At 41.5% G+C, this 377,168-nt stretch carries 342 protein-coding genes, 4 tRNA genes, 1 other RNA gene and 4 pseudogenes; 182 read left to right on the forward strand and 169 right to left on the reverse strand.

The window, feature by feature from the left end:
- Window positions 1–421 precede the first annotated feature (421 nt).
- The 7 genes from H562_RS0103335 to H562_RS0103380 all read left to right on the forward strand — a co-directional run bounded on the left by H562_RS0103335 (window position 422) and on the right by H562_RS0103380 (window position 8,430).
- Window positions 422–2,983 carry a DEAD/DEAH box helicase family protein gene (locus tag H562_RS0103335; protein ID WP_034690594.1) on the forward strand — a complete coding sequence of 854 codons (2,562 nt, stop codon included), beginning with the start codon at window positions 422–424 and terminating at the stop codon, window positions 2,981–2,983.
- Window positions 2,984–3,384: 401 nt separating this feature from the next.
- Window positions 3,385–3,678 carry a hypothetical protein gene (locus tag H562_RS0103345; protein WP_156831955.1) on the forward strand — a complete coding sequence of 98 codons (294 nt, stop codon included), beginning with the start codon at window positions 3,385–3,387 and terminating at the stop codon, window positions 3,676–3,678.
- A gap of 136 nt (window positions 3,679–3,814) precedes the next feature.
- The gene (locus H562_RS0103350; RefSeq protein WP_027376209.1) at window positions 3,815–5,494 is read left to right on the forward strand and encodes a hypothetical protein; all 1,680 of its coding nucleotides are present in this window, start codon (window positions 3,815–3,817) and stop codon (window positions 5,492–5,494) included.
- A gap of 460 nt (window positions 5,495–5,954) precedes the next feature.
- A complete protein-coding gene (locus tag H562_RS0103360) occupies window positions 5,955–6,272 on the forward strand; it encodes a type II toxin-antitoxin system RelE/ParE family toxin (RefSeq protein WP_034690596.1) in 318 nt (105 codons plus the stop codon).
- A 195-nt stretch (window positions 6,273–6,467) separates the two neighbouring features.
- Complete coding sequence (locus tag H562_RS0103365) at window positions 6,468–6,851, forward strand: helix-turn-helix domain-containing protein (protein WP_027376212.1); 384 nt, start codon at window positions 6,468–6,470, stop codon at window positions 6,849–6,851.
- Entirely contained in the window at window positions 6,806–7,717 is a 912-nt protein-coding gene (locus tag H562_RS14585; RefSeq protein ID WP_156831956.1) for an IS3 family transposase, read from the forward strand. The genes H562_RS0103365 and H562_RS14585 overlap by 46 nt, the downstream gene beginning before the upstream one ends.
- 164 nt (window positions 7,718–7,881) lie before the next feature.
- On the forward strand, window positions 7,882–8,430 hold the full coding sequence (locus H562_RS0103380; protein WP_027376213.1) for a hypothetical protein: 549 nt from the start codon (window positions 7,882–7,884) through the stop codon (window positions 8,428–8,430).
- A gap of 107 nt (window positions 8,431–8,537) precedes the next feature.
- Here the strand turns inward: H562_RS0103380 and H562_RS0103385 are convergent, their stop codons facing one another.
- Window positions 8,538–9,095: a thermonuclease family protein gene (locus H562_RS0103385; RefSeq protein WP_027376214.1), complete on the reverse strand. Its 558-nt coding sequence runs from the start codon at window positions 9,093–9,095 to the stop codon at window positions 8,538–8,540.
- 108 nt (window positions 9,096–9,203) lie between these two features.
- On the opposite strand from H562_RS0103385, the gene H562_RS0103390 reads away from it, so the two are divergent.
- From H562_RS0103390 to H562_RS0103405, 4 genes are all read left to right on the forward strand, one after another.
- Window positions 9,204–10,007, forward strand: coding sequence for a hypothetical protein (locus tag H562_RS0103390; RefSeq protein WP_027376215.1), 804 nt, complete (start codon window positions 9,204–9,206; stop codon window positions 10,005–10,007).
- 79 nt (window positions 10,008–10,086) lie between these two features.
- On the forward strand, window positions 10,087–10,539 hold the full coding sequence (locus H562_RS0103395; RefSeq protein WP_027376216.1) for a DUF5675 family protein: 453 nt from the start codon (window positions 10,087–10,089) through the stop codon (window positions 10,537–10,539).
- A 12-nt stretch (window positions 10,540–10,551) separates the two neighbouring features.
- Window positions 10,552–10,815: a hypothetical protein gene (locus H562_RS0103400; protein ID WP_027376217.1), complete on the forward strand. Its 264-nt coding sequence runs from the start codon at window positions 10,552–10,554 to the stop codon at window positions 10,813–10,815.
- The gene (locus H562_RS0103405) at window positions 10,805–11,083 is read left to right on the forward strand and encodes a hypothetical protein (RefSeq protein WP_027376218.1); all 279 of its coding nucleotides are present in this window, start codon (window positions 10,805–10,807) and stop codon (window positions 11,081–11,083) included. The genes H562_RS0103400 and H562_RS0103405 overlap by 11 nt, the downstream gene beginning before the upstream one ends.
- A gap of 158 nt (window positions 11,084–11,241) precedes the next feature.
- On the opposite strand, the gene H562_RS0103410 is transcribed toward H562_RS0103405, so the two are convergent.
- The 7 genes from H562_RS0103410 to H562_RS15765 form a co-directional block, all read right to left on the reverse strand.
- On the reverse strand, window positions 11,242–12,096 hold the full coding sequence (locus tag H562_RS0103410; protein WP_027376219.1) for a hypothetical protein: 855 nt from the start codon (window positions 12,094–12,096) through the stop codon (window positions 11,242–11,244).
- A 1,971-nt stretch (window positions 12,097–14,067) separates the two neighbouring features.
- Window positions 14,068–14,661, reverse strand: a complete 594-nt coding sequence (locus tag H562_RS14590; protein ID WP_169463254.1) for a retropepsin-like aspartic protease family protein — start codon at window positions 14,659–14,661, stop codon at window positions 14,068–14,070.
- Entirely contained in the window at window positions 14,615–16,327 is a 1,713-nt protein-coding gene (locus tag H562_RS0103435; RefSeq protein WP_027376220.1) for a hypothetical protein, read from the reverse strand. Before H562_RS0103435 ends, H562_RS14590 begins: the two co-directional genes overlap by 47 nt.
- Window positions 16,317–17,354: a hypothetical protein gene (locus tag H562_RS0103440; RefSeq protein WP_027376221.1), complete on the reverse strand. Its 1,038-nt coding sequence runs from the start codon at window positions 17,352–17,354 to the stop codon at window positions 16,317–16,319. Before H562_RS0103440 ends, H562_RS0103435 begins: the two co-directional genes overlap by 11 nt.
- Window positions 17,355–17,359: 5 nt before the next feature.
- Window positions 17,360–18,391 (reverse strand): hypothetical protein, encoded by a 1,032-nt coding sequence (locus H562_RS0103445; RefSeq protein ID WP_027376222.1) that lies wholly within the window; start codon window positions 18,389–18,391, stop codon window positions 17,360–17,362.
- A 480-nt stretch (window positions 18,392–18,871) separates the two neighbouring features.
- Entirely contained in the window at window positions 18,872–20,908 is a 2,037-nt protein-coding gene (locus tag H562_RS14595) for a BT4734/BF3469 family protein (protein ID WP_051190379.1), read from the reverse strand.
- A gap of 138 nt (window positions 20,909–21,046) precedes the next feature.
- The gene (locus tag H562_RS15765) at window positions 21,047–21,325 is read right to left on the reverse strand and encodes a helix-turn-helix domain-containing protein (protein ID WP_084466320.1); all 279 of its coding nucleotides are present in this window, start codon (window positions 21,323–21,325) and stop codon (window positions 21,047–21,049) included.
- A gap of 276 nt (window positions 21,326–21,601) precedes the next feature.
- Between H562_RS15765 and H562_RS0103460 the strand changes: the two genes are divergently transcribed.
- From H562_RS0103460 to H562_RS0103480, 4 genes are all read left to right on the forward strand, one after another.
- Entirely contained in the window at window positions 21,602–21,970 is a 369-nt protein-coding gene (locus tag H562_RS0103460; RefSeq protein ID WP_027376224.1) for a VOC family protein, read from the forward strand.
- A 420-nt stretch (window positions 21,971–22,390) separates the two neighbouring features.
- The gene (locus H562_RS0103465; protein ID WP_027376225.1) at window positions 22,391–23,236 is read left to right on the forward strand and encodes an urea transporter; all 846 of its coding nucleotides are present in this window, start codon (window positions 22,391–22,393) and stop codon (window positions 23,234–23,236) included.
- 257 nt (window positions 23,237–23,493) lie between these two features.
- Window positions 23,494–24,225 (forward strand): class I SAM-dependent methyltransferase, encoded by a 732-nt coding sequence (locus H562_RS0103470; RefSeq protein ID WP_233701970.1) that lies wholly within the window; start codon window positions 23,494–23,496, stop codon window positions 24,223–24,225.
- Between the two features lie 499 nt (window positions 24,226–24,724).
- Window positions 24,725–25,792 carry a Gfo/Idh/MocA family oxidoreductase gene (locus H562_RS0103480; RefSeq protein WP_027376227.1) on the forward strand — a complete coding sequence of 356 codons (1,068 nt, stop codon included), beginning with the start codon at window positions 24,725–24,727 and terminating at the stop codon, window positions 25,790–25,792.
- A gap of 13 nt (window positions 25,793–25,805) precedes the next feature.
- Here the strand turns inward: H562_RS0103480 and H562_RS0103485 are convergent, their stop codons facing one another.
- Window positions 25,806–26,252, reverse strand: a complete 447-nt coding sequence (locus H562_RS0103485) for a KTSC domain-containing protein (protein ID WP_027376228.1) — start codon at window positions 26,250–26,252, stop codon at window positions 25,806–25,808.
- Between the two features lie 438 nt (window positions 26,253–26,690).
- Between H562_RS0103485 and H562_RS0103490 the strand changes: the two genes are divergently transcribed.
- Window positions 26,691–27,575: a Rieske 2Fe-2S domain-containing protein gene (locus tag H562_RS0103490; protein WP_051190380.1), complete on the forward strand. Its 885-nt coding sequence runs from the start codon at window positions 26,691–26,693 to the stop codon at window positions 27,573–27,575.
- Window positions 27,576–27,662: 87 nt separating this feature from the next.
- Here the strand turns inward: H562_RS0103490 and H562_RS0103495 are convergent, their stop codons facing one another.
- From H562_RS0103495 to pdhA, 8 genes are all read right to left on the reverse strand, one after another.
- Window positions 27,663–30,401: a sodium-translocating pyrophosphatase gene (locus tag H562_RS0103495; RefSeq protein WP_027376230.1), complete on the reverse strand. Its 2,739-nt coding sequence runs from the start codon at window positions 30,399–30,401 to the stop codon at window positions 27,663–27,665.
- A gap of 142 nt (window positions 30,402–30,543) precedes the next feature.
- On the reverse strand, window positions 30,544–31,155 hold the full coding sequence (locus H562_RS0103500) for an inorganic pyrophosphatase (protein WP_027376231.1): 612 nt from the start codon (window positions 31,153–31,155) through the stop codon (window positions 30,544–30,546).
- 8 nt (window positions 31,156–31,163) lie between these two features.
- Window positions 31,164–31,673, reverse strand: a complete 510-nt coding sequence (locus tag H562_RS0103505; RefSeq protein WP_027376232.1) for a DUF7935 family protein — start codon at window positions 31,671–31,673, stop codon at window positions 31,164–31,166.
- A gap of 36 nt (window positions 31,674–31,709) precedes the next feature.
- Window positions 31,710–32,585, reverse strand: coding sequence for a hypothetical protein (locus H562_RS0103510; protein WP_027376233.1), 876 nt, complete (start codon window positions 32,583–32,585; stop codon window positions 31,710–31,712).
- Window positions 32,582–33,259, reverse strand: a complete 678-nt coding sequence (gene radC / locus H562_RS0103515) for a RadC family protein (protein WP_027376234.1) — start codon at window positions 33,257–33,259, stop codon at window positions 32,582–32,584. The genes H562_RS0103510 and radC overlap by 4 nt, the downstream gene beginning before the upstream one ends.
- Before the next feature lie 101 nt (window positions 33,260–33,360).
- Entirely contained in the window at window positions 33,361–34,026 is a 666-nt protein-coding gene (locus H562_RS0103520; RefSeq protein WP_027376235.1) for an ABC transporter ATP-binding protein, read from the reverse strand.
- A 238-nt stretch (window positions 34,027–34,264) separates the two neighbouring features.
- A complete protein-coding gene (locus H562_RS0103530; RefSeq protein WP_027376236.1) occupies window positions 34,265–35,947 on the reverse strand; it encodes a pyruvate dehydrogenase complex dihydrolipoamide acetyltransferase in 1,683 nt (560 codons plus the stop codon).
- 63 nt (window positions 35,948–36,010) lie between these two features.
- The gene (gene pdhA / locus H562_RS0103535; RefSeq protein ID WP_027376237.1) at window positions 36,011–37,018 is read right to left on the reverse strand and encodes a pyruvate dehydrogenase (acetyl-transferring) E1 component subunit alpha; all 1,008 of its coding nucleotides are present in this window, start codon (window positions 37,016–37,018) and stop codon (window positions 36,011–36,013) included.
- A gap of 159 nt (window positions 37,019–37,177) precedes the next feature.
- Between pdhA and H562_RS0103540 the strand changes: the two genes are divergently transcribed.
- The 3 genes from H562_RS0103540 to H562_RS14600 are packed head-to-tail and all read left to right on the forward strand — an operon-like array spanning window position 37,178 to window position 40,094.
- A complete protein-coding gene (locus H562_RS0103540) occupies window positions 37,178–37,783 on the forward strand; it encodes a phosphatase PAP2 family protein (protein WP_027376238.1) in 606 nt (201 codons plus the stop codon).
- A gap of 3 nt (window positions 37,784–37,786) precedes the next feature.
- The gene (locus H562_RS0103545; protein WP_027376239.1) at window positions 37,787–38,275 is read left to right on the forward strand and encodes a BlaI/MecI/CopY family transcriptional regulator; all 489 of its coding nucleotides are present in this window, start codon (window positions 37,787–37,789) and stop codon (window positions 38,273–38,275) included.
- Between the two features lie 40 nt (window positions 38,276–38,315).
- Window positions 38,316–40,094, forward strand: a complete 1,779-nt coding sequence (locus H562_RS14600) for a DUF4153 domain-containing protein (RefSeq protein ID WP_051190381.1) — start codon at window positions 38,316–38,318, stop codon at window positions 40,092–40,094.
- A 51-nt stretch (window positions 40,095–40,145) separates the two neighbouring features.
- On the opposite strand, the gene H562_RS0103555 is transcribed toward H562_RS14600, so the two are convergent.
- Together H562_RS0103555 and H562_RS0103560 are read right to left on the reverse strand one after the other, a co-directional pair.
- On the reverse strand, window positions 40,146–40,502 hold the full coding sequence (locus H562_RS0103555; protein WP_394330165.1) for an RNA recognition motif domain-containing protein: 357 nt from the start codon (window positions 40,500–40,502) through the stop codon (window positions 40,146–40,148).
- A 136-nt stretch (window positions 40,503–40,638) separates the two neighbouring features.
- Window positions 40,639–41,502 carry an aldo/keto reductase gene (locus H562_RS0103560; protein ID WP_027376241.1) on the reverse strand — a complete coding sequence of 288 codons (864 nt, stop codon included), beginning with the start codon at window positions 41,500–41,502 and terminating at the stop codon, window positions 40,639–40,641.
- Window positions 41,503–41,608: 106 nt separating this feature from the next.
- Here H562_RS0103560 and H562_RS0103565 point away from each other — a divergent pair, with 106 nt between their 5' ends.
- The 3 genes from H562_RS0103565 to H562_RS0103575 all read left to right on the forward strand — a co-directional run bounded on the left by H562_RS0103565 (window position 41,609) and on the right by H562_RS0103575 (window position 44,601).
- On the forward strand, window positions 41,609–43,069 hold the full coding sequence (locus tag H562_RS0103565; protein WP_027376242.1) for a T9SS type A sorting domain-containing protein: 1,461 nt from the start codon (window positions 41,609–41,611) through the stop codon (window positions 43,067–43,069).
- Between the two features lie 81 nt (window positions 43,070–43,150).
- Entirely contained in the window at window positions 43,151–43,567 is a 417-nt protein-coding gene (locus H562_RS0103570) for a DUF6157 family protein (RefSeq protein WP_027376243.1), read from the forward strand.
- Window positions 43,568–43,734: 167 nt separating this feature from the next.
- Complete coding sequence (locus H562_RS0103575; RefSeq protein WP_027376244.1) at window positions 43,735–44,601, forward strand: sigma-70 family RNA polymerase sigma factor; 867 nt, start codon at window positions 43,735–43,737, stop codon at window positions 44,599–44,601.
- 79 nt (window positions 44,602–44,680) lie between these two features.
- Here H562_RS0103575 and H562_RS0103580 read toward each other — a convergent pair whose 3' ends face one another.
- From H562_RS0103580 to H562_RS0103590, 3 genes are all read right to left on the reverse strand, one after another.
- Window positions 44,681–45,271, reverse strand: a complete 591-nt coding sequence (locus H562_RS0103580; protein ID WP_027376245.1) for a Crp/Fnr family transcriptional regulator — start codon at window positions 45,269–45,271, stop codon at window positions 44,681–44,683.
- A gap of 11 nt (window positions 45,272–45,282) precedes the next feature.
- The gene (ytxJ, locus tag H562_RS0103585) at window positions 45,283–45,657 is read right to left on the reverse strand and encodes a bacillithiol system redox-active protein YtxJ (RefSeq protein WP_027376246.1); all 375 of its coding nucleotides are present in this window, start codon (window positions 45,655–45,657) and stop codon (window positions 45,283–45,285) included.
- A gap of 90 nt (window positions 45,658–45,747) precedes the next feature.
- Window positions 45,748–46,284 (reverse strand): YfiT family bacillithiol transferase, encoded by a 537-nt coding sequence (locus H562_RS0103590; protein WP_027376247.1) that lies wholly within the window; start codon window positions 46,282–46,284, stop codon window positions 45,748–45,750.
- 121 nt (window positions 46,285–46,405) lie between these two features.
- Between H562_RS0103590 and pncA the strand changes: the two genes are divergently transcribed.
- Together pncA and H562_RS0103600 are read left to right on the forward strand one after the other, a co-directional pair.
- Window positions 46,406–47,011, forward strand: a complete 606-nt coding sequence (pncA, locus tag H562_RS0103595) for a bifunctional nicotinamidase/pyrazinamidase (protein WP_027376248.1) — start codon at window positions 46,406–46,408, stop codon at window positions 47,009–47,011.
- A 100-nt stretch (window positions 47,012–47,111) separates the two neighbouring features.
- A complete protein-coding gene (locus H562_RS0103600) occupies window positions 47,112–48,671 on the forward strand; it encodes a S41 family peptidase (protein ID WP_027376249.1) in 1,560 nt (519 codons plus the stop codon).
- Here the strand turns inward: H562_RS0103600 and H562_RS0103605 are convergent.
- Window positions 48,649–49,074, reverse strand: coding sequence for an SRPBCC family protein (locus H562_RS0103605; RefSeq protein ID WP_027376250.1), 426 nt, complete (start codon window positions 49,072–49,074; stop codon window positions 48,649–48,651). The two genes, H562_RS0103600 and H562_RS0103605, sit on opposite strands and share 23 nt — an antisense overlap.
- Window positions 49,075–49,256: 182 nt before the next feature.
- Window positions 49,257–49,634 carry a GreA/GreB family elongation factor gene (locus H562_RS0103610; protein ID WP_027376251.1) on the reverse strand — a complete coding sequence of 126 codons (378 nt, stop codon included), beginning with the start codon at window positions 49,632–49,634 and terminating at the stop codon, window positions 49,257–49,259.
- A 587-nt stretch (window positions 49,635–50,221) separates the two neighbouring features.
- Between H562_RS0103610 and tpx the strand changes: the two genes are divergently transcribed.
- On the forward strand, window positions 50,222–50,707 hold the full coding sequence (gene tpx / locus H562_RS0103615; RefSeq protein WP_034690696.1) for a thiol peroxidase: 486 nt from the start codon (window positions 50,222–50,224) through the stop codon (window positions 50,705–50,707).
- A 95-nt stretch (window positions 50,708–50,802) separates the two neighbouring features.
- Here tpx and H562_RS0103620 read toward each other — a convergent pair whose 3' ends face one another.
- Window positions 50,803–51,498, reverse strand: coding sequence for a peptidoglycan DD-metalloendopeptidase family protein (locus H562_RS0103620; RefSeq protein ID WP_034690606.1), 696 nt, complete (start codon window positions 51,496–51,498; stop codon window positions 50,803–50,805).
- 147 nt (window positions 51,499–51,645) lie between these two features.
- Window positions 51,646–53,631 carry a urocanate hydratase gene (locus tag H562_RS0103625; protein ID WP_027376254.1) on the reverse strand — a complete coding sequence of 662 codons (1,986 nt, stop codon included), beginning with the start codon at window positions 53,629–53,631 and terminating at the stop codon, window positions 51,646–51,648.
- A 343-nt stretch (window positions 53,632–53,974) separates the two neighbouring features.
- Between H562_RS0103625 and H562_RS0103630 the strand changes: the two genes are divergently transcribed.
- Window positions 53,975–54,445: a DUF3347 domain-containing protein gene (locus tag H562_RS0103630; RefSeq protein WP_027376255.1), complete on the forward strand. Its 471-nt coding sequence runs from the start codon at window positions 53,975–53,977 to the stop codon at window positions 54,443–54,445.
- A gap of 3 nt (window positions 54,446–54,448) precedes the next feature.
- Here the strand turns inward: H562_RS0103630 and H562_RS0103635 are convergent, their stop codons facing one another.
- The 3 genes from H562_RS0103635 to H562_RS0103645 form a co-directional block, all read right to left on the reverse strand.
- Window positions 54,449–55,420, reverse strand: a complete 972-nt coding sequence (locus H562_RS0103635; RefSeq protein ID WP_084466321.1) for a phosphatidylserine decarboxylase — start codon at window positions 55,418–55,420, stop codon at window positions 54,449–54,451.
- Between the two features lie 138 nt (window positions 55,421–55,558).
- Window positions 55,559–55,849, reverse strand: a complete 291-nt coding sequence (locus H562_RS0103640) for a hypothetical protein (protein ID WP_027376257.1) — start codon at window positions 55,847–55,849, stop codon at window positions 55,559–55,561.
- A gap of 44 nt (window positions 55,850–55,893) precedes the next feature.
- A complete protein-coding gene (locus H562_RS0103645; RefSeq protein WP_027376258.1) occupies window positions 55,894–56,130 on the reverse strand; it encodes a hypothetical protein in 237 nt (78 codons plus the stop codon).
- A gap of 235 nt (window positions 56,131–56,365) precedes the next feature.
- Between H562_RS0103645 and H562_RS0103650 the strand changes: the two genes are divergently transcribed.
- From H562_RS0103650 to H562_RS0103660, 3 genes are all read left to right on the forward strand, one after another.
- The gene (locus H562_RS0103650) at window positions 56,366–58,819 is read left to right on the forward strand and encodes an FtsK/SpoIIIE family DNA translocase (RefSeq protein WP_034690609.1); all 2,454 of its coding nucleotides are present in this window, start codon (window positions 56,366–56,368) and stop codon (window positions 58,817–58,819) included.
- Window positions 58,820–58,882: 63 nt separating this feature from the next.
- Window positions 58,883–59,530 (forward strand): LolA family protein, encoded by a 648-nt coding sequence (locus tag H562_RS0103655; protein ID WP_027376260.1) that lies wholly within the window; start codon window positions 58,883–58,885, stop codon window positions 59,528–59,530.
- A gap of 66 nt (window positions 59,531–59,596) precedes the next feature.
- Window positions 59,597–61,051, forward strand: a complete 1,455-nt coding sequence (locus H562_RS0103660; RefSeq protein WP_027376261.1) for an LptF/LptG family permease — start codon at window positions 59,597–59,599, stop codon at window positions 61,049–61,051.
- Here the strand turns inward: H562_RS0103660 and H562_RS0103665 are convergent, their stop codons facing one another.
- From H562_RS0103665 to H562_RS0103700, 8 genes are all read right to left on the reverse strand, one after another.
- Entirely contained in the window at window positions 61,052–61,621 is a 570-nt protein-coding gene (locus H562_RS0103665) for a glutathione peroxidase (RefSeq protein WP_027376262.1), read from the reverse strand.
- Window positions 61,622–61,778: 157 nt separating this feature from the next.
- On the reverse strand, window positions 61,779–62,438 hold the full coding sequence (locus H562_RS0103670) for a hypothetical protein (protein ID WP_027376263.1): 660 nt from the start codon (window positions 62,436–62,438) through the stop codon (window positions 61,779–61,781).
- A gap of 138 nt (window positions 62,439–62,576) precedes the next feature.
- Complete coding sequence (gene kdsB / locus H562_RS0103675) at window positions 62,577–63,305, reverse strand: 3-deoxy-manno-octulosonate cytidylyltransferase (RefSeq protein ID WP_027376264.1); 729 nt, start codon at window positions 63,303–63,305, stop codon at window positions 62,577–62,579.
- Between the two features lie 41 nt (window positions 63,306–63,346).
- Window positions 63,347–64,600, reverse strand: a complete 1,254-nt coding sequence (locus H562_RS0103680) for a pyridoxal phosphate-dependent aminotransferase (RefSeq protein WP_027376265.1) — start codon at window positions 64,598–64,600, stop codon at window positions 63,347–63,349.
- A gap of 36 nt (window positions 64,601–64,636) precedes the next feature.
- Entirely contained in the window at window positions 64,637–66,349 is a 1,713-nt protein-coding gene (locus H562_RS0103685) for a phospho-sugar mutase (RefSeq protein ID WP_027376266.1), read from the reverse strand.
- Between the two features lie 81 nt (window positions 66,350–66,430).
- Entirely contained in the window at window positions 66,431–67,132 is a 702-nt protein-coding gene (locus H562_RS0103690) for a GIN domain-containing protein (RefSeq protein ID WP_027376267.1), read from the reverse strand.
- A gap of 51 nt (window positions 67,133–67,183) precedes the next feature.
- On the reverse strand, window positions 67,184–68,134 hold the full coding sequence (locus tag H562_RS0103695) for a glycosyltransferase family 2 protein (protein WP_027376268.1): 951 nt from the start codon (window positions 68,132–68,134) through the stop codon (window positions 67,184–67,186).
- An 83-nt stretch (window positions 68,135–68,217) separates the two neighbouring features.
- Entirely contained in the window at window positions 68,218–68,796 is a 579-nt protein-coding gene (locus H562_RS0103700; protein WP_027376269.1) for a DUF4199 family protein, read from the reverse strand.
- 145 nt (window positions 68,797–68,941) lie between these two features.
- On the opposite strand from H562_RS0103700, the gene ffs reads away from it, so the two are divergent.
- Window positions 68,942–69,039: signal recognition particle sRNA small type (gene ffs, locus H562_RS15510), an RNA gene on the forward strand.
- Window positions 69,040–69,309: 270 nt separating this feature from the next.
- Here ffs and H562_RS15860 read toward each other — a convergent pair.
- From H562_RS15860 to H562_RS0103730, 6 genes and pseudogenes are all read right to left on the reverse strand, one after another.
- Window positions 69,310–69,822, reverse strand: a pseudogene (locus H562_RS15860) (NUMOD4 domain-containing protein); the annotation flags it as partial.
- A gap of 5 nt (window positions 69,823–69,827) precedes the next feature.
- On the reverse strand, window positions 69,828–70,508 hold the full coding sequence (locus H562_RS0103710; RefSeq protein ID WP_027376270.1) for a metal-dependent hydrolase: 681 nt from the start codon (window positions 70,506–70,508) through the stop codon (window positions 69,828–69,830).
- 15 nt (window positions 70,509–70,523) lie between these two features.
- The gene (menA, locus tag H562_RS0103715) at window positions 70,524–71,453 is read right to left on the reverse strand and encodes a 1,4-dihydroxy-2-naphthoate octaprenyltransferase (protein ID WP_027376271.1); all 930 of its coding nucleotides are present in this window, start codon (window positions 71,451–71,453) and stop codon (window positions 70,524–70,526) included.
- A gap of 190 nt (window positions 71,454–71,643) precedes the next feature.
- The gene (locus H562_RS0103720; protein ID WP_027376272.1) at window positions 71,644–72,480 is read right to left on the reverse strand and encodes a 1,4-dihydroxy-2-naphthoyl-CoA synthase; all 837 of its coding nucleotides are present in this window, start codon (window positions 72,478–72,480) and stop codon (window positions 71,644–71,646) included.
- Window positions 72,481–72,603: 123 nt separating this feature from the next.
- Entirely contained in the window at window positions 72,604–72,834 is a 231-nt protein-coding gene (locus tag H562_RS0103725; RefSeq protein ID WP_027376273.1) for a putative signal transducing protein, read from the reverse strand.
- A gap of 195 nt (window positions 72,835–73,029) precedes the next feature.
- Complete coding sequence (locus tag H562_RS0103730) at window positions 73,030–74,451, reverse strand: APC family permease (RefSeq protein WP_027376274.1); 1,422 nt, start codon at window positions 74,449–74,451, stop codon at window positions 73,030–73,032.
- A 181-nt stretch (window positions 74,452–74,632) separates the two neighbouring features.
- Here H562_RS0103730 and H562_RS0103735 point away from each other — a divergent pair, with 181 nt between their 5' ends.
- Window positions 74,633–75,136: a DUF4920 domain-containing protein gene (locus H562_RS0103735; protein ID WP_027376275.1), complete on the forward strand. Its 504-nt coding sequence runs from the start codon at window positions 74,633–74,635 to the stop codon at window positions 75,134–75,136.
- Between the two features lie 48 nt (window positions 75,137–75,184).
- On the opposite strand, the gene H562_RS0103740 is transcribed toward H562_RS0103735, so the two are convergent.
- Window positions 75,185–76,291, reverse strand: coding sequence for a M14 family zinc carboxypeptidase (locus H562_RS0103740; protein WP_027376276.1), 1,107 nt, complete (start codon window positions 76,289–76,291; stop codon window positions 75,185–75,187).
- 349 nt (window positions 76,292–76,640) lie between these two features.
- Here H562_RS0103740 and H562_RS0103745 point away from each other — a divergent pair, with 349 nt between their 5' ends.
- The 3 genes from H562_RS0103745 to H562_RS0103755 all read left to right on the forward strand — a co-directional run bounded on the left by H562_RS0103745 (window position 76,641) and on the right by H562_RS0103755 (window position 79,849).
- Complete coding sequence (locus tag H562_RS0103745) at window positions 76,641–77,732, forward strand: TerC/Alx family metal homeostasis membrane protein (protein ID WP_027376277.1); 1,092 nt, start codon at window positions 76,641–76,643, stop codon at window positions 77,730–77,732.
- Window positions 77,733–77,865: 133 nt separating this feature from the next.
- Window positions 77,866–78,378: a helix-turn-helix domain-containing protein gene (locus tag H562_RS0103750; protein ID WP_027376278.1), complete on the forward strand. Its 513-nt coding sequence runs from the start codon at window positions 77,866–77,868 to the stop codon at window positions 78,376–78,378.
- A 115-nt stretch (window positions 78,379–78,493) separates the two neighbouring features.
- Window positions 78,494–79,849, forward strand: a complete 1,356-nt coding sequence (locus tag H562_RS0103755; RefSeq protein ID WP_027376279.1) for an AAA family ATPase — start codon at window positions 78,494–78,496, stop codon at window positions 79,847–79,849.
- A 36-nt stretch (window positions 79,850–79,885) separates the two neighbouring features.
- Here H562_RS0103755 and H562_RS0103760 read toward each other — a convergent pair whose 3' ends face one another.
- Entirely contained in the window at window positions 79,886–80,068 is a 183-nt protein-coding gene (locus H562_RS0103760; protein ID WP_027376280.1) for a DUF6496 domain-containing protein, read from the reverse strand.
- Between the two features lie 155 nt (window positions 80,069–80,223).
- On the opposite strand from H562_RS0103760, the gene H562_RS0103765 reads away from it, so the two are divergent.
- From H562_RS0103765 to recG, 6 genes and pseudogenes are all read left to right on the forward strand, one after another.
- Entirely contained in the window at window positions 80,224–82,350 is a 2,127-nt protein-coding gene (locus H562_RS0103765) for a S9 family peptidase (protein ID WP_027376281.1), read from the forward strand.
- Between the two features lie 95 nt (window positions 82,351–82,445).
- Window positions 82,446–84,126: pseudogene (locus H562_RS14610) on the forward strand (peptide MFS transporter).
- A 130-nt stretch (window positions 84,127–84,256) separates the two neighbouring features.
- Window positions 84,257–86,008 (forward strand): peptide MFS transporter, encoded by a 1,752-nt coding sequence (locus H562_RS0103775; protein ID WP_034690612.1) that lies wholly within the window; start codon window positions 84,257–84,259, stop codon window positions 86,006–86,008.
- A gap of 134 nt (window positions 86,009–86,142) precedes the next feature.
- Window positions 86,143–87,654 (forward strand): peptide MFS transporter, encoded by a 1,512-nt coding sequence (locus tag H562_RS0103780; RefSeq protein ID WP_034690614.1) that lies wholly within the window; start codon window positions 86,143–86,145, stop codon window positions 87,652–87,654.
- Between the two features lie 36 nt (window positions 87,655–87,690).
- Window positions 87,691–88,224 carry a thioredoxin family protein gene (locus H562_RS0103785; protein WP_027376284.1) on the forward strand — a complete coding sequence of 178 codons (534 nt, stop codon included), beginning with the start codon at window positions 87,691–87,693 and terminating at the stop codon, window positions 88,222–88,224.
- A gap of 109 nt (window positions 88,225–88,333) precedes the next feature.
- Window positions 88,334–90,424, forward strand: a complete 2,091-nt coding sequence (gene recG / locus H562_RS0103790; protein WP_027376285.1) for an ATP-dependent DNA helicase RecG — start codon at window positions 88,334–88,336, stop codon at window positions 90,422–90,424.
- A 4-nt stretch (window positions 90,425–90,428) separates the two neighbouring features.
- Here the strand turns inward: recG and H562_RS0103795 are convergent, their stop codons facing one another.
- Window positions 90,429–91,112, reverse strand: a complete 684-nt coding sequence (locus tag H562_RS0103795; protein ID WP_027376286.1) for a hypothetical protein — start codon at window positions 91,110–91,112, stop codon at window positions 90,429–90,431.
- A gap of 127 nt (window positions 91,113–91,239) precedes the next feature.
- Between H562_RS0103795 and H562_RS0103800 the strand changes: the two genes are divergently transcribed.
- Entirely contained in the window at window positions 91,240–93,681 is a 2,442-nt protein-coding gene (locus tag H562_RS0103800) for a DUF5686 family protein (RefSeq protein ID WP_027376287.1), read from the forward strand.
- Window positions 93,682–93,683: 2 nt separating this feature from the next.
- Window positions 93,684–93,920 carry a hypothetical protein gene (locus H562_RS0103805; protein WP_027376288.1) on the forward strand — a complete coding sequence of 79 codons (237 nt, stop codon included), beginning with the start codon at window positions 93,684–93,686 and terminating at the stop codon, window positions 93,918–93,920.
- Here the strand turns inward: H562_RS0103805 and folP are convergent.
- Window positions 93,913–94,773 carry a dihydropteroate synthase gene (folP, locus tag H562_RS0103810; protein WP_051190383.1) on the reverse strand — a complete coding sequence of 287 codons (861 nt, stop codon included), beginning with the start codon at window positions 94,771–94,773 and terminating at the stop codon, window positions 93,913–93,915. The genes H562_RS0103805 and folP overlap by 8 nt on opposite strands.
- A gap of 81 nt (window positions 94,774–94,854) precedes the next feature.
- On the opposite strand from folP, the gene H562_RS14615 reads away from it, so the two are divergent.
- Genes H562_RS14615 through tpiA form a run of 4 tightly spaced genes read left to right on the forward strand, consistent with a single transcriptional unit; the run spans window position 94,855 to window position 97,720 of the window.
- Window positions 94,855–95,421 carry a DUF1599 domain-containing protein gene (locus H562_RS14615; protein WP_034690617.1) on the forward strand — a complete coding sequence of 189 codons (567 nt, stop codon included), beginning with the start codon at window positions 94,855–94,857 and terminating at the stop codon, window positions 95,419–95,421.
- 16 nt (window positions 95,422–95,437) lie between these two features.
- Complete coding sequence (locus H562_RS0103820) at window positions 95,438–96,523, forward strand: BT_3928 family protein (RefSeq protein ID WP_034690620.1); 1,086 nt, start codon at window positions 95,438–95,440, stop codon at window positions 96,521–96,523.
- A 52-nt stretch (window positions 96,524–96,575) separates the two neighbouring features.
- A complete protein-coding gene (locus tag H562_RS0103825) occupies window positions 96,576–96,926 on the forward strand; it encodes a tellurite resistance TerB family protein (RefSeq protein ID WP_027376291.1) in 351 nt (116 codons plus the stop codon).
- A 35-nt stretch (window positions 96,927–96,961) separates the two neighbouring features.
- Window positions 96,962–97,720, forward strand: a complete 759-nt coding sequence (gene tpiA / locus H562_RS0103830) for a triose-phosphate isomerase (protein WP_027376292.1) — start codon at window positions 96,962–96,964, stop codon at window positions 97,718–97,720.
- 757 nt (window positions 97,721–98,477) lie between these two features.
- Here the strand turns inward: tpiA and clpP are convergent.
- Both clpP and dnaG read right to left on the reverse strand, forming a co-directional pair.
- Window positions 98,478–99,161, reverse strand: a complete 684-nt coding sequence (clpP, locus tag H562_RS0103835) for an ATP-dependent Clp endopeptidase proteolytic subunit ClpP (protein WP_027376293.1) — start codon at window positions 99,159–99,161, stop codon at window positions 98,478–98,480.
- 108 nt (window positions 99,162–99,269) lie between these two features.
- On the reverse strand, window positions 99,270–101,195 hold the full coding sequence (gene dnaG / locus H562_RS0103840; RefSeq protein WP_027376294.1) for a DNA primase: 1,926 nt from the start codon (window positions 101,193–101,195) through the stop codon (window positions 99,270–99,272).
- 261 nt (window positions 101,196–101,456) lie between these two features.
- Here dnaG and H562_RS0103845 point away from each other — a divergent pair, with 261 nt between their 5' ends.
- From H562_RS0103845 to H562_RS0103865, 5 genes are all read left to right on the forward strand, one after another.
- On the forward strand, window positions 101,457–102,461 hold the full coding sequence (locus tag H562_RS0103845; protein WP_027376295.1) for an isoaspartyl peptidase/L-asparaginase family protein: 1,005 nt from the start codon (window positions 101,457–101,459) through the stop codon (window positions 102,459–102,461).
- Entirely contained in the window at window positions 102,462–102,869 is a 408-nt protein-coding gene (gene tsaE, locus H562_RS0103850; protein WP_027376296.1) for a tRNA (adenosine(37)-N6)-threonylcarbamoyltransferase complex ATPase subunit type 1 TsaE, read from the forward strand. It begins immediately after the preceding gene.
- A gap of 96 nt (window positions 102,870–102,965) precedes the next feature.
- Window positions 102,966–104,159 (forward strand): alanine dehydrogenase, encoded by a 1,194-nt coding sequence (locus tag H562_RS0103855; RefSeq protein ID WP_027376297.1) that lies wholly within the window; start codon window positions 102,966–102,968, stop codon window positions 104,157–104,159.
- Window positions 104,160–104,531, forward strand: coding sequence for a hypothetical protein (locus tag H562_RS0103860; protein ID WP_027376298.1), 372 nt, complete (start codon window positions 104,160–104,162; stop codon window positions 104,529–104,531).
- A 34-nt stretch (window positions 104,532–104,565) separates the two neighbouring features.
- Window positions 104,566–105,414: a prephenate dehydrogenase gene (locus H562_RS0103865; RefSeq protein WP_027376299.1), complete on the forward strand. Its 849-nt coding sequence runs from the start codon at window positions 104,566–104,568 to the stop codon at window positions 105,412–105,414.
- 180 nt (window positions 105,415–105,594) lie between these two features.
- Here H562_RS0103865 and H562_RS0103870 read toward each other — a convergent pair whose 3' ends face one another.
- From H562_RS0103870 to H562_RS0103895, 6 genes are all read right to left on the reverse strand, one after another.
- Entirely contained in the window at window positions 105,595–106,683 is a 1,089-nt protein-coding gene (locus H562_RS0103870) for a hypothetical protein (protein WP_027376300.1), read from the reverse strand.
- A 341-nt stretch (window positions 106,684–107,024) separates the two neighbouring features.
- Window positions 107,025–108,443 carry an L-serine ammonia-lyase gene (locus H562_RS0103875; RefSeq protein WP_027376301.1) on the reverse strand — a complete coding sequence of 473 codons (1,419 nt, stop codon included), beginning with the start codon at window positions 108,441–108,443 and terminating at the stop codon, window positions 107,025–107,027.
- A 96-nt stretch (window positions 108,444–108,539) separates the two neighbouring features.
- On the reverse strand, window positions 108,540–109,211 hold the full coding sequence (locus H562_RS0103880; RefSeq protein ID WP_027376302.1) for an alpha/beta hydrolase: 672 nt from the start codon (window positions 109,209–109,211) through the stop codon (window positions 108,540–108,542).
- 60 nt (window positions 109,212–109,271) lie between these two features.
- Window positions 109,272–110,321, reverse strand: coding sequence for a glucokinase (locus H562_RS0103885; protein ID WP_027376303.1), 1,050 nt, complete (start codon window positions 110,319–110,321; stop codon window positions 109,272–109,274).
- A gap of 109 nt (window positions 110,322–110,430) precedes the next feature.
- Window positions 110,431–110,997, reverse strand: coding sequence for a membrane protein (locus tag H562_RS0103890; protein WP_027376304.1), 567 nt, complete (start codon window positions 110,995–110,997; stop codon window positions 110,431–110,433).
- Window positions 110,998–111,238: 241 nt separating this feature from the next.
- Window positions 111,239–111,526 (reverse strand): rhodanese-like domain-containing protein, encoded by a 288-nt coding sequence (locus tag H562_RS0103895; RefSeq protein ID WP_027376305.1) that lies wholly within the window; start codon window positions 111,524–111,526, stop codon window positions 111,239–111,241.
- A gap of 111 nt (window positions 111,527–111,637) precedes the next feature.
- Between H562_RS0103895 and queG the strand changes: the two genes are divergently transcribed.
- Together queG and H562_RS0103905 are read left to right on the forward strand one after the other, a co-directional pair.
- Window positions 111,638–112,603: a tRNA epoxyqueuosine(34) reductase QueG gene (queG, locus tag H562_RS0103900; RefSeq protein ID WP_027376306.1), complete on the forward strand. Its 966-nt coding sequence runs from the start codon at window positions 111,638–111,640 to the stop codon at window positions 112,601–112,603.
- Window positions 112,604–112,799: 196 nt separating this feature from the next.
- Window positions 112,800–113,477, forward strand: coding sequence for a TIGR02117 family protein (locus tag H562_RS0103905; protein ID WP_027376307.1), 678 nt, complete (start codon window positions 112,800–112,802; stop codon window positions 113,475–113,477).
- Window positions 113,478–113,562: 85 nt separating this feature from the next.
- Here the strand turns inward: H562_RS0103905 and H562_RS0103910 are convergent, their stop codons facing one another.
- The 5 genes from H562_RS0103910 to H562_RS0103930 all read right to left on the reverse strand — a co-directional run bounded on the left by H562_RS0103910 (window position 113,563) and on the right by H562_RS0103930 (window position 117,470).
- A complete protein-coding gene (locus H562_RS0103910) occupies window positions 113,563–114,069 on the reverse strand; it encodes a hypothetical protein (RefSeq protein WP_027376308.1) in 507 nt (168 codons plus the stop codon).
- A gap of 56 nt (window positions 114,070–114,125) precedes the next feature.
- Entirely contained in the window at window positions 114,126–115,445 is a 1,320-nt protein-coding gene (locus H562_RS0103915; RefSeq protein ID WP_027376309.1) for a hypothetical protein, read from the reverse strand.
- 33 nt (window positions 115,446–115,478) lie between these two features.
- Window positions 115,479–116,012 (reverse strand): YceI family protein, encoded by a 534-nt coding sequence (locus tag H562_RS0103920; protein ID WP_084466322.1) that lies wholly within the window; start codon window positions 116,010–116,012, stop codon window positions 115,479–115,481.
- Between the two features lie 506 nt (window positions 116,013–116,518).
- Window positions 116,519–116,600 (reverse strand) — tRNA-Leu (locus H562_RS0103925).
- Between the two features lie 105 nt (window positions 116,601–116,705).
- Entirely contained in the window at window positions 116,706–117,470 is a 765-nt protein-coding gene (locus tag H562_RS0103930) for an MBL fold metallo-hydrolase (RefSeq protein WP_027376311.1), read from the reverse strand.
- A gap of 271 nt (window positions 117,471–117,741) precedes the next feature.
- On the opposite strand from H562_RS0103930, the gene H562_RS0103935 reads away from it, so the two are divergent.
- Both H562_RS0103935 and H562_RS0103940 read left to right on the forward strand, forming a co-directional pair.
- Window positions 117,742–119,178 (forward strand): hypothetical protein, encoded by a 1,437-nt coding sequence (locus H562_RS0103935; protein WP_027376312.1) that lies wholly within the window; start codon window positions 117,742–117,744, stop codon window positions 119,176–119,178.
- A gap of 11 nt (window positions 119,179–119,189) precedes the next feature.
- The gene (locus tag H562_RS0103940; RefSeq protein WP_027376313.1) at window positions 119,190–119,639 is read left to right on the forward strand and encodes a GAF domain-containing protein; all 450 of its coding nucleotides are present in this window, start codon (window positions 119,190–119,192) and stop codon (window positions 119,637–119,639) included.
- A 9-nt stretch (window positions 119,640–119,648) separates the two neighbouring features.
- Here H562_RS0103940 and H562_RS0103945 read toward each other — a convergent pair whose 3' ends face one another.
- Window positions 119,649–120,119: a GNAT family N-acetyltransferase gene (locus H562_RS0103945; protein WP_027376314.1), complete on the reverse strand. Its 471-nt coding sequence runs from the start codon at window positions 120,117–120,119 to the stop codon at window positions 119,649–119,651.
- A 206-nt stretch (window positions 120,120–120,325) separates the two neighbouring features.
- A complete protein-coding gene (locus H562_RS0103950) occupies window positions 120,326–121,654 on the reverse strand; it encodes a dihydrolipoamide acetyltransferase family protein (RefSeq protein ID WP_027376315.1) in 1,329 nt (442 codons plus the stop codon).
- Window positions 121,655–121,831: 177 nt separating this feature from the next.
- Here H562_RS0103950 and H562_RS0103955 point away from each other — a divergent pair, with 177 nt between their 5' ends.
- A complete protein-coding gene (locus H562_RS0103955; protein WP_027376316.1) occupies window positions 121,832–122,125 on the forward strand; it encodes a putative quinol monooxygenase in 294 nt (97 codons plus the stop codon).
- A gap of 16 nt (window positions 122,126–122,141) precedes the next feature.
- Here the strand turns inward: H562_RS0103955 and lipB are convergent, their stop codons facing one another.
- The 8 genes from lipB to H562_RS0104000 form a co-directional block, all read right to left on the reverse strand.
- Entirely contained in the window at window positions 122,142–122,864 is a 723-nt protein-coding gene (gene lipB / locus H562_RS0103960; protein WP_027376317.1) for a lipoyl(octanoyl) transferase LipB, read from the reverse strand.
- A gap of 155 nt (window positions 122,865–123,019) precedes the next feature.
- Window positions 123,020–123,796, reverse strand: coding sequence for a tryptophan synthase subunit alpha (gene trpA, locus H562_RS0103970; protein WP_051190384.1), 777 nt, complete (start codon window positions 123,794–123,796; stop codon window positions 123,020–123,022).
- 128 nt (window positions 123,797–123,924) lie between these two features.
- Window positions 123,925–125,121 carry a tryptophan synthase subunit beta gene (gene trpB / locus H562_RS0103975; protein WP_027376319.1) on the reverse strand — a complete coding sequence of 399 codons (1,197 nt, stop codon included), beginning with the start codon at window positions 125,119–125,121 and terminating at the stop codon, window positions 123,925–123,927.
- A 127-nt stretch (window positions 125,122–125,248) separates the two neighbouring features.
- Window positions 125,249–125,944 (reverse strand): phosphoribosylanthranilate isomerase, encoded by a 696-nt coding sequence (locus H562_RS0103980; RefSeq protein ID WP_034690626.1) that lies wholly within the window; start codon window positions 125,942–125,944, stop codon window positions 125,249–125,251.
- A 92-nt stretch (window positions 125,945–126,036) separates the two neighbouring features.
- Window positions 126,037–126,834 carry an indole-3-glycerol phosphate synthase TrpC gene (gene trpC, locus H562_RS0103985; RefSeq protein ID WP_027376321.1) on the reverse strand — a complete coding sequence of 266 codons (798 nt, stop codon included), beginning with the start codon at window positions 126,832–126,834 and terminating at the stop codon, window positions 126,037–126,039.
- Between the two features lies 1 nt (window position 126,835).
- Window positions 126,836–127,819 carry an anthranilate phosphoribosyltransferase gene (gene trpD, locus H562_RS0103990; RefSeq protein ID WP_027376322.1) on the reverse strand — a complete coding sequence of 328 codons (984 nt, stop codon included), beginning with the start codon at window positions 127,817–127,819 and terminating at the stop codon, window positions 126,836–126,838.
- Window positions 127,820–127,957: 138 nt separating this feature from the next.
- Window positions 127,958–128,527: an anthranilate synthase component II gene (locus H562_RS0103995; RefSeq protein ID WP_027376323.1), complete on the reverse strand. Its 570-nt coding sequence runs from the start codon at window positions 128,525–128,527 to the stop codon at window positions 127,958–127,960.
- Between the two features lie 10 nt (window positions 128,528–128,537).
- Window positions 128,538–129,956 (reverse strand): anthranilate synthase component I family protein, encoded by a 1,419-nt coding sequence (locus tag H562_RS0104000; protein WP_027376324.1) that lies wholly within the window; start codon window positions 129,954–129,956, stop codon window positions 128,538–128,540.
- Window positions 129,957–130,283: 327 nt separating this feature from the next.
- Here H562_RS0104000 and H562_RS14620 point away from each other — a divergent pair, with 327 nt between their 5' ends.
- Entirely contained in the window at window positions 130,284–130,472 is a 189-nt protein-coding gene (locus tag H562_RS14620; RefSeq protein ID WP_034690630.1) for a hypothetical protein, read from the forward strand.
- 86 nt (window positions 130,473–130,558) lie between these two features.
- Here H562_RS14620 and H562_RS0104010 read toward each other — a convergent pair whose 3' ends face one another.
- From H562_RS0104010 to H562_RS14625, 5 genes are all read right to left on the reverse strand, one after another.
- Window positions 130,559–131,677, reverse strand: a complete 1,119-nt coding sequence (locus tag H562_RS0104010) for an efflux RND transporter periplasmic adaptor subunit (protein ID WP_027376325.1) — start codon at window positions 131,675–131,677, stop codon at window positions 130,559–130,561.
- Between the two features lie 10 nt (window positions 131,678–131,687).
- Window positions 131,688–132,260: a cytochrome b/b6 domain-containing protein gene (locus tag H562_RS0104015; protein WP_034690633.1), complete on the reverse strand. Its 573-nt coding sequence runs from the start codon at window positions 132,258–132,260 to the stop codon at window positions 131,688–131,690.
- A 1-nt stretch (window position 132,261) separates the two neighbouring features.
- Window positions 132,262–133,497, reverse strand: a complete 1,236-nt coding sequence (locus H562_RS15520; protein WP_034690636.1) for a TolC family protein — start codon at window positions 133,495–133,497, stop codon at window positions 132,262–132,264.
- 50 nt (window positions 133,498–133,547) lie between these two features.
- The gene (locus tag H562_RS0104025) at window positions 133,548–136,718 is read right to left on the reverse strand and encodes an efflux RND transporter permease subunit (RefSeq protein ID WP_027376328.1); all 3,171 of its coding nucleotides are present in this window, start codon (window positions 136,716–136,718) and stop codon (window positions 133,548–133,550) included.
- A 263-nt stretch (window positions 136,719–136,981) separates the two neighbouring features.
- Entirely contained in the window at window positions 136,982–137,362 is a 381-nt protein-coding gene (locus tag H562_RS14625) for a hypothetical protein (protein ID WP_051190385.1), read from the reverse strand.
- A gap of 208 nt (window positions 137,363–137,570) precedes the next feature.
- Between H562_RS14625 and lysS the strand changes: the two genes are divergently transcribed.
- The 4 genes from lysS (at window position 137,571) to H562_RS0104050 (ending at window position 143,271) form a co-directional block, all read left to right on the forward strand.
- Complete coding sequence (gene lysS / locus H562_RS0104035; protein ID WP_027376329.1) at window positions 137,571–139,271, forward strand: lysine--tRNA ligase; 1,701 nt, start codon at window positions 137,571–137,573, stop codon at window positions 139,269–139,271.
- 217 nt (window positions 139,272–139,488) lie between these two features.
- Window positions 139,489–141,423, forward strand: coding sequence for a DNA topoisomerase (ATP-hydrolyzing) subunit B (gyrB, locus tag H562_RS0104040; RefSeq protein WP_027376330.1), 1,935 nt, complete (start codon window positions 139,489–139,491; stop codon window positions 141,421–141,423).
- A 138-nt stretch (window positions 141,424–141,561) separates the two neighbouring features.
- Entirely contained in the window at window positions 141,562–142,374 is an 813-nt protein-coding gene (locus H562_RS0104045) for a DUF3298 and DUF4163 domain-containing protein (protein ID WP_027376331.1), read from the forward strand.
- A gap of 45 nt (window positions 142,375–142,419) precedes the next feature.
- Entirely contained in the window at window positions 142,420–143,271 is an 852-nt protein-coding gene (locus H562_RS0104050; RefSeq protein ID WP_027376332.1) for a diacylglycerol/lipid kinase family protein, read from the forward strand.
- Window positions 143,272–143,289: 18 nt separating this feature from the next.
- Here H562_RS0104050 and H562_RS0104055 read toward each other — a convergent pair whose 3' ends face one another.
- The 6 genes from H562_RS0104055 to H562_RS0104080 are packed head-to-tail and all read right to left on the reverse strand — an operon-like array spanning window position 143,290 to window position 148,223.
- Window positions 143,290–144,591 (reverse strand): cryptochrome/photolyase family protein, encoded by a 1,302-nt coding sequence (locus H562_RS0104055; protein ID WP_027376333.1) that lies wholly within the window; start codon window positions 144,589–144,591, stop codon window positions 143,290–143,292.
- Entirely contained in the window at window positions 144,581–145,237 is a 657-nt protein-coding gene (locus tag H562_RS0104060; protein ID WP_051190387.1) for a MarR family winged helix-turn-helix transcriptional regulator, read from the reverse strand. Before H562_RS0104060 ends, H562_RS0104055 begins: the two co-directional genes overlap by 11 nt.
- Window positions 145,238–145,239: 2 nt before the next feature.
- Complete coding sequence (locus H562_RS0104065) at window positions 145,240–145,935, reverse strand: SDR family NAD(P)-dependent oxidoreductase (RefSeq protein ID WP_027376335.1); 696 nt, start codon at window positions 145,933–145,935, stop codon at window positions 145,240–145,242.
- A 29-nt stretch (window positions 145,936–145,964) separates the two neighbouring features.
- Window positions 145,965–146,240: a TIGR03643 family protein gene (locus H562_RS0104070; protein ID WP_027376336.1), complete on the reverse strand. Its 276-nt coding sequence runs from the start codon at window positions 146,238–146,240 to the stop codon at window positions 145,965–145,967.
- On the reverse strand, window positions 146,224–147,555 hold the full coding sequence (locus H562_RS0104075; protein WP_027376337.1) for an ABC1 kinase family protein: 1,332 nt from the start codon (window positions 147,553–147,555) through the stop codon (window positions 146,224–146,226). The genes H562_RS0104070 and H562_RS0104075 overlap by 17 nt, the downstream gene beginning before the upstream one ends.
- A complete protein-coding gene (locus tag H562_RS0104080; RefSeq protein ID WP_027376338.1) occupies window positions 147,555–148,223 on the reverse strand; it encodes a TetR family transcriptional regulator C-terminal domain-containing protein in 669 nt (222 codons plus the stop codon). The genes H562_RS0104075 and H562_RS0104080 overlap by 1 nt, the downstream gene beginning before the upstream one ends.
- A gap of 87 nt (window positions 148,224–148,310) precedes the next feature.
- Here H562_RS0104080 and H562_RS0104085 point away from each other — a divergent pair, with 87 nt between their 5' ends.
- The 7 genes from H562_RS0104085 to H562_RS0104115 are packed head-to-tail and all read left to right on the forward strand — an operon-like array spanning window position 148,311 to window position 154,185.
- A complete protein-coding gene (locus tag H562_RS0104085; protein WP_027376339.1) occupies window positions 148,311–149,792 on the forward strand; it encodes a phytoene desaturase family protein in 1,482 nt (493 codons plus the stop codon).
- The gene (locus H562_RS0104090) at window positions 149,785–150,630 is read left to right on the forward strand and encodes a phytoene/squalene synthase family protein (protein WP_034690639.1); all 846 of its coding nucleotides are present in this window, start codon (window positions 149,785–149,787) and stop codon (window positions 150,628–150,630) included. The genes H562_RS0104085 and H562_RS0104090 overlap by 8 nt, the downstream gene beginning before the upstream one ends.
- The gene (locus H562_RS15330) at window positions 150,630–151,088 is read left to right on the forward strand and encodes a hypothetical protein (RefSeq protein ID WP_051190389.1); all 459 of its coding nucleotides are present in this window, start codon (window positions 150,630–150,632) and stop codon (window positions 151,086–151,088) included. The genes H562_RS0104090 and H562_RS15330 overlap by 1 nt, the downstream gene beginning before the upstream one ends.
- A 1-nt stretch (window position 151,089) precedes the next feature.
- Window positions 151,090–151,563 carry a sterol desaturase family protein gene (locus H562_RS0104100; RefSeq protein ID WP_027376341.1) on the forward strand — a complete coding sequence of 158 codons (474 nt, stop codon included), beginning with the start codon at window positions 151,090–151,092 and terminating at the stop codon, window positions 151,561–151,563.
- Between the two features lie 3 nt (window positions 151,564–151,566).
- On the forward strand, window positions 151,567–152,271 hold the full coding sequence (locus H562_RS0104105; RefSeq protein WP_027376342.1) for a lycopene cyclase domain-containing protein: 705 nt from the start codon (window positions 151,567–151,569) through the stop codon (window positions 152,269–152,271).
- A gap of 1 nt (window position 152,272) precedes the next feature.
- Window positions 152,273–152,761: an SRPBCC family protein gene (locus H562_RS0104110; RefSeq protein WP_027376343.1), complete on the forward strand. Its 489-nt coding sequence runs from the start codon at window positions 152,273–152,275 to the stop codon at window positions 152,759–152,761.
- Window positions 152,758–154,185 carry an SDR family oxidoreductase gene (locus H562_RS0104115; protein ID WP_027376344.1) on the forward strand — a complete coding sequence of 476 codons (1,428 nt, stop codon included), beginning with the start codon at window positions 152,758–152,760 and terminating at the stop codon, window positions 154,183–154,185. Before H562_RS0104110 ends, H562_RS0104115 begins: the two co-directional genes overlap by 4 nt.
- Before the next feature lie 168 nt (window positions 154,186–154,353).
- Here H562_RS0104115 and H562_RS0104120 read toward each other — a convergent pair whose 3' ends face one another.
- Both H562_RS0104120 and ggt read right to left on the reverse strand, forming a co-directional pair.
- Window positions 154,354–154,959, reverse strand: a complete 606-nt coding sequence (locus tag H562_RS0104120) for a Crp/Fnr family transcriptional regulator (RefSeq protein WP_027376345.1) — start codon at window positions 154,957–154,959, stop codon at window positions 154,354–154,356.
- 18 nt (window positions 154,960–154,977) lie between these two features.
- Entirely contained in the window at window positions 154,978–156,663 is a 1,686-nt protein-coding gene (gene ggt, locus H562_RS0104125; protein WP_027376346.1) for a gamma-glutamyltransferase, read from the reverse strand.
- A gap of 214 nt (window positions 156,664–156,877) precedes the next feature.
- Between ggt and H562_RS0104130 the strand changes: the two genes are divergently transcribed.
- The 6 genes from H562_RS0104130 to H562_RS0104155 all read left to right on the forward strand — a co-directional run bounded on the left by H562_RS0104130 (window position 156,878) and on the right by H562_RS0104155 (window position 162,944).
- Window positions 156,878–157,852: an NAD-dependent epimerase/dehydratase family protein gene (locus tag H562_RS0104130; protein ID WP_027376347.1), complete on the forward strand. Its 975-nt coding sequence runs from the start codon at window positions 156,878–156,880 to the stop codon at window positions 157,850–157,852.
- Window positions 157,853–158,391: 539 nt separating this feature from the next.
- Entirely contained in the window at window positions 158,392–159,993 is a 1,602-nt protein-coding gene (locus tag H562_RS0104135; protein ID WP_084466323.1) for a GEVED domain-containing protein, read from the forward strand.
- 128 nt (window positions 159,994–160,121) lie between these two features.
- Window positions 160,122–160,463 (forward strand): 30S ribosomal protein S6, encoded by a 342-nt coding sequence (gene rpsF, locus H562_RS0104140; RefSeq protein ID WP_027376349.1) that lies wholly within the window; start codon window positions 160,122–160,124, stop codon window positions 160,461–160,463.
- Window positions 160,464–160,489: 26 nt separating this feature from the next.
- A complete protein-coding gene (gene rpsR, locus H562_RS0104145) occupies window positions 160,490–160,792 on the forward strand; it encodes a 30S ribosomal protein S18 (RefSeq protein ID WP_027376350.1) in 303 nt (100 codons plus the stop codon).
- A 127-nt stretch (window positions 160,793–160,919) separates the two neighbouring features.
- Window positions 160,920–161,438: a 50S ribosomal protein L9 gene (rplI, locus tag H562_RS0104150; protein WP_027376351.1), complete on the forward strand. Its 519-nt coding sequence runs from the start codon at window positions 160,920–160,922 to the stop codon at window positions 161,436–161,438.
- 117 nt (window positions 161,439–161,555) lie between these two features.
- Window positions 161,556–162,944 carry a chloride channel protein gene (locus tag H562_RS0104155; RefSeq protein ID WP_027376352.1) on the forward strand — a complete coding sequence of 463 codons (1,389 nt, stop codon included), beginning with the start codon at window positions 161,556–161,558 and terminating at the stop codon, window positions 162,942–162,944.
- A 20-nt stretch (window positions 162,945–162,964) separates the two neighbouring features.
- On the opposite strand, the gene H562_RS0104160 is transcribed toward H562_RS0104155, so the two are convergent.
- Window positions 162,965–164,485 carry an FMN-binding glutamate synthase family protein gene (locus H562_RS0104160; RefSeq protein ID WP_027376353.1) on the reverse strand — a complete coding sequence of 507 codons (1,521 nt, stop codon included), beginning with the start codon at window positions 164,483–164,485 and terminating at the stop codon, window positions 162,965–162,967.
- A gap of 221 nt (window positions 164,486–164,706) precedes the next feature.
- Between H562_RS0104160 and H562_RS0104170 the strand changes: the two genes are divergently transcribed.
- The 3 genes from H562_RS0104170 to H562_RS0104180 all read left to right on the forward strand — a co-directional run bounded on the left by H562_RS0104170 (window position 164,707) and on the right by H562_RS0104180 (window position 166,667).
- Entirely contained in the window at window positions 164,707–165,390 is a 684-nt protein-coding gene (locus H562_RS0104170) for a DUF4197 family protein (protein ID WP_027376354.1), read from the forward strand.
- 68 nt (window positions 165,391–165,458) lie between these two features.
- Complete coding sequence (locus H562_RS0104175; RefSeq protein ID WP_027376355.1) at window positions 165,459–165,767, forward strand: DUF493 domain-containing protein; 309 nt, start codon at window positions 165,459–165,461, stop codon at window positions 165,765–165,767.
- 6 nt (window positions 165,768–165,773) lie between these two features.
- On the forward strand, window positions 165,774–166,667 hold the full coding sequence (locus tag H562_RS0104180) for a TIGR01777 family oxidoreductase (RefSeq protein WP_027376356.1): 894 nt from the start codon (window positions 165,774–165,776) through the stop codon (window positions 166,665–166,667).
- Between the two features lie 7 nt (window positions 166,668–166,674).
- Here the strand turns inward: H562_RS0104180 and H562_RS0104185 are convergent, their stop codons facing one another.
- The 4 genes from H562_RS0104185 to H562_RS0104200 form a co-directional block, all read right to left on the reverse strand.
- Entirely contained in the window at window positions 166,675–167,019 is a 345-nt protein-coding gene (locus tag H562_RS0104185) for an arsenate reductase family protein (protein WP_233701971.1), read from the reverse strand.
- Window positions 167,020–167,085: 66 nt separating this feature from the next.
- Window positions 167,086–167,700, reverse strand: coding sequence for a deoxynucleoside kinase (locus H562_RS0104190; protein WP_027376358.1), 615 nt, complete (start codon window positions 167,698–167,700; stop codon window positions 167,086–167,088).
- Window positions 167,701–167,779: 79 nt separating this feature from the next.
- The gene (locus tag H562_RS0104195; RefSeq protein ID WP_233701972.1) at window positions 167,780–168,343 is read right to left on the reverse strand and encodes a hypothetical protein; all 564 of its coding nucleotides are present in this window, start codon (window positions 168,341–168,343) and stop codon (window positions 167,780–167,782) included.
- 216 nt (window positions 168,344–168,559) lie between these two features.
- Window positions 168,560–169,585: a glutaminyl-peptide cyclotransferase gene (locus tag H562_RS0104200; RefSeq protein WP_027376360.1), complete on the reverse strand. Its 1,026-nt coding sequence runs from the start codon at window positions 169,583–169,585 to the stop codon at window positions 168,560–168,562.
- A 117-nt stretch (window positions 169,586–169,702) separates the two neighbouring features.
- On the opposite strand from H562_RS0104200, the gene H562_RS0104205 reads away from it, so the two are divergent.
- Window positions 169,703–171,316, forward strand: a complete 1,614-nt coding sequence (locus H562_RS0104205; RefSeq protein ID WP_034690643.1) for a M1 family metallopeptidase — start codon at window positions 169,703–169,705, stop codon at window positions 171,314–171,316.
- 67 nt (window positions 171,317–171,383) lie between these two features.
- On the opposite strand, the gene H562_RS0104210 is transcribed toward H562_RS0104205, so the two are convergent.
- From H562_RS0104210 to dacB, 3 genes are all read right to left on the reverse strand, one after another.
- Entirely contained in the window at window positions 171,384–172,319 is a 936-nt protein-coding gene (locus H562_RS0104210) for a hypothetical protein (RefSeq protein ID WP_027376362.1), read from the reverse strand.
- A gap of 109 nt (window positions 172,320–172,428) precedes the next feature.
- On the reverse strand, window positions 172,429–173,598 hold the full coding sequence (locus H562_RS0104215; protein ID WP_027376363.1) for a sensor histidine kinase: 1,170 nt from the start codon (window positions 173,596–173,598) through the stop codon (window positions 172,429–172,431).
- A 17-nt stretch (window positions 173,599–173,615) separates the two neighbouring features.
- Window positions 173,616–174,989: a D-alanyl-D-alanine carboxypeptidase/D-alanyl-D-alanine endopeptidase gene (gene dacB, locus H562_RS0104220; protein WP_027376364.1), complete on the reverse strand. Its 1,374-nt coding sequence runs from the start codon at window positions 174,987–174,989 to the stop codon at window positions 173,616–173,618.
- Between the two features lie 157 nt (window positions 174,990–175,146).
- Between dacB and H562_RS0104225 the strand changes: the two genes are divergently transcribed.
- The 3 genes from H562_RS0104225 to nhaA all read left to right on the forward strand — a co-directional run bounded on the left by H562_RS0104225 (window position 175,147) and on the right by nhaA (window position 179,123).
- Complete coding sequence (locus H562_RS0104225) at window positions 175,147–175,584, forward strand: hypothetical protein (RefSeq protein WP_027376365.1); 438 nt, start codon at window positions 175,147–175,149, stop codon at window positions 175,582–175,584.
- Window positions 175,585–175,721: 137 nt separating this feature from the next.
- Complete coding sequence (locus tag H562_RS0104230) at window positions 175,722–177,926, forward strand: RelA/SpoT family protein (protein WP_027376366.1); 2,205 nt, start codon at window positions 175,722–175,724, stop codon at window positions 177,924–177,926.
- Window positions 177,927–177,935: 9 nt separating this feature from the next.
- The gene (nhaA, locus tag H562_RS0104235; RefSeq protein ID WP_027376367.1) at window positions 177,936–179,123 is read left to right on the forward strand and encodes a Na+/H+ antiporter NhaA; all 1,188 of its coding nucleotides are present in this window, start codon (window positions 177,936–177,938) and stop codon (window positions 179,121–179,123) included.
- A 13-nt stretch (window positions 179,124–179,136) separates the two neighbouring features.
- Here the strand turns inward: nhaA and H562_RS14635 are convergent, their stop codons facing one another.
- Complete coding sequence (locus tag H562_RS14635; protein WP_051190390.1) at window positions 179,137–180,132, reverse strand: YihY/virulence factor BrkB family protein; 996 nt, start codon at window positions 180,130–180,132, stop codon at window positions 179,137–179,139.
- Window positions 180,133–180,162: 30 nt separating this feature from the next.
- On the opposite strand from H562_RS14635, the gene H562_RS0104245 reads away from it, so the two are divergent.
- From H562_RS0104245 to H562_RS0104260, 4 genes are all read left to right on the forward strand, one after another.
- Window positions 180,163–180,636 (forward strand): 23S rRNA (pseudouridine(1915)-N(3))-methyltransferase RlmH, encoded by a 474-nt coding sequence (locus H562_RS0104245; RefSeq protein WP_027376368.1) that lies wholly within the window; start codon window positions 180,163–180,165, stop codon window positions 180,634–180,636.
- A gap of 111 nt (window positions 180,637–180,747) precedes the next feature.
- Window positions 180,748–182,415 (forward strand): ABC1 kinase family protein, encoded by a 1,668-nt coding sequence (locus H562_RS0104250; RefSeq protein ID WP_027376369.1) that lies wholly within the window; start codon window positions 180,748–180,750, stop codon window positions 182,413–182,415.
- Window positions 182,416–182,513: 98 nt separating this feature from the next.
- Entirely contained in the window at window positions 182,514–183,293 is a 780-nt protein-coding gene (locus tag H562_RS0104255; protein ID WP_027376370.1) for a HipA family kinase, read from the forward strand.
- Entirely contained in the window at window positions 183,280–183,663 is a 384-nt protein-coding gene (locus H562_RS0104260) for a DUF3037 domain-containing protein (protein WP_027376371.1), read from the forward strand. The genes H562_RS0104255 and H562_RS0104260 overlap by 14 nt, the downstream gene beginning before the upstream one ends.
- A gap of 131 nt (window positions 183,664–183,794) precedes the next feature.
- Here H562_RS0104260 and H562_RS0104265 read toward each other — a convergent pair whose 3' ends face one another.
- Complete coding sequence (locus H562_RS0104265; protein ID WP_027376372.1) at window positions 183,795–186,122, reverse strand: ATP-dependent helicase; 2,328 nt, start codon at window positions 186,120–186,122, stop codon at window positions 183,795–183,797.
- Window positions 186,123–186,346: 224 nt separating this feature from the next.
- On the opposite strand from H562_RS0104265, the gene secG reads away from it, so the two are divergent.
- The gene (secG, locus tag H562_RS0104270; protein WP_027376373.1) at window positions 186,347–186,691 is read left to right on the forward strand and encodes a preprotein translocase subunit SecG; all 345 of its coding nucleotides are present in this window, start codon (window positions 186,347–186,349) and stop codon (window positions 186,689–186,691) included.
- A gap of 37 nt (window positions 186,692–186,728) precedes the next feature.
- On the opposite strand, the gene H562_RS0104275 is transcribed toward secG, so the two are convergent.
- The 3 genes from H562_RS0104275 to recR are packed head-to-tail and all read right to left on the reverse strand — an operon-like array spanning window position 186,729 to window position 189,048.
- Window positions 186,729–187,574 (reverse strand): glycosyltransferase family 2 protein, encoded by an 846-nt coding sequence (locus tag H562_RS0104275; RefSeq protein ID WP_027376374.1) that lies wholly within the window; start codon window positions 187,572–187,574, stop codon window positions 186,729–186,731.
- Window positions 187,571–188,377 carry a glycosyltransferase family 2 protein gene (locus tag H562_RS14640; protein ID WP_034690646.1) on the reverse strand — a complete coding sequence of 269 codons (807 nt, stop codon included), beginning with the start codon at window positions 188,375–188,377 and terminating at the stop codon, window positions 187,571–187,573. The genes H562_RS0104275 and H562_RS14640 overlap by 4 nt, the downstream gene beginning before the upstream one ends.
- 59 nt (window positions 188,378–188,436) lie before the next feature.
- Complete coding sequence (recR, locus tag H562_RS0104285; protein ID WP_027376375.1) at window positions 188,437–189,048, reverse strand: recombination mediator RecR; 612 nt, start codon at window positions 189,046–189,048, stop codon at window positions 188,437–188,439.
- 85 nt (window positions 189,049–189,133) lie between these two features.
- On the opposite strand from recR, the gene H562_RS0104290 reads away from it, so the two are divergent.
- The 4 genes from H562_RS0104290 (at window position 189,134) to H562_RS0104305 (ending at window position 192,450) form a co-directional block, all read left to right on the forward strand.
- On the forward strand, window positions 189,134–189,739 hold the full coding sequence (locus H562_RS0104290) for an LURP-one-related/scramblase family protein (protein ID WP_027376376.1): 606 nt from the start codon (window positions 189,134–189,136) through the stop codon (window positions 189,737–189,739).
- 19 nt (window positions 189,740–189,758) lie between these two features.
- Window positions 189,759–190,253 carry a hypothetical protein gene (locus H562_RS0104295; protein ID WP_027376377.1) on the forward strand — a complete coding sequence of 165 codons (495 nt, stop codon included), beginning with the start codon at window positions 189,759–189,761 and terminating at the stop codon, window positions 190,251–190,253.
- Between the two features lie 85 nt (window positions 190,254–190,338).
- Window positions 190,339–191,781 (forward strand): aminoacyl-histidine dipeptidase, encoded by a 1,443-nt coding sequence (locus tag H562_RS0104300; protein WP_027376378.1) that lies wholly within the window; start codon window positions 190,339–190,341, stop codon window positions 191,779–191,781.
- A 111-nt stretch (window positions 191,782–191,892) separates the two neighbouring features.
- Window positions 191,893–192,450 carry an alpha/beta hydrolase gene (locus tag H562_RS0104305; RefSeq protein WP_156831957.1) on the forward strand — a complete coding sequence of 186 codons (558 nt, stop codon included), beginning with the start codon at window positions 191,893–191,895 and terminating at the stop codon, window positions 192,448–192,450.
- A gap of 18 nt (window positions 192,451–192,468) precedes the next feature.
- On the opposite strand, the gene H562_RS0104310 is transcribed toward H562_RS0104305, so the two are convergent.
- Window positions 192,469–193,503, reverse strand: coding sequence for an SDR family oxidoreductase (locus H562_RS0104310; protein WP_051190391.1), 1,035 nt, complete (start codon window positions 193,501–193,503; stop codon window positions 192,469–192,471).
- A gap of 131 nt (window positions 193,504–193,634) precedes the next feature.
- On the opposite strand from H562_RS0104310, the gene H562_RS0104315 reads away from it, so the two are divergent.
- A complete protein-coding gene (locus tag H562_RS0104315; RefSeq protein WP_027376381.1) occupies window positions 193,635–194,183 on the forward strand; it encodes a DUF4256 domain-containing protein in 549 nt (182 codons plus the stop codon).
- Here H562_RS0104315 and H562_RS0104320 read toward each other — a convergent pair.
- From H562_RS0104320 to H562_RS0104335, 4 genes are all read right to left on the reverse strand, one after another.
- Window positions 194,180–194,380: a hypothetical protein gene (locus H562_RS0104320; RefSeq protein ID WP_156831958.1), complete on the reverse strand. Its 201-nt coding sequence runs from the start codon at window positions 194,378–194,380 to the stop codon at window positions 194,180–194,182. The two genes, H562_RS0104315 and H562_RS0104320, sit on opposite strands and share 4 nt — an antisense overlap.
- A gap of 189 nt (window positions 194,381–194,569) precedes the next feature.
- Complete coding sequence (locus tag H562_RS0104325) at window positions 194,570–195,385, reverse strand: helix-turn-helix domain-containing protein (RefSeq protein WP_027376383.1); 816 nt, start codon at window positions 195,383–195,385, stop codon at window positions 194,570–194,572.
- 205 nt (window positions 195,386–195,590) lie between these two features.
- The gene (locus H562_RS0104330) at window positions 195,591–195,923 is read right to left on the reverse strand and encodes a 2Fe-2S iron-sulfur cluster-binding family protein (RefSeq protein ID WP_027376384.1); all 333 of its coding nucleotides are present in this window, start codon (window positions 195,921–195,923) and stop codon (window positions 195,591–195,593) included.
- 33 nt (window positions 195,924–195,956) lie between these two features.
- On the reverse strand, window positions 195,957–197,009 hold the full coding sequence (locus H562_RS0104335; RefSeq protein WP_027376385.1) for an NAD(P)/FAD-dependent oxidoreductase: 1,053 nt from the start codon (window positions 197,007–197,009) through the stop codon (window positions 195,957–195,959).
- A gap of 144 nt (window positions 197,010–197,153) precedes the next feature.
- Here H562_RS0104335 and H562_RS0104340 point away from each other — a divergent pair, with 144 nt between their 5' ends.
- Together H562_RS0104340 and H562_RS0104345 are read left to right on the forward strand one after the other, a co-directional pair.
- Window positions 197,154–197,915 carry a DUF3108 domain-containing protein gene (locus H562_RS0104340; RefSeq protein WP_027376386.1) on the forward strand — a complete coding sequence of 254 codons (762 nt, stop codon included), beginning with the start codon at window positions 197,154–197,156 and terminating at the stop codon, window positions 197,913–197,915.
- A gap of 91 nt (window positions 197,916–198,006) precedes the next feature.
- Window positions 198,007–200,433 carry a DUF5916 domain-containing protein gene (locus H562_RS0104345; protein ID WP_027376387.1) on the forward strand — a complete coding sequence of 809 codons (2,427 nt, stop codon included), beginning with the start codon at window positions 198,007–198,009 and terminating at the stop codon, window positions 200,431–200,433.
- A gap of 72 nt (window positions 200,434–200,505) precedes the next feature.
- Here the strand turns inward: H562_RS0104345 and pheS are convergent, their stop codons facing one another.
- The 3 genes from pheS to H562_RS0104360 all read right to left on the reverse strand — a co-directional run bounded on the left by pheS (window position 200,506) and on the right by H562_RS0104360 (window position 203,151).
- Window positions 200,506–201,516 carry a phenylalanine--tRNA ligase subunit alpha gene (gene pheS / locus H562_RS0104350; RefSeq protein WP_027376388.1) on the reverse strand — a complete coding sequence of 337 codons (1,011 nt, stop codon included), beginning with the start codon at window positions 201,514–201,516 and terminating at the stop codon, window positions 200,506–200,508.
- Window positions 201,517–201,588: 72 nt separating this feature from the next.
- Window positions 201,589–202,158: an RdgB/HAM1 family non-canonical purine NTP pyrophosphatase gene (gene rdgB, locus H562_RS0104355; protein WP_027376389.1), complete on the reverse strand. Its 570-nt coding sequence runs from the start codon at window positions 202,156–202,158 to the stop codon at window positions 201,589–201,591.
- A gap of 156 nt (window positions 202,159–202,314) precedes the next feature.
- Window positions 202,315–203,151, reverse strand: a complete 837-nt coding sequence (locus H562_RS0104360; protein WP_027376390.1) for a CPBP family intramembrane glutamic endopeptidase — start codon at window positions 203,149–203,151, stop codon at window positions 202,315–202,317.
- A gap of 137 nt (window positions 203,152–203,288) precedes the next feature.
- Here H562_RS0104360 and H562_RS0104365 point away from each other — a divergent pair, with 137 nt between their 5' ends.
- On the forward strand, window positions 203,289–204,884 hold the full coding sequence (locus tag H562_RS0104365) for a peptide chain release factor 3 (RefSeq protein ID WP_027376391.1): 1,596 nt from the start codon (window positions 203,289–203,291) through the stop codon (window positions 204,882–204,884).
- Between the two features lie 217 nt (window positions 204,885–205,101).
- Window positions 205,102–206,244 (forward strand): DUF4349 domain-containing protein, encoded by a 1,143-nt coding sequence (locus tag H562_RS0104370; RefSeq protein ID WP_027376392.1) that lies wholly within the window; start codon window positions 205,102–205,104, stop codon window positions 206,242–206,244.
- A gap of 82 nt (window positions 206,245–206,326) precedes the next feature.
- Here the strand turns inward: H562_RS0104370 and H562_RS0104375 are convergent, their stop codons facing one another.
- From H562_RS0104375 to H562_RS0104385, 3 genes are read right to left on the reverse strand one after another with little or no spacing between them, the layout of a single operon-like run.
- On the reverse strand, window positions 206,327–206,572 hold the full coding sequence (locus tag H562_RS0104375) for a hypothetical protein (RefSeq protein WP_027376393.1): 246 nt from the start codon (window positions 206,570–206,572) through the stop codon (window positions 206,327–206,329).
- A 44-nt stretch (window positions 206,573–206,616) separates the two neighbouring features.
- Window positions 206,617–206,988, reverse strand: a complete 372-nt coding sequence (locus tag H562_RS0104380) for a hypothetical protein (RefSeq protein WP_027376394.1) — start codon at window positions 206,986–206,988, stop codon at window positions 206,617–206,619.
- Window positions 206,989–207,006: 18 nt separating this feature from the next.
- Window positions 207,007–208,149 (reverse strand): acyl-CoA dehydrogenase, encoded by a 1,143-nt coding sequence (locus H562_RS0104385; RefSeq protein WP_027376395.1) that lies wholly within the window; start codon window positions 208,147–208,149, stop codon window positions 207,007–207,009.
- A gap of 252 nt (window positions 208,150–208,401) precedes the next feature.
- Between H562_RS0104385 and H562_RS0104395 the strand changes: the two genes are divergently transcribed.
- The 7 genes from H562_RS0104395 to H562_RS0104425 all read left to right on the forward strand — a co-directional run bounded on the left by H562_RS0104395 (window position 208,402) and on the right by H562_RS0104425 (window position 219,626).
- A complete protein-coding gene (locus H562_RS0104395) occupies window positions 208,402–210,180 on the forward strand; it encodes an AMP-dependent synthetase/ligase (RefSeq protein WP_027376396.1) in 1,779 nt (592 codons plus the stop codon).
- A gap of 1,232 nt (window positions 210,181–211,412) precedes the next feature.
- Window positions 211,413–213,275 carry a S8 family peptidase gene (locus H562_RS15710; protein WP_084466324.1) on the forward strand — a complete coding sequence of 621 codons (1,863 nt, stop codon included), beginning with the start codon at window positions 211,413–211,415 and terminating at the stop codon, window positions 213,273–213,275.
- A gap of 235 nt (window positions 213,276–213,510) precedes the next feature.
- Entirely contained in the window at window positions 213,511–214,578 is a 1,068-nt protein-coding gene (locus H562_RS0104405; RefSeq protein ID WP_169463257.1) for a T9SS type A sorting domain-containing protein, read from the forward strand.
- A gap of 281 nt (window positions 214,579–214,859) precedes the next feature.
- Complete coding sequence (locus tag H562_RS15610; RefSeq protein ID WP_156831959.1) at window positions 214,860–215,036, forward strand: hypothetical protein; 177 nt, start codon at window positions 214,860–214,862, stop codon at window positions 215,034–215,036.
- Window positions 215,037–215,102: 66 nt separating this feature from the next.
- Window positions 215,103–215,450: a hypothetical protein gene (locus tag H562_RS0104415; RefSeq protein ID WP_027376399.1), complete on the forward strand. Its 348-nt coding sequence runs from the start codon at window positions 215,103–215,105 to the stop codon at window positions 215,448–215,450.
- Window positions 215,451–215,474: 24 nt separating this feature from the next.
- Window positions 215,475–219,455: a T9SS type B sorting domain-containing protein gene (locus H562_RS0104420; RefSeq protein WP_027376400.1), complete on the forward strand. Its 3,981-nt coding sequence runs from the start codon at window positions 215,475–215,477 to the stop codon at window positions 219,453–219,455.
- 97 nt (window positions 219,456–219,552) lie between these two features.
- Window positions 219,553–219,626, forward strand: a tRNA-Pro gene (locus tag H562_RS0104425).
- Window positions 219,627–219,670: 44 nt separating this feature from the next.
- Here H562_RS0104425 and H562_RS0104430 read toward each other — a convergent pair.
- Window positions 219,671–220,516, reverse strand: a complete 846-nt coding sequence (locus H562_RS0104430) for a CvfB family protein (protein ID WP_027376401.1) — start codon at window positions 220,514–220,516, stop codon at window positions 219,671–219,673.
- Between the two features lie 90 nt (window positions 220,517–220,606).
- Here H562_RS0104430 and H562_RS0104435 point away from each other — a divergent pair, with 90 nt between their 5' ends.
- Window positions 220,607–220,807, forward strand: coding sequence for a KTSC domain-containing protein (locus H562_RS0104435; RefSeq protein ID WP_027376402.1), 201 nt, complete (start codon window positions 220,607–220,609; stop codon window positions 220,805–220,807).
- Between the two features lie 160 nt (window positions 220,808–220,967).
- On the opposite strand, the gene H562_RS0104440 is transcribed toward H562_RS0104435, so the two are convergent.
- The 8 genes and pseudogenes from H562_RS0104440 to recQ all read right to left on the reverse strand — a co-directional run bounded on the left by H562_RS0104440 (window position 220,968) and on the right by recQ (window position 233,743).
- Window positions 220,968–222,191 carry a PepSY-associated TM helix domain-containing protein gene (locus H562_RS0104440; protein WP_027376403.1) on the reverse strand — a complete coding sequence of 408 codons (1,224 nt, stop codon included), beginning with the start codon at window positions 222,189–222,191 and terminating at the stop codon, window positions 220,968–220,970.
- A 72-nt stretch (window positions 222,192–222,263) separates the two neighbouring features.
- Window positions 222,264–224,435: a TonB-dependent siderophore receptor gene (locus tag H562_RS0104445; protein WP_051190392.1), complete on the reverse strand. Its 2,172-nt coding sequence runs from the start codon at window positions 224,433–224,435 to the stop codon at window positions 222,264–222,266.
- Between the two features lie 272 nt (window positions 224,436–224,707).
- Window positions 224,708–226,111 carry a dihydrolipoyl dehydrogenase gene (lpdA, locus tag H562_RS0104450; protein WP_027376405.1) on the reverse strand — a complete coding sequence of 468 codons (1,404 nt, stop codon included), beginning with the start codon at window positions 226,109–226,111 and terminating at the stop codon, window positions 224,708–224,710.
- Between the two features lie 894 nt (window positions 226,112–227,005).
- Window positions 227,006–229,549, reverse strand: a complete 2,544-nt coding sequence (locus H562_RS0104455) for an adenosylcobalamin-dependent ribonucleoside-diphosphate reductase (RefSeq protein ID WP_394330166.1) — start codon at window positions 229,547–229,549, stop codon at window positions 227,006–227,008.
- 156 nt (window positions 229,550–229,705) lie between these two features.
- Window positions 229,706–230,785: a glycosyltransferase gene (locus H562_RS0104460; RefSeq protein ID WP_027376407.1), complete on the reverse strand. Its 1,080-nt coding sequence runs from the start codon at window positions 230,783–230,785 to the stop codon at window positions 229,706–229,708.
- Between the two features lie 54 nt (window positions 230,786–230,839).
- On the reverse strand, window positions 230,840–231,163 hold the full coding sequence (locus tag H562_RS0104465) for a hypothetical protein (protein WP_027376408.1): 324 nt from the start codon (window positions 231,161–231,163) through the stop codon (window positions 230,840–230,842).
- Entirely contained in the window at window positions 231,148–231,528 is a 381-nt protein-coding gene (locus H562_RS0104470) for a hypothetical protein (protein WP_027376409.1), read from the reverse strand. Before H562_RS0104470 ends, H562_RS0104465 begins: the two co-directional genes overlap by 16 nt.
- 11 nt (window positions 231,529–231,539) lie before the next feature.
- Window positions 231,540–233,743, reverse strand: a pseudogene (recQ, locus tag H562_RS14645) (DNA helicase RecQ).
- A gap of 217 nt (window positions 233,744–233,960) precedes the next feature.
- On the opposite strand from recQ, the gene H562_RS0104480 reads away from it, so the two are divergent.
- From H562_RS0104480 to H562_RS0104495, 4 genes are all read left to right on the forward strand, one after another.
- A complete protein-coding gene (locus H562_RS0104480; RefSeq protein ID WP_027376410.1) occupies window positions 233,961–234,920 on the forward strand; it encodes a KpsF/GutQ family sugar-phosphate isomerase in 960 nt (319 codons plus the stop codon).
- 130 nt (window positions 234,921–235,050) lie between these two features.
- A complete protein-coding gene (tatC, locus tag H562_RS0104485) occupies window positions 235,051–235,875 on the forward strand; it encodes a twin-arginine translocase subunit TatC (protein WP_027376411.1) in 825 nt (274 codons plus the stop codon).
- Between the two features lie 353 nt (window positions 235,876–236,228).
- A complete protein-coding gene (locus H562_RS0104490) occupies window positions 236,229–237,347 on the forward strand; it encodes an MBL fold metallo-hydrolase (RefSeq protein ID WP_027376412.1) in 1,119 nt (372 codons plus the stop codon).
- Window positions 237,348–237,495: 148 nt separating this feature from the next.
- Complete coding sequence (locus H562_RS0104495) at window positions 237,496–238,710, forward strand: acetyl-CoA C-acyltransferase (RefSeq protein ID WP_027376413.1); 1,215 nt, start codon at window positions 237,496–237,498, stop codon at window positions 238,708–238,710.
- An 88-nt stretch (window positions 238,711–238,798) separates the two neighbouring features.
- On the opposite strand, the gene H562_RS0104500 is transcribed toward H562_RS0104495, so the two are convergent.
- The 7 genes from H562_RS0104500 to H562_RS0104530 form a co-directional block, all read right to left on the reverse strand.
- Window positions 238,799–239,245, reverse strand: coding sequence for a VOC family protein (locus H562_RS0104500; RefSeq protein WP_027376414.1), 447 nt, complete (start codon window positions 239,243–239,245; stop codon window positions 238,799–238,801).
- A gap of 45 nt (window positions 239,246–239,290) precedes the next feature.
- The gene (locus tag H562_RS0104505; RefSeq protein WP_027376415.1) at window positions 239,291–239,746 is read right to left on the reverse strand and encodes a DUF1569 domain-containing protein; all 456 of its coding nucleotides are present in this window, start codon (window positions 239,744–239,746) and stop codon (window positions 239,291–239,293) included.
- A 51-nt stretch (window positions 239,747–239,797) separates the two neighbouring features.
- The gene (locus H562_RS14650) at window positions 239,798–240,358 is read right to left on the reverse strand and encodes a Crp/Fnr family transcriptional regulator (protein WP_051190393.1); all 561 of its coding nucleotides are present in this window, start codon (window positions 240,356–240,358) and stop codon (window positions 239,798–239,800) included.
- A 341-nt stretch (window positions 240,359–240,699) separates the two neighbouring features.
- The gene (locus H562_RS14655; RefSeq protein WP_051190394.1) at window positions 240,700–241,941 is read right to left on the reverse strand and encodes an ABC transporter permease; all 1,242 of its coding nucleotides are present in this window, start codon (window positions 241,939–241,941) and stop codon (window positions 240,700–240,702) included.
- 22 nt (window positions 241,942–241,963) lie between these two features.
- The gene (locus tag H562_RS0104520) at window positions 241,964–242,923 is read right to left on the reverse strand and encodes an HlyD family secretion protein (RefSeq protein WP_027376416.1); all 960 of its coding nucleotides are present in this window, start codon (window positions 242,921–242,923) and stop codon (window positions 241,964–241,966) included.
- Between the two features lie 101 nt (window positions 242,924–243,024).
- Entirely contained in the window at window positions 243,025–244,503 is a 1,479-nt protein-coding gene (locus H562_RS0104525; protein WP_233701973.1) for a TolC family protein, read from the reverse strand.
- Window positions 244,504–244,858: 355 nt separating this feature from the next.
- Complete coding sequence (locus H562_RS0104530) at window positions 244,859–250,774, reverse strand: alpha-2-macroglobulin family protein (RefSeq protein ID WP_027376418.1); 5,916 nt, start codon at window positions 250,772–250,774, stop codon at window positions 244,859–244,861.
- 57 nt (window positions 250,775–250,831) lie between these two features.
- On the opposite strand from H562_RS0104530, the gene H562_RS0104535 reads away from it, so the two are divergent.
- From H562_RS0104535 to H562_RS0104550, 4 genes are all read left to right on the forward strand, one after another.
- The gene (locus H562_RS0104535) at window positions 250,832–251,593 is read left to right on the forward strand and encodes a UbiA prenyltransferase family protein (RefSeq protein ID WP_034690659.1); all 762 of its coding nucleotides are present in this window, start codon (window positions 250,832–250,834) and stop codon (window positions 251,591–251,593) included.
- Window positions 251,594–251,620: 27 nt separating this feature from the next.
- Complete coding sequence (locus H562_RS0104540; protein WP_027376420.1) at window positions 251,621–253,423, forward strand: POTRA domain-containing protein; 1,803 nt, start codon at window positions 251,621–251,623, stop codon at window positions 253,421–253,423.
- 134 nt (window positions 253,424–253,557) lie between these two features.
- Window positions 253,558–254,661, forward strand: a complete 1,104-nt coding sequence (gene recF, locus H562_RS0104545) for a DNA replication/repair protein RecF (protein WP_027376421.1) — start codon at window positions 253,558–253,560, stop codon at window positions 254,659–254,661.
- Complete coding sequence (locus tag H562_RS0104550; protein WP_027376422.1) at window positions 254,658–254,951, forward strand: DUF721 domain-containing protein; 294 nt, start codon at window positions 254,658–254,660, stop codon at window positions 254,949–254,951. Before recF ends, H562_RS0104550 begins: the two co-directional genes overlap by 4 nt.
- Here the strand turns inward: H562_RS0104550 and H562_RS0104555 are convergent.
- Genes H562_RS0104555 through H562_RS0104565 form a run of 3 tightly spaced genes read right to left on the reverse strand, consistent with a single transcriptional unit; the run spans window position 254,929 to window position 258,729 of the window.
- On the reverse strand, window positions 254,929–256,965 hold the full coding sequence (locus H562_RS0104555) for a recombinase (protein ID WP_027376423.1): 2,037 nt from the start codon (window positions 256,963–256,965) through the stop codon (window positions 254,929–254,931). The two genes, H562_RS0104550 and H562_RS0104555, sit on opposite strands and share 23 nt — an antisense overlap.
- Window positions 256,966–256,983: 18 nt before the next feature.
- Window positions 256,984–257,628: a monofunctional biosynthetic peptidoglycan transglycosylase gene (gene mtgA, locus H562_RS0104560; protein ID WP_027376424.1), complete on the reverse strand. Its 645-nt coding sequence runs from the start codon at window positions 257,626–257,628 to the stop codon at window positions 256,984–256,986.
- A gap of 54 nt (window positions 257,629–257,682) precedes the next feature.
- Entirely contained in the window at window positions 257,683–258,729 is a 1,047-nt protein-coding gene (locus H562_RS0104565; protein ID WP_027376425.1) for an ABC transporter substrate-binding protein, read from the reverse strand.
- A gap of 44 nt (window positions 258,730–258,773) precedes the next feature.
- Between H562_RS0104565 and H562_RS0104570 the strand changes: the two genes are divergently transcribed.
- A tRNA-Arg gene (locus H562_RS0104570) sits at window positions 258,774–258,847 on the forward strand.
- A gap of 26 nt (window positions 258,848–258,873) precedes the next feature.
- On the opposite strand, the gene prmA is transcribed toward H562_RS0104570, so the two are convergent.
- From prmA to H562_RS0104585, 3 genes are all read right to left on the reverse strand, one after another.
- Window positions 258,874–259,701, reverse strand: a complete 828-nt coding sequence (prmA, locus tag H562_RS0104575) for a 50S ribosomal protein L11 methyltransferase (protein ID WP_027376426.1) — start codon at window positions 259,699–259,701, stop codon at window positions 258,874–258,876.
- A 121-nt stretch (window positions 259,702–259,822) separates the two neighbouring features.
- Window positions 259,823–260,836 carry a glycosyltransferase gene (locus H562_RS0104580; protein ID WP_027376427.1) on the reverse strand — a complete coding sequence of 338 codons (1,014 nt, stop codon included), beginning with the start codon at window positions 260,834–260,836 and terminating at the stop codon, window positions 259,823–259,825.
- Window positions 260,837–260,884: 48 nt separating this feature from the next.
- Complete coding sequence (locus H562_RS0104585; RefSeq protein WP_027376428.1) at window positions 260,885–262,054, reverse strand: THUMP domain-containing class I SAM-dependent RNA methyltransferase; 1,170 nt, start codon at window positions 262,052–262,054, stop codon at window positions 260,885–260,887.
- An 89-nt stretch (window positions 262,055–262,143) separates the two neighbouring features.
- Between H562_RS0104585 and H562_RS0104590 the strand changes: the two genes are divergently transcribed.
- Both H562_RS0104590 and H562_RS0104595 read left to right on the forward strand, forming a co-directional pair.
- Complete coding sequence (locus H562_RS0104590; RefSeq protein ID WP_027376429.1) at window positions 262,144–262,884, forward strand: class I SAM-dependent methyltransferase; 741 nt, start codon at window positions 262,144–262,146, stop codon at window positions 262,882–262,884.
- A gap of 15 nt (window positions 262,885–262,899) precedes the next feature.
- Entirely contained in the window at window positions 262,900–263,592 is a 693-nt protein-coding gene (locus H562_RS0104595) for a ZIP family metal transporter (RefSeq protein WP_027376430.1), read from the forward strand.
- Window positions 263,593–263,648: 56 nt separating this feature from the next.
- Here H562_RS0104595 and H562_RS0104600 read toward each other — a convergent pair whose 3' ends face one another.
- Both H562_RS0104600 and H562_RS0104605 read right to left on the reverse strand, forming a co-directional pair.
- The gene (locus tag H562_RS0104600; RefSeq protein ID WP_027376431.1) at window positions 263,649–265,037 is read right to left on the reverse strand and encodes an OmpP1/FadL family transporter; all 1,389 of its coding nucleotides are present in this window, start codon (window positions 265,035–265,037) and stop codon (window positions 263,649–263,651) included.
- 28 nt (window positions 265,038–265,065) lie between these two features.
- Window positions 265,066–266,025, reverse strand: a complete 960-nt coding sequence (locus H562_RS0104605; protein WP_027376432.1) for a hypothetical protein — start codon at window positions 266,023–266,025, stop codon at window positions 265,066–265,068.
- A 143-nt stretch (window positions 266,026–266,168) separates the two neighbouring features.
- Between H562_RS0104605 and proS the strand changes: the two genes are divergently transcribed.
- The 7 genes from proS to H562_RS0104640 all read left to right on the forward strand — a co-directional run bounded on the left by proS (window position 266,169) and on the right by H562_RS0104640 (window position 273,190).
- Window positions 266,169–267,644 (forward strand): proline--tRNA ligase, encoded by a 1,476-nt coding sequence (gene proS, locus H562_RS0104610; RefSeq protein WP_027376433.1) that lies wholly within the window; start codon window positions 266,169–266,171, stop codon window positions 267,642–267,644.
- A gap of 120 nt (window positions 267,645–267,764) precedes the next feature.
- Window positions 267,765–269,054 (forward strand): OmpA family protein, encoded by a 1,290-nt coding sequence (locus tag H562_RS0104615; protein ID WP_027376434.1) that lies wholly within the window; start codon window positions 267,765–267,767, stop codon window positions 269,052–269,054.
- A 111-nt stretch (window positions 269,055–269,165) separates the two neighbouring features.
- On the forward strand, window positions 269,166–270,497 hold the full coding sequence (locus H562_RS0104620) for an Nramp family divalent metal transporter (protein WP_027376435.1): 1,332 nt from the start codon (window positions 269,166–269,168) through the stop codon (window positions 270,495–270,497).
- A 115-nt stretch (window positions 270,498–270,612) separates the two neighbouring features.
- On the forward strand, window positions 270,613–271,152 hold the full coding sequence (locus H562_RS0104625) for a nucleotide exchange factor GrpE (RefSeq protein WP_027376436.1): 540 nt from the start codon (window positions 270,613–270,615) through the stop codon (window positions 271,150–271,152).
- An 85-nt stretch (window positions 271,153–271,237) separates the two neighbouring features.
- Entirely contained in the window at window positions 271,238–272,362 is a 1,125-nt protein-coding gene (gene dnaJ, locus H562_RS0104630) for a molecular chaperone DnaJ (protein ID WP_027376437.1), read from the forward strand.
- Window positions 272,363–272,462: 100 nt separating this feature from the next.
- Entirely contained in the window at window positions 272,463–272,690 is a 228-nt protein-coding gene (locus tag H562_RS0104635; protein WP_156831960.1) for a hypothetical protein, read from the forward strand.
- Window positions 272,657–273,190 carry an alpha/beta hydrolase family protein gene (locus H562_RS0104640; protein ID WP_156831961.1) on the forward strand — a complete coding sequence of 178 codons (534 nt, stop codon included), beginning with the start codon at window positions 272,657–272,659 and terminating at the stop codon, window positions 273,188–273,190. The genes H562_RS0104635 and H562_RS0104640 overlap by 34 nt, the downstream gene beginning before the upstream one ends.
- Here the strand turns inward: H562_RS0104640 and H562_RS0104645 are convergent.
- From H562_RS0104645 to H562_RS0104665, 5 genes are all read right to left on the reverse strand, one after another.
- Window positions 273,187–273,864, reverse strand: a complete 678-nt coding sequence (locus H562_RS0104645) for a DedA family protein (RefSeq protein WP_027376440.1) — start codon at window positions 273,862–273,864, stop codon at window positions 273,187–273,189. The genes H562_RS0104640 and H562_RS0104645 overlap by 4 nt on opposite strands.
- A 64-nt stretch (window positions 273,865–273,928) precedes the next feature.
- Window positions 273,929–275,041, reverse strand: a complete 1,113-nt coding sequence (gene prfB / locus H562_RS0104650) for a peptide chain release factor 2 (RefSeq protein WP_027376441.1) — start codon at window positions 275,039–275,041, stop codon at window positions 273,929–273,931.
- Between the two features lie 127 nt (window positions 275,042–275,168).
- Window positions 275,169–276,824, reverse strand: a complete 1,656-nt coding sequence (gene glgP, locus H562_RS0104655) for an alpha-glucan family phosphorylase (RefSeq protein ID WP_027376442.1) — start codon at window positions 276,822–276,824, stop codon at window positions 275,169–275,171.
- A 97-nt stretch (window positions 276,825–276,921) separates the two neighbouring features.
- Window positions 276,922–277,752 carry a DUF3667 domain-containing protein gene (locus tag H562_RS0104660; protein WP_027376443.1) on the reverse strand — a complete coding sequence of 277 codons (831 nt, stop codon included), beginning with the start codon at window positions 277,750–277,752 and terminating at the stop codon, window positions 276,922–276,924.
- A 120-nt stretch (window positions 277,753–277,872) separates the two neighbouring features.
- Window positions 277,873–278,229 carry a nuclear transport factor 2 family protein gene (locus tag H562_RS0104665; RefSeq protein WP_027376444.1) on the reverse strand — a complete coding sequence of 119 codons (357 nt, stop codon included), beginning with the start codon at window positions 278,227–278,229 and terminating at the stop codon, window positions 277,873–277,875.
- 50 nt (window positions 278,230–278,279) lie between these two features.
- Here H562_RS0104665 and H562_RS14660 point away from each other — a divergent pair, with 50 nt between their 5' ends.
- Together H562_RS14660 and mtaB are read left to right on the forward strand one after the other, a co-directional pair.
- Window positions 278,280–278,879 carry a DUF1572 family protein gene (locus tag H562_RS14660; protein WP_034690662.1) on the forward strand — a complete coding sequence of 200 codons (600 nt, stop codon included), beginning with the start codon at window positions 278,280–278,282 and terminating at the stop codon, window positions 278,877–278,879.
- A gap of 45 nt (window positions 278,880–278,924) precedes the next feature.
- On the forward strand, window positions 278,925–280,274 hold the full coding sequence (mtaB, locus tag H562_RS0104675) for a tRNA (N(6)-L-threonylcarbamoyladenosine(37)-C(2))-methylthiotransferase MtaB (RefSeq protein WP_027376445.1): 1,350 nt from the start codon (window positions 278,925–278,927) through the stop codon (window positions 280,272–280,274).
- Between the two features lie 212 nt (window positions 280,275–280,486).
- Here mtaB and H562_RS0104685 read toward each other — a convergent pair whose 3' ends face one another.
- From H562_RS0104685 to H562_RS0104705, 5 genes are all read right to left on the reverse strand, one after another.
- Window positions 280,487–281,104 (reverse strand): DUF1684 domain-containing protein, encoded by a 618-nt coding sequence (locus H562_RS0104685; RefSeq protein WP_027376446.1) that lies wholly within the window; start codon window positions 281,102–281,104, stop codon window positions 280,487–280,489.
- A complete protein-coding gene (locus H562_RS0104690) occupies window positions 281,101–281,574 on the reverse strand; it encodes a hypothetical protein (protein ID WP_027376447.1) in 474 nt (157 codons plus the stop codon). The genes H562_RS0104685 and H562_RS0104690 overlap by 4 nt, the downstream gene beginning before the upstream one ends.
- Complete coding sequence (locus tag H562_RS0104695) at window positions 281,575–282,021, reverse strand: hypothetical protein (RefSeq protein WP_233701974.1); 447 nt, start codon at window positions 282,019–282,021, stop codon at window positions 281,575–281,577.
- Window positions 282,011–283,516, reverse strand: a complete 1,506-nt coding sequence (gene mqo, locus H562_RS0104700) for a malate dehydrogenase (quinone) (protein WP_051190395.1) — start codon at window positions 283,514–283,516, stop codon at window positions 282,011–282,013. The genes H562_RS0104695 and mqo overlap by 11 nt, the downstream gene beginning before the upstream one ends.
- Before the next feature lie 107 nt (window positions 283,517–283,623).
- A complete protein-coding gene (locus H562_RS0104705) occupies window positions 283,624–284,631 on the reverse strand; it encodes an NAD(P)H-dependent glycerol-3-phosphate dehydrogenase (protein WP_027376450.1) in 1,008 nt (335 codons plus the stop codon).
- Between the two features lie 219 nt (window positions 284,632–284,850).
- Between H562_RS0104705 and H562_RS0104710 the strand changes: the two genes are divergently transcribed.
- From H562_RS0104710 to H562_RS0104730, 5 genes are all read left to right on the forward strand, one after another.
- Complete coding sequence (locus H562_RS0104710) at window positions 284,851–285,747, forward strand: M23 family metallopeptidase (protein WP_027376451.1); 897 nt, start codon at window positions 284,851–284,853, stop codon at window positions 285,745–285,747.
- A 148-nt stretch (window positions 285,748–285,895) separates the two neighbouring features.
- Entirely contained in the window at window positions 285,896–288,007 is a 2,112-nt protein-coding gene (locus H562_RS0104715) for a type IA DNA topoisomerase (protein ID WP_027376452.1), read from the forward strand.
- A 244-nt stretch (window positions 288,008–288,251) separates the two neighbouring features.
- Window positions 288,252–288,752, forward strand: coding sequence for an FKBP-type peptidyl-prolyl cis-trans isomerase (locus tag H562_RS0104720; RefSeq protein ID WP_027376453.1), 501 nt, complete (start codon window positions 288,252–288,254; stop codon window positions 288,750–288,752).
- 177 nt (window positions 288,753–288,929) lie between these two features.
- Complete coding sequence (locus tag H562_RS0104725; protein ID WP_034690665.1) at window positions 288,930–289,754, forward strand: alpha/beta hydrolase; 825 nt, start codon at window positions 288,930–288,932, stop codon at window positions 289,752–289,754.
- A 72-nt stretch (window positions 289,755–289,826) separates the two neighbouring features.
- On the forward strand, window positions 289,827–291,956 hold the full coding sequence (locus H562_RS0104730; RefSeq protein WP_027376455.1) for a Tex family protein: 2,130 nt from the start codon (window positions 289,827–289,829) through the stop codon (window positions 291,954–291,956).
- A gap of 105 nt (window positions 291,957–292,061) precedes the next feature.
- Here H562_RS0104730 and H562_RS0104735 read toward each other — a convergent pair whose 3' ends face one another.
- Complete coding sequence (locus H562_RS0104735; RefSeq protein WP_027376456.1) at window positions 292,062–293,345, reverse strand: alginate export family protein; 1,284 nt, start codon at window positions 293,343–293,345, stop codon at window positions 292,062–292,064.
- 212 nt (window positions 293,346–293,557) lie between these two features.
- Complete coding sequence (locus H562_RS0104745) at window positions 293,558–294,877, reverse strand: alpha-amylase family glycosyl hydrolase (protein WP_027376457.1); 1,320 nt, start codon at window positions 294,875–294,877, stop codon at window positions 293,558–293,560.
- A gap of 199 nt (window positions 294,878–295,076) precedes the next feature.
- Here H562_RS0104745 and H562_RS0104750 point away from each other — a divergent pair, with 199 nt between their 5' ends.
- Window positions 295,077–295,847, forward strand: a complete 771-nt coding sequence (locus H562_RS0104750) for a glycosyltransferase family 32 protein (RefSeq protein ID WP_027376458.1) — start codon at window positions 295,077–295,079, stop codon at window positions 295,845–295,847.
- A gap of 148 nt (window positions 295,848–295,995) precedes the next feature.
- Here H562_RS0104750 and H562_RS0104755 read toward each other — a convergent pair whose 3' ends face one another.
- The 7 genes from H562_RS0104755 to H562_RS0104795 form a co-directional block, all read right to left on the reverse strand.
- On the reverse strand, window positions 295,996–296,673 hold the full coding sequence (locus H562_RS0104755) for a type 1 glutamine amidotransferase domain-containing protein (protein WP_027376459.1): 678 nt from the start codon (window positions 296,671–296,673) through the stop codon (window positions 295,996–295,998).
- Between the two features lie 184 nt (window positions 296,674–296,857).
- Entirely contained in the window at window positions 296,858–298,018 is a 1,161-nt protein-coding gene (locus tag H562_RS0104760) for an iron-containing alcohol dehydrogenase (RefSeq protein WP_027376460.1), read from the reverse strand.
- A gap of 17 nt (window positions 298,019–298,035) precedes the next feature.
- Complete coding sequence (locus tag H562_RS0104765) at window positions 298,036–299,031, reverse strand: NADP-dependent oxidoreductase (RefSeq protein ID WP_027376461.1); 996 nt, start codon at window positions 299,029–299,031, stop codon at window positions 298,036–298,038.
- 113 nt (window positions 299,032–299,144) lie between these two features.
- Complete coding sequence (locus H562_RS0104775) at window positions 299,145–299,723, reverse strand: TetR/AcrR family transcriptional regulator (RefSeq protein ID WP_027376462.1); 579 nt, start codon at window positions 299,721–299,723, stop codon at window positions 299,145–299,147.
- A 332-nt stretch (window positions 299,724–300,055) separates the two neighbouring features.
- On the reverse strand, window positions 300,056–300,331 hold the full coding sequence (locus tag H562_RS15615) for a hypothetical protein (RefSeq protein ID WP_156831963.1): 276 nt from the start codon (window positions 300,329–300,331) through the stop codon (window positions 300,056–300,058).
- A gap of 136 nt (window positions 300,332–300,467) precedes the next feature.
- Window positions 300,468–301,316, reverse strand: coding sequence for a hypothetical protein (locus H562_RS0104790; protein WP_027376465.1), 849 nt, complete (start codon window positions 301,314–301,316; stop codon window positions 300,468–300,470).
- 227 nt (window positions 301,317–301,543) lie between these two features.
- Complete coding sequence (locus tag H562_RS0104795; protein WP_027376466.1) at window positions 301,544–302,710, reverse strand: zinc-dependent alcohol dehydrogenase; 1,167 nt, start codon at window positions 302,708–302,710, stop codon at window positions 301,544–301,546.
- Window positions 302,711–303,301: 591 nt separating this feature from the next.
- Between H562_RS0104795 and H562_RS15335 the strand changes: the two genes are divergently transcribed.
- Together H562_RS15335 and H562_RS15340 are read left to right on the forward strand one after the other, a co-directional pair.
- Window positions 303,302–304,555, forward strand: coding sequence for a KGG domain-containing protein (locus tag H562_RS15335; RefSeq protein WP_051190396.1), 1,254 nt, complete (start codon window positions 303,302–303,304; stop codon window positions 304,553–304,555).
- A gap of 70 nt (window positions 304,556–304,625) precedes the next feature.
- Window positions 304,626–305,510, forward strand: coding sequence for a YciE/YciF ferroxidase family protein (locus tag H562_RS15340; RefSeq protein WP_051190397.1), 885 nt, complete (start codon window positions 304,626–304,628; stop codon window positions 305,508–305,510).
- A gap of 232 nt (window positions 305,511–305,742) precedes the next feature.
- Here H562_RS15340 and H562_RS0104810 read toward each other — a convergent pair.
- Together H562_RS0104810 and mce are read right to left on the reverse strand one after the other, a co-directional pair.
- A tRNA-Ile gene (locus H562_RS0104810) sits at window positions 305,743–305,816 on the reverse strand.
- Between the two features lie 360 nt (window positions 305,817–306,176).
- Window positions 306,177–306,572 (reverse strand): methylmalonyl-CoA epimerase, encoded by a 396-nt coding sequence (mce, locus tag H562_RS0104815; protein WP_027376467.1) that lies wholly within the window; start codon window positions 306,570–306,572, stop codon window positions 306,177–306,179.
- Window positions 306,573–306,841: 269 nt separating this feature from the next.
- Here mce and rbfA point away from each other — a divergent pair, with 269 nt between their 5' ends.
- The 9 genes from rbfA (at window position 306,842) to H562_RS0104870 (ending at window position 317,372) form a co-directional block, all read left to right on the forward strand.
- The gene (gene rbfA, locus H562_RS0104825) at window positions 306,842–307,204 is read left to right on the forward strand and encodes a 30S ribosome-binding factor RbfA (RefSeq protein ID WP_027376468.1); all 363 of its coding nucleotides are present in this window, start codon (window positions 306,842–306,844) and stop codon (window positions 307,202–307,204) included.
- 20 nt (window positions 307,205–307,224) lie between these two features.
- The gene (locus H562_RS0104830) at window positions 307,225–308,436 is read left to right on the forward strand and encodes an ABC transporter permease (protein ID WP_027376469.1); all 1,212 of its coding nucleotides are present in this window, start codon (window positions 307,225–307,227) and stop codon (window positions 308,434–308,436) included.
- Between the two features lie 194 nt (window positions 308,437–308,630).
- Entirely contained in the window at window positions 308,631–309,755 is a 1,125-nt protein-coding gene (locus H562_RS0104840) for an endonuclease (protein ID WP_027376470.1), read from the forward strand.
- A gap of 192 nt (window positions 309,756–309,947) precedes the next feature.
- Window positions 309,948–311,987 (forward strand): endonuclease, encoded by a 2,040-nt coding sequence (locus tag H562_RS14675; protein ID WP_051190398.1) that lies wholly within the window; start codon window positions 309,948–309,950, stop codon window positions 311,985–311,987.
- A 68-nt stretch (window positions 311,988–312,055) separates the two neighbouring features.
- On the forward strand, window positions 312,056–312,787 hold the full coding sequence (locus tag H562_RS0104850) for a shikimate dehydrogenase family protein (RefSeq protein ID WP_027376471.1): 732 nt from the start codon (window positions 312,056–312,058) through the stop codon (window positions 312,785–312,787).
- Between the two features lie 80 nt (window positions 312,788–312,867).
- A complete protein-coding gene (locus H562_RS0104855; protein WP_084466326.1) occupies window positions 312,868–315,027 on the forward strand; it encodes a DUF349 domain-containing protein in 2,160 nt (719 codons plus the stop codon).
- Between the two features lies 1 nt (window position 315,028).
- The gene (locus H562_RS0104860; RefSeq protein ID WP_034690670.1) at window positions 315,029–315,625 is read left to right on the forward strand and encodes a hypothetical protein; all 597 of its coding nucleotides are present in this window, start codon (window positions 315,029–315,031) and stop codon (window positions 315,623–315,625) included.
- Window positions 315,626–315,719: 94 nt separating this feature from the next.
- Window positions 315,720–316,742 carry a bifunctional diaminohydroxyphosphoribosylaminopyrimidine deaminase/5-amino-6-(5-phosphoribosylamino)uracil reductase RibD gene (gene ribD / locus H562_RS0104865; protein ID WP_027376474.1) on the forward strand — a complete coding sequence of 341 codons (1,023 nt, stop codon included), beginning with the start codon at window positions 315,720–315,722 and terminating at the stop codon, window positions 316,740–316,742.
- A 15-nt stretch (window positions 316,743–316,757) separates the two neighbouring features.
- Window positions 316,758–317,372 carry an IMPACT family protein gene (locus H562_RS0104870; protein ID WP_394330167.1) on the forward strand — a complete coding sequence of 205 codons (615 nt, stop codon included), beginning with the start codon at window positions 316,758–316,760 and terminating at the stop codon, window positions 317,370–317,372.
- Here H562_RS0104870 and H562_RS0104875 read toward each other — a convergent pair.
- Window positions 317,369–318,076, reverse strand: coding sequence for a zinc metallopeptidase (locus H562_RS0104875; RefSeq protein ID WP_027376476.1), 708 nt, complete (start codon window positions 318,074–318,076; stop codon window positions 317,369–317,371). The genes H562_RS0104870 and H562_RS0104875 overlap by 4 nt on opposite strands.
- Window positions 318,077–318,187: 111 nt before the next feature.
- On the opposite strand from H562_RS0104875, the gene H562_RS0104880 reads away from it, so the two are divergent.
- The 26 genes from H562_RS0104880 to H562_RS0105010 all read left to right on the forward strand — a co-directional run bounded on the left by H562_RS0104880 (window position 318,188) and on the right by H562_RS0105010 (window position 342,685).
- Window positions 318,188–319,315: a hypothetical protein gene (locus tag H562_RS0104880; RefSeq protein WP_027376477.1), complete on the forward strand. Its 1,128-nt coding sequence runs from the start codon at window positions 318,188–318,190 to the stop codon at window positions 319,313–319,315.
- Window positions 319,316–319,343: 28 nt separating this feature from the next.
- A complete protein-coding gene (locus H562_RS0104885) occupies window positions 319,344–319,541 on the forward strand; it encodes a hypothetical protein (protein ID WP_027376478.1) in 198 nt (65 codons plus the stop codon).
- 113 nt (window positions 319,542–319,654) lie between these two features.
- Window positions 319,655–320,026, forward strand: coding sequence for an NADH-quinone oxidoreductase subunit A (locus H562_RS0104890; protein WP_027376479.1), 372 nt, complete (start codon window positions 319,655–319,657; stop codon window positions 320,024–320,026).
- A 46-nt stretch (window positions 320,027–320,072) separates the two neighbouring features.
- Entirely contained in the window at window positions 320,073–320,630 is a 558-nt protein-coding gene (locus H562_RS0104895; protein WP_027376480.1) for an NADH-quinone oxidoreductase subunit B, read from the forward strand.
- Between the two features lie 4 nt (window positions 320,631–320,634).
- Entirely contained in the window at window positions 320,635–321,135 is a 501-nt protein-coding gene (locus H562_RS0104900) for an NADH-quinone oxidoreductase subunit C (protein WP_027376481.1), read from the forward strand.
- A gap of 27 nt (window positions 321,136–321,162) precedes the next feature.
- Window positions 321,163–322,386 (forward strand): NADH-quinone oxidoreductase subunit D, encoded by a 1,224-nt coding sequence (locus H562_RS0104905; RefSeq protein ID WP_027376482.1) that lies wholly within the window; start codon window positions 321,163–321,165, stop codon window positions 322,384–322,386.
- A gap of 89 nt (window positions 322,387–322,475) precedes the next feature.
- Window positions 322,476–322,985 (forward strand): NADH-quinone oxidoreductase subunit NuoE family protein, encoded by a 510-nt coding sequence (locus H562_RS0104910; protein ID WP_027376483.1) that lies wholly within the window; start codon window positions 322,476–322,478, stop codon window positions 322,983–322,985.
- 15 nt (window positions 322,986–323,000) lie between these two features.
- A complete protein-coding gene (gene nuoF / locus H562_RS0104915) occupies window positions 323,001–324,350 on the forward strand; it encodes an NADH-quinone oxidoreductase subunit NuoF (RefSeq protein WP_027376484.1) in 1,350 nt (449 codons plus the stop codon).
- A gap of 60 nt (window positions 324,351–324,410) precedes the next feature.
- Window positions 324,411–325,277 carry a hypothetical protein gene (locus H562_RS0104920; RefSeq protein ID WP_027376485.1) on the forward strand — a complete coding sequence of 289 codons (867 nt, stop codon included), beginning with the start codon at window positions 324,411–324,413 and terminating at the stop codon, window positions 325,275–325,277.
- Window positions 325,278–325,381: 104 nt separating this feature from the next.
- On the forward strand, window positions 325,382–326,419 hold the full coding sequence (locus H562_RS14680) for a 2Fe-2S iron-sulfur cluster-binding protein (RefSeq protein WP_034690674.1): 1,038 nt from the start codon (window positions 325,382–325,384) through the stop codon (window positions 326,417–326,419).
- A 31-nt stretch (window positions 326,420–326,450) separates the two neighbouring features.
- Window positions 326,451–327,524: an NADH-quinone oxidoreductase subunit NuoH gene (gene nuoH, locus H562_RS0104930; RefSeq protein ID WP_027376486.1), complete on the forward strand. Its 1,074-nt coding sequence runs from the start codon at window positions 326,451–326,453 to the stop codon at window positions 327,522–327,524.
- Between the two features lie 257 nt (window positions 327,525–327,781).
- Window positions 327,782–328,339: a NuoI/complex I 23 kDa subunit family protein gene (locus tag H562_RS0104935; RefSeq protein ID WP_027376487.1), complete on the forward strand. Its 558-nt coding sequence runs from the start codon at window positions 327,782–327,784 to the stop codon at window positions 328,337–328,339.
- Window positions 328,340–328,834, forward strand: a complete 495-nt coding sequence (locus H562_RS0104940; protein ID WP_027376488.1) for an NADH-quinone oxidoreductase subunit J family protein — start codon at window positions 328,340–328,342, stop codon at window positions 328,832–328,834.
- A 4-nt stretch (window positions 328,835–328,838) separates the two neighbouring features.
- Window positions 328,839–329,168: an NADH-quinone oxidoreductase subunit NuoK gene (gene nuoK, locus H562_RS0104945; protein ID WP_027376489.1), complete on the forward strand. Its 330-nt coding sequence runs from the start codon at window positions 328,839–328,841 to the stop codon at window positions 329,166–329,168.
- A 7-nt stretch (window positions 329,169–329,175) separates the two neighbouring features.
- Window positions 329,176–331,071 (forward strand): NADH-quinone oxidoreductase subunit L, encoded by a 1,896-nt coding sequence (gene nuoL, locus H562_RS0104950; protein ID WP_027376490.1) that lies wholly within the window; start codon window positions 329,176–329,178, stop codon window positions 331,069–331,071.
- A gap of 3 nt (window positions 331,072–331,074) precedes the next feature.
- A complete protein-coding gene (locus tag H562_RS0104955) occupies window positions 331,075–332,568 on the forward strand; it encodes a complex I subunit 4 family protein (RefSeq protein ID WP_034690677.1) in 1,494 nt (497 codons plus the stop codon).
- Between the two features lie 82 nt (window positions 332,569–332,650).
- A complete protein-coding gene (locus H562_RS0104960; protein WP_027376492.1) occupies window positions 332,651–334,030 on the forward strand; it encodes an NADH-quinone oxidoreductase subunit N in 1,380 nt (459 codons plus the stop codon).
- 134 nt (window positions 334,031–334,164) lie between these two features.
- Window positions 334,165–334,761, forward strand: a complete 597-nt coding sequence (locus tag H562_RS0104965; protein ID WP_027376493.1) for a TetR/AcrR family transcriptional regulator — start codon at window positions 334,165–334,167, stop codon at window positions 334,759–334,761.
- Window positions 334,762–334,940: 179 nt separating this feature from the next.
- Complete coding sequence (locus tag H562_RS0104970) at window positions 334,941–336,188, forward strand: TolC family protein (RefSeq protein ID WP_027376494.1); 1,248 nt, start codon at window positions 334,941–334,943, stop codon at window positions 336,186–336,188.
- A 78-nt stretch (window positions 336,189–336,266) separates the two neighbouring features.
- Window positions 336,267–337,238 carry an HlyD family secretion protein gene (locus H562_RS0104975; protein ID WP_027376495.1) on the forward strand — a complete coding sequence of 324 codons (972 nt, stop codon included), beginning with the start codon at window positions 336,267–336,269 and terminating at the stop codon, window positions 337,236–337,238.
- Window positions 337,239–337,271: 33 nt separating this feature from the next.
- Window positions 337,272–338,201 carry an ABC transporter ATP-binding protein gene (locus tag H562_RS0104980; protein ID WP_027376496.1) on the forward strand — a complete coding sequence of 310 codons (930 nt, stop codon included), beginning with the start codon at window positions 337,272–337,274 and terminating at the stop codon, window positions 338,199–338,201.
- Window positions 338,198–338,950, forward strand: a complete 753-nt coding sequence (locus tag H562_RS0104985; RefSeq protein WP_027376497.1) for an ABC transporter ATP-binding protein — start codon at window positions 338,198–338,200, stop codon at window positions 338,948–338,950. Before H562_RS0104980 ends, H562_RS0104985 begins: the two co-directional genes overlap by 4 nt.
- Window positions 338,951–339,198: 248 nt before the next feature.
- Complete coding sequence (locus H562_RS0104990) at window positions 339,199–340,299, forward strand: ABC transporter permease (protein ID WP_027376498.1); 1,101 nt, start codon at window positions 339,199–339,201, stop codon at window positions 340,297–340,299.
- A gap of 309 nt (window positions 340,300–340,608) precedes the next feature.
- Window positions 340,609–341,733: an ABC transporter permease gene (locus H562_RS0105000; protein WP_034690681.1), complete on the forward strand. Its 1,125-nt coding sequence runs from the start codon at window positions 340,609–340,611 to the stop codon at window positions 341,731–341,733.
- Window positions 341,734–341,822: 89 nt separating this feature from the next.
- A complete protein-coding gene (locus H562_RS0105005) occupies window positions 341,823–342,194 on the forward strand; it encodes a hypothetical protein (protein ID WP_027376500.1) in 372 nt (123 codons plus the stop codon).
- The gene (locus H562_RS0105010; RefSeq protein WP_027376501.1) at window positions 342,191–342,685 is read left to right on the forward strand and encodes a hypothetical protein; all 495 of its coding nucleotides are present in this window, start codon (window positions 342,191–342,193) and stop codon (window positions 342,683–342,685) included. Before H562_RS0105005 ends, H562_RS0105010 begins: the two co-directional genes overlap by 4 nt.
- A gap of 36 nt (window positions 342,686–342,721) precedes the next feature.
- On the opposite strand, the gene mazG is transcribed toward H562_RS0105010, so the two are convergent.
- The 4 genes from mazG to ruvX all read right to left on the reverse strand — a co-directional run bounded on the left by mazG (window position 342,722) and on the right by ruvX (window position 345,180).
- Window positions 342,722–343,489 carry a nucleoside triphosphate pyrophosphohydrolase gene (mazG, locus tag H562_RS0105015; protein WP_027376502.1) on the reverse strand — a complete coding sequence of 256 codons (768 nt, stop codon included), beginning with the start codon at window positions 343,487–343,489 and terminating at the stop codon, window positions 342,722–342,724.
- A 98-nt stretch (window positions 343,490–343,587) separates the two neighbouring features.
- The gene (locus H562_RS0105020) at window positions 343,588–344,142 is read right to left on the reverse strand and encodes a DUF5606 family protein (protein ID WP_027376503.1); all 555 of its coding nucleotides are present in this window, start codon (window positions 344,140–344,142) and stop codon (window positions 343,588–343,590) included.
- Between the two features lie 52 nt (window positions 344,143–344,194).
- Window positions 344,195–344,767 (reverse strand): peptide deformylase, encoded by a 573-nt coding sequence (def, locus tag H562_RS0105025; RefSeq protein ID WP_027376504.1) that lies wholly within the window; start codon window positions 344,765–344,767, stop codon window positions 344,195–344,197.
- Window positions 344,764–345,180, reverse strand: a complete 417-nt coding sequence (gene ruvX / locus H562_RS0105030; protein WP_027376505.1) for a Holliday junction resolvase RuvX — start codon at window positions 345,178–345,180, stop codon at window positions 344,764–344,766. The genes def and ruvX overlap by 4 nt, the downstream gene beginning before the upstream one ends.
- Window positions 345,181–345,291: 111 nt before the next feature.
- On the opposite strand from ruvX, the gene H562_RS0105035 reads away from it, so the two are divergent.
- Entirely contained in the window at window positions 345,292–345,768 is a 477-nt protein-coding gene (locus H562_RS0105035; RefSeq protein WP_027376506.1) for a SixA phosphatase family protein, read from the forward strand.
- Window positions 345,769–346,058: 290 nt separating this feature from the next.
- Here H562_RS0105035 and H562_RS0105040 read toward each other — a convergent pair whose 3' ends face one another.
- Window positions 346,059–347,612, reverse strand: a complete 1,554-nt coding sequence (locus H562_RS0105040) for a serine hydrolase (RefSeq protein ID WP_027376507.1) — start codon at window positions 347,610–347,612, stop codon at window positions 346,059–346,061.
- A gap of 224 nt (window positions 347,613–347,836) precedes the next feature.
- Between H562_RS0105040 and H562_RS0105045 the strand changes: the two genes are divergently transcribed.
- The 8 genes from H562_RS0105045 (at window position 347,837) to H562_RS15345 (ending at window position 355,976) form a co-directional block, all read left to right on the forward strand.
- On the forward strand, window positions 347,837–348,274 hold the full coding sequence (locus H562_RS0105045; protein ID WP_027376508.1) for a carboxymuconolactone decarboxylase family protein: 438 nt from the start codon (window positions 347,837–347,839) through the stop codon (window positions 348,272–348,274).
- A 4-nt stretch (window positions 348,275–348,278) separates the two neighbouring features.
- Window positions 348,279–349,715, forward strand: a complete 1,437-nt coding sequence (locus tag H562_RS0105050; protein ID WP_027376509.1) for a pyridoxal phosphate-dependent decarboxylase family protein — start codon at window positions 348,279–348,281, stop codon at window positions 349,713–349,715.
- A gap of 53 nt (window positions 349,716–349,768) precedes the next feature.
- Window positions 349,769–350,221 (forward strand): nucleoside deaminase, encoded by a 453-nt coding sequence (locus H562_RS0105055; RefSeq protein WP_027376510.1) that lies wholly within the window; start codon window positions 349,769–349,771, stop codon window positions 350,219–350,221.
- Window positions 350,222–350,499: 278 nt separating this feature from the next.
- Window positions 350,500–353,286: an aconitate hydratase AcnA gene (gene acnA, locus H562_RS0105060; protein ID WP_027376511.1), complete on the forward strand. Its 2,787-nt coding sequence runs from the start codon at window positions 350,500–350,502 to the stop codon at window positions 353,284–353,286.
- A 19-nt stretch (window positions 353,287–353,305) separates the two neighbouring features.
- Window positions 353,306–353,647, forward strand: coding sequence for a carboxymuconolactone decarboxylase family protein (locus H562_RS0105065; protein WP_027376512.1), 342 nt, complete (start codon window positions 353,306–353,308; stop codon window positions 353,645–353,647).
- Window positions 353,648–353,716: 69 nt separating this feature from the next.
- Window positions 353,717–354,694: a 23S rRNA (adenine(1618)-N(6))-methyltransferase RlmF gene (rlmF, locus tag H562_RS0105070; protein ID WP_027376513.1), complete on the forward strand. Its 978-nt coding sequence runs from the start codon at window positions 353,717–353,719 to the stop codon at window positions 354,692–354,694.
- Between the two features lie 209 nt (window positions 354,695–354,903).
- On the forward strand, window positions 354,904–355,107 hold the full coding sequence (locus tag H562_RS0105075; protein WP_027376514.1) for a hypothetical protein: 204 nt from the start codon (window positions 354,904–354,906) through the stop codon (window positions 355,105–355,107).
- 215 nt (window positions 355,108–355,322) lie between these two features.
- A complete protein-coding gene (locus tag H562_RS15345; RefSeq protein ID WP_051190399.1) occupies window positions 355,323–355,976 on the forward strand; it encodes a response regulator transcription factor in 654 nt (217 codons plus the stop codon).
- Window positions 355,977–356,070: 94 nt separating this feature from the next.
- Here H562_RS15345 and H562_RS0105085 read toward each other — a convergent pair whose 3' ends face one another.
- From H562_RS0105085 to H562_RS15350, 6 genes are all read right to left on the reverse strand, one after another.
- Complete coding sequence (locus H562_RS0105085) at window positions 356,071–357,564, reverse strand: carboxypeptidase-like regulatory domain-containing protein (protein ID WP_027376515.1); 1,494 nt, start codon at window positions 357,562–357,564, stop codon at window positions 356,071–356,073.
- A 4-nt stretch (window positions 357,565–357,568) separates the two neighbouring features.
- Complete coding sequence (locus H562_RS0105090) at window positions 357,569–358,888, reverse strand: CsgG/HfaB family protein (RefSeq protein WP_233701975.1); 1,320 nt, start codon at window positions 358,886–358,888, stop codon at window positions 357,569–357,571.
- A gap of 63 nt (window positions 358,889–358,951) precedes the next feature.
- Entirely contained in the window at window positions 358,952–359,365 is a 414-nt protein-coding gene (locus tag H562_RS0105095; protein WP_027376517.1) for a curli production assembly/transport component CsgF, read from the reverse strand.
- 11 nt (window positions 359,366–359,376) lie between these two features.
- Window positions 359,377–360,093 carry a curli-like amyloid fiber formation chaperone CsgH gene (csgH, locus tag H562_RS14690; protein WP_051190400.1) on the reverse strand — a complete coding sequence of 239 codons (717 nt, stop codon included), beginning with the start codon at window positions 360,091–360,093 and terminating at the stop codon, window positions 359,377–359,379.
- Between the two features lie 14 nt (window positions 360,094–360,107).
- Complete coding sequence (locus tag H562_RS0105105) at window positions 360,108–360,506, reverse strand: hypothetical protein (protein ID WP_027376518.1); 399 nt, start codon at window positions 360,504–360,506, stop codon at window positions 360,108–360,110.
- Between the two features lie 65 nt (window positions 360,507–360,571).
- Window positions 360,572–361,852 (reverse strand): hypothetical protein, encoded by a 1,281-nt coding sequence (locus H562_RS15350; RefSeq protein ID WP_051190401.1) that lies wholly within the window; start codon window positions 361,850–361,852, stop codon window positions 360,572–360,574.
- A 245-nt stretch (window positions 361,853–362,097) separates the two neighbouring features.
- On the opposite strand from H562_RS15350, the gene H562_RS0105115 reads away from it, so the two are divergent.
- The 4 genes and pseudogenes from H562_RS0105115 to H562_RS0105130 all read left to right on the forward strand — a co-directional run bounded on the left by H562_RS0105115 (window position 362,098) and on the right by H562_RS0105130 (window position 365,560).
- Window positions 362,098–362,529 (forward strand): META domain-containing protein, encoded by a 432-nt coding sequence (locus H562_RS0105115; protein ID WP_027376519.1) that lies wholly within the window; start codon window positions 362,098–362,100, stop codon window positions 362,527–362,529.
- Between the two features lie 194 nt (window positions 362,530–362,723).
- Window positions 362,724–364,082 (forward strand): orotidine-5'-phosphate decarboxylase, encoded by a 1,359-nt coding sequence (gene pyrF / locus H562_RS0105120; protein ID WP_027376520.1) that lies wholly within the window; start codon window positions 362,724–362,726, stop codon window positions 364,080–364,082.
- Window positions 364,083–364,236: 154 nt separating this feature from the next.
- Window positions 364,237–364,791: pseudogene (locus H562_RS0105125) on the forward strand (DsbA family oxidoreductase); the annotation flags it as partial.
- A 268-nt stretch (window positions 364,792–365,059) separates the two neighbouring features.
- On the forward strand, window positions 365,060–365,560 hold the full coding sequence (locus H562_RS0105130; protein WP_027376522.1) for a GreA/GreB family elongation factor: 501 nt from the start codon (window positions 365,060–365,062) through the stop codon (window positions 365,558–365,560).
- A 29-nt stretch (window positions 365,561–365,589) separates the two neighbouring features.
- Here the strand turns inward: H562_RS0105130 and H562_RS0105135 are convergent, their stop codons facing one another.
- Window positions 365,590–366,753, reverse strand: a complete 1,164-nt coding sequence (locus H562_RS0105135) for an MFS transporter (RefSeq protein WP_027376523.1) — start codon at window positions 366,751–366,753, stop codon at window positions 365,590–365,592.
- A gap of 140 nt (window positions 366,754–366,893) precedes the next feature.
- Between H562_RS0105135 and H562_RS0105140 the strand changes: the two genes are divergently transcribed.
- Entirely contained in the window at window positions 366,894–367,472 is a 579-nt protein-coding gene (locus H562_RS0105140; RefSeq protein ID WP_027376524.1) for a YceI family protein, read from the forward strand.
- Between the two features lie 38 nt (window positions 367,473–367,510).
- On the opposite strand, the gene H562_RS14700 is transcribed toward H562_RS0105140, so the two are convergent.
- Window positions 367,511–368,389: a DUF4846 domain-containing protein gene (locus H562_RS14700; protein ID WP_051190402.1), complete on the reverse strand. Its 879-nt coding sequence runs from the start codon at window positions 368,387–368,389 to the stop codon at window positions 367,511–367,513.
- 93 nt (window positions 368,390–368,482) lie between these two features.
- Here H562_RS14700 and H562_RS0105150 point away from each other — a divergent pair, with 93 nt between their 5' ends.
- On the forward strand, window positions 368,483–371,302 hold the full coding sequence (locus H562_RS0105150; protein ID WP_027376525.1) for a gluzincin family metallopeptidase: 2,820 nt from the start codon (window positions 368,483–368,485) through the stop codon (window positions 371,300–371,302).
- Window positions 371,303–371,369: 67 nt separating this feature from the next.
- Here the strand turns inward: H562_RS0105150 and H562_RS0105155 are convergent, their stop codons facing one another.
- Both H562_RS0105155 and H562_RS0105160 read right to left on the reverse strand, forming a co-directional pair.
- Window positions 371,370–372,152, reverse strand: coding sequence for a T9SS type A sorting domain-containing protein (locus tag H562_RS0105155; RefSeq protein WP_027376526.1), 783 nt, complete (start codon window positions 372,150–372,152; stop codon window positions 371,370–371,372).
- 144 nt (window positions 372,153–372,296) lie between these two features.
- Window positions 372,297–373,049 carry a T9SS type A sorting domain-containing protein gene (locus H562_RS0105160; protein ID WP_027376527.1) on the reverse strand — a complete coding sequence of 251 codons (753 nt, stop codon included), beginning with the start codon at window positions 373,047–373,049 and terminating at the stop codon, window positions 372,297–372,299.
- A 193-nt stretch (window positions 373,050–373,242) separates the two neighbouring features.
- On the opposite strand from H562_RS0105160, the gene H562_RS0105165 reads away from it, so the two are divergent.
- On the forward strand, window positions 373,243–376,428 hold the full coding sequence (locus tag H562_RS0105165; RefSeq protein WP_027376528.1) for a hypothetical protein: 3,186 nt from the start codon (window positions 373,243–373,245) through the stop codon (window positions 376,426–376,428).
- A gap of 143 nt (window positions 376,429–376,571) precedes the next feature.
- Here H562_RS0105165 and H562_RS0105175 read toward each other — a convergent pair.
- Window positions 376,572–377,168, reverse strand: a 597-nt coding sequence (locus H562_RS0105175; protein ID WP_027376529.1) for a T9SS type A sorting domain-containing protein, incomplete at its 5' end; no start/stop codon positions are given.

A 377,168-nucleotide genomic window follows, 5' to 3' on the forward strand; every position in this document is an offset into this window, starting at 1 on the left:
AAACTTACAAAGAGAACTTTGTCTGAAAGTTTCACTTTCAAAGCGAATACTCGCCGTTAAGTTTGGCTAAGTTACCCGAAAATTATGACAAAGTCAAGGCTCCGGTTAATTTTGGGTGATTTCACCTTCCCCTTTTTTGAGGGTATTTTTTTCCGTTTTCTTTTTTAAACTTCGCAAAGCGGGGTTTTGCAAAATATAAAACAGAAATAAAACCTACCTTTTCGGAATTAAAACTGAAAAATTTTTGTAGTTTAGGGAAGTGAATAATAAACAAAAAATTCAGATAACAGGGCATTGCCAAAAGATCGGCTCCAGGGCTTAGGCCTGCAGCTATTTGCCGATCCTTCGGCAATGCCCGACCGTTATATGCCATTTTAGAACAACCGCCACCAACAAAGACAAAACTGACTGAAATTAAATTATGGAACTAAAAGAAATCCGAGAAATTGTTAAGGAAATCATTTTTGACATTGAGAAAAACAAACTCAATCTGACTTATAGAAATTATGAAACTTTCTTGGAAAGAATTGGAATGGGCAAAAAACGGAATTTTAAAATTCTGACAAAATTTGACTATCAATTCAAAAAACAAAATCTTACGCTTTGGTGCGGAAAGGAAGAAGTCAAAAAAATATCTTGGTTTAAGAAAGGCGAAACGGTAACTTTTAGAATGGCTGAAAATTCAGAAGCGAAAAACACAATGGATAAAAAAGAAAAAAACGTAAAATATGATTTTGCAGGAAAAATAAATATTGCAAATGCTGAAAGTGGAATTGTTCCGTACGAACATCAGGAGAAAGCTTTTTACAGCCTAAATCAAAAAATAATTAAGACCAACAAAAATCCATTTGCTGGTTTATTGGTTTTGCCAACAGGTGGCGGAAAAACGTTGACAGCAGGACATTGGATTGCGAAAAATTATTTGGACAAAGGTAAAAAAGTGCTTTGGCTCGCTCACAGACACGAACTTTTAGAACAAGCAAAAAGTACATTTGCAGACAAATTGGCTTTTAACGATATTTTTGAAAATAAAACTTCTTTCAATTATCGAATTATTTCGGGCATTCACGATAAACCAATTAACATCAGACCTTCGGACGATTTAATTATTTCTAGCAAAGACAGTCTGAATGCAGGTTTCAATCATTTGTACAACAATTGGATTAAAGGAAATACCGAAGAAATATTTTTGGTAATTGACGAAGCTCATCACGCAACTGCAAAAACGTACAGAAAATTAATCCAAAATATTCAAGAAAATGTTTCTCATTTTCAAATGCTTGGTTTAACCGCAACGCCTTTCAGAACTGCGGAAAATGAACAAGGTTTGTTGAAAAAAGTTTTTCCAGACGACATCGTTTATAAAATAGATTTACGAACATTAATCCGTTTAGGAATTTTATCTGAACCACATTTTGAAGAAGTTCCGACAGGATTAAATTTCATTAAAGACTTATCTGAAGAACAAATTGAACAACTTAATTATTTCGACATCGACAGCATTGGAAAAGGAATTGCCAAAACAATTGCCGAAAATGACGAAAGAAATCATACGATTGTAAACAAGTACCTTCTCAACAAGGAAAAGTACAAACAAACCATTGTTTTTGCTTTAAATGTTGACAATGCAATTGCTTTAAATGCTTTGTTCAAAGAAGCAGGCGTAAAATCTGATTACGTTATTTCAACTGTAAAAGACCAAGCGACAGGTGTAACTATTTCGAGTAAAGACAACAAAAATAAGATTGCAAAATTCAGAAATGAAGAAATTAAAGTTTTAATCAACGTAAATATTTTGACCGAAGGAACTGACGTTCCAAACGTTCAATCTATCTTTTTAGCAAGACCTACAATTTCGTCTATTTTGATGACGCAAATGATTGGTCGAGGTTTGCGTGGTTTAAAAGCAGGCGGCACAAAAGAAGCTTACATTGTTAGTTTTGTTGACGATTGGCAAAATCGTATTTCGTGGATTAATCCTGAAAAATTATTTATTGAAGACAACATTGATTTCAACGAAGTTGACAGAGAAACGAAAAAACAAATTTTGCGTTTGGTTGCCATCAATAAAGTTGAGGAATTTGCAATTTTAACCAATAAAATCATCGACCCAGAAAAACGTGAAGAACTTGAAAAATTAAACTTCATTGAACGTTTTCCATTAGGAATTTACCAATTCAGATTTTTGGAACAACACAATGACGAAGAACCAATAGAAAGGAATTGTGAGGTTTTGGTTTATGACAATATTTTACAATCCTACACCGATTTTGTTAATGCTTTACCAAGTTTCTTCGAGCAAAATAATTTGACTGAAAGAGATGTTTTGGACGAGGACGAATTGGAAGATTTTGCAGAACAAATTGAAGAAGAATTTTTCAAAGGAACTTTAAAATATCCTGCTTACCATTTGCAAGACATCAAAGATATTTTGCAGTATTACACCATTCAAGACGAAGTTCCTGTTTTCATCGAATTGAAAGACAGAGAAAAATATGATATTGACAAAATTGCTTCGGAAATTATAGAGAAAGACCTTGGCGAAAAATCGCAAACTGAACTTATCAATAAAATTTGGGACAATAACGAAATTGAATGGCAAACGTTTTTCAATTTTGATAAACGTGGATTTTTAAGAGAAATTAATTTAGCAAAATCAAGAATAAATCATCCTGAACTTTTTCAACGAAAAGGTATAAAACCAACCGAAGAAAAGGAATTGAGAAGCTACGAAAAACTGAAACTTCACGAATTGAGAGAACAAGACCCAACTTATGAAAAATGGTTGCGTGACGAAGTTTTCAAGAAATTCACAGACAAAGACGGATTTTATTTTAGTGCCGAAAGCGGATATAAAAGTAAAAACAAATTGGACTTTCAACTTGACCACATCAAATCTATGCACAATGGCGGTTTGACAATTTTTGAAAATCTACAACTATTAACAAGAAGCGAAAATGCTAAAAAAGGAAATAAAGACTAACAAAAAAAACGGCATATAACAGCAGTTTTGCGTAATGGCGGGTTTAGTGCTAAATTCAAGTTCAGTTTTTCAATTGAACTTTAGTACAAAGTTGAAGTTTTGTGCTTCGATTTCCGCCACTACGCAAAGCTGCAAACCGTTGTCAGCAACGGCGCGGACGATGATTTTCTCGACAGCACTTTAATTATTTCAGGTCTACCCTTTCTTCGAGAATTTGTTTTGGAGAAATTGCCGCTGCTTACAACACGGTATTTATACAAACGGGGCGGAAGTTTTCATCGAAGATTTTTGCGTAAAATTTAATTTCCGGCGAGTATAAAATTTTGGTATATTTATCCCCGTTTGCAGAAATACCCAATCGTTAGCGGCAAGTGAAATGCGGCATTAAAAGAAGACAAGTAATGATAATTGAAAATTTATTAAAAGAAAATGAATTTTACTATTGGTTTTTATTTCCGACAATTATTGCTGTTTTCTTGGTTACAAAAACAATCACCATTTTAGCAAAGAAAAAAAGTTTTCTAAACTGGACGTTTTCAATAATTATAATAGGCTTGATTATCATTTCTGAATATATTCTCGGAATAATCTTTTTTACAGATTCTTGGCCAACATTCCTTCCTCATATTGGAATTGGTTTGGCTTTAATAATTTATTTAATTCAAAAATATATCACTAAAATCACCAGCCGCTAACACGGTATTTCTATTAGCGGGGCGGAAGTTTCTATCATCAAGATTTTCGCTAATTGTTCAATTTGTTATATTTACAAAGACTTCTTATAAAAATTACCCGCCAACAGAAATACCCAACCGTTAGCCGTAATTTCAAATGAGTGTACACATAATAAAAGACAAATATTTAATTTTCAAAGGTGAAAAATCTGCTGAAATAAAATTTCGCAAAGAATTATCTGCTTTAATAATAGAAAAATATGGAGATAAAGAATTCTCACAAGTAGAAACTACAGATATAATAAATTTTAGTCTCTCTTATTTTATTGAAAAATTTAAAGAAATTTGTTTTAATGAAAAATCGGTAAGGTTTTATCAAAACATTTTTAAATTCCACGAACAAAGTATTGAATTAGTATATAAATTTTCCGATGAAAGAAACGATTCTAGGAGTGAAATCGACTTTAAATATATTGCAAGCTACAGAAGGATTTTAAAGTTTATTTTAGAAACAGCGTGCGAAGTTGATATGCACAATGACGAAAAAATGAATGATGCTTTCAAAGAAAGATTTGAAAAAAAATTACATGATTTATTGTTCTTAGGAGATATGATTCTGACTTGTGTTAGTTTATATGCGGAACAAACGATGATTGAAGATGCGAATGAAATAAGATTTGAAGATGGACTCTATGTTTTCTCAAGAAAGCACCACTATGACTTTATTTTTCAGCATATTTCAAAAGAATCTGGAGGGCAACTAACAAAAGCCGTTGTAGATAATTCTGAACTTGCAGGATTTACAGACCTCAAAAATGCTTTAAAAAACTGTTTTGGAATTGATTATGACAATGTAGGACATTTGATTGCATCAATACATGAAATGAATAAAGATAAAGGTGGCGATGTAGTTGCTGTAGGTTGGGAAACCTTCCCCCAAAACCTAGTAAATTTATTTGGAGCAGACGATTTAAGTGCAAACCTTTTTTTTAAAGGATTGACATTAGATAAGACGAATAAAATGTCACTTTTAGACTTAGCTTGTAAACCTTATAAGGTGAACAGATATTTATATAAACCTATTCTTGTGTGGAACATTGATGGAGAGAATTATGCATTAGTTGGCAAAAATTCGTGGAGTGAAACTTTTATTCAATTAGCCTCTAATTCTATTCCTTGGGGAAAAGCGCCCGACGAATGGTTAAGGAATAAATGCTTTAAAGAATATGTTCACAGAAAAGAAGACGAACACGATAAATGGCTCGACGATGCTGTGGAAGAAAAATTGATAGCAACAAAAGTTATGTATGACAGAAATGTAAAATCAATTTTAAATATTAACATTAATAATGAGGAAGTCGGTGAGATAGATTTTATAATAATTTCTGAAAAAACAAAAAAAATATTTATTGTTGATTGCAAACATTTACTTGGAAGATATGACACGCCAAATCAAAGAAATGATTATAACGTTTTTGTTTCTGGCAAAAGACCTTATAATAAAACATTAAAGAGAAAAATTAAATGGTTTAAGGAGAATAAAGAATTATTAGAAAATCATTTTGAAAAAAAATATCCTGAAATAAAAAGTAATTTTGAAGCTTTTGAAATTGAAGGGATTTTTATAATTAACACACAAACATTGTATATGTATAATTCGGAATACAGAATATATGATGTTACTCAGGTTGAAAATGTTATCATGGGAACTTATGAAGATCCAACATTTATGATTTTAATTGACGACGATGAAAAATCAGGGATATTAAAGGTTAATTATCCATATTTTAAGAAACCTGAATATAAATTATTTGATCCTTTTGAAAATGACAATTAAGGAAAAGAAACTACGGCTAACAAAGTATTTCTATTAGCGGGTCGGAAGTTCCTATCATAAAGATTTTCGCTAGTTGTTCAATTTGTTATATTTACAAAGATTTGTTATAAGACGTCCCCGCCAACAGAAATACCAAACCGTTAGCAGAAATGCTAGAAGTCCGAGTACAACTTCGAGAGTATAAAATTAATTAGTAACTTTGATTCAAATATTTTAAAATGGATTTGGAGACTCGAAAATTAAATTTGATCACATATCTTGCTCAATTGCAGGACGAAAGTTTTTTTGAAAAAATTGAAAATTATATTCTGAAAAGATTCGAAAAAGAAGATCATTCCGATTTCCGACCCTTTACTTCTGACGAATTTATTAGCAGGATAAAAACATCGGAACAAGATTTTAAATCTGGAAATTTTAAGTCGCAAGAAGATCTCGAAAAATCATCTGCAAATTGGTAGAGATGAAAATGATATGGACAGATTTTGCAATTGAAAATTTGAAAAATATTTTTGATTTCTATTCTAAGAAAGCTAATAAGAAAATAGCACATAAAATTCGTAAGGACGTGCTTGCTACAGCCAAACAACTGCTTAAAAATCCAAATTCAGGACAAATTGAATTTAATTTACTCGAACTAAATCAAAACCACCGATATTTGGTTTGTGGAAACTTTAAGATTATATATAGAATCGAAGGTGAACTACTTATCATAAGTGATATTTTTGATGGAAGACAAAACCCAATCAAGATAAATGATGATAAGAGGCAATTAAAGTAAAAGCACTTCTGCTAACAGCGGTTTTGCAATAGTGCGGCGTTTTCGCCATTTTTACTATTTTAGATATTCCGAAGTAAGTTTTTAATAAAAAGATTTGTAATTTTAAGCCGCAAAGCCGCAAAACGTTATCTGCAACCATAAAACATCTATCGTACCAAAATAGGTTGACTAAAAATTAAACACTTTTAGCAACTTATGGACATACCAGAAAATCAAGCCTGCCGAAAAAGAAACGGCAAAGAAACCTCCTTCGAGTTCAAAATTTCCGTCATCGCCGAAATTGCAAACGGACAGATTTCCGCTAACTTTGCCTCCAAGAAGTACAACATTAGCCGAAGCACCATCAGCTACTGGCAAAAGAAATTAAGCAACTACACCGTGGAGAAAAAGTACAAATCCAAAGAAGACGAGATCAAAGCGCTGAAAGCCAAAATCTACGATCTGGAGGGCATTAAGGATTTCCAGCAGGACATCATCATCGAGTTTGAACGCGTCACAGGAAAGGAACTCTCAAAAAAGTTCTTGCCCGAGAAATTGGCAAACGAGATCCAGCGCAAAAAGAAAAAACTAAAGGACTAAAACCTTTTAAGAAATCCTGGATTTACCAATCTCTCGGGCTGAGCAAACAGGCTTATTATCAAAGAATTAAGAGACAGCAAGCGTTAGAATTGCAACAACAATCCGTTCTGCAGCTCGTTATGGAAGTTAGAAAAGAAAAGCCAAAAACAGGAACAGCAAAACTCTACGACGAGATCAAGCCTATTCTTCTGGCAAAAGGAATAAAAATGGGCAGAAATGCACTCAACGATTTCCTTCGCTGGGAAGGGCTTCTGGTAAAGAAAACCAAGCGTTTCCACATTACCACAGACTCTAAACACGGCTTTTTCAAGTCGCCTAACCGACTGAAAGACATTACGGTATCGCACGCGGAGCAGGCGTTCGCGGCCGATATCACCTACATCAGAACCGATGGTGGGCATACCTATCTTGCCCTGGTGACGGACGTGTATTCAAAGATGATCATGGGTTACGCCTATGCGAATCACATGAAGGCCGAGCTGGTGATCGACGCCCTGAAAATGGCAAAAAAGAACTGCATTCACAGCACTAATACCATCATTCACCACAGCGACCGGGGAATACAGTATTGCTGCCCGGATTTTTCTCAGTACGCGGAGAAAAACGGCTTTCTCCTAAGTACCACCCAGCAGTACGATCCTTATGAAAATGCCGTCGCAGAGCGTGTCAACGGAATTTTGAAGTATGAGTTTGGTTTAAAGGATTCCATCGTAAATGAAGAAGTAGCCAGAAAAATGATCGCTCAGGCTGTCAGGATTTACAACGAAAAACGACTTCACTGGTCGCTGCAGTTCAAGACACCCGAGGCCGTTCATCTCGAATATAATCCGGTTGAATATATTTCTTATAAAAGGAAAACCGCATGATGTTGTCGGAAAAACCCGCGGTAATAAAATGTGGGAAAATCGGTGGGCCAGAAGCGCGGGACATTTTTCCGCATTTTATTCCGGCGTCTAAAAAATTATGATAAATTTGAATCAATACTAAACCAAAAAAAGGTCAACCTATTTTGGTACAAGACAAAATCACAATGGAAATAAAAAATCTACTTCGGATAATATTTAGAGTTTTTGGACTATATTCAGTCTTCACTTTAATCTTTAACTTTTTCCCTCAACAGTTAACTTACTTAATAAATTCTGATATATTTTTTCCATTCGATAGTAAAAATGGAATTTTGCAAACTTGGATTTATTTAATAATTGTTGTGATATCGATTGTTGTAGTATTTTATATTCTTATAATAAATCCCGACATAATTATTAAAAGAGTAAAACCTAAGAAATTTTTAGACGAGAAAATAAATTTCGAAAAATTAAATTCTGAAAATTTATTACAAGTTGCAATTTTAGCAATTGGAATTCTATTATTGTTTGAATCAATTCCAGAACTTATTAACAAATTATTTACGTTGATTAAAATTAGAAATATGAACCAAAATATTTCAGATGATATAAATACTATAGGAATTAATTCTGAAATATTTTCAGCGTCATTAAAAGTACTGATTGGACTAATTTTTATTATTTTTCAGAATGGAATAGGAAAAATGTTATATAATCAAAACGTCACAAAATAAAAAAACTGCTGGTAACAAGGTATTATCACAACCCTTTTCCCTAAGCCCCATTAACAGGGCACTTTCTTACTCTCCTACCCCTTTAAGTACAACATAAGTATAACAAATCAGAAAACCTCGATGAACAGGTAGATTCCGAGCTTTTGCTGCTTTGCCTGAAAGTTTAAGGTTTGATATTCCGGAAGCATGGAACAGTAATAGGAATGGCTGGCTTTTGCCCAGCCATTTGTTATTAAAAGCTCATTCAGACATTCGCCGGAAGGCAAAATTACATAGGCCAGCTGGCGCAGCCAGAAGTCGAGCTGATTCTTCTTTTCAGTTACCAAGGTGATCTTGGTTCCGGGTGGAGCGACCTGTAAAACATAATTCAAACTCATAAGGCCGTACTGCAATAAAAGACTTGCAGGAATATGACTTTTCGCTTCATCCTCGCGCATCTTCCGGCTCAAATATACTTCCGGTGCATCGAGGCCATAAAGGCGGATTTCTTTGGCTTCCTGGCCAAACTCTTCTTTCACAATTAAGCTGTCGCCATCCAAAACTCTGTCAATGATCCAAAATGTTTCGGTATTAATCCCCGGAATTTGAAAATATTTGGATGAAGAATTTTCAGAAAAACTGCTTTCATCTGCCCTCCGGATTGGTGTTTGTGCGTTATATTTCATTGGTTTACAGTGTTTTATATATTGTTTTTGTAAAGATAATTCAAGAAATTTATAACTGTCTAGACAGCAGTGTTTTTTTTCTAATTCTAATTTCAAAATTCAATTATCATGGCAAGACAAAAAGGTCTTATGAAATACGTCGGAACCATCGGTGACGTAAGACACTTCAAAATTAAAGGGCAAAAAGGATTTTTTGCCGGTATGGTTGGCGGACCAACCGCACAACAGGTAAAAACTGCTCCCGAGTTTGAGCGTACGCGCGAAAATATGAATGAGTTCGGTGGCTGTGCCATTGCAGGAAAAACAGTTAGAACCGCACTTTCTGCCCTCATGGGAAAATTTACAGATCCCCAGGTGACCGGCCGCTTAACTTCTGTAATGAAAAAGATCAACCTGGAAGACGGAACGGAAGCCAGAGGTTACCGGAAAGTGGAAATTTCTACGCAAAGAAATTATCTGGTAGGATTTGAGTTCAATAAGAACCTTTCCATCAACGGTATTTTCAATGCGCCTTATGATGTGAATCACGACGTATCCAGGAATACTGCAGATTTCATTGTGTCGGAATTTAATCCTACAGAACTGATCACGGCTCCCTCCGGTGCAACACATTTCAGGCTGATTCATGCATTGGCAGTCATCGCAGATTTTTCCTACAATCCGGTAACAGGAACTTACGAGCCGGATGATGCGGTGAATAATGAACTGAGCGTGGTGACTTATACTCCTTATTTACCGCTTGATTCCACTTACGCCGGCAATACCATCACCGCCGCGCTTCCCGGCGCACCGGTGCTGGAGGATAATGTTTCGGTACTGCAGTGTATCGGCATCGAATTCTTCCAGGAGGTCAACGGAAACTATTACCCTTTCGCCAGTGGAAACTGTCTCAAAATCGAAGAAGTTTTCTAAGCAGATCCCGTGTAAGGCCTTCTTCGAAAGAGAAGGCTTTTTTTTATTTCCTTTTCTAACTTAAACATTCAAAACAATCATGAGAACAAAGATCATACGGGTAGCTCAGGGAAAAGAAAGTACCCTCTCCCACCTTTATATTGATGACATTTTCCAGTGTTTCCTGCTGGAGGATAAGATCCGTCAGGTAAAGATCAAAAGCAGAACTGCCATTCCCAACGGTCAGTTTAAATTAAGGCTGAACACATGGGGCGGCATGAATAAAGAGTATTTCCAGAAATACGGACCGATGCACCGCGGAATGATAGAAATCGCCGATTTACCCACTTTTGATGCCGTGTACTTCCATATCGGAAATACAATAGATAATACTTCCGGCTGTCCATTAGTAGGATTGAGTTACATTAAAAAAGACGGAGACTTTCACGTACTGCAGAGTCGCGATGCATACAGGCAGGTATACCCTAAATTACTTGAGGTGGCGAGTGGAAAAGATCCCGCGATCAGCATTGAAAATAATTTCCAATTTTAAAAATACGGTATCATGGGAAATGAAGTCACCTTAAGCGTTTTGTTCGGATTTATCAGCAGCGTTCTGCTGGCCATCGTTGCTTACTTTGTGAAACAGCTCCATGCCGATTTTAAGGTCATGGAAAAAGATATTTCAGAAGTCAAGACCATGGCCTTAATTATCAAAACTGAATTTAAATCCTCGTACGAAATCCTCAATAAAAAGGTCAAGAACCTGGAACAGCGGATCGGTAAGATAGAACTTTATCAATTCAAAAATCACGATCATGAAAAATAAAAATTTCAATTTACTCAGCAGACTTGCGGCACCTACGCCCAAGTGGTTCCGGCTGATCAGAAACCTGGGACTTGCATTTTCTGCGATCGGTGGAACTTTAGCAGCTTCCCCTGTGGTTTTACCTGCAGCGCTAGTAACGTTTGGAGGATATTTGCTTTTAGGTGGAACCTTGATTGGCGCGGTAAGTCAGACCGCGATAAAATCTGAAGAATACGGCGAAATTCCGCAGAAATCCGACGAAAAATTGCCGGAAGATCCCTTTAAATAAGGAGTAAAGTTGCAATTAAGTATATTTTTAACAAAAAGAAATCCGTCCGGAAGGGCGGATTTTATTTTGCCTGCACCCGTTTTCGACTGTTTGTTTAATAAGGTGAAATACATAGCCTTTAAGATGCAATTATATATGAATTAATTACAATTTATCACCTAAAAATCATAAGCATTAATTTTAGTCAAACCATAGAATGATCTCCGAGTACCATCATCATAATCATATCCTAAATTTGGCACATCCGGACTAAACCAGATTTCTTTAACTCCCCGAGAACTCACCTGAATTACATATGTGGTTGCGGCTATACCTTCCTCTTTGTAAAAATTTTTCATAGTATACTTTAAGGTTTGATACTTTCCATTAACAGGACGATAACATGTTACGACCTTATTTTTAAAATCAAAAACATGGGTTGTCATTTCATTATTCGTTTTTTTGATAACACCAGACATATTTTCGAGATCATTGCTGTTACTTGTAAATTTGTGAAGAAGTTCGACAGGACTATTTCTAGTTTGCGAACTTGAATAATCCGTGGAATTGGAATCCACATATTTACTTTGATAAACATTTTCGGACCCTGCATTATTCATTGAAAACAAATATATAAATAACAAAATCGCTCCTGTAGCAATTAAGGCAATTTTACCATTGTTATTTTGCTCTGAAGAATTAGTATTAGTAGTAAATCTTTTAGTTTTCAAATCATATTTAATAGGATTATCAAATGGAATTGTATTTGTTTTTGTAGGTTTTGGAAGGGAAAACGAAGCAGATGATTCAGAAACTGCAGAAATGAAAATTCGCCATTGCCTCGGACTTTCCGCAGTTTGAGAAGAGTTTTTAATTAATCCGCTTTCAAGTATTTTTTTTAAATCCAGATTTTGTATTTCCGGGTCGTTGGAATTTTTAATTAACTCCTTTCCAGTTCTTAATGTTAGAAAACTTTTCTTTCTCTCTAAAAGATATGCATCAAATAAGTTATTTAATTTGTCAAGATTCGTCATAAGCTGCTTTTAAGAATTAGAACAAAAAAATTACGCAAATGCAAAATAGTGAAAATAAACGTAGATTCTTGTAATTCTTTTTCGACTTTACATTTGCAAATAGGGATTTCTACTTTAGGAAAAAATTGACTCTGCACTTTATAAAAGCGAGGTTTATGAATGGGAGAAGACATTTCGTTGAAAATTTTTCAAAAGAAAAAAGGAAAAAAAAGAAAGTGCTATACCCTTCTGGAGGGAAAATGCGATGCAATATTTTTTTGCAAAAAATATGGACGTACATTTTCAAACGGCGATATTTTTTGCAAAAAACCCGGCAGGGCTTGATATTGTCAGGGCATTTTCCCGACGGTATACCTTTACTTTCTTTTTTTTATTTTTTTTCTGCATCGAAATCTTTGGAACAGGATTAAAAACATTTGCTTAAAAAGAGGGCACTTTATTTCGGGCGGGAATCCGCGGGCGGTGGCGAGCGAGGGGAAAGGCAGCGGTATGACGGCACCCTTCGACAGGCTCAGGGACCGATATGAAGTAAAGGGAAATGGATAAATAAGACTGTACCGGCATACGGCTGCGTGCGGTGAGGGAAGCGCATAGACGGCAGCACTTCGACTTCGCTCAGTGACCGGATTGGGGATGCCGGCTATGTGCTGGAGGAACATGGGAAAGCGGAGGCAAAACGGGGGAAACAAGCCGCACAAAAATGGTGCTTAAAAGAATGTCGTATTTGCGATGTATGTAAACAAAAGCGGGAATGGTAACAGGCGGTGGGAAAGACAGCGGTATGGAGGGACGGGGAAAATTGCTTAGTCCGGGCATTTTCAGCACGCGCCGAAAACACACTGAAAATCCCAGCCGATGAAAACGAAGTGTTTTTGGTGTGTGCTGAAAATAATGGTGGGGGGAAAGTAATTTTTTCCGGACCGGAATACGGCTGTGCGCGGTGACGGAAGCGCACCGCTACTGCATGCAGACCTATGACAACAAAGATAAACATGCTGCAGTAGCGGTGTGCTGGACGAACTGGCTAATGCGGAAATCTTCTGCACCATTTTTTGTGCATCCATTGAAAGGGTGGCGGGGATTTGAAGGTCTTCGAGTGGGGAAATAATCTTCTAAATTATAATTGCCCGGGCGGCTGGAAAGCGGTGGCGCAAAAGGGCTTTGCCCGTTGCAAGGAAAGCATTTAACATAATTTTCAATTATAGGCACTATGGTGCTGGGATTGCACGTAACGCAGCACTCGGACAGGCTTAGCGCTGGTGTGCGGAATGGAGGGCAACGTTGTAGCGCGGGCAGGTGCGTATAATTGCAATTATGTTATTTGCTGCGGCAGAGCGGGGTTACTAAAATCTCATTAGTAAAAACTACCTTTAAAAATATATATCAAAGTATTTTAAAAATGTGCAGAAGTACTAAGAGGACTGTACTTGTGATTCTATGGAGCAACTGGATTTTGTTCCTTCCGAAAACCTCTTTTTTTATTCCTACCATCATTTCATAATTCATCATAGCTCATATCTCAGGAAATATTTAATATAAAGCCCTATAAAACCTTCCGAAACCCTCTATATGTTTACATTAGCGTCATGTTAAAGAAAAATTTCAGCAATATTTCTTTAACGATGATAAGTGCTTTTTTTTCCCTTTCTAACAAATGTAACAGTTTTCTAATAACATAAATCTGTCACTTTTTGTTATGTAACTTTTCCAAATTCCTGTTTTCTTTTGGGAGCATCAATATGTGCAAAAGAAATATTTAGATGAAACTCATCATAAAGATCATGGGTGGAATCGCCATCTCCTATACGTACTGTATTTAATTTTACTGTTACATTTACCACGTAAACAGTTTTTTCATTGTATCCAACTTATCTTGGATAAGGTAAAGTATATATTTTATTTCAATAGCGAAATTTGCTAAAGTAATTTATTTAAAATGATTCGTTAAAGAAAAAAAATCTTATAAAAGTATTACCGCAATATTAACCTGTCATTCTTATTATCAATCTCAATACTTCCAAACTGTTCCAATGCAGATTGACCTAAGAGCAAGGGAGACTGAATGTTATCGGAAACACTTGCTTTAATATTTCGCAAAATTTTGTTACCCATTTTCACTTCTTTTAAATTAATGACAGTACCTTCAGAGATGCCACCGGTTGCATCCTGGTATTTTTCTACTCCAATAATATCGCTTTCCTCTAAAGTTCCCTGCTTAACCAAAATCACCGCTTCTGCAGGAGATATAAATATTGAACTTGCCCCCGTATCAAAAATAAACTTAAGCGGAATTCCATTTACCTCAATCCAAACATAGGTAACTCCGTCTTTCCTGTCCATTGGTAATGCGTTTTCTTCTTCATTTGCTTCCAGTACAGTTGGAATTTTTGGAGGTTTGTAAAGAACAGAATCGCTGGCAGCAAGTTGAATGTCTTCGGGAGAAATAACAGAAAGACTTTTCTCTATCACCGGATTACTGTTTTTATTTGACAACGAATCAGCATCAGGATGTTTGCAGCTACTTAAGATTATTAAGAGTACTAGGTTTATCAGTTGTCTTTTCATTAATTGATGGATGTTGAATTCTATCTGAAGTATGTCCTTCATCTATTTCAGTAGTATTTGGTAAAGAAGATGAAGAGGATGTCAGCTTCTTTTTCTCATTATACGTTGGTATCTGAAGATTATCAGTTCTGATCATTTTTTTATCCACGTCAAAATGATTTGGATTTTGTTGTATAAGAAGATCAGCATATTCCTTTTCCTTTCCGAAATATGGCTTACCTATATCAGAAGGGTTGGCTTTGAAAATTCTATAAACTACCGAATCAATAGGAATTGGAAGTTTTTCATTTGGAAACTGTTTTTCAACAGTTTTCTTCGTGTCATCAAAACTTAAAACTCCTGAAGGCTCTGGAATCAGTGTAATAATTGCTGTTGAGTCATTCCAAGAAGACATTTCATTTGGTGCAGACGTATAATCTAAGGAATTTGCTGACTGATACGCACTTTTATTACTAAATAAAAAATACCAAGTCGCAAAACCTGCTAAACCTAAGATGGCAACAACGCTAAATATTACTAATACTTCTTTGGACGTAAAACCTTTTAAATTTTCTTTTCGTTTATATTTAGCATCATTGTCATCCTTCCAAGTATCCGAAAATGTATGCCTAGAAGTTTCTGCTATGATCCTTCTTGGTTCAGGAAATGAATCCAATCTGGTGGGCTCTGAGAAAGTTCTTCTTTCTCTTTCAAAGGCTGCATAGGTTTCTCCAATTTCCTTTTCAATTCGTAATCTTTCGGACTGCTTTAATTGTTTTCCATCCAGTTTTTCAGAAAGCTGCTTCAAGTGCATAACCTGATTATCAAAAGAAGATGAATATACTTTTACTTTATTTTCATCGTCGATAATTTTCTGAGCATTTTTCTCATGTATTTCTTTATTCTTCTCAAGAATTTCCTGGAAATTTTTGACAAATACACCTTTATCTAAATTAACGCTTTCAATGTCCTTATAGAGTTTTTCTAAAACAGCCCTCTGCTTCTTAATTTTTAGATCTTCATTAGAATTTATTTTTTCAGATAGCTCTTTTATTTTTTCACTTTCTGTTACAAGCTCATAAAGTCCCTTTTTTTGTACATAGTTAGCGACATTTACATCATCAGTGAAATAAATGGTATCATATGCACTCAGTAAATCTAAAGAATTAGCAATAATTGTCTGAATTTTTTTTAATAAAGTATAAACAACAAGATTTTTTCCTTTCTGCAAAAAATCAATGTCTGATATAGAATCTACATTTGTAAAAAGTTTTGTAGTATCAACATTCTTAATCTTAAATTCGTTGGCATGCTTGACTATTATTACACCATCTTGTAAATTCGCTTTATTCGAAATAAGATTTTTATGAAGATTATCTAAAACAGATAGAGAGGAATTAAAGTCCGCAATGCCATTTGCAAAAATAATTGAAGCTCCCACAAATGTTCCTCCCCGCGACGAACCCTGCTCAGAGGCATAAGAATATTTAATAAGTGAAATTACTGGAGCTGAACCCATCAGTTCTTTCCTAATAGCATAGAGCTCTTTTGTCGATTCAAAAAGTTGGATTGCAGTTGGATTAAGGTCATATTTTTTCACCCCAGTGATGCTGCCCGCAATTGATTGTGTAAAACCATTTGGATTCCCAAAAGTTCCAAATATACTTACCGATATATTATCTGCCATTAATATTCTGTTTTAATCCTAAAGACCACCGTAACTGTTCCAACATACTGCCTTCATAATCTAACCGTACTCCGGATATACTTTTATATAACCACTTAGAGAGTATTTCTGCAGAATCAAGATTCAGTGAGCTAATTTTATCTTTACCGCTATTATCATCTAATTGACCTATCGTATAGTAAGTTTTTGCAAGGCCGTTAGTTTCTAAAAACTGGTAAGTCATTGGGAGTCTTTCCTTTATAAAGTAATCTAGTTCTTCAGACGAAGGTTGTTGACTACCAGATTTATCCCATTTGGAAACTACCAAAACCAAATTAATATTTTGTAAATTTTTTCCTTCATGCTCCAATAAATATAAAAATTCGTTTAGCAAAGTGTCTTCTCTATGTGCAGCATCATATCCAGTTACCAGAATAAACGTGACAGGAATATCTGCTTTTAGGTATTGTGCTATACTACCATGATAGTTGCCGCCTCTTCTAATTTCATTATGATTTTCGCCTGATGCTTCCAGGAAAGTTAAATTTATTGGATTCACTTTTTTTGACTTATTGTTTGGTTCAAAAACCAAATCCATGCGAGTCACCTGGTCCCTGACCGTACGTTCGGGCAGAATACCCTTACGAATATTTTCAAAAAAATCTGATAATAGTACCATTGCTTCGCGACTGTTTGGTGTTCCAGTCTGCGGACGAATTACACCAAATTTAGTACGTAACGCATAAAGCATTGAGGAAAGAATAACTGACTTTCCTGATTGCCCAGTGCCAAAAAAAAATACATAGTTACTATTCTTATTCTTTATATCTACTACCTTTGTGCCACCTTGAATTGGAACAAAATCATCGCCCGACGTGGATTCGACTTTACTTGAACTAAAGCTGGACAGTGGTTGTAGTTCTTCGCTTTCATCATTCTTAAAAGACAATGGTTTTAACTCATCTGTAGAATGGTCATCGAAAGACAGAGGTTTAAGATGATCGTTGTAATTGTCGTTAAAAGACAATGGTTTTAAATCTTCACTCATATTACTTAGTCTAATAAGGTTTTACTTCTTCGTTGCGGGCCGAAAATGCCTTCACTACTCCTGCTGGTCTTCGAACCACCACCTTGTTCAGTTACCAAAAGAACAATAATCATGATGCCAAAATCCAATAAAATACATCCCATCAACACTACAAACTGGTACATTCCGAAATTATCTATTGCATGTCGAAAAGCATATCCAATTTTACCTACATCCTGAGCGGTAGATTTTGTGGGTTCAAAATCATATTTGGTCGAACCTAAAGTAGTTTCTGCCCTGTTACCCAACTTATTGTAGTCCAATACAATTTCATCAATCATTCCAACTGCTGTAGTATTAATAATATCTGGCGACTGAGCGATCAGCTGTTGCGTTTTTTTATTCCATTTCAGTACTGCAGCATCCAAATCAGTTTTTAGTTTTTTCTCATCAGGATTTAATACCTCCAACATATCTACAATTTGTTGCCCCATTCTTTCTGCAAGATCTCTATACCCTGAAGGAGTCTGACTGACAGGTGTTAGCGGAGTAATAGATTTACCAAGTCTTTTTTCTATTCTACTGATGATAGTCCGTGCTTCGGGGCCAATACCTAAGTTTGCAGGATCCTGTATCTGAATCATTAACTGATTGGTATCTCCCAATATTTCCTGTCTGGTCTTTGCGTCAACACTATAAGTTAACCTGCTATCAACATCTGCCTGCAGAGAGTTCATTTGATCATTAACTTTCTTAAGTTCCGTTGAATAGATTTCTGTTTTCATAAACCTAGTATACAAGGCATTGAAATTTGCGATAAAACAAAAGGATGCAATAAAGAGGTACATCAGAATGAGTCCTGTAGTATTTCTGCCTTCGATTTTAGCCTGTCTCAGCATCCAAATCAAAAAAAGGAGAAGCAAGGATAATACTAGGGCGATTATAAATGAAGCTCCTCCAAATATTTGGCTGAGACCGAGCCAAGTCTGCCAAAAACTGACACCAATTAACATTAGGGCAAGAATTGCCAAGAATAAATCTGTAGCTTTAATTTTCATATAAGATGTTTTTGATAATTATTTTATGTTATTTTTTTATTTACATACGCTACATTTTCCCCCCTTGTTGCAATGTTTGCAATAATTACATGTTTTACATGCTTTGCAATTGCTATGACCATAACAAGTTGCTGCTTCCTCCACAATTAATGACCGGTTTTTAGCCCCGACTTCGTTATAATTAGTAAGACTAGTCAATAGTATTAATCCTAAACTAAATTTTATGATTCTTTTCATAATTGTTAAATTATCTGCTTAATTACGTTCAGTTTTGTATGCTAGTGGGACAATAATTGTTTCAAGTTACCCACAGTTAATTTAATAATTCTTAATGAAACGTTAAAATTAATAAAATTTTCTAAGCAAACTCTAAAATGTATTTAATTTCATATTAAAAATGTAACGCTTGAGACAGTAAATCGCCGCCGGCAAAAATTACAAAGGCAATTCGTTAGATATCTTGCATTTAATAATACCATATTAAACCTTCAAACCGAACCTACCCAACTTCTGCAATGAGTCGTAAGCTTTTAAGAGGGACTGTTGGTTTACTTTTTTCGAGGGACTGATTAGTGCTGCATAAACAGTTTTAACGTTATTAAATTCTTTATAATCAAATATATTTTTTGTGTTCTGGAAAGCTTCAATCCGTTTCCAGTTTTCAATAAGGAATGGTTTTACCCTGTCATGAAGACCTTTAAAATCCACTGCTTCCTGATTTTCGAGTTTTGAATTATTTAAAGCTTCTTCAACAACTGAAGGTTTGTCTGCAATCAGTCTGAAAACGCGCCTTGCTGATCTGAAGTGTCCACTATTCAGGGGCTTATTGTGTTTCATTTGTGCTACAATGGAAATTAATCCGGTTGCATCAACCCTAAACTTTGAGAAAAGTTCTTCATGGGATGAATGGATATTTCGCAGTCCGTCAAAGAATTTAACGCCCAGTTTGCTGATTTCGCTCATTATGATCAGATCATCGGTGCCATCATTCTCATCTGCTTCCTTTTCATTTTCCCGATCAAGAGACTCCTGCATTGAAATCAGATAATCATCCAGGGCCGTATCATTCAAGCTGTATTTTTCGGTTTTCAGTTTTTCCCAAGAGGTTATTTTTTTTGCATATTCGGAAATCAGGGAACCACCTGCAGCAGCAACTAAATGGTCGTGAACGAAGACGAGCAGCTTTAAAGCAAGTTCTTCGATGTGGTCTTTTTCGCCCGTATATTCAGCCAAATTTTCGAAATAATCTTTAAAAGGATCGTAGGTTTCACAGAAATCTGAATGCAGCAGGTTCCGGAGGGAATTGATGCTGCAGCGGACTTTTGCTTTCTGTATTTCCCGCAGAATTGAGTTTTCTTTAAAGTCGGTGATGTACTTCCAGACCTTTCCGTTTAGTCTGCGGTATTCGAGTTTTCCCAGGACTTCATTGTAGCGGAACTTGTATCTGTTGTTTAAAAAGTTTTCGAGTTTATCAATTTGGGCGGGTTCTTCCTCGTCCGCTTCAACAACGCTCAGCGCAAGGGTGTCTGTCGCGGATGACTTACCTGAATTTTTCTTTATGCTCACAGATTTCACGGATGTCACAGATTTATTTTGTGGATTGAAATTGTCCGTTGCGAACTCGGAGATATTATTATATGCACTTTTTACTGCTGTCATGACTTCCTGTGTGTTGTAGTCGTAATCGACTAAAATATAGCCCAATGCAAGGGATTCGGGAACTCCTTTTCTGTTGAGATTGTTAGACAGTTGGAATACGAAATTGTTTCGGTTACCGTCCACAAATGATTCTTTTTTTTCTGTGAAGCTCACGCAGTGAGCGTACAAAACATCGTAATCCGCTTGCAGATTACTTTGATGTTTTGAGATTCCTTGGCCGGTTTTACCTGCTTCGCAGGAGGTTCCGTCGCGGCGCTCGGAATGACATACAGAATCCGCATTTTGACCTGAACTTTCATTTAAGGATTGCTTCGCTGCGCTCGCAAAGACAGTAGCGTTTTCGTTCAGAAACATTTCAGGATCATAGGAAAAGAAGCAAAGTCTCGTTATGTCTTTTCCAGATTTGTCGATTTCAACGGATAAGAGTTTTTCAAAATACTCCTGCAATTTGAGGAAGCTTTCTTTGTGGTTCTCCTTTTTGCATTCAACTTTAACGAATATTTTCAATCCGTTTCCAGATGGGCTTGTGAAATATGCGAAAGCATATTGATTATTTTGTAGAACAGATCTGCACTCCGATAATTTTCCAGGTGTTATTTTATCAATATCTAATACTATTAATGCGTTGTAGTTGGTCAGGAATTCCATTTTTCTACCGCCCTTGAATGTTGCTGATGGAGTGAATGCCGGAAGGGCTTTTTTGGCCCTTTCTGCAGCTTCTTTTTTGTCATCTGCCTGTGATTTTCGGAGGTAAGTGATGGCGTTGCGGTAGGTTCCGGTTTTGATATCTTCCAGGATTTTTAAGATGTCTTTGTTTTCGACTACTTCATTGAAGTTTTTGAATATGGTGGATTTCATTTGGGGAGATTTTAGATTATGAATTTTAGATTTTAGATTGAGATTCTTCGTTTCGCTCAGAATGACAATTGAGAGGTTAGAAAAAAGCCCAAAGCGGATGCATGGGCTTTCTTCAATTGATAAGATTGCTGCTGAGATTTATTTCTTTGCAAATGCAGCGTTGCGGTAGTTTTGGATGAAGTTTTCTACATCAGACAATTTGTAGTAGATTTTGTTGCCAACCTGAGAAAAGGTGATTTTTCCTTCATCGCGCCAGGTTTGGGCTGTCCGCAGGGAAACGTCGAGCATTTCCATGAACTGCTTGTTGTTGAGATAAGTTTCGGTACGAGGTGCGCGTGCCGCATTAATTTTGGCGGAAATTTCTTCAATTTTAGAAACTAACTCGTTGAACTGGTCTTTGGATAATTGAAAGCGGATTTCCGGTCTTTATAGTATATTTATTGTTGTATTTCAACCTTCTATAGCAGCAGGAAAAAATTTACAGCTCAACTTACTTATAAATATACACGGAGATTTTCGTACTTTTACTTTCGGCAAAACAGCGCAGAATAGCCACGGATCGGTTTATCGATAATTTACAACACTACAACGATAAAAGTAATGATGAAAAAAATACCTGCAGCCCTGGCGCTTACAGCCACTTTCTGCCTTGGTTTTGCATTTAAATCATACTCGACAAAAAGAGATAATACAATGAAAAAAGTTATAGGCATAGGCGGGATTTTCTTTAAATCCAAAGACCCAAAGGCCGCTACAGAATGGTATCACAAGCATCTTGGGCTTAAAACAAATCCTTACGGCGCCACATTTGAATGGTTCGAAAGTCCCGACAGCAATGCAATAGCAGAAACTCAATGGACACCCTTCTCCGCTGATTCCAAATATTTCGACAAAGAATTCATGATCAATTACCGCGTTGAAAAGTTGGACGAACTTGTGGACGAGCTGCAGAAAGAAGGTGTCACCATTGTAGATGAAATTGAAGTAACCGAATACGGAAAATTTGTGCATATCTTAGACGGTGATGGTAATAAAGTGCAGCTCTGGGAACCAACTGAATGAGCCGCCAACTGAAGGAAAATTTCCGATAAAAATCCTATGCGTATTTTTTTTGCGTATTAAAAAACCCGATAATCTAAAATCAGTAAAAACATTGTGAGCGGCGAAAGTGATTTCTGTTTGCATTAAAGACAGAACCTGAAGTATATTAAACCTTGGGAATCATTTAGTTGAAAACCATAGTTTTTGTTATGTTGATAATTTATTAATGACTTTCACCATCGCAAAGCGAGTTTTTGCAATCGTCACATCAGAAAACAATTAGTTCTTAATGCCATATTTCCGAGATTTTTGTAGAAATTAGATCGGTTACAAATAAAAATGGGCTTTGAAATTAAAAGTCTAAAATCATCGCGCTCAGCCTTTTTATTTAAAAGACTGCTTATCTTTGGCCGTAATTCAAACTTATGTTGATTTTTATTAATGAAAATTATTGAATCTCTACTTCGCGGTGTTGGGCAGGTCATGTTTCAAAATAATATATGGTCCGGACTTTTATTTCTGGTCGGAATCTGTTACAACTCCTGGCAATTTGGGCTTGCCGCTTTTTTGGGAACCTTGGTCAGCACTATTGCGGCGATAGTTTTCCGTTATTCCAAAGAGGATATTTCGCAGGGAATTTATGGTTTCAATGGAACCTTGGCGGGACTCGCTGTGGTCTGTTTTTTCGGAGTTTCCTTTATTTCGGTTTTGTCCCTGCTGGTGGCCGCAGTTTTATCAACTGTTTCAATGCATTATTTGAAAAGGATTCTGCCGCCGCTCACCGCTCCATTTGTTCTGGTCACCTGGTTTTGCATTCTGTTACTGGTTTTTATTGTAGAATATCCCTTGCTGAGTTCAGGATCGCCTGTTGTTCCGCAGTTTCATTTACAATCAGCTTTTGGCAAGAGTTTCGGACAGGTAATGTTTCAGGAAAATACCGTCACGGGAATTATTTTCATGCTTGCCATTTTCATCAATAGTAAACTAAACGCCGCTTATGCAGTTTACGCAGCCGTACTCGGAACTTTGACGGGCTGGCTGCTTCAGGAACCGCTGACTTCACTTAATGCGGGACTTCTGGGGTACAATGCTATACTATGTGCCATCGCGCTCTCCGGGAAAAAATGGGCAGACTTTTGGTGGATTACTGCCGCGATTATACTTTCTACACTGTTAAATTCTGTCCTGGCTAAGACGGGGATTATCACTCTAACCGCACCTTTTGTCATTGCCACGTGGTTGATTCTTTTTTTGAAAAAAAGAAAATACTTTTTGCTAAAAGCCTGAATCAACGATACCACGATCACTCTTTAAAATAAAATTTTCCTTAAAAAAGCCGAATGAATTCTAAAATAGTTTTAATTCGAGGGAGTAAATAATACTGTATTAAGCGCTACCACGGCAAAATATAATTTTTTTTGCGCGACAATTAAACTTATCTTTGATCATCAATCGAATCGATCACTAATATGAAAAAAGGGGAAATTTCAAACCTACTGCGCGGATTTGGCTTAATATATTTTACGGACTGGGTAAGATATTATATGGAAAAATTTAAAAACCGTAAAGTCAACAGCGACTTTAAAAGAAACCATCCTAACGTTAAATTACCTCCTGATTATCTTATATACGAATCTTTCCAGTTAAATTATCAAAAATATTACACCGGCGGAACCGATACCGCCAGATGGCTGACAGATCATATCAAAAAACACCTCGACCTGAAGGATAAGCGGATTCTGGATTGGGGTTGTGGACCCGGCCGCATCATCCGACATTTACCCGACATCGCGGGGAACGGTTGCGAATATTTTGGCACCGACTATAATAAGGATACCATCGACTGGTGTTCTAAAAATTTAAAAGGTATTCAGTTCAATAACAATTCTTTGAAGGCTGCGTTGCCCTATGAAGACAATTTTATGGATGTCATCTATGGAATTTCCATTTTCACCCATCTTTCCGAACAGCTGCATTATGACTGGTATGGCGAATTATACCGCGTGCTGAAACCCGGCGGAATTATGTTTCTTACCACACAGGGCGATAATTTTATGCTAAAACTGACCGACACTGAATTAAAATCTTATCGAAATAACGAATTGGTTGTTCGCGGAAAAGTAAAGGAGGGACACCGCACCTACTCTGCATTCCATCCAAAAACTTTTATGCAGAAATTATTTAATAATGCGGAAATTCTAGAGCATATTGAAACAAAACCGGAAAACGGAAAAGGGTTCCCTCAGGACATTTGGATCATAAAAAAACGTTTTTGAACAGATAGAAGAATACCTGACTGTCCGCACCTTTTTTTCGGTGCGCGCATCTTTTTAAAATATACGTAATTCTACGTATTTCGCAATTCAGAAAGTTCGCGCAATTTTACGGCATCAAAACACAAGAGATGAAACACTTTTACGTTCTGCTTCTTGTAGTTGGTTGCGGTGCACAAAAGAAAGATCACCAGAGGTCCTTCGATACGGAAGGACTTCTGAGCTGGTCAAACAGCTGTTCCCGGCAATCCCTCACCCACTTCACAAAAATCTTTGTATAACCTTGATCCGCTCCGTTTCCTGTGGAATCCAGGAATTGCGTCAAAATTTTGATGATGTTTGGCAAACAATATTTGCAGATACAGGTGCAAAAGCTCATTTGGATTATAGAGATGTCATTTCTGATTTGCTTGAAACTTACTACTACTTCTTCCCCGCGTTTTGCTGCAACCTAATTAATTGTTGAAAATATTTTATCAATATATTTGTTGAAACTAATGTTATGCAATTGATAAAAGTAGGTATGTGTGCCTTTGGGATGAGTGGTAAAGTTTTTCATGCGCCTTTCTTGAAAGAGCATCCGGGATTTTTTCTCGCAGCAGTCGTAGAAAGATCAAAGAACGATTCACAGCAAAAATATCCTGACGCTACCATTTACCGGTCTGTAGAAGAAATGCTGCAACACGCAGATATTGATCTCGTCATCGTAAATACGCCTGTTCAGACTCATTTTGATTATGTAAAGAAAGCGCTGGAATCAGGCAAAAATGTAATCGTAGAAAAACCTTTTACTGTAACTTCAGCCGAAGCGCAAAAACTCGTGCAACTGGCCAAAGAAAAAAATCTGTCCCTGAGCGTATACCAAAACCGCCGTTTCGACCGTGATTTCCTTCAGGTTCAGCAGGTTTTGGCAAGTGGAAAGTTGGGAACTTTAAAGGAAGTAGAAATCCGGTTTGATAGGTTTCGTCCCGAACCCGGAACCAAAGAGCATAAAGAAAATCCGAATCTTCCGGGTGCAGGTGCGCTGCATGACCTGGGCTCGCATCTGATTGATCAGGCAACCCAACTTTTCGGATTTCCCGAAAAAGTTTTTGCAGATGTGTTTTCCATGAAAGGTAACGCGTTTGCCAATGACTATTTTGAGCTTATACTTTTTTACAGAAACGATCTTCGCGTGCGCCTGAAATCATCGGTTTTTACTAAAGAAGCACATTACGCTTACATACTGCATGGTGAAAAAGGCAGTTTTTTGCAGGAACGGACGGACTCCCAGGAAGACGAACTTGTTGCAGGTGCCATTCCAACATTTCATAAAAACTGGACTAAACCCTTAACTGAACCTGACGCTGTTTTAAACTTTCTGAATGAAAACAGCGACACTGAAAGGATTTTAAAACAAAGCGAGCCAGGAAATTACATGGATTATTACGTTCAAATCTACGAACATCTTATTTTCGGCGGTTCACTACCCTCGCCTGCTTCCGAAATTGTAGGAAATATGAGAATTATAGAAACCGCAATGAAAAGTTCTCAGGAAGAAAAAACGGTGACATTGCTGCGGGAACAGTAGCACCTGAAACTAACTACTCCACGACTGCTTCACCCGACTTTCTGTAAGTGAAATTGCCGTAAATATGGCGGCGCGCGAAACGGCTCGGCGAATCCGCATTGACCATTTTTATATAAGTATTCCTCGGAACACCGATATATTCGTACATTTTTCCGTTGAAGTGCTGCACTTTCAGGATCGATTTTTCCAGATAAAAATCCTGGATTATCGAATTGGATATCGTCTCAGCATATTCTTCCTTATATTTTTCCTGCGTCTCCGGATTGATGCTGACAAGAAAATGATAGGCTTCGATCACCGATTTGCTTTTTTCCTCGGCACCGAGTCTGCCGGCTTCGTCATTGATAAATTTATCCGGATGCGCCTCTTTCATTGTGTTCCTGTAAATTGTTTTTAACTCTTTTAAAGTTACAGATTTATCAACACCCAGAAGTTTTCTGTGTTCACCAAGTTTTTTCATCTATTATATTTTCTTTTTTTAAAGAACCCCGATACTTAAAAGCCAGTACCAACCATGTCTTTATTTCGGGCTGCAAAAATACTTAAATAAATCGTAATCACCCACTTAAAATTCATTCTATTTTTTGAAACTAAAAAAGATGGAAAATTATCCTGTGAAATAATTTTTTTCTGTGAGAAAATTCTGCCGGATGCCAGCTGCAGAAAACTTATTAAAATTCAGGGTGGTGCTTTTGCATTTTCTTTTGAGGAAATATCATCTTTAATACTAAATAGGTATGTTTTATGCTACCATTTAAAAAATGATAACAGATTTGTAGCAGACACAATTCCAGTTTTTCATTTTTCTATGATCTGCCCGAAAATCACATGCTCATTCGAACTGCTTTTTACTAAAGTTTCGTTAAAGCATTAAATCATTAATCATAAAAATAAAGTTATGAGTCAAAACAGAGCTATTGAATTAGTTGAGAACCAGGAATGGTTAGGAAAAGCCGGTGCCGCACTGCAGCCCGTAATCATCGGGGCTTTTGAAGAAGGTGGAGAAATGGGGCAAAAACTCAAGAATATACTGCACGGCACGTGGCTCGGTCACCCGCTTCATCCCGTGATTACCGATATTCCGGTTGGAGCGTGGAGCGTAGCGGCGGCTTTAGATAGTATTGAACTGGCCGGGAACAGTAAATATAAAAAAGGTGCTGATGCCGCGGTAGTAATTGGGATTGCCGGCGCAGTAGGTGCAGCGGTCACAGGCTTAACGGACTGGACAGGAACCAACGGAAAAAAAAGAAAAATCGGACTACTACACGGTGTTTTAAACCTTACCGGAACCGCTCTGTACGCGACGTCACTGGTTCTGCGTAATAAGAAGAAAACCAGAAATACCGGTCTGGCGTTGTCTATGGCGGGATATGGAATTGTTTCCCTCGCGGCTTATCTTGGCGGACATCTGGTTTTTGGAGAGCAGATCGGTGTGGATCATACAGCAACATCGGAGGAATATCCAAAAAAATTCGTTCCTGTGTTGGCCGAAAGTGAATTACCGGAAAATTCAATGAAAGCGGTAAAAGCCGCAGACATCCAGGTTTTGCTAGCCAGAAAAAACGGGGCGCTTTTCGCGATTGCCAACACGTGTTCACATCTCGGTGGGCCTTTAGACGAAGGTGAACTGCGCGACGATCTAACAGTGAAATGTCCGTGGCACGGTTCGGTGTTCTCTTTAAAAGACGGAACAGTGGTCAACGGCCCGGCAACCGAGCAGCAACCGCAGTTCGAAGTGCGCACTCAAAACGGACAAATTGAAGTCAGTCTGAAATCGCGCTAAAAAGCCATTCAAGATAATTAATTACACTTTTGCTTAAGCAAAAAAAATCCCGACTTTTCAGCCGGGATTGGTTTTTATAATTGCATTTTAGAAATTTAAAACCCGTACATCGATTCTTCGGTTCTGCGCTTTGCATTCGTCAGTATCGTTTGCTTCGCAAACCGGGAACTCCGAACCATAACCTTCGGCTTCGATCCTGTCACCATTAATTCCTAATTCAAGTAATTTAAGTCTCGCGGTCTGTGCGCGCAGGCTCGATAATTTCAAGTTACTGTCGGGGTTTCCGGTGTTATCGGTGTAACCGCCAAGCTTAATTTTCATACTCGGGTAAGCATTCATAATTTCCGCAAGGTTTGTAAGTGGTTCTTCCGAACCCGGCTTCAGCTCGCTGCTGCCACTCTGGAAATATAAATTTTCAAGCGTATACCATCTGTCTTTATTCAAAACGTTCTGATCCTGAATTTTCACACCATTGTAAAGGCTGTAAAGCTGACTGTTCTCGCCCAGTGCAATACTTTTGTCTGTAAGGCGGACCTCCTGAATATCGCCGGTGTCATATACATAATCCCCGTCTGCATTAAGCGTGCCGTGGATTTCCTGTGCAACTGCCGGCGTGCCCGCATTCATTCCTGAAATTACTGCCGCACCCGTAGTTATTCCGGTCATTCTGTTTAAAGATTCGAGTTTTGCGCGGCGGTTTTCTTCAATTTTATCTTTATGTAAAACGGCCAGTGTAGGCGCGATTACCAGTGATACGATCGACATTAATTTTATAAGAATGTTCATTGATGGTCCTGAAGTATCTTTAAAAGGATCCCCTACTGTATCACCTGTTACTGAAGCTTTGTGTGGCTCAGAACCTTTGAAGTATTTTTCTCCGTTAATGTCGGCGCCCTGTTCAAATGATTTTTTCGCATTATCCCAGGCTCCACCGGCATTGTTCTGAAACATACCCATAAGCACGCCCGAAACTGTAGCACCTGCCAGGAAACCGCCCAACACTTCAGGCCCAAAGATAAAGCCCATCAATAAAGGTGAAACCAACGCAATTGCTCCCGGAAACATCATCTTTTTAATAGATGCATCTGTAGATATCGCGACGCACTTTTCGTATTCCGGTGTGGCTTTACCTTCCAGAATCCCGGGGATTTCACGAAACTGACGGCGGACTTCTTCCACCATCGCCATTGCGGCCTGACCGACAGCTTTGATCGCCAAAGAGGAGAATATGAATGGAATCATAGCGCCAACGAACAACCCGGCCAGTACATCGGCGCGGTAAATGTCGATGCCGTCAATACCCGCTATACCAACAAATGCGGCAAATAATGCCAGCGCTGTTAACGCAGCAGATGCGATTGCAAATCCTTTCCCGGTGGCAGCGGTGGTATTTCCAACTGCATCTAATATATCAGTTCTTTCACGCACTTCTTTCGGAAGTTCGCTCATTTCTGCAATTCCACCGGCGTTATCCGCGATAGGTCCAAACGCATCGATTGCAAGCTGCATAGCGGTTGTAGCCATCATTCCGGCCGCGGCAATCGCCACACCGTAAAGTCCGGCACATAAATAGGAACCGTAAATTCCACCTGCCAAAACAAGGATCGGTAAAAATGTAGATTCCATCCCCACAGACAGTCCGCCAATGATATTGGTCGCATGACCGGTTGATGATTGCTTAATAATGCTTTTCACGGGACGCTTGCCCATCGCCGTGTAATATTCGGTGATGATACTCATTAAAGTCCCTACAACCAGCCCAACGATAATGGCACCAAAGACACCCATTTTTGTAAACTCATGCCCTCTTAAAGTCATTGTATCAGGCATTAGATAATTAACCAAGAAATAGGAAGAAATGGCTGTAAGTACGATACTGCCCCAGTTGCCCAGGTTTAGTGCATTCTGCACGGGCGCTGTATCCAGTTCGGTTTGCTCAGCTATCTTTACAAATAAAGTTCCGATGATGGAATAAATGATTCCTGTTCCGGCAATAAGCATAGGTAAAAGTATCGGTGCAAAGCCGCCAAACATATCGTGGGAAAGTGTTTCTCTACCCAAAACCATGGTCGCCAGAACTGTTGCTACATATGATCCGAAAAGGTCGGCACCCATTCCGGCAACGTCGCCCACATTATCACCCACGTTATCTGCAATCGTTGCAGGGTTTCGTGGATCGTCTTCTGGAATTCCCGCTTCTACTTTTCCGACAAGGTCAGCGCCAACATCGGCCGCTTTGGTATATATGCCACCGCCAACTCTGGCAAACAGGGCAATGGATTCCGCCCCCAGAGAAAAGCCGGTCAAGATTTCAATAGTCCTTTCCATTTCATGCGAGTCTACTGCGGCACCCGGTGCGAAAATCTGTTTGATAATTAAATAAAGAGCGCCTAAGCCCAAAACCGCCAAACCGGCCACACCCATTCCCATAACGGATCCACCGGTAAATGAAACTTTCAAGGCTTTCGATAAAGATGTTTTGGCAGCTTCTGCAGTCCGCACATTGGCTTTGGTCGCGATCTTCATGCCGATAAATCCTGCAAGCGCAGAAAGAATAGCACCTAATATGAACGACAGCCCCAGAGTCCAGTGGGAGTTTGCATTTGATGCACCCATTAAGGCAAGCAAAATTGCGACAACGACCACGAAATACATCATAATTCTGTATTCCGCTTTCAGGAAGGCCATGGCACCATCGGCAATGTGGCCGCTGATTTCACGCATTCGCTCACTGCCTGCATTTTGTTTGCTCACCCACGCACTTTGCACGAAGGTGTAGATCAACGCGATAATACCAAAGAGCGGTATTAAATAAAATAAAGTCATAGTTTACTGTTTTATGTTAAATAATGTTAAATAAAGCTAGCCGAAAATACAATTTTATTTTAAAACGCAGGTCACTTTTCCCTAAAAATGCAAAAAGCAGATGTAAAAACATCTGCTTGAACTTTTGGAATCCGGATTAATTTTAACCTCCAAATTTATTGGCATAATCTTCCTGTGACGCCACGATAACTTTTTTGGCATGTTCCGCGCCGTACACTTCCTGAATCCTGCATTTTGCAGGTTCATCGGGTAAGTTTTTGTATGTAAGGAAATAGTGCATTAAACGCTGTACTTCAGCCTGAGGAAGTTCTGAAATATCGCGGAAATGGCCGAACGCATGGTCGCCTTTCATTACGGCTACAATTTTATCATCAGCTTCACCTTTGTCTATCATTTTGAAACCGCCAATCGGCAAAGCTTCCATAAGCATACCACCGTTGTGAATGTTATGTGAGCTTAAAACACAGATATCCAGCGGATCCAGATCGCCCATACTTACATCGGTCGCACCGCTCTCTATCGCGAGTTTCAAAACTTCATCATGGCAATAAGTTCTTGGGATAAAACCGTAAAGCGCGGGAATTATATTCGAGAACTGCTGCGGACGGTCCACCTTCAGGTAACCGCTGGCTTTATCAACTTCATACTTAATGGTGTCTGACGGTACGATTTCCACAAAAACATTTACAACTTCAGGAACCTCTTCACCTGCGGTAATTCCGTGCCAGGGATGGGCTTTAAAATTTGGTATCATTATCATTTTTAATTTACAATTAAATTCTCTTTCCTTAAAACTTCGATAGTTTGGGAAATATAATCTGCATCATTCATATAGTGCATCAGGAAGACTGTTTTAAAATCTGCCAGGGTAGAATTTTCACTTAGATTTTCATAGGTTTTATGGATCAGGTGCAAAACCGATGTTTTGCAGTTCACCACCCTTTTCCACGAATCTTTGGTAAGATACAGCTGCTGCGAGGCGTTATAATCGAACTCTTCATTAATGGTTTTTTCCAGCAGAAAAATATATTCGTGAGCTTCGAGCGTCGGATCAAATTTCTGCACAAGATTCGAGGGTTTCAAGCGTTCCAAAAAGAGTGTCAGCCTTTCATAAGCATGAACACGCTGGGTGGAATTCCCTTTTACTGTCAGCAGTTTTATTTCCTGATTTTTAAGTTTTATGTAGGTATATACAAACTGCCGGGCGAAAATAAGAAACGGGATTGCCAATAAAAGTGCAAACGCGTACGGAAAATAAGGTGAATCGATCATAAGGCAGAATGAGGTTGCAAAATTACTAATAATTTGCTACTTTTTGAAGAAGTTTTTCACCAAATCCCGCTTCGAAGTTTCCAGGATCGGATACGGCTGCAGCTGCGAGCCAAAACTCTTGAAGAAAAGCTCGATACCGCGTATGTTACCACCCATAAAATCGAAAGTTTTAGCCGCGATGTTTTCCTTCAAAATACGGTCGATGAGAAAGGACGCGCCGTTATCTGTTTTAAACCGGCCATCATTGATGAGGCCAAGCAACGAATATTTATCTTTGGAACTGATGATTACCGCCAGATTGGTCAGGTCATTTTCCCTGAAGGAACCAAAAATTTTAAGCCGCGAATTTTGTTCCAGGAAATCGATGTAACTGAAAAACCTGGCCACATCGCCGGGTTTTTCCAGCCCCTTAAAATGATTCTTAATAAAATCCAGAACATCAGTTCGTTTCACTTCTTTGAAATGAAGATACTGCGCTGTTTTAACCGTTGATTTGCGTCCTTTGAAATACGATTTCCGGAGTACAGCATAATCAACAGGTAAAATTACATAGTTTTTCTTCATCTTGATTTCGGAGACAAAGGAATTGTGAAAATTAAAAGCATAGGAAAAAACGGTATACTTTTTCCTGAGGAAATCCAGGAATTCCTGTTCCTTCGCATTGTTTTTTTCAGCACCGAAAACACCGAGCTGTTGGCAGAAAAGCGGCATTAAAACCAACTTAAACCCAAGTTTGCGTTTCAGCGGGACAGGCATCACAAAATCGTAATCGCCATCGACCAAAATCTCCCAGGCCTCACATAAAAGATCAAGATTATCTTTTTCTGCATAAAAATTCTTTTGTACTGAATTTTCTATACAGTAAGTATATTTTTTGAAATCGATATTTTTATAGCTGATTCTTCTAATCATAATAAATTTTCGTCGGCAAAGCTCAGAAAGGAATTTTGTGCAATGATTAAATGATCCAAAAGCTGAATGTTCAGCAATGTTCCGGCATCGCTGATCTGTTTGGTAATTTTAAGATCTTCCTGACTCGGTTTTAAATTGCCCGACGGATGGTTGTGTGCGATGATAATACCGGTGGAAAAATGTTCCAGCGCTGTTTTGAAAAGGATCCGCACATCAACTACGGACTGGTTGATGCCGCCGGAAGACAGTTTGGCTTTTCCCAATATGCGGTTATTCTGATTCAGAAAGACAGCCCAAAACTCTTCGGTCCGCAAATCGCCGAGAAACGGCTGCAACACTTTGTAAATGTCGGAACTTTGGGTGATCTGAATCTTTTCGGGAACTTCCTGCGCCGCACGACGGCGGCCGATCTCCAGCGCCGTAGCAATAGAAATTGCTTTTGCTCTGCCCACACCTTTAAATTTTGTGAGTTCAGAAATCTGGAGCAGAGACAGGTTATGCCAGTTATTGTCCACAGACGCCAGAATCTTACGGCCCAACTCCACTGCTGAGTCTTCGCGGTTTCCGCTGCCCATAATTATTGCCAACAGTTCCGCATCGGAAAGTGCGTTTTTGCCTTTGAGCAAAAACTTCTCCCTTGGACGGTCATCTTCAGCAAGAAATTTTAAGGACATTTAAAGTTGAGTTTAATGAACAGCTAATTTATGAAAGATTGACTGAAAGTATGTAAAACAAAACTTCCAAACAGATCTTAGGTCTGGTATTTATTTGGCTTTTAAATGATGAGCCCGTCTTTCATTACCAGTTTACGGTCGGTCGTATCCGCAAGGTGCGTATTATGCGTCACGATCACAAAAGTCTGATTGTATTTTGACCGCAAATCGAAAAAAAGCTGGTGCAGGTCATCGGCATTTTTGGAATCAAGGTTTCCGGTGGGTTCATCGGCAAAAATGATTTTAGGCGAATTGATAAGCGCCCTTGCTACAGCCGTTCTTTGCGCCTCGCCGCCCGACATTTCATTTGGCTTGTGGTGCAGGCGGTGTGCAATATGCAGATCTTCGAAAAGTGCATAAGCTTTTTCCAAAGATTCCTTCTCGTTTTTCCCGGAAATCCTGGTGGGCAGCAACACGTTTTCCAGAGCGGTGAATTCCGGTAAAAGCTGGTGGAACTGAAATACAAAACCAATATTCTCATTCCGAAATTTCGACAGCTGCCGGTCACTCATGCTGATAAATGATTTGCCCGCAAGGTCGATGGACGTATTGAAGTTCTTGGGATTTGTGGGCGTATCGAGTGTGCCAAGAATCTGAAGAAGTGTAGATTTTCCGGCGCCGGATTCACCTACAATTGAGACTACCTCGCCTTCTTTAATATGAATATCCACGCCTTTTAAAACCTCCAGATTTCCGTAGGATTTGTGAATGTTGCTTGCCTTTATCATGGTTTCAAAAATAGTGAAAATGATTGTAACCTGCGACTTATTTGCAAACGGTTTTTGCGCAAGGGCGTAGTGCATTGTTGGAGTTCCTTTTTATTTTTTTTTAATGAAAAAAATAAAAAGAACGACTGCACGCAGACCGACCCGCGCGGTAGGAAAAGCATTGGCGAGGGTTGCGCCCAAATAAAAAGATCCTTTCAAAAAAAAATCTGAAAGGATCTGGAGTAATAAATTTGGGAATCTAGAGCAGCAAAGTCAGCGGCTGTTCCAGATAGGTCCGTAAAGTCTGCAAAAACTGTGCTCCCGTAGCGCCATCGACCACGCGGTGATCGCACGCCAGAGAAAGTTTCATGGTATTCCCCACGACGATCTGACCGTTTTTCACAATTGGTTTTTCAACTATCGCGCCCACGGATAAAATCGCGGAGTTCGGTTGATTAATGATCGACGTAAAGGTTTCGATACCGAACATACCCAGGTTTGATACAGAGAATGTAGAGCCTTCCATTTCATTGGCTTTCAGACCTTTGGACTTAGCGCGGCCCGCCATATCTTTTACACTTGCGGAAATTTGGTTATAGTTCATCTGATCCGCATTTTTGAGCACGGGAACAACCAAGCCATCGGGAATTGCTACAGCTACACCGACATTGATGTTTCCGTGGTGCACAATTTTATCTGCTTGCCAGCTGGAATTGACCTGCGGATGTTTCCGAAGTGCCATTGCAGTAGCCTTGATGACCATATCGTTAAACGAAATTTTGGTGTCTGGCAGGGAGTTGATTTCTTTACGCGCCTCAATTGCTTTATCCATATTGATCTCAACGATGAGATAGTAATGCGGAGCGGTAAATTTGCTCTCAGACAGGCGTTTGGCGATAATGTTTCTGACCTGCGAGTTTGGTGTTTCGGAATCCTCGCCCTGCACGAAATTCATCGGTGCGGGAGCAGAAACCGGAGATGCCGCGGCAGCAGGTTTGTTTTCCGGCGCTGACGGTGCCTGTTGCGAAGGCGTAAAGCTTTCGATATCTTTTTTTACGATGCGGCCGTTTTCGCCGCTACCTTTCAATTCATGAATGTTGATCCCTTTATCTTCGGCCATTTTTTTGGCTAAAGGTGAAATCGCTACCCGCTCAGAACTACTTGCAGAAGCTGCTTTGGGCGCAGATTCTTCGGCGGTCTGCGGTGCGTCATTTGTTTCTCCTGTGGAAGCTGCTTTCGGTACCGACGCGGTTTTGCCGCCGCCTGCTACAATTCCCGAAACATCTGTTCCATTGGGACCAATGATTGCGAGTACTGAATCTACCGGACTTCCCTCACCTTCGTCGGTGCCGACATACAAAAGGGTTCCGTTAAACTCGGATTCGAAATCCTGTACAGCTTTATCGGTTTCGATCTCGGCGAGAATGTCGCCTTCCTTCACAGTATCGCCGACTTTCTTGTGCCATTTCGCAACTTTTCCTTCTGTCATTGTATCAGAAAGCCGTGGCATGGTGATCACTTCTACACCTTCCGGTATTTCAGCAGAAGATGCTCCTTCTTCTTTTTCAACAGGTTTTGACGTTTCTACGCCGGTCGATGCATTCTCGGTTTTATTTTCTTCCGGAACTGAAGCTTCAGGTTTTGAGTTCGCATCGGATTGGTCTGCGCCGGAACCGCCGTTTTTCAGTCCTGAAATATCCTCACCTTCGGAACCGATAATTGCAAGAACAGAATCTACAGGCGAAGAACCTCCTTCTTCTGTACCGATATATAAAAGCGTCCCATTAAATTCAGACTCGAAATCCTGTACGGCTTTATCGGTTTCGATCTCTGCGAGAATATCGCCTTCCTTCACTGCATCGCCTACTTTTTTGTGCCATTTCGCCACTTTCCCATCCGTCATTGTATCGGAAAGCCGGGGCATAGTAATTACTTCCGCCATAATATTTTTTATTTGAAACTGATCCTTCGGTCTGCAAATTCTGAAAACCGAAATTCAAATTATTTATTGATTGTTTTCTACTTTATCTACAAAAGGATAATCTTCCTGCGCATACACGTAATCGTACACTTTGTCTGCGGACGGGTACGGAGACTGCTCCATAAATTCCACGCACTCATCTACAAATTCCCTTGATTTTTCGTCAATGGCGGTGAGCTCATCTTCTGTTGCCCATTTATTTTCAAGAATCCGGTGTTTCACGATTTCAATAGGATCACTTTTCTTATGCTCGGCTACTTCATCTTTTGATCTGTAAGGTTCAGCATCGGACATTGAGTGACCTCTGTACCGGTAAGTTCTGGCTTCGATGAAAGTTGGGCCATCACCTCTTCTTGCCCGTTCAATGGCTTCGTAAGCGGCTTCAGCAACTTTTTCAGGATCCATGGCGTCAACAGGAAGACACGGCATTTCATAACCCAGTCCGAGTTTATAAATATCTTCGTGGTTTGCTGTTCTTGCTACAGAAGTTCCCATAGCGTACCCATTATTTTCAACCACAAAAACCACCGGAAGCTTCCAGTTCATTGCCATGTTGAAAGTTTCGTGCAGCGAACCCTGGCGTGCAGCACCATCGCCGAAGAAGCAGATATTTACACCGCCGGTCTCAAAATATTTGTCTGCAAAAGCGATACCTGCACCTAGAGGAATCTGGCCGCCCACAATTCCGTGACCGCCGTAAAATCTTTTTTCTTTGCTGAAGATGTGCATAGAACCACCCATTCCACCGGATGTTCCCGTGGCTTTACCACAAAGTTCAGCCATGATTCTCTTTGGATCCACGCCCATTGCCATGGGATGTACGTGGCAACGGTACGCGGTGATCATACTGTCGCGCGTAAGATCCATTGCGTGGGTGAAACCCGCCGGAATAGCTTCCTGACCGTTGTATAAATGTAAAAATCCTCTGATTTTCTGTTTTAGATAAAGTGAGCGGCATTTGTCTTCAAACCTTCTCCACATTGTCATCTCTTCATACCACTTCAGGTATACGTCTTGCGAAAATTCTTTCATGTGCTAGCTTTTGCTTAATATAACCACACGCAACCGGACGGTTGACGTTTTATTTTAATATGATGCAAAAATAACAAAAATCTTTGTGTTTATTGCCAGCCGCCGGGGAGATTTTCGTCATTTCTGATTTAAAAACATATTTTTGATTTTTAAAATTTTATGGGCGTCAAAACATCTTCCGTATTGGTATTAAAAATATCAAAAGTAATTTCGGGCTTCTTTAATCCGCTTACCTCACTGCTTATATATTTCCTCTATGCCAGTTCGCTGGAGTTCAGCTTTAAACAGACTTTATTCATTTTTCTTCCAATTCTGCTTTTTACTGTAGTTCCGATTACAGTGTGGATCATCTGGAATGTAAAAAAAGGCCGCTATACCAACCTGGATGTTTCTGACCGCCGACAACGGAAAGGACTGTACTTTTTTATAGCCGGCGCGCTTTCGCTTTATCTTCTTTACGATTTTTTCGTGCAGGATCACCTTGACTTCACGATGATTTTCATTCTTTTACTTTTAGTTATTTTACAGGTTAGCAATTATTTTATTAAAAGTTCCATGCACACCGCATTTAATGTCTTTGTAGCGGCACTGTTTTTTGCGCTGACGCCACCTTTGGGAACTGTCTGGTTATGTATGGCAATTGTTGTGGGAATTACGCGTGTAGTTTTAAAGAAGCATTCGGTAAAAGAAGTATTCACGGGCGGTTTCATCGCAGTTTTGGTTTCTTTTATTTATCTTTATACCCATATCCAATTGAGTCATTAAACCATGAAAATTAATCAACTTACTCCTTCCGAAGAACAGCTTATGCAAATTTTGTGGAAGCTCGATTCAGCGTATATGAAAGAAGTGATGGCGAATTATCCCGAGCCGAAACCCCACCAGAATACGGTCTCCACTTTTATAAAAATTCTGGTTCAGAAAGAATTTCTTACCACCGAAAAAGAAGGAAGGATATTTAAATACAAAGTTGCCGTTCCCTACGAAGATTACCGCCGTTTTTTACTTCAGAATTTTCTGACAGATTATTTTAATGATTCCGGTACAGAAATGCTGAGGATGCTGATCGAAGACAAGATCATCAACACATCGGATCTGCGGCAGTTTTTTGAAATCAAAACCATTCTGAATCCAATCGCAGAACAGGAAAAAACCGAAAATCCCCTTGGGGAGTTTTTAGCTGAACTAACTTCTGACAAAAAAGGAAAGAAAAAAGACAAAAAGAAGAAGGCTAAAAAAAAGAAACTGAAGGAATAATTTATCCGGCATATTTTTCAACAACTAAAACTGCAAAACCATGCGTCAGAAATTAAAAAATATCTTCGGCAAATCAGATGAAATTCTGCTCGAATATCCCATGGTTCTGCTTATGGCACTTTTGGGCGCCCTGGGTTTCATCACCGCTTACGACGACACCGACGGCATCAGTGACCAAAATTTTTCCCTCATAAAATTTGGTATCGTCGCGAGCCTGGGAATATCACTCATGTTTGGCCTGAAGATGCTTTCTGAGCGTATTGGCAAACGGATGCTGCTGGAATTATGCGGCGTCCTCTCTTTGGTCGCTTTCTATTTCATTTTACCCGCAGGCGAAAAGGATTTTACCGAACCGTACGCTTACCTGCTTTGCGCCACCTTTATCCTTTCTCACCTGCTGGCATCATTTATTGCATTTTTTGGTGAAAATAAAGAACTCAATTTTTGGCAGTACAACAAAAATCTTTTCATCTACAGTTTTCTCACCGCCGTATTTACAGGCGTTTTGGTTGGTGGTGTAGAGCTTGCTATCCTTGCGGTTGACAGACTGTTCGACTTTAATTTTGATGGCCGGTACTATCTGCGGACATTCTATTTTCTGGCGATATTTGGGAGCTGTTTTATATTTCTGCTTTTTAATGAAAAAGGCTTGAAAGACCTTGAAAAGGACGGGAAATATCCAGAAATACTGAAATTTTTCACCCAGTATATTTTAATTCCGCTACTGATCATTTACGCAGTAATCCTTTATTTTTATTCCGCAAAAATTCTTGTAAACTGGGAGCTCCCGCGCGGCTGGGTTTCTTATCTTGTACTCGCCTATGCCGTTGTAGGAGTTCTGGCGCTGCTGCTCGTGCATCCTTTAAAGGGAGCCTCCTCCAAATCGTGGGTCCGCATTTTCTCAAAAATTTTTTATTTTACTTTACTTCCGCTTCTCGTTTTACTTTTTACGGCGATATTCACCAGAATACTGGAATACGGATATACGGAGCCGCGATACTTTGTTTTGATTCTTGCTTTGTGGCTAACGGCGGTAGTACTCTATTTTATATTTCTAAGGAGAACGACCATTAAATTTATTCCCGTAAGTCTGTTTGTATTTGGCGTATTTGCATTGGTATTTCCCTATTTTAATGTTTTCTCGGTGGCAAAGAGAAGTCAGAAAAACGAACTGCAAAAAATCCTTTCAGCAAATAACCTGCTGGAAAATGGAAAGATCGTTTTCTCAAAAAAAATCTCAGCCACAGTTGCCGATGAGATTGCGAGCAAGTACAAATTTCTGTATGAGCGCAGACAAACCGAATTTTTAAAACAGTTTTTAACCGTCAAGGAACAGAAACTCGTTACGAGGAACAATTTGCAGCGGGGATCATATCAGGTTGGTGAAGATATCCGGAACAGTTTTACATCAGTGATGCTCAGCGATAAAAATAGCCGCGCATACCGCCTGGAACTTCTTTCAGTTTCAACTGCACATTCTGTTGAAGGTTATGAGTATATGATTGTTTTAAATGACCTTCAGGAGAAAAAAGCATTGTCTTTAGGAAATGAAACAGTGCAGATCTCAACCCAAAGAACCGGGAGAAATGAACTGAAAATAGTTGTCGACGGTGAAATATGGGATATCACGCCTTTCTTTCGGGAAATGTTGCAAAAGCAAAAAGGCAAATCGGGAAGCGTGGAAATACCTGAAATCAGTACGGAAAAAAGTTTTGGCAAATTCCATCTGAAACTCGTTTTCGACAATCTGGTCAGCGAAGATTTACAGCATCATGGATTTTATTACAATCCGCCTGTACTTCTCATCCATAAAAAATAATAAAAAAAAGCGGCTTAAAAAAAGCCGCTTCATATTTTGTACCGGAGAATCTTACCAGTTAGAACCGCCACGGCTACCGCCGCCGTATCCGCCACCACCACGATTTCCGCCGCCGTAACCACCACCGCCTGAACGGTTGTTGTCGAAGCTTCTTCTTGGTTTGTCTTCTCTTGGTTTAGCCTCAGAAATGTTAAGTTCTTTTCCGTCTAATTCCTTTCCGTTCAGAGCTTCGATAGCGTTTTTGCCATCTTCGTCGCTCATTTCTACGAATCCGAAACCTCTTGATCTACCGGTTTCTCTGTCGGTGATAATTTTTGCCGAAGATACTTCGCCAAATTCTGAAAATAAATCCTGCAACGACTGTTCTTGTGTTGCGTAATTGATGTTTGAAACAAAAATGTTCATCATAAAAAAAATTAAAAATTAATACTGTTGTGAATTATAAATGAAACTCAATTATTGATGAACAAAGATTGACTTCGGATATAAAAACGGGTGCAAGATACAATTATAAATCAATATTGCAAGTATTTTTTCCAAAGATTTAAGGTACTGGTTTTCCTGCACTTGCCTCCAGCAACCTGAACCAGTCGCTGTTTTCAATTGTGATATCAGTGGCGCCCTTTAATGTTTTAATAATTTCTGCACGCGAAGTCCCGATGACAGGCAGAATGTTTGCAGGGTGCCTCAGCAGAAATGCCAGCATGAGCTGGTTTTCTTCAGCGCCATATTTTCTGCACATTTCCTGCATCACAGTCTTTATTCGGCGGTTTTGTTCAGTGTCTTCGGAAAAATAATTTCCCATCACCGACCAGGCCATCGGCTGTAGATTCTTCATCATCATTTGATCTAAAGTTCCGTTCCAAAAGGCTTCTGTGTGGTTCAGTGAAATTTCAACCTGATTCGTTATCAAGGGAAAACAGCTGTTGAGCAACTCAAACTGCGAGGGCGAAAAATTGGAAACTCCAAAATGCCGCACTTTTTTCTGTTCACGCAAAAAATCGAAAGTGTCCGCTATTTCATGTGGGTTCATCAGTGGTGAAGGTCGGTGCAGCAACAGCAGGTCCAGGTAATCTGTCCGAAGGTTAGCGAGGCTTTGCTCAACTGAATTGATGATATGTTCCCGCGAATAATTATACGATTTCGCAGTAAAATTTCTGTTTTTACATGGCATTTCGATACCGCATTTCGAAATAAACTGCACTTTTTCGCGGCGGATCTGCATTTCGGAAAAAGAAACGCCGAAGAGCTTTTCAGTAGTGTAATCACCGTAAATATCGGCGTGATCGAATGTAGTGAGATTTTCACTCAACGCAGATTCAATCAACTGCTGAAGAATTTTTTTGGAATGGTTGGCGCCCCAGCTTCCCCAGCGCATCGTTCCGATAATTATTGGCGAGAATATCATAACTGCAGATCATTATTAAAAGTAAACCCTAAAAATAGACTTTTTAACACATCAGATTAAAAGTGTCAGCATAATAATTTTTAACTTTGAGCAAAATTAATTTATTATGAAGAAGATTTCTCTTTTGTTAACGATGTTGTTTTCGGCATTTGCCTTCTCGCAATTTGTGAGTCCCGGCACCGGAATCACATACAGTTTAACCTCCCTTTCCGCGGCTGCACCGAGTGTTTTGGTAAAAAGCGGTACAAATTATCAGATGACATCAAATGTGACAATTTCGGCCGGCGACACCCTGCTTATGGATGAGGATGCTGTTCTGAAAATCGACGGCGGTGTGCAACTCACAGTTTTAGGTGTCTACGATACTACAGCAAATGATCTCGTAATTACTGCTACAGATTCGGCCACAGTATTCAAAGGAATCCGTTTTGAAGAAGGTTCATCGGCCACATTCAGAAATACGACCTTAACATATGGCGGAGGAATTCAGGTTTTAACAACAGATTTCTTGATGGACAACTGTACAGTTCAATATTTTAAATCCGGCCTGGTAAGTGGTGCATCAATAAATTTCTCCCGTGGAAATCCCGTGGTGAAGAATTCAAAATTTATTAAAAACGATCTGCCCGCTGTGGCATCCGCAGCAAATGCGTCGGTAGCTCTGGAATTTACCAATAATTATCTTTTTGCAAATACCAAAGGAAATTCTAACCGGCCACAGATCAATATGGGTCCGAGTGGCAGCGGAACGACAAAAATTCTGAACAACACCATCATCGGCGACCGGTCTTTAACAAAAGTCGGCGGCGTATCGGTCTCTACTCTTTTGGGTACAGAAAACCATCCGGTAATAGAAGGCAACACCATTACCGATAACCGCTACGGAATTACTGTGGCGGGTAATAATTCCACAGGTTCTATCTCAAACAACATTTTAACCAACAATAATACAGAACCGATCCCGGCAAACGGTGGAAGTGGAATCTCTCTGAATGGCGCAGGTTCTACAGTGATGTCCTTAAAAATCGAGAAAAACCAGATCCGCGGTCATTTGTGGGGAATTACCATTATCGGCACGGCGCAGGCTGACCTTGGCGGCGGTGCGATGGGCAGCGTGGGACAGAATATCTTCAGCAATAACGGTAACGACGGCGAAATATATGCGCTTTACAACAATACGGCAAACTCCATCAGTGCTAAAAATAACTGCTGGCGCGAGGGTGAACTTTCAGATGATGCAATGGTAGAAGAAGTGATTTTCCACAGTGCGGATAACAGCACCCTTGGAACGGTTGATTTCAAACCTTATCTGTGTGCAATTCTTGCAACGGGCGCTTCAACGGTAACCCAGAACAACCTGTACCCTAACCCAAGCAACGGTACATTTACTTATGTTGCAGAAAATAGCGGGGCGATCGCCGTTTCGGATATGTCGGGAAAACTTATTTATAAGGGCGACGTAAAAAAAGGAAATAACACGGTTTCTCTTGGTGCAAAATCAGGTACGTATATTGTACTTTATCAGTCAAAAGGAAAAAAACAGACTACTAAATTAATTATTAAATAATTGAAGCCTTATAATTAATTTGAACTCATTCTGTGTTGCTGCAGAATGAGTTTTTTTAATGTTGAACTATTTACAAAAATTATGAAAACCCACACGACGAATTACAGGAATACTTTCATAGAAATTGCCGAGGACTGCCCGGTTTCTACAGCCGAAATCCCACCCGTGAAAAGGAACAAAACCCTGGCAAACATACAGCTGGAAATGGTTTTGAACAATCCGTACAAATATACTTCAGATGATGTGCTTCTGGAATGTTACCTTCAGAAAAACAACATTCCCGAAAATGAAAGGCAGGAAGCGGCAAAAACTTTTTTTTCCAAAGGGCAGCCATGCTTCAGGTCTTCGGCACTGGGAAAAAGATATGGCTTTGGTGTGCACCACAATGCCGACGGAAAGATTGCGCTATTCCCGGTAGAAAGCAAAAACTACAAAGACTTTGTCGACGACGAGAATGTGACAAAAGTGAAGGCAATGCGCTCAAAACGTGCAAAATAGCACTTCATTCTGAAAATTTTCGTATTCAATATTTTTTTTTAAACAGGATAGAAACACCGCAAGTTCAATTATTTATAAATTTTTGTAACCTTTTGCCGCCTCCTGTCGTATAATCTAATGCAGTCTAAGAGGGACCGATTTAATAAATAAGACAAGAGTTATATTAAATGAGACAATTAAAAATTACAAAGCAGGTTACCAATAGAGAAACCGCTTCGCTGGACAAGTATCTGCAGGAAATTGGAAAAGTAGATCTGATTACCGCCGACGAAGAAGTGGAACTGGCGCAGAAAATACGCGCAGGTGACCGCGTAGCTTTGGAAAAACTGATCAAAGCGAACTTAAGGTTCGTAGTTTCGGTGTCAAAACAATATCAAAACCAGGGACTTTCTCTCCCCGATTTGATCAACGAAGGGAATCTAGGCTTAATGAAAGCCGCCAAAAGATATGATGAAACGCGTGGATTTAAATTTATTTCCTATGCGGTTTGGTGGATCCGTCAGTCAATTCTGCAGGCTTTAGCTGAACAGTCACGAATTGTGCGGTTGCCGCTTAATAAAATTGGATCGATCAACAAGATCAATAAAGCATACGCGCATCTTGAGCAGGAAAACGAAAGACCTCCTTCGCCGGAAGAACTTGCTGAAGTTTTAGACATGAGCGAAGAAGACATTAAAGAATCGATGAAAAACTCCGGAAGACACCTGTCGATGGATGCACCATTGGTTGAAGGTGAAGATTCAAACCTTTATGATGTACTGCGTTCCGGTGAATCACCAAGTCCGGATAAAGATTTGATGCTCGAATCGCTCCAGATCGAAATCGAAAGAGCATTGCAGACACTCACTCCCCGAGAGGCAGATCTGGTGCGTCTGTATTTTGGTTTGAATGGCAAACATCCGATGACACTGGAAGAGATTGGCGAAACCTTTGACCTTACCCGAGAAAGAGTACGCCAGATCAAAGAAAAAGCGATCAAAAGACTGAAACACAATACGCGAAGTAAAATCCTGAAATCTTATTTAGGAAAATAATTTTACAGAAAATAGTTATAAGACAAAAGCAGGTTTTTAAAGCCTGCTTTTTTGATTTCTAAATTTGCCATGTAATCATTTACGACGGTTGAAAATTCTTGCGCGCAAGTTCTTTTCTTACCCTGCTCAGACTTTCCGGCGTAATTCCCAGATAAGAAGCCACCATCCATTGTGGCACTCTGAGGAGAATATCAGGATACATCTTAATGAAATTCATATAGCGTTCCTCAGCGGTTTCTGCCAGCAGCGAATTCAGTCGGTTCTGCAAATTGCGGATGTGTTTCTGAAGCAGAAGGTCATTGTTTTCCACGGTTTGCGGATACTGTTCCACCAGTCTTACAAAAAAATCATTTTCGAGCAGAAGGACTTCAGAATCTTCCACCGCCTCTATAAAATAGTTCGATTTCTCATTGAAATAAAGTGAGCTGCGGTCCGACATCAACCATTTCTCCGGCGCAAACTGAATGATATGTTCTTTACCGTTTTTATCAATTGAAAACATACGGAGCAAACCTTTCTCCACAAAAAAAGTTTCGCGGCAAACCTCGCCTTCACGCAGAAGATATTCGTTTTTTGAAACTTTCCTGGTATGATAAAAACTGCTGCAGGACGAAACTGCTTCTTTCGGAATCTCCAGGATCTCTGAGAGATAACTTTCAATATTTTCCATATAAAAATAAGTTAAAGCAGTGAGACGGAAATACTCTGGTGAGACGCATCTTTCACGGCTTTCCCCTGCTCCAGCACAATAAGCTGTGGGCTTTGGTGCGTAACATCCAGTTCAGCGGCAATCCTGTTCGAAATGTCCCTGTGTGCGATCAGGTCCAGGAAATAGTAAGAAACTTCTTTTTCTGACTCACGAACTTCTTGTTCAAAATTTTTCAGAACTGTTTTACTGATGAAGCATCTTGTAGAATGCTTGAAGATGGCGACTTTCTTTTCAAATGATTCAGCCACCGCTTTATTTAGATCGGTTTCGTCTTTAATTTCTTTCCAAAACGTGCCCGATTGATTCTCAATTTCTCCGCCACCGAAAATTTTATTTAAAAGTCCCATTTTATCTTATTTATTGTTGATAATTAATGAGTTGGCTAAATGATTCCGTGTACAACCCATTTTTAATTTGATGTAAAAGTACAGTTTTATTTACCAGCCTTTTTCTTTCTTAAGGTTTTCGATATGCGCAAAATGATGGTCACAATGCCAGGCATAGAACACCAGACTTTCTCGAAGTGAAATATTTCTGTTCTGTTCTGGGTGATAGAAAGTGCTGTCGAATTCCCGGTTCGTAAGTGCTTTCAGTTCATAAACCCACCGTTCGTGCAGTCCTTTTAATATAGTCAGTGCAGGATCTATCCCTATACTGAAACTGTCCTGAAGTTCAGCCCAATGCGCTTCGTCATAGGTTTTCACTGCAGGATTATTTTCGGTAAGAGCCAGTTTGAAACGGATATAGCTCATCATATGACTGTCGGAAAGGTGATTTACCAGTTGCCGCACCTTCCAGCCGCCCTCGCGGTATTGAGTATCGAGTTGCTCGTCGGTCCAGTTACCGATGAGATTTTCCAGTTTTGCAGGAAAGTTTTGCAACGTTTTTATGCATTCATCAATATCAGGATCCGAAATTTCCTCAGGAATCTGAAACTCCCCGAGCGGATATTTTTTAAGTTCTAAATTGTCCATTATATATTTCTGTTTTTGGCCTTTTTGGCTTAATGCGCATTTTGGCTGAGGATTTGTGTTTACTGTATGTAAATTTACCAAAAATACCATCAATCCGGTGAAGGCCGGCAAAATTTAATATATGAAAAAAGCCCTGATCATTGTAGATGTGCAAAATGATTTTTGCGAAGGCGGTGCGCTGGCAGTTCCCGGTGCCAACGAGATCATTCCTTACATCAACCTTTTAATGGAAGAAAATGAATACGACCAGATTGTGCTCACACAGGACTGGCATCCCGCAAACCACAAAAGTTTTGCCTCTACAAACGGTAAAAAAGTTGGTGATACAATTATACTTAATGGAATTCCGCAGTTCATGTGGCCGGACCATTGCGTGCAGGGCACATTTGGCGCGGAGTTTCACAAAGATCTGAACCGTGATAAAATCACGCACATCATTCAGAAAGGTACAAACACAGAGTTCGACAGTTACAGCGGCTTTCAGGATAACAACCATTTTGTAAAAACCGGTCTGGATGATTTCCTAAAATACCACGATATCGAACTTTTGGAAATCGCCGGTCTTGCGATGGATTACTGCGTAAAATATACCTGTCTGGATGCGGCGAAGTTGGGTTATGTGACCTGTCTGCATTTCAACGGAACTCGAGCTGTAAATGCCAAACCCGATAACGGCAAAGATGCGGTTTATGAAATGCTGCAGAATACAGTGACAATTTTGGGCTGAAAATTCTTGGAAAACTTATTTTAAACTTTACAGTATGTGTGGCGTTTTTTTAAAATTTCCGGTTTATCAGTTAGAATATTTATTTTTAAGAAAATTATAATTGAGACATTTTGCCCTTCTTTTTGTTGTTTTTGCCTGCACCTCATGTGTTTCAGTTAAGCGGTACAATGAAAAGCTTGAAATACCTGTTGCTGCAGAAAAACTTCGGAACGATGTAGACTTTTCCTATGCAAAACTGCAAAAGCTTCATCCTAACCTGTACTGGTATATTTCCCGTGAAGATCTTGAATATAAATTCGACAGTTTAAAAAGTACCATTCAGAAACCCTTAAGACCAAATGAATTTTACCAAAAGCTGGCTCCGGTTATCGCACAGATTCGGGAAGGTCATCTTCGCTTGGTATCAAATGAAAAACGGCTTACCAAAAAAGAAATCAAAGACCTTAAAAATCAAAAAGGTCTGCTGAGCCGCTACAATTTCCTGGTGGACGAAGACCGCATTTTTGTGCTCGATAATGCCGACAAAATTCCCAATATGGAAGTCGGCGGCGAACTGCTGAAAATTCATGATATTCCAGTGAAGGACTTGCTCGGGAAATACAGACCTTTCGTAAACAGCGACGGTTACAACACTACATTTCAAAAGTATATGCTTGCTAAAAGATGGCCGCAATATTTTACTTCGGAATTTGGTATTCTCGACAGTGTAAAAGTAGAAACAAAGTACCAAAACAATGTAAGGTCCTTTTACCTGCACCGCGAAAAAATGAGCGCCGCCGAAAAGAAGAAAGACAAACTGGAAAATAAGAAACTCAGCAACAGCGAAACAGGCAAGACCAGGGATTACAACATCTATACGAGAACCTATAACCGCGACCTGCAGTTTCCCACAGCCGACAGCGCTGTGGCTTACATGAAAATAAAAACGTTCTCAGGTGTTTATTCACGGAGATTTTACAGGCAAAGTTTTGCGCAGCTGCAAAAATCACCGGCAAAGACTTTAATCATCGACATCCGCAATAATTTAGGCGGCTCGCTTTATGAGGTTAATAACCTGTACTCGTATCTTGTTTCAACAGATTTTCAGTTTATAAATGATATTGAAGTTACTTCACGCGCATCGGTCTTTCACGCCGACTATTTTCGGGGTTCGCCGCTTTATCTGATACCGCTCCAGGCACTGTCTTATCCGATATATCTGGCAGGAACTGCATTTTCTACAAAAAAAGTAGCTCACCGTTTCTACCTTAGAAATAATGGATTTTTCAGTTTAAAGAAACCAAAGAGAAATAACTTCAAAGGTAAGATCTATGTATTGATCAACGGCAGCAGTTTTTCTGCGGCATCAATTTTAGCTGCTAAATTAAAAGGCGACGGCAGAGCGTTTTTGGTCGGCGAAAAAACCGGCGGCGCCAATGACGGAACCGTGGCAGGCCGCTACTCTACAGAGAAATTGCCGGGATCTGAACTTTATCTGCCAATCGGCTTAATGCTCATTCAACCTCACATCAATTTTACTCATACTGAAAAAGGAGTAACTCCAGACTTCAGAATTTTACCAACAATTAAACAGCTTTTAGAAAAAAAGGATGTGCAGCTGGACTGGATAATGAATGATCTCAAAAAAAATAAAGATGTTACTCCTCCGCAAGTTCCTTGACGATATTTAATGCGCGAGGGAAGCTGTTGGTAAAATATGTCAGGAATTCTTCGGCTGTGTTGATGGTCACGGTAAGTTCAGTGCCGTTTTCTTTTTCTTCGAGGTCGTAATATTCGATTGCCTCATCACCAAATGTCTTTTCCTGCGGAATTCCGTCGATGACTTCGCCATAATGCAGAAAATGCATCTTTTGGAAAGGAACTACCTTTTCCACCAGCGCAAATAAACCATGTTCTCCCGGCGATAAGAAACGGATCTCATTGCCTTCGGCAAGCTCGCCTTCATAGTAAGAACCTTTAATAAAGGAAGCGGTCCACTTTCTGTAGGTATCGTCGTCCCAAAGGGTGTTCCAGACTTTTTCAACCGACGCGTTGATAAAGACTGTGAACTGGATTTTTTTCATGGTTTAAAGTTTGATTGCGCAGTGAAACGTTATCGTTTCTCCGTCATTTGCAACAAAACAAATACCAAAAAACGATCTGCTTTTCCCAAAATCATAATTAACGATAGTTCGGGCAAACCGTGGAGATTAGAAAAAAAGCTCCCGAACCGGAAGCTTTGCGTAATCAGTTTTACTTAATTAATTTATGAAACCGGCTGTACACTCAGGATTTCAATCTTCTTTTCACCGTTTCTAAACGGCCAGCTGATGATGTCGCCTACCCGATTACCAACCGTCGCCAGGGCAATATCCGAAAGGATTGAATATTTACCTTTTTTTATTTTCTCCTTATTGCTCGGAACAAAATGGTACTGCTCTTCGGCATTGGTCGTATGGTCTTTAATTTTCACCACAGAATCGATGGTTACTACATCTTCCGGAAGTTCCCGGCGCAAAACCTGTTTTGCATTTCTCAGTTGTGTGGTAAGGATCTCTTCTTCCTGTATGGTGGTTTTTTTTCTTCTCAAGTGATCTTTGATCAAGTCATAAATTCCTGTGGTAAGTACGATATTGTTTGTCATAATGTTCTTTTTAATTCCCGATACGCATATTAAACTCAGGCAAGATCCGGCCAGATTTGATGACGGATTTTGCTAACGTATTTTGGGAAAGTTATTTAATTAATTTTTTTTAAAGCTGAATAATGCCCTGTCCTAAGTTATGACAGGGATTATGCAATAAACTCTTTGGAGTTTTTTAAAAAAATATCATCATGAAGATAAGACAACGACAACAAATCCCGGTGGGAGATTCTTTTCTTAGATGTGAAAAACATTGTTGTCATATTATACGGTTGAATTACAAACATAGCCCTTATTTCTAACAAAAGCAAAACTGAAAATTGCCGCATTTTTTTAATATTCAGTAAATTACGTACTGTGGCAGCTTTTACACCTTATAGATTTTAATGATGACCGTGATTGTAAGTGGATTTGTAAAACTAAAATGATATTTTTGTTAAAAATTACAGATTATGTTCACTAAAACGCTAGTAATCAGTTTGGGATTCTTGACTTTGTTTTCCTGCGCCGAAAAATCCGGTAATGAGCCAACGGCAAATAAGGCACAGGATTCTTCAAAAGTTTTACAGTCACAAAGTATAGTATTAATGGGTGGTAAACCGGTGTCGACTTACGGTAAACTTCCGGAACTCAATGCAAAGGCGCCGGATTTTGTACTGACCGACGTGGATATGAAAGACCAAAGTCTGGATTCGTACAAAGGAAAATTTGTTATACTTAACATTTTCCCAAGTGTTGATACTGGTGTCTGTTCCGCCTCTGTCCGGCGTTTTAACGAAGACGCTTCAAAATTACCGGGAGCTGTAGTTCTCTGTATTTCAAAAGATCTACCATTCGCACAGAAAAGGTTTTGCGGTGCCGAAGGAATTAAAAATGTGGTGATGCTTTCGGATTTCCGGTCAGATTTCGGGAAAATTTATGGCGTTGAACTCACGGATTCTGCGATGAAAGGCTTGTTGAGCCGTGCTGTTGTAGTGATCGATCCTGCGGGTAAAATTGTTTATGAAGAACAGGTTTCAGATATTTCGCACGAACCGAATTACGAGGCGGCGATCAAAGCGGTAAAAATGTAACAACTTCTGAGTCGGCAGCAGCTTTTCGTTCCTGTTTTTTTTAACGAATTTTCTACTTCTAAAAGGCCAGTTCTTTTTACCACCGAAATTCTGCCTTACGAAATGTCCATCGCTTTCGGCGGAATCTTCAGCAGGAGATTTGGGTCCGGGCAGTTCTCTTTATAGAACTGCAGATCTTTTGCGCTGCAGACTCCGGGATAATCACCCTTGTTATTAGCTATATTTTTAATGATTTGAAAATGCAAATGCGGCGCGTAATCGCCATTTACAGGTGATTTTCCTAAAGTTGCAATCTGGTCTCCTTTTTCCACGGCCTGTCCTACCCTTTTATTGTCCAGACTTTCCAGACTAAGATGTCCATACAACGTGTAAAAAGTAAAACCCTCGATTTCGTGCTCTATAATGATTGTCGGACCATAATCTCCAATCGCCGAATTGTTTTGAAAACTGTATATTTTCCCGTCTAGAGCACTCAAAACAGAAGTTCCCGCTTTGATCCACAAATCTAAGCCGATGTGAATATTCCGTTCGTCCGTGTTTTCCTGATTAAAATTTTCACTTCTTTTGTAGAGATTTCGGGTTTCCAGATAACCACCAAAAGCCACTTTCGCCTTATTCTCCAATAAATAATTTTCTACAAACCCTTCAAATTTTTCTGCATCGGTAAGATCCAAATCCAGGGTGTCGGTATGTGAAGCAGAAAGATCGATTGCCACATATTTTTTGTAATCAATGGTTTCGTCAATTACCTTGATGTTGGTTTGGTTTTGAAGGATTTGTTCTAAAGTCATAACACTGAAATTTTAAACTTTTGATTTCTGTTAACTGATATTTTGTTCGCAGCCCCGCTTGAACGGAGCTCTCCGCCGCGGCGGAAGCGGGAGTGGAAGACGGAATAAGCTGCCCAAATGAGATTGCTTGGTACTTCGCAATAACATTTAAAACAAACCCTCATCCACAAAATTCGGTAAGGTCACCTTCAAATTCGGCTCCACTTTCATTGCTCTTTTAATGGCGAAAACGGCACCTTCATTTCTTGCCCAGCTTCTGCGGGAAATTCCGTTGTTCACGTCCCAGAAAAGCATAGATTTTAATCTTCTGTCGGCATCGTCGCTGCCATCGAGCAACATTCCGAAACCACCGTTGATCACTTCGCCCCAACCAACGCCGCCGCCATTGTGAATACTAACCCAGGTCGCCCCACGGAAACTGTCGCCAATCACATTCTGAATCGCCATATCTGCCGTGAATCTCGAACCGTCATAGATGTTGGAAGTCTCTCTGTACGGCGAATCTGTCCCCGAAACATCGTGATGATCACGCCCTAAAACAACCGCTCCAATGTCTCCGTTTTTAATGGCTTTGTTGAAGGCTTCGGCGATTTTCATTCGTCCTTCGGCATCAGCATACAAGATCCTGGCCTGTGAACCTACCACCAGATTATTTTTCTGAGCACCTTTGATCCACTGAATATTATCCGCCATTTGCTGTTGAATTTCTTCGGGAGAATTCTGAATCATTTCTTCTAAAACGGCACACGCAATATCATCAGTTTTCTTTAAATCTTCAGGTTTTCCGCTCGCACAAACCCAACGGAACGGCCCGAAACCATAATCAAAACACATCGGTCCCATAATATCCTGAACGTAAGACGGCCATTTGAATTCTCTTCCCAAAGTAGGATTTCCCGACATTACATCGGCGCCGGCTCTGGAAGCTTCGAGCAAAAAGGCATTTCCGTAATCGAAGAAATACGTTCCTTTTTCTGTATGTTTATTGATGGCTGCAGCGTGTCTTCTCAATGTTTCCTGAACTTTTTCTTTAAATAATTCAGGATTTTCCGCCATCATTTTATTTGATTCTTCGAAAGAAATCCCGACAGGATAATAACCTCCCGCCCAGGGATTGTGAAGTGAAGTCTGGTCTGAACCAATATCAATTCTTAAATTTTCTTCATCAAATTTTTCCCACACATCCACGATGTTTCCAAGGTAAGCCAACGAAACCGTTTCTTTATTTTGCTGCGCACTTTTGACCCTCGCTACCAATTGATCTAAGTTTTCATGGATTTCGTTCACCCATTTTTGGTCGTGCCGGATTTTTGTGATCTTTGGGTTTACTTCGGCAATAACGGTAACACAGCCTGCGATGTTCCCGGCTTTTGGCTGCGCACCCGACATGCCGCCAAGACCTGAAGTGACAAATAACCCACCTTTCGGATCTTTTTTAATTTTCCTGAAAGCATTGAGCACGGTTATAGTGGTACCGTGAACGATTCCCTGCGGACCGATATACATGTAACTTCCCGCTGTCATTTGTCCGTATTGCGAAACTCCCAATGCGTTCATTTTTTCCCAGTCGTCGGCTTTGGAATAATTAGGGATTACCATTCCATTGGTCACAACCACGCGCGGTGCATCTTTGTGACTGGGGAAAAGCCCCATCGGATGGCCGGAATACATTGTTAAAGTTTGCGCGTCGGTCATTTCCGACAGGTATTTCATAGTCAACAGATATTGCGCCCAGTTTTGGAAAACCGCGCCATTACCGCCGTAAGTGATCAATTCGTGCGGATGTTGTGCCACAGCATAATCTAAATTATTCTGGATCATCAGCATGATCGCTTTCGCCTGCTCCGACTTCCCGGGATATTCGCTGATCGGCCGCGCTCTCATTTCATAATCCGGGCGAAAACGGTACATGTAAATCCTGCCGTATTGCTCCAGTTCTTCCTTAAATTCCGGCAGAAGCTCAGCATGAAATTGGGGCTCGAAATACCGCAGCGCATTTTTTAGTGCGAGTATTTTTTCCTCGTCTGTAAGTATGTCTTTTCGTTTGGGAGCGTGATTTATTGTAGAATCAAAAGGTTTTGGAGCAGGAAGTTGCGCGGGAATGCCCGCCAGGATCTGTTGTTGGAAAGTCATGATTTAATATGGGTAAAAAATTTTTACAGGTTTAAAGATATTGAAATTATAAAATAAAAACCACAGAAATTTCTGAATTCTTAGCGAAAGCGCCGCCTGGCAGAGTAAATCTCGGCTATTCTAAAGATTGAAAATACCTGAAATAATTCACACTTTGATTTTTTAAACATATCTTATAATACCAACAACATAAGCTTTTCGTACATTTGTAACGCCTGATTTACGGAGCATTTTATATTGTAAATGGAAGTTTTTTTACCTATACTTTTTGTTTAATAAAGACTTTGGGCAGGATTATATTACACATCAAGAAGGTCATTAAATCCTTAAAGAAAGTTAAAAAATGAAAAAACTATTATTGGCAGCGTTACTTTCTGTAGTAGCGGCAATCCACATTTCTGCGCAAAAAAGCGATGCTTCAGTTTCGAAACTGTTCCAAAATTACCTTGATATCAAAAACAGCCTAGTGGCGGACCGCTCCGATGGTGCGTCCAGAGCAGCGGCCGATCTTTTAAAGTCCGCGGCGCAAATTAATGCAAAGACGCTCGCACAGAACGAACTTCAAACCATCAAACAGAATGCTTCGAAAATCAGTACTGCAACGAGCATCAAGATCCAACGCGAATCCTTTAACAACCTGTCAGAAAACATGATGTTGCTGGCCCGAAAATTTAAACTGGCCGATCAGACTGTATTTATTCAGTATTGTCCTATGGCAAAGGCAAGCTGGTTAAGTGCAGAAAAAAAGATTCAGAATCCCTACTACGGGAGTTCCATGCTGACTTGTGGCACTGTGAAAAACGAACATAAATAAAGACTAAAAACTTACGCCGATCCGCTCGCCCATTTTCACTGTGGTTTCGAAACCTTTCGCCGTATTTTTTAAGAAATCGGGGTCGATCCTGATCTTGTCTTTCTCGAAAATCAGAACCACGGTTGACCCGCCAAACTTAAAGAAACCTTTTTCCTCGCCCTTTTTTACGGTATTTCCTTTGAAGGTGGTGATCATGCTGCCGACCATTGTGGCGCCGACTTCCACCATTACCACATCACCAAAAACAGGATTTGTGATCACACTGTATTCCCGTTTATTCAGCCAGAAGATTTCGAGCTTTTTGCGCAGTGCCAAAGGATTCACAGAGAAATAATCACCGGTAATTGTATGATTGCGGCCCACTCTTCCACCGACCGGAAAATGGTAGCGGTGATAGTCCGGCGGCGCAAGCCTGAAAATAAGCAATGAACCATCGCGGTATTTTTCGGCAAGTTTCGGATCATCTAAGAACGTAGCAACATCAAACCGGGCGCCTTTCACAAAAAAATCAGCATTGTGAATATCAGCGTAAGCCAGAACTTTTCCGTCGGCGGGCGAAACGGCAATACTGCTGTCGCCGGCAATTGGTCGGGCCTCGGGTTTCAGTTTTCTGTAAAAGAATTCATTAAAGGTTTTGAATTTTTTCTTTTGCGAAATCGACATATCTACGCCAAAATCTTTAATAAAAGGATCGATCAGTTTTACCGAAGAAGCCCTGTCCATGCGGTTTCCGTAAACTGTAGAAACAATTTTCCGCCGTGCAAAAGTTGAGAGCGTAGCCTCGCCCACGGGATTGTGATATAGCCAGACCAACCACGATTCACCCGGTACCTTTTCGGTTTTCATCGCTCCGCTAACCCTGTCGTAATAATGGATTGCGTTTTGCGAAGGAAGAGGATAAAGTGCGATTCCCAAAAAAACAGCGATGAAAAGGAAAGTGACGGCCCATCTTCTTCGTGATCTTTTAAATTTCATATTTTTTCACAATCTTATACGCAAATATAAGCATTGTGTTAATGATTTTACCGTGGCTTAATTACGAGTTTAACGCGTTAAAAATAAAAAAGCCGTTTTCGCGCGGTGCGGAAACGGCTGTTGAACTGCAGTATTTTTTTACAGTAGATCTTCGTTGGTTTCTTCGTGATTGTCCTCATTGTCGCTAAGGCTGTAGAAATTGTTTTCCTCATCCTCGGAACCAATCTCCTCCATGGCATCATCGGCTGCCGAACCCGGAACGTCCAGATCATCGCCAAGCCTTTCAGGACTGTTATCCTCCGTTAATATGGGATTGCCGTTACCATCCAGGGGAACTGCTTCCTCCTTATTGAAAATATCATTTTCAGGGCGGTAATTCATTTCGCGCAGTTTCTCGTTCTGCTCTTCTCGGTTATTTTCAGGTGTCATTATAAATATTTTTAAAGGTTATTTAAATTTAGATTTTTAAGGTTTTAATCTTCATTGAGCTGATTTTTGTTATTTTCCCAGGCATCGTCATATGCTTTCTGTTGGTTTTCCCACGCTTTAGGCGGTACTGCATTTTCGGCTTCTTTTTTTACTTCCTCGCCGCGGGCTTCTCTTTCTACATTTTTAATGACGTGTTTCAGCTCATTTAAATTTTCTACAGGATGCTCGTTTTCTGTTGAGTGTCCTTCCTGTTCTGTATTCTCTATTCCAAAATTTTCCATAATATTCCGTTTTATTGAAAGTGAGAGTTCAATTTTTATTCCTAACTTCTTCAATTCAGCATATTCTTTTTTTAATTCTATCAGAACTTACCAAATACGCAACAGCAGGTTTCTCGCTTTATTATTTTCACCAAGGAAAATCTGCGATAGACGACCCGCACATTAAATTGAAATTATCTGCCGGGCACGCAAAAAATTCTTAAATTTTATTATTAAATTTGCTCTCATTCATATTATGGAAAAAAACATTAAGAAAAAACCCGCCAACACCGCTGAACAAAGCAAAATCCTCTCAAAACCACGCATCTTTTTCGGCGTTTTATTTGTTCTGATTTCCATCGTTCTCACCTTCTCCTTTATCTCGTATCTGCTTAACTGGAAGGCAGATCAAAGTCAGGCCGGAACGATGCTTGATAAAACGGTGAAATCTTCGAATATTTTCGGCAAGGCTGGCGACTGGCTGGGTAATCTTTTTATATTTGAAAGTATTGGAATTGCCGCTTTCGGTGTGGCATTCCTGTTTTTTGTTTTCGGAATGCTCATTCTGAAAAAAAACTATTTTAAGCCCTGGAAAACCATTGGTCACACACTTTTCTTCATCTGCTGGCTACCGATTTTCATGGGCGCGGTAACCGCGGGACAAGGCGTTCTAAGCGGTGTCTACGGCTTTCAAATCATGGATTTTCTAAATTCGGTAATCGGTGCGATGGGTTTATGGCTGGTGATAATTGTAAGTCTTGGCCTGTACGTCATCCTGGAATTTAATTTGAATCCGAACAATGTAAAAAGCAAACTCACAGACCTGAACGACCAGACATTGGGCCGGGTGAAAGCCCTGATTCCCAATTCCTCGCACAGTTTCGATGCTGATGCTGAGCTGGAAGAAGGCTCTGATGAGGACGAAGAGTTGCAAAACATCACCGTCACATCCGACGTGCAGGACAGCACGCTGGATTCGCAAACCGCGTTTGAAACAATAAAAACTCCAAATAAAACCTCTTTTGAAGAAATCCGGGAGAAAAATTCGCCTGAACTGAATTCCGGAACTCCTATTGACCTGACTCCTACTGCACCGGAAATTCCTGCAGGTGATATTTCATTTAAAGTAGAGGTTGCACAAACGGTAGATGTGCTGGACGAATCTGATAAAAAATCTCAGGAGCTTGTCGACAAGCACGGACTCTACGACCACAAACTGGAACTTGCAAAGTTTCAGATGCCGACACTCGATCTTCTAAGGGATTATGGTAACGAAGAAATCGCCATTAACAGAGAAGAGCTCGAAGAAAATAAAAACAAGATCGTAGGCTTACTCAAAAATTTCAATGTTGGCATTGCCGAAATTAAGGCAACCGTAGGACCAACCGTTACGCTATATGAAATCGTGCCCGAAGCGGGGATCCGCGTAGCTTCGATTAAAAAGCTGCAGGACGATATTGCGCTGAATCTCTCAGCTTTAGGAATCCGGATCATCGCACCGATGCCCGGCAAAGGAACGATCGGTATTGAAGTTCCGCGTAAAAATCCCTCAATGGTTTCTATGCGCAGCGTGATCGCCTCGCACAAATTCCAGAATTCAGATATGGATCTGCCGGTAGTTTTCGGGAAAACGATCTCCAACGAGATATTCATGGCTGACCTTGCGAAGATGCCTCACCTTCTCATGGCAGGAGCGACCGGACAGGGTAAATCGGTAGGTATCAACGCGATCCTAACTTCGCTGCTTTACAAAAAGCATCCGAGTGAACTGAAATTTGTAATGGTGGACCCGAAAAAAGTAGAACTTTCACTTTATTCAAAAATCGAACGCCATTATCTCGCAAAACTTCCGGATGGTGATGATGCGATAATCACCGATACGCATAAAGTCATCAATACTTTGAATTCCCTATGTGTGGAAATGGATCAGCGCTATGACCTGCTTAAAAACGCGTTCTGTAAAAATTTAAAGGAATACAATAAAAAATTCGCAGAAAGAAAACTTAATCCCGAAAATGGTCACCGGTATTTACCATATATCGTACTGGTCGTAGATGAATTTGCAGACCTTATTATGACCGCCGGAAAGGAGGTGGAACTTCCGATCGCACGTTTGGCACAGTTGGCAAGAGCCGTGGGCATGCACCTTATCGTGGCCACACAGCGCCCCTCGGTCAATGTAATCACGGGAATGATCAAGGCAAACTTCCCGGCCAGAGCGGCTTTCCGCGTAATATCGAGTGTAGATTCGCGTACAATCCTGGATTCTCCCGGCGCAGACCAGCTCATTGGGAAAGGTGATATGCTTTACTTCAACGGAAACGAAATCCTGCGCCTGCAGTGCGCTTTTGTAGATACACCGGAGGTGGAAAAAATTGCCGAATTCATCGGTGAGCAAAAAGGATATGCAAGCGCGTTCCTGTTGCCTGAATACTCGTCGGAAGAAACCACTTCTACAGTCGGTGCCTTTGATCCTAATGAAAAAGATGCCCTTTTTGAAGATGCTGCAAGAATCATAGTTTCTACACAGCAGGGTTCAACATCCATGCTCCAGCGGCAGCTGAAACTCGGCTATAACCGGGCCGGCAGAATTATGGATCAGCTCGAAGCCAGCGGTATTGTGGGCGGTTTCAACGGGGCTAAGGCCAGAGAAGTCCAGATCTCGGATCTGAATTCTTTGGAACAGTTTTTGGAAGAATTGCGCAAGTAAGCCAAAATATTAAACAAAAGTTTAACTTTTAGCTTTTTAATCCATCCAAAAATAAAAGAAAGAATGAAAAATATTTTACAGAAAATAATTATTGGAACAGCAACATTCGCTTTTGCGGTAAACGTTAATGCACAAAAAATCGATGCCAAAGCCAAATCGCTTTTAGATGCCGTTGCCCAGCAATATAAATCGAAAAATAACATATATTTTAAATTCATCTACGGAACAGGAAGCGGCAATAAAGTAACCAAGACCGATCCAGGCATCTTCTACTCTGCCAAAGACAAGTACAAACTTAAGATCATGGGTACTGAACAGATCTTTGACGGAAATAAGATTTACAATATCTCCGCAGAAGATCAGGAAGTTACGGTGGCGAAACCTACCGGAAACGAGCAAATGTTCTCGCCCCTGACCTACATTGAGGAATATAAAAAAGGATATAATGTTAAGTATATGGGAAAACTTGCCGTCAACGGCGTGAATTCTGATTATATCCTCTTGACACCCACCAAGAAAAACGGCATCAGGGAAGTGAAACTTTTCATTAATGATGCTAAAAAGCAACTGGTGAAACTCGAGCAGTTCTCCACGGACAATTCAGTGTCGGTCATTGCGATCAGCGACTACAAGGAAAATCAGAACCTGAGCGCGGACACTTTTACCTTTGATAAAAATCAGTACAAAAATTATATCGTTACAGAACTCTAAAAGTAACTTCACTCTAAAAAAAGTCACAAAGGATAATCTTTTGTGACTTTTTGGTAAATTTGCCTCATGATCAAGAAAATCGACGGCTACGTCATCAAAACTTTTTTCGGCCCGTTTATTTTTATTTTCAGTGTTCTGTTCTTCATTTTTGTTGTCAACATTATTTGGATCCGCCTTGCGCAGCTCACAGGAAAAGGTCTTGATTACTGGGAAATACTGCGGCTGCTGTCGTACCTCTCAGCGATTGTGGTACAGCTGGTGCTGCCATTAACCATACTTCTTGCTTCTATCATGACCTTTGGCGATTTTGGGGAACGGTATGAACTCGCCGCCATGAAAGCCGCGGGGATCTCGCTCACAAGAATCATGTTACCGCTTTTTATTGTTTCCTTTATATTTTCGCTCTTCCTTTTTTTCTTCAGCAATAATGTAATTCCTGATTTTCAGCGGAAAGCTAAAAATATGCTTTACAATATTGCCGCTACAAAACCTGCCCTTAATTTCACGCCCGGCCAGTTTATACAGCAAATCCCGGGTTACAGTGTTAAATTTGATCAGATCACGGGTGAGAATAAAGAAGATCTGAAAGGTGTTTTCATACATAAAATGGCAAATGCCTACGAAAACCAACAATCTATTGTGGCCGAAAAAGGGAAATTTGTGCCCGCGGCAAACAAGAATTATTTGAAACTTGTTCTTTTTAATGGTTATATTTTCGAAGAAAACATTGGGAACGTAGAATATAATCAGCGGTTGAAACAGCCGGATCAGGCGATAAAGTTCGATACGCTTGTCTCGCATTTCAACATTTCGGAACTTATTGATAAAGCGCTGGAATCTGAAAGCATCACCGATGATTATTCTTTTCAGGATTACTGGCAACTGAATACCACTATTGCCAAAGCAAAGCAGGAGAATAATAATGTACTGAAAAACATTAATTCAGAACTTGTGACGCAGACCAACGGCTATATTGGTTTTCTGGATAAGACCAAACCTTCGGCAAAGTCCACTGTACTGCCAAAAACCGACACGCTGCAGCAAAGGAAAAAGCAGGAAATGTATTACTCCGCTTTTAATAAAATTGAAAGTGTAAGGCAGATGAAAAATGATAAGGCGGGCCAAATCCAGGAACTCCACAAATATTTTTCGCGTGTGATCATTTATCAGCAAAGGATTTTTGCTTATTCTGTGACTTGTTTAATCTTCTTTCTGATCGGCGCCAGTTTAGGGTCGATCATCAGAAAAGGTGGTTTGGGATTACCGGTCGTGATCGCGATTGTGGTGTTCATCATTTTTTACGTGATCAATCTTTCGGTAGAAAATCTCGCCTGGTCCGGTAAAATGGATCCTTATCTTGCGGCGTGGCTGCCCAATCTCGTACTGTTTCCGTTTGGCGCATGGCTGACTTATAAAGCGCTGACCGATTCACAGGTTTTCGATATCGAAAAATACAGAGCACTTTTCAAACCCCTGATCGCAAGGTTTTCTAAAAATAAAGAACACGCACGGTACCGTTGATTATTTTAAATATTTCGTGATCGAATCGCTCGTAGGTTTGGTTGTGCTGATGAAACTGTCGATGAGTTTACCGTTTTCATCCACCAGAAATTTTGTAAAGTTCCACATGATTGTCGTATTTTTTACACCATTCAGGTCTTTATCGGTAAGATATTTGAAAATAGGAGCTGTATCATCGCCTTTAACCGAAACTTTAGCAGCCAAAGGAAACGTGACGCCGTAATTTTTTTCACAGAACGCACCGATTTCGGCGTTGGTGCCCGGTTCCTGTCCACCAAAATTGTTTGCAGGAAATCCCACGACAACAAGTTTATCGCTGTACTCTTTCGAAACTTTTTCTAAATCAGCGTACTGTGGCGTAAAACCACATTCCGAGGCAGTATTTACAATAAGGATTTTTTTGCCTTTGAAATCCGAAAAATTAATTTCTTTACCGTCAATGCCTTCTACTTTAAAGTCGTAAACTGTTTTCATAGTCTGTGTTTTATCTTGTGCTATTTCTTTTTTCTGGTTGGTGCAGCTCTGCAGAAAAGCTCCCGCAGATAGCATTAAGATAAATAATTTTTTCATTTAATTTTTTTTTAAAGGTATTGAAGAAAGGCCTCAAATTAAAGCCTCTTTTCTAAGAAGAAAAACAATGATATGTCGCTGCAGTTAACTAAAGCCAAACGCTGTGCGCAGTATTTCCGCAGCAAATCTTAAACCAGTAATTGGAGATGGGAATTCTTTAAAACTTAAAAGTGTTTGCAGGAAGAACTTTATTGGTTTCTATTTTATTGATGATCATTACATAATCGCTGTCTTTTTTCTGCGATGATGATTCCATACGGAAAGGCATCAGCAAGCTTCCTACTTTCCTGTAATCCTTATAAACCAGCGTTTCATCGGCTTTTACTTCTTTTACGAGCATATAGGTTCTTGTATCAAAGTAGTAAACTGTTTTGTTTACATTTTTGGTGAGTTCCACTTTATGACAGTAAGTTTCACCGATTTTTTCTTTACCGAGATATCTTGCTTCAAACCCTTTGCTTTCCCAATCGATAAAATCATTGTCGAAACTTTCGGGATTATAATTCGGATATTCCTGTATCTTATTGGTCGCGTAATTCATGGCGTAACCTTTCGTACCATCAAAACCCTCAATCGGCGTTTCCTTTTTATTAATGGTGATCACCGTTTTTGTAAGATTAGGTCTTTCCTGATATATTTTTATAGGATATTCATCATTTACACCCAACGTTACTCTGCCCTGAAGAATAACGGAATTTAACAGTTTCCAGTTGGTTAATCCGCCCGATAATTCAATATTTTTATCAATAATTTCTTTGGCTGTCTGCGCAAAAATACACTGGGAAAACAAAACGAACATCAAAAGTATTTTTCTCATATTTAATAGCAACACGTTCTGTACAAACGGTTTTCTTAGCATTAATTTTAAACCTGATTCCACCGTAGCAAAAGGTTTTTCAAATATATTGTTTTTGGGGCCAACTGTTTCTGACGAAACTCATAGTTTGGGAGTTTTTTAACTTTTCAGAAGTGCGCGGGCTCTTTCCAGATCTTCCGGCACATCAATACCGACGCCTATAAAATTGGTTTCTATCATTTTAATTTTCATACCGTATTCCAGATAGCGTATGCATTCAATTTTTTCCGCAACTTCCAGCGGGCGCATCGGCAGCGACGCAAATTTGAGCAAAGCGTTTTTCCTAAATGTATAAACGCCGATATGTTTAAAATAGTCTGTATGCACCGACTTTTCGCGGGCGTAAGGTATTGGCGAACGGCTGAAATAAAGTGCAAAATCCTGGTTATCTGTGATCACTTTCACATTATTTGGATCTTCGATCTCCTGAGCGTCGTTCAGTTTTATTTTAAGGGAAGCCAGTGAAATTTCTTCATTCGGATCTTCTTTAAAAACTGAAATTAACTGACGGAGTGGTGCTGTTTTCAGAAACGGTTCGTCGCCCTGCACATTTACAATAATGTCGCACTCAATATTGGCAACTGCCGCCGCAATTCTGTCACTTCCCGTGTCGTGTTGGCCGGTCATCACGGCATTTCCACCGGCAGAAGTGATCTCATTAAAAATAATTTCAGAATCCGTCGCCACAAAAACCTCATCAAAAAGTTCAGTCTCCACCACATTCTGATAGGTAGTAGCGATGACCGTTTTATCACCAAGCAGCTGCATCAGCTTTCCCGGAAAACGCGTGGCCTGATATCGGGCAGGAATCACTGCAATTATCTTCATTGAATTATTATCAAATTAAGTAGAAGTTATAACACACTTTCCTATTTTAATTTCTGTAGCGCTCCCTCAAGTCGGGGTAACATTGCATTGATCTCGTCCAAAGATACACCGCCGGCAGAAGCTCTGAACCACGGCATTTGCGCTGAGTTTCCGAAGGCTGAAAAGGGGACAAACGCCGCTCCGGCCTCTTTGATCAGATAGAAAACGAGGTCCGAAGAATTGTGGATCACATTTCCGGCGACATCCGACTTGCCTAAAAAGTCCATTTTTATGGTCAGATAAAGCGCACCCATCGGTTTTATGCTGTCGACAGCCAGACCGCGGTCTTTCATTTCCTGAATGCCGTGGTGAAGTGTCTCCAGGCTTCCGGAAATTTTATTTTTAAAGTCATTTACGAAAGCATCTACATTTTCAGTTTCCTTTAAAAATACCGAAACAGCCTGTTGTTCTGGCTTGGGAGCCCAGGCACCGACGTGTGTTAAAAGTGCCTGCATTTTTGAAATTATTTCTGCCGGACCAAAACTCCAACCCACACGCACACCGGTGGCAGCAAAACATTTCGAGGTTCCGTCAATAAAAACCGTGTACTTCTTAAGTTCCGGAAATAAAGAAACGGGATTAAAATGTTCTTCGCCAAAAGTCAGCATCGCATAGATTTGGTCATACATCAAATACAGGGGTTTCTCGTTTTCACCGCGAGAACGGTTTTCTTCCAAAACCATTTCGCAGATCTCGGTGAGCTGTTCCTTCGTAAACATGGTTCCCGTGGGATTCAGCGGCGAACATAATGCCAAAAGAACGGCATCTTTTAAGTGCGGTTTCAGCTCGGCTGCTGTAGGCAAAAAATTGTTTTCCTGCGAAGTTTCAACCTCAATTTTATCAGCGCCTGTCAAGAATGAATAGTGATTATTGTTCCAGGAAGGAACAGGATAAATGACTTTATCGCCTTCGTCAACAATCGTTCGGTAAGTCGCGTAGATCAAAGGTCTGGAACCACCGGCAACGAGAATTTCTGCGGGCTCATAATCAAGGTTCCAACGGTTCTTTAAATCATCGGATATGGATTGCCGAAGAGACAGCAGCCCGCTTGCAGGCGGATAATTAGTGAGGTTATTGTTGTAAGCGCTGAAAATCTCCTCCCGCAACCGGCCCGGAATCGGATAAATATTCGAATTTAAATCGCCGATCGTCAGGTTTGCGATCTTCTCGCCGCGCGCTTTTAAATCGTTGACCTCATTGCCTATTTTTACAATTTCGGAACCGATAAGATTCTGTGCAAGTTTTGATAAAATCATAATAATGCTTTTTTCTCCGGATTTTTTCCGTTTTAATTAAAGTTTTAAATCTGTCTTCACCTCTTCAATTTTCTGAGTCAGTATCACTAATTTTTTCTTAAAATCCTCTTCCGACGAAATCTCATCTTTCACTGAAAAATAAAATTTAATCTTTGGCTCAGTTCCTGAAGGTCGAATGCATACTTTGGTTCCGTCCTCCGTATAATATATAAGAACGTTAGATTTCGGAATATCATCCATCACGGTTTTCTGACCGCTGGCCAGATTCAGGCAGGTTTGCTCCTGAAAATCTTTTACTTCAGACACTTTGGAACCTGCGAGTTCTTTTACCGGATTGTTTCTGAAATCCGCCATCATCCGGTTGATCTCTTCTGCACCGGTTCGTCCTTTGCGCACAACATTGACCAAACCTTCATAATACATTCCAAGATCTTTGTAAATCTCAATCATGTACTGATACATGGTTTTTCCCTGGGCTTTGCACACCGCAGCAATCTCGCAGGCAAGCAGGATTGAGCCGCAGGAATCTTTGTCACGTACAAAATCACCGGTCATAAAGCCAAAACTTTCTTCGCCGCCGCAGATAAATTTTTCTTTACCTTCAGCTTCGCGAATCATTTTACCGATCCATTTAAAACCGGTTAAGCCCGCTTTGCAGTCGACGCCAAACCTCTTGGCAATATCAAAAAAGATGTCGGAAGTTACAATGGTAGAACCAATGAATTCTTTGCCGGTAATTCTGCCCGCCTTTTTCCACTGATCCAAAATATAATAAGTGAGAATGGTGTTGCACTGATTTCCGTTGAGAAGCTGCATTTCGCCCTCCAGGTTTCGCACAGCAATACCAAGTCTGTCGCCGTCGGGATCGGTTCCGATCACGATATCTGCATTGGTAATTCTTGCAAGGTCCAGCGCCATTTCGAGTGCGGCAGGTTCTTCGGGATTTGGTGATTCTACCGTAGGGAAATTTCCACTCGGTATCATCTGCTCTTTTACAAAATCCACTTTTTTGAAACCTGCTTTTTTTAAAGCCTGAGGAACCGTGGTGTAGGTCGTGCCGTGAATGGAGGTGAAAACGATGTTTAAATTATCACGGCCGATGTCCTGGTAAAGGGAATTTCCCATACAGGCATCGATATACACTTCATCCTGCTCCTCGCCGATCCACTCGATAAGATCATCATTACCATTAAATTTAATTTCCTCAAATTTTACAGAGTAAACCTCTTTAATGATTTCGCCATCCTGCGGGGGAACGATCTGCGCACCATCGTTCCAGTACACCTTGTAGCCGTTATATTCCGGTGGATTGTGCGAAGCTGTCAGCACGATTCCGGCGTTGCATTTTTTATCGCGAACCGTAAAGGAAAGTTCCGGCGTAGGTCGGTGTTCCTTGAAAAGTAAAACATGAATTCCGTTGGCAGTAAGAACGTCGGCGCACATTTTACCGAATTCTTTTGAATTGTGACGCACATCGTACGCGATTGCCACTTTAATCTTCTCGCCGGGAAACTGTGCGTGCAGGTAATTTGCCAAACCCTGCGTCGCCTGCCCGAGTGTATATTTGTTGAGCCTGTTTGTTCCCACGCCCATGATGCCGCGCATACCGCCGGTACCGAATTCCAGTGCTTTGTAAAAAGAATCTTCAAGCTCATCGGAGCCGGTGTTGATCCAGTTTTGAATGGTGTTTTTTGTATCGGTGTCGAAGGAATCTGTAAGCCAGAGTTTTGCTTTTTCTAAAGTTGTCATTTTTTATTTTTTTAAAAGAGATAATGATGCGCAGTTTTTAAATACAGTTTTATTCAGAATTTAAAATGCAATCATCATATATTACTCAAGTTCTCTATTTTCTACGGTGGCGGTTTTCTCAATTTTAAAGGCGCGGATCGGATCGCTGTAATACACAAATTCTGCAGTGCTCTTCACGGCTCCCTTCAGCGAATCTTTTACATTCACCTCGGCATAAGTTCCGTTTGATGCATTGATTTGTAAATCGCCGATGAGCCAGTATGGTGCAATGAGGCTGGCGGTATCCGAAACTTTCACAAACGCTTTTTTTGTATCACCACGAAAGTTTGCGCGGCTTTTGCCGGACATTTCTACATCTGCTCTGCGGGAATTAACCGATCCTATAAATTTAGCATTTTTTTTCAGATCGAGCGTAAAGTGATCGGTCTTGATTTCACTGGAAATATTCATTTCCGCCGCGTCTGTCAGCGAAATTTTTTCTAAAGGAAACTTTGAATACAGGGTAATATTATAGAAATCCACATCTTTGGTCGGCCGCTTTTCGGTGATGCTCAGGGTTTTGTCGGTCACTTTAATTTTTAAATTATCCGCGATATTACCGTAAGTTTCAATGTTGATGAAACTGCTGTCGCCTTTAATATAAAAAATGCGGAAATTCCCTTTGAGATCGAGATTCACGAAATCCGCGACCTTTACATCTCTTGATTCGATCGTTCCTTTAGGCGAAATTTTGCCGCAGGAAAACAAGGTCAGTAAAATAAATATTGAAAGTAGATGCTTCATTATTTGAGTATTCGACGCAATTTTTTTGATTTAGATTTTCTTTTATGAATTTTAGATCACCTCGTCGATGTTATAATTCTTATGTTCACGGTTTGTCCGGATGATCATTTCGCCCAGGAATCCTGCGATAAACAGCAGCGAACCCAGGATCATCATTGTAAGTGCAATGAAAAACCAGGCATTATGGGTAAGAAGATGGCCATAAATTCCGCGTGAAACATCGATAAGTTTTGAAATTCCCAGCCAGAAGGCAGATAAAAATCCCACAATAAACATTAAAGTACCCACAGCGCCGAAAAAATGCATCGGTCTGCCACCGAAGCGGCTTACGAACCATAAAGTGATCAAATCCAAAAAGCCGCGCACAAAACGCTCGGTTCCAAATTTCGATGTACCGTATGGTCTTGCCTGGTGCTGCACCTCTTTTTCAGTAATTCTCCGGAAACCTGCATTGGCAGCAAGAACCGGAATATAACGGTGCATGTCACCGTACACATCGATGGATTTAACCACCTGTTTTTTGTATGCTTTTAAACCGCAGTTAAAATCATGCAGTTCAACACCCGACACTTTTCGTGCTGCCGAATTAAAAAGTTTGGACGGAATATTTTTGGTCATCACGTTATCGTATCGCTTTTTTTTCCAGCCGGAAACTATGTCGTAATTCTCCAGTTTTACCATGGCATAAAGTTCGGGAATCTCCTCCGGGAAATCCTGCAGATCCGCATCCATCGTGATAATAACGTCGCCCGAAACCCGTTCGAACGCGGCATGCAATGCCTGAGACTTGCCATAATTTCTGGAGAAGCGTATCGCGTGAATCTGCGGATACTGCACTTTTAAATTCTCAATAATGCTCCAGGACAGATCGGTACTGCCATCATCTACAAACCAAACATCGTAAGTGAGGTTGGCATTTTTACAAACGGCATCGATCCTTAAAAAAAGTTCTTCGAGCGACTCCTCTTCATTCAGAAGCGGTATTATGATGGATAGATTCATTAATAAGTTTAGAATTAAAAGTTACTTCTTCAAAATTAAAGCTAATTTTAGAATTTTCAAGAATTGAAAATGATTTCTTTGTCCTATTCCGGAATGTTGCTGCGGAAAAAACTTGCAAAAAACACCGATAAAATCACATAAAAAACCATGATCGCCCCGAAATAATAGGTGAACTGGCGAAAGGAGAACATGTCCTTGCCCTTGATCATTTCGGGTGAGAAACTTCTCAAGCGGTTTTCGTAGTTCCGGTCGAGTTCTTTTTTTTCTTCGTCCTTCTTCATTCCAGCCTTTGCTTTAGTATATTCGTTGGTGAGTTCTGTTTTTTGTCTTTCGATATACTGATAGTTCAGCAGGTCTTTTGCAGCTGTATCTGCAAAATTTAAGAAAAGGAACATCGTCATTACCGAAAGGATTCCGCCCACAAACATCGGTTTAAAAGCCCGCCCGAACACATCGGTAAAAGCCATGGGTACACCGGTTTTTTTTACCGTATACACAGAATAGTACGCGCCTGCAAGATAAACGGCAGGCAGTAAAAAAGCATTGATCAGTAAAGAATTATTAAAATAATCGGTATTCATACCGAGAAAGTACATGGCGAAAAATATCAGCATTGTCGCAAAGTAGAGGATCAGCCCAGTGCCGTACACGTTTTTTGTCATAGGTAAAGTAGAGTTATTGTTTTTTTAGAATTCTAAATTTTTGAGTTTGAGGGCGAAGCGCTTTATTTTAAAAGACAATTGTACACTTTTTATAAAAATTAGACTGTGGGATTTTGAATTTTAAATTAAAGCCTTATCTTTGCAACGGCAAGTCCTAAACAACCAGCTCCTGTGAATCCTCCAGGGTGGGAACGCAGCAAAGGTAAACGGTTGTAGCGGTGTGATTTAGGTAGCTTGCCATTTTTTGTGCTTTTTATTCTCCTTTTTTATTTCACTTAAAGTTTTCACACTGCTCCAGTTTTCTCCCGTTTTTATGCGGTGGATCTGCATATCGGATACTTTGAAATGATGCGCAAGTTCCCGCAGTGATTTTCCCATATTTAATTTTTCTTTAATGTAAAGTACATTTTCCACGGTGAGTTTTGCATTGCCCGACGTTCTTCTTTTTACGCCTTTTGTACTTTCTTTATAAATCGGATGATCAGCGAAACGCGAATAAGCTTCCTCCCTACTCACCCACTGTAAATTGGCTGCATTGTTATTTTCTTTGTTAAAATCTTTGTGAATAACGGTATCCTGCCCATCAGCCCGCTCCAGAAAAAGTTCTGCGACCGCGCGGTGTATTAAAAAATGGACAAAAATTTTACGCTTCTGGTCGGTTTTCTGAATATACTTTTTCCGCTTGGCTACTACTGCCAGTTTTTGCTTTTTTAAATCCTCAATCTCAGTTTTATATTCGTCTGCTGCTGTTCTCTCTTTGATGAGTTCCCGGCGCCGGGCTTCCAGAAATGCAATCAGTTCATTGAGCGCAGCAATCTTTTCGCGCACGTCCGACGGCCGCTCTTTAAACAAAGTGATGCGAACAATAGGATAACCACCCTGCAAAGTTCCTTTCACAATACCGCCCTCAGGACGGGCAGAGTTATAGGTTTTCACACGGCCAAAATTAGAAACTTCAACGCGGTAAAAATTGGTGTTTTCATAATGAAGCGGAAACTCCTTCCAAATCTCAACTGGATTGTACATTTTTTTTAAATTTCAAATACTTCACCCAAACGGGGCAAAGTAAAGTCAATGTTTTTTTCGTTAAAAAGCTGATATGCTTCGTCATGGTTGATCTCGATCGGCGGAAAAGTATCGAAATGACAGCCGATGACTCTTTTGGTTTTCAGTAATTCCGCTGCTGCGAAACTGGCCTTGCGTGCGCACATTGTGTAATGCGATCCCACGGGCAAAATTGCCAAGTTGATGTCGCCAAACAGTTTGGGGAACAGTTCCATATCGGCCATCACACCGGTATCACCGGCAAAATATACATTCTTACCTTCAAACCTGAAAATATAACCGCAGGGTTCGCCGCCATAAGTCCCGTCGGGGAAAGAACTTGTGTGGGAAGCAGGAACCATAGAAATCTTCAGATCAAGAATCTTTGCGGAGCCGCCAAAATTAATATCGATTGAGTTTGCGTGATTAAAATATCCACAGATTTCCGGTTGACCAATAAGCTGCGCTTGCGGATGGCTTGCTAAAACTTCTTTTACATCGGCAACATGATCGCCGTGGGCATGCGTAATTAAAACGTAATCGATTTTTTGAGCACTGATATCAAAGCCGGATTTTTCCAGTCCAAGAGTATAGAAAGGATCAGTCAGAATGTTTTGTCCTTTATAAGTGAACAAAAAGCAGTTTTGTCCGAGAAACTGTATTTTCATTTTAAAATGTTTTTATTAAAAATAATTTAAACCAGCTGCCACCAAAACAGCCATTGCCAGAGTTAAAATTCCTACCTGCTTCAGGAAAGGATCCAGTTCCTTTGGTTCTTTTACCTGCATGATCTTTCTACGCAATGCTGCCATAGGAAACATAAGAATAAAGAAGATAAACGCGTAGTATTTCCCTTCGGTATGCAGGCCGTTCATCATCATAAATACGAGCACCAACAGCAAAGGAAACTGCAGTAAAATGATTTCATAAACCATGGCTTTTTTGAAACCCAGTCGCAGCGCTAATGTTTTTTTTCCGCTTAAAGCATCGCTTTCAATATCACGCATATTATTCAGGTTTAAAACTGCAGCACTTAACATACCAACTGCAACGGCCGGCAAAAGAATATCCCAGTCAAAAGTTTTCGTGAACAGAAAATAACTGCCGCAAACCGATACAAGACCGAAAAATATAAAAACAAAAATATCGCCCAAACCCATATAACCATACGGTTTTTTCCCCACAGTATACCCAACAGCTGCCAGAATACAGGCAATGCCGAGGCCAACAAAAATATAAAATTCCTGCATGAGATTTTCACGGAAGAAGGCAAAATATAACAGGGCAAGCGTTGCCAACAGTGACAGTACAGAAAAAAGTATGACGCCATTGCGCATCTGTAAAGCAGTGATTCTTCCCGATGCAACAGCCCGCTGTTCGGCAACATTGTGGCGAAATTCATCCGTTCCTTTGATCCCATCGCCATAGTCGTTGGCAAAATTCGACAGTATCTGATAAAGTAAGGTGACCAGAATAGCAAGCGCAAAGATCTTCCAGTCCCAGGTTGCACCGTGTTCGCTCAGCCGCCACTTTGCAATAAAGGAGCCGAGAATAATGCCACTCATCGAAAGTGGTAAGGTGCGCAAACGTGCGGCTTTGATCCAATCGGTCATTTTTAGATGTTAGATGTTAGACTTGAGACTTGAGATTTGAGACTTGAGACTTGAGACTTGAGACTATAGATTTCAGACGATAAAGTTTGAGATTCAAAATTCTGGAGTTCGGTTGTAGATTAAGAAATCAGCTTGGGAAATAGTACTAATCCCGCACTAAACGCTGCGTACGTAACTACTGGTTATTTTATTAAGAAATCCATTTGTTGTCTCCGAAATCGGGCTTTCTCTTTTCGAGGAAGGCATTTCTGCCCTCTTTTGCTTCTTCTGTCATGTACGCGAGGCGTGTAGCTTCCCCCGCAAAAACCTGCTGGCCCACCATTCCGTCATCGGTAAGATTCATGGCGAACTTCAGCATCCGGATTGAAAGCGGCGATTTGGCTAAAATTTCCTGCGCCCATTCGTAAGCGGTATCTTCTAATTGTGCGTGCGGAATTACAGCGTTGACCATTCCCATTTCTTCGGCTTCTCTCGCGGAATAATTTCTGCCGAGGAAGAAAATTTCACGGGCTTTTTTCTGGCCGACCATTTTTGCAAGATACGCGGAACCGTAACCACCATCGAAACTGGTAACATCGGCATCGGTCTGTTTGAAGATCGCGTGTTCCTCGCTCGCCAAAGTCAGGTCGCAGACCACGTGAAGCGAATGGCCGCCGCCGACAGCCCAACCATTGACCACCGCGATCACCACTTTGGGCATAAAACGGATTAAACGTTGAACCTCCAGGATATTCAGCCGGTGTCGTCCATCTTCGCCGACGTAGCCCTGCTCGCCCCGCGCTTTCTGATCACCACCGCTGCAAAAAGCGTGGCCGCCATCTTTGGGGCTCGGTCCCTCGCCGGTGAGTAAAACGACACCTACAGATGGATCTTCGGAGACATGGTAAAATGCATCATATAATTCGGAAGTTGTTTTCGGGCGGAAGGCGTTGCGGACTTCCGGACGGTTGAAGGCGATCCTTGCCACCGCACCGCACTTTTTATAAGTTATATCGTCGTATTCTTTTACGGTTTTCCAGTCGATCATTTTATCTAAAATTTGTGCCGCAAAGATAGGGAAATTTTGGGGAGCAGCGCGGCACCGGCGCGGGGTTTCAATAAGGTCCGGGTGTGGAAAAATTGCTGATAAATGCGATAGTTAAAAATATTTTTATTGGTCTGCTCGCGGATCTTCGTAATTTTCCTGAAGTATTTTCGCGGCAAGTTCGAGATCGCGCTCGCTTACCAGCAGATAATAGTTCTGCGAAATCGGAAAAACTGCGATATTGTTTACATATTCATTTTTAATATAGCTGGGGATCTCACGCGAAGCAAGTTTTGTTTTGGCCAACTCGATTTCGTAGAGATACGAGGATTGAAATACAGGAATTAATTCTGACATACTGCAATTGTTTTGTGACAAGTTAGGTAATTTCCGGAAAGGCAAGGATGTGCCTCGAAAAAAATACGAAAATGGTCTTTTAGCCCCGATTGCAGCAGAAATCTTTTCTTATAAGCGTTGGCCAAAGCCGGGCATAAGAAAAATTGGCGCGGAAAGCGGGCGGAGTCTTCGGAAGCGAAAATAATGGTGGTGCTCCTAAAGCCCGCCCTCGTGTTTTTTATTTTTATTAATGAACCAATAAACGGGCAGCCCCAATAATATAAGTATGAAACCCGGCCAGGTATATTGCGGTTTGAACCAGATCAGCAAGGTACAGAACGCCGCACCGATGAGCAGGTAGAGTATAGGCGTAACGGGATAAAGCCATGTGCGGTACGGCCGCTCGAGTTCCGGTTTCCTGATCCGTAAGTAGATGACACCGAAAACCGTGATCATGTAAAAAAGAACAATAACAAACGAGATCATATCTAAAAGGTCGCCGTACTGGCCGCTCAGTGCTAAAACGCAGGCCCATATTCCCTGCATCCAGAGTGATCTGCCGGGAACACCGTGGGAATTGTTCGTAATGGCGGACTTGAAAAAGAGGCCGTCTTTGGCCATGGTCTGAAAAACCCGCGAACCCGCCAAAACCAAGCCGTTGATACACCCAAAAGTTGAAATCATTACGAGCACGGCCATGATCACGGTGCCGGTTTTGCCAAAGATGACCTGCGAGGCGGCCACGGCAGGGCGGTTTTTGTCAGCGAAAGCTATACCATCGCGATCCAGCGCATGCAGATATACAATATTCACCAACAAATATAAGATCATGACGATAACCGTGCCCAAAACCATTGCTTTGACGACGTTTTTTTTGGGATTCTCGATTTCGCCGGAAACGAAAGTCACATTTTCCCAGGCGACCGAACTGAAAACCGCGCCGACCATGGCCGCAGCAATACCACCAAGCAGCGTGACGCCACCAATGGGTTGCCAGCCTGTGGGAAGCAGGTCATTGCCCATCACTTTGCCTAAATCCTGAAAACTATGCCAACCAAAGCTCATATTGGCGGCCCACTGCGAACTTTGAACCAAAATAAAACCGAAAACGATCAGGCCAAGCAATGCGATAATTTTTGAAGAAGTAAAAACATCCTGCAAGATCTTTCCGTTTTTTAAACCTTTGGTATTGATGAATGTAAGCAGCAATATGACCACTATGGCAAGGATCTGAACCCAATTGATCTGGAAAGTGCCACTTTGAAAAAGAGGTTGCGAATTGTTGAGTGCCGGGAAAAGATAGGCTGTAAACTTGCCGAAAGCCATGGCCACGGCAGCGATGGTTCCTGTTTGGATCACTGTAAATAAGCCCCAACCGTACAGAAATCCCGTCACCTTGCCGAAAATCTCGGTGATGTAGGTGTACTGGCCGCCGGCCTTCGGGAACATGGAGGAAAGTTCACCATATGAGATGGCCGCCGCCACGGTCATAATTCCGGTAATGACCCAAACTGTGATCAGCCAGTAACCGGAACCCAGATTCCGCATCATATCGGAACTGACTATAAAAATGCCGCTTCCGATCATAGAACCCATGACGAGCATGGTGGCGTCCCAAAGTTTAAGTTTTTTGTTCATAAGGTTAATTTGAAATTCTTGGCGTAGGCTTTTGTCGTTTTATATTTTAACGGCGTAAATATATAAATTTTCGGTAATGGTTTAGACGTTTCGGTAAGACTTAGGACAGATCTTCTGCTGATGTTTCAACTTATTAATAATGAAGTGAAGGAAAATAGTTACTTTTGTGAAAATATATGATATGAAAAAATCAGGACTGATCATAGCGCTCGCATTTTCGACTTTTATTTTTGCCCAGGAAAGTGGGAAGAAAGCAGGTCCACCAGACGGAAATGCCCAAATTGGCGAAGTGTACGGAAAGACAGTTTCAGCAGAAATAGAAAAAAGTGCGGTTTCGCCGGCCAGTCTCAGTCAGCAGCTCGCTAAAAACAAAAAGCTTGAAAATGTAGCGGTGAAAGGAAAAGTAACCGACGTTTGTGATAAGAAAGGATGCTGGCTTACTGTAGAAACCGCCAACAATGAAAAATTCTTTGTAAAGATGAAGGATTATGCCTTTTTCGTACCCACGGCTTTAAAAGGAAAAAATGTGATACTCGAAGGTACGGCCGAAATGAAAGTAACATCTGTGGAAGAACAAAAACATTACGCGGAAGATGCTAAAAAATCTCAGTCGGAAATTAACGCCATTACGAAACCTAAGGAAGAAATTCGGTTTGTAGCCAACGGCATCAGAGTCGTGAAGTAAGCGGACAGTTTTATAATTAAGGAGTCTTTTTCAGGACTCCTTTTTTCTTTATTCAATTCTAAAATTGACTTCGGCATCCAGTTTCGGAAATTTCTTCTCCGAAATGAATTTCTTACCCGTGCAGTCAATTTCTTTCCAACCTTTCTTTTTCCCTACATCACCCACTTCTACAACGATTGGCGTAAAGATGATCTCATCCGCACCGTCGGGAATTTCCTCTCTGTATTGCACGGCAATATCCAGCACACAGTCAAAAGATGTATTGAGTCTTACATTGCGGTAAATTATGTCGTAATGGCTTTCTCTGTTTTGCGGAATCTCACTGTACTTCTCCCAACTGTCCGTGGCTCCGCCGAGTGCAGCCATTGCCTTTAAACCCTCATAAAGCGCAATTGTATAATACTCGCGTGTTTTACAGCGATTATAATCATTCGGATAATGACCACCTTCAAATAAAACACAGGGCAAACCAAACTTCGTGAAATTATCGCCGGCGGAGGTGGGATAAAACTCATCACTGTAGCGCGCGATCTGATTCGGAAGTTGAGTCTGCAGCGCCTCGTAAATCCGTACTATCACTGCCATGGTTTTTTTTCGGGTTTCGGTTAAGGTCCTTTCGGGATCCTCGGAAGGTGCCAGAAAAGAAAGTGTGGCTGGATTTTCACCATCGGTTGTAAAAATAGTGCGTTGCTCATGCAGGTTTAGGGCATAACCATAATTCCCGGTTTCGACAAGATTTTTCAGAAGTGGGAATTCTTTACTTGAAAGCTTCAGAAAGTCACGGTTAATATCTATATCCAAAGCGTTTCTGCGCGTCCATTTTTCGGCACCGTCGGGATTCAGCATCACGACAAAATCAAGCGAGATTTTTAAGAAAAGTTCTTTCCGCAACTCAGGTTGATAGCGAAAAATTTCAAGCAGGTCCAGCAGACCATGTGTAGCGTTGGATTCGTTGCCGTGCATTTGTGACCATGCAACAATTCTTACCGGTCCGTTCCCCAAGGTCATTTTATAAATCGGCTTTTCCAGAAATGAAGTTCCAAGCACCGAAATGCAATCGCTGTAATTCGCCTGTAGGTACCGAAATAATTTTTCGGGGGAAATATAGCGGTTTGGGAAATTGGGGTTTTGGCGGTAACTCAATTTTTCTGTCATGTCTCAAACTTTTTACAAATCTCAAATATAATTTTTTTTCCATTAATTATTTAATTAACTTTTGTAAATTAATTAAACAGGATCAGTTGCCAGATTGTCTGTGGATTATTTTGTGGATTGCCTTATTTTTAATGTAAATTCCTAAATATTTAAAAACCAATATTTTAAATATTTCACTTAACGTTATAGTATAACTATACTTTAACACCAAATTTAATACGAAATCGCCATTTGTGCGGTATTCACATAAACAGTTTTCGTATATACTTAATCGGAAGAAGTAAGGTTATTAACATTTGTAAACAGATTTAAAAATCTTTTATTTCGTTATATTTGTGATATTTTTTATATGACAAACGAAATGCTTTTCATGGCAGGTTTCCTGCTTTTTATCTTTTTGATCCTGGCACTGGATCTGGGACTGCTGAATAAGAAATCAGATGTCGTCTCAATGAAACAGGCAGGGCTTATGAGTTTCTTTGTGATCGCCCTGTCGATGTGTTTCTATTTTGTTCTACTGACATACGGTCACCTACTCCATGGCATCGACAGTATGGAAAAACTGCAGACTGTGATCAGATCTCATCACCATCCTGTGAAAATAATTCCCGGAGATCTGGAAAACAGTATACAGCTGTACAATCAAAATTTAGGACTGGAATATCTGACGGGCTACGTGGTAGAATATGCCCTTTCCGTAGATAATATTTTTGTGATGGTGCTGATATTTACAGCTTTTGGCGTAGCTCAGAAAAACTATCACCGTGTGCTGTTCTGGGGAATTCTGGGCGCGATCGTGATGCGTTTTATATTCATATTTGTCGGTGCGGCCCTTATTGCGAAGTTCGACTGGATCATGTACGTATTCGGTGCTTTTCTTTTGTTTACTGGCATTAAGATGTTCTTCGACAAAGACAATGACGAAAAGATTGATACCAAAAATCACCCGATCGTTAAATTTGCAAAACGGTTTTTTAAAGTCCATGACCATTTTGTCGGTAACCGGTTTTTTGTAACCATTAACGGAATCAATAAGATGACGCCGTTATTCCTCGTTCTTCTCATCATTGAAGCTACCGACCTGATATTTGCCGTAGACAGTATTCCGGCAATCTTTTCTGTGACTAAAGATCCGTACATCGTATTCTTCTCCAATATATTTGCAATCATCGGTCTGCGCTCCATGTTCTTTCTTCTGGCCGGTATAATTGATAAGTTCCGCTTTCTGAAAATTGGTCTGGCGGTGCTGCTTGCATTTATCGGCCTGAAAATGCTGTTTCATCATTTCCTGGATGATTGGGGCTTTTCCACCACACATTCGCTAATCATTATCGTAGCAATATTGGGATCAAGCATTCTGTTTTCGCTGCTGTTCCCCGTACAGAAAAAAGACCGCAAATTAAAATATGATCCTGACCAGGACGATCATCTGCGTCATTAATTTATCATTGTAAAATCATAAGTCACTCTAATTAAAGACATTAAATTATATTTATACATTTGTAACACGATGATTTTTGTACATGTTTACTTTTGTGTATTTAATTACAAATTATTGTTTTACATTTGTAACAATGAGTTTGAACGACAGAATTTCAAAAGTGATCGCTTATTCCGGTCTTACCTCTTCGGAATTTGCTGATGAGATCGATGTACAGCGGTCGAACATTTCGCACATTACTTCGGGCAGAAATAAACCGTCCCTGGATTTTATTATCAAAATAAAAGAGCGTTTTCCCGATCTGGACTGGGATTGGCTGATTACGGGCAAAGGAGAAATGCTGCAGAAAAAAGCAGACGAGCCCGTTGTTGAAAAAACGCCCAGACCTTCACTACCCGATTTGTTCTCATTAATAGATGACCAGAATTTCGGAATCACCGAAAGTGAAGATACAATCAAAAGCGAAACACCACGAGAATCCAATATTCCGGGCGCAAGTGCAAAGCGCGAAAAAATAAGCGATTCTCAGCGATTAGAAACTGAAAAAGATTCCCAACCTGCACAAGCTGTTGCTAATCAAGAAGTTAAAGTTAAAAGGATTGTCCTGTTCTTCGACAACGGGAAATTCGAAACATTTGAGCCGTAAGCGAAAAAATTTTGGGCTGATTTTTATTTGTTAAAAAAGATGTCCACTATGCGCTAAATTCAAATTTACAGTTATTCTGAATTTTGTATTTTTGAGTTAAACCAAAGCTCATCATATGAAACTCGCCGAACTCGCAAAAGAACTTCAAATATCTACCGAAAGTTTTATAAAGTTTATTCAGGATTTCGATCTGGAACTTTCAGAATGCATCAGCACAAATTTCGAAGTGAAAACTGATTTTGTAAAATTTGCGCGGGAAAATGCAGATTTTCTGAGAAAATACGAGCAGGATCTGAAGAAAAATAAATCCGTCGAAGATATCGCGGGTGAAATTAAAAAGCCCTCGGAAGAAGTTGCAAAAATCATTAAAAAAGAAGAACCTGCCCTTTTTGATAATGGCCGCTACCGCTCATCGGTTTCCACATACAGCATCGACAATAAACTTGGCGGTAATTATCAGTTTGTTTACGACTATTTCGGTAAAAAATCCAGTCTTGCACACCGCGATTTCATTGGGTACCGAGACCTTTTCTTTTTCATTTCAAAAACGCTGGAACCCTTCATTAATGCTACACCGCTCACGGACTGGGGAATTCACAGGCCGGCAGGAATTATATTATATGGTCCGCCGGGAAGCGGTAAAATTTTCTGGGCCAATAAGATTGCGGAGATCATTAATTATCAGTTTAAGGCAGTAAAAAAATCTTACCTGGGAATTTCTTTTGTAGACGGGGTTAAAACCAGTTTTAATGATTTTCTGGTTGAGATGATGCAGGAAGAAAAAGTGCTGCTTTTTATGGATGACTTCGACGATATCATGAAACAGCGTGGTGAGAATTCCTCTGTTGCGGCATGCGACGAGGAAACAAAGGAAATTGTACTGCACTACATCGGCCGTTTCGAAGATGAAAATATGCTCATGGTTGGCTCTGCAAATTCGGTAAGGGAAATAGATAAAGAAATTCTGGCGCCCGGCAGGTTTGATGTGGTAATTCCGGTTTTCCCGCCAAACGCCCGCGAACGTGCAGAAATGATCCTGCATTTTATGAAGGACGGTCTTTCAAACGATGCACTGCTGATGAAAATTTTAAGTCGCAGCCACGCGGATCACGTTCCTTTCTGGCAGCCTGTTGCCGCAAAGATGAAGGTATTTTCGAACACCATGATCGTAGATTTTACGCAAAGTCTGAAAAAACGCCTGCGCGACAAGTATGTAAAGGACAATTCCGAAGAAATCACCATTACAGAAAAGCTTCAGGAGGCAGCTTACCGCGATGCTTCTGCAAAACTCACGGGCGAATACCTAAACCAGATGGCGCAATTCATACAGGATCTCGAAATTAATAATGGCGATGATTTTCCTACCCGGATAAAAGCATTAAAGGTAGAACTGGATCATTATAAAGTGGTTGAAGTTCCCAAAGCACCGATAGGATTTCCGCATCAGGATCAGGAAAATCAAAAAAAATAACCCGATAACTTACGGATTATTTTATATTTTTAAAAATTACTTTGATTTTTTCGGAACTTTCAAACCTTTTTCTTTAGCTTCGGAAATGCCGATTGCCACCGCCTGTTTGCGGTCAGTTACCTTTTTTCCCGATGATGATTTTAGGTCACCATCTTTGAATTCGTGCATCACTTTGCCGATTTTGTCTTCGGCTTTTTTTGAATACTTTTTTTCTGCCATGATATTTCCTGTTAAATTTAATGAAACTACAAGTGTTTTAAAATGTGTGAATTGATGAAAGGAAATAATCAACTTTTTTGCCAAAAGGGCGCGAAGTCTTAATTTAAGCAGACTTTAATAAAATTACTATCTTTGAAATCTTATCAATTTTAACAATGAAGAAAACACTTTTAGCAGTTTCAATTCTGGTATCTTTTGCCAGTTTTGCGCAGGAAATTACACTAGATAAAATATATTCCGGTTACTATCGCGGCCGGGGAATCGCCGGGATTGCCTCACTGAAAAACGGTGACAACTATGCCGTGATCGAACCGACGGGAATAGCGAAATATGCCTATAAAACCTCCGTTAAAGAAGGTAATATTGTAGACGGTAAATTTCAGTCCTACACCTTCAATGGGGATGAATCAAAGATTTTATTGCTGACGGAAAGTATACCAATTTACAGGCATTCGTTTCTGGGAAAATTTGATGTGAAAGATTTGAAATCCGGCAAGACAATCAGTTTAAACAACGGAAACTATGTTCAGGAGCCCACATTTTCGCCAGACGGAACAAAAGTGGCATTTATTGCAGACAATAATATGTTCTTCCAGGATCTGGGTTCAGGCAAAATCGTGCAGATCACCACGGATGGCAAAAAAAATTCTATCCTGAACGGACTTGCGGATTGGGTATATGAAGAGGAATTCGGCCACGCAAAGCAATATGAATGGACAAAAAATTCTGATGCGATCGTGTTTGTAAAATCCGATGAGTCAGAAGTTCCAGAAATGTATATTCCTATTTATGGCAAACAGCTCTACCCTTCGGAAATGCGTTTCAAATATCCAAAAGCGGGCGAGAAAAACTCCGTGGTTTCGGCACATCTGTACCGCCTCGCGGATAACAAAACCACCGCGCTGAATTTAGCGTCATTTAAAAACTACTACATTCCAAATGTTTATAATACCGCAAAGGCTGATGAGATCGTGCTTATAACTTCGGAACGGCTCCAGAATGCTTCCGATGTTTTAAAAGTAAACACCAAAACAGGAGAGATTCGGAAACTGTTTACAGAAACCGACGCCAAATGGGTGGATACAGATAACGTAACGCTCGAGTTTTTAGATGACGACTCTTTTATCTGGGGTTCCGAAAGAGATGGTAACCGCCACCTTTTCTGGTACGACCAAAACGGCAAATTGAAGAAACAGATTACAAAAGGAAATTGGGAAGTCACTGATTATTACGGTTATAATCCAAAAACCAAAGAAGTATTTTTGCAGACCACTGAAAAAGGAAGTACCAACAGAGTCGTTTCAAAAGTGAACATCAAAACAGGAAAATCGACTTTACTGTCCAACAGTTCCGGCACCAACAGTGCGAATTTCAGTGGAAATTATTCTTATTTTATCGAAACTTCGTCCTCTGCCACGAAACCTTATACTTATGTTTTGAAAGATGTGAACGGCAAAACTGTGAAGGAGCTGCAGAACAACACCGACCAACTCAAAAAACTGGAGGCTGATAACTGGGTTGCAAAAGAGTACTTCACCATTCCCAACGACGCAGGAGATCAGATGAATGCGTGGATCATGAAACCGAAGAATTTTGACCCGAACAAGAAATATCCCCTCTTTATGTACCAATATTCCGGGCCGGGTTCGCAGCAGGTAACCAATTCCTGGGATGCGGGCAACGGATTATGGTTCAATCACCTGGTACAGCAGGGTTATATTGTAGCCTGTGTTGATGGGCGCGGAACCGGATATAAAGGAACGGACTTTAAGAAAGTTACCTATTTAAATTTAGGCAAATACGAAATTGAAGATCAGATCGCCGCTGCAAAATGGTTTGGTAATCAAACATATATCGATAAATCGCGAATCGGAATTTTCGGCTGGAGTTTCGGCGGATATATGGCTAGTCTGGCACTTACAAAGGGCGCAGATGTCTTCAAAACCGGAATAGCTGTAGCTCCTGTAACCAACTGGCGGTACTACGATTCCATTTACACCGAACGTTTCCTGCGCACTCCCCAGGAAAACCCCAAAGGTTACGATGAAAATTCGCCCACGAGTTATGCCCAGTTATTGAAAGGAAAGTTTTTGCTGATCCACGGTACAGCCGACGATAACGTGCATTTTCAAAACTCCATGGAATTTTCGGAAGCGCTGATTCAGAATAAGAAACAGTTCGAATTTATGGCATATCCCGACAAAAACCACGGGATCTCCGGCGGCAATACACGGGCACAGCTATATAGAAAGATGACGGATTTCCTTTTACAAAATCTTTAGAATAAAAACATTTTAGCGAAAGCCCTTGAACATGATTTAAGGGCTTATTTTTTTAGAATAATTTGCTCTATATTTACCCCAATTAACTTATACTTATGAAAGAGAAAACGGCCGGCAAGCACCCGAAAGGTTTACCCTATCTGTTTTTCACAGAGATGTGGGAACGCTTCGGTTACTATTTGATTCTGGGGATTTTTGTCTTGTACATGATCGACAGCGAGAAAGGTGGCCTTGCCTTCAATGACAAAAATGCCGATGATATTTTCGGAACTTTTATCGCACTTACCTATCTGACGCCATTTCTGGGCGGTTTTTTAGCCGACAAGATCCTGGGCTATGTAAAAGCGATTTATATCGGTGGAGCACTGATGGGACTTGGCTATTTAGGCATTGGTCTCTTCCGCGAACTACCGATGTTTTACGCTTCTCTAGGCTTGATCATTGTGGGCAACGGATTCTTTAAGCCCAGTATCTCCACGCTTTTGGGCAACCTGTACAACGAAGAACCTTACAAAGCCAACAAAGATGCAGGCTACAATATTTTCTACATGGGCATCAATATCGGGGCTTTCATCTGTAATATTATCGCGGCGTTTATGCGGAATAAGTATGGTTGGGGTCCGGCTTTCATGACTGCCGGCGCAGGAATGTTCATTGGTCTTTTTGTTTTCACCTTAGGGCGGAAACATATTTTAGAAGCGAACATTTTAAAACCTTCACAGGAAGGTGACACCAGAATTTCTGATATTTTACTTAAAGTTTTCTTACCTGCCATCATCGCCGGTGTAATCGGCTGGATGATTCCGGGTAACATTTTCGGGACCGACAGTACAGATGCCTTTATTTTCGCCTGTCTGCCTGTAATCTATTTTTATGTAATGCTTTATGTAAAGGCCAACGCACAGGACAAAAGACCGATCGGCGCACTTCTGGCCATTTTCGCTGTAAGCATCATGTTCTGGGCCGTATTTAAGCAGAACGGAACAGCCTTAACGCGCTGGGCAAAAAATTATACAGACAGGTCTATACCTGCGCCGCTTATCGAACCTATGCGCGCCATTAATCTGATCGATGGCAAAGATGGTGTGCAGGGAAAAACTTATGATATGAAAGAAGTATCTGTTTACGACGATCAGTACCGAGCCGAAAAAGATGCAGACGGTGAACCACTGAAGGAACAGGGATACGACATCTATTTCCGGAATATTTCTGACAAGGAACGTGCTCACTTCGAGAAAAATCCACAACATGAGGTGGCTCTTTACAATACAGAACTTTTTCAGTCGATCAATCCAGGCTGGGTAATTCTGCTTACGCCTGTGGTGGTGGGCTTTTTTATGTTTCTGCGGCGACGCGGAAAAGAGCCGTCAACTCCATCAAAAATTGTTCTGGGACTTTTTATTTCCGCCTTGTCCTGTCTGGTGATGGTGGGCGCGGTATATGCGGGCAACAACGGCTTGATCAAGGTTTCGGGAATGTGGCTCATCGCTTCATACGGAGTTATCACCTTAGGTGAACTTTGTCTTTCGCCGATGGGTCTCTCGCTGGTATCGAAACTTTCACCCCCACGCATCACCGCGCTGATGATGGGCGGATTTTTCCTCCACCTCCATTGGCAATAAACTTTCGGGCGTACTTGCAAGTTTCTGGTATGAATATGATAACAAAGCCAATTTCTTCATTGTGAATTTCGGTCTTCTTCTTTTAGCTACTTTACTGGGGCTTTCCATCCTGAAAAGACTGAATGCTGTAATGAAAGAAAAGGGTGTAAACTAGGATTTTCGCTCATTAAAACTAAAACCGCGGCATATTTCTGCGGTTTTTTTTGTTAATATGGTCAAATGTCTTCGCAAAAATTCAAAAAAAACTATATTTGCTAATCTTAACAAATAATTAATACTAAAAGATGGACGACACTGAAGCATTAAATGCGCCGGACCTTGTAGTGGAAGGTAAGACAAAAGGAAAACACCCGAAAGGCCTGTGGGTACTGTTTGGTACAGAAATGTGGGAACGCTTTAACTTTTACGGAATGCGCGCCCTGCTAACCCTTTTCATGGTAAACTCGCTCCTTATGAAGGAAGGCGAAGTAACCATCATTTATGGTGGCTTTCTGGCCTTATGCTACCTGACACCTATGCTGGGCGGTTTTATCGCTGACCGGTTTCTGGGAAACAGATACTGCATTATTGTTGGTGGCTCGTTAATGGCAATCGGGCAGTTCCTGATGTTTATGAGCGCCTCTACCTTCGACAGCAATTTAGGCTCTGCACAGATGCTTATGTGGGTGGCACTGGGCGTAATTATCTTTGGTAATGGTTTCTTTAAACCAAATATATCATCCATGGTGGGCAGCCTTTACCCAAAACAGGAGAAATCCAAACTGGACTCAGCTTTTACCATTTTCTATATGGGGATCAACCTCGGAGCATTTTTAGGTCAGTTCATCTGTCCTTTCTTAGGCGATGTAAAAGATGCAGGTGGATTCCGGGATGTACATGCATTTAAGTGGGGCTTTTTAGCAGCTTCCATCGCAATGGTTATCGGTACGCTCACTTTCGTACTGCTTAAAAACCGATATGTGGTAACGCCGGAAGGCAGACCAATCGGAGGTTTACCAAGCCAGAATACCGCTGCCGACTTTGAGGAAGGAGAATCGCAGACCGCAAACTTTACAGGAAAATCAATCGGTATCGCTGTGGCAATTTTTGTGCTGACATTCTTTGGGTTTCAGTATCTTTTTGTAGACAGAGTTGGGTTCGGATCGGTAGGTATGGGCGATTTTGTAAAAGGTGTTATTTACCCGTTCATTTATTCCATGGGACTTGCACTGGCCTTTTTGATCATGTCGGCCACCGAAAGCAAAGTAGAAAGGGACCGGATCTGGGTTATTTATATTGTATCGTTCTTCATCATTTTCTTCTGGGCGGCTTTCGAACAGGCAGGCTCATCACTTACTTTTATCGCAGACAACCAGACGGACAGACATATCTTTGGCTGGAACATGCCGCCATCGATGGTGCAGATCTTCAACGGTTTATTTATCGTGGTGCTGGCAGTTCCCTTCAGTATGCTCTGGGATAAGTTACGCGCCAACAACAGTGAACCTGTTTCACCTCTAAAGCAGGCAATGGGTCTTGGTTTGATCGCGTTAAGTTATCTGATCATTGCATATAATGTTAAAGATTTAGGAAATTCCGGTCTGTTGGCAGTTAAATGGCTGATCCTTTTGTATTTAATTCAAACAATGGGGGAACTTTGCCTGTCACCAATCGGCTTATCGTTGGTTGGTAAACTTGCACCAAAAAGATTTGCCTCCCTGTTATTTGGTGTATTCTTTATTGCTAATGCTGCCGGTTATGCACTTTCCGGGACTTTAGGATCTATATTACCGGCAACCGGAGATAAATTTCAGAAAGCCACTGAACTGGGCATCAATCTACAGGATGTGTTGGATAAGAAAGTAACGCCGAATGCCGAGCAATTAGCGGCGCTTAATAAGGAGCAGATTCCAGTTGCGTATAACAGTTTTGTAGGTTTTGAAATTCACAATCTTTTCGAATTTTTCATGGTATTTGTAATACTTTGTGGGATCGCAGGAGCAATTCTCGCAATGATATCACCTATTCTGAAAAAGATGATGCATGGCGTAAACTAGTATCAAACTTTTAAATTCTGATAAAGACCACCGAATATCCGGTGGTTTTTTCTATTTTCGTATGATCGGATTTCTTAATACTACAAAATCTGAACGCTTATTATAAAAGTTGAATCTCCATTTTACCAATCAATATGAATCTTACCCTCGAACAAATTCAGGATTTCAAAGGAAAATATCCTAAACAAATATGGTCACTTTTCTTTTCGGAAATGTGGGAGCGCTTCTGCTTCTACGGAATGCGTGGGATGCTCGTATTCTTCATGATATCGCAACTGAACCTGGATGAGAAAGATGCCAACCTTCAGTATGGTGCCACGCAGGCCTTTGTATATGCTTTTACTTTTGTCGGCGGCATATTTGCAGATAAGATTCTCGGTTTTAGAAAATCACTGTTCTGGGGCGGTTTTCTGATGATACTTGGCAGTTTGATACTCGCGGCAGATCCACACCGGTTTTTCTTCCTCGGGATTTCATTTACAGTGGTCGGAACGGGTTTCTTTAAACCAAACATTTCAACCATGGTCGGTAAACTGTATAAAAACGGAGATAACCGTACTGATGCGGGATTTTCGCTGTTTTATGCGGGAATTAACCTCGGTGCTTTACTGGGTGGTTATTTATGTATTGCCATCGGTAAAGGCGAACTCCTCTCCCATCTGATTCCCGAAGCATTGCGCTGGAACGTAGCTTTTGGCCTGGCTGCTGTAGTAATGGTCATCAGTTTAGTAAACTTTATTTTCACACAAAGAAAACTCGGACCTATTGGCCTACCTCCCTTGAAAACTCTTGCAAACGGCGAACTGGTTTCCCTGGAAAAATGGAAGGAATATGGCGTATATGCACTTTCACTGGTTTTCATTCCGCTAATTATGATCATGGTGGCGAAAACACAGTACACCGATTATTTTATGTACACCGTCGGACCGCTGACATTACTTTATCTGTTTTATGAAATGTCGAAAGTCTCAAAAAGCGAAAGAAGTAAACTTTGGGCCGCGCTTATTTTTATCATCTTCTCCATCGTTTTCTGGGGAATTTATGAGCAAAGCGGCGGCTCACTGAGTATCTTTGCTGCACATAACCTGAACCAGGATTTACTCGGCCTGGATCCTAATGGAGTCAATAATTCCGGCGGTGCATTCTTCATTCTTTTGGTGGCGGTACCGATAGGACTACTCTGGATCTGGCTCAGCAAAAAAAAGCTCGAACCAAATACGATCATTAAATTTGGTCTTGGATTTCTTTTTTTAGGTCTCGGTTTTTACGCGATCTACGCGACAAAATTCTTTTCAAATGCAGCCGGAGTAACTTCGTTGAGTCTTTTTACGATTGCCCTCTTTATCATCACCTTGGGTGAAATGTGTCTGTCGCCCATCGGACTTTCGATCATGACGAAACTTTCAACCCAGAAACTCCAGGGAATGATGATGGGACTTTGGTTTTTGGCTTCAGCTTACGGCCAGTATGTCGCAGGATTGATCGGAGCAAATATGGCAACAGCCCGCGAAGGCTCATCAAATATGGAAAAACTGCAGGCTTACACTTCCGGTTACAAAGATCTGGGCTTATACGCAGTTATTGCCGGTGTAATTTTAATAGTCATTTCACCACTGGTGAAAAAACTGATGCAGGAAGTTCGTTAATTTTAACTAAAGTCCTATTTAAACATCAATAACGGTATGAAAAACTTGTTTCTCCTTCTTCTGTTTTCCTTAAGCGCGACTTCTTTTGCGCAGGTCAGATGGATGACTTTGGAAGAAGCTGTGCAGGCACAAAAGATCACGCCGAAAAAGATCATTATCGATTTTTATGCAGATTGGTGCGCGCCCTGTAAAACCATGGATAAATACACTTTTAACCATCCTGTGATCGCAAAATATTTGAATGAAGATTACTACCCTGTAAAATTTAACGCGGAAGGCGGTGAAGCGGTTACACTCTTTGGCCAAACCTTTTCTAATCCGGGTTATAAAAGCGGCAAACTTAGAAATCCGATGCATGGTTTCACGAGATATATGAATGTAAACGCGGTGCCGACCATTGTTTTCCTTGATGAAAAGGCAATGCCGATCACACTGCTTCAGGGCGCACTTACAGCGAAAGAGCTGGAGCCTTATATTCCCTTCATTACCAACGGTGACTACAAAAAGCTAGACACGCGCGATAAATGGGAAAACTATCAGAAAAAGTTTAAAAGCAGTATAAAGAACTGACTTTTCAGCGGACTTTAGCAATAAGGACTTTCACCACGTTTTTGGAAGTCTTTTTTATTTTCCCGAAATTCGCTCACCTATCATCCCGTTCAGATAACAACTTTAACAATTGACCTTAGAAACTTCCATAGAATTTATAAAAGGAATCGGCCCGGAACGTGCAAAATTCATTAAAAGCGTACTCGGATTGCAAACCGTGGCAGATCTCCTCACCTTCTATCCGTTGCGGTATATGGATAAAAGCAAAATTCATAAAATTGGCGAACTCACTGAGGAACTGACTGCGGAAATCCAGCTGAAAGGAAAAATCACCGATATTCAGGAAATAGGTTACGGTAAAGGGCAGAAAAGGCTTAGTGCAAAGTTTCGCGACGATACAGGCAGTCTGGAGCTTGTTTGGTTCCGCTACTCGAAATGGATGAAGGAACAGCTGCCGCCGAATCAGGAACTTTTTATTTTCGGTAAGATCAATGTTTTCAATGGAATCTTCTCCATGCCGCACCCCGAGATTGAGGCAGATGAAAAAAAAGCCCTTTCCGGTTCACTTCTTCCCATCTATCCGGGCAGTGAAAAACTGGCAAAAAGAGGAGTAAACAACAAATTTTTCCAGAGCGTTTTAGGTGATATCGTAAAAAACCTGCCTGTTTTAATTAATGAAAATCTGCCGCAGGAACTGATAAAGAAATACCGCCTCATCAGCAGGATCCACGCGTTTTATCACATCCATTTTCCGAAAGATCTGGATCATTATGAACACGCCAATCAAAGGCTTAAATTCGAGGAAGCATTTTTCTTCCAACTGGGTTACGCTTTTAAAAAACAACATCACAAATCTTCTGTTTTGGGAAATCCATTTCCGAAAATCGGCAGAAACTTTAAAAATTTCTATGAAGAAGTTCTTCCTTTTGAACTTACCAACGCGCAGAAAAAAGTACTGAAGGAAATCCGCACCGACCTGAAAAAACCCATACAGATGAACCGGCTGCTGCAGGGCGATGTAGGTTCAGGAAAAACAATGGTAGCGCTCCTCTCCATGCTGATCGCACTGGATAATGGCTTCCAGAGCTGTATGATGGCACCTACCGAAATTCTGGCGCAACAGCACTTTAACTCACTTACGGAATTGCTTGACACTTCTTCGGTCAAAGTCCGGCTGCTCACAGGTTCTACAAAAACTGCTGAGCGGAAGATTATTCATGAGGAGCTGCTGAGCGGGGAACTTTCAATTCTCGTCGGCACACATGCCGTGCTGGAAGATATTGTGAAATTTAAAAACCTCGGACTTGCGATTATCGATGAGCAGCACCGCTTCGGCGTGGCGCAGCGCGCGAGATTATGGGCAAAAAATAAAATACCGCCACACATCTTGGTGATGACGGCCACACCAATTCCGCGCACGCTTGCCATGAGTTTCTACAGCGATCTGGATGTCTCGGTGATCGATGAACTGCCGCTTGGCAGAAAACCCATTATTACGGCACACCGCCGTGAAAAAGACCGGCTCACGGTTTTCCGGTTTGCAAAGGATGAGATTGAAAAGGGCCGCCAGATCTACTTCGTGTATCCGCTGATCGAAGAATCAGAAACACTGGATTATAAAAATCTGCTCGAAAATTTTGATCATATTGTAGAATTCTTTGAAGGAAAAAATGTGACCATGCTTCACGGCCGTATGAAACCCGCCGAGAAAGATGCCGCAATGCAGCACTTTGCATCCGGTAAGTCCGAGATTATGGTGGCAACCACCGTAATTGAGGTCGGTGTAAACGTGCCGAATGCATCGGTCATGATCATCGAAAGTGCCGAGCGTTTCGGCCTTTCGCAGCTTCATCAGCTTCGCGGGCGTGTCGGTCGCGGCGCAGAACAGAGTTTCTGTATTTTAATGACTTCGGATAAACTCTCAAAAGAAAGCCGAACCCGCATAAAGACCATGACAGAAACCAATGACGGTTTCAAGATTTCTGAAGTCGATATGCAGCTTCGCGGTCCCGGCGATATTTTGGGTACGCAGCAAAGTGGTGTGGTCGATTTTAAAAAACTCAGTCTTCTTACGGATGGGAAAATCATTAAAGCAGCAAAAACTGCTGCCGACATTCTACTTAAAGATGATCCGCATTTGCAGAAACCCGAAAATGCGGGTCTGAAAAACTATTACGTAAAACAATACCACGGCAAAAACAAGTGGGGACAAATTTCGTGATTTCTTAAGGCCTCATGGGTGGCGGTGGCGAACTGAAAGTTTCCCCTTTTTCAACCTGCACCAGTCCGTTGAGAAGCTCCTGGATCTGTGCGGCATTCTTATCGAAATTCTTTTTTGGCGAAAATCCTGCTACGCCGCAATAGCCTTCACTGTCGATATAATACTGCGCGGCATATTCGAAATCGATTCCTTTGGCGTTCGCGCTGTATCTTAAATAAAGGACTTTCAGGCCGTTAACGTTCCGGTATTCCGATTTGATGAGCCGAAAATAATCAGCGTTTTTCTGAATATTAGCGATCACAATGTCTTTCAGATTTTTCAGACTGCCGATCTGCACTTTTTCGGTGAGGAAAAACCCTGCAAAAAGGGTTTCCTGATCAGCGCTGTTAAACATATATTCTACAAACGGACTTTCGGCTTTTGTTGAGGGCTTCCACACTTTTGGATTGATGTAGATGCCCACATTTATCCGTTTACTTTTCAGCAGGAAAGTTGATGTTTTGCTTTTTTCAAAGGCCGCGGAGTTTGTCTCAATAGTTTCGAGAAGTGCCGCATCACTTTCGTTCACAAATTTCCATGTTCCGTTTTCGAGCAGAACTACATCTTTACCATCTTCGGTAAGGGCTTTTACTTGAGAGAAAACAGAAATATTCGCGAGAAATAATGAGAGAATAACGATTTTTTTCATATTCCCAAAAGTAGAAATTTAAGTTTGATTTCCATTAAAAACAACAGCGCTAAAACGGCTTTTCACAAAGAAATAATCACATGTCTTTAAACGTGTATTTTTATTTATTTTAAATACATTTGTCTTCATGAGAAACACACTGATTTTTTTTCTTATCCTTTTGTCATTCAGCGTTTTCGGCCAGTCAAAACTCACGGTCATGAGTGGCGCAAACAGAACTCCGGTGGCGAATGCAAAAGTTTCCTGTAATAGTAAACTTCTGGGCCAGACCAATTCCGCCGGCGAACTCGAATTCAGAACGCGTTGCAAAATGGTCGATGTTGAAGCAAAAGGCTTTTATAAAGATGATGTTGTTGTGGATAAAGTGATGGAAATTGTACTCGCTAAAACCGATCCAAAGATGCAGTCGATCGAAGGTGTGGTGATCAGCGACAAAAGCGATCCGCGGGCACTTGCAATTCTGCAGAAAGTGAATGACAATTATAAGAACAACTCACCGCAAAGCCTTGATTCATACGCTTTTAAATCTTACGAAAAAATTTCACTCGACATCGATGAAGACAGTATTCAAAACTACAACCGCTATCTGACCAGAAGACTGGATTCTTTAAAAACACTGCCCACGCCGGATCAGTCCAGAGAAGAAAAAAAAGATTCTATAGAAAGTGTAAACGTCATGAAGCTCATGGGCGACAGCAAACTATTCCTGTGGGAAAGAGCTTCTAAATATATTTATTCCCAAAAATACGGTGAAAAGATCACGATCCTGGACAACAGAGTAGCGGGCCTGAAGGAACCAATATATGAAATGATGTCGCTGCGATCCAACAGAAACCGCATGCCCAGGGAGATCCGCGAAGAAAACCGCTCGCTTTACCGCTTTTTCCTCACGGATACGATCGATATTGATGGACGGCAGAATTACGTCATCCGTTTTCGCCAGGCAGATTACAAGAATAACGCGCAACGCCGGAAATTCAACGGTTATCTGTACGTGGACACATTAACTTACGGACTGAAAAAAATTGAAAGTAACAGCAAGGTTCGCAGCGACGGCATGATAACAAGCATCTGGACACCCATCGATAATAAATGGTTTCTGAGCCGCGAAAACTTTAAGTTTAAAATGGGATCCATCGTTTTCGACACCAAAAAAAGTGGCCAAAAAGATGAAGAACAGGACAAAAAGGAAAAGAAAAAGAAATTTGGCAATTACGTTTTTGTGACCGGTGATTATTTTGATTTTGAAACACCAATTCAAGTACGGAAAAAGGATTTTAAAGGTTATACAATCGATGTAAAAAACGCCGATGGAAGTACGCTTGAGAAATTCCGCACCGATTCGCTTACTGCACGCGAAAAACTCAGTTATGAAAAAATTGACAGCGTGGGCAGAAAATATAAGCTCGATCAGAAACTGAATGCGTTCACCGGTCTCATCCGTGGCAACATCCGTGTAGGAAAAGTGGATTTCAACGCGCTGGAAGTCATTAAATATAACAAGTACGAAGGAATTCGCCTGGGACTTGCGGCTAAACTGAACGAGCGCTTTAATCCCTATTTTTCGCCGGATGCCTATTTTGCTTATGGTTTCAAGGACAATACCTGGAAATACGGGGCAGGTTTCGATGTGAAAACCACGCTTGAGAAAACGTCGTTCTTCCGTGCAGCGTATTACAATGACGTAGAGGCGGCGGGAAGATTCAATGAAAATCTCTGGAATTTTAAAATGAGCATTATGAATTCCGGTGTCGATCTGCACAACGACAGATTTTATCATTTCGAAGGTTTTAAACTGGCTTATCAGAATGATCTGAGCAATGCTCTGACCGCTGATATTTCTGCAAGACGCGACAGGGAGCAGGCAAGGTTCGTGTATAATTACCGCAATCTGGGAAATGATTTCCGAAATTTTGCCGCAAAGATTACGCTGAAATATTCGCCGCGTTCTAAAAACATTATGACACCTTCGGGTAAATTTACCTACGATCAGAATTTCCCTGAATTTTATTTCAATTATGAGCAAGGCTTGAAAACACTGGGAGGCGATTACAGCTACGGCCGTTTTGATGCACTGGCGCAGCATTCCTTCAAGACAAAGATCGGTGTTACAGGCATCCGCGTGTACGCTGGTTTACTCACAGGCAGCGCGCCAATCTGGCATAATTTCGCCATGAATGGCCTGGGCAGCGGCGGCGACGGTTTAAACTATAACCTTACCTCATTTCTCGGATTTGCCACGATGGAAGGCGGCAAATACTACAATGATAAATTTGTCGGCTATTATTTTACGCACCGGATCCCCTATTATTTTAAAACTTTCGGCAAACAGACTTCCAGTTTCGATGTGGTTTACCGCGGTCTGACAGGAAATATGAAAAACCCCCAATATCACGCATTTGATTTTGAAAAACTGAATCATTTTTACCAGGAAATCGGTTTAGAGAGCAATCATTTTTTGGGCTCGCCCTTCAATCTGGGCTTTTTCTACAGAGTCGGCTACTATGCGACACCGGCGTTTAAAGAGAATTTCGCCATTCAGCTTAAACTTAATTTTTTAGGATTCTAAATATGGAAACGATACAGATTCAGGCAGCAGAGTTTTTTGAATTTTTAAAGGCTAAAGACACTTCGATGTGGGAAATCTTCGCACAGATGATCGACGGGACAGAGAAAAAAATCGTTTTCTTGGAAGCAGAAAACAGAATTCTGTTTACTTATACTTTACCTGAAAATGAAGAAAAACTAAATGAGGACCGCCAGGAGTTCGCGAAAGAATACGCAGAAAAACTGTCGGGATTTAATTAGAATTTAGAAACTGGTCCACGGTTAATTTGGTTGCTGCCACATCGTGCACACGCAGAATCTTTGCTCCTTTCTGCAGCACCTTCAAATGCAGTTTCTGGGTTTCTGCGTTAATGTCGGCCGGCAGTTTGCCAAGAGGTTTATAGATGAAGGATTTTCTGGAAATTCCTATCAGTAAAGGATTTTTGGCAAAACCGAAATATTCTGCTTCTTCCAGCATCTGGTGTTGCTGCGCTACGGTTTTACCAAAGCCAAATCCCGGATCCAAAATAATGTCTGTGACCCCGAAGTTCTGGAGTTCGCGGACTTTTTCAGAGAAATAAAAATTAATTCTCAGCAGAATATCATCTTTAATCAAAATTTTGTGCATACGGTCGTAAGAACCATTATTGTGCATCAGGATATAAGGAAGTCCGGTTTTACCGGCTGTCTCGAACATTTGCGCATCGAATGAGCCGCCGGAAATATCGTTGATCATATCAATGCCTTCATTAAAACCGAACCGAACCACTTCAGAAAAAAAAGTGTCCAGTGAAATCAGTGCCTGCGGAAATCTCTTTTTTATTTTAGAAATGACATTTCCCAGCCGTTTTATTTCGGTTTCTGCTGACAGAAATTCTGCGGTTGGCCGTGTAGACTGCGCCCCGATATCAATGATTGCTGCACCTTCATCAAGCATTTTCTCTACCTGCTGTAAAGCGGCTTTTTCTTCGAGGAAACTTCCGCCGTCGGAGAAAGAATCCGGTGTTAAATTAAGGATGCCCATAATTTTTGGCAGCGATAAATCCAGTAGTTTACCCCGGCAGTTCACAGCGTGGAAAGTGTGGTCATGAAAGTTAATTGGGTCGCATTCCATTTAGCAAAAATACATTTTCCCACGGTTCCCAACTTCAGTTTATGAACCAAAATTGCTATCTTTGAAAAGTTTAGAAAATTTATGCAGAAAACAGCAAAACAGTTCGATCTGGTCATCAAAGAGTGCCGTAATTTGTTCCAACGAAAACTTATGGATTATGGTGCTTCCTTCCGTGTGCTGCGCACGACCTCGCTCACCGACCAGATTCTCATTAAAGTAAGGAGTTTGCGAAACTTCCAGATCACATCGGTTTCTAAAGTCGGCGAATCTGAAGAAGAAAATTTTATGGCGATCGTAAATTACTCGGTCATCGGTCTGATTCAGCTACACAAGGGTTTTGCCGAAGACATTAAAGAAAATCCCGCGGAAATGCTGGACCTTTACGATAAGTTTACTGCAGAAGCAAAAGAACTTATGCTCCGCAAAAATCACGATTACGGCGAAGCCTGGCGCGATATGCGAACCTCCTCTATCACCGATCTTATTTACCAGAAAGTTTTGCGTACAAAACAGATCGAGGACAATCTGGGTGAAACTTTAGTGTCCGAAGGAATCGACGCGAACTATTTTGATATGCTGAATTACGCCGTATTCTGCCTGATAAAACATGCCGAAACCAAAGAGGATTTTACACCAGGCTTAATATAAACGCAAATACACATTGATGAAAACACTTTTACGAATTCTCCTGGCACTGATTTTTATTGCTTCCGGCTTTGTGAAAGCGGTGGATGTGGTGGGCTTCTCCTTTAAACTTGAGGAATATTTTTCGCCGTCGGTTTTTAACATGCCTTTTTTTGAGAAACAGGCTTTGCTTCTCGCGGTGGTCGTGGTGGTTTTCGAATTGCTTTTAGGGCTGATGCTTTTGCTGAGAATCCGCTTAAAAATTACGCTCGCGGCGCTGATCGCTTTGTGCGTATTTTTCGCTTTCCTTACTTTTTATTCCGCTTATTTTGATAAAGTAACAGATTGCGGCTGCTTTGGAGATGCCGTAAAATTTACGCCCTGGCAAAGTTTCTTTAAAGACATTGCGCTGCTTCTAGGGTTGGTTGCGACGTGGTTTTTGTACAGACATCACTTTAATCTGCTGGAAAAAGAAAGACCATCGAAATATCTGGTATTTACGGTTTTTGTGCTGATCTTTGGTATGGTGATTACGTATGGCATCCTGCACGAACCGCTGATCGATTTCCGTGATTACAGCATTGGAACTGATTTGAAGGCTGAAAAGGCGAATATCGAAAAAAACCCGTCGGAGTACAAAACTTTTTATTCATTGAAGAATTCGAAAAGCGGCGAAATATTGGTGGTAAACCAGGATGAATATGTGAACGACAAAAAATATTGGGAAGAAGGCTCGCCGTGGACTATTGAAGAAGGGAAATCAACCTCCAAAATTGTAAAACAGGGTTACGAGTCTGAAATCTCGAAATTTAAACCTGAAACGGTAGAAGGTATCGACCTTACACCTGAAATTCTGGCGGCGCCCAAGGCATTGCTGCTGTTTTCTTACCATCCCGAATCAGCAGACAGGGAAATTATTTCCCACGCAGAACAAAAGATAAGTCAGCAGAAAGACGCGCTGAGCTACGGCATTTCAACAAATCCAAGTACCTTTAAAATCCTTGCGAATGCAGTGATGGACGGCACGGCTATAAAAACCATCGCGAGAAGTAATCCTTTTGTTTTAACTTTGGAGCACGGCATAATCACCGATAAGCGTTCCGCAAAAGACTATCTTAAAGAGTAAAATTCACGAAGGAACACATTCTTCATTAAAAAATAACAGAAAAAATAAATTTATGCAAAAATCAAATAAATCCATAGCAGGCTATCATTTACTTATGATTCTTTCCTCTGTGGACGGCGAATTTGCCCCGGAAGAAGGTTTAAAACTACAGCAATATCTGGCAGATGAATTTCCGTTTCAGGTGGATCTGGACAATGAACTCGATATTATAGCGACGCTGCCGCAGGAAAAATGGGAAGGTCACTTCGATTTTCACGCGGGCTGTTTCTATGATGATTCTACCGAAGAAGAACGTCAGGATTTCATCAATTTCGCAAAGTCACTGATCAAAGCTGATGAAGAAGTGACTGAGCAGGAACACAAATTTTATAAGACACTGAAAAATAAGTGGAAAATGAATTAATTACTGCTTATAAATTGTAAACTTATTTAATCACCATGAGAAAAAATATCGTTGCCGGAAACTGGAAAATGAACAAAAATGTAATTGAAGCTCAACAGCTCATGTTTCAGTTGCTCCAGTACAAAAAAAATCACACGCCAAACTGTGAAATATGGATCGCCCCGCCGTCCCTTTATCTGATGATGGCAAAAGACCTGTATGAAAATGACGAGATTGGGATCTTCGCCCAGGATATGAGCGAATATGAAAGCGGTGCATACACCGGAGAAATTTCTGCCGCCATGCTTGAGTCTCTTGACATCACGGGTGCAATCATCGGTCATTCGGAACGCCGGCAATATCACGGCGAGACCGATTCGCACTGTAACAGAAAGATTAAGCTTGCGCTGGACCAGGGTTTAACTCCGATTTACTGTAACGGCGAAACACTGGAACAGCGAAAATCCGGCAAACACCTGGAAGTCGTGAAAAATCAAACGGAAGTAGCGCTCTTTACTCTGAGTGCCGACGAAATTAAGAAAGTAGTGATCGCTTATGAACCTGTTTGGGCTATTGGTACAGGCGAAACCGCTTCACCTGAGCAGGCGCAGGAAATCCACGCACATATCAGAAGTCTGATCGCGGAAAAATATGGTCAGGAAGTAGCAGACGATATCTCAATCTTATACGGTGGTTCGGTAAAACCCGACAATGCAAAGGAGATCTTCTCACAACCTGATATCGATGGCGGTTTGATCGGCGGCGCGGCATTGAATGTGGCAGATTTCGGAAAGATCATTGAAGGGTTTAGTTAGAAAAAGTCCTCACCCTAAATGCGATTTTACGGGGGTTTTCACCGCAAATTTCCCGTAGTGCTTCGTATTTCTAAATCGCTGAGTCCTCACCCTAAATCCCTCTCCGGAGGAGAGGGACTTGAGAGCTCGCTAATAGCAAAGGAGCAGAAATCTAATTTTTTGTCCCTTTTTTGGTGAGGATAAAGCGGGTAATGTAAAAAAAAATTCGGGGAAGTTGAGATAGATAGTGGGATTTGCATGGAGTGCACGCTGAATTGCTCCGAGTCCTCACCCTAAATCCCTCCCCGGAAGAGAGGGACTTGAGAGCTCGCTAATACCAAAGGAAGAAAAATTTAATTTTTTGTCCCTCTTTTTAGTGAGTATAAAGCGGGTAATGTAAAAAAAAATTCGGGGAAGTTGAGATAGATAGTGGGATTTGCATGGAGTGCACGCTGAATTGCTCCGAGTCCTCACCCTAAATCCCTCCCCGGAAGAGAGGGACTTGAGAGCTCGCTAATACCAAAGGAAGAAAAATTTAATTTTTTGTCCCTCTTTTTAGTGAGTATAAAGCGGGTAATGTAAAAAGAATTTTCGGGGAAGTTGAGATAGGTAGTGGGATTTGTAGGAAATGCTCACCCTGAATTGCTCCGAGTCCTCACCCTAAATCTCTCTCCGGAAGAGAGAGACTTCAGATATCGCTGACAAAAAAAGGGACACATAATTAGATTTGTGTCCTTTTTTTAATAAAGTGAAAATGTATTCTATATGGTACAAAAGATTATTTCTCTTTCTTTCTCTCCAGAACTTCGTCTACCATCCCAAAATCTTTGGCTTCCGTAGAAGTCATCCAGTAGTCACGGTCCGAAGCTTTTTCTACCCATTCGTAAGTCTGCCCGGAATGCTGAGAAATAATATCATAAAGTTCCTTTTTCAGTTTCAGCATTTCACGCAGATTGATTTCCATATCGGAAGCTACACCTTGCGCACCGCCGGAAGGCTGATGGATCATAACACGCGAATGTTTTAACGCGGAACGTTTTCCTTTCTCGCCCGCAACCAGAAGTACAGCACCCATTGAAGCAGCAATTCCTGTACAGATCGTAGCCACATCCGGCTTGATGATCTGCATGGTATCATAAATTCCCAAGCCGGCATATACGCTGCCACCAGGGGAATTAATGTAGATCTGTATATCTTTGGAGGCATCTGAACTTTCCAGGAAAAGCAGCTGCGCAGTCACGATATTCGCGACCTGGTCATCGATTCCTGTCCCGAGAAAAATGATGCGGTCCATCATCAGTCTGGAGAATACATCCATCTGCGCCACGTTCAGGCGTCTTTCTTCCATAATGTATGGCGTCAGGTTGGTCGGTCCGTACATTCCCATATACTGGTCGGTAGCCAGACCGCTGTTTCCCATATGTTTTACCGAGAAGTCCCTAAAATCTTTTTTAATATCCATTATCTTTTTAATTTTTATTTAAAGGTGCGCGCGCCGTATTGGCGCGCTCCTACACACTAATTCAAATTTACGCAAACAATATTCCACAACCAAAATTCCGCCAATGTGTCACAGAATACGGAACAGTTTCCCATCAAGTTCCTTTCTAAGATGATTCAGCCGGATGATCTTCAGGTACGTCTCATCATTGTTTTCATTTTCCGACAGCTGTGCTTTCATAGCGTTGATAATTTTCAGCACATACTCCCTTTTATGCCGAAAGATCACATCCTGCACAATTTTCGGGACCACTTCCTCTTCACTGCTGAAGAATATCTGGTGTTTCGCCCAGTCGCTGGTTTCGTGCTCATTAACCAAAGCATCAGCAACTTTCACAGAAATATTTTCATCGAGCAGTGTCATAAAAAACTGACCGGCGCGCAGTTCATTATCGGCTATTCCTTTCTGTATCTCACCGATGATCTTGCGGTTGATGGCCGACTGTATTTCGTAGTCATCTTCCTGCAAATGTGCAATGATCTCTTCGATCACGGTGATCTGGTATGCGTTATTTTCCTCATCGGTACGGTCCAGCACGCGGTCGCCGTATTTCAGCATTAGTTCCACCAGTTTTTCTTCGAGCATAAAAAGCGGGTCGATGGTTTCTGTAACCTCGGGAACTTTCTGCAGTTTGGCCTCTGCCTGGGGCATTTGCCGCTGCTGCGGCGAGATCTGCTGTTTCTGCAGTTGCTTCTGCACATTGAGTTCGTTGAAAAGAGACTGTTCCGAAAGGCCGAATTTATTCGATACTTCCTTCAGATACACTTCCTGTTTCAGCGCATTCTGCACGTAAGCTACCGATTTCACGATATCACGGATTGATTCTGCCTTTTTCACAGGGTCGTTTCCGGCCTCCTTCAGTAAAATTTCTGCTTTGAAACCGATGAAATCCTTAGCCTCATTTTTAATGAAATCTTCTACGTAATCCTGCGGATGTTTTCGGGCAAAAGAATCGGGATCGTCACCATCGGGAAAAAGCAGAATCCGGATATTCATCGCCTCCGACAAAAGCATGTCGATACTGCGGAAACTCGCTTTTATACCGGCCGCATCGCCATCAAAAAGAATGGTTACATTTTCGGTAAGCCTTTTTATTAGTTTGATCTGTTCTACGGTCAGCGCCGTACCCGAACTGGAAACTACGTTTTCTATACCGGCCTGGTGCAGTGCGATCACATCCATATATCCCTCCACCAGCAGGCAGAGGTTGTTTTTAGAAATCGACTGCTTGCTTTGATTAAGTCCGTAAAGGATCTGGGATTTATGATATATTTCGGTCTCCGGCGAGTTCAGGTATTTCGCAGTTTTTACATTATTCTTAAGAATACGGGCACCGAAACCCACCACTCTGCCCGAGAAACTGTGAATCGGAAATATCACGCGCTCGCGAAAACGGTCGACGCCCCTTGGCGTATTTTCGGGAAATATCGAAAGCCCAGCTTTCTCCAGAATTTCCTTGGAATAACCTTTTTCCAACGCAAATTCTGTGAAGGCATCCCGCTGCTCCGGCGCATAACCCAACCGAAATTTCCGAATGATCTCATCGCGGAGTTCGCGTTCTTTAAAATATGCGTACGCAATTGATTTACCTTCCTCCGTACCAAAAAGCTGTTCCTGAAAAAAATCATTTGCGATATCATGAATTTTGTACAGCAGTTCTTTATCCGTCTGCGACTGTCTTTCATCCTCTGTGAGTTCGCGCCTGTCTTCCTCAATTTCAATTCCGTACTTTTTTGCTGCATAGCGCAAAGCTTCGGGATAGGTAAAACTTTCGATTTCCATCAAAAAGGAGATCGCCGTGCCGCCTTTTCCGCTGGAAAAATCTTTCCAGATCTGCTTGCTTGGTGAGACAACAAAACTCGCGGTCTTTTCTTCATGAAAAGGACTCAGTCCTTTAAAATTAGAACCGGCACGCTTTAATTGCACATATTCGCCGATGATTTCTTCCACGCGGATCGTAGAAAATATTTTGTCGATGGTAGCTTTGGAAATCATTCCGTAAAAATAGCAAATAAGTTCAGGTATTACATATTATTTTGGGCGTAACCCTCGCCGCCCTGGCCGGGAACTTCCGCTGCTCGGGTCGGGCTCTGCGCTGCAAGTCCTCATTACGTCGCGCCTTATCAGGCGCTCCTCCATTCCGGGCTTTCCGCTGCGATCCCTTACGCGGTTGACAGTTGAGAGTTGATAGTTGAGAATTGACGGTTTTTGCCTGCCGTTTTTTTTCGATAAATTTGACAAACCATTTTTTTTACCATGAAAAAACTTTTACTCACCGGCGCAGTTTTGATGGCCATTTTCTCTTCCGCCCAAAAAAAATATGTTCTCGTAATGCACGGTGGTGCCGGCACAATTACCAGAGAATCGATGTCCGCAGAAAAAGAAAACGCTTACCGCGCCAAACTGGCAGAAGCACTAAAAGCTGGTTATGCAGAAATCCAAAACGGAAATACCGCTGTAAATGCTGTTTCCGCCGCCATTGTCGTTCTGGAGGATTCACCATTGTTTAATGCGGGCAGGGGCGCCGTTTTCACCCACGATGCTAAAAACGAAATGGATGCCGCAATCATGTACGGAAAAGATAAGACTGCCGGCGCCGTCGCGGGAGTTCACACGATAAAAAACCCTATCAAAGCGGCTCTTGCTGTCATGCAGCAATCGGAACATGTAATGCTCAGCGGCCGCGGTGCCGAAGAATTCGCTCAGGAAAAAGGCCTTGCCATTATGCTTCCGTCCTATTTCTGGACAAAAGAACGCTTCGATGGTTTGCAGCACATCCTTAAAAAAGAAAAAGCCGACTCACTGAAAAAAACAATTCAAAATGCGGTGCTTTCTTCGTATGAAACCGACCAGAAATTTGGAACAGTCGGCGCGGTGGCGCTGGACAAAAGCGGGAATCTCGCAGCCGGGACTTCTACCGGCGGAATGACCAACAAAAAATGGAACCGCATCGGCGATTCGCCAATTATAGGCGCCGGAACTTATGCAGATTCCTTAGTAGGCGTGTCCGGAACCGGTTGGGGCGAATATTTCATTCGAGCTACTGCCGCGCGGACTTTGGCAGCGAAAATGGAATACCAGAACAAAGACATTCAAACCGCAGCAAAGGAAACCATAACTGAAATTGAAAAATTAGGCGGCGATGGCGGTCTGATCGCGCTGGACCGTAACGGAAATATCGCCATGCCTTTTAATACCGCCGGGATGTACCGCGGCGCAGTGACTGAGGACGGAGAAATATTTATTGAAATCTATAAATAGATGGAATTTAAAATAACAACTTTGGAGGATTGGCAGAAAGTGACCGATGAAATTCTGCCACGAATAAAACATCCGCTGCTTCTGCTGAAAGGAAATCTGGGCGCCGGAAAAACAACGTTCACCCAGTTTCTTTTAAAAAAACTGGGAAGCCACGACGATGTTTCCTCTCCTACTTATACTTTGGTCAACGAATATCATACACCTAAGGGAAATATCTTTCACTTTGATCTCTACCGTCTTGAAAATGAAGAAGAAGTTTACAATATTGGCATCGAGGAATATCTCGACAATGCTTTCCTGTGCATCATCGAGTGGCCCGAAGTATATGAAGACGAGCTAAAAGATCTGCCGCATCACACCTTATCCATCATCAACACCGGCGGTGAGCGCGTGATTAACTTCAGCTAAAATAGACTTTTATACAATCTAAATGATTGTATCTTTGTACCTTCATTAACCGAGCAAGAAATATCTGAACCTGCTTTGGCAGGCAAAATATACATAATGAGCAGCACGAATATCTTTACACCTTTTTCTGAACAGGAATTAATGCCGCAGGAAGAAAAACTGGAAGTCGTAAAAAAAGGAAAACAATTCGCGATCGGGGTTCCAAAAGAAACCTGTTTAAACGAACGGCGGACCTGCCTCACGCCCGATGCCGTACAGGTATTGGTAAATAACGGTCACAAAGTTGTGGTAGAAACAGGAGCCGGCCAGGGTTCATTTTACACAGATCTGCAATATTCAGACTCCGGCGCACATATTACGCAGTCACCTGAAGAAGCATTTCAGCAGGATCTTGTCTTAAAAATTAATCCGCCCACCACTGAGGAAATCGGCTATCTGAAACCCAATACCTATCTCGTTTCTGCGCTGCAGATCAATTTACGGGACAGGGAATATTTCAAATTACTTTCTGAAAAGAAAGTAAATGCAATTGCGTTTGAATTTATAGTCGATGACTATAAGCAGCTTTCGCTCGTGCGCCTGATCGGTGAGATTGCGGGTAACATTTCGGTTTTGTATGCGGCGGAATTACTCGCGCTGTCAAATGGTTTAATGCTGGGTGGAATTACCGGAGTGCGCCCCACAGAAGTTGTGGTGCTCGGTGCCGGTATCGTTGGTGAATTTGCGACTAAAGCTGCAATCGGTTTGGGTGCAAGCGTAAAAGTATTTGATAATTCGCTTTCGAAACTGCGACGGCTGCACATGATGGTCGACGGCCGCGTTCCGACTTCAATCATCGATCCGAAAGAACTTGGCAAAAGTCTACGACGCGCAGATGTGGTGATCGGTGCACTTTCCAAAATAAGTCACACACCCATCGTTACTGAAGAAATGGTGGCGCAGATGAAAAAAGGAAGTGTAATCATCGATGTAACCATAGACAACGGAAAGGTCATTGAAACCTCGGAACTTACCGACATGGAGAATCCATTCATCATTAAACATGGTGTAATCCACTGCGGCTTGCCAAACCTTACTTCAAAAATGCCGCGAACTACCACGAAAGCCATCAGCAATTTCTTTCTCAGCTACCTTTTAAACTACGATGAAGAAGGCGGTTTCGACAATATGCTCGTGCGCAAAAATGATATGAAGCAAACACTCTACATGTACAAAGGCCGGCATACCAAAAAACTGATATGTGACCGTTTCGACCTTAATTACCACGACATCAACCTTTTAATTTTCTAAATGAGGAAGCTCAAATTTTTTATGATAGGTCTCATTCCGGGACTGCTTCTGGTATTTTTCATTCTTAATAAAAAGGGCGCAAGCTGCAGCGGATATCTGCCAAATTCCCGTGTAATTGCGGAAACACTGTCGAAAAAACCAGTTTATACCGCAGCATTTTCCCGGGAAATGGCGGCAGAAAACATTACAGAAAAATTTTTGAAAGACAGCATCATTACTGCCGGTAAAATTGACTTCGATAAAAGTAACGCGCAGAAAAAACCCTGCCCCAATTATACACTGCTCTACCCGGCTAAAAGTCCACGGTACGAAGTGGAGTTTGAAAAATGTCAGGACGATGCTACCTTTACTTCTCTGAAAAAACTTCATTGACAGTCCAAGAGGAAAATTTATAATTTTTTTACTAATGAAAATCACTCTTATTGGTGTGGGTTTGATCGGCGGTTCCATTGCGCTGAAACTTAAAGCGAAAGGCCTTGTGTCTTACGTTTACGGTGTGGACCGAAATGAAGCGCATCTTCGGAACGCTAAAAAATTGGGTATCATCGATGAGATCACTTCGCTTGAAAACGCTGTGGGGAAGTCGGACCTCATCATCATCGCAATTCCCGTGGATTCAGCCGCAGAAATTATAAGTAAAGTCTTAGATTTAGTTTCAACAAAACATACGGTAATGGATGTGGGTTCCACGAAATCCGGAATCGTAAAATCCGTAGAAAATCACCCGAACCGCGCACGCTTTGTAGCGTTCCACCCAATGTGGGGAACAGAAAACTCAGGACCGCAATCTGCCGTTGCGGAAAGCTTTTCCGGTCGTGCAGCGGTCATTTGCGATGCAGAAAATTCCGCAAAAGATGCATTAGAAACTGTCGAAGCGATAGCAAGGAAACTCGACATGCATTTGATGTACATGAAGGCGGAAGATCACGACATCCACACAGCATACATTTCGCATATATCACATATCACCTCTTACGCCCTCGCCAACACGGTTTTGGAAAAGGAACGCGAGGAAGATACGATTTTTCAGTTGGCCAGTTCCGGTTTCTCGAGCACGGTTCGTCTGGCAAAATCGCATCCGGAAATGTGGGTGCCCATTTTCAAGCAGAATAAAGAAAATGTTCTGGATGTTCTTAATGAGCATATCTCGCAGCTTCGAAAGTTTAAATCCGCGCTTGAGAAAGACAATGATATCCTGCTCGAAGAGCTCATCAGAAACGCAAACAGGATCCGCGGCATCCTTGACGAAAAATAGACTGTATAGTGTATATTAAAACTAGTAAACATGTTTAACTGTATTACGTCCCGATGAATTTACGGTGAGATACATTCAGCAGCACATCTACGGAAGTAAAAGAAATTCAAAACTGACCTCTTGCGCGATTTTGCTGACCAAAAGTCTGATGCAATAATGCTTTATAAAGATTTCCGGCAATTATTTAGCTACCACAACTACTTTATTTCCCCAGGATCTGTTTTTTTCCGGTGAAAGTGATTTCATGACGCCATTGATCCATAATGCAGCTTTGGCATTGCCATTTTTGTTAACAAAGCCACTGACATAGATATCGGATTTACCTGCCGCGACAGAAGTTGCAGTACCTGTCGCCGCATTACCGCGGTTCAGATCAGTAAGTATTCCGTTCTTCCAGAACCAAAGTTTATTTGTAGTTACGTCACCCGATGTTCCCGCCGTATAACGGTCATCACCATAAACCGCGACCGACAATGGATTGGAGCCCTGCCGTGTATCAATTACTGTCGCCTGGCCGTCAGTCCAAAGCGTTCCCCGCGATCCGTCAGTGCCGGCTACATAAACTTTATCCCCAAATACGGCAATGGAACTGGCATTACAAAGTCCATAATTACTCTGGGCCAGCGTGAAACTCTGCGCTTCACTAAAGGGTGCCGGAGCGCCGGAGTTGTAAGCGCCAGGCTTGTAAATCCAGTATTTGGCTTTTTTAACCGAGCCTTCATATTCAATTCCGGCGATATAAACTGTATTATTTATGACATATACGGAATTGAATCTCGCACCTGAAACTCCCGGGTAAGTGACCGTGTAACGTCCCATCCATAGTTTCGCAGCACCATAATTTACGCCGTCATATCCTACTATATATGTCTTATCGACAACTACAAATATCGAAGTTGCGTCGCCACTGTCGCCTTCGATTGAAAGCGGACCAAACTGGCCTCTGTTCCAGTAACAGGGTCTGTCATCTATATTATTTTCCGCCTTCATGTTTCCTGCTGCGTATACGCCACCCTCAGATACAAAAATATCATTTGCCATCGACGCGCGCTGATCTTTCTGAAGAATCGTCGGCACATCGTTTTTCCAGTATGTCGCTTTGGTATATTCATTATCAGACATTCCTCCTGCCACGTATATATCTTCACCGGCATAGGGCGAAAAAGGTCCGTCACCGTCATCCTGACAGTTTGCGACAAGAATGCTAATAATAATAAGCAGCGGCAGAAGTTTGCTTAAAAATGCAGAAGTTAAATTAATGGTTTTCATCGTGGTGTGTTTATTATGAATATTCGCGGGAAGCGCGGCACTTTACATCTTTAATTATACCTCACAGAAAAACGTAAATCGCCTTCCAGGAAAAGCAAATTTACATACTGCGTTCGGTGAAAAAATAGGAAAAAAAGGACAAAATGCACTTTTGACTTCGAACTTATTGTAACGGAGTCAACGATAATCTGCGTAAAGGAAGCTGCTTTTAAAACAGAAGATGTGAAAAATTCAGAAAATTAAATATTGTAAAAAGTGAAAACGAAAAGTGAAGGTGCTTTGATAGAAAAAACCATTTTAGGATTCACAGTATGCAAGCTGTGCAGTTCCTTCCGAAAAACTTAGCATTCTGCAACGTTCACAGCGATTGCAAGGCCACCTTCTGAGGTTTCTTTAAACCGGTCGCTCATACTCTGTGCGGTTTCCCACATCGACTGTATGACCTGGTCGAGAGAAACGCGGGCTTTGGCAGGATCAGATTCCAGCGCGATATTTGCCGCGGTGATCGCCTTTATGGCGCCCATCGAATTTCTTTCGATGCATGGGATCTGAACCAGGCCGCCAATGGGATCGCAGGTCATGCCGAGATGATGTTCCATAGCGATTTCTGCGGCCATAAGTGCCTGTGCGGGTGTGCCACCCATCATTTCAGTCAGCGCACCTGCCGCCATTGAAGAAGATACGCCGACTTCTGCCTGGCAGCCACCCATCGCTGCGGAAATTGTAGCGTTTTTCTTGAACAGGGTGCCAATTTCACCGGCCACCAGAATAAAACGGATGATCTCCTCCTCGGAAGTATGTTCTGTGAAAGCCTGCGAATACATTAGCACTGCAGGAATAACACCGCTTGCTCCATTGGTAGGAGCTGTAATGATACGGCCAAAACTGGCATTTTCTTCATTAACTGCAAGCGCAAAACAGGAAACCCATTTGTTAATTGTGGTAAAAGTTTCTTCGGCGTCGACCACCAGCTGGAACCATTCATCGATGTTTCTGTAAATTTTATCGCCAAGTAGTTTGGTATTCCAGGCTGCGGCACGTCGTGTCACATTCAGGCCGCCCGGCAGGATACCTTCTTTGTTTACGCCTTTATAAATACATTCCTTGATCTGCTGCCAGATGTAGAGCGCTTCTCTTTCGGTTTCGGCCCGGGGCCGCCAGGATTCTTCGTTCTGAAAAATAAGATCCGAAATTTTGTTCAGTCCAAGCTTCTCAATATTCCGAACAACATCTGCCCCACTGTGACACGGGTAAAGCGTACGGATGCAGTGGTTTTCATAAGAACTCGCCTCCCTTGTCGCTATAAAACCTCCGCCCACGGAATAATAATCCTGCACAAGCTCCTTACCATCTATAAAGACCGCACGGAATATCATTCCGTTTGGGTGATAATCGAGCGATCTTTTTTTGTTCAGGATCAAATGCTCACCGTAGATGAAAGGAATCACTTTTTCACCACCCAGATTAATCAAACCAGAATTTTTAATGGCTTCCACTTTTTCGGTTATTTTACCCGTATCAATCACCTTGAAATCCTCACCGGACAAGCCAAGCATGCCGGCAACATCTGTACCGTGACCAATGCCTGTCTTCGCAAGAGATCCAAAAAATTCCACGTAAACCTCTTTTACATCAGCGATACTGTAGTTTGTGCGGATCTGCTTCAAAAAGTTGGCCGCCGCGTTCCAGGGTCCCATTGTATGCGAACTTGAGGGACCAATTCCTACCTTTATGATTTCGAAAACGCTTATTGATTCCATGTGATTAAATAACGATAAAACTTGCCATTAATAAGTAAAGACAAAGATAAATCTATTTAATTAAAGTGGACTAAATATTACGGAAACGGCATTCATTCAGCTGAAAATTTCCCGCAGGATCCTGGAAACTTCTCTGTGTTTCGTTGCGGGGAAAAGATGCGTGCCACCTTCCACCACATAGTCGGGCTTTGAAAACTTCAAAGGAAAAATAACATCCCTGCTGCCGAGAATCTGAATGACTTCTGGATTTTCCTCAAATTTCCAGTCAGCTATTTTTTCCACGCTCCATTTCAGGTAATAAGTATCGCGTACTGTAAAATAATCCATGAGTTTTGGATTCCTGGGATCAAAAATCCTGCGCAGAAACGCATACGTCACCGCAGATTTCGGATTGTATAATGTTTGAGGTAAAAACCGTGGGATTCGGGTAACTTCGCCCCATTTCAGGAAGCGGGATTTTTCTTTATGGGATTTAATACTCCCCATGATGACTACTTTTTCGGCAGGCTTAATCCTGTTGATCTCCTGCACCATAATGCCGCCAAATGAATATCCCAAAAGATAAAAGGGTTGCGAGTCATCAACCTTTTCAGCCATTCGGTTTACGTAATCGTGAAAATCCTCACCACGAAGCGGCATCAGCCAGTCAATAAAAACGACCTCCAGATTTTCGGGAAAATCGATCCTGTTCAAAACCTTGAAATCTGCTCCCAATCCACTGATCACATAAAGCTTTTTCTTAAGGCTGTATGTGGCTGGTTTTTCCATGGGATATGATTTGCGGTAAATGAAATGCCGACAGAACTACTATGCTGTAAAAAACTAAACTTACTCTTCGGAAAATGCAGCAAAAACTGCGGCACCTTTAATGATGGTATTTGTATCTTTTACAAGATAGATCGGAATGTCTTTTAAAACAGCTTCCATCTTGTCACTGATAATGAAATTCTTGTAAAACTTCTCCTTGTTCAGGAATTTTTGAAGCATGATCGGAAGGTCTCCGGTAATCACAAGCCCGCCGGTCGCCTTCATTTTCAGGACCAAACTGTTTGCCTCGCGGGCGAGGAATATCATAAAAGTATCAATTACCATTGTACAGATGCGGTCCTTCCCTTCAAGCGCGCCATTGATGATTGCTTTTGAGAAGTTGCCGGCTTCAATTTCCTGTGTAAGCCATTCCGGTTGGCGCTGATGTTTTACATCGCGTAAGAAGCGGTAAATATTAAACAGTCCTTCATTTGAGAGTACAGATTCCCAGCTTACAATGCCATAAATCTTTTGCAGGAAATGATAAAACTCCACTTCATCGGCCGTTCTCGGCGAGAATTCACAGTGTCCGCCTTCGGTTGCAAAAGGACGAAGACAAATGCCGTCCCAGAACAGTCCCGCTTCGCCAAGTCCGGCGCCTGGTGCCAGGACTGCCACATTTCCGGGGGAAAAGTCATCGGATTCATGCAGTGTAAGAACTGTATTATCGTCAAAATTTTCAAGGGCATATGCAGTTGCCTCCAAATCATTGATCATATAAACCTTGTCGATCTGGGTTTCGCGGCGGATTTCATTAGCATCCAACTTCCAGGGTAGCCGTTGCGGCTCACTCCTGCCGCTGATCACCGGACCGGGAACACCAATTGCGAGTTTGGCGATATTGGTGAGGGAATTATCTTCTATAAACTGTTTCACCATTTCCGAAAAAGACGGAAAATCTGTCGTAGAATAAGTGCTTTCGATTTTAGGAATTATCTTCCTGTTTTTGGTAACAAATAAGGCGAACTGCGTGTATTCGCGACGGATATCCGCAGAAATCAAAGTAATATTGTTATTACTTTCTGCCTCCAGCGCAGGTAAAAAAAGTTTGAATTTATTTTCGGCCTCCATTTTTTTTAATGTTATATTCCAAAGATAATAATAGTTTTTAAAAAAGTCTGTAAAAAATAAAAAACCTTCTTAAAAAGTAAGAAGGTCTTTTGATAAAGTATTTAAGGACCTATTTTCCCAAAGGAATATTATATCCTACACCTACGCCAAGGGCACCGGCGCTGTAATCCTGGCCGGCAAATTCACCTTTGCTGCCGGTAAAAGTTTTCTGATACTGTACGGCAAAATTCCAGTCCTGATTGTGATAGCCGATTTCGGGTTTAATGTAAAAACCGCCGTCCGGTCTGTCTGGCGAACCTACATTTGTAGCTACTTTGGAATCACCGGTAATGAAACCGTATCCCAAATCGGTTCCGAAATAAAAGCCTGTCTGTTTCGGATAGATTCTTACAAGTGCTGCAACAGGAACCACACCAAAATCATTATTGTCGATACCATCATGGTTTCTGCCAAAGAAATGGCTGTAACCGGTGGCAATACCCAGACCGAAACCTGGCGTAACCAGATTTTGATATGACACGTCCAGGCCAACATTTGCCGAAGCATTCTCTGCTGGCACTGCCATACCGACGTTTGCTCCCACTTTAATCATGTTACGCATATCTGCGCTCTGTGCACTCATCAACCCCACGGATAAAATTCCCAGTGCTGCTATTGACTTCTTCATTGAATTCATAATTTTAAATTTTAAGTTTTACGGGTAGGTACTTGGCAAAATCATGCCAAATCCCTACTGAAAACAGTTCCGGAAATATATTATAAAAGCAAGTGCTTGATTGACAAAATGTTGTACATGAAAAAAATTAAACAAACATTTACATTTTAATATTGTTCAAAGACCGTAATAATCCTGTTGCGAATTTTTGGCACAAAAAAAAGTCCGGTTTAGGAACGAACTTTATTCACTTTGGTAACGATTAAAAATTCTCGAGCTGTTTTTTCAGGTCTGCGTAACCACCGCCGTTATACACATCGGTCATGCCTTCTGATTTAAAATAGTCCACAGCCTTGCCACTTCTGTTACCGCTGCGGCAGAAAAAGATCTTGGTTCCGTTCAGGTTCAATATTTCCTGTTTCCGGTCTTCAATTTCGCCCAGTGGAATGTTTTGTGCCTCATCAATATGACCATCCATCTCGAGTTCCATTGGTTCGCGAACATCGATTAAATGGTAATTTCCTGCTTGTAATACTTCGACTATTGACATAATATGTAATAAAATTTTTTTTTTGACTTGGAAGATTTAGCACCAAACGAATTCTTTACGCTTTCGGCACAAGCAAATTTAGGAAATAATATTAGTTTTGCAAGAATTAAGATGAAGGGAAGCACGACTACATATTCGGCTATCATTAAAGCTAAAGCAAAGAAATTTGGATTTCAGAGTTGTGGGATTTCGCGTGCGCGTTTTCTGGAGGAAGATGCGAAACCACTTGAGGATTGGCTGGCAAATAACCGGCATGGCAAGATGTCGTATATGGAAAACTACTTCGATAAACGGCTGGATCCCACGTTGCTTGTTGAAGGTTCGCGTGCCGTAATATCGCTTTCCTACAATTATTTCCCGGCGGAAACCTTGCCGGACCTCGACAGTTATAAAATTTCGAAATATGCTTATGGGGCAGATTATCACGAAGTAATAAAGGAAATCATGCGCGAAATGGTGGCCGAACTCAAAGAAGATATCGGTGATTTCGACTGCCGGATCTTTACGGATTCGGCACCGGTTCTGGAAAGAAGCTGGGCGCGAAACTCCGGCATCGGCTGGGTTGGCAAAAATGCAAACCTCATTACAAAACAGAGCGGCTCTTTTTATTTTCTGGCAGAAATCATCTGTGATCTTGATTTGGAAGAAGACCTTCCTGTAACGGATCACTGCGGAAGTTGCCGCAAATGTATCGATGCATGCCCAACCGGCGCAATTGTTTCGGAAAAAACCATCGATGGAAGTAAGTGCATTTCGTATGCGACAATTGAACTGAAAGACGGGATTCCCGAAAGCTTCAAAGGTAAAATGGAAAACTGGATGTTCGGTTGTGACATCTGCCAGGACGTATGCCCGTGGAACCGCTTTGCTGCGCCCACGCCGGAAGCGAAATTTAGAGCAAATAATTTTCTTAAGTCCTATAAAAAAGAAGACTGGCAAAATCTGACACAGGAACTGTTCGCTGAGATTTTTCGGAAGTCACCGGTAAAACGGGCAAAATTTGCAGGACTCCAAAGGAATATCGCATTTCTTAATGAAGAAAATCCTGAAACGTTTTCGCAGGAAAAACAGTCGTAAAAAATCATTTTACAAACATCAGTGGAAGTCATTAAGAAAGGTCTGTTGTAATGTTTCCATGTTATTAAAGTTCTCTTTTTTTAAATCATATTTATTTCTGACAAGTTGCGGTGTGTCTTCCAGTGAGCGGTTTCTAGCTGATCCACCTGAAAAAGTTCCTAAAAGTGTCTTTTATAAATTTGATTACATTTGAAAAATGAAGAAAATCATCCTCGTTATTCTGAAGTCGATCTGGGCGGTCATCGGCGTGGTAGCGGTATACTGCATTTTAAGTTTTCTGCTGCCGTATATTGAAGTGCCCGCAAAACCAACCACAGAACCACGCAAAACAGGGATATACATTAAGTCAAACGGCGTGCACACTGATTTGGTTGTTCCCGTAAAAACTGCTATCATGGACTGGACCAAAGTAATTCCGTTTGAAAACACAGTTTCGAAACGCACAGATTTCAAGTACGTGGGAATTGGCTGGGGCGACAAAGGATTTTACCTCGATACACCGACCTGGGCTGACCTGAAATTTTCCACCGCGGTGAAAGCTGCCTTCTGGATGAGTGAATCGGCAATGCACTGCACTTTTTATAGTGAGATCACCGAAGACCAAAACTGTAAAAGAATTCTGCTGACAGACAGTCAATATGCAGATCTGATCAAATACATTGAAGCTAAATTCGATCACGACTCCAACGGCCAGACCATCCTTGTACAGACAGATGCTGTTTACGGAAAAGATGATGCCTTCTACGAAGCGAAGGGTAAATACAGTTTTCTGAATACGTGTAATACCTGGACCAACAATGGTTTGATTGCTGCGGGACAGAAAGGTGCACTCTGGACGTCGACCGACCGCGGTATTTTTCAGCATTACCCATAAAAAAACTCCCGTTTCCGGGAGTCAAACAACAAAATTATGAAAAAATTAATTTGAATTTATTTATTTTGATCTGTTCTTCAATTATTTAATTCTGTATAGCCAGACTGAACAGCAAATCCAGCTCATTTTTTACGTACACCATTCCGCCCATTCTTTTCGGCGGCTCAATGTTGAAATCCGAAAATTTCAATCTTTTGTTTCCCACCAAACTGCCGTTGTCTTCACTGAACTCCACCATATATTTGTGCGCCACGTTCATCATTTTCACTTCAACGAGTGCTGTGATTTTATTGAATTTTGTGGGTGAAATACTTAGAAATTTAACGGTTAACACGGGATGATTCTCTGCATTTAAAGTTTTTCGAAAATCCGCAGTCATCATTCTGTTCCGGCAGTCAAAGTCGGTTACTTTCAGCGCGATGTTGGGCAGATCACGGGATTTAACTGAAACCGGCACACTGGTCACAAAATTGGCATTTACGCACTTAAAGGTGTTCACATTCGTCCAGCCATTAATTTCGACTTTGTTCTTCTGGGCGAAGATCGTTGCCGATAAAAAGATGAGGATGAAAATTAGCGTAAAATTTTTCATGACTACAAATAAAAAGGAAAAGGGATACTGGATCCCTTTTCCAAAAAATTTAAAAATTAGAAACCTATTGTTGCTTCGAACATAAAGCCATTGAACTTACCGCCTCTTAGTGCACTTGTTGCACCCCAAACTGCATCATCATTATACTTTTGAGTAATATACTCTACTTTAGCAAGTACATTTTTGGTCATGAACCAACCGCCGCCAAGATTCAGTCTGTCGATTTTTCTTTCAACTGCGGTATCATTGTCTTTTCCGGTTACAGTATTATATCTGCCGCCCAGGTAGAACTGTTCGTGTCCGCCCAATCTGTAGAGCAATTCGCCGCCAAGTTGGGTGTAGTTTCCTTTGGTTGCAGAAGTTCCTTTGATTCCCGTTACGTATTCGTAAATTCCGAAGAATTCAAGTCCCTGATATTTTACAAACGGGTTTACCTGGAAAGCTCTCACATCTTTGAAACCTGGGTTAAACCTACCGGTTGCCTGGTTAGATTCGCCCATAGCATCGTTCTGGGTTAAAAGAACGTAGTAATATCTGGAGCCACCGCGGTCGCCGCTATACAGGTTTGCGTTGTTATCGCCATTGGTCTGCAGATAAGATCCTGTTAATCTCACTCTCAGATCCTGATCGATCTGTTTGTCATATCCAATCTTTCCGTATACGGATGGTGAATACTGTTTGGCTGTTTTTACCGGTGTCTGGTTTAATTTCCCGTTGGATACACCTAAAACACCTATAAAATTTTTGTAGAATAAATAACCTTCACCAAAAGCCTCGGTTGTAAAACTGTCCATAATATAATTCCCTACAAAAGGATTATTGATGGCTTCAGCGTTATCGGTTCGTCGGAAGTGGGCATCACCGTAATTGATCTCATCCATACCGATTTTTACCCTTGCATATTTCATGATCTCAGAAGCAAAACCTTCTTTAATGAAATCAAGGTTATCAACCTGAATGTATCCACCTTTCACCCATGATTCATTGTGGTGACGTGCAGAAAGGTAAGTTCTGAGGTGCATTTTTAAACCTTTACCCAGATATGCATTCAAATCTAAGTTTGCGGTTGGCAGGTTAAAATCTTTACCCATATCCACCAGCGCATTAGGAGTGGTAGTTCCGGTAAGTACGCCGAGTGAAGGTGCTTTGGTAGAATGTTCCAGGCCCTGAAACTGTAAGGCAAAATCGCCACCTACAGAAACTTTGATGCCATCGAAATCCGGAGATTCCACTTTGGGATCTTCGAAAACATTTCTGGCGGCTTTTTCGGGAGCCAGATAGTCTCTCATAGAAGTTGCTACTTCCTGCGCACTGACAAAGTTAACTCCTGTCACTAATACTGCGAGCATTGATGCTCTGATTAACATAGTTTTCATGTGTCTAAATTTTAAATTTTTATAATTGTTTGTTTATTTCGCAGTAAGGCTTACGGTAATCTTCAAGTCGTTACCGGTTTTCACTGTGTTCATCATAAATGATGGTGGAGTAACTCCATATTCAGTCATCTTTATGGTTTCAACACCGGTGATGGTGTATGCAGCACCGTTTTTGGCTACTGTAACGGGGAAGGTTACGTTTTTGGTAACGTTGGCTACGGTAAGTTTGCCTGACATAGTACCTTTACCTACATTAACACTTGAAGCAGTAAATGTGATGTTCGGATGTTTATCCGCCTGCAGCGCTTTGTAAGCATTAGAATCCATAGGACCTTTTCCGCTTTTCAGTGATTTGGCAGCCATTACATATTGGATGTCTGTGATGCTGTTTCCTGAAACGTTGCCGGAGAAAGTACCTGCGGTGGAAACCATTGTCCAGTCATGCATGGTAGAGGTTCCCTCAACGGTAGTTTTCACCTGGTTACTTGAAATTTTCTGAGCAGACATTAAACCTGAAGCTAAGCCGAAAACTAAGAGTAGGTTTTTGAAGTTAACAACATTTTTCATAACAATTGATTTTTAAATTTTTCTTTATTTCCTGTTCTGATTTCTTGTACAAAGGTAAATCAATAGTTGAAGATTTCACAATTTTGCATGAGTTATAGTACATGATTAATATCAATTAATTCTAAATAATAAATATTTAATAAAATATTAAGATTATTTTTAAATAAAAAGTCAGCAATCGTGAGTTTTAGATGTAATCGATTAAGGAAATAGACATACTCTTAAAGAATTCCTAACATAAATTAAACAGGCATTTAAAAACCTGATAAAAGTTAGCTGATAATCTGGCTTTTAATCAGTGTAAAATTATTACTAAAGGATAAACACCAAGGTCGGACGACGCTTTGTTTAAGCAAAACATTACGCAGGAAGATTTTAAGCTGGCGCCTTTTTATGAAGAAGCCACGTACAATAGATACACAGTGTAACTAATTTTGCGCTTGCTTCCCATACTTATATTCTGATTAATAAAAAACAAAAAAACCTCTGAAAAATCAGAGGTTTTGTACCCGGTGCCGGAATCGAACCGGCACATCTTGCGATACTAGAGTTTGAGTCTAGCGCGTCTACCAATTCCGCCAACCGGGCCTGTAATTGGGATTGCAAATATAGAATTATTTTTTTTTCGGTGAAATTATTTTTACGATAATTTCAGCGATTTTTAACCGCAAGATTTAATGGTCCATTTTATCACTAAAAAGTCAGCTCCAGGCCATCGTACGCAAGATATACGTTTTGCGGCAAATCTGCCTGCGTGTCAGAATGCGTTCCCAAATGATGCGAAATATGGGTAAGGAACATATTTCGGGGTTTCAGCTCTTCAAAAAGATCAAGAACCTGTGGCAAAATGAAATGAGCGTTGTGCAGTTCCTCTTTGCGTATGCAGTTCAGAATTAAAAAATCGAGGTCTTGCAAATTTTCCTTTTCAGTTTCACTGATAAAACTTGCATCTGTGATATATGCCAGTTTCTTAAATTTATAGCCATAGATCGGGATTTTATAATGCATCACATTTATGGGTTCAACCAGTGTGCCGCATAACTCAAAGTTATCCCGGATTTCATGCATGTCGAACGAGGGTGCGCCGGGATATTTCACGTCGGCAAAAGCATAAGGAAAACGGTGCCTCACTTCGGCGCCCACTCTATGGTTACAGAACAGTGGCATATTCTGTCCACTGCGGAAAATAAGCGGGCGCATATCATCCAGCCCGATCACATGGTCATTGTGTTCGTGCGTGAGTAAAACCGCATCCACGTGTTCTTCGTTGTTATCCAGCATCTGCATACGGAAATCCGGTCCGCAGTCAATAAGGATCTTTCCACCGGAGTCTGTTGTAATCAGTGCGGAAGAGCGATACCTTTTATCGTGCAGATCAGCCGACGTACAGACTTCGCAGTGGCAGCCGATTACAGGTACACCCTGCGAAGTTCCGGTTCCCAGAAATTTTAACTTCATTCTTTTTATTTAGAGCAGGTAATTTACAAAATTCAGCGTGTGTAAATATCGGCCGAATATCATTTCTTATCAATATACCTTTAACATAAAATAAATTGGGAGAATGAGAATCCGGATATTTCCGATAAAGCTTGGGGAATAATAAGTTAACTGTCTGTATTTAAATGAATAACATCAACTGAACCGGCAAACCTGACAAAAACCAGCTGCATCCAGGTAATCGGAAAGTGGCATATTCCTGCAATAAATTGTATTTTTACAAAAAATTTGAATTCCTGTGATTCCACCGAAATTAACTCCCAAGCAGAAAGCCCTCGCGATAAATCTGGACCCGAATATTTACGGAACTTTTGCCGAAATTGGCGCAGGTCAGGAAACGGTGCGGCATTTTTTCCGCGCTGGCGGAGCTTCCCAGACTATTGCAAAGGCAATGTCGGCCTATGATAAAGATTTCAGCGACGCGATTTACGGTAAAGAAGTCAAAAACAGATATGTCACCCAAAACCGCCTGCGCAAGATGCTTCGCTACGAAGTATCACTTATTGAAGAAAGACTGTCACGCGAAAATGCACCCGGCAGAAAATTCTTTTCCTACGCAAATACAGTGACCACCATCAATTTCGATAAAACCATGAAAGGCCACGGCTGGGTCGGTTTGCGGTTCCAACTTGATGAAAATGAAGATTATAACGAAATCGTATTTCATGTAAAATTCAATGAGAACGATGCCACGCTGCAGCAGGAAACGCTTGGTGGACTTGGCGTAAATTTAATTTACGGCGCATTTAATTACAGCGACAATCCGCGTCGTCTTCTGGATTCTCTATATGATGATATTTCAACCGATAACGTGGAGATAGATATGGTTGACTTCAGCGGACCGGCTTTTACGTATGTCGATAACAGGTTGATGAGTCTGCAGCTTGTAAAAAATGGCATGACCGATGCGGTAATATTCAACTCTCAGGGGAACAATATGCTGCCGGCAGACATTCTATACAAACGCGATATTTTCGCCGTGCGAGGCAGTTTCCGACCCGTCACTCTGGTAAATATTGACATGTTTGAGAAAGGTCTCAATATGTTTATGAATGAATTCGGCTGCAGTCTGGAGGGAACTGTTGTTCTGTTTGAGATCACGATTTCCAATCTGCGAGCTGCCGGTGATATCGACGAAAGAGATTTTCTGGACAGGGTTGATATTTTGGCCAAACTCGGTTATACGGTGATCATTTCAAACTTTTCCGAATATTACCGACTGATCGATTATTTTGCCAACTATACCGGCGGGAAACTCGGTGTTGCAATGGGCGTAAACAATCTGCTCGATGTTTTCGATGAGAATTATTACAAGAATCTTTCCGGGGGAATCCTGGAGGCGTTCGGTAAATTCTTCAGAAAAGACATGACTGTGTATTTATATCCGTACAAAGATCCGGAAACACATGAACTGCTCACCTCAAATAATTTAAAAGTCAGCGGTAACCTTAAAGAACTGTACAAATACTTCAAACTCAATCAGCGCATTATCGATATTGTAGATTACAATCCGGATTACTCGGAGATCTACTCGCGCGAAATCCTGAGCAAGATCGCCAATCACGAGAGCGGCTGGGAAAACCAGGTGCCCGAAGAAGTTGCCCCCATGATCCGCGAACGCGGCATGTTCGGCTACAAAGAAGAACTTAAACTCAAAGAATTTTCCTAAAACTTACAGAAATGTCAGAAATAAAAAAGCGTCTTTCTTCAATTCTAGAAAGCCCAACTCATCATATGACCGATAAACTGCAGAAGATTTGTCATCTGCTGGATCAGGAAATACCGTATTTTAACTGGACGGGTTTTTATTTTAAAAACGGCGACAAAAACGAGTTGATCCTGGGACCTTATGTAGGCGCAGAAACCGATCATACTGTGATCCCTTTTGGTAAAGGCATTTGCGGACAGGTAGCCGAATCCGGAGAAACCTTCGTGGTGCCCGATGTTTATGCACAGGACAATTACCTCAGCTGCTCAATTGATACGAAGGCAGAGATTGTAGTTCCAATCATTAAAAACGGTGAAAATATCGGCCAGATCGATATCGATTCGCACAGCATCGATCCTTTTACGCAGGAAGACCGCGACATGCTCGAGTGGCTTTGTGGCGAGATCGCTAAAATCTACTAAAAACTTTTTTTATTCCGCTAAATGTGCAATTTCCTTCGCACCGAGGCGGAAAACAGTCCATTCATCCATAGGTTTCGCACCAAGTGATTCGTAGAATTTAATTGCCGGCGTGTTCCAGTCAAGCACCGACCACTCCATTCTGCCGCAGTTTTTGCTGACGGCAATTTTGGAAAGTTCGGCGAACAGTTTTTTACCATAGCCTTTTCCGCGGTGCGCTGGTTTTACGTAAAGGTCTTCCAGGTAAAGTCCCGGCTTTCCCACGAAGGTTGAAAAATTAAAAAAGTAAAGCGCGAAGCCTACCGGAACACCGTCTTCTTCGGCGATAATGACTTCGGCATATTTGCGGCTGAAAACATTTTCGCGCAGTTCCTCCACAGTAGTTACCACATCGTTTTCCATTTTTTCATAAACTGCAAGCTGCGTTATTAAATCAAAAATAAGTGATGAATCGTCTGGGGTAGCTTTTCGAATAGTGAACATAGTTGTTTTTTTTGAAGAGTCAAATGTAGTGATTTTGCGAAGATTTTATATAAAAATCCCAACCCTAGCCCCGATTGAGCGGCGTGTTTGAGCTCTCCCGCGCCGAAACCGGCGCGGGAAGCGAGTAGCGAAAGCGGGAATAAGCTCCTAAAAAAAACCTTCAGAAAATTCCTGAAGGTTGATTTTTAAAAATGCATTTCTGCAGTTTATATTTCGGTATTCATATCCCAGTTTTCCAGGTAATCGTGTACATGTTTCAGGAACATACCGCCTAGCGAGCCATCTACCACGCGGTGATCGTAGGAATGCGACATAAACATGAGATTTCTGATCGCGATCACGTCGCCGTCTTTGGTTTCCAGGACTGCCGGTTTTTTCACAATTGCACCAACGGCGAGAATTGCGACCTGTGGCTGTGGAATGATCGGCGTGCCCATAAGGTTTCCGAATCCACCCACATTAGAGATCGTGTACGTAGCGCCCTGGGTTTCTTCGGGCTTCAGTTTTTTATTTCGCGCGCGGAAGGCAAGATCGTTGATGGCTTTGGCCAGGCCGGAAAGTGAGAGCTGATCGGCATTTTTAATAACCGGAACGATAAGATTCCCGTCGGGCATAGCGGTGGCCATACCGATATTGATGTTTTTCTTTTTAATGATTTTATCGCCATCTACAGAAACGTTGATCATAGGGAAATCCTGAATGGCTTTAACAATAGCTTTCACGAAAATCGGCATGTAGGTTAGTTTTTCGCCTTCTCTCTTTTCGAAGATATCTTTGTGTTTTGTACGCCATTTTACCACATTGGTAACGTCGGACTCAATGAATGAGGTGACGTGCGGCGCAGTGTGTTTGGAATTTACCATGGCGTCGGCAATGATCTTCCGAACGCGGTCCATTTGAATAATCTCGTCGCCGGCGCCAATTTTCACAGGTGCGGCCGCGGGTTTTGGTGCCTGGACAACTACAGGAGTTGGAGTTTCTGCGGCTGGCGTGGTGCCTGCTTTTGGCCGGTTCGCAACGAATGTAAGAATATCTTCTTTGGTAATTCTGCCTTCCAGACCGCTGCCTTTTATAGACTGCAGTTCGTTTTCCGAGATATTTTCCTGCTGCGCGATAGATTTCACAAGCGGCGACAGATACCTGTCTGATCCTGCAAAACCGGTTGCTGCGGCAGAACTGTGAAGTGCTTCCTCAAGACCTTTTACTACGTCGGGCTCTACGTTGGGAATTTGAGTTTCCACTTCGCCGGCAGATTTCGGTTCCTGCGGTTGCTCAGCTAAAGCCTCGCCAGCGCCTGAAACTTCTAAAACCGCAATGGCTTCACCGATCTTGGCGACCTCATCTTTTTGTTTTAGGATCTTTACGATTTTCCCCGAAACGGGTGTCGGTACGTCTGAATCTACTTTGTCGGTCGCAATCTCTACAACAGAATCGTCTTCATTTACCTGATCTCCTTCATTGAACAGCCAACTGATAATTGTTGCCTCCATCACGCCTTCTCCCATTGAAGGAAGTAATAACTTATATTCTGCCATTTTATTTTCGGTTTTTACAAAGATAAAAATTTTTGTGGATTAAAGAAATGCGAATTTATAAGGTTGTTTTTTGAGTTTTATGCAATGATTTTTTGTCGGAAAAATGGTGCATGTCACCGGATCATTTAATGAACTTACATTGCGCGGCTTTGGTTAAATTTGTTTTAAATTAAAATCATGGAGAATTTATATATCGTGGCGTTGTTTCCTGTTCAGAAAGAAAAAACTGCTGAAGCGGTGGAACTTTTCAAAAGAGTTGTTACTGAAACCCGCAAAGAAAAGGGCTGTCTGCTCTACGGCCTTATAGAAGATAACGGTGACGAAGGTGTTTTTTTCCTGTCGGAACTTTGGGAGTCGGTAGAAGACCACCAACTGCATGATAAAAGCACACATTTAGAAATATTCCGAAAGGCGATCGCACCATTTCTGGCCGGAGAAATCAAAGTATTTAAAGGAGCGAAGATTTTCTAGGAAGTGCCGCTAAAAGTTAAAAAATCTCCGCTTCAAATACTTCGCGGAAATGCTTCTTAACTTTTTCTTTGACTTCCGCAGTTTCCCGGTCGGTGAACTTGCGTTCAAGTTCGCGCTGAAGCGAAGTCACAGCTTTATCTTTGATCCCGCAGGGAATAATATACTCGAAATAGCGCAGATCGGTATTTACATTCAGCGCAAATCCGTGCATGGTTACCCATTTTGAGGTTTTCACACCCATGGCGCAGATCTTACGTGCGTAAGGTTTTCCCACATCCAGCCAAACACCGGTTTCGCCTTCGCTGCGCTCGCCGCGTAAATTATATTCTGCCAGAACGCGGATGATGACTTCCTCCAGATTCCGGAGGTACAGAAAAATGTCGGATTTGAAATTATCAAGATCCAGAACCGGGTATCCTACCAGCTGACCAAAACCGTGATACGTGATATCGCCGCCGCGGTTTGTTTTTACAAATGTCGCATTAATTTCCGCCAACTTTTTTTCGTTCGCGAGCATATTATCGTCGTGGCCGGATTTTCCGAGCGTGTACACGTGCGGATGTTCTACAAACAAAAGATAATTGGGCGTGAGTTCCGGGTTCCCGTCCGCGGAATTCCTGTTTCTCATTTTGAGCGCAATGATCTCATTCATCAGTTTCTCCTGATAAGAAAACGCTTCGGGGTAATCCATTAAACCAAGATCCTGAAAGTGAACGTTCCTGTTTTGCGTGTAAGTCATTTGTAATTAATGTTTTTTATCTAAAACTTTGTTGCTCTTCAGTCCTAAGGGTTTCTTTAATTTCCGGCGGTCGCCCCGGTTTTTTTTCAAAATCTTTAAGTGGACAAAAACAGTTATCATCATTTTGCTGGAACTGCAGCCCAAATTTACGATAATTAGTTTTTTATGCTGCGAATAAAATCGCCGGCTTTCTGCTGCCAGTCTTTATTTTCGAGAAGGATTTTTACGAAAGCCGTGCCGATGATCCCACCTGCAGCTTTTTCGGTCACACTCTCAAAATCTGTTCTGTCTTTGATCCCAAAACCGATAAAAACTGGATTTTTTAAACTGAGTGCTGAAAGCCTGTTTAAATAGTCCCCGTTTTTTACTTCCTTGTTATCATTGCCGGTTGTAGATGAACTTGAAACTGCGTATAAAAAACCGGAACTCAGGGAGTCGAGATATCGGATGCGTTCATCGGAAGTTTCCGGTGTAACGAGGAAGATGAAATTTAAACCGTAAGCGGCAAGTATCTGGCGGTAGCTTTTTTCATATTCCACCGGCGGAAGATCCGGAATGATCAAACCGGAAATGCCTGAGTCGCGACACTCGCTACAGAATTTTTCGAAGCCAAAACTGAGAACCGGATTGATGTAGCCCATAAGCACCAGCGGAATTTTAATTTCATCTTTCACCAGCTTTAACTGCGCAAAGAGTTTGGCCATCGTCATGCCGTTGGCAAGTGACCTTTCGTGGGCTTTCTGGATCACAGGTCCGTCAGCCACGGGATCTGAATACGGCATTCCGATCTCGATGAAATCTGCGCCGGAATTCTGAATGAGTTTCAGGATTTCTGCGGTGTCGCCCAAATTCGGAACTCCAGCCGTGAAATAAATGTTGAGTTTCTTTGTGTTTGGTCTGTGTATATTATCTGCCGAAATATTATTGTCCATAATTTATTATTAATGAATATTTTGTAAAATGCGGGCATTGCGACCCGACCTGAGTGGAGCTCTCCCGCGCCGCTTCAGGCGTGGGAAGCGGGAACGGAGGGCGGAAAAAGTCGCCCAAAAAATAGCTGCTATAAATCATCACTTTCAAGTACTGAAAGATAGGTTTCCATGTCTTTGTCGCCGCGCCCGCTCAGGCAAATCACCACAACATCGCTTTCTGCAAATTTTTTCTTCGCCAACACCGCCAGCGCATGTGCACTTTCCAGCGCGGGAATTATACCCTCGGCCGTTGTCAGTTCAAAAGCTGATCGCAGTGCTTCCTCATCGGTAATACTGTAAAACTCCGCCCTTTTCTGCATAAATAAATTGGCATGAAACGGCCCGATGCCGGGGTAATCCAGCCCAGCCGAAATCGAATGCGGCTCAATGACCTGGCCATCGCCTGTTTGCATGACAATACTTTTGCTGCCGTGTAAAACACCCAAAGTCCCAAGAAAAGTGGTGGCCGCCGACTTGCCGGAATCCACACCCAAACCACCGGCCTCGGCCGCAATAAGTTTTACCTCCTTCTCGTCGGCAAAATGATAGAACGCGCCCGCAGCATTGCTTCCGCCGCCCACGCAGGCAATTACATAATCCGGGTTTGGGCGGCCAATTTTTTCCTGCAGCTGACACCTGATCTCTTCGGAAATTATACTTTGAAAGCGCGCCACCAAATCGGGAAAAGGATGCGGCCCGACTACGCTGCCAATGATATAGTGTGTATCAGCAGCATTATTGATCCAGTCGCGCAAAGCTTCATTCACCGCGTCTTTCAGCGTGCGCGAGCCTGATGTGGCGGGAATTACGGTGGCGCCGAGCATCTGCATGCGCCCCACATTTGGGGCCTGCCTGGCAATATCGACTTCGCCCATGTAGATGATGCATTCCAAATTCATCAGCGCACAGGCTGTGGCAGTCGCTACGCCGTGCTGCCCTGCACCGGTCTCGGCGATGATCCGTTTCTTACCCAGTTTTTTGGCCAGTAAAACCTGCCCCAGCGCATTATTGATCTTGTGCGCGCCGGTGTGATTCAGGTCCTCGCGCTTTAAATAAATCTGCGCTCCATATTTTTTGCTCAAATTTTCGGCAAAATATAAGGGTGTTGCCCGGCCGACATAATTTGTAAGCAGTCCGCGAAACTCTTTCTGAAAACTTTCGGAATTGATGATATCTAAATATTTTACCTGCAATTCCTCCACGTTCGGAAACAGCATTTCCGGCACGAAAGCACCGCCAAAGTCACCGTAATAGCCTTTTTCGTCGGGGTTTTTGTATGTATTCATAATTTATTTTTAACTTCTGTAATGCATTTTTCTATCTCTTTTTTTTAAAAGCAGTGACCTCGCAATTTCAGGTGGTTCCGGGAACTGTTGCAAACTTTATTACGTTTTGTTTTCATGCAGATCAATTTTAACAAAGTTGCGAAAGCGCTGAGATGGCTCTTTTAAAGCTTTTTATTTTTTCGGTATCCTTGTCGCCGGGCTCAAATTCAAATCTGGAATTGATATCCAGAGCGAGAGGCAGTTTAAGTTTTGGCAAAGTTTCGTTTTCGCGCATATTAATTTTATATAAGTCCTGTAAACGCTCCAGGCTTTCAGGGGAAATCCCGCCGCTTAAAAAATACGGTTTCCTGATATCCAGTCCTTTCAAAACCTCCCAGTCGAAGGTCATTCCTGTGCCGCCAAAAGATTTGGAATCGGTATCGAAAAGGAAATAATCAACAGGTGAAAACAGATCATCCAATTTTTTTTGCAGGTCCGCGGTGCTTTCAGTGCCGATTCTTAGTGCTTTAATGATGCGGGTTTCAGGAGACAGTTCTTCTCTAAGGTCAGATATGAAAGCCGCGTTTTCATCACCGTGCAGCTGTATATAATTTAAGTCCGCTTTTTGTTCTGTGGCTACAATGTTTTCCAGTTCTTCGTTTACAAAAACACCGACTTTCCCGGGATGTTGAATCGCTTTTACTTCATTTAAAGTCAGTGAATTTAAAACGTAACGCGGCGATTTTTCGTAAAATATAAAACCCAGAAAATCCACCTCTCCACACAATTCCTGAATTTGGGGAAGCTTCGTTAGGCCACAAATTTTCAGTTTCAAATTTTCCATTGACAAATTTTTCTGAGATTTCTAAAATTTCCGCGGGATTTCTGTCCTGGTTCTGTTATCTTTTTTAGAACTGCCATTCCCGGTTTTTAAGTTTATACGCTTCGCCTCTTCAGACTGTCCTTTTTCAGCATGAAATCTTCGAATGCCATTCCCGGATTGTCGTTTTTCATGAAAAACTCACCCATTAAAAATCCGTCAAAACCTTTTTCTTTCAAATACTGATAATCCGAAATGCTGTTAATTCCACTTTCGGCAATTGTAATGACATCAGTTGGCAAAATATTTTTTAAATCCACGGAATGTTGCAGATCCACCTTGAAATCTTTGAGGTTCCGGTTGTTGATACCCACGAGATCAACTTTTCTATTAAAATGGTGCAGTTCATTCTCAGTATGGATCTCCAGCAATACCTCCAGTTCAAGTTCGTGGGCAAGATCTGTAAATTCCTGAACCTGCGCTGGCGAAAGACATGCCGCAATCAGCAAAACTACGTCGGCTCCCAACGCTTTGGCTTCATAGAACTGATATTCATCGATCATGAAATCTTTTCGTAGAACTGGAATCTGCACCGTTTTTCTTGCGGCCAAAATATCCCCGAAACTTCCGCCAAAAAAATCCCCGTCCGTGAGTACGGAAATACCGCTGGCACCGACTTTTTCATAAGATTGTGATACATCTACAATAGTAACCTTGTCATTAATAATACCCTTGGAAGGTGATTTTCTTTTAAACTCCGCAATAATTCCGCTGCCTTCCCTAACCGACTTTTTTAATGATAAGGTTCCGCGCGTGAAAAACTCTGAATCCTTTAATTCTTCCTTCGACTGTACTATTTTTGCAGTCTCCACCTCTGCTTTTTTACGTGCAGTGATTTGTTCTAAAATATTCATACTAAGCTGTGATAAGTTTTAAACTGGTCAGCGCTTTGCCGCTTTCCAGGCTTTCTTTCGCCCGGTCCAGACATGCTGCATAATTCCCGAATTTCGCGGTGTTCTCCAGTGCTTTTGCTGCGTTGGCGAGGACAACTGCATTTTGCGGTTCGGTTCCGTTTCCTTTCAGAATATTCAGAAAAATTTCAGCACTTTCGGTTTTCGTTTTCCCACCGGAGAGACTTTCAGCAACGACATTTTTAAAGCCCAGCTCCTGTGCCGAGTAAATCTGCTCACCGGTTTTGGTAAATATCTTGGTATCGCCGGTGAGTGAAATTTCATCATACCCATCTAAACCATGCACAAGCATGAAGTTGCCACTCTGTTTCTGCAGCAAATACTGATAAATTCTGGCGATCTCCGGGTTATAGACGCCAATCATCGGAAACTCAGCTCGGGCGGGATTCACCAGCGGTCCCAAAACATTAAAAAATGTACGAAGTCCCAAACCTTTTCTGAGCGGCGCCACCGCCTTAAGAGCCGGATGAAAAAGTGGTGCGTGCAGAAAACAGATGTTCGCAGTTTCCAGTTCCGCCCGTAACTCTTCCTCACAGTTTTTAAAACGATAGCCCAGTTCCTCCAAAACATTTGAAGATCCCGAAATCGCCGTAACACCGTAGTTGCCGTGTTTCGCTACCTTTTGTCCCGCTCCCGCCACTATAAAAGCAGAAAGCGTGGAGATATTGAATGTATTTTTCCCGTCGCCGCCCGTTCCCACGATGTCTACCAGACCGCTGCCCAAATCTATAGGTTTTGCCAGCTGCAGAAGCGCGTTCCGGAAACCTTCAAGTTCGTCCAGCGTGATGGTACGCATCAGAAATACGGTAACAAACGAGGTGACCTCATTTTCATTGAATTTATTCTGTGCGATCTCCATCAGGATCGCTTTCGCCTCCACTTTCATCAGCGTATTGTGATTAAATAAATATTGTAAGATCTCTTTCATTTTAATTATTTTTTGGGCAAGCCCCTCGCCGAAGCTTTTCCCGCATCCCGGGTCGGGCTCTTCGCTGCAATCTTTTGCTCGTTCCTCACAAAAGGATTTCCACTGCGATCCCTCTTGCAGACTCCGCGGGCAGACAATTCAGTTTTTTATAAAATTTTTTATGATTTCGAAACCGTTGGGCGTCAGAATACTTTCGGGGTGAAACTGTACAGCATGCAGATCATATTTCCGGTGCTGCAAAGCCATGATCATTCCGTCCCTGTCTGTCGCGGTGATTTCCAGCTCGGCAGGAAATGTTTCCGGATCCACCGCCCAGGAATGGTAACGTCCCGCGGCGAAGGTCTGTGGCAGGTCCTTGAAAAGCTTCGTACCTTCTGCAGTGATCTCCACATCGGTTGCCACACCATGAAAGATTTCCGACAGATTAATTAAACTGCCACCGAAAGCCTGCGCAATGGCCTGCTGTCCCAGACAAACCCCAAAAATCGACTTTACGGGCGCGTATTTCTTTATGACTTCGAGCAAAATACCCGCCTCTTCCGGGATTCCAGGTCCGGGCGACAAAATGATCTTGTCATATTCTTCAATTTCTGCCAGAGCGATCTGATCATTCCGGAACACATCTACTTTTTTGCCGGCAATTTTTTCAGTCATCTGCACGAGATTGTACGTGAAACTGTCGTAATTATCAAATACCAGTATTTTCATTTTGTTCTTATTAAAGGGATTCAGCCTTTTTTACAGCGGTTTTTAAGGCGTTCAGTTTATGGTTCACTTCCTGAAGTTCATTCTGGGCAGCGGATTTCGCCACGATTCCTGCGCCGGCCTGGGAATAGAGCGTATTGTTTTTAGAAAGAAAAGTGCGGATCATGATCGCGAGATTGCAGCTGCCATCGAAACCGACAAAGCCAATACAGCCACCATAAAAACCGCGCGAGGTTTTTTCATATGAATCGATAAGTTCCATCGCCTTATATTTTGGCGCACCGCTTAAAGTTCCCTGTGGGAAAGTGGTTGCGATCATTTCATACGGATTCTGATCATCCAGAACTTCGGCAGTAACTTCCGAGACCATGTGAATGACGTGGGAGAAAAACTGGATTTCCTTCAATTTCGAGACTTCGGTATTTTTTCCTAAAACACTGAGATCGTTGCGCGCCAGGTCTACGAGCATCGTATGTTCTGCATTTTCCTTTGCATCTTTTTTTAAGGCTTCTGCAGATTTCAGATCATCTTCAAGATTTCCCGTTCGTTTAAATGTGCCGGCAATCGGGTGAATCACCGCCTGCCGGTCTTTAATGATCAGCTGACTTTCGGGGCTGGAACCCATTAACTTATAATCACCATAATCAAAATAAAAAAGATATGGCGAAGGGTTGATATTCCGCAATGCGCGGTATACATTGAATTCATCACCTTTAAATTTCTGTTCAAAACGGCGGCTCAGTACCAACTGAAACACATCGCCGCGGAAACAGTGTTTTTTGGCGAGCTCTACAAGGTTGGTATATTCACTGTCGGTGAGACTGGAAAGTTCGTCGCCCACAGTTTCAAAAGGAAAAACCGGTGCATTTTTTTGCTGAATGATGTTTTCCAGTGTGAGCATTTCCGATTTCAGACCGTTGATCTTATTTTCGAGTAGGAACATTTCATCGTTGTGGTGATTGATGGCGATCACATACTGATAAAGACGGTAGCGCAAAAGTGGGATTTTATTCTCGGGCGAAAGCTCTTTAAATTTAATGTCTTCGAAAAAAGGGACGGCATCATAGGAAGTATATCCAAAAAATCCCTGCGCCATTTTTCCGATTTCTAATGTCGGTTCCGCGCACTGGAAAGATTTTGAGAAATTCTGCAGCAGATCGGTCAGCTTTTCATTTTCAATGCTGATCTTCTTCGGACTTTCGAGCGGGAATTTTATTTCGGCCTCGGTGTAATCCGTCACTTCTATCCCCGCAATGGCATTCACTGCGATGAACGAAAAGTTATTACCGGCATTCTGATTTCCGGCGCTTTCGAGCAAAATGGTGTCGCGAAACTGATCCCGAAGCCGCAGGTAAATTCCTACAGGCGTGAACAGATCGCTCATCACAGTTTTTATGCTGGTACGTAAAGGGGTAACCGTATCGAAATTCATTTTATTTTTCAGGTATTTGTTGTGGTTGTGAGGGCAGGATAAATTTTAAGCATAAAAAAAAGACTTCAACGGGTCCCGTCAAAGTCTTTTATATGTTATTACAAACAGAATACAAGATTTGCTTCAGACCTTAAAAAAGTTTGAATGCCACCACCAAGTATTGTTTGTTCTACTGTTCATCGCAGCAAATATAGAAATGTTTTTTAAATTAGAAAAATATTTTCAGTTTAATTAGCATGAAGCTGTAATTCAAAAAAACTATTATTTTTTCTTAAATGTTTGATACAACAGCAAAAATAATATATTTTTGCACGAAATAATTAAAACATGAAAAAAGTATTAGCAATCGCCTTCATCGGTGGATTAATTTTGGCAAGCTGCGCAAAAAAAGAAGTAAGTAACGACGTAGATACAGTAGTTGCTGATTCGTCTGCAGTAATGACTCAGGACAGCGCAATGGTTGATTCCGCTGCAGTTGTAGCGCCTGTTGCAACAGATTCTACAATGGTTAAATAATCATTGGGAATACAAAAACTTAAAGGCAGTCAGATTTCTGACTGCTTTTTTTATGTCATTTTTTATATGACAAGTCCACAATACCACTAATCTTCCACATTCTTAAGTGCCATCAATAACTGATAAGCACCTTTGGTTACAAATTTTCTGCTTTTATCATTTATGTTGAGGAGTTGGGTACATCCGTTTTCGGCATTACCGATTTCAACCTGGAACATTCGGAAGACCTTCGGTTTTACTTCTTCGAAAACATATTGCTTTTCCTCCCAGGTGACCACCGCATCATCCGGGATCACGGTTCCGACTTCAGGATCCGCCTCCACTTCAGCATTCATAAACGTGCCGGGAATCAGTGCAGTCGCCTCAACGACGAAATGGCAATGGACCAGAACGCTGTGGTCCGGCGCAAAATCCTTTCCGATTAGGAAAACACGCGCTTCATATTTCTTTTCGGGATCTTGGTTGGTGAATGCAAAAACCTTCTGACCTGCAGATATGCGGCTTAGGTCTTTTTCAAAAACTTTCAACGCCAGATGAAGGTCTTCCGTATTCACAATATCGAACATTTTTTCTACGGGCGACACGAACTGCCCAATATTTACATTCACGCTGGAAATATATCCTGATATCGGTGCTGTAACAGCAAAAGTGCGCCTGATATTATTCGGACTTAGCGTTAATGGATTAATGCCGACCGCTGCAAGTTTCTGCGCTGTACTTTTGAGCAGGATATTCTGGTTTTGCGCTTCGTTTAGTGATTTCTGCGTGACTTTGTCGGAACTCGCTTTATTCTCATTCAGTTCTTTCTGGCGCAGATAATCCTGCTGCGCATATTGCAGATTGGATTTATACAGCAGATAATCCTGCTGCAGCTCTACAAGCTCCGGATTTTCCAGCTGTGCCAGGACCTGGCCTTTCTTTACGTAATTTCCCGGCATAAATCTGGAAACGCGTACATAGCCACCGCTTGGAGCAGACACGCTCGCCATTGCCTGCGGTGGTACATCGACCTGACCGGTTAGGGTGATCTTATGCGCAATATCCAGGTTTCCCAAAACACTGCTTTCGATTCCCGAATTTTTTATCTGAACATCGGTGAGCGTAACCTGGTCTCCGGAAACTGTCGGCGGAATCTCTTCGGCTGTTTCCTTGGTGGAACAGGAGAAACTCAGCAGGCTTAGGAGGATCAAAAAAACTTTTTTCATATTTAAAAAATTATTCGGAATCTCCACCGATCATTTTGGAGGAGATGCCTTTCCTGTTAATACTTTCCGAGATCGCAATGCCTGCAAAATGGACTAAAATAAAAAGTGGTGCCCAATAAACCGCCAGTTTATGAGTGGTTTCGGCAATTCCACTGAGCGAATCTGGACCGATATCAAATTTTAAAATCCCGCCGGTAACGATCTGCAGGGCAACGAAAGCATAAAACAGAACATAGGTCATTCCCTGAAAACGGTCGTTCATGGTCACATTTTTCGAAAAAGGATTGGGAAATTCAATCCCTTTCATGAGCATATAAATAATCCGCACAACAAACGCAAAAGTGATCAGATAGGCTGCGTAAATATGCCACTGAAACATGGGATCCTGCAGGGAATGCGCAATGGTCCGCAAACTGTCCCTGTTCAGATTTAGATTTTGTATCTGCGGATCTTTCGTTACCGCAGCGGTTATGGATGCTTTGCTCATCCAGAAAATGCGCAGAAAACCCGTGGTGAATAATACCAGTATGGCGAAAGCAGATATCCAGTGGAGTAAGCGGTGAAGTGCTGTAAATTTTTTCATTTTAATTTGTTTTTAAAGAAGAATCTGTTAAGTGGTTAAGTTCGATGACTTTTTCGTTAAGGGCTTTCTGTGCGTCGATGAATCTGTTCTGAATGTCAAGACTCTGACTGACGAGTATCGACCATTCCAAATAGTTGATCTCGCCTTCCGAATACAGCCGGTCAGCTGTTTTCAGGATGGTTTCGGCATTTTTTAAACCTTCGGTTTTATAATAGTCGGTTTCATTTTTTAATTTTTCAAAAGCGCTGAATGAAACTTGATATTGGTTTTTAAGGATCTTGTAAGCAACTTCATAATTGTTTTCTGCAATGAGAATAATGATCTTCTGGCCCTCCATTACCGATTTCTGTGCGCCATTAAAAAAAGGAATTCCGACACCGATCATACCCGAATGAAATCTCGCAGACCGACCGTAAAAGTGATTGTCTGCGCCGTTGCCAAACATACTGGCATTATTATACGTGAGACTTATTGTCGGCAGAAGTTTAGATTTTTCAGCATTCAGTTTGGCCTTTTCTATATTTTTCTGCTCTTCCAAATGTTGAAGCGGTATTGATCCGCAACCGGAAAATTGACTTTCATCCGGAAAGGAGTGATAGAATCCAGAGGGTTGAATGTCATACGCAACCTCATCGTTAAGCAGGTAATTAAACTGATAAAGGCTGATCTCGCGGTCTTTCTTTAAATTTTCCAGCTGGATCCGCGCCTGACTTCTGTAATTTTCGGCAGTTGTTTTTTCCAGAATGTTGCTCTCCCCTTTTTTCAGCCGAAGAGCTGCCCGCCGGTAATAATTAACATAAAGCGAATCCGCTTTCAACAATAGTTTTTCCTTTTCGGACTGATAGTTCAGTTCGTTGTAGAGCAGTGCAATTTCCCGCTTTAACTGCCATTTCTGAACTTCCAGCGAGAGAACTGCATTTTTCTGCTGCGCGGCCAAAACCTTTTGCTGGCTTTTGTAAAAACCGGGCATTCTTAGCGTTTGCTCCACCGAAAATTTATTATCGGTGTATGCTGAACTGATCTGACCCACCTCGCCGGAAATTCGCAATGGATCGATAACGGCATAGGATCCTTTGATCCTGTCCTGATAGTCGATATGCAGTTTTCCTGTCTTCAGGTCCAGATTGTTCTCGAGCGCCTTTTTATACGCGTTTTCCAGGGAGATGGGCGTTTGCGCATCAATTACCGGAGAAATGAATATAAAAAATGTGGCGGCTATCGTTATAAATTGTTCCATTTTTCTGATTTTAATTTTTTGGAGTTATACGTTTTAAGAAAACTGTGATGTCAGATTTTATATCCATCTTCGTCTTCACTTACGATCTCGATTTTTTTTCGTCGGTCCGGGAAGTTATTCTCAAACCAGATGTACATCAACGGTAATAAATAAAGTGTTAAAAAAGTAGCCAGCAGTAAACCGCCGATCACCACCGTTGCGAGTGGCCGCTGAACTTCTGCACCTTCGCCGGTGCTGAGCGCCATTGGCAAAAAACCAAGCGATGCGACCAGCGCGGTCATCAGCACAGGTCTTAAGCGCGTACGTCCGCCGGTTTTCACAGCTTCTTTCAGATCCGCGTGATTTAACCGCTGTTGGTTGAACTCAGCGATAAGAACAATTCCGTTTAAAACCGCGACACCGAAAAGGGCGATAAATCCGACACCTGCCGAAATACTGAAATTCATGTCGCGAAGCCATAAAGAAAGGATGCCGCCGATGGCTGAAAGCGGGATTGCAGAGAATATGAGCAGGCCATATTTAATGGAATTAAATGCGAAATACAACATCAGCAAAATGAGAAGTAAACTGATCGGCACAGCGATCATCAGGCGGGATTTGGCCTGCTGAAGATTCTCAAAAGTTCCACCGTAGGTCACTGAATATCCGGGCGGCAGTTTAAAATCGCTTTCCACTTTTTGCTGCAGATCCTTAACAGTCGACTGTATATCGCGGTTTCTGACATTGAAGCCCACAATAATTCTGCGCTGCGCATTTTCCCGCTGAATCTGGTTCACACTTTCCTTCAAAGCAACAGTGGCCACCGTACTTAGCGGGATCTCAGTTCCGCCGGGCGTGGCTATCAGAAGGTGGTTGACATCCTCTACATTTTTACGCTGTTCCCCGTCAAGACGGACTACAAGATCAAATTTTTTCTCGCCCTCAAAAACAGAACCTGTGTACTGGCCGGCAAATGCCGTGTTGACCACGCCGTTCAGATGATCAACGTTTAAACCATACTGCGACAATGCTTCCCGGTGATAGGTGATGACAATCTGGGGCATTCCTGAGATGGGTTCGACGTAAATATTTTGCGCGCCGTTGATCTTCTTGGCAATGTCGCCCAGTTTTTCAGCGTACACTTTCAGAGTGTCCAGGTTTTCACCAAAGATCTTACAAACCACATCCTGTCGCGCGCCGGTCATCAGTTCATTAAAACGCATCGCCACAGGATACTGAAAAGAATACGTGACGCCAATTAAATTTTTCCTGAGTTCCGCAGACATTTTTGCAGAGAGTTCATCGTAGGTTTTGGCAGAAGTCCACTCTTTCCGTGGTTTTAAAATGATCATGATATCGCTGGCATCGATCGGCATAGGATCAGTAGGTATTTCGCTGCTGCCGGTCTTGCCGACGATCTTCTCGATCTCCGGAAACTTTTTCAACAGTATCTTCTGCGAACGCAAAACAGCATCGGTCGAAGTTTTAAGGTTGCTACCCGGCAGCACCCTTGTGTCCACCGCAAAATCACCTTCAGGCAAAGAGGGTATAAATTCGCCACCCAGCCTCAACATCACGATCACCGAAATGATGAACAAACCGACGACACTAAAAAAGACCATATTGGGAATGCGTACAACCAAATTTAATGTCCGGTGGTAAAAGCGTTCGAGTACACCCATCATTTTATCTGAGAAGGTTTTTTTGACCTCTACTTTTTTAGATAAGAAAAGGGAGCTCATCATCGGGATGTATGTCAGCGAAAGGATAAATGCACCGATCAGCGCAAAGATCACGGTTTGCGCCATCGGTCTGAACATCTTACCTTCAATTCCCTGCAAACTTAAAACAGGCAGATAAACGATAAGTATGATGATCTGGCCAAAGACCGCGGAATTCATCATTTTAGATGACGAAGTGTAGACTTCGCGGTCCATCATTTCCTGCGATATCTTTTGATCCCGAAAATGAGTAACATGCCTGAAGCGGTGCAGCACAGCTTCGACGATAATCACAGCGCCATCAACAATAAGTCCAAAATCCAGCGCTCCCAGACTCATCAAATTACCGGAAACGCCGAAAATATTCATCATTATTACGGCGAAGAGCATTGAAAGCGGAATCACAGAGGCCACCAGGAAACCCGCGCGCAAATTACCGAGAAACAGAACCAGAATAAAAACCACGATAAGAGCGCCTTCTGTCAGGTTTTTACTGACTGTACTTATCGCGTTATTGACCATCTTGGTGCGGTCGAGAAAAGCTTCGATCTTCACGCCCTCGGGAAGTGTTTTCTGGATTTCCGCAATTTTGGCTTTTACATTCTTAATGACTTCGTTGGAATTGGCACCTTTCATCATCATGACCACTGCACCGGCAACTTCGCCTTCGCCGTTATAAGTCATGGCTCCATAGCGAATCGCCGTTCCGTACTGAACTTTCCCTATGTTTTTAATGAGGACAGGAGTGCCGTCGGGCAGGTTCTTGACGACCGTATTCTCAATGTCGGAGATCTTGTTCATCAGTCCTTCAGTGCGGATAAACAGAACACTTGGACCTTTTTCGATATACGCTCCGCCGGTATTCTGGTTGTTTTTCTGGAGCACATCCAAAACTTCGCTGATCGTAACGCCCATTGATTTTAAAACCGCCGGATTGATGGCGACTTCGTATTGTTTCAGATAGCCACCAAAACTCGCCACGTCGGCAACACCGGGAGTTCCCAGTAACTGCCGGCGCACGATCCAGTCCTGAATTGTCCGGAGCTGCATGGGATCATAACGGTGTTCGTATCCTTTTTTGGGGCGCACCACATATTGGTAAATTTCGCCCAAACCTGTAGAGATCGGTGCCATTTGCGGCACACCTAAACTCGTGGGAATGTCTTTTGACACCTGCTGTAAACGTTCCGCGACCTGCTGACGCGCCAGGTACAGGTCGATCTGATCATCGAAAACGATGGTGATGACCGACAGTCCGAAGCGCGAAAAACTCCGCATTTCCTTTATTCCCTGAATGTTGTAATTGGTTTGCTCCAGCGGAAAGGTAATGAAACGCTCCACATCCGGTGCGCCCAAACTGGGCGAAACAGTAATGATCTGCACCTGATTGTCGGTAATATCCGGCACAGCGTCAATGGGCAGCTTTCTAAGTTCGAACAGGCCATAAACGATCAACCCCAGCGTCATTAAAATAATGATGAGTTTGTTTTTTATGGAAAATTCTATTATTTTATTTAACATCTTAATTTTTAAATAGTTTGGTAAACCCGTAAAGTTGAAACGCCGTTTTTTTGAACGTGTATATTTCCAACGTTTGCCAGGAATTTCCTGGTGCGAAAATCCCGTAGAATATAATACCTTTTATTAAAAGAAACCGTTGCAACCCAATGACCGACAGTCACATACAAGTGATTTGTTCAATTTATCTTATTAAACCAAGATACAGGCGACGGGGACCGAAATCAACAGATCCGGCGGTCATCAGGTTTTAGAAAGACTTTGAATTAAATTTTGGGAGGTTCCCAAATAGGAATTAAGATGGAAGGATACCGATGATCAGAATAACAAAAATTGGTTGATTCCTCCACGAAGATCAGCCGTTCGATTTTCAGCAATTGCTTTTCGGGTGGCACATTCGGCGTAACGGAAACAGAGGAAAAGTCATGCGTCTTAAACGGCAATTTCATGTCCTGCCTGTAATCTGCATCTAACTGCTGCTCGTCAACATAATGGATTATAAGGAAATCGGCGAGTGAAAGTTCAGGATTTTCGGATTTATGCGAAACGTAATGTTCAATGAGGTTCGGAAGTTTCGTCAGTTGGTTGACCTCTGTGAAGGTAGAGAGGTATGCAAAGAGAAACAGATAAACGATCCACTTTTTCACATTGTAAAATTAGCCATAATTTCCGTTAATAGTAACCGCAGTTCTCAATTTGTAATGGTTATAAGGAATGACTTTCATCAACCCAAAAAAATTGTCGCCGGGTTTCGAACTGTTTAGCGGGTAAATCTACAATCGTGCGGACTTTGCAATCTTTCCAATTTCTGCAAAAATATTCGTAAATTTGCGTTCTTAAAAAAATGCCGAAATAATGCAGTTATCAGAACAGGAAATCATACGCCGGGAAAAACTCCAGACCCTTGAAAAAATGGGTATCAACGCGTTTCCAGCGGAAGAATATAAAATTACAGACACCACCAAATCCATCAAAGAAAATTTTGCAGATGGTAAAAAAGTTACCATCGCCGGCCGCCTGATGAGCCGCCGGATTCAGGGTAAAGCAAGTTTTGCCGAACTGCAGGATTCCGAAGGAAAAATACAGGTCTATTTCAACCGCGATGAAATATGCACAGGTGAGGATAAATCGCTGTACAATGAGGTGTACAAACATCTTCTGGATATCGGTGATATCATCGGTATCGAAGGTGAACTTTTTACAACACAGGTGGGCGAAATGACGGTAAAAGTAACTGCTTTCAAAATCTTAACTAAATCTTTGCGTCCGCTGCCATTACCGAAAGTTGATGCCGACGGAAATATTTTTGATGGTTTCAACGATCCGGAACTGCGATACAGACAGCGTTATGTTGATCTGATCGTAAATCCTCATGTAAAAGAAACTTTCCTGAAAAGAACGAAACTCTACAATGCAATGCGTCAGTTCTTCAACGATGCAGGTTATATCGAGGTAGAAACTCCTGTTCTGCAGGCGATTGCCGGCGGTGCTGCTGCAAGACCTTTTATGACGCACCACAACGCGCTGGATATTCCGTTGTATATGAGAATTGCCAACGAATTATATCTGAAAAGGCTGATCGTGGGTGGTTTTGACGGCGTGTACGAGTTCTCGAAAAACTTCCGTAATGAAGGCATGGACCGCACGCATAATCCGGAATTTACCGTGATGGAGATTTATGTAGCCTACAAAGACTACAACTGGATGATGGATTTTACCGAAAAAATGATCGAACATTGCGCCATCGCAGTAAACGGCACAACAGATGCCAGGTTTGGCGAGCAGGAAATCAGCTTCAAAGCGCCTTATGCAAGAGTTTCGATGACTGAGGCCATATTAAAATACACGGGTTTCGACATTACCGGAAAATCCGAGCAGGAACTTTTTGATTTTGCAAAATCAATCGGAATTGAGGTTGATGAAACAATGGGCAAAGGAAAACTCATCGATGAAATTTTTGGTGAGAAATGTGAAGGTAATTTTATACAGCCGACTTTCATCACAGATTATCCTGTGGAGATGTCGCCATTAACAAAAAAACACCGCAGCAAAGAAGGATTGACCGAACGTTTTGAATTAATGGTTTGTGGAAAAGAAATCGCAAATGCCTACTCCGAATTAAATGATCCGATCGACCAGCGAGCGCGTTTTGAAGACCAGTTATTACTCGCCGAAAAAGGCGACGATGAAGCCGGCCAGTTTATAGACGAAGACTTTCTGCGTGCGCTGGAATACGGCATGCCTCCTACTTCCGGCATGGGAATCGGCATGGACCGCTTGATCATGTTTTTAACCAATAATCCATCAATTCAGGAAGTCCTGTTTTTCCCACAAATGAAACCGGAAAAATCTGCACCGGCATTTGAGCTGGACGACGATGAAAAAAAGATTCTTGAGATCCTGAAATCCCAGCAAGAAACAATGACCTTGGGGTTGGTAAAGGAAAAAAGCCAGCTTTCCGGAAAAAAGTGGGACAAAGCCACGAAAAACTTAACAAAATATAATTTGGTTAAAGTGGAAAAGACCGATGACCAGGTTTATATGAAAGTCCTGTAAAAAGCAATTCCTACAATTAAATATCCTCAGTTTTTTGGGGATTTTTTTTGCACGTTATGCCGCATATTTTACGGTTTGTTTACTTTCCTGTTCCAACAAAATTCAGTATATTTGTGGGTCTTTTGACTTCATACAAAAGGTAGAAAATTAAACCAAAATTTAATTAAAATTCAGAAGAAATGTCGGGGCAGAAATCCCTACGACAAATAAAAATATTATGAGCCAAAAAGAATATACAGCGAGCAGCATCCAGGCATTGGAAGGCATGGAACACGTAAGGTTAAGACCTTCAATGTACATCGGTGATGTGGGAGTTCGTGGTTTGCACCATTTAGTTTACGAAGTCGTAGATAATTCAATTGATGAAGCTTTAGCCGGACATTGCGACACTATTTCAGTCACCATACACGAGGGAGAATCCATTACCGTAAAGGATAACGGCCGCGGAATTCCTGTAGACATGCATGAGAAAGAACAGAAATCCGCGCTCGAAGTTGTAATGACCAAGATTGGCGCAGGTGGTAAATTCGATAAAGATTCCTATAAGGTTTCCGGCGGTCTGCATGGCGTTGGTGTTTCTGTGGTTAATGCGCTTTCAACCTCTCTTGTGGCAACTGTAAACCGCGACGGCAAGGTGTATCAGCAAAAATATTCTGTCGGAAAACCGCTGGAATCTGTTACCGAGATTGGCGTGACCGATGAAAGAGGAACCGAAGTTTTCTTTCAGCCCGATGACAGCATTTTTCAGGAGATCGTTTTCAGCTACGATACTTTGGCGAGCCGCCTGCGCGAACTTTCATTTCTGAACAGAGGAATCAGTATTTCTTTGACTGATGAGAGGCTTGTAGACGAAGAAGGTGTGGTAAAACATGAAGTCTTCTATTCCGAAGGCGGTTTAAAAGAATTTGTAGAATATATCGACGGGAACCGCGAAAGCATCATGAACAATGTGATCTTTATGGAAGGTGACAAAGATGATATTCCCGTAGAAGTCGCCATGCGCTACAACACCTCATATACAGAGAATCTGCATTCTTATGTGAATAATATCAACACTCACGAGGGTGGAACGCACCTGGCAGGTTTCCGAAGAGCTTTAACAAGAACCCTGAAGAAATTTGCGGATGAACTCGGACTTCCCGCCAAAGAAAAAGTTGAAGTGACCGGTGATGACTTCCGTGAAGGACTGACCGCCGTGATTTCTGTAAAGGTGATGGAACCACAGTTTGAAGGCCAAACCAAAACAAAGCTTGGTAACTCCGAAGTTTCCGGTGCGGTTGATAAGATCGTAGGCGAAATGCTATCGAACTTTTTGGAGGAAAATCCTAACGAAGCCAAAATTATCGTGCAGAAAGTCGTGTTGGCTGCCAAAGCGCGACAGGCTGCGAAAAAAGCACGTGAACTTGTACAGCGCAAATCCCCGATGGGCGGAAGTGGATTGCCCGGAAAGCTTTCCGACTGCTCGTCAAAAGATCCGGAGATCTCTGAACTCTTCCTTGTTGAGGGTGATTCCGCAGGTGGAACTGCAAAACAGGGCCGTGACCGACATTTCCAGGCGATCCTTCCGCTGCGTGGTAAGATTCTGAACGTGGAGAAATCAATGGTTCACAAAGTTTACGATAACGAAGAAATTAAAAATATCTACACGGCACTCGGTGTTTCAGTAGGAACGGAAGAGGACAGCAAAGCATTAAACATCAGCAAATTAAGATATCACAAAGTCGTGATTATGACCGATGCTGATATCGATGGTTCGCATATTTCGACTTTGATCCTCACCTTCTTCTTCCGTTATATGAAGGAACTGATCGAGAACGGCTACATCTATATAGCGCAGCCACCGCTTTACCTGCTGAAAAAAGGCAATAAAAAGGTATATGCTTACAACGAAAAAGAACGCGAGGAATTAACGCTGGAAATGGCGCCGGACGGAAAAGGCGTGGAACTGCAGCGGTACAAAGGTCTTGGGGAAATGAATCCTGAGCAGCTTTGGGACACCACGCTGAATCCGGACAACCGAATTCTGAAACAGATCACCATCGATTCGCTGGCTGATGCCGATAACGTTTTCTCGATGCTTATGGGCGATGAAGTACCGCCACGCCGCGACTTTATCGAGAAGAACGCGATCTATGCAAAAATCGACGTGTAAACCTTATTAAAACTTACTTAAAGCTGTTCTTCCGGGAGCAGCTTTTTTTTGACCTTCGTATAACGTCCGGTATCGACTTTTTATCTTTAAAGTTAAATTCTATTTTTCCGGATAAATTCTTTTTCATTACTTTTAAAGATGAAAAATTTAGTTCTGGTTTCGGCGGCCCTTTTCGCATGTACAATAAGTTGTAAAAAATCAACCGTGCTTTCTACGGAGCCGCCTGCTGCCCAAAAAGATTCTTTACGCCGCATACCTCAATTCGTGGTCGATTCTGTAAAAATCAACGATTCTCTTGCATTGAATCCCAACCTCACGGCAAGTTTTGAAAAATCACTGCTTGTATTTCCGACTGTTAAAAACAAGGCTCTGCTCGATTCTATTTATGCGCGCGAAAACATTCACGCAGAAAATTTCACCAAGGCCGATCTGCTCGCTGCGGCAGAAAATCAAAAAGAGAAATTCTATACCGACACCAGGAAATCGCTGGCGCAGTATACACCTGTTTCAAAACAGATCTGGAGCAACAGTTCGCGAATGAAGGTTTTTTCGAATGACCGAAATATCCTCACCATAAAATATTCCGGCGATGGATTTACCGGTGGCGCACACGGCTATTATTATGAATTCTATAAGGTTTTTGACCTTCAGAAAAACAAAACTATTCATCTTTCGGATATCATTAAGGTGCAGAACCAGAAAATCTGGGGCAGAATTCTCATGGACAATTTCCTGAATAACGACCTGGAAAAAGGACAGAGTAAAATGCTGCTGGTAAAGGAAATTCCGCTGACAGAAAATTTTTATTTCGATGCTGAAAATCTGTATTTTCTGTACAATCAATACGAGATTACGGCGTACGCTGCCGGCACAGTGCTGATCAAAGTTCCACTAACGGATATAAAACCATTTCTGACTGCAGATTTCAAGAAAAAACTGGATTTGAACTAACCTTAGCAAACGCTTTGTCAACTTGTTTCTCTATTTTTGCAACCCATGGAAAAAGTCGCGTTTATCATCAATCCGTTTTCGGCACACAAAAATTACGAACCGTTTCTGGAGGCGCTGCGCCAGAAAGTTACAGATCCGCAAATTTACATTTCAGATTCCGTGCATGGAACGGAACAGTTTATAGCTGATCATTTCGAAAAGGTGGATGTGTTTGTGGCAGTTGGTGGCGACGGCACTATTTCTTCGGTGGCAAAAAAACTTATTAACACCGATAAAATTCTTGGGATTTTTCCTGCCGGTTCGGGCAATGGCTTCTCACGGGAAACTGATTTCAGCACAAATCTGGCAGAACTTCTAAAAAAAATAAATACCAGGGATTTCCGCGAGATCGATACTTTTAAAGTGAATGATGAACTTTCAATTAACGTTTCTGGCACAGGTTTCGACGGCGAAGTGGCAAAGAATTTTGAGAAAACCAGTCGGGGCTTCGCCAATTATATTAAAGTTTCCATTCAGACATTCTTCAATTTTAAACCGCTTAAAGTAAAGTTCACTGCGCCTGAATTTCAAAAACACAATGGCGATTATCTGATGGTGAATATTGCCAATACACGCCAGTTCGGCAACAACGCATTTATCGCGCCACACGCAAGTACGGTTGACGGTTTGGCCGAGGTTGTTCTTGTAAAAAAGTTCTCACTTTTATACGGCACTCAGTTCGCCTTGAAAATGTTTACAGGAAAATTAAAGCAGGACCGAAAAGTCACTTACCTTTCGGTGCCGGAAATCAGCTTCTCCACGGACAGCAGCGCCTGGCATCTCGATGGTGAATATCGCGAAATTCCGTCGCCCATCCACATCAAAGTGCTGCCGAAAAGTTTAAAAATTCTGATTTAAAAAAAGTTTTCAAAGTTATTATTCTTCTGCCAAACCACTTTTGTACGCGTCCAGAGCGCGTTGCCGCGCGAATTTGTGGTCGACCATCGGTTTGGGATAAGCGGAAGTGCCAAATTCATTCACCCACTTTTTGATATATATAAATTCAGGATCGAATTTTTTCTGCTGCGATTCCGGATTGAAAATTCTGAAATAAGGCGCCGCATCGCAGCCACTGCCGGCGCTCCACTGCCAGTTGCCGTTATTGGCCGATAAATCATAATCCAGAAGTTTTTCTGCAAAATAGGCTTCGCCAATCCCCCAGTCCATCAGTAGATGTTTGGTAAAAAAGCCTGCACACACCATCCTAACACGGTTATGCATAAATCCGGTTGCGTTCAGTTCACGCATTCCGGCATCTACCAGTGGAAAACCTGTTTTGCCTTGCTGCCATTTTTTTAAATCAGCCTCATCGAAACGCCACTCGATCTGGTCATATCTCGTTTTGAAGGAATGGTGTACCACTTTCGGAAAATGATACATGATCTGCATAAAAAATTCGCGCCAGATGAGTTCTTTCAAATAGGTCTGGCTCAAGCTTCCCGCTTCTCTTGCCAATGTTCTGATGCTTATAGTACCAAACCGCAGATGTACGCTCATTTTCGAGGTTTCTATGGTAGGAAGATTCCTGGTAGCGTGGTATTTTTGCAGTATTTCTGCATTAATCTGCGGAACCTCGAATTTATATCCGGTTGGCGAAAAACCAAGTTTCTGCCATGAGATTTTTTCCCTTTTCTGATCGAGGAGATTCTCTAACAGTTTCCCGCTGAAATAATGTTCGGTTTCTTTTTCGTTAAATTTAATGAGCCACTGTTTTGAGTATGGGGTGAAAACCGTGTACGGTGACTGATCCGCCTTCAGAATATCTTCTTTATGAAAAATCACCTGATCTTTAAATAATTGAAAACCAATACTTTTTAATTCCAAAGACTTTCGAACCTCATCATCACGGCGTATCGCATAAGGTTCATAATCTTCGTTGGCAAAGACGTTTTTAATTTCAAATTCTTCAGTGAGGTCTTTAAATATATTTAACGGTTTTCCGTATAAAACAGAAATTGCCTTCCCTTTATTCTCTAAAAAATCATTCAGCATTTCCAGCGCCTGAACTATAAAATCCACACGTCTGTCTTCTTTATTTTCAAGCTGCGATAAAATATCGGTATCAAAAATAAAGACCGGCAGAACCTTTTCTTCCGAGTTTAAAGCCTGAAAAAGTCCGTGATTATCAATCAGGCGCAAATCCCGCCGAAACCAGAAAACCGAGATTTCATTCCGCATATTCAACCATTTTTAAAATTTCCTGAAGTGCCTCATTTTTACTGTTCAGATACACAGTGTGGTGAAAAGTATTGAGCTTTTTCAGTGAATGCAAAAGTTCTTCCTTTTCCTGAACAGACAGTTTTCCGCACATGATTTTAGAGACTACAGTAATATCTTTCATGGTCTTCAAAAAGACCGTCCTGCCCTTTTCGCTAACTGAAATTCGCGTGCTTCTTTTATCATCTTTGTCAGGACTTTCGCACAAGAGACCGTTTTTTACAAGACGTTTTATAATTTCTATTCCTGTTTGTTTTTCGTGCGCGTTCTTTTCAATAAGCTGCATTTTTGTCAGCGAATCGTAGTCCATTAAACGGAAAAGATAAGTAAAATCCTCGTTGACCAGATCGGGGTTTTCGGCCAAAGCTTTGCGGATCAGCTGTTTTGAATAGCGACCAAGCATGATGACCTGTTTCGCAATCTCATTTTCAAGATCGTAAACCTCCAGCTCAAATTTCTCCGCAAGATTTTTAGGCGCTTCTTTTTCGTAAGCTCTGCGGTTCAGATGTTGGCGGAAATCCTCAACTGTAAACGCGGCTGTGGGTTGCGCTTTCTCAAAAGAATCGATCTCTTTTAAAACATCAATAAAAAAATTGAAATTCACCATCACTATAATTTAATATTTCCCAAACCGCCTTCAACACCAATAATCTGACCTGTCATCCAGGAGCTTTTCTCTGAAACTAAGAATGCAGCGACCTGCGCACTGTCTTCGGGCAAACCAATTCGCTGTAAAGGATGTCTCTTTGCCGAAGCCGCGCGTTTTTCTTCAGTGGAAAGAAGTTGTGCCGCCAAATCCGTATCAGACAGCGAAGGCGCAACGACATTTACACGAATATTAAAAGCGGAAACTTCCGCTGCAAGACTCCTCGCAAAACCTTCCAGCGCCGCTTTGCTCGCGGATATCGACGTATGGAAAGGCATTCCGACTTTCGCAGCTACAGTACTGAAAAGAACGATACTTGCCGAACCGGATCTTTTTAAAGCCGGCAAACACTTCTGTATGACCTTCACCGCACCCAGGAAATTCTGCCGGAAATCCGCTAAAAAATCTTCTTCCGTAAAACGGCTGAAAGGTTTCAGTTTAATGGATCCGGGGCAAAAAACAAGTCCGTGTAATTCTTCTGGCAGGCTCAAATCATCCTTTGGATCAAAGGCGACATCAGCTTCAAAAAATTTTGTATTCAGCGCGTGGAGTTCATCAGTAAGCGTTCTGGAAATGATGTAGAGATTTTCTTTTCTCAAAAGTTCTGCGGTCTTAAACCCAATTCCGCGGCCCGCTCCTGCAATAAGTATATTTTTCATTGATTATGTTTTATAGTTCGTCGGCAATTTTATCTTTTGCTGATGTGATTGCCGGTGATCATTCTCTGCCGGGAGCAGCGAAAACGAGAAATTCCGGCACTTCTTTTAAACAAATGTTTGTGGCTTACGCCCGAGTTGACACGCTTACGCCATAAATTAAAAGAATTTCTTTTCAGCTCTTTTCTCATCAGCGTGATCACGTCTTTTTCATTAAGATCAAATTGATAATTAATGGCTTCGAACGGGGTTCGGTCTTCCCACGCCATCTCAATGACACGGTTGGTTTGTTCAGGGCTTAATATCACTTTTAATAAAGTTTTTGTAATTATCAATAACGATGTCTTGCGCTTTCAGCTCATTCATAAGATTGAAGAGGCCAAAGAACGTCCGGTTCATGTAAATGAAATGCCGTGAGCCGCGGTTGCCGTTCTTGCCTTTGAGCTGCGTGTTTTTCGCGTATTTCTGGCCTAAATCTGCGAGTGCGGAAAAAAAGGCGGGATCCGCAAAATCAAACTTTTCCTCCTGAAAAGGCGTTGTGAACAAATACAGCAACTCATAAAAAATGGTTGTAAAGAATTCCTTTTCATCTTCAGAATCATCAGGTCGTATGATCTCGAGTTCACGGAGTTTTTGATCAAAAAAAACTTTATTGTTTAAATTTTCGCGGCGCGAAAGTTCAAAATATGGAATATAAAAATCCTGCGGAATCGTCTTCATACAGCCAAAATCAATCGCTGTTAAAGTGTTTTCCGGTGACACCAGAAAATTGCCGGGATGCGGATCGGCGTGAACTTTTTTCAAATGATGAATCTGAAACATATAAAAATCCCACAACGCCTGCCCTATTTTGCGGGCCGCTTCAGGATTGGTATTTTCCGCGCAGAAGGTGGAAAGGTGTCGCCCGTGCATCCAGTCCATAGTAATAATGCGGTCGTTGGACAGTTCGGGATAGTAAGTAGGAAAAGTAATATCAGCGAGTGGTTTGCAACTTTTGCTGATCTCTACACTCTGGCGGAGTTCAAGGTCGTAATCTGTTTCCTCCAGGAGTTTATCTTCCACTTCTTTAAAATACTGATCAGAATTTTTTCCCTTGATGTTGAACATGCGCATGGCAATCGGTTTAACGAGCGCCAAATCCGAAGAAATACTGTCGGAAACACCCGGGTACTGAATCTTCACGGCGAGTTCCCTGCCATCTTTCCAGGCTTTGTGAACCTGACCGATACTCGCAGCATTTGTGGATTCCATAGTAAAGCGGTCGAAAAGTTCAGCAGGTTTTTGGCCAAAATAATTTTTAAAGATCTTATTTACAAGAGGTCCGGACAGCGGCGGCACCTGAAACTGAGACAGCGAAAATTTCTCCACATACGCGGCAGGTAAGATATTCTTTTCCATACTGAGCATCTGTGCGACTTTCAGTGCGCTGCCTTTCAGTTCCTTTAAACTGTCGTAAATGTCTTCTGCATTATTTTTATTTAAAGCATCTTTGGCTTCAACTTTGGTTTTTGTGATTTTATCGCCGTAATATTTCAGGTAATTCACGCCCACTTTTGCGCCTGTAGAAATCAGTTTGGTGGCGCGTTCGATCTTACCTGTGGGGATTTTGTTCAGTGTTTTCATTAATGGCTTTTTACTTTTTCATTAAATAGAAATTTGCCCAGATCCAGAAGTTTCTTTAAAGGTTTTACGTCTAAAAGTTCAAAACCCGTGTCGACAGATTTCTCTATAAAAACATCGGTCTTCTCAAAGTTTGGACTTCGGTCATCAAGCCAGAATTTCAACACGGAAAGAAAGTTTCCCCAGATGAGTTCTTCCAGGCTTCTATTTTTTAATTTTTCCAGACGCAGCATATTTTCACTGTCGATATCACTCAGAGGTACAGAAAGTTCCAGACTTTTCACAAATTCTGTAAAATCGGGTTTCAGAGTCCACACTTTTTTCAGTGCTGCGAGATTATTTTCTCGTCCATCTATAAGATAAATGACCAAACTTCTATTGAGCGTGAGCTGTTCAAAAAACGTATAATAAAGAGAGAGCAGCTTATTCTTCGCAGAATCTCCCGGATAACTTTCATCTGTCAGCAGCAGCACAACACTTTCGCGGAAAAAATAGCGCAGGTAATCCTCTTCCAACTGTTCGAGACCTGCGTAAAAACTGTAAAACTCAACTTCGCTCATATTATGGTTTTCGCAGAAAGTATAAACATTGAGTGGCTTTTCATTATGCCGCAGCACATATTTTGAATAAAAATCTAAGATTTGTTCCTTACGTTCATTTATTTTTTTCATAACTTCAATAAATATATTGGACAAAATTAGTAAAAATATTTTCCATTTTAAAAATAAAAGTATATTTTTGTTCCATTAATTACTGTCATGAAAAAAGTTGTCATCATCGGATCCGGATTTTCAGCCCTCGCTGCAGCCTGTTATATGGCGCAGGCAGATCATTCCGTGACGGTCCTGGAGAAAAACGAGCAGCTTGGCGGTCGCGCTTCTCTGTTGGAAATCGATGGTTATAAATTCGATATGGGGCCAAGCTGGTACTGGATGCCGGATATTTTTGAAAGATTTTTTGCTGATTTCGGCAGAAAAGTTTCCGACTATTATGAGTTAAAAAAACTGTCACCAGCCTACAGAGTTTATTTTGGTGAAAATGATTATATCGACATTTCCGATGAGCCCGAAAAAATCATTGAAAAGTTTGAAGAAGTAGAACCCGGAAGCGGCAAACATCTGCGTAAATTCATGGAGGCTTCCCGGAAAAATTACGAGATTGCAATGAAGGACCTTGTATACAATCCCGGAAAATCTGTCCTGGAACTTGTTAACATGGACACCGCGATGAGAGTTCATCTGTTTATGCAAAATATCTCGCAAACGGTGCGCCGAAACATTAAGAATCCTAAACTGCAGAGCATTCTGGAATTTCCGGTTCTGTTTCTGGGAGCAAAACCGCAGAACACGCCGGCATTTTATAACTTTATGAATCACGCAGATTTCGGTTTGGGAACCTGGTATCCGAAAGGTGGATTTAACGCCGTAGCAATGGGAATGGTAAAACTTGCCAAAGAATTCGGTGTTGAATTCTTTGTGGATCAGGAAGTGATCCGCATCGAAACTGAAAATAACCAGGCAAAAGCAGTCCGCACAAAATCCGAAATTTTTGGCGCAGATATTGTAATTTCCGGGGCAGATTACGCACATACCGAAAAACTTTTAACGAAAACAGAAAAAAATTATCCGCCTGAATATTGGCAAAAGAAAGTTTTTGCACCTTCTGCCTTTCTGTATTATGTAGCTTTCGACCGAAAGGTTCCGGAACTCCAGCACCACAATCTTTTTTTTGATACCGATTTTGGGAAACATGCCGTTGAAATTTATGATGAACCTCAACTGCCGACAAACCCTTTGTTTTACGCGAATTTTTCATCAAAAACCGATACGGATTTATGTCCGCCGGGAAAAGAAGTGGGATTTTTCCTGATTCCTGTGGCGGTTGATCTGGAGGATAATGCGGAGATCCACGAGCGGTATTTTGAGCTGATAATGGACCGCATACAAAAGAACGTGGGCGTAGACTTGCGGGGTTCGGTACGCTTTAAAAAAAGTTTCGGGGTGCAGGATTTTAAAGAACGGTATAACTCTTGCCGCGGTAACGCGTACGGTTTGGCAAATACACTTTTACAGACATCGGTTTTGCGGCCGGGCATCAGTAACAAAAAAATCAAGAACCTTTTCTACACCGGCCAACTGACCGTTCCCGGCCCCGGAGTTCCGCCGGCATTAATTTCCGGAAAAGTAGTAACCGATTATATTCTACATCAACAAAAGCACAATTTTTCTCCCCATGAATAATCTAGAAATTTTCAACTCGCTGTGCGGACTTTCATCGAAGATGGTCACTGCGAAATACAGTACGTCATTTTTTCGGGCATCTTCGCTTTTTCATCCGGAAATCCGGCAGCATATCTACAACATTTATGGATTCGTGCGATTTGCAGATGAGATCGTAGATACCTTTCACGATTACGATAAGGTAAAACTGATGGCTGAGTTTGAAAGCAATTACAAAACGGCACAGGAAAACCGAATCTCCATGAATCCAATTCTGCACTCGTTTTGCCTGACGCAGCGTGAAAAAAACATTCCCCAGCATCTGGTGGATGCGTTTCTGCATTCAATGAAAATGGATCTGGGTGAAATTAAAAACCTGAACGACGAAAAGTACCAGGAATATATTTATGGCTCGGCTGAAGTGGTGGGCTTAATGTGTCTGAAAGTTTTTGTAAATGGAAACGAGGAGGAATATGAGAAATTAAAACCTTACGCACAAAGCCTTGGTGCTGCTTTTCAGAAGATCAATTTTTTGCGCGACATCAATGCTGATTTTAATGATCTCAACCGGACATATTTTCCCGGGGTAGATTTTGCCAACTTTTCGCTGGAAGATAAAATGACCATTGAAAAAGATATTGCAAACGATTTTGCACACGCAAAAATTGGGATTAAAATGTTGCCGATATCCAGCAAACTCGCGGTTTTCATGGCCTTTAAATATTACTTTAATCTTTTAAAAAAAATAAAAAGAACTAAACCGGAACTTTTGATGACCAAAAGAATCCGCGTTTCGAACGCGAGAAAAATGTATCTTTTCGGCGAAATGATCGTCAACAAAAATTTGAATCTCCTTTAATGAAAAGAATTGCAGTAACGGCTTTTTTAAGTATTTCGGGAATCATGCTGTCACAAAATTTAAAAGAATACCGAACGATGCTGAAATCCGGCGAAAACTCCGAGAGATCAGCAAAACTTCTGATAGAAAAATCTACAGCAGCATTTGAAAAAACCGGCGAGCCTTTATATGGTGGCTTTCTGGCAGTAGGCAATTTCTATATGGCAAAACACGCCTTTAACCCGCTGAAGAAAATGTCTTATTTTAATGAAGGAAAAGCTAAACTTGAAAATGCGGTAAAAGCAGATCCAAAAAATCTGGAGATCCGCCTGATGCGCCTGATCACGCAGGAAAATGCACCGCGGATCCTGGGTTATAACCAACATATTGCGGAAGACCGGAATTTCCTCATCAGAGAATACCGCAATACGCCGGACAGTGATTTGAAGGTGTACATTCAGCAATATTTAAATCTATAAAATGGAAATTACAGCATATATCCTGCTTACTCTGGGTGTTTTCGTACTGATGGAAGGCGTTACCTGGCTCACGCACAAATTTGTGATGCATGGTTTGGGCTGGTATTTTCACGAGGATCATCACCAACCCGGATATCCACATGTTTTCGAAAAAAATGACGCTTTTTTTGTGGTGTTCGCAATCCCGACTATGCTTTTGTTTTACTTCGGAACGCGGGACGGAATTAATGCCATGTTTTTTATAGGCCTGGGAATTCTGCTGTACGGCATGGCGTATTTTCTGATCCACGATGTGCTGATCCACCGCCGTTTCAAATGGTTCGACAATACGAACAACTGGTATTTGCGCGGTTTACGGAAAGCGCATAAAATGCACCATAAACATTTGGGGAAGGAAGAGGGCGAATGCTTCGGTATGTTGTTCGTGCCATTAAAATATTTTCGGGAAGCGCGATTATCAATTCAAAAAAAATAAATTTTGCAGTCTTATTACTATTTACTTTTAGATGTTTTCAGTTTTTTGATCCCGTTTCTGTTTAGTTTTGAAAAGAAGAGAATGCACTTCATTCAACACTGGAAAGCTTATTTCACGGCGATATTCTCCGTGGGAATTTTTTTTATACTCTGGGACAGTTACTTTGCATACCGGAATGTATGGGGATTTAATGATGAATACCTGATCGGCGTGCGGCTGCTGAAATTACCGCTGGAAGAGTGGCTTTTCTTTCTTTTGATTCCGTATGCAAGTGTTTTCATTCATTATTCTTTAAAATATTTTTTTCCTAAAGTCATATTGCCGGCAAAGGTTGCACAGGCGGTCACCTACCTTCTGTTTATGATCGGTCTGGCGCTTACCGTTTATAATTATGATAAGATATACACCTTTTGCTGTCTTGGTTTATTTACTGTTTTAATGTTGCTGCAGCTCATTTACAAATGGAAATATGCGCGGCGTTTCTATATAAGTTTTATCTTTATTTATATCCCTTTTTATTTTGTAAACTGCGCACTTACAGGCAGTTATTCCGATAACCCGGTTGTGTATTACGACAACTCCGAAAATCTGGGAATACGTGTGGGAACAATGCCGCTGGAAGACAGTTTCTACTGCTTTACCCTGCTCTACGCTATTGTTTTGGTATTTGAATATTTAAAGACAAAAAAACCTTTTGCTACGAAATAAAATGATGAAGATCAGTCTTAAAAAACAATCCGGCATTTACACGCTGACCTCTGAGCAGATTCTGCCGATCTCTCTGCAAAAAGCTTGGGCATTTTTTACCGTTCCTACGAATCTGGATAAGATCACACCAAAGGAAATGGCATTCGAGATCACAAACAGTCCACCACCTAAAACATACAGAGGCCAGATCATTACCTATAAAATTGGGATTTTACCATTTATAAAATCAAACTGGATTACAGAAATAACTCATTTTGAAGAGGAAAAGTTTTTCGTAGATGAACAGCGTTTCGGACCTTATGCGATGTGGCACCACGAGCATCATTTTGAAGAACTGCCGGACGGAAAGGTTAAGATGACCGATATTGTAAATTTCAAAATGCCTTTCGGAATTTTTGGCGATATTTTTGCGGGCAGTTTTGTAAAAAATAAAGTAATATTTATTTTTAAAAGTCGCTACACTATTCTCGAAAAATACTTAACCTCATGAAAATTTTTCTCACCGGCGTTACTGGTTATATCGGCAAAAGACTGCTCATACAGCTTTTGGAGGAAGGCCACCAAGTGGTATGTTCTGTCCGCGATAAAAACCGCTTCAGTCTTCACCTCTTTAAAAATAACCTTGATCAGATAGAAGTAGTAGAAAACGATTTTCTGGATGAGAAAACACTGCAAAATATTCCGAAGGATATCGAAGCGGCTTACTACCTGATCCACTCCATGACTTCGAGCGATGGCGATTTCATGGAAAAAGAAAAAATTTCTGCAGAAAATTTTAAGAACTCTCTTGAAAAAACCCAGGTAAAGCAAGTGGTTTTTTTAACAGGTATCATTAATGAAGAAAAACTGTCGAAACATCTGAAGTCCCGCAAGAATGTAGAAGAAGCGCTGCAAAGTCCTGTTTACAGTCTAACCTCGCTGCGCGCCGGCATCATAGTTGGCTCCGGAAGTGCCTCATTCGAAATCATTCGCGATCTTATTGAAAAGCTGCCCATTATGATTACGCCGAAGTGGCTCAATACCAAATGCCAGCCCATTGCAATACGGAATGTGATGCAGTTTCTGGTGGGTGTTTTAGGTAAAGAATTTACTTACAATCAGCATTACGACATTGGCGGAACAGATGTTTTAACGTATAAGCAGATGTTGCTGCAGTACGCAGAAATCCGTGGGCTGAAACGGCATATTTATACAGTTCCGGTCATGACGCCGCGTCTGTCATCGTACTGGCTTTATTTCGTAACTTCTACAAGTTATTTCCTTGCCAAGCATTTGGTTTACAGCATGAAGGTTGACGTAGTTGCGGAAAAGAACAATCTTGCAGAAAAGCTCGGCATACACCTTTTCTCTTACAGTGAAGCGATCCGTATGGCTTTTGACAAGATCAAGCAGAATGATGTGCTTTCCAGTTGGTACGATTCATTTAGCAACCAGTTTCATACCCGGCAGGTTTGGCAGTACCTGGAAGTCCCCGATGAGGGTTGCTACAAGGACATACGCGAAATAAAAGTGGACGATGAACAGGCAACTGTAGAGCGTATCTTCAGCATCGGTGGAAAAACCGGCTGGTATTACGCTGATTTTCTGTGGCGTATACGTGGTTTTCTCGATAAACTTTTCGGTGGCGTTGGTCTGAACCGTGGGCGGCGAAATTACAGCAGCCTTGAAGCGGGTGATTCTGTAGATTTTTGGCGTGTACTGTTTGCAGATAAGGCTGAAAAAAGGCTTTTGCTGTTTGCTGAAATGAAAGTCCCGGGCGAAGCCTGGCTGGAATTCCGCGTGAAGAATGGTGTTCTGCATCAGGAAGCCACATTCCGGCCACTTGGATTATCGGGACGACTTTACTGGTATTCCGTATTGCCTTTTCACGGACTTATCTTTAACGGAATGCTGAAAAAACTTGCCGGCAAATAACTGAATCAGAAAACTCAGCCGTTTGCTGTATCGGTATCACTTCAAAACTAAAACATTGAAGAAAACTATACAACAAAGGCAAGTTTGCTGGCGTAATCAAATTTTTCATCGTGTTCTAAGAATCTCTGCGAAGATAAAATACTTTGCAAATATTCTTCTTAACATATGTTAACCCAGCTCTTTATTTCGCTTTTCTTTCCTTATTCTTGATAAATGTACAGCCGAAATGTTCAGCCAGGATGCTAGATGTTTAAGCGGCACCACATCCAGATACCGCGCACAGTAACTTTCTATGAGTGCATAATTATCCGAAGCGCTGTTAAAACTGAATATATCCCGAAAGTGAAGCACATTACAGTAATGTTCTTCCATCACCTGCAGCCCAAACAGCGCCCAGTCGTGGTATTGCGCGTAAAGTGTCATGAGGCTTTGTCTGTCGATGGCATACACGGCGGAATCTTCGTAACAGTAAATATCGCATTTGCTCGGTGCCAGTGTGCGGAAGCTTTCGTAGTCCGTAATCACCGTTTTTTCGGGTTCCAGCCAAATTGTTTTCTCATCACCATCGCTGTTTACAAAATAGCAGCGCGTAATCGAGTCTTGTACCATAAAAATATTGGCGCAGATCTCGCCAGCTTTCAGTATGCGGTCGCCCGCAGAACATTGGCGCACCCGGAAAAGGTCTGCACCAATCTTTAACACTTCCGGGTCGAAATCCGGTTTATACGAAAGTATTTTTTCTCTGATAAACTTTTTGTGATGTTCTTCCTGCATTACTTAGTTTTTCCTGTATTATTCTGCAGCCACGCTGTCATCGCCACGGCCGTCGGCAACTGCAACTGCATTTCCATTTTCATCGATCACAATCATTTCAGTACGCCCGATTTGCTGCACGCGCTCAATTTTGTAATTCATTTTTTCGAGGTCCGCGATCGTGGTTTCGGGAAAACCTTTTTCGACCATCACCGATTCCGGCAGCCACTGGTGGTGAAATTTCGGCATGTTCACGCTCATATTGGGACTGAGTCCAAAATCAATGGTATTCACAACAGATTGGTACACCGATGTGGGAATTGTAGTTCCGCCCGGCGTTCCGACAATTATGTAAGGTTTGCTGTTCTTCAGCACAATCGTTGGCGTCATGGAACTCAGCATTCTTTTTCCGGGTTGAATTGAATTGGCCTCGCCACCCACTGCACCAAACATATTTGGTACGCCCGGCTTTACAGAGAAATCATCCATTTCATTATTCAGAAAAAATCCTGCGCCCGAAACCATTACTTTGCTGCCATACAAACCGTTGAGTGTCGTGGTCACGGCCACTGCATTTCCCTCTTTATCAATGATTGAAATATGCGTGGTCTCAGTAGATTCCGACTGCTGTGCAGTAATTTTACCCACTGCTGCGCTTGGCGTTGCTGAGTTTTTATTAAAGGTTTTCCAGCGGTTTTGTAAATAATCCCTGGATATCAACATTTCTGTCATATCTGTAATGAAGGACGGATCGCCCATAAATTCTGCTCTGTCCGCAAATGCACGCCGCTCCGCTTCGATCATGATCTGGGTAGCTGCAGTAGAGTTATGCTGGTATTTTCCAATATTTTCGAAGCCGCTCATGGTCAGCATTTGTGCCAACAAAATTCCACCGCTCGAGGGCAGCGGCATGGACATAATTTCGTGTCCTTTATAATTAAAGATGAGCGGTTTTCTTTCGGCAACGCGGTAATTTTTAAGATCATTTAAAGTAATTATTCCGTTCCCTCTATTCATTTCCGCTGTAATAAGTTGTGCGGTTTCACCTTCATAAAAACCCTTCATTCCTGATTTCTGGATTCTTCTTAAAGTTTCCGCAAGATCTTTTTGAACCAGAATATCACCTGCTTTCCACGGCAAATTTTTCTGAAAAACCGTGGTTTTTCTGTTGTATTCATCGAAGTTCTTACTTTCACTATTCAGTAGGTTAGCCTCTTTTTCGGTAAGTGCAAAACCATTGTCTGCCAGGTCGATTGCCGGTTGTATCAGTTTTTCCATCGGAAGTTTCGCATATTTCAATGTTGCAAAAAATCCTGCCACAGAGCCCGGCACACCTACTGCAAGCCGTCCGTTCTGGGATAGATCTGTATTTGCCCTGCCGTTTTTATCAAGATACATATCCCGTGAGGCGCGTTCGGGTGCGGTCTCGCGGAAATCGAGTGTAAATTTTTCACCATTATTTTTTACACCAACCAAAAAACCGCCACCACCGATATTGCCGGCCTGCGGATAAACAACGGCAAGTGCATACTGCGTGGCAATTACTGCATCGAATGCATTTCCGCCCATCTTCATGATCTTCGCGCCGGCTTCACTGGCAAGCGGATGTGCAGAAACCACAAGTCCTTTATCCTTGGTGTGAATTTCTTTTATAATATTAATATCAGTGAACTGGGCAAATGTAACAAGCGGTAACCAGAAAAAAAGAAAGAGGAATTTTTTCATGTGCGAAATTTTCTCAAAAATAAGAAAAGCCCGATAATTTGGGCAGGAATTTATATTTTTTCGGACGCCATTAATAAAAAATTTAGAAAATGATGAATATAAATCGGAGCAAACCGCCATTTATATAAAAATTACAAAAACAGGCCGGCATGCAAGAAGTATTTCCAATGCCCGCGTAATTTTTTTTAAATTTGTGCAACCTAAAAATTTTCACATGAAATCCGAAACGGAAAAAATTCTCATCACCGGTGCACTCGGTCAAATTGGTACAGAACTCACAAACCGACTTGTAGAAATACACGGGGCGGAAAACGTTGTCGCTTCCGGCCTTGACCGCTGGGACAAGAATCTTACTTCGGCCGGATTTTATGAAAGAATGGATGTTACAAATACCCAGCTCGTGCGGCAGGTGATCAAGGATTATGAGATCACCACAGTTTACCACCTGGCTTCTTTACTTAGCGGCACATCGGAAAAGCAGCCACTGTTCGCCTGGAAACTTAATCTGGAGCCGCTGATCAACTTCTGTGAAATGGCAAAAGAGGGTCTGCTGCAGAAAATTTTCTGGCCCAGTTCGATCGCGGTTTTTGGGAAGGGAATTCCGAAAAATAATGTGGGTCAGGATGTGGTTTTAAATCCTACCACGGTTTATGGAATCTCTAAAATGGCCGGCGAGAAATGGTGCGAATATTACCACGACCATTACGGTGTAGATGTCCGCAGCATCCGCTATCCAGGTTTAATTTCATGGAAGACTCCGGCCGGCGGCGGAACTACAGATTATGCCGTCGAAATTTTTTATGATGCTCTGGAAGACGAAAAATACACGAGTTTCATAAGTGAAGATACAGCCATGCCTATGCTTTATATGGATGATGCGATTAAAGCGACTTTAAATCTAATGGAAGCGCCACAGGAAAACCTGAGTGTACATACTTCCTATAATTTAGGCGGCTTATCCTTTACCCCAAAAGAGCTTGCGGAAGAGATCAAAAAGGAAATACCCGCTTTTACGGTAGACTATAAAACGGATTTCCGACAGGCGATCGCGGATTCATGGCCGGCTTCGATTGATGATTCGGTGGCGAAAAAAGACTGGGGTTTAACTTATGATTTCGATATGAGCGCGATGGTAAAAGATATGCTGAAAAATTTACGCGTAAAGCTGGATATTCCGAAAAAAAACTGACACCCGATATCACTTAACTAACCTCCACTTATACTTATAAGTTTACGTAAAAAAACTTCTTTAGTAAAAAGAGGACGTTTCGGTCGAACTGTGATTTTTGACCTGCCTTTCTGTTTTCTTTCAGTCTCAAAATTTTTTATTAAAAGTTTGCGGATCAAAGTGAATGTGCTGTTACGGCTGCGTGTTTCTCTGCGTTAATGGCAAAATCACAGATTTGTCCTGTAAAGCTGGTGATTTACGGTTTATGGTTTACGTTCAACTTCCAGACTCCCGAATAAGAAAGTACGGCGTGTTTTTTTGATTTGAATACCTGTTCCCACAAGCAACGTAACGCCTTTAATAAAAGATAACGAACCTGAACTCGATTTCACTCATTGTATTTTTTGCACAAACGGTCTGCTAGCCGGTAGTACAGTCTTATGAAATCCATAACTAATTTTAAAATTAAGTGCGGATTTGTAAAATAATCCCAACTTATATTGCGTAATTCATTTGTGTTTGTTACATTTGGTAGATGTGTAACCCTAAAAATTTTAGTTATGAAAAAAATTCTACTATTTGCCTCTATGTGGGCAATCCCAATGTTTGGCTTTGGCCAGACTTTGCTCTCAGAAAACTTTCAGACCGGAACACTACCCGCGACCTGGACGGTAATACAAACCAATACCGCGGAAACCTGGCACGTTGAAGACCCTTTAGGAGGAACCGATTACAGAGCAACTGTAAATTATGATCCCGCTCCGGCCGCTCAGAACGAAATGCTGGTAAGTCCTTCACTGGACTTTACCGGGTATGCGAATTTTGTGCTCAAAGCGCAGATCGGATTAAGCTATTACTGGGCAGTTACGCCCGAGAATAATTATGATGTTTTTATAAAAGTCTCAACGGACAACGGCGCCACCTGGACTCAGGTCTGGTCAGAAGTTGATCTCGGCGTTTTTACCAATTGGGTGATGAATCCCGTAACGGTAAATTTGGCTGCATACGCGGGCAAACCTAACGTGAAGATCGCATTTCAATATGTAGGAAATGATGGTGCTGCGCTGTATGTAGATAACATCACGGTAACCGTGCCGGCAGGAACCGCGCCAAACTGTGCTACTCCCGTTTCACCGGCAAACGCCGCCACGGGAATTAACTATACGGCTCCGGTCCCATTGACCTGGACCGCACCGGCAACCGGAAGTACTGCAGAAAGTTACGATATCTATCTGGACACGAATCCCAACCCTACCACATTGATTGGAAATTCGACTTCTACCACCTTCAATGCCACCGGACTGGCCGGATCAACCACTTATTACTGGAAAGTAATTGCTAAAAACGGAGCCGGTGCTGCCACAGGCTGTACAACCTATTCCTTCACCACTTCTGCAAATCCGTTTGCACCATATTGTGGCCCGCTGGTGTATTCCAACGGTGTGGAACCGATCACTTCAGTATCTTTTGGAGGCATGACGAACACTTCAGCAGCTGCCGTGGGTGGAACCAATGCGCACGAACTATTCCTGGACAAGATAGCGACTGTTCGTCAGGACGGCACATTTGAAATCAGACTTCAAGGGAATACCGATGGTGGATTTACAAATAAATTCATTGTGTTTATCGACTGGAATCAGGATGGCGACTTTCTGGATGCGGGCGAAACCTATTTTGATACAGCAGCAACTACACTTCAGATTGTAGGATCTACGGGTGTTGATGGTAAAGAAGCCGTTGGCAACATTGTAGTTCCGGCCGGCGCACTTTTAGGAAATACGAGAATGCGGATTAAGAAAAACTTTGGTTCTACATTCTATCCAAATCCTTGTTTCTCCGCTGGTACACTTGCGGCAGGAACCAACACGGGTTTTGGCCAGGCGGAAGACTACACCGTGACTGTAGAAGAGAAACTCGGTGTCTCTGCGGCCTCGAAAGCGAAAATGATGTTGTATCCTAATCCTGTGAAAGATATTCTGCACATCAATTCAGATGGTCAGGCAGTTACTGAGGTTTCGTTCTGGTCGGTTGACGGCAAACTGGTGAAATCAGTAAAAGCAGAAGCGAAAAACATCGATGTAGACACACTTCCGAAAGGCGTTTATATCGTAAAAGTTAAAACTGCGGAGACTGAACAATCCTTCAAAGTGATCAAAGATTAAATTTTTTCAGGTATTTAATGATGAAAGGTTGCCGCGAGGCAGCCTTTTTTATTTTACTGCAGCGTTGGTGGTTCAGAAAAATAATCTTACTTTTGCACCTTGAAATAATTAACAAATATTCTAACATTATGAACAATTACGAAACTGTTTTCATTTTAACTCCCGTTCTATCTGACGCACAGGTGGAGGAAGCAGTAAAAAAGTTTGAAGATCTACTGACTTCAAACAATTGCGAAATCGTTGCCAAAGAAAATTGGGGACTTAAGAAATTGGCTTATCCTATTCAGTTGAAGAAGAATGGCTTTTACACTTTGATCGAGTTCAAAGGTGAGGGAAGCGTAGTGGCAGACCTGGAAACCGCGTACAAACGTGACGAAAGAGTGATCCGCTATTTAACAACCAAACTGGATAAACATGCAATTGAGTATGCAATCACCAGAAGAACAAAAGTGAAAACTGCGAAAGCATAATTTTAATCCCTTAAAAAAGCAAAGACATGGCAATAGATGATATGGCTAAACAAGCCTCAGCAGGCGGAGAATCCGAAGTAAGATTTTTAACTCCACTTGACATTAATACAAAATCGGAAAAAAAATATGACCGATTCAAAAAATACGGAATCAAACATGTGGATTACAAAGATCCTAACTTTCTTCTTCAGTTCGTAAACGAGCAGGGTAAAATTTTGCCAAGAAGATATACAGGAACCTCTTTAAAATACCAAAGAAAAGTTTCCGCAGCAATCAAGAGAGCAAGACATTTGGCAATGATGCCTTACGTAGCCGACTTATTGAAATAAAAATTGCAATTAGCCTAAACATCTGTTTTAGGCTTTTGTTGCTGAATTCATATTAAAAATTCTAACGCAGCGCTGAGAAAGCTAAAATTATAAAACGGCACTCAGAACTCATAAACGGACAACAACAATGGAAATTATCTTAAAAAAAGACGTAGAAAACTTAGGACTTGAATTCGATACGATCGATGTGAAGCCGGGTTACGCAAGAAACTATTTATTACCACAAGGTTTGGCACTTCTTGCAACTCCAAAAAACAAAGCAGCTCTGGAAGCTACTCTGGAAGAGAGAAAAGAAGTTGAAGCTCAACTGATCGCTGACGCAAACAAAATTGTAGAACAGTTGAAAAACACCAAAGTAACCATCGCTACCAAAGTGGGTTCAGGTGACAAACTTTTCGGTTCTATCAATAACGCTAACCTTTCAGAAGAACTTTCGAAAGCTGGTGTTCAGGTTGATAAAAAATATATCAAGATTCCTGGAAACACAGTGAAGAGAACCGGTAAAGTAACTGCAAACATCAGACTACACAGAAATGTGGAACATGAATTCGAATTCGAGATCATTTCTGATGCGCCGGTAGAAGTAGCGCCAAAAGCCGCTCCTGCTCCTAAAAAAGTTGAAGAAACACCTGCTGAAGAAGCGTAAGATGTTTTAGAAGTTATAAGATCCGGTCTCGTTTGCATGCAAATGGGACCGGATTTTTTTTGTTAAAAATCTCACCTCTCAATTAAATTTTAATTATTAAAGTAATAATTTTGGCTTATGCTAAAAATCTTTGTTTATGTGCGTAACAGCATAAAACATGCATTTGACAATTTACACAACGAAAGACTGAAGTATAACCTGCTGCAGGCGGTTCCGTTCTGGATAGGCTCCCTGATCACAGGAATTTTCGCAGTTCTCTACGCCAAAGCATTCGTTTGGGGCGAAAAACTCATGAATCTTATCTTCGACTGGCATGCATGGATGATCTTCATAATTGCACCGGTAGGATTTGTATTATCGTGGTGGCTGGTAAAAGAATTTGCGCCTTACGCCAAGGGCAGCGGAATTCCCCAGGTAATGGCCGCCGTAGAACTGGCCAATCCGAAAGAGCATAAAAAAATCCGTCATCTCCTCAGTTTAAAAGTAATTGTTTTTAAAGTCCTTTCGAGTCTCGCACTTATTTTGGGCGGCGGTGCAATTGGACGCGAGGGACCTACGATTCAGATCGCCGGCTCAGTTTTCCGGAAAGTCAATGAATATTTACCGGACTGGTGGCCGAAGATATCCAAGAAAAATATGATCCTTACCGGCGCCGCGGCAGGTCTTTCTGCTGCCTTCAACACGCCATTGGGCGGAATTGTATTTGCGGTGGAGGAACTTTCGAAAACGCATATCAACTATTTTAAAACAGCGCTTTTTACGGCCGTGATCATTGCAGGTCTTACCGCGCAGACTCTTGCTGGTTCTTACCTTTACCTCGGTTATCCGAAAACTTCAGATGTGACTTTAAGTGTAATGTTCCCGGTGATTCTGGTCGCAGGAATTGCAGGTATTTTAGCCAGTCAGCTTTCGGTTCTTATGCTAAAGATCAGCGCATGGAATAAATCATTAAAAACAGACAGAGAAAAAATTATATTCCTGGTTTGCTGCGCCTTACTTCTCGCTTCACTGGCTTATTTTGTAAACCGCGAGATCTTAGGGTCCGGGAAAATAATTATGGAGCGCACGCTTTTTACCGAAGACAAGCATGAAGACTGGTATATGCCGTTCTTCCGGATGATTGGACCGGCACTGTCCTTCACTTCAGGTGGTGCGGGCGGGATTTTTGCACCGGCGCTGTCAGCAGGTGCCTCGGTTGGTTCTGTAGTTTCGGGACTTATACATCTAACACCACACGAATCCAACGTTGTAATTCTGGCGGGAATGGTAGCATTTCTTACCGGAATCACGCGTGCTCCCTTTACCTCCGCCATTATCGTTTTGGAGATGACCGACAGACACTCGCTTATTTTCCATTTAATGCTTGCAGGCATGGTTTCTTCTTTAATTTCGTTAATGGTGAGCAAACACTCACTCTATGATTATCTGAAAGAGTCCTATCTTGAAGAACTTCGTGCCGAGCAAAAACTTATTGAAAATAAAACACAAAAAAACCCGCAGATTTAATTTGCGGGTTTTGTTTTCTGTTAATAGGTTGTTTTAAACTCTTTTGGATTTCCCAAGATATCAGGGAAGTACAGGTCGGAAAGATGTTCAAATTCGTCACCGCGCATAAACATACTGGCATCAACTTCTTCGTAGGAATTGCGCCCTGCCGCTGCGATGAGCTCGTTGCAGGTATGCAAAGTATTTTTGTGGAAGTGGTATACACGTTCACTTTTATCGGTAACATCCAGTCCTTTGATGAGCATTTTATCCTGTGTCGCCACGCCGGTCGGACAGTTATTCGTGTTACAGCGTAAAGCCTGAATACAGCCCAGCGCAAACATAAATCCACGCGCATTGTTACACATATCTGCACCCATTGCCACTGCCCGCAAAATATCCAGTGAAGTAAGAACCTTACCACTTGCGATAATGCGCACTTTGTCCCGGAGGCTGTATAAGTTCAGCGTTCTGTTTACAAAGATCAGCGCGGGTTCAAGCGGCATTCCCACACCATCTGAAAATTCCGGCGGAGCTGCACCTGTTCCACCTTCAGCACCATCTATGGTAATAAAATCGGGATAGATTTTTAATACGTTCATCTGTACACAGATATCTTCAAATTCCCGGGTGTCACCGATACAAAGTTTAAAACCAACCGGCTTTCCGCCAGAAAGTTCACGCAGCTGCTGAACGAATCTAAGCAAACCTGCTGCATCTGAAAATGCGGAATGCGATGGTGGCGAAATAATTGTCACACCAGGCTGTACGTGGCGGATCGCGGCGATCTCAACCGTATTTTTCGATCCCGGCAAAACACCGCCGTGGCCAGGTTTGGCACCTTGAGAAATCTTGATCTCTATCAGTTTTACATTAGGAAGCGATGCATTTTTTGCAAATATCTCTGGCGAGAATCTGCCTTCCTCGTCGCGGCAGCCGAAATATCCTGTTCCGATTTGCCAACATAGATCACCACCTTCCATATGATAAGGAGAGATTCCTCCTTCGCCGGTATTGTGGAAGAAATTTCCTTTTTTCGCACCTCTGTTCAGCGACATCTGCGCGCGGTCACTCAGCGAACCGAAACTCATTGCAGAAATATTAAAAAGTGAGGCGCTGTATTTCTGTGTACATGCATCGCCACCAACCAAAACACGTGGCAAATCTTCTTTGGGCGACTGTGCATAGATGGAATGCTTAATACCCTCATACTTACGCTGGTTCACCTCGAGCTGTGTACCGAATGGCACAGTGTCGCTCAAATTTTTTGCACGGCGGTAAACCGCAGAACGCTGGTTTCTGGGAAACGGCTTCCCGTCGGTTTCCCGCTCGATGAAATACTGCTGCATTTCCGGCGAAATGCTCTCAAAAAAATATCTGAAATAGCCGATAACAGGGAAATTCCGAAGAATCGCATGCTTGGTCTGGAAGCAGTTGTAAATCCCCACACCATAAATTACTGTAAGAAGGATCGGGATCCAATAGTAGGTTTTCAGAAGCAGAGAAACTGCCCAAATGATGACTACGAATATAATTCCCCATCGCAAGAATTTATCTCTCATTTCTAAATTTTATAGATTTTTTCAAAGATAAAAATAATAAACCAACAAAAAAAAACCCTTTTACAAACTGCGTTTTTTATGGCCGGTACCGAAGTATATTCAGCTCTCAAAACTTTTGAAAATGCCGCAAACAACGCTTTAAAAGGGGCACTAATACGTCATAGAATTTTCTGGCGTAATATTTGGAAAGTCCAAGGTTCACAATAAACATTTACCGTATTATGAGAACAAATACTTACGTAGCCGCAGCAATGGCGGTAGCAACCATAGGAACTACCGCGCAGTCGTGCATGGCATTGGCCACAACAGGTGTCGGTTTAGCAGTTTTAAAGCAAATTCTTTTGGGCGGAATTACAAAAGGCCTGAATATTTTTGCGGACAAGAACAGTTTTCTGGCCAATCAGCTGATCGATGCCGCACTGCCACAACAGCTCCGCGAAATCAATTCTACTCTGCAAAAGGTTGGCCTTTCAAATCTAGTTCAGAAAGAAAAGGAATACATCGCTCAGGCGGCTGCTTTCACTGTGGATACTTCCAGACCTATTCTGGTAAACGCCGTTAACAGTCTTACGGTTGAAGATGCGGCCCGTATCGTACAGGGCGGAACCGGTGCAGCAACACAAATCCTAAAGGAAAGAACTTCTGAACAGCTCATGGCCGCAATCGCACCAAAAGTTGATGCGAAACTGAACGAGTTCGGACTTGTGCAGTCACTGAACAGCGCCATGGGCAGTACAAATATTCTGGGAAGCATTTTTGGCTCCCAGGGAACATCAAACTCCATAACCAGTGGTATCAGTAGGTTTGCCTCGCAACAGATGGTGAATGGTTTGTTCAACATCATAGAAAATCACGAGCAGCAAAACTCTTCCGCCATACTCAGTTCGCTGCAGGGCATTAAATAATCTGTCAGAAATTAACTAAATTTGAATTCCGATACGTCGGAATTTTTTTTAACCTAAAAATATAAGACATGCTCAACATAATAGGTCATGAAAACGAGAAAACTCCGGAGGAGTTCTACGCTTCACTGAAAGAAAAGCTCGAGGCCACACACGATTTTCCTGAAGATTATCTTTACAAATTCATAATTACGAACGAGGAATCCAAACACACTGAGATTTACCGCGTGTTCGACAATATTAAATTTACGCTTACTACGCGCGACAGCAAGAACGGCAAGTACACTTCCATCAACATCAACGCGTTTGTGATGGATGCTGATCAGGTCATTCAAATCTACAAGGAAGTTGGCAAAATTTCCGGCGTTATCATGCTTTAACATTTAATGAATATTCTGATAACCGGAGGAACAGGATTGATTGGAAAAGAACTGGTGAAGAATCTGCGCCTGAGATATCACGACGTAAGAACTTTAACCAGGAAAAAAACAGATTCTCCCAATGAATATTACTGGAATATTGCAGAAGAATTTATTGATGAAAAAGCGTTTGAAAATCTAGATTCAATAATACATCTTGCAGGTGCCAGCGTAAGTGAAAGATGGAGTGATTCTTACAAAAAAGAACTCTATTCCAGCCGGATAGACTCTGCGGCACTTTTGTTGAAATACTGCATCCGTAAAAAAATTCGCCTCAAATCATTTATTTCGGCCTCGGGCATAAATTTTTATGGAACCTTTACTTCGGGGCAAATTTTAGACGAAAACTGCGAAATCTTACACGAAGATTTTCTGGCTGATCTCTCCCAAAAATGGGAAGAAGCAGCATACCGATTTTCCCCAATATCCGACCGCGTTGTGTGTCTGCGGACTGCGGTTGTTCTCAGCAATAAAGGGGGTGCATTTCCTATTCTTCAAAGGATTGCAAACCTCAATCTCAGCTCAGCGCTTGGTTCGGGAAAACAGTGGATGAACTGGATCCATATCGGTGATATGGTCAATATGTATATTTTTGCGGCGGAAAACCCCAAGATCACAGGTAATTATAATGCCGTTGCGGAGGAAATTCCGACAAATGCAGAATTTATGAGAAAACTTTCAAAGGCTGCGAACAAAATTTTTCTGCCCATTCCTGTGCCGGCTTTTATAATTAAGATTTTATTTGGAGAAATGAGCGCCATAACGCTGGAGGGAACGCGCGCCTCGAACAAAAAAATCAGGGCGGCGGGATTTGATTTTAAATACAGAAATATTGAAAAGGCATTTGAAGATTTACTGTAAAACAGTTTTATTCCATAAAGAATTTTACGTTTTCCAGCGGTCTTCCAATGAGTGCTACTTCTTCTTTAATGAGAATCGGTCTTTCGATAAGGGAGGGATTTTCCAAAAGGATTTGGATCCACTCATCTTCGCTTAAGTTTTTATCTGCATATTTCTGCTTATAAAGCTGCTCATTTTTCCGGCAGATTTCAAAGGCAGATTTCTGCAGTTTTTTCAGTACAGTGCGCAATTCCATTTCGGTGAGGGGATTTGCGATGAAGTCGATGATTTCGAAAGGCACATTATTCTCATCAAGATATTCCAATATTGCTCTGGATTTGGAACAGGAATTATTATAAAGAACTTTTAGCATGATTCAGATTTTAAATATTGCAGGCCCGCAAGAAACGGAGATTAAAGTTACACTTTAATTTTAAATTTAAAATAAACCGTGAAGTTCCGTTTCAATCCGTTCTAAAACAAAGCCAAAATCCTCAGGTCGGTCTACGAAATCGAGGTCATCAACTTCAATGATCAAAAGCTTTCCTTCGGAATATTCCGAGATCCATTTTTCGTATTTCTGATTCAGCTTCGACAGATATTCTATGCTGATGCTCGCTTCATAATCACGGCCTCTTTTGTAAATTTTCTTTACAAGATTTGGAACATCCGACTTTAAATAAATAAGCAGATCGGGTGCCGAAACGAAACTTTTCATCAGATTAAAAACCGACGAATAATTATCAAAGTCCCTGTCGCTCAGCAAAGCCATATCATTTAAATTCTCAGCAAAAATATGGGCATCTTCGTAAATGGTACGGTCCTGAATGATATTGAGTCCACTGTCGCGGATCTCCTTCACCTGCCGGAAACGGCTGCCCAGAAAATAGATCTGCAACGCAAAACTCCACTTGCTCATGTCACTGTAAAAATCCTCGAGATAGGGATTGTGATCTACGTCTTCATATTGCGCTTTCCACCCGTAATGTTTGGAGAGCATAGTAGTTAAAGTGGTTTTACCTGCGCCGATGTTTCCTGTGACAGCAATGTGCATATTAATGAGAATTTACGTTAAATAAAAGTGTTTTTCCTGTGCTGCCAGATCTGGAAAAACAGATGTGCAGCGCTACATTTCAGAGTTTGTAAAGATAAAGTTTGTTGCCGCGCACTACAAAGAAGGTCGATGAGTTTTTATCCACAATCCGGGCATTTTCCGAGAAAAAAATCGTCTGCAGCGAATTTGCCTCCAACTTTTGAACGGAGTTTGTAGTGATGAGCAGAACCGTTTTATTTTCGCGGCGAAACCTTTTTCCATTCTCCACGGGTAAAGTAAGGAGTTTTTCTCCTTTAAGATTATAAATACTGAGATTTTTGTCGGTAAGGATGTACAGCGTTTGTTCAAAAACAATAAAGTCCTTTATATTTTCGAAATCAACATCAAACGAGAATGCGTTCAGGATCTTATCGTCACGGAAATTGTACTGGATCAGCCGCTTTGCACTTTCATCCAAAAGCCAGATCTGCTGCAGATCCTCGGCGTAAGCCATTTTAATGAACCCAAATTTCTGCCGGAAATTGACAGTTTGAATTTCATTCAGGTTTCGGTCGTAAAATTTCAGTTCCTGCGCGTTTTCAGAAAACGACGGGATATTCAGGGGATTTTGAACAGATTGAATTTTAAAGGGCAGCGTGAGCATGAGTTTTCCTTTCTGTACACCTGCTGAATCGTATTTCGTAAAACTGAAATCCTTTTTGCTGTACAGATAAATACTCCCATAATCATCTGCGAAGAGATCCTGTGCATCTTTCAGTTTCAGTGAATCGAACGGTAAATTACGCTGCGCCGAAACCGTGCAGATAAGTAGCAGAAATGCTGCCGTAATCCAAGATCGTGTCCGGGTTTTTATGGTAATTTATTTAATCTTCACTTCGTAGATCTTCGACCACAACTTGCCAGTAACCAACATATTTTCGCCTTTAAATGCGATACCATTCAGCACGTCGTTGGTTTCGTCTTTGGTATTTTCCTTGGCCAGTGCGGTGAAATCGAATTTACCCACCACTTCGCCGTTTGCAGGATTTATCTTTAAAATAACCGGTTTCTGCCATACATTGGCGTAGATGAATCCGTTGTGATACTCAAGCTCATTAATCTGGTCGTAAGCTTCGGTATTTCCTGCGATCGCGATATACCTCACAAGTTTTGACGGATCGGAAACGCTGAGGAAATAAATATTTTTTGTGCCGTCGGAAGCAATCAGGTTTTTGCCGTCGTAAGTTAAGCCCCAACCCTCGCCCATTACGTTGGGATACGGAAATTCATTCAGGAGTTTCAGCGTATTTTTATCATACACAAATCCTTTCTTATTCTGCCAGGTCAGTTGATATACTTTGTCGCCTACTATGGTACAACCTTCAGAAAAAACATCTTCCGGCTGCCGGGTTTCTGCAATCGGCGTGGTACTTCCCAATGTATATTTCAGAATTCGGGATTCACCTAACTGCCCGTCGGATTCATAAATTATATTTCCTTCCAGCTGAAATCCCTGTACAAAATTCTTCGGATCGTGCGGATATTCCTGCACGACTTCGTAATTCAAAACAGCTTCGGGACTTTTTGCAAACACGTTTATTGTCGCATCCTGCGTAAGCGACTCACCATTTTTTTTCTTGATGACAAATGTTACGGCATTCTCACCCAGCGTAAAAAACTGAGGATCCACAACCAAAGACGACGTTTCCCTGTCGCCAAAACTGATGGAAATGCTTTCCGCGTTATTGGTAACATCCTGCGGTAATTTCAGGGTGTCGCCGAAATGGTAACCAGCAGCTTCGCGCGAAATATTGTAATCATTGAGCGTATTCAAAATTTCTTTGTCCTTGTTGCAGGACACCAAAAAACCGAAAGCAAATAATGCCAGAAATAGTCTGATTTTCATTAAAAATAATTTCCTCAAAAATACTTATTTTAAATGATACCCATGAAACTAAAATAATATCCGAAAGACAACACCGTGAAATTAATATTTATCTTTGTTTGTATTATTTCGCTAATTATGAAGAAAACGCTCTTTTTACTCGTGATGTGGTGTGGGATTTTCCCGGCACAAACTTTTACAAAGCAGGATTCACTGAAAGGCTCAAATACCGGATTCAGGAATTTTTGGGATGTAAAAAAATATGAAATTTCTGTAGAACCCGATTTCGCAACACAGTCGGTTTCGGGAACAAACAAGATTACTTTTGAGATTACGCGGGACGTTTCAAATCCTGTTTTTCAGATCGATCTGCAGCAACCTATGAATTATAAGATCATCGACAGCGACAAAAAGCTCTGTTCATCCGAGCGCGACGGTGATTTTATTTTCATTAAAACAAATACCGATTACAAAAAAGGAGATACGCACTCGTTCACCATTCAGTTTTACGGAAATCCTTTAATTGCCAAAAATGCACCATGGGATGGCGGCTGGGTTTTTACTAAAGATGATCAGGGGAATCCATGGATGTCGGTGGCACAAGAGGGAACCGGCGCGTCGCTTTGGCTGCCCACAAAAGATATCTGGAGCGATGAGCCGGATGATGGCATCATCATGAAAATTACAACACCAAAAGACCTCGTGGGTGTGGGCAACGGCAGACTTATTTCTGAAACAACATCCAGGGACAAAAAGATTTTTACCTGGGAAGTCAAAAATCCCATCAACACCTACTCGATCGTGCCCAATGTGGGGAAATACGTGAATTTTAAAGACAGCTACAACGGGGAGAAAGGCAACCTCGATCTCGACTACTGGGTTTTGGATTACAACCTGGACAGGGCAAAAAAACAGTTTCAACAGGTAAAACCAATGATGAAAGCTTTTGAATACTGGTTCGGACCCTATCCTTTTTATGAGGACTCTTATAAGCTGGTCGAAAGTCCTTATTTAGGAATGGAACACCAAAGTTCGGTAGCATACGGAAATCATTATGAGAACGGTTATCTGGGGCGTGATCTTTCGGGCACAGGAGTGGGTTTAAACTGGGATTTCATCATCGTGCACGAAAGCGGCCATGAATGGTTTGCCAACAACATTACTGCAAAAGATCAGGCGGATATGTGGATTCACGAAAGTTTCACCAATTATTCTGAAACACTTTTTACTGAAAGTTATATGGATAAAGCTTCCGCAGAAAAATACATTATCGGCTTGCGGAAAACCATTAAAAACGACCGGCCAATTATTGGCAAATACGGCGTACGGAATGAAGGCAGCGGTGATATGTACAATAAAGGGGGTAATATGATCCACACGATTCGGCAGGTCATAAATGACGACGAAAAATTCCGGTCGATTCTGCGTGGTTTAAATAAAGATTTTTACCATCAAACCGTAACCACCCGGCAAGTTGAAAATTACATCTCGCACAAAGCGGGATTTGATTTCTCTTCCGTTTTTGACCAGTATTTACGCACCACGAAAATTCCGGTTTTGATGTATGAACAAAAAGGAAATGAGCTGAAGTTCAAATATTCGGAGGCAGTAAAAAACTTTAATCTTCCGTTGCGGCTCAAATCCGGTGAGTTGCTGGATCCTACAGAAATGTGGCAAACCATCAAATTAAAAAGTGCGCAACCTGCAGCTTTTGATGCGAACTATTACGTGATCTATCAAAACCAGAAGTGAAAACTTTAAAAATAAAATACAAAAAGCCGTTTCCGAAAGAAGCGGCTTTTTTGTGAAGTGCGGTTTCTTAATTGCAGTTTAAAACATCGGAAACCATCAGCCGCTGACTAGACGTGTTTGCGGGAACAGCAACATCATCCGAAGGAATAAAAGTCGCACTGGCCAAAGTTGGCGGAACATAAATCTGCACGGTCATTTGCGTGTATCCATGTGGATGGTAGGAGACCCAATAGCCTTTCGGATGCAAACCCCAGGTCCCATAAGCGATGTCGGATTTTTCGGGGTTAATGCCGCCCAGCATGGCAAGCCGTTCGAGTTCCGCATAATTTGAAGACGAGGAGCTGAAGAAACTTCTGATCCTGTTTTCTGCCTCCAGAGCGATCTGCACAGGTTGCGGCAGGTTGCTTTTCACCTTGGACATGAGATTATCTGGCACGAAATCCAGGCCCATTTTCGAGAGTTGGAGAAGTTCGTTTTTACTTAAAAGCTGCGTGGCGGCAAGCTGCATTTCAGTGTTCATATTTTTGAAACTCGATTTGGCAATCACACCCCAAATGATCGACTGCACGGTGTGTTGCGGAATATCCTGATGTTTGTACCAGTTTTTTACAAGCGCATTGATGATCTCCTTTTTCGGACCACGCACGGGTGCGTACAGATAACCGTCGCCTTTGCTCGGAGCATAAGTGCCGGCTTTCAGGCAGAAGCTTTTCAGGTCGATGGTGTAATATCCCGGTTTTAAAAGATAACCTTCGTTCTGAGAAAAATTGGCAGCGCAAAGGCTGGTGAATTTTTCATTTTTAGCAAAGTCGGGCATTTTAATATCGACCTTGTTGCAGTCTTTAAAATTCGTACTGATGGCTTCGGTTGTAATTCCAGCCATCATTTTTTCGCCCACCAAACTGGAGGCTTTGTCCTTGACTTTGTCTTTTAAAAGGTCAAAAATCTGCGCATTTGCGGGGATCATTAGCGCAAGAGAAACGGTGAATAAAAGTTTTTTCATGATTGGGAGTTTTTTGTGTTACTGTATACGAAATTATACAATATTTTTTACTCCTGAAACCTATCTTCGCCGTAATCCCCAGACCGTCAGTTTATTCACTGCAGATTTCTCAGGAATTTCTCATCATGATCCGGAAAGTCGTTCCCGTTCCCACTTCGGTTTGCGCAATTTTAATGTCACCATTGTGATATTCCTTGATCACTCTTTTGGCAAGTGAAAGTCCCAAACCCCAGCCGCGCTTTTTGGTGGAATATCCAGGTTTGAACGCATCGCGTGCCTGCGAGCTCGTCATGCCCGCTCCGGTATCTTTGAAGTCAATAATGGTATACCTGTTTTTTTCGTAAAGTTCAATTTCAAGTCTGCCCTCGCCTTTCATTGCGTCCACGGCGTTTTTTACAATATTTTCGATCACCCAGCTCAACAGGATCCGACTGTGCGGGATAAGCACTTCGCGGCTGGGTAAAACAAGATTAAAAATAACTTTTTTGGAAATCCTGGATTTCAGGTAATCGTAGTTTTGCTGCAGCGTCTCATTGATGTTCAGGTCATTAAGTTCGGGCACAGAACCAATCTTGGAAAATCTTTCAGAAATGGTTTTAAGCCGGTTGATGTCGTTTTCGATTTCCTTCACACCCATACTTTCAGCATTTTCCATCCGCAAAATTTCGATCCAGCCAATCATCGATGATAGCGGTGTGCCGATCTGGTGGGCGGTTTCTTTCGCCAGGCCTGCCCAAACATAACCTTCGTCAGTTTTTTTAATGGTCCTCAGAAACCAGAACGAAAAGAAAATATAAGCCAGAATCAGTGAACCCAAAATGTAGGGCGAGTAGCGCAGATTGTTGAGCAGATCAGAGTTGGTGTAAAAAACGTACTGGTTGTTGCCGTCCGGCATCTGCAGTTCAATTGGTTTGTAGGAGCTCTCCATTTTGCGCAGCAGCGCGGTCATTTTCTTTGGATCCTTCAGTATCTTTTCGGGAATGTTGATCTTAAAGCCTTCGCCATCGATCGGAACTTTATTTTTATCGGTCACAATCACGGGAATCGTGTTGTTTGTTTTGCTGATCTGCAGCAAAAGATCGAGCGTCATTGGATCTTCAATGATATCTTCCTGCTGATATTTGATTGCGGTGGCAAAAAGTTCAATCCGCTTAATTTCTTCCTTCCGCAGGTAATCGATGAGAATTACCGAAGCCACAACCACGCCCGCTACAGCCGTAGTAAGCAAAATATAAATTACCCAGTTATTGAGTTTCGAGAAAATGCTTCTGCGTTTCATATCTGCTGCTATCGGGATTATTTCAAAACATTGAGCACCTTATACAGCGCATCGCTGATATTTGAACCCTGATAATTATTAATAATAATCGCAAAAACATACTTTTTACCATCCTTCGAGGTGTGGTAGCCCGCAAATGATTTGGTATCTTTCATGGTTCCGCTTTTCATTTTCATACCGTTTCCCTGCGTGGGGAATCCTTCGTAAAAATCCGCGAACCACGTTTGCTTTCTGCTCCAGATAAGTGACTGCACTTCCGCTCTGGCCGACACATAGTTTTGTGGCGAGAGCCCACTTCCGTCGGCGAAATTAATCATCGATGCGTTGATCCCTTTACCCTTCCAAAAATCTTTCAGATAGGAAACGCCGGCCTCGAAACTGCCTGTGTTCGATTTTTCTTTTCCTAATGTTTTCACTAAAGTTTCGCCGTAGAAATTCACACTTTTACGCATAAACCAGTAAATAATTTTGTCCAGCGTGGGCGATTTGTATTCCAGAATAATGTTCGATTTTGGCGCAAACTGCAGTTTTTCGCCTTTGATCTGCTGCATAGAAACCGATGTTATCTTTCCACTGAAATCAATATTCGCTTCTTGCAGCCAATTCGCAATTTCTGCACCCAATGTTAAAGGTGGATTGGGAGTCGCACCGGACACGGTGACAGCTTTCGCGGGAAGCGTGCCGTTGATATACGCCACTTCGGAATACGGCGCTGTAAAAATCAGACTCTGGTCAGAACTGCCGCCAGTTTTCACCTCACTCACCCAATTTACACCGGGAAGCGCTACGTTAAAGCCCTTGATTTCTTTGCCGTACATCGACATATCGAACTGATTTTCGCGCCAGTTCACGCCAAATACTCCGGCACCATAATAATTTCCCATATCGTTCCATGGCCAGCCACCCGGCGTGGTCTGAAAATCGAAGTAAGAATCATCAATGATCACATCACCGGAAATCTTCGTTATTCCGGCTGTTTTAAATGCTTCTATAAATTTTTGCTTAAAGTTTTCCGGCTTATAACCGTCGTAGCGCCAACTGCCCAATGTAGGATCACCGTTGGATTTTACAAACAGATTTCCCGTCAGAACACCTTTGTTTAAATTTCCCGAGTAAGATGCAGTGGTAGTATACTGATAGTTGCTGCCCAAAGTTGCCAGCGCAGCCGCAGCGGTAAAGATCTTTTGTGTGGATGCTGTAGAAAGGCCCTGATTTCCCTGGTATTCGTATACAAAATTTCCGCTTTCATCGGCCACATACAGGGAAAGATTTGCAGAATAAGCCGCTGAAGTTGAAAGCAAATTTTTGGTCGCGGTGTCAAGTTTTTGACTGACAGTCTGCGCGAAAACAAGTTGTGCACCCAGAAAAAATAGTGGCAGAAGTTTGTGCATCTTTTTTTATTTTCAAATATAACGAAATAATATTTTTAGAGATGGCAACCTGAATGTTGTGCGTATTATTCTGCATTTCGAAACTTTAACAGATAAAACTTGGAAACTTCGTTATAATTATGTAAAATTTGTATGGAATATTTAAATATGTGAAGTTATGTCGTCAATCATCACCGGCTTATTTAAAAGCCAAAGCCAGTCCAGAAAAATTTCTGAAGACTTAGAAAATGCAGGTATCAGTAATGACGGGTATATTATGTATTTGCACGAACATCCCATTTCGAGGGAAGTAAAAACCTCGATATGGCGCTCCTTCTTTAAAGACAACACCAGTCTGGAAGATGAAAGCCTGGTGGTAAGTGTGAAGGTAAAAGGCCCGGAACAGCGGGAAATGGTAAGTAAAATCTTTGATGCTAATGACGCCGTAACCCAAAATTACATTGAAAATATAAAATTTAAAGACGCGGAATCATTGCAGTATTTAAGACGGATTGTCTCGCTCCGTGCAAAATCGGAGATCATGCCGTCGCCGGACATTAAACACCGCGGTCAGACACGCGGCATAAACTCGGAAGTATTTTTCGGAAAAAACTAGAAAATACGGTATATCACATCTTAAAAACACCTCTATTATCGCCTCAGCCTGTGGTTATCTGCAGCTGAGGTTTTCTCTGTAATTGCCCGCTGTTGAGCATTTTTTTCTTAAATTCGTGAAATAATTGGCATCTTTAAATGGTATACGATCTAGAACAGGAAAACAAGGAAATTCTCGCGCGCTACAAGGATTTAATTTCAAACACTTACCGCACTTTAGACGAGGAGCAGAACAAGCTCATCCGCAAAGCGTTTGATATTGCTCTGGATGCGCACAAAGATCAGCGCCGCAAAACCGGTGAACCTTACATTTACCACCCGATCGAAGTGGCAAAAATCGTCGCGAACGAAATTGGTTTGGGCGCAAGTTCTATTGCCTGTGCGCTCCTGCACGACGTGGTGGAGGATTCCGAATATACTTATGAAGACCTAAAAAAAATATTTGGTCAGAAAATCGCAGACATTGTAAACGGACTCACGAAGATCGCGGTGATGAACCACCAGAATATTTCGGTACAGTCTGAGAATTACCGAAAACTTTTGCTCACCCTTTCCGAAGATTTCCGCGTAATTCTGATCAAGATCGCCGACCGGCTGCACAATATGCGGACACTGGACAGTATGACGCCGCCAAAGCAGAAAAAGATCGCTGCAGAAACCGTGTATATTTATGCTCCACTGGCGCACCGTCTGGGACTTTACAACATTAAATCTGAACTTGAAGATCTCTCGCTGAAATTCAGCAACCCGGAAGTATATTTCGATATTTCTGAACGCCTGGAACTGGCAAAGGAAAGCCGGGAAAAATATGTAGAAGAATTTAAAAAAGAAGTCAACGAACAGCTTGCAGAAGAAGGTCTGCACGTGAGTATAAAAGGCCGTGCAAAAGCAATTTCCTCGATCTACAGGAAAATGCTGAAACAAGGCGTCACCTTCGAGGAGGTTTTTGATAATTATGCCATCCGAATAATTTATAAATCCGATGCGAAAAATGAAAAATTCCTCGCCTGGAAAATATATTCCATCGTCACAGACCTCTACCACAGCAATCCACAGCGAATGCGCGACTGGATTTCACAGCCAAGGTCTACTGGTTATGAAAGTCTGCATCTTACAGTTTTGGGGCCGGATAAAAAATGGATCGAAGTGCAGATACGCTCGGAAAGGATGGATGATATCGCCGAGAAAGGCGTTGCCGCACACTATAAATACAAAGAGGGTTTCCGGCAGAACTCCGATGAAAAGAATTTTGAAACCTGGGTGACCGAGATCCGCGAAGTTCTGGAAAACCAGCAAATGCTTTCCACGACCGAACTGCTGGATAATATTAAACTAAACCTTTACTCCAAAGAAGTTTTTGTATTCACACCGAAAGGTGAGATCAAGATCTTACCGATCGGTTCCACCGCCCTGGATTTTGCTTTTTCCGTACACTCGGATCTTGGAACAAAATGTCTGGGTGCCAAAGTCAACGGCAAACTGGTGCCGATTTCTTATATTCTGCAAAACGGTGATCAGGTCGATATCCTGTCGTCGCAAAACCAAAAACCTAAGGCGGACTGGCTGGATTTTGTAGTAACCTCAAAGGCGAAATCAAAGATCAAAGCCATCCTTAACTCAGAAAAAAATCATCTTGTAGAAGAAGGAAAGGAAATTCTGCAGCGAAAAATGCGGCACGCAAAACTGAATTTTAATGACGAGGAAATCAATAAAATGCAGAAATTCTTTAACCTGAAAACTTCGCAGGAACTGTTCCTGAGTTTCCAGAACGGGAACCTGGACACAAGCGATATAAAAAAATATAACGAGGGAAAAGGCATGTTCAGCAACTTCATGCAGCGTTTCCGAAAGTCACCGAATAAGAACGAGGTTTATGTGGAAAGTCCGGAAACCAATCTGGATATGATCGTTTTCGGGAAAGATGAGGAAAAAATGAATTACTCTTTTGCAAAATGCTGTACTGTAATTCCGGGAGATAAAATCTTTGGTTTCATCACCATTTCCGAAGGTATTAAAGTTCATAACGACAACTGCCCGAACGCGATTAACCTGCGCGCGCAATATGATTACCGCGTGCTCCCTGCAAAATGGGTGAACGAAGAAAGCTTCAAGAACCGTATCAAGTTTGAGATCGAAGGCCTGGACCGGATGGGAATGATCAATGATATCACGACCGTCATCAGTAACTCGATGAATATGGATATGAAAAGTATGTCCATAGAATCCAACAACGGTATATTCCTGGGAAACATCACGCTCGAGGTTAAGAACAGAAACCAGCTCGAGGAGACCTTTAAACAGCTGAAAAACATCAACGGAGTTTCCCGTGTCCGCCGCCTTTAAAACAAAACTATGCTCATCACAGACTATTTTCGCAAATTTCTTCACAGTTCACAGTCCTCGGGGATTCTGCTCATCATTTCGGTAGGTATTTCCCTGCTTATAGCCAACTCGTCACTTGGCGAATCATTTCAGGCGCTGCTGGATCAAAATATCGGTACAGATATCTTCCAGCTGAACTATCCTTTAAGCATCTGGATCAATGACGGTTTGATGGCGATCTTCTTCTTGCTCGTAGGTCTGGAAATCAAACGCGAAATCGTAGAAGGCGAACTTTCTTCCTTTAAAAATGCTTCGCTGCCCATATTTGCCGCGGTTGGCGGAATGGTGGTTCCTGCTTTGGTTTATTTTCTTTTCACACAGGGAACGGAATATGAGAAAGGCTGGGCGATTCCTATGGCGACCGACATCGCCTTTTCACTAGCAATCATCTCCATGCTTGGCAAAAAAGTGCCGCTGTCGCTGAAGATGTTTCTGGCGGCACTTGCTATTGTAGATGATCTGGGCGCCATTGTAGTGATAGCCGCTTTTTATACAGATCAGATCCACTGGGATTATTTGGGATTCAGTGCGGTGACGGTAGCAGTTCTGGTTGCCCTCAATTTTTTGAAGGTCCAAAAACATATTTATTATCTGGTGCCGGGTATTTTTCTCTGGTATTTCATGCATCATTCCGGCGTACATGCGACAATTGCGGGTGTAGTACTCGCTTTTACGATACCTACCAACATCTCTACGACGGAAATTTCGCCTTTAGAAAAACTCGAACAGAAACTGCATTTACCGGTAAACTTTCTGATCATGCCGATTTTCGCCCTTGCAAATACCAATATCACCTTTAAAGATGGTATGGTCGACGGTCTTTTTACCAATTTCGGGTACGGCATCATTCTCGGGCTTTTGGTGGGTAAAGTGGTCGGCATCAATCTGTTTTCCTGGATCTCTGTAAAGTTAAAAATCAGTTCGCTTCCCGATCAAAGTAGCTGGTCGCAGATGATCGGTGCGGGACTGCTCGCCGGTATAGGATTTACAATGTCTATTTTTATCGCCCTTCTTTCCTTTAAAGGTCATCCGGAAATTCAGGATGAAGCGAAGTTCGCGGTACTTGTCGCCTCAGGCATATCGGGAATCGCAGGGTATAAACTCTTGAAATCGGTGGGTAAACGGAGGATGCGCGCTAAAAAAGCGGACATTAAATAATTTCTTAAAACTGCTATTCTTCAATCACGATTTTATGCCGGTCGCTATCTGAATCTGAGAGTATATCTGTACTAAGATTCTGTGCGTTGTACTGCATTTCGTCGGCAATCATTTTTTCAACACGCACTTTCTTGATCGCGATATTTAATTCGTTACCCAAAAGAATCAGTATAATATTGATGTTCACCCAAACCATTACCAAAATAATGGAGCCGATAGAGCCGTACAAAACATTGTAGCGGGCAAAGTCCTTCACATAAATCGCAAAGAAATACGTAAGCAGCACAAAAAGAACGGTGGTAAGTATCGCGCCGGGAATGGCCTGTTTAAAAGTCGTGATCTTCAGACAGCCAACCCAGTAGAACAGCGCCAGAAGGATAAAGTAGAATATCGGAAACGAAATAAATCCAATAATTTTAGACATGTTATCTACAAACCACGAAATATTGATCTGCGGCGTAAAGAGTTTTAACACAACCTCACTGTAGTAAACGCCTAAAAGCGAAGCAATTACCAGCACCACAAAGGCTATGGTAATAAAGAACGACACCAGATACTCTTTCACCACGCCGCGCCGCAGATTCGTATTAAGGTTAAAACCGTTGATCAGTGAATGCGTACCGTTTACGGCAAAGATCATGGCAAAAATAATGGTGAGGTTACTGATGTTCTTCATATTTGGAAGTATGAAGTCATGAATATAACCGGACACATCTTGCTGAATGTGCGCAGGAAAAACATTATGCATCAGGACTTCGAAAATATAGAATTGAAGCTTGTCGTAATGCGGTAAATACGGCAAAAGCGAAAGTAAAAACAGGATAAAGGGAAAAAGACTCAGAAAGAAACTCCAGCTGATGCTCGCAGCAATACGGCCGATCTGCATTTTGAAGACGCCCTGACCGTAAATCTCAAACATTTTCCAGAGCGAAATCCCTAAGAAAGGAATATGTAGATCATCTAGAAACCTGTGTATTTTGAGAAGGAATTTAGGAGTTTTCAGGCCCATTAATCTATATTTGCAGAACAAAGATATGAAATGCGAATTAATTTGGTATGCATCGGGAAAACCGATGACCGCGAGATCCAGGCTCTGCTGAAATATTATCAGACCCGTTTGCCGAAACACTGGAATTTTGAGATGACAGAAATCGCCGATGTAAAAAACGCCAAAAATCTTACGCCCGACCTTATTAAAAAAGAAGAAGCAAAATTATTTCTGAATCAAATAGAAAATTCCGATTTTGTGATCCTTCTTGATGAGAACGGAAAACATTTTACCAGCCGCGAATTTGCCTTAAAAATAGAATCCTGGATGAATTCCTCGGTCAAGAAAATTGCCGTACTGATTGGCGGCGCCTATGGTTTTGCCGAGGAAATTACTGAACGCGCAAACGAAAAAATATCGCTTTCAAAAATGACGTTTACGCACCAGATGATCCGCCTTTTTTTTATGGAACAGCTTTACCGTGCCGATCAGATCCTGCAGGGAAAGCCGTATCACAACGACTAGAGCGTGCTTATTTTTTATTTTAATAATTTCATTTAAAATCAAATTCAGCGAAGCAACCGCGTTCAGCTGCGCGATTGGTATGTTTTTTCCTTTACCTGAAAAAAATAAATTATGGATTTAGGTAACCTGGAGAAATACCGCAAATTTTTTGCTTTTATTCTAAAATATTACAACAGCGATCTGCTAAAATCAACCACCAGCTCTGTTTTAAATCCTGAGCAGGAAGAGGCTGACTTAACCGGTGATTTTGAAGATAAACCTGAAGAACTTGTGGCTGACCTCAAAAAAATGGGTCCTACTTATATTAAACTTGGCCAGCTTTTATCCACTCGGCCGGACCTTCTTCCCGAACCTTTTTTAAACGCGCTGGCTGACCTGCAGGATGATGTAGAAACGATTTCTTTTGATGAGGTTGAAAAAATATTCGAGCAGGAAATTGGCGTACGGATAAACAAAGCTTTTCTGGATTTCGATAAAATACCCCTTGCAAGCGCTTCCATTGGTCAGGTACATAAAGCTGTTTTACATTCGGGCCGCGTGGTAGCGGTTAAGATTCAGCGTCCCGGCGTGCGGAAGGATTTTTTCGATGATCTGGATACCTTAAAGGAAATGGCGGCTTGTGCAGTAAAACATTCCAAGGAAGCCCGGAAATATGCGCTTGAGGAACTGGTAGAAGAGTTGCGCTATATTTTACTTAATGAGCTGGATTATACCAAGGAGTTTTACAACCTGAAAACATTAAAAGAAAACCTGAACAGATACCACAAACTGATTATTCCTGCGCCTGTTGCCGAATATTCATCTCCGAAAGTGCTTACGATGGATTTTGTGGAAGGTAAGAAAATTACCTCTCTGGGAAATCTGCGAAAAATGGAAAGCGATTTCACACCACTGGTTGATGAGTTTGTAGAGGCATATATGCAGCAGATCATTGTTGATGGTTTTGCGCATGCAGATCCACATCCGGGAAATATTCATCTTACGGCAGACAACCGTTTTGCAATAATGGATCTGGGAATGGTGGCCAAGTTCAGCCCAACACTCACCGAAAAAATTATGATGCTCCTGGTCGCGATGAGCAAAAGAGACGGAGATGCGATGACTGATGCGCTGCTGGAAATGGGCGAATATGACCAAAACACTGCCAACCTTGAGGAATTCAGAAAAAATATTAACCGCCTGGTCTTGGAAAGCAACTCTACGGCCGCCGCCGAAATGCAGTCGGGAAGGGTGGTACTTCAAATGAATAAAATTGCTACAGATCAGGGAATAAAGCTTGCCGTGGAACTCAATATTCTGGGGAAGATTCTGCTGAACCTCGATCAGATAGTGGCCGTACTTACACCGGAATATGATCTGCAGCAAGCGATCAGGCGTTTCATGGAGGAAATGGTGAACAGAAAAATGAAACGTGATCTGCGGCCCGAAAACGCTTACGGCTTCCTTCTGGAAAATAAGAAGCTTCTCGAAAACCTGCCCTCTCGACTTAATAAAATTACCGAGAAACTTGCCAACAGCGAATTCGAGCTCAAAATCCACGCGCTTGATGAAAAACGCCTGACCGACGGTTTCCAAAAAGTGGCCAACAGAATTACTTCAGGTCTTATCATTGCCGCCATGATTATCGGAGCGGCGATCCTCATGCGGATTCCATCCACCTACTCTATTCTCGGTTATGGGATCCTGCCTTTTATTTTCTTTTTGATCGCCATTGGTCTCGGCCTTTATCTTGTGTACAATATCATGTTCAAAGATGAAAACTTTAAAAATAAAAAGTAGCAAATCAACAATTTCACGTACGGTTTAAAATATTTTCGGTCCTTCTTTGAACACAATTTTTATTCTTTTCTTCACATTAATGGTTATTTTTGTACCCTATGGATGATTTATCATTGCGCACGGTCACGGTCATGCGCTACATTCTGCCGCTGCGCGAGGGCGGTTCACTGCCGGCTTTGGCAGAGGCCGACGACGATTTCAAATATGTATTGAAGTTCCGCGGCGCGGGTCACGGCGTGAAAATGCTTATTTCTGAATTGCTTGGCGGTATGATCGCCCACCGGCTTGGCTTACAGATCCCCGAACTTGTTTTTGCAAACCTAGATGTGGACTTTGGCCGTACCGAGGCTGATGAAGAAATTCAGGACCTGCTGAAGTTTTCTGAAGGTTTGAATTTAGGTCTTCATTTTCTTTCCGGTGCCATCGCGTATGACTCTTCTGTAAAAGTTGATCCATTGTTGGCGTCAAAGATCGTATGGCTGGATGCTTTTATCACTAATATCGACCGAACCTTTAAGAATACCAATCTGCTGATGTGGCACAAGGAACTGTGGATCATCGACAATGGTGCTTCGTTTTATTTTCACCATTCCTGGCAGAATTTCGATGCTGCAGCGAAAACGCCTTTTAAATATATAAAAGACCATGTGCTGCTGGCGCAGGCTACGGAACTCAACGAAGCGGACCGCTTTGCAAAAGAGGTATTGACAGACGAGTTTTTCCGTAAGCTCGTCAATCTGCTTCCGGAAGACTGGCTGCACTGGAACGACGCCGACGAATCGCCGAATGAGATCCGGGAAATATACTATCAGTTTTTAACAACACGGCTGCAGAATTCTGCCATATTTATAAAAGAAGCTCAGGATGCAAGAGGATAAATTATACGAGTATGCGGTAGTACGCCTGGTTCCAAAGGTTGAAAGAGAAGAATTCTTCAACATAGGACTCGTCATGTTTTCGAAGAAAGAAAAATATATCCGAATTCAGTTTCATGTGTGTCACGAAAAGTTCACGCTCCTGCAAAGTAAAATGGATTTTGAAGACATTGCGCAGAATGTTGACAGCTTCCAAAAAGTAGCAAACGGTGAAAAAAACGCCGGCGAAATTGCACAGCTCGATATTCCGGAGCGTTTCCGCTGGCTGACGGCTGTTCGCAGTTCTGTGGTCCAAACTTCGCGGCCACATCCGGGGAAAACCAAAAACCTGGACCAAACTTTTGAGAGACTGTTTGAGGAACTGGTAAAATAACTTTTTCTGTCGCAGCAGATTTTCATTAACAAAAAAAAACTCACGCAACGGCTTATGAGTCAGTAAAAAACTTTAAACTTTTGTCTGTTTAAAAAGCTATTACTTAAATGATTTACCCTTTTATTTCGGTTTTAAATCTTGGTGAGTTTTGCAAACTTCAGAATAAGATTTTTCTCGCCTTCATGCTGAAACTTCACTTTTGCTTTAATGTTTTGCGGGTCGGTACCATCTAAAAAAATCACTTCGCCTACGCCAAACCTGTCGTGCCGCACCTGATCGCCGACCTCAATATCCTGAGAGGAATTGCCGCTTGGGTTGATGATTTTAGCGGTAGATACAGGTTTTAAGTTCTGAGGAACCTGCAACGGCTCGTTTCGCTGTATGGTTTTCTTTTCGTCTTTCTTTTTATAAAAGCGCGGTTCGCTGGGCAGATCATCAAAAATGTTGGAGGTAATTCCGGAATGGTTTACATAACGGCTTTCAACCGCAGGATTTATAAATTCGAGGTACTCGGCGTCAACTTCGCTGAGAAATCGCGAAGGTTCCGCATCGGTAATTTTGCCCCACTGAAAACGCGAAACTGCGTAGGTAAAAAATGCCTGCTTCTCTGCACGTGTCAGCGCCACATAAAACAACCTGCGCTCCTCTTCCACCTCTTCGCGGGTTGAGGAACTCATAAAACTCGGAAAAAGATTTTCCTCCAGACCAACGAGGTGAACCACGGGAAACTCCAGACCTTTGGAAAGGTGAATGGTCATAAGTGAAACTTTGTCGCCATCATCGTTCTTATCGGTTTGCGTATCGGCGGAAAGCGCAATATTTTCCAGAAAGTTTGAGAGCGACGGATCGCCGTCTTCTATCTGCTGCTGCTCCTCAATAAATCCCTGCATGGAGTTCATCAGTTCCTGAATATTTTCAACACGCGAGATACCTTCCGGTGTTTGGTCGTCTTTCAGGAATTTTATCAGGCCAGTGCGTTTCGCCACTTCCATTCCGACATTGTAGGCGTTTTCCTCTTTCAACATGACCTGAAACGCTTTGATCATCGCCCAGAAGTCTGCAAGTTTCGTGAGGATACCGTTGTTCAGGTTCAGATTCGGCGCGTAAAAACCGAGGTTACCCAATACCTGTGTAACGGTAATGTTTTGGGAGCCTGCAAAAACGATCAGTTTATTTTGAGTGGTTTCACCGATTCCCCGGGCGGGATAGTTGATTACGCGGAAGAGCGCTTCGCTGTCATTTTCATTCACCAAAAGCCGCAGGTAAGCTACCAGGTCTTTTACCTCTTTACGCTGATAAAATGAGAGACCGCCAAATACGCGGTACGGAATATTCTTGCGGCGCAGGGCATCTTCAAAGGCACGTGTCTGGGAATTGGTGCGGTACAAAATGGCAAAATCTGTAAATTTTCTTTGCAGCGAATTGTGCTGTTCCCAAATATTTGAGGCTACAAAGTTGGCCTCGTCGGCATCGGAAAGTGAACGGTAAACTTTAATTTTCTCGCCCTCTTCATTTTCGCTGAATACATTTTTCTTAAACTGCTGCACATTTTTCGCAATCACCACATTTGCAGCGTTTACAATATTCTGGGTTGAGCGGTAATTCTGTTCCAGCGAAACAGTTTTCGCATCGGGATAATCTTTTTTAAAGTTTAAGATATTGAAAATATTTGCGCCCCGGAAAGAGTAGATTGACTGCGCATCATCGCCCACCACGCAAATATTTTCAAATTTGGAGGCTAAGGCTTTAACGATCAGATACTGGGAATGGTTGGTATCCTGGTACTCATCGACCAAAATGTACCGAAAACGATCCTGATATTTGGCAAGAACTTCCGGAAAACGCGTGAGCAGTTCATTTGTCTTTAACAAAAGATCATCAAAATCCATCGCTCCATTTTTGTAGCAGGCCTCTACATATTTCTGATAAATCGCGCCGATATGCTTCATATTGGCCCTTTCATCAGATTCGATGAGCTCCGGATTATTAAAGTAGGCCTTTACGGTAATGAGATTATTTTTGTAATTTGAAATGCGGGCGAGCACTTTTTTAGGTTTGTACAGATCCGCATCAATATTCATTTCTTTTAATACTTTCTTCAGCACGTTCAGCGAATCCTGCGAATCGTAAATCGTAAAGTTCGAAGGAAAACCCAGGTAATGCGCTTCACTGCGAAGAATTCTGGCAAACACAGAGTGGAAAGTTCCCATCCACAAACTTCGGGCTTCACTGTCACCCACCACTTTTGCAATACGGCTCTTCATTTCCTTTGCGGCTTTATTGGTAAAGGTGAGCGCCAGAATATTGAAGGGATCCACGAGGTTGGTAATCAAATGGGCGATGCGCATGGTCAGCACACGGGTTTTGCCCGAACCCGCGCCGGCGAGAACCATCAGCGGCCCTTCGAGCGTGGTTACGGCGTCATATTGCGCTTCATTTAATCCTTTCAAATAATCCATAAGTACAAAAAAGTTGGCGTAAATTTACGTAAATTTTTAGAGATTTTTTTTCAGAAGACTTCTCAAAAGATAATACAACGGCACACTCAACTGCTCGGTATTTTTTGAATTAATGAACGTATATCCTGAATTTCCCTGCAGATTTTTAATATTTTACCCCACCTTTTTGCTTTGGAATAATTTTAAATAGTTATATTTGCACTTCGAAAACTCTGAAATAAAAAATGAATACAATATTTACCTTATTCATGATCCTGATCATGATTGCGAGCCTTCTGCTCATCGTAATGGTTATGGCACAAAATCCAAAAGGCGGCGGTCTTTCCGGAACTTTTGGCGGAACTTCTTCAGCCCAGTTCGGTGTACAGCGTACCAACGACTTTATGGAGAAAGCGACCTGGAGTTTAGGCGCGATCATTGTGGTTCTGATTTTGGTGAGTGTTATTTTAACTGCGAAGCCGATCACACCTGTGAAGGGTGCACCGGCAAGACAGGAAGCTCCGGCACCGCAAACCGCTCCGGCTACCAACAATCCGGCAGCTACAATGCCTGCTCCCGCAGCAAATTAAGCATAGAGTTTTTTAACGAAAATAAAAAAGAGGTTCATTATTTTGAACCTCTTTTTATTTTATTTCGTTCCATTCGGTGCCTTACCTTCAGACCGGCGGACAAAAAACTGTGCTGAAGTGGTTTCGGCTTTTTATAATATTTATCAATAAAAATCTGCATCGCCCCGTAGAACCGTTCCAGATACACAAAATCCTTAACCGTGCATTCACCCTTATGATGAAGGATGGAAGTTTTGCCGTAATACCAGTTCTGATACTTTCTGCGCAGCAAGGTGTAGCACAAATCAATGTCTTCTCCGTACATAAAGTAGCGCTCATCCAAACCTCCGATCTCCTGGTAAAGTTTTTTCTTCATTAAAAGGAATGCGCCGGTGATGATTTCCACTCTCGCGATTTCATATTCATCAATGTCGTTTCGGTAATACGATTTGGCGGTATTTTTCCTGAAATTGGTAAATAACTTTTCAAATGAGTTAAACATATCCGGCACCGATCTTTTGCTTTCCGCCAGGAACCTGCCCTTGGAATCATGCATTCGCACACCCAGACAACCCAGATTTACCTGAGTGTCGGCAAAATTAATCACAGCGGCAAGATCTGGCTTTTCAAATTCGGTATCAGGATTCAGCAGAAGAATGTACTCGCCACGGGCTTCGCGCACGGCTTTGTTATTAGCCACAGCAAATCCCTCATTTTTATCGGCTGCTATAAACCTAAAGCGCGGGAATTCCTTTATTAATGTTTTCCAGGATTTATCCGGCGAATCGTTATCAATGATAATTACTTCATAATCAATATTGATCACATAATTTTCAATAGATAGCAGGCATTTCCGCAACAATTCTGTGACGTTATAATTCACGATAATGACCGATAACTTCATTTTCCCTTTTGTTTTAAATATTTATGGCGGCAAACTCTCGCCACATATTTTAACTGATAAAAAAACCGATAGCAATGATATTCTGTTTTTGAAATCCTATTTAACCGTAACATTTCGCGCAGATTTTTCTGAAATCCTTTTTCCATTTCCTTTAAATTGGCCGACAGACCGGAAATGCCGAAAGATCTTTTTCCGCCGCCCGCAAAAACCAATTCTTCATTTAAGATATACATCTTATCTTTCTCAGAAATTTTCAGCCAGTAATTTATGTCCTCTCCGTACTTCTGGCCGCCATCAAAATAACCTGTGTTGTCTAAAATTTCCCGTTTTAAAATTACAGTGGAGGGCTGCGCTTCATTTCTGAACATCAATTTACGAAAAGTAACTGCAGATAAATTATTTCTGAAATCGGTGTAAGGATATTTCAGCACATGATTCACACGTCTTGTTGCCAAAAAATCGACAGGGAAACCTGCATTGTGGAAAATGTGCATTTGTTTCGCTGTTTTTTCCGGCAGCCATTCGTCATCAGCATCCAGAAAGGCAAGGTGGGAACCTTTTGCAATTTTCATCGCGGCATTTCTTGCAGCGGAAACTCCTGCGTTCTGCTGATCAATAATAATAAGGTTTAGGTCTTTATTCTCTGCTTTAAAATTTTCAATGATCTGCCGGCTTTTATCCGTGGAACCATCATTAACAGTAATAATTTCAAAGCTTTCAGCAGCAGTCTGATTTTTGACGGAATTCAAAGCACGCAAAATACTTTCTTCAGCATTATAAACAGGAATAATTACGGAAATCATGCGCAGAAAACTTTTATAAAAAATTCAGTGCTAAAATAGGAAAAACTTCGCCGCGGCGCTTAATCTTTCTCGTTATAAGGTAAACGGTTTTGAATCGAGCGGCCGAGGGAAATTTCGTCGGCATATTCCAGTTCATCGCCAACGGAGATTCCACGAGCAATGGTGGAGAAGTTAACGTCTGCGTTCTTGAACTTGCGGTAAATATAGTAAGCGGTCGTATCGCCCTCCATGGTGGCGCTGAGCGCAAAGATCAACTCTTTTATCTCACCTGCAGCGAGTTTTTTTTCGATCGACGAAATGTTCAGCTGGTTCGGACCAATTCCTTCCATTGGCGATATCTTACCACCGAGGACCAAGTATTTTCCACGGAATTTTCCTGTATTTTCAATCGCCATTACATCGCGTACATCTTCAACCACGCATAAAATCTCAGGATTTCTTTTTGGGTTCGAGCAGATCTCACAAATTTCGGAATCGGAAAAGTTATGACAATCGGCGCAGTACTGAATTTCGGTCACAAGTTTCTTTAGCGAATCTCCCAAAGTGAGTGCCTGGCTTTGCGGCTGTTTCAGAAGGTGCAGCGCGAGCCGTAAAGCAGATTTCTTGCCGATGCCCGGCAGGCCGGAAATTTCTTCAACCGCTTTTGCTAAAACTCTACTCGGATAATCCATTGCGCAAAGATAAAGTACCGCAGGGAAAGTTCAAAATAGTGAAAACCAAATTGTATCATTTCCCTATCTTTACGGAAATAAAACCATGGCTCTGCAAAATCTAAATTACCCGCTCGATTTCAAGTTTAAGATCACTACCCTTTCCAGCGACTTCAATATAACCGACAGGAACGGTAATTACGTTGCTTATGTGCGGCAGAAAATGTTCCGACTGAAGGAGTATGTAATTGTTTTCCAAAATGAAAGCCGCACGCAGGAGCTGTTCCGCATTCAGGCCAACCAATGGATCGATTTTAACGCTTCTTATTCGCTCACAGATGTTGTAAATGATAAAAAGTTCGGCAGAATGGCGCGTAAAGGTATGCGCTCACTTTGGAAATCTCATTATGAAATTCTCGATGAAAATGATCAGTTCAAATTTGAAGTGAATGAGGATAACGCCTGGGTGAAAGTTCTGGATGGATTTATTGGCGAAATCCCGGTGCTTGGTATGTTTACCGGATATTTCCTCAATCCTTCGTACACCGTTAAAGACAGGAACGGAAAAGAATTTTTCAGACTGAAAAAAATGCCGTCACTTATTGGAAGAAGATTTCAGTTAGACCGGCTGATTGATATTGATGATGAAGATGAAACCTTGGTGGTATTGAGTTTACTGATGATGGTGCTGCTGGAACGTTCCCGCGGTTAAAAATTAATAGGATATTTTTATGAAAAAACTTGTGCTTATTACGACTCTTATATTTATTATCTCCTGCCAAAAAGATGGAAATACATCCGGATTGAAAACAGCTCAGGATTCCCTTTCACTTAAAACTGATTCCGGAACTGTTTCTGCTGGCGAAATCCCGAATCAGATCCATCTGGAGACTTTTGCATTTCCCCCCGAAGTTAATGGCTGTTCATGTTATTTTTCTGCTAATAAAGCAGATTTCGACGATGAAAAATATATTTATATTGATGATTACGGTAATAATGCTTTTATAAAGACCAACGGAAAAATGATAAAGTTTGAAATGAAGGAAGGCGACTTCGATCCCGAAAACTTCAGCAAAACAATTAAAAACAGTGACTTTACCATTTCCATTACCGGTCAGAAAGTAAAAGAACTCGGAGAAGTAATGATGTTTCAGGGAACAATGACGGTAGAAAATAAAACAGGTGAAAAAACCGTGACACCAATCTACGGTGAATGCGGGTGTTAATGTATTCCTAAAATTTTTAGATTACGCTGCCGAATATTTTGGGAGCGTTTTTTTATTCGTATTTTTGAGATAAATAAATTTTAAAATGGAATTAGCAAACTTAGAACCTCAGATAATCTGGAAGAATTTCGCCGCCCTGAACAGCGTTCCGCGACCTTCGAAAAAAGAAGAAAAGGTAATTGAATTCATTAGGAATTTTGGCGAAAATTTGAATCTGGAAACTACGGTTGACGAAGTGGGAAATGTGATCATCAGAAAACCCGCCACACAGGGAATGGAAAACAGAAAACCCATCGTAATGCAGTCACACCTGGATATGGTTTGCCAAAAAAACAGCGATATAGATTTTGATTTTGAAACGCAGGGAATTGCTATGGAAGTTGATGGTGACTGGGTAAAAGCAAAGGGAACCACGCTTGGCGCCGACAACGGAATTGGTGTGGCAACTATTATGAGCGTACTGGAGAGCAATGATATTCCGCATCCCGCGCTGGAAGCGCTTTTTACTATTGATGAAGAAACCGGAATGACCGGTGCGATCGGGCTGAAACCACATCAGTTAAAAGGGGAAATACTTTTAAATCTTGATACTGAAGAAGATGATGAAATCGACATTGGCTGTGCAGGTGGAATCGACGTTACCGCTTCACAAACCTATAACCTGGAAGAAGCCAAAGGTCAGACTATAAAAATTACGGTCAAAGGTTTACAGGGTGGGCACTCCGGCATGGATATTCACAAAGGTTTTGGTAATGCGAACATTATTCTGGGAAGACTTTTATACACCGGACTTGAAAAACAGAATCTGCAGTTGATCTCGATTGACGGCGGCGGTTTGCGCAATGCCATTCCACGGGAGGCCAATGCTGTGATTTCTGTCCGCAATAGTGCTGAATTCGTGGATGAGGCAAACAATCTTCGGCGAGCGATAATGGAAGAATTTGCAGACATCGAGAAGGATCTTCAGATTAATATCGAAACATTTTCATCTGCCGATAAGGCAATTTCCGAAGACGATTCTGCAAAAATTATTCTTGTTTTGAAGTCGCTTCACAACGGGGTTTACAGAATGTCACCTGATGTGGCCGATCTCGTAGAAACTTCAAATAATGTCGCACGCGTAGAACTGAACAATGGTGCATTAAAGATTATGAACCTGTCCCGTTCCTCAGTAGAATCCACTAAATATGCTGTGGCAGAACAGTTAAAATCAGTATGCGAACTTGCAGATATGAAAGTGGAATTCAGTGGTTCATATCCCGGCTGGAAACCAAAACCCGGTTCGGAAATCGTGAAACTGATGGAGAAAATTTACGAAAAAGATTTTGGCCAGAAGCCACAGGTCGTCGCCTGCCACGCAGGTCTGGAATGTGGAATTATCGGTGCAAATTATCCCGAAATGGAAATGGTGAGTTTCGGACCTACAATCCGCGGCGCGCACTCGCCCGACGAGAAAGCAAATATTCCTTCGGTACAGAAATTCTGGGGATTTGTAAAACAGATCTTAGCGGAAATTCCGGTGAAATAAACATTCAGAAATAAAAAACAAAATGTGAGGTGCGTTTTGTTTTTTTTTGAATTTTTTTGGCTTGATCAACTGTCAAAAAATGAAATTGTACATTTAAATAATTATTGCCTGATGATGTTGGATAAAAACTTTAAACCACGGCTGATAATACTTTCTGATATGTGGGGAAAAGCGAAATCCGATTGGGTTTCATATTATATAGAAATCCTCAAGCCGCTGTTCGAGACTGTATATTACGATTGCCGCGTACTCGCAGAAATTCCCACACATAATATCGGCGAAGCCGAATTACACGGGCAGTTTACAGAAGGAGGCATTAGCAAAGCTGTTGAGAATTTAGTAAAACTTGAAGTTAATGCCAGCACAATTCTGGGTTTCAGCATTGGCGGAACTGTGGCGTGGAAAAGTTGCCTGCAGGGATTATCGTGCAGAAATATCTATGCGGTCTCCTCTACCCGACTTCGGAAAGAAACTGAAAAGCCTGCCGTTGTTACACAACTGATCTATGGCGAAAACGATCCTTACAAACCCGACAAGAAATGGTATGAAAGTATGAGACTGCCCGAAACTCTCATTAAAGGCGAAAGCCACAACTTTTATAGGGATAAAATTCGGGCATATCAAATTTGCGAAATGATTACAAAGAATTTAAACAAAGAAAAACCCTGAATTTCAGGGTTTTCACTTTTATCGCGCATCGGCGCGCTTGGTTTTATTTTTATTTTTTTTCTTTTTCGATGATTTTGTAAGCAGAAATCCCAGACCTAATCCAACGCCCATCATCAAAACGGTTTGCGTTTTTTTCGAAGGAACCGGCACTGCCATTTCGCCATAAATTCTCATCGGACTTTCAGAGGGATAATTTACATTTCCATCTGTATTCGTGGTGGCATTTTCTTTCATCACCAACCTCATCGCGGCAGAAGCGGTATTAATGATTGCTTTCGGGAAAAGACCGTACAAAACTTTCATCACCGCGGCGTAACCGTCAGTTATGAAACTTTTCTTCGGATTAACCGCGGCTTCAACCATATAACCGGCAAGCTGACGCGGGTCTGTAGAAAACGGCGGAATTTTAAAATCAAGACCGGAGTATTTCGCCGAATGCATATTTCCGGTAGACCTTTGAATTCCCGGATATAGTCCGACGATATGAATATTTGGTTCATCCGAAACTTCGCCCTGCAATCCTTCGACCATTCCACGTATCCCAAATTTCGTAGTTGAATAGGCTGTGGAATATGGCGCCGGCATATAACCGCCTATCGACACGTTGTTGATCAGAATTCCTTCTTTTTGTTTTTTAAATATTGGCAGAACGGCGTACGCGCCGTGCATATATCCCAAAAGATTGGTTTTCACGACCTGCTCCATACTTTCAAGCGGTATATCTTCGAATTTTCCGCTTGCCATCACGCCGGCGTTATTTACCCAGATGTCGATCCGGCCATTAAACTGGAGCGCGCGCTCGGCGAGATTTTTTACATCTTCTGCATTTGACACATCGGTCTGCACGCCAAGAGCAACTACACCCAGATCGTGGCAAAGCGCCACAGTTTCATCAAGTCCTTTCTGCCCACGCGCGGCAACAACCACGTTACAGCCGGCAAGGGCAAAAGCCTCTGCAGCTGCACGTCCTACGCCGCTTGTCCCACCTGTAATAACGACTGTTTTGCCGTGTAAATTTCCCACATTCCGCTCTCTTTCTGCTGTTGTATCCATTGTAATATTTATTTGTGGTTAAGGAAGTATCAATTTTTGTGCAACTTATTTTTCAATTCACTTTTGAAATTTACTGATGTTGATTCTAAAAAGAGAAATTCACTACTTTTAACCTATTAAATGATTCCAACATGACCAATAAAAATTCCTCTACCGAGCTTCTTCAATTACTGGAAGCGCGTTTTGAAAATAACAAAAACCGGCATGCGAACCTCAGCTGGAAAGACATTAAAAAGAAACTCGAAAAATATCCCGAAAAGCTGGAATCGCTGAAAAATATGGAAAAGACAGGTGGCGAACCCGATGTGGTGGGAGTTGATGGAAATACAGGTGAATATCTTTTCATGGACTGCGTGCCGGAGAGTCCGATACAGCGGCGAAGCCTATGTTACGACCAGGTAGCTCTCGAAAAAAGAAAAGAAAATAAGCCCGCCGGCAATGCGGTTACAGCGACAGAGGCTTTGGGAGTTGAGTTGTTGACCGAAGAAGAATACCGGTATTTACAGACAGTCGGCAAATTCGATCTAAAAACGTCGAGCTGGCTGAAAACTCCTGAAAATATCCGGAAACTGGGTGGTGCTGTTTTCGGAGACCGGCGGTACGACACGGTTTTCGTATATCACAATGGTGCCGAATCGTATTACGCCGGTCGTGGCTTCCGGGGCGTTCTGCGCGTTTAAACCTGCGGCTCAGTCCCTTTCAAGACTGAATGTTTTGGTTTTGCACTTTTAAAGATTAATAATTTCGCTGTTGCGACGTAAACTGCTGTTTTTGATTGAAAGCCTACATTTTCAGAAATCATCATTTTTTCCTTTGCTTCACATTTGTTAAACATTCCTGCCAGAAGGACAAAACCGAGCGTTTTTAAATTTTTCATTTCAATTGTTTTTACTGTGATGGTCATATTTAATGTTCCCGCGAGATACCGTTTTGTATCTTTTTAAAAGAAAAATCCCGTGACGTAACATTCTGTAAAATTAGATTTCCGGCAGACATCGAAATAGGAAAAAAAGGACAAAAGGAGTTTTTGCTTTCTATCTGATGAAGAAAAAAAGGCAAGGTGTAATTAAGTAAGAGAAACTTCGCGCGGCAATGTCTTCAGAAATCCAGTGGGTGTACATCCGGAGAATCTTTTAAATTCCGCAGACAAATGGGAACTGTCATAAAATCCGTGATCATACGCGAGGGAAGTCAGACTTTCGTTTTGTGGATTTGAAACGAGATATTCTTTAAGCGCATTAAAGCGGATAATACGCGCATAAAATTTAGGCGTAAGGCCAAGATAATTAAGGAATGCCCGCTCCAAAGTTTTTCTTGAGGTATTTGTCATGTTCTGCACATCGGCAATTTCGAGCTGGCCGCAGGAACCGGTGATCAGTGCAACCGCATTCTGTGCGTTCTGGATCCTGTAATGAACGGAAGTTTTATACATTTCGCGGCATAGGAATTTTTCGAGTACCTCGACGGTGGCTTCGAGTGACGGCGCAGACTGCATTTCATCACACAAAAAATCAAATCCTACCGGCCAGATATCTTCAGCGGCAATAATCTGATCCGCCATGTGTTCCATATTAATACCTGTAATCTTTGAAATCCCAAGTGCTTTGAATTTCACACCGATAATGTCAACGCCTTTTTCACTGGTTGTGATTACCCGCGGACAGGTTGGCTGCCCAAAGATATAAGCCTGCTTCGAAAGTGTAACTGTTTGTCCGTTATATTCATGATGTTCTGACTGCTGTTTAAAATTGAACGCCATGCCCTGAAGTAAAGGAGTCGCGTACAACTGAACGGCAGCATTTTCCAGATCGACCTTTGAATACCAGTAATATTCTACGACATCTGAAAGTTCGGGGCAGGGATGAAAAACGCGGTAAATCACTACGCTAAAATTTGTTATACCAGCTAAGTTACGCAACAATATTCATGATTGCAGCCGCTCATGAGGAAAATTTTCATAAAAAAAAGCCGATTCAGTTATTTTAATTTTAATTAATTAAAAGTTTATTTATAAAAAAAGCCGCAAATATTATCTGCGACTCAGAAAGGTCAAATGATCTTCAAAGATATTCAGCGTAATTTTCTGTTTATGGATATGGAGCGATTGCGACTTCCAGACCATCAATTTCCTCTGAGATATGGATCTGGCAGCCTAAGCGGGAATTGCTTTGTACATGAAAAGCTTCCGAAAGCATAGCATCTTCCTCATCGCCCATTTCCTGCAGTTTATCTGCACCGTCATTGATGTAAACCTGGCAGGACGCGCACATGGCCATTCCTCCGCAAACGCCAATTGTGCCTTCGTCAGCTAATTCGTAGGAGCGAATAACCTCCATCAAATTCATCGACATATCTGTGGGCGCAATCACATCGTGTGTTTCGCCGTTCCGGTCTGTAATTTTTATATGTATATCCTGCATTTTTTCCGTTCTAATGGTTTGGGCTTTCAGATCTTAGTCGATTTTTTTAACAACTGCTTTTTCGGCTTCTTTCCGTGTACCGTCGAAACCGTCGACGCCACTTACTGTGGTATATTTTAAGACGAATTTTTTGCCGGGATTCAACATATTGTAGACACTTTGGCACATTAATGTAGCTTCGTGGAAACCGCACAGAATCAGCTTCAGCTTGCCGGGATAGGTATTGATATCTCCGATCGCATACACGCCGGGAATGTTTGTCTGATAATCCAGTGCATTATTTACAACGATCGCATTTTTCTGGATCTCAAGTCCCCAGTCGGCCAGAGCGCCGAGTTTTGGTGTAAGTCCGAAAAGCGGAATAAAGTAGTCGGTTTCCAGATCGAAGGTTTCACCTTCTTTTTCTACGGTGATCGCGGTTAGTTTGCCTTCTCCTTTCAAACCTACAACCTCGGCAGGAGTCATCATGGTAATTTTTCCCTGGTCTTTCAGCGCCTGCACTTTTTCTACAGAATCCAGCGCGCCACGAAATTCATTTCGGCGGTGTATTAAAGTCACCTCACTTGCGATCTCCGCGAGAAAGATGCTCCAGTCTAAAGCTGAATCTCCACCACCGGCGATCACTACTTTTTTGTTTCGGAAATGTTCAGGTTCTTTAATAAAGTATTCTACACCGTTTTCTTCATAATCTGCAAGATTTTCCAGACTTGGTTTGCGTGGTTCGAAAGTGCCTAAGCCGCCCGCGATTGCTACAGCTTTCGCATGATGCACCGTACCTTTGTTGGTGATGACTTCAAATGTTCCGTCGTCAAGCTTTTTCAGGGTTTCTGCGGTTTCTCCCAAAGTAAATCCGGGTTGAAACTGCTTGATCTGCTCCATTAAATTATCAACAAGTTCGCCTGCGTTGATCGAAGGGAAACCCGGAATATCGAAAATAGGTTTTTTGGGATAAAGTTCGGTAAGCTGACCGCCCGCCTGCGGAAGTGCGTCGATCAGATGGCATTTTAACTTCAGTAGACCGGCTTCAAAAACTGCAAAAAGACCCGTAGGACCTGCTCCTATAATCAATATATCACTTGTAATCATCGATGATTTTTTTGTAAAATTTATTTCTGCAAATTTAAGAAAAATAAAAGAACAGCGCTTTGCATACAGTAGCTAATTATGACACAAAAACACCATGAAAGAGAGGTTTTTCATTTATGGCAAATTTTTTGCAAAACACTCGGCATGAAAAAGATTTTTAGCGCATTTATAATACTTTATTCCGTTTTGGGATTCGCCCAAAAATTCGATAATATAAAATCCGGCGAAGTTTTAAACTACAGAATCCATTACGGAATTCTGAATGCCGGCACGGCAACTTTAACTACTCTTAAAACCACATTTCAGGGCAAACCGCATTTTTATGTAAAAGGTTACGGCCGGACTACAGGTGCTGTTCGTGCTTTTTTTAAGGTGGAAGATAACTACGAAAGTTTCATTAATTACAATACCGCGCTGCCCAGCTTCTACGTACGGAATGTGAAAGAAGGCGGATATACGCAGCATTTGCAGACCGTTTTTAATCAGGATAACCAAACGCTGATCCTTACAGATAAAGAAAAGAACACCTCGAAAGTAGTGAAGACCGTGAAAAATGTGCAGGACATGCTTTCTGCTTTCTATTATCTGCGCAGTCTGGAACCGGGCGAACTGAAGGTAGGCACCGTGAAAAAGCTGGATGTGTGGATTGATGATGAACTGTTCCCTTTTCAGCTGAAGGTGGTTGGGACTGAGAATGTGAGTACAAAATTCGGAACCATCAACTGTCTGAAAATTATTCCGCAGGTCATCAGCGGGCGCGTATTTAAAGATAAAGAAGGTGTTACACTCTGGGTGAGTAACGACAGGAATTTGATTCCCATTTCTATAAAAGCCGAACTGGCAGTTGGTTCGCTGAAAGCCAGCCTGGATTCTTACAGAAATGTAAAATATCCTTTACAGTTTTAAGAAAAATTAATATAAAGATCGGTTTCGGCCGGTTTTTTTTGTCGGTATGTAACATTGCAGTAGGGTCTGTTGTCTTATAAAAAAACAGACAATGACCACTAAACTCTTAACCTGTGCTTTGTTGGCGCTTTCCATTCATTTGGCAGCCCAGCAAACGCAAAATGATTCCATCAGCAGGAAAAAACTTACTGCCCTGAAAATCTCAGCCGCACCAAAAATTGACGGTATTCTGGATGAAGAAATCTGGCAATCTGCCAAAACTGCTACCCAGTTCACGGAACGGCGGCCCAATAACGGAATGCCTGCCTCTGAACTGTTACGAACGGAAGTAAAAGTTTTATATGATGACACCGGAATTTACATCGGCGCCATGCTTTACGACAGCGAACCGACGAAAATATCAAGAGAACTTACGGAACGCGACAATATTGAAAATGATGATATTTTTGGCGTAACCATTAACGGCTACAACGACCACCAACAAAGTCTCGAATTTCTGGTGCTGCCTACAGGCGTGCAGTGCGACGCAAAAATTACCAATGATTTTGGCGAAGATTTCAGTTACAACGGCGTTTGGTATTCGGCGGTAAAAATTACGGATGAAGGTTGGTCCATAGAAATGAAAATTCCTTATTCGGAATTGCGTTTTCCCAAAACTGATGTTCAGGAGTGGGGAATAAACTTTCTAAGGCTTGTAAACCGCACAAGTACGATCTACGACTGGAATTTCGTGAATAATAAAAAAGGTTCCTATATGCTTTACGACGGGATCTTAGGCGGCATCGAAAATATAAAACCACCCACGCGCCTTTCATTTCTACCCTATTTTTCAGCTTACCTGAATAATTTTGCAGGAAAGACAACCGCTGATTTCAATGGCGGCATGGATTTGAAATACGGAATTAATGATGCCTTTACGCTGGATGTAACACTTATCCCGGATTTTGGTCAGGCTTCATTCGATAAGTCGGTGTTGAATCTCTCGCCTTTTGAAGTTCAGTTTAATGAGCAGCGGTCTTTTTTTACGGAAGGCACAGAACTTTTCAGTAAGGGTGATCTCTTCTATTCACGTCGGGTCGGCGGAAACCCGTCGCGTGTTCCCACATTGAAAGAGAATGAAGAAATCCTGGAGAACCCGGAAAAAGTAAAACTCTTCAATGCTGTGAAGGTTTCTGGCCGCACAAACAAAGGATTGGGTATTGGTTTCTTTAATGGCATTACGGAAAAAATGAGTGCCAGACTGCAAAATATTCAAACGGGCGAAATACGCACGGAGGTTGCAGAACCCTGGACAAATTATAATGTGCTGGTATTGGACCAAAGGTTCCGGGAGAATTCTTCGGTAACGCTGGTGAATACCAATGTAACGCGCAATGGCGACTTTCGGGATGCCAACGTGAGTGCGCTGCTGTTCGACATTAAAAACAAAAAAAACACTTACGGTTATTCCGGTGCGGCAAAAACCAGTTTTGTCCTGGAAAACGGAACAGAAAAAGGAAATGAATTTTCCGGTGCTTTTGATAAGATATCGGGCGAAAACCGGTTCGGCGCCAATTATTTCCTCAGGACAAAAGATTATAATATTGGTGATCTGGGATATTACGACCGGACAAATTTTCACAAAATAAGCGGCTACTATTCTTACCGGTTCCTGCAGCCGCGGGGAAATCTCAACCAGTTAAACTACAATCTTACACTCACGCACACGCGCCGACTTGATCAGGATCTTTTCTCAGAATTCATCATTCACAATAACATCGAGATGCAGACAAAAAACTTTTTCAATTTCGGTGGCGGTCTTATGATATGGCCTTTCGGTCAAAATGATATTTACGAAGCCAGAACTGAAGGCAGATTTCTGAAAATCCCCGCAATGATCAATCCCTGGATCTTCATTAATACCGACAGCCGCAAAAAATTCCGTGTCAATACGTATATCGATTACTATGCTTACAACGAAAAAGGACGGTATATCTTAAAATACGAACTGAATCCGAGCTATAAGTTTTCCGATCATTTACGGCTGTATTATAATGCCTCCTTTGATTATGAAAATAATGACCGTGGATTTACCGGCAAAAGTGCCGACGATATTTTTATCGGCCAACGCAACCGGTTTACTGTAGAAAACAGCATTTCATCTCAATATACCTTTAATGATAAAATGGCGCTCAACCTTTCTTTCCGGCATTATTTCTCTGAGGTGACCTATAAAAACTTCTATACTTTAAATGCAGACGGAACCGTGGCGGACACAGACCGGTTTACAGAAAACCGCGACGGCACGTTCAATTCCTGGAACCTTGATCTGCGCTACTCGTGGTGGTTTGCGCCTGGAAGTCAGTTAACGCTGCTGTACAGAAATGCCGTTGGGAATTACTTAGATATCTCACGGATAAGCCTGAAGGATAATTTCGACCGGCTTTTTGCGGAACCGATGGCGAATAATATATCCTTAAAACTCACATATTACATCGATTATAACCGGGCAAAGCATTGGTTTAAAAAGAAAAATTAAAAATTTAACTCATAAATAAAAAGACCGTTTCCTGAGAAAGAAACGGTCTTTTATATTTCTAAAAAATCCTTTTTAAAGTGATTTAAACTGCTGGAGCATTCTCTTGTCGTTTTCAAAGAACATACGGATATCGCCCATTTGGTAAAGCAACATCACGATGCGCTCGATTCCCATACCAAAAGCATATCCTGAATATTTGTCGGCATCAATGTTTACATTCTGCAAAACTGCAGGATCTACCATGCCACAGCCCATAATCTCCAGCCAGCCGGTTCCTTTTGTAATTCTGTAATCGGTTTCTGAGTTTAAACCCCAATACACGTCTACTTCTGCGCTTGGCTCCGTGAAGGGGAAATATGAAGGCCTCAATCTGATCTTGGATTTACCGAAAAGTTCTGTGGTAAAAAACTGCAGCGTCTGCTTAAGATCTGCAAAACTCACATTCTCATCTATATACAAACCTTCGATCTGGTGGAAGATGCAGTGCGACCGGGAAGAAATCGCCTCGTTTCGGAACACGCGGCCCGGCGAAAGAATCCTGATCGGCGGCTGGTTCTCTTCCATATATCTGATCTGTACAGAAGAAGTATGCGTACGCAGAAGGATATCCGGATCGGTCTCCAGAAAAAATGTATCCTGCATATCGCGTGCCGGGTGATATTCCGGCAAATTCAGGGCGGTAAAATTGTGCCAGTCATCTTCAATTTCAGGACCGTCGGCCACGGCAAAACCTATGGATTTAAAAATCTCGATGATCCGGTTTTTTACCAGATTGATCGGATGCCTCGTTCCCAGCTCGGCAGGAAATCCAGGTCTTGTAAGATCTTCTTTAATCTGAATGATCTGTGAGGTTCCGGCATTTTTCAGGTCGGTAAGTTTACTTTCTACCGCCTGTTTCAGCGTATTGATCTTCTGACCGAATTCCTTTTTCTGTTCGTTTGGAACATCTTTAAATTTGCCGAAGATTTCGTTTAAAATACCTTTTTTTCCACTGAACCTTATACGAAACTGCTCGATCTCGTCTTTATTCGCGGAGGTGAAATTCTGCACTTCAATCAGTAACTCATCAATCTTCTCTAACATTATGTTCTAAATATATATGCTGCAAAAATACGGTTTTTTACGGATATTCAGAGACAGAAAACCGCCGGACAATCAGGAATTAAGAAAAGTAAGAAACCGGTCGATGGCTTTTTTCCTGTGACTGATCATGTTTTTTTCGCTCGCGGTCATTGCGGCAAATGTAACCGCGTGATTTTCCGGGATAAAGATGGGGTCGTAGCCGAAACCCTTGCTTCCCGATATTTCCGCTGTTAAATTCCCCTGTACGCGTCCTTCAAAATAATGCACTCCGCTATCATCTACGAGACACATTACGGTAATAAAATATGCCTTTCGGTTTTTTTCGCCTTCCATTTCCCGCAGGACTTTTGACATATTTTTTTCGAAGTCGTGATTTCCGGCATAGCGCGCTGAATATATTCCGGGCCGGCCGTCCAGAGCTTCTACCACCAATCCGGAATCATCGCCCAAACTTGCTTTACCGGTTTTTTCAAAACAGTATTTTGCTTTGATGAGGGCATTTTCGTGAAACGTTTCACCATCTTCCACAATTTCTTCGTGAATACCGTAATCGGTAAGCGACATAACTGTAAAACGTTCACCGAGGATTTGCTGAATTTCTTCCTTTTTATGCACGTTATGCGTGGCAACAAGTATTTCCATTTTTTTCTTTTATTATTCTTAAAAATATATTAACTGATCTCGAGTTTCCCCGACTAAACTCTGTCAAAGCTGAACTGCGCCAAACTTAAACACTTATAAGGTACGCGATTTCTTTTTATTCTAAAAATCTGCAGAAAACTTTCACAAGGTTCCGCCTTATTCATTATCCAGATAATGCACGCGGTATTTCCGGGTAAACAGATAATAAAAAAGAGGAAATAGAATAAGTCCGGCGAGCAAAATATAATATTCAGAGATTTTAAAAGTTTCGGAAAAGCTTTCTGTTTTTCCGTAGAAAATCAGCACAGATGAACATAAATTATTGAAAGCGTGCAGCAGAATCGACATCAGAAGCGATTTTGTTTTGTAATACACCACGCCCAGAACGCTGCCCAGCAAAACCGCACCAACGAACTGCCAGGGATTCCCATGGACCAGACCAAATAAAAGCGCCGAAAAGGCAATTGCTTTCCACGGTTTCACACCTTTGTTTATAAGGCCTTTCTGAACAATTCCGCGAAAAACAATTTCTTCAAACAGCGGCGCCATCACTACCGCAAGCAAGATCAAAGTCGGCTTATCATTGGTCATCTGTTCCATTAGGCGCGAAAAATAGTCGTAAAAGGGACCAAAGAAAGAACCGGAAACCGGGATTTGGCCGGTGATAAATTCAGCGATGAACATCATGCCAACCATCATTGGAAAAATCAAAAAATACGTCGTAAGATTGGTGGGCGAAAAATTAAAATTCAGTTTGCGCCCTGTCTCGGGACGGACAATCAGGAAATCAAAGGCTAATATGGCGCCGATAAATGCCGCTGCGTTGGCCATGATCAGATAAAAATCATTGTACTGCAGATTTACATTAAATACAAAAATTGAAAATACATTAATAACTGAAACAAGCAAACTGCCCGCAAATAGGCCGCCCACAAGTGCACCGGCGCCTTTCCAGCCAAAAGTGAACTTTTTATTCCTTGATTGTAAAACCATTTAAAATTGTATTGGGCAAATATAAATTAAATCTGATAAAGCTTTTGTTCCCTGTTTGGCGGTCGGGAAAAAACGCGGCACACTGCAGTTTTTATAATCCATAAAAAAACACGATTTTTGCAGTCTCAAAATTTATTATGGCGGACCTCCTCACAGAAATCGGAAAACGAAAAACCTTCGGAATTATCTCACACCCAGATGCCGGAAAAACCACACTTACTGAAAAACTGCTGCTTTTTGGTGGCGCGATTCAGGAAGCCGGTGCGGTAAAATCAAATAAAATCAAAAAGGGAGCGACATCTGATTTTATGGAGATCGAAAGACAGCGTGGTATTTCCGTAGCGACGTCTGTGTTGGCTTTTGAATATAAAAATCACAAGATCAACATTTTAGATACACCCGGGCACAAGGATTTTGCCGAAGATACATACCGGACTTTAACCGCCGTAGATTCGGTGATAGTGGTGATCGATGTGGCCAAAGGTGTGGAAGAGCAAACAGAGAAGCTGGTAAAAGTCTGCAGAATGCGGAATATCCCGATGTTGGTTTTCATCAATAAACTCGACCGTGAAGGAAAAGATGCCTTTGATCTCTTGGATGAAGTGGAACAGAAACTGGGACTGACCGTAGTGCCGCTTTCATTGCCGATCGGTATGGGCAGCGAGTTTCAGGGAATTTATAATATCTGGGAAAATAACATTCAGCTTTTTCTGGAGGAAAAGAAACAAAAAGTGGGTGAAGCTGTAAAATTCAGCGACATCAATGATACACATATCGACGAAGTTATTGGTTCAAAAGCTGCCACCACTTTACGTGAGGAGCTGGAACTGGTGCAATCGGTTTATCCGGAATTTAACCGCGAAGACTATCTGAAAGGCGATCTGCAACCTGTTTTCTTTGGTTCTGCTCTGAACAATTTTGGCGTGCGCGAACTTCTCGACACGTTTATAGAAATCGCGCCCATGCCGCAACCCAAAGAAAGCGATACGCGACTTGTAAAGCCTGAGGAAAAAGATTTTACAGGATTTGTATTTAAGATCCATGCAAATATGGATCCTAAACACCGCGACAGACTGGCGTTTGTAAAGATCGTTTCCGGAACTTTTAAAAGAAATGAGAATTACCTGCTTGTACGGGAAAATAAAAAAATGAAGTTTTCATCACCAAACGCTTTTTTCGCAGATAAAAAAGAAATTGTAGATGAAAGTTTTCCCGGCGATATTGTGGGACTTCATGATACGGGAAATTTCAGGATCGGCGATACGCTGACGGGTGGTGAAAAAATCTCCTTTAAAGGTGTGCCGAGCTTCTCGCCGGAACATTTCCGCTATATTAATAATGATGATCCGCTGAAAGCAAAACAACTGGCCAAAGGCATCGATCAGTTGATGGACGAAGGTGTAGCGCAACTCTTCACTATGGATATGAACAACCGAAAAATTATCGGAACGGTTGGTGCACTTCAGTATGAAGTTATACAGTACAGACTGGAACATGAATACGGCGCGAAATGTACCTACGAACCACTTTCCATTCACAAAGCCTGCTGGATTGAAGCCGATGAAAAGTCGGAAGAATTTCAGGAATTTGCGCGGTTGAAACAGCGATTTATGGCGCGCGATAAATTCGGTCAGCGTGTGTTTTTGGCCGATTCTTCCTTTACGATACATATGACACAGGAAAAGTTCCCAAATGTTAAATTACACTTTATCAGTGAGTTTGCGCAGGAATAGGCGTTTTCGCGATATCGCTATTTATTTTTAATGACTTCAAAATCTAAATTGACCGTAAAAAGTTGGAGTTGATTTTCTTTGAGGAATGGCTTTGTAAACTTCCTTCAAAAATATTTGCAACAACCATTAATCCAAAAAACTACCGATTGCAAGTTGCGGTTCTTTTATAAGGAATGTTATTTGATTCCATTTTGGCGTTATTAATTCAAACCAAAAAATGAAGAACCTAATTCTTGCCATTCTGTTTGCTGCAGCGCTCATTTCCTGCGACAAAAGCACAATCCAACAAACTACGGATTCCATAAAAACCGCTGACAGCATTTTCGATAAAACCGGTAACCGCCTGAAAACACTGGATTCCATTCGTAAATCGATCAGCGATTCCGACGGTATTGCCAAAAAAGTCATCATTCCGGAAATTGTACGGCAGAAAAAAGTGATCGACAGCACGATCCGAAGCGGCGCATACACCATAGATTCCATAAACAGGGATTTTGAGAGGATTACAAAAAACGTGAAAGTAGGGACCGATGTGGCTAAAACCCTGGATTCAGCCAACGACGCGATTAACCGTGGCGAAAGTCCATTGAAAGTTTTAACGAGAACCGCAGATAAGATCCTGAAACAGACACGCGTAAAATCAAGCCCAGCCGAAGATAAAAACCTTTCTACGTCGCCACCGCAAAAAGATATGAACACAATCCCATCCATTCGCCAGGACAATCCGGTTACCAAAACTGCGGCACTGGAAATTGAAGTCGATGATCTTTCGGCGGCGAAAGCAACTTTAAAACAAAAAGTGCGGGAGAACAATGCAGATCTCGTTTCCGAAAATTTCAGCAGCACCGAAGGTGTTCAGCGTAACCGACTGAGTATAAAAGTTCCGCTGCAGAATTTTGATGATCTGGTAAATACCATTTCTTCGCAGCTTGGCGATGTGCGAATGAAAAGTATGACCTCCGAAGGGACAGATTATCAATCCGCGCAGATGTGTGACGTAGAAATAACGCTGGTGCAGAATGAAAAAATGGCCGGTGAACAGTTCGGCACCGAGGCCGGCAAAACTGACAGTTTTGGTTCTAAGTCTTCGGGTGCTTTTATGCAGGGATTTGATTTAGTGAAGAAAATGGTGCTGGCGCTTCTACCCTTCTGGCCATTTTTCCTGATTGCCGCCGCTGTCCTTTTCTTTATCTTAAAGAGTCGCAGAAAAAAGGAAATCTCCAGGGCTAAAGATTCTGTGCCGGATGATGCAGTTGTAACCGACAAGCTGGCAAATGATCATTTAGAGGAAGCACCGGCGGACAGCAAACCCGACGACCTCAGCGAACCGGACTATTCCAAATATCTGCCGAAGAATTAGAAATTAGTGCTCACCTGCGGATTATGAAATCAGTTTTGAATTATTCCGGATGTTCTTATGTGAAACAATCTTTAAACTGACACTAAAAAGAATTGATCTTACCGCTCGTCATTAAATAATAAAAAACTACGGCAGCTACGATCAATACAGCATAAATCCCAATAAGTAATTTCTGTTTCTTTAGCAGCGATAAGATCAGAAGGCCCAAAATACCTGCCATTAAAAGTCCCAGCTTCTGTTCGGGAACTCTTATGAACAAAGAAACAGCGACGAGCCCGAGCGCCAGAAAATGGAAAATTCTTTCGCGTTTTAAAATTACTTCTTTCATTGCCTAAAAATAAGAAATCCTTTCATAACCGAAAGGATTTGCTTTTATTTCATGTTCACCACGCGGTCTACGACATACGTTGTATTACCGCGCCAGGGCAGAACACCGTGATATTCTTTGTAATGCAGGTCAAAAGTCTTACCGTTGTTTACTTCGAGTTGGTTGAAAACAGCTTCATCTTCAATCGAAAATTCGAATTCGTAACTGGTCAGGCTTCCTGTTTTGGAATTGGCACCAAATCCCTGCTGAATGAGCTTGCCTTCATACGTTTTGAACACATTACCTTTCTTCACGGCGTAATTTAAAACACCGGATTTTACGCCTTCGCCAAATACAAAATAATATTTGTACCAGATAAATCCTGCGAACAAAACTGCGACGGAAAGGATTGTTAACCAAACATATTTGTTTCTCATTTTATCTCGGTTTAAGAATTATTTTTTGGCAATGCTGCGCGAAATCACAATTTTCTGAATCTCCGAAGTTCCTTCGTAAATCTGCGTGATCTTGGCATCGCGCATCATTCTTTCAACGTGATATTCTTTTACATAGCCATAGCCGCCGTGGATCTGTACCGCTTCTATCGTGGTATCCATTGCCACCTGCGAGGCATATAATTTTGCCATGGCGCCGATCTCAGAAATATCTTTGCCTTCATCTTTTTCAGTTGCGGCTTTATAACAAAGCATTCTGGCTGCCATGATATTGGTTGCCATATCCGCAAGTTTAAACGCGATCGCCTGGTGATTTATAATTTCTGTTTTAAAGGCTTTACGGGTCTGTGCGTAAGCGAGCGAAAGTTCATAGGCGCCGCTTGCGATTCCCAAAGCCTGAGAAGCGATGCCAATTCGGCCACCGTTTAAAACTGCCATGGCAAATTTAAATCCAAAACCATCTTCACCAATCCTGTTTTCTTTCGGCACCTTCACATCAGTAAATAAAAGTGAATGCGTGTCGCTTCCGCGGATTCCGAGTTTATCTTCTTTCGGACCTACGGCAAAACCTTCCCAACCTTTCTCAACAATAAACGCATTGATGCCTTTGTGCTTCTTTTCGGGATCGGTTTGTGCGATTACAATATAATAAGTGGCGTTACCACCGTTTGTGATCCAGTTTTTGGTTCCGTTCAGCAGGTAATGATCACCTTTGTCAACCGCTGTAGTCTGCTGCGAAGTAGCATCGGAACCGGCTTCGGGTTCTGAAAGGGCAAATGCGCCTATGACTTCGCCACTTGCCAGCGGCTTCAGATATTTCATTTTTTGCTCTTCATTGCAGAATTTTTCCAGACCAGCGCAAACCAGCGAGTTGTTTACAGACATCACTACGGCTGCAGAAGCATCGACTTTTGCGATCTCTTCAATAGCCAGAACGTAGGAAACGCTGTCCATTCCCGCGCCGCCATATTTCGGATCCACCATCATTCCCAGAAAACCCAGTTCGCCCATCTTTTTTACCTGCTCGTGCGGAAATTTCTGTGCATTGTCCCGTTCGATCACGCCCGGTAAAAGTTCGTTCTGTGCAAAATCTCTCGCCGCCTGCTGAATCATCAACTGTTCTTCCGATAAATTAAAATTCATAAAATTAAATATTGATTGTCGGTAAAAATACGACTTTTCTAAAAAGTAAAAAATTTATATTCATTACCTTTCACTTTATTGAAGACAAGACGTTTTTTAAAAGATTTTCATTAAGAAAAAAGCAAATTACAACCTTATTCAGCACAGAAAAATCCTGTTTTGCGGTTTAAAATAAAAATGATATTTTTACCACACTGCGGCCCTATTTTTTCTGTTGAAAGTTGCCCGCAGATATCCATAAATAATCATGCTATGCCTATAAAAAGAATTTTCGATTTCGCACACGAAGCGCTGAATAAATATCCGCAGGATGAAATGTTCGCTACGAAATATAATGGGGTTTGGGAAAAGACATCAACGCAGGAATATCTGCATCTGGGAAATTCAATTTCGCGCGGTTTGCTGAAACTCGGCATAAAACCGGGCGACAAAATTGCGCTGATTACTACGGCAACACGCACAGAATGGGCAGTTATGGATCTTGGAATTTCGCAGATCGGCGCCGTATCGGTTCCGGTTTACCCAAGCATTTCTCCCGAAGACTATAATTATATCTTCAATAATGCGGAAGTTCAGTATTGTTTTGTTTCCGACAGTGTGCTGCTGGAGAAAGTGCTGAAGATAAAAGAAAATATTCCGTCGCTGAAGGGAATTTTCAGTTTTGATGAAATTGAAGGTACGGCGAACTGGAATGAAATCCTGGATCTTGGTAAAGAGGAAGCTACCCAAAATGAGGTTGATGATCTGGCGAAAAGCATTAATTCTGAAGATCTGGCAACTATTATTTACACGTCGGGAACAACGGGCCGGCCAAAAGGTGTAATGCTGACACATCAAAACATAGTCTCGAATGTGCTGGGTTCAAATCCAAGAATCCCGCCGATTCCAGGGCTTGATTATAAAGAAATTAAAATCCTGAGCTTTTTACCGATTTGCCATATTTTCGAAAGGATGCTTTTTTACCTGTACCAATATAACGGTTACACAATTTATTTCGCGGAGAGCATTGAAAAAATGGGCGACAACATCAAAGAAGTGCAACCGCATCTGATGTCTGTGGTGCCGCGACTTGTGGAAAAAGTGTACGATAAGATTTACGATAAAGGAACAAGCGCCGGCGGAATCAAAGCCAAAATTTTCCTCTGGGCACTGAGCGTAAATAAAGCAAAAGAAAAAATTGGGAAACCTTCGGGGTTGAAAGAAATCATTGCCGATAAACTAGTTTTCAAAAAATGGCGCGAAGGTCTTGGTGGAAATATCATTACGCTGGTGTCCGGTTCAGCGGCACTGTCGCCACGGCTGAATAAAATGTTTCAAAATGCCGGAATACCTATTCTGGAAGGTTACGGACTCACTGAGACTTCACCGGTGATTGCGGTTAACAGTTTCGGGAAAATAAAAGTTGGAACTGTTGGTCATGTGCTGGAAAACCTGGATGTGAAAATTCAGGAAGACGGTGAGATTACAGTTAAAGGCCCTTCCGTTTTTAAAGGTTATTTTAAAAACGAAGAACAGACAAAAGAGGCTTTCACACCCGACGGTTATTTTAAAACCGGTGATATTGGACATATTGATGATGAAGGCTATCTGCATATCACGGACAGGAAGAAAGAGATGTTCAAAACTTCGGGCGGGAAATACATTGCACCACAGATCATTGAAAACCAGGCAAAAGCATCAAAATTCATCGAACAGGTAATGGTAGTTGGCGACGGCGAAAAAATGCCATGCGCTTTTGTACAGCCCGATTTCAATTTTGCAAAATCCTGGGCGGCCAGAAAAAACATCAATATCGGTGAAACACCGGCGGAAATCGCCAGCAGTCCTGAACTGAAGGAAAGAATAGGAAAAGACATCGATTACCTGAACACAAAACTGGGCAGTTGGGAACAGATCAAGCGTTTCGAGCTTACTCCCGAACTTTGGTCCATTGAAATGGGATTGCTTACACCTACATTAAAACTGAAAAGAAAAGCGGTAAAAGAACATTACCTCAAACTTTATAATAAGATGTACGGGCACGAGGAGTAAACTTTAAGAGAAAATTTAAAGCGAATACATTTTTGTGTTTGTTGATAATGTTCTTTGATTTAATGTTGTATCCTTTCATTTGTATTAAACTTCCCGAAAGTGAAAAACTTACAGTAATATCTTATTATTTAGCGGGATTTACGCGCAATCTACTTTTAATATTTGCATTTTGAATTTACAAAGGCATTTTTGCAGATTGTTATGAATATTCAGCAGAGGAACATTTTCAATGTATTAAGCACCCAAAAGTCCTTTTTGCAACGCATACTGTTTGGCGCTAAAGTCTGTTTTTCCGTTTATGAAATTTAGTTAAACCACTATTAACCACCATTTTAGGCTTGCGCATCTTGGTGATCTAATTTATTAAAACAGTGCGCGCTCGTTCCTATTTTACAACGTACAAGAACAGAGTACGAAACTCCGGCTCTTTATTCCGCGGTGTGTCTCGATGGTCAGTCAACTTTCTCTCGGCCTTCCCTTTTTTAAGATTAAGGAATTTGTAGGAAAAATCCGACATGGAATGATACATCGGCACTGCGTGAGCTTTATATTTTTCTTAACTTCATTTTTAATTTGTATATTTGTTTATCACAAAGAGTTTTTTACGAAAGATAATTCATATTTTTTGCGTTTTTTATTAAAAAAGCGCATGACAAGGAAATAGATTTTAAGGTAGAGAGACTTACCACTCACTCGAACAGACACAAAACAAAACACAATCACGATGAAAAAACCAATCACATCTACGCTGCAATGATGGGAATTTTCTTTACTAATTTTTAATTCCATTTCTCATCTGCCAATCTCCATCTGTGGAAATGATTCAGTTCGCTTCAACTTTACAACCGTTGCTAGAAGAATTTTAGCAGCCATTTTTCCGGTCAGATTTTTTCCGGCGACCAGTGGAGCTTTAAACTGTTTTCGCCTGGGATATTCTCTTCTCTTAGATTTATCCGGGATTTTATCCTAACCATACCACCGATCTACCTGCCATCGGCCTGCAAATGGACCACGGTTGTATTTCCACAGACACTGCAAACAAACGGGGATAAATCATCTTGTCCAAGCAAAATGAATTCGCTACAACCTTTGACATCAAAATTAAAGTTCAACAGGTTTCATCCCGTGAAGATGATAGCAGCCTACCAACAATTTACAACTTAACTATTATTAAAATTACAGCTATATGATAAGTATAAGATCTCATTAACAAAACACTAAACACAAACACTATGAAAAACACATTTACACTTCTATGCTTCCTCTGCGCATACAGCCTTTTTGGGCAGGGTCCCATACCGCGAGCCGAGGTTAACTTAAACGAAGTCTACTCCCAGTACAGTTTAACAGGAGAAGGCGTATTGGTTGTGATGATCGACCGCGGTATCGATTACAGCCATCCCGACTTCATCGATGAAAACGGTGATACGAGGTTTGCTTATATCTTTGATATGATCGACCAGACGGGAGCCGGCGCACCAAATAATCCCTATGGTGTAGGTACCGTATTCGACCATAACACCATCAATACTGCGCTGCACAGTAGTGCACCACCGTTGTCGATGGACAGGTTCGGTCACGGAACAGCCACCACAGGTATAATTTGTGGTAATGGAAGCGGAACGGCAGACCGCCAGTTTCACGGTGTTGCAACAAAAGCGACCATCATCAGCATAAAAATTACACATGATGCTTTTCCGTCTTTTAATGGCCTGCCCGGACAAACCGCCTTTTGGAACCCCGCATATATTGCGATTGCATTACAGTTTGCCAAGGATAAGATAGCGGAACTGGGCCTTCCCTCTGTTACTTTAATGAACATTGGCTCTTTAGGCGGTCCTTCAGATGGTACGAGTACATACAGCAGAGCCATTGATGACTATGTTGCAAGCGGGCACCCGTTTGTGTGCGGGATCGGAGACGATGGCGGCCGCGAAAACAATGCCTCCGGAAATATTGCGCAGGGTGAAACCGCGGAATTAGTTGTGAACAAAGCAGTTGCAGGAAATCTGCGTTTTGATCTTTGGTACAGTGAAGATGATCGTTTTACGGTAAGCTTTGTAAGACCTAACGGCACAACAGAAGGCCCGTTTACAGCGCCTGGCGGACCGAACGGCTATGTGGATCTAAACCTGGGAGATATCTATATGGCGCATCGCGGCAGTAATCAGGACGGCTGGGGTTCAACCGCTTACCGAAGAGAATTGATCGTGGATTTTTCGGGAACAGGCATTTATAAAGTTATTCTTAAAGGCGCCACCATTGTTAACGGAAAGTTTAACGCTTCCTTAAGTCCTTCTAATTTTGCCATTAATAATAAATTTGAATCCTATGCAGTTCCCGGAGGCAGCATCAATGATTTTGCGACGGCTAAACTGAATATTGTACCTACAGACTATGTAATAAGTCCGGGATGGTATGATATTAATGGAGTTTTCCGACATTTCACAGGGCAGGGCAGCCCGGGAGAAATCTGGCCCGGCTCAAGTGAAGGTCCCACTCAGGATGGCAGGCTGGCACCCGATTTTGCAGCACCTGGAGAGATCGCTTTATGCGCGCACAGCCCGAATACCTACTACAGCAGATCACCCAACACTCTGGCACAAAACAGCAACGGACTCTATGGAATACAAAATGCGGTAAGCGCTGCCGCGCCTCTAGCAACGGGAATTATTGCTTTAATGTTAGAAGTAAATCCGGATTTAACTGCGGCACAAATCAAAACGATCTTGCGAAACTCCTGCAAACAGGATGCTTTCACAGGAACCGTTCCCAACAACACTTGGGGCTACGGAAAACTGGATGCTCTGCTTGCAATACAGAACGCGATTACGTTGGGTGTGGAACAAGCCGGACGTAAAAATACCGTCGTATACCCGAATCCAACCACTGGCCCTTTCACCATCAATTTAGATAAAAAATACATTGATGTGAATGTACAGATACTCACCATGCCCGGGCAAATTATTTCTTCAGAGAAGTACAAGGACACAAAAAAAGTTACCTCTGAAATCAAAGGTGTTGCCGGCGTTTATCTGATCAAGGTTAATGCCGGCAACAGGACTCTTAAATCGTTTAAAATAATTAAGCAATAGCTTATTTTGTGGCTGAATTTTAAAACAAATGACTTCGGATATCTGTTTTATTGAAAAGAAATTACGGCAATAAAACTTCGGTCTGATTAATCTGTTCGGAGTCATTTGATTTATAGCTTCCATGTATGAGACTTCCTAGCAAATAAGATTTAATCTGGTGGCCTGATAAAATTCCCGCATGGCCAAAAGTCCAGGTTACGGACTAAAGATTACATTAACACTAAAACATAAAACAATGAAAAAATTATTACTTATTGCCACCTGTTTCATTTCCTGCGCCACTATTTCGGCGCAGGAAAATAAAAACCGAAGCATCCTCGGCGCGACCGATGCTTACGTTATGGAGTTTTTTACAAATCCTGGCCAATTCGGAACACTGCCGCTAGCCGGGCCCTACTACCCCATTCCAAATGTAATAACAAACAACGCATACAATATGTTAGGTGGCGATTTCGACAGCGCAAATAATTTATACACAATCGTTTACATAAATCCAACTTATTATTTAGGTATAGTAGATTTAACTTCTGGCGCAGTAAATTACGCGGCTACAATTTCAGGTGTGGTCAGTGCGCAGCAGTTTTTATCGCAGCTGTCTTATAATGTTACCAACGGTCATTTTTATGCGCTGAGCCATGATCCCAATAATAAGAACGGCTCACAGCTTTACTCGGTTGACATCGCAACGGGCGTTCTGTCTCCGGTCGGACCACTGAATTCCATCGCCAATGCCATCTCATTTGAAATAGACAATAATGGCATGGGTTACGCTGCAGATTCGGTAACGGGAAAACTGTATACCATTGATCTCTCAACCGGAGTGGTCGCGGAAGTGGGCCTTATGGACCAGAACGGTTTTTATCCGGTAGGCCAAAGCTTCACCATTGACCACAGTACAAATACAATGTATGCCGTACTGCAAAACAAAAGCGGAGTCATACGCAGCCATTTTTACACAGTAAATTTAAGCAGCGGTGCACTCACGGACCTTGGTGACGGCAGTTCCCGGAAATACAGTTTGTTTGCTGTATCTCCATTCACACTTAGTCTAAGCGATTCCAAATTGCATCAAATACAAGCATACCCCAATCCCACCAATGGAAATTTCACGGTTGCGCTCGACAAAAAATATCCTGATGTAAGTGTAGAAATATTAAATATAACCGGACAAATCGTTTCATCGCAAAATTACAGAGAATCTAAAAATATCATCTCTGAAATCAAAGGACCTGCGGGCATATATATAATTAAAGTGACGGCAGATCACAAAGAGCTAAAATCCATTAAAATAACTAAGCAGTAGGTGTAATTACGAAAGACGATACTTTTTTTTCATTGCTTTCTTTTTTTTTGATAAGTTTTCCAGACACTGCTCCTACACGTGGCTACAGTGAACCCGCGGCGTTTAAAGCTGCGGTTTCTTCTGGTAAGTCTTTTATACAAAAATTTACAGTTTAACAGCCGGTCCAGTTGTCACACAAAATGTTTATCCTTTTTATAATGTGGCTGTTATCATCTAAATTTTTGTATTTTGGCTAAGGTTTTCAGTTTGGGATTCAAAATGTTATTTTTAAAGTATCCGCGATGACGAAATCGATTCGAATTACAGTCATTATTATCGGTGCGCTGACCATCGGTGCTGCGCTGTACGCCTGTCTGCAAGGCACTCACGACGCTATGACGTACTTTGCTTTATTGATGGGCGCAGCGCTGATCATAACTTCAGTATTAACTGGAAGTTCTACCGATGCCGAGGAATAGTTCCGGTTTTAAATCGCCCTACTTTCCCAAAAAATAATTTTTATATTTGATTATCAATTGACTGGTATGCAAAACTGTCTGGAATGTGGCGAAAAAATCATTGGGCGGAGCGATAAAAAGTTCTGTAATGATGGCTGCCGCAACGCCTTTAACAATAAAAACAACAAAGATTCATCAAACCTGATGCGCAACATTAATAATAAACTGCGCAAAAATCACCGTATACTTTCCGAACAGAAATTTGTGGACGGCAAAGCCAAAACTACCCGAAGCAAACTGACAACAGAGGGAATTGATTTCGAATTCTTCACCAGTTTAAAGATTTACAAAAACGGTGCTGAGTATCGGTTTGTATACGATATTGGGTATAAGTTTCTGGAGGAAGACTGGATATTGCTGGTGCGGAAGGAATAATTATATTTGTGCACATTTATCTGGATGAAAAAAAATTTACTCCTTCTATTTTTCTGTTGTTTCTCAACACTCATTTTTGCTCAAAAATCAGTTTCAAATTCCAACGCATCTTTTTACGAAAACAAAGGTCAGATTGTCGATCAGGCCGGAAAAGAAAACTATGCCGTCAAATATCTGTTTCATTCCAAAGGTTTAAATGTTCAGCTTAAAAGAGACGGATTTTCGTATGATGTTTATGAGCTTAAAAAGACTTTAAAAAAAACTTCAAGGAAGAAAGAAAAAATATTTCCATTAGAAAATAATGAGCGTGCAAAATATGATTTCAAGTTCCAGTTTCATCGGGTAGATATTGATTTTATTGGTGCCAATAATAATCCAATAATAATTGCAGAAGGAAAATCTGGAGATTATGAGAACTTCTATAATGTGCCGAATAAACCTCAGGGAGTAGAGAAAGTTTACCGCTACGAAAAAATAACGTACAAAAATTTATACTCCAATATAGATTTAGTCTTCTTCAAACCAGACGACACCTTGAAACCTGTAGAATATAATTTCATTATAAATCCGGGCGGAAAGATTTCAGACATTCAGTTAAAATTTAAAGGCGCAAAAACCAAATTAAAGGACGGGAAACTGTCTATGAAACTTCGGTTTGGAGAAATGCAGGAAAATATTCCGCATTCCTGGGAAGAAAATGGAGCTGCAAAAAATACGATTGATGTTCAGTTTACCGAGTTAGGAAATGGCATTTTTGGTTTCAAATCTGAGAAAAATATTTCTAATAAAGTTATGGTGATCGATCCGGTTCCGACCCGGATATGGGGAAGTTATTTCGGGGGCAGCGGTGAGGAATTCGGTGAATTGAAAGCGGATAAAGATAACAATATCTATATTTTCGGTTATTCTGCGAGTCCTAATAATATCGCAACAACAGGTGCCTATCAAGACAATATTTCCGGAGGCGCCGACGCATTCATCTCAAAGATCAGTAAAGATGGTCAGCGATTTTGGGGTACTTATTACGGAAAACCTTACTTTGACATAACCGGATCTCTCGACACGGATGCCGACTTAAATATTTATGCGGCGATCATCTCACAAAAACCAAATCCGGCCTATCCCGGAAATCATTATTACTCATACCAGAAATTGGTTCTTTTAAAATTAAATTCCAGTGGTAATTTGGTTGCAATAAATGAATACGGTCAGGAAGTCGGAAATCCTGTCTTCGGTGGATATCAAGATGAAACAAACATCTACGACGTATGGTTTTTTAATGACAAAGTATATATACTTGGTGATACAAGAATTTCAGGATATTCTACACCGGGTAGCTTTCAGGAACAAATAAAGGGTGGTATGGACGGCTTTTTGGCGAGGTTTGACGCAAATAACGCAGGCTTAGATTTCTTTACCTATGTGGGAGGAAACTCGTCTACAACTTTATATCGAATATTTAATGCTGACTCTACGGGCCTTGAAATATCCGGAATGACAAGGATGACCGACTTCCCTATGATTGATGCCTTTAAATCGGTCAATAATCAGGATCCTTCTGTTGGGGGAAATAACGGCTTATATTTGAAATTCTCTGAAAGTGGAAATCTTTTGAAATCAAGTTATTTCGGAGGAGCTGAGAGTTATAATTTTACAGGGGTGAGAAGGTTCGGCAACGAAATCATATTTGGTGGAAGAATGATGAGCAAAAATAAACTTTGTTATTACAAAGTGGATACTGCACTGAACGCCATCACCGATTATAAAGAAATAAGTGTATTCAATAATGATGGCGACTTTTATATTGATGATCAAAAAAATATCTTCGCCGCATCCAGGGTGAGTCCCAATGATTCGTGGGCAAATCAAGTTACCACCGCCGGTGCATATATGCCGGTTATAGGAAAATACATCTCTATTTTAGCCACGAAATATGATCTAAGTTTTAATAAAATTTGGGCAACCTTTTATACGGGGGATGGTGGTACGCAAATAGGAAATTTCATAAAAGATAATGAGGGTTATTTGTATTTATGGGGTTTATCTTCTGGAAATAGAACCGGCATAGCGACACCCGGAACTTTCCAGCAAACTGGTGGGCATCCATCCAACGATATTTTTATCGCCAAATTTGCCGATTGCGCCTCCACTGTAAATGTGACTTACACGCCAACCTGCATTGGGCAAAATCTACAGTTAAATGCTTCGGGTGGAACATCTTACGAATGGTTTGGTCCCAATAATTTTCATTCGCTCCTTCAAAACCCTGTCATCAATAACGCGCAGGCCAGTGATTCCGGCGAATATTTTGTAAGAATTACGGGTGGCCAATCATGCGGCGGAATTTTTACATTAAACATCAATATTGGGAGCCCAACTCTGCCGGTTTTAGATGTTCCCAATCTGCCTGCAATCACCGGCTTCTGCAGCGTTACAGTTACGGTGATCCCAACAGCCACGACCGGCTGCGGAACAAAAATAAATGCCACCACCACAGATCCGCTCCTTTACACTTCACCGGGAACTTACGTCATTCACTGGAATTATGACGATGGAAACGGCCACCAACTTTCTCAAAATCAAACCATTAATGTGCAGGGAAGTCCGCTGCCTACCGCCAGTTCGCCACAAAACTTTTGCCTTATCGATGAGCCAAGACTTTCCGACATTCAAATCACGGGAACCGCAATAAAATGGTATGATCTGGTTGGCGATCCTTTGGATCCAAACCGGCTGCTCGCGGGCAGCTCTAAGTATTATGTGACGCAAACACTCAACGGCTGCGAAAGTGCAAAGCTGGAAATTTTGGTTAATGTTAATGATCCTTTCCCACCAACCGGTGCTTTAAACCAGGATTTCTGTTCGGCCCAAAACCCGACTGTTGCAGATATTGTGGTTTCCGGACAGGGCGTGAAGTGGTACGATCCTTCGGGTCAGCTTCTGCCGCCCGCAACTCCACTTACTCACAGCCAAACCTATTACGGAACGCAGACTGTGAATGGCTGCGAAAGTCTGCAGAAAATTCCTGTGACGGTTTCTGTATCTAATGGCGGCATTCCCGCAAATGATTTCACAACTGCAACCTGTAACGAAACTACCTCAACTACGAAGCAGGAAAACCTTAACAATTACAAAGAAAAGTTAGTCCCGAATTCATCTGTTTACACGTTTGAATTTTTCGATGAATTTAATCAGACGGTTCCCGATCCTGCAAGTGCAGGTTTACATATTGGCAACAATATTTTTCATGTTAAAATCAGCAATCCACTGGGCTGTTTTGTTGAGGTTCAGCTGACTGTAACACTGAATCCAAAACCACTTCTTAATTTGCGGGATAAAGAGGAATTCTGCGACGGCCAAAGCGTACAACTCAATGCCGGCGCGGGTTTTTCATTTTATGAATGGTCCAAAGAAGGTTCGGCAGTTCCTTTTTCTAACCAGCAGATCATAGAAGTAACCGAAGCAGGAAAATATACGGTGAAAGTCCGAAATATTTTTCAGTGCGAAAACGCCGCAATGGTTATTGTAACCAAGTCTGTACTTGCAACCATTCTGCGCGTGGACATCGTAAACACCACAGCGACGGTTGTTCTTTCGGAAAACGGCGATTTCATTTATATCATGGACAATCAAAGTCCGCAGATTTCCAATGTTTTCAGCGGCCTGAAGAATGGCAACCATACAGTTTCAGTAAAAACTCCGGGCGGCTGCATCATCGGTAAGATGGATTTTACACTGTTCAATGTTCCCAACAGTTTTACGCCCAACGCTGATGGCATTAACGATACCTGGAAGATCAGCGGTTTGGAAAACTATCCCAATTCGGAAGTTCTGATTTACGACCGACACGGAAAAAACGTTTTATCGAAGATCACAGGCGGCGCTTTCGAGTGGGACGGCAGATATGAATCCCGGGCGCTGCCCACTGGAAATTACTGGTACGTCATCATTGTTTCAGACGGTCGCACACTTAAAGGCTGGCTGCTCATTAAAAACAGAAACTAAATTTAATTGAGTAGTTATTAAAACATATAAAATATCAATTATTAAAGAGCAGACTATTTGAAAACACGGGGATAATCATTACTTTTGCCCCGTCTTACGGGATGTAGCGCAGCTTGGTAGCGTACTTGCATGGGGTGCAAGGGGTCGCTGGTTCGAATCCAGTCATCCCGACAAAAAAAGAGCAGATTTTACGTCTGCTCTTTTTTTCTAATGTTTTATTGCGGATCTTTTTCTTCTTCCAGCAGGCGGATCTTGTCTTCCAGAATTTCTATTTTTTTATCACGGTATAAACCGCCGATTGCTTTTTTAAAGTTTTTCTTGCTCATCTGCAGTTCCTCCTTTATTTCTTCGGGCGTGGATTTATCTGAAAGGTAAAGCAAACCATAGTTCTGCTGTAGCCGGTCCAGTATAATTTTCTGGAATTCATCGATATTTTCATAACCTTCTGGCTGCAGAGAAACATCGATTTTACCGTCTTCGCGGATGGTTTTTATAAAGCCGATTTCTTCCGACAGTGGAAAAAGCTTTTTGTAAACATCGGAAGCGTAAATAAGTCCGATATATTTTTGGTTAATGATCACATTCCAGCCCAGTTCACCTTCACCCATTAAAAGCAGGCGCACTTTCTCGCCTTTTGCGAAAGGCAGATCTTCATAGTGTGGATTTCTCTTGAATCGCGTGGTACCGGTAATCAGGCCTAAAGTTTCATCCACATACACATATACTATATATTTCCTGCCTTCTACAATCTTTGCTTTTTGCTGTTTGTAGGGCACAAAAAGATCTTTGATAATTCCCCAGTCCATGAAAGCACCACTTGGCAAACTTTCCACACAGGTCATTACCGCATATTCTCCAATTTCGGCGTACGGTTTTTCGGTTGTAGCTTTCAGCCTGTCATCGTCCTGATAAACAAAAACCTCCATTTCACCACCGACCTCCGCATCTTCGGAGGCAAAAACTTTGGGCAGAAAACAGCGTTCGCCGTTTTCATCTTCCAGGAACAAACCTGAATAATTTTTTTCTGCGATCTTGAGGAGTTGCGTGGTACCGGGATTCATTGTATAAAATGAGGTTGATGATTGATAATTAATGCTTACAGCGCACAAAGATAAGAATTCTAAGGGAACGGATTTTGCTGAAATAGAGCTATGCCGTCGACCGTTATTAAAAAATATTCCTATGAACCTGAACGCGAAATTTTGCGGATCATTTATCAGTCGGGCGCGGTTTATGACTATTACAACGTTCCGCTGGAAGTTTTCGAAGCCTTCCGGACTGCTTTTTCAAAAGGCGTTTTTCTGAATCAAAAAATAAAACCCTTTTACAGTTTTGAAAAGAAGAGTTTGTAGGATTTTCTATTATTAAAAAATTCTATTGAATTCGTCTGCTCAGTTTTATCGGGAAGAATAAATTTCTATTATCCTGGAGCTGGCAATTTATCTTTGCAAAGCACTGAATCCGGCGAGAAATCATTAACAAAAAAAAGAGAAGCCAAAACCCCTCTGCCAATCAATTTAAACGTCTGACATTTCTGCCTTTTGCTTTATTTTTACGTCCCCACCAAACCAGAAATCCCGTAACAGGAAGTGAAGCGGCAAGCAGACTGACAATAAAAGCCAAAATTTTACCCCAAATTCCCAAAATGGCACCAACATGTATGTCATAGTTTGCGGCCACATATTTTTCGCCGAAATTCTTGGAACTGTGTGGTCTGTTTTGAAGCAGCACACCCGAATTTTCATCAAAAACAAGCTGATGGTTGATGTGATAAGAATAATCCAACTGCTTTACAAAGACCTCGTAATTGGGATGCTCGTGATCGTCGATATGCTCATGGCCAAAATCCAGGCTGTAAGCGGAAGCTGTGGGATAAAGTGCTTCGACTTTTGCCGCAATTTTATCTAACGTCGCGGCATTTCTCGCCTCAACCGGTGCGGTGGTTTTAATGTGGGAATAATCGGGATAGGTCGTTTTACCGCCTGAAAATAAGACATACATGATCGCCTGAACAAAAAAGAAAGAATAAAACAAACCAGAAATCACAAAGACCAACACCAAAAATGAAGAGTAAAAACCCACGATGCTGTGCAGGTCATAATTCCTGCGGCGCCAGGTTTTAATATTTTTCCACTGAAACCAAAACCGCTGCTTCCGCGCTTTTTTATTTTTGGGCCACCATAAAATGATGCCCGAAATCAGCATAAATAAAAAAATGATAACCGGAATTCCGACAACATATTTTCCCCAGGCGGCTTTCAGCAAAAAACTCCAGTGAATAAATTTTACAATGTTAAAGAAGCCATATTTTTCGTCCTGCACAGAAAGAACTTTGCCGGTGAATGGATTTACGTAAGCGGTTTTGTAAATCACGAGTTCATCAAAATAATTCCAGGCCCGCGGATCACTTTCGTAATAGTTAAATTTATAAGATCTTGATTTGTCCAGCGGAATGTCCACCCAGTGCAGAGGGAATTTTTCACGCATTTGCTCATCGACCTTTTTTTCTAAAACCTTCAGTGGCAGTGTTTTTTTGTTTACGATATTTTTTTCGGAATGATGTATAAAATCTTTGCGCAGCGCATTCTGCACCTCATCTTTAAAAACATACAAAGCACCCGTAATGCTTACGACAAAAATAATAAGACCGATGGCAAGACCAAACCACAAATGCAGCTTTGCAACCCATTTTTTAAATGGTGATATTTTTCGGATATGATGATTTTTTTTTCTCAAACTAAATTGATTTAAAGAAGTCAGCGGACCAGAATCCGCTAACTCCGATGAAAAATTAAATGATATCTAAACTTAAAAGCTGAATCCCAGGGAAAGCGATAAAGTCCGCAGTTTCTGGGGTGTAACAGTGCTCCAACCGGAAAAATATTTTTTGTTGGTCAGGTTATCCAGTTTCAGTGCGATGCTGTAGCGCTCGGGAAAATAACCGATCATTGCATTCATCACTGTATATTGTGGTAAGATGAAAGTTCCGTATCCATGACGGTTCAGTGTTTTATGTTCGCCGGCATAATTCAATCCGAAGCCGGCCGCCAGATTTTGCAGAATTCCGTGTGGGATCTTATAATTTGCCCAGAAATTAACAAGTGTTTCAGGTCCTGCCTCCTCAGGTCGCAATCCGACGTAAGTGGGGTCTCCTTCCGTGGTCTCACTTTTATTTTGGCTGTACCCGGCAATGATGTTTAAACCCTCGACCGGATTTCCGACCGCACTGAATTCAAAACCCTTGCTGTATACTTTGCCGCCCTGCACAGACAGGTTTTGATTGGCGGGATCGGGCATTATTTTGTTGGAAACCCGTATGTCATAATAGCTTGCGGTTAATGAAAGTTTCCCTGCGATCAAATTGGCTTTTGCGCCCACTTCCCACTGGTTGGCACGTTCCGGATCGAAATAACTGATGATCTTTTCATTGGTATTTTGATCTACTGCGACGGAGGGATCTACATACTGAAAGCCATTCATATAATTAGCGAATATTGAAAGCTTGTTTAAGACCGGCTGATACACCAAACCGAATTTTGGCGAGAAGTACGTTTCGTTTTTAATCTCTTCAGTCGACCATTGCGTAGGCTTTCCGCTGAAGTTATCAACCCGTAAACTTACCATTGCCGAAAGTTCCGGCAATAAATTTAAGACATTTGAAAAGTAGGCACTTTTAATATTTGATTCTGTGGTGGCCGGTGTTACTTTCGCATCCAAAAGCTGATGATCTGCAGCCTGTGTCGTCAAAGCCGTATTTTCGTAGTTGCCGGTTGCGGGATTCAGCATTACGTCGGTTTGATTGACAAGTGAAACCGTACCGAAACCGCGCCACTCCGAATCATTATTAATAACTTGAGTATTAAGGTAATCGAGTCCAACTACCAGGCGGTTCCGCATATTTCCCAGGTTAAAATCACCGATAAAATTCTGCTGTATGCCCGTGGCCAGCGTTTCGCTGTTGCTTTTAGATAAATATCTTGTAAAAGTATCACCATTGCTGTCATCATAAAGATATTGGTAGTAACCCATCGCCTTGCTCGAACTGCTGGAGAACTGCGTCTGCGAAGTCCACTGGTCCGAGAGTTTATAAATCATCTGCGACTGCATACTAAAACTTGGGTTGGAAGTCGTAAGGTTATTACTCGTGTAGGATTTTTTATAACTTTTTTCGAAAAGATCAATGCCGGAAAATGAAAGCGGTGCATAACGGCTCAGGAAAATCATAGGTGCATTGGCTGTTTCGTTATTTTTAAATTCCGTATTCACCAAAAAAGTAAGTTTTTCGGAAGCCACATATTTTAAAGAAGGCGCCAGAAAGTAAGATTTATTAAAACCCGCATCCTGAAAAGAATTCTCAGAATGAACTGCGCCGTTCAGTCTGGCGTAAAGTCCTTTTGCCACTGGAGCGTTCACATCCAGCGTGACGCGGTTGAGCGCGTGGGTACCTGTGATATAGTTGATCTCGCCACCAAATGTTTCGTACGGTTTTTTCGTCTGAATATTGACAAGTCCGCCGTATGAAACCAAAGTTCCGCCGTAGAGGGTGCCCGCGGGACCTTTTATCACATCAATATTTTCAATATTTGCCGGATCCAAACCACCGTTATTAAAGCTGGCCATTCCGTTTACCAGTCTCGACTGTGTGGAAAATCCGCGCATTGTGTAGTACTCTGCGCCATCGCCGCCGCGTGAAGTACTTTCCCATAACCTCGTGATGCCGGTCGCGTTTGTAAGTACATTTTTAAAATTAGTAGAAACCTGATCTTTCAAAATGATTTTAGGGATACTGTTATAAACTTGGGGATTTTCAATGTCCTTTAAATTAAGTTTTGAAACTGCGAATGCATTCTCGTTTTTGTACTTTTTTGTCTGATTGATAATGACTTCTGTGATGTTCTGAACTTTGGTGGTGTCAGTTTTTTGCGCAAACACTGTGGTAGCGGTCATTACAAGCGCGATGGGAGCAAGGGTTTTTTTCATAAGTTATTTAGAATAGTTTTAAATAGACAGCAAATATAAAAATAATTCTCGCTTATATTTATTAATTCTAAATAAAGTTTATGATTTGAATCATAAAAAAAGAGAAATAAATATTTCTCTTTTTAATTTTCAAAATTTCCTGTTTGCGATAAATCTAGAGATTATGCATATAAAACTATTTGTTCGACCACGAAAAATATTGCACCGATCACACAGTTTTCTATCTCTTATTTCGTGTTCTGGTGGGTTTGAAAAACAGTCTGCTGCAAAGATCAGAAATGAATCGCCCTCTTTCCGGTCGCATCTAACGCCGCTTCTTTCATGGCTTCAGCATATGTCGGGTGTGCGTGAGACATTCTCGAAATATCTTCAGCACTCGCTCTATATTCCATTGCAACAACCGCTTCTGCAATTAAATCTGCGGCTCTCGCTCCGATCATGTGAACACCAAGAATTTCGTCGGTTTTTTCGTCAGCAATTACTTTGATGAAACCATCAACATCACCAGAAGCACGGCTTCTTCCCAAAGCACGCATCGGGAAATTACCCACTTTTATGGCAACTCCTTCCGCTTTCAATTGCTCTTCAGTTTTACCGACAGCAGCAACTTCCGGCCAGGTATAAACTACGCCGGGAATCAAATTATAATTGATATGAGGTTTTTGTCCGGCGATCAATTCAGCCACCAAAGTTCCTTCTTCAGACGCTTTGTGAGCCAACATTGCACCTGCGACCACATCACCGATTGCGTAAATATTCGAAACATTGGTTTGTAAATGTTCGTTTGTTTTCACTCTTCCTCTTTCATCCAGATCAACGCCTGCATTCTCAACAGCAAGTCCGTCTGTGTAAGGTTTTCTACCTACAGCAACCAAAACATAATCACCTTCGAAAACCACTTCTTCGCCTTTTTTATCTTTCGCAGTAACTTTTACAGAATCGCCGTTTCTTTCAACAGACTGAACTCCCGTAGAAAGGTTAAATTTTATTCCCTGTTTACGCAGAACTTTGTTCAATTCTTTCGATAAAGCACCGTCCATGGTTGGAATTATTTTATCCATAAATTCTACCACCGTTACTTCAGAACCTAGCCTTTTGTAAACTGAACCTAATTCCAGCCCTATTACTCCACCACCAATAACGATCAGGTGTTTCGGGATTTCTTTTAATTCTAAAGCTTCCGTAGAAGTGATAATTCTTTCTTTATCCAGCTTAATAAAAGGAAGCGTACTCGGTTTGGAACCTGTCGCAATGATGGTATATTTTGACTCAATTGTTTCCGCAGTACCGTCGTTTTTGGTCACTTTGATCTTGGTTGAAGATTCAAAACTCCCGACACCTTCGAAAACAGTGACTTTATTTTTATCCATCAGGAACTGAATTCCTTTTGTTGTTTGTTCTACCACTTCATTTTTGCGTGCGATCATTCTTGCTAAATCTGCCTTTGGCTCATTGATGATGATGCCATGATCTGCAAAATTGTGTGCGGCGTTGTGAAAATGCTCCGAACTGTCCAAAAGTGCTTTACTGGGAATACAACCCACGTTCAGGCAAGTTCCGCCCATTGTAGGATATTTCTCGATAATAGCTGTTTTAAAACCCAGTTGCGCACATCTGATCGCGGCAACATATCCACCGGGACCGGAACCGATGACGGTCACATCGAATTGACTCATATTTTAATATTTATGATTAGTTTGAAAGTAGCGCAAATTTACGGATTATTTCGGGTTTGGCAGGATGGAAACGGAGGGATTTTCCGGCAATGTCATTGCGAGGAATGAGGAACGAAGGACGTGGCAATCTCAGGATTAATTTGCAAATAATTCTGAGGAGCCGGGAACCTGCTTGGGGTTTATCCTGAGCTTGTCGAAGGGATATATCTTTTTTGCTCGAAAAGTTATTTATAAAAAGAAGTTATTCGGAAGCAAAAAAGGAAGCCGCTGCAAGCAGGGCTAGTCATATTTAGGTTTTAAAAGATAAATTCTGAATAGATTGAGCGTTAGTATTAAGATTAGTGTTGGAAAATAATTCTGTAAAAAGATATCGCTCCTACGGAGCGCCAATTTGAATCATTAATTTTATTCTCTACACAGATAGCGTTCCTACGGAACGCGCCATTCTTATTAACTAATCCTCGGGAGGAATCTCAGCGGTAAGATTATACGGAATAGTAAAAAGATGGCGTTCCTAGGGAACGCAGCATTTGTATTAATAATTTTTTCTACACAGATATCGCTCCTACGGAGCGCCAATTTGAATCATTAATTTTGTTTTCTACACAGATAGCGTTCCTACGGAGCGCGCCATTCTTATTAATTAATCCTACACATATATCGCTCCTCCGGAGCGAAATTAAGCTCACCCTACAGAACCTACTAATCTCTGTTTCCCACGGATTGTCATTCCGAATGAATCTCAGCTTTAAGATTCATTCAGAATGACAACGTTATAATTGAGTATTTACATCAAAGTCCATTTCCTAAAACATGGAGTATTTCAAAGGATGAGGAAAAGAAAAAAGGCTGCTTCCAAAATTGAAACAGCCCTTAAATATTTAAAAAGTAACTCTACCCACACTTACTATTCCCGCAATTCTTACAGGTCAAACAACCTTCCTGATAAACCACTTGATCAGAACCACAACTCGAACATTTTCCAGCTGCTTCGGTTCCATCGGCGATGTAGCGTTTTAAAGCACGTGCAACTCCGGCTTTCCAGTTGTTGATGGATTCAGAATCGAGTTCTAAGCGGTTAATTAATTCCACTGCATTTTCAATCGGCATTCCGTGTCTTAAAGTTCCGGAAATGAGTTTTGCATAATTCCAGAATTCGGGTTTGAACTTGTGCGAAAGACCTTCAATCGTCGTTTTATAACCACGCTGATTTTTAAACTGGAAATCATAGCGCGATTTTCCATTCTCGTCGCGATTCTTGATGATCACGCCATCATTTACCCAGCGTGGAACTGAAATTCCTTCTTCATCATCCGCCAATCCCGTAAAAATCTCGTAAGGTTTACCTTCAATCAAGCCAACAAAAGCAATCCATTTTTCTTTATTATTTTGAAAACGAACGACATCGGCTTCCAGGATTTGAGGTCTTTTCGTTGGGAAAGCTGAAGCGATCATTTCTGCTTTTTCCTCTTTTTTATCGTCTGCGGAAATTAAAACTCCGGACCGTGAACCGTCGCGATAAACCGTCACGCCCTTGCAACCAACTTCCCACGCTTTGATGTAGAGTTGATTTACCAATTCTTCCGTCGCATCATTCGGAACATTGATCGTCACCGAAATCGAATGATCTACCCATTTCTGAATAGAACCCTGCATTTCTACTTTGCTCAACCAATCCACATCATTGGAAGTTGCTTTGTAATACGGCGATTGTTCAATCAATTTATTCAATTCCTCTTGCGAATAATTTTTGTCGGTGTCGATTCCATTAACTTCCATCCATTCTTTAAAACGGTGGTGGAAAACCAAATATTCTTCCCAGGAATCGCCTACTTCATCTACAAAATCCACGCGAACATCCTGATCATTAGGATTTACTTTCCTGCGTCTTTTATAAACAGGCATGAATACAGGTTCAATTCCAGACGAAGTTTGCGACATTAAAGACGTACTTCCAGTTGGCGCAATTGTCAATAATGCAATGTTTCTTCTTCCGTATTTTTTCAGATCTTCGAACAATTCCGGATCGGCGTCTTTCATTCTTAAAATGAACGGATTTTTCGCTTCTCTTTTCGCATCATAAATTGCAAATGCGCCTCGTTCTTTCGCCATTTCTACTGATGAACGATATGCCGCCAAAGCCAAAGTTTTATGAACCAAAGTCGAAAATTCATTTCCTTCTTTACTTCCATACTGAATTCCTAAAGCAGCCAACATATCGCCTTCCGCTGTAATTCCAACTCCGGTTCTTCTGCCTTCAATTGTTTTGTGACGGATTTTTAACCAAAGATTTTTCTCGGTTGCTTTAATTTCATTTCCTTCCGGATCAGATTCGATCTTCGTAAGGATCGCATCGATTTTTTCAATTTCCAGATCGATGATATCATCCATCATTCTTTGGGCGTAACCAACATGCTCTTTGAATAATTCAAAATTAAATTTCGCTTTTTTCGTAAACGGATTGTCAACATAAGAGAAAAGATTCACCGCCAACAATCGGCAAGAATCATACGGACACAAAGGAATCTCACCACACGGATTCGTGGAAACTGTTTCATAACCGAGATCAGCGTAACAATCCGGCAAAGATTCCTTAATAATGGTATCCCAGAAAAGAATTCCAGGTTCCGCAGATTTCCAGGCGTTATGAATAATTTTATCCCAGAGATCAGTCGCTTTTATTTCCTTCTGAAATTTAGGATTTGCACTATGAATAGGATATTTCTGAATATAATTTTCTTTATTGACAACGGCTTTCATAAACTCGTCATCTATTCTTACCGAAATATTGGCACCCGTAATTTTTCCCTGCTCTAATTTTGCATCTACAAAATCTTCAGAATCCGGATGATTTACAGAAACAGAAAGCATCAACGCTCCTCTTCGTCCATCTTGCGCAACTTCCCGCGTAGAATTCGAATATCTTTCCATAAACGGAACCAAACCGGTTGAAGTCAACGCAGAATTCTTTACTGCAGAACCTTTCGGACGAATGTTTGACAAGTCGTGACCTACTCCACCACGGCGTTTCATTAACTGAACTTGCTCTTCATCAATCTTCATAATACTTCCGTATGAATCACTTTGAGTTCCACTTCCGATTACAAAACAATTGGAAAGCGAAGCGATCTGAAAATTATTCCCAATTCCAGTCATCGGACTTCCTTGCGGAATAATATATTTGAATTGTTTAATAAGATCAAAAACCTTTTCTTCGGAAAGAGCGTTTGGATATTTAGCTTCAACTCTGGCAATTTCGGACGCAATTCTATGATGCATATCATCAGGATTTTGTTCGTAAATGTTTCCATCCGAATCTTTTAAGGCATATTTACTCACCCAAACTTTGGCGGCCAAATCATCACCTTCGAAATATTGTAAAGAAGACTGAATTGCTTCATCGTAAGTATAGGTTTCTGTTTTTTTTGCTAAGAGCATTGCTTCCATAATTATTTTTTTTGACGAAATAAATATACAGAAGTATCTTTTAATAAAAAATTGTTTGCAAAAAATTTATACTAAAGTACTGATTAGTAATACAATAATTATTTTAAAAACAATAAAAGTTTACAAAAAATAAATTTTTATTATGATCTAAATCACAGTTTCTTTAAAAATATTTTCGTACTTATCCAAAATAAAATTTATTGAAAACCGAGAAGAAATAGAATTTTTAATCGCTTCAGAATCATGAATTGTTTTAAGAATATCTAATATTTTATCAGAGAATTCTTGATGATTTTCAATATTTGAAATCTCACCATTAATTCCAGGTTGAATAATTTCAGTAATTCCACCCGGACAATTATTCGCTAAAGAATAAATTCCGCACGCGCCGGCTTCTAATAAAACATTCGGGAAACCTTCATACCGCGAAGAAAGTATAAACAGATCTGCGAACTTTAAAAACTCATAAGGATTTTTTTGCTGTCCATGAAGGATGACATTTTCTAAACCTAAATCATTTTTCATCTGATGAAGCAATTCTTTATCCCGTCCATCTCCTAAAATATGAAGTAGAATTTTTTCATTTTTTAAATGAGAAAAAACTTTCAACAAATTATCGAAACCCTTTCTGGAAGATAGATTTCCAATCGCTACAACATTTTTAAAATCATCTTTAAAGCATTCCGGCTTTTCTGAAATCGCAAGCTTTTCATTAATAAAAGCAAAATCGACGGGATTATTAATCTTAACCAGTTTCTCTTTTTTAACTTTAAAATTCTCCAACAGATCATTTTCCATATCGTCGCTCTGACAAATAATCTTGTCATAGTTATTATAGAACTTATAAAAAAATCGGATTTCCTTTCTGGTAACGTGCTTTGAAACAACATTTGTTTCTCTGGCAATGAATTTTATCTTCGGAAAAAACTTAATAAATAAAGCCAAATATGCATTGACTTCACCAAAACCACTGAAAACGATATCTGGTTTTCTTTTGCGAATTTCCTTTAAAATAGGTTTTAAAGAATGACGAATTCGGGGCGATTTTAGATCGATAACGTCCACATCATCTTTTAGAAATTCCAGAAAGCCACCTTCTTTTCTTAACAAAAGAATTTTTGGTTCAAATTTTTCTCGTGGCAAATGATTCGCAATCGTGGTGACAATCCGTTCTGCACCGCCGGTTTCCAAATCGGGAAGCAAAAATAGAATAGAGATTTTTTCCATGTATTTTAAAAAAGCTTAACAAGGTTTGAAGCCTCGAAGTTGCCAATCGCTAATTTACATTAATTCCGGAAAGTCCTGGGAATGGTTATTTAGAATGTGATTCACTAAAAATCGATTGTCTTTTTGGTCAAAGAAAATATACCATGACGTTTGATGGTTGGCTTTGTAGCGAAGAAATTTCTTACCGTATTTTTTGAAGTTTTGGGAGGAATTTTTGGTGATAGGATATTCTATATTACCTTCGATGAAATCGTAGATTTTATCAATATAAACATCGACATCTTCTACAAAACTAAAATATTTTTGTTGATAAAGAACCTGTGCAAGCCCATCTAATTCATCAACGAATAGCGGTGAATAATTTATTTCCCCCACCATTCGCTGACTCTTTTTTTAGATTCTTTCCTTGCAGTTTCAGAATTCAAACCTTTCACAAACCTTTGTTCAAAATCATCTTTTATGGCGTAATCCGCTGAAAGATCGGCAACCACAGAAGATTCCTCTTCTGCAAGTGACTCGATATGTGCCGCAATATTCTCCATAAGTTCGTCGGAGGTCATTCCTGCTGCAAATTGTTCGTCAAAGTCATTTTCTAATGGTTTTTCAGAATTGATATCCGAAATTAAGTCTGACGAATTATTACCGTTCTTGATGTCCATCAACCTCTCAAGCAGCCCGGAATCAAAAGAATTTTCGATCCAGTCAATGAGCTCATTTTTCATATCGATCATTTCCTTTTCCATAATTCCTGAATTTAGTTGGCAACGTCCGAGATAAATTTAATCCTCAACATACGGACTTCCTCATCACTCAGGTCATCACCAAATTCAGACAGCAGAACTTTCATACTGTCACTTTCGCTTTTACCCATGAAATCCATAAATTCCTCCACAATATCTTCATCGAAATTTTGTCAATATAATAATCAATATTAAGCTTGGTTCCCTGATAAACAATTCGTTCCATTTCTTTCAGAAGATCATCCATAGACAGGTTTTTAGCTTTTGCAATATCTTCGAGGTCGATTTTTTTATCGGTACTCTGAATGATGAAAACCTTGTGCGATGATTTATTTGCGACATTTTTCAGCACCATATCCTGGGTGCGTTCAATGTCATTCTCCTCAACATATTTGGCGATAAACTCCGCAAACTGTTTGCCGAATTTCTTGGCCTTTCCTTCGCCTACGCCGTAAACTTTTCCAATTTCGGCAATGGTGGTCGGGTATTGCACAGTCATATCCTCCAGGCTGGGATCCATAAAAACGGTGTACGGTGGAATGCCCTGCTGCTTGGCCACGGTTTTCCGCAACTCCTTCAGTCCGGCATATAAATTCTGATCCAAACCGCCGCCCTGCTGAACCTGCACCTGATCGGAATCTGCCTTGGTCTGCGCCAGATTGTATTCGCGGTCTTCGGCGATAAGAAAAGGAGTTTTATCTTTACCTGAAATTCTTGCGTGGCCCTTTTCAGTTATTTTCAGCACACCGTAGGTTTCGATGTCTTTTTGTAAAAAATTCTGCACGGTTGCCTGGCGGATCACTGATTTCCAGAAATTCTCAGGGTGATTTTTTCCGATGCCAAAATGCTTCGTAGCCTCGAGTTTATAGGATTTTGTTACAGGATTTTCGCGTCCGGCAATCACAGCGATTAAATCTTTGGTCCGGAATTTTTCTTCCAGATCTTTTACCAGATTCAGAATAATGTTCAGTTCTTTGGTAGCATCCCTCAAAGTGGGCGGGTTAATGGAATTATCGCACATCAGCGCACCTTCGCCATTTTGCGGATCAAACTGCTCACCAAAGTAATATAAGATATACTGCCTTCTGCTCATCGAAGTTTCAGCGTAACCAACCACTTCATTTAATAGCTGAAGTCCGATTTCTCTTTCCGAAACCGGTTTCTGGGCCAGAAACTTTTCAAGCTTTTCAATATCTTTTGGATCGTAAAATGCCAGACATATTCCTTCACCGCCGTCGCGGCCGGCACGTCCCGTTTCCTGATAATAACTTTCGAGGGATTTGGGAATATCGTAATGGATTACAAAACGGACATCCGGCTTATCGATACCCATGCCGAAGGCGATTGTGGCCACAATGATGTCTGCATCTTCCATCAGGAATTTATCCTGGTTTGCAACGCGTGTTTTCTGGTCAAGGCCCGCGTGATATGGTAAAGCATTAATGCCGTTTACCTGCAGAAGTTGCGCAAATTCCTCCACTTTCCTGCGGCTCAGACAATACACAATGCCCGATTTACCTTTATGCTGATTGATGAACTTTACTATTTCGCGGTCGATATTAACCTTAGGGCGAACTTCATAAAATAAGTTCGGGCGGTTAAAGCTTTCTTTAAAGACAAGCGCGTTATTCATACCCAAAGTTTTCTGAATATCATCCTGAACCTTTGGCGTGGCGGTGGCAGTAAGGGCGATCACCGGAACATCGGCAATTTTATCGATGATGGTTTTCAGGTTCCGGTATTCGGGCCGGAAATCGTGTCCCCATTCCGAAATACAGTGCGCCTCATCGATTGCGACGAATGAGATTTTCACATCGCGCAGAAACTCCATATATTCTTCTTTAATCAGCGATTCCGGCGCTACATATAAGAGTTTTGTCCGGCCTGCTTTAATGTCGTCAAAAACCTGTTTGGTCTGGGTTTTATTGAGCGAAGAATTCAAAACATGCGCAACACCCTCCCGTGAAGAGAGACCGTTTACCGCATCTACCTGGTTTTTCATCAGTGCGATCAGCGGCGAAACCACTATTGCAGTCCCTTCAGAAATCAAAGCGGGAAGTTGGTAACACAAGGATTTTCCGCCGCCCGTGGGCATAAGTACAAATATATCTTTGCCCTCCAGTAGATTTTCGATGATCTCTTCCTGCTGACCTTTAAATTTTGAGAAGCCGAAATATTTTTTGAGTTCTTTTTTTAAATCGGCATTTTTTGTTTTCATCTGTTCATTTTCAATTGATAGCTGCAGATGAAGCGCCGGAAATATTGCTTTCGATACAAACTTGCTGTTCGCGGCATTTCATCTAAAATTGTTTGCTAAATTTGCATATTACCCAAAGTTAAAAAATAAAAGCTGAAATAAAGAAAATTGACTTTTTATTTTAAACCGCACGTAACGCTGCATCATACATAAAGCCAGACCTTTCTAATTCCCTCTTATGACTAAGACCAAGATCCTTGAAGTCGCTAAAAACGCCCTTTCCATCGAGATTTCTGAACTTGAAAAACTAAGGAGCCGCTTAGATGACAACTTTCTGAAAGCGCTGGAAACTATTTATTTCTGTCCGGGGAAGCTCATTGTGGTTGGCATCGGAAAATCTGCACATGTAGGAAATAAGATCGTAGCCACATTAAACTCAACAGGTACGCCCTCGCAATTCCTGCATGCGTCCGAAGCAATTCACGGCGATCTTGGCGTCATTCAAAAGAGTGATGTAGTGTTGTGTATCTCCAACTCAGGTAATTCACCTGAAATTGTAAAAATCCTTCCCTTTCTTAAAGAATATTCAACCGCACTGATCGGCATGACGGGAAATCCAAAATCCAAACTCGCGGAATTCTCCAGTGTGGTTTTGGATACTTCTGTAGAAAAAGAAGCCTGCCCCATAAAACTGGCTCCCACAAGTTCCACGATTGTGCAGATGGCGCTGGGCGACGCACTTGCGGTTTGTCTTATGGAGATGAGTGATTTTAAGGAAAACGATTTTGCACGCTTTCACCCCGGCGGCAGTTTAGGAAAGAACCTCACTGCCAAAGTCGGACAGTTTCTGTCGTCCCAAAAACCCCAGGTCTCCGCCGACGCCAATATCCGAGATATTATTATTTCTATAAGCGCCTCGTCGCACGGGATTACCATCGTCACGGAAAACGAAAACATCATCGGTGTCATAACAGATGGTGATCTGCGCAGAATGCTCATGAGCACGCAGGATATTTCATCGGTTTCTGCCGGAGAAATCATGAGCAGAAATCCCAAAAGCGTCGATAAAAATACCCTCGCAAAAGAAGCCATGGCGCTGCTCAAAGAAAATAATATCGGTCAGCTCATCGTAACAGACAACGGCAAATATTTCGGCATCATCGATATTCACCGCCTGCTCGACGAGGGAATTGTGTAAACGGAATCCGCAAGTCAAACCATCGGCATTATAAAAAAAATAAGTTCATTTCTACCTTTTCATATTAAAAATGTAATTTCGCCTCTTCAATTGCGGTCAGTTACAGCAGTTCAACCTTAAACAGAATTTTGTGAGCGAGAAAAAAGAAATGTCCTTTTGGGGGCATATTGGCGAATTAAGAGGACACATCATCCGCGCGGTTATTGCAATGATTGTCGGAGCTATTATTGTCGGCTTCAATGTAAACTGGATCATGGACCACATTTTCTTCGGTCCCACGCGCAACGATTTTTTCACCTTCCGCGTTGTCAATCATTATTCCCGTGAGCTTCTCGGCCACGACAGTATTGTACTTCCTGCCCATTTTGCCGTTCAGCAGAAAAAGCTTTTCCAGCAGTTTAATGTGATGATGGCGGTTTCTATTTTCGGTGGAATGGTTCTGGCCTTTCCTTATATTGTTTGGGAGATCTGGCGTTTTATTTCACCGGCACTTCATCCGAAGGAAAGGAAAAACTCAGTATTCCTCATCAACTTTGTGTGGATGCTTTTTCTGGCGGGAATTCTCTGCGGCTATTTCCTTATACTGCCTTTTGCCATTAATTTTGGTTTACTTTTCAAGATTTCAGATTCCATCACCCAGCTTTTCGATCTCAGTGATTATACCACGCTTTTCATGCAGGTTGTTCTTGGTATGGGCGTCGTATTTCTCTTTCCGGTAGTGGTTTATTTCCTCACTTCAATTGGAATTCTTACACCTGCGTTTATGCGAAAATACCGGCGCCACGCAATCGTACTTATCATGGTTGTTGCCGCGATCATCACGCCGGCCGATGTTTTAAGTATGATCATGGCTGCGCTGCCGCTGCTGTTGTTATACGAATTCAGTATTTTAATGAGTGCATATACCTTTAAGCAGGTGCAGAAACGGAACGCTTTACCACCTGAGAAGTTCTGATTCAGGAGCGTGAAAAAGCAGTTTCTCTTCCGAAGACCGAGCGCGCTGTCACTACTCGCTTCCCACGCCTTTGCGGCGCGGGAGAGCTCAGGCAGGCCGTTCCATCGCGGCTAAAACCAAATTTCCCGCTTTCCCGAAAAAGAAAAAATCCCGTAATCGAAGGTGCCGATATAACCTAACTCTACTGCTTCTTCGCTAAATTTTTGACCGTTAGAATATCCCGTCTCATTGTGTGCTATTCAAATTTGATTTCCGCACTTCATTATATTGCATTCGAAAACCATCAGAATTAAAAGTTATTTTTAGGAACACTTTTTGTCGAAATCTGCATCTCCACTTTATAAAACTAAACTTTGGGAACAGTCTACTATATCATCATCGGATTATTGCTGCTTGTCATACTGTTTGTCGCAGGAGTTTTTATTTTTATGAAAAATCCAGGATTCGGCAAAGCACCTGCCGGCAAACGCCTCGAAAGAATTAAAAATTCACCGCATTATACCAAAGGCTCTTTTCAAAACCTCAGCCATACACCGCAGCTTGCAGAAGATGCTTCGATGCCGGGCGTTCTCTTCCGGTTTCTGTTTCATAAAAGCAGAAACCTACGTCCAAAAACAAAATTCAATTTTGCAAAGTCCGATCTCAAGAATTTAAATCCCGATGAAAACATCTATGTGTGGATGGGCCATTCTTCCTATTTTCTGCAGACCGAAGGCAAAAAAATTCTCGTAGATCCGGTATTCAGTGGAAACGCTTCACCTGTAACCTTCAACGTCAAAGCTTTCGCAGGCACCGATCTGTATACACCCGACGATATTCCCATGCTGGATTATTTAATCATTACGCATGACCACTGGGATCACCTTGATTTTGACACTGTCAGCAAACTTCGGCCAAAGGTTAACCAGGTAATTACCGGATTAGGAACGGGTGAACATCTGGAATATTGGAATTACGAGCCGGCCAGGATTATCGAACTGGATTGGGGCGAGAACTTCGATCCGGGTTCCGGTTTCAAAGTGTACGCAGAAACAGCCCGCCACTTTTCCGGACGCGGCTTTAAGCGGAATCAGGCAATATGGGCGAGTTTTGTTTTCGAAACACCAAAAAGAAAAATCTATATCGGCGGCGATTCGGGTTTTGATAACCATTTCGAAAAAATCGGAAATAAATACGGTGGTTTTGACCTGGCAATTCTCGAAAACGGGCAGTACAACAGCGATTGGAGGTATATACACATGTTGCCGGACGAATTTCTAACTGCTGCAAAAAATTTAAAAGCAAAGACCGTAATTCCGGTACACAATTCAAAATTTGCGCTTGCGCTTCACGACTGGAAAGAACCTTTGGAAAAAATATCAGCATTGCGCGGGAAAGCAAAATTTCGTCTGATCACACCCAGGATCGGCGAAAAAGTCAACTGGGAAGATGAGAATAAAACTTATGGCAAATGGTGGGAATCTTACGACTGAAACCTTGATGCTGAAAATAATTTTAAGATACTCTGTAAGTTTTTATTTAAAATTATTATTTAAAAGAATTCATCAGGAGAACTCACCTAAATATAGGCTTCAGCAGCCATGTAAATTTTCCTAAATTTACGCTCATCAAAAAATAAAAATGAAGAACGCATATATCATCGATGGTACACGCTCAGCCATCGGAAATTTCAAAGGAAGTTTAGCTGCTGTACGAACAGACGATTTACTGGCTTCTGTCATAAAAAATCTTATTGAAAAAAATCCGGACATTCCTTTGGATAAAATTGATGACGTGATCATCGGTTGTGCCAACCAGGCGGGCGAAGACAACCGTAATGTGGCGCGCATGGCTTTGTTGCTGGCCGGAATTCCCATTAATGTTCCCGGTGAAACTGTAAACCGGTTATGTGCTTCCGGTATGAGTTCCATCGTGCAGGCGATGAGAGCGATAAAATCTGATGAAGGTGATCTGTTTATTGCAGGCGGTGTAGAAGGAATGTCGCGGGCGCCTTACGTAATTTCCAAATCCGCCTCGGCTTTCGGAACAGATTCCAAAATGTACGATTCCAGTTTTGGGTGGCGCTTTGTAAATCCTGCAATGGAGAAAATGTACGGCATTGATACGATGGGAAAAACCGCCGAAAATCTCGCCGCAAAATATAATATTTCCCGTGAAGAACAGGATGAGTTTGCTTTGAATTCTCAAATGAAAGCAACGAAGGCCCAACAAAGGGGAAGATTAGCAGAGGAGATTTCGGATATCACAATTCCACAAAGAAAAGGTGATGCGATCGTCATTAATAAGGATGAATTCATAAAACCCAATTCTACCTTAGAAGTTTTGGGAAAGCTGCGTCCGGCTTTTGTAAAAGAAAACGGCTCTGTAACAGCAGGAAACTCTTCCGGTTTAAACGATGGCGCGGCGGCAGTTTTTGTGGCTTCAGATGACGCAGTTAACAAATACAATCTGAAACCTTTGGCAAAAATCGTATGTTCCGCAGTTGTGGGCGTTGAACCTGAGATCATGGGAATCGGTCCGGTTGAAGCGACTAAATTAGCATTGAAAAGAGCGGATTTAACGCTGGATCAAATTGATATTATTGAACTGAATGAAGCGTTTGCTGCACAAAGTATTGCGGTTTTAAAAGAACTCGGAATTGCTAATGATGATGCCAGAGTTAACGTTAATGGTGGCGCAATTGCCCTCGGTCATCCGCTGGGAATGAGTGGAACAAGAATCACGTATTCTGCCGCACTGGAACTGCAGAAAACCGGTAAAAGATATGCGTTGGCCACCATGTGCATTGGTGTTGGACAAGGATATGCAGTCATTCTGGAAAATGCAGATCTGTAGCTCGCCACAAACTGAACATCGTTTCCCGAAAAAAATCAAGGACGTTTCTGGTTAAATACCGAAGCGTCTTTTATTTGCTCTGAATAATTTAGTGAGGCTGCACCTTTGCCGGATCATCATAATTGATCAGCCAACTGATGCCGAATTTATCTGTAAACATACCGAAATAAGCGCCCCAAAATGTTTCCTCCAATGGCATTGTTACTTTTCCACCTTCGGAAAGTCCTGTAAAAATACGGTCAGCTTCTTCCCGTGAATCTGTATTTACGGATAATGAGATATTGTTGCCGATCCTGTGTTCATGAAGCCCGGGCATTGTATCACTTCCCATCAGGACAGTTTCCGCGGAAATCGGCAGAGTCATGTGCATAACGCGGTCTTTCAGTTCCGCAGAAAGCGGCGGCATACCTTCCTGTGGCGGCATATCACCAAATTTTCCGACCATTGGAAAATCACCGCCAAAAACGGATCTGTAAAAATTAAAAGCTTCTTCGCAATTACCGTCGAAAGTTAAATATGCATTGATAATAGCCATAATTAAAAATTTTAAAATTAAAGATACAGGATAATTAAGGAGAGTTTAAACCCCAAACTGTTCCAAATGATGATTCAAATGTTTCGCGAACATGTTATTCCATTCCTGGGCTTTCAGCTTTCCGAAAGAAAAGGACTCTTTCCCGTTAAAGGCTTCTCTTCCCAGTTGCTGCGTTTTCTGAATAAAGCCGATCAACCGTTTTTTTTCAAACTCAAAATCGCGGGAATCATTTATGATAAACTGTGGTGCCGTCGGCGAATTTCTGGGATAGGATTTTTCGCTGACCACTTTTGGTTTTACAAATTTCTTTAAGATAAATTTCGCAATTCCGCCTGGAGTTTTGTGTTTTTGAGGTTCATACACCATTTCATACGTCACATTACAATGTGCTAACATTTGATTGACCGACATTTTTCCCCATTTCCCCTCTGATTCGGAGGTAAGCCTGTTGATCCTGTCGATAAAAGTCTGCGCATCTTTGGCGTTGAAAACATCTTGCATAGTCGGGTTATTTTCTTTCAAAATTAAAATTATTTATGCATTATTTCCGATTTAAATTTCACTTCTTATTCTGCTTAATGTTTCCTGTGAAATCCCAAGATAAGTTGCAATCATTCCAAGAGGAGCACGCAGAATAATATTTGGATTCTCTTCTAAAAGTTGGGCGTATTTTTCTTTCGCCGTCATGTGTTGCAAGGAATTAACCCGTTTGGACATTTGCGTCATTAAATTCCCCAAAAGAAACCGACTGAAATTTGCGGAGGTCAGGGAAACGGAACACAATTCTTCGAGTTTTTTATAATCACAAAAAGTGATGGTACTTTCTTCTAAAGTCTCAATATTATAAATAGTGGGAACATTTGCGAAAATGGTATCAATGCTGCCAAAGGATTTTCCTGCTGAATAAAAATTGGTGGTGATGTCCTTTCCTTTTTCGAAATAATACGTTCGCGCCAAACCTTCTTCCATGTAATATACATTTCGGTTATAGGTGTTTTGATGACTTAATAATTCGCCTTTTGCGAAAGTTTTGGTTTGGGTTTCTGTGTGGAAAAACTCTTCGGTAACAGCGTCTAATTTTATATATTTTGAAATTTGGTCAAGAAGTTTCACGTTATGGCATTTTTACAAAAATAAAGGAATTAAAATACATTTAAACGCAAAGTGCGCAAAGTGAATATTTCTGTTTGCACCAAATTGCGGACGCAGAGGCGTTACACTCAGCGAAGGCTAGAACTGGAACTGAGTTGAAGAATCTCAAATAGTAAATAATCTTGAAAGAAGCGAAATCTGCAGCCCGACTTGAACGGAAATCCTTTTTTGCGACGAGGAACGAGGAGTAAAAAAGATTGAGAGTGGAAGGCGGAAATGTCTGCCCTAAAAAACACTAAAAAAACGTCCGGACCGAAGTCCAGACGTTCCCAACAAACAAACAGTATGAAAACTGTTCTATTTTAATTCAGAAAATTTTCATCATTAATGATTAAATTCGGATTCTCTTCTGTAGGAATTTGCTCCTCGTAATCTTCTGAAATATTGTATTTTTTGAATAGGAAATGGATTTTAATTTTCAAAGCGATCCAGCCGATAATGAAATAAACCCAACCTAAAATCAGCAAGTGAACCAGATATTTTTTAGTCAAAATTGCAGATCCGTTTTGAACAACCATAATCTTCAGCGCTTCTAAATAAGGCGTTAAAGGAATTATCGCAGTAAAGTTTTTGATAAATTCCGGCATGGCGTAAGTCGGCCACGTAAATCCACTGATGATAAATGCAGGTGACGCAATCACCATTAAATACTGCGTTGCTTTCAAAGCATCCGGAATTACGATACTTACCAAAACTCCGAGATTCGTTGCTGCGACGACGAAAACTGCGGTGATCAGAAAGAAATTCCAGACATTATCCGGGACGGGAATTTTGAAATAAAGACTGCACAGATAGAAGAAAAGAATGTTGAAATTCGCAAAAACCCAGATTGGCAGACATTTTATCGCCATGACGGCAACTGCATATTTTTCCTTACCTGCAAAATCTTTGATGAAGGATTCTCTTTTAAATTCTTCGGAAAATGAAACCGCCATCGCGAGTAAAATCACCTGCTGTAAAACGACCGCCATCATTGCAGGCCACATAAAAATCAGGTAATTGCTGGTCGTGTTGAAGAGCGTAATATAATTGGCTTTGAAAGGTTCGAACTGGGTTTTCGCCAAATCTGCATTCATTCCTTTTTTTTGCAAGGCTTTTATTTCTGCGCCGGCCGAAAAAGTTCCTAAGGTTTGTTGAATGGCTTTGGTGGCGAAATTCGCGGTCAAAACGTTTGAAGTGTTCACATAAACATTCACTTCCGGATATTTTTTCTGCAGCATCATGGCTTCGAAACGTTCGGGAATGATGATCATGGCGGCTGCTTCCGTTTTGATGGTTTCATCTTTCAGGTTTGCCGGTTCGTTGATGTAACTTAATATTTTCAAGGGTTTACTGTCCTGAAGCATTTCCAAAAGTTGGTCGGATAAGGGCGTATTGTCGTGATTCACCACGATCACGGGAATGTTTTCTACTTTTCCTGACTGGTACGTAAACCCGATCAGTAACGCATAGAAAACCGGCGCTAAAAGGAAAACCGAGATCAAGGTTTTGTTCGTTAAGAACAGGCGGAATTCCCTTTTTAATAAATATTTGATCTGTTTCATTTTGTGACTTTTAGTTAGACAATTACTTTAAAGTCACATTAGAATTCACCAAAATATCTTTAGCTGCCTTCTGATTTTCCGGCACTACTTTGATTTCGTAAATCGCTTCTTCCGGTTCGTAATCAGGGAAAGCCGTCGTTATATCTGCGTATTTTGCCAATTGTTTGATGGCGACAATTCTTCCGGTAAATTCTTTTTTATTGTAGTTCACCAACATTTTCACGGTCATTCCTTTTTGATATTTCGAAATTTTACTTTCGGGAATGGTGAATCGGAAATAAGAAGTTTCCGGAATATAACCTGTGAAAAGCGGATAACCTGCAGTTGCCAATTCTCCTTTGTTCAACGCGATGGTTTCAATTTCCATGTCATTTGTGGCAATGATGTATTTTTCAGAATTCGCAATATTTGCTTCTTGTAATGCTCCGGCTGCTTGATTTGCTTGTCCTTGCGCCATTTCAATTTTTTCGTAGCGCGTTCCGGACTGAACATCGTGAAGTTCCGCATTCACCGCATCCAATTGTGCTTTGGCACCTTGGTATTTCGCAAAATACTCATCGTAATTTTGCGGCGAAAGCAAACTGTCATCATACATGTTTTTCGCTCTGTTAAAAGATTTTTGAGCATATTGAAACTGCTCTTGCAAACCTTTTTGTTTGGCTTTTAACTGACGAAGTTGATCGTCGGTTGCGCCATTTTTTGCCATTTGAACTTGCGCTCTGGCTGCAGAAGTTGCACCTTTTGCCTGCGCAATTTTCGCGGAAACTTCCTGAACATCTAAAATTGCAAGCGTATCGCCAACTTTCACGGTTTGTCCTTCTTCTACTTTAATGGTGAGAATTCTTCCGGTTAATTTGGGAGCGAAGGAAACAATTTCCTTTTTCGTTTTGCCCACAATTTCTCTTTCAGGTTTTGATTCCTTACAGCCCGAAAGTGCGAGAACACTTGCCAAAGCGAAAGAAGTTAATACAGTATTTTTCATGTCTGTTGTTTGTTTGTTGTAATGTTGAAGAAAATTATTTTCGTCTCTTTCTCTTCTCTAAAAGTCTATTATCTATTGTCTTCTTGTCTATTATCTTTTTCTTAAAGTTTTTCAATCTGCAAATTCTGCGTGGATTTCATCAGTTCGATAGCGCTTCTTCTTTGATTAAAAATCGCGTTCTGATATTCCAGTTCAGCATTTTGCAGATCATTTTCGGCTTCAATTAAAGCCGCGGAAGTTTTGGTTCCATATCGGAATTCTTTTTCCACCTGTTCTAAACCTTGTTTTGCAATTTCAAGTGATTTTGCTTTCAATTTGATTTGAGAAGTCGCAATCGTGTAATTCGTTTGATTGTTGGCTAAATTCAGATTCAGTTTTTTAGAAGCATCGCGTTTTTTATTTTCTAAAATCTCCTTTTCAATTTTGGCTTTTTCAACCAGATGCTTCCCTTCATTACCATCAAAAACATCCCATTTAAAACCAACTCCGGCTTGAACCAATGGCAAAACATTTAAATTTGAGGGATTAAAATCCAGTTTCTTTCCGGAATTTGGCAACAATTCTTTTGACGTCGAAATATTCCCATTAAACAAACCAATATAACTTACGGAAGTTTGCGCCTGAACTTTCGGAACCCACCATCTTTCCTCGGCTTTAATTTTATAATCGGTCGCTTTAATGCCGTGCTCCAAGGCTTGAATCTCTACTCTATTTTCAATATTCTGATCAAGAACTTCATAAGAAATAGTTTCCAATTGTGGCTGAATCAAAGCGATTCTTTCTCGTTCGATTCCGGTTAAAATTTCGATTTGGGTGATCAGCAATTCTTTTTTTCCTTCGTATTCTACTATTTTCGAATTCAAAGTCGCCTGAGCTAATTCAATTTTTTTGTGATCGTAAGGAGTGATTAATCCGTAACCTAATGCTTTGTCAGCCGTTTTTTTATTGATGTCTAAACGTTTTTTTGCTTCGTCTAAAACTTTCTTCGATTCCTGAACCAAGGCCATTTGATCATAGGCTTTCGAAATTTCGGTAATGATTTCATCCCGGCTTTTCTGCATCAATAAATTCTCGGAAATATTTTTTTCTTTATTGGCTTCTTTCAGGTATTTCACTTTTCCACCAGAATAGAGCAAAACACTCGCTTCGGCTTTTGCCATGGCTGAAATCCCGGAAATATTCAGATTATTTGAAAGTTGACCTTCTGGAATCACAGCGCCGGGAAAAATTGGTGGAAGTGCGGGAATATTAATTTCGGGCGAATTAAGACGCGCAGAAGTATAGAGATAACCCGCTTTTCCTGTCACTTCAACTTTAGGAAGAAAAACATCTTTCAGTTTTTGATCATCGAGTTGGGTATATTTATTTTCAAGGGTTTGTTGGGTTAATGTTCCGTCGTTTTGTAGCGCACTGTCGATGAGTTCTTGTAAAGTCGGCGCTTGTTGGGCAGAAAAAACCAGCGGAAAAAAGAACAGCAATTTGACCAGATTATTTTTAAGCGTTTTCATATTCGTTGTCTGTTTGTGGGTACAAAGTTGCGGAGAATAGGAATCGAATCCTTTGATATTTGTCAAAAACATATTTTTGGTAGAGATAAATCGCGACTGATCAACAATAAAATTTTGAATTAGAAATATTTAATTTTTTATATTGTTCTTTTGTCTTGAAACAAAAGAACCAAAAATTCAAGGCCTGGAAACTCCGGCTAAAAAATTTCTTTTAAACCTAAAATTTCCAAACTTGCGCGATACAAGATTATTCCTTCGATTGAAAATTATTGCGCGCTTCGGACATGGAAATTTCTTTACGCTTTAAAAGAAATTTTTCTTAACGCCTCCATTTCCTTGGCCAAAAAAAAATCCGCTTCAAAATTGAAACGGATTTGGTTACAGATAATTTTATCGATTGTACAAGTCGCGACTTGACCCTACAGAATTATTCGGTGATCGTAATTTTTGTGCCTTTTGTATGCGCATTCATTTGTGGCGCGTAATAATTTTGCAAAGTGGTAATTCCATTGCTGAAAGTTCCCGCTGCATTGCAAATATAATCGTACTCAAAAACGTATTTTCCTTTCGGCATATTCTCGATATAGAAATTCGTGGACGCATCTTTTGTACTTTGATAATAACCTAAATTATTTTTCCATTCGTAGCCTGAAATTACATTTAATGGTTCAAATCCTGCCGCTCGCATATCTTTCAAGTGAATGAATTCCATGTTGCGATCGGTGTTTAAAATCATTCTTACGGTAACTTTGTCTCCTACCTTTAATGGCGTATTTTCTGCAATTTTTACCAATTCTTCACCATTCACCGTTTTCACTTTTTTGTACAATTCTTTGGTAATCGAAAGGTAAGATTCGGAAGATTTAATTTTATCTAAATCCTCATAATATTGCCAGAATAAACCACCCTGAACAATTCCAGGACCTGGTTTGGCAACGGTAACTTTGCCTAAACTCTTATCAATTTTATCAGATTTTATTGTTTGTTTAATATAGCCAGGCGTACTCTGCTCCCTCTCCTTTGGAGAGGGTTGGGGTGAGGAATATTCTTTTCCACCCCAAATAATAGTAGCTTTATCGCTTTCAGAACTTGTCCAGGATTTTCCGGAATTGAGAATGGTGAAAATAACTTCTACTGTTCCGCGCGAACTTCCCCAGGAATTAACTTCTTTTTGAGTAATCAACCAAATCTTCATTTCTTCAATGAAAGTTTCGTCAGTTGGTGTTAATTTATTGAAGGCTTCCAACGCTCCGGCGTGATTCACGGTTTTGGAATTGTACCAACCCCAATCGTTTAGATTTTGTTTCCAGTAAATTCCTTGCGTTTCTGATTCGGTTGAAGTTTCTTTTAAATAAGTCATTAATTTTTTAGAAACTGCTGGAAGTTTATAATCATTAAAAAGCAAAGCTGCTCTGTGTAAACCAAAAAATGTAAAATCAGTAATTTTCGCCGTTGGTGCTTTTTTGATGACCAAAGTTTTCAGTTGCGCACCTTTTCCAGTTAATGGATGGTCTTTTTCCCAATAATTTCGGGTGTCGAGATAGTCGAGAACATAATTATTCCAAACATTGCTTCGACTTCGCTCAGCAGCCGAATCGAAATTATAATATCGGAATACTTCAGAATCTACATAATTAACGAGTTTCGCAACCATTTCTTTCTGTTCCGAAGATTGATAATCCGCCGTATTTCCTTTCAGCCATTCATTAATTTTTCCTAAATTTTTCAAGATGTAAAGCGAGTTGTAATAGGAACTCGGATAACCTTGATACCAGGAAAATCCACCATCAGGATTTTGCAGTTTCTGCAATTCTGCCCAATCTTCATTAATGGAATTTCGCATATTATTTGCGTCAAATAATCTGGCGAGATTTTCCATTTGCTCGGTTTCATTTTTCGATTCTAAAACCCATGGAGTTTCTTCTAATAACAGTTGTTTCAATTCCTGATTTTTCTCCAAATTAGAAACCAATAATCCTTTGCTTTGATATTCCTCAAAAACGATTTTTAATTTCGGATTGGCTTTAAAAATTTCAGAAGCCAAAACATCGGCAAACCATTTATTGAAAACGACATCCGCAGAATTGTTCGTGTCATTTTTCAAACCTGGCAACGCAAACATAATTTCCCAAATCGGATTCGTCGTCAATTCCAAAGTATTGGAAAAGTTCGTTGCAGTTGTCGATGTATTTTTTACTAAATTTTCTAAAGTGAAAGTTTTAGTTTGACCTTCTTTCACAAAGATCGGAACAGCATCTGTCACCAACATTCTGTTTGGTAAAACGGCGATTGCTTTTTGTTCGCCATCAGAAAAAGTACTTTGGTCACTAAGCGACGTCGAAGTGGCCACGACTTTAATAATCATTGATGAAACATCATTTGGGACTTTCAATTTCCACTGAACGACTTCATTTCCATTTTCTGCTAATTCAAAGGATTTTTGAGTTTCATTCAAATTAAATTTAGATGAAATATCTTCATTCGTAAAAGCATCTAAAATTTGCAATTGCGCTACTCCATTCAATTTTTTATCAACTAAACTTGAGAGTTTTGATTGCAAATTCAGTTCATCACCTTCCCGTAAAAACCGTGGATAATTTGGTGTTACTGAAAACTCTTTCTGTGTAATTACGGATTCTTCTAAAGTTGCAGAACGCGCATCTTTGGTGTGCGCCAAAAACATCAGTTTCCATTGTGTTAATGCTTCCGGCGAAGTAAATTCAAAAGTCACATTTCCGTCTTTGTCGGTCATTAAGTTTGGATAGAAAAATGCGGTTTCGTTGAGATTTTGACGAACTGGGATTTTGTCGGGATCGGTTTTATCTTCATTAACTAAACCAGAAGCTGTCTCTAATTGTTTTGAAATTGGCGGCGGCGCGCCCTCAGTCTTTGCAGAATCCCGCATCACTTCCATTTTTGCAGAAGCAGAATACATACGGGGCATTACCACATTTCCGTAAATCCCTTTATCAAACCAATTAAAGTCCGGAACGTTAATATTTTTTTGGTTTAAATGGGGAGCCCTCTTACTGTAATATTCTTTGGCCAAATTTTCATTAATTCCATAAGAATTCATAATGAAAGATCTCTGATAGATTTGCTGGAAATAATAAGAATTATCCGCAAACTGATCCAAAGATTTATCATACATATTCGCCAGAACTTCGGCATTGATTTTCTCTTTATCCTGTCCTAAAACTTTAACCGTCCATTTTTCTTTTTGTCCCGGCTGCAATTTATCACGGAAGGTTACGGTTTCAATTCGCAAAGGTTTATTGTCACAGGCAATTGTCAAATTAACCGATTGCGTTTGCACATCATTGAAAGCAACCAACTGAAACTGAACATTGATTTGATCAATACTTTCGTCCTTCGGAAATGAAATTTCATATTCTAAAAGTCCGTTTTTAAATTTCTTCTGTTCGGTTAAAGTTTCGCCATTTCCATTTTGAATATAAACATTCACCAAAGCGTTCGGAATTGCAGAATACACGAAGATTTTTGCTTTTTCAGTTCGCTTGAATTCGGCTTTTGGTTGGATGACTTTTAAATAAGGTTTTTGTGAATCCGTTAAAAATCGTTTATCGAAAACTTCGAAAGTTTTTTCAGTTTTAATAGTGTCTTTTCCTTCGATATTATAGAGTTCGAGTTTGTAATTTCCAGCGGCGAGTTTTCCTAAATCAAGAGATTCTTCATTTCGCTGCACGCCATTCAGAATGACAGATTGTGTTTTCCATTCCTGCTCTTCTTTCGAGAAATAATCATGTGGGAATTTCTGACTGAATTCAGATTTTGAAAACTTCGGTAAATCCTGAATCTGACTTTCAAAATTAGATCGATAAATTCTCTCTTTAGGTTGAAGTTTCGACAATTTAACGTGATAAGATTTCTTTAAATTTTGATCGTTGTAATTTTTGGTTTCAACTGTAAATTTCACATTCTCATCGGTGAAAAAATCCCGGTCGCCGAGCGAGTTTAAAGCGAGGTCGCTGAGCGAGTCAGAAGCGCGGTCGCTGAGCGGAGTCGAAGCGGTAATGTAATGCGAAACAGAGGCGACTTTTACATTTTCTGTAGAAGATTGCGTTTCACCATTAATATCCGTCACAGAAGCATTAATTTCATAATTATCAACCTGAATTCCATCTAAAGTTTCATCTTTTTTAAGATCAAGTTTAATTACAAATTCTCCTTTATCATTGGTTTTAACTTCTCCTAAAATAGAGTTCTCATTAACATTTCCACGTGGGAACCACCAGAAATATCTCCAGCGAATATTTTGTTTTTTGATTTCATAATTTACGGTTGCATTACTCAACGCGACTCCAGAAAACATCATTGCTTTTCCTTTCAGTTCAATGGTTTGTCCGTATTTATACTCATCTTTAATGGGTTCAAAAGTCACCTCAAATTTCGGACGTTTGTATTCTTCAACCTGGAAATATTTTGTCGCATCACGATCTAAATCATCAGAATCAACTTCCAAAGAAAATTGTCCATTCAGTTTTCCGTTCGGCAACGTGAAACTTCCGTGGTAAGAACCGAACTCATTGGTGGTGAATTTTTGTGATGAAATTTTTTCGCCGTTAGCATCATTTAAAGTGATTTCCTGTGAAATTCCAGACGCTACAGATTCTTTATCCAAAAGCAATTTCGTATTAATCACTTTAAAATAAACGATTTGTCCGGGACGGTAAATTCCGCGATCAATAAAAATTTGCGCTAAATTTTCTTCTCCTAATTTCTTTGGTTCATTATAATATTGATTGCCGTAAACCTGCATTAAATTATAATCATTCGTTGAAGGTTGTTGCACCAAATAATATCGGTAATACTGATTATCTTTAGAAACAGGAAATTTGAAAATCGCATACTCATCGGCTTTTGCTGTAAAAGAATTGGCTTTTTTATCGTTTGTAAATTCAAAAATTTTCAGATTTTCATTCGAGACCGATTTGCCATTTTCACGGTTCACCAGTTGTAACTGATCAGCGATTGGTTTACGTACATCTTTTTTGTTATAAATGATTCTGGAATTTGTGGCGATGAAATAAAAATTTTCCTGAATTGAATTTTCGACCACATATTCTGCCAAATAAATTCCAGACGGAAGTGGTTTAATTTCTAAAGAAGTTTTGTGATTTTTATAATCTTTTAAATCTTCTAGATCGAAACTTTCTTTTCTGACTAAAGTTTTCTTAACCGCCGGAAAACGAGTTTTATCATACGAGTTCGCTACATATTTCAAAAAATTCTGCTGATCATCTTTAACTTCATAAATATTCAAAGAAAACTTAGAAACATTTTTCGCGTCTGCAACCAAGTGAATCGGCAAATTTGCTTGCGTATGTGTTTCGTAATAAATGGATAAATTGGGTTGAAGAATTGAATTTTCTCTATTAAGAATATTATTCAGAAATTTAGATTTCGCATATTGTTGCTTCGTGTCTTTAATTAATAAAAGCGCTTCGTTATATTTTTGATCAGCGGTTAATTGATCGATGATTTCAGCAATAATCAAAACTTTATAATCACCTTCTGTAGAAGATTTTACCAAATTTTGGAGTTGTTGAGTTTTGTCTTTACAATTTAAAAATTCACAGTCATCATTTAATTTTTGATGCTGAAAATAGAGTTTTGAATTCCCTGCATTTTTCTGAATTAATTCTGAATATATACCTGCAATTTTCGATTGATTGACTTTCTTTTCATTTGGTGTGAAAAGTTGCGAATTATTATAGAACTTAATTTCATTCATCGCCTTCCAGTCAAACAAAGTCGGGAAATAATCCAGATCTTCAGTTCCTTCGAAAATCTCTTTGTATTTCGACATCGAAATCTTTTGCAACTCTGCATTTCTTGAGTCTAAATCAGTAAAATGTTTCTTTAAATAATTTTTAAAGTCCAGCTTTGACCACGTTTCAATTTGCGTAAAATCCTGATTGTTCAAATTCGTTCTCTGATTAATCCGCCACTGGTTTTCATTGTAATAATCATTGAAAAACTCACCTTTCAAAACCTGAAATAGTAATTTTTCATCGCCCTTTAATTGGGAGTCTAAGCCATTAAGCTTGGTAAAAAATTCAGTGGAAGCATCATTTTCAGTATCATCAGAAGTTTGATTAATGATGCTGAATTCCGCTTTCAACGAACGGATAAGCTGCACGGCATTGTCTTCTTTCATAGCCTGATTCTGGATTTCTAAAATTATAGGGAGGTTAGATTTGAATTTGCCATTTTTATAATTTTCGGCTACTTTTTTCCATTGGCTATCGTAATTTTTCTGGGCAAAAAAATGACCGAAGCTGAAGAGTAAAAGAAAGAGTGCAAAAATTTTATTTTTCATAGATTTGTTTACTTATTTAAAACCTCAAAGGTTTTGAAAACCCTGAGGTTTTGCGATATGAACAGCCTAAATTTACTAAAAAAATACCTTATCGACAGTCAAATATTTGTCTCCCTGATGGGGACTTTTTTTGCTGTCTTTTTTATGTTTGAGCAGAACATTATCAAAACACCGACCATTGCTCTGATCTTCATCACGTATTTCAGCGGTTACCTTTACACCAAATATCAGAATACAGGAAAACTATTTTATAAAATCCTTGTTTTCAACATCGTTTCCGGAATTATTTCCGCGGCGCTCATTCTGTACAACCATAATGAAAACCGACTGCTAAAATGGGCGGTCATCGTAGTTCTGGGACTTTTGTACGACAGCACATTCCTTAAATTCTTCGTGCGCAGAATTCCGCTTTTCAAGATATTTTATGTGGGATTAACCTGGGCCTTAATTAATTCCTGGCTGATCCTGCCGGAGTTTAACCCCGAGATTTTCTGGATTTCCTGGCTGTTCATCACGGCACTTGTTCTGCCCTTTGATATCCGCGATATGAATTCGGATACGGTCGTGACTTTTCCGCAGTTGATCGGCGTTCAGCGCACCAAATATCTGGCTTACGCACTTGTGTTTGTGAGTTTAATGATTTCTGTATTGTTTCTTAAAGCCGATTTTGCCTTTGCGTTTTATATCACCGCAGTTTTCACCTTTATTCTTATTTATTTTTCCGAAAATTCGAACAGGGAGTCTTATTTTTCTTTTTGGGTAGAAGGCTGCAGCGGATTGCCTTTTTTGCTGATTATGCTGCGCTGGCTCATTAATTGATACTCAGGTTTTTCAAATCACTACACCTTGCACGCAAAAAAATTATTTTTCGTTTCCGTATTTTGTTTTTTTATTTCCATTGTTTCTGCGCAGGAAAAAAAAGATTCAATTTATTATAAAATCGAAGAATTCTCGGACAAAAGGAAATCAACAAAATTCATCCACCGACTCATATTCCGGCGCGAAGCGGATTCCGTTTCGGTAAAGTCGCGCACCGAAAAACAGGCAGCAGACACTTACAGGGGAAAAATAATCCGCAATATCAGGATCGAAACCACAGATCCTTTTGGCTACCAGATTGCGGACCGAAAAAAGGACCAGAAATGGTACGACCGCCTTGCAGACCGTATCCACATCGACAGCAAAAAATCAACGATCCACAATTATCTGCTTTTTAAAAAGGGCGAAACCTATAATGCACAGAAACTGTACGAATCCGAGCGTGTACTGCGAAACACCAACTTTGTAAACCGCGTGAAAATCAGCGTAGCGGACAGCACTTCCTCTAAAGATTCTATTGATATTTTGGTTCAGGTTCTTGATTCCTGGAGTTTAAAACCGCGGCTGCGCTTTTCGGGCAAAAAATTTGGTGTGGGCGCCAAGGAAGAAAATCTGCTTGGTTTAGGTCACGAAGTGAACTTCCTTTATACTGATGATTTTAAGGACAAACAGAATAATATTCTTGCCGGCTACAAAGCGACCAATCTTTTTGGTTCGTTCATCGACGCGGAAATTTCCGGTGAGAAAGACTTTTATGACAACGAAAGACTTACTTTCAGTGCAACGCGTGATTTCTTTTCGCCGCTCACAAGGTGGGCAGGTGGTTTCACTTTCGAGTATTTTATGCGGCGCGTGCTGATGCCATTAGAAAATACATCTGACTACCCGGAAGTCCAGATCAAAGTCTACAATCAGGATCTGTGGGGCGGTTACCAGTTTCCGGTTTTTATAGGCCAGAATGCTGAGATCTCACGGAATATTGCGGTTTTGGGACGGTTTCAGAACTACCAATACAAGGACAGTCCACTTGCAGATGAAAACGGCTATTTTTCCTCCAACACCAGCTTTTTAGCCTCGGCGAAGTTCATCGAAAGAAAATACTCGGTGCAGAAAGACATTTTTCAGTATAACTTACCCGAAGATATTCCTTACGGCAAATCATTGGGCTTTACAGGTGGTTTTTTGAACAGAGGTACCAGAGCAGTTCCGTATGCCGGGATTTCGGCCTCGCTCGGAACGTTCATTAACTGGGGCTATTTTACGGCAAAGGCAGAATACGGACGGTTCTTTAATGAAAACAAAGCCAACAGCGACTCCTTCCGTTTTGACGGCACATATTTTACAAATCTTCAGAATCTGAGCTTCGGGAAGGTGCGCCATTTTATTTCTCCGACCTTTGCCTGGGGAAGCCAGCTGTACAATACCAGCTACAGAGACCGGATTAACTTTGTAAATGACAGCGAATTTCCGCCATACAGTGAGGATTATATCGGCACCAAAAAACTGATCCTGCGGTATCAGCTTCAACTTTATATTGATAAAACGTGGAAAAATTTCCATTTCAGTCCGTACAGCATTGTGGCGCTGGGGTGGATGTCGCAAAACAGCGAAAAACTTTTCAGCACAAAAACTGAATCTAAATTCGGCATCGGCGTTTTGATTGATAATCCATATCTTGTCTTCAACAGAATTCAACTTTCGTTTGTGTTTTATCCCAAAGTTCCCTTCGATAATAAATCTGTATTTGAATTTAATGATTACCGCAATAACATGCTGCCGCTGAATAATTTTGAAACCAGCAGACCGCATTTCGTAAACTTCCCAAATTAATTTTTTAGTCTGCTTTTAAAAATCTTCTGCACGGAAATTTTTATCTTTACTGCCGAAGAAATGCACACACCGAAAAGAACATTTCCAATTGGGACTATCGAAAATCCTGAGAAACTTCAAAAAATTTTAGGATTATGATCATCCAAAACCTTTCGCTGATTAATTTTAAAAATCACGATGAGAGAAATTTCGAACTATCACCACAGATCAACTGCTTTGTGGGAAACAATGGCACAGGGAAAACCAATATCCTGGATGCGCTTCATTATATGTCGGTGGCAAAAAGTTTTCTGGGCAACACAGATGTAAACAATATAAAATTTGACCGCGAGTTTTTCACGCTCGAAAGCCATATTTATAATGGTGAAAAAGTGGAGATTTTGAAAATCCAACAGCCAAAGGATGCCAAGAAGATCATTAAGAAAAACGATAAAACTTATGACAGAATCGCAGATCACATTGGTTTTTTGCCCAGCGTAATTATATCACCGTACGACTCAAATTTAATTTCCGACTCTGGTGAAAGCCGACGGAGGTTCCTGGATTCCATGATTTCGCAAACCGATTCCGACTACCTTTTTAATTTAATCCAGTATCAGAAAACAGTGCAGCAAAGAAATGCACTGTTGAAATCATTTGCCAAAAACCGCTATTTCGATGCCGAAAATCTTGCGATTTACGATGAACCATTAGTAAAATTCGGGAGCAGAATCTTTTTGAAAAGAAAGGAATTTACTGATTCTATTCTGCCGCTGATCCAGAATTACTACGAAACCATTTCCAACGGCAATGAAAAAGTCACCGTAAATTACCAATCCGATTTACAGCCCGCATCGCAGGAAAGTACGCCGGATGAAACGTTCCGGGAACTGCTGCGCGGGAATTTGGATAAAGACCGTGCAGTAACTTATACGTCCAAAGGTATTCATAAAGACGATCTGCTTTTTGAGATGAATGGTTATTCACTGAAGAAAATGGGAAGTCAGGGCCAGCAAAAATCATTTTTGATAGCGCTTAAGCTCTCGCAGATGAACAGGATTAAAGAACTGACGGGGAAAACGCCAATCCTTCTGCTCGATGATATTTTTGATAAGCTTGATGATTCCCGTGTTTCCCAACTGATCGAACTTGTAAATAATGAGCATTTCGGCCAGATATTCATTACAGATACCAACCGCGAACGCACAGAAAATGTGGTGAAAAGAATAAATGAAGAAAGTAAAATCTTCGACTTATGAAAAGGAAAAAACGCGAATATAAGTCCTCGGAACTTGTAAGGTCATTTGCAAGAATTCATGGTTTTGAAGATAAACTTCTGGCATTTGAAGTTAAAGATTTTCTGCGGGAATATTTAAAGGAAACCCTCTACCAGGAAATTGAAGCCGTAAATCTAAACGGTAAAATTCTCATTATAAAGATAAAATCTCCGCTGCTGAAAAACGATTTCCGCCTACGGAAAACATTTCTGCTCGATAAGTTCAACAACCAGTTTCCCGAGGCGGAATTCAGCGATCTTCAGATTTGGTAGGTACCGTATTGTCCACCATTTCTTTGGTTCGGATATCCAGCGTTTTTGACTGAATGGGCAGAAAAAACCGCAAAGGATTCTTAAGGAAATACCGGATTATTTCGCGGTAAATTTCTCGGACCTCGCCGAAATTCACTTTCCTGGACCGGAAAGCCAAAAACATAGACAACCCAAAACTTACGGCAAAATTGAAAAATCCAATGATAAAAACCGTGATGATGGAAATCCAGAAAGTGTAGGAATCAATCATAAAGCCGGAACCGTAAAATCCGAGTGCGACATTTCCCGCTGCAAATGTAATGTGCCGGATATCCAGGTCAAGTCCAAAGAAAAGTCCGATCGGACCGGTAACGCCCAGAAAAACACCAAACCAGAAATTCGACATGATTCCCGCCCAGTTCCTGGCGTAAAACTCCGAAAGTCTTTTTGAGGAGTGCTCACCGATGAACTGGTTTAAAAACGGATTTTTGGCGATACGTTTCGGAATGCTGTAAAACACCGAACTGTTTGCCACGTTACCCGAAATAATTCCCGAAATGAAAAGGAAAAAACCTGCAATACAGGCGTGGAGAATCGCTTTGGAGCGGAAAGGATCGTGATCCTGCAAAAGTTTGGCTGCTTTCTCCGCTGCGAAATTCTGCTGAAAAAGCACATCCAATCCATAAATTAAAGCAAGCGCCACGGGAAAAGCCAGAAACACATTACCCATAAAAGCAATGAACTGCGTGCGGAAAACCTTGGATACCAAATGCGCAAAGTCGACATAGTTTTTTTTGGTATTCTCACCTTCCGAAAGAACTTTGGCCATGGTAGCTGCAGTCATGGCAGGCTGTTTTGTGGCCAGGGTGAAATTCATCAGATAAATCATAATGAAACCCATCGCGTAATTGAAAGCATAATACGCCGCATGCGAAAAATCACTACCGGGAAGTGAACCATAAAATAATTTCAAAACAACCAGGCAACCGACAATTATTCCACCGCCACTGGCTTTCATAAACATTTTAAAATAATCCTTTCCGGTAGAAGTGATGTAGTGTGTGCCGGTTTCTGCCGTATGGTTGGTGATAAGGTGCGACATCAGCCTTGTACTGTCGGAAATAAGATCAGCAAGATTATTCTTGTGTGATTTATATTCTAGAATATTGAAAAATAACTGCTGCGACTTTAGAACAACCTCATCTTTACTGTCCGTAACCATCACCGCAAGAATGTCGCGCATACGGTCCAGCTGCTGCCGGATCTTCAGGAGCGACTGGTTGATCTTACCCGAAATCCCGTATTTTGCTGAGTTTTTAAATGCCAGATTCACAAAGTCCTGTCCCTGTTCCAGGTAAACTTTGATCTGTTTATAATGTTCATCTTTGGAGGTTAAGGTGATAGCCGGGTTTTTGTTAAAATTTTCATTCAGCAGATCCAGTTCATTTTGCAGGGCTAAAAACGGATTGTCGAAGTTTCGGTATTCCGGTGCCATGTTCACCACTTCAACTTCCATCGCGTTGCCGATTACCCGCCAGGCGAGGATATTCATCGAGAAAATAAGTTCTTTTTTTACTTTAGGATGAGTGATGAAATCATCGATCCTGAGTAATCGAAAAAACTCATTAAGCTGTTTCTGCGGAATCCGCCGAAGATATTCAATATCCCTCCTCGGATGAACGGAAGCGGCATCAACCAGAAACCATACGGTATCTTCATTTTCTACCGCCGGTAAAAACTTATTCAGGACCCTTTTCTTAAATTCCGGATAAAAAGCTTTTTCAGATAAAATATTAGCTTCGGTAAGTGATAAATTAAAAGGTTTGCCCGAAAAGAGATTTTTGATATAGTAGGAGAAATTGTCTGCAATTTCTTCATTATTTCTCAGGTAATCCAGAATTTCGCCAAAATCTGACTCGTGTAACGTACGCATTAATTCCGCCAGCGGTTCCACTGATTTCGTTTCGTTGCGAAAACTGAAGTACTGCGCGAGCGTGGTCGTAAAACTTACTTTGATGCGGCTGTAGAATGGCATATTGCAGACAAAGATAAATTATTTCAAACTCACGTTATTCATTTGCCGCATAATCCAGGTATGCTTTCTTTTTAAGTAGGCAGAAGGGTTTTTCGGGTCGTATTGCTTGGGATTTGGCAAAATAGCGGCGATCCAGGCCGCTTCACTCTTGGTAAGACTGGCGGAACTTTTATGAAAATAATATTGCGAGGCCGCCTCTACTCCGAAAACACCGCGTCCCATTTCAATTGAATTCAGGTAGCGTTCCAGGATCACATCTTTTCCCCAGGCAATCTCGATGATGAAGGTGTATACGGCTTCAAGTCCTTTCCGCACCCAGCTTCTGCCCTGCCACAGAAATATATTTTTTGCGGTCTGTTGCGAAATAGTACTTCCGCCGCGGATTCTTTTACCGCTTTCATTATGTTTCATCGCGTTTTCAATCGCTTTGTAATCGAAACCTTTATGCGTAAAAAAGGACTGATCTTCCGAGGCGATCACAGCTTTTTTTACGTTAGTTCCCATTTCATCATAAGAAATATAATCGCGCTGCAGTTTCTGATATTCGAACAGACCGCCGATCTGCGTAAGCGTAACCGGTGGATTGAAGAATTTGCCCCAAACTATGAACAGGATATTGGCGAGGATAAGAAGTAAAAAGATTTTTTTGATTTTCTTCCACATGGTTTAGAAAAGTGAGTTTTTAGATTTTCTACGCCGCAAAAATAGGCATATAATTTACTTCAGCTCCTTCAAAAATGTTAATTTATAATCCGGCAGCAACTGTGGATGAAAGATTTTTATGTAATCCTTTAAAACCAGATCAGCGCGTACGACACCGCTTTCGAAGTAATCGTTTGATTTGCCCACTTCCCTGCCGGTCAGCGTATAGAGTTTGCCGTTTTTATACACATTCATCTTCGCATAATTGGGATCGATCTGCAGCATTTCTTTTTTGGTCTGATGGTTTCCTGCATTTACCCAGAATTTCGCCTTTTCAGCTTTTACGAAAACTTCTTCGAAGCTCAGCGGAACTGCTTTGGCTTCTGGACTGTCAGCGTTGATGTAATGCGCGCCTGCATCCGAAAGGAACTGTGCGAGGTTTGTTTTTCCGCCGGGCAAAAACCATTGGTTCCCGTACATTTCATTACTTAAAACGAGCGGTCTTTCTTTTGTGGTAGCTGCAAGTTGTTTCAGGGAATCATAACTTTTTTTAATGGAACTGTAGCGGCTTTCTGCCTTTTCAGTAACATTGAATAATTTCCCAAATACCAGTAAATATTTTGATTTTTCCAGTGGGTTCTGCTCCAGATATTCATCCAGAAAAATAATTTCAATTCCGTTTTTTCGGATGAGATCGTAGGTATTGTCAAAACTTGAAATGTAATTGGTGAAGATCACATCGGGCTTTAACGCAATGATCTTCTCCACATCATATTTCTGTTCGTTACCAATATCTGCAATTTTACCTTCGCTAAGCAGCGGTTTGATTTGCGGAGAATACACATATTCCGGACTTGAAATGCCCACAATGCGGTCTGCAAGATCAAGTTCGGTGAAATATCCCACCAAACTGGCATTAAGTAGGATTACGCGTTTAAAAGGCAGTTTTGAAGAAGGTATTTTATAGTTGAATTTTCCCGACTGCAGCTCAATAGTGTTGGCATCAGCTTTATATTTTACATTTGCGGAGATGGGCTGCCAATTTTGATCCGCAGAAACCTGTTCTTTTTTACAGGAAAAAAGTATCAGCAGTGAAAAAATAAATAAAAAAGTAGATTTCATTTTTGAAAGAAGATAAATTGTGTTATATTTGCAAACCTAAAAAAGGCCTCGTGGCGCAACTGAATAGCGCACCTGATTACGGCTCAGGAGGTTACAGGTTTGAATCCTGTCGAGGTCACAAAACCCAGCATTTGCTGGGTTTTTTTATTTTTCAAGCAGTAGGGAAACCCATTCTTCACGCTGGATTTTCTTTTTCAAAGTTAAATTTTGCGCCGTGCAAACTTCCAGAATATCATCAACATCAAAGAAACAAAGACCTGAAAGCAAAAGCTGACCGCCGGAATTTAAAACGGAAACATAAGTCGGGATATCAGAGATCAGAATATTTCTGTTGATGTTTGCCAGAATGATGTCAAAATTTTCTTCGCCAAGGTTTTCAGCTGTGCCCTGCGAGATTTCCAGGTCAACATTGTTTCGGGCGGCATTTTCTATGGAATTTTCCACGGACCATTCATCAATATCAATGGCGACGGTTTTTGCTGCTCCCTGCTGTTTTGCAAAAATCGCCAAGACTGAAGTTCCGCAACCCATATCGAGGACTGTTTTATTGCGAAAATCCATATCCAGCATTTGCTGGATCATAAGATAAGTCGTCGCATGATGACCGGTGCCGAAAGACATTTTTGGCTGTATGATGATCTCGTGCGGTAAACCCTGATTCCCATGAAATTCTGCGCGGATGGAAACCTGATTTTCAATATTGATCGGCGAAAAGTTCTTTTCCCACTCTTCATTCCAGTTGATGTTCGGCATTTCGGTGTATGAGTAAGAAACCTGAATTTCCGGATTCTGCAAAAGATGGAGTTGTTTTAAATCTTCTTCGCGGAACTGTTCTTTTTGTATGTATGCCAGGATACCGTCGTGTTCTTCGGTGAAACTGTCGAAACCGATACCGATCAGTTCGGCCATCAGAATCTCGTTCCAGGGTTGAAGCGGAACTATTTTAAAGTTGAATTCTAAATAATTATTCATTGTAAATTTTTGTAAAAATAACCAATTTTGCTGTTAAAAACTTCCTGCGCCCCGACCTGAATGGAGCTCTCCCGCGCCGCGCGGGAAGCGGGAATGGAGGGCGGAAATGTGCGCCCAAATTCTACTTATAGAAATGATGCGGAAAGGCATCTTCGGGTTTCTGGCGTATAACATTGAGCAAAATCCACGATTTTAAAAAACCGAAGCCGTAGGAGAACATCTGTATGTAAGTGGAAATGACCGCCAGTGCGGCGATGCTCACGTTGCGCGTTTTGTAGAGTGCGTGAAAAAAGACGAGAAAGGTGTAAAACCCGTAAAATCCTAAAATAAGGCCGTTGTGAAACATGAAATATTCCAGAAAACCCAGGATATAACCCAGGAAAAAAAGCGAGGGAAAGGCAAATGAAAATTTCACGTATTCCGGGTGACGCTGGTTTAAAATGGGACGCGCACAGCCGAACTGGTACACCTGTTTTGAGAATTTGCCAAAATCAACACGACGCTTATGATACACGCCGATATCATCAAAAAAAGCGGTGCTAAAGCCGTTTTCCCAAAGTTTCATCGAGAGGTCCGGATCTTCACCAATGCGCATTTCGGAAAAACCGCCAACCTTTTCAAAAGCTGACTGGCGGACGCCCATATTGAAACTGCGCGGCTGAAATTTACTGATGGCTTTTTTGCTTCCCCGAATGCCGCCCGTTGTAAAAACAGACGTCATGGAATAGGAAATGGCTTTCTGCATCAGATTAAAACCTTTGTGCGCTTTATCGGCACCACCAAAAGCATCGCAGGATATTTCACTTAAATTTTTCCTGATGTTTTCTATGTAATCCTGCTCCACAATCACATCTGAATCTACAAAAACCAGCCAGCTCTGAGCCACATCTTGCGCGTGAACCCGTTTTGCACCATAATTTCGCGACAAGCCCGGTCCTGAATTGTCTTTCCAGAAAAATTTTATGGAAAGACTTTGGTGGAAAAGATCTGCAGTGGGTTTTAAATTGATCTGTGAACCGTCATCAACAATAATGACCTCAAAATCTTTATCGGTCTGATGCGTGAGCGAATTGAGGAGTTCGAAAAGTTCGTCTTTCCTGTTGTAAATCGCGATGATGACGGAGATTGTAGGCAATGTAACAAGTTAAAAGTGTAACAATAAAACAGTAAAATGGAATATTGTTTAGGTCGGTTCGTTTGTTAATTTGTGAATTTTCTTGGTGCCTTCGTACATTTCGAACTGTAGAAAGCGACATTCCAGTTTTCCGTTGTACAGTTTAATCCGTCTGGATGGTCGTAGACCTACTTTTTTCATCGCATCCAGATCCGACGAAATGAGCCAGGCCAGTGTATTCGGATATCCCTGTTTGAAGGTGTCGCCAATTTTTTTGTAAAAATCGTCATCATTGATTTCGATCCGTTCGTCGTAGGGCGGATTGAAAACCATCATCAACGGAAACAGCTCTTTTTTGGACTGAAAGAAATCTTTTTCACGGACTTCGATGACTTCCTGTAATTCCACCGCTTCAATGTTGACCTTCGAGGCGTGCAGCATATTGGAGTCGATATCGTAGCCTACAATTTTGCCGGTAAATTCTTTAACCCGGTTAATGCGGACTTCCTTAATTGTTTTGAAAAGTTCTGCGTCATAGTTTTTCCAGTTCTGAAAACCGAATTTTCGCCGGAAGATCTGTGCGGGCAGATCGAGGGCGATCATGGCAGCTTCAATAAGCAATGTTCCGGAACCGCACATGGGATCCAGGAAATTACCTTTGCCATCCCAACCTGCGAGCTGCAGCATGCCGCTTGCCAGGACTTCGTTCAGCGGTGCCTCGCCCTGCTCCTTGCGGTAACCTCTTTTAAACAAAGGATCACCCGAGGAATCCAGAGAAATTGTAACGAGCTCACGATCAATATGAAGATGAAATTTAATGTCGGGATCGCGCGTATCGACAGTGGGTCTTTTTCTGTATTTAAAGTTAAAATAGTCGGCAATGGCATCTTTCATCTTTAAAGAAATAAACTGCGAGTGATTAAATCTTTCAGAATAAACCGTGGCATCAATAGCGAAGGTCTGATCCACGGTCATATACTCATCCCACGGAAAAGCAAAAAGTTTGTCGTAAAACCGGTTTTCATCCCAGGCTTTAAAAGTGAGAACGGGAATCATAATTTTCAGCGCAGTTCGCGCAGAATAATTTATTTTATAAAGGAAGCCGAGATCACCCTCGCAGTTCACGGCGCGGTTTTTAACTTCCACGTTCTTGCCGCCGAGTTTTCTTATTTCTTCTGCCAGAATCTCTTCGAGGCCGAAAAGCGTTTTAATCTGTATTTTTAAATTTTCTGTATCCATAGTATTGCCGCAACTTTCCGCAGTTCTGATGCTAAAAAGCAGGTCTGGGTTTGCTAAGTTATATCGGCAAATTTAGTTATTTTTGCACAATGGCATGGTTCGAAACTTGGTTTGATACTCCTTACTATCATATTCTTTACAAAAACAGAGATTTCCGCGAGGCGGAAAATTTTATTTCACTCCTTACAGCGCATCTGCAGATCCCTGAAAACTCTACTATAATCGACCTCGCCTGCGGCAAAGGACGGCACTCCATCTACCTCAATAAAATGGGTTTCAATGTTTTAGGCGTGGATCTTTCCAAAGAAAGCATTTTTCATAACAAGCAGTTTGAGACGACAGGTTTACGGTTTGATGTGCACGATATGCGCGATGAGATCTACCCGACGGTTTCGCCGGCGAAGGCAGATGCGGTTTTCAATCTCTTTACCAGCTTCGGTTATTTTGATAAAGCGGAAGATGACAGGAAAGTCTTCAGGTCGATCTCCCATGTATTAAAAGATGAGGGTTATTTTGTGCTTGATTTCCTGAATGAAAAATGGGTGCGTAAAACGCTGGTACCGGAATATGTGACCAGAAAAGGAAATATTGATTTCCATATCAAGAAACGTATTGATGAGCAGCACATCATCAAAGACATTAATTTTACGGATAAAGGTAAGAAACACCATTATTTCGAGAAAGTAAAGCTACATACATTGGAAGAGATCGGAAATTATGCTGCTGATTTCGGATTTGAAACGGTAGATATTTTCGGTGATTATGATCTCGGTGCATTTGATCTGGAAAAATCGCCGCGCTGCATCAACATATTCCGAAAGAAATCTTAATTAAAGCTGAGTTTTATGATTGTAGCCCTTTTAATTTCAAGCGTACTGATCGGTGTGCTGTTGGGGAAATTTTTCGGAGAAAAGCAAAAATTTGCCAAGAGTCTTCTGGTGGTAAGTGCGGGTTTTTTGATCACGATCTGTCTTAATGAAGTCTTCCCGGAGATTTATGTCGCTGATCAGCGGAATATTGGAATATGGGTAATCGGCGGCGTACTGTTGCAGATGTTGCTGGAAAATTTAACCAAAGGTTTCGAGCACGGGCATTTTCACCACCATACGGAAGGTAAAAATATCCTGCCGTTTGCATTGATGGTTGGCCTTTTTATACATGCTTTTCTGGAGGGTATCCCGCTTTCAAATCAAGACAGTGTGCTTACACCTTATCTGACCGGTATTTTAGTACATAACATTCCGATCTCATTTATCTTAGGTGCTTTTTTGGTGAAGAATAAAAAGTTTTCACCTTCAGCGGTGCTGATCATTTCGCTTTTTGCGCTCGCCTCGCCGTGCGGATTCTTACTCGGACAATATTTCAACCCGGATTTAGAAGTATATTTTCTCGCTCTTGTGGGAGGAATTTTCCTTCATATTTCATCTGTCATCATTTTTGAAAGCAATAAAAACCACAATGTCGACTGGCAGAAACTCGGTCTCGTGCTGCTTGGTGTGGTGCTTGCAATGACCGGGCATCTTTTTCACAGCCATTAAAAAAAAACTCCGGATTTCTCCGGAGTCAGCATCAATATTTCACTTAATTCTGAAAATTAAAATTTCCAGCCGAGTGTAATAAAGAAATTGTCTTTTGTGTTTTTCACGTCAGATACTATGGCATCATTTGAATTCACAATATATTGATTTGAAAAGTATCCTGTATTATTCGCAGCTGATCCTTGAAGGAAGGGACTGGAGTAATCGGAACTAATGTTCTGGTAAGCAGCATCGATAAAGAATGATTTAAAATCGTAGCCTATACCTGCACCGATTGTATTCCTTTTTCCCAGGATCATATCATTGGAGTTCTGATTTGGCAGACTTGCTCCACCAAGCGTCACGGAGTCAAACGGACTCGACGCAAAAGCATAGCCACCTCTAACGCGCAGACCGTCCCACCGGTATTCGGCACCTACTTTTACTTCAGACAGATTTTTTGCATTTGCGGAGAAAAACCGGTTGAGTTCATTTTCAGCTTCACCATATACTTTATATTTCGGTTTTGTTAAACCTAATGAATAGTCTACGTTGATAGCGAAATTTTTATTCGCCACATATGCAGCACTTAAGGTTGCTTTCATAGGAGATGAAAGGTTTCGGTCTTCGGTGTAAGTTCCGTCTACAGGATTCTCATACTCATTATACAACCGTGATATACTCCACCAAGTAGGCGTTTCCAGTGCGGCTCCAACTCGGAATTGCGGATTTATCTTTCCGATTACACCAACGGAAGCGGAAAACCCGGTCGATGATTCCGAGAAGGGCGTATACTGTTTGTTATAGACGTCGGTTATACCATCGCTGTCAGTAAACGCTGCAGAATCGTACTGATCGAGCTGCGCATTATGGAAATTTAAGCCTGCGCCAATATAAATTCTGTTATCATAATTTCCGCCCACACCTATGTTCATTTTCGAAAGATTACCATAACGGTTATACGCATGACCTGCAAAAGACAGTTCATCGATAAGTGCACCGCCGGCATCATTGATGTCGTAGATCAATCCGGAATTGCCGGGAGTTTCAGAATAGTCTTCAAGGCTTTTATTGGAATAATTTACGGCCACATTCACGAACTTCCAGGGAGATGCGGAACTAACAGGGAACACAGCGATGGCACCCACATTTCCAAGGTCTGTATTGTTCACCTTGTAATCGAGAGATTTGCCAGCGTAACCCGTCGAGTTTTTACTGCTCTCAATATAGAGCGTACCAGACATTTCACTTGCAATACTTACCGCAATACCTGCAGGATTAGAGTTTAATACGGAAACATCGCCACCAAGAGCGCCCATGGAACCTGCCATGGCATTATATTTCGAGGTTCCGTCCAATGACGAGTGTGAGTAAACTTCTGTGGTATTTCTAATGGTTGATATATCCTGCGCATTTGCAAAGTAGGCTGCAGATATGCTTAAAATCGCTAACGACTTTTTAATCATTTTACTTTATTATATTTTTAAGTTTTTTTTATCTTCTGAATCCTCCTGATGACCTTGTAGAACCTGAGGAAGAGTTACTTGAGCCGGAATTAAAACCACCTGAACTACCTGTTCTGAAGCCGCCGGAATTACCGGAGTTGGTTCTTGTTGGCTGTTCATAATTCGGGAAACTCTGTCTTGGTGCGCTGTTCTGTCGCGGCGAACTGTTCTGTCTTGGACTTGTATTTGGCTGCGTTGTATTTCTGAAGCCTGGCTGACGGTTTGGCTGATTGTAACGCGGCGAATTGTACTGTTCGCGGGAAGTTGGTGCCGAATTTCTGAAACCCGAACTTGAACTGTTATTCTGCCTTAGGTTCGATGTGGAATTTAAATTTCGGAAAGATCCGTCGGCACCGCTTCTTTTGTTGGTAAATCCACCATTATAGCTGTTACCGAATCCTCCGCCATAAACCGGCGAGTAGTAACCGTATGGGTTATAGCCGTAGTATGGATTATAACTGTAATAAGGGCTGTAATAGCTGTAGTAAGGGCTGTAGTACCCGTAAAACGGATTATAGCCAAATCCCCATGGGTCGTAAAAACCGTAACCCCAAGGTGAACCCCAACCAAAACTCATCCCGAAAGTTAACCCCGGCGCAAAACCATAAGGGTAACCCCAGTTATCGCTATAGTACGTATCGGTTCCCGTATAAGGACCCCAATCGGAACTTTGATTGTCCTGCCAGTTTTCGTTTCTGTTTTCTGAATTTAAATAAGGATTTGCCGAGTCATTTGCCTGATAATCGTAGTATTCACCTACACGGTTTCCGCTGTTCATTACAGTTCCCTGCGGCAGGGTGTCGCGGTTAGGATCATAATATACGCCGTCGGTTTCGCTGTATCCGCCGGTCTGAACACCGCAGGATACCAAGAGTAATCCACCTGCCATCGCAAGAATCCCGTTGGATTTCAAAACTGCAGCTAGATTTTTATAGGTAATTTTTTTCATGATAAGCTGAAAGGTTTTTAATTTGATTTATATTTGCAATTTGCACCAAAATTATACCAAATATTTGGTTTCATTTCGAGTAAAAATACATCTTTTATTATTAGATTACAAGTTACCTAAAAAGTTAAATTAAGATTAGAAAAATGGCAAAACTTACTTCAAGGGCCGAAGATTACAGCAAATGGTACAATGAATTGGTCGTGAAGGCCGATCTGGCAGAAAACTCCAAAGTTCGCGGATGTATGGTCATCAAGCCGTATGGCTATGCGATCTGGGAAAAAATGCGCGATGAAATGGACAGGAAGTTCAAGGAAACTGGTCACGAGAATGCCTACTTCCCAATTTTCATTCCCAAAAGCCTGTTTGAAGCTGAAGAAAAAAATGCCGAAGGTTTTGCTAAAGAATGTGCAGTAGTTACGCATTACCGTTTGAAAACCGATCCTGACAATCCACAAAAACTGATCGTGGACCCTGAGGCCAAACTGGAGGAAGAGCTGATCGTGCGTCCAACTTCAGAGGCCATCATCTGGAGCACCTACAAAAACTGGATCCAGTCTTACCGCGACCTGCCGATTCTGATCAATCAGTGGGCAAATGTCGTACGCTGGGAAATGCGTACCAGACTTTTCCTGCGTACTACCGAATTCCTTTGGCAGGAAGGTCATACTGCACACGCTACCAAAGCAGAAGCGATTGATGAAACCGAAAAAATGCTTAAAGTATATGCCGAATTTGCGGAAGACTTTATGGCAATTCCTGTAATCCGCGGTATTAAAACTGCCTCGGAAAGATTTGCAGGCGCCGAAGAAACCTACTGTATCGAAGCACTCATGCAGGATGGTAAAGCGCTTCAGGCGGGAACATCTCACTTTTTAGGCCAGAATTTCGGTAAAGCGTTTGATGTAAAGTTTACTACCAAGGAAGGCACCATCGAACATGCCTGGGGAACTTCGTGGGGAACATCTACCCGACTGATGGGAGCGCTCATTATGACGCATTCCGATGATTTAGGTCTGGTATTACCGCCGTCTTTAGCACCGATCCAGGTCGTTATAGTTCCTATTTTTAAAGGAGATGACCAACTCGAGCAGCTTAATGCAGTTGCTTTCGATCTTCAAAATAAACTGAAGGCTAAAGGCATCTCTGTAAAATATGACAACCGTACCGAAAATAAACCCGGCTGGAAATTTGCCGAATACGAATTGAAAGGTGTTCCGGTGCGCATCGCTCTGGGAGCAAGAGATCTGGAAAACGGAACCGTAGAAATTGCCCGCCGCGATAATCTTTCAAAGGAAACGCGTCCACTTGAAGGCATTGAAAATTATATCGACGATCTTCTTAAAACCATTCAAAAGGAAATTTATCAAAAAGCCGTCGATTTCCGTGATCAGCATATTACAAAAGTCGATTCTTACGAAGAATTCAAAAATGTGCTTGAAACCAAAGGTGGTTTTATTTCTGCCCCGTGGGATGGTACTGCCGAAGAAGAGGAACAGATTAAAAATGAGACCAAGGCCACGATTCGCTGTATTCCTTTGGATAATTCTTTGGAGGAAGGAATCTCCATGATTTCCGGGAAACAATCAAAACAACGGGTAATATTTGCAAAATCATATTAGATTTAATTTTAAAATATAAATGACTCAATAAAAAGTTAATTTTATTATAAAACTTATAAATCACTCCCCAATGGAGTGATTTTTGCTTGGTTCTATTATTTAATTTTAAAATAAACTATTATGTCATTAAACATTATCGACCTTATTAAAGGACAACTGGGTCCTGCTGTAGTTTCGCAAACAGCGTCCCAATTGGGAGAGAGTGAATCCGGAATTTCGAAAGCGGTCAGCGGCTTCTTGCCTGCAATAGTGGGCGGAATTGCTAACAATGCAGGGAAACCCGGTATTCTGGATGCGCTGACCGGTACGAATTCCAGCAGCCTTTTGGGAAATTTATTGGATGGAACTTCAAATAATTCGATGGTTTCAAATGTACTGCACTCCATCTTTGGAGATAAAATTGCCGCTCTGGTCAATTCAGTTGCTACCTTCGCCGGAATAAACAATTCCTCTTCCACTTCCCTGTTAAATATGGTGACAGGTGCTGCACTTGGTTCAATCGGCAAATATGCTGCGGATAATAACCTGGATGCTTCACAAACAAAAAATTTACTGGAAGACCAGAAAGGCGCAGTATCGTCGCTGCTTCCTGCCGGATTGTCTTTAGCTTCTTTAGGTTTAGGCGACTGGGGTGCAACAGAAGATCTGCGTGCAGCTGAAAACGTGAACGTTACTTCTTATGATGAGCCAAAAGTTGAAGTAACCCGGGGTGGAAATACGCATGTAAATGTAGATACTTCTGAAAACGATGGTGGAAACTCTATCTGGAAATGGCTTTTGCCACTTTTACTCCTCGCGCTTGCTGCCTGGTTCCTCTGGAGACAGTGTAATAAACCTGCAACCGAATCTACGGTGACTACAGATTCAACCGCAGTAATGTCTGACTCCAGCGCTGTTACAGCACCAGCAGATACCGCGGCAATGACAGCAACAAAAACCGATGAAGATATTGACCTGAATGGCACCAAAATCAGAGGCTATAAAGGTGGAATGGAAGATTCCATGATCGCTTTCCTGAAATCGGATTCTTACAAAAATGCACCCGATGATGCTGCCCTAAAAGACAACTGGTACACTTTCGATAAAGTAAACTTTAAAATGGGATCCGCTTCAGAGTTGGAGGCTGGCTCAATGGATCAGATGAATAATTTACTCGCCATTTTAAAGGCATATCCCGACGCGAAGATAAAAATTGGTGGCTATACTGATAAAGTGGGAAATGAGCCGAGCAATGTTAAGTTATCACAAGACCGTGCAGATTATATTAAAAAATGGCTCACCGATAACGGCGTAGGTAGCCAGATTCTTGGTGCCGAAGGGTACGGAAGTCAGTTTGCAACCGTAGCGGCTACAGCAAGTGATGCTGAAAGAGCTGCTGACCGAAAAATGGCGGTGAGATTTGCAAAATAATCCGTCTGTATAAATAAAGTCCCAACAAATTGTTGGGATTTTTTTTGCAGAAATATTGACAATTAGATATAATTATGTAATTTTGTTAGATTACTCTAACATAACAGATTTATGGGTCAGAATTTTCAGGCTAAAGGTTGGCGGAAAGAACGGAGTTCAGATTCCCTGCCTGAAGTTTTTTCAAGTATAAACATTCCCAAAAACGCCGGCTTCTGGCGTAAACTACTCGCATTCACCGGCCCGGGACTCATGGTTGCGGTCGGTTACATGGATCCCGGAAACTGGGCGACCGATATTGCTGGTGGCGCGCAGTTTGGGTACACTTTGTTATCTGTAGTACTTATTTCAAATCTTTTTGCAATCGTATTACAGCATCTTTCACTTAAGTTAGGCATCGTAGCCGAGCGTGATCTGGCGCAGGCATGTAAAGATCATTTTGGCCCCAAAACCAATTTTGTGCTTTGGATCTTTTGCGAAATTGCCATCGCTGCCTGTGATCTGGCAGAAGTGATTGGGTCGGCGATCGCACTCAATTTGTTATTTGGACTGCCGTTGACCTGGGGCGTAGTCGTCACCATTGTTGATGTGTTGCTCATTCTTTTTTTACAGGCTAAAGGTTTCCGCGTGATTGAAAGTATTGTGGCAGGATTGATCGTGGTGATTCTCGGCTGTTTCGCCTATGAGATCATTCTCAGCAAACCCGACATTTTCCCGATCTTGGCAGGACTCGTTCCACAGAAAGAGGTCGTAACCAATCCCGCCATGCTCTACATCGGGATCGGAATCCTTGGAGCTACAGTTATGCCACACAATCTCTATCTGCACAGCAGCATCGTGCAGACCAGAAACTATGAGCGAACTGCCGCCGGCAAAAAAGAAGCTATCAAGTTTGCCACACTCGACAGCAGTATTTCACTTTTCCTGGCCTTTTTCATTAATGCCGCTATATTAATAGTAGCTGCTGCTACCTTTCACACCACGGGAAATCAGGACATCGCTGATATTCATGATGCGCACGAAATGCTAACTCCGCTTTTAGGCACAACATTCGCAAGTATTGTCTTTGCAGTTGCACTGTTGGCATCCGGTCAGAACTCTACTTTGACCGGAACTCTCGCCGGCCAGATCGTGATGGAAGGTTTTCTTAATATCCGTTTAAAACCGTGGCTCCGGCGTTTGATCACGCGCTCAATTGCCGTAATTCCCGCCTTGATCGTGACCATCATTTATGGTGAAAAGGGCACCACTGACCTTTTGGTTTTTAGTCAGGTCATACTTTCCATGCAGCTGAGTTTCGCCGTAGTACCACTTGTGATGTTTACCGGGTCAAAACTGAAGATGGGCGAATTTGCCAATAAACTGTGGCTGAAAATAACGGTTTGGATTATCGCCTTTATCATTATCCTGCTCAATCTCTTTTTACTGGCCGAAACAATTTTTTAATCATTTAAAAAATTCAGTGTCGAAATATCTTTTCCACGTGATAGTTCTGCCGAATTGTCCTTAAAATTTCTTTGGCAGAATCTTTGCGAAATGCTTGGTACTAAAAATAAATATTATGTCAGAAAATCACGATATACCGGACGATATTATGGATGCGCAGGACGGGAACGCCGAAAACACAGCTAACGAGGAAACACAAAATGTCACTTCTGAAGCCAATCCGCAGGAACTTTTGGCAGAAGAAAAAGACCGCTATATCCGGCTTTTTGCGGAGTTCGAAAACTATAAGAAACGGACGACCAAAGAAAGAATGGAATATTTCCAGACTTCAAACCAGGATATGATGATCTCTATGCTTGGCATTTTAGATGACTTTGAGCGTGCTTTAAAAGAGATTGCCAAAAACGGCAACGAGGCTGACCTGCAGGGTGTTGAACTGATTTATCAAAAATTTAAAAATAAACTCACGGAAAAAGGTTTAAATTCTATGGAAGTGAACCCCGGCGATGACTTCAATGTAGATTTCCACGAAGCGATCACCCAGATCCCTGCTCCGTCGCCGGAACTAAAGGGAAAAATTGTAGATGTGATCGAAACCGGTTATATCCTGTACGACAGAGTGATCCGTTTTGCAAAAGTGGTGACCGGGAATTAAAAAACAGCAGCATTGAGCAGTAAATGTCAGCACTTTTTTAGCTGTAGATTTTTCTGCTCATTTCTTATTTACTTATAAAATTAAGATGTCAAAAAGAGATTATTACGAAGTTTTAGAAATCACCCGAACAGCGTCGGCCGAAGAAATAAAAAAAGCCTACCGAAAGATGGCGCTGAAACATCACCCCGACAAAAATCCGGGCGATAAAACCGCAGAAGAAAAATTTAAAGAAGCGGCAGAAGCCTATGAAGTCCTCAGCGACGGCAATAAAAAAGCAAGGTACGACCAATACGGTCACGCGGGTTTAGGCGGTGCCGCAGGTGGTTTCGGTGGCGGCGGATTCGGCGGCGGAATGAATATGGAAGATATTTTCAGTCAGTTTGGCGATATTTTCGGTGGTCATTTTGGCGGCGGCGGTTTTGGCGGCGGCTCTCAGAGACAACAGCTGCGCGGCAGTAACCTTCGCGTGCGCATCAAGTTAAATCTTGAGGAAATGGTGAATGGTACACAGAAAACCATTAAAGTTAAAAAGATGAAACTGGCGCCTGGCGCTACCGCCAAAACATGTTCTACCTGTGGTGGGAGCGGTGTGCAGATGAAAGTAATGAACACCATGTTCGGGCAGATGCAGACACAGACACAATGTGGAACCTGCGGCGGTGCTGGAAAGATTGCTGATAAAATCCCTGCGGGAGCGAATTCCCAGGGCTTAATAAAAGAGGACGAAGAGGTGACAATTAATATTCCGGCCGGAGCGCGTGAAGGTATTCAGCTTAATGTGCGCGGAAAGGGAAATGATGCACCTTTTGGCGGCAATCCCGGCGACTTGCTTGTGGTGGTTGAAGAAGAAGTTGATGCCACGATAAAACGCGAGGGCGACAATCTGCATCAGGAACTGTACGTATCTTTCGCAGAAGCTGCACTCGGAACCCAAAAGGAAATTCCTACAGTTGGTGGAAAAGTAAAAATTAAAGTAGACGCCGGCACACAGTCCGGTAAGATCCTGCGACTTTCGGGCAAAGGTTTACCAAGCATCGATAATTACGGCAAAGGTGATATGTTCGTTCATATCAATGTATGGACACCGCAGCGGCTTTCACAGGAACAAAAAGAATTCTTCGAAAAACAGATCGCAAACGGCGAAATGATGGCCGAACCTTCAGGAAAAGAAAAAACATTTTTTGATAAGGTCCGCGACCTTTTTAATTAATCAGATCAAAGAGACTTTCCGAAGTCTCTTTTTTTATTTAAAGCATATCAAAGGAGACTTTTGCGATTGCCTTTGGCATAAAGTTAACCCGATTTTTAACATGAAGAAAAAACTTTTCGGTTGTCGATTTTGGTTAATGAGCACGCTTGGTTTAATCGCCGCTTCATGTTCTTCAAAATACCGAACCACAGAAAAAGAAGGCGCGCAAAAATATTACAACTTAAAATACGGCGCACACAAACAGCAGCGAATGGATGTTTTTCTTCCAGCGTCCTACGCGCCGGAAAATCCTGCGTGGTCATCGTACACGTGGCGGCTGGAAGTTTAGCAATTTCGAAAAGCAATGAACTTTCCCGCAGCTGGAATTCGAAACCGGATAATTATGGTTTTTTAGGTGAAATTGCGGGCGGACATTTAGCGCTTCTGTACAACCATTACCATCCGGAAGAAATTGAAAAGCTTATTTCGCTCAGTGGACCGACCTATTTCTCTTCTGAAAAATATCAGAAAAGCCCCTGTTTTAAAAGGACGTATGGCATAACTCGAAAAATAGTCGGCAATACTTTCGATAATAATCCGGCAGCTTTCAAACAGGCAAATCCGATCACACACTTTTCGCAAATTCCAACCTTACTATTTCAGCGCCACCGCGGTTTTCTGGTAAATAAAAAACAGGGACCTGCGTTGGAATTTGCACTGATGGCAAAAAAAATTCCTCATAAACTGATTTTTATGAAGAATTCCGGACATGTGACGAGATTTGTAAAGCGCAATCGCGAACAGATTATCTTTCTTAATATTTTATCATTTATACAAAAGAAATACTAACGGACTCTTTCCTCGCGCTTTTTCCCAAAAAAGAATTTAATGAGGATAGGTGCAGTCGTCAAAATCACGATCACCAGAATAATCATTTCAAGATGTTTCTTCAGATCGATACCGAACTGGTCTACAAAAAGTTTATCCAGGTAATGACCGGCAAAGATTAAAATAAAAGACCAGAGAAATGCACCGATCACATTATCAATAAGAAACCGTTTTTTATCCATTTTAACAATTCCCGCCACAATCGGTGTAAAAGTACGCACGATCGGTAAAAATCGCGCCATGATTACGGCTAAGGCACCATGGTCTTCGAAAAAATCATGTGCCTGGAAAAGATATTTTTTCTTAAACAAAAATGAATCTTCCTTTTTGTACAGCGCCGGACCGGCTTTTAAACCAAACCAGTAACCGACCTCGTTTCCGATAATTGCCGCTACTGCAACTGTTGTTGCCAAAATGGTGGTATCTAAAAAATCACTTCCTGTGGAGCCGAAAGTTTCGCGGATAATTTCTACTGCATAAATTCCCGAAACAAAAAGCAGACTGTCACCGGGCAGAAAAAACCCTACGAACAAACCTGTCTCGGCAAAAATAATAAACAAAATGAGCCAGAAACCGCCCATTTTAATATAAAATTCTGGATTGAGTAAATCCTTCCAACTTTCAAAATGCTCCATATTTGCAAATATAACAAAAGCCCTCTTTTTAAAAAATCATTGAGTTGTTAAAGTTTGCCAATAGTTACAGCGCCCAGTCATCGGTTTCTGCAGCGTTTCCATCCGCCATGAGGAATGCTTTTAGAAAAGGGGTAAGGTCACCGTTCATCACTCCATCAACATCTGAAGTTTCGTAGCCTGAGCGCACATCCTTCACCAGTTTGTAAGGGTGCATCACGTAATTCCGGATCTGGCTTCCCCACTCGATTTTCATCTTGCCGGCTTCAATTTCGGTCCGCGCTTTCATTCTTTCTTCCAGCTCCATCTCATAAAGTCGTGAGCGCAGTAGCTGCATTGCTTTTTCTTTATTTTGAAGCTGTGAGCGCGATTCGGAATTCTCGATAATAATTCCCGTAGGCGCGTGTCGCAAACGAACCGCGGTTTCCACTTTATTCACGTTTTGTCCGCCCGCACCGCTGGAACGCATGGTTTCAAAGGAAATATCCGCAGGATTAATGTTGATTTCGATGGTATCATCAACCAAAGGATACACGTAAACCGACACGAAACTCGTGTGCCGTTTTGCATTGGAGTCGAATGGGGAAATGCGCACCAGCCTGTGTACACCATTCTCGCCGCGCAGATAACCAAATGCGAATTCGCCGTCAATCTCAAGTGTTACTGTTTTTACACCCGCAACATCACCTTCCTGAAAATTCAGTTCCCGCAATTTGTAGCCCTGATTTTCTGCCCACATGGTGTACATCCGCATCAGCATGGCTGCCCAGTCACAGGATTCTGTCCCGCCCGCTCCGGCAGTGATCTGCAGGACCGCGGAAAGTTCGTCGCCTTCATTCGAAAGCATGTTCTTAAATTCCAGATCTTCAATCCTTTTGATCAGTTCGGGAAAAGCCTTTTCCAGTTCCTGATCTGAATCCGGATCCTCTTTTGCAAATTCCGTCAGTACCTGGATATCTTCAAAGCGTGAAAAAATTTCCTCATAATCACTCACCCACTTTTTTTTGGATCGCAGCTGTTTCATAAAAAGTTCCGCATCCTTTGGCTTATCCCAGAATTCAGGCGAAAGGGTTTTCTCTTCGTCGTTGGAAACCTCTATTTTTTTCTTTTCGATCTGAAGAAATTTATATAAGTCGGCAATGCGGCTCTGCGCATTTTTTAATTGGTCACTGTTAATCATACTCCCGCAAAAATACAGAAAATTTCTACTTTTTTCTTCAAGGGAGCGGGCATTTAAGAATAGGAAAAAGAAAAACCGGAAATCGTATGATCTCCGGTCTGTTTGTCTTTAATGATGAATGTGGTAATTACGCATAGATTTCTGTGTAATACTCGTCAGCCATACGGTCGCTGTTGAACTGAACTTTCACATCATCCATCGCGTTTTGCTGGATTTTGCGCCAGTCGTTCGGGCGGTCGTAATAAGTCGGCAGGATTTCGTTCTCCAACACGTTGTAAAGATTTTCAAGGTCGAAATTATCCTGATCATAAATACTCAGATTGGCGTAGTCCGCCTGTGGTGTCACAAACCCGTTGATGCCGTTTTTAGCGAATTCCGGGATCCAGCCGTCGTCGGTAGAAAGGTTTACGGAGCCACACATCGCAGCGGTCATTCCCGAAGTACCGGACGCTTCGCGTGGAACCCGCGGATTGTTCAGCCAAAGATCAGAACCCTGTTTCAACGCCTTACTCAAAGCCAGTTCATAACCGGTAAGCACTGCCATATTTTTATAGTATTTGCTTTCTTCCACCAATGTATTGAAGGTTGAGATCGCAGAATAATCCATTGGATAAGGTTTACCTGCCCAGATGATCTGCACCGGATATTTGGGATTGTTCAGCAGACGTTCAAAACGTTCCTTATCGTGCAGCAGGAGGTCTGCTCTTTTGTAGCCTGCAAATCTGCGTGCCCAGACAATCGTAAATATATTCGGATCAAAAAGATTTCCGGTCTGGTCGGCCACGATCCTAAAAGTTCTTTTCTTCAAATGCTTTTTTCTGAAGTCGAAAAGCATTCCGTCATTCTCATCCTTGGCATCATAAAGCGGCTTGTCTGCCCAATATTTAAATTCCTGCGCATTGGTGATTGATTTTATTTCGCAGATGTGCGGATATTTACTCCACATTTTTCTGGAAACCTCACCATGAAGCTGCGACACGCCATTCGCAACGCGTGCCATTCTCAGCGCACAAAGCGAGTGATTAAAACGGTCGTCATCAACACCTTCTATATTTTTCACTTCATCAATAGAAAACCCGGAAAAGTAAGACATATCATGACACATGAACAGATCGTGTTTTTCATTTCCTGCTTCTTCCGGTGTGTGTGTGGTAAAAACAAGTTTTTCTTTCACTTTTTCTTTATCACCGCCGTATTTCCTTAAAAGATAAAATGCTGCCGGGAGCGCATGTGCTTCATTTAAATGATACACATCTCTTTCGAAATTCATTACATCCAAAAGTTTTGCACCGCCTTTGCCGAGTAAAATGTACTGCGCTAATTTCGTAGATTCATTGGCGTCATATAACCGGTGACAGATTGTTTTGGAAATGTGGTCGTTTTCAGGCACATCGGTAGAAAGTAAAAACATAGGCGCAGTCTGGAAAATCTCAGGTGCGAGGTAATACACTTTTACCCAAACCGGTGCGGAATGGATCTCGATCTGGAATTTTATTCCGGTGTCTTCCAGGAAAGTATACATTTTTTTGGTCCAGGTTGGCTGCAATGTCTGGTCGTGATTTCTCGCCTGATCGTAATAGCCAAATTTCCACAAAATTCCAATTCCTATTAAATCCTGTTTAAGGTTAAAAGCACTTCTCATGTGTGATCCCGCCAGGAAACCGAGTCCGCCGGAGTAGATCTTCAAAGCCTGATCTATGGCAAATTCCATTGAAAAATAAGCGACTTTTTTTGAATATTTCGGATTGATGTCAAAAGGCATCCTAAAGTTTGTGAAGTCCATATAGAGGTCATTAAATTTAAGGTGCAAAGATACTGCTTTTGATCACCGCCAAAAACTATTTCAGGGAGTTTTCCCGATTCGTAATTCATATCATGTCTTAGTGGAAAAATACCGGAATAATATTGTCATAACCATAAAGGAGGATCCCGGCTACACCAAGAATGATGCATACAAAAACGAAATACACAAATGTCAGAAGATAACTGAGGAAAGCTGACCAAAGCGTTCGCAGGATAATATGTTTTTTATTGTGACCCTGAAAAAACTGCAAAAGCGAAAACGTGATCAAGCCCCAGACGAGCAGTAGAAAGATTCCCGAATAATGCCCGACAAAATGATTCAGAAATATGAAAAAAATGTATACCGCCAGCGACTGACCACTGAGAAAAAGAAAAATCACCACCCATTCCGGGTAATTAATTTTATACTTTCGGAATCCCAGATAAAAACCCAGCGCGGTGATCGGGAGCATCAGCAATATAGTAAAAGCCAAATGCGACGAAAGCCAGTGAACGATCTCCTTAAAAAAAGAAACTAAACCTTCCAGATCAACATAACGTGCAACTTCGGTTTTTGCAAGATTGGTCTGTATAAGCTTATCATTATCCTCAGGGGATTTTTTATGGAGAAAGTATTGAATCAGCGCACAAACAGAACCCAAAACCAGCACCAGCATAACCGGTCTGAAATGAGGTTTACGTTTACCTTCAAGATATTCCCGAATACTGTGGCCAGGGCGCGTAAAAAGCTCCTTAAGTGTAAAGATAATTCCGCCATCGATGTGAAAGATACTGTGCGGAACCTCGTGAACAAAATAATGAAAATTGATTCGGTGCGTATCGGTTTTCTGACCACACTCATGACAGAAATTCTGCTGCAGAATTAAATGCTGGCCGCAGTTTTTACAACGTTCCTCACTGTTTTTCATCGTTTTAGTTTTAAGTAAAATTAAAACTTTTCCGTAATTTCTACAATAAAAAATTCCTGATCAACAGCCAGGAATTTCATTTTTATAAAATAAACTCTTACTGAAAGTGAGGTTCTTAAATTAAAAAGCAGTGGTATCTTTAAAATAATCCGAGAGCAACTTGATTTTGCCGTTTTCAGCAAAAGCCACGACTGTGCAAATATTATTTCTGTAACTTCCTTTTCCCTTCAGATGTCCCACAGAAACCGTTTCGTAAAAAAAACGTCCTTTACCGAGATCAAATATCTCAGAGGCATTCCATTCAATATTTTCGTACTTACGGAAAATCGCCCGGAACAGCGCCAAAATTCTGCTGCCACCCTGAATTTCTTTTGCAGGCGGGATCCAGATCTTGCTGTCGTCATTAAACCATTTCTGCAGATTCTCTATTTTCAGAGAATTCAGGTCTTCCATAAATGAAGTTACTTTACATTCCATACGCATATATACGATTAAATAGGTAACTTTAGATTTAAATATCTGCTCACATGAAAGATTTATTTCTGAAAAGGTTTCTTTTTTACAAAGATCTGGGCGACAAAACGTTCTCTCAGCTTTCTGAGTCAGAGGTTTTATGGCAGTTTAACACGGAAAGTAATTCTGTAGCTACGATCGTAAAACATATTTCCGGAAACATGATCTCGCGCTGGACCAATTTCCTGACAGAGGATGGCGAAAAATCGTGGCGCAACCGCGATGCCGAGTTTGAGAATGACATTACTTCGAAAGCAGAAATGCTGGAAATCTGGGAAAAAGGCTGGCAGGTTTTGTTGGAAGCGCTAAAGCAGATCAATGAACACAATTTACAGAAGACCATTTCTATCCGCGGTGAAAAAATCCTGGTTGTTGATGCACTTTTACGGCAACTCGCACATTATCCGTATCACATCGGCCAGATCGTTTTTATCGCTAAAATGCTGAAAGATAAAAACTGGCAAACGCTTTCTATCGCGCGAAATAAATCCGGAGAATACAACGCGGAACTTTTAAAAAAAAGCATGCCCGAAGAAATACGCGGAAACTCGTCGCCGGTTTGTTTTGCAAAAAGCGATGAAGTGCGCGACGAATATAAAACGGAACTAGAATAGAGATTTTCAATTTCTTATCTTTGCAGCTTCTAAAAGTATTTCAAATTGAACTCAAGCCCCACCAAAACCGCCGCCTTTCATACACTTGGCTGTAAACTTAATTTCGCCGAAACTTCTACCATTGCCCGCCAACTCACCGGCGCCGGCTACGAAAAAGTAAGTTTTGATGAACCTGCAAATGTGTACATCATCAACACCTGCTCCGTAACAGAAAATGCTGACCGCGAATGCAAACTCCACGTAAAGCGCGCCATGAAAGCCAATCCCAATGGTCTTGTAGTCATTCTGGGCTGCTATGCGCAGTTGAAGCCTGAAGAAATTTCTGCCATCGAAGGTGTGGATATGGTTTTGGGAGCTAAGGAAAAATTCAATATTCTGAGTTATTTGGAAGATCTGGAAAAAACCGAAAACCATGGCATCATTCATTCCTGTGAAATTGATGAAGCCGACTTTTTCATCGGGAGTTATTCGATCGGCGACCGTACACGCGCTTTTCTGAAAGTTCAGGACGGCTGCGACTATAAATGTACTTATTGCACAATTCCTTTAGCCAGAGGAATTTCCCGTTCAGACACCATCGACAGCGTGGTGAAAAATGCCGGAGAGATCGCAGCGCGCGGCATAAAGGAAATAGTGCTGACGGGCGTAAATATCGGCGACTATGGCAAAGGGGAATTTGGGAACAAAAAACATGAACACACTTTTCTGGACCTCATCACAGAACTCGATAAAGTAGAAGGAATCGAAAGAATCAGGATTTCTTCTATAGAACCTAATCTTCTGAAAGACGAAAGCATTGAACTTGTAGCCAACAGCAAAAGTTTTGTGCCGCATTTCCATATTCCGCTCCAAAGCGGCAGCGACGATCTTTTAAAGAAAATGAAACGGCGCTACCTCAGTGGGCTTTACCAGAACCGAGTTGCGAAGATCCGTGAAGTGATGCCGGATGCGTGTATTGGCGTTGATGTGATTGTGGGTTTTCCCGGCGAAACGGAAGAAAAATTCCTGGAAACTTACACATTCCTGAACGAATTGCCAATCAGTTATCTGCACGTTTTCACCTACTCGGAAAGAGAAAATACAGAAGCCGCAGTAATGGACGGCGCAGTACCTGTTCAGGAAAGAAAACGCCGCAACAAAATGCTGAGAATCCTTTCTGAGAAAAAGAAAATGGCCTTTTACGCCACACAGCTTGGCAAAAAATTACCTGTACTTTGGGAACACGAAAACAGGAACGGTATCATGTTCGGTTTTACAGAAAACTACGTTCGCGTACAGAAACCTTTCGATGAAGATTCCATTAACAAAATAGAGATTTTGGAACTTACAGCTGTTCAAAATGACGGAACAGTATCTGTAAAGCCTTTGTTCGAAGAGTTTCTGGCGAAAGCTTAGTTTATTTCACTGGTTGGGCCTCGCCTAAATTCAAACTGTTGAACAGCTCAGGGAAAAATGTGACCAGCACAAAATAAAAAATAATAAGCAGCACCAATACGGAGATTACACCAATTACCACCGGTCCGGGTGTATTTTTCTTAGAAGTTTCCATAAAATTAAAGATTAAGTTATCTTGTAGCCGGAACCATTTTTATGCCATTTCGGGGCTTTTAATGATGGTAAATGTCGTCGTATTTTACACCGGCTTCAATTCTTGTTTTCAAAATATTTTCCAGTGGTACGATCGGGCAGTTATAATCATAAGCATTATAAGCGCAGTAGGGCTGATAGGATTTATTGAAATCCAGAACGATCTTGTTTCCCCCGGGAATTTTTAAGTCCATATACTTCCCGCCACCGTAGGTTTCCTTTCCGTTGGTCTCGTCACGAAAAGGCAGGAAAAGATGGTCTTCAAAACCGGTTTTCTGACTTAATGCAATATTCCGGTATACGGTTAATGTGAACGGCTGACCTTTCAGCACGAAATCCGCTTTGCCATATTCTACATAAGTGCGTGTTTTTCCGGAAGAAGTCGGCATTTCAAACGGAACAGCATTTTCAGTTTTGCGGAAATCTGCCGTGACGCGATATTGCAGATCGATCGGGAAAAACGGATGCTCCTTAAAATCTGTAAAGTTCGTTCCGCGCAGCGGTGTTTCTCTTGGATTTTTATATTCAGCGTTGAGTTCCTTCTGAAATTCCTGAATTTCCTGTACAGAATTATGTGCCGGTTTAGGTGCGCACGCCATTAACAAAGAAAAAAATGCGACAGTAACAGCGTTTCTCATTTCTTATAATATTTTTTTCGAATGGTTTCGTAATAGTTTTCGTCGCGGGAAAAATACAGCGGTTTCTCTATGAAATTCTGATCGCGGTACATTCCCAAATGCAGATATACCGGTGTCGCACTTTTTTCAGCCTTCAGTTTAAAATTATAAACATCGATAAAATCGCGTGGCGAAGTCGGCGTATGCGCAGAAACCAGCTTTTCCAGCGTAATCTTACCGTTACGGCGCACGATCCTTTTACACATGGCTTCCAGAGAATCTTCAACCAGCTCCCGCTGGAAACTTTTGGAAATATTAAAATTCCTGAATTCTGAGTAGTCCTGTTTTTCACATTTGCTGAGCAGTGTTTCGGCAAAGTTCTGCGCAACATGTTTTCGTTCCGCTGGGATTTTATTTAATGGTACCGTCGCATATCGCGAATTACAGGAGGCGAGAAGCATGGGCAGGGCAAAAAAAGCGATCTTTTTCATTTAATTTATTTTTACACGGTACACATCAGTTGCATTTCTCTTGATATTCCTTACGCAGAAACCGCCCTGTTCAGGAATTTCTTCCTTTAATGTAAATGTGGTGCAATCTTTTGGCAGGCCACTGAAAACCAATGTGAACCAAAAGTCTTTCGTTGGTGGAACCTCAGTCCAGTAAGGAAATAACGAAATGTTTTGATGGTGGATCAGTGCGCTTTTATGGGCAATAGTTTCATCGATCAGAAAAGTACTTTTCCAGATGCGGATCAGACTTCCCTCTTCAAAACTTGCCGGAAAGCAGCAGTGCACGATGACCTGCTTTTCTTCCTCCACCTTTGTCTGCAGACTCAGCAAAACGCCGGTGACAATCCGCGGCAACGCGACAGGCGGATTTTCCTCAACAAAGCAAGGATCGGATTTATGGCCTGCTATTTCTCGTTTAATATTCAAGTTCCAACATTTCTTTGGTGTAGTTCCTGATCTTTTCAGTGAGTTCGGGATTGTCGCCGAGTTTTTGTCCGTATGAAGGAATAATTTCCAGGATCTTGTCGTGCCATTCACCGTTTACTTTGTCGGGGAAACATTTTTCCAAAACCTGCAACATGGCATATGCCGCGGTAGAAGCGCCGGGTGACGCGCCAAGCAACGATGCAATAGTTCCGTTGCTGTTAACCACCACTTCGGTTCCGAATTCGAGTTTCCCGCCTTCTTTATCATCTTTTTTAATGATCTGCACACGTTGGCCGGCCACTTTCAAGGTCCAGTCCTCCTCTTTCGCATCGCGTACAAACTCACGTAAGTGCTGCATCCGCTGCGCTTTTGTCATGGCGACCTGGCGCACAAGATATTGCGTGAGCGGCAGATTGTGCCACCAGGCACCGAAAAGTGAACGTATATTTTTAAAATTAATGCTTTCCGGCAGGTCAAGATAACTTCCTTCCTTTAAAAATTTCGTCGAAAACCCTGCGAAAGGTCCGAACAGCAACGCTTTTTTACCATCGATAATCCGCAGGTCCAGGTGCGGCACGCTCATTGGTGGCGCGTCTAATCCAGCCTGCGTATAGACTTTGGCGTGATGCTGGGCTACAAGTTCCGGGTTATGGGTTACCAGCCACTCACCTGCTACCGGGAACCCACCGTAGCCGTCGCTTTCGGGAATGTCTGAACTGTCAAGCAGCGGAAGTGCATATCCGCCCGCACCGATAAAGGCAAATTTTGCCGCAACGTTTTGCGTGTGCTGATGCAGACGGTCTTTAATTTCTATATCCCACTTTCCGTCTTTGCGCAGATCAAGGTCTTTCGCTTCGTGATACAGAAAAATTTCCACACCGGAATCTTCCGATAAATAGCGGCCCATTTTTCGGGTGAGCGTTCCGAAATTTACATCGGTACCCAGATCCATTTTGGTGGCGGCCATTACCTCACTGTCCTTTCGCTTTTTCATTATTAATGGTATCCACTCGCACAGCACGCTGTGATCTGTAGTAAACTGCATTCCGCGGAAAAGCTCAGACTGCGTCATTTTCTGCTGCCGTTTTCTTAGAAACTCTACATCATCTTTCCCAAAAACCAGGCTCATGTGCGGACAGGTCGTAATGAATTCCTTAGGTGTGCTGATATATTTTTTCTTCAGCAAAAATGACCAAAACTGTTTGGAGATCTCAAACTGCTCGGCAATATTCTCAGCTTTTGAAGTATCTATCGTGCCGTCTTCTTTTTCCGGCGTATAATTGAGTTCACAGAAGGCAGAATGTCCTGTTCCTGCATTATTCCAGGCCGCAGAACTTTCGCGTGCAAACCTGCCAAGGCGTTCGAAGATCGCGATTGTTAGGGTTGGATCGAGTTCGTGCAAAAGTGTAGCAAGCGTAGTACTCATGATTCCGCCACCAATCAGTACAACATCGTATTCGGGTTTCGGAGTTCTTTTCGTCAGGAAATCGGGCATAGATTTTGGTTTTTAATTACACTTCTTATCAGATATTAAAAGTTAAACTCAGTAACGAAACCATTAACAAGAAAAACACAGCAAAAATAATCAGATGAGAATCTGCACTAATTTAGTTTTGCGGTGAGTTTTTCAAACAGTTTTTCTGCATTTTTTTCTTCGTAAAGGATTCCGTAAATCGCATCGATGATCGGCGTTTTCATTTTTTTCTCCTGCGATGTTTTATAAATTGAATCAGCGGCGTAATAACCTTCGGCAATCATGTTCATCGACTGTATGGCAGATTTTACGGTGTAGCCCTTCCCTATCAGATTACCGAGGTTTCGGTTTCTGGAGAAAAGGGAATATGCGGTAACGAGCAAATCGCCCAAATATGCACTCTCGTTTACATCGCGTGGCGTCTCATGAATATTTTCCAGGAAAAGCTCCATCTCGCGGATCGCATTGGTCACAAATACAGCTGTAAAGTTATCACCGTAACCAAGTCCACTGGCAATTCCGGCACCGATCGCATAAATATTCTTGAGGATCGCGCTGTACTCGTTTCCTAGAATATCGGCACTCGAATTTACTTTGATGAAGCGCGAGGAAAAAAGATCGTGCAGCATTTTTTGATTTTCCTTCACGGTAGCGATGGTTAGGTACGAAAGTCTTTCCATAGCGACTTCTTCTGCGTGGCATGGCCCGGCGATTACCGCCTGACTGCGGAAGCCGATCTTAAACTCATCGCGTAAATAGTGCGCTACAACATCATTTACTTTTGGAACAATTCCCTTGATTGCAGACACAAAAATCTTGCCTTTGTAGTCGCAGGTCATTTTATCCAGACTCTCGGAAAGGTAAATTGATGGCGTTGCCAGGACCACAATATCACAGGCCGAAACAAGCTCATTGATGTCGGTTGTAATTTTCAGTTTTTTAATGTTGAAATCTACAGCGGTAAGATAAGATGGATTGTGGTGGCGCAGTTCTATGGCACCTTTTACAAATTCATTCCGTACACACCAGTGAACTAAAGAGCAGTTTTCTACGAGCATTTTGACAATAGCAGTGGCGAAACTCCCACTTCCTACTACTCCAATCACGTGTCCGTCTGCCGGCTTTTTCTTATGCATAGTTTTTACTTGAATTACAAAGATACAAAAGAGAGCAAAGGAAAAAAGTGATTTGCCCTGTATAAATGAGTCGGCTGCGATTTTTAAGAAATATTAACTTTTTGGTGCAACATTTTTTCCTTTAAACTCCGTTAAAACATTCATAAAAAAAAACATGCAAATCTATTATCCTGAATTTTAGTATTTTTGCCTGCCAAAAAAAGAAAAACATTTTCAAGAATGACCCATTTTTTAAAGAATAAAAAGAAAGTAAATTTACTGTTAGGCGGTTTGGTTGCGGTAATCTTCGCACAGGCGCTGCTCCTCGGAAAAGTACTTTCCGAAAAAGACAATAAATCTTATGAAGTAAATCTGGTGCAGATCAACACGCAGAAAGACAGCATTGATTATCTGGAAATGCGCCAGAAGCTTGTGCTTGTAGATCAGACCGTACGCGAACTGAACAGTTTTCTTGCCGAAAAAAACCTGAGTGACCACCGGATCACACTTCTGGCAAAAGACAGTATTTCCAGTGCGGTATATTTGGCCAAAGAAAGCAACCGCTACAGCCAGTATCTGGTGGATCTTCAAAACAAACTTCAGGCGGTTCCCCTCGGCATCCCTACAGACGGATATATCTCCTCAAATTTTGGAAAGCGTAAAAATCCAATTCCCTTCAGGAATGTACTTTTCGCGTCTGTATCAGCACAGAAACCTGCAGCTCCCCAGCCTTTAGTAAAAGACAGCGCCGGAAATATCATTAAACCAGCTTCATCTCCGGCCGATCTTGCTGCAAAAAATGCGCCGCCTGCGGAACCTGAGCAGATTCAGTTTCATAAAGGTCTGGATATCGCCGTACCTTTCGGCACTGATGTTCGCTGTGCAGCTACAGGAACTGTGATATTCGCCGGTGTAAAAGGTGGTTACGGCAATTGTGTAATTGTTTCGCACGGTAATGGTTTGGCTACTTTATACGGACATCTGTCGCAACTTTTGGTGAAAGCAAATGATAAGGTGGAGGTGAATGATGTGATTGCAAAATCCGGCAATTCCGGCAGATCCACAGGACCTCACCTGCATTATGAAGTTCACAAAAACAACACGCCGGTGAATCCGAAACTGTTTACCAATTTGTAGTTTATAATAAAATTTTCGCTTCTCAACAGGGAGCGATTTTTTATTTAAAAGGCTTCGGGGCCGTAAAATTTTCATTTGTAAAAATGGAATGGTGCATTTATTAAAAATTTACCCAAATTTGCATTCGTCCAAAAAATGAAGCCGATCTATGAAATTATGTATTGCTGAAAAACCAAGTGTCGCACGCGATATTGCCAAAGTTCTGGGCGCCGACATGCCGAAGCAAGGCTATTTTGAAGGCAACGGATACTGGGTCACCTGGACTTTCGGGCATTTCTGCACGCTAAAAGAACCCGACGAATACAATCCTTATCTAAAATCGTGGGACCTTATTTTCCTGCCGATCATCCCAGAGCCTTTTGGAATCAAACTCATTTCCAATCCCGGCGTTGAGCGTCAGTTTAACACGATCGAAAAACTTGTGGCAGACTGTGCCGAAGTCATCAACTGTGGTGATGCCGGCCAGGAGGGCGAACTTATCCAGCGGTGGGTTCTGCAAAAAGCGAAATGTACAAAACCCATGAAAAGGCTTTGGATCTCTTCGCTTACTGAAGATGCAATAAAAGAAGGTTTTGCCAATCTGAAACCTGCTGAAGATTACCAAAACCTGTACCTGGCGGGAAATGCACGCGCGATTGGTGACTGGCTTCTGGGAATTAATGCTACGCGCTTGTTTACCAAGAAATTTGGCGGCAACAAAACGGTATTATCTGTAGGCCGCGTGCAGACACCCACTTTAGCAATGCTGGTACAGCGCCAGAAAGAGATCGAAGCATTTACGAGTGAAGAATACTGGGAACTGAAAACTAAATACCGCGACGTAATCTTTACCGCTGCTATCGACCGCTTAAAGAATATAGAAAAAGCCGAAAAAGGTCTGGGATATTTAAAACAGAATGAATTCGAAATTATTTCCTTTGAAATAAAAGAAGGCAAAGAAAAAAATCCGCGGCTCTTCGATCTTACGGCACTTCAGGTTGAAGCTAACAGAAAATTCGGCTTTTCGGCGGAGCATACTTTAAAATATATACAGAGTTTGTACGAGAAAAAGCACACAACTTATCCGCGCGTCGATACGACTTATCTGTCGGAAAGTCTTCACCCGAAAATCGCCGGAATCCTGCAGAGTATGAACTTTTACCGTGAATTTACCGCACCTCTTTTAGCCGAGCCCATTCCGAAATCAAAAACTGTTTTCGACGATTCAAAGGTCACCGATCACCATGCGATTATTCCCACAGAAATTCCGCCTGCATCAAATCTGAGCCGAGAAGAAAAACTGATCTACGATCTTGTGGCGAAAAGATTTATAGCGGTTTTCTACCCGGAATGTAAAATTTCGAATACGCTGGTTGAAGGCCAGGTCGGAACCATCGTATTTAAAACTTCGGGCAGACAAATCCTGGAGCCCGGTTGGCGCGCTGTTTACATTAAGGACAAACCCGACAATGCAGAAAAACCGGCGAAAGAAGAAGAACAGACACTTCCTAACTTCACGAAAGGTGAAAAAGGTCCACACAAACCGATGATCCACAAAGGCAAAACCAGCCCACCGAAACCGTATACCGAGGCCACGCTGCTGCGTGCAATGGAAACGGCCGGCAAACAGGTGGACGATGAGGAACTGCGGGAACTTATGAAAAACAACGGCATCGGAAGACCTTCCACAAGAGCGAATATTATTGAAACCCTGTTTAAAAGAAATTATATAGAGCGGAAGAAAAAAAACATTCTTGCCACATCCACCGGAATTCAACTTATCGATATCATTCAGGATGATTTGCTGAAAAGTCCCGAACTTACCGGTGAGTGGGAATTTAAACTCAGAAAAATCGAGCGCGGCGAATACGATGCCTCCCAGTTTAAGAAAGAACTCATTGCGATGGTTACGGATCTGACGCGGAAGGTCATTAACGAAAAAACCAAAGCGATAACGCTCGAGCAGGAAATACAGCGCGATGTAAAGAAAGAAACTTCCGTACGGAAAAAAGTGGCTGTGAGATGGGAAGAAATCCAGTGTCCGAAATGTGGTGAGAGCAAACTCATCCTGGGAAAAACTGCGGTCGGCTGCAGCAATTATAAAGGTTGCGGCTTCAAGGTTCCGTTTACGCTGTTCGGTAAAAAACTGAGTGAAAAGCAAATTCATGATCTGATCAGTAAGGGAAAAACCAGCAAAATGAAAGGCTTTGGCGGACATCCTGAACAGTTGACCGAAGGAATTTTGCATTTAACTGCTGAGTTCACAGTTGAATTAGAATAACTAATTGTGCCAATATCTGTCTGAAAAAAACAGATTTTCAATAAACCTTGCGAATGTGCAGATGTTTATCTTCCGGCGTTTCTTTAGGGAAACAGGTTAATTTATAAAGACGGCAGCATTAGCTTAAAAAACCAGTTTAAACCAAAACCTTACCTTTGTATTTCGACTTATCTGTTTTAATAAGCTACTATTACTACAGATAAAATTAATTAAAGGAGATAAAGATCTCCGCAAAACCAAACTTATGACAATAGACAAAAATCACGTCGTATCACTACATTACACGCTGCACGCTGTAGAAGATAACGGCGAAAAAACCTTCATTGAAAAAACTGATGCCGACAACCCTTTCTCTTTTTTATACGGTGCCGGACTCATGCTGCCCAAATTTGAAGAGCACCTGAAGGATATGGCTCCCGGCGATAAAAAATCGTTCACCCTGGAGCCGCAGGAAGGTTATGGTGATAAAGATGAAAATGCGAAAACTGCATTGCCGCTGAATATGTTTGAAGGCGCGGATATGCCGCCGGTAGGTGCGATCCTGCCACTTCAGGATCCCGAAGGAAATCATATCAACGCGGTGGTTCTGGAGATTACACCTGAAGCTGTGTTGGTAGACCTGAACCATCCAATGGCGGGGAAAACTTTGCATTTTGATATCGAGGTTGACGGAACGCGCCCCGCTACGCCAGAAGAACTGGACCACGGTCATGCGCACGGTGCTGATGGACAGGGCGGTCATTAAAAAATACTGATTTAAGCTGCTGAAATTATCTGCAGCTTTTTTTTGCTTGATGTAAAGTTTTCAAAAATAATACAGGTGTTTTGAATTTTCTGTTTTAGCCGAAACAGTCGCTCTCAAAATCTGCGCTCCTGCTTAGAATTTTAAATCCGTGTCGCCGCATTTACCGTATTTTTAAGAATGAAAATAATCATTGGTTATACTTTCGCCTTTTTCACCATGTTCAGTTGTCAGTCAATCAAGCACAAAGATGTAATCTACGCGAAATCTGCCGCAGATCAAGACCTGAAACTGAATATTTTCGTGCCCAAAAACGCTGAAGGCAAAAAATTTCCGGTCCTTATCTTCGTGCACGGCGGTAACTGGAACAGCGGAAGTAAAGACCAGTATGGGTTTTTTGGGCGGAACTTCGCAAAGAAAAACGTGATCACCGTAATTCCCGATTACACCTTAAGTCCAAAGGCCAACGTGGATCAGATGACACAGGAAATTGCCGCAGCGATCCTATGGGTTCAGAAAAACATTGAAACTTATCAGGGGGAGCCGGATCAAATTTTTGTAACGGGACATTCGGCAGGCGGTCAGCTCGCAGCTAATGCCGTTTTAAACCCAAAATTTGGAATTGATGAAAGTTCGGTGTCCGGAATTATTTTAAATGATGCCGCAGGCATAGATATGAAAGCTTATCTGGAAAAATATCCGCCAACCGCTGAAGATGATTATCTGCAGACCTGGAGCAATGATCCGGAGAATTGGTACCAAGCCTCACCTATCAACTTTCTGGCTAAAAACTCGCCACCATTCCATATTTATGTGGGAGCAAAAACTTATGAATCCATAAAAACCGCCAATAAAAATTTTGTGAGAAAACTGCACGAATTTCAGCCATGTGTAAAGCCGGTCATCATTAATAAAAGCCATATTCCCATGGTTTTGCAGTATTTTTGGCCGGCGAGCGCACGGTTTTCAGAAATAAAAAAATTCATGGACGAAAACCGCAATTGACACCTTTTCATACTTTCCATTAAAAAATATTTACGCTGAAAGTCCTTACTTTTGCGCTGCTAAAAAAACAGTATGACCGCCACCGACTTTATAAAGAAATCGCTTTCTGTATCCGATAGAAACATCAATGCGACATTAAAACTGCTTGCTGAGGACTGCACAATTCCGTTTATTTCGCGCTACCGAAAAGATGCAACCGGAAACCTGGATGAGGTTCAGATCGAATCCATTTCCAAATTAAACCGGCAGTTTGAAGAAATTATTAAAAGGAAAGAAAGTATCCTCAAATCAATTGAAGAGCAAAATGCTTTAACGCCGGAATTCAAACAAAGAATTGAAGAAAGTTTTGATCTTCAGGAGCTGGAAGACCTTTACCTGCCCTATAAGAAAAAACGGAAAACCAAAGCAGATGCGGCAAAAGAAAAAGGTCTGGAACCTTTGGCGAGGATGATCATGAGTCAGAACGCCGGTAATCTTACAGCGCTCGCAGGGAAATATCTGAGCGCCCAGGTTCCGTCGGAAGAAGAGGCGCTGCAGGGTGCGCGGGATATTATGGCGGAATGGATCAACGAAAACATGTACGTCCGGAAAAATCTGCGCCGATTATTCCAGCGAAAAGCAGTCATTACTTCAAAAGTCATCAAAGCAAAAAAAGATGAAGAAGCTGCGCAAAAATTTTCACAATACTTTGACTGGGAAGAAAGTTTGAGCCGCATTCCGTCGCACCGTTTATTGGCCATGCTGCGTGCGGAAGCCGAAGGTTTTGTAAAAACCAATGTTGGAATTGATAAAGAAGAAGCGCTGGAATTTATTGAAAACGCGGTAATTAAATCAAATAATGAATGTGCGGATCAGATTGCTTTGGCCATCAAAGATTCTTATAAACGATTGCTGGAGCCGGCAATATCCAATGAGACTTTGCAGGAAACCAGGGAAAAAGCGGACCGGAAAGCCATCGAAATCTTTTCTGAGAATCTGCGTCAGCTTCTGCTTGCGCCACCTTTGGGAGAGAAAAGAATTCTGGCAATTGACCCGGGATTCAAAAGTGGATGCAAAGTGGTTTGCCTGGACGAAAAAGGTGATCTTCTGCACAACGAAACCATTTATCCGCACGCGCCGCAAAATGAAACCGGCCTGGCCATGAAAAAAATCCGGTCACTGGTCAACTCGTTTAATATTGAGGCGATCTCGATCGGAAACGGTACGGCAAGTCGTGAAACGGAATTCTTCATTAAGAAAATTGCTTTTGATAAACCACCTTTGGTCTTCATAGTTTCGGAAGCCGGCGCGTCGGTTTACTCGGCCAGTAAAATCGCGCGGGATGAATTTCCCGGTTTTGATGTCACAGTGCGTGGCGCGGTTTCCATCGGAAGAAGATTGGCGGATCCCCTTGCAGAACTTGTAAAAATTGATGCCAAGTCAATCGGTGTCGGGCAATATCAGCACGATGTAGACCAAACACGGTTGAAAGAAGAACTCGATTCTACGGTGATGAAATGTGTAAATTCAGTTGGAATCAACTTGAACACTGCGAGTAAATCACTGCTGAGTTATGTGTCGGGAATTGGTGAAAAGATGGCGGAAAATATCGTGAATTACCGTGCAGAAAATGGTGCGTTTGAAGACCGGAAGCAACTCAAAAAGGTTCCGAGACTGGGCGAAAAAGCTTATCAACAGGCGGCAGCATTTATCAGGATTTCCAATGGTAAAAATCCGTTGGACAATTCGGCGGTCCATCCCGAAACTTATCCGGTCGTGGAGAAGATGGCGAAAGATTTGGGAATTAAAACGCACGACCTCATCGCGAATAAAGAAAAAATTCAAACCATTGATCCTCAAAATTACGTTACTGAAACAATTGGCACTTTAGGCATAAAAGATATTTTAAAGGAACTCGAAAAACCGGGCTTGGATCCGAGAAAAGCAGCGAAAGTTTTTGAGTTCGATCCTACCGTGAAATCAATTAAGGATTTACGGACAGGGATGATACTGCCCGGAATTGTAAACAATATTACGGCTTTTGGCTGTTTCGTAGATGTGGGAGTTAAGGAAAGCGGGCTCGTACATATTTCCCAGTTGAAGCAAGGTTTTGTGGCTGATGTAAATGAAGTCGTAAAACTGCACCAGCATGTTCAGGTAAAAGTCGTCGAAATCGATGAGCCACGCAAACGGATACAGCTGACGATGATTTTGAATGATTAAAAGGGAATTTTAGATTTTAAATTTTAAATGACAGAATGAGATAAAGGTAAAATGTGCCTGTATTAAAGAAAGTTTTTTATGTGCTTTTCGATGTTTAAGTCGATGCTATTTCAGTTTAAACAAAGTTTTAAAATTTAACCCTAACCACGACCAACTCTGCATGTTTGATGAATTGGGAACATTTTTTAGATATTTCATTCCGTCGGCTGCAAACATTTGCGAATGACCAAGCTGCAGGTTAAAGATTTGTGCGACTTTGTAAGTAAAAACTACGTCGCCTTCCGTTCCTAAATAAGTAGAATATTCTTTCTGCGCTGCAGCATCAAATCCCAGTTTTGCATTGCTCGCGAAGGCATGGAGGTTTAATGCCAAAGACGCTTTTGGATTTAATTTAAAATTGGACTTGAGGTAAAAGTCTTTTAAACCGACACTGTTAAAATGGTTGCCCACGAAAAAGTAATCCATAAATCCATTGAATTTATGATTTGTGCCGTACAGCGGGCTGAACGAATTGTTTTTAGTAACATCTTCGTTATAATCTGTGCCGGAAAGCCACTCCGTTCCCAACACAACATTAGCATTTTTGTTCAAAATAAAATCGATATTAGCTGAAAACTGATACGCATTTTTGCTTTGGGCTAACGTATTTTTCCCCGTTTGCCAATATGCCGAACCAAAGAAACCTACATTTTCGTAATATTTTTTAGCGTTCATTCCCAGCGTCAGCATATCGTAATGGTTTCCGTTTAGATGCTGAACCACATTGTTTAAACCGATGAATGAAACACTTGCCTGCGGCCATAAATATTGATAATGAATGATTTGCATCGACTTGGTACGTTCGCCGGAATCCAGTACACTGTAAAATTCCCTGTCCGCGGGGTCGTTTGCGTCGTTGTCATCATTGTTATAAGTGACTACGGTCTCCAGCTTTGATTGCGGACTGAGACGGAAAATTCCTTTCGCAGCGTCAAAACTTCTGCCCTGCATCTGCCAGTCGAGAGCGCCAAGCAATCTTTCGTCATCGTAAGACAGAATCTGGCGGCCGACCTTCAGCGCGACGTCTCTGTTAAAGTTATATTTCGCCCAGGCTTCATTCACGTTTAAACTTCCGCTACGCTGGTTTGTTGAGGAAACTTCGCCCCAAATACGCGCATCCTGCAGCGACATGTATAATTCGAGATCCTGCCAGTAATAATCAACTCCGAGGCGTACTCTTGAAAAAACATTGGTTTCCGGTTTTTTTCCTTGTGGAATTAGTGTTTTATAACCGTTATCGAGTTCGGCGCGGGTTCGGAAATCCAGACTGATCTTCAGACTGTCGGTTTGCGCAGTGGCAGAAAGCGAAAAAAGAGTGGCAGCACAAAGCGTGAGGATATTTTTTATCATGGCAAAAGGCTTTAAGTTTTTACATTTTTAAATTAAGACAAAAAGGTCTTATTAAATCTTCTGCGAAAGTAATTATAAAGCCTGAAGAATTTGTGCATCTGCACCGGAAAATCAAAAATGCTGAAAAATATCATCTGATCAAGACCGCTTCCGCATCAATGAAAAAAAAATAATTCCGCGCTACACTGGCTAAATTTAAATGGACTTTCGGTTTATTTGCCGTTGGAATGATGAAGCACCACAAATTCCCACGCAGGCAAATCCAGCTGAAAAGTCTCCGAAACATGCTCCGGCTCGCCGTTGAAAAGATTTTCATAACTGCCTGTTTCTGCCGATGTATCAAAGTTCACTGAAATGTTTTTATGGCTAAAATTAAAGAATGCCAAAACTGTGTCTCCATTCTTTTCTCTGGAAAAAGAAACCGCCTCATCACTTCTGTTATTTTTAATGCGAACCATTTCACCACCGTAAATCCCATTCCAAAGTGCCTGGTTATTATGTTTTAAATTGAAAAGCAGCGTATATAATTTTTCGTTTTCGTGTGGTTTCCAGGAAATGGGATCTTTTTCAAAAAACTGCAGGGACCGGTCGAGACCTGCTTCCTGGCCGTTGTAAATGAGCGGCATGCCATCCATTAAAACTGTAAAAACCATTACTGTTTTTAAAGCCGCACCGAAGTTGGCTTGCGGCGTTCCTTCCCAGGCGTTTTTATCGTGGTTGTCCACGAAGTTTACACGGATTCCTTCTTTCGGAAAAACTGACACATGTTCGGCAAGGTAAGCTTCGCTAAGTATCTTTGCGCTTTTCCCGTAAAGAGCGATCTGCTGCAAAACATTCCACAAAGTCCAGTTGTAGGTGGCATCAAAAGCTCTGCGGTGAAGTTCCCTGTCTTCCGCTTCGGCAAGCATAAAAACAGGTTTGATCTCTTCGAGTTCTGCCCGCACGTTTTCCCAAAAATCTACCGGCACAAATGCAGCCACATCGCAACGGTAGCCATCAATATCAAATTCCTGCACCCAATATTTCAGCGCGTCGGTCATATATTTCCGAATTTCAGGCTGCGAATAATCAAAATCGATGATATCATCATAATCGCGCCAGGGCAGCGACTGGAAGGCGCCGGTCTTGGATTTTTTGTACCATTCGGGATGTTCGGAAACCAAACCATTATCCCAACTGCTGTGGTTGGCCACCCAATCCAGAATCACGTGCATTCCTTCATTATGAATGGCATTTACAAGATCGCGGAAATCACCGTCGGTTCCAAATTCGGGATTGACGCCATAATAGTCTTTCACCGCATAAAAACTGCCGAGTGTCCCTTTTCTGTTCTTAATGCCGATTGGCTGTACCGGCATAAGCCAGATAATATCGATACCCATTTTCTTCAGGCGCGGAAGTTCCTTTTCAATGTCTTTAAAATTTCCCTCGGGCGAGAATTGCCGCACATTGAGTTCATAAAGTATGGCATTTTTAAGCCATTCCGGGTTTTTTAACTGCACATATTTTTCGGGTTGATAACGGTTGGGCATTTCCGGTTTGGTTTTTGGTTTTTGGCTTTTAAAATTTCTAATTTAGGAAGATAAAAGTAGTGTTTATATTAGAAATTTTTTTTCTCAAATTCTTTTGTGGTTTTTTTTGCTGGTAACTTGTTTAGGTTTGATGTTTGCTGAAAGTATGATTAGCGCTGGTAAAACTAAAAAACATCAGATTTCCTTAAAATAAAATTTTATGATCCCAAAAACAATTCATTACTGCTGGTTTAGCGGCCAGGAAAAACACGACCTGGCAAAGCACTGCATCTCTTCCTGGAAAAGGATTCATCCTGATTTTGAAATCATTGAGTGGAATGAAAGCAACTCGCCGCTTGGGGATAATGCTTATGTGAAGCAAGCTTTTGAACAGAAAAAATGGGCTTTTGTGTCCGATTACGTCCGTTCGAGGATCATGTTTGAGCACGGTGGAATTTACATGGATACCGACATGGAACTTAAGCTTCCGCTGGATGAATTCCTGACGGAAAAGGCTGTTTGCGGATTTGAAGTGAAAGGCGTTCCCTATTCCGCTTTCTGGATGGCCGAACCCCAACATCAGCTTTCCAGGGATTTTATGAATTATTACAATCAGCAGGCCGGCTTTATAGAACGCATCAACACAGATATTTTTTCTGAAATGCTGGAAAAGGAATACGGTGCCGATCGTTATAGCGATACCATTCAGCATTTAAAACATGGAGTCACGCTATATCCATCAGTTTATTTTTCGCAGGATCTGCCAAAAAATTATGTAAGTCACCATTTCAACGGTTCCTGGTTTGGTGGCGATTCGCAAAATACACATAAGAAAATGGTGAATGTTTATGGGCTTTTGGAGCGTCTGGTAAATTATCCGGATGCGGCAAAAGCGGTGAAAAGCATTCTAAATGAACACCAAATTATCGACGTTAATGAAATCCTGGACCTTATACCGAAGGAAAAAATTGAGGAATATCTTCGTGGTTGAGAGTTGACAGTTAATGATTAACGGGTGAGAGTTGATAATTAAAAGTTGATGATGGACAGTGGAAAATTGATTGGTAGCAAAAGCAAAGTTCCAAAACAGCGAACTGATTTGGAACTTTTTAAGAACTTTAACAGAGATCCGGAATTTATTACTGAAGTTTCTGAAATAATAATTCTGCCACTTTTTCTGATGAAGCCGGGTTTTGTCCGGTGATCAACAATCCGTCTTCGATCGCATATTGCTCAAAATCTCCTTTTTTGCTGTAAATTCCGCCATTTTCTTTTAACATGTCTTCAACTAAAAAAGGAACAACGTCGGTCAATTGTACCAAAGCTTCTTCAGTATTGGTAAAGCCGGTTACTTTTTTACCTTTTACCAATGGTTCTCCATTCGTATTTTTCACACGTTTCAACGCTGCCGGAGCATGACAAACGAAAGATACAGGTTTGTTGGAATTATAAAAACTTTCGATCAGTTTTGCGGAAGTTTCGCTTTCTGCCAAATCCCATAACGGTCCGTGGCCGCCAGGATAAAACACGGCGTCATAATCGTCGGATGAAACCTCGGAAAGTTTGTGCGTTCTGCTTAGTTTTTCCTGTAAATCTTTATCCGCTTTAAATCTGACGGTTGATTCCGTTTGATTTTCAGGTTTATCGCTGGTAGGATCAATGGGTGGTTGTCCGCCATTTGGGGAGGCTAAAGTCACCTCTACTCCTTTATCGACTAAATAGTAATAAGGACTTGCAAATTCTTCGATCCAGAAACCGGTTTTTTCGCCCGTGTTTCCTAATTGATCGTGCGATGTTAAGACAAATAATATTTTCATATTTATTTTTTAAGTGTTTTAATTTTTAATAATTTTATGAATATTCTTTTTGAACATTAAGTTTTAACGTAAAGCCTCGCAAAGTTTTTTTTTAAAACATACTGTTTTACGTACTTCCTTAAGTTCGAAAAGGCGTTTCACTTAGCAATGAATTGTTTAATTTGAATTTTTATAATTCTGATTTTTAATAACTCATTTCGATGATTTTCTGAGCATCAGAAGGTTTCAGAGATTTATGTTCTCCAAGTCCTTCCCAACCTCTTTCAGTAAAACGTTTTGCCACAGCGGTTCCGGTTCCTGTATAATCTTTGGTGTAGTCTGATAATCTAATATCAATTCCTAAAGATTTAAAGAACTCATCTGTTTTGTCAATTCCAGCGTGGGCTTTTTCTTCTAAAGTTCCGTCCGTAATATTCCAAACGCGTTCGGCGTATTGCGCTAATTTTTCTTTCTTGGTTTCGAAATTATAACGGTAATGATTTCCGGCTAAAATTGCTAAAGTTCTGGCGTGATCGATGCCGTACATCGCCGTCAGTTCGTGGCCCATGGAGTGAATTGCCCAATCTCCCGGAACTCCCTGCTGGATTAATCCATTTAACGCCATCGTACAACTCCACATAAAATTAGATGCTGCTTCATAATTTGTTGGATCTTTCATAATTTCCGGAGCCGTTTCAATCAAAGTCTGCATAATACTTTCCGCGAATCGATCCTGTAATTTGCCGCCGATTGGATACGTCATGTATTGTTCCATCACGTGCGTGAAAGCGTCAGCAATTCCGTTTGCCAATTGACGTTGTGGAATCGATTTGATTACTTCCGGATCAAGGATTGAGAATTGCGGGAACATTCCCGGTCCACCAAACGCTAATTTTTCCTGAGTTTCTGCTCTGGTAATTACCGAACCTGAATTCATTTCTGAACCTGTTGCAGGAAGTGTTAGAACCGTTGCGAAAGGCATTCCTTCGGTCACCGGTTTTTTGTTGGTCAACAAATCCCACGGAGTTTCGCCTTCGTATAAAGCGGCGGCTGATAAAAATTTAGTTCCATCAATGACAGAACCGCCACCAACTGCTAAAAGATAAGTGATGTTTTCGTCTTTAATAATTTTTAAAGCCTCCAATAAAACGCTGTATTCCGGGTTTGCCGGAATTCCACCAAATTCTACAACTTCATATTCTGACAGTGTTTTTTTCACCTCTTCATAAATTCCATTTTTCATAATACTTCCGCCACCATAAAGCATCAGGATTTTTGAATTTGCCGGAATTTCTGTTGATAGATTTTCGATTTGACCTTTACCAAACAATATTTTTGTTGGATTTCTGTATTTAAAATTGTTCATATTATATATTTTAATGTTTATATTTTTACGATCATTTTTCCTTTATTCTTACCGTCGAAAAGGTCCATAAAAGCCTGTGGAATATTTTCAAAACCTTCCACGATGGTTTCTGAATAATTCAGTTTTCCTTCGGCTAACCATTGCGATAAATGTTTCATTCCTTCCGGAAATTTCTCGGCATAATTTCCTACGATGAATCCTTGCATCAAAGCACTTTTACGAATTAGAAAATGTTCAACTCTTGGACCTTGAGGAACTGAAGTATCGTTGTAAGCGGAAATGGCGCCACACACAATAATTCTTCCTAATCGGTTAATGTTTGCATGAACGCTGTCGGAAATCGTTCCGCCAACATTGTCATAATAAACATCAACTCCGTCGGGACAAACTTCTGCAATGGCTTTGGGCATGTCCTTCGTTGTTTTATAATTAATGGCTTCATCAAAACCGAATTTAGATTTCAGCATTTCTACTTTTTCATCAGTTCCGGCGATTCCGATAACGCGGCAACCCAGTATTTTTCCGATTTGGCCAACGATACTTCCGACGGCTCCGGCTGCTCCGGAAACAACAATCGTTTCTCCTTTTTGCGGTTTACCAATTTCTGTGAGTCCAAAATAAGCCGTTAATCCCGTCATTCCCAAAACGCCCAGATAATTAGAAAGTGGCGCAATTTGATCATCTATTTTTAAAAGGTTTTCTCCCGTTGAAGTTTGAAATTCCTTCCAATCCAACATTCCTGAAACAAAATCTCCTTTCCTGAATTTTTCATTTTGCGATTCTGTCACTTCTGCTACAACTCCCGAACTCATTACTTTTTGAAGTTCAAAAGGCGGAATGTACGATTTTGCATTACTCATTCTTCCTCTTAAATAAGGATCTACAGAAACGAATTTTGTTTTTAAAAGAATTTCTCCCTCTTTTACAACTGGCATTTCTTCCCCGATAAATTTAAAATCTGAAAGCTGGGGTTTCCCAACAGGTCGGCTGTTTAAAGTAATAGTATTATTCATATTTTTATTTTTGATAAATTATTGACGCTTTAATTCCGGTTTCCAACGGTTTCTTATAAAACTTCTCAGTGATTCCGGAAAACTGAACGTTCATTCTTTAATTGAAAAAAAAATTACATTTTAACTGCATCCCACGCTACCTGAAACATTTCGCTCTTGGTATTTTCATCCAAAGTAAAAATATCGCGCGCCTGCATTTCGAGTAAAAAAGAAAGTGGATAAATGGTATGTGCATATAAAACGTAATCTGAGACCGGCTTGATGATGCCTTCGTTTTTCCCTCTTTCCCAATGATCAAGTAGGGGCTGCAGGTTTTTTAAACCTTCTATACGAATGGCTTCACCGATCATCGGACTGTTATCGCACTGCGATAAAAAAGTAGCTTCACTGATCTGTTTCAATTTATAATCTGCAATATTAAACCAAATGATCTCGAAACCTTGTTTTACAGACATCTGGCTGTCATAACCTTTAAAGGCACTTTCGCTTAAAGATTTTTTCACTTTCAGATAAAGACTGTTGATCAGATCCTGCTTATGTTCAAAATAAAGATAAATCGTGGCCGGAGATACGCCTGCGAGTTTCGCAATCTTCGACATTGGTGTGTTGTGAAAACCGTGGTTGTTAACCAAGGTCAGCGTAGCATCCAGCAGCGCGGCTTTCTTATCTGTTACTTTTTCTTTTTTAATCATTTCGGCATTTAATGATGAATTTTCCCAGTAAAATTTCCGTGAGTGAAACTATACCACTCTACTTTGCAAACATACGACAAACTGAATGAACGTTCATTTTTTTAACGAATTTTATCTTTTTTAAGAATTTGGTTGTAGAATTCTGTGAATGAAAATGGATGAAGAAAACGGAGGTACAAATAAAAAAATTAAGAATTAAAAGCCGTACGAAATCCAAGGAACAAGAGAGAATAAAGAAAAACAAGATAAGTAAATCTGTTAACAGAAATCAAATAAAACTGTTACGGAACTACACAAAAAAACTTAGCGGACTGAAATTCGAAGTCCAGGTGTCAAGAGAACTCAGCCAGGTTTTCACCGGCGACACTTAGGAGTTTTACATTTTCCGGTAAAATATGATCGCGAAGATTTTGCAGAAAGCGCGCGCTCCTTTCGCCGTACACACCCGGATCCACAACCACAGCGGCGAGCTTTTCGGTTTTGCAAATATTAAAAATGCTTTCGGTTTCTTTCGGACGAATAATTTGAAAACTGCGTTTTTTAAAAAGTTTACGCAGGCGCGCCAAGGGTTTGGTCTGGCTTTCTATGACGAGGATCTTGCTTTTCATAAGGCTCTTTTCAATGAAGCACGCAAAAAGCGTTCCTTTTAAACGGAGTAATCTTCGCAAACACTTGATAACTGAGATTGTGCGCAATAAAGATCAAAATTCAGCACATAATTTTTAATGTGAAAGTCTTTCTCAATTATTTACCAAGTAACTGCGACAATTGCGAAACCACGGCGTTAGGATGCGCGCCCTGCTGCAGCGAATCGATCGCCACCTGGAAAGCCAGAATTTCTGCACCGAATTTTTTACCGTTTTCTTCAATGATTTTGATCAGGTCCGGTAGCCGCAAGTTTAAACCCAAATTACGGAAAGCGCCGTAAAGGCTCTCCGCAATTTCTGTATCATCCTGAGAAAAAGCTTTTCCGGAGATCAAAGGCAAAAGAAATTCTTCCTCCACGAAAGTCTCCTCCACGCCGGGAAAGTTCTTCATGAATGCAGCGAAATCAAATTTTGTCCTGGCACTTTGCACAATAAAATCGGTGACAAGATGCAGTTCCTCATCGGATAAATGGCTGAACGGATCATCTTCCGCACTGAGAAGATCATCATCATCATCATCATCATCGTCCGCAAATTCGCTTTCCGCAAAAAAGTATTCGTCATCTTCTGAAGTGTAATCTTCACCGCCAGCAAAAATGATATCGTCATCCAGCTCATTTAAACTGGATTGTTCTGAAATTTCGGGCAAAGAAACAGTATCAGCGCTTTGGCCTTTGGCAAGTTCATGCAGCACACGCTGATGAAATGCTGCAAAACCAAAATTATAAGTTTTGTCGAGTTCCTGGAGTTCTTCGTCGACTTCTTTTAAAAGTTGCATGTCCTCCTCGGTAATATCTTCTTCGGCAGCCACTTCACGCAGCCAAACTTTATCGCGCTGCAGAATACTGTAAATTCTGAAAATCACCGCCTCAGCCTTTGGCCGGTCATCTTCAATTAAAATATCAAAAGCGGAAAGATTTTCAAGATAAAAATTTTTGTCGATCATAATGATTAATTAAGTTTTTTGATGTGTGCGCAAAAATAAAGTAAATGTGATCAATAGCGGATTCCTACAATACTCTTTAACTGTAAAAATGCGTGTTTTTTTCCTGTAACTGCAAAAGCACTGAGTTAGATAATTGCTTTATCAAAATTTTGCCTGCCGCTCAGATAAAGAAAGCACCTACCTTGCGGCAAATGCTTTCAGATTTAATCAAGGTCAAAGTTTATTCTTTATTTCCAGGGATCTAAAACTACTTTTACGCAGCCGTCTTCCTTTTTATCAAAAATTTCGTAACCTTTTGCTACCTCATCCAGCGAAATTTTATGTGTAATGATATCATCAAGCACTACTTTTTCTTCCTTCACGTACACAAGCAGTTCATCAATAATGGCTTGAACTGGTGCCTGACCTGCCTGAATCCGTAAACCTTTGTCAAAGATCTGACCTAGTTTAAAATTATCGTAATTATAAGGATATACACCAAGAATCGAAATTTTACCACCACGGCGCACGGCACTCATACAGGCTTCCAAAACCTTTATAGAACCTTTTTCAAAATTAACAACTGCTTTTGCACGGTCGAGGATATTACGTTCCGGCTCAAAACCGACTGCGTCAATACAGAGATCGGCGCCACGACCATGGGTGAGACTTCTGATCTCTTCGATTACATCTTTTGGGTCTTTCCACAGAATCGTTTCGCAACCTGTGAGCCTTTTGATCTGGTCCAGTCGGTACTGCACAGTGTCTACGACAATTACCTGACCGGCATTTTTCAAAACAGCACTTTTCGCCGCCATGCTGCCCACCGGACCCGCACCGAATATCGCCACAGTTTCACCACCCTTCAGCTCAGCCCACATTACACCGGTATAGCCTGTAGGAAAGATGTCGGTTAAAAAAAGTGCCTGGTCATCAGTCAGATTATCGGGAACAATCCGCGGCCCGAAATCGCCATACGGAACCCGCACATACTGTGCCTGGCCACCGTCGTAACCGCCGTAAAGATCGGTATATCCGAACATGCCACCACCTTTTTCGGTAGCGATGCCACCTTCGGGGCCATAATTTTCCTCGTTGCTGTGCTCGCAGGCACTGGGCAGATCATGCTGGCAAAAATAGCAGTGACCGCAAGCCACCGGAAAAGGCACCACAACGCGGTCACCAACTTTTAGATTCTTTATCTCTCCGCCAACTTCCTCCACGATTCCCATAAACTCGTGGCCCATCACCATTGGTCGCGGCTGCGGAATTCCACCGTGATACATATGCAGGTCACTACCGCATATTGCCGTGGATGTTACTTTCAAAATAATGTCACTGGGTTCTTTGATCGTAGGGTCTTCTACGGTATCACAGGTGATTTTGCCCGGACTGTGAAAAACTGCTGCTTTCATATACTTAATTTTTTTATTGTTTGGTAATTTCAGATCATCAAAACATTAGCCATATAAATTCCTGCGCTGATTTTTTATATTTTTTTATAATGGGAACCAAGTCATGTTAGCAGTATGATATTACATATTTCAGTTTATGATAGAAGTCTCTCTGTGCTTACCAATTATTTAAGCCATTGAAATTTACTCCCTCTGAATTTTCAGGCAAAGAAATACAGGCAAAGCACGATCACAAAAAACTAATTACAGCAATTCCTGATTTCGGAAAACATGCCTATTCTGCCTTTAAGCGCCCATTTCCTGTATCCCGAATTATCTACACGTTATGCCACCAAATAATTTTTAAAGAACAATGCTAAATGATAACAAATAGGCGGGCGGAAATAAACACATTAAGCACGTTATTTTTTAACTATCTATTAACATTTTGGGTTAATTGTGTGGATAATTTAATAAAAGATGTTAACAAGTATATTATCCGTTTTCTGCGGCATAAATTTTGAATGCTATGCTACACACAAAAATAAACGAATTGTAGCTACTTTTCATTTCGTAAAAACACAATTTTATTAACAACAAAAAAGAATTATTATGAATCGCAGAAGTTCGAACGGCTCACGTTCAGGTAACAGATCGCAATCTCGTGATTACGATGATGATAACTACAGAAATCAACGTCAGCATTATGACAATGATTATGATGAAGATGATGACGATTATTACGATGAGGAGGACGATTATGATGACGACGATGATTATGAGTACGATAATGAGTACGATGACGACTATGATGATGAGTACGATGACGAGTACGATGATGATGAAAACTATGATGACGATTACGATGACGATGATGATGACGAATATTACGACGATAATGTTGGCAGAATGAGAGACAGCCAGGGCCGTTTCACCAGCGATGATGATGATGACGATTATGACCGGTCATCAGGACGCAGCGGCGGAGGTTCCGGCAGGTCAGGTGGAGGTTTTGGCAGAGGCGGCTCCTCATCCGGAAGGAGGAATTCTGGCGGCGGCCGTGGTTTCGCATCGATGCCGAAATCTGAAGTAAGAAGAATAGCTGCGGAAGGTGGCCGTGCGTCACATGGCGGTGGTCGTGGCGGTTCATCTTCATCCGGCAGAGGAAGTTCAGGCGGAGACTCGCGTGGTGGCAACTCCGGCAGAAGTGGAGGCTCTGGCCGTGGCAACAGCGGAGGGTCTTCACGTGGAGGTTCATCTTCAGGCCGTGGAAACTCAGGTGGCGGTGGAAGAGGTTTCGCGTCTATGCCAAAATCTGAAGTAAGAAGAATAGCAGCAATGGGCGGCCGCGCCTCACATGGCGGTGGATCATCCTCGGGCCGGGGTAACTCCGGCGGCAGCAATTCCGGCAGAGGTGGCGGTTCCGGCCGTGGCAGTTCAGGAGGAGGTTCGTCAAGAGGAAATTCATCATCCGGACGTGGAAATTCCGGCAGCGGAAGACAGGGTTTTGCATCAATGCCTAAGTCTGAAGTCCGAAGAATCGCAGCTATGGGTGGTCACGCCTCACATGGCGGCGGCAGAAGCGGATCATCCTCCGGCAGAGGTAATTCCGGCGGTGGAAATTCTGGCCGTGGCGGCGGTTCAGGTCGTGGAAGTTCCGGCGGAGGAGGTTCATCAAGAGGAGGTTCATCTTCCGGCAGAGGTAATTCCGGCAGCGGTGGCGGCAGAGGTTTCGCTTCTATGCCAAAATCTGAAGTAAGAAGAATCGCTGCAATGGGCGGCCGCGCTTCACACGGTGGCGGCAGAACTTCATCGCGATCCGGCCGGTCCGGTTATGGCGGCAGACGCCGTGATGAAGATTCATAACTCATATAACACCTGATAAAGGAGGCAGCCGTCTCCTTTATCTTCTTGTTCACATTAAAAATAACAAACAATGGAAAAGCCAAACGAAAGCAGCATGGCCACCTCTAAAAAAGGTGACGAAACCAAAGCTGCAACTGCGGCGGACACGACATCAAAAACAGAAAACAATCCAAAGTCCGGAGCAGATAAATCAGACAAATCCACTACAGAAAAGTCTGAAACCGAAAAAAACAGTGGAAAAGCTGCTGCACAAAGTACAGCAGATAGTAAAGCCAACGGAAAAGCGGCGGGAAAGACCGGCAGCGAATTGGACAGCAACACCGACAATTCTACGGAAGATGAAGATGACAGTGAAGAGAAACCCTTGAAAAAATTCTTTTTGGATGCACTTAAAGATATCTATTTCGCAGAGCATGCCATACTTGAGGCACTGCCTAAAATGCGGGATGCTGCAACCACCGAAGAATTGAAGGACGCGTTTGAAGACCACGAGATCGTGACCAGAAAACAGATCAAGCGGCTGGAAAAAGTTTTCCGCAATATTGGCGAGCAGGCTGAGAAGAAGAAATGTGAAGCGATCGAAGGTTTGATCAAAGAAACTGAAAATATTATAAAATCTACACCCGAAGGCACCATGACACGCGACGCAGCGCTGATCATCGCGGCGCAGAAAACCGAACATTATGAGATTGCCAGCTATGGTGGCCTGGTGCAGTTAGCGATAACGCTGGGTTATGATAAATGTGTAGACCTGCTTGAGGATACACTCGAGGAAGAGGAAAACACCGATTATGACCTTACTGATATTGCCGAATCCTTTATCAATTTCGAAGCACTTAACGATGATGCGGAAGCAGATTACGGAGAAGATGACGAAAGTGAGGATTATGAAGATGAAGCTTACGAGGAAGAATACGACGAGGAAGAATATGAAGAAAGCACTTCGTATCATTGATAAGTTACAGACTGTAAAAAATAACGCCCCGAAAAACCTTGTTTTTCGGGGCGTTACATTATTCCGCTTTAAGATCTTATCAGTTCAAAAAATAAAGTGCTGTTGCCGATGATTAATCATATCTTGCTTAAATTGATAAAAAGGCGGCAGTTGCTTTAATAGACAAACCGTTGGACTTCGGGACCATAAAAAAAGCCACCTACAGGAATTCTGTAAGCGGCTGTAAATCAAGTGGCCCCACTTGGGCTCGAACCAAGGACTTGCTGATTATGAGTCAGCTACTCTAACCAGCTGAGTTATAGGGCCTAACTGTATTTCCGAAGAAACAAAGTCTCAATTGGGTTTGCAAAAATAAGGCTTTTTTGATATAATCAAAATTTATTTGGCTTTTTTCCTGATAAAACAGAAGGTTTGAAGGGAAAATGCCTTTTTCTAACTGCCCTATACAATCTTACAAATATACGCTGACTTTTAATCTTTTTAAATTTTGCCGTAATATAATTGCAAAACTTTCAAACAACCGTCGGTCATTTTGGAAAAAAATAAAAGATTTCAGCGAAATATTTTAGATTCACAAATAATCACTATTCCTGAGCTTACTGCCAATTCACCCGTCGGCTTACCAGTTTTTTGCGACTTGGCTCTTTTTACTTTTTCCCCGTGTCTTTAGATATCCTGACACAGCTCTACCAGTACACCGTTGGTGGATCTGGGGTGCAGAAAGACCACGAGCTTATTGTCGGCGCCGGCTTTGGGTTCTTCGGAAACAAATGTAAAACCTGCATCCTTCAGGCGGGTGATTTCAGCAGAAATATCATTTACGCCAAAGGCGATATGATGCACACCTTCGCCGCGTTTGTCGAGGAATTTCGCAATGGGACTTTCAGGATTTGTAGCTTCCAGCAGTTCGATCTTGCAGTCGCCCACTTTGTAAAAAGATGTGGTAACGCCTTCCCTTTCCACGGCTTCCTGTTTATAATTTTCTTCGCCTAAAAGCCGGGCAAAAAGATTATCAGAGGTTTCCAGTGATTTTACGGCGATGCCGAGGTGTTCGATTTTCATGTAGGTTTATGGTTTAATTGTAGTGATTCAAAATTAAACTATCTGTTTTAAACTTAAATTATTCCTGTTTTAATGGACCGATGATTTTTCGCGGAGTTCTGCGTGAGGGCGGAGGGCATTGTTGGAGCTCTTTTCAGGTGAACGCGCGGGGACCGGCAAAGGCCACCTGAAAAAGCGACTGCCCGCAGACCGGTTTTTTTTGGCCTTGCCGAAGCGCAGGCGAAAAAAACACGCCCAAATTATTAAACCAAAAGTACTAAATTTGCGCTATGAACGAAAGCAACAGACAAAAGAAAGTCGCCCAGATTATACAGGAGGATTTTGCCGAACTTTTCCGCAAGCAGGCCTCAGAAAGTAAGCAGAGTTTTCTGGTCTCGGTGTCGGACGTGAAGGTGACGCCGGATCTGAGTATCGCTAAGATCTACCTGAGTATTTTCCCGCCGGAATACCGAAAAGATATTATGAAGGAAATCCTGGCGAACAAGGCGCAGTACAGAAATTTCATCGGTCAGAAAATGGGAAAACAGGTGCGGATCATTCCCGAGCTTAATTTTTACCTGGATACTACGCTGGACGACGTGGAAAAGATTGAAAAAGAGCTGAAAGGCCAGGGCGACAATCCTGTGCTGTAACGGTTTTAAAGAATCACCTTTTGAAGAATACGGCTTTTTACATTGCAACCCGCTACCTTTTGGCTAAGAAAGGAAGTACTGCGGTTACGTTTATCACGTGGCTTGCCGCGCTGGCAATGATGGTTGCGGTGACAGCAATGTTTATCATCATCTCTGTATTTTCGGGGCTCGAGGATTTGAATCAGGACCTTATCGCAAATCTGCACGCGGATATTACAGTGAAAAGCAAACAGGGAAAAACGCTGCCTGATATTGGCGCGGCTGAAAAAAAGCTGAAAACCGTGGCTGATATTGCGAATTTCTCCAAGGTCATTGAAGAAAAAGTATATATCAACTTCCGCGAAAATGGTGATATTGCCAATTTGCGCGGCGTGGACTCTGCGTATGTTCTTGTAAATCCCATCGATAAGAATATCTTCTACGGGGCGTATCCGAGTTTTAAATACAGCAATGAAGTGCTGATGGAGAATAAGCTGGACAACCGTTTGGCGATCCCCGTGGGCGACAGTGCAGATTTCGCGGAACTCCTGATGCCAAAGCCAGGTACCGGAATCATAAGTCGCGAAGAAGATATTTTTGAAAAGCGGCAGATCGTGGTTTCCGGCGTCTTCCCCGGGAACGATCAACTCGACAATACCATTATTTCGCCGATTGAACTCACACGCGAGCTGCTGAATCTGCCGAAAGGTTCTGCCTACGAAATCGTGATCAAACTGAAAAATCCCGAAAATGCAGATATTGTAAAGCAAAACCTGCAGCAAATCCTTGGCAGCAAATATGACATTAAAACGAAAGAGGAGGAAAATGCGGCCTTCTGGAAGATGATCAATACAGAAAAACTCTTTATTTATCTGATCTTCGCACTCGTTATTTTTATTACCACATTTAATCTCGCGGGCGCCGTAATTATTCTGCAACTCGATAAGAAGGAGCAGGCAAAATCACTCATTTCGCTCGGCATGAATTTAAAAACACTGCGGAAAATTTACTTTTACACCGGATTACTCATCGTGCTTTTCGGTATCGTGAGTGGGTTGATCCTTGGCAGTATAGTAGGATATCTTCAAATGCAGACGGGCTTCTTCAAGGCCGGTGAAAATACAGATCTGCCGTTTCCTGTGCGCATCAGGTTCTGGAATTACATTATTGTGGGCTGCACGTCGGCGCTTTTTGGCGTGGCGGTTTCCTGGATCTTTTCCAAAATCAACAGATCAAACTTTACGATACGCTAGATTTCCGGTTTTTCGCTTTTATTTTATATTGAATCTTTTTTGATGAAGGTTGGCTGGAAATTTTATTTGTAAAAGTATCGTTGACTGTAAATGCAGAAGGCGCATTTTTTTTCATCAATGAAGATCAGGCGAATATTATTTTAGGGTTAAAGGCCTCTTTATTTAATATCTTTGCAGCTAGTTTTTAAATTGAAATGAAAAAAATATTTACAGTTTTGCTCGCGGGGATATTTTCGGCAGCATTCGCGCAAGCGCCTCCTGATTATTATAATGGCACAGCTGGACTTACAGGCTATACCCTAAAATCCAAACTCAGTGAAATCATTTCCGATGGTGCGTTGGATTTGGGTTATGGCACCGGAACGGGTGGATTGTGGGAAACGTTTTACACCTCCGACGTAGATAAATATTACGAAAATAACGGAACTGTGCTCGATATGTATTCTGAAAGGCCGGCAGGACCGGACGCCTACGAGTACAGGTTGGGACGCGTGACCGATGGCGGCAACCAGTGCGGCACTACCAACAGTATGGAGCAGGAGAATTCCTGCTACAACAGGGAACATACTTTACCCAAGTCATTCTTTGGCGGCATCAATGCAAGACCTATGGCCAATGATGCGCACTTCATTATTCCTGCGGATTATTATGTTAATGGCCAGCGGTTCAATTATCCTTATGGCGAAACCAATGATCCGGACTGGACCTCGAGCAATGGCAGCAAAGTGGGTGGCTGCAGTTTCCCCGATTATGGCGGCACGATCTTCGAGCCTATTGATGAGTTTAAAGGCGACCTTGCACGGATGCAGCTCTACTTCATCACACGCTATGAAACCAAACTTCAGAATTTCTCGCAGTACAATCCTTCTATGAATCCAATTGACGGTAGCAGAGAACGCGGATACAAGCAATGGTATATTAACCTTCTGCTGAAATGGGCTTTGCAGGATCCGGTCTCGCAAAAGGAAATCGACCGGAACAACGCAATCTACGCCCGGCAGAAAAACCGAAATCCCTTTATCGACCACCCCGAATGGGTTTTTATGATATGGAATTCTACCCTTTCAAGTTCAGAAGTAGCAGCATTTAAAACCAGAGTTTCCGTTTACCCGAATCCCGTGCGAAACGGCGAAATTCATCTTGCCGGTTACGGACTTGAAAAAATTAAAGAGGTAAGGATTTATAATATGGAAGGACGCCTGGTCAAAAGTGTTTCCCAGGATTTCAGCAACCTCAGAACAGTAAATATTAAAGAACTCCCAAAAGGTAATTATATTTTGAGGACCGAAGAGCAGTCATTAAGGTTTATCATCAATTAATTTTTAAAAAAGAAGGAAAGCCGTTTCGGAAGAGGCGGTTTTTTTATGCGCCCGAACTGTTTTTTGGGAAGAAATTGTGTGAACAAAACCTCTTGAAATTCATGTAGGTGCCGTGCCGCACAATATTTAATGATCTGTCGGCGTGGTACATATTTTTATTTACCTTTGCCTTCCACTAATATTTAAATCATTATGAAAAAACTCACCCTCCTTTTATTGGGTTTTATGTTTTCAGTTTCACTTGCTCAGGCGCCGGCAGGTTATTATAACGGCACCGATGGACTTTCGGGTGCGGCATTAAAAACAAAACTCAGCGCAATTATTACAGCCGGAGCTCAGGATCACGGTTACAACGGACTTTACAACGGTTATCCTACTACCGACAGCGATCATTTCTACGAAAAAGACGGTACCGTACTCGATATGTATTCTGAAAATCCTACAGGAACAGACCCATACAATTTTGTACATGGCGTGAAAAAATGTGGTAACTACAGCGCCGAAGGCGACTGCTACAACAGAGAACACGTAGTTCCCCAAAGTTTATTCGGTTCGAAAGCGCCTATGGTTTCCGACATCAACTTCATCCGCCCGACAGACGGTAAGGTCAACGGAATGCGCAGCAACTATCCTTTCGGCATGGTTGGCAGCGCGTCTTTCACCTCTAAGAACGGAACCAAAGTAGGTTCAAGTTCATCACCAGGTTACAGTGGAACTGTTTGTGAGCCGATCGATGAATTCAAAGGTGATATCGCCAGAATGATCTTTTATTTTGTCACCCGGTACGAAAGCAAACTTTCAACTTTCTCCACAGGCAATATGCTTGCGAACAACACTTATCCCGGTTTACAGACTTGGGAAAGAGATGTTCTGCTGACCTGGGCACTTCAGGATCCCGTTTCACCAAGCGAAATCGAAAGAAACAATGCATCTTATGTTTACCAGAACAACAGAAATCCTTTCATTGATCATCCCGAGTGGGTACAGACAATCTGGGGCACACAGGTCATTGACAATGAAGCACCGACTGCACCTACAAATCTTGCAGTAATTTCTACAAACACAGCTTCTGCAAAACTAAGCTGGACCGCTTCTACCGACAATATTGCGGTTTCTTATTACCGGATCTTTGTGAATGGTGTCTTCAACAGCAACGCACCGTCCACCACGGCAACAGTTTCCGGTCTTGCACAGGGAACAACATTTACCTTTTATGTAGTTGCAGTAGACGCTGCCGGAAATGTTTCTGCACCAAGCAACACTGTGAGCGGAACCACTTTAACTGATAATGAAGCGCCAACTGCACCAACGAACCTCGAGGTAACATCCGTAGGAACAAATAATGTAGCACTCAGCTGGACTGCAGCAACTGATAATGTGGAAGTAACATCTTATGATATCTTTATCAATGGTGTTTTATCCGGCTCTACAACCGACACCTCAACCAATATTGCGAACCTTGATCCTTCCACCACCTACTCCATTTACGTGGTGGCAAAAGATGCCGCGCTCAATGTTTCGCCCGCAAGTAATGTAGTTACCGCGACAACGCTTGCAATTGGAATCAATTGTGGTGACGAGAATTTCGATTCCATTCCGGCAGATGCTTCAATTTATTCCACTTATAACTGGACAAGCAACGGAATTTCCTGGACTTCAGAAGACTCCAGAACAGATCAAACACTTAACGGCAGAGCAATTACCATCCGCAACGGATTCTTAACCGCCTTATCTGTACCAAACGGAATTGGCGATCTTACCGTGACTACGCAACTTAAATTCAGCGGTAGCGCAGGGACTTTAAAAGTTTTTGTTAATGACATCGACACGGGTAAAACCGTACCTTACAGCGCTACGGCACAAACAACTGTAGTTACCGGAATCAATGTATCCGGCGTGGTGGAAATCAGTTTAGTAAACAGCAACAGCAACCGTATTGCGATCGATGATATGAAATGGACCTGCTACGCGACTGCAGCAGTGAATGAAAGCGGCATGCAGAAAAACGCCTTCACCGTTTCGCCAAACCCTGTGAAAAATGGTGAGATCAACGTGAACGGTAAAAATCTGAACACGGTGAAGGCCGCACAGATCTTTGATTTTGCAGGCAAGCTCGTACAAACAGTAGACGAACCCTTTAAAAATGGAAACAGAATCTCTCTGAAAAATCTACCGAAAGGAATGTACATTTTAAAAGCCGGCAATCAATCCGCGAAATTCCTTGTACAATAAAAGCAGTTCTCTGTATAAATTCTACAAAAGGCCAGTGTTTATCGCTGGTCTTTTTTTATTTTTGAGGCATGGAAGAAGTAAATAAATTAGGTATCATCGGCAAAAATATTTCCTATTCATTTTCGAAAAAATATTTTGAAAATAAATTCCGCCAGCTGATGCTGAAGAATTACAGATACGAAATCTTTGACATAGAAGATATTTCTGAAGTAAACAGGGTTTTCGCCGAACCCACTCTTATTGGCTTGAACGTGACCATTCCGTATAAAGAAAAAATATTACCTTTTCTGGATGAACTCAGCGACGAAGCTGAAAAAATTGGTGCGGTAAACTGCATTGTGATCAAAGATAACATACGTAAAGGCTATAACACAGACGCCAACGGTTTTGAAAAAACACTACTTCTACACCGCAAAACTCAGCATACTTCAGCCTTGGTTTTGGGTAATGGCGGCGCCGCAAAAGCCGTATATTATGTGCTGAACAAACTGCAGATCCCTTTTCAGAGCGTTTACCGCAGCGGTGACCTCAACTTCAAAAATTTAACAGCGGAAAATGTTGCGGAAAACCTGCTGATCATTCAGTGTACGCCGGTAGGTACTTTCCCTAATGTGCAGGATTGCCTGGATTTTCCTTTTGAAGGGCTTTCGCAACAGCATCTCGTTATTGATCTCATCTACAATCCGGAGTTTACAGCTTTTCTGCAAAATGCTGCAGCGCGTGGCGCACAAACCGTGAACGGATATTATATGCTTGAGCAGCAGGCCGAAAAAAATTGGGAAATTTGGAATTGTAAATAAAAATAAGTTAATTTAGTGCTCTGTTTGCCGCGAAGTACGGTGAAAGCCTTTTTTCTTTTTAAATTAATACCACGTTCGATATGATTACAGAAGATTCAATCTCTGACCACAACGAAAAAGCGCCTTTGACCGAAGAGGTTTCACCGGAAAACACCGCCGAAAAACCCACTGAAAATGCTCCGGAATCTCAGCAGGAAGCCCCTGTTGCGATAACTGAAGAACCTACATCATCGGAAGCAGGCAATCAGCAAACTTCCGCCGAATCGGCTGATGAGACTTCTGGCGACAATAACACGGCGACCGAAAGAACTGAAGAAGCTCAGGAAGACCACGCACCTCAGCAAACCAATGAAAAAGCAGCTCCTGAAGATAAAGCAGAAGTTGAAACATCGGAAGATAAAACAGCACCGGCGGAAATTCTTCAGGAAGAACCTGAACACCAGGCTGATGTTGACACGCAGAAATCAACACCGGCACCTGCCGATTCTAAAGTACTTTCCGAAATAGACCCGGCAAAAGCAGACGAAGGCGCTCCAAAAACAGATTCCTCCACAAGTGAAAAGGTTGCCGCAAAAAATCTGTCGTTGAATGAAATTTTGAATGAACTAGAAAATCTGGTAAACAGAGAAGATGCCGGTGCGCACTATCGCGACTTTAATCAGCTTAAAGAGCAGGCCAATCACCTGATCCAGGAAGAAACCGAAAAAGAAAGATCGAACTTTACAGCAGGAGGAAATGCCGACGAAAATTTTAATTTCCAGCATCCCGGGCAAGCCAAACTTTCTGCCCTGATCAATATCTTCCGTGAAAAGAACGACGCCTATACCAAAAAACAGGAAGAAAATCACGGCAAGAATCTGGAGGAACGCCAGACAATCATTGAGAATTTAAAGAATTTATATACCAATACCGAACCTGGCACCAATCTTTTTAAAGCCATCCGCGCCATCAAAGAAGACTGGAAAAATGCAGGTCAGGTCGCAAAGTCTGAATTTAAACTGCTGAACAATAATTATTTCCATCACCTGAACCAGTTTTACCAGATGCTGGATATGAATAAGGAATATATGGAGCAGGAATTTGCGCACAATCTGGAAAAACGGCAGCACATCATCAGCAGGGCAAAAGAGCTGGAAACCGAGCCCGCTGTACAGAAAGCGCTGAATGAACTGCAGTATCTGCACAAATTGTGGAAAGAAGAAGCTGAACCTGTGGCCGAAGAATTCCGTGAAAAAACCTGGGATGAGTTCAAAGAAATTTCAAACAGGATCCATGACAGAAAATCTCAACTTTCGGCGCAGATCGAAGGCGAACAGAATGAAAACCTGGAGAAGAAAAACAAGATCATCGAAGAGATCAAAAGAATTTCTTCCCCCGAAAAAGAGCCGAACCACAATTACTGGCAGCTTTCCATTAAAAGAATCGAAGAACTGCGCACAGAATTCCTGAAACTCGGCAGTGTACCACGAAAGGTTTCCAACCAAAACTGGAACGATTTCAAACAACACCTGCGAAACTTCAATACAAAGAAAAATGAGTTCTATAAAGGACTGAAAAACTCACAGCAGACTAACCTCGACGAAAAGCTGAAACTCATACAAACCGCCAAAGACAACATGCTTTCCGAAGACTGGGATGTGATTGTACCGCTTTTCAAAAAACTGCAGGACGACTGGAAAAAAATCGGTCACGTGCCGCGAAGCATGACAAATAAAGTTTGGGATGACTTCCGCGAGGCCTGCAACACTTTTTTCAATAATTACCGCGAAAAAAACAATACAGCCGGCGATAACTGGAAAGAGAACTACAAAAAGAAACAGGAGCTTCTGGAAGACCTTAAAGCAGTTACCGATGAAGTGGGCAGTGTAGAAAAAATCGAGCAGATCAAAAACAGCTGGAATAATATCGGGAAAGTACCACGCGAAAAAATTGCTATCAATACAGAGTTCAACAAAACTTTACGCGAAAAGCTAAAACTGAACAAAATTGAAGGTTATGCTCTGAAGGAAGAAGGACTTTCTGAAAATCAGGTTACCGACAAGGCACGTAAAATAAAAAATCAGATCAGCGATCTGGAGGCGGAGATCGTGAAGATGGAAAATAATCTTGGCTTCTTCAGCAATTCCTCCCGTGATAACCCTTTGCTTAAGGATACTTTTGAAAGGATCGACGCAAAAAAATCGCAACTGGAGAGTATGAAGAAAAGCCTGCACAGCATTCTTGCCGGCGAAAATCAATAATATGGTAAAGAAAATCTGTTTTATATTTATGCTGGGCGCGCTTTCATTTTTAAAGGCACAGGACGCTGCAGTTGATCTGCTGTCGGTTCCGGGCCCGATTGATTATGACGGCACCGAATATTTTCTCACCTGGAGCAAACAGCCGTCTAAAACACTTTTCCGCCAGCAGTTTCTGCCACGCGATGAGCAGATCGACGATTTCACGCAGCTTCTGGACTTTTCGTTTTTTAACAAAGAAATCGATATGGAACTCGCAGTGCGCCAAAAAGTGGAATCAATACAAAACCGCGAAGAAAAGGACAAATTTGCAAAAGTAAATGTTACAGAAAGTCCGGACGGCAAAGAATATGTGGTGGATTTTTTTGTTTCAGAAAACCCGCAGAAAGGTTCACCGTTCGTGGAATATAATGTCTACCGATTTAAACAGTTTGACAACGGGACCCAAAAGAGTTTTTTAATTTTGGCTTATGCCCGGCGTATGTACGGCGACCAAAAATCAGCGGCGAGAGCACTGGCCAAACAGCGTGATCACTTAGTAGCCACAATGATTGAATACAAAATTCCCGAGATCAAAGTTGCCGATGCATCTCAGAATTGAAAATTATAACAAACTTTCAAAACACCCGGCATAAGTTGGGTGTTTTTCTATTTAAAGGCATCCTGCTTTATTGGCCTTTCATTAAAACCGAAAAATGATTCACGAAATTTATATGCGCCGCTGCATAGAACTGGCAGAAAAAGCTTTGGGAAGAACATATCCCAATCCGCTTGTTGGGAGTGTGATCGTGCACAGGGGACGCATCATTGGTGAAGGATATCACCACAAGGCTGGTGAGAGCCATGCGGAAGTGAACGCGATCGCTTCCGTAAAAAATAAAGAGTTGCTGAAGGAATCTACCATCTACGTCTCGCTCGAACCCTGCTCACATTTCGGCAAAACCCCGCCATGTGCCAATCTGCTCGTGGAAATGGGTTTTAAAAAAGTAATCATTGGTACGCTGGACACAAATGAAAAAGTTAACGGCAGGGGAAAAGAAATTCTGGAAAAAGCCGGAATTGAGGTAATTACGGGCGTTTTGGAAAAAGAATGTCGGGAACTTAACAAAAGGTTTTTCACTTTTCACCAAAAAAAGAGACCCTATTTGCTTCTGAAATGGGCACAGTCGGCAGATGGTTTTCTAGATCAGAATTTCAGACCTACACAGATCGGAAATTCATTAACAAAACAGTTTGTGCACGGGATCAGAAGCGAAGAACAGTCGATTCTTGTGGGCACGAAAACGGCGCTTACCGACAATCCTACCTTGACTGTTCGCGAACTGGCCGGCAAAAATCCCATCCGGATTTTACTTGATCTGCAATTGAAAGTACCGCCGACCTTCCATATTTATAATGACGAAGCTCCGAGTATTATCTTTAATGAAATAAAAGATGAAATCCGCGGGAATATTAAATTCATAAAGACCGGCCGGGAAAACTTCCTGCAAAACCTGATGCTGAAGCTTTATGAAGAAAATATTCAGTCTGTCCTCATAGAAGGTGGAAACTATACGCTGACTCAGTTTTTGCAGGCAGATCTCTGGGATGAACTGATGATCATTAAAAATGAAGAACTGAATTTACATAACGGAACTTGCGCGCCCGTATTTGCGCGCAAACCGGATTACTCCAAAAGGTTTAGGGACAATATCATCGGGTTTTATAGAAATACCTGAACTGTAAAAATATATATTTTGGAAAACTTTAGTTTTAAAACTCTTAAAAATCCGGTGGCTGATATTCTGCTCAAAGAGAAAGGCAGCAAATTCATCGGCTTTGGTTTTCCCGTTTTCAATGAATCCGATGTCAGGAACAGTCTTGAAAAAATAAGAACTGCCCATCCAAAGGCCACACACCACTGCTATGCTTTCCGCCTTGGACTGCAGGGCGAAAATTACCGTGCCAACGATGATGGTGAACCTGGCGGAAGTGCAGGTCTGCCAATTTACAACCAACTGCTGGCACACGAAGTTACCAACATACTTGTTATTGTAGTTCGGTATTATGGCGGCACCAAACTGGGAGTTGCAGGTTTGGTAAAAGCATATAAAGAGACCGCAAAATTAACGCTGGACGCCGCGGAGGTCATCACCAAGGAAGTGGAAAGCGATATTGAGATCAACTTCGGTTTCGCGCAACAGAATCAGGTCTTCACTTTGCTTAATAAATCAAATGCGAAAGTTCTGGATTTCCTGGCGGAAGAAGAGTGTACGATCATTGCGCGGCTCGCCACAGCACAAAAAGAAAACATCTCGGAACAATTGTCCGAGATGCAGCAAATTTCTTTTAAGTTTTATGAGGATTAGTCCCGTCTGCCCATAAGCAAAGATGCCCAGTACAGAAGCTGTGCGAGCGAACCCAGCGCGGCAACAACGTATGTTCTTGCAGCCCAGGTAAGTGAATCTTTTACCCCCACATACTCCTCTGGAGTTACGGTTCCGGTAGTTTTCAGCCATTTCATTGCACGGTCGCTCGCATCATATTCCACGGGTAAAGTTACAAAGGCAAATAAAGTTGTGAACGCAAACATTGCGACACCCACAGCAAGTACCGTCGTATTTCCGTTCGGATTATCAATAGTTCTTGTTGCGAACATCAGCGCAATACCTGCAATTAAAACGAACTGCATTAAATGGGAACTGATGTTGACCATAGGAACAAGCTTGGACCGAAGCTGCAACATGGAATAACCTACTGCGTGCTGCACCGCGTGTCCACATTCATGCGCGGCTACGGCAGCAGCGGCGGCATTTCTCTGCATATATACGCCTTCCGAAAGATTGACTGTTTTATTGGCCGGATTATAATGGTCGGTTAACTGACCGGGAACTGAAATGACCTGCACGTCGTGGATGTTATTGTCTCTCAGCATTTTTTCCGCTACTTCCTTGCCCGACATGCCGTTACGCAAATGTACCTGCGAATAGTGGGCAAATTTGGATTTCAACCGTGCCGACACCAGCCAGCTCACGAGCATTGAAACACCAATAATCAAATAATAACCTGTCATTTTAAATTAGTTTTTTTAGATTTCGTAAATTCGATTATTAGTATAAAAAACGTGCCAAAGTGTTACAGTTTGTTTTAATGATTATCTTTGTTTTCCCAAATATACCGCACGATGCCAGAAATTGATGTGACTGAAGTAAAGTCCGCAGCAGATCTCCATAAATTTATAAAGTTTCCCATGGAACTTTACCGTAACAATCCGTACTACGTGCCGCCGCTGATCAACGAAGAAAAAGATATCTGGAATCCCGCGCAGAATCCTGCGCTTGTCTATTCGGAAGCAAAACAGTTTCTCGCCACCAAAGCAGGAAAAACCGTTGGGCGCATCGCGGTTATCATCAATCATAAAGAAGAGGCGGAGCTCGGTATAAAAAAAGTACGCTTCGGCTGGCTGGATTTTGTTGATGACGCTGATGTTTCCAAAGCACTCATTCAAACTGCGATTGATTTTGCCAGGGAAAATCAAATTTCAAAAATTGAAGGACCGATGGGCTTTACCAATCTGGACAAAGCCGGTATGCTTACAATGGGATTTGACAAGATCGCCACTATGATCGGCCTCTATAACTTTGATTACTACCCGACGCATCTGGAAAACCTTGGCCTTAAGAAGGAAAAGGAATGGGTAGAATATGAGATGAATTTTCCTGAAATTCTGCCCGAAAAAGTGGATAAATTCAGTTCACTGATTTTACAGAAATATAAACTTCGGGTGATCGACTTTAAAAATAAAAAAGAGATCATACCCTATATCGAACCGATGTTTAAACTCATCGACCAAACCTACAACTCGCTCTCAACCTACACACCGATCACCGATGAACAGATAAAAACGTATAAGGAGAAATATTTCCCCTTTATTGATAAAAATTATGTAATCTGTGTAGAAGACGAGAATAAGATGCTTGTTTCATTCGCAGTGACCATGCCTTCCTACTCCAAAGCGCTGCAAAACGCCGCGGGAAAACTCTGGCCGTTTGGCTGGTGGCATTTTCTGCAGGCCGGAAAGAAAAACGAGCGTGCCAACTTCTATCTTATCGGCATCCACCCAACGTACCAGCGGCGTGGAGTTACGGCCATTATCTTCAAGGAAATCTTTGTACGTTTCAGCAAAATGGGAATTAAGTTTGCAGAAACCAATCCCGAACTTGAGGAGAACAAAAACGTGCAGCTGCTCTGGCAGGAATATAAGCCTGTAAACCACAAAAGACGGCGCACCTACTCACTGGAAATCGTATAAATACGGCCGAAAACTCCCCAAAATTTTTATGAAAAAGCAACTTTATTTCTACGTGCTGATGATTGTACTGTTTGTGGCCTATAACCAGTTTTTCCAGGTTCCGGACGAGCGGCTGAACAGCATCATCAACATACTTTTCGCAAGTTTCCTGTTTCTGTATATTGGCTATATGGCTTATTTGGTTTTAAAGAAAATGAAGGGCGGAGACAAGAATGAAGAGGCATAATTTTTACTAAATCTAAATTAAGCGATTCACCCATTTCGCTAACATTTGGAGGCCTTATATTTCACGCTTACATCTTAATTCCTTAAATTTGCCTTTGAGAAAAAAATGTTGTGATGAATTTACCAGAAAATTATATTCCCATTATCATCCAGGCCTTAGTGGCAGTTGGTTTTGTAGGCGTTTCACTGCTTGGAGCCCATTTTCTGGGACCGCGGCAGGATAAGTCTACGGTAAACAAAAACAAGAACTTTGAGTGTGGTGTGGAAAGTGAGGGAGATGCGAGAACACCTTTTTCCATCCGTTACTTTCTTACAGCGATCCTCTTTGTGCTTTTTGATATCGAGATTGTATTTTTCTATCCCTATGCTGTGAATTTCCGCGAGTTTGGATTGGAGGGATTCCTTGCAGTAGTCACATTCGTGACCATATTTTTCCTCGGTTTCTTATACGTTCTGAAGCGTGGCGCACTGGACTGGAACAAATAACCTGTGCCTCAGCTTTTGGAATCTTTTTTAATTAATGTCTAAAACAATGTCAGAAAATAAACCCCTAATCAATACAAATGCGCCTTCTCCTCCGGGATTTGAAGGTGAAGGTTTTTTTGCCACCAATCTGAGCAGCATCATAGGAATGGCGCGCTCTTATTCACTTTGGCCACTTCCATTTGCAACCTCATGTTGCGGCATCGAATTTATGTCGACCATGGCACCGAACTATGACCTTGCACGTTTCGGCAGCGAGCGTATGAGTTTCTCGCCACGGCAGGCCGATGTTTTGATGGTCTGCGGAACTATTGCCAAAAAACTCGGTCCGATCCTGAAGGAAGTTTATACACAGATGGCGGAACCGAAATGGGTGATCGCTGTAGGTGCCTGCGCATGCAGCGGAGGTATTTTCGATTCGTATTCGGTACTGCAGGGAATTGATAAAATTATTCCTGTTGATGTGTACGTGCCCGGGTGCCCGCCCCGACCGGAACAGATTCTGGAAGGAATTATGCAGGTCCAGGCGCTGGCTCAGAGCGAAAGCCTGAGAAGAAGACATCTGCCGGAATATAAAGAATTATTGGAATCTTATAACATCAATTAATTTTATGGAATTTACCAATAGTTTCGTTCTGGAAGCCATCTCACGAGAATTCCCCGATTCTGTTATCTCCGCCTCCGAACCTTATGGTACGCTTACGCTGGAGATTAAAAAAGAAGATTTAAAAAAGATCGTACACCACATGAAAGAAAGTTCGCTGGATTTCATACACCTTACCGACATTTGTGGGATTCACCACCCCGAGATGCCGAAGAAAGAAATCGGTGTGATCTACCATTTACAAAATCTTGTACACAGCCACCGAGTAAGACTTAAAACCTATATGCCACTGGAAAATGCGGAAGTTGACACACTGACCGACCTTTATGCCGGTGCCAACTGGATGGAAAGGGAAACCTTCGAATTCTACGGTGTTAAATTTAAAGGTCATCCGGATTTGCGCGTGATTTTAAATGAGCCGGATATTGGGTATCACCCAATGCTGAAACAGTATCCTCTGGAAGACGGAACCCGTTTGGACAAGGATGATGTGATGTTCGGAAGATAATATCCGCCGCTTAATGCTATTATAATTATGAAAGACCAGGAACTCTCCAATATACTTAACCAAAACGAATCGAAGGAACATATCGACGGGCAGTTATATACGCTGAACCTCGGTCCTACACACCCTGCGACACACGGAATCTTCCAGAACATCCTTACAATGGATGGTGAAAGGATCCTTCATTCCGAGCAGACTGTAGGTTATATCCACCGCGCTTTCGAAAAGATTTCTGAAAGAAGAAACTTCACCCAGATCACCACATTAACCGACCGTATGAACTACTGTTCAGCACCGATCAATAACCTGGGCTGGCATATGACTGTGGAACAACTTCTAGGCGTAAAAGTTCCAAAACGCGTAGATTATATGCGTGTTATTATGATGGAACTCGCCAGAATTGCCGACCATATTGTGTGTAATGCAGTTATAGGTGTTGATACGGGCGCCTTAACAGGTTTTACCTATCTCTTCCAGGATCGGGAACGCATTTATGATATGTACGAAGAAGTTTGTGGAGGCAGGCTCACGACCAACATGGGGCGAATCGGAGGTTTCGAAAGAGATTTCAGTGAGCGTTTCCATGAACTGCTGCCTGAATTTCTGAAAGGATTCCCGGCCAGACTGCAGGAATTTGCTGACCTTCTCGAAAGAAACAGGATTTTCATGGACCGGACAATCGGTGCAGGAGCCATTTCTGCAGAACGTGCACTGTCTTACAGTTTTACCGGCCCAAACCTTCGGGCGGCAGGTGTAGATTATGACGTGCGTGTGGCACATCCCTACTCTCCCTATGAAGATTTTGATTTTAAAATCCCGGTTGGAACAGCAGGTGATACTTACGACAGATTCATGGTTCGCCAGCACGAAATGTGGGAAAGTCTGAAAATCATTGAGCAGGCCTATAACAACTTGCCATCCGGCCCTTTCCATGCTGATGTGCCGGAATATTATCTGCCCGAAAAAGCCGATGTATACACCAAAATGGAAGCGCTCATCTACCATTTCAAGATAGTAATGGCCGAAACTGAAGTTCCAAAAGGCGAAGTATATCACGCCGTAGAAGGTGGTAATGGCGAGTTAGGATTTTATCTCGTGAGCGATGGCGGGCGAACACCGTACCGTCTCCACTTCAGACGGCCTTGTTTTATTTATTATCAGGCATTCCCGGAAATGATTACGGGCTCTGTGATTTCCGATGCGGTAGTCACCTTAAGCAGTTTAAACGTAATCGCAGGCGAACTGGACGCGTAAATTTGTACCCGGTACAAATTAAGTTGTATAAATATTAAAATTAAAAAGTGCCTTGTACATTGTACATTGTACACTTCACACGATAAGAAATGAGTGAAACAATAGCTTTTCGACCTGAAACTTTAGAACAGGTTCAAAAAATAATCGCAAGATATCCCGAGGGCAGACAAAAATCAGCTTTGATTCCGGTACTGCATTTGGCACAGAAAGAATTCGGCGGCTGGCTTGCCGTTCCTGTTATGGATTATGTGGCCGAAATATTGAGTATCAGACCCATAGAAGTGTACGAGGTTGCTACTTTCTATACCATGTTCAACATGAAACCCGTGGGAAAATACGTGTTGGAAGTTTGCAAAACGGGACCATGTATGCTTAATGGCAGCGATGACATCATTAATCATATTAAAGAAACGCTGAATATTCAGAATGGCGAAACAACACCCGACGGCCTCTTCACCCTGAAAACAGCAGAATGCCTGGGAGCCTGCGGATATGCACCGATGATGCAGCTGGGCAAATTCTATCATGAACATTTAACAAAAGAAAAAGTAGACGAGATCCTGGAACTTTGCAGACAGGGTCAGCTTGCTTTGGATTAAATTCTAAGAACTAAAATGAGTAAAAAGCTTTTACTTAAAGACGCACATATCGAAGGAATTCGAACATACGACGTATACCGCAGACAGGGCGGTTACGAAGCTGTGGAAAAAGCACTGAAAATGACACCGCAGGAAGTGGTGGAAGAAGTGAAGACTTCCGGCCTCCGCGGTCGTGGTGGTGCGGGTTTCCCAACAGGACTAAAGTGGAGTTTTCTTGCCAAGCCGGAAGGAATCCCGAGCTACCTGGTCGTTAATGCCGACGAATCCGAACCTGGAACTTTCAAGGACCGCTATCTTATGGAGTTCATTCCGCACCTTCTAATCGAGGGTATGATCATTTCCTCTTTTGCGCTGAACTCGAAAACGGCTTATATCTACATTCGTGGCGAATATTCCTGGATTCCTGATATTTTGGAACGCGCGATCGATGAGGCGAAAGCTGCCGGATTTCTGGGGAAAAATATACTCGGCACCGGATACGATCTCGAAATCTATGTACATCGCGGTGCGGGAGCTTATATCTGTGGCGAAGAAACAGCGCTGCTGGAATCTCTGGAAGGTAAACGGGGCAACCCCCGTTTGAAACCGCCTTTCCCGGCAGTTAAAGGACTCTGGGAATCACCCACAGTGGTGAATAATGTGGAGACAATTGCAGCGGTGGTACCGATCATCAATATGACGGGAGCAGAATATGCAAAGATCGGCGTCGGGAAATCCACAGGAACTAAACTGATTTCTGCCTGCGGAAACATCAATAAACCCGGAGTTTACGAGATCGACATGACCATTACCGTAGAAGAATTTATTTATTCTGATGAATATTGTGGTGGCATCCCGAACGGTAAAAGACTGAAAGCCTGTATACCCGGCGGTAGTTCCGTGCCGATCGTGCCGGCGAATTTACTTCTTAGGACGCTTAATGGCGAACCACGCTATATGAATTACGAATCTCTTGCAGACGGCGGCTTCATAAGCGGAACCATGATGGGTTCCGGTGGATTTATTGTTTTAGATGAAGACCAGTGCGTTGTAAAGCACACCCTAACATTAGCGCATTTTTATATGCACGAAAGTTGTGGCCAGTGTACGCCTTGCCGCGAAGGAACCGGCTGGATGTGGCGGATCCTTACCAAAATTGAAAACGGTACAGGTACAATGGCCGACATCGATCTGCTTTGGGATGTACAGCGAAAAATCGAAGGAAATACAATCTGTCCGCTTGGTGACGCCGCTGCCTGGCCGGTTGCTGCTGCGATCCGTCATTTCCGCGATGAGTTCGAATGGCATATCGACAATCCGGAAGCACAGGTTAGAAATTACGGTTTGGCAAATTACGCAGACCCAATTCCGGTGCCGGCAGTTTAAGAATTAAACAGTTATAAACGTAAGTTTAAATGATAGGAAACGCTTAAGCGTTAAGTATAAATGAAGAAGTTCTTTCAAATTTTTGTGTTCCTGTTTACAGGTTTAATGATCACTCAGGCGCAGGACCTAAATGCCGACAGAAATGCCGCTAACCTGGTCGAACAATCGTCGGGAAAAGTGATGCCTTTGTCAAAAAAAGGACAGATGTTTGTTTTTTTTGGATGGAACAGAGGAGCGTTCAGCAAATCGGATATCCATTTTAAAGGTAACGGTTATGACTTTCAGCTGGACAATGTAATTGCACACGACAGACCTACGCCTTTTGGAATTGTGTATTTTGATCCGGCCTGGTTTACTGTAGCGCAGTACGATGTAAGGATCGGTTACTTTTTAAAGGATGATCTGGCGATAGTCCTGGGGATCGACCACATGAAATATGTAATGGATCAGGATCAAACCGTGGGTTTTTCGGGAAATATCAGCGATCCACAATACGCTGCTTATGTACAGAACGGGCAGGTGAATCTGGCAGATGAGAACTTTCTCACGTACGAGCACACCGACGGGTTGAATTATGAAAATATAGGTTTGGAAAAATATCAAAACCTGATGACCAGAAAAAACATTGATCTTATCTGGTCTTATGGCGGCGGAATCGGCGTGATGTTTCCGAAAAGTAATGTAAAATTGTTTGGAAACGAAAGAAGTGACCGTTTTCACGTTGCCGGAATGGGAACCGATTTAAGAACAAGTTTGAATTTGGTTTTTTGGAATCACTTTATGGCAAGACTTGAGGCAAAAGCAGGTTACATCAATATGTGGGATATTAAAACGACCTTAAATAACAGACCGGATAAGGCAAGTCAGGACTTTATGTTCGGTCAGGTGCTTGTAGGTGTTGGTTATACCTTTAATACGAAGAAATAAGAAAAGTAATCTTTTAGATTATTAAAAATGAATAGCGTTGATAAGATTTTTAGCAGTAGAGTTTTTATTTAAAATCTATAACCTAAAATCTAAAATCTTTAAAAATGAGCGAAGAAGTTAAAAAATTCAAGATAACAATCGACGGGCAGACCACCGAAGTGGCGCCCGGAACTTCTATCCTGGAAGCTGCCAGACAAATTGGCGGCCCATCTGTACCGCCGGCAATGTGCTATTACAAACCGCTGGAATCCAGTGGCGGAAGATGCAGAACCTGTTTGGTAGAAGTTTCAAAAGGTTCAGATGCCGATACACGACCGATGCCCAAATTGGTAGCGAGTTGCAGAACCAGTGTGATGGACGGAATGGAAGTTAAAAACCTGACTTCCGAAAAAACCCAGGAAGCCAGGAAAGCGGTGACCGAATTCCTGCTGATCAACCATCCGTTGGATTGTCCGATCTGTGATCAGGCCGGTGAATGTCATTTGCAGGATCTGGGTTATTTACATGGTCTGGAAGGAACCCGAACCGAGTTTGAAAGAAGAACTTTTGAGCCGGAAGATATAGGTCCGTATATAAAACTGCACATGACGAGATGCATTCTGTGTGCAAGATGCGTTCTGGCCGCTAATCAGCTGACAGAGGGCCGCGAGCACGGAATTCTTTTCAGAGGTGAACGCGCAGAAATTTCTACGTATTTGAACAAAGCGCTGGAAAATGATTTTATTGGAAACGTGATTGATGTGTGTCCGGTTGGTGCTCTAACAGACAGAACTTCAAGATTTGCAAGCAGAGTCTGGTTTACCAAGCCTACAAATGCAACATGCAAATGTGAGAAATGCTCCGGAAAAGCTGTACTTTGGATGAAAGGTGAGGAAATAGTACGTGTAACCGCAAGAAAAGATCAGTACGATGAGATCGAAGACTGGATTTGTAACGAGTGCCGTTTCCACCGGAAAGATGTAAAACTTTGGAATATCGAAGGACCGCGGCATATTGACCGCCACTCGGTGATCTCGCTGAATCATTATGAAAAGCCTGAAAATATGGTGAGTATACTCGACAATCCAGACGCTAAAGAACTGAGTCCTAAGGATGAAGTAGAATCCGCTATAAAAATTGACACTAATTTCAGATTAATGTAACGCTGGAGCAGCGTAAATCTTTACAATAAAAATGGAACCATTAACATTTAAAATTATCCTCGTACTGTCCCTGTTCCTGCTGGCACTTACCGTAGCCGCGTATTCTACGTGGGCAGAAAGAAAAGTGGCAGCGATCATGCAGGACAGAGTCGGGCCAAACCGAACAGGACCACTTGGCATCCTGCAACCATTAGCTGACGGTGGAAAGTTTTTCTTCAAAGAAGATTTTACACCGGCCAATGCTGAGAAATTTCTCTTCATCATCGGACCTTCATTGGTGATGTTCATTTCACTTATTACGGGAGCAGTAATCCCGTGGGGAAAAACACTGAACATCGGCGGTACCTCATTTGATCTGCAGGTGGCCAACATCGATATCGGTGTGCTGTATCTTGTAGGAATGGTTTCCATCGGTGTATATGGAATTATGCTCGGTGGCTGGGCTTCCAACAACAAGTTCTCGCTGATCGGTGCAATCCGGGCAAGTTCGCAGATGATCTCCTATGAACTTGCGATGGGCCTTGCAATTATTTCGATCATTATGATGGCGGGATCGCTTGACCTGAAACTGATCGTTGAGCAGCAGACACACGGTAAAATCTGGGGGATCATTCCGGAAGTATCGGGCTTAAACTGGAATATCTTTTATCAGCCACTGGCGTTTCTGATATTCTTTGTTGCTGCCCTGGCAGAATGTAACAGAGCGCCATTTGATCTGGCGGAATGTGAAAATGAACTTGTAAACGGTTATCACACCGAATATTCCTCCATGAAGCTTGGCTTGTATATGTTTGGTGAGTACGTAAATATGTTTATTTCAAATGCGCTGATCGTGGTATTATTCTTCGGTGGATATAATTATCCCGGAATCGACTGGGTTACGCAGCACTGGGGAGAAAACGCGGCGGGAATTCTTTCTGTAGTCTCGTTCCTTGCAAAATCTTTCTTCGGCATATTTGTATTCATGTGGATCCGATGGACTTTGCCAAGATTCCGTTATGATCAGCTGATGCACCTGGGCTGGAAAAAGCTTCTTCCGCTTGCGCTGGTAAATCTTTTGGCAACGGGTGCGGTGATTTTGGCATTTGAACATTTTACAAGATAGCAGGCTAAGAACCGGAAACTTAAGTTCGGGATAGCGGGAAATGAACTTATAGCCCTGATTGAACCGGTATCCCCGGGCCCGAAATTCGGGATCGGGATAAAGGTGAAAGCAGGTACAGATTTGAAAGACAGCGACACCTGTGTTGCTCCTAAAAAATATAAAATATATTTCTGAATACGGAATATTTAAACTGAAACTGGCTTAAGACCGGCAGAATCTAATAACCGTTTTTCTGAATAAAAAGATAAAGAAAGCAGATGAAATTAACTAACAGATCAAAAGTGGTCTCCGACAAAGAAATGACTTTCGGTGAGCGTATTTACATTCCGGCGATTTTGAAGGGGATGAAAATTACGATCTCGCACGCGGCAAAGTCTGTTTTTGGCAACGGTGTAGCCACGATCCAATATCCGGAAGTAGTGCGGCCCCGTGTAAAAATATGGCGAGGCCAGCATGTATTGAAACTCGATAACGAGGGACGTGAGCGATGCACCGCCTGCGGACTCTGTGCGGTAGCCTGCCCGGCAGAAGCAATTACCATGACCGCCGGTGAGCGCACCAGGGAAGAACGCGACCTGTACCGTGAAGAAAAATATGCAAAAGTATACGAAATCAATATGTTGCGCTGCATTTTCTGCGGGATGTGCGAGGAGGCCTGCCCGAAATCAGCGATTTACCTGACCGACAGACTTGTAAATGTGGAGGAAAACCGCGGCAGTTTTATCTATGGTAAAGACAAACTCGTGGAAAAAATAAACGAGCGGATTGATGTTTCTGAGAGACAGAGCGAACTGCAGAAAAAAATGATGAAATAAATGGAACAGATTTTATTTTTCGCCGTTGCGGCGCTCGCAACTGCCAGTGCTTTTTATTTCGTGTTTGCCAGGAATCCCCTTTACTCTATTCTAGCGCTGATCGTTACCATGTTTTCGATCGCAGGTCTGTATATTTTACTTAATGCGCAGTTCCTCGGTATTGTGCAGATCATTGTGTACGCTGGTGCGATCATGGTTTTGTTCCTTTATATTCTGATGATGCTTAATTTAAATAAAGCAGATGAAAGTAAAAAACAGAACCTGATGAAGTTTGTGGGCGTGTTTTCTGCCGGACTTCTGCTGATCGCGATTTTAGGAGCTTTCCGCGGATTTAAGGTTGAAGCCGCTGCAGCGGATGTAGATGCGGGCGTGGGTCTGACAAAAAACCTGGGGAGATTATTGTTTAATGAATATGTACTGCCATTTGAACTTGCATCGGTCCTTATTTTAGCAGGGATCGTTGGTGCAGTTTTAATCGGTAAAAAAGATTTATAGGATTATGGGAGAAGTAAATTCATTTGTACAGGCCGTACCGCTGGAATATTTTATAGTTCTGAGTTCGGTATTGTTTTGCCTGGGCGTGCTGGGCGTGTTGATCCGCAAAAATGCCATTATCATTCTGGGATGCGTAGAGCTGATGCTGAATTCTGTTAACCTTTTGCTGGCGGCGTTCTCCAGTTACAAAGGCGACGGAAACGGGCAGATCCTCGTGTTCTTCATTATGGTGGTCGCTGCCGCAGAAGTTGCTGTAGGACTGGCGATAATCGCAATGTTGTACAGAAACACAAAATCTGTCGACATCAGTATTTTTAATAAATTAAGAGGATAAGAACAGCATGGAAAATTTAGTTTACGCTATCATACTTTTACCTTTACTTGGCTTTTTGTTTTCGGGACTGTTCGGAAAAAAACTGCCTAAAATCCTGGTCGGAAGTATTACAACACTCGTGGTTTTTGTCTCGTTCTGCATTGCCCTGAGCATATTTTTGAAATTTGATGCTGAATCGCAGCCCGTGATTGTACGTGCATTTGAATGGTTTCGAATCAATGGTATTCAGGTCAATTTTGGATTTCAGATCGACCAGCTTTCATTAATGATGATCATGATTATTACGGGAATCGGTTCTCTGATCCACCTGTATTCTATCGGCTACATGAGCGAGGATGAAGGTTTTTATAAATTCTTCAGTTACCTGAATCTGTTTATTTTTTCGATGTTGCTTTTGGTGATGGGAAGCAATTATTTGATACTGTTCATCGGTTGGGAAGGTGTAGGATTATGTTCCTATTTGCTTATCGGTTTCTGGTATAAGAACAAAGAATATGGTGCGGCTGCAAGAAAAGCTTTCATCATGAACAGAATCGGTGACCTTGGAATGATCATTGGAATCCTGATGATCGCTTACCAAACCAATGCTGTCGATTACCTGTCTGTAGCACAGAATTCTTCGAAATTCGCGCTGGACTCGCCGGTCATCATCTTTATTACTGCGAGTTTATTTATTGGCGCTGTGGGTAAATCTGCCCAGATTCCGTTATTTACCTGGTTGCCCGACGCGATGGCCGGACCAACGCCGGTTTCAGCATTGATCCACGCTGCGACGATGGTAACTGCCGGAATTTATTTAGTGGTTCGTTCGAACTTCCTGTATTCACTGGCTCCCACAACCATGGACGGAATACTGTTCATCGGATTGCTGACCGCTTTGGTTGCAGCCTTTATCGGTCTCCGCCAGAACGACATCAAAAAAGTGCTTGCCTACTCTACTGTTTCACAACTCGGTTTTATGTTCGTTGCAGTAGGGGTTGGTGCTTATACCACAGCAATGTTTCACTTAATGACGCATGCCTTCTTTAAAGCTTTATTATTCTTAGGTTCCGGTTCTGTGATTCACGCAATGAGTGGCGAACAGGATATGCGGATGATGGGTGGATTAAAGAAAAAAATACCGGTAACGCACATCACTTTCCTTATCGGAACACTCGCCATATCAGGCTTCCCTTTCCTTTCCGGTATGATCTCAAAAGATGAAATCCTTACAAATGCTTTTGGTAAAAGTCCGTTTATCTGGCTGATCCTTTTTGCAATTGCTGCCATGACGGCGATTTATATGTTCCGGGCATACTACCTGACCTTTCATGGTGAATTCCGTGGTACCGAAGAACAGAAACATCATTTGCATGAAAGTCCAAAAACAATGACCATTCCGCTGATGGTGCTGGCGGTATTCTCTGTAATAGGAGGATTTATCAATCTGCCGCATTTTATCGGTCATGGGTCATATGCGAAATTAGGCGACTGGCTGAAATCAATTTATGTGTACGACGTACAGTTGCCGGAGGTAAACTTCACTACGGAAATGATTCTACTCGCATTAACTGTACTCATGTTTTTCGCAGTTTGGTTTATTGTAAAAAACATTTATGTAAACAAGAAAAAAATGGCCTTGCCAGACGAGAAATACAGTGGCTGGGAGCGCCTCTCCAACAGAAAATTATTCCTGGATGAACTTTACAACGCGACTTTTGTGCGGTTTGTGGAAGGTCTTGGTGTAGGAGGAAATATGTTCGATAAAGGTGTTCTGAACAGATTCGTAGAATTCATCGGAACCGGTGCCGAAGATTCCGGCCGGGCTGCAAAACGCCTGCAGAATGGTAATGTTGAGAATTATGTGCTCATCATGTCTTTGGCGATCGGAATTATTTTAATTGTTAACTTTTTATTACAATAGTAAATGTCATACCTGTTATTAACATTACTCCTGTTACCTCTTGTAGGTTCTGCATTGGTATTCGCGTGGAAAAATCCCGCAAGTAAGTATTTAGCGCTGGGACTCGCGTTTGCCCAAATGTTCCTCACCTTCTACATGTTGGCGGACTTCGATTTCAAACCTACGGTCGATGGGGTTTTGCAGTACGAGATCAATTATCCCTGGTCCAACTACATCAAAAGTAACCTTCATTTCGGTATTGATGGACTCAGTATGTTGCTGGTACTGTTAACGAATATATTAACACCGCTGATCATACTATCTTCCTTTAATGAAAAGCCGGGCTACAGAAATACGTTCTACGGTTTGATCCTGCTCATGCAGTTTGGTCTTCTTGGCGTGTTTACAGCTTTAGACGGTTTATTATTCTACGTTTTCTGGGAAGTAACTCTTATCCCAATCTGGCTTATCGCCGGTATCTGGGGTCAGGAAAACAAGAAAATTCAGTTCACCACGAAGTTCTTTGTGTACACCTTCGTAGGTTCTTTATTTATGCTGATCGGTTTGATCTATGTATACACGAACTCTGCGTCTTTCGCTTTAACAGACCTTTATAATGCAGACCTGAATCTGTCGCAGCAAACGGTTGTTTTCTGGTTTATTTTCTTCGCATTTGCGGTGAAGCTGCCGATCTTCCCGTTTCACTCCTGGCAGCCCGACACGTATACATATTCGCCAACACAGGGTTCCATGCTGCTTTCCGGTATTATGCTGAAAATGGCGATCTATGGTTTACTGCGCTACTTGTTGCCCGTTACACCGGATGCAGTTCTGGGGATTTCCGGAAAGATCGTTCTGGTCCTCGCCATTATTGGGATCGTACACGGAGCGCTCATCGCGATCATTCAAAATGACTCTAAACGCATCATCGCCTATTCATCATTATCACACGTTGGCTTAATGACAGCGGGGATTATGGCGTCGGCGATTTTAACCATGCAGGGAACCTTAATGATAGAAGGCGGACAGGGTGCGCTGGTGCAGACATTTGCCCACGGTATCAACGTAGTCGGTCTCTTCTACTGTGCTGACATTTTATTCAAAAGATTCAAAACCCGTGATATCCGGAAAATGGGCGGACTTGCAAAAGTAGCTCCGAAATTTGCAGTTCTTTTTATGGTGGTTTTATTGGGCTCGATCGCGCTGCCGCTTACCAACGGTTTTATCGGTGAGTTTATACTGATCAAATCCATTTTCGATTACAGTATTTTTGCGGCAATTGTTGCCGGAACAACCATGATATTTTCATCAGTTTACCTTTTCCGTTTTTACGGCAAAGCCATGTTCGGTGAAGGCGATGAGCAGATCCTGGCGTCAGCGGGCGACCTCAGTCCGGTAGAATTTTCAGTGATGGCAAGTTTGGCAGTATTTGTAATCCTGCTTGGTATATTTCCGCAGCCGATTCTGGATATGGTCGACAGTTCGCTGAAATTTATTTTCACTTCTATGGTGAACTAAGAAATCTGTACGTAAACAATAAAGACTTGAAGACTGAAGCTAAATCCTGAAGTCTGCTAAATAAAATTCAAATTCAAACTCAATGAGCGTTTTAATCATCATATTCCTTACCGCAGTTGCCGCTTTGTTTGCCGGCGTTTTCGAGAAAGGAAAATATTCAAGATACATCGGTATTCTGGGACTCATCATCGCGTTTTATGTAAGTTTTCTGCCGGAAAACGCTTTCTTTAACCAATACCTTAGTATGTACGAATACGGTGCAAATGCCGCGCTGTTCACCAAGATTTCTATTGTGGTAACATTGCTGATCTTCTTTCTGGGAGGTTTTGCCTTCAGCAATCACCGTAGCCATCAGTCGGAACTTTATGCGCTGATGCTCTTCTCGCTTTGTGGTGCTTTTGTGCTTTTTGGTTTCCAGAATTTAGTGACGCTTTTCTTAGGAATTGAAATACTTTCGATTCCGCTCTACGTTTTGGCGGGTTCGAGCAAGTCTGATCTGCGTTCCAATGAAGCTTCCATTAAATATTTCCTAATGGGTGCCTTTGCCACAGGATTCCTGTTGTTTGGGATTGCTTTGGTTTACGGCAGTTCAAGTACTTTCGACCTGTATAAGATCCATACGTTCTCTGTTGAAAATCCAAAAAATCTCATGGTTACCATGGGCGCGGTTTTAATTCTGGTAGCGCTTGCATTTAAAGTTTCTCTCGCACCATTCCACATGTGGAGCCCGGATGTATATCAGGGTTCGCCCTCTTTAATTACCGCATTCATGATGTCGGTGGTTAAAATCGCTGCATTCTTCGGTTTCTTCAAGATCATGACGGTTGGTTTTATTGGCATTACAGGAGCGTGGATCAATATATTGGGCGTTCTTATCATCATCACTTTATTCCTTGCAAATGCAATGGGTCTGGCCCAGAGCAATGCCAAGCGGATGCTCGCCTATTCTTCTGTCTCACATGTTGGTTATCTGGGACTGATTTTTTACGGCATGAACAGTTTATCATCGTACAACCTCGCATTCTATCTTTTCGCTTATTCGCTTGCGACGGTCGGCGTGATGATGTGTCTGATCTGGGTTGAGAAGCTGAAACGTGAAACTTCTTATAGCGCCTTCCGCGGACTTGCTCATTCTGAACCAATACTTGCGGTGGCAGCGGCACTTTCTATGCTTTCAATGGCTGGGATTCCGCTAACTGCAGGTTTTATGGGGAAATTCGGGATATTCGCACAGGCAATTACCGCATCTCCATTTCTTGTTTTGATTGCAGTTTTGGGTTCCGCGCTGTCGATCGCTTATTACTTACGGCTCATTATGATCATGTTTTTCCCGAAAGAAAGCAGTTTCAAATCGCTCGAAAAAGTAAGTTTGACTTATAATATTATAGCAGTTTTCATCATATTTGCTCTGGTCGTACTGGGTGTTTTCCCTGACCTGTTTGCGAAACAGTTTGGATTGTAATTACCTTTTTTAGATATATTAAAAAGCGCATTTCTTTCGATTTGCGTTTTTTTTATTATTAAAGATTAATCATTTGATTAATTCATTTGTTTAAATCAAAAAATTAATCTTAACTTTACTTAAGAATTTAAAGCATGAATACTGAAGAAATTTCCACCGAAGACAAAATTTTACTCGCCGCATCCAAAGTTTTTACAGAGAAAGGCTTTTCCGGCACACGAACGCGGGATATTGCAGAAGAAGCCGGAATTAATCTGGCACTTTTAAACTACTATTTTCGAACAAAAGAAAAACTGTTTGAACAGGTGATGAAAGTCAAAATCGTTTTACTTTTCGGACAAATCATTCCAATCGTGACGAATGAGGAAACTTCTTTAGAAGAAAAGATTGATTTAGCGAGCGTCAAATACTTTGACATTTTAACCAAGAATCCAAACCTTCCAATTTTCGTTTTAAGTGAAATTCAGAAGAAAACCTCCGACGTGAAATCACTTCTACCCTTTGATAAAGTTTTGAACAATTCATTCCTCATGCAACAGATTAAGGACAGAAAACCAGAAGTGAACCCTTTTCATTTCCTTATCAACTTTTTAAGCATGACGGTTTTTCCATTTGTTGGAAAACCGATTCTGCAATCTTTTGATTTGATGACTGATGCTGAATTTCAAAAATTCGTAGAAGAAAGAAAAACCATGGTTCCCATGTGGATCAAAATGATGTTAAATAATTAGCTGTAAAGCGGTATTCTTTAGTAAAATGTACAAATGTCCCATGTACAATGTAAAATATATAAAGCAGACGTTTGATTTCTCATGTCTCATATCTCATATCTCATGTCTCACGTCTCATGTCTCACGTCTCCTGTCTCACGTCTCCTGTCTCACGTCTGATTTCTAACCTCTAACCAACAATGAAAACTTTAAAATACTTACTTCTTCTCCTCTTCTTCTCTGGTAATGCTCAAACATTGACTTTAGAGGAATGTTACGGTTTGGCGAAACAGAATTATCCGCTTATCAAAAGGCATGAACTTATTTCGAAAACTAAAGAGTACAATCTTCAAAATGCCGCGAAAGGTTGGCTTCCACAAATTCAGATTATTGGTCAAGCTACCTATCAAAATGACGTCATCCAGTTCCCACTTTCACTTCCCAATATGACGATTGAACCTTTGAGCAAAGACCAATATAAAGTCTATGCAGATGTTCAGCAAAATATTTACGATGGCGGAATGATCTCGAATCAGAAAAAAATGGCAACCCTAAATTCTGAGATTGAATTACAAAAAACCGAAGTCGAAACCGATCAACTGGAATTGAGAATAAACCAAATTTATTTCGGAATTCTACAAACTAACGAACAACTTCAACAAACAGAACTGACCAAATCTGATATCACAAACGGACTTAAAAAAGCAGAAGCACAACTGGAAAACGGCGTTATCTATAGAAGTAACGTAGATGTTTTAAAAGCACAATTGGTCAATATTGATCAAAAACAATTGGAACTGGAATCGATGAAAAAAAGTTTCTTACAAATGCTTTCTCTTTTCATTAATAAAAATTTAGACGTAAACACGATACTTTTAAAACCGGAAAAAATTCTCATTCAAGACGAAAACAAACGCGCTGAACTGAAACTTTTCGAATTACAAAAACTTAGTTTGGACCAGCAAAAATCGAATATTAACTCGAAAAATCTGCCAAAATTCGGAGCATTCTTCCAAGGTGGTTACGGAAAACCGGGTTTTAATATGTTGAAAAATGAATTTGATGTTTTTTACATCGGCGGTTTGCGTTTAAATATTCCAATTTCTGGATTTTATACTAAGATAAATGATTTGGCTTTGGTAGAAGCTCAACAGCAGGAAATTGACGTTCAAAAGGAAAACTTCCTTTTTAATCAGCAGTTTCAGACCATTCAAAATAATAATGATCTCGATAAAATCCAGCAATTAATTGCGAAAGATGATGAACTTGTGATATTAAGAGAAAGTATTAAAAAAGCATCTTTAGCACAATTGGAAAACGGCGTTATTACGACGAATGATTATCTGCGCGACGTGAATGAACTTGACCGCGCAAAAAATCAAAAAATCACGCACGAAATTCAGTACTTGTTAACGCAATATAATCTGAAAGCGCAGCTTAATCAGTGATTCAGTATTTAAGTATTTGAGTGTTTGAGTATTTGAGTATTTGAAAATTAGATAAAAAGATTTAAATAAAAACTTCCGATGAAAAAATATATTTTACTTGCAATCATATTTTCCCTTGCTTCCTGCGACAATTCACATAATAACTACGATGCGTCCGGAACTTTTGAAGCCGAAGAGATCTTGGTGACGGCGAAAGCAAATGGAACCATTTTGAATCTTAATGTCGAAGAAGGTCAGATTTTAAAAATTAATGAAAAAGTTGGCGAAATTGATTCGAAAAGCATAGAATTACAAAAAGATCAGATCGTCGCAAGTATTGATGCCATCGACCAAAAAACAAATTCTGCGCTGCCTCAAATTCAGGTTTTGCAATCCCAGATTTCGGGACAATCCGCAAATGTTGGTGTTCTTCAGGAACAACTTCAAAATGCAATAAGAGAACGAAACAGAACAGCGAATTTAGTAGAAAAAGATGCTGCAACTAAAAAACAACTCGACGATGCAAATGGACAAATCAAAGTCATTCAAAAACAAATTTCTGCGGCACAAAGTCAGCTGAAGGTTTTGCAACAACAGATTTCAACAGCCAAAGAAAATGTTTCCATTCAAAACCGCGCAATTTTAAGTGAAAGAAAACCAACCGAAAAAAAGGTGGCTCAAATCGATGAACAGTTGAAAAACAACATGATTGAAAGTCCAATTTCCGGAATGGTTTTGACGAAATATCTAAATCAGGGCGAATTTGCAGTTGTTGGAAAACCCATCTTCAAAATGGCAAATTTAGATTTGATGACTTTAAAATCGTTTGTGACAGGAGATCAATTGCCACAAATAAAAATTGGTCAACAGGTAAAAGTGCTCATCGATTCTGCTGAAGGAAAAACCAAAGAACTTTCCGGAACAATTTACTGGATCAGCTCAAAAGCCGAATTCACGCCAAAAACCATTCAAACAAAAAACGAAAGAGCAAATCTTGTTTATGCGGTAAAAATTCACGTCAAAAATGATGGTTACCTCAAAATCGGAATGTACGGCGACGTAAAATTTTAATTTTCTGAAACTGCCAACTCTCAACTGAAAAAAATGAATTCAATAATCGTTCAAAATCTCACCAAAACTTACGGTAAGAAAAACGAAAAAGTTCTTGCTGTTGATCACGTGAGTTTTGAGGTGAATCATGGCGAAATCTTCGGATTGATCGGTCCGGATGGCGCTGGAAAAACTTCCATCTTCAGAATGTTGACCACGGTTATTCTACCCGATTCCGGTTCAGCATCCATTGAGAATTTTGATATGGTGAAAGATTATAAAGAAATCAGGAAAATTTTGGGATATATGCCGGGAAAATTTTCTCTTTATCAGGATTTAACAATTGAAGAAAATCTGGAATTTTTCGCGAGCGTTTTTAATACGACGATTGCTGAAAACTATGAATTAATCAAAGATATTTATATTCAAATTGAACCTTTTAAAAACCGCAGAGCCGGGAAATTATCAGGCGGAATGAAACAAAAACTCGCTTTGTGTTGCGCCTTAATTCACAAACCTAAAGTTTTATTTCTCGATGAACCCACAACCGGAGTTGATCCGGTTTCCCGAAAAGAATTCTGGGAAATGTTGCAGCGTTTAAAATTGCAGGGAATCACAATGGTAGTCGCAACTCCGTATATGGATGAAGCGGCTTTGTGCGACCGAATTGCCTTAATGCAAAATGGAAAAATTCTCTCCATTGATACGCCGGAAAACATCAGCAATTCTTATCCGGATGCTCTATTTGAAGTGAAAGCAGGTAAAACTTCCAGCGTTTTAAAAGCTTTAGAAAAATTCGACCTAAAGAAAAATGTTTACGCTTATGGAGAATTTGTGCATTTAACCATTGACAAAAATGAAAATTTTTCAGAGCAAAAGGTTGTAAAATATTTAGAAAAAGAAGGATTTGAAAATATCGAGATCAATCCGATAAAAGCCAGCATTGAAGATAGTTTTATCCGTTTATTATCTCATCATTTATGAATTCAGAAAATCAAAATATCGCCATTAAAGCAGAAAATATCACCAAAATTTTTGGAGATTTCATTGCGGTTGACAATATTACTTTTGAAGTGAAAAAAGGAGAAATATTCGGTTTCCTCGGTGCAAATGGTGCCGGAAAAACGACCGCGATGAGAATGTTCAGCGGACTTTCAATTCCAACTTCCGGAACTGCGACTGTTGCAGGTTTTGATGTCTATAAAGAAACAGAAAAGATCAAAAAAAATATTGGCTATATGAGTCAGAAATTTTCTTTGTACAACAATTTAACCGTGAAAGAAAACCTGGATTTCTTCGGTGGAATCTACGGAATCCCCAGAAAAGACTTAAAAATAAAACGGGATGCGCTCATCAAAAAACTCGGTCTGGAAAATGAAAAAAACAAATTGGTTTCGGAACTTCCATTGGGGTGGAAACAGAAACTTGCTTTTTCTGTCGCTATTTTCCACGAACCCGAAATTGTGTTTCTTGACGAGCCAACCGGAGGAGTTGATCCTGTAACGCGCCGACAATTTTGGAATATGATTTACGACGCTTCTGACCGCGGAATCACCATTTTTGTCACGACCCATTATATGGATGAAGCCGAATATTGCGACCGCGTTTCCATAATGGTTGATGGAAAAATTGCAGCTTTAGACACGCCATCAACTCTGAAAAAACAATTCAACGCGAAAAATATGGACGAGGTTTTTTATGAATTAGCGAGAGGAGCGAAAAGGTCAGAATAGATGATAGATAATAGATGATAGATGATAGATGGATGGAAATACAGATTATTTAAATCGCAAAAGAAGCAAAAGATAAATACAAATAAATAGTAAATCAAAAGTTTCAAAAAATAAAACTCACCTACTTTACACCTCTTGCAAACTTTTGATTTGCTAATTAATAAGAATGCTTTTGGAAACTTTTTGCGGTAAAAAAAATCTAGATCGAATATTAATTTAAACTAATTTATGATTAATTATTAAAATAAATGAAGCAACTTCTCACTTTTGTGAAAAAAGAATTCTGGCATGTTTTGCGTGACAGAAGGACTTTGCTAATTCTTTTGGGAATGCCGGTTGTGCAGATTTTGCTCTTTGGCTTTGCATTAAGCACGGAAGTTAAAAATACAAAAATTGCTATTTTAAATCAGGATAAATCCCAGAATTCCATTGAACTGATTTCAAAAATTAATGCAAATCAATATTTCGGTATTGACAAAAATTTGAGATCAACTGACGAAGCCGAAGACGCTTTCAAAGGCGGAAAAATAAAAATGATTCTCGTCATTCCAGCGCAGTTTTCCCAGGATATCATCAGTGGAAAAAAAGCACAACTCCAATTAATCACCGACGGAACTGACCTTAATCTGGCGAATCAGATCTATAATTTTATGTCGAATATTATCATGGATTTTTATGGGCAAAAAACATTTTCTCCAAATTCCGGAGTTCAACCGGAAATCCGAATGCTCTACAATCCGCAACTAAAAGGTGCTCCGAATTTCGTTCCCGGCGTTATGGCATTTATCCTTTTAATTATTTGCGTTTTGATGACTGCCATTGCAATTGTTCGCGAAAAAGAATCCGGAACGATGGAAATATTGCTCGTTTCTCCCATGAAACCCTACATTATTATTTTAGCCAAGGCAATTCCGTACTTCATTTTATCGATGATCATTTTAATTTCCATCCTCATTTTAAGCGTCACCGTTCTCAATTTACCCATCAAAGGAAATTTATTTTTACTCTTCGGAATCAGCATTATTTTCATCATCACCAATTTTTTGATTGGCATTATCATTTCAATTCTCACCAATACGCAACAAACCGCAATGTTAATTTCACTCATCGGAACCATGCTTCCAACCTTAATGTTGAGTGGTTTTATGTTCCCTGTAGAAAATATGCCCATTCCTTTACAAATCGTCGGAAACGTAATTCCCGCAAAATGGTATTACGAAATCGTAAAAAATATAATGATCAAAGGAACCGGCTTAGAAGTTGTCTGGAAACATGTTCTCGTCCTTTTTGGTATGATGATTTTCCTGTTCCTGGTTGCAGTGAAAAAATTTAAAATAAGATTGGAATAGAAAAAAAATAACAGACCGCTTCGCTGATAGATAAGAGATAATAGACCGGATTTTTTGGGCAGACATTTCCGCCTTCCACTCCCGCTTTTTTTTCTGGTAGCTTCGGCTCCGCTCAGCCACCAGAAAAAAAGAGCTCCGTTCAAGTCGGGCTGCAGATTTTTTATCATATAAAAAGTAAGATTAAAATAAAAGAAATTTAAATTTCCCCTTTGCTAAGCAGAGCGCCTTTGCGAACTTAAAAGCAGAAAAAAAGCAGCATTATAGAAAAAAAACTTTGCGGACTTTGCGTTTAAAAAATTAAGAAAAATAATGTTCAGAACACTTTTCATATTGATCAAAAAAGAATTCCTGCAAATATTCAGGAACAAATCAATTCTGGCCATTATTTTTATCATGCCTGTAATTCAACTGGTTATTCTCCCTTTGGCGGCAAACTACGAAATAAAGGACATCAAAATTGCCGTCGTGGATCATGACAAATCGACTGAATCCCGCGAACTCATTCGGAAAATTACGGCTTCAGGATATTTTAAAATCATCAATTATGGGGAAAGTTATAACAAAGCTTACGCAGAAATTGAGAAAGATAAAGCCGATCTGATCTTGGAAATCCCCAATAATTTTGAAAAAGATCTGGTGCGCGAAAACAACGAAAAAGTTCTCGTCGCCATCAATGCCATCAACGGAACAAAAGCCGGACTTTCTGCGAGTTATCTTGGTCAGATTTTACAGAATTATAATCAACAGGTTCAATTGGAAATGTCTCCGGAATTAGAATCTGCGAAAAAAATTTCGGGCTTAGAAATTGTGCCGACGTTTTGGTTTAATAAAAATTACAATTACCGACTATCCTTGGTTCCGGGAATTCTGGCGTTTCTCGTGACTTTGATCAGTGGATATTTAGCAGCTTTAAACATTGTTCAGGAAAAAGAAATCGGCACCATCGAACAGATCAATGTTTCGCCGATCAAGAAAAGAGATTTTATTTTAGGAAAACTTATTCCGTTCTGGATTTTGGCAATGATCGCTTTTACCATCGGACTTTTGGTGACCATTTTTGTTTACAAAATCCAGATGCAGGGAAGTTTTCTGCTGCTTTATGGATTTATTTCCGTGTATCTTATCACAATCTTAGGAATGGGACTTTTGGCTTCTGTTTATAGCGAAACTCAGCAACAGGCTATGTTTATGGTTTTCTTTTTTATGATGATCTTCGTTCTCATGAGTGGACTTTTCACCCCGATAGAAAGTATGGCAGATTGGGCAAAATATATTGCGTACGTAAATCCCGTAACTTATGGTGTGGACGGAATTCGTCTTATCATGCTGAAAAATAGTGGTTTCCGAGATTTGTTACCGCAATTTGGATTTATCATCGGATTGGGAACCGTAGCGATTTCCTGGGCGGTTTTGAGATATAGAAAGACGAATTAGATGTTGGAAGTTGGAAGTTGGAAGTTAAAAGTTAGACGTTAGATTTTAGATTTTAGATTTTTAAAAAAAACAATTAAAATTCATTATTTATGAAAAAAATAATACTTGTAATTTTTCTCTTGCTTTTCGGTGGAGTTACTTTATTTATGAGCAGTTCCGTTTTGTTCGACTGGTTCGGAATCCGGGCAAAAGAAGGCAATTTTGTTCCGTTTGTTGTTTGGGCAAACTGGGTTTGCGGAATTCTTTATTTGATTGCAGCATTCGGAATTTCGCGAAATCAAACCTGGGCAAAATTTCCCTTAATGATCTCCTTAATAATTTTAATTCTCGATTATATCGGATTATTTATTCACATTAATAACGGTGGATTATATGAAGCAAAAACCATTGGAGCAATGGCTTTCCGCACTGCAATTACCGCAATACTTCTATTCATAACTATAAAAATTTTAAAAAAATGAAAAAGATTATTTTATCCGCAATCTTAGGATTGGCAACCTTAATTTCCTGTGAGAAAAAACACGAAGAAAATGCAACCCATGAAAGTCATAAAACAGAGCAGGCCGCTTCCGGCGAACATGCAACTCACGACGATCACGAAAAAGCCGACGATCATGACGAAAGTGTAAGACTTGAACTGAATAACGGAGAAAAATGGGCAGTAAATCCGGAAATGAAACCGTATATCGCAGAAAGTGAAAACTTGCTTAATGCCTACGACAAAGAAAAAGGTGACTATCAGAAATTAGCAGCAGCTCTCACGAACAACAATAATAAGCTTGTGAAAAGCTGTACAATGAACGGTAAATCCCACGATGTACTTCACGCCTGGCTTTTGCCGCACATGCAGCACATCGACCATTTGAAGAAATCCGCGAACCGCGAAGAAGCCAACGAAACTGTGCACGAACTTAAGGAGTCGATGGACGAATACCATAAGTATTTTAATTAATAAACTCAAAATAAACCTTCGGAGAAATCTGGAGGTTTATTCGTTTTTCTTCGCATCTTCCCAAAGTTCATCCATTTCTGCTAAAGATAAATCTGCCAGATTGAGATTTTTTTCCAACGCCAGATTTTCCATTTTTTGAAATCTGGCAATGAATTTATTATTTGTTTTTTCTAAAGCCGAATCGGGATTGATACCGGAAATTCGGGCATAATTGACAAGTGAGAAGAAAACATCACCTAATTCCTGCTCTTTTTTTTCCAAATCAGTTTCCGCGTGAAATTCTGCTAATTCTTCGTCCACTTTTTTCCAGGCATCTTCTGCATTGGCAAATTCAAAACCGATTCCTTTTACTTTATCCTGAATTCTAAAGGCTTTAATCAAACTTGGAGTTCCTTTTGTGACACCGGAAAGAACGGATTTGTTGCCTTCTTTTAATTTTAGTTTTTCCCAGTTTTGCTTCACTTCTTCCTCATCATTCACTTCAACATCACCATAAATATGCGGATGGCGGAAAATCAATTTTTCATTTAAAGAGTTGATGACATCTCCAATATCGAAACTTCCTTTTTCAGAGCCAATTTTCGCATAGAAAACCAGATGCAGTAAAACGTCGCCTAATTCTTTTTTGATCTCCTCTAAATCCTCTTGAAGCAAAGCATCAGAAAGTTCATAAACTTCTTCCAAAGTTAAATGCCGCAAAGTCTGCAACGTCTGCTTTTGATCCCACGGACATTTTTCCCGCAGATCGTCCATAATATCGAGTAATCTGCCGAAAGCTTCTAGTTGTTCTGATCTGGAATTCATTTTAAATAGTTGATAGTTGATAGCTGTAAATTTACTTAAATAAAAAACCTTGTCAACATTTTGCATTTGACAAGGTTATATTTAAAAAATCAGGGAAATTATCCCATTTTTCTATGCGTACTTTTCGGCGCTCCTTTAGCAGATGAAGTTGACGCTTTTGCTTTTGGTGCCGCAGTTTTTTCAGTTTTCGGTGCAGCTTTTTTGGTTTCGATCTTATCTGTTAGTTCAGTTTTCTCCTCACCGGCTTCAGTTTCTGTTTTTACAAAACTTTCAGGGGTAATGTAACCCGCTTTGTGCAGAATATTATACCACTGCGCCAGTTTCTTGATATCGGAAACATATACGCGGTCGTGATCGTAATCACTCAGTGAGGCTGCCATAAATTCGCGCAGTTCGGCATCAGTGGATTTGTGAGAAATTGTCTCCTTATAATCACTGTTTTTAGCCACATTTTCAAAAACTTCAAACAAGGGAACTTCTCTGTCGAACGTAAACATGGCGATATTATCGAGCAAGCTTACCTGCGATGAATTGCCGATGCTCATTTTCTTTTTGGTTAAAACATCTTCGATGATGAAACCGTTTTTCAACTGTGAAATTAATTTGTAGAGACCCGGTTTTCCCGAGATCGAAATTATTTTTTCTAACTGCATATTCTAAGTTTTTTTGATTTAATTGTTTTTTTACCGAAGTTTTTTCGCGTAATTATTTTGGAAACCGCATTTTGTAAGTCACGGAAACCTCACCGTGAGTAATTTTCTGAAGTTTACCTTTTACAAGTTTCTTCTTCAGCGAGCTAAGATGGTCTGTAAAAAGTATTCCTTCAATATGGTCGTACTCGTGTTGAATGACACGGGCGCGCATATCTGAAAAAGTATCGGTATGCTTCTCGAAATTTTCATCGAAATATTCAATGGTGATGGTTTCGCGGCGTTTTACATCTTCGCGTACATCGGGAATTGAGAGGCAGCCTTCATTAAATTTCCATTCTTCGCCGGTTTCCTCCAGCATCTTTGCATTAATGAAAACTTTTTTAAAAGTCCGGAGTTCATCGGCGATATCCTCGTAATCTTCGTCTTCTGCGAGAGGCGAAAGGTCTACCACGAAAAGTCGGATGTCCATGCCGATCTGTGGTGCGGCGAGTCCTATGCCGTGTGCAGACTCCATTGTTTCAAACATATTGCTGATGAGTTCCTGTAATCCCGGTTCATCTTTCTGCACGTCATGGCATTGCTTGCGTAAAACAGCGTCGCCAAATGCACGTATTGGTAATATCATTTCTGTTTTTGTTCTAAAAAATTCTGCAAAATAAGCGTAGCGCTTACTTTATCGATTAGTCCTTTTTCTTCGCGTTTTTTCTTTGTTTTTCCACTTTGTGAAATAAAAAAAGACGCCATTTTCGAGGTGAAACGCTCATCAAACCGATGGATCTCGATTGCCGGAAATTCAATGCGGAATTTCTCAATAAATTTCACAATATCTTTTTCGACCTCCGAGAGGTTCCCTTTCAGGTCCGTGGGAAGGCCGATTACTATTCCATCAACATTATTTTCGGCGATATATTTTTTAAAAAAAACAAAAATATTTTTCGTCTCCACGGTGGGCAGACCGCTCGCGACAATCTGGAAGTCATCGGTTGCCGCAATACCGCAACGCGCTTTTCCGTAATCCACGGCGAGAATTTGACCCATAGTCTGCAAATTTAAGAAAAATTAGGGAACTGAATTTTATACTTTTTGAGATTTTTCTTGGTATTCCTGGCAAAATTATGTCTACTTTTATTTGTTCAAAAACTTCCCTGCATGAAGACACTTATACTTGTTCGGCACGCCAAAAGCGACTGGCCCGAAGATACGGCAGATTTCGACAGACCGCTGGCAGACAAAGGCTTACACGATGCTCAGAAGATGGCAAATTTTCTCAAGAGTAAAAATATAAGAATCGGTAAACTTGTTACAAGTCCTGCGTTGCGCGCACGCACTACCGCGGAAATTTTCGGTGAGGTATTTGGATTGAATGCCGAAACCAACCAGAAACTTTATAATCCTACAGAAGCACATTTTGAGTCGGCCATTTTTGATTTGGAGGAGCAGGTTGAAAGTGCAGCGCTGTTTTCGCACAATATCGGAATTTCAAATTTCGCGAATTCGATGTCGGAAGATATAATTATTTTCCCGACTTGCGGCGTGGCTGTATTTCAGATAGGTTGCGAGGCCTGGTCTGATTTCGAAAACGCTGAAAAGAAATTGCTCGCCTTTTACGAACCAAAAAAAATCTGATTTTTTTTCAAGAAGAACAGCAAAACAATATCTGCCTGACTCGCAATCATTTAATATAATAAGTAAGTTAAAAGACTGTTGCGGAAGATCTTTGCCAAAACTCTCGGCAAATGTTTAACAGGACTTTTTTGGCTTCAAAAAATCTTGAACATTCCACCCAAAATGTAAATATGAATCTACAATTCTTATTAGTTCGGCATGATAAAAAAAACCTTCCCAGAAATAAGGAAGGCCATTAATATTGAAAAATGCTTTTTGAGATTTTTTAAAAATGGACTAAGCATAAAGCGTTACTTTACGCGCTGCAAATCCAGATCTTCAAAATCAAAGCTGAAATCGGTGACATCTGAGATGGGTTTCATTTTCGCAGACTCTGCCTTTCCGTTTTCATCATAATTAAAGATTACAAAGGCATCCGCATCATAACTTCTGTCGTCCCACTTTGCGATGAAAGTGTTGTTTGAATACGGCAATAAGTCGCCCTGTAAGCGCGGTGAATTTTTACATGAAATCCTGTAATCTTTTCCGTCCTGTGATATTACCACATTACCAAACCAGGCATCTCGATATGTTCCTACAAACTGTTCTGCTCTAGGTTGTGCTTCTTTATTTTTCCGGAAAGTTTCGGACTGGGCAAAAATTTCTTTTTTCGCTTTGTCATAACCTTCGTTTACTTTCGCCATTCGGTCTCCGTAGATTTTGAGCCAGTTGCGGTCGGGAATACCCAGATATGAATCTTTTACCGTATTTGTAACCGCACTGAATGCGGCACCGCTCTGCTGATTTGTGAGCACTACAATACCGAGTTTCATGTCCGGGATCAGCGTGAACTGCGTCACCGTTCCGATGAGTCCGCCCGTGTGGTAAACTTGCTTGTGCCCTTTTACATCGGTTAAAAACCACCCAAGACCATAACCTCCAAAATTGGAATCGTAAGGATTTTTCAAGGCAACAGGTGTAGCGATCTGCAGATTCCATAATTGTTGGATCTGCTTATCGCTGACGAGTTTTTTACCTTCTTTTGTCGTAAAGCCGTTCATCAGAAAATCAGCCCAGGTAGTCATATCCTTAATATTGCTCAGGATTCCGCCCGCTGCATTTGCAGTTTCGTTCCAGTCATGGGGAACCTGAATCGCTTTACCGTTAACAGGTGCGTGCGCCTCGATAATATTCGCTGCATTTGCGGCTTTTGCACGGCTGTAACTGCCGAAACTGGATGTCATTCCCACAGGTTGCAGAATCCGTTGTTCGATAAATTCGGCCCAGGTTAAACCGGACACGCGGTGAATTATTTCACCTGCTACAATAAACATAATATTGTTATAGTCGAGCGTAGTGCGGAATGGATTTTCCGGTTTCAAATATCTTACGTTGTGGATGATATCATTAACACTCAACGGTCCGCCTTCAGGAAAAAACATAAGATCGCCTTGTCCGAGGCCAAGACCTGCGCGATGTGTCAATAAATCTTTTATCGTAACTTCTCTGGAGACATAAGGGTCGTACATTTGAAATTCGGGGAGATAGTCTGTTACCTTGTCATCAAAACTGAGCTTGCCTTCATCCGCCAACATGGCAAGCGCCGTGGCAGTAAAACCTTTGGAGTTTGAAGCGATTCCCACTAACGTATTTTCATCCATCGCCTGTTTACTGTTCAGCGAACGCACCCCGAAACCTTTGGCATAAATAAGCTGACCGTCTTTAATGATGCCGACAGACATGCCCGGCACATCGAAAGTTTTAATTGTTTTTTGAATAAGTTCATCGAGCTTTGCCGTTTCGATCTGGCCAAAAACCTGCGCTGCGGCGATCAAGATAAATAACAGGGAAAATTTTGATTTCATAAAAAAACTGTTTTTTCAAAGGTAGAAATTTTTTCGAAGAGTAAGTCTGAAAGCTTTTGCCGGGACAGCATTGCAAATGAAATGAAAATTTATCCCATCAAACAAAACCGGTCATCCGAATGATTCATTATTAGCGAATTTGTTTACGAGGAATTATCCTACGCTGATGAACATTTTCGTAATTTCGTACGACAAGACTTTAATACAAATACTTTTTGGTCTATATGAATCAACGCATAAATCTTTTGAAAACCGATCCAAGAGCTTACGAAGCAATGATTGGCCTTGAAAAATATCTTGCCCAAAGCGGACTCGACAAAAACCTTTACGAACTCATTAAAACACGCGCCTCGCAGATCAATGGCTGCGCCTACTGCATCAATATGCATACCCGCGATGCTGTAAAGCTCGGCGAAACTGAGCAGCGATTGTTTCTGCTAAATGCCTGGCGGGAAACCGATCTTTACACCGAAAAAGAAAAAGCAGTTTTAGCACTCACCGAAGCCATGACTTTAATAACGACAGGTCACGTACCCGACGAGGTCTACCAAAACGCTGCCCACCACCTAACCGAAGCAGAACTTGCCGCAGTTATAATGGCTGTTGTTGCCATTAACGGTTGGAACAGAATTGCTATTACCACGAGAATGCCCCTTGATTAGATCAATGAAGACAGAAGAAATAATTTCGCGCCTGGAGGAACTTAACCGCACAAGTCAGGAGCTGGACATGTCTGAAAAGGATAGACTGACTCTGCTGGAAAGTGTCTCAAACTATTCCAATGATTTCATTAATAATTTAAGCAGGAGTCCGGCTTTCAGTTCAAAGCCGGTAACCGGGCTGGAAATCACGACGCAGAAAAAACCGATTGAAGATTTACTGGATCTTTACCGGAAGCAGGTTGCAGAAAACGGCATCAATGCGGCATCGGGCAAACATTTGGGATATATTCCCGGTGGCGGTGTTTTTAGCGCGGCGCTGGCGGATTTCATTGCTGCGGTCACCAATCCTTTCGCGAGTGTATATTACGCCTCACCCGGCGCGGCCACGATTGAGAACGAGGTTGTCAACTGGCTGCGGAAACTTTTCTCCTTTCCAGAAAATTCCACTGGCTGTTTATCTTCAGGCGGCTCGATCTCCACACTTATCGCTTTCACGGCCGCACGCGACAGGCATAAGATCAAAAACGAACTTATCAGAAAAAGCGTAATCTATCTGAGTGAGCAGGTTCATCATTCAACCCAAAAAGCGCTGCGGATCATTGGCCTGGAAGACATTATTATACGATATGTTGACCTGGACGCCAACCACCGCATGCTGCCGCAATCTCTGCAAAAACTGATCAGCGCGGATCTTGCGGCCGGACTCAATCCGTTTATGGTGGTGGCGACTGCAGGCACAACCGACACCGGCGCCATCGACCCGCTCGATGAAATTGCTGAGACTGCGGAAAATCACAAAATGTGGTTTCATGTGGATGCCGCATATGGCGGGTTTTTCATCATGACTTCTAAAAAAGAAAAATTCCGGGGAATTGAAAGGGCAGATTCTATGATTACAGATCCGCACAAAGGACTGTTTATACCGTACGGCGTGGGGGCGGTAGTGATAAAGGACGGTGCCGCGGCGCTGCACTCCCATTATTATACGGCAAATTACATGCAGGATGGTGCCAATGAGGAAATGTTGAAAAGCCCGGCGAACGTGTCACCCGAACTCACAAAACATTTCCGCGGTTTGCGCGTTTGGCTGCCCTTGCAGCTTCATGGGACAGCGCCGTTTGCGGCCTGCCTGGAAGAGAAACTGTTACTCTTAGCCTATTTCAGGAAAAAACTGAGCGCACTGGGTTTTTGTTTAGGTCCGGAGCCTGATCTTTCGGTAAGTTATTTCTGGTATCCTTTCGAATCCCACAGTGATGCCAAAAACCGCAGATTAATGGAAGAGATCCACGCGGACGGTTCCGTGTTCTTAAGCTCATCCATAATTAATGACCGTTTCGTGATCCGGATCGCAATTTTAGCTTTCCGGACAAAAAAAGAAACTATCGACGAAGCGGTGGAAATGATCATTAAATGTCTCGCAAAAGTAAGGGCAACAAATTGAATCACTTCCTGACGTTTTTTGACAGATTAAATTATTAAAAGTATATACGGGAAATGACTGGAACAGAAAAGTCAGAATTTCAAGGCTGGATGAAAAAATGTCTGGAGCTTGCCCGAATCGCTAAAGCACGCGGCGACAGTCCGGTGGCCTCTGTAATCGTACAGGATAATGTGTTGATTGCTGAAGGAATTGAAGGCGGAAAAACACACAAGGACATTACCTGCCATGCGGAGATTGAAGCTGTACGAAACGCGGTAAAATATCTCGACAAAACCGATCTTTCAGATTGCATTTTGGTTACCACCCATGAACCCTGCATTATGTGCTCATACGTTATTCGCCACCACAAAATTCAGTTGGTCGTCGTAGGCGCAGATTCCGGTGAAGTTGGCGGGTACAGTTCCGCATATCCTTTGCTTTTAGACGAGACCATATCATCCTGGGTTAAGCCGCCATCAATTATCCGTGGAATATTGCAGGAAGAATGCGCTGCGCTGAAGAAGTAATCGAGGCAATTACTTATCACTTGAACGCAAATATCTTCTTTGATTTCCAAACTTAATAATCATGCAGATGGCCACGTGCAACAGAACTTATTGCTGTGGTGCAGAGAAAAATGCACCCGAAACGGTTTTGCTTTTTTTAATTTACTAACTTTGAGGGTGTAACGGGAGAAAACCTCAGACTGCTTGTTGCAGAATACTACCAGTTAGGGCCCGCCGTCATGAGACAGCAGGCTTATTTCAGAAAAATTCAATCCTCCAAATTCTTAAAAACATATACTATGGATACCGATATTTTTAATGTTAAAAAAAATCTGCAGACGGCCGAGGGCAATTTCACATATTACAGTCTGCCTGCACTTGAACATCAGGGTTATGAAATTTCCAAACTTCCCTTTTCTATTCGTATCCTGCTAGAAAACGCACTGCGGAACTACGATGGATTTGCAATTACAAAAGAAAATATCGATACCATCTTAAACTGGCGCCCACAGGTTTCCGACAAAGATATTCCCTTTAAGCCGGCGCGCGTGCTGATGCAGGATTTCACCGGTGTTCCAGCGGTAGTGGATATTGCAGCACTTCGGGCAGAAGTTGCACGAAAAGGTAAAGATCCCAACCGAATCAATCCGCTGGTTCCTGTAGACTTGGTAATCGACCACTCAGTACAGGTCGATTATTTCGGCACCGATTATTCCTATGACCGTAATATGGAAGAAGAATACAAGCGGAATCAAGAGCGGTATCAGTTTCTGAAATGGGCGCAGAATTCGTTTGACAATTTCAGCGTAGTTCCGCCGGGAATGGGAATCTGCCACCAAATCAATCTGGAATATTTATCCAAAGGTGTTATCGAAAGAAATGGCGAGGTTTTTCCCGATACGCTTGTGGGTACCGACAGTCACACACCGATGGTTAACGGGATTGGCGTAGTCGCGTGGGGCGTTGGTGGTATTGAAGCAGAGGCCGCTATTCTCGGTCAGCCACTGTATTTTATTATGCCGGAAGTTATTGGCTTGAAACTTACAGGAAAACTTCCGCTGGGATCTACAGCGACAGATCTTGTATTGACCATTGCAAACCTGCTTCGGAAATTTGGCGTGGTCGGAAAATTTGTAGAAGTTTTCGGACCCGGTCTGGCGAACCTTTCTGTGCCGGACCGTGCGACCATCGGTAATATGTCTCCCGAGTTTGGCTGCACTATTACCTACTTTCCTATCGATGATAAGACGCTTGAGTATATGCGGAAAAGTAACCGGTCGGAATCGCAAATTTCCCTGGTCGAAAATTACTGCAAAGCCAACATGCTCTGGCGCGAAAAGGAAGATGAAATCACTTATACCGATGTTCTGGAACTCGATATCTCAACCATTCAACCTACTGTTGCCGGTCCAAAGAGACCGCAGGATAGGATACTTTTAAAGGATTTTAAAGACACTTTTATCGATCTTTTACATACGTCTTTCAACAGAACGTATATATCTCAGGAAGACCGGGAAATCGAAAAATCGATCACGCGTTTCGATAATGAAGGTGGCGATCTGCCGGTTCCCGAATCTGAAGCGAAAGAACTCAATTCTGAAATTGAAACCAAAGAAAAAGACGGTTTAAAAACCGTATGGATCACGCGGGGCGAAGAGAAGTTCATGCTTTCAGATGGTGCTGTAGCAATTGCTGCCATCACTTCCTGTACAAATACATCCAATCCTTTTGTAATGATAGGTGCCGGACTTGTTGCGCGCAAAGCCCGTGAACACGGCATCGATGTGAAACCATGGGTAAAAACCTCACTTGCACCCGGCTCCAAGGTCGTTACAGATTATCTGGAAAAAGCAGATCTGATGAAAGATCTGGAGGCACTTCAGTTTCACCTCGTAGGTTACGGCTGTACCTCCTGTATCGGAAACTCCGGGCCGCTTTCGCCGAAGATTTCAAAAGCGGTGGAAGATAATAATCTGATTGTTACTTCGGTACTTTCCGGTAACCGCAATTTCGAAGCCCGCATCCATCCGCAGGTTAAAATGAACTTCCTCATGTCGCCGATGCTGGTTGTAGCTTATGCACTTGCAGGGCGTGTAGATATCGATCTTACAACGGAACCTTTAAGCTACGATTCCAACCAGGAACCTGTTTACCTAAAAGACATCTGGCCAACTGATGATGAAATCAATGAAATACTCAACCGCGTGCTCTCACCCACCGACTTTGCAAAAAATTACGATGAAATCTTTGATGGCAATGAGATCTGGCGAAACCTCGTAGTTCCTACGGGCAAGCTTTATGACTGGGATGAAAGTTCTACATATATCAAAGAAATACCATTTTTCCACGATATTTCCCGCGAAACCGAACCTTTGAAAGACATTCAGAATGCGCGCGCTTTACTCGTTTTGGGTGACAGCGTAACGACAGACCATATTTCACCGGCAGGTGCATTCAGTGAGAACTCGGCGGCAGGGCAATATTTACTGAGTAAAGGTGTGCACAAAGATCATTTTAACTCCTACGGTTCGCGCCGTGGAAATGACGAGGTAATGGTCCGTGGCACATTTGCAAATGTCCGGATCAAAAATAAACTGGCTGAAAAAGAAGGTGGTTTCACCTCTTACCTGCCGACAGGACAGGAATTATCGGTTTATGATGCAGCAGTTCTTTATAAAGAAATGAAAACGCCGCTGCTTGTGCTTGCTGGTAAAGAATATGGCAGTGGTTCGTCGCGCGACTGGGCGGCAAAAGGAACTTTTCTTCTCGGCATCAAAGCGGTTTTGGCAGAAAGTTACGAGCGAATCCACCGCAGCAATTTGGTCGGGCTCGGCGTTTTGCCGCTCCAATATAAATCGGGTGAAACAGCACAAAGCCTCGGTCTGACGGGTAAAGAAACCTTCACTTTTACCGGAATTGCACAGGACATAAAACCGTTAAAGGAAATACAGGTCAGAGCTCAGGGCGAAAACGGAACAGAAATAACGTTTTCGGTTATTGCCCGGTTAGACTCGCTGATCGAAATTGAATATTACCGAAACGGCGGAATTTTACAATATGTCTTACGACAGTTTTTAGAAAAATAAAATTTAAAAATCAGGACAAATGGAAAGACATGATTTATACCCAGAAACCACCAAAGATCTGGCGGATAAAAAAGCAGCATTAGCACCAAAAAACATTGAAGCCTGGCGAAATTTCAGTAAAACAGTTTTCGAAGCGGGTGCGCTGGATGAAAAAACAAAACAACTGATCGCGGTAGCCGTTGCGCACGTTACGCAATGTCCGTACTGCATCCGCTCCCATTCTAAACAGGCTCTGAGAAAAGGCGCAAGTAAAGAACAAGTTATGGAAGCGATCTGGGTCGCCGCCGAAATGCGCGCCGGAGCCGCCTACGCCCACGCCACTATCGCAATGGATGAAATGGAACTCACGAAAACACACTGATTTTTTTAGGACAGATTTTGAAGAAGTATCTTTACAGATTATTACGCTCAAAAGAAACAGCAGCAATGTATGCCAACAGAAAAAAACAGCCCTGAAAAAACCAGGCTCCATCCAAGAAATAAAAACCGCGAAAATTACGACCTGGAAGCTTTAAAAACTGTAGAACCGCAGCTCCAGACCTACATTAAAACGAACAAATACGGTAGTGATTCTGTGGATTTTGCTGAGCCGCGCGCCGTAAAGCTTTTGAATAAAGCCTTATTAAATTATTATTACGGTATTAAAAACTGGGATTTTCCTGACAGCAACTTATGTCCGCCAATTCCCGGTCGTGCAGATTACCTTCATTATATGGCAGACCTGCTCACACAAAGTAATTTCGGAGTTTTACCAATGGGAAACAGAATCACCGCTCTGGACATTGGTGTGGGTGCAAGCTGTATATATCCCCTGATTGGTGTTGCAGAATATGGCTGGAATTTCATTGGTTCCGATGTGGATGCTGAATCCATCAATTCCGCTTCCCAAATTATAACTTTAAACGACAGCCTTTCAGGAAAAATTGATTTGAGACTGCAGAAAAACGGCGAACTTATCTTCGAAAATATAATTGGGGATCAGGAAACAATTGATCTTACCTTTTGCAATCCACCATTTCACTCCACGGCTGAAGAAGCGGAAAAAGGCAGTCGCCGAAAAGTGCGTAACCTCAGTCGTAAAAAGGTACAAAAGCCGGTCCTCAATTTTTCGGGTGTAAGTGCCGAGCTGGTTTATGAAGGTGGCGAGAGTGCTTTCATCATTAAAATGATTAATGAAAGTGCACACTTTGCGAAAAATTGCTTCTGGTTCTCAACGCTGGTTTCGAAACAGTCGACTTTAAAAGGTATTTATAAAGCGCTGGAACACCAGGAGATTACAGAGATAAAAACCATTGCCATGGGAACAGGAAATAAATCCAGTCGGATCGTCGCATGGTCGTATCTTGCAAAGGAAGAACAGAACGAATGGCGGCAAAGCCGTTGGCGCGGAACGGCGCGTGCCCGTTAAAAAAATCCTAAAATTTGAAAAAAATTTTTTAAAAAGATATTTTATTAGGAACCGCATACTTTGGAGAGCTAGAAAAAATCACAATAAGTGTTTTACTTTACCGGTTTCGCCCTAAAATTAATTTCACTTCTGATTTATGCTAAACTGCTTCAGTAGAATTAAAATCTTGCTTGGTAAAAACAATTTCCTCACTCTTAAAATAAACACAAATGAAAAATCGCAAACTGATCATTATTCTTATTTTTCTTATGCTGTCTGTCGGGAATTTCAGCAGGTTGACACACAATGATGAGATACGACCCATTGAATTTCTTTCTATTTTTCTGATCGGTGTTTTCAGCGGATTATTAATTAGTGAACTCGTTGTTATCTTCCGCGCACGCAAGCAGAATTCCTCTGTTATACAGCGTTAACACCCCGTAAAAGTTTGCTGTTTACGTAATCTTCTGCCATTTAGTGCAGCGGGTATTTCCTTATGTCAATAAAACGATAATAGTACAAATACACTTTGCATTCATTACGTTATTACCAACATAAAATCAATAACTATTAATAATAACCTTAAAAAAACAGAAAATAGTTGTTTATTCTGAAACGATTTCGTAATTTCGCCTTAAACACAAATGAAATGACGAATAAAATTATTCTTTATGGTAAGCAGCGTCTTTACCTGGACAGTTTAGTGAGCCTACTTGAGCAAAGTGAATTCCAAAACACCTCAACCTTTCAGGCCTTTTCCCATCTGGAAAACGTGGAAAATAATATTTTTGAGAAAGATACTGTACTCTTTCTCAATATCAGCGGTTTCAATACGGGTGAAATATGTGCATATATTGAGAAGCTTCTAAGGATTAATAAGTCCTTAAAGATCATGATTCACTCGGACCTTCCGGACGCGCGGATAATAAAAAGGGTATTTGACAAAGGTGCCAAATGTTATCTGTGGCTTAACACATCGAAAAACGAATTTCTGGAGGCACTGCGTGCTGTGCGGGCGGGTAATATTTATATCAGTGAAGCCGCAAAAAATAATCTTTTCAACTTTATTTGTCATGCCGACAAAATGAAAAGCCACAGTACAAATGTGGAATTAACGGGCCGAGAAAGAGAAGTACTCTACCTCATCTGCGAAGGTTTACGGTCGCGTGAAATAGCAGAAAAACTTTTTATCAGCACGCACACGGTAGAATCTCACCGAAGAAATATTATGCTGAAATTAAATATTAACACCATAAATCTCCTGGTAAAATACGCGCTCGAAAATAATTTGGTCGAACATTAAGAAAAAGTAACTATAACAAAAAAGCAGATCGACCGATCTGCTTTTTTTTATAAAAAAAGTTGAGGAATAAATTCCCCAACTCCCCTTGAAAACTTCACTCCCAGTCAGGCATTTCTGCATCGGGGAATAAGTCTGTTCTTTCATTATCTTGAAGCATTATGCTTATTATATTTTTCTGTGAGATCCCATCGTTTGAAGTATTCGTTAAGATAACCGAAGCATCATTTGGCGAGAAGCGGGGATCAAGATCGTTTGTTCCATCAGGTTTACTGCTAAGCGCCGAAATGTCCAGCGTAGTTGCAGTGGCGATGCTGTAAAGAAAAATGTGAGAGTTCAGCCTTCTGTAGTTTTCGTCCTGATGACCGGAAATATCATAAGCATACAAAAGCGAATTACCGTCAACTGAAAAATTTAACCCGGAAACTGCACCTGATACATTATCTAAAATTGTCTGGACTAAATTTCCCAACATATCTATTATTATGATCTTAGAACTGTAACCACTGGGATCATTTGTCTTCAGTGCAATCTTACTTCCATCATAACTCCAGTCACATTCTGAAATAAAACTACCGTCGGGCGTGGTATAAAGCAACTGCAGACCCGTACCATCCTTGTTAATTTTATAAAGTTTCGAAAAACTAGGATAAATAAATTCGCTTCCATTTGTATTCCACGAAAAGTTAAGGTGCGCGTTATTAAAGCCCGCCACAGGGATGGAGGTTACCTGAAACTCTGAAGAACCATCTCTTTTAGCAGTAAAAAGCTGTGTATTACCGCCAACTGTACGCAGAAACGCGACCAATTTTGCATTTTGGTTCAAGCGCGGCCGCCAGCTATTTGTGCCCGCCAACGAGAACTGAAAATTAATATTCGCTTCATCGCTGGAAAATATGGTGTAATTACCGTTGACTTTGCGGACATAATGAAAGCGGTTTTGTGGAATTGCAGTAGTTTTAAACCGGAATACAGAACTGTTTACTTCCGGATTAATTCCGTCTGAAACTGAGACCTGCCAGTAATAGTTGACACCATATTTCAGGTTCTCCAGAAAGTAATGCTTATCGGTAAGGTCTTTAATTTCAATGACATTGGCATCATAGTCATTTTTAACTGAAAGGCGATATTTCAAAATATCGGTCGTATCCGCATCGGTGCAGTCCCACTTAAGATCGACAGATACAGGTTGCTCTGTTGCATTGTCTACAGGACTTAATAAGGTGGGTACCGATGGAGGCGAATTTAAAGAGTCGTCATCTGCCATTTCAAAAACGACACTGACTGTCTGTGACGTACTTTTTATATTTACACCCTGAATGCCCGTTACGTAGCCCGATATTTCTGCGCGCACAGAATAGTCGCCAAGGGGAATATTTTCGATAATGAAACTTCCGTCATCTTTCGTAAAGACAGTTTCCGTTGTAGGATTCGTGGTTATTTTTACATTTTTTAGGGGTTGGTTAGTTCCTTTTTTAATTACGACTCCTTTTAGTGTTCCCGATTCAACCTTATCTACCAAATCCTCGTTACATGAGACAAGCAGTAAGGTGGTAAAAAAAACGGAGAATATGATAAGTATATTTTTCATGATCTTATTTTTGATTTTTTTTAAAGCCAAAATAGTAGTTCAGTCCAAGGCCGAACCGAATGCCCATGTCATTTCTTTTGCCGTTTACAAAATTATCCCAGTTGTCAGTAAATCCGAAATCATATTGGGCAGAGGCACGTATGCCAAGGGATTTATCCGCCATATACTCCAGTCCGCCGCCAAGTTGTGCCTTGTACAGATCCGCAGTGGGGTGAATGTAAAATCCTGCTCCACCGTAAACAAAGGGAGTAAGTTTAAATTTTGGCAACAGCAGAAATTCCAGATTAACTTCCGGCCCAAAAAGCTTTTTTTTCGTGATACCTTCGTTCTCTGTAGTAATAGCGTTTACATTGAGTTCGATATTTAAATAGTCTGTCAGAAAATATTTTACTCCTAATTTCCCGCCAATATTGGTTTTTGGATTTATGTAATCGCTTTTCACTGTAAAGGCTTCGGCCTGCGCAAACGCTGAAAGCTTTCCGCGCTCCTGATCAGGAAATTTATTCCCGATGAGACGCGTATCATTTACCCGTTCTTCTGAAAGATAGTTGGAAATGATGGCATCAAAATCGCCTGGATTTTTTTGTTTGGCTGACCAAATGTTATCCTTTACACCTTCCACAATGAGGGAGTAGACTGCTTTTTCAATCGCTTCCGTAACGGCTAAATGTACTGGCTCGTTTTGCGTAATGCCAACATCTGACTCCAGAAGCCTCTCCGTATCGATAAAACGGAAGAAATTACCATTAATACTGGTGCTGAGGATTGTTTTCGAAGTGTAAACCGTTTTCAAAATCTCACCTGTGGAGGTAGATACCGCCCGGAGATATACGGTAATGCGGTCCTGCCGGTATTGCGCGCCGGCGCCAAGACCAAAATAACGCGCACCGATCCCGCCTGTCATCACATTGGTGTCGTAGGAAACTACGCCCCCTTCCAGCAGCATACCTGCAAAAAGAAGTGGTGGCATGGAAGTGTCTGCCGCATCATTGCCTGTATACTCTTTTCGGGTGCTTCGAATAATCTGTCTCTCGTTCAGCAGATTTCCGATATTTTCCCGCTCAATTGCGGTAAACCATTTGCTGTCTTCCAGTGCTTTCAGCAGAATGGTGGTCGTGCCCTGCGGTATAGCTGTGCTCCAGCTTGCGCCGTTTTCGGCTGCTTTATATTGCCCGGTCTGGTCCCGAAATTTATAAACTCCAACAATGATTTTTTCTTTCGGTGCAGGTAATTTTTTTATTTCGGATGTATAGTTCGTATTTTCTCCCAAAGTTGATTTTTCGTTTCCGGTGGGAAGATTAAACAGGGTGCAATTTTGTAGCATTAAAAATATTAGGGTGGCAGAAATTGATTTAAATAAGGTGGATGTGTTCATTTTTTAAAATTTTTAACCACCTCCCGGAATCACGATTTCACTTTGCTCACCAGTACTCGTATTTAGAATTGAAATCAGGAGACCCTGTCCTGTTTGCGAAACCGTCAGGTACATAGATCCGAAGACATAGGTGCCTGGTTTCAGATCGCCCTCACCAAACTGGTCGCCAAATAATTTGCGCGATAATTCACTTAATACCTGGCGGTTCAAGCTGTCTGTAAAACTGCTAAGCGAGTTAAGATCCTTCATATTGAAACTGGTTTTATCCACGTTGTCGAATTGGTTCTGACTGCTGGCTGAACTTAACAGCCATTGATAATTGAAGGTATCGCCGCCAAAGGCCGGATTAATAGGTTTATATACGAATTGCTGAGCTTTCAGAAATGATACTCCCAAAAGGCTTAAAAAGAAAAATAAATTTTTCATTAGTCGGTAAATTAATATTTGAATTCTTTATCCCGAAGTGCATTTCGTTGCTCGTATTGCGCGAGATACGCCAGAGCACGTTCTGCTTCCTGTTCGGCAGCATCTTCGTCCGGCTTTGACATGAACGCATAAATGATCTGATCATCTATACTGACCGTGATCCGGCTGGACCTGCCAATTGTGGGCATTTCAGCAACTGTGATTGTTCCGGTGTACTTCTTCGGGATTTGATTGTATTTCTTAAAGAAAGATTCGTAAAACATTTGGCCAATGCGGGTTTTCGTATCGTCTACCGTAAGACCCGACAGTTCAATTTGCTTTTCGGGAATGTAATTTATTTCGGCAGAAAACTGCGCCGCGTTGATCTCTAAACTGTCTTTAGAAACAAGATGATCCGTTTTTTCGTCCTTTAAAAATAAAAAGACTTTTAGACCGTCATTTTTCTGCAGATTGATCCGAACTTCAGACAGAGCCTGCGTGTCATTCGGCCTCAGCGAGAATTTGCCGCTTTGTTTATTCGTGGAAGTGCCACTTTTTCCTTTTTTTAAAGAAATCAGAATGTAATTTAGATCTCGGTACAGATCAGAACTGTTGATGGCAACAGCTTTTAACTGAAGGAGATCTCCATGGTTTTCGGTGATAATTTTTCCCTGCACGTCTTCACTATTTTGCGCAAAGCTTTTTTGGGAGAGAAAAAAAACGACCAGAATTGCGATGAGAGTTTTCATTTTCAAGGGGGAATTTAATAATTTCTCATAAAGATGGTCATGTCATTGGCATTGATGTTTATTTTTATGCCATTGGAAATACTGTTGCTTCCGGTGATATCAATATAGTTTCCGGAGCCCTTAATATTTACTTCTGCATTTGTTGTATGATTGTTAGGGTTAATGAAATAAGTTGTATTGTAATTTCCTATCTGTGCAAGACTGAGAATCTTGGCGCTTCTGTCCGCGGTTTCAATAATGTTTCCGTTTCCCATCTGAACAAGGATGTCTGAACTCTTTGCCTCCAATTGCATCTTATTCTGCTCAAAATAATCCAAAACATTATTGCTGTTAACATTTGCAGCCGTTATTGCCTGTGCACTCACAAAATGAAAAATTACAGTACTTACTGTGGTAAATATGAATTTTTTCATGACATTTAAATAAAAAACAGGGAGGAGCTCTCCTCCCTGCTTGAATTAGCTGTGTACAATCAAACTTAGTTAGATTGATTAGTAACGATCATGTTACCATTACCGGTTTGCGCTCCCTGATGGCTGTGAAACTGACCACTCTGTGATACATAAGAACTGTTACCGTCACCCATCTGATAGTCAGTCGCATAGTTGTCAAAACCATTTTGGCTCTGGCTGATCATGTTACCATCACCCTGTTGCCATCCTATAGTCTCGTTCCAAGTACCGTTTTGCAACGAATATGCCTGGTTACTGTTACCGGATTGACCATGTGTTGCATCATTAAGGCTACCATCCTGTGTTTGATATGCTATGTTATTATCGCCAAGTTGGCTTGCTGAAGCATCATTAGAAGTTCCAATCTGGCTTTGGCCTATGGTGTTTGCATTACCTTGTTGCCACCCAGCTGTTTCGTTGAACGAACCTTTCTGGTAAGAGTTTGCAAGGTTATTATCTCCAGCCTGACCATGTGTAGCTTCATTTAGTTGACCGTCTTGAGTTTGATATGCCTGGTTGTTATCACCTGCCTGATTGGCTGTTGCAGTATTGAAATTACCTTTTTGATTCTGCCCAATAGTGTTCCCATCACCTAGCTGATAGCCGGTTGTATCATTGTAGTTTCCAACTTGGCTGGATGATGCAAGGTTATTGTTACCCATTTGCCCATGAGTGGCCTCATTATTGTTTTTTTCCTGATATTGATAAGCCTGGTTGTCATTGCCCTGCTGACTTGCCAACGCCTCGTTGCGGTTTCCTAATTGTGATTGAGAAGCTGTGTTTCGATCGCCTAACTGCCATGCATTAGCTATGTTTCTGTTGCCAACCTGTCCCTGAGCAGAGTTGTTCAAGTTTCCGTTTTGTCCAGAATTTGCTTCATTGCGGTCACCCTGCTGGTACTGATTTGCATTGTTAAGATTACCTAACTGGGCAACATTTACTTTGTTAAGGTCACCGGCCTGACTTTGAACAGCTTGGTTTGCGCCACCATTCTGATCTGTTTTTGCCTGGTTTTGATCTCCAATTTGTGTGGTGATATTACTGTTGCCCCAACCTACCTGATCTACATCAATCCCATTCTGATTTCCACCGGAATATGCGGTATTCATGTTTAAACCACCCATCTGGTCTATGGTTGCCATGTTGCTGTTACCGGTTTGCTGCAGAGTGTTGCTGCTGCCAAGACCTGTCTGGTTAACGTAGGCTTGATTGGAATTTCCATTCTGACCTGTTACATCCTGATTACCCTGTGCGTAGGTAAATCCTACTGCTAAAAGTGCAATAGCACTCGCTTGTAATTTTTTCATAATTAATATTTTATTAGATTAATACTGACAAATGTAGCGCAGTAACATTCGAGATTTATCCCTCTTATCAATCATCTTTTAAATATCCCTAAATACCATTAGATAGTGAGTAAAACACCCTCTACATTTTTCTCATTAAAAAAGACCATTTAAATTTTTGAAAAAACCTAGCACGCAAATTGCAATGTTGTCGGAACTCGCCCAAGTATAGTTCTGACGCGAAACTTTAACAATCTTAATTTATTATGAAAAGACTCACTTTAATTTTTTTCGCCGTGGTTTCACTTTTTATGGTTTCATGTACTGCAAACCAAATGGATAAAAACCAAAAGCTCTACCATGACACCTGGGAACTTGAATACATCACAGGACCCAGAATTACATTCGAGGGATTGTTTCCGGATGAAAAACCCGCAATCAGTTTCAATAAAAATACGGGTACAGTAACCGGAACCACAGGCTGTAACGGCTATTCAACTACATACACACTCAACGGAACCTCAATTTCCTTCGCTCAGCCAGGGATTACAACAATGAGATACTGCGGCGACGGTGAAGTTGTTTTTTTAAAAACAATGCAGCAGATCACAAATTTCCGTTTGGAAACCGACGGGAAACTCACTCTCCTAATAAATGATATTCCGGCGATGCGCTTTCATAAAAAAGAAAACAAATAGCATTATACTTATAATTCCTCCATTAATAAAAGCAGATCATTTTCTGCTTTTATTTTTGTGCCTGCAATAAAATGGAATCTATTTCGCAGGGATTTTATTAAAAAAGGAACTACAGAATTTTTTAAGTGCTAAAATTTCGCGTGCGACAAAGGTTTACGCAATAATATATTAACTTTGTAAGAAACTGAAAGTAAATGGAAAGTAAGAAAGAATTTTTTCTGGAGTGCTACAAACTCGGCATTATCAAATTCGGTAGGTTTACCCTTAAAAGTGGCATTGAAAGTCCTTTTTACGTCGATTTACGGCCACTCTCTTCGGATCCTAAAATTTTAAAACATCTGGCTAATTATCTTCTCGATATGCTTCCGCTGGATAATTTTGATCTGATCTGCGGAGTTCCATACGCGGCAATGCCAATGGCTACCGCAATGTCACTTGAAAGTTACATTCCGCTGATCATCAAAAGGAAAGAAGCCAAAACTTACGGTACCAAAAAAGTCATTGAAGGCATATACAAAAAAGGCCAAAACTGCCTGCTTGTAGAAGATGTAATCACCTCCGGCGCTTCACTTTTGGAAACGATTCCGGAAATAGAAAACGAAGGAATTACGGTTTCAGATGTGGTCGTAGTTCTCGACCGCCAGCAGGGAGGAAAAGAAATTTTGGAGAAGAAAGGCTTCCGCGTGCATACACTTTTCACTATTTCCGAAGTATGTAAAATGCTTCGTGAAGAAGAGCATCTGACAGACGATGAAGTCGGGAGAATAAATGATTTTCTTGCCGGTAACACTGTAAAATTTAACGAAGAAAAAAGGATTTCTTACGAACAGAAACTGAAGATCTGTGACCATTCTGTCGCACAGAAAATTCTGGAAACTGCCATTGAGAAAAAATCAAATCTTATCGTTTCTGCTGATGTAACATCTACCGCAGAACTTTTAGCGCTTGCAGAAAAGGTCGGCCCTCATATTGTGGCCCTGAAAACACATATTGATATTCTGCTAGATTTTGATGCCGATGAAACCATTTTACCACTAAAAGACCTGGCAACCAAGTACAATTTCCTGCTTATGGAGGACCGAAAATTTGCAGATATCGGCAATACCCAAGAAATGCAGTTTGCGTACGGAATTTTTAAGATCTCGCAGTGGGCAGATCTGGTCACAGCCCAGGTAATTGCGGGTTATGATTCTTTGGATTGCTTTAGAAATGTAGGTGTAGTGGCGATTCTGGGAATGTCTTCTAAAGGCACTTTAACAAACGAGGATTATCGGGATGAAGCCACCAAAATCGCATTATCACATCCCAATGTTTTTGGTGGGGTCTGCCAGAATAAAATCCCAAACGAACTCCTGCTATTTACACCTGGAATCAATTTAGCTGATTCTGCCGATGGCAAAGGTCAACAGTACAATACGCCGGAACACGCATTTTCGCAACTGGAAACAGATTTTATTATAGTAGGCCGCGGCATATATAAAGCCGACGATGCAGAACAGGCAGCATTAAGTTATAAAATTGCTGGCTGGCAGGCTTATGAACAAAGTCTGTGAGGCATTTATTAACATTAAAAATATGCTCAACCTCTTGAATCCGCCCACTGTTGGACATTGAATTTCGCTGCATCACACTTCGTGACTTCTTATATTACCTCAAGAGCAATTCCATTTAAGATTCGTAAACTTATGATATTAAAATGATTACGATATGAAAGTTGATATATGGAGCGACATACGCTGCCCCTTCTGTTACGTTGGAAAGAAAAATTTCGAAAAAGCGCTCGAACAGTTTCCCGAGAGAGATAAAATTGATGTGACCTGGCACAGTTTTCAGCTTGATCCCAATCTCGTCACCCAACCCGAAAAAAATTCTTTAGAATATTTCGCTGAAGCAAAAAGAGTTTCACCGGAACAGGCCAAAGAAATGCACGCACACGTTTCGCACGCGGGCACGGAAGCAGGAATTGAATTTAATTTCGAACACCAGAAGATCGCCAATTCCTATCGCGCACATCTTTTACTCCAGTTGGCCGCTACCAGAGGTTTGGCAAATGAGGCTGAAGAAGCTTTATTTAAAGCCCAGCTGATTGAGGGTAAAAACATTGATGATGAAGCGACATTAATCGAAATCGGCCGGTCACTTTCCTTAAACGAAGGCGAGATCAAAGCTGCGTTTGAAAGTGATGAATTTAAATTTGCCGTGTCGCAGGATATGATGTTGGCAAGGCAGATGGGCATCAGCGGTGTTCCGTTTTTTGTCGTTAATGACAAATATGGCGTTTCCGGTGCGCAACCTTCTACAGTGTTTTCAGAAGTGCTGGAAAAATCCTGGCAGGAATTTTCTGCAGGAGACAAAGGCCTAAAAATTATTCACAGCGGTGACAGTTGCGATGTGGATGGTAATTGTGATTAACTTAAAGTAACTCAATTAAAAGTACATTACACTTCCGGATTTTTTCGGAAGTTTTTTTCTTATTAATGAAAATTATTCGGACTGGAAATTGCACTGATAAGCATTAAATAAAAATATTATGAGCCGCGGATTTGTAAAAGAAGATGATCAGGAAGAAGTACCGCTCGTGCCGCCACGTGCCGATCTGCCTGCTGGTTCCGAAAATCTTGTAACCCAGAATGGCATGGATTCTTTGCTCAACGAGCGCGAAGACCTTCTTCGCGACCAGGAAAACCTGGATTCGTCCCAGGAAAAAGAATACAGAATCGCCTTTAATCATCTTAACGCAAAACTCCAGCTGCTCAATGAGCGTATTGCTTCTGCAAAAATTGTCGACAGCCAAAAACTCCCACAGGACGAGATTCATTTTGGCGCCAAGGTGACTTTTATAAATACAGAAAATAAAATGCAGCAAACTTTTCAGCTTGTAGGTGTAGATGAAGCCAATATCTCGAAGGGTAAAATTTCATTTGTGACGCCTCTGGCCAAAGCACTTCTTCATAAGAAAAAAGGTGAAAAAGCTGTGCTCGACTTAGGTTCCAGAAAAACCGTGTTCGAGATTGTGGATATTAAATACTAAAAAAAGTCACGGATTTTCACTCCTGAAAATCAAACAATTCTTTTCCGCGTAAAAATTTGAAGCACAAGAATACCACCGGATAACAGAATCCCCAACACTGAAACACCGGTCCAGCCAAAAGAGTTCCAGGCAAGTGAACCCAAAGTGGTACCGACTGCGCCTCCAATAAAAAAGCCGACCATATAAATTGTGTTTACACGGTTTCTGGCTTCGGTGTTTCTGGAAAATACGATATTCTGATTGGTGATGTGCACACCCTGAACGCCGAGATCGATCAGAATCACACCAATCACCAGGCCGACAAGCGAATGGGCTGAAAACAGAAATATGAACCAGGAAAGTAAGATTAATAAGGTTCCTGCAAGAATAAGTGTGCTCTTCTGTACGCGGTTATTTAGTTTACCTACTACAGTGGCACCAAGCGCGCCTGCAATACCAAACAGACCAAAGCCACCGGCCACAGCACTTCCGTATCCGAAAGAATCATCCATCAGGAAAACAAGTGTAGTCCAAAATGCGCTTAAACTCCCGAAAGCAAGCGCTCCGCGCAAAGTTGCCAGCCGCAGAGTAGGTTCCGATTTAAAATAATGCCACAGAGATTTCATCAGCTTGAAATAACTCTCGCCAAATTTCGGGCGGATCACCGGCAGTTTTGCATTCAATAAAAAGAAAAGTAAAGTCATAATTCCGGCCGCTCCATAAAAAACACTTCGCCAGCCAAAGTATTCCCCCACAAGACCACTCAATACACGACTGCCCAAAATGCCGATCAGCAAACCACTCATTACAATTCCTATCGCGCGGCCACGGCCCTGGTCATTGCTGAGATGCGCAACCATGGGTACAAACAACTGTGGAAGAGTGGACGTAAAGCCAATCAGAAAACTGGCGATGACAAGAAACACCAGTGACTGCGAAAGTGCCGCGCCAAGCAGTGACAAAACCAATACTAAAAAATCCATGCGGATGATCTTCAGATTATTGATCTTATCACCAAGCGGAATGATCAGCAGCAAGCCCAGCGCGTAGCCGATCTGGGTTGAGAGTGCGACGTTGCTCACCTGCGCATCGCTTACATGAAGGCTCACGGCAATATCATGAAGCAGCGGCTGGTTATAATATAAGTTGGCCACAACAAGTCCGGCCGAAATACTGAGTAAATATAAAATGGAATTGGAAAGTGTGTTTTTCATAGAAGTGCTGATACTGCAAAAATAAGCTTTCAATGCTAAAAACAGGGACCTTTCAAAACGCTTCTTATCTTAGGTCAAGGCCGGCCTCTTATAATCGCCTTATCTTTGTAAGATAATTTTAACAAAATAAATTGAAAAGTATGTTTAAGAAAATGATCTCCCTTGTTGCGGTAACTCTGTTCACAGTGTCAGCATTTGCACAAAAAGTCCTGGTAAGTGACGCAGCCCATTCCAGAATTCAGTTTACTGTAATTCACTTGGGAATTAACGATATTACCGGCAATTTTGACGACAACAGTATGGCAGTGATGCTGGATGAAAAAAGTTTCATCAATTCTAAAATTACTTTCAGTTCAGACATAAATTCGATCTCAACACATGTAGAAGCACGCGATAATCACCTGAAAAGCGCTGACTTTTTCGATGCAGCGACTTACCCGACAATGGACTTCGTTTCTACCTCGATAGCGAAAGGTAAGCACAAAAACTATTACACCATGAAAGGTAATCTTACGATGCACGGTGTTACGAAACCGGTTTCTCTGGTATTGGTGTACCGCGGCTCTACCGTAAACCAAATGAATAAAAAGGTGACATACGCTTACCAGGTTTTGGGAACTTTGAAAAGGTCAGATTTCGGGATCGGAGCCAAGTTTCCGGAAGCAATAGTAAGCGATATGGTAAGAATTAAGGGCGATTTCGAGCTTACCGAAAAATAAATTTCAGGTTTTAATATTTTTAAGGGAGAATTCTTATTTTAAGGATTCTCCTTTTCTTTGTCGGCGATGGCATGGAAACGTTTTACCGAAGTTGGTTTAAAGATGTATTTCGCAGTATAAGTCTGGGGAGAATTTATATCGATTTCGTACCATGGTGTAAGTTTTATGTTGGAAGGATTCCTTAAAATATGAATATCCTGCGCAGGCATAAAACTTTCAGCCAACAGATAAAGCCTTTTACCCGCCGCATTTTTGGCCACTCCTACTACAATTACAGAATGCCCGGGACTTCCAGGCTTTATAAGGAAATCCCCCGTTTTAATTTCCTTATTGTTCAACACAGAAACAGATTCGCGGTCAAGCGAAATCGTTCCTGCATACCTGAAAATAACAACCAGATATCGGCGAAAATTACTGTAGGAATCATCAACAATTCCGGTTTTGTAAAAGCGCACGCGGTTTTTGTATTCTTTTGTACGTACGCCGTTTTTGTAATCGTTCCAGGTGAAAAGCTGACCACTGGTAAATTCAAAAGCAATCTCATCATACCTTTTTTGAGACCATAGATATTCAGCATAAAGTCTCATCCAGGCATCGGCGCATTGCTGCAGATCACGGTCACCGACATCGATCTTTAAAATAGCTACGTGAAAACTCTGCTTTTCAATAGGCACGGCGCGATAATCGCGGATGGGAAAATTCGGCGGGTGCAGCGGGAAATTCACAAGATATTCACTGAAACTGCCAGGAACTTCGTTCACCCACGCATAACCTTTTGGTGGTGTAAATCTTTTGCGGATCGTTGATTTACTCTGGTCATAAAGTAAGGGAGCAGTTGTTTCGGCAACCTGCGCACCCACAGCGTGGCCACAGAACAGTATAAGTAAAAACAGCAGCGGATGAAATTGCTTCAACATGAAATATTTAACCAAAATTAACAATTATTTTACAAGTGCCAGAAATCAGGGAACTTTAGAAAAAACATCATTATATTTGAGTTTGATTTGAAGATGAAAAGATATTTTTGGTGTTTATTATTTGTTCTGAACTACGTCGCTATTTATGCGCAGCGTGACAGCATTTACATAGACGCTAAAATATCAAATGACCTGCGTGAAATCTCGGTAAAGCAGGAGATTATCTACCAAAATACGACAGGTGCCGACCTCCGGAATATTAAATTACTCAACTGGATTGCCGCGTACAAAACCCGCAATACGGCATTGCTAGACCGGAAACTCCAAGACCGTAAATCTGATTTATATTTTGCGGCACCAGAGGAACTCGGTGCGTTAAAAAACTTACAGATAACAATAAATGGCCACGTATTCACTGACTTTGACCTGTCGGCTGAAAATATTTTCATAACGCTGAGTGACATTTTAAAGCCCGGTCAAAAAATAACTCTCGACCTGGAGTATTTGTTGCAACTCCCCTCGCAGAAATTTACGGGATATGGAACTGGCGTCGGAACTGCTGCACTAAAATATTTCTTTCTTGTTCCCGACGGTTTCGAAACGGCCGGTCAACAACCTAAGTACTATAAAGATATAGAAGAAAATCAAAGTCCCGGCAATTACTGGAAAGTAAATCTGGATGTCCCGGTAAATTATTACTCAGCAAGCAATCTGCAGGAAATACAGCCGAATTATTTCGAAGGAATACTTAATACCGATCCGGAATTTTTGATTTCTGAACATCCTCTGGAAACAATTTCAACTTATATTGACGGCGCGCCGGTAAAAGTTGTTTTCGGCTATCACTTAAGTGCAGCAGAAAAGGAAAATCTGGAATTCTATCTTCCTTTACAGCTGAGTTTTATTAAAAATAAGATCGGTACACTTCCCGCTAAAATTTTCATCAGTAAAAAATTCAGACAGAGTGAAAATTTTACCGGTGTTGATGACATTAAATTCTGGAAATTCCGGTATCAGCTTTTTACAGAAGCACAGCGCACAGACTTGAATTATTTCAGCATTCTCTCCCAGAATATCATAGCGCAGTCGGCGATTTTTGAAAAAAATATGGATCACTGGCTTACAAACGGTTTGCAGACTTACCTGGAAATTCAGTATATCGACCGTTATTACAAAGATGCTTTACTCCTCGGCGACCTGCCCGAGAATTTAAAAGTTTTTGGATTAAAGCCGCTGAAACTTTTCCACGCCTCCAAACTGAAACTTTCTGAACGTTATGGTCTCGCGTACCAGTATATCATGACGCAGAATCTGGATCAAAAAATCAATACGCCGTTTGACCGGCTGAGTAATTTCAATGCCAGTGCGGTCAGCCATTTTGAAACCGGTAGCCTGTTTTCGTTTGTAGGGGAAAAAATGGGAAATGAAAAATTTGACGATTTCATTACCGGATATTTAGCGGAAAACTCCGGCAAACACATCGATAAGAAAAACTTTTTGGATGAGCTGACTGTTGCATCGGGATATTCTGCCGCTTTTCTCGAAGATTTCTTTCAGCGCAAAAACCGTGTAGATTTCAAACTAAAAAGATATGTAAAAAAAGAAGATCACTTCGATGTAAAGATCTCGAAAAACACGTCTCAGCAAATTCCCTTTAAAATAGAAACCGAAACGGAAGACGGCGAAAAAAGGGCTTTCTGGTTCGATACCAATAATTCCCAAAAACCCGTGGTTTATACCATTCCACAGTCAAATGCCGAAAAAATCATCATTAATGATGAATATATTTTCCCCGAGAAAAATTTTCGCAATAATTACCTGTATACGAAAGGACTTTTTGCGAACACTAAAAAGATCAATCTGAAACTTTTCAAGGATATTCCTAACCCGGAATACAATGAGATTTATCTGAATCCGCGAATGAACTTCAATGCGTATGACCGCGTACTTGTAGGCTTAAATTTCAGAAACACATCTTTATTTTACCGAAAATTCAATTATTCTGTTACGCCGTATTTCAGTACAGGAACAGGGAAACTGACAGGTTCCGGCGGCGTAGCTTACTCTTTTCAGCCTGCACAAAGTTTTTACCGAAGTTTGGATGTGGGCGTATCCGGCTCGTACTTTCATTATGATTATGAGCTGAAATACCAGAAAATTTCTGTTTTTGCGAATTTTAATTTTACTAAAAATCCCAGGAGCGATATCGGGCGGAGTTTAGGATTTTCATATAATTTTTACCATAAGGATCTGGACCCGCGTTTTCCTTCAGCAACTGATTATAAAAAATATAACCTCTGGAATGTGGGTTACGCTTATTCCGACCGCTCGATGATCCACGAGAAATATATCGGTGGCGGTTTGCAGCTCATGGAGGATTTTCAGAAAGTTTCCGGTGAGGCCTCGTACCGCTGGGAATATGCACAGGACAAGAAAATAAGTATGCGTTTCTTTGCCGGATATTTCATTACAAATAAAACCAAAAATTCACTTTTCGATTATGGCATTTCGCGGATTTCCAATTATTCCTTTTCATACGGACTGTTGGGGCAAAGTGCGACCACAGGTGTACTGGCGCAGCAGCTTATCATCGCCGACGGTGGATTTAAATCTTTTGTCGGAGGTACAGTCGATCAGTGGATTTCTTCCGTGAATGTAGATTCGCATGTCTGGCGTTGGTTTAACGTGTATGCAGATGCGGCGGTCTATAAAAACAAATCCGTGGATCCGCGATTCATCTGGGATTCCGGTGTGAAGTTAAAAGTGATTCCCGATTTTCTGGAGGTTTATTTTCCCGTTCAGAGCTCACTGGGTTTTGAACCTTCATTTAAGGATTATGGCCGCAGGATCCGGTTCACACTCAGTTTAAACTTCTCTGCGATTACCAGCTATTTTAGAAGAGGCTGGTTTTAGCATGATCTTTAAAAAAAAGCCGCCAGGTCAAAAGACGAGGCGGCTTCATTTATGAATAAAAATTCAATTAGTTCTTAACTACTTTTCTGCTCACTTTTGCAGAACCGTTATCAACTGTTACAATATATATTCCTTTTACCAGAGAAGATGTATTGATTTTTTCAGCATTGTTGATTCTGTTTGAACTGATCAGTTTACCGTCTGCAGAGAAGATATTTACAGTTGCTCTTCCTGGAAGCATAACCTGCAAATCATTTCCTACGATGGTATTCATTTTCACCTGGCTGTCAAACGCTTTCACGTCGGTCACTGCCATAGTTCCGGCTTCGTAAGCGGAGAAGTCATCGAACTCAGCAATGGTAGCATTGTTGTATGCACGCACCGCAACTTCAAGTACGGTACTTCCCGGGCCGGCAGGCATTGTAGCAGTATACATAGTCCACTGAGCCGCTGACGGCAAATATCCGTTGTTTGTTCTGAAACTATCTGTTGTCGCGTCCGGAGTGGTGTAAACAGGAGCTCCACCTGCTACGGTTTTGTATAAACTCCAAAGTCTTGTATCGGAATCATCACCAGCGGATTTGTACCAGAAAGAAATTGTATAAGATTTACCTTCGGTAATGGGAACAGTCTGGTAAAAACCTGTGGTAGCTGTAACTCCCGCATACGCAGCATAGTTAGCGCCGGTATGTGGTGCCGTTGTAGCAATCATAGGTGCTGTATAACTTGCTGTGGGACCTGCTGCCCAAGGAGCAAGACCGCTCTCAAAGCCTGGATTTACAAGCAGTTCCTGGCCAAAAGCAGTTGAACTTAACGCAATTACGCCTAAAACAGTAAATAATTTTTTCATTTTTTTTTAAATTAAGTTGTTAATATTTTATTTGATAAAGCAAATTTACGAATTTGTTTTTCGATTCTGTATTTTATAATACTAATGTTTGTCATGCAAAAAGGTTACCATTGCTGATAACCTTTGGAAAAATATTTCTGAAAATCACTTTTTCATAATTTTTTGTGAAATTTTGTTACCGTTAACAACTGCAGTTACGATATACATACCTTTTGGTAAAGTCGCCACGTCCAAAGCTGTATTTTGGTTTACAGAAGCAGTCTTAACTACCTGACCGTTGGTATTGATCACTTTTATATCTGCTTTATCTGCAAACAAAATAGAGTTACCCACAACTGTGTTTTTCACAAGATTCACTTTGGCCGCGTTTACGTTGCCCACTGCCTGAGTAGGTGCTTTAACCACGATATCATCAATAAAGAATCTGTTGTTTGCAGCAACTGCGGCAGCAAACACAAGTTTACTGGTGGATGTGCCTCCAGTGATCTGAATTGTATAGGTTGTAAATGCTCCCTTAACCATCGTTACAGTCGTCATATCCAAAGTACCACCACCGATAATATCCACATTCAATGTTAATTTCTCGCTGGCACCATCCCAGGCGCCCGCACGGAAAGTAAGCGTAGCAACACCGGAAAGTTCGGTTAATGCAGGTGTGGTAATAGATCCAAGCTTGCTGCCGGTTCCTCCTTTTAAGCATTGGTCACCTTTGTACATGTTGGAATACACCCAGTCTGCAGGTGCGGTTGCCGCGGTGTTGGCCGCAGATCCGCTCCAGGCTCCGTCGTTTCCGCCGGTACCGTTCACATCATCGAAAGTGGCGCTAAAAACGGTTGTTTGTGCGCTTACTGTTGCAGCTAAAGCTACAGCCGCGAATAAAGAATAGATTTTTTTCATAACTAAAAATTAATAAGGTTAATATTAGGCGCGAAAATACATACTTTATTGCGGATTTCCTAATCGCGCAAACATTTCCTAATATATGTCATAAAACAATTTTAAAAGCAGTTTTTCGTTACTTTACAAACTCCTTTTACGAGAAAATTTGACTCCAAAACTCCTCTTTTCCCTCCTCATTTTAGCAGTACAAATGTGCACGGCGCAGATCTTTACATGGAAAAACCCAAATATAACACAGGATTCCATTAAAAGAGATTCCATACTCGCTGCCAAAATTGATAAGGATGTGTTTTCCCGTGATACACTGGATTTTATAAGAACGCACAATAAGATCGTTGTGGATGAAGGTGTTCTTGTAAAAAATCCACGCGCTCAATTACTGGGAGATCTAAACTCAAAAGGTTCCATCATTCGCGGCATCACGTTCGGGAATAACCAGGGACAAAGCGTGCAGAGTTCTATGGATCTGCAGATTTCGGGAAAACTGTCAAAAGATGTTTCGGTTCTTGCGTCGATATCCGATCATAATCTGCCCATTCAGGCGGATGGCTATACGCAGACATTGGAAGAATTTGATAAGATCTATATGCAGCTTAACATTAAAGATAATTCGATCCTGCGGGCCGGACATCTTGATCTCGTCAATGACAGCACTTACTTTGCACGGTTTCAGCGCAGGAGCATGGGCCTGCAGTTTCAAACCCTCTTCGGTAGCCACAATAAAACTTCCTTTGATTTATCTGCAGGAGTCGCGCGGAGTGAGTTTCACCGCATCCGCTTTCAGGGAGTCGAGGGCAATCAGGGACCGTACAGGCTTACAGGAAAAAACGCCGAACAGTTCATCACCATTATCTCCGGCTCGGACCAGGTTTTTATTGACGGTATATTAATGAAACGCGGCGAGAATCAGGATTACGTCATTAATTATAATACCGGCGAAATTACATTCACAAGTTTTCGGCCCATATTTAAACAGAATTTCATTACCATTTCCTACAATTATGCGAACAGGAACTATACCCGTTTTCTGGTGACGGGTGCCGTAAAACATCAGCGGGAAAAAATGAAATTCGGCTTCAACTGGTTTTTGGAGAATGACAATAAAAATGCACCACTCGCCTTAAACCTCAGCAAAGAAGATGAGCAGATCCTTGCAAATGCAGGAAACGACACTAATCTTACGTTTGCGCCTTCGGGAATTGTTTCCGAATATGATGTGAATAAAATACTTTACGAACTGGTCCAGGATCCAGCGGGGAGCTTTTACCGGTTTTCTACGGCGCAGTCCGAAACTTTGTACCAGGTGGCATTTACCTATTTCGGGCAAAATCTGGGCGATTATATGATAAAACAAACTACCAACAACGGACGCGTCTTCGAGTATGTGGGACCAAACCAAGGCGATTACAGAGCAGTCCGCAAACTGCCGGCTCCGCAAAAATCGCAGGTCTTTTCGGCAAATTCCGAATTTCTGCTGAGTGAGGGTAAAATCGGCGCTGATATCTCCTTAAGTAATTTTGATGTAAATCTCTTTTCCTCAAAGGATTCCAATCAAAATACGGGATACGCAGGCCGTGTGTTCGGCTATAAAACATTTACCCGCGGTTCCTGGAAAGGCACGCCAAGTTTTGAATACCAACACATCGATTCACGTTTCCACATTCTGGACCGGATCAATGACGTAGAATTTTCCCGGGATTTTAATCTGGCGCAGGAATTCAATCAGATCACCCAAAACCGGCTCATCTTTAATTTTCTTAATCAATGGACCAACCGGTCTTTCCTGAATTATAAACTCAATTACCTCGACGAAAAGGAAAGTTACCGCGGTATAAAAAACGATCTCGATTTTGGCTGGATCAAAGGCAAATTCAACACCACCGGAAAAGTTTCTTATCTCGATACCAAAGCTGTTTTTCAAAATACACAGTTCGTGCGCAGTGGGATTATCTCGGAATATACCACTTCTACCGGGAGTTGGGCTGTAGGTGCGAATATGGAACACAACATGAAAAAATTCAATGAAACAGAGCAGCTGGATATTACAAGTTTTAGCTGGAAAGAAGTTTTTGTGCAGAAAAAGATCAGTGACTCCGTGCGGAACAGGCTTCTCGCGCGCGTCTATTTTCGTGATAATGATTCGGTGCGGAACAATTCCCTCGAAAACATGAATCAGATCCTGGGAATCATGGCAGAAAGCCAACTCATTAAAACAGAAAAAACCACCCTAAGTGCGCTGGTACATTACCGCAAGATGTTTTACCAGGACCAGCAGACAACAGCAAGTTACAACCAGGATTTCGTGGTGGGGAATATTCTTTATAACCAGCAGCTTTTCCGCAATGGTATGCGTTTGCAGGCATTTTACGAACTCGGCAATGGTCAGGAAGCTCAGCGGGAGTTTCAGTACGTAAAAGTTACCGACGGCCAGGGAATTTACAAGTGGACGGATTACAATGGCGATGGCATACAGCAGCTTGATGAATTCGAGATCGCTGAATATGCTGATCTGGCGCAATATATAAGGATCTACACCAATACTGTAAACTACATTCCCTCTAACAAAAACAAAGTGCAGCTCGCTCTGTTCGTGAACCCTTCGGTGATATTTAATTCTGAGAACGACTTCCTGAAGCGCTGGAATTTTAATATTTCACTGAATTCCCAAAACTCGTTTTACAAACGAAGCCGCGTTTTGGTTTTGAATCCTTTCGAAAAGAATGATGATCAGATCCTGAAGAACCAGAATCTCCTGGCTTCGGCGCAGTTCAATCCTACAGATAAGTCGGGTTGGAACGGGAATTATCGGTTTATATCTAATGAAAATCTGATCAATGCCAACTTCAGCAACGAGGAAAGGTCACAAACTTCACATTTTTTAAATATCGGTTACTGGTTCAGTAAAGACTTTCGTGCGGATTGGGAAAACGCGCTGCATCATATTGAAAACGCTTCCCAACTTTTTACGTCCCGGGATTTTATTTTAAATAATTTCGAAACCAAGCCCAAGGCAACCTATAAATTTACGGAAGCTGTACAGGCAGAACTCTCCACGGCGCTGCGACAGAAAAAACGTGCGGATGGCGAAGAGTTTCTGAAAACCTTTGACCTTACCGGCAGTCTGCAGTGGGAACGCAAAAAAACCTCAGTACGCGGGAGTTTTTCTTTTATTAATAATGATTTCACGGGGAATAACTTTTCGATCGTAGGAAACCAGATGCTCGATGGTTTGAAACCGGGCAAAAATCAGGTGTGGTCGGTATTCCTGCAACAGGCACTTAACTCATTTATACAGATCAATCTGAATTATGAGGGGCGTAATTCCGGCGAACGCACCATTCACATCGGATCTATGCAGGTTAAAGCGAGTTTTTAATTGAGCATTAGCGCAGCAGAAATTATCTTTACCTTCAATTTTACAGCACGTTACTTAGAAATTCTGCTAATTATCCAGGATAACTTTGCACAAAAAAAAGCCCGGGCGAACCCGGACTTCATGTGATAAAGCTTTTAGAAAAATTATTTCTTAATCACTTTTACAGACTGCACGTCATTACCTGTTTTCAGTTTAATGATATACATACCTGGAGTAAGATTTCTCATATCCATTGTACCGAAAGCAGCATTCCATGTTTTGGTCACTACTTTTTGTCCTGCTACGTTGTAAACTTCTACTGAATCGATTTTCGAGGAGAAATTAATATTCACGAAATCTACAACAGGGTTCGGATAAATTTTAACACCTTTCGCAGTGTTATCATTTACAGCCATTGGACCGGTAAACTCATCAGCACCTATATCCGGTGTTGTTGCGTTTCTTGTCTCACCGTCAATGTCTACAGTAACTTCAGCAAGCGGTGTTGCTTTTCCGTCTAAACCTGCGTTGGCAGTTGTAAGGTGGAGATCGGTCTCGGATACAAATGTTGGTTTCACGTTAACTGAATGTGTGTTACCGCCAAAGTTGGTCTGAATATCAGCCAGTGTAGCTCGTGCAGATCCTATAAAACCAAGGTTTGCTCCGGTTGTATAATAATCGTTGTAATCGATATTGGAATATACCGTTTTGGCAGATCCTGAATAAATCGCATACTTCTCACCTGTAGTGGTCTGGTTGTT

The sequence above is a fragment of the Kaistella palustris DSM 21579 genome (assembly GCF_000422265.1).
Lineage (GTDB): Bacteria > Bacteroidota > Bacteroidia > Flavobacteriales > Weeksellaceae > Kaistella > Kaistella palustris.

Excerpts from the sequence above, each read along its gene's own strand:
- tpx (WP_034690696.1), top strand. The coding sequence starts at position 50,222 with ATGGGTGGTAAACCGGTGTCGACTTACGGTAAACTTCCGGAACTCAAT.
- H562_RS0104050 (WP_027376332.1), top strand. The coding sequence starts at position 142,420 with ATGGAAAAAGTCGCGTTTATCATCAATCCGTTTTCGGCACACAAAAAT.
- trpD (WP_027376322.1), bottom strand. The coding sequence starts at position 127,819 with ATGAAAGAGATCTTACAATATTTATTTAATCACAATACGCTGATGAAA.
- H562_RS0103910 (WP_027376308.1), bottom strand. The coding sequence starts at position 114,069 with ATGAAAAATTTTACGCTAATTTTCATCCTCATCTTTTTATCGGCAACG.
- H562_RS0103410 (WP_027376219.1), bottom strand. The coding sequence starts at position 12,096 with ATGACGAATCTTGACAAATTAAATAACTTATTTGATGCATATCTTTTA.
- H562_RS0104905 (WP_027376482.1), top strand. The coding sequence starts at position 321,163 with ATGAAAGACCAGGAACTCTCCAATATACTTAACCAAAACGAATCGAAG.
- H562_RS0103505 (WP_027376232.1), bottom strand. The coding sequence starts at position 31,673 with ATGATCGATTCACCTTATTTTCCGTACGCGTTTGCACTTTTATTGGCA.
- H562_RS0103470 (WP_233701970.1), top strand. The coding sequence starts at position 23,494 with ATGGAAAAATTTAAAAACCGTAAAGTCAACAGCGACTTTAAAAGAAAC.
- H562_RS0104385 (WP_027376395.1), bottom strand. The coding sequence starts at position 208,149 with ATGAATTTTAATTTATCGGAAGAACAGTTGATGATTCAGCAGGCGGCG.
- H562_RS0103435 (WP_027376220.1), bottom strand. The coding sequence starts at position 16,327 with ATGGCAGATAATATATCGGTAAGTATATTTGGAACTTTTGGGAATCCA.
- H562_RS0104720 (WP_027376453.1), top strand. The coding sequence starts at position 288,252 with ATGACAATAGACAAAAATCACGTCGTATCACTACATTACACGCTGCAC.
- H562_RS0103915 (WP_027376309.1), bottom strand. The coding sequence starts at position 115,445 with ATGAAAACTATGTTAATCAGAGCATCAATGCTCGCAGTATTAGTGACA.
- H562_RS0104190 (WP_027376358.1), bottom strand. The coding sequence starts at position 167,700 with ATGCACATTGCTGTCACAGGAAACATCGGCGCAGGTAAAACCACTTTA.
- H562_RS0103905 (WP_027376307.1), top strand. The coding sequence starts at position 112,800 with ATGAAGAAAATCATCCTCGTTATTCTGAAGTCGATCTGGGCGGTCATC.
- H562_RS0103870 (WP_027376300.1), bottom strand. The coding sequence starts at position 106,683 with ATGAAAACCATTAATTTAACTTCTGCATTTTTAAGCAAACTTCTGCCG.
- H562_RS0104875 (WP_027376476.1), bottom strand. The coding sequence starts at position 318,076 with ATGACAGGTTATTATTTGATTATTGGTGTTTCAATGCTCGTGAGCTGG.
- H562_RS0104310 (WP_051190391.1), bottom strand. The coding sequence starts at position 193,503 with ATGGATACAACAGCAGAAAGAGAGCGGAATGTGGGAAATTTACACGGC.
- mtgA (WP_027376424.1), bottom strand. The coding sequence starts at position 257,628 with ATGTGGAAGAAAATCAAAAAAATCTTTTTACTTCTTATCCTCGCCAAT.
- H562_RS0103555 (WP_394330165.1), bottom strand. The coding sequence starts at position 40,502 with ATGATGAACATTTTTGTTTCAAACATCAATTACGCAACACAAGAACAG.
- H562_RS0104265 (WP_027376372.1), bottom strand. The coding sequence starts at position 186,122 with ATGGATTATTTGAAAGGATTAAATGAAGCGCAATATGACGCCGTAACC.
- H562_RS0104045 (WP_027376331.1), top strand. The coding sequence starts at position 141,562 with ATGAAAAATTTAGTTCTGGTTTCGGCGGCCCTTTTCGCATGTACAATA.
- H562_RS0104710 (WP_027376451.1), top strand. The coding sequence starts at position 284,851 with ATGACCCATTTTTTAAAGAATAAAAAGAAAGTAAATTTACTGTTAGGC.
- H562_RS0105090 (WP_233701975.1), bottom strand. The coding sequence starts at position 358,888 with ATGCTACAAAATTGCACCCTGTTTAATCTTCCCACCGGAAACGAAAAA.
- H562_RS0104365 (WP_027376391.1), top strand. The coding sequence starts at position 203,289 with ATGGCGGACCTCCTCACAGAAATCGGAAAACGAAAAACCTTCGGAATT.
- H562_RS0103605 (WP_027376250.1), bottom strand. The coding sequence starts at position 49,074 with ATGAAAAAAATCCAGTTCACAGTCTTTATCAACGCGTCGGTTGAAAAA.
- H562_RS0103565 (WP_027376242.1), top strand. The coding sequence starts at position 41,609 with ATGAAGAAGATTTCTCTTTTGTTAACGATGTTGTTTTCGGCATTTGCC.
- mazG (WP_027376502.1), bottom strand. The coding sequence starts at position 343,489 with ATGAATTCCAGATCAGAACAACTAGAAGCTTTCGGCAGATTACTCGAT.
- H562_RS0103335 (WP_034690594.1), top strand. The coding sequence starts at position 422 with ATGGAACTAAAAGAAATCCGAGAAATTGTTAAGGAAATCATTTTTGAC.
- folP (WP_051190383.1), bottom strand. The coding sequence starts at position 94,773 with ATGGAATGCGACCCAATTAACTTTCATGACCACACTTTCCACGCTGTG.
- H562_RS0103895 (WP_027376305.1), bottom strand. The coding sequence starts at position 111,526 with ATGTCAATAGTCGAAGTATTACAAGCAGGAAATTACCATTTAATCGAT.
- H562_RS0104665 (WP_027376444.1), bottom strand. The coding sequence starts at position 278,229 with ATGGAATGTAAAGTAACTTCATTTATGGAAGACCTGAATTCTCTGAAA.
- H562_RS0104460 (WP_027376407.1), bottom strand. The coding sequence starts at position 230,785 with ATGGAAAAAATCTCTATTCTATTTTTGCTTCCCGATTTGGAAACCGGC.
- H562_RS15520 (WP_034690636.1), bottom strand. The coding sequence starts at position 133,497 with ATGGAACAATTTATAACGATAGCCGCCACATTTTTTATATTCATTTCT.
- H562_RS14620 (WP_034690630.1), top strand. The coding sequence starts at position 130,284 with ATGAAAAAAGTATTAGCAATCGCCTTCATCGGTGGATTAATTTTGGCA.
- trpB (WP_027376319.1), bottom strand. The coding sequence starts at position 125,121 with ATGAATACATACAAAAACCCCGACGAAAAAGGCTATTACGGTGACTTT.
- H562_RS0104850 (WP_027376471.1), top strand. The coding sequence starts at position 312,056 with ATGGAAGAAGTAAATAAATTAGGTATCATCGGCAAAAATATTTCCTAT.
- ruvX (WP_027376505.1), bottom strand. The coding sequence starts at position 345,180 with ATGGGTCAAATTCTCGCCGTGGATTACGGAAAAGCGCGTTGCGGTATT.
- H562_RS0105065 (WP_027376512.1), top strand. The coding sequence starts at position 353,306 with ATGGAAAGACATGATTTATACCCAGAAACCACCAAAGATCTGGCGGAT.
- H562_RS0104155 (WP_027376352.1), top strand. The coding sequence starts at position 161,556 with ATGCTAAAAATCTTTGTTTATGTGCGTAACAGCATAAAACATGCATTT.
- H562_RS0103930 (WP_027376311.1), bottom strand. The coding sequence starts at position 117,470 with ATGAAGTTAAAATTTCTGGGAACCGGAACTTCGCAGGGTGTACCTGTA.
- nuoH (WP_027376486.1), top strand. The coding sequence starts at position 326,451 with ATGGAACCATTAACATTTAAAATTATCCTCGTACTGTCCCTGTTCCTG.
- glgP (WP_027376442.1), bottom strand. The coding sequence starts at position 276,824 with ATGGACTTCACAAACTTTAGGATGCCTTTTGACATCAATCCGAAATAT.
- pheS (WP_027376388.1), bottom strand. The coding sequence starts at position 201,516 with ATGTTAGAGAAGATTGATGAGTTACTGATTGAAGTGCAGAATTTCACC.
- H562_RS0103800 (WP_027376287.1), top strand. The coding sequence starts at position 91,240 with ATGAGAAACACACTGATTTTTTTTCTTATCCTTTTGTCATTCAGCGTT.
- H562_RS0104620 (WP_027376435.1), top strand. The coding sequence starts at position 269,166 with ATGGGTCAGAATTTTCAGGCTAAAGGTTGGCGGAAAGAACGGAGTTCA.
- H562_RS0104595 (WP_027376430.1), top strand. The coding sequence starts at position 262,900 with ATGATTGTAGCCCTTTTAATTTCAAGCGTACTGATCGGTGTGCTGTTG.
- H562_RS0104210 (WP_027376362.1), bottom strand. The coding sequence starts at position 172,319 with ATGAAAAAACTTTTATTCACCGTTTCTCTTGCGCTAATGATCCCCGCA.
- H562_RS0104060 (WP_051190387.1), bottom strand. The coding sequence starts at position 145,237 with ATGGTGAATTTCAATTTTTTTATTGATGTTTTAAAAGAGATCGATTCT.
- H562_RS0105165 (WP_027376528.1), top strand. The coding sequence starts at position 373,243 with ATGTGCACGGCGCAGATCTTTACATGGAAAAACCCAAATATAACACAG.
- H562_RS0103795 (WP_027376286.1), bottom strand. The coding sequence starts at position 91,112 with ATGAAAAAAATCGTTATTCTCTCATTATTTCTCGCGAATATTTCTGTT.
- H562_RS0104090 (WP_034690639.1), top strand. The coding sequence starts at position 149,785 with ATGAATAATCTAGAAATTTTCAACTCGCTGTGCGGACTTTCATCGAAG.
- H562_RS15350 (WP_051190401.1), bottom strand. The coding sequence starts at position 361,852 with ATGAAAAAATTACAAGCGAGTGCTATTGCACTTTTAGCAGTAGGATTT.
- H562_RS0103560 (WP_027376241.1), bottom strand. The coding sequence starts at position 41,502 with ATGATATTCTCGCCAATAATTATCGGAACGATGCGCTGGGGAAGCTGG.
- H562_RS0103845 (WP_027376295.1), top strand. The coding sequence starts at position 101,457 with ATGAAAAAACTTTTACTCACCGGCGCAGTTTTGATGGCCATTTTCTCT.
- H562_RS0103765 (WP_027376281.1), top strand. The coding sequence starts at position 80,224 with ATGAAGAAAACACTTTTAGCAGTTTCAATTCTGGTATCTTTTGCCAGT.
- H562_RS0104455 (WP_394330166.1), bottom strand. The coding sequence starts at position 229,549 with ATGCTCTTAGCAAAAAAAACAGAAACCTATACTTACGATGAAGCAATT.
- H562_RS0103670 (WP_027376263.1), bottom strand. The coding sequence starts at position 62,438 with ATGAGAAAAATACTTTTGATGTTCGTTTTGTTTTCCCAGTGTATTTTT.
- H562_RS0105035 (WP_027376506.1), top strand. The coding sequence starts at position 345,292 with ATGAAGACACTTATACTTGTTCGGCACGCCAAAAGCGACTGGCCCGAA.
- H562_RS14615 (WP_034690617.1), top strand. The coding sequence starts at position 94,855 with ATGCAGAAAACAGCAAAACAGTTCGATCTGGTCATCAAAGAGTGCCGT.
- H562_RS15615 (WP_156831963.1), bottom strand. The coding sequence starts at position 300,331 with ATGAAAAGCAAGATCCTCGTCATAGAAAGCCAGACCAAACCCTTGGCG.
- H562_RS0104550 (WP_027376422.1), top strand. The coding sequence starts at position 254,658 with ATGAAAAGGAAAAAACGCGAATATAAGTCCTCGGAACTTGTAAGGTCA.
- H562_RS0103865 (WP_027376299.1), top strand. The coding sequence starts at position 104,566 with ATGAAAATCACTCTTATTGGTGTGGGTTTGATCGGCGGTTCCATTGCG.
- H562_RS0105050 (WP_027376509.1), top strand. The coding sequence starts at position 348,279 with ATGAAGACAGAAGAAATAATTTCGCGCCTGGAGGAACTTAACCGCACA.
- H562_RS0104750 (WP_027376458.1), top strand. The coding sequence starts at position 295,077 with ATGATCCCAAAAACAATTCATTACTGCTGGTTTAGCGGCCAGGAAAAA.
- H562_RS0104120 (WP_027376345.1), bottom strand. The coding sequence starts at position 154,959 with ATGCAGGAAGAACATCACAAAAAGTTTATCAGAGAAAAAATACTTTCG.
- H562_RS0104745 (WP_027376457.1), bottom strand. The coding sequence starts at position 294,877 with ATGCCCAACCGTTATCAACCCGAAAAATATGTGCAGTTAAAAAACCCG.
- trpA (WP_051190384.1), bottom strand. The coding sequence starts at position 123,796 with ATGGACAATAATATTTCGGCAGATAATATACACAGACCAAACACAAAG.
- H562_RS0103610 (WP_027376251.1), bottom strand. The coding sequence starts at position 49,634 with ATGACAAACAATATCGTACTTACCACAGGAATTTATGACTTGATCAAA.
- nhaA (WP_027376367.1), top strand. The coding sequence starts at position 177,936 with ATGCTCATCACAGACTATTTTCGCAAATTTCTTCACAGTTCACAGTCC.
- H562_RS0104380 (WP_027376394.1), bottom strand. The coding sequence starts at position 206,988 with ATGAGAAACAAATATGTTTGGTTAACAATCCTTTCCGTCGCAGTTTTG.
- H562_RS0104660 (WP_027376443.1), bottom strand. The coding sequence starts at position 277,752 with ATGAAAAACAGTGAGGAACGTTGTAAAAACTGCGGCCAGCATTTAATT.
- H562_RS0105040 (WP_027376507.1), bottom strand. The coding sequence starts at position 347,612 with ATGAAATCAAAATTTTCCCTGTTATTTATCTTGATCGCCGCAGCGCAG.
- H562_RS0103500 (WP_027376231.1), bottom strand. The coding sequence starts at position 31,155 with ATGATACCAAATTTTAAAGCCCATCCCTGGCACGGAATTACCGCAGGT.
- lysS (WP_027376329.1), top strand. The coding sequence starts at position 137,571 with ATGCAGTTATCAGAACAGGAAATCATACGCCGGGAAAAACTCCAGACC.
- H562_RS0104345 (WP_027376387.1), top strand. The coding sequence starts at position 198,007 with ATGACCACTAAACTCTTAACCTGTGCTTTGTTGGCGCTTTCCATTCAT.
- H562_RS0104885 (WP_027376478.1), top strand. The coding sequence starts at position 319,344 with ATGAAAAAGCAACTTTATTTCTACGTGCTGATGATTGTACTGTTTGTG.
- H562_RS0103730 (WP_027376274.1), bottom strand. The coding sequence starts at position 74,451 with ATGAACAAAAAACTTAAACTTTGGGACGCCACCATGCTCGTCATGGGT.
- H562_RS0104600 (WP_027376431.1), bottom strand. The coding sequence starts at position 265,037 with ATGATTAAAAAGTCGTTAGCGATTTTAAGCATATCTGCAGCCTACTTT.
- H562_RS0104935 (WP_027376487.1), top strand. The coding sequence starts at position 327,782 with ATGAAATTAACTAACAGATCAAAAGTGGTCTCCGACAAAGAAATGACT.
- H562_RS0104635 (WP_156831960.1), top strand. The coding sequence starts at position 272,463 with ATGAAGAAAAAACTTTTCGGTTGTCGATTTTGGTTAATGAGCACGCTT.
- H562_RS0103695 (WP_027376268.1), bottom strand. The coding sequence starts at position 68,134 with ATGAATCTATCCATCATAATACCGCTTCTGAATGAAGAGGAGTCGCTC.
- menA (WP_027376271.1), bottom strand. The coding sequence starts at position 71,453 with ATGACCGATTGGATCAAAGCCGCACGTTTGCGCACCTTACCACTTTCG.
- H562_RS0103740 (WP_027376276.1), bottom strand. The coding sequence starts at position 76,291 with ATGACAGAAAAATTGAGTTACCGCCAAAACCCCAATTTCCCAAACCGC.
- H562_RS0103940 (WP_027376313.1), top strand. The coding sequence starts at position 119,190 with ATGTCAGAAATAAAAAAGCGTCTTTCTTCAATTCTAGAAAGCCCAACT.
- H562_RS0103440 (WP_027376221.1), bottom strand. The coding sequence starts at position 17,354 with ATGAGTGAAGATTTAAAACCATTGTCTTTTAACGACAATTACAACGAT.
- H562_RS0105000 (WP_034690681.1), top strand. The coding sequence starts at position 340,609 with ATGTTCAGAACACTTTTCATATTGATCAAAAAAGAATTCCTGCAAATA.
- H562_RS0103520 (WP_027376235.1), bottom strand. The coding sequence starts at position 34,026 with ATGATAAAGGCAAGCAACATTCACAAATCCTACGGAAATCTGGAGGTT.
- H562_RS0103825 (WP_027376291.1), top strand. The coding sequence starts at position 96,576 with ATGCAAAAATCAAATAAATCCATAGCAGGCTATCATTTACTTATGATT.
- H562_RS0104500 (WP_027376414.1), bottom strand. The coding sequence starts at position 239,245 with ATGGCTATTATCAATGCATATTTAACTTTCGACGGTAATTGCGAAGAA.
- H562_RS0104920 (WP_027376485.1), top strand. The coding sequence starts at position 324,411 with ATGAAGAAGTTCTTTCAAATTTTTGTGTTCCTGTTTACAGGTTTAATG.
- H562_RS0103645 (WP_027376258.1), bottom strand. The coding sequence starts at position 56,130 with ATGGAAAATTTTGGAATAGAGAATACAGAACAGGAAGGACACTCAACA.
- H562_RS0104135 (WP_084466323.1), top strand. The coding sequence starts at position 158,392 with ATGAAAAAAATTCTACTATTTGCCTCTATGTGGGCAATCCCAATGTTT.
- H562_RS0104910 (WP_027376483.1), top strand. The coding sequence starts at position 322,476 with ATGAGTGAAACAATAGCTTTTCGACCTGAAACTTTAGAACAGGTTCAA.
- H562_RS0103480 (WP_027376227.1), top strand. The coding sequence starts at position 24,725 with ATGCAATTGATAAAAGTAGGTATGTGTGCCTTTGGGATGAGTGGTAAA.
- H562_RS0104960 (WP_027376492.1), top strand. The coding sequence starts at position 332,651 with ATGAGCGTTTTAATCATCATATTCCTTACCGCAGTTGCCGCTTTGTTT.
- H562_RS0104965 (WP_027376493.1), top strand. The coding sequence starts at position 334,165 with ATGAATACTGAAGAAATTTCCACCGAAGACAAAATTTTACTCGCCGCA.
- H562_RS0104525 (WP_233701973.1), bottom strand. The coding sequence starts at position 244,503 with ATGTTTTTGACAAATATCAAAGGATTCGATTCCTATTCTCCGCAACTT.
- H562_RS0103590 (WP_027376247.1), bottom strand. The coding sequence starts at position 46,284 with ATGGACAATTTAGAACTTAAAAAATATCCGCTCGGGGAGTTTCAGATT.
- H562_RS0104900 (WP_027376481.1), top strand. The coding sequence starts at position 320,635 with ATGGAATTTACCAATAGTTTCGTTCTGGAAGCCATCTCACGAGAATTC.
- lpdA (WP_027376405.1), bottom strand. The coding sequence starts at position 226,111 with ATGAGTCAATTCGATGTGACCGTCATCGGTTCCGGTCCCGGTGGATAT.
- H562_RS0104565 (WP_027376425.1), bottom strand. The coding sequence starts at position 258,729 with ATGAAATCTACTTTTTTATTTATTTTTTCACTGCTGATACTTTTTTCC.
- H562_RS0104340 (WP_027376386.1), top strand. The coding sequence starts at position 197,154 with ATGAAAAAGATTTTTAGCGCATTTATAATACTTTATTCCGTTTTGGGA.
- H562_RS0104055 (WP_027376333.1), bottom strand. The coding sequence starts at position 144,591 with ATGCGGAATGAAATCTCGGTTTTCTGGTTTCGGCGGGATTTGCGCCTG.
- H562_RS0104790 (WP_027376465.1), bottom strand. The coding sequence starts at position 301,316 with ATGATCGACAAAAATTTTTATCTTGAAAATCTTTCCGCTTTTGATATT.
- pyrF (WP_027376520.1), top strand. The coding sequence starts at position 362,724 with ATGGAAAGTAAGAAAGAATTTTTTCTGGAGTGCTACAAACTCGGCATT.
- pncA (WP_027376248.1), top strand. The coding sequence starts at position 46,406 with ATGAAAAAAGCCCTGATCATTGTAGATGTGCAAAATGATTTTTGCGAA.
- H562_RS0103510 (WP_027376233.1), bottom strand. The coding sequence starts at position 32,585 with ATGATTAGAAGAATCAGCTATAAAAATATCGATTTCAAAAAATATACT.
- H562_RS0104260 (WP_027376371.1), top strand. The coding sequence starts at position 183,280 with ATGCAAGAGGATAAATTATACGAGTATGCGGTAGTACGCCTGGTTCCA.
- H562_RS0104435 (WP_027376402.1), top strand. The coding sequence starts at position 220,607 with ATGCCGTCGACCGTTATTAAAAAATATTCCTATGAACCTGAACGCGAA.
- H562_RS0103950 (WP_027376315.1), bottom strand. The coding sequence starts at position 121,654 with ATGGCAGAATATAAGTTATTACTTCCTTCAATGGGAGAAGGCGTGATG.
- H562_RS14675 (WP_051190398.1), top strand. The coding sequence starts at position 309,948 with ATGAAAAAACTCACCCTCCTTTTATTGGGTTTTATGTTTTCAGTTTCA.
- H562_RS0104360 (WP_027376390.1), bottom strand. The coding sequence starts at position 203,151 with ATGGTTTTACAATCAAGGAATAAAAAGTTCACTTTTGGCTGGAAAGGC.
- H562_RS0104725 (WP_034690665.1), top strand. The coding sequence starts at position 288,930 with ATGAAAATAATCATTGGTTATACTTTCGCCTTTTTCACCATGTTCAGT.
- mce (WP_027376467.1), bottom strand. The coding sequence starts at position 306,572 with ATGAAAATCGAACACCTCGGCATCGCCGTAAAATCACTGGAAACCTCT.
- H562_RS0104335 (WP_027376385.1), bottom strand. The coding sequence starts at position 197,009 with ATGATTACAAGTGATATATTGATTATAGGAGCAGGTCCTACGGGTCTT.
- ytxJ (WP_027376246.1), bottom strand. The coding sequence starts at position 45,657 with ATGGGACTTTTAAATAAAATTTTCGGTGGCGGAGAAATTGAGAATCAA.
- H562_RS0105095 (WP_027376517.1), bottom strand. The coding sequence starts at position 359,365 with ATGAAAAATTTATTTTTCTTTTTAAGCCTTTTGGGAGTATCATTTCTG.
- H562_RS0103620 (WP_034690606.1), bottom strand. The coding sequence starts at position 51,498 with ATGACTTTAGAACAAATCCTTCAAAACCAAACCAACATCAAGGTAATT.
- H562_RS0104025 (WP_027376328.1), bottom strand. The coding sequence starts at position 136,718 with ATGTTAAATAAAATAATAGAATTTTCCATAAAAAACAAACTCATCATT.
- H562_RS0103820 (WP_034690620.1), top strand. The coding sequence starts at position 95,438 with ATGAAAACACTTTTACGAATTCTCCTGGCACTGATTTTTATTGCTTCC.
- H562_RS0104755 (WP_027376459.1), bottom strand. The coding sequence starts at position 296,673 with ATGAAAATATTATTTGTCTTAACATCGCACGATCAATTAGGAAACACG.
- H562_RS0104615 (WP_027376434.1), top strand. The coding sequence starts at position 267,765 with ATGTCATTAAACATTATCGACCTTATTAAAGGACAACTGGGTCCTGCT.
- proS (WP_027376433.1), top strand. The coding sequence starts at position 266,169 with ATGGCAAAACTTACTTCAAGGGCCGAAGATTACAGCAAATGGTACAAT.
- H562_RS0103485 (WP_027376228.1), bottom strand. The coding sequence starts at position 26,252 with ATGAAAAAACTTGGTGAACACAGAAAACTTCTGGGTGTTGATAAATCT.
- H562_RS0103405 (WP_027376218.1), top strand. The coding sequence starts at position 10,805 with ATGAAAAATAAAAATTTCAATTTACTCAGCAGACTTGCGGCACCTACG.
- rbfA (WP_027376468.1), top strand. The coding sequence starts at position 306,842 with ATGAACGAAAGCAACAGACAAAAGAAAGTCGCCCAGATTATACAGGAG.
- H562_RS15345 (WP_051190399.1), top strand. The coding sequence starts at position 355,323 with ATGACGAATAAAATTATTCTTTATGGTAAGCAGCGTCTTTACCTGGAC.
- H562_RS0104195 (WP_233701972.1), bottom strand. The coding sequence starts at position 168,343 with ATGCTCACGCTGCCCTTTAAAATTCAATCTGTTCAAAATCCCCTGAAT.
- H562_RS0105140 (WP_027376524.1), top strand. The coding sequence starts at position 366,894 with ATGTTTAAGAAAATGATCTCCCTTGTTGCGGTAACTCTGTTCACAGTG.
- H562_RS0104765 (WP_027376461.1), bottom strand. The coding sequence starts at position 299,031 with ATGAATAATACTATTACTTTAAACAGCCGACCTGTTGGGAAACCCCAG.
- prmA (WP_027376426.1), bottom strand. The coding sequence starts at position 259,701 with ATGAATAATTATTTAGAATTCAACTTTAAAATAGTTCCGCTTCAACCC.
- tpiA (WP_027376292.1), top strand. The coding sequence starts at position 96,962 with ATGAGAAAAAATATCGTTGCCGGAAACTGGAAAATGAACAAAAATGTA.
- H562_RS0105150 (WP_027376525.1), top strand. The coding sequence starts at position 368,483 with ATGAAAAGATATTTTTGGTGTTTATTATTTGTTCTGAACTACGTCGCT.
- H562_RS15610 (WP_156831959.1), top strand. The coding sequence starts at position 214,860 with ATGACGAAATCGATTCGAATTACAGTCATTATTATCGGTGCGCTGACC.
- H562_RS0104795 (WP_027376466.1), bottom strand. The coding sequence starts at position 302,710 with ATGAAAGCAGCAGTTTTTCACAGTCCGGGCAAAATCACCTGTGATACC.
- recR (WP_027376375.1), bottom strand. The coding sequence starts at position 189,048 with ATGGATTATCCGAGTAGAGTTTTAGCAAAAGCGGTTGAAGAAATTTCC.
- H562_RS0103700 (WP_027376269.1), bottom strand. The coding sequence starts at position 68,796 with ATGACAAAAAACGTGTACGGCACTGGGCTGATCCTCTACTTTGCGACA.
- rdgB (WP_027376389.1), bottom strand. The coding sequence starts at position 202,158 with ATGGAAATACTTGTTGCCACGCATAACGTGCATAAAAAGGAAGAAATT.
- H562_RS0104590 (WP_027376429.1), top strand. The coding sequence starts at position 262,144 with ATGGCATGGTTCGAAACTTGGTTTGATACTCCTTACTATCATATTCTT.
- H562_RS0104605 (WP_027376432.1), bottom strand. The coding sequence starts at position 266,025 with ATGAAAAAAATTACCTATAAAAATCTAGCTGCAGTTTTGAAATCCAAC.
- H562_RS0103755 (WP_027376279.1), top strand. The coding sequence starts at position 78,494 with ATGAAACTCGCCGAACTCGCAAAAGAACTTCAAATATCTACCGAAAGT.
- H562_RS0103725 (WP_027376273.1), bottom strand. The coding sequence starts at position 72,834 with ATGTCAGAATTAATTCCTGTATTTCAATCCTCGTATCTCTACGAAATC.
- H562_RS0104395 (WP_027376396.1), top strand. The coding sequence starts at position 208,402 with ATGCCTATAAAAAGAATTTTCGATTTCGCACACGAAGCGCTGAATAAA.
- H562_RS0105155 (WP_027376526.1), bottom strand. The coding sequence starts at position 372,152 with ATGAAAAAATTATTTACTGTTTTAGGCGTAATTGCGTTAAGTTCAACT.
- H562_RS0104970 (WP_027376494.1), top strand. The coding sequence starts at position 334,941 with ATGAAAACTTTAAAATACTTACTTCTTCTCCTCTTCTTCTCTGGTAAT.
- pdhA (WP_027376237.1), bottom strand. The coding sequence starts at position 37,018 with ATGAAAGAATTTTCGCAAGACGTATACCTGAAGTGGTATGAAGAGATG.
- H562_RS0103400 (WP_027376217.1), top strand. The coding sequence starts at position 10,552 with ATGGGAAATGAAGTCACCTTAAGCGTTTTGTTCGGATTTATCAGCAGC.
- H562_RS0104585 (WP_027376428.1), bottom strand. The coding sequence starts at position 262,054 with ATGGATACAGAAAATTTAAAAATACAGATTAAAACGCTTTTCGGCCTC.
- H562_RS0104775 (WP_027376462.1), bottom strand. The coding sequence starts at position 299,723 with ATGATTAAAAAAGAAAAAGTAACAGATAAGAAAGCCGCGCTGCTGGAT.
- H562_RS0103350 (WP_027376209.1), top strand. The coding sequence starts at position 3,815 with ATGAGTGTACACATAATAAAAGACAAATATTTAATTTTCAAAGGTGAA.
- rlmF (WP_027376513.1), top strand. The coding sequence starts at position 353,717 with ATGCCAACAGAAAAAAACAGCCCTGAAAAAACCAGGCTCCATCCAAGA.
- H562_RS14600 (WP_051190381.1), top strand. The coding sequence starts at position 38,316 with ATGCGTCAGAAATTAAAAAATATCTTCGGCAAATCAGATGAAATTCTG.
- H562_RS0103655 (WP_027376260.1), top strand. The coding sequence starts at position 58,883 with ATGAAAAATATTTTACAGAAAATAATTATTGGAACAGCAACATTCGCT.
- H562_RS0104330 (WP_027376384.1), bottom strand. The coding sequence starts at position 195,923 with ATGCAGGATATACATATAAAAATTACAGACCGGAACGGCGAAACACAC.
- H562_RS0104000 (WP_027376324.1), bottom strand. The coding sequence starts at position 129,956 with ATGAATTTCGATACGGTTACCCCTTTACGTACCAGCATAAAAACTGTG.
- rpsF (WP_027376349.1), top strand. The coding sequence starts at position 160,122 with ATGAACAATTACGAAACTGTTTTCATTTTAACTCCCGTTCTATCTGAC.
- H562_RS0104955 (WP_034690677.1), top strand. The coding sequence starts at position 331,075 with ATGTCATACCTGTTATTAACATTACTCCTGTTACCTCTTGTAGGTTCT.
- H562_RS0103360 (WP_034690596.1), top strand. The coding sequence starts at position 5,955 with ATGAAAATGATATGGACAGATTTTGCAATTGAAAATTTGAAAAATATT.
- H562_RS0104185 (WP_233701971.1), bottom strand. The coding sequence starts at position 167,019 with ATGCTAAAAGTTCTTTATAATAATTCCTGTTCCAAATCCAGAGCAATA.
- H562_RS0104645 (WP_027376440.1), bottom strand. The coding sequence starts at position 273,864 with ATGGAGCATTTTGAAAGTTGGAAGGATTTACTCAATCCAGAATTTTAT.
- H562_RS0104175 (WP_027376355.1), top strand. The coding sequence starts at position 165,459 with ATGCTCAACATAATAGGTCATGAAAACGAGAAAACTCCGGAGGAGTTC.
- H562_RS0103760 (WP_027376280.1), bottom strand. The coding sequence starts at position 80,068 with ATGGCAGAAAAAAAGTATTCAAAAAAAGCCGAAGACAAAATCGGCAAA.
- H562_RS0103640 (WP_027376257.1), bottom strand. The coding sequence starts at position 55,849 with ATGACACCTGAAAATAACCGAGAAGAGCAGAACGAGAAACTGCGCGAA.
- H562_RS15340 (WP_051190397.1), top strand. The coding sequence starts at position 304,626 with ATGGAAAAGCCAAACGAAAGCAGCATGGCCACCTCTAAAAAAGGTGAC.
- nuoK (WP_027376489.1), top strand. The coding sequence starts at position 328,839 with ATGGGAGAAGTAAATTCATTTGTACAGGCCGTACCGCTGGAATATTTT.
- H562_RS0104505 (WP_027376415.1), bottom strand. The coding sequence starts at position 239,746 with ATGCAAGATGTTTTCAACGCCAAAGATGCGCAGACTTTTATCGACAGG.
- H562_RS0103880 (WP_027376302.1), bottom strand. The coding sequence starts at position 109,211 with ATGGAAAAACCAGCCACATACAGCCTTAAGAAAAAGCTTTATGTGATC.
- H562_RS0104245 (WP_027376368.1), top strand. The coding sequence starts at position 180,163 with ATGCGAATTAATTTGGTATGCATCGGGAAAACCGATGACCGCGAGATC.
- nuoF (WP_027376484.1), top strand. The coding sequence starts at position 323,001 with ATGAGTAAAAAGCTTTTACTTAAAGACGCACATATCGAAGGAATTCGA.
- H562_RS0104480 (WP_027376410.1), top strand. The coding sequence starts at position 233,961 with ATGACTAAGACCAAGATCCTTGAAGTCGCTAAAAACGCCCTTTCCATC.
- H562_RS0104375 (WP_027376393.1), bottom strand. The coding sequence starts at position 206,572 with ATGAAAGAAGTAATTTTAAAACGCGAAAGAATTTTCCATTTTCTGGCG.
- H562_RS0104205 (WP_034690643.1), top strand. The coding sequence starts at position 169,703 with ATGAAGAAAACGCTCTTTTTACTCGTGATGTGGTGTGGGATTTTCCCG.
- H562_RS0104015 (WP_034690633.1), bottom strand. The coding sequence starts at position 132,260 with ATGAAAAAATTTACAGCACTTCACCGCTTACTCCACTGGATATCTGCT.
- H562_RS0103365 (WP_027376212.1), top strand. The coding sequence starts at position 6,468 with ATGGACATACCAGAAAATCAAGCCTGCCGAAAAAGAAACGGCAAAGAA.
- H562_RS0103745 (WP_027376277.1), top strand. The coding sequence starts at position 76,641 with ATGACAAACGAAATGCTTTTCATGGCAGGTTTCCTGCTTTTTATCTTT.
- H562_RS0104980 (WP_027376496.1), top strand. The coding sequence starts at position 337,272 with ATGAATTCAATAATCGTTCAAAATCTCACCAAAACTTACGGTAAGAAA.
- H562_RS0103980 (WP_034690626.1), bottom strand. The coding sequence starts at position 125,944 with ATGGAAAATTTGAAACTGAAAATTTGTGGCCTAACGAAGCTTCCCCAA.
- H562_RS0105045 (WP_027376508.1), top strand. The coding sequence starts at position 347,837 with ATGAATCAACGCATAAATCTTTTGAAAACCGATCCAAGAGCTTACGAA.
- H562_RS0104255 (WP_027376370.1), top strand. The coding sequence starts at position 182,514 with ATGGATGATTTATCATTGCGCACGGTCACGGTCATGCGCTACATTCTG.
- H562_RS0103710 (WP_027376270.1), bottom strand. The coding sequence starts at position 70,508 with ATGAAAATACAGTTTCTCGGACAAAACTGCTTTTTGTTCACTTATAAA.
- H562_RS0105055 (WP_027376510.1), top strand. The coding sequence starts at position 349,769 with ATGACTGGAACAGAAAAGTCAGAATTTCAAGGCTGGATGAAAAAATGT.
- H562_RS0104880 (WP_027376477.1), top strand. The coding sequence starts at position 318,188 with ATGCCAGAAATTGATGTGACTGAAGTAAAGTCCGCAGCAGATCTCCAT.
- rpsR (WP_027376350.1), top strand. The coding sequence starts at position 160,490 with ATGGCAATAGATGATATGGCTAAACAAGCCTCAGCAGGCGGAGAATCC.
- H562_RS0104180 (WP_027376356.1), top strand. The coding sequence starts at position 165,774 with ATGAATATTCTGATAACCGGAGGAACAGGATTGATTGGAAAAGAACTG.
- H562_RS0104065 (WP_027376335.1), bottom strand. The coding sequence starts at position 145,935 with ATGAAAAATATACTTATTGCAGGAGCGGGCCGCGGAATTGGGTTTAAG.
- H562_RS0104305 (WP_156831957.1), top strand. The coding sequence starts at position 191,893 with ATGATGTTGGATAAAAACTTTAAACCACGGCTGATAATACTTTCTGAT.
- H562_RS0104535 (WP_034690659.1), top strand. The coding sequence starts at position 250,832 with ATGAACAGCCTAAATTTACTAAAAAAATACCTTATCGACAGTCAAATA.
- H562_RS0103575 (WP_027376244.1), top strand. The coding sequence starts at position 43,735 with ATGAGACAATTAAAAATTACAAAGCAGGTTACCAATAGAGAAACCGCT.
- H562_RS0105085 (WP_027376515.1), bottom strand. The coding sequence starts at position 357,564 with ATGAAAAATATACTTATCATATTCTCCGTTTTTTTTACCACCTTACTG.
- H562_RS0104250 (WP_027376369.1), top strand. The coding sequence starts at position 180,748 with ATGGATTTAGGTAACCTGGAGAAATACCGCAAATTTTTTGCTTTTATT.
- H562_RS0103680 (WP_027376265.1), bottom strand. The coding sequence starts at position 64,600 with ATGATTTTATCAAAACTTGCACAGAATCTTATCGGTTCCGAAATTGTA.
- H562_RS14590 (WP_169463254.1), bottom strand. The coding sequence starts at position 14,661 with ATGAAAAGACAACTGATAAACCTAGTACTCTTAATAATCTTAAGTAGC.
- clpP (WP_027376293.1), bottom strand. The coding sequence starts at position 99,161 with ATGGATATTAAAAAAGATTTTAGGGACTTCTCGGTAAAACATATGGGA.
- H562_RS0104465 (WP_027376408.1), bottom strand. The coding sequence starts at position 231,163 with ATGGTGGGGGAAATAAATTATTCACCGCTATTCGTTGATGAATTAGAT.
- H562_RS0104890 (WP_027376479.1), top strand. The coding sequence starts at position 319,655 with ATGAATTTACCAGAAAATTATATTCCCATTATCATCCAGGCCTTAGTG.
- H562_RS0104430 (WP_027376401.1), bottom strand. The coding sequence starts at position 220,516 with ATGAATCCCGGTACCACGCAACTCCTCAAGATCGCAGAAAAAAATTAT.
- H562_RS0104405 (WP_169463257.1), top strand. The coding sequence starts at position 213,511 with ATGAAAAAATTATTACTTATTGCCACCTGTTTCATTTCCTGCGCCACT.
- H562_RS0103995 (WP_027376323.1), bottom strand. The coding sequence starts at position 128,527 with ATGAAAATACTGGTATTTGATAATTACGACAGTTTCACGTACAATCTC.
- H562_RS0104370 (WP_027376392.1), top strand. The coding sequence starts at position 205,102 with ATGAAGAACCTAATTCTTGCCATTCTGTTTGCTGCAGCGCTCATTTCC.
- H562_RS0104895 (WP_027376480.1), top strand. The coding sequence starts at position 320,073 with ATGTCAGAAAATAAACCCCTAATCAATACAAATGCGCCTTCTCCTCCG.
- H562_RS0103750 (WP_027376278.1), top strand. The coding sequence starts at position 77,866 with ATGAGTTTGAACGACAGAATTTCAAAAGTGATCGCTTATTCCGGTCTT.
- H562_RS0104085 (WP_027376339.1), top strand. The coding sequence starts at position 148,311 with ATGAAAAAAGTTGTCATCATCGGATCCGGATTTTCAGCCCTCGCTGCA.
- H562_RS0104840 (WP_027376470.1), top strand. The coding sequence starts at position 308,631 with ATGAAAAAAATATTTACAGTTTTGCTCGCGGGGATATTTTCGGCAGCA.
- H562_RS14660 (WP_034690662.1), top strand. The coding sequence starts at position 278,280 with ATGAAAGATTTATTTCTGAAAAGGTTTCTTTTTTACAAAGATCTGGGC.
- H562_RS0103380 (WP_027376213.1), top strand. The coding sequence starts at position 7,882 with ATGGAAATAAAAAATCTACTTCGGATAATATTTAGAGTTTTTGGACTA.
- H562_RS15710 (WP_084466324.1), top strand. The coding sequence starts at position 211,413 with ATGAAAAACACATTTACACTTCTATGCTTCCTCTGCGCATACAGCCTT.
- H562_RS0103735 (WP_027376275.1), top strand. The coding sequence starts at position 74,633 with ATGAAAAAATCAGGACTGATCATAGCGCTCGCATTTTCGACTTTTATT.
- H562_RS0105115 (WP_027376519.1), top strand. The coding sequence starts at position 362,098 with ATGAAAAGACTCACTTTAATTTTTTTCGCCGTGGTTTCACTTTTTATG.
- H562_RS0103390 (WP_027376215.1), top strand. The coding sequence starts at position 9,204 with ATGGCAAGACAAAAAGGTCTTATGAAATACGTCGGAACCATCGGTGAC.
- H562_RS0103545 (WP_027376239.1), top strand. The coding sequence starts at position 37,787 with ATGAAAATTAATCAACTTACTCCTTCCGAAGAACAGCTTATGCAAATT.
- H562_RS0103495 (WP_027376230.1), bottom strand. The coding sequence starts at position 30,401 with ATGACTTTATTTTATTTAATACCGCTCTTTGGTATTATCGCGTTGATC.
- H562_RS14635 (WP_051190390.1), bottom strand. The coding sequence starts at position 180,132 with ATGGGCCTGAAAACTCCTAAATTCCTTCTCAAAATACACAGGTTTCTA.
- nuoL (WP_027376490.1), top strand. The coding sequence starts at position 329,176 with ATGGAAAATTTAGTTTACGCTATCATACTTTTACCTTTACTTGGCTTT.
- H562_RS0104530 (WP_027376418.1), bottom strand. The coding sequence starts at position 250,774 with ATGAAAAATAAAATTTTTGCACTCTTTCTTTTACTCTTCAGCTTCGGT.
- def (WP_027376504.1), bottom strand. The coding sequence starts at position 344,767 with ATGATATTACCAATACGTGCATTTGGCGACGCTGTTTTACGCAAGCAA.
- H562_RS0104990 (WP_027376498.1), top strand. The coding sequence starts at position 339,199 with ATGAAGCAACTTCTCACTTTTGTGAAAAAAGAATTCTGGCATGTTTTG.
- H562_RS0105010 (WP_027376501.1), top strand. The coding sequence starts at position 342,191 with ATGAAAAAGATTATTTTATCCGCAATCTTAGGATTGGCAACCTTAATT.
- lipB (WP_027376317.1), bottom strand. The coding sequence starts at position 122,864 with ATGACTTACACGCAAAACAGGAACGTTCACTTTCAGGATCTTGGTTTA.
- H562_RS0103530 (WP_027376236.1), bottom strand. The coding sequence starts at position 35,947 with ATGGCGGAAGTAATTACTATGCCCCGGCTTTCCGATACAATGACGGAT.
- H562_RS0104100 (WP_027376341.1), top strand. The coding sequence starts at position 151,090 with ATGGAAATTACAGCATATATCCTGCTTACTCTGGGTGTTTTCGTACTG.
- H562_RS0104985 (WP_027376497.1), top strand. The coding sequence starts at position 338,198 with ATGAATTCAGAAAATCAAAATATCGCCATTAAAGCAGAAAATATCACC.
- H562_RS0103860 (WP_027376298.1), top strand. The coding sequence starts at position 104,160 with ATGAGGAAGCTCAAATTTTTTATGATAGGTCTCATTCCGGGACTGCTT.
- H562_RS0103460 (WP_027376224.1), top strand. The coding sequence starts at position 21,602 with ATGAAAAAAGTTATAGGCATAGGCGGGATTTTCTTTAAATCCAAAGAC.
- H562_RS14595 (WP_051190379.1), bottom strand. The coding sequence starts at position 20,908 with ATGAAATCCACCATATTCAAAAACTTCAATGAAGTAGTCGAAAACAAA.
- H562_RS0103875 (WP_027376301.1), bottom strand. The coding sequence starts at position 108,443 with ATGGAATCAATAAGCGTTTTCGAAATCATAAAGGTAGGAATTGGTCCC.
- H562_RS0104010 (WP_027376325.1), bottom strand. The coding sequence starts at position 131,677 with ATGAAAAAAGTTTTTTTGATCCTCCTAAGCCTGCTGAGTTTCTCCTGT.
- ggt (WP_027376346.1), bottom strand. The coding sequence starts at position 156,663 with ATGAAAAAATTCCTCTTTCTTTTTTTCTGGTTACCGCTTGTTACATTT.
- H562_RS15330 (WP_051190389.1), top strand. The coding sequence starts at position 150,630 with ATGAAAAGAATTGCAGTAACGGCTTTTTTAAGTATTTCGGGAATCATG.
- H562_RS0104705 (WP_027376450.1), bottom strand. The coding sequence starts at position 284,631 with ATGCATAAGAAAAAGCCGGCAGACGGACACGTGATTGGAGTAGTAGGA.
- H562_RS0105105 (WP_027376518.1), bottom strand. The coding sequence starts at position 360,506 with ATGAAAAAATTCATATTTACCACAGTAAGTACTGTAATTTTTCATTTT.
- H562_RS0105135 (WP_027376523.1), bottom strand. The coding sequence starts at position 366,753 with ATGAAAAACACACTTTCCAATTCCATTTTATATTTACTCAGTATTTCG.
- tsaE (WP_027376296.1), top strand. The coding sequence starts at position 102,462 with ATGGAATTTAAAATAACAACTTTGGAGGATTGGCAGAAAGTGACCGAT.
- H562_RS0103625 (WP_027376254.1), bottom strand. The coding sequence starts at position 53,631 with ATGACTTTCCAACAACAGATCCTGGCGGGCATTCCCGCGCAACTTCCT.
- H562_RS0103805 (WP_027376288.1), top strand. The coding sequence starts at position 93,684 with ATGGAAACGATACAGATTCAGGCAGCAGAGTTTTTTGAATTTTTAAAG.
- H562_RS0103490 (WP_051190380.1), top strand. The coding sequence starts at position 26,691 with ATGAGTCAAAACAGAGCTATTGAATTAGTTGAGAACCAGGAATGGTTA.
- ribD (WP_027376474.1), top strand. The coding sequence starts at position 315,720 with ATGATTCACGAAATTTATATGCGCCGCTGCATAGAACTGGCAGAAAAA.
- H562_RS0104735 (WP_027376456.1), bottom strand. The coding sequence starts at position 293,345 with ATGATAAAAAATATCCTCACGCTTTGTGCTGCCACTCTTTTTTCGCTT.
- trpC (WP_027376321.1), bottom strand. The coding sequence starts at position 126,834 with ATGAATATTTTAGAACAAATCACTGCACGTAAAAAAGCAGAGGTGGAG.
- H562_RS0104520 (WP_027376416.1), bottom strand. The coding sequence starts at position 242,923 with ATGAAAAATACTGTATTAACTTCTTTCGCTTTGGCAAGTGTTCTCGCA.
- H562_RS0104110 (WP_027376343.1), top strand. The coding sequence starts at position 152,273 with ATGATGAAGATCAGTCTTAAAAAACAATCCGGCATTTACACGCTGACC.
- H562_RS0104715 (WP_027376452.1), top strand. The coding sequence starts at position 285,896 with ATGAAATTATGTATTGCTGAAAAACCAAGTGTCGCACGCGATATTGCC.
- H562_RS0103945 (WP_027376314.1), bottom strand. The coding sequence starts at position 120,119 with ATGTTCACTATTCGAAAAGCTACCCCAGACGATTCATCACTTATTTTT.
- H562_RS0104470 (WP_027376409.1), bottom strand. The coding sequence starts at position 231,528 with ATGGAAAAGGAAATGATCGATATGAAAAATGAGCTCATTGACTGGATC.
- H562_RS0104495 (WP_027376413.1), top strand. The coding sequence starts at position 237,496 with ATGAAGAACGCATATATCATCGATGGTACACGCTCAGCCATCGGAAAT.
- H562_RS0104855 (WP_084466326.1), top strand. The coding sequence starts at position 312,868 with ATGATTACAGAAGATTCAATCTCTGACCACAACGAAAAAGCGCCTTTG.
- H562_RS0105160 (WP_027376527.1), bottom strand. The coding sequence starts at position 373,049 with ATGAAAAAAATCTATTCTTTATTCGCGGCTGTAGCTTTAGCTGCAACA.
- H562_RS0103720 (WP_027376272.1), bottom strand. The coding sequence starts at position 72,480 with ATGATCGACTGGAAAACCGTAAAAGAATACGACGATATAACTTATAAA.
- H562_RS0104685 (WP_027376446.1), bottom strand. The coding sequence starts at position 281,104 with ATGAGAAACGCTGTTACTGTCGCATTTTTTTCTTTGTTAATGGCGTGC.
- H562_RS0103540 (WP_027376238.1), top strand. The coding sequence starts at position 37,178 with ATGGGCGTCAAAACATCTTCCGTATTGGTATTAAAAATATCAAAAGTA.
- H562_RS0104075 (WP_027376337.1), bottom strand. The coding sequence starts at position 147,555 with ATGAAAACACTGAACAAAATCCCCACAGGTAAGATCGAACGCGCCACC.
- H562_RS14680 (WP_034690674.1), top strand. The coding sequence starts at position 325,382 with ATGAGCGAAGAAGTTAAAAAATTCAAGATAACAATCGACGGGCAGACC.
- radC (WP_027376234.1), bottom strand. The coding sequence starts at position 33,259 with ATGTCCTTAAAATTTCTTGCTGAAGATGACCGTCCAAGGGAGAAGTTT.
- prfB (WP_027376441.1), bottom strand. The coding sequence starts at position 275,041 with ATGATTAACAGTGACCAATTAAAAAATGCGCAGAGCCGCATTGCCGAC.
- H562_RS0104730 (WP_027376455.1), top strand. The coding sequence starts at position 289,827 with ATGACCGCCACCGACTTTATAAAGAAATCGCTTTCTGTATCCGATAGA.
- H562_RS0103395 (WP_027376216.1), top strand. The coding sequence starts at position 10,087 with ATGAGAACAAAGATCATACGGGTAGCTCAGGGAAAAGAAAGTACCCTC.
- H562_RS0104300 (WP_027376378.1), top strand. The coding sequence starts at position 190,339 with ATGGAATTAGCAAACTTAGAACCTCAGATAATCTGGAAGAATTTCGCC.
- H562_RS0104415 (WP_027376399.1), top strand. The coding sequence starts at position 215,103 with ATGCAAAACTGTCTGGAATGTGGCGAAAAAATCATTGGGCGGAGCGAT.
- H562_RS14655 (WP_051190394.1), bottom strand. The coding sequence starts at position 241,941 with ATGAAACAGATCAAATATTTATTAAAAAGGGAATTCCGCCTGTTCTTA.
- H562_RS0103635 (WP_084466321.1), bottom strand. The coding sequence starts at position 55,420 with ATGAAATTTAAAAGATCACGAAGAAGATGGGCCGTCACTTTCCTTTTC.
- H562_RS0104760 (WP_027376460.1), bottom strand. The coding sequence starts at position 298,018 with ATGAACAATTTTAAATACAGAAATCCAACAAAAATATTGTTTGGTAAA.
- H562_RS0103955 (WP_027376316.1), top strand. The coding sequence starts at position 121,832 with ATGGAGAATTTATATATCGTGGCGTTGTTTCCTGTTCAGAAAGAAAAA.
- mqo (WP_051190395.1), bottom strand. The coding sequence starts at position 283,516 with ATGCCCGATTTCCTGACGAAAAGAACTCCGAAACCCGAATACGATGTT.
- H562_RS0103685 (WP_027376266.1), bottom strand. The coding sequence starts at position 66,349 with ATGACAACTTTAGAAAAAGCAAAACTCTGGCTTACAGATTCCTTCGAC.
- H562_RS0103665 (WP_027376262.1), bottom strand. The coding sequence starts at position 61,621 with ATGAAAAAATTATTTATCTTAATGCTATCTGCGGGAGCTTTTCTGCAG.
- H562_RS0104860 (WP_034690670.1), top strand. The coding sequence starts at position 315,029 with ATGGTAAAGAAAATCTGTTTTATATTTATGCTGGGCGCGCTTTCATTT.
- H562_RS0104940 (WP_027376488.1), top strand. The coding sequence starts at position 328,340 with ATGGAACAGATTTTATTTTTCGCCGTTGCGGCGCTCGCAACTGCCAGT.
- H562_RS0103580 (WP_027376245.1), bottom strand. The coding sequence starts at position 45,271 with ATGGAAAATATTGAAAGTTATCTCTCAGAGATCCTGGAGATTCCGAAA.
- H562_RS0103690 (WP_027376267.1), bottom strand. The coding sequence starts at position 67,132 with ATGAAGCATCTACTTTCAATATTTATTTTACTGACCTTGTTTTCCTGC.
- H562_RS0104130 (WP_027376347.1), top strand. The coding sequence starts at position 156,878 with ATGAAATCCGAAACGGAAAAAATTCTCATCACCGGTGCACTCGGTCAA.
- H562_RS15335 (WP_051190396.1), top strand. The coding sequence starts at position 303,302 with ATGAATCGCAGAAGTTCGAACGGCTCACGTTCAGGTAACAGATCGCAA.
- H562_RS0103775 (WP_034690612.1), top strand. The coding sequence starts at position 84,257 with ATGGACGACACTGAAGCATTAAATGCGCCGGACCTTGTAGTGGAAGGT.
- H562_RS0104290 (WP_027376376.1), top strand. The coding sequence starts at position 189,134 with ATGGCTCTGCAAAATCTAAATTACCCGCTCGATTTCAAGTTTAAGATC.
- dnaG (WP_027376294.1), bottom strand. The coding sequence starts at position 101,195 with ATGATTTCCAAAGCTACCATCGACAAAATATTTTCTACGATCCGCGTG.
- kdsB (WP_027376264.1), bottom strand. The coding sequence starts at position 63,305 with ATGAAGATAATTGCAGTGATTCCTGCCCGATATCAGGCCACGCGTTTT.
- H562_RS0103785 (WP_027376284.1), top strand. The coding sequence starts at position 87,691 with ATGAAAAACTTGTTTCTCCTTCTTCTGTTTTCCTTAAGCGCGACTTCT.
- H562_RS0104975 (WP_027376495.1), top strand. The coding sequence starts at position 336,267 with ATGAAAAAATATATTTTACTTGCAATCATATTTTCCCTTGCTTCCTGC.
- H562_RS0104215 (WP_027376363.1), bottom strand. The coding sequence starts at position 173,598 with ATGAAACGCAGAAGCATTTTCTCGAAACTCAATAACTGGGTAATTTAT.
- H562_RS0105005 (WP_027376500.1), top strand. The coding sequence starts at position 341,823 with ATGAAAAAAATAATACTTGTAATTTTTCTCTTGCTTTTCGGTGGAGTT.
- H562_RS0104445 (WP_051190392.1), bottom strand. The coding sequence starts at position 224,435 with ATGAAAAAAACCCTTGCTCCCATCGCGCTTGTAATGACCGCTACCACA.
- H562_RS0103885 (WP_027376303.1), bottom strand. The coding sequence starts at position 110,321 with ATGGAGGCCGAAAATAAATTCAAACTTTTTTTACCTGCGCTGGAGGCA.
- csgH (WP_051190400.1), bottom strand. The coding sequence starts at position 360,093 with ATGAAAACTCTCATCGCAATTCTGGTCGTTTTTTTTCTCTCCCAAAAA.
- H562_RS0104230 (WP_027376366.1), top strand. The coding sequence starts at position 175,722 with ATGGTATACGATCTAGAACAGGAAAACAAGGAAATTCTCGCGCGCTAC.
- H562_RS0103630 (WP_027376255.1), top strand. The coding sequence starts at position 53,975 with ATGAAAAAACTATTATTGGCAGCGTTACTTTCTGTAGTAGCGGCAATC.
- H562_RS0103890 (WP_027376304.1), bottom strand. The coding sequence starts at position 110,997 with ATGAATTCAATGAAGAAGTCAATAGCAGCACTGGGAATTTTATCCGTG.
- queG (WP_027376306.1), top strand. The coding sequence starts at position 111,638 with ATGAAGGGAAGCACGACTACATATTCGGCTATCATTAAAGCTAAAGCA.
- H562_RS0104115 (WP_027376344.1), top strand. The coding sequence starts at position 152,758 with ATGAAAATTTTTCTCACCGGCGTTACTGGTTATATCGGCAAAAGACTG.
- dacB (WP_027376364.1), bottom strand. The coding sequence starts at position 174,989 with ATGCACAAACTTCTGCCACTATTTTTTCTGGGTGCACAACTTGTTTTC.
- H562_RS0104690 (WP_027376447.1), bottom strand. The coding sequence starts at position 281,574 with ATGAAAAAGATCGCTTTTTTTGCCCTGCCCATGCTTCTCGCCTCCTGT.
- H562_RS0103650 (WP_034690609.1), top strand. The coding sequence starts at position 56,366 with ATGGAAAAAAACATTAAGAAAAAACCCGCCAACACCGCTGAACAAAGC.
- H562_RS0103570 (WP_027376243.1), top strand. The coding sequence starts at position 43,151 with ATGAAAACCCACACGACGAATTACAGGAATACTTTCATAGAAATTGCC.
- H562_RS0103780 (WP_034690614.1), top strand. The coding sequence starts at position 86,143 with ATGAATCTTACCCTCGAACAAATTCAGGATTTCAAAGGAAAATATCCT.
- secG (WP_027376373.1), top strand. The coding sequence starts at position 186,347 with ATGAATACAATATTTACCTTATTCATGATCCTGATCATGATTGCGAGC.
- H562_RS0103465 (WP_027376225.1), top strand. The coding sequence starts at position 22,391 with ATGAAAATTATTGAATCTCTACTTCGCGGTGTTGGGCAGGTCATGTTT.
- H562_RS0104420 (WP_027376400.1), top strand. The coding sequence starts at position 215,475 with ATGAAAAAAAATTTACTCCTTCTATTTTTCTGTTGTTTCTCAACACTC.
- H562_RS0103385 (WP_027376214.1), bottom strand. The coding sequence starts at position 9,095 with ATGAAATATAACGCACAAACACCAATCCGGAGGGCAGATGAAAGCAGT.
- H562_RS0105020 (WP_027376503.1), bottom strand. The coding sequence starts at position 344,142 with ATGCAGTTAGAAAAAATAATTTCGATCTCGGGAAAACCGGGTCTCTAC.
- rplI (WP_027376351.1), top strand. The coding sequence starts at position 160,920 with ATGGAAATTATCTTAAAAAAAGACGTAGAAAACTTAGGACTTGAATTC.
- H562_RS0104170 (WP_027376354.1), top strand. The coding sequence starts at position 164,707 with ATGAGAACAAATACTTACGTAGCCGCAGCAATGGCGGTAGCAACCATA.
- H562_RS0104625 (WP_027376436.1), top strand. The coding sequence starts at position 270,613 with ATGTCAGAAAATCACGATATACCGGACGATATTATGGATGCGCAGGAC.
- H562_RS0104295 (WP_027376377.1), top strand. The coding sequence starts at position 189,759 with ATGAAAAAACTTGTGCTTATTACGACTCTTATATTTATTATCTCCTGC.
- H562_RS0103445 (WP_027376222.1), bottom strand. The coding sequence starts at position 18,391 with ATGAAAATTAAAGCTACAGATTTATTCTTGGCAATTCTTGCCCTAATG.
- H562_RS0104200 (WP_027376360.1), bottom strand. The coding sequence starts at position 169,585 with ATGAAAATCAGACTATTTCTGGCATTATTTGCTTTCGGTTTTTTGGTG.
- H562_RS0103345 (WP_156831955.1), top strand. The coding sequence starts at position 3,385 with ATGATAATTGAAAATTTATTAAAAGAAAATGAATTTTACTATTGGTTT.
- H562_RS0103855 (WP_027376297.1), top strand. The coding sequence starts at position 102,966 with ATGAGCAGCACGAATATCTTTACACCTTTTTCTGAACAGGAATTAATG.
- H562_RS0103660 (WP_027376261.1), top strand. The coding sequence starts at position 59,597 with ATGATCAAGAAAATCGACGGCTACGTCATCAAAACTTTTTTCGGCCCG.
- H562_RS14640 (WP_034690646.1), bottom strand. The coding sequence starts at position 188,377 with ATGATTTCCGTAATTATTCCTGTTTATAATGCTGAAGAAAGTATTTTG.
- acnA (WP_027376511.1), top strand. The coding sequence starts at position 350,500 with ATGGATACCGATATTTTTAATGTTAAAAAAAATCTGCAGACGGCCGAG.
- H562_RS0103920 (WP_084466322.1), bottom strand. The coding sequence starts at position 116,012 with ATGAAAAATGTTGTTAACTTCAAAAACCTACTCTTAGTTTTCGGCTTA.
- H562_RS0104225 (WP_027376365.1), top strand. The coding sequence starts at position 175,147 with ATGTCGTCAATCATCACCGGCTTATTTAAAAGCCAAAGCCAGTCCAGA.
- H562_RS0104080 (WP_027376338.1), bottom strand. The coding sequence starts at position 148,223 with ATGAAAAAAATAAATGAACGTAAGGAACAAATCTTAGATTTTTATTCA.
- recF (WP_027376421.1), top strand. The coding sequence starts at position 253,558 with ATGATCATCCAAAACCTTTCGCTGATTAATTTTAAAAATCACGATGAG.
- H562_RS0104555 (WP_027376423.1), bottom strand. The coding sequence starts at position 256,965 with ATGCCATTCTACAGCCGCATCAAAGTAAGTTTTACGACCACGCTCGCG.
- H562_RS0104275 (WP_027376374.1), bottom strand. The coding sequence starts at position 187,574 with ATGAAGTTATCGGTCATTATCGTGAATTATAACGTCACAGAATTGTTG.
- H562_RS0104315 (WP_027376381.1), top strand. The coding sequence starts at position 193,635 with ATGACCAATAAAAATTCCTCTACCGAGCTTCTTCAATTACTGGAAGCG.
- dnaJ (WP_027376437.1), top strand. The coding sequence starts at position 271,238 with ATGTCAAAAAGAGATTATTACGAAGTTTTAGAAATCACCCGAACAGCG.
- H562_RS14700 (WP_051190402.1), bottom strand. The coding sequence starts at position 368,389 with ATGTTGAAGCAATTTCATCCGCTGCTGTTTTTACTTATACTGTTCTGT.
- gyrB (WP_027376330.1), top strand. The coding sequence starts at position 139,489 with ATGAGCCAAAAAGAATATACAGCGAGCAGCATCCAGGCATTGGAAGGC.
- H562_RS0105130 (WP_027376522.1), top strand. The coding sequence starts at position 365,060 with ATGAGCCGCGGATTTGTAAAAGAAGATGATCAGGAAGAAGTACCGCTC.
- H562_RS0105075 (WP_027376514.1), top strand. The coding sequence starts at position 354,904 with ATGAAAAATCGCAAACTGATCATTATTCTTATTTTTCTTATGCTGTCT.
- H562_RS0104160 (WP_027376353.1), bottom strand. The coding sequence starts at position 164,485 with ATGAGAGATAAATTCTTGCGATGGGGAATTATATTCGTAGTCATCATT.
- H562_RS0104320 (WP_156831958.1), bottom strand. The coding sequence starts at position 194,380 with ATGAAAAATTTAAAAACGCTCGGTTTTGTCCTTCTGGCAGGAATGTTT.